The organism is Mesorhizobium opportunistum WSM2075 (genome assembly GCF_000176035.2).
Taxonomy (GTDB): Bacteria; Pseudomonadota; Alphaproteobacteria; order Rhizobiales; family Rhizobiaceae; genus Mesorhizobium; species Mesorhizobium opportunistum.
The window spans coordinates 5,681,293-6,141,456 of record NC_015675.1 but is presented as its reverse complement, the minus strand read 5'-3'; the positions used below and the strand labels follow the sequence as shown (position 1 = coordinate 6,141,456).

Below are 460,164 nucleotides of genomic sequence, written 5' to 3'. Positions count from 1 at the left end.
TCGGCCTGGATTTCTTCGCGCAGCTTCTTGTCGAGCGCCGACAAGGGCTCGTCCATCAAAAGGATCGGCGGATCGTAAGCCAGCGCCCGGGCCAGTGCTACGCGCTGCTGCTGGCCGCCCGACAGCGCGCCGGGCAAGCGCGCAGCGAAACTTTCCAGCCGCACCAGGGCCAGCATGTCGGCGACCTTCTTTTTCACCTCCGCCTCCGGCCGGCGGCGCACGCGAAGCGGAAAGGCAACGTTCTCCGCCACGCTCAGATGCGGAAACAACGTGTAGCGCTGGAAGACCATGCCGATGTTGCGCTTGTGCGAGGGTATCGCCAGCAAGGATTTGCCTTCCAGCCGGACGTCGCCGGAGCTCGGATCCTGGAAGCCGGCGATCGCATAGAGCGTCGTCGACTTCCCCGAACCCGAAGGGCCGAGGAAGGTCAGGAACTCGCCCTTTGGAATGTCGAGCGTGACGTCATGCACGGCGGTGATCGCGCCGAACGCCTTGCGCAGGCCGCGGATGGAAAGGAAGGGCTGGGTCATGTCCGGAACTTTCGCTGCAGCAACGCCGTCACCACCATCAGGGCGAGCGTCAGGCCGACAAGCAGGCTGGAGGCGGCGGCGATCACCGGGCTCAAATCCGACCGCAAGCTGCCCCAGATCTTGACCGGCAAGGTCTGCAGGCTGGGGCTGGCCATGAAGATCGCCACAACGACTTCGTCCCACGAGGCGAGGAAGGCAAAGATCGCCGCGGAGAAGATTCCGATGCGAATGGACGGCAAGGTGATCCGAAGCTTGGCCTCGAAGGGACTCGCGCCGCAGACGATTGCCGCGTCCTCGATCGACTTGTCGAAGCCCTCAAGCGCGGTGGCGATCGGGATGATGGCGAAAGGCAAGGCCAGCACGGTGTGGGCGATGACGAAGCCGATCGTGGTGCCGCCGAGGCCAAGGCGCAGGAAGAAGGCGTAGATGGCGATGGCGAAGACGACCACCGGCAGCACCATCGGCGTCAGCAGCAGGCCGCGCAGGATCTCGCGTCCGTGGAACTGGCCGCGAACCAGGGCGAAGGAGGCGAGCAGGCCGATCACCACTGCCAGGATCGCCGTCATGGTGGCGATCTTGGCGCTGGTCAGCGCCGCGTCGAGCCAGGCCGGGTCGGCAAAAAGCTCCTGATACCATTTGAGTGTCCAGCCGGGCGGCGGAAAGGCAAGCCAGCGCGACGAGCCGAAGGAGAGCAGCACGATGAAGACCACCGGCAGCAGGAGAAAGCCGGCGACCAGCGCGGTGAAGCCGAGCAGGGCGATTTTCAGCCATCCCAGGCGCTCGTAGTCGAGCAGCATCTCAGATGCCTCCGCTCATGCGCCTGGCGCCGACAAGGCGCAGCTGCAACGCGTAGAGCACCATGGTGACGACCAGCAGGATGAAGGCGGCGGCGCTGCCGAGCCCCCAATTGAGCAGCGACTGGATCATCTGCGCGATCATTTCGGCCAGCATCATGTTCGACGTGCCGCCGAGCAGTGCCGGGGTGACGAAGTAGCCAAGCGACATGACGAAGACCATCAGGCCGCCGGCCGCGATGCCGGGCAGCGACAGCGGCAGCAGGATGCGGCGGAATGCCTGGAAGGAGCTTGCGCCGCACAGTGCCGCCGCCCGCAGCGTCATCGGATCGATCGCCCGCAGCGTGCCGACCAGCGGCAGGATCATGAACGGCAGCATGATGTAGACCATGCCGATGGTGACGCCGGTCAGGTTGTTGATGAGCGGCAGCGGCTGGTCGATGACGCCGATGGCGAGCAGCGCCCGGTTGATGACACCGGTGCGCTGCAGCAGCACCATCCAGGCATAGGTGCGGGTCAGGAGATTGGTCCACATCGACAGGATGATGATGCCGAAGACGATCGAGGCCAGACCCGATGGCATGATCGCCAGCATCCAGGCGACCGGGAAGGCGACCAGCACGGTGACGGCGGTGACCACCGCGGCAACCAGGAAGGTGTTGAAGAACACCCGCGCATAGGTTCCGTCACCGAGCAGCGTCGCGTAGTTCTGCAGGCCGGGCTCGGGTTCGGTGATGCTGCGCAAAAGCAGGGCCAGCACCGGCACGACGAAGAACAGCGCGATCAGCACCAGCGCCGGCAAAAGGCCACCGAAGCCTGCCGGCATCCGAAATGTTGGTAGGCTCTGGCGTGTTTCGACCGACATGGCAGCGATCCGGCTGTGGGGACGAGACGCCGTCTCGTCCCTTTCTGTTCGAGGGCAGGCTTACTTCGCCTGCCAGGCATACCAGCGCGTGGCGATCTCGTCGCGGTGCTCGGCCCAGTAGTTCATGTCGAGGTTGATCTGCCCGTCGACGTGGGTATCCGGCAGCGCCTTCACCGCATCGGCCGGCATCTCGGCCTTGGCCTTGGTGTTGACAGGCGCATAGCCGCTGGCTTCGGCGAACTTCGCCTGGCCGGCCGGGCTGCTTGCCGCGGCGAGGAACTTCATCGCGGCGTCCTTGTTCTTGGCGCCCTTCGGCACCACCAGCACGTCGGCGGCGGTCAGGTTCTGGTTCCAGGAGACGCCGACATCGGCGCCATCCTTATCCAGCGCGAAGACGCGGCCGTTCCACAGCTGGCCGAACGTTGCTTCGCCGGATGCGATCAATTGCTGCGACTCCGCCCCGCCGCCCCACCAGACGATATCCGATTTGATGGTGTCGAGCTTCTTGAAGGCGCGGTCGAGGTCGAGCGGATAAAGCTTGTCGGCCGGAACGCCGTCGGCCAGCAGCGCGATCTCGATGACGCCGGGCGCCGACCATTTGTAGAAGGTCCGCTTGCCCGGGAACTTCTTGGTGTCGAACATGTCGGCCCAGCCGGCCGGGTCGCCCGAAACGGAGCCCTTGTTCCAGGCGAGCACGAAGGAATAGTAGAAGCTGCCCACGGCGTGATCGGTGGTGAAGCGTGGATCAAGGTCTGCCTTCGGCACGGCGGCGAAGTCGATCGGCTCCAGCAAGCCGTCCTTGGCCGCCTTGATGGCGAAATCCATTTCGACGTCGACGACATCCCAATTGACGCTGCCGGCGTCGACCATCGCCTTCAGCTTGCCGTAGTCGGTCGGACCGTCCTGCATGACCTTGATGCCGGATGCGGCGCTGAACGGTTCGGCCCAGGATTTGGTCTGCGCTTCCTGGGTCGTCCCGCCCCAGCTGGTGAACACCATGTCCTCGGCCCTTGCGGCCGTCGATGCCAGAAGTGTCGTTGCGAGAAGTGTTGTTGCAAGAAGGCGGGCTAGGGCGCCGGTGATGATCAGTTTCATGTCGTTCTCCTCTGTTTGTTTTCGTTGGCTGTCCGCGACCGGCGTTTTCGCCTTGATCGCGTTTCCCCGGCATGCGGCGGCTACCGCATGACAAAAGGATCGGGAATGGGGTCGTCCGAGGTGCGTATCCAGACCGATTTCGAACGCGTGTAGTCGCGGATCGCGTCCATGCCGCCTTCGCGGCCGAGGCCTGACTGGCCATAACCGCCAAACGGAACCAGCGGCGAGACGGCGCGATAGGTGTTGACCCAGACCACGCCGGCATGGATGCCGCGCGCCATACGGTGCGCCTTGGCGAGATTGGTGGTGAAGACGCCGGAGGCGAGGCCGAACGGCGTGTCGTTGGCCAGCGTCAGGGCTTCGGCTTCCGTGTCGAAGGCGATCACGCTGAGCACCGGACCGAACAGCTCCTCGCGCACGCAGGGCAACCCGGTATTGTCATGCGCATCGATGATCGTCGGCGCGTAATAGAGCCCGCCTGCCTGACCGGCTGGTCTTTCACCGCCGGTGACCAGCCGCCCGCCTCCGGCAAGGCTTGCCGCGACGACGTTCTCGATCCATTCGCGCTGCCGCGACGTGGCCAGCGGCCCCATCTCGGTTGCCGGATCCTGCGGATCGCCTATCCGGATCGCCTCGGCCTTGCGCTTGAGCCTCGCCAGGAATTCGTCCTTTGCCGACCGCTCGACCAGCAGCCGGGAGCCGGCGACGCAGCTCTGGCCGGTGGCGGCGAAGATGCCGGAGACGACCGCGTTGGCGGCGCTGTCCAGGTCGGCATCGGCAAACACCACGACCGGGCTTTTGCCGCCCAGTTCGAGCGTCGTGTAGGCGAGGTTCTCGGCCGTGTTCCTGACGATCTGCCGGGCGGTTGCCGGACCGCCGGTGAAGGCGACGCGGGCGACGAGCGGATGGCTGGTCAGGCGCTGGCCGCAATCATGGCCGAAGCCGGTCAGGATGTTCACGGTCCCGGCCGGAAATCCTGCCTCATGGACGAGCTCGGCAAAGGCGAGCAACGGGGCAGGGCCGTCCTCGGAGGCCTTGAGGACGACGGTGCAGCCGGCCGCCAGCGCCGGCCCGAGTTTGACGGCGGACAGGAAGAGCTGCGAATTCCATGGCACCAGGGCGGCGACGACGCCGATCGGCTCGGGCCTGATCGTCACCTCCATGTCCGCCTTGTCGATGGGGACGAACGAGCCTTCGTGCTTGTCGGCCAGCCCGCCATAATAGCGGTAATAGTCGCCGACATAGGCGATCTGGGCGCGGGTCTCGCGGATGATCTTGCCGGTGTCGCGGGTTTCGAGTTGCGCCAGCCGATCGGCATTGGCGACGACGAGATCGCCGAGCCGCACCAGAATCTTGCCGCGCGCCGTCGCCGTCATCGATGCCCACGGGCCGGAGCGCAACGCCCGGTACGCTGCCTCGACGGCGCGGTCGACATCGGCGGTCGTCGCCGCCGGCATCTTTGCCCATGGCGTTCCTGTCGAAGGATCGATGCTGTCGAAAGTTGCCGCCGCTTCGGCGAAACCTCCGTCGATGTAGTTCCTGAATTCGTCGGTGCGCATCACGCGTGCGATCCTTCGAAGGCCGGCATCACTTTGTCGATGAAGAGCTGCAGCGACTTCTTCTTGCGCTGGTGGGAGAGGCCGCTGTCGATCCAGATCGAATACTGGTCGTAGCCGAGCGCCTCGTAGGCCTTCAGCCTGGCGATCACCTCGTCGGCTTCGCCGATGACCAGGTTCTGCCTGATCTTGTCCGGCGCATATTGCGGCATGGCCGCGATTTCGGCTTCGGTCAGCGGCTCCAATATGCCCTGGCGCACCGGCTTCTTGTTCTGGAACCAGGCGCCGAACTGGCAGTAGAATAGCGACAGATCCTTCGTCAGCTGCTCGGCATCGGCGGCGTCCTCGGCAACGAATGTGTGCATCAGCAGCATGATGTCAGGCCGCGCTATGTCGGGGTGGGCAGCACAGGCAGCGTTGAAGCGCTCCATAAGGCTCACCACTTCGCCATCGCCGGAGGCCAGCGGCGTCACCTGCACATTGCATTTGCTGGCGACAGCGAAGTCGTGCGAGTTGGGGTCGCGCGCCGCAACCCAGATCGGCGGATAGGGCTTTTGCAGCGGCTTGGGCGACGAGGTGGTCGAGGGGAACGACCAGAACTCGCCGGAGAGTTCGAAATCGCCATCCCACAGGCCACGGATTGCAGGCACCATTTCGCGCATGCGCTGGCCCGCGCCCCATGCTTCCAGGCCGGGGAACAGCCGCTGGTATTCGTAGGCGTAGGCGCCGCGCGCTATGCCGATATCGAGCCGGCCGCCGGCAATGACGTCGGCCATCGCGGCTTCGCCGGCGAGCTTGATCGGATGCCAGAACGGCGCGACGATGGTACCGGTGCCGAGCCGAATGCGCTTTGTCCTGGCTGCGAGCCAGGCGATGTTGATGAACGGGTTCGGCGAGATGGTGAATTCCATGCCATGGTGCTCGCCGATCCAGGCGGTCTCGAAGCCTGCCGCCTCGGCCTGCAGAACCAGCTCTTCCAGCTCGCCGACAAGCTCGGAATGCGGCTTTGCCAGATCCGAGCGCTCCATGTGGACAAAAAGCGAGAATTTCATCGGCTTCACCTGCGACCGGACTGAAGAATTGCGGAAGGCGAGGGCCAGGCGAGTGGCTGGACTTCACCTTCGACCTCGTTGCCGACATAGACGCCGAACGCATCTTGCGTACGTTCGCGCGCATAGCGGGCAAGCATCGAACGCACTGCCGGGTCGGCGATTTTCAACGCGGCGATCTGTTCGATGTCGACAAGCCTGACACGGCGGTCATCCGTGTAAGGGCCCTCGACCGTACCGCGATAATAGACATGCGTGCGCGAGGGGTTGGCTGCATCGTCCCACACGGCGAACAGGAAGCCGAGCTGCGCCTCGACAGCCCTGGCGGCAAGACATCCCTTGAGGCTGCGCGGATCTTTCGACGTGCCGAGCCCACGTCCGGCCGGCAATTCGTGAAACCCGTCGGATGTCTCGAAGAACAGCACACGGCCCTCATTTTCCAGAATGGCGCCGACTTCCGTGTCGGGCGGCACGGCCGCCAGCGCCTCCTGGCTGAGGCCGGGCGTCACATAGGTGCCCCGGCAATAGCCCAGCGGCTGCGCTCCATTGTGGCTGAAATCGCGAACGCGGCCGATGAGGATCGAATGATCGCCGGCGTCGACCAACTGCTCCATGGCGCAATCGAACACCGCCACGGAACCGTCGATCAGGGGATTGCCGGTCTGGCCGGCCTGCCAGCCGACGCTCGCGAACTTGTCCGCGGCCTTGGAGGCAAAGATGCCGGACTGGGCCTTTTGGCTCTCAGACAGGATGTTGATGGCAAAACCCCTCGATGTCGAGAAAGCGCTGTGACCCAGCGCTTTCTTGGCGATGCAGACAAGCACCAGCGGCGGTTCTAGCGAGACCGAGGTGAAGGAGTTGGCGGTGAAGCCGCGCGGCTCGCCCTCTGCCCCGATCGTGGTGACGATGGTGACGCCGGTCAGGAAGGAGCCGAGCGCACGCCGGAATTCGCTGCTGTCGAAGGCGCCGTCGGCCTGCGGCTTCGCGGCTTGCCCGGTGTCGAGGAAGGCATTGATGTGCCGGGTCACCCTTTCGGGCGAGGCGATCGCCATCATGTGCCTTTCTCCGCTCAGCACCAGGCATTGACCATGCGGCGCGAGCCTCGCCATCGCCGCCGACATCGCCGGGGTCGAATTGCTGTCTTGCGACCCGGTCATGAACAGGGCTGGTGCGGCAAGCCTGGCCAAGGTGTCGGCGTGCTCGGCATCGGCGCGGGCAAACAGGCGATAGGTGCGCGCGTAGCCCTCGGGGTCGACGCCTTCAAGGGCAGCACGTGCCGTCGCGGACGCACCGGCCAGGCTCTCCGGCAGCGGATCGCCGAACCAACGGGCCAATGTTGCCGCAATGGCGGAGGCATCGCCGTGCGAGCCAAGCACCGCCGCACGCTCGCGCACCGCCTGCGCAAGGGTGGCCGGGCGGCGGAACACCGCGTTGAGGCAGACGAGGGAACGGACGCGCAACGGTGCGTGAAGGGCGATTTCCAGGGCGACCAGAGCCCCCATCGAATGACCGACGATCGACACCGAAGCCAGACCAAGATGGTCGATCAGGCGCAGTGCCTGATCGGCGAAGTCTGTGAGGCCAGCATCTTCAGGCGGCAGCGGCGAACCGCCATGGCCGAGCATGTCGATGGCGATCAGATCGTGATTGTCTTGCATCGACGCGATCTGATCGTGCCAGATCGTCGCGTTCATGCCGACGCCGTGGATGAGCAGCACCGGCGCGCCGGAGCCGGCACGGATGAAGCCGGTGCCGTCCGGCGCCGTTTGCCGGACCCATGCGGTGGCGGCGAGCTCAGCCATGCAGGTCCCCGACTTCCCTGAGGTCCTGATAGCGGTCGCCGATGCGGTGGTGCGGGCGCCCGCCGATCGACGCGCCGAGCGCCACCACCAGTTCATCGGGGGCGGGCGCATCGCCGATCTGGAAATGCACGGTCAGATAGTGCGAACGGCGGCCTTCGTCGTTCTTGTCCATCAGCGGGATCATGATCGGCGTGTTCGGCCCGCCGCGTAGATTGGTGAAGGCGAGATAGGTCTTGGCGCCGACGGCACGGCGGTAGTGATTGCCGAAATGCAGCGTGTGGATCAACGCGGATGCGTGCTCGATCTCGCCCGCCGTTCCGCAGATGGCGGCCTTGCCATAGCCTTCGATAGCCTCGCCCGAACCGGCGACGGCGATGATCTCGCGGGTCAGCATTTCGCCGAGGACGGGGGCAAAGGCGCGGATCTCCGGCGACAGGTCGTCGGTGAAGCCCCGGCCGGCCCAGGGGTTCGTCAGCACCGCGGCGACGCCGATAAGGCGCAACGGCTTGGGTACCGTCTTGCCGCCCTCGATCAGCGTGTTCTCGATGTAGGTGACGGTCTTGCGAATGGCCGGTTTCATCAGAAGTCCTTGGTCGGATGGCGCCTTGCCGCGCCGTCATCACTGTATCGTCTTATGGTATACCATGCTATGGAGCGCCAAGAACCTTGTCAATCGCCTATGGAATCTGTTTTGTGGCTGCGCGAGGAGGCAGAGAGAAATGTCAGACGATACGCTGCGGATCGACCGCTCTGCCAAGACATTGCGGACGCTGGCGCTGGAGCGCATGCGCGAGGCAATCATGGGCTTCCATTTCCAGCCTGGAGAAAGGCTGGTCGAACGGCCGCTTTGCGATCAGCTCGGGGTCAGCCGTTCCGTTGTGCGCGAGGTCTTGCGGCAACTGGAGGCGGAAGGCCTGGTGCAGATGATACCAGGCCATGGGCCCGCCGTGGCCAAGCCGGATCTTGGCCGAACCGACGAGATCTATGAATTGCGGGCACTGCTGGAAGGCATCGCGGCGCGGGCTTGCGCGACCTCCGCGACCGAGGAGCAGATCGCCCTGCTCGACGGCGCCTTTGTGAAACTTCTTGAAGCCTGGGCGTCAGGGGAGCCGGTCGAGGTGATGCGGGCTACGGCGAACTTCTATGAGAAGTTCTTCGACGCTGCTGGAAAGCGCATCGCCTGGGAGATCGTGCAGGGATTGAATGTTCGCATCAATCAACTGCGCTCGATGACCATAAGTTCGACCGATCGCCGGGAACCGGCGATAGCCGAAATGACTGCGATCGTGGACGCCATCAAGTCGCGCGACCCCGACAAGGCCGAGGCCGCCGCCCGGCATCATGTCGAACAGGCTTGGTCCATCGCGCAGAAATTGCTGCGCTCGAGATGATCAGCCGTCTGTCATGAGGACCATGCGATAATTTGTCGACAACCTAGCCTGTGGACGCCGCGCGATCCGTCAGTCTCGGTGCTTGGGAGCGGCATGCATGCGCCGCCACCGCATGGGGGCTTCGGTTCCTTGGAGCGGAATGGTGCCAAAGCATGATCCAATCCATCAAGGTTGCCGTGATCCCGACCGATGCCGTAGACAGGCGGCCGCAACGACGTTTTCCAATGGTGGAGAAGAAACACATGTCGGACCAGATGAAGACCATCTCCGTTGCCAAGTCGCACGGCGGTGTGCAGGGCGTCTATTCCCACGCCTCGGATGCCTGCTCCTGCGACATGATTTTTGCCGTCTTCGTGCCGCCCCAGGCCCGTGAAAAGCCTTGCCCCGTCGTATGGTACCTCTCCGGCCTCACCTGTACGCATGCCAATGTCATGGACAAGGGGGAATACAGGCGGATGGCCGCCGAGCTTGGCTTGATCGTTGTCTGTCCCGACACCAGTCCGCGTGGCGCCGATGTTCCCGACGAGAAGGACAATTGGCAGTTTGGCAGCGGTGCTGGCTTCTACGTCGACGCGACGCAAGCGCCCTACGCCACGAACTACCGCATGTATTCCTATGTGACCGAGGAATTGCCGGCGTTGATCGCGCGGGAATTTCCGGCCGACATGGCGCGCCAGGCGATCTTTGGCCATTCCATGGGCGGGCATGGCGCACTGACGATAGCGCTCAAGAATCCCGGGCGCTTCAAAAGCTGCTCGGCCTTCGCGCCGATCGTGCAGCCGAGCACCGCCGGCTGGTCGCGCCCGGCCTTCGAGAAGTATCTTGGCGCGGACGAGACATCATGGCGTGGCTACGATGCCACCTCGCTCATCGAGGATGGCCACCGCTTCCTGGAGTTTTTCGTCGATCAGGGCACCTCGGACGGATTTCTCAATGACGGGCTGAAGCCCTGGCTGCTGGAAGCGGCCTGCGCCAAGGCCGGCATTGCGCTGACCTTGCGGATGCAGGACGGCTACGATCACTCGTATTTCTTCATCTCGACATTCATGGAAGACCATCTGAGATGGCATGCCCAGAGATTGTCCTAGAGATTATCCCCGAGATTGTCTGGCTAGCCTCTTGGCACCGGGCACGCTGAACCAAGGAATAACCCCGAGCGGGTCTAATCCCGTAGCAGGTCGAACATCAGCTTGAAGAAACGGCCCGCATCGACCTCGTGGGCGATCCGCGCATTGTCCTTCTCGCCGCGCTCGCCCCAGAAATCGGCGACCGTCGCGCCGAAAGCATAGGTCCCGGACAAATCGACGCCGATATGGGCGGGACGTGTGCGCACCAGTGTCGGGTCGATGGCGAGCGCCAGGGCCAGCGGATCATGCATGGCGCCGCCGACGCCCATCGAGTTGCGGTGCAGTTTCTCGTAGAACAGCAGCCAGTCGTTGACGAGCTTGCCGAGCGGCGTGTCGATCGTGGCGAGTTCGGCATATTGCGGCGCCTCGATCAGCACCTGCATGGTGACGTCGAGGCCGACCATCAGGATCGGCACGCCGCTGTCCAGCACGATCTTCAGTGCTTCCGGGTCGCAGAAGGCATTGAACTCGGTCGGCGTGATGATCTCGCTCTTGCGGTAGAAGACACCGCCCATCCAGATCAACTCCTTGATCTTCGGCAGCACATCGCGGTGCTTGAGGATCATCAGGCCGATATTGGTCAGCGGGCCGGTGGCGACGACCAGGATCGGCTCGGGCGCTGTGCGGAGCTTGTCAGCCAGGAAATCGACGGCGTGCTGGTCGATCGGCTTGATCGTGGCCTGCGGCAAATAGGGCGAGCCCTCGAGGCCGCTTGGGCCATCGGCGGTGCCAAGCACCAGCGGCCGCGCCAGCGGACGGTGACAGCCCTGCGCCACCGGCACATCGCCGGCACCGATATACTCGAGGATGCGCAGCGCGTTGGCCGTCGTCTTCTCGACCTCGGCGTTGCCACAGGTCGTGGTGACGCCGAGTAGCTCGATGGCCGGCGAACGATGCGCCATGACCAGCGCGATGGCGTCGTCGTGGCCAGGATCGCAGTCGAACAGGATGGGAGTTGCAGTGGTCATATTTTCGGTCCTCACGCGGCTTGTTCGTAGCGCGCGATGGTTTGCTTGAAGAGGTTGAGGAAGCGGCGGCCGTCGAGATCGGTGCAGATCCGCGTGGTCTTCGGTCCGCCGCCGGGCAGCAACTGCCGGCCGCGATGGGCAACGGTCTGTCCACGCGCGAGGCGCCCGTCCAGCACGACATCGACGAAGAGCGGCTCGGTCATGGTGGCAAGGCCAGGATCAAAGGCCAGCGCGACGGTGATGACGTCGTCCATCGGGAAGCCGACAAGGTCGAAGAACTCGCGCCAGATGTCGATATAGATCGGGAAACTGTCGGCGATCATCTCGAAGACCGCGTTCTTGCGGGCAATTGCCCGCATGTCGGCGATGTCGTCGCGCGTCAGCATCGAGGCGGCGACGCGGTTGTCCTCGCAGATGTCGAGCGGCACCAGGATCTTGTCGACGTCGGCGTTGAGCACAATGCGTGAAGCTTCCGGATCGGCCCAGATGTTGTACTCCGACAGCGGCGTGATGTTGCCGGGCGTCTGGAAGTTGCCGCCCAGCACCAGCAGCCGCTTGAGCGCGCCCGTCAGGCGCGGCTCCTGCAGCAGCGCCATTGCCGCATTGGTTAGCGGCCCCGTCGTCACCAGCGTGATCTCGCCGGGATTGGCCATGACGGTCTCGATGATGAAATCGACAGCGTGCCCTGGCGTTGCCGAGCGGGATGGAGGCGGTGCCGGCGGATTGAATTTCTTCAGCCGGTCGCCGAAGCGGGCAACGAGCCGCTTTTCGAAATGAACCGGCGCCTCCATGTCGGCCTTGGCATTGCCGACGATCGGCCGCCACGCGCCGGCGTGGACCGGGATGTCGTCGCGCCCGGCAAGCGTCAGCGTGTTGAGGACGACATTGGTGACCTGTTCGATGGGGCCGGCCGCACCGGTCACGGTGGTGACGCCTTCGAGCCGGACATTCGGGTTCGCCGCGGCAAACAGCACGGCGAGGATGTCGTCGCCGGCAGAATCCACGTCGAGGATTATGCGTTCCATGAAAGTTCCTTCATTGGGGATTTTTGTCGACCGGAGCGCTGTTCCTGTCCACCGACAGAAGTTTCTGAATCGATGCCAGCGTCTCCTTGATGATCCTTGGCCGCGCCCGGTAGGACAGCGCGAACAGCGCCGTCAGCGCGACGACGTAGGGCACGGTAAGTACCAGATAGGACGGAAACCCGAACGTCTGCAGGCGCAGCGAGAAGGCGTCGGCGAAGCCGAACAAAAGGCAACCGGCCAGCACCTTCAGCGGATCGCCATTGGAGAAGATGAGGATCGCTACCGCCATGAAGCCGCGTCCCGAGGACATGTTCTCGGTGAACATGGTGATGTAGCCGAGCGACAGATGCGCGCCCGCGAGCCCCGCGAGCAACCCACACAGCAGCGAGGCGATGTACCGGACGCGTGTGATCGAGATGCCGAGCGCCTCGGCGGCTTCGGGTTTTTCACCGATGACGCGGATATAGAGCCCGAGCCGGGTGCGGCTGTAGAACAGCACAAGCAGAGGCACCGCGATGAACGCGACATAGACGATCGGCGTGAAACCCGAGATCAGTGGCGCCCACGAGCCGAGCAGCGCCTGGGCGCCAGGTATCTGTACCTTGGGCAGGCCGACAATGCCATGGCCGACGATCGATCCGCGCGTGCCGAAGATCGCCTTCATCAGCGAGATCGTCATGCCGCCGGCGAGGATGTTGAGGGCCAACCCAACGACCACCTCATTGGCCCGGAACGTTACCACCAGCACGGCAAAGGCGAGCGCGAAGGCAAGTGCGGCGGCAACGCCGCAGGCCACGCCTACGAATGCCGAGCCTGTCCAGATCGAGCCGATGACGGCGAAGAAGGCGCCTGCCAGCATCTGCCCCTCGAGGCCGATGTTGAAGATGCCGGCCTTGGTGGTGAACGACCCGCCAAGCGCGACCAGGAGAATGGGCGCGGTGGTGCGCAGCGTCGCCGCTATCAGCGCGACGTTGACGAGCTTGTCTAGAATTTCCATCGCCGCTCCCCCGCCTGGCTGTCGCCGCGGCGTCTGACCAGAACCTGCGCCGACACGCTGAGGATGATCAGCGCCTGGATCACGGTGATGATTTCGCGCGACGCTGTGGTGTCGACCTCGAGCAGCAGCGACCCGCTGCGAAGCGCGCCAAAGAACAGCGCCGTGACGATGGTGGCGACCGGCGAGCCGTTGGCGAGCAACGCCGCGATCAGCCCGTCGAAACCGAAACCCGGAGCAAAGCCCTCCATGAACCGGTGATGCACGCCAAGGGTCTCGATGCCCCCGGCCAGTCCGCCGACTGCGCCTGAAAGCAGCAGCACCACGAAGCCCTGCCGTTTCACGTTGATGCCGCCATATTCGGCGAACTTCGGCGCCGAGCCGACCATCGTCACGCCGTAGCCCCAGCTGGTGTAGCGGAACACGAGCGCGACACCGAGCGCCAGCAGCAGGCCGATGACCAGCCCCCAGTTCAGCCGCGAAAATGAAAAGATCTCCGGCAGATAGGCCGTTGCCAGGATCGGTGGCGTCTCGGACCAGCCGCCGGGCCGTTTGAACAGGAAGATGGTGAAGTAGGAAGTCAGCAGGACCGCGATATAGTTCGACAGGATCGTCGAAACGACTTCGTTGGTGTTGTAGCGGGCCCGGAAATAGGCGGGGATGGCGACCCAGGCCGCGCCCGCGACGACAGCAAGCCCCAGGGCCGCCAGCGTGTGAATGCCCGCGGGCAGGGAAAAGGAGAAACCGACCCAGGCGGCGGCAAATCCGCCAAGGAACAACTGCCCCTCTATGCCGACGTTGAACATGCCGCCGCGCAGCCCGACGCAGGCTGCGACACCGCAAATCAGGATCGGCGTCGTCTGCAGCAACGTGCCGGCGATCTTTTCCTGGTCGCCGAAGGCGCCACGCAACAGCGTCATGAAGACACGGACCGGGCTCTCGCCGACCATGAGGATGATGACCGCGCCCATCAGCAGGGCCACGCCTATGGCGATGATCTGGCCGGAAAAAGCGCGCAAACGGTCAGTCATTATGCGGGCTCCATCTGCGGCGAGACACCCGCCATCATCATGCCGATCCTGTCTTCGTCGGCATCGTCGCCGGCAACTTCGCCCATGATGCGCCCGTTGAACATCACCAGGATGCGGTCGGCGAGGGCGGCCAGTTCGTCAAGCTGCACGGAGATCAGCAGGATGGCACGGCCGGCCGCGCGCTGGCGCATGATCTCGTCGTGGATGGCCTCCTGGGCGCCGATGTCGACGCCGCGCGTCGGCTGGTCGATCAGCAGGAAGTCGGCGCCATTGGTGAATTCGCGCGCCAGCACTACTTTCTGGATGTTGCCGCCCGAAAGCCGCTTGACCGCGTCTCCCGATCCCTGCGCACGAATGTCGAAGCTCTTGATCAGGGCGTTGGCACCCTGGCCGATAGCCTTCCAGTTGAGCACGCCCTTGTTGGACCACGGCGCACGATGCTGGCGGCCCATCAGCGTGTTTGCCGCGATCGACGCATTGCGATCGACGCCGCGCACCATGCGGTCGCCCGGAACATGGGCAAGGCCGGCCTCGCGAATTGCGGCGGTGGAGAGCGTGGTGAGATCCTGGCCCTTCAACCAGGCTCCGCCATGGCTTGCCGGCCGCAGGCCCGAAAGCACCTCGGCCAGTTCCGTCTGCCCGTTGCCGGCGACGCCGGCTATGCCCACAACCTCGCCGGAACGGACAGCAAAGCTTGCACCACGAACAGCCGGCAGCCGGCGATCGTCGCGCGCCCACAGATCCTTGACGTCGAGGACCACGTCGCCATGCAGCGCCGCGCGCGGCCGCCGGTCGAAACTGACCTCGCGGCCGACCATCATGCGCACCAGCTCGTCCTTGCTGAGTTCCGACGTCGGACGGGTCGCCACCTTCTTGCCGTTGCGCAGTACGGTCACCGTGTCGGACACCTCCATCACCTCTTCCAGATGGTGCGAGATGAAGATCACGGTCATGCCCTCGGCGACGAAGCTGCGCAGCGTCTGGAACAGTTCGCGGCTCTCTTGCGGCGTCAGCACGGCGGTCGGCTCGTCGAGGATGATGGTGCGGGCGCCGCGCACCAGGACTTTCAGGATTTCGATGCGCTGCTCGATGCCGACCGAGAGCAGCCGGACGCGCTCGGTTGGATCGACATGCAGTCCGAAGCGCTTCGACAGGTCGCGCGTGCGCAAAATCTGCGCGGCATGGTCGATCAGCCCATGCCGGCGGATTTCCATGCCGAGAAAGACGTTGTCGGCGACCGACAGCGAAGGCACCAGCTTGAAATGTTGGTGCACCATGCCGAGCCCAGCCTTGATGGCGACGGCCGGGTCGGCCACCACCGTGGCCTCGCCATTCAGCCGGATCGACCCTTCGTCGGGCTGGAGCAGACCGAACAGGATGTTCATCAGCGTCGTCTTGCCGGCGCCATTCTCGCCGATGATGGCGTGGATTTCACCCCGGCGCACGGCAAGGTCGATACCGTCATTGGCAACGAACGCACCAAACCGCTTGGTGATAGCAGTCAACTCGACGGCCATTGCGGCAGTGCTGTGGAGGGTCGGTGACCCCGGCGCGTTCGACACTATGGCTCTCGTAGATTTGGGGCTCTCGCAGATTGGGAGCTCTGGCAGATTGGACGCTGATCCGCCACGGCAAGCCGCGGCGGATCAGCGTAGCGCTTTCTTGGGAGGAATGCGCTGCTGCTGGCTTACTTCGCCTTGGCGATCACGATCTTGCCGTCGAGGATGCCCTTCTTGATCTCGTCCAGCTTGGTGGTCACGTCAGCCGGGATCTTGGGGGCGATGTCGTCGCAGACCTTGACCTCGACGCCGCCCGAGGCGAGGTCAAACGTGCGGGTGCCCGCGGTGACCTTGCGGCCCTCGACCTCGTCCTTGATCAGCGTGTAGACGGCGATATCGCCGCGCTTCAACATGCTTGCGAGTACGTTCCCGGGCGCCGAGCCGCACATGTCGATGTCGACGCCGATCGAATATTTGTCGACCGCGGCACTTGCCTGCATCACGCCTTCGCCTGTCGGGCCGGCAACGTTGTAGACGATGTCGGAGCCCTGGCCGTAAAGCGCCTGGGCAAGCTCGCTGCCCTTGGCCGGATCGTCGAAAGTGCCGGCGAACACGGAATTCACCTTCACGTCGGGCGCGGCGTATTTGGCGCCCTGTTCGTAGCCGCCGAGGAAGTTGCGGATCACCGGGATGTCGCGGCCGCCGACGAAGCCGATTGCCTTGCCGTCGCCGATCTTGGGAAATTCGCTGCCCTTGGCCTCGATCATGCCGGCCAGCGCGCCGGCGACGAAGGAGCCTTGTTCCTCGGCGAAGTTGGCGTAGATCATCTTGGGGTTGTCGAGCACGCCGTCGATGAAGACGAAGCGCTGGTCGGGATACTCCTTGCTGACCTTCTGCAGCGAATCCACCAGTTCCCAGCCCATCACGAAGATCAGGTCGTACTGCTTGGCCTTGGCGAGGTTCTCGAACTGCTCCTCGTAGTCGAGGGCCCGGTTGCCGGTATCGACCAGCTTGAGGTCGATGCCGAAGTCGGTCTTGGCCTTGTTGAGGCCGTTGACGATCGAAACGCCGAAGCCCTGGGCAAAATAGCCCGAGATGGCGGCCACGGAGACCTTGGTCTGTGCGGCAGCCGAACCCAACGAAACGGCAAGCATCGTGCCTGCCAGGAATAAACTCTTGAGCGCCCTTTTCATGTCATTCCCCTTCAGCTTTTTTCAGCTTTAAAGCCATGCCTTGACCATCCCCCACGTATCGCCGGGACAACGGCGAGTTCGTTGATGGTCATATGAGTTTATGAGCGGCCCGACAGGCTGTCAATCGGCATCCATTGCAGTTTTCCTGGCCGCTCCATTCGCTTGCTCGACGTCGACGCTTGACAAACATCGACGATGGATAATTGTTGATACTCTAACGAGTTTTCATGAGTGACGGGACGAAGGATACGCGCAATGCCAGCTGTGGTGGTCAGAAAATTTCTGGTCCAGGTCGAGGAGATCTTCCATGAGGGCGGGCCGCCCGCGGCACGCCCGCCCAAGCGCGGCGCGATTGTCGCCGTCATCGCCAACCCTTTTGCTGGACGCTACGTCGAAGAGATCACCGGCTTCATGGAGGATCTGAGGCCGCTCGGCCTCGAAATGGCACGGCGGCTGATCGATGCCATGGGTGATGGCGTCGCTGCTGTCGAAGGCTATGGCAAGGGTGCCATCGTCGGCGCCGCCGGCGAGCTTGAACATGGCGCACTGTGGCACAATCCGGGCGGCTACGCGATGCGCGAACTTCTCGGCGACGCCAAGGCCATCGTGCCATCGACCAAAAAGGTCGGCGGCCCCGGAACGCGCATCGACATTCCGATCACCCACATCAACGCCTCTTACGTGCGCAGCCATTTCGACGCGATCGAGATCGGCGTTGGCGATGCACCGCGCAGCGACGAGATGGCGGTCATCCTGGCGATGACCACCGGTGCGCGCGTTCATGCGCGGGTCGGCGGCCTGGCTGCAGCCGACATCAAGGGCGAGGACGGATTGCGATGAGCATGGAAATCCGCCGCATCATCACCATCGTCGAGGAAACCCGGATCGAAGGCGGGCGCCCTGTCGACCCGCCGACGCGGCGCGCCGCTTCCATCGCCGTGATCCGTAACCCATATGCCGGGACCTTTGTCGAGGATCTGTCGGCGTTGAGCGCCATTGGCGAGGCGCTGGGCGATATATTGCCCAGGCGTGCCGTCGCTGCCCTCGGCATCGCCGGCGACCAGGTCGAAAGCTTCGGCAAGGCAGCCGCCGTCGGCGCCGACGGCGAGCTCGAACATGCCGCCGCCATCCTTCATCCAAAGCTCGGCGCCCCGTTTCGCGATGTGCTCGGCAAGGGCGCCGCGCTCATTCCCTCATCGAAAAAGCGTGGCGGCCTTGGCGTGCCGCTCGACATTCCGCTTGGCCACAAGGATGCGGCACGGGTGCGCAGTCATTTCGACGGCATGGAGGTTCGCGTTCCCGACGCACCGCGCGCCGACGAGATCGTCGTCGCCATCGCCGTCACCGATTCCGGCAGGCCGCACCCCCGCGTCGGCGGGCTGACCAAGGACAAGATTATCGGCAAGGACGGCGTCAGCTAGGCCGCTCTGACTTCCGGCACCCGCATTGCCGGCGGGGTGTTGCGGCTGCGGCCGGTACGCACCTCGCCATCGATGACGACCATGCCGATGCCCGGCAGATTGCCCAACGCCACGCTGTCGAGCAGCCCGTCGCCGGCGCCGCCCATCGCCTGATCGATGAAGATAAGGTCGGCGGCGCGGCCAACTTCGATGATGCCCCGGTCAGCCAGCCCGCGGACCCGCGCCGTGTTGCCGCTGGCGAGGCAGAACGCCACTTCCGGCGCAATACCACCCAGCGAAGCCAGCATGGTCAGGATCCGCAGGATGCCGAGCGGCTGCACGCCCGATCCGGCAGGGCTGTCCGTGCCGAGGACGATGCGCGAAAGCTCGCCGCGCTGCCTTGCCAGGTCGAGCACGAACAGGCCGGTGCGCAGATTGCCGTTGTGGACAATTTCAAGCGCCCGAGAGCCGTTTTCGCAAATCTGCCGGATCTCGCTTTCGGGCAGAGCCGTCGGCCCGCCATTGACGTGGGCAACGATATCGGCGTCGACCTCCAGCACGACGTCGGCGCCGATGCGGCCGGAGCCGGGCAGGGACGGACCGCCCGTATGGGTCATTGAGGTCATGCCGTATTTGCGCGCCCAGGCGATCATCTGCCTGCCGGTCGGACCGTCCTTGACGCCGCCTAGTCCAACCTCGCCGACGAGCGTCACACCAGCTTCGGCCAAGGTGCGGAAATCGTCCTCTGTGAGGCCGGGCTCAAGGATGGGCGCGCCGGCCAGGATCTTCATCCCGTTGGGACGGAAGTTGGAGAAGGTCCGCTGCGCCGCGATCGCCAGCGCCTTCAGCCCGATCAGGTCGCGTGGGCGGCCGGGCGTGTGGACCTCGCCCGCCGAAATGATCGTGGTGACGCCGCCATGCACGGTCGAATCCATCCAGCCGATCTGGTTCTGCCGGGGCGTCCAGTCGCCAGCCACGGGATGGGCATGGTTGTCGATAAGCCCCGGCGCCACCGCGCAGCCCATCGCATCGATGATAGTCGCCGCATTGCCGCTGTCGACGTCATCGGCCTTGCCAATACCGGTTATGCGCCCGTCGGCCACGACAATGGTGTCGGCGTCGATGATGGGATGGCTGAGGTCGCCGCTCAGCATCAGGCCGATGTTGCGGACGACGAGCGTGTTGGCAGACGACTTGGGGTCGGACGACATCGGTTCTCATTTCTGCTGGTATGGAAAAGGGCCTGGGCGCGCCTTATTTGCCGTTGTCCCCATTCGATGGATCGTCGTCATTGATGCGCTGGAGCAGCCGCAGCAACGTCGCTTGCTCGGTGGCTGACAGAGGCGACAGGAACCGCCGTCCGACCTCGACACTGCGTTCGAGCCGCTCGAGCGTATATTCGGTACCTTTCTCGGTCAGCGCGATCATCGACAGGCGCTGATCGGTGTCGGAAGCGCTGCGCGTGATCAGCCCGTGCTTGAGCAGCTTGCGCATGACGATGCTGATGGTCGACGGGTCCATCGCCGTCAGCCGGCCGAGATGGTTCTGCGAGACTTCGCCATGTTTGAGGATCGTGGCAAGCGCCGCGAACTGGGTTGGCGAAAGGTCTTCGCCAGCCATGACCTGCTGGAAGCGCAGTGTCGCGCGCTGATGCGCCTTGCGGATGACGTGCGCCGGGTGGCGGTCCAACTCGTATCCGGTCTCGGCGTATCGCTCCAGCATCTGCTCGCGGCTCAGCGGCACCGCGCTGCCGCGTTGCCGCCTCGGCGTCTCATCTTTCCCGGATTTCTTTTCGGTCGTCAAACCGGACTCCTATCGCATGTCTTGGATGCCGCTGGCTCTAAAAGGCTCACGCCGCGACGCTCGCCGGCTGCAGCGACGTCCCGTCGCGCAATGCCGCGACGACATCAGCCGAATCGCTGACCACGCCGAAATGCGTCGCTATGTCGTAGAGCGAGCTTTCCTGCTCGCGCGGTCCGGTCGCCGCGCAGCAATCGCTCGGCACCACCACTTCATAACCCTGGAAAAAAGCGTCGTGGACGGTCGATCTCACGCAGATATTGGTGACCACGCCGAAGATGATCAACTGGTCGACCTGCATGTCCTTGAGGGTCAGGTCGAGGTCGGTCTGGAAGAAGGCCGAGTAGCGCCGCTTGATGACGTGGATCTCGTCGTCGCGCGCACCGAGATCCTCGATGATTTCCGGTCCCCAGCTTCCCTCCACGCAATGCGGTGTGCGCTTTACCCATTCACGCTCGCGGCGCATGCCGGGCCGGTGGGCATCGTGAACCCAGATCACCGGCACACCGGCGGCGCGCGCAGCCTCGATGACGGCCAGTTGCGGCGCGACCAGCGTCTCGTATCCAGGCAGGACCATGGCCCCGCCGGGCTTGCAGAATTCATTGACCATGTCGATGACGACAATGGCTGCGCGTTGCGGATCGAGGCGCACCGCATCATCGTGCCGATGCGAGGAAAAAACGTCCACGGCCATGGCGATCTCCTTTGGTCGATCGTTGATGCTCATACAAAAAACCTTGGCGGATGCCAAGTCAATCCCGTTCGACGCAAAGCTGTGCTCTCCGGCCTTGCGCACGCCGCTCCGATAAGCGTATGCGCTATTTGTCCAGTGCGATATGGCCTTGACAAGGGTATGCAATCTTGCGCTCGATTTGTATGACCATCAATGATATTCAAGCCATTGAGCGTGCGAGCCGAGGGCCGTGATTATGAAGACGATTGTCACCGGAGCCAGTGGCCTGCTCGGCCGTCATGTGGCCGAGGCACTGATTGCCGCCGGCCATGATGTGCTGGGCATCGATGCGGTGGCGCCGGTCGGGAGCGCATGGCGTCATGCCACCGCCGACCTGACGGACCTGGGATCGGCGCTTCAACTGGTGCGCGACTGCGATGCCGTCGTGCATGTCGCGGCCATTCCGCGGCCGACCGGTCGGGCCGGCGGCGAGGTGTTCAGGACCAACGTCGCGACCGCCTACAATGTCGTCGAAGCTGCGGCCCTGGCTGGCATCGGGCGCTTCGTCTATGCCTCCTCCTTCAGCGTCTTCGGTTATCCCTTCTTCGAGAAGGCGGTCATTCCGCCCTATCTGCCGGTCGACATGAACCATCCGGTCGGTGCGCAGGATCCTTACGGCTTGTCGAAGTGGCTGGGTGAGGAAATCGTCGACGCGGCGGTGCGCCGCGGCGCTTTTTCGGCGGTCAGCATCCGCATGCCGTGGATCCAGACCCCGCAATCCTTTTTCGCCGGCGTCGGCCCGCGCCGCGCCACCGCCGACAGTGCCCGCGACCTGTGGAGCTATCTCGATGCGCGTGATGCCGGGCAGGGCTTCCTGCGGGCGCTCGAATGGCAAGGCGGCGGCCATCTGCGGGTCCTGCTCAGTGCCGCCGACACCTTCATGGAAGAGGAAACCGAAGCGCTGGTCCGCCGGGTCTATCCGGGGGTCGCCCTGTCGCGGCCAATCGCCGGTTTCGGCGCCGTGCTCGATACGGCCCACGCGCGCGCGACGATCGGCTTCGCGCCGGAGCACTCATGGCGTTCCTATCCAAAGCCGGAGACCCAGGGATGAAACGGTTCGACCAGAAGACGGTCCTCGTCACCGGCGGCGCCGGCGCCATTGGCAGTGCCGCGGTCCGGCGTTTCCGCGACGAAGGCGCGCGGGTTGCCATTGTCGACCGCAACGGCGCGGCGGCCCGGCAACTGGCCAGCTCTCTCGGCGAAGACACGGTCGCCATCGAAGCCGACGTCACCGATGAGCAGAATGTGCGCAACGCCGTCGAAACGACCGTCGAGGCATTTGGCGGCCTGGACGTCGTATTCAACAATGCCGGGATTTCGGGCGCCGTCGCTCCCGTGCATGATTTGCCGGTCGAGGACTGGGACACCATCATCCGCATCAATTTGCGCGGCATCTTCCTCGTCCTGCAGGCCTCGCTCCAGGCCATGATCAAGGCCGGAGCCGGCGGCTCGATCGTCAACATGGGTTCGTCCATGGCCGGCTGGGACGTGCTTTCGGGCGGCGCCGGTTATGTCGCTTCGAAACATGGCGTCGTCGGGCTGACGCGCGTCGCCGCGCTCGATGCCGCCCCCTACGGCATACGCGTCAACGCCATCTGCCCCGGCGTGATCGAGACGACGCTCGGCGTGCCGGCTGCAGGCGACGGCGATTTCAAAAGCAGCGTCCAGCATTTCGCCGACCGGATCCCCCTGCGCCGCATTGGCCAGCCGGAGGATGTCGCTGCCGCGGTGGCCTTCCTCGCTTCGGACGAGGCAAGGCATGTGACCGGCGTCGACTGGTTGATCGACGGCGGTCAGACCTTGCAGAGCTGGGCCAACGCGCCGGCCGGCGGCGCGTTTCCAAAATATCGCTAGGGGTCGCCGCAAATTCCCGGGTGGATGTACCGTCAGAGCCGTTTTGGCGGCATTGCCTGGATCATCCGGACCGCAAGATCGAGATCGGTAAGCCCGCCTGAAAGTGGGGTGCGCGGCGTTGCCCCGGACAGGATGCAATCGGCGAAATGCTGCCATTCCCGACGGAACGAGGTGTCCGGGAAACCCGGTATGGTGCGCTCGGACGCGGTTTCGCCTGTTGCCTCGCGCAGGCGCACGGTTGCCGAGGCATTGCGGAAATAGGGGTTCTGGAATTCGATCCGCACCTCGTCGCGCTCGCCATGCACATGGATCCACTCGTCCCACCATTCATACTGGGCAAGTGCCATGTCGAAGAGGCAAGGAACGTCATCATAGTCGAGGACCGCCAGCAACTGGTTCGGACCGGTCTGTTGCGCATGGACGACACGGTCGGGCGTGCCGAACGCACCGCGCATGACGGCAAGGTCGTGGCTGGCGAGGCTGAGCAGTACAAGATAGAGATCGCGATAGCCGGCATGGTCCACACCGAGCGCCGCCTCGACGCGCCGGGCGACCGCACCGCGTCCCGCCGTCAACACATCGGCCGGCACGTCGGTGATCCGGGTCTGCGTGTAGAGCTTGCCATAGCGGTCGAAGCGGCCCGCGAAATCGTGGATATGGATCGACTTCGGCCGGCCGATGGCGGCTATGCGCTCCAATCCGGTCTCATAGCCGGGATCGTAGAATTTCATGTAGCCAACAAGGGCGACGAGGCCGCTCCGCTCGGCCTGTTCGACCAGCGGACGTGCCTCTTGCGGCGTGAAGGCGAGCGGTTTCTCGACGATCAGGTGCTTGCCGGCGCGGATCGCGTCGGCGACCATCTCGCCATGATCGTAAGTGCAGATCACCACCGCATCGACATTCGGGTCGGCGAGCAGGGCGCGATGATCGGTATACCTTCCCGCGACGCCATAGTGCTCCCCGACCTTGTCGACCGTCCCCCGCGAGATGTCGCAGAGAGCGGCGATGCGAAACGCCGGCAATTCCATGAGATACGGCAAATGCATCAGCTGAGCGATTTCGCCGCAACCGATGACGCCAACGCCAATGACGCGATCCTGCATATCAACCCTTCACGGCGCCGGCTGTCAGGCCGGCGATGAACTGCCGTTGCATGGCAACGAAGACGACGATCACCGGCAGTGTCGTGATCGTCAACGCGGCGAAATAGAGCGTCCAGAGCGAATCATACTGCTGGAAGAAGCTGACCAGGCCGAGCGGGATGGTCTGTACGGAGGGGTCGCGCAGCAGCAGGAAGGCGAGGAAGAAATCGTTCCAGATCTCGATGAAGCCGAAGATCGTGATCAGCGCGACGCCCGGCCGGACCAGCGGCAGCATGATGTGGATCAGGATCTCGAGGCGGCTCGCGCCGTCGACGCGCGCTGCGTCCTCGAGATCGGCGGGCAGCGTGACGAAGAAGCTGCGCAGGATGAAGACCGACAGCGGCAGCGACGTCGCCGCATAGACGAAGGCAATCCCGAGCCGGTTGTTGATCAGGCCGAGATCGCGCGCCACCATGAACAGCGGAATGGCCATCACCTGCGGGGGCACCAGCATGGCCGCCACTGCCACCGCCACCACGAGGCCGCGTCCAGGAAACCGCAGGCGCGCCAATGCATAGGCGCAGGGCGTTGCCACGACGACCAGGATGATCAGGGCCGAACCGGTGACGAGAATGCTGCTGACGATACGCGATCCCATGCCGGCGATGCGCCAGGCATCGACATAGTTCTGCAGCACCAGGCTCGATGGCGGGCCCCAGATGTTGCTCAGCATCTCCTCTTTGGTCTTGAGCGAGCCGAACAGCACCCAAAGCAAGGGATAGAGCGTCTCGATGAGCACCAAAGCGAGCGCCGCGTAGATACCCGCGACTTCGAGCAGGTCGCGCGTGCCAAGGCGACGGCGGCTGTAGGCCGCGCCATCATCGAGGGTGGGCAAAGGGTCGGCCGCGCCGTTCATCATACGTCCAGCCTTTGTCGCCGCATCAGGGCGAGCAGGCCGACGCTGGCCAGCCCGACGATCAGGAACAGCACATAGCCGATGGCCGCGGCATAGCTCATGGCGCCGTCCTGGAAAGCCTTGCTCATCATGTAGGTGAGTACGACTTCGGTGGCATGGTTCGGACCGCCCTTGGTCAAGACATAGACGATGTCGAAGTTGCGCACGAAGGCGCCGGAAAGGCCGAGGATGGTGTTGATGAACACGATCGGCATCATCATCGGCACGGTGACGTGCCGAAAGCGCTGCAGCGGGCCGGCGCCGTCCATCTTGGCCGATTCATAGAGTTCCGACGGGATCGTCTGCAACCCCGCGAGGTAGATGACGGCATGGAAGCCGAGCCATTTCCAGACGTCGACGACGATGATCGAATAGAGCGCGATGTCGGCGTCGCCCAGCCATGATTGTTTCAGCGCGCCGAGGCCGAACAGGTCGAGCGCGCCGTTGAGCAGGCCGAAGACCGGATTGTAGATCCAGGACCAGAGCAGTCCGACGGCGACGAAGGACATCGTCACCGGAACGAATGCGGCTGCACGAAAGAAAGCGCGGCCGACCAGCGCCCGGTTTAGCAGCAGCGCCAGCCCGAGGCCGAGCACGTTCTTCAAGATGACGACGGCAACGACGAAGATCAAATTGTTGCGCAGCGCGCCGAGGAAGATGCGGTCGTGCAGGAGGCGTTGATAGTTGGAAAAGCCTGCCCAGGTCGGGTCCGAAAACCCGTCCCAATTGTGCAGGCTGAGCCAGAAACCGTTGATGAACGGCCAAAGGTAGAAGAGGCAAAACAGGATCGCGGCGGGCAGGATCATCAAGAAGGCGACGGCACCGTCCCCGGCACCGAAGCGCCAAGCGCCGGAACGACCCGGAGCAGGAGCGACTTCTTGTGGCCGCGTGATCATGCGGCCTTCGCGCTTTGCGGCGTCAGCACCAGCCCGAGCGTGTCCCTGGTATAGGCGATGCTTTCCAGCGCGCTTTGCTCCGCCGTCTTCTTCGACGCATCCAGCTCGATGATGGCGAGACCGTCGTAATTGGCCTCCAGCAACACGTCGACGATGCCGGCGAGATCGACGACGCCGGCGCCGAGTTCGCAAAAGGCGCCATAGCGGTCATAGCCCTTCAGGCCCGGGTCCACCCTGGTATCCTTGAAATGCATGTAGCGCACGGCCGAAATGTAGGTCCTGACCGCGTCCACAGGATCGGAATTGGTGTGGGCAAGATGGGCCGGATCGATGCACAGGCCGGCAAGATCGGTATCGAGCTCATCCATCATACGATCGAGCTGGTCGCGGCGCTCGATAAAGGTATCGAGATGCGGGTGATAGACCGTCTCAATGCCGAGGTCCTTTGTCCGCCTGCCGACATCCTCCAGGGCCCGGCAAAAGGCGCGGTAGTCGTCGGCCGTGTGGGCGCCGGCGATGGCTTCCGAGGGACCGCCACCGAGAACCAGCACCGGTGACCCAAAACCCCTGAGCATCCTGGTCAGCGCCACCAGCACGTCGCGTTCGTAAGGCCAGGCGACAGGGTTGGTGAAGATCGCATTGACGTAGAAGGAGGAGAGCTTGATGCCATGCTCGCTCTGGCCTTCCGAGAGCAGTGCATAGCGCCGCAGGATGTCGGTGTCGGTGGTCACCCCCATTGGCGCCTGATTGCCGAGCTGCATGTATTTGCGGGCGTACTGGTCCGAAAGGCTGGTGAAGGCGAGGATCTCGAACCAGCCGAAACCCTGTTCGGCCAGGAATTTGATGGCCGGCCCGAGCGGAAGGCCGGTCAGGTCCCAGCTGTTCAGGTGATAGCCGATCGAGAAGCGCTGCCGCTCGGCGCGAGTCTGCGTCATGTGTTCTCTCCGATTGATGAGGCTGCCCCGAAGCGGGCGGCCCCTGTTTTCATGCTTGGCGCATCACTCGGCTGAATGCGCGTCCGCCCAAGATCGGCGCTTACTTCGGCGGCCAATTGCCCTGGGCCTTGAGGTCGTCGAAGGTGGTTTGGATCGAGGTGGCGGCATCCTCGGGCGTCGTCGTGCCGCCGACGATGCCGGCGATGGCCGAAGCCGTGGCCGTCGCGACTTCCGACGGCCAGATCCAGTCGAGGAACTTGATCGTGCTCGGGAAGGCTTGCTTGCGCAGTTCGACGGCATAGGCATCGTCGACCTGCGGCACCCCCTTGATCGAGGCCGCGATCGGCTGCTCCGGTGCAAGATAGAGCGTCGCCACCTCCGGCTTAGTCAGATATTCGATGAACTTGACGGCGGCATCGAGCTTCTCGGGCGGGATCGACGAGGAAACGCACATGCCGTTGTCGGCACCGCCGCCATGGCCCGGCGCCCCCGGCGTTCCGTCCATTTTAGGAAAGGCAAAGACGCCCCATTTGAAGTTCTTGACGCTGGTCTGGAGCGAGGGGACTTCCCAGGTTCCGCCATAATACATGGCGCTCTTGCCGGCGGCGAAGGCCGCACGCATGCCGTCCTGGTCGACCGAGAGCGAATCCTTGGAAAGGATGCCGTCATCGACCCACTGCTTGATCAGCTTGAACCCTTCGACATCGGGCGCATCGGTGAACTTCGCCGTGCCCTCGAGGTTCTTCTGGGTCTTGGCGACGGCATCGCCCGAGGCCTGCGAGAAGGTTTCGAAATACCACATCGGCCACATCACGGTGTTCGAGCCCTGATGCAGAAGCGGGATCACGCCGTCGGCCTTGAATTTCGGCACCGCCGCCTTCAGGTCGTCATAGGTCGGCGGCACCGGGATGGCGAGTTTCTGGAAGAGGTCGACATTGTAGAAGATCGTCGACGTCGAGAGCGTCGAGATCGGCACGCCGTAGACCTGGCCGCTGATGGTGAAGGCGCCAAGTGCCGCGGCGTCGATCCGGTCCTGGAACGGCTTAATCTTGTCGGTGATGGGCATGACCAGCTTGCGCCGGACGTAGGCGCCGTTGGTGTAGAAGGCCGGGCAGGCGATCAGGTCCATTTCCTGGTTTGCAAGCTTGGCGGTCATCAGGCGCTGGATCGAATCGGTCTGTGGCCCCTGCGCGTCCCATTCGACAGCGGTCACCTCGGGGTTGGCCCTGAGGAACCCATCGATGACCTGCTGCTGGATCTTCTTCTGCTCGTCCGGCGGTTGGCGCGGCGCGAGTTCGTCAAGCGCCGAGCCGCCGAAAACCTTGAGTGTGATCCCATCGGCATGGCCTATGCCGGGCATTGTGATCAGGCTGAGGCTTAGCAGGGCGGTGGCAAGGATGGGGTTGGCGGGGCTTTGTTTTGAACGATGGGTCACTCTCTGCTGAACGGGCATCTGGCTCTCCTTTTCGCCAATGCCGAGGGGCAACCTCGGGACCAAGATCGTTGATGGTCATATGATCTTGGTCCCCTGTTATGATTTTTGTCAATCGGCAAGTATGCCTATAATTTGGTCGGCCACGCGGTAGCGCTACCGAGCGAAAATGGCTGGCTTCGCGTTCGAATATGAAAAGGGCGCGCGCCAAAACCGCCGGCAGCCCGTGACAGGTCCCAGGGCCGTCAGGCCGGGCGAACTCTTCGCGTCAGAGGCCGAACCGGTCCTTCAGTCGCCCCGAAAGGATCGCTGCCTTCACGCCGAGCGGCCAGAAGCGGTGAAACCGGATTGGCTTGAGCGGCGATATCGGCATGGGAAACGGCGACGTCTCATCACCGCGCAGGCGCTGCGCCAGGGCGGCGCCCATCGCCGAGGCCATGGCGACGCCACGGCCGTTATAGCCAAGGCAGATCAGCACGCCATCTTCCGGCTCGTGAACGTGCAGGAGATGGTCCTTGGTGATTGCGACCCGGCCATTCCAGCCATGTGTCCACCGTACCCCCGCAAGCGCCGGCCAAAGCCGCAGTGCATAGTCGGTGAGATAGCGAATGGCGGAGGCATTTTCGATCGGGCTCATCGGTCCCCGGCCGCCCATGAGAAGGCGCCTCTCGGCATCGATGCGGTAGTACACGGTGATGTTGCCGGCTTCGTAGACGACGGGCCTTTCGGGCAGGATTGCGGCCGCGATCGCCGGTGTAAGCGGTTCGGTCGCCGCAATCGCGCTGAACACAGGAACAAGGGACTGCTCAAGCCCTGGCCATAGGGCGCCTGTATAGCCGTTGGTCGCGATAAGCACCTTCTCGGCGCTGACGGTGCCGCCGGTGGTTTTGAGCACCCACCGTCCAGCCCTCCTCTTCAGCGCGAAGACTTCGCTGCCGCCAAAAATCCGCGCGCCGGCGCTCTGCGCGGCGGCAGCCAGGCCAAGGCTGTATTTCAAGGGATGGAGGTCGCCGCCGCGGGCATCGAACATGCCGGATGTATATCTGTCGGTTCCGGTTCGTGCCGCCATCGCCTTTGCGTCCAGCATGTCGACCGGCATGCCTCGCCGCGCGCATTGGGCGGCCGTGGCCCGAACGGCGGCTTCCGGCTTCGGCCGGATGGCCGCGCGTATGGTACCGTTCTGCCGCGCCTCGCAGGCGATCGACAGGCGCTTGATGAGGCCGAAGGTGAAATCCGGCGCGCCATAGGAGAAATCGATCATCCGCAGCCCCAGCTCTGGGCCGAACATTGCCTCGATCGTGTCGGGGTCGTATTTGAGACCGGGATTGGCCTGGCCGCCATTTCTGCCCGAAGCGCCCCAACCCGGCTGCTGAGCCTCGAGCACGGCAACGTCGTCGCCGGCTTCCGCCAGATGCAAGGCGGTCGAAAGGCCTGTGAAGCCGCCGCCGACAATGGCGATCCTTGCCCGCTGCGCGCCGGCGAGCGTGGGATAACTACCGGTGCCGCCTGCCGTTTCGCGGTAGAGGCTCCTGGGCAGGCTGCTCTCGGACATATTGCGGGCTCTTATAGGCTTGGTGGTGGCGTGACTGCGCCCGCGAGAAATGGCAGACCCGCGAATATCGAGCCGGGCGCGCGGCAATTCAGCATGGCTTTCGGGAAATCACAACAGTTGCGAGAGCGCGGCCATAAAGTGATCGTTTTCCAACGGTGAGCCCATGCTGACACGCACATACGTGTCGTAGCCTTCCTGTCTCCAGGGTTTGACGATGACGCCTTCGCGCAGCAAGCCCTCGACGAATGCGCTGGCATTTTGCCGGCAGTTGAAGAACAGGAAGTTGCCTCTGGAAGGCGCGACCTCGACGCCCTTGCTGATGAGGAAACTCTCGACGCGTGCTCTCTCCGCCTTGGCCAGCGCGACCACCTTGGCGAGGTGTTCCTCATCGGCGAGCGCCGCGAGTGCTGCGGCCTGGGCCATGGCGTTGACGTTGAACGGTGTGCGGACACGATCAAACAGCGCACGCAGCTCCGGGTCGCCGACGATGCCGAAGCCGATGCGCAGGCCCGCTAGGCCAAATGCCTTCGAAAATGTCCGCAATACGATCCAGGACCGGTCACGTTTGGCGAGACAGGGCAGGGAGGAAACATAGTCGTCGCCCACGGCATATTCGGCATAGGCCTCGTCGACGACGATCAGCGTCTCGTCGCCGACTGCATCCAGCACCCTCGACAGATCGCTGCCCGACAGCCAACTGCCGACCGGGTTCATCGGGTTCGAAAACACCAGCATGCGGGGACGCTCGCGCACCGCCTCGGTCAGCGCATCGACGTTGATCGTGAGGTCGTCGTTGACGGCAACGCGCCTGACGGTCGCGCCCATCAACGTGGCGTAGTCTTCGTGCAGCGGGAACGACGGATAGAGTGTGACGACGGCGTCGCCCGGCCGCAAGACGGCGCGGCTTATGACGGAGAGAAGGTCTTCGGAGCCGTTGCCAAGGATGACCTGATCCCCGGCGACGGTGTATTTGTCGCCGATCGCCTGGCGGAGCTTGCGCCCTGCGGGGTCCGGATAGAGCCGGAACATCTCGGAGCCGGCCTCCATTATCGTCGCCAGGGTCGGGCTCGGCCCAAGCGGGTTTTCGTTCGAACCTAGCTTGGCGATCCTGGCGGGCGCGTATCGCGCCATGACCTCGTCGATTGTCAGCCCTGAATTGTAAGGCGACAGATGCGTGACTTCGGTTCTGACCATATGCGAGGATTTCGACACGGGGCGCGGGCTCCTCTTCGGCAGCCGACAGACTCCCGTCATCGGCCGGGTTCTCAAACACCGGATTTCGCTGCATCCTCCCGGGGGCAAGCCGGTCGCCTGCAGGGTGCACTGGTGGACGACGTCACAAATAGCCTAGCCGAAATGGTTTGTATATGCTTGTATATGGAACCTAAGGTTCGTTAGTCTTGGACTTGGCGCCGAAGCTGCCCAGGAGATCACATGCGCAATGCTTCTCTCTTCGACCTCTCCGGCAGGAAAGCGCTTGTCACCGGTGCCAGCCGCGGCATCGGGCGCAGCATCGCCGAGGCGCTGAGCGCGGCCGGCGCCGACGTTGCGGTCACGGCGCGCAGCCTGGCCTCCCTCGATGAGACGATAGCGGCCATCCGCGCGGCCGGCGGAGTTGCGCATGCCGTCGCCCTCGACGTCACCGATGTCGGCCGTTGCCGGGCGGCCACCGCCGAGGCTGCTAGCCTGCTGGGCGGTCTCGACATCCTCGTCAACAATGCCGGGATGGAAGAAGTGCGGCCTTCGCTCGATGTCGACGAGGCGCTCTGGGACCGGATCGTCGACACCAATCTCAAAGGAGCCTTCTTCTGCGCCCAGGCAGCGGCGCGGCAGATGCGCGACGCCGGACGGCCCGGCGTCATCATCAATCTATGCTCGCTGACATCCGAAGTCGGCATTCCGACCGCGGTCCCGTACGGCTCGTCCAAGTCGGGCCTGCTCGGCATGACGCGGGCGCTGGCAGCGGAGTGGGCGGATCTGGGCATCAGGGTCAATGCCATTGCCCCGGGCTACTTCAGGACGGCGATGACGGACGTGTTCTACAGCAGCGAGGCGTGGCAGCAGTCGATGTTGGCCAAGATCCCGCAGCATCGTTTCGGCGATCTGCGCGACCTGCACGGCGTAGCCGTGTTCCTTGCCTCGGATGCTGCAGCCTACATCACCGGCCAATCCATTCCGGTGGATGGCGGCTTCCTGGCATCGATCTGAGGCAGCCCGCTATAGGTTCGAAATCAAAGTTTTCCGCAATGTGACCGGCCGGTACGTTGCGTTCCAACAGAAGGAAATTTCCATGTCCGACGTCAGCTTCCACGATCTGTCATCGCTCGATGCCACCCAGCGGGCCGGCCTTCTGAAACGCGCCGAGGGCGATCTGTCGGTCTTCGTCGAAAAGGTCCGCCCGATCATCCAGGCCGTCAAGGACGAGGGCGACGCCGCTTTGATCCGCTTCGCCAGGGAACTCGACAAGGCCGATGTGGCCGAAGGCGGACTGAAGGTGTCGGAGGCCGAGTTCGACGCGGCATTCGACAAGGTCGAGAAGGATGTCGTGGAAAGCATCGGCTTCGGCATCGACAACATCAGGCGCTTCCATGAAGAGCAGAAGCCGGAAACGATGTGGCTCAAGGAAGTCCGGCCGGGCGCCTATGCCGGCGACCGGTACACGCCGATCGCCTCCGTGGCGCTTTACGTGCCGCGCGGCAAGGGTGCATTTCCCTCGGTGACGATGATGACATCGGTACCGGCTGTCATCGCCGGCGTGCCGCGGATCGCGATCGTGACGCCGCCGACATCGGATGGTTCGGTGGACGCTGCGACCTTGGTCGCCGCTCGCCTCGCCGGGGTGAGTACCGTCTACAAATGCGGCGGCGCGCAAGCGGTCGCCGCCGTCGCCTACGGCACCGAGACCGTGCAGCCGGCACTCAAGATCGTCGGCCCCGGCAGCCCCTGGGTGGTGGCGGCCAAGAGCGTGCTGTCCTCGATCATCAACACCGGCCTGCCCGCCGGCCCGTCGGAAGCGATCATCTTTGCCGACGACAGCGTCGACGGTGGCCTTGCCGCGCTCGATCTTTTGATCGAGGCCGAGCATGGCCCGGATTCCTCGGCCTATCTGGTGACCCACAGCCGCAAGGTCGCCGAGGCAGCGCTTGCGGCACTTCCTGAACATTGGTCGCGGATGACCGAACAGCGCGTCGAATTCTCGCGCGCGGTGCTGACCGGAAAGCGTGGCGGCATCGTGCTGACCGCGTCGCTGGAAGACAGCTACCGTTTCATCAACGACTATGCGCCCGAACATCTGGAAATCTTGTCGAAGGAGCCGTTCGCGCATCTCGGGCACATCACCGAGGCGGCCGAAATCCTCATGGGACCGCATACGCCGGTGACGCTTGCCAATTTCGTCCTCGGGCCGAACGCGGTGCTGCCGACCAGCCGCTGGGCGCGAACCTATGGGCCGCTCTCGGTGACGGATTTCGTCAAGCGCTCGTCGGTTGGCTATGTCACCTCGGCCGCCTATCCGGAACTGGCGCGGCACGCCCGCAGACTCGCCCGTTACGAGGGTTTCAGCTCGCATGAAAACGCGGTCTCGGAGATCCGCGACCGCTACCTTGCCGGCTGAACGGAGGCGATCGCGATGAAGGCGGCACGACTTTATGGCCCCGGTGATCTGCGCGTCGAAGATATAGCCACGCCAGGGATTCCGGATGTGGGCTGGGTGAAGCTCAGGGTCGATGCCGCCGGCATCTGCGGTTCGGACCTGCACAATTTCCGCACCGGGCAGTGGATAAGCCGCTCGCCATCGACGGCCGGCCATGAGCTGACCGGCACGGTGATCGCCATCGGCGAGGGCGTCGATACCGTCTCCGTCGGCGACAGGGTGGTTGCCGATTCCCGGTTCTGGTGCGGGGACTGCGCGCAATGCCGCGCCGGCAGGCGGCATCTCTGCGGGTCGCTGGGTTTCGTCGGAGAAATCTGCGACGGCGCCTTTGCCGAACAGGCCATGTTGCCCGCACGTCTGCTGCATGTCATCGATGCCGACCTTGACGAGCGGGTCGCGGCGATGGCCGAGCCGCTTGCGGTGGCGCTGCACGCGGTGCGGCGCCTGCCAAAGACGACGGGCTCGGTGCTTGTTGTCGGCTGCGGGCCGATTGGCGGTCTTGCCGCGCTGCTGCTGTCGCAAACCTTCGCCGGCACGGTGCTGGTCGCCGACCGCAACCAGGCCCGCTGCGCCCGTGTGGCCCAGGTGACTGGAGCCACGATTGTCGATCTCGACCGCGATGCCATTGCTGCGGCAACCGCCAACGCCCCGCTGCTGGCGGCCGTCGAGGCGACGGGCAGCATCGCCGCATTCAACCAGTTGCTCGGCGTGCTCGATTCCGGCAGCGCGGTGGCGATGGTCGGCATCTTCCATGGTCGCCTCGACATCGATCCCAACCTTCTGGTCGAACGCGAGATCGCTTTGCTGGGATGCCATGCCTTCGCCGACGAACTGCCCGACGCGGTGCGGATGCTGGGTGAACTCAGCGAACCGCTGCTCGCCCTGATCGATCGCGAGATCGGCCTGGACGAGGTTCCGGCTGCTTATGAACGGCTGTTGGCGGGGCGCAGCGATGGCTTGAAAACAATCATCCGCATGCGGCAACCTGTTGAGCCCGCTTTGATTTTCGACAAATTGGCGGAAAGGATTTTGACATGATCGATTTGCCCGATACGGCGAGCCCGCTCTACGAGAAGGTGAAGGATTATATCCTGACCAACATCGGAACGGGCCGGTGGGGCAAGGATCGCAAGCTGCCGTCCGAGAATGAGTTGGTGGTTTCGCTTGGTGTGTCGCGAATGACGGTTCACCGCGCCCTGCGGGAACTGACCGCGGCGGGATTCCTGATCCGATTGCAAGGTGTCGGCACGTTTATCGCGCCGCCTCGGCCCCAGTCGACGCTGATCGAGATCAACAACATCGCGGCAGAGATCGTCGAGCGCGGCAACAGGCATCGCTCCGAGGTTCTCGTCCTCGAAACGATCATGCCGTCGAAGGAGCTCGCGCTGTCGTTCGAGTTTCCAAAGCGGGTCTCGATCTATCATTCGGTGGTCGTCAATTTCGAGAACGACCTGCCGGTTCAATTGGAAGAGCGCTTCGTCAATCCGAGCCTGATCCCAGACTACGACAAACAGGATTTCACCAAGACGGCGACCTATGACTACCTCATGCAGAAGACCCCGGTGACCGAGGTCGAGCACATCATCTCCGCGATTCCGGCCGACAAGGAGACGGCGCGGCATCTGGGCATCGATGTCGGCAGCTGTTGCCTTCTCCTGCACCGCCGCACGTGGACGGGCGCGGTCGTCGCCACGATCAGCAAGCTCACCTACGCCGGCAGCCGCTATTCGCTCGGCAGTCGCTATTCCCCCTCCAGAACCAATTGACGTCGACGAGAAAGCACAAGCCGTGGAGCGTTCGCTGTAAATGTATATACATGTACTGGGGAAGGTGGCTTTGCCTCTGCTGGACGGCTTGGCTGGAAGGGACGGCAGATGACGCAGCCACGGAGCCGCACGGCGCGAATCCGGGCTCTCGCGCAGCATGATGTCGCGGCGGCGCAGCAAGCGCTTTCGGCATTGCTGGGCGATCTGTTCGGGATGAACCCCGGCAATGTCCGCATAAACGTGGACAAATACAGCCTCAATTCTTTGAACGGTTTCTTCGATAGCGACGGCGAGGCCTATTTCTTCAAGTTCCATCAGGAGGAGCGGGAGGAAGGCATGACCGGTGAGTACTACCGGGCCGAGATCCTGTCGCGCGCCGGCCTGCCGGTCGACCAGCCCGTCCATATGTCGGCCCAGCCGGGCGAACAGATCCTTGTCTATCGCCGCCGCATGGATCCGAGATTTTCGGACGTGCTGTTCGCGCTGGATGCCGAAGATGATCCCGAGAAAAGGCGACAGGCGGCCCTTGCCGAGCGCGACCTGTCCGCAAGGTTGCTCGAGGTCTATCTTGAGACGCTGCATCCTGTGACCGTTGCGGAGGTGGCGGCGGAGCCGATCCATCGGCTGTTTTATGAGCGGCTGATCGATCCGGATACACGCGCATCGCCAGGCGGCCGGCTGGCCGATTTCTATGTCGGCAAGTCGTTTGCCTTTCCCGGCGCGGAACTCGACTGGGACCGGTTTTCGCGGCTGAAGTTCGTCATCAACGGCCAGCTTTACACCAAGGGCATCGGTGAGCTTTTCGATGTCGCGACCGCGCGCTTGCGGCCGGATCGGCTTGCCGATGCCGGCGGCGTGGTCGCGCATGGCGACGCCCACAACGCCAATGTCTGGTACACCGAGAACGCGGGGAGGGCTGCACTGTCCTTCTTCGATCCCGCCTTTGCCGGCTCGCATATCCCGACGCTGCTGGCGGAGGTGAAAGCGACGTTCCACAACATCTTCGCCCATCCGTTCTGGCTCTACGATCCGGCCATCGCGACCGAGGCTTTTCGCGCGCAGGCGCGGCTGGACGGGAACCTGCTCCATGTCGACACGGACTGGGACCTGAGCCCCGTCCGCCGCGACTTGCTGGAGGTCAAGGCGACCGCGCTGTGGCGGCCATTGCTACTGGAGCTCGAGCGGCGCGGCATGCTCCCTGCGGATTGGCGATCGGTGCTGCGCTCAGGGCTCTTCCTGTCGCCAACCCTGGTCATGAACCTGCGGGCCGGTGCGCGCAGTCACACGCCGGTCTCCTCCCTCATTGCCTTTTCGGTTGCGGTCATGGTCGGCAGCGAGCCTGATGGCGGAGCCGATCGGGTGAGCGATTTCCTCGACCGGATCGATCCAGAAAGAGCATGATTGATGGCTGCGGGGGATGCGGGCGGAAGGCTTGCCCATGGTGGAAAATTGACTCATTCCAACTTGTATATGCATGTATGTATTTTAGCCTTGACATCCGCCGCCGCTGACGCTGAAATATCCTCGCACTTCACCATGAAGTGGCGGGCAAGACGCCGAGGCACAGTGCCGCAAGAGCAGACCCCGCAGTCTCACCAGACCGGACGCCTGGGTAAAAGAGCGGTCTGATCATCAAGGGGAACTAGAGACGATGCATAAGTTAGCAGGACAATTTCGCGCGCTCGTGATGGCCGCCGCCATCGGGCTCGCTGCCGCCCCGGCAGCCCACGCGGCCGATGCGGCCATTCCCACGACGCCCGAAGCCGGATCGTTCAAGATCGGCATCGAGCCTTGGCTCGGCTACGGCCAGTGGCACGTCGCCGACGCTAAGGGCCTGTTCAAGGCAAACGGACTGTCGGACGTCCAGATCGTCAACTTCGCCGAGGACAAGGACATCAACGCCGCGCTCGCCAGCGGCCAGCTCGACGCCGCCAACATCGCCACCCACACGGCGATGGGCATGGTTGCCGCCGGCCTGCCGGTGAAGATCGTTTTGCTGCTCGATGTCTCCATGACGGCCGACGCCATCATCGCCGGCAAGGACGTCACCTCCATCGCGGACCTCAAAGGCAAGCAGGTCGCTTTCGAGGAAGGCACGACGAGCGACATCCTGCTCAAGTACGCGCTCTCCAGGAACGGCATGTCGGTCGCCGATATCCAGCCGGTTCCAATGCCCGCCGCCGATGCCGGTGGTGCCTTGATCGCGGGCCAGGTACCGGTCGCGGTCACCTACGAGCCGTATCTCACTGTCGCCATGGCGCAGAACAAGGACGTCAAGCTGCTGTTCACCGCAGGCGAGGATCCCGGCCTGATCAGCGACGTGCTGGTGGTGCGCGACGAGGTGATCAAGTCACGGCCCGGCCAGGTGCTGGCCATGATCAAAACCTGGGATGCGGCGCTGAAGGACTACAAGGCCGACACGTCGGGTGGCCGCGCCATCATCGCCAAGGCCGTCGGTTCGGACGTCAAGGATCTCAACACCGCCTTTGATGGCGTGCGTTACTATTCGCTCGCCGAAAACAAGACGGCGCTCACCGGCGACTTCACCACCAAGACATTCGCGGATGTCGAAGCGGCGGCCAAGAACGCCAAGCTGCTGCAGGCCGACGTGACGCCGGAGCAGATGATCGACCCGTCCTTCGTCAAGGCGGCGGAATGACGATGGCCGGATCGCGGTGGTGACGCAGATGTCCGCAGAGCCCTCCGCGAAAACGGCCCCGGCTCGCTCCGCACCGGGATCGGTCACGAAACAGGCAAGGCGCCGTCGATCCTCAGGGATCGGGGTGCCGATCGCCAGGTCGCGTTTCCTGATGATCGCGGTGGCCGTCTTTGTCGGGCTTGGTCTCGCCTGGTGGGCGGCGACCGGCCTGGGATGGGTAAAGCCCATCTTCCTGCCGTCGCCGGGCAGTGTCGCGACCCAGATCGTCAAGCTCGCGACCGAGGGTACGTTGTGGCTGGACCTCAGGGCTTCGATGTACCGCATTTCCATCGGTTTCCTCATCGCCTCGGCGCTGTCCATACCGATCGGCGTGCTGATCGGCAGCTTCCGCTCATGGGAAGCGGCCATCGAGCCGCTGGTGGATTTCATCCGCTACATGCCGGTCGTCGCTTTCGTACCCCTCTCCATCCTGTGGGCGGGCACCGGCGATACGCAGAAATTCCTGATCATCTTCATCGGCACCTTCTTCCAGCAGGTGCTGATGATCATGGACAATGTGAAACGGGTGCCAGCCGATTTCATAGGCCTCGGTCGCACGCTCGGCCTGCCGGACCGCAAGATCCTGACGCGCATCGTCGTTCCCAGTGCCTTGCCCGGTATCTGGGATACGCTGCGCATCAGCCTGGGCTGGGCATGGACCTGGCTGGTGCTGGCCGAACTCGTCGCGGCGACATCTGGCCTCGGCTATCGCATCACCGTGTCGCAGCGCTATTTCCAGACAAACACCATCATCGGCTACATCCTGCTGCTCGGCGTGCTCGGCCTCATCACCGACCAGGTCATGAAGGCACTGGAAAAGGTGCTGTTCAGGCAGGATGGCCACTCGCAATGAGGAACGGCCGATGAACCCTCCCAAATTGCGCATCGCGGGTCTCCACAAGAGCTTCGGCACGGGAGAGCGGCGCACCGAGGTGCTGCGCGACATCAACCTCGATCTTGCCGACAACGAATTCGTTTCTCTCGTCGGCACATCGGGCTGCGGCAAGAGCACACTGCTGTCGATCGTGGCCGGACTGCAGGACTTCGACGCCGGTGATCTCAGTATCGATGGCGCACCGATCCTGCAGCCGGGTCTCGATCGTGGCGTCGTCTTCCAGTCCTACACGCTGCTTCCGTGGCTGACGGCGCGGCAGAACATCGAGTTTGCCCTCAAGGCCGCCGGTTATGATCGCGCGGCCTGCCGCGAGATCGCGCTCGAGCATCTCAATCTGGTCAAGCTGTCGGACAGCGCCGAGCGTTATCCATCGGAGCTCTCGGGCGGCATGAAGCAGCGCGTCGCCATTGCGCGCGCGCTTTCCTATCGGCCCAAGATGCTTTTGATGGACGAGCCCTTTGGCGCGTTGGACGCCTTGACCCGGCACCAGATGCAGGAACTGCTGACCCAGATATGGGAGGAGCATCGGCTCACCGTGCTCTTCGTCACGCATGACGTCGAGGAGGCCGTCTATCTGTCGGACCGCATCGTCGTCATGGGGATCGGCCCGGGACGCATCATGCAGACCTTCAACGTCGACATCGAGCGTCCGCGCCGGGAAGAGGTGATGGAAACTCCGGCTTTCATGGATTTGCAGCGCGGCGTGCACAAGGCGATCCGCGAGGCGTCAAGACGTCCCGAAATGGCGTAGCATCCGCGCGCTCACACTTTGCCGATCCGCTCAGCGGTCAGGACTCAAGGACCATGGGGACTGCATATGCCGAGCGTCCATGCAATGGTTCCGCAGAAGCCGCCGACATACCCACGATAGCTGCCGTAGCCATTGTAGTAGCTGTCCATCCCGCCATTGACGCCGGCCGAGTTGTCGCCAGTCAAACCGTCGCCAACCACCACATATTCGTGGTGAACGGCATGCCGATACCTGTCACCATGATGAGTTGTGGTGTGGACAAAATGGTGCCTGACCGCATGGTGCCTGACCGCGGCATCGGCGATGGAACTGAATGAAATCGCGCTCGCGGCCGCCAATATGATGACACCGGTGGACATCATCTGCCGTTTCATGAGGATGCCTCCTGTTCATGCGAGACATGCATGACCAGAAAACGGCCTCCGCACCCGATGCGTTCCTTCACAAAATCGGGACAGGGATTCGCCGGATGCATTGTGTCCCTGGGCAACCGCTGACAGCGATCATCCCGCTGCTCTCCATTCCTGTCCGGTTCTGCCGCAACCCTCACGTCGCTTTGCCGACAGCCGCGTCCATTCTCATTTCCTCCTCGGAAATGTCGTCGAACGAAGCGTAGTTCATGTTGTAAAGGCGGGCGTAGAGGCCTTTCTTCCGCATCAGCTGTTCGTGGTTGCCGCTTTCGACGATCTCGCCATTCTGCAGGACGATGATGCGGTCGGCGCCGCGTATGGTGGCCAGACGGTGGGCGATGACCAGCCCGGTGCGGCCCTCCAGCAATTTGATCAACGCCTTCTGGATCAGCATCTCGGTGTAGGAATCGATGCTGGCCGTGGCCTCGTCGAGCACCAGGATCTTGGCGTCGGCCACCAGCGCGCGTGCAAAACTGATCAGCTGGCGCTGGCCGAGCGAGAGATTGCCGCCGCGCTGCTCGAGCTCGGTGTCGTAGCCATTGGGCAGGTGCTCGATGAAGTCGTGCGCGCCCACGGCTTGTGCCGCGCGCACCACTTCCTCGCGGGTCGCGCCGGTCTTGTGATAGCGGATGTTCTCCAGCACCGTGCCGGAAAACAGGAACGGCTCCTGCAGCACCATGGCCACCTGGTCTCCGAGCGAATCCTGCGTCAGGTCGCGCACATCATGGCCGCCGACCAGGACCTCACCCGACCAGACATCGTAGAAACGGTGCACCAGCGCCATGGAACTCGACTTGCCCGACCCGGTCGGGCCGACAAGGGCGACGGTCTCACCCGGATTGACGCGGAAAGAGATGTTCTTCAGCACCGGCTGGTTTTGCCTGTAGCCGAAGGTGACGTTCCTGAACTCGACCGAGCCGTCCATGTCGCGCGACAGAGTCACGGCATTCTCCTTGTCGCTGACATCCACCGGTACGTCTAGCACTTCGGAGATGCGCTGGCCCGAAGCCATGGCGCGCTGCATGACGCTGTACTGCATGGTGAGCGAGCGGATCGGGTCGAAGAAACGCTGGATGTAGAACAGGAACGCCACCATGACGCCGACATCGAGGCTGTGCGACAGCACCATCGAACCGCCGACGACGATGACCGTCGCCATGGCGATGCCGGTCAGCGTATCGACGATCGGCACCATCACCTGCGCGTATTTGGCCGACCGCAGGTGGGCATTGAGATTGGCCAGCACCTTCTCGTCGTAGAGGTCGAAATTGACATGCTGGCGCTCGAGGCTCTGCACGGTGCGCACGCCATGGATGCCTTCTGCGAGCGCCCCGTTGGCGATCGAGTTGGTCTCGTGCGCCGCCATGAAGGCGACCTTGGCGCGCGGCAGCCAGAACAGGCGCACGATGAACAGCACCGGCATGGTCGATAGCGTCAAGAGCCCGAGCCGGAAGTCGAGCCACAAAAGCACGCAGACGATACCGAACAAGAGCACGATGTCGCCCACCGACATCACGGATGTTTCGAGGAACTCCTGCATCGAATTGACGTCGCCCTGCAGGCGCGACATCAGGCGGCCGACCTCGGTCTTGTCCATGAAGCTCAGCGAGACGCGCTGCAGGTGGCTGAACATGGCGCGGCGCAAATCGGACAGCACGTTCTCGGCCACCTTGCCGACGACGCTTTCCTGCACATGGCTGGCGGCATAGTTGATGAGGATGATCACCGCGAAGACACCGGTCGCCGAGATCATCACCGAGTGGTCTAGCCTGCCCGCGGCCATGCCATGATCGATGGCGTAGCGGATGACCAGCGGGATCGCGAGCTGCGTCAGCGTGAACACCAGCACAGCGGCGACCGAGATGAAAATCCGGCCCCGATACGGCCTGACGAAGCTCCAGATGCGCCTGATGATGCGAGGATCGTAAGCCTTGCCGAAAACCTCTTCCTCGTCGCGATGCGACCCGACGACGGCCTTGGTCGGCCGCCCGCTGGTGTCTTCCTTCTCATCGTCGATGTGTTTCGACATCACGCGGCTCTATCTCTTTAGTTTTGACGCAATTCCCAAGGGAAAGCGCTACGCGCTTTTCCCGGGAAAACCGGTTTCCACTTTTCCTGGAATTGCTCCCGCGGGTCGGTCCTCGTCCGGCCGCAATTGCAGGTCGTAGAGTGCGCGATAGCGTCCGCCGAGCGCCAGCAGCTCCTCATGCGTGCCGCGCTCGACGATGCGGCCGCCCTCCACGAACAGGATCTGGTCGGCATGCATCAGCGAACTCAGCCGGTGCGAGATGATCAGCGTCACGCGATCCCTGGCGAAGCGCTTCATCGCCGCCCGAATCCGCTGCTCGGTGCCGGCATCGATGGCAGCGGTCGAATCGTCGAAGACCAGCACCGATGGCCGCAGCATCAGGCTGCGCGCGATGGTCAGCCGCTGCCGCTGGCCGCCGGAAAGCGATGCGCCGCGCTCGCCGACGACCGTGGTGTAGCCGGCGGGAAGTCCAATGATGTAGTTGTGCAACTGGGCATATTCGGCTGCCTGCCCGATGCGGGTCTCGCGCGCCCACGGATTGCCATAGGCAATGTTGTTCTCGATCGAGGTGGTGAACAGGAATGCGTCCTGCTGCACGACGCCGACCGCCTTGCGCAATGATTGCAGCGTGACCTTGCGGATATCCTGGCCGTCGATGGTGATCGCGCCCGATGTCACATCGTAGAAGCGCGGGATCAGATGCGCGATGGTCGACTTGCCGCTGCCCGGAGGGCCGACAATGCCGATGGTTTCGCCGGACCTGGCCTCGAACGAAATGCCCGACAGTGTCGGCCGGCCGCCTGAACCCTCGTAACGGAAGCCGACATCATCGAAGCGCAGCACGCCCTCGGTAACGACAAGATCCGTGGCGTCGGGCGCGTCCTCGATGTCGAGTTCGGTGTCGAGCAGTTCGAACAGCCGCGTGCCGCAGGTCGAGGCGCGCGCGAATGAGTTGACCATCAGACCGAGCTGGCGCACCGGCATCTGCAAAATGGTCATGAAGGTGAGGAACTGCGCCAGTGTGCCGACGCTGATCTGGCCTGCGATCACCTTCTGGCCGCCGAACCACAGCACCAACCCCATGGCGGCCAGGAAGGAAAAGTTCATGGCGCTGGTATTGCTGACGCGGATGTCGACGCGCTTATTGGCGAGGTCCAGCGCATCCTGCTTGGCACGGTCGAATTTTTTGAGCTCGTGCCGCTGCGCCGCAAAGGCACGCACGACACGGATGCCGCCGAGGTTCTCGTCCATCACCCGGCTCAGCACCGACAGACGCTCCTGCAGCGTCAGCCAGGTGCTGCGCAGCGCCAGTTGAGTCACCGATGAGCGCCAGGCGACGAACGGCACGAAGCTCAGGCTGAGCAGCCCGAGCACGAGATCGGTGCTGATCAAGAGATAGGCGCCGACGCCGATCAGCACGCCGAGCAGCACCACGCGCAGGATGCCGGTGGAAAAGAACATGCGCACGCCATCGAGATCGAGCAGGCCGAGCGTGATCAGATCGCCGGTATGGACCTTGTCGTGGAAGGAGAAGCTCAGGCGCTGAATCTTCTCGTAGAACGCCAGGCGCAATTCATAGCCGGTCCGGTGGCCGACGGCCTCGCCATAGTAGTTCTGCGCCATGGTGAAGAGACCGCGCAGGATGCTGATCACGAGCAGCGTCAGCGCCGTGTTCCACAGCGCCTGCTCGGCCGCGGTGCCGGCACCCGCGGCCATCACGCCTTGCGCCTGGTCGATGGCCCGTCCCAAGAGGCGTGGAATGAAAAGCTGCAGCGTCGCGGCGATGAAGGTCGAGACCAGGGTGATGGCGACTTGCCAGGGATGGCGCAGCGTCATGCGCACGATGCGCAGCAGCGTGCTGAGGCCCTTGCCCCAGGAGGCTTCGGCGACATGGGCAAACGATTTGCCGCGCTTTGCTGCGCCGCTGGTTGCATCCGTAAGCAAGGAAAATATCCAGTCCAATCCGGACATTAGCCCGGACGAATACGACAGACTCAGTTCTGATGACGCGATGTTACGCGTGTCCGACTTGACCGTTCAAGGGGCCAATGGCGGCATCGCACTGTGCCTGAAGCGGCGCCGCGATTGGCATCCATCTGCATCAACAACTTTATTGCATTGGCAAGCAGATTCTCCAGCTCGACCCAGCCATGACGGACTATCAGTTCGGTCAGGTATCACCGACATTCCACGCAAGCGGCCAGGGCGGCCAAGGGCCAGCTACCGCCGCAGAATACGTGGAATACCAGGAGGATCATATTCTTTGACACGTTTTCCCTTCACCGAAGCCATGCCGATCCAGTTTCAGGCGCCGTTGCCGAAGGACGCGGAGGTTGTGATCATTGGCGGCGGCATCATCGGCGTGACAACGGCTTTGTTCCTGGCGCGACGGAACATTTCGGTGACATTGCTGGAAAAGGGGCGCATCGCCGGCGAGCAATCGTCGCGGAACTGGGGCTGGATCCGGCAGCAGGGTCGGGATGCCGATGAACTGCCGATCGTGATCGAAGCGCAACGGCTCTGGCGTCAACTGGCCGAAGAATGCGGCGAAGACATCGGGTTGAAGCAGACCGGCGTTACCTATCTTGCGCGAACCGACAAGGAGATGGCCGGCTTCGCCAAGTTCCTGAAGATCGCCGAGATGCATGGCGTAGACACGCGTCTGCTTGACCAAAGCGAGACGGCCAAGCTGATCCCGGCCATGTCGCGTCCCTTCAAGGGCGCGATGACCACTCCATCGGACATGCGGGCCGAGCCCTGGGTGGCGGTGCCAGCGCTTGCTCGCCTGGCCGCACGGCAGGGCGTCACCATCATCGAGAATTGTGCGGCGCGGATGCTCGACATTTCGGCGGGACGCATCAGCGGTGTCTGGACCGAGCAGGGTCGTGTCGTCACCTCGAACGCCGTCGTCGCGAGTGGTGCGTGGACGTCGCTCTTCCTGCGCGCGCACGGCGTTTCCATCCCGCAGCTCAGTGTCAGGGCAACCGTCGCCGCGACCGAACCCATGCCTGAAGTCCATTCGGGTGCCGTCGCCGATGAGCATATCGCATTCCGGCGCAGGCAGGATGGCGGCTACACGCTGGCATCGGGAGGCTCCAGTCAGCTCTATGTCGGGCCTGACGCGTTTCGTCACGCGAGCAAATATGTTCCCGCCCTGCTGGCCAATCCTTTTGGTATCCGCTACCTGCCGGCGGCGCCGCGAGGCTATCCGGACAGCTGGTCGACCCCGCGCAAATGGAACGCGGACGAGGAAAGCCCGTTCGAACGGATGCGTATCCTCAATCCCGCCCCCAAAGCCTCCGCGCTGCGCAATATCGACCGCGAATTCACCGCACTTTTCCCGCAATTCAAGACAGTGCCGCTCAAGGCGAGCTGGGCGGGCATGATCGATGCGATGCCGGATGTCGTGCCCATCGTTGATCGCGCCGTCGAAATTCCCGGTCTCGTTATCGCCACAGGGATGAGTGGCCACGGCTTCGGCATCGGACCCGGAATGGGCCGCGTCGTTTCCGACCTCGTCCAGGGAAACGAGACAGGACATAGTCTTCACAGGTTCCGCCAATCCCGGTTCGGCGACGGCAGCCCGATCGAACTGGGACCCAGCCTCTAGATCGTGTCGCAGCTAGCCGCGGGTTTGCCGCCAGCGATCGATCTGACGCCCTTCCAGGCAGATAGGTTCTGATCGAGAGCGTGCTGTACCGGCAGGCCTTTCAGTTCTTGCATGGGGAAACGACGTGACCGCGAACACCAATACACAGGCCGCGAACCCAATCGATCCGCAACGCGCCTACGCCGTGCTGATCTGCGATCTGGTCGGTCTGCGCTTCGGCCCAGACGGCAAGCCCGACCCCAGCGAAGTGCGCGCCCACATCGAAGCCAAGGGCGGTCGCTTCCACGCAGGCGCGCTTGGCGACAGGGCAGGGCTTGAACAGGGCCGCGTGCATTTCTTTTACCAGCCGGACCTCAGCACCCGCGAGGAGCTGATCGAAGTCGCCGGCGACGGGGGCTATGACGCCGTCATCGCCGCCGCAACTTTCCTTCCCGCGGAAACCGTTTTTCCGCTGGCCGGCGTGAGGATCGGTGCCGGCACCGGCAATATGGGCTCGCGCTCCTGGGGCGGCGGCAGCGGCGAGGGCGGCACGGCAGTGCTGATGAACACGCCCGGCATCAACAGCCGTGCCACGGCGCAGATGGTGATGAAGGCGATCCTGAAAGTGCTGCCAGACCTCCCGGTCGACACGCTTCATGAGCGGGTGGCGCGCGGTGCCTTCGACACCGGCAGGGAACTGCGCGATTTTCCGACCGAAAAAATCGAAGGCAAGACGATCGCGATCATCGGTTACGGCAATATCGGCCGCGAGGTCGCTAAGCTCGCCCGCGCCTTCGGCATGCGCGTGGTGATCCACGCGCGGCCGCGGCACCGCGACTGGGTGGAAGCCGAGGGCTTCGTCTTTGCGCCGGATCTCATCGATGCGGCTGATGGTGCCGATGTGCTGAGCGTCCATGTCGGCCTGGGCAAGCAGGACGCGCAAACCGGCCGCTACGCCAATGCCGGACTCATCGGTGCGGACGTCCTGTCACGCATGAACAACGGCGCGGTGCTGGTCAATTATGATCGTGGCGAGCTGGTCAACGTAGAGGCCCTTGCCGATGCCCTGAATACGGGGCAGGTGCGCCACGCGGCGATCGATGCCGACCTTTTCAGGGATGCCTCGACCGGCAGACTCTCCGGTCCGATGCTGCCTTATCTCGATCTCGTCGGGAAGCATGCCGGCAAGCTTGAACTTCTGCCTCATGCGGCGGCCGATACGGACCATCCTTCGCGCGTCGCCGGCGCCAAGCAGGCCGTCGACCAGCTGTTCGATATCATCTGCCGTAAATCGGTGACGAACGCAAAAGGCACCGTGCCGTCGGGCTATCTTTCCCTTGGAGCGACAAAGCCTCCTGGCATCGGGCCGGTAACGGCGGATCACATTTTGAAACTCACCTCCAGCGAATGCTCCGAACTGGCGGATGTCTGTGACCGGCAAAGCCAGTTGTGGAAGGCTCTCTCAGACGCGGCAGCTGCCGAGCGCGGAGGGGTCGTGGCCGAACAAGGCAAAGAGCTTGTCCGACTGATCGACCGGTTTTGCCTGCTGGCCGAGAAACTGAATCTCCGCGGCCCTTATCAATAACACCGGCCTGCCGCTGCGGCCGACGCCTTCTCCCTCAGCCTGCTGGGCAGAGTGATTTCAGCGCCGCTCGCGCATCGCGGCGGCGACTGCCGCGTCCCAGCCCTCGTTCGGTCGGCGAAAAGTCGGAATGCGCTCGGCCGCCGACGGCAGCGGTGCAAACGGCTTGTGCGGCTCGGCCTGGTACCAGAAGGCGACCGACGAGATGTCGTCGGCGCGCCGGTTGGCGTGGCCGTGCTCGATGCTGACCCGGATGCGTTTGTGGAAGATCACCGGATCCTCGATATGCCAGCGGTAAAGCGTGACCGGCTCGGTCCAGTTCGGGCCGCCGGCGGCGATGATACCGTGATAGGGCGCGGAATAGTCCTGCGTCGGGCACCAGGCAGTGTTGAAATAATCCTCCGTGCCGGTGCCGTGCAGTGTCGGCGGCCAGGCATCGTTGGCGCCTGCCGAGCTTTCCGCGCGCGGCTCGATGAGTGCCGCCTTCGGGCCGATGCGCGGGTCGGGCTTGCGTACCGTATCGGGCACCGAGAGGCCGGGCTCGCCGTCGATGAAGATCATGTCGTCGCCCTCGCCATACCAGTCCCAGAGCTCGGAGCGGCGGCGCGAATAGACGCTGTAGAGCACCCCGACATAGTGGCCGCGGCCTTCGGCCTCGAGGATCGTGTAATTGTCCTTGCCGTCCGTGGTCTCGCCCCCGAACAGGAACTGCTCGTTGGTGAGGCCGGTCTCCGCCATGCCCTGAGGCCGCGCCTGGCGGTATTGCGCATGAAAGCGGCCGAGATCGTCCTCCAGCCGCTCATGCAGCTCGAGGTCGACATAATAGTAGAACAGGAGATCGTCCTCGGCCTCGTTGGTGATCGTCATCTTCATTCCGGCCGCGAAAGGCATTGGGAAATAGCAATTGAAAGCCTTGCCGTCCTCGGGGCTTGCCTGCACCGGCAGGCTGGCGAAGTTCTTCGTGCGGGCATGGCCCATGCCAAAGAAGTCGCCGACGGGGGTCTCGACGCTGGGCTGGTCCTCGCCGTCCCAGTAGGCGCGCAGCACGATCTTGCGCAAAAAACTTTCGCTCTTGCAGGCAAGCGTCGCCCAGATATGGGTGACGATGCCGGCGCCGTCGTATTCGGCGATTGTCACGGTCTTGCCCGGCTCGATGTGCAGGCGGTCGTCATTGCCGCCCGTGCGGTCGTAGCTGGAGAAGCGGCGCGTGCTCGCATCGCGCAGCTTGGCGAGGCCGCGCAGCGGTGAAAGTCCGGCTTGGGTCATCGGTCGTTCCTATGCTTGTTACTCACTTGAGGCCGCTGGTCTTGATGGATTCGGTGATCTGCCGCTGGAAGATCACGAACAGCACGAGCATCGGCAGCGCCACGATGGTCGAGGCGGCCATGACATAGTTCCAGGCGCCGGCGTACTGGCTCTTGAAGTTGGTGATCGCCACCTGGACGACCCACAGCCTGGTGTCGGAGGCGACGGTGAGCGGCCACAGGAACGCGTTCCAGTTGGCGAGGAAGAACAGGATTGCCAGCGCGGCCAGGATCGGCCGGCTGAGCGGCAGCACGATCGACCAGTAGATGCGCCAGCGGCTGGCGCCGTCCATGACGGCGGCCTCCTCCAGTTCACGCGGCAGCGAGAGATAGTATTGCCGCAGCAGGAAGATGCCGAAGGCATTGAAGATCGAGGGCACGATCAGGCCGGCATAGGTGTTGATGAGGCCGAGCGCCTTCACCAGGATGAACAACGGCACGATGATCACCGGCAGCGACACCAGGAAGGTCGAGAACATGGCGAGGAAGATGAAGTCGCGGCCGGGGAAATTGAGCCGCGCCAGCGCGTAGCCGGCCATCGAGTGGAAGAACAGCGCCACGATGGTGACGGTCGCCGACATGAAGAAGGAATTGGCGAGATAGCGCAGGAAGGGGACTTCGGTCAGCACGTAGAGGAAATTGCCTGTTGTGGGCGAGACCGGCAGGAAGTTCGGCGAGAACACCTCCGGCGCCGGCTTGAAGGCGATGACGAGCATCCAGACCAGCGGGAAGATGGTCATCAGCGCCAGGATGGCCGATATCAGCATCCAGAGGAAACGCAGGATGTGCGTGGAGCCGGCGGCGCGCTTGTCCCTTATGGCGGCATCAGTCATGGTCGAACCGCCCGCCGCGGGTGAGCGCGAACAGCAGCAGCGTGACCAGCATCAGCAGCACCACCAGCAGCGAAGCCATTGCCGAGGCATAGCCGAAAGCGCCGAGCTGGAAGGCCTGCTTGTAGATGTAGACGATCAGTGCGGCGGTGGCGTTGACCGGACCGCCATTGGTCATGACGTAGATCAGGTCGAAGACCTGGCCGCCAGCCGCGGCCATGACGATGGAGACGAGCAGCACGAAGAAGCTGGTCGGTTTGAGCAAGGGCAGCGTGATGTACCAGAAGCTGACGACCGGCCCTGCGCCGTCGATCTTGGCCGCCTCGTAATATTCGCCCGGAATGTCCTGCAGGCCGCCGAGGAAGATCAGCATATAGAAGCCCATCAAGAACCAGACGCTGACGACCACCAGGGTGATCAGCGCAAGGTTCGGGTCGCCGAGGAAGGAGACGGCACCCCAGCCGAGCGAGGCGGCGAGGCGGCCGATAATGCCGACCTTCTCGACCAGCAGGATCTGCCAGACCAGCGCCACCACGACGAGGCTGACCATCTGCGGTGCGAAGAACATCGCTCGGATGACCGTCTCGAAGCGGCCGCCACGCTGTACGAGCAGCGCCAGGCCGAGACCCGAGACATAGAGCGCCGGCACCAGCATGACGGCGTAAAGCACGGTGACGCGCAGTGCTGTCCAGAACAGCGGATCGTTCCACATGCGCGCGTAATTCTTGAAGGCGACGAATTTGTACGTGCCGAAACCGTCGACCTCGAAGAAGCCGATGCCGAGCGCGAGCAGCATCGGCAGGCCGACGAAGACGAGCAGCCCCAGCGCGTCCGGCAGCACGAAGAGATAACCGGCCAGCCAGTCGCGGCGGTTCTTGCGCGAGACCATGGGGCGGTCTTCCTCGGTCGTGGAGGTCAAGGCGGTAGAGGGATAGGTCATGTCGGGTCGGCCCGTTGGCGAACCCTCTCTTGCCTGGAGCGCAAGAGAGGGTTTCGATGCGAATTCTCCTGAAGGCTAAAGAATAGGCGCTCCCGAGTAGCCGGCCAGGAAGGCGTCTAGCTGCTGGCTGGCTGATGTCGCGGTCTGCTGGGGATCGGCGCCGCCGAGCTGTGCGGCCTGGATGGCGTCGGAGATGATCTTGTAGACCTCGGGCGGCACGCGGGGCTCGGCCCGGGTGCCCGGATGGATGTCCTTGGAGAAGACGCCCATCTTGCCGTTGGTGAAAGCGGCACCGCCGGCAGCGAGCGCGCTGTTGCGCGGCGGCATGTCGCTTTTGGCCACCGTGCACCAGTCGACGACGCGTTGGACCGAGCCCTTGTCCATCGAGGCGAGTGCCCAGGCGCAGAACTGCGCGGCCGCTTCCGGGTTCTTGCCCTTGGCGTTGGCGACGAAGGCCCAGCCGCCGCCGACCGTCACATATTTGCCGTTGGCCGGCGTTGGTAGCTTGAAGATACCGTAGGGCGTGTTCTTGGCGTTGTTGTCCATGGCCGAGATGCCCCAGATGCCGACATTCTGCATTGCGCAATAGCCGGAGCCGAGATTGGCGACCACATCGAAGCCGCCGCTCAATACCTGGCGTGGTGCGGCGCCCGATTTGATGGCGTCCTGCCAGAGCTTCAGCGCCTGGACCGTGGCCGGGGAATCGAAGGCACTCTTGCCGTCCTTGCCCTGGAATTCGCCGCCGCCCTGCCACAGGAAGGGATACCAGGTGAAATTCTGATAGTAGCCCGGCGTCGTCTCGAACAGAACGCCGTAGCGGTTGGGCGTCGTTAGCTTCTTGGCGGTTTCAAGCAGCTCGTCCCAGCTCTTGGGCACGTCGTTCTCGTTGAGGCCCGCGTCCTCGAAGACCTTGACCGAATAGTAGAAGGCCATCGGCTCGACCTCCATGGGTACGCCGTAGATCTTGCCGTCGACCATGCGGTTGGCGATCACGCTTTCCGGGAAATCGGCTCTGACCGCAGCGTCGATGTAAGGTGTCAGGTCGGCCAGCACGCCGCCATTGTAGTAGCGCAGGAAGTCGCCGGGGCTGATGATGAAGATGTCCGGCCCTTCTCCCGACGCAAAGGCCGTGGAGAGCTTCGAGCCGTTCATGTACTCGCTATTGGTCACATATTCGAGCTCGACCTTGACGTCATGGCCGGCGTTCCAGCCGGCAACCATATCCTCGAACCATTTCACCTGCGGCTTCACGTCGCCGCCCGGCGCATAGAACTGCCAGAACTTCAGTGCCGCGCCCTCGGCGCGGGCGATGCGGTTGATGAAAGGCAAGCCGGCGATGCCGCCGGCGAGGGCAGCACCTTGCTGCAGGATGCGGCGGCGTGTCAGGCCGGATACGATTGGCGAAGTTGGTCGATCAGTCACGGTTTCCTCCCTGTTGATCGTCTCTGGTGAACTTTTCGGGCCGAGTGGTCTCCCGCTGGCTTTCAAACTCCTCACGCCGTGTCGAAGGGGTGGAGGAAGGACGGCACCACTACGGTGCGCGGTTCGCCGGCATAGGCGCCCGAGAGCCTTTCGAGCAGCATCCGCGTTGCCTCCCGCGCGAGGCCGGCCGGGCTGTTGCCGACACGCGTGAGGCGCGGTCGCACATATTCGAGCTGCGGCAGATCCTCGAAAACCGCGACGGCGATGTCGCGGGGCACGACGATGCCGAGGTCGTGGAACGTCGCCAGCGCGCCCGCCGCCATCAAATAGTTGGCAAAGAAGATGGCGCTCGGCAGCGGATCGCTGTGCCGTTCCAGCAGCCAGGCGACCGCCTCGACACCGGAGGGCGGCAGATAGCTGCCGGTGAAACGCAGGTCGGCCAGGGGCGGCGCGCCATTGTCGGCAAGCCCTTTCTCAAAACCTTCGGCGCGTTCCATCGCCTCCCGGAACGAGGTCGGCCCGGTGACGTAGGCGACGCGCCGATGGCCTTTGCGCGCCAGATACTCGCCCATCAGGTAGCCGCCGCCATGGTCGTCCAGTTTGACGTTGTCGACGGCGCGGTTGGGCAGGTCGCCGATGAAGACGGTAGGGATGTCGATGCCGATCAGCGTGTCATGCATGCCATGCAGCGCGAAGTCGCCGACGATCAGCGCATCGACCCGGCGGTGCCGGATTTGGCGCAGATACTCATGGCCGTGCTCCTGGCTGTGGCCGCCGGGCACGTCGGTGTTGAAGATCAGCATGTCGAGGCCGACGGCCTCGAACTCGGACTGCGCGGTCTTGACCAGCTCCGGATAGAACGGGTTGCGGATATCGGGAATGAGCATGGCGACTGTGTTGGTGCGCCCGGTGCGCAGGCTCTGGGCCTGCGGGTTGGGTGAATAGCCAAGCTCCGCGATCGCCTTCTCCACCCGCTCGCGCAGTGATTTAGACACGCGGTCGGCGTGGTTGATCACGTGCGAAACGGTCGTCCGCGATACGCCTGCCCGCTCGGCAACCTTGGAGATCGTGCTCATGGAAAGGCACTATTATGCCTTGTGAATGCATTTGCAAATCGATTTTCACAGGAAGTTTGGAAAATTTGGCCTGTGTCGCGGCCTCCATACCGCGACACACGGGTGATGTCCTGTGCGAGGAAATGATACCCGGACAGCGAGTCCGGAAAAGTGGCAGGCTGATGGAGCGCCGCTCAGTACCGGGGACCGGCCACCATCCGCGCGACCCGCGTCATGTCGGCGCTCATCTCGCGGTCGTCGTCGAGCGGGCTGACGAGCGCGCGCACCGCGGCAAAGGTCCGCTGCGGCCCTTCGCCCATACTGCCGATGACGCCGCGCAACTCCACGCCCGTCGCCGCGAAGATCAGTTCCATCGCAACCAGATAGCGCATGCGCTCGACGATCTCGGCGGTCTTGGCCACCACCCGCGGCGCCATCGACGACTGGTCCTCGATACCATCCGAAACGGCAAGCGGGCTGAGCGACATCGGATTGGCCAGATGGCGGATCTCGGCTTCCAGCGCGGCCAGCGGCTTTTGCAGTTCGGCATAGCCCTGGCGGCTGCCGCCCCTGGCTGACAGGAAGCGCGGCAGTTCGGCAGCTATCGGCGACATCAGCTTCATGCCGCGGTTGGCGATGCCGACCGCGCAATGCGCCAGCGCCTGGCCAAGCTGTTCCCAGGCCAGCGTCATCGCCGTGAGATCGAAATTGCCGTTCGAGATCACCCGCTCGCCCTCGGCCAGGATCACAGGATTGTCGCCTGAGTGGGTCAGTTCGATCTCCGTCGCCAGCCGCGCCTGCTCGAACGCGTGGAGCAGGCCACCCCAGACCTGGGGCACGCAGCGATAGCTGAGCGGATCCTGGAGGCGCCGTGCCGCCTTGTCCTTCCACAGGCCGCTTCCCGCCAGTTCCTTGCGCAGCCGGGCACCGATCTCGCGCTGGCCGAAGGCCGGCCGCGCGGCCAGCGCATGCTCGTCGATCGCGGTGAGGGAAGAACGGAACGCCTCATAGTTGAGGGCCACCGCTGCCAGCGCCCAGTCGATGAGATGCGCGACGTCCTCGAGGCACAGGCAGGCCGTTCCGGTCGACAGGCTGTTGGCGACGATGATGGCGTGGCCGTCCTTCTCGCGCAGGTCGAGCGGCTCGAGCCCGGCCAGCGCCAGCGCTTCGGCGGACGGCATGATCCTGCCGCGGAATTCCGCTTCGCCGTCGCCGCCCAGCGCCCTTGCCATATGGCCGAGATGGGCAAGGTCCGCCGCCCCGATCGATCCCCAGGTGGGAATCACCGGATGGACGCCGGCGTTAAGCGCCGCCACAAGGCCCATCACCACGCGTTCGGAGGTGCCGGTGCCGCCGGCCGCCATGCCTGCGATGCGCGCGGTGATCATCGCCCGTACCGCCTCGGTCGGCAGGGCGGGTCCGATGCCCATGCTGTGGCTGAGCGGCACGCTGTGCTGGAAGGCGATCAGGTCGGCCTGCGCGAGTGGTGTGTCGACACAGGCGCCCAGGCCCGTGGTGACGCCGTACATCGGCTTGCCGAGCTGCGTCAGATGCTCGATGAGGGAACGGCTCGCCCGGATGCGGCGCATCGCCTCGTCGCCCAGCATGAGCCGGGCGTTGCGGCGTGCGATCTCGGCGACATCCGCGACGCCGAGCGGCTTGGCGTCGAGCATTATCATTCGGGCTGTCATTCTCGCCTGTATCCTGTGACCGGAGGCCCGGACCAGCGGCGCGGCGGGCGTCACTGTTTGTGACGGCTTGCAGGCTGGACTGCAAGCCGTTCCCGCTATGGCAGCGGTGGGAGGACGGCAGAAGCGAGGATGCCTGGATTTCCGGAACTACGCCGATCGCTCCACGACTGCATCGGGCACCACCACCAGCTTGCCGACGAAATCCTTGGCGATGAAATCGGCCTGCGCGCGATGGAAATCCGACAGCCTGTAGACGCCGCCGACCAGCGGCCGGATTTTTTTCGCCTCGATATATCCGACGATGCGGCGAAAATCGGCGCGCGTGCCCTGGCTCGAGCCGTGCAGTTGCAGCTGCTTGAGGTACATGGTCCTGAGATCGAGCTGCACGACCGGACCGGCGATCGCGCCCGCGGTGGTGTAGCGGCCCTCGGGCCTCAGGATGCGCAGCAGGTCGTTGAAGATCGCGCCGCCGACGAGGTCGGCGACCACGTCGATCGGCTTGCCGCCGGTTGCCGCGTACACGGCTTGCGGCAGGTCGGCAATGCCACGGGTGATGACAGCCTCGGCGCCGATGTCGCGCACCGCCTGCTCCTTGCCTTTGCCGACGACGGCATAGGGGATGGCGCCGCGCGCCCGTGCCAACTGCACGATGCCGGAGCCGACGCCGCCCGAGGCGCCCGTGACCAGCACGCGCTCGCCGGCTTTCAGGTCGGCGCGTTCCAGCATCTGTTCGCCGGTGAGATAGGCGCAGCAGAAGGTGGCGAGTTCGACATCGCTCATCTCCGTATCGACGACATGCGCATTTTCGGCCGGCACGGTCTGGTACTCGGCGTAACCGCCATCGCGACCGTGCCCCATATAGTCGATGTCGGCCAGCGAATCGTCGTCGCGGTTGTAGATGGAGAAATCGACCATCACCCGTTCGCCGATACGATCCGGCGAGACGCCTTCGCCGACGGCGGCGATGATGCCCACCGTGTCGGTGCCCTGGACGCGCGGAAAGGTCAGCGTGTTGCCCTGGCGCCGCCAGGTCGACACGGCGGCGGCGTCCTCTTCGGTGCCATAGGCGCCCTGGCGCCCCCACACATCGGTGTTGTTCATCCCGCAAGCGCTGACTTTCACCAGCACTTCGCCGGGGGCGGGCGCGGGCACTTTCACATCGGTGCGGTAGACGAGCTTTTCCGGTCCGCCGTGCCCGGTGAGCAGCACGGCGGCCATGGTGGCGGGAAGGGTTCTGGTCATGGCATTCATGGTCGATTTCAGAGATTGGCAAAGACGCTGTTCACCGCATCGGCGGTCCTGGAGACGACGATGTCGGCTTCTTCGCGGGTCAGGCAGAGCGGCGGCGCGAAGCCGAGAATATCGCCTTGTGGCATCGCACGGCCGATAACACCGCTGGCGGCAAGTGCCGTTGCCACCTGCGGACCGATCTTCTGCGAGGCGTCGAAGAACACCCGATCGTCCTTGTCGGCGACGAACTCGACCGCCGCCAGCATGCCGTCGCCGCGCACGTCGCCGACATTTTTGTGGCCGCCGACGGCCTTCGCCAGTTCGGCACGGAAATAGGCACCGGTCTCGCGGGCATTCGTCACCAGATCCATTTCGTCGATCAGTTCGAGATTGGCGACGCCGGCGGCAACGCAGATCGGATGCGCCGAATAGGTCCAGCCATGGCCGAGCGAGCCGAGCTTGTCGGAACCCTGCACCAGCACCTGCCACATCTTGTCGGCGACGATGACGCCCGACAGCGGCGCATACGCCGAGGTCAGGCCCTTGGCGATGGTGATCAGGTCGGGCTTGATGCCGTAATGGTCGGAGCCGAACATGCTGCCCAGCCGGCCGAAGCCCGTCACCACTTCATCGGCGACCAGAAGCACGTCGTACTTCTTCAGCACCGCCTGGATCTTTTCCCAATAGCCGGCGGGCGGCGGCACGATGCCGCCGGTGCCGAGGATCGGCTCGCCGATGAAGGCGGCGACGGTCTCGGGGCCTTCGGCCAGGATCATCTCCTCGAGCTTGTCGGCGCAATGTTGCGAGAACTGCTCCTCGCTCATCGAGCGGTCGGCGCGGCGGAAGTAATAGGGCGCCTCGGTGTGCAGGATCGGCGCGCGTGGCAGGTCGAAGGCGTTGTGGAAGAGATCGAGCCCGGTCAGCGATCCGGTCATCACGCCCGAGCCGTGATAGCCACGCCAGCGCGAGATGATCTTCTTCTTTTCGGGGCGCCCGAGCACGTTGTTGTAGTACCAGATCAGCTTGATGTTGGTTTCGTTGGCATCCGAACCGGAGAGGCCGAAATAGACCCTCGACATGCCCTTCGGCGCGCGGTCGATGATCATCTTGGCCAATGTGATCGAAGCCTCGGTGCCGTGCCCGACATAGGCGTGGTAATAGGCAAGGTTCTTCGCCTGAGTGGCGATGGCGTCGGCGATCTTCTGCCGGCCATAGCCGACATTGACGCAATAGAGACCGGCGAAGGCGTCGATGCTCTTCCTGCCATTGTTGTCCCAGACGGTAACGCCTTCACCGCCGGCCATGATGCGGGTCGGGCTCTCGCCCCGCGCGTGCGTGCCCATATGCGTCGAGGGATGGAAGAAGTGGTCGCGATCCCAGGCGGCGAGTTCGTTGGACTGGTCGAGCATTTTTTTGACTCCTGACGAAAAGGGCGATTCCGATGCAGCTTAGGCTACATCGAGGCAGAGATATTTGAGATCGGTGAAAGCTTCGAGGCCATGGCGCGAGCCTTCGCGGCCGATACCGGACTGCTTGACGCCGCCGAACGGGATCGGCGCGCCGGTAATCTTGACGCGGTTGACGGCGACCATGCCGTAGTCGAGGGCACGGCCGAGACGCTGCTGGCGGGCGCCGTTCTCGGTCACGACATAGGCGACGAGACCGTACTCGGTGGCATTGGCGCGGGCGATCACCTCGCCCTCGCTGTCGAAAGGTGTGATTGCGGCAACCGGGCCAAAGGTTTCCTCGCGCATGATCAGCGCCTCGTCGGGCACATCGGCCAGCAATGTCGGCTGGTAGAACAGCGGCCCGGCCTGATGCCGCTTGCCGCCGACGAGGCAGCGCGCGCCGTGGGCGATGGCATCGGCGACCTGCTCCTCGACCTTGGTGACGGCGCGCTCATGCATCAGCGGCCCGATGTCGGTTTCCTGCATAAGGCCGTTACCGGTCCGCAATGCTTCGATGCGGCTGGCGAAGGCGGCGCAGAAGCGATCATGGATCGGGCGCTGGACATAGATGCGGTTGGCGGCCAGGCAATCCTGGCCCGAAGTGGCGAATTTGGCGTCGATGGCGATGCTCACCGCCTTGTCCAGATCGGCATCGGCAAAGACGATCAGCGGTGCGTGGCCGCCAAGCTCCATCACCAGCCGCTTCATCGTCGGCGCACTCTGCGCGGCGATCAGCCTGCCGATTTCGGTCGAACCGGTGAAGCTCATGGCGCGAACGCGCGGATCCTCGCACATGCGGCCGACAATCGTCGCGGCCTTGCCGGTGATGATGTTGAAGACGCCGGCAGGCAGACCGGCGCGCTCGCCGAGTTCCGCCAGCCCCAGCGCCGACAGCGGCGTCTCCGAGGACGGATGCGCAACGATTGTGCAGCCGGCGGCCAGTGCCGCCGCCGCCTTGCGGGTCAGCATGGCCGATGGAAAATTCCACGGCGTGACGACACCGACGACGCCAAGCGGTTCGCGCCGCACCATCATTTCCGCGTTCGGCAGATGGCTGGTGACGCTTTCCGCGTTGAGGCGTTTTGCTTCCTCGGCGTACCACTCGACGAAGGAGGCGGCATAGTCGATTTCACCAATCGACTCCCGCAGCGGCTTGCCCTGTTCCAGCGTCATCAGCAGGGCAAGATCGTCTTTCGCGGCGATGATCAGCTCGAACCATTTCCGCAGGATTTTCGAGCGCTCTTGCGGCAGCAGCGACCGCCAGGCCGGAAAGACGCGCGCCGCGGCATCGATCGCTTTTGTCGTCTGGCGCGCGTCGAGCGCGGCCACGAAGGCGACGGTGGCGCCGGTGGCCGGATCGGTGACTTCAAAGCTTTCAGCGGCCTCGCTTGCCGTCCAGTGGCCGTCGACATAGGCGAGCTCGCGCAGCAGCCGGCGATCGGCAAGGCGGTCGAGCGCTTCATGGCGATGCGAGCGGGCAAAATGCGCGGACATGGTCGAAGCCTCCCGGTTCGGTCTGATGCGGGGAGATTATCCATCGCGGCCAGACAGAGAGGCTGTTTGGATGCACGCTGATAGAGAGAGTCTCTCTATTGCGGCGGTCAGGCAGACGATCTCTCCGCGCTACGGCGATGCCGGCAAAAGGTCGGCTATCGGAAGCGCTATCTCGTCCTTCACCGTCTTGATGACAATGTAGGTGAAGTAGCGGTCGATGCCGATCTCGCGATCGAGCAGGCCATCGACCAGCCGCTGATAGGCGTCGATGTCGCGCGCCATCACCTTCAGCACGTAGTCGACACCGCCGCCCACCGACCAGCAGGCAACGATCTCGGGGATGTCACGGACGACGCGTTCGAAGCGGTCGAAATCGGCCTGGCGATGGCTGGCCAGCGTCACCTCCATCAGCACGGTCGCGACTGGCGCCACGACACGCATGGCGATCCGGGCATGGTAACCGGAGACGATGCCCGCCTTCTCCAGCTTGCGCAACCGCATCCAGCATGGCGTGGGCGACAGGCCGACCTGCTCGGCCAGCGCCAGCTTGGTGATACGGCCGTCGCGCTGGATGGCGTCGAGGATTTTGAGATCGATCGCGTCGAGTTTCGCAGCAGTCATCACGGCCCACTTTTTGGTCGCCAGTACCATGCCGGCGCATTATTTCGATTGTCAATTGCACTGATTTCGATCTCTAATAAGTCATGACATTGTGGCAACCCGATCCCGCTCTCATCCGGCGGCCGGCCTATCAGTCGCTGGCCGACCAGTTCGCGCGCGCCATTCATGACGGGCGCCTGGCCAATGGCGCCCGTCTGCCGACTCATCGCCGGCTCGCCGACGATCTGAAACTCTCGGTGCAGACGGTCAGCCGCGCCTATGAGGAATTGATCCGGCGCGGCCTGATTTCGGGCGAGATCGGCCGCGGCAGTTTCGTCCAGACGCAACGCCGCGAGCCGGAGCCGCCCTATCTGCCCGAACGCCTCGGCGAGGTCATCGACCTCTCGATCCTGAAGCCGGTCTGCGAGCCGATGCATCTGGAACGGCTGAAGCAGGCACTGGGCTGGCTGGCCGAGAACCTGCCGTCGAGTTCGGCACTGTCGTTCCGGCCCAACATGGTGTTTCCACGTCACCGTGCGGTGGCGGTCGAATGGCTGAAGCTATGCGGCCTCGATGTCTCGCCGCAGAACATCAGCCTGACCAATGGCGCCACCGCCGGCATGACCGTGGCGCTGATGAGCGTTGCGCCGCCGGGCTCGACGGTTGCCACGGAGGCGATCGGCCACCACACACTGGTGCCGCTGGCCCGGTATCTCGGCTTCAACCTCGAAGGCCTGCCCATCGACGGCAATGGCCTGATTCCCGAAGCGCTGGACGAAGCCTGTCGGCTCTCCGACATCCGCGCGGTGTTCGTGCAGCCCTCGGTGATCAACCCGACGGCGACCCTGATGGACGCGCGGCGGCGCGAAGAGATCGCGGCGGTCGCCCGCAAGCACGACATCGCCATCATCGAGAACGATGTGCTGGGTCCCCTGGTCGAGGATCGGCCGCCGCCGGTCGCTGCTTTCGCCCCGGAGCGCACGCTCTACGTCACGTCCTTCACCAAGATCGTGGTGCCCGGCCTGCGCATCGGCTATCTCGCCGCGCCCGACCGCTATGTCGCCGCCGTCGCCAACCGGCATCTGGTGTCGAACTGGATGGCGACGCCGCTGGTGGCCGAGATCGCCACCAAATGGGTGGCCGACGGCACGGCGATGGAGTTCGTCCGCTGGCAGCGTGCGGCGTTGCGGCGGCGGCTGGACATCGCGGCGGAAGTGCTGGCCGGGGTCGAATATCGTGCCCGGCATGACGGGCTGCACATCTGGCTGGAGTTGCCGGCCGATCGGGCCGAGGAAAGCTTTGTCGCCCAGGCGCGGCTGCGAGGCGTGGCGATTGCGCCGGGTACATCCTTCCGCATTTCGGATGCGCCCTGGCATCCGGCTGTGCGTATCTCACTGGGTTCGACCACGGAAGGGGAACTGCGCGCCGGCCTCGGCGTTGTCACAAAGCTGCTGCTTGGCGATCCGGAACATCTGCTGCTTGCAATCTGAGCACGTCGCCCAAGAAGGGCGAGCCGTTTTGGGATGATGACGTGCACAAAAAATCAGCCGCGACTGATCGGAAAACATGCGCAATCGGAATAATTGTCATGATATTATTTTCCCGATTGACATGATTTGGCGTGTTCCGCATCGTTAAGGGCACAGGCTTCTCCAACACGGGGAAATTCATTTGTCCGCATCCAAACCCATCATCAAGGTCGATGCTATTTCGAAGAGCTTCGGCACCTTCAAGGTGCTGGACGGCCTGTCGATGCAGGTCATGCCGCGCGAGAAGCTGGCGCTGATCGGGCCCTCCGGCTCGGGCAAGACGACGATCCTGCGTATCCTGATGACCCTGGAACGCATCGACGGCGGCCACATCCAGATCGAGGGCGAACAACTCTACCACATGGAACGCAACGGTCAGCTGCTGCCCGCCGACGAACGGCATCTGACCCGGATGCGCCAGAAGATCGGCATGGTCTTCCAGCTCTTCAACCTGTTTCCGCACAAGAGCGTCATCGACAATGTGACGCTGGCACCGATGCTGACCAAGGGCACGCCGCGCGCCGCCGCCGAGAAGCGGGCGATGGAACTGCTCGACATGGTCGGCATGGCCGACAAGGCCAAGGCCATGCCGGCACAACTCTCCGGCGGCCAGAAGCAGCGTGTGGCGATCGCCCGCGCGCTCGCTTTGCAGCCGAAGATCATGCTGTTCGACGAAGTGACGTCGGCGCTTGATCCGGAACTGGTCGAGGAGGTGCTCAACGTCCTGTGGCGGCTCTGCGCCGAGACCGACATGACGATGCTTCTGGTTACGCACGAAATGGGTTTCGCCCACGATTTCGCCGACCGGGTGCTGTTCTTCGATCGCGGCAGAATAGTCGAGGAGGGCAAGCCCGATGAGATTTTCCGCCATCCCAAACAGGAGCGCACGCAGGGCTTCCTGAAGAAGATCATCGCGGCCGGACATCGCGTCTGACCGTTATGCCCGGGACGGTGAAGCCGTCCCGAAATCAACCAGAAACGGGCGGCGCTGCTGCCGCAACCAAACCAAGAAAACGAAACAAGGAGTTGGGAACAAATGAAGAAATTTGGCATTCTGGCCGGCGTCGCCGGTCTTGCGCTGACCGCGGTGCTGGCCGCCTCGACCGCGGGTTCGGCCGACGACAGCAAACTCGAACAGCTCAAGTCGCAGGGCTTCGCCCGCCTCGCCATCGCCAATGAGCCGCCCTATACGGCCGTCGCCGCCGACGGCAAGGTTTCGGGAGCGGCGCCTGACGTGGCGCGCGAGATCTTCAAGCGGCTCGGCGTCGCCGACGTCGTCGCCTCGATCTCGGAATATGGCGCCATGATCCCCGGCCTGCAGGCCGGCCGCTTCGATGTCGTCACCGCCGGTCTGTTCATGAAGCCGGAGCGCTGCGCTGCGGTCGCCTATTCCGAGCCCGTGCTGTGCGACGCCGAAGCGATGCTGGTGAAGAAGGGCAATCCGAAAGGCTTCAAGAGCTACGAAGACGTCGCCAAGGACACGTCCGCAACGATCGGCGCTCCCGGTGGTGGCACCGAGGAGAAGCTGGCGCTCAATGCCGGCGTGCCGCGGGATCGTGTCATTGTCGTGCCGGACGGCCAGAGCGGCCTGAAGATGGTGCAGGACGGCCGTATCGACGCCTATTCGCTGCCGGTTCTGTCGATCAACGACCTGATGAAGAAGGCCAATGACCCGAGCCTCGAAGTCATTGCGCCGGTGCAGGGGGCGCCGGTCTATTGCGACGGCGCCGCCTTCAAGAAGGGCGACGAGGCGCTGCGCGATGCCTTCGACGTCGAACTCGCCAAGATGAAGAAGTCGGGCGAATTCGCCAAGATCATCGAGCCCTATGGCTTCTCGGCCGCGGCCGCGATGTCGACGACACGCGACAAGCTCTGCGCAGCGAAATAGGGCGCACTTTTTCCTTCTCCCCGTTCACGGGGAGAAGGTGTCACGAAGTGACGGATGAGGGGCGGCGCAGAGTTTGGAGAAGCTAGCGCTGGCCCTCATCTGCCTGCCCGTCCTCCGCAGCAGCTACGGAGGGTGGACCGGCATCTTCTCCCCGCGAACGGGGAGAAGGATCTTAAAACCAAACGTTGGAACCTCTAATCGAATGACCCAGTGGTCCGGCTATTTCGGCCTGATATTGCAGGGAGCGCTTGTCACCATCGAGCTGACGCTGATGGGGTCGGTGCTTGCCCTGGTCATGGCCTTTCTTGCCGGCCTGGGGCGGCTGTCGCGCTTCTTTGCGCTGCGCGCGCTGGCCACCGCCTATATCGAATTCTTTCGCGGCACCTCGATCTTCGTGCAGTTGTTCTTCGCTTATTTCGTGCTGCCGCTGGTGGGCTTCGAACTGACCCCGCTGCAGGCGGGCGTGCTCGCGCTCGGCCTGAATGTCGGCGCCTATGCCGCCGAAGTGGTGCGCGGCGCCGTACAGTCGATCGGCCGCGAACAGCATGAGGCCTGCATCGCGCTCAACCTCGGCCGCTGGCAAGGCTTGCGCCACGTCATCCTGCCCCAGGCGTTTCTGGTGATGCTGCCGACCTTCGGCAACAACGCCATCGAACTGCTGAAGGCCACATCGGTCGTCTCGCTGATCTCGCTTGGCGACCTGACCTTCCAGGCGCAGGTGGTGCGCGCCCAGACCGGCAACACGATGGTGCCCTTCACCACCATCCTGATCATCTATTTCATCCTGGCGCTGCTCATCTCGTGGGGCGTGCGCTCGCTGGAGCGCCGCATGGCGCGCGGCCTCGACGGAGTGCGCGTCTGATGGCCGGGGTTTTCTGATGGAATGGGATTGGGATTTTGTCCGGCAGATCCTGCCGACGCTGATCCAGGGGGTGAAGATCACCATCCTTGCGACGCTGCTCGGCTCGGTGCTGGCGGCGATCGTCGGGCTCGGCATCGCGCTGGCGCGCCGCTCGCCCAACAAGGCATTGTCCCGCACCGTCGGTTGGGCGGCCGAATTCATCCGCGGCACGCCGCTTCTCGTGCAACTCTACTTCATCTTCTACGTGCTGCCTGACATCGGCATCCTGCTGCCGCCGCTCGTCGCCGGTGTCATCGGGCTCGGGCTGCACTACGGCACCTATACGGCCGAGGTCTACCGCGCCGGCATCGACAATGTGCCGCGTGGCCAGTGGGAGGCCGCCAAGGCGTGCAATCTCAGCGGCAGGCAGACCTGGAGCCACATCATCATACCGCAGGCCATCCCGCCGATGATCCCGGCACTGGCCAACTATTTCATCGCCATGTTCAAGGAAACGCCGCTCCTGTCGGCGATCACCGTGCTGGAACTGATGAACCAGGCGAAAAGCGTCGCCAACACCTACTATCGCTATATCGAGCCGATCACGCTGGTTGGCGCTTTCTTCCTCGCCATCAGTCTTTGCTCGGTTATCCTGCTGCGCTGGCTGGAACGGCGCTACGGCAAGATCGAGAGATAATTTGATGAAACCCTTACCCGAGATCAAGGTCGCGCCCAACCGGCCGACGCTCGAAGACCGCCCGATGGCGCGCCGCGTCGGTCTCATCATCCTGGCCACGGATCACACCAGTGAGCCGGATTTTCGCCGCATGGTGGCGAGCGAGCGCATCGGCGTCTATGTCGCGCGCATTCCCTACGCCAATCCGACGACGCCGGAGAATCTGCGCAAGATGCAGCCGGCGCTGACGGCGGCCGCGGCATTGATCCTGCCCGACGAGCCGCTCGACGCCATCTGCTATTCCTGCACCTCGGCCTCGGTGGTGATCGGTGATGCCGAGATCGAGGTGGCGATTCAAGCCGCCAAGCCCGGCGTTCCCATCGTCACGCCGCCGATGGCTGGCGTGCGCGGGCTGCACGCGTTCGGCGCGCGCCGGATCAGTATTCTTACGCCCTACACGGCCGAAACCTCCAGGCCGATGGCGGCCTATTTCGCCGCCCGTGGCTTCGAGATCGCCAGCTTCACCTGTCTCGGCTTCGAGGACGATCGCAAGATGGCCCGTATCCCCCCGGCAGAGCTTGTCGATCTCGCGCGCGAAGCGACGCATGCGCAGGCGGACGCACTGTTCGTCTCCTGCACGGCGCTGCGAGGTGCGCTCGCGGTCACCGGCATGGAACAGGCGATCGGCCGCCCAGTGGTGTCCAGCAACCAGGCGAGCGCCTGGAACTGCCTGCGCCTTTGCGGTGATGAGACAGTCCATCCCGAATTTGGCCGTCTGATGACGCTGCCCTTGCCCCACGATTGACGATCATGGCGACAGTCACTCTCAGCGATATCCGCGCCGCGCGCGAACGAATTGCCGGCAAGGTCGAGCGCACGGCGACCGTGCGTTCGCCGGGTCTCTCCGAACAACTGGGTGTGCCGGTTCACCTCAAGCTCGAGCACCGCCAGACCACAGGCAGCTTCAAGCTGCGCGGCGCTTCGAATGCCGTCGCTTCGCTGAGTGCCGCGGAGAAAGCGCGTGGCGTCGTCGCGGCCTCGACCGGCAATCATGGCCGCGCGCTGGCGCATGCCGCGAAGCTCGAAGGCATGCGCGCGGTCATCTGCATGTCACGGCTGGTGCCCGGCAACAAGCTCGACGAAATCCGCCGGCTTGGCGCGGAGGTCCGCATCATCGGCAACAGCCAGGACGATGCCCAGCAGGAGGTCGAGCGGCTGGTGGCGCAAGAGGGCCTGGTCATGCTGCCGCCCTTCGACCATCCCGCGATAATCGCCGGGCAAGGCACGCTCGGGTTGGAGATGATCGAGCAGGTTCCGGATGCCGCGCTCGTGCTCGTACAACTCTCCGGTGGCGGCCTGGCCTCGGGCATCGCCGCGGCCGTCAAGGGGGTCAGCCCCGGTACGAAAGTGATCGGTGTTTCGATGGCACGCGGCGCGGCGATGAAAGCGAGCCTCGATGCCGGCCGGCCGATGCCGGTGGAGGAATTGCCGACGCTGGCGGATTCGCTCGGCGGCGGCATCGGCCTCGACAACCGGCTGACCTTCGCCATGTGCCGCGATCTGCTCGACGATGTGATCTTGCTTGGCGAAGACGAAATCGCCGAGGGCATCCGCCATGCCTATGCGCAGGAGCGTGAGATCGTCGAAGGCGCCGGCGCGGTCGGTATCGCCGCTCTGCTCGCTGGCAAGGTCAAGGCGGACGGGCCGGTGCTTGTTCTGCTTTCGGGCCGCAACATCGACATGGACACGCACCGCAAGATCATCTGCGGTGACGCAACGATGGAGCGCGCCGCATGAGCCGCATGACGATCCTCACCGAGAAGGAACTGCGCCAGATCGTGACGCTGGATCTCGACGCCGTCGCCTGCGTCGAGAATGCTTTTCGCGCGCTCGCCACCTTGCCGGTGGCGATGCCGCCGATCCTGCGCCTCGACATCCCCGAGCATCGCGGCGAGGTCGACGTGAAGACCGCCTATGTGCCCGGCATCGACGGCTTCGCCATCAAGATCAGCCCCGGTTTCTTCGATAATCCCAAGCTCGGCCTGCCCTCCGTCAACGGCATGATGGTGCTGCTGTCGGCCAGGACCGGTCTGGTCGAAGCGCTACTGCTCGACAATGGCTATCTCACCGATGTCCGCACGGCTGCCGCCGGCGCGGTCGCGGCCAAGCATCTGTCGCGTCCCGATGCATCTGTCGCCGCGATCTTCGGCGCCGGCGTGCAAGCCGGACTGCAGCTCGAAGCGCTCAAGCTCGTGCGGCCGATCGCCGAGGCTCGCATCTGGGCGCGCGATGCCGCCAAGGCAGTGGCGACCGCGGCCGCCTTGAGTGAGAAACTCGGCATTGTTGTTCGTGCCGAACCCGACCCGGCTGAGGCCGCGGCCGGCGCCGACATCATCGTCACCACCACGCCCTCCACCGAGCCGCTGATCAAGGCCGGCTTCGTTTCCGCCGGCCAGCACATCACCGCCATGGGTTCGGACGCCGAGCACAAGAACGAGATCGCACCGGCGATCCTGCGCATGGCCGATCTCTATGTCGCCGACAGCGCGCGCCAGACACGACGGCTTGGCGAACTCCACCATGCCATCGCGGCGGGCGTGATAGCAGCCGATGCCGAGGTGACCGAGCTTGGCCAGATCATCGCCGGCGCAATGCACGGCCGTCGCTCAGCCAGCGACATCACCATTGCCGACCTGACCGGCACCGGCGTGCAGGACACGGCGATCGCCACGCTCGCCCGCGACCGGGCGCGGACGGCGAAATCCGGAACCATTTTCGAAAGCTGATGCTGGCCGCAGGAGCATGGATCCGGAAAAGCGGAAACCGGTTTTCCGAGAAGATCGTGCTCGAACAAAAAGTTACCTGGAGCCGGATTCAACCAGGTTGAAACAGGCTCCAGGCCCAACAAACGAGGACCAAGAACAATGCAACCAAACCTGAAATTCTCGCGCGGCGAATTTGCCGAACGCCTGGCCAAGACCCGGAAAGCCATGGAGGCAAAGGGCGTCGACCTCTTGATCGTCAGCGACCCGTCCAACATGGCCTGGCTGACCGGCTACGATGGCTGGTCTTTCTATGTGCATCAGGCTGTCATTGTGCCGCCGTCGGGCGAGCCGGTCTGGTATGGCCGCGGCCAGGATGCCAATGGCGCCAAGCGCACCGCCTATCTCGCCCATGACAACATCGTCGGCTATGCCGACCACTACGTTCAGTCGACCGAGCGGCACCCGATGGATTTCCTGTCCAGCGTGTTGGCCGATCGCGGCTGGGGCAAGCTCACCGTCGGCGTCGAGATGGACAATTACTGGTTCTCCGCCGCCGCCTTTGCCGCGCTGCAGAAGCATCTGCCCAATGCCCGCTTCGTCGACGCCACCGCCCTGGTCAACTGGCAGCGCGCGGTGAAGAGCCCGACCGAGATCGACTATATGCGCAAGGCCGCCCGCATCGTCGAGGCCATGCACCACCGCATCGTCGATAAGATAGAAGTCGGCATGCGCAAATGCGATCTCGTTGCCGAGATCTATGATGCCGGCACGCGCGGCGTCGACGGCATTGGCGGTGACTACCCGGCCATCGTACCGCTGCTGCCGTCGGGTGCCGACGCCTCGGCGCCGCATCTGACCTGGGACGACCAGCCGATGAGGCGGGGCGAGGGCACCTTCTTCGAGATTGCCGGCTGTTACAACCGCTATCACTGCCCGTTGTCGCGCACCGTCTTCCTCGGCAAGCCGACGCAGGAATTCCTCGATGCCGAGAAGGCGACGCTGGAAGGTATGGAAGCCGGCCTCGCAGCCGCCAGGCCCGGCAATGCCTGCGAGGACATCGCCAACGCCTTCTTCGCCGTCCTGAAGAAATACGGCATCGTCAAAGATAATCGCACCGGCTATTCGATCGGTCTTTCCTATCCGCCGGACTGGGGCGAACGCACCATGAGCCTGCGTCCCGGCGACCGCACCGAGCTCAAGCCCGGCATGACCTTCCATTTCATGACCGGTCTCTGGCTTGAAACGATGGGGCTGGAGATCACTGAATCGATCCTGATCACCGAAACCGGTGTAGAGTGCCTGGCCAATGTACCGCGCAAGCTGGTGGTGAAGAATTGAAACCGATGTCCAGTCTTCGTCCTTCGCCGGTCGCGCCGACCGTCGATTTCGATCGCGACGGCGTCCAGCATGGCTTTCTGCGCCTGCCCTACAGCCGCGACGATTCGGCCTGGGGTTCGGTGATGATCCCGATCTGCGTCATCCGCAACGGCAAAGGGCCGGCGGCCCTGCTGACCGGCGGCAACCATGGCGACGAATATGAGGGTCCGCTGGCGCTCTACGATCTCGCCAGGACCCTCGATCCGAAAACCGTCAGCGGTACCGTGATCATCGTGCCGGCGATGAATTATCCGGCCTTCCGCGCCGGCACGCGCACCTCGCCGATCGACAAGGGCAACATGAACCGCAGCTTTCCCGGTCGCCCGGACGGCACGGTGACCGAGAAGATCGCCGACTATTTTCAACGGGAGCTGCTTCCTCGCGCGGACATCGTCTTCGACTTTCATTCCGGCGGCAAGACGCTCGACTTCGTGCCGTTTTGCGCCGCGCACACTCTGCCCGACAAGGCGTTGGAGCAGAAAGCCTTCGACGCGGTGGCGGCGTTTTCCGCCCCCTTCTCGATGCGCATGATCGAGATCGATGCCGTCGGCATGTACGACACAGCGGCCGAGGAGATGGGCAAGGTCTTCGTCAGCACCGAGCTTGGCGGCGGCGGCACCTCTCGTGCACAAACCGTGCGCATCGCGCGACGCGGCGTCCTCAATGTGTTGCGTCACGCCGGCATTGTCGATGGTGCGGTCGAGAAGAGCCAGACACAGTGGTTGGACATGCCCTCGGGCGATTGCTTCTCCTTCGCCGAGGACGACGGCATGGTCGAAACCATGGTCGATCTCGGCGAGCCCGTGGAGAAGGGGGCCGTGCTGGCCCGCATCCATTCAGTTGGCCGCACCGGTATCGCCCCGCAGGAAATCAGGGCGGAGATGTCCGGCATGCTGGCCGCACGACATTTTCCCGGGCTGGTCAAGGCCGGCGACTGCGCCGCCGTTGTGGCCGTGCGCGTCGATTGAGCAAAGCGATTGTGCTCAGACAGCATGTAGACAGCGACGGTCCGCACATTGCGGGAAGCCCCGGCTGAAGAGCCGTCGTACTTCGACCAATTTCGGTCGGCGGCTGTTCGGTCGCCGATCCGTGCCGGGGAAAATTTCCCCAAAAAGTAAGAAGTCTAAATTAACGAGAGGCTGGCAAAATAGGAGTCGTGGGCGAGGTATACTTGCTGCGCTGCCGTTGCTGGCTCAGCCACAAGCGAGGCAGTGCGGCGACGATCGTCCAGGGCGCAGGGCGGCTGGTCTGAATCATGAAGTCTTCGACTGGAGAACATTATCCGGCGCTGGACCATATTCGCGGTCTGGCGGCTTTTCTGGTCTTCACCTGGCATTTTCTTCACCAGTCTCCTGATGGGCCGGTCCCCTATGGCTTTGTGCCGGCTCTGCCAATCTTCAGCCTTCTGGATGAAGGGATCACCGGCGTTTCGCTGTTCATGGCGCTCTCCGGCTACCTGTTCGCCAAGCTTCTTGATGGAAAACAGGTCAGCTACCTGCCCTTCTTTGCCAACCGGGCGCTAAGGCTGCTTCCGCTTCTGCTGGCCGTAATAGCCATCGAGGCTTGCCGCAGGGATCTCGCGGGTCAGCCTCTGGGCGAGTACTTCACCGATGTCGGCAAAGGGCTGATTTTCCCCACCCTTCCGAATGGCGGCTGGTCGATTACCGTGGAAGCTCACTTCTACATTTTGTTGCCGTTCTTGCTGATGGCGTCGAGGCGGTTCCCGTTCGCGCCCTTGCTGTTCATCGCGGCAGCGATTTTGCTGAGGTGGGCGCTCTATGTGCACATCGGCGAGGTGCAGTCGGCGGCAGCCTGGACCATCATAGGCCACGCGGACCAGTTTCTGGCCGGCATTCTTGCTTTTCACCTCCGTGCCTATGCGAAGGATCGGCACTGGCTGGCGCTGGCCGTTTTCATCGCATTCTCGGTTTTCTTCTGGTGGTTCGATGCCGCCGGCGGATTTTACCAGTTGGAGCATTATCCGTCGCCGCATTCGATATGGATCATCCTGCCGACCCTGGAGGCCGCGGCCTATGCTTTCGGCATCGCCTATTACGACACCAGCTTTTCGAGGAAGCGCACAAGCCTGCCGTTCAAGATCCTTGAGAAGGCCGGGGCCTACAGCTATTCGATCTATCTCCTGCATCTGTTCTTCGTCATGCAACTGGCGGCGTTCATAAACACGAACGTCATGAACATAAGCAATTTCTATGTTGCTTGCCTCTGGTCCGGCCTGTGCTTCATGGCGACGATTCCGATCGGCTATCTCAGCTACACCTGCATCGAAGCGCCATTCCTGCGCATGCGTATGCGGTATGCGGAGCCGGCAAGCGCTGTGCCGACCCCAGCCAGGGGGCGACCCGCAGCGGCATAGGCGCGCGCCACGATGCCGCTTCCGAAGCGACGGTAAGGTCAGGCTAGCTCTCCTGTACACAAGGATACTTATATCCGCAAAAGCGGTTTTCCATTAGGCTGGATATCGGATGAAGCGGGAGCATCGTTTGCGCGGATTTGTGGAAGGCCTGATCGAGAGACCGCAGACGGTGGCGGAGCAGGTAGCCAATGTCCTGCGCGAAGCTATAGCCAGCGGATCCTTGAAAGCAGGCACCGCGCTGCGCCAGGACGATCTGGCCGAACGGTTCGGCTTCAGCCGCATGCCGATCCGTGATGCGCTTCGCCAGTTGGAGGCCGAGGGCATCGTGTCCATTCACCCGACCAAGGGCGCGCATGTCGCCCGAATGGACAGTGCCGAAATCACAGAGATCTACGCGGTGCGCGAATTGCTCGAATGCGAGGCGCTCCAGCTCTCTGTTCCCGTCCTGTCGGGCGACAAGCTCGATGAGGCCGGACAAGCACTCGACCAGATCGATGCCGAGCGCAATGTCGGCAGATGGGGGGCGCTCAACCGGACCTTTCACCTGGCTCTCTATGATGCCTGCGGCAACCGGCGTTTGCTCGGCCTGATCGAGGCGCACCACAATGCGGCCGATCGCTATGTCCGCATCCTGTTGTCGAACCTCGACTATCGCACCCGCTCGCAGGCCGAGCACCGCGACCTGCTGGCCGCCTGCCGGCAGCGCGACGGCAACAAGGCCGTGAGCATTCTGAGCCAGCATCTTCGCGAAGGCAGCGAGACACTCGTCAACGCCATAAAGGACGAAGGTCTGTCGCGAAAATCCTAGACAGGCAATATCAATGCCGCCGGTCACGCCGGCGTGGTTGCGTCCATGCGGGTTCACTGCCACATATTGCAACATCATCGCTCGACACGAGGATCGCCATGTCTCCCGTCAGCCGCCTGCCGGTGCGCGCACTTGCCCCAAGACGCCACGACGAGATCCTGAGGCGGTTGAGCGCCCAGGGTTCCGTCAGCGTCGCCGAGCTTGCCGGGTTCTTCGATGTCTCGCGCGAAACCATCCGCCGTGATTTGAAGCTGCTTTCGGACCAGGGGAGGCTCGGCATCGTGCATGGCGGCGCCGCCCGCTTCGAGCCGAGCGAGCCGGCGATGAGCCTGCGCAGCCAGGAAAATGCCCACGGCAAGGCGGCGATCGGCAAGGCTGCCGCCGGCCTGGTTAAGGACGGAATGGTGGTCTTTCTCGATTCCGGCACCACCACTTTGGCCGTCGCGCATGCCATGGCCGACCTGCGCGATCTCACCATCTGCACGGCCAGCCTGCCGATCGCGCTGCATCTATGCCATGTCCCGGGCATGCGTGTGCATATGCTGGGCGGCGAAGTCGATCCCGGCGAGGAGGCGGCTTCCGGCATCGACACGCTCGATGCGATGGCTCACTTCCGTGTCGACATCGCCTTCCTCGGGGGCGGTGCCCTGTCCCCGGATGGCGAGGTGACCGACTTCACCCGCGCCGGCGCGGAGCAGCGTGGCCGCATGATCGCTTTTGCCGGCAAGGCCTATTTCGCCCTGGACAGCAGCAAGTTCGGCAAGCTGACGCCGCTCAGGATTCCGAATTTCGAGCGCGCCGCCGGCGTGATCGTCGACGCCAATCCGGACACCGCGCTTGCCGAGGCGCTTTCGCAAAAGGGACCCGAACTCATAGTGGCAAGTCTGATGTGATATTTTGTGACTTTTTGGGTTGATATTTGGCTTTTCCCTGCTAATGTCCAGCCATCCCTTCAAATGGCGGAACGCCCATGGCACATGAATTTCCCACTCAGGCACGAATTGTCATCATAGGCGGCGGCATCATCGGCTGCTCGGTCGCCTACCATCTGACCAAGCTCGGCTGGACCGATGTCGTCCTGCTCGAACAGGGACAGCTCAGCGGCGGCACCACTTGGCATGCAGCCGGCCTTGTCGGGCAGCTCCGCAGCCATTCCAACATGACCAGCCTGATCCGGTATTCCACGCAGCTCTACAGCGAATTGGAAGCCGAGACTGGTCTTGCCACAGGCTGGAAGAATTGCGGCTCGCTGTCGGTGGCGCGCACCGCCGACCGCATGACAGTGTTGAAACGCACGGCCGCATCGGCCCGCGCCCAAGGCGTCGAGATCGATGTCATCTCGGCAAAGGAAGCAGGCGAGCTGTGGCCGGTGATGGCGACGAACGATCTGGTCGGCGCCGTCTGGCTGCCCGGCGATGGCAAGGCCAATCCCACGGACCTCACGCAATCATTGGCCAAGGGCGCGCGCAACCGCGGCGCCCAAATATTCGAGCGGGTGAAGGTCACCGGCATCACGGTGAAAAACGGTGTCGCCTGCGGCGTCGAGACGGATCGCGGCGACATCGCCGCCGAGATCGTCGTCAACTGCGCCGGCCAATGGGCGCGCAAGGTCGGGCTGATGTGCGGCGTCTCGGTGCCGCTGCACTCGGCAGAGCATATGTACATCGTCACCGGCAGGATCGAGGGCGTGCATCCGGACCTGCCGGTCATGCGCGACCCCGACGGCTTCATCTACTTCAAGGAAGAGGTCGGCGGCCTGGTCATGGGCGGCTTCGAGCCGCACGCCAAGCCATGGGGCATGAACGGCATCCCGGAGAGTTTCGAGTTCGCGCTGCTGCCCGACGATTGGGACCAGTTCGAGATCCTGATGGAAAACGCGCTTATCCGCGTGCCGCAACTGGCTGAGGCCGAGGTCAAGAAATTCTACAACGGTCCCGAGAGCTTTACGCCGGACAACAATTTTCTTCTCGGCGAGGCGCCGGAGCTGAAGAATTTCTATGTCGGCGCCGGCTTCAATTCGATGGGCATCGCCAGCGCCGGCGGCGCGGGCAGGGCACTGGCCGAGTGGATCGTCAACAGTGCGCCGACCATGGATTTGTGGCCGGTCGACATCAGGCGCTTCGCGTCCTTCAACAACAATCCGCGCTGGCTGCATGACCGGGTCAAGGAAACGCTTGGCCTGCACTACACCATGCCATGGCCAAACCGGGAACTGGACACCGCGCGACCGTTCCGCCGCTCGCCGCTCTACGATCGGCTGGCCGCCAAGGGTGCCTGCTTCGGTTCCAAGATGGGCTGGGAGCGCGCCAACTGGTTCGCAGCACCGGGAGGGAAGGCCGAGAACGACTATGCCTTCGGCCGCCAGAACTGGCATGAAGCGGTCGGCCAAGAGATGAAGGCGACGCGCGAAGCCGTCGCCCTGTTCGACCAGACCTCCTTCGCCAAGCTCCTCGTCCAGGGTCGCGATGCCTGCGCCGTGCTCAACCGCATTTGCGCCGGCAATGTCGATGTGGCGGTCGGCACCTCGGTCTACACCGGCGTGCTTAACGCCCGTGGCGGCTACGAAAGCGACCTCACGGTGATGCGGCTCGGTGCCGAAAAATTCCTCATCGTCACGGGGTCCGCGCAGGCGGTCCACGACGCCGACTGGATCGTCAAGAACATCCCGGCCGATGCCCATGCGATCCTGACCGACGTCACCTCGTCCTATGCGGTGCTGGCGCTGATGGGGCCGCGCTCGCGCGATCTGCTCGGCAAACTGTCTTCGGCGGATCTTTCCAATGCCGGCTTCCCCTTCGGCACGATCCGCGAGATCGATATCGGCTACGCCACCGCCTACGCAAACCGCATGACCTATGTCGGCGAGCTCGGCTGGGAGTTGATCGTGCCGACCGAGTTCGCGGTCGGCGTCTATGAAGCGCTGCACGAGGCAGGCCGCGAGTTCGGCTTGGCTGACGCCGGCTACTACGCGCTCGACGCCTTGCGCATCGAAAAAGGTTTTCGCGCCTGGGGCAGGGAATTGACGCCTGATATCGACCCCTGGCAGGCGGGGCTTGGCTTTGCCGTCGCCATGGACAAGCCGGGCGGTTTCATCGGACGCGATGCGCTGATCAAGTCAAAGCCGTTGGCCGCGCCGGCCAGGCGTGTCGTGCTGTTCACGCTCGACGACGCCGAGCCGATGCTATGGGGCGGCGAGTTGATCCTGCGCGACGGCAAACCGGTTGGCGAAGTGCGCTCTGCCGCCTACGGTCACACGCTCGGCCGCTCGGTGGCGCTCGGACTGATCGAACACGAAGCCGGCGTCGATGCGGCGTTCCTCAGCGGCGAGCGGTTCGAGATCGACCTCGCCGGCGAGCGGCATGCCGCCACGGCCCATTTGCGCAGCCCCTACGATCCGAAGTCGGAGCGGGTGAAGGCGGATGCAGTGGAGATCAGGGCCGCCGCTTAATCCGCCGACATCGATCTTGCCATGTCGAGAAAGGCGCGCACCAGCTTGCCGCCGCTGCGCTCGCGCAGGCAGATCAGCGCTTCGTCCATCAAGGTCTCGGGCGCGTCGATGGTGATCGGCATCAGCCGTGAATCCTGACCGAATTCGGCGGCCGAGACGAAACCGATGCCGGCGCCCGAGGCGACGATCTCGCGGACCGCCTCGCGGCCCTCGGCTTCGATCGCCGGCCGCAGTTCAACCTTCGAAGCGGCAGCCAGGTCTTCGAGCTTCTGGCGCGTCTTCGAGCCACGCTCACGCATGACCAGCGATTCCTGCGCCAGCTGCGCGAGCGTCAGCGACTTTTTGCCCGCCAGCGGATGGTCGATGGAGGTGAAGGCGATGATCGGTGTCGAGTTGAGTTTCAAAACCTCGAAATCGCGTCCGGTCGGCACCTCGCCCAGCACGCCGATATCGGCATCGTAGCTGTAGAGGCTGCTTATCACCGTCTCGGTGTTGCCGGCGCGCACCGAAACCTGGACGCCGGGGTAACGGGCCCGGAAGCTGCCGAGAATGTGGAGCAGGTGATGCGCGGCGTCGGCGACGATGCGCAGCGTGCCGGAACGCAACGCCCGCGACTCGGTCAGCAGCTCGAGCGCCTGCTGCTCCGTGTCGAACATGCGGTGGGTAATTTCGAGCAGCTTCTGGCCCGAATGGGTCAGCGTGACCTGCTTCTTGTTCCGGTTGAACAGCAGCACGTCGTACTCTTCCTCGAGCTTGCGCACCTGGTCGGATATCGCCGGCTGGGTCAGGAACAGCGCTTCGGCCGCCCGCGAAAAACCACCCGAAATCGCCACCTGATGAAAGGCCCGCAGCTGGACGTAGCGCATTTACCGTGCCTCCGGGATACCAAGGGTCGTCGGCAGCTTACCGCAAGTTCTGCTAACTGAAAGATTGAAATGAACGATTTTATTTATGATGCAGACGCGAAGTTACCCGGCTTCACAAGCATGTCATGAGCGGCATGCAGCTTATGTCGCGGTGCTCGCACCTTGCATCGTAAAAATCGATACTTCGATACAAAATAACGATTTTACAAATACGTCATTCGGCCCGAGAGTAAGGCCGCAAAAAGCAGCGACCTGTCGGAGGACACTCATGCTCGCCGAGACGAAATTTGCCCCAAAGCCCCTGGAGGCACCGGCGCTGGGCGAGCCCTATCTGCTGACCCCGGGGCCGCTGACCACGGCCTATTCGGTCAAGCAGGCCATGCTGCGTGACTGGGGATCGTGGGACGGCGATTTTCGCGCCATGACCGCCGATTTGCGCCGCCGCCTGCTGGCGCTGACGGGCGATGTGAAAGATGAATTCGATTGCGTGCCGATGCAAGGCAGCGGCTCCTTCTGCGTCGAGGCGATGCTCGGCTCGTTCGTGCCGAAGGATGGCAAGGTCCTGGTGCTGGCCAACGGCGCCTACGGCCTGCGTGCCGCGCAGACCATGCAGTATCTCGGCCGTGCCTACACGCTGATCGACAAGGGCGACTACCTGCCGCCGCGCGGCGACGAGGTGGCGGCAGCGCTTGAGGCCGATCCGGCCATCACCCATGTCATCGCCATCCATTGCGAGACCAGCTCCGGCATTTTGAACCCGGTCGCCGAGATTGCCGAGGCCGTCCATGCCAAGGGCCGCAAGCTGCTCGTCGATTCCATGAGTGCCTTCGGCGCCGTCGCCCTCGACGTCAACGAGATCCGCTACGAGGCGATGGTCTCGTCCGCCAACAAATGCATCGAGGGCGTGCCGGGTTTTGGCTTCATCATCGCCCGCAAGAGCGAACTGGAGGCGGCCAAGGGCCGCAGCCATTCGCTGTCGCTCGACGTCCACGCCCAGTGGGCGCATATGAACAAGACCGGCCAGTGGCGCTACACGCCGCCGACGCACGTCGTCGCCGCTTTCCTTGAAGCGTTGCGCCAGCACGAGGCCGAGGGCGGTGTCGCCGGCCGTGGCGCCCGCTACACCAGGAACCGCGACGTCGTGGTGGCCGGCATGCGCGACCTCGGCTTCGAGACTTTGCTCGGAGACCGCTGGCTGTCGCCGATCATCGTCACCTTCTTCAACCCGGCCCATGCCAGCTTCGCCTTCGACCGTTTCTACGATCTGATGAAGGAAAAGGGCTTCATCATCTATCCGGGCAAGCTGACCGCCGTCGATAGCTTCCGTGTCGGCTGCATCGGCCAGATGGACGAGCATGTCATGCGCCGCGTCGTCGAGGCGGCGGCCTTCTCGCTTCGTGAAATGGGCGTCGACACCGCCACCCCACCCGCCGCGGCACTCGCCGAACGCGCCAAACTCGCCGCTTGAAGCGGCCGATATCGAGGATTTTCGATGAACCAGATGTCTCCCATCAATGTCGCGGTCAACGGCCGCACCTACGCTTGGCCGCGCGTGCCGGCCATCGCCATCTGCCTTGATGGCTGCGAGCCCGCCTATCTCGACGAAGCGATAAAGGCCGGGCTGATGCCGGCTCTGGTCAGGATCAAGGAGAAGGGCACGGTGCGCTTTGCCCACTCGGTCATTCCGAGCTTCACCAACCCCAACAATCTGTCGATCGCCACCGGCCGTCCGCCGTCGGTACATGGCATTTGCGGCAACTATCTCTACGAGCGTGAGACCGGCAAGGAAGTGATGATGAACGACCCGCGCTTCCTGCGCGCGCCGACCGTTTTTCAAGCCTTCTACGACGCCGGCGCCAAGGTTGCGGTGGTGACCGCCAAGGATAAGCTGCGTGCGTTGCTCGGCAAGGGCCTGGCCTTCGACGAAGGTCGCGCGTTGTGCTTCTCGGCGGAAAAGTCGGACACCACGACCGTGGCCGAGCACGGCATCGACAATGCCTCGAAGCACTTTGGGCTGCCGGTGCCGGAGGTCTATTCGGCCGAACTGTCGGAATTCGTCTTCGCCGCCGGCGTTCAGCTGCTCAGGGAATTCCGCCCCGACATCATGTACCTGACGACCACCGATTATGTGCAGCACAAATACGCGCCTGGCGTGCCGCAGGCCAACGCCTTCTACGAGATGTTCGACAAGTACCTGACCGAGCTCGATGGGCTGGGCGCCGCGATTGTCGTCACTGCCGATCACGGCATGAAGCCCAAGCACAAGACTGACGGCTCGCCGGACGTCGTCTATGTCCAGGATCTGCTGGACGAGTGGCTCGGCAAGGACGCCGCCCGCGTCATCCTGCCGATCACCGACCCCTATGTCGTGCATCACGGCGCCCTCGGCTCGTTTGCCACCGCCTATCTGCCTGATGGCGCCGACCAGGCCGGCATCATGGCCCGGCTCGCCAAGGTCGACGGCATCATGCTGGTCGTCGACAGCCCGACGGCCTGCAAGCGCTTCGAACTGCCGGCCGACCGCATCGGCGACATCGTGCTGGTCTCGACCGAGAACAAGACGATCGGCACCTCGGAACACCGCCACGACCTGGCGGCGCTGAACGAACCGCTGCGCTCGCATGGCGGACTGACCGAGCAGGAAGTGCCGTTCATCGTCAATCGTGTGCTGCCTGATTTGCCTGATGAGCCGACCTTGCGCAATTTCGACGCCTTCTATTACGCGACGATGGCGGCGGCACTGGCTTGATGTCGAACGTGGATGTCGACCCCCACTCCGCCGAGCTTCGCTCGGCACCTCTCCCCCGATCGACGGGGGAGAGGAAAGGCGCCAGGGTTAGCCGCGGCTCAGCCTGGAAACGTGGGGGCGCCGACTTCGCCTGATTTCCTCTCCCCCGTCGATCGGGGGAGAGGTGGCCCGGAGGGCCGGAGTGGGGGTCGATCCTCGGCCGCAACGCCTAACATCTGCTGGAGCAGAGTGCATGACCAAACTCGACCCCGCCATCAAAGTTCGCCACGAGCCGATGCGCATCGCTGGCAGGAAAGTCGATGCCGAGGGCGTCGTCGAGGTGCGCTACCCCTGGAACGATACCGTCATCGGCACCGTGCCGGCAGGGAGCGCTGAGCATGCCCGAAAAGCCTTCGAGATCGCCGCCGGCTACAAATCGAAGCTGACCCGCTACGAGCGCCAGCAGATCCTGTTTCGCACCGCCGAAATCCTTGCATCACGCCGCGAAGAGATTTCCGATCTCATCACCCTGGAACTCGGCATCTCCAAGGCGGATTCGCTCTATGAGGTCGGCCGCGCCTATGACGTGTTCACGCTGTCGGCGCAGATGTGCATCCAGGATGACGGCCAGATATTCTCTTGCGACCTCACCCCGCACGGCAAGGCGCGCAAGATCTTCACCACCCGCGAACCGCTGAAGGCGATCTCGGCGATCACGCCGTTCAATCATCCGCTCAACATGGTCTCGCACAAAGTGGCGCCGGCGATCGCCACCAACAATTGCGTGGTGGTCAAGCCGACCGAACTGACGCCGATGACGGCGCTGCTCCTGGCCGACATTCTCTATGAAGCCGGCCTGCCGCCGGAGATGCTGTCGGTGGTGACCGGCTGGCCGGCCGACATCGGCAACGAGATGATCACCAACGAGAACATCGACCTGATCACTTTCACCGGCGGCGTGCCGGTCGGCAAGATGATCGCCCGCACCGCTGGCTACAAGCGCCAGGTACTGGAACTCGGCGGCAACGACCCGCTGATCATCCTCAACGATCTCTCCGACGACGATCTGGCGAAAGCTGCCGATCTCGCCGTCGCCGGCGCGACAAAAAACTCCGGCCAGCGCTGCACGGCGGTCAAGCGCATCCTGGTCCAGGAAAGCGTCGCCGACCGCTTCGTGCCACTGGTGCTGGAGCGGGCGAAGAAGATCCGCTTCGGCGATCCGATGGACCGCTCGACCGACCTTGGTACGGTCGTGCACGAGAAGGCAGCGGCGCTGTTCGAGGCGCGTGTCTACATGGCGGCCGAGCAAGGTGCTGAAATCCTCTACAATCCGGGCCGTCTGGGCGCGTTGCTGCCGCCGATCGTCGTCGATCGCGTGCCGCACACATCCGAGCTGGTCATGGAAGAGACATTCGGCCCCATCATCCCGATCGTGCGCGCGCCCGATGACGACGAGGCGCTGATCGCATTGTCCAACTCGACCGCCTTCGGGCTGTCGTCGGGCGTCTGCACCAACTCGTTTCCCCGCATGCAGAAATACATCGCCGGGCTGCAGGTCGGCACGGTCAACATCTGGGAAGTGCCGGGTTATCGCATCGAGATGTCTCCCTTCGGGGGCATCAAGGATTCGGGCAATGGCTACAAGGAAGGCGTTATCGAAGCGATGAAGAGCTACACCAACGTCAAGACATTCTCGCTGCCCTGGTCCTGACCGGACCGTAACAACTGGCAGACCAACCGAGGGGGCGTTTCGACGCTCCCTCCTTCGCGTTTCGGAGACTGTGATGGCCGCGACCAAAGAACTTGTGCATACCGAGGGCGATTCCAACACGACAGCGGCGCGCCGCCGATGGGACGCCGGTCAGGAGGATCCCCGCATCCGCGGCCTGCTCGATCGCGACGCGGCCGCCTTCATGCATCAGAGCCTCTCCAGCCCCTGTCTGTCGACCATCGCCAGGGCTGAAGGCATCTGGATCGAGGACACCGCCGGCCGCCGCTTCATGGATTTCCATGGCAACAGCGTGCATCACCTCGGCTACGGCCATCCCAGGCTGGTGGCCGCGATCAAGCAGCAGCTCGACGATCTCTGCTTCGCGCCGCGCCGCTTCACCTGCGAGCCCGCCGTCGAACTGGCTGAGAAGCTGGCGGAACTCGCGCCTGGCGATCTCGGCAAGGTGCTGTTCACCACGGGTGGCTCGGATGCCATAGAGGTGGCGCTGAAGATCGCGCGCGCCGCGACCGGCCGCTTCAAGACGGTGTCGTTCTGGGATGCCTTCCATGGCGCTGGCTTCGGCGCTGCCAGCGTCGGCGGCGAGGCGACGTTCCGCTCCCATATATCAGGCCCGATGATGACCGGCACCGAGCATGTGGCGCCCTGGGATGGCTACCGCTGCCCCTATGGTCACGACTCCCTCGAAGCGTCGGGCATCGCCTGCGCCAACATGATCGCCTATGTGCTCGACCGCGAGCAGGACGTGGCCGCGGTCGTCGCGGAGCCAATGCGGGCGACGCCCAACCCGCCGCCGCCAGGCTTCTGGAAGCGGGTGCGCGAGGCCTGCGATCGCCATGGCACGCTGCTGATCTTCGACGAGATCCCGACCGGCCTCGGCAAGACCGGAAAGTTCTTTGCTCACGAGCATGATGGCGTGACGCCCGACATTGTCGTTCTCGGCAAGTCGCTGGGCGGCGGCATCCTGCCGATCGCCGCCGTCATTGCGCGCCGCGACCTCGACGTCACCGGCGGCTTTGCCATCGGTCACTACACCCACGAAAAGAACCCGGTGACGACGCGCGCGGCATTGACCACCATCGACATCATACTGGAGGAAGGGCTGGTCGAGCGCTCGGCCGAGCTTGGCCGGCATATGCTCGGGCGCATGCAGGATCTGATGGCGCGCTCGCCGCATGTCGGCGACGTCAGGGGCAGGGGTCTGATGGTGGGCGTCGAACTCGTCGAGGACCGCGCCACGCGCCAGCCCGCGCGCGAGCTTGCCGAACGCGTGTTCTACACTTGCCTGGAACAGGGCCTGAGCTTCAAGGTCAGCCACGGCAACGTGCTGACCTTGTCGCCGCCATTGGTCATTTTGGAAACGGATCTCGACCGCGCTCTCGACATCGTCGAGGCAGCCGTGCTGGCGGCCTGACCGTGAAGGCGGTGCGCACCGATCGGGAACTCGAATGTCCGGGAATCGACGCCGGCTTGCGGGCGAGGGGCCTCGAGCTGGTGACGTTGCCCGACGGTATTCCCGAGGCGGACCTGATCGATGCTGTCGCCGACGCCGATCTCCTGCTGATGTGCTACACGCCGATCACCGCGCGGGTGATAGAGGCGGCGCCCAAATTGAAGGGCATCGTCAAATATGGCGTCGGCATCGATGCCATCGACATTCCTGCCGCGATGCAGCGCGGCATTCCCGTCGTCAATGTGCCTGAGTATGCCGAGGAAACCGTCGCCGAGGGTGCTTTCGCGCTGATGATCGCGCTGGCCAAGCGGCTGCCGGCGATCACGGCGGCGGTGTCACGCGATGGCTGGATCTGGCCCGAGCAGCGCTGGCTGGGGCGCGACATTTCCGGCGCCACGCTCGGCCTCGTCGGCTGCGGCAAGATCGGCCGCAGCATGGCGCGCATGGCAGGCCAAGGGTTTCGCGCCCGTGTGCTTGGCTTCGATCCCGGCGTCGATGCGGCGGCCATGCAAGGCGCCGGCATCGAGAAGGCTCACGATCTCCAAGCTATGCTGCGCGCCTCCGATTTCGTTTCCATCCATTGCGTGCTGAACTACAATACGCGCGGACTGATCGGTAAGGCCGAACTCGCCTGCCTGAGGCCCTCCGCCGTCGTCGTCAACGTCTCGCGCGGCGCCCTGATCGACGAGACCGCCCTTGTCGAGGCGATCGTTGCCGGACGCATCGGCGGCGCCGGGCTCGACGTCTATTCGGTCGAGCCGCTGGCCCGGTCAGGCCATCCGATGAGCGCGCTGTTCGACCGCGACGACGTCATCCTGTTTCCGCATCTCACCTTCTTCACGCAAGAGGCGATGCGCCGGCTCGAGGACGACACGCTCGCCCGCTGCTTCGAAATCCTCGACGGCCGGCCCGTCACGGTTCGCTCGTTCGATCCGCGACTGCGGGCTCAGACGGCAGGCGTTTCCTTCGGCTGATCACCACTGGCTCCGCCGGTCGCCGACGTTTCAAAGGGTCGAAACGCCTCCAAGACAGGCACGCGACAGTTCCATGACAAACATCAGAAGAAGTTTGCCTGTCATAAAATAAATAGATTTTACTTATCGATCGCTAATCCCCAAAGTTGACGCAACGACGACATCCACAAGCGCTACAAGGCCCGAAGGTCCCGACGGCGCGATCGTCATAGTGCATCGCAGAATGTGCCATCAATCACAGGGGAACTGATCCATGAAATCGCGCAAAACAAACATCGCCATGGCCTTCGCCGCGTCGCTGCTGGCGTCGTCGGCTCTCGTCGGACCGGCGCTCGCCGACGGCGTGGTCACCATCTATTCCGCCGACGGCCTGCATGACGGCAATGGCAGCTGGTTCGAAACCGAGTTTGCCGCCTTCACCAAGGCCACCGGCATCAAGGTACAGTATATCGAGGCTGGCTCGGGCGGTGTCGTCGAACGGGTCGCCAAGGAAAAATCGAACCCGCAGGCCGACGTGCTGGTGACCTTGCCGCCCTTCGTCCAGCGCGCCGCGGCTGATGGCCTGCTGCAGGACTACAAGCCCGAAGGCGCCGAGCAGATCGATGGCGGCACCGACAAGTACCGGCCGCTGGTCAACAACTACATGAACTTCATCTATAACAGCGCGGTGCTCTCGGAAGCGCCGAAGAGCTACAACGACCTGCTCGATCCGAAGTTCAAGGGCAAGATCCAGTATTCGACCCCCGGCCAGGCCGGCGACGGAACCGCCGTCATGCTGCAGGTCATCCATGCCTTTGGCGGCGAGGATGCCGGCTTCGAGTTCATGAAGAAGCTGCAGGACAACAATGTCGGCCCGTCCGCCTCGACCGGCAAGCTGACCGCGCTGGTCAACAAGGGCGAGCTGCATGTCGCCAATGGCGACCTGCAGATGAACATGTCGCAGATGGCCGACAACCCGAACATCAAGGTGTTCTGGCCGGCGGGCCCTGACGGTGTGCGCTCCACCTTCGCGCTGCCCTATGAAATCGGCTTGGTCACCGGCGCGCCGAATGGCGACAACGGCAAGAAGCTGATCGACTTCCTGCTCTCCAAGGAAGCGCAGTCGACGGTAAGTTCCGTTGCACTCGGCATGCCCGCCCGCAAGGACGTGACACCATCCGACGCCAACTTCGCCAAGACGCAGGAAGCGATGAAGGGCCTGACCATCTGGGCGCCGAACTGGGACGAGGCGCTGAGCAAGCTTCCCGACTACGTCAAGAAGTGGAACGAGGCGACCGGAAGCTGACACCCGAGGGCAGAAATCCGGAGGACCAAGCCATGTCGGCCGCCGCCTTTACTGGTACCAGTGTCATGGACATCGACGCCGCGAAAATTCGCGGCGCCGGTTCCAACGTCCACTTCGACAAGGTCAGCGTCGCCTATGGCGCGCATGTCGTCCTGCATCCGCTGACCCTGGACATCGCTCCCGGCGAGATACTGGCGATGATCGGCCCTTCCGGCTCCGGCAAGACGACGGCCTTGCGCGCCGTGGCCGGCTTCGTGCGGCCGGCAAGCGGCCGCATCCGTATCGGCGCCACCGATGTGACCGACCTGCCGCCCTACGAGCGCGGTCTCGGCATGGTGGTGCAGAACTACGCGCTGTTTCCGCACATGCGGGTCGAGGACAACGTCGCCTTCGGCCTCCGGGCACAAGGCGCCGACAAGGCGCTGATCGCAGAGCGGGTCAAGGATGCGCTCGGCACCGTCGGCATGGCGACTTTTGCCAGGCGTTATCCGCGCGAGCTTTCGGGTGGCCAGCAGCAGCGTGTTGCGATTGCCCGCGCCCTTGCCGTGCGGCCGCGCGTGCTCCTGCTCGACGAGCCGTTGTCGGCGCTCGACGCGCAGATCCGCCGCAACATGGTCGAGGAGATCGCCCGCCTGCACCGCAGCCTGCCGGGCCTGACCATCCTCTACGTCACCCACGACCAGACGGAAGCGCTGACGCTTGCCGACAAGATCGCCATCATGCGCGACGGCAGGGTCTGTTCGCACGGACCGACGACAGAACTCTATCGCCGCCCGCCGAACCGTTTTACCGCCGAATTTCTCGGCCGCGCCAATCTCCTGCCGGTGACGGTTGCCGAGGCGGCCGGCGCGAAAGGCTTCGCCACGGCAAGGCATGGCGATGCGGTGCTGACAGGCGCCGGCCGTGCCGAGAAGGCCGGCGACAAGAGCCTGCTCTGCATCAGGCCGCAGCACCTCAGCCTGACGGCCGACAGCGAGCACACCAACCGGATCGTCGGCACCCTCAGGGAAGTACACTGGCAGGGCGAACTCACCCATCTCGTGCTCGATGTCGAAGGCACGCCGGTGCGCGTCTCGGCGACGCGGTTGCCGATCGCCTTGCCCGAACCCGGTGCCGAGGTGCCATTGTTCTTTGCGCCCGCCGACACCTCGCTTCTTCCGGAAGACGCCGGTGTCTGACGCGGTCGCAATTGGCGCGCCGGCGATCAGGAGAGAACCCGGCAAATTCTGGATCGTGCCGCCGGCTGCCCTGCTGGCGCTGCTGTTCTTCTATCCGCTGGCGCTCATCGCCCGTCAGGCCTTTTTCGACGACAGCGGTGTCGCCAATATTGCGGAAGTCGTCCGTGTCCTGCATTCCCGCTTTTTCCTCAACGCGCTGATCAACACGGTGACCATCTCGGTCACCGCGACGGCCGGGTGCCTGATCGTGGGCCTCGTGCTGGCGCTGATCCTCGCTTTCGTGCCGTTCCCCGGCAGCGGCTTCATCGCCCGCCTGATCGATACTTTCATCGCCCTGCCGACCTTCCTGGTTACGCTTGCCTTCACCTTTCTCTACGGCTCCGCCGGCATGCTCAATTCCGGGCTGATGGAAGCCTTCTCGCTGCCGCTGCCGCCCGTCGATTTCCTCTATTCGACCTGGGGGGTGGTGCTCGCCGAAGTCACCGTCTACACCCCCTTCATCCTGCGGCCACTGCTCGCCGCTTTCTCGCTGGTCGACCGCGGCCAGATCGAAGCGGCAAGCGTGCTCGGCGCGCGGCCGTTCCGCATCGTCCGCCAGGTCATCCTGCCTGCCGCAATTCCCGCGCTCATCGCCGGCGGCAGCCTGTGCCTGCTGTTGACCGTCAATGAATTCGGCATCGTGCTGTTCATCGGCGCCAAGGGCGTCATCACGCTGCCGCTGCTGATCTACGGCAAGGCGATCCAGGAATCGGCCTATCAGGTCGCCTGCATCATCGCCGTGGTCAACATCGCGCTGTCGCTCGGCCTGTTCGGCCTCTACCGTTTCGCCGCCGGCCGGTTGGGAGTCTAGCCATGCTGGTCTGGTCGCGTCCCGGTCGCATCGCTCTGTGGGTGCTCTTCGCGGTGGTCTTCGGCGTGTTGTTCCTGGCGCCGCTGGCGGTCATCCTCCTGTCCAGCCTTGCCGACCAATGGAACGGTGTGCTGCCAAGCGGGCTGACGACGGAGCATTACAGCGACGTGATGCGCGGCGCGGCTGGCGAAGCCGTAAAGGCGAGCCTGATCACCGGCTTCCTGGCCAGCGCCCTGGCGCTGGTCAGCGGCACTTGGGCGGCACTTGCGCTCCGCATCCAGGGTGCAACCCTGAGCAAGGTGCTCGGCCTGTTGTTCTTCGTCCCAAGTGCGGTGCCTTCGGTGTCCGTCGGCCTTGGCCTGCTGGTGGCGTTCAGCCATCCGCCGCTGCTGCTCAACGGCACGATCGCGATCGTCATGATCGCGCATTTCGTGCTGATCTCGGCCTTCACCTTCGGCAATGTCTCGGCCGGGCTGGCCCGGCTGTCGCCTGATTTCGAACAGGTGGCCTCGAGCCTTGGCGCGCGCCCGGCCTATCGGCTCTGGCATGTCACGCTGCCCTTGCTGGCACCCTATCTGGTTGCTGCTTTCGGCCTGAGCTTCGCGCTCTCGATGGGCGAGCTTGGCGCCACCGTGATGGTCTATCCGCCGGGGTGGGTGACGCTGCCGGTGTCGATCTTCAGCCTCACCGATCGCGGCGACATCTTTGCAGGAGCAGCGCTCACCATGATCCTGGTCGTGGCGACGCTGGTCCTGCTGCTCGGCCTGGAGCGCATCACCAATCGTGCCACTGGCGCATAGGAAACGGCTTGGGTTTCAGCCCCGTGCAGGCTTGCGTTCGACGATGTAGATATGGTCGGCGGCCAGCACCACTTCATCGCGCTGGTTGATGACTTCGCAGCGTTCGATCACGCGTCCGGAGCCCGGCCTCTTTGGATCGTCTTCTTTGGCCGCTATGGTGGTGCGCGTGCGGATCGTGTCGCCGATGAACACCGGCTTGATGAAGCGCAGGCGGTCATATCCATAGGAAAAGGCGACCGGATTGATGACGGTTGCCGTCAGCCCGATGCCGACCGAGAACACCAGCGTGCCATGCGCGATGCGCTGGCCGAACGGCGTCGTCTTCATGAACTCGGCATCCATGTGGTGCGGAAAGAAATCGCCTGTATGCCCGGCATGGACGATGAAGTCGGTCTCGGTGATGGTGCGGCCGCTGGTGATGCGCGAGGCGCCGATCTGGTAATCCTCGAAATACTGGATCCGTTCCATCAGGGTCTTTCCGCGATCGGCGTTGCCGGCGCTGCGCTCGAAAGGTAGGCCGCTTCGACCAGCGCCATGGTGTTCCAGGCGTCCTCGACCGAGCTGACCAATTCGTCGTCTTCGCCTGCGGCAAAACGCTGGACATTGGCCATGCGCCCGACGAAGGCGTCGGGGAACCACTCGCCGGCGAGCGGCACCGCGACCCAGTCCGTTCCGCCCCTGGGATAAATCTCCAGAATGTCCGGTTCGCCCCGGGGATAGTCGAGATTGAGGCCGAGCTTGAGATAGGCCGCACCCTCGGTGCCGCAGATGCGGAATTCGCAGGCCTGGTGCCGGCGACCGAATTTGTGGTCGTGGTTGATCGACAGCGCACAGCGCACGGTATCGCCATAGTCGAGAATGGCGCTGGTGCGCGTCTGTGCCACTCTGTGGTTGGGGTGGCCGAGCGTCTTGGCATGCACGCCCTTGGGGTCGCCGAGCAACTGCCGGATCAGGTCGAGATAGTGGATCGAATGCATGGCGATCTCGACGCGCGGCGCCTTGAGCAGGAACTCCCAAAGCTGCCACGGCGTCGCCAGCGCCAGCCAGGCATCGAAATCGACGATCTCGCCGAGCCAGCCCTTGGCGATGGCATCCTTCAGCGCCAGCATCATGGGTGCGAAGCGGAGCTGGAAATTCACCGCCGCCTTGAGCTTCTTGGCGCGGCAGATTTCCAGGATTTCGGTTGCCTCGCCGAGATAGTTGCCCATCGGCTTCTGGATCAATGCGACCGCGCCATCGGGCAGAGCCTTCAGGATCTCGGCGTGCCGACCCGGCGGCGTCGCCAGATCGAAAACCGCGTCCTTGACATCAGCGGCTGCTTCCACCGAGCGGAACGCGGTCACGCCCCATTTCTCGGCCAGTGCCCGCGCTTTGTCCTGGTCCGGATCGTAGAGGCCGGCGACTGGAAAGCCAGCCTTCCTATAGGCTGGGAAATGTGCGTCGCCGACGATCGATCCTGCGCCGAAGGTGACGATCGGCCGAGGCTTCGACGGCTTTGGCCAGGACTGGACGAGTGAGGCAGGGTCGAGACCGCCCTCAGTCATGATGGAAGACCTCGTCCATGGAAGCCCACCATTCACCCTCCTTGCGGGTCGTGAGCGGCTCCTGGCAGGGCATGCAGACAGACCACCATTCCTGCGTCTTCGGGTCGGCCGCCATCTTGGCCATGTCGGCGGCATAGTCGGTGCCGTGGTATTCGAAATAGGAAAACAGCAGGTTCTCCGGCCGCTTCAGGTAGATCGAGTAATTCTTGATGTTGCAGGCCGAGATCATGGTCAGCACGTCGGGCCAGACGGCGGCATGGAGGCGGACATACTCCTCGACCTTTTCCGGCTTCAACCCCAGAACCATCCCCATCCGCTGCATATCAGTTCCCCTATTTGGTGATCACCGTGGTGAATTCGGCGATGCTCATGGCCTTGACCGCGTCCCAGTCCCAATCGATGCCGATGCCGGGCTCGTCGGGCGCCAGCGCATGCCCATCCTCGATGCGCATGCGCTTGCCGGTCAACTCATCGAGCTGCGGAATGTACTCGACATATCGGCCGTTCTGAACAGCGCAGGTCAGGCTGACATGCAATTCCATCAGGAAATGCGGGCACACTGGAATGTCGAAGGCTTCCGCCGCATGGGCGATCTTGAGCCAGGGCGTGATGCCGCCGATGCGGCCGACATCGACCTGGACGATCGAGCAGGCGCCTTTCTGCATGTATTCGCGGAAATGGCGGATGGAGTAGAGCGACTCGCCGATGGCGATCGGCGTCGGCGTCGAGTTGGACAACCTGATATGCCCGTCGATGTCGTCGGCCGGCAGCGGCTCTTCGATCCAGGCAAGGTCGAGCTCGCGCAGCCTTGCCACGCGGCGGATTGCCTCGTCGACCGAGAACCCCTGATTGGCGTCGGTCATGATCTCGTAGCCGTCGCCAACCGCCTTGCGCACCGCCGACAGGCGGGCGAGATCCTCCGACCCATGCGGTCTGCCGATCTTCACCTTCGAGCCGCGAAATCCCCTGGCCTTGGCGGCCAGTGCGTCGTCGACAAGCGCCTGCGTCTCGATGTGCAGCCAGCCGCCTTCGGTCGTGTAGAGCGGGCAGCGGTCCTTGGCGCCGCCGGCGAGTTTCCACAACGGCAGGTTCTGTTTCTTCGCCCTGAGATCCCACAGCGCCGTGTCGATCGCCGCAATGGCGATGGCGGTGATCGCGCCAATGGTGGTGGCATGTGTGGCGAATTCGAGATCGTGCCAGATCGCCTCGATCATGTCCGGGTCGCGGCCGATCAGCCGTGGCACCAGATGGTCCGAGAGAAGCCGCATCACCGACGAGCCGCCGGTGCCGATCGTGTAGCTGTAACCGGTGCCGACCGCGCCGTCGGAATCGGTGATGGTGACGATCGGCGTTTCCTGGCTGACGAAACTCTGGATGGCGTCGGTGCGCTTGACCTTGGGCACAAGGTCCACCATCCGCAGTTCTATCTTTTCGATTCTAGCCATCGGTCAGCTCCGCAATGTCTTTCCGGTCTCGGTGGCAAACAAATGCGCCTGCGACATGTCGAGACTCATGGCCACTCGCTCGCCCGGCTTGAGCGGTCGCGGATTCAGCATGCGCGACACCCAGTCCGCGCGGTTGAACTCGACGAACACCAGCGTCTCATTGCCGAGCGGTTCGGTGATCGTGATTGGCAATTCGATCTGGTGGACGTCCGCCGCACCGCCGGAGCTGATACCATGTCCCGTCGGATAGATGTCGTCAGGCCGCAGCCCGAACACGACCTTGTCGCCGGTCGCGACATTGGCCTTGAACTGACCAGGCAAAGGCAGCTTTTCGCCGCTGGAAAAAACCATCTGGCCGTCGTCGATCGTTGCTTCGTGCAGGTTCATCGGCGGCGAGCCGATGAAGCCGGCGACGAAGCGCGTCGCCGGCCGCCGGAAAACCTCGTCAGGCGTGCCGACCTGCTCGATATGGCCGTCGCGCATGATGACGATGCGGTCGGCAAGAGTCATCGCCTCGACCTGGTCGTGGGTGACGTAGATCACCGTCGACTGCACCTTGGCATGCAGCTTCTTGATCTCGGTGCGCATTTGCGTCCGGAGCTTGGCGTCGAGGTTGGAAAGCGGCTCGTCGAACAGGAAGACATCGGGGTCGCGCACGATGGCACGGCCCATGGCAACGCGCTGGCGCTGGCCGCCGGAGAGCTGCGACGGGCGGCGGTCGAGCAGTGTGTCGAGGCCGAGGATGCTGGAAGCCTCGGCGACGCGGCGGTCCATGTCTTCCTTGGCCGCTCCTGCGATTTTCAGCGAGAAGCCGAGGTTCTCGCGCACGGTCATATGCGGGTAGAGCGCGTAGGACTGGAACACCATCGAGATGTTGCGCGAGCGCGGCGGCAAATCGTTGACGACGCGCCCGCCGATCTCGATCGAGCCGGCGCTGATCTCTTCGAGCCCGGCGATCATGCGCAATGTCGTCGACTTGCCGCAGCCGGAGGGGCCGACCAGGGCGATGAACTCACGGTCGGCGATGTCGAGATCGATGCCATGCACGATCCCGACATTGCCGTAGCGCTTGGTCAACTTGCTGAGGGAAACTGTTGCCATGGGATCAGCCTTTCACCGCGCCGGAGGTCAGGCCGCCGACAAGGTGTTTCTGGACGATATAGGTGAGGGTGAGCGCCGGGATGATCATCACCACGGCGAGCGCGCACATGCCGCGCCAGTCGATGGTGAACTCGGCCGTGTAATCGAGCAGGCCGACCGGCAGCGTCTTGGCGCTGACCGAGCGGGTCAATTGCGAGGCCAGCGCGAATTCGTTCCAGCAGGTCAGGAAGGCGAAGATCGCGGCCGAAGCGATGCCTGGTCCGGCGAGCGGGAACTCGACCTGCCAGAACGCCTGCCAGCGCGTGCAGCCGTCGATCTGCGCGGCTTCCGCGAGATCTTTCGGCACCTGGCGGAAGAAGCCGTCGATCAGCCAGATCGTGAACGGCACGTTGAGCGCGACATAGGCAAGGATCAGCCCGAAATGCGTGTCGATGATGCCGAGCCGCACGTAAAGGAAGAACAGCGGCAGCGACAGCGCGATGCCGGGCACCGTGCGCGTCAGCATCAGGCCCAAGAAGACGCTCGATTTGCCGCGGAAGCGGTAGCGCGCGAAGGCGTAGCCGCCGGCCATGCCGATGGCCACCGCAATCACCGTCGAGGTTACAGAGATGATCAGCGAGTTGCGGAAATATTCGATGACCGGAATGCCGCCCTTGCCGATGCCTGAGAACATCGAGACATAGGCGTCGAATGAAATCTCCTGCGGGATCCACACCGGCGGCTTGGCCATGATCTCGACGGTCGGCCGCAGCGACGACAGCACGATCCACAGGCCCGGCAGGCAGATGGTCAGCATCGCCAGGAACAGGCCGATGCGGTAGACGACGCCCATGAGCCGGCGCTTCAGGCGGGCGGAAGAATTCTCGTCCATTCTCACCACTCCGCACCGATCTGCGTGCGCGCCGCGGCGAGCTTGTTGAAGAAATAGACGGTGAAGGCGATCGACAGCAGGATCGAGAAATAGGCCATGGCGTTGGCCATCCCCATGCGCCCGTCGCTGTAGGCGGTGCGTGCCACCAGCGTCCAGAGCAGCTCCGTGCGGCCCGCCGGTCCGCCGTCGGTCATGATCTTGACGATGTCATAGGCGCGCGCGACGTCGAGCGAGCGGATGGTCATGGCGATGTAGGCGAAGGGCATGACGAACGGCCACGTCACATAGCGGAATGTCTGCCACGGCGTGCAGCCGTCGACGCGCGCCGCCTCGATCGGCTCCTTGGGCATGGCAAGCAGGCCGGCGAGGATCAGGATGGCGAAGATCGCTGTCGACGACCAGATCTCGGCGACCGAAATGGCGATGAAGGCGAGATGGCCTTCGATCAGCCACGGTATGGCGTCCTGCGTAATGCCGAGCGACTGCAAGGCATTGTTCACCAGGCCGATATTGTCGTTGAACATGAACTTGAACTGGAAGCCGACGAGGATCGGCGAGAACATCATCGGAAACATCATCAGCGTGCGCAGGATGCGCTGGCCGCGCGTTGCCTTCTCGACCAGCATGGCAAGGCCAAGACCAAGCAGCATTTCGAGATTGAGCGCGATGGTCAGCAAGAGAACCGTGCGCCCGAACGCCCACCAGAAATCGGTGTTGGACAGGATCGAAAGATAGTTCCTGAAGCCGACGAAGAGGAAGAACGTCTCGGGCCGCGTCAGGCGGAAGGGCGTGAAGCTGGAATAGAGCGAGAGCAGCAACGGCACCACGACGACCGCCGCCAGCACGATCATTGCCGGAAGCAGCAGCAGGAATGGCGCGGATGGCTTGAAGCCCTTCATCGGAATCCTGTGGTGTTTGCTTTGGACTGTCGGCGCCTCTTGTTCAGGCGCGGGCCGGGGAACAGAAAGTCTGTCGTTGATGGTTCAGCGCTCTCGCCGGCGAAGCGCGATCGCCTCCCCCATTCCTGATGGGAGAGGCAGCGTTGGGAGACGGTTCTAGAGCTTGCCGGCGTCCTGGAGGATTTGTGTCGCCTTGGCGGCGGCTTCGTCCAATGCCTGCTTGGAGGTCTTGTCGCCAAGGATCGCGGCCTGCAACTCCGGATAGACGGCGTTCGAAATCTCGATCCATTCAGGCGTCTGCGGCACGGCGAAGGCGTGCTTGGCCTCTTCCTGGAAGGCGGAGAGAACCTCCTTCTTGTACGGGTCGTTCTCGGCCTGCTTCAGGTCCCAATCCCACACTGCCGTGCGGGTCGGCAGTGGGCCGGCGGCGGCCTCGAGCTTCTGGCTGTCCTCGTTGGTCAGCCACCAGACGAGCGAAGCGGCGGCTTCCTTGTTCGGGCAGTTCTCGGTCACCGAGAAGCCATGGAAACCGGACCAGCCGGTGCGCTTGCCGGAAGACCCTTTCGGCGCGACTTTCACGCCGACATTGCCAGCGACTTTCGACGATTTCGGATCGTTGAAGAAGCCGGCCCAGCCTGGCCAGTCGAGGTTGATGGCGACGGTGCCCGAGGCAAAGCCCTGGCCGAGATCGTCCCACAGGTAGTTAGTGGTTCCGGCCGGCACGGCCTTGGCCTTGTAGAGGTTGACGAACCAGTCGAGCGCGCGGATGCCAGCCTCGGAGTTGAAGACGGGCTTGCCGTCCTTGTCGAGATATTCGCCGCCCTCGGCGACCACCATCTCGTAGAAGCGGCCGTTGATCGCCTCTTCCTTGCCGGCGAACTGGGTGCCGTAGAAATTGGGCGGGTTGGCGAAGAACTCGGCCTGGTCGGTGACTTCCTTCCAGGTGTCCGGCGGCACCAGGTCATAGCCGTATTTCGCCTTGAACTTGGCCTTGTTGTCGGCGTTCTCGTAGAGGCTCTTCTGGTAGTAGAGCGCCGAAACGTCGAACTGGGCACGCGGCAGCATCTCCAGCTTGCCGTCGATGGTTGCCGCCTTGATCGTCGACGGCACGAAGGCGTCGATCTCTTCCTTCGGCAGCAACTTGCTGAGGTCGGTGTAGAGGCCGGTATATTGCGGCGCGAAGGAGGAATGGTTCCAGCCGACGCACCAGTTGGTGCTGCCCGAGGCGATGTCGGACTTGAGCTCCTTGTCGATATCGAAGCCGTTCTTCTTGGTCAGGATGTTGACCTTGGCGCCGGTCGCCTTCTCCCATTCCGGGATCCGCTCGTAGAGCTTTTCATATTGCTGGCCGCCGATCAGCTTCACGTCGACGGTCACGCCTTCGAACTTGCCGGGCAGGTCGCCGGCAAGGGCGGTGCCTGCGCCGAACGCAAGCATCAATGCGCCGGCGCACACGCCGGAAAGCAGTCTGTTCATTGGTATCCTCCCTGGGTGCGCCTCAGCGGCGACCACAACTCGTCTGATGACAAGAAGTGCTACATTCATATACAAACAAAACATTCACGGGCACGTCAAGACGAAATTTGTTTCCGTCGGCCGCATTCCTGCGTATATGAAGAATCGATTTTACTGGAGGGGTGAGGCATGGATGACAGCGAGGACGAGCGCTACCGCGCGCCAGCGCTCGACAAGGGGCTCGACATCCTCGAACTGCTGGCCGGCGTCGACGGCGGCCTGACGCAAGCCGAAATTGCCAAGAAACTCGAGCGCAGCCCCAACGAATTCTACCGCATGCTGGACCGGCTGGTGCGGCGCGGCTATGTCACGCGACTGGACGGCGACCGCTATTCGCTGACGCTCAAGCTGTTCGGCCTGGCGCAATTGCACGCTCCGGTGCGCCGGCTGGTTTCCTATGCCACGCCGCTGATGCGCGAGCTCGCGGAGACGTCGCAACAGGCCAACCAACTCGTTGTTTTCGATCGCGGTTCCGCCGTTGTGATCGCTCAGCAGGAGGCCCCGAACTACTGGGGCATCTCGATCAGGGTGGGGTCCCACATCAGCCTGTTCGACACCGGCTCGGGGCATGTGCTGCTGGCTTTCCGCTCGGAGGAAGAACGCCAGATGATGATCTCCGAACATGTTCGCAGCACCGACAAGATGGCGCAGCCGGCCGAGTTCTTCACCCGTCTCGACCAGATTCGCGACCGTGGCTACGAGATGATGGCCTCGATGCAGACCGCCGGCGTCTTCAACCTTTCGGCACCGGTGCGCAGTTCCGACGGCAGGGCCATCGCAGCACTGTCGATTCCCTACATCACCGTCGTCAATGCGCCTTCCGCGCCCGACATAACCAGGACCATCGAACTGTTGCTGGCCATGGCCGAAAGGTTGTCACGCCTAGCCGGATCGGCGGTCGGTGCAGCGGCGTAATTCTTATTTGAATGAAGAATTCCTCCGTGAGATGATCTGAATAAGCTCGAAGGGGAGGAACCTCGCCATGATCGTTGATACCCATCTGCATCTCATAGATCGCTCGGTGCTGCGCTATCCCTGGCTGGCCGGCGTGCCGGCGCTCAACCGCGATTTCTCCTACGGGGAATATGCCGGGGAAGCGCGGCGTGTCGGCGTCGAGCGCGTGCTGCATATGGAGGTCGATGTCGATCCAGCCGACATCGAGGCCGAGACCGCCCGCGTCGAAGTTCTGTCGCGGCAACCAGGCAGCATGCTCACTGGAGCGATCGCCTCCTGCCGGCCGGAAGAAACCGGCTTTGCGGCCTATCTCGAACGCCAGCGGGCAAACCCATTCGTCAAGGGTTTTCGCCGCGTCCTCCATGTCGTGCCGGATGAGCTGTCGGAGCGCCCGCTGTTCCGGGACAACATGAAGCGGCTTGGCGGCACCGGCCTGACCTTCGACCTCGTGGTGCTGCCGCACCAGATCCCCAAGGCGATCGCGCTGGCCGACCTGGCACCGGATGTCCAATTCGTCCTCGACCATTGCGGCGTGCCCGACGTCAAGGGCGGAGCCGAGCATCCATGGCGCGAACATATGAGCGAGATCGCGCGGCGTCCGAACGTCATCGCCAAGATTTCCGGCGTCGTCGCCTATGCCGATCCCGGCAGCTGGACCGTCGCGACGCTGCGCCCGTATGTCGAGCATACAATCGCTGCCTTTGGCTGGGATCGTGTCGTCTGGGGCAGCGACTGGCCGGTCTGCACGCTCGGCGGCGGCCTCTCGACCTGGGTGGCGGCGACCCATGCGCTGCTCTCAGGCTGCAGCATTTCGGAACGCGAGCGGCTGTTGTCCGCGAATGCCCGCAAGCTCTGGCGGCTCGCCTAGCAGCAACCCGTCAGATGGTCGTCGAGACGTGCCGCTCGCGGCCGTAGAGCGAGACCAGCAGCACGATGATGAGGCCCAGGGCCGCCTGCACCGCCGACGGCTGGAAGCCGAGGCCGATCAGCAGCGTGTTGATCTCGGTCAGCACCAGCACGCCGGCGATCGTGCCGAGATAGTTGCCGCGCCCGCCGACCAATGCCGCGCCGCCGACGACGACCGCGGCGATGGTCTGGAACAGATAGGGCTGGCCGACGTCGCCATAGGCCGAGCCGGTGAAGCCGAGCAGCAGCACGCCGGCCACCGCGGCGAAGAAGGCGCTCGCCGCATAGGTGATGACCCACATGCGGACCGGATCGATCAGCGCCAGCGGTGCGGCGCCCGGATTGCTGCCAAGCGCATAGAGCCGGCGCCCATAGGGCGTCCGTTCCAGCACCAGCACGACGAGCGCTGCCAGCACGACGAGGCTGGGCACCAGCCACGGCACCGGCAGCGGCCCGGCCGATCCGCCGATCGACACGAAGCTGGAAACCGCCTGCGGTGCCGAGCCCGAGGGGAAGCCGGCTGTCCACAACAGCACCAGCCCCTGCACGACCATGCCGATGCCGAGCGTGACGATGAGCGGCTGGATGTCGAGGCTGCGCGAGATCAGTCCGTTCAGCCCGCCGATGAGAAGCGCCAGCACGCCGACAAGGCCGCAGACGAGAAAGAAGTTCCAGCCGTCGCCGTAAAGCTGCGCGGCCACGACATTGGCAAAGCCGATGACGAAGGGAATGGACAGGTCGATGCCGCCCATGATGACGACCAGCGTCTGGCCGATCGAGGCGACGGCAAGCAGCGAAGCGAGCACCAGCATGGCGCGCACGGCAAACGGCGAAGAGTAACCGGGAATGAGGACTGCGCCGGCGAGATGCAGAAGGGCGGCGACACAGAAGGCGCCGACGACGCGGGCATTGGTTGTCGCGAACAGGTTTCGCTTGGCAGCCATGTCAGCGCTCCCTCATGGCAAGACGTTCCTGCAGCGCGGTCAGCATCACAGCCAGCACCAATATGGCGCCATAGGCGATCTGCAGTACGAAGGTCGAGACGTTGAACGTCGTCAGCACGCTCTGCAGCAGGAAGATGTCGATCGCGCCGATCGCGGCTCCTGCCACACCGCCACGGCCTCCGGCCAGGCTGACGCCGCCGAGCGCGACCGCGGCGATGGCGATCAGCGTGTAGGTCGGTCCTATATTGGGGTCGGCCGAACCGATCAGCGCTGTCAGCATCAGCCCCGCGCATCCGCCGAAGATGCCGGTCATCACATAGGCGATGAAGCGGACGCGGGTGACATCCACACCGGCGGTGTAGGCGGCGCGGTCATCGCTGCCGACCGCCATCAACTGGTCATAGTAAGGCGTGCGCCGCACCAGCCACCAGGCGATGAACATCGCCGCCAGCGGCAGCATCGACAGCGGACCGGACAGCGCCTTGAGCCAGGCCGGCGCGGGACCGATCGGCGCCGGCAGGATCGTCAGCGTGATGCCGGTGAGGATCAGATAGGTGCCGAGCGTGGCGACGATCGGCTGGATGCGCACGATCGTCGCCAGAAAACCGTTCGCCGCACCGATTAGCGCGCCGATGAGCAAAGCCGCTGGGACGAGCATCAGAGGCGAGGAGATGCCGGCTTTGAGGAAAAGCACCTGGATCACCATGGCGTTGACGAAGCCCATCAGCGGCCCGACCGAAATGTCGATGCCGCCACGGCCGGCGAGGATCACCGGTGTCGAGGCGATCGCCGCGCCGATCAACGGTGCTGCCAGTCCGGCCAGCGCGCCCCACGATCCCGGCTGGAACCGCCCCGGGCTGAGGATGAGATTGACCGCAAGCAGGACCACCAGCAGCACGACCGCGAAGCCGACGTTTCGCCCAAGAGACAGGAGGCGCGTGAGAGGGCTCATGCTGCGCGTCCGAACATGGCAGAGATCACGCTGTCGGTGGTCATCGCTTCACCGGAGATTTCCGCCGCGACCTTGTTTTCCCTGAACACCAGCACGCGCTGGCACAGGAGAAGAATCTCCTCGATTTCGCTGGACAGGATGACGAGCCCCATGCCATCCGCGGCCAGCCCGCGAAAGACATCGTAGAGTACATGCCTTGTCGCCACGTCGACGCCGCGCGTCGGATCGTTGAGAAGCAGGATCGCGGGTTCCAGCGCCAGCGCCCGTGCCAAAAGCACCTTCTGCTGGTTGCCGCCCGACAGGGTGGTGATCGGCGCATCAGGCCGGGGCGCGACGATCGACAGCTTCTCGCGGTAGACATCGTAGCGTGCCTTGCGCGCCGCGGGACTGATCAGGCCAAGGCGCGTGTCGCGCGACAGTGTCGAGACGGCGAAATTGTCGAGCACCGACTGCGTCGGGAAAATCCCGTTGGCGCGCCGGTCGCGCGGCAGATAGGCAATGCCGCTGGCCACTGCCTTGCGGAAGCCTGTGATCTTGCGGGATGCGCCCATCTCGATCCAGCCGCCAAGTGGCGGCGCCACGCCGGCGAGCATCTTGAGGAACAGCTCCTGGCCGTGCCCGTCGAGGCCGGCAAGCCCGACGATCTCGCCTGGAGCGATGGTTTGCGTTATGGCGCTGGCGCCCGGCACGATGACGAGGTCGCGGACAGCCAGGCCTGGAGCGGCGCGATCAACCATGCGCCAGCTCCGCCGCCGTGCGTGGCGCCATCGCCTTGAGCAATTCCGCCGGGGTCGAGGCACCGCGTTCTTCGGTGCGCACCACGCTGCCGCCGCGCAGGATTGAGATGCGATCCGAAAGCGACATCACTTCGTCCATGCGGTGCGTGATGAACAGGATGAGGCAGCCTTCGCCGGCCAGCGCGCGCATCAGCGAAAAGACGGATTCGCGATCGGCGAAGTCGAGCGCGGCGGTGACTTCGTCGAGGATCAGGATTTTTGGATTGCGCACGATCGCGCGGGCGAGAACGACCAGTTGCTGCGCGGCGAGCGGCAACAGGCCGGCGGGCCTGTCGAGGGGCACGTCGGTGACGGCGAAGCGCTTGAGCGCCGCTGCCGCCCTGTCGCGGCGTTCGTTGCGGGGCACGGCGCGCCGCAGCAGGCCGTCGAGGCCGAGCAGGATGTTGTCGGCCACGCTGCGATCGGGCGCGACCAGTACCTCCTGGAATACCGTGGCAAAACCTTGTGCCTGGAATGCCGAGGGGCTCGTGCCCGAGAACGGCTTGCCCTGCAGCAGGATTGCACCACTGTCCGGCTGGACGATACCGGACAGGAGCTTGACCATCGTGCTCTTGCCCGAACCGTTCTCGCCCAGGATGGTGTGGATGGTACCCGCCCGGAACGCGATCGAAGCATCCGCGAGCGCGACCGTCTCGCCGTAGCGTTTGGATATGTTCGTGATCTCAATCATGCGGTGTTTCGAAGCTGGCAAGCCGGATCCCCGAAAGGAGCCGGCTCGCTGAGATTTTATCTGTCGCAGGCGTCAGTTTGCGCCGGCATCACTTTGCACAGGCATCTGGCACCTTCGAATAATCCCAGCCCTTGGTCGGTGCCGGGTTCGAGAAATAGGCGTCGAGCCATTCCTCCGGCATCGGGTCCGTCGGCGGTGTCGGGAAGATCGAGACGGCATCGGTCGTCATGCAGTCCTTGTACCATTGGCCGAGATCGGCGTTGTGAACCGGCGGGATCGGGATCAGCAGCGTGTTCAGCTTCGGCTTCTGGCCGTCGAGCATGCGCTCGCCGACGCGAAACAGTGTCTCGGCGGTCCAGTGCGGCAGTACGGCATGGCCTTCGAAGCGGTATTTGTCGGGGTTGGCCTTCCAGTAGCCCAACGCGTCGCCCGTGATCGAGCCGGTGATCAGTGGCGCCGGGCGACCGGCTTCGGCGAAGGCCTCGGCAACGACGCGGCTTTCGCTGCCGGTCGTCCACACCGCGTCGATCGGCGCCGGGTTGGTGGCGATCGCCTGCAGCACCACGGTCTTGGTGACGTTGGCCGTCCAGTTGCCGTTGACGGTGCGCGAAATCTTCAGCTTCGGATTTTCGGCCAGCGCCTTGTCCGCGCCCTGGCGTTCCTGGACGACGATCGGGTGACCGGCAATGCCTTCGACGAGCAGGATGCTGGCGCCGTCCGGCTGTGCCTTGCCGATCGCCGTCATCATGTCATAGCCCCAGCGCGCATAGTTGGAATCGACATTGATCGCGTTCGCACTGGTCACCGAACCGGCGGCGGTGATGAACGGAATGCCGGCCTTGGCGGCTGCGTCGATGGCATCGTCGAGTGCGGTGGCGGAGCCCGGAATCGAGGTGATGATCGAGCACTTCTTGTCGATGAAGGCGCGGATCTGGTTGATCTGCTGGCTGGCGTCGTTGTTGGAATCGGAAACCTCGAAGCTCGACACCGTGCCGTCGGCGATCAGCCCGTCGACGAGCCGCTTCAACTCCTTGGTCACCGTGACCCGCCAGGGATTGCCTTGGTAGGATTCTGAGTGGCACCACTTCCACGGCTTCGGCGGCGGGGTGAAATTGTCCCAGGCCGAAGGCAGCACCTTCTGCGGCGCGCCGTCATACTGCGCCTTGAGTTCGGTCGGCAGCCCGCTGATGACGCCTTGCACATCCTGCGCGTAGGCAGTGGTTGCCAGCGAGGCGAGGGCGGTAGCAGCCAGCAGGCCGCGGATCATGTTATTCATTGTTCTCCTCCGTTCGGTTTCGTTTCAAGCTTCTCCACCGGCAGCGCCGGACACCTGCGCCTGGGCGCTCTCCCGGAACAGGCGATTGAGATCGGCAACGACCTGGGCGGCCTTGTGCCCTGAACTCATGCCGGAAAGGATGCGGTCGGACGCTGCCTGCTGGAATGCCATGTAGCCGTCATGGCGCGGCCGCACCCATGAGCCTTCCAGCGTCGAGCGCGTATCCCGATAGAAATTGCCGGTCACGGCGTTGACCGTCCGGTCCTCCCAGGCGGCGGCGTGGCCGGGCTGTCCGCCGGCGGCGGCGTAGGGACCGCGCTGGACATCGCCGCTGGCGACCCAATAGGCGAAGTCGATCGCGGCATCCCTGGCTTTGGAAAAGGCCGACACCGCTATGCCGGTGCCGCCGAGCGCCGAACCGATCGGCCCGTTCGAGCCGATGACCGGGATGTCGGCGAAAGCCAGCTGGTGTGCGCGAAAGCCCGCGATCGCATAAGAGACGTAGCCGTAGATCAGCGGTGCGCAGACGATCCGCGAACCGGCCTCAGCCATCCGTTCCGAAACGGCGATCGGATCCATCTCGAAGCAGGCCGGCTCGACCAGAGCCGCGATCTCGCGCATCGTCTCGAAGACTTCGCTGCCGGTCTCGATATCGATGAGATCGCACGATGGATCGGTGGCGCAGGGACGGTTGAGATTGCCGGCCAGCGTGTAGAAAGCCATCAGCACATGGGGTGGCCGCAGCGGCAACAGCACACGGCCTTGCCGGGCGAGATCGAGCACATCGCTCCAGCGCGCTGGCGCTGCATCAAGTGCATCCGGCCGCCATGCCTGCACCTGGCTGGCGGCATCTATCGGGAATGCCCATTGCCGTCCTTGCCAGTTGTAGCTCGGATAGGACTGGCCAACGCTGCCCGAGGCAAGCGCGGCGCACTCGGCCTCACGGCCGGCGATATCCAGTGGCGCGAGGCAACGCTCCGCCGTGATCTGGCCGACATGCGGGTGGTCGATGACGATCAAATCATAGGCGCGCGCCAGTTCCTCGACCGGGAAGGACTCGAAATCCTGGAGCGAGCGCTTGTCCCATTCGATGGCGACACCGGTTTTCTGCTGCCAGAGAGCAGAGCAGGCGACCATGGGGTCGTAGCCGCGCGGATGGCTCCAGGTCATGCCCCTGAGGGTGGGCACTGGAGTGAGCGTGGTCACAGGCCGAACTCCCGGCGGATTGCGGCACTGTGCTCGCCGATGCGCGGTGCCGCCCGATCGACCTTGGCCCTGATGCCATCGACCCTGAGCGGCGAACTGGTGGTGAGGATCGAGACATCGTCCTCGCGCGTCACCGTCTGCAGCATGTCGAGCGACTGGAACCCTTCGCTGGCCAGCATTTCCGGCCAGGTCAGCACCTTGGCGCACCAGATGTCGGCGGGCTCGAGGATATCAAGCCATTCGTCGATGGTCTTGGTGGCGATCCGCTGCGCGATGATCGCCTTGATGTCGTCACGCGCGGTGAACCACGATGCCGGTTTGTCGCGATAGGGCGCCAGCTCATCGAGCGATAGCAGGTCGGCGAGTTTCGGGATCGGCGTCATGGCGATGGCGAGATAGCCGTCCTTGGCCGGATAGACGCCGTAAGGCGCCGACAGATAGGCATGCGCGCTGCGGAAGCTGGAGCGGCGCGGCAGGCGGCGGCCGTCATTGAGATGCGTGGTCAGCACCTCGAACTGGAAATCTACCAGCGCTTCCAAAAGGCTGGTTTCGATATGGCTGCCTTGACCGGTGATGCCGCGCCGCACAAGTGCCGCCAAAATGCCTTGCGCGCAGGCCGCACCCGCCAGCATGTCGCCGATGGCAAGCCCGAACGGCACAGGCCCCTGGTCCTCGTCGCCGTTCAGCCACATCACCCCGGAGCGCGACTGTGCCAACAGGTCCTGGCCGGGCCGCTTGACCCATGGTCCGTCTTCGCCATAGCCGCTGATCGAGGCGTAGACGAGCCGGGGATTGATCTTGCGGACGGCTTCGTAGTCGAAGCCGAGCCGCTCGATGACGCCCGGCCGGAAATTCTGGATCAGCACGTCGGCCTGGGCCAGCAGCCCGCGCAGCGCCTTGAGGTCGGCCTCGTTCTTGAGGTCGATGGCGAGGCTTTCCTTGGCCCGGTTGATGGCATGGAAGATAGTGGAATCGCCGCCGATTTCGGTGTCGCTGAGATAGAGCCGGCGCGACAGGTCGCCGCCATCCGGGCGCTCGATCTTGATGACGCGGGCGCCGAGATCGAGCAGCCTGAGCGAGCAGTAGGGCCCGGACAGGAACTGGCTCATGTCGACGACGACGAGACCGGCAAGCGGCAATTCGGCCAAAGCCGGCATTCTTATTTCTCCGTCTTGCCGACGAAATCGGCAGGGTCGCGGTACTTCACCGTCTGCAGGTGCTCGCAATACAAAACGAGTTCGCCTTCGCCCTTGAACACCTCATAGCTGGCGCGGATCAGGCCCATCTCCTTGTAGCGGGGCGTCTTGTCCAAATTGGAGCGGATCGAATAGATCGTGTCGCCGATGAAGACAGGCTTTATGAAGCGGAGCTTGTCGTAGCCATAGGAAAAGGCGTTGACGCAGTTGGTGGCGACCAGCCCGAGGCCAGCCGAAAAGACGAAGGCGCCTGCGATCAGCCGCTTGCCGAAAATGCCTTCGCTCTCGGCAAACATCTGGTCCTGTACGTAGGGGTGGATGTCGAGCACCAGCGTGTTGAAAAGATGGCTGTCGCCTTCCGCCATCGTGCGCCGCAACGAGCGGATCTTCTGGCCGATTGGCCAATCCTCGTAGAACCAGTTCTCGGCATTCCACACCGGCAGCGCAGCGTGATCGGCTGGCATGTTCTTGGGGTGCGTCGAGGCGACGCCGACAGTGGGCGCGAAGTCGTTCATGGCTGGCTCCGGCGATCTCGCAGGAGGCTTCGCGCAACCGTTCGAACACGCATCGAGGCGCAGGAATGCACGACGTCTCCTCCCGTCAATCTTCTTTTGTAAATAGTATTTTCACATATGGGGTTGCGTTGCAAGCGTGAACAGGCGAAATTTTGGCCCGTCCCGCGGCACCCGAGCGCCTGCGGGGAAGGGAAGAAATTATGAGCAACGCCTATTTGGTCTTCGTCGGCAGCCTGAACCGGGAAGCGCCGTATTTTCAAGGCGCGCGCGGCGTCGGCCTCAGCGTCTACAGCTTTGATGAGAAAACACTGGAAACCAAAAAGCTGGCCGAGACCGATGACGTCGACAATCCGACCTTCCTGTCGGTGACGCCGGATGGCACGCGGATCTACGCCAATTCGGAAGTCTTCACCTGGCGCGAGGGAACCGTTTCCGCCTACGGCTTCGATCGTAGCTCCGGGACGCTCACCTACTTGAACAAACAGCCATCGCTGGGCAGCATCACCGCCCACAACACCATCACCCGCGACGGCACGAAGCTGCTGGTTGCCAATTACGGCATGGGCGAGGGCGGTCCGGATCGCGCCGTGGCAGTCTATGGTTTCGACAAGGATGGCGCGTTGACGCCGCCGCTGGCCAGTGTCTCGCATAAGGGAACTGGCCCGAATGCGACCCGGCAGGAGCGTTCGCACGCCCACAGCGTCACCGAGACCATTGCCGGCGGAACGGCCATCGTCGCCGACCTCGGCATCGACCGGCTGGTGTCCTACCGGATCGAACGGGATGGAAGCCTGAGCAAGCTTGCCGAATCCGAGTTGCCGCCGGGCGCCGGTCCACGCCATCTCGCGCTCCATCCGAACGGTCGTTTCGTCTTCGTCATGAACGAGCTGGATTCGACCGTGGTGTCGATGAAGTTCGACGAGGCGAGCGGCAAACTCTCCATCGTCGACGCAAAACCGGCGGTGCCGGCCGAGGCGCGCGACAGCAACCATTGCGCCGATATCCAGATCGCGTCGGACGGCCGCTTTGTCTACGGCTCCAACCGTGGTCACGACAGCGTCGTCATCATGGCGGTCGACCAGCAGACCGGTGCACTGAGCCTCGTTGGTTATGTCCCCTGCGGCGGTGCGACGCCGCGCAACCTGGCGCTGACGCCGTCAGGCGGTCATCTGTTCTCGGCCAACCAGAATGGCGACCGCATCTCGATCTTTGCCCGCGACGCCGACAGCGGCATGCTGGTCGACACCGGACGTGCCATCGAGATCGGCACGCCGATGTGCGTCAAGATCGTGCGCTGAACCGCTCGCAACGACGCCTCGAAGCTTGTGACAAGACTGACCGGGGTTCAGGCCTGTTGGATGGCCGAGAGCTTCCAGTTCGAGCCATTCTCGCGCATGAATGTCCACAATTCGGTCGTCTCTGTCGGATGGTCATCGTCGCCCTCGACGGCCTTGCCGCTGGCTCGTTCGCGCATCACGTCACGAGACTCGTAGCGCAATGCGGCCGTGGCGTAGTCGCGGTCGTCCTCACGCCAGCTTTCCGCGATGTCGGCCTGCAGCAAGGTGATGTCCGATACCTCGTTCCTGAGACCTTTCTGGGCATTGTCGGCCAGCTCTTCGGACAGATAGGACACCATCTCGGGCGTCGTCGCCCGGCGCAGGGCGGCGTGATCTTCGCGCCCGAATGCCTCCTGGACATCCGTCAACAGCTGCTGAAATGCGTCGAGGTCGCTCTGGGCCAGTGTAATCTCGTCGGAGCCGCCGGCCGGAGAGCCACCGCCCGAACCGCCGCCAAAGTCGGGGATTGTGAAAGAGCCTGCCGATTGCTGCGGTGACGTAGCGCGGTTCTCAAACCGCGAAGCCTGGGCATTGCCGGCACCGGCGAGCGCAGGACCACGCGCGGATTGCGACCGGAAGAACCTGATAGCCAGCATGATCGCGCCGCCGATAAGCAGGGCCTGCAGCAGGAAACCGAACATGCCGGCAAGGCCGCCGAAGCCTTGGCCCAGGAGCAGCCCGATCAGGCCGCCGATCAGCAGGCCGCGCATCATCGTTCCACCGAAGCCGCTCATGAAGCCGGGCCTCTGCAGGCCGGCCTGCGGCTGCCGGGCGGGGTTATTCACACCGGTGTTGGGTGTCATCGACCGCTCGACCGGAGCGGTCGGCGCCGGTGCGGTCCTGGTCGGCGGCGCGGATTGGAACGTACGCATGCCACGGCTGCCGAAACTGCCGCCGCGACGGGCCTCGGCATGATCGATCGCGACCATGGAGAACGCCAGGAACAGTCCTGCAACGAGGGCGGCAAATCGGCTTGTGCGCGAAATCATCGGGATGGACCTTATCGACGTGGTTTTTGAGATTTTCAGCAAACGACGGCCCGGTACCGGGCGGCGCCATGCCTCAATCGAACAATTCTTCGAAGAATGATTTCTTCCGCTTCGGATAGCGGTGGCCCTGCGAGCGGGAATAATCGTCATCGCGGCCTTGGCTATGCTGCGGCTGGGAGAATGGCGCCGGCTGCGGCGCGGGCGACGCCTCCCTGCCCGAACGTTCGATGATCTTGTCGAGTTCGCCTCGATCAAGCCAGACGCCGCGGCACTGCGGACAGTAGTCGATCTCGATACCCTGGCGTTCGCTCATTGTGAGCGCGACGCGGCAGGAGGGACAAACCAAACCAAGAAGGGAAGATGTCATATGGGGCTCCAAACCAAAAGGAAATGAGCCCGCTTGACCGAAAGGTATGGAAACGGGCCCGTTATAGCGGTCCGACATCACAATCGCCAAGAACGATCGTCAGAGGGGCCCGGCCCGCAGGGGACAGTTAGGAATGCGGGACCGTGCCTTCAAGGGCGCTATTGCCGCGAGAATGATTTGTTCGCCGTTGCGGCCCTTCAGAGCGTCACCACGATCTTGCCGAACTGTTCGTTCGACTCGAGATAGCGATGTGCCTCGACAATCTGGTCGAAGGCAAAGGTCCTATCGATAATTGGCCTCAGCGTGCCGGTCTCCAGGCCTCCAAGGATAAATGCCTTGGCGGCTTCCAGCTTGACCGGGTTGCCGGTGATCTCGTGGACCAGGTAGCCACGCAGCGTCAACGTCTTGCCCAACACCGCAGCCAAAGGGAACGGCGTCGGCTCACGGCTGAGGCCGCCATATTCGATGAGAATGCCGCCAGGTGACATGGCCGCTGTCAGTGGCTCGAAGATCGGGCCGCCGACCGCATCCAACACGACGCGCACGCCTGGCGGTCCGGCGATTTCCTTTAGCCGGGCCTCCAGGTCTGCCTCGGCCAGGACCACGACGGCAGCCGCTCCGGCGTCGAGCAGGGCTTGTTTCTTCGCCGATGTCCGCGTCACCGCGATCGCCGTCGCGCCGACACTGCTGGCGATCTGGATCGCGGCAAGTCCGACACTGCTCGACGCCGCCGTGATGACGACGACATCTCCACCGCGTAGCCTGGCGATGTCGATCAGCGCGCCGTAGGCGGTGAGATACTGCATCCAGAGCGCTGCTGCCGTTCGCCAGTCGAGCGATGGCGGGTGTTTGACGACGAGCGCGGCGGGATAGGTGACCAGTTCGCCATAGGCCGGCCAGCGAACCATCGATCGTGGTGGGATGATGCTGACAGCATCGCCCGTTGCGAAATCCGCGACGCCTTTGCCCAGCGCCTCGATGACGCCGGCCGCTTCCAGGCCATGTCCGGAGGGCAGGGCCGGCGTCTCGATATAGGTTCCCGCACGCAGCAATGCCTCGGCGCGGTTGAGGCCCAGCGCCTTGACGCGGATCTGCACCTCGCCCGGACCCGGAGCGGGGAGGTCGACATCCCCGATGCGCAATACCTCGGGACCGCCATGCTGGTGGAAGCGGACAACACGTGCCATTCAGGATACTCCAAATCATTTGAACCGAATGAGCTATGCAGGGTACGATATCGCGGATAAATGGCGGTACGGATAAAGCAGTAGAAACCAGGAGTTCCGAATATGGATCGGCTCGAGAGCATGGCTGTGTTCATCAGGGCAGTCGACCTCGGCTCGTTCGCGGCTGCGGCGGTCGCGCTCGATCTGTCCGGACCGATGGTCGGCAAGCACGTCCGCTTTCTCGAGGAGCGCCTCGGCGTGCGCCTCATCAACCGCACCACGCGCCGCCAGAGCCTGACCGATTTCGGCCGCGCCTACTATGAACGCTGCCGGGTAGTGCTGGCGGAGGCCGAAGCCGCCGATGCGCTCGCCGCCGACCAGCTCTCGGAACCACGCGGAAAACTGCGCGTCACCATGCCGGCGCATTTCGGTCGTCACTGCGTGACGCCCGTGCTGCTGCAAATGGCGCGGCAATATCCGATGCTGGAACTCGATCTGTCGCTAAGCGACCGCTTCGCCGACCTAGCCGAGGACGGCTACGACCTTGCCATCCGAACCGGCGAATTGGACGACAAGGCCGGCGTGATCGCGCGCCGCGTCGCACGCCAAGGCATGGTCGTCTGCGCGGCGCCCTCCTATCTCGGAATTCATGGCGAACCACGGCGGATCGAGGACCTCGCCGATCATCAGTCGATTGTCTATCGCCGGCTCGGCCAGGTCGTTCAGCCGTGGCTGTTTGCGCGTGAAGGGCAGCCCCTTCAGGAGATCTTGCCAACCGGCCGATTGCGGCTCGACGACCTAGACGCCATCGCCGATGCCGCGGTCGTTGGCATGGGGATTGCCTGGCTGCCTTGGTGGCTGGTTCGCGAGCGCATTCGGGCAGGCGCGCTGGCGGTGCTGTTGCCGGACCAGCCGCGCCATCTCTACGACTGCCATGCCCTTTGGCTGCAGACGCCGCATCTGCCGCTCAAAGTGCGACTGGCCGTCGACGCGCTGGCGACCGCCTTGCCGAAATTGATGGCGTGATCGCCCGTCGCGGTTAGCTCTTCCGTGAACCAATGCGCACTTCCGGCCTTTGCGGCGCCGCTTTCCCTGCCATATGAAGGTGGCTGGTGGAATTTGCGCATCGTGGGAGAGACAGTTGACCAAAGGTTCGGATCTGTTCGTGGCAGCCCTCGAAAATGAAGGGGTCGACCGGATCTTCGGCATTCCCGGCGAGGAAAATCTCGACATCGTCGAATCGATCCGCCGCTCGTCGATCCAGCTGATCCTGACCCGCCACGAGCAGGCGGCCGCCTTCATGGCCGCCACCTATGGCAGGCTCACCGGCAAGGCAGGCGTGTGCATCACCACGCTTGGTCCCGGCGCGCTCAACCTGACGACCGGCTCGGCCTATGCGCTGCTCGGTGCGATGCCGATGATCATGATCACCGGCCAGAAGGGCATCCTGTCATCCCGGCAGGCGCGTTTCCAGATTGTCGACATCGTCGCGGCGATGAAGCCGCTGACCAAGCTGTCGCGCCAGATCGTGTCGCCGAAGATGATCCCCTCGCTGGTGCGCGAAGCCTTCCGTGTCGCCCAGGAAGAGCGTCCCGGCCCCGTGCATCTGGAACTGCCGGAAGACATTGCCGCTGCGGAGTGCGAACCGGTGGCACTCGTGCCGACGCATCCGGTCGAATTGCCGCTGGCCAGCGCCGGTGCGCTCGATCGTGCCGCCCGCATGATCATGGAGGCCAAGCGTCCGCTGCTGATGTTCGGCGCGGCGGCGTCGCGGCCGCGCGTGACGCCCGATGTCGCCCAGTTCGTGCTGCGCACCCAAATTCCCTATTTCACCACGCAGATGGGCAAGGGCACCGTGCCCGGCGGCACCGAGCTCTACATGGGAACGGCAGCCCTTTCCGAGCGTGACTATGTGCACGAGGCCATCGAGCAGGCCGATCTGATCATCACCATCGGCCACGACACGGTCGAGAAGCCGCCTTTCATCATGGGCGCCAGGGGACCGAAGGTCATTCATGTCGGCTATCAAACCGCCGACGTCGAGCAGGTCTATTTCCCGCAAGCCGAGATCGTCGGCGACCTTGGCCCTTCGCTGGCGCTGCTGGCCGATCGCATCGAGGGCAAGATCCCCAATGCGCAGGCCCTGTTGCCGCTGCGCGAAGGCATTTTGAGCCGGATCGCGGCGCGCGCCACCGAAGACCGCTTCACGCCGCAGCGCATCGTGCACGATGTCCGCGCCGTCATGCCGGCGGACGGGATCCTCGCCCTCGACAACGGCATGTACAAGATCTGGTTCGCGCGCAACTACCGCACGCGCATGGCAAACACGCTGCTGCTCGACAACGCGCTCGCCACCATGGGTGCCGGCCTGCCGTCGGCGATGATGGCGGCACTGCTCTATCCCAGGCGCCGTGTCATGGCCATCTGCGGCGACGGCGGCTTCATGATGAACAGCCAGGAACTGGAGACCGCCGTCAGGCTCAAGCTCAACCTCGTGGTCCTGCTGCTTGAAGACCACGCCTATGGCATGATCCGCTGGAAGCAGGCGGTCGACGAATTTCCGGATTTCGGCATGACCTTCGGCAACCCCGACTTCGTCAAATACGCCGAGGCCTATGGCGCCAGGGGGACCAGGGTTGGCGAGATCGCCGACTTGCAGCCGGCGCTGGAGCAGGCCTTCACCGGCGGCGGCGTGCATCTCGTCGTCGTGCCCATCGACTATTCCGAAAACACCAGGGTACTCGTCGACGAACTGCGCGAGCGGCTGCCGGCGCCGCAAGCGAGTTGACGGCGGCAAAGCCGCCGTCAGGATTGCCTGGAGCCGTCGCCGAAGCCCCTACAGCTTGCAGTAAGGCGTGACCGGCGCGATCGTCCCGAAATCCTTGGCGATCTCGTAGCTGATGCCGTCGGCCGCCGCCTTGCCGACATAGGAATGGCAGAGCGTGTGGTTGTTGCTGGCATCGACGCGGATCTTGCCTTGCGGCGCGTCGAACTCGATCGTCGGCAACGCCTTGAGCACATCGTCGTCCTTCAGCGACCCGGCCTTCTCGGCGGCCAGCGCGTAGAGATGCAGGCCGTTGTAGCCGGCTTCGCCGATGCCGTTGACCATCTTCTCCTGGCCGAACTTTTCGCGGAAGCTCGCGATGAACTTCTTGTTGACCGGATTGTCGAGTGCCATCCAGTAAGGCTGCGGTGCATAGGTGCCGGCCGCCACGCCGGGCGGCAGCGCGTCCTTGTTGAAGACCTCGTCGAGTGGCGCGATCAGCGGCTGCTTGATGTCGAAAGAGCGATACTGCTTGAGCTGGGTGACCGCGTCATTACCGACCACCATCGACCACACGACATCGGGTTTCAGCGACTTGATCTTCTGGAATGCAGGGCCGAAATCCGTTGTGCCGAACGGATAATAGTCGGCGCCGATGATCTTGCCGCCGGCCTTCTCATAGGCTGCCGTGATCGCCTCGGTCATCTTCTGTGGCCAGGCATAGTCGGAGGCCATGACGTAGATGGTCTTGCCGAGGTTCTCGGCCACCCACGGCATCATCGGGTCGACCTGCTGCATCGGGATCGGGCCGGTGGCGACGAAGTAGCGGTTGCATTCGCCGCCTTCGAAATTGGTCGGATAGAAGAACAGCTTCTTGGCCTTCGAGGTCACCGACAGCGTAGCGCTTCGCTCTGGCGAAATGATCGTGCCCATGATCACGTCGACCTTGTCTTCGTTGATGAGCTTGCGCGCCTTGTCGATCGAGCCCTTGGTCGTGGTCTGGTTGTCCTCGACGAACAACTCGACCTGACGGCCGCCAATGCCGTTGGCGGCGTTGAGCTCGGCCGCGGCGAGCTTGTAGCAATTGAGCAGCGTCTCGCCGAGGATCGCCTGCAGTCCGGTGATCGGGATCGACAGGCCGACCTTGACGGTGTCGGCGGCGCGCAGGATCGACGGCGCGCCGACCATGGCGAACGCGGCGGCAGCCCCGCCGGATTTCAGGATCGTTCTTCTGCTTATCATTGTTATGTTCCCTTCCAGTCCAGGCGCGCCCCATGCACGCCTTGCAAAGCCAACAAATCCCGGGCGCGCATCAGGCGCGCCTTTACAGGGCCAACAAATCCTTCAACAGGGTCTCGTCGGCGAACGCTTGCGGCGTGCCCTCGTGCACGATCCTGCCCTTTTCCATCACCAGGCAGCGATCCGCCGCCTTCAGAACGAGATCGAGATTCTGCTCGACCAGCACGATCGCGATGCCGCGTTCGCGCGCGATGCGCGGCACCAGCTCGGCGATGGCTTGTACGATGTTCGGCTGTATGCCTTCCGAAGGTTCGTCGAGCAGCAGAACCGAGGGCAGGCCGCACAAAGCGCGGCCGATCGCCAGCATCTGCTGCTGTCCGCCCGAGAGTGTGCCGGCGACTTGTGTTTCACGCTCACGCAGGATCGGGAAATAGCCGAAGATGTCGTCGGGAATGCCGCCGTCGCCGCGATCCCTGGCGGCGCGTGTGCCGACCTCCAGGTTTTGCCGCACGGTCAGCTGGTTGAAGATGCCGCGCCCTTGCGGCACATGGGCGATGCCTGCCCGCGCCCGGCGGAAGGCCGGCGCGCTGGTGAGATCCTGGTCGCCGAGCACCACGGCGCCGCCGCTCGCCTTCAGGCCGCCGGCGATGACGCGCAGCAGCGTCGTCTTGCCGGCACCGTTGCGGCCGAGCAGGCCGACAACTTCGCCAGGCGAGACGCTGATATCGATGCCGTTCAGCACCGGAAGCAGGCCATAGCCGGCCGACACGGCAAGTGTCCGCAGCATGGTCAGCGCCTCCCCAGATAGACGTCGCGGACCATTTCGTCGGTCTCGATGTCGTGGAAAGGACCGCTGCGCAGCCGACGCCCTTGATGCAGCACCAGCGTCTCGCAGTTCAGCGCCCGCACGAAGCGGATGTCGTGTTCGACGGCGACGATCGAGAATTCGCCCTTCAGCCGCAGCAGCATCTCTGCGGTTGCCAATGTTTCCTGCGGTGTCATGCCGGCGGTCGGTTCGTCGAGCAGCAGCAACCTTGGCTCGATCGCCAGCGCCATGCCGATCTCCAGCCATTGCTTCTGGCCATGCGCGAGTTCGCCGGCCAGCGTCGCGGCACGGTTGCCGAGCGCGACCAGCTCCAGCAACTCGCTCACAGGCCGAACCGGTGACGGCGCACCCCACCGCGCAACTTTCAGATTGTCCTCCACCGACAGGCCCGGAAAGACCGACGGGATCTGAAACTTGCGGGCGATGCCGAGCCGGGCGATGCGGTGCAGCGGCAGGCCGGCAATGTCGTGACCGAGGAATCGCACGCTGCCGCTGGTCGGCCGAAGCGTGCCGGTCAGCACGTTGAGGAAGGTGCTCTTGCCGGCGCCGTTCGGGCCGATGATACAGCATAGTTCCTTGTCGCGTACGGTGAGGTTCAACCCTTCGAGTGCCTGCAGGCCGCCGAAGCGGATGCCGACATTCTCGGCCTGGAGCAGGACGTCGCTCATTGCACGCGCCTCCGGCCTTTGAAGAGGCTCTTCAGTCGGGCGTAGATCGACAGGATGCCGTCCGGCAGCAGGAAGACGATGACGACGAAGACGCAGCCGAGCAGCAGCGGCCACAGGCTCGGGTTGAAGCTGGAGATCGTCTGCTGCGCACGCTGGATGAAGATCGCGCCCAGCACCGGGCCAAGCAGCGTGCCACGCCCGCCGACCGCCACCCAGACGATGACTTCGGTCGACAGCAGCAAGCCGGAAAGATCGGGCGCCACCAGCCCAGCCATGCAGACATAGAGCGCACCGGCAAGGCCGGCGATTGCGGCGGACAGGACGAAGGTGACGAGCAGCCGCAGCGGTGCGTTGTGGCCGAGCGCTGCCGCCCGGACTTCATTGTCCTGGATAGCAGTCAGTATCGTGCCCCAGCGGCCGCGGCTGATCGACCACAGCGCCAGCACCACCACCGCGACGATGGCCGAAACGAAGACATAAGAGGGCAGGTCCTGGCTGAGATCGAGATGCATCCCGCTAACATCGAATTCGATCGGCGGGATGCCGATCAGGCCGCTGTCGCCGCCGGTGACCGAACTCCAGGACACGGCGGCTTGCTGACAGATGACGCCCATCGCCAGCGTGACGATGGTGAAGTAGCTGCCGCGGATGCCGCCGAAGAACAGGAAGTAGCCGATGATGGCGGCGACGAAGGCTGCCCCTGCCACCGCGCCTATGATGCCGAGCAGGCTGCCGAAGGCGATGGCGTCGTCGAGCGTGATCAGCGCCATGATGTAGCCGCCGATGCCGAAGAAGGCGGCGTGGCCAAAGCACAAGATGCCGGTACGGCCCCAGAAGAAGTCGAGGCTCGCCGCGAACAGACCAAAGATCAGCGCGTCGCGGATCACCGTCAGCTGATAGCCGTCGGCGAAGAGCGGATAGAGAACCGCGAGCACCACACAGACGGCGAAGATCAGCAGCCAGTTGCGATCGCGGGCGATCATCGCGAGGCTCCGTTGAACAGGCCGTTGGGCCGCAGCCGCACGGCGACGATGGCCGCTAGCAGCACAATCGCCTGCGCCAGGGATGGCGAGATCTGGTAGTTGAGGATGCTGGTCAGCCCGCCGACGAAGACGCTGCCGGCGACGAGCCCGCCGATCGAGCCGACGCCGCCAACGATGACCACAAAGAACGCGTTGGCGAGATAGTTCACCCCCATCTGCGGCAGCACGATCGCCAGCGGTGCGACCAATCCGCCGGCGAGCCCGGCGATGGCCGCGCCGAAGGTAAAGGCGATGGCGTAGGTGCGCCGCGTGTTGATGCCGACGCCCTCGGCCATCTCCCGGTTCTGGATGACGGTGCGGATGTCGAGCCCGAACGATGTTCGGCCAATCAGCAGCACGACACCGAGCAAGGTCAGCATGGCGATGGCGATGAGGATCAGCCGGTAGGCCGGATAGACGGTGAAGAACAGGTCGAGCGTGCCCTCGATCGGTGGCGTCACCGGCTTGGCGCCGAGACCGAAGGTCAGTTCCAGGCCTTGTTGCAGGATCAGGCTGACGCCCCAGGTGGCAAGCACGGTCGAGACCGGCCGCGAATAGAGATGGCGGATGATGGCGAATTCCAGGATGCAGCCGACCACCGCGCCGGCAACGGGCGCGGCGGCGAGCCCCAGCCAGAAGGAACCGCCGACGCTCTGGACGAAATAGACCGCGAAGGCTCCGACGGTGACGAACTCGCCATGTGCCAGATTGGTCACATTCATCAGGCCGAAGCTGATCGCTAGTCCGAGCCCGACCAGCATCAGGATGCTGATCAGCGTCAGCGCGTTGAGGAGGGTGGTGATCAGGAAATCCATCGCGTCAGGCAGCACTTGCGAGGCGTTGACGCAGGCCGGCAAGCAGGCTCTCGGCGGCGTCGATCACCGCAGCCTGGTGCGGCTGCAATTCCTGCCCGGCCCATTCGTCGATATGGTCCGACAGCGGGTCGACCACTTCGGTCCGGTGATTGGCCAGCGTCTCGATGACGGCGTGACCACAGAACGGCACATAGCCCTCGGAGTAGCCGCCTTCATGGGTCATCATCAGGCGTCCGTCCGACGTCTCGGCGGCCAGGGCGACCATGCGCGCGGCAAGGCGCCGGAAGCATTCGCTGTTGAGCATCATGCGGCCGAGCGGATCGAATCCCGAGGCATCGAAACCGGAAGCGACGATCACGAGGTCAGGCTTGAAGGCGCGTAGCGCCGGGGCGACGACGCGGTCGAAGCTCGCCTCATAGGCGCCCGTGCCGCTGCCGGCGGGCAGGGGGATGTTGATGTTATAGCCTTCGCCGGCGCCCTTGCCATTGTCGGCCAGCGCGCCGCGCCCGGTCGGGTACAGATTGTCCTGATGCAGGGAAATGGTGAGCACCGACGGATCGGAATAGAACACCGTCTCGGTGCCGTTGCCGTGATGAACGTCCCAGTCGACTATCGCCGCGCGACCGAGCAAGCCCTCATGCTGCAGCCGGCGCACCGACACGCCGATGTTGGAAAACAGGCAGTTGCCCATCGCCTGGTCGGGCTCGGCATGGTGCCCCGGCGGCCGCGCCAGCGCATAGGCATTGTCGACGCGGCCGGTCAGCACCGCGCGCATCGCCGCATAGGCGGTGCCGGCGGACAGGAGCGCGATGTCGAAACTGTTGAGGCCGATCGGCGCCTGCGGGCCGGCGAAACCGGAACCGCGCTCGCTGAGCATCCTGATGTCGTCGACATGGCGCTGCGTGTGCACGCGCAGCAGATCCTCGACTGTCACCGGCTCGGCGAGGATCGGCACCAGATGGCGTGCCAAGCCGCTGACCTGGATCAGGTTGTTCAGTCGGCGCTTCGATCCAGGCGATTCCAGGTGCCGGCCGGGCTCCACGAAACGGCCGGGTGGCATCATGTCGGCGCTGGAGCCGGTGTCATGCCACATCAGCTGTTCGTGAAAAACATAACCTGTCGCCATAGGCAAGCGTCCCCTAGAAACAGGACGACGCTAGCAGGCTAACGATCCCGTGGCCCGACCCCAAAGAGGGGGCTGCACCAGATGTTCATGCCCCTCCTTTCGGAGGGGGACGGAGGTCCGCGCCCGCCTGCGCGGCGCGCACCGCCTGCACGCGGTTCGACACCGAGAGCTTGCCGAAAATGTTCTTCAGATGCCATTTCACCGTCGTCTCGCTCACCGATAGCGCACCCGCGATATCGCGGTTGGACATGCCTTCAGACAGGCAGCGCAGCAGTTCGGTCTCGCGCTGGGTGAGCTGTTCTTTGTCGGCCGTCGGTGCTGCCGGCTTGCGTGTCGCCACGGGCATCGTCTGTGCCGCGTCGATGATGCGCGCTGCATAGGCCGACAGGGCAGGGTCGGTCTTTGCTTGCGCCGCGCGCAGCCGCATCAACCCTTCCACAACAGGCCTCCCCTCGTCGACGAAGGAGCGGATGAAGCCGGAGGGCTGTGCAAGGCGCAGCGCTTCGAGGAGGTGACGGTCGGTCTCGCGCTGGTCATGGACGGTGGTCTTGGCGCGCAGGATCAGCGCCAGGATGTGGCGGCGCATGCGTCCGCTGTTTTTCGTTCGCTCCAGCAACGCGTCGAAAATCGCCGCCGCCGCTGCGTGGGATTTCTCCGCGGTAAGCAGCCGGCCCTCGGCGAAGAATTCGAATTCGTTGGCGACAGTAGGCTCGGTTTCAGCGCTTTCGCGGCGATGTTCACTCAGCAGTGCGCGGGCCTCGACGATACGGTTCTGGTCGAGCAACAGCCGGATACGGTCATGCACCAATACCGAAGCGAGGCGGCGATAGACGGAGCCGCGCACACGCTGGTAGACGCGCTCCAGCATGTCGAGCGCTGCGTCTGCGCGACCGGTCAACTGCAGCACGCGGGCATAGGTCGGCACGCTGGCAAGGGGATAGACGATGACCGCGGCGCCTTCGATCAGCGGTCCGAGATTCTCCACCAGCGTCAGTGCCTCGCCGGACGCGTTGGTCTCGTAGGCGAGTTCGGCGAGCAGCGTTCCGGCAAGGGCTTCGGCATAGGAGTTGGCGCCGATCCGCGTCCTGGCCTCGATGATCGTGTTGCGCAGCAGCCGTTCGGCGGCGGGCAGGCGGCCGGCCGAGCGCTCGATCACCGCCATGTAGCAATTGGCGATGGTGACGCCGAGCAGGCTGCCGCTTCGCTCATGCGCCTTGCGCGCGGCGTCCGCCGCCGCCCGCGCGCCCTCGAGGTCGCCCAGTGCGTAGAGATTATAGCCGATGACATTGGCCGTCGCGCCTTCCATGAACCAGGCATCGGGCGCGATGACGCGCAGGGCGGCCAAGGCTGTGTCGCGTGCATCCTCGAACCGTTCCAGCGTGCTGTGCACGGCGGCATCCAGGACGGCGATTTCGGCCTCGATCGTGGTGCCGGTCAGCGTGCCCGGATCCTTGCCGTCCGTCGGCCCGGTCTCGATCAGCTTGCGCGCATTGGCGAGTGTCTGCTGGGCAATCTCGGGCTGGCTTGAGTGCACCGCCAGCCACAACACGACGAGTTGCAGCCGGATGCGCTGGTCGACCAGTTTCCTCGGCAGCAGCGCCAGCAACTGACGCACATAAAGCAGCTGGCACTGGGCGATGAGCTCGAGCGCATTGTTCTCGATGAACACCGCCGCGCGGGCCTGGTCGCCGGCGGCAAGCGCATGCCCGATCGCCTCGGTCAGCATCTTGCGTTCGCCGAACCATTCGGCGGCGGCCAGGTGCAGCGGGGCGATCATCTCAGGCGCGCGCCGTTCCATTTCACGAATGAGAAAGTCGCGGAACAGGTGATGGTAGCGGAACCAGCGCCGCTCCTCGTCGAGCGGCACGAGAAAGAGATTGCGGGTCTCGATCTCGGCAATATCGGCCTCGGCGTCCGCCACACGCAAGACTGCCCGGCAGGCCTCGGCGCTGAAGCGCTGGAAGATCGAACTGTGGAGCAGAAACTTCGCCAGGGCCGGCGGCAGCCCGAGGAAGACTTCGCCCATCAGGAAGTCGGCGACGTTGCGGTTGGCGCCGGTGAAATTGCCGATGACGGTTTCGGGCGCATGCGCGGCACTGAGCGACAGCGAGGCGAGTTGCAGGCCGGCGGCCCAACCTTCGGTCCGCGAGCACAAGGCCTCGACGGTACCGCTGCTGACGCTCAGGCCCAGCTTGTCGTTGAAGAAGGCTTCGGCTTCGGACGAGACGAAGCGCAAATCGTCCGGGCCGATTTCGAAAACGTCGCCAAGCACCCTGAGTTTGCCGAGCTGCAGGTCGGGCAGGTTGCGCGAACCGATGACGAACGCGACGTTGGCGGGCGCCTGCCGCGTCAGGCGTTCCATGAAACGCTTCACCGCCTCCGTTTCGATGACATGGTAGTCGTCGAAGAACAGCGTGATCTCGGCGTCGCGCGCCGCAAAACCCGCGACAAGTGCAGAGAGCACCACCTCGAGCTGCGGGATCGGGCTCGACTGGAAGGCGAGGTCGAGCTCAGCCGGGTTCTGGACGAGGTGGCGCAGCGCCCCCACCAGATGCGACAGGAAGGCGCCTTCGTCATTATCAGTCGCCTCGCAGGACAGCCATGCGGTCAACCGACCGTGGCGTGCGAGTTCCGCGGCCCATTGCGCCATCGTTGTCGACTTGCCGAAACCGGCGGGCGCGGCGAACAGCACGATGCGCATGCCGACATGCCGCTCCAGCCTTGACAGGATGCTCTCGCGCCGCACCCACCGGCGATGATGCGGAGATGCCTGGCTGAGGGGTTGCGGAGGCGGTCTCATCTTGCGCCAGGCACCCATTCCGTTTCGATCAACGGGATTTGCGGGGCCGCTTCGCGCGGCAGGGTTCCCTTGATCCGTGGATCGTCGGTGATTTCGAAACCGGCCGCATAGGGCTCGAACCCGCAAGCGCGATAGAAACCGATGACGCTGTGATGGTCGAAACTGCTGGTGTGCAGCCAGACGCGGCCGGGGGCGAGGCGCCATGCCTGATCGAGGGCGCCGGCCATCAGCCGCTTGCCGAAGCCTCGGCCGGTCAAGGAGGGGAACAGGCCGAAATAGGTGATCTCGATCTCGTCGCCGTCGGCCACGCGGAATTCGACCATGCCGACATGGCCGCCGTCTTCATCATGGCCGTAATAGAGATGATGGCGCGGGTCAGCGAATTGCGCGGCGATTTCGGCATCCGACATTTCAGCGGCCCGATCCCAGAGCCAGGGAGCCCCGATCTCCAGGAAGATCGCGCGGTAGGAGGCGCAGTCGGGCTTGGTGACCCGGGTCATGGCCAGGGGCTGGGCAAGGCCCGGCACTGGAGCCCGCGCCTCCATCCACGTCACCGCATTGATGATCCTGCCGGCCGGCACGCGCCGGTAACCGGCCGAGAGGTCGGTGACTTCATCCGGCAATGTGCCTTCGGTGACCAGCATCTGTCCTCGATCTTTGGCCGCGCGGCTTTGCCCGCATGCGCTAAGCTGATGCCAATTCCGCGCTCGCCTGCCAAGCGTTTCGGAATGTGGGCCACAGGTTTGCCCCATCTGTCTCTTGCATTTGCGAGGGGCGGCATATGAGATATGATACACCATTCGGATGAAAGCGGAATATGATGCCTGAGCGAATTGCGGACGAGGCCATTCTGGGCGCGGTCGACGATGGCTTCGCGCGGCAGGTCGCGTTTCTGCAGGATCTCGTGCGCTTTCCTTCGCAGCGAGGCGAGGAGCACGCCGCGCAATCGTTCATGGCGGCCGCCTATGAGGCCGATGGCTACGAGGTCGACATGTGGCGCGTCGATGTCGATGCTATTCGCGACCTGCCGGGTTTTTCGCCTGTGGCGGTGTCCTACGACGACGCCTTCAATGTCGTTGCCACCCACACGCCGAAAAACGCGACCGGCCGCTCGTTGATCCTCAACGGCCATATCGACGTGGTGCCGACAGGACCGCTCGACCGCTGGGTGCGCGATCCCTACGATCCGGCGATCGAGGATGGCTGGATGCATGGTCGTGGCGCCGGCGACATGAAGGCCGGCCTGTCGGCCTGTCTCTACGCATTGGCCGCATTGCGCAATCTCGGTTACCAGCCGGCCGCGAAATTATTCCTGCAGTCGGTGGTCGAGGAGGAATGCACCGGTAATGGCGCGCTCGCCTGCCTGCAGCGCGGCTACCACGCCGATGCCGTTTTCATACCCGAACCGCTGGAGCCCAGGCTGATGCGGGCGCAGGTCGGACCGATCTGGTTCAGGGTCGAGGTCGACGGCGATCCGCAGCATGCGTCGGGGGCCTTTTCCGCTGGCGCCAACGCAATCGAAAAGGCCTTCGTCATTATTCAGGCGCTGAAGCAGCTCGAAATCGTCTGGAATGCGCGCAAGGTCGATGATCCGCATTTCTGCGATCACCCGCATCCGATCCGCTTCAATCTCGGCAAGATCGAAGGCGGCGAGTGGACGTCGAGCGTCCCGGCGCGCTGCGTCTTCGAGATGCGGGTCGCGACCTATCCCGGCCAGAAGCTTGAGGACGCCAGGGCCGAACTCGAGGCCTGCATCGCCGATGCGGCCCGCGCCGATCCGTTCCTCGCCAATCGCCCACCCAGGATGACCTACAACGGCTTCATGGCCGAAGGCTATGTGCTGGAAGGCGCCGACGAGATGGAAGCCGTGCTGCGCCGCAGCCATAGCGCCGTGTGGGGCGAGCCGCTGACCGAGCATGTGACCTCGGCGACCACGGACGCTCGCTTCTTCGGCCTCTATGCCGACACGCCGGCGATCGTCTATGGTCCGATCTGCCGCATGCCGCATGGCTATGACGAGGCCGTCGATCTCGACTCGGTGCGCAAAGTTACCCAGACGATTGCCTTGTTCATCGCCGACTGGTGCGGTCTTGAGCCGATCGATCCGAAGGTGAGATCATGAACGCGGCTGTACCCGATGCATTCGGCGAAACGCTCGCCGAGGATGCGCCGGACGTTTCCACCGCAGACGCGCTTGCCATCTTGCGCCGGCACTATGGTCTCACCGGCAGCGCGCGTCCGTTGCCCGGCGAACGCGATCACAATTTCCACATCCAGACCGACGGCGAGGGCGAGTTCGTTCTGAAAATCTCCCATCCGGCGGAAGAGGCCGGCTTCACTGATTTCCAGAACAAGGCGCTCGACCATATCATTGCGGTCGACCCGACCTTGCCGGTTCCCTCGGTGCGCAAAAGCCTCGAGGGCGAAGCGCAATTTGCGATCAGCGTCGGCGGATCCGCGCCGCGCATCATACGGCTGGTCACCTATCTGCCCGGCCAATTGCTTTCGCGCTCACCGACCTCAGCGGCACAGGATCGCAATCTCGGCATCTTCCTCGCCCGTCTTGGCCGCGCACTGCGCGGTTTCTTCCATCCGGCGGCCGGCAGCGACCTGCTCTGGGATATCCGCAAGGTGGCCAAGACGCGGCCGATGCTGGCGCATATCCCGGATGCGGGCCACCGGGCCATGGTCGAACGCATCATCGACGCCTTCGAGGAGCATGCGGCGCCGGTCATTCCGAGCCTGCGTGCGCAGATCGTCCACAACGACATGAATTCCTACAATGTGGTGATGGACGCTTCGCGGCAGGAGGTCGTCAGCGGCATTCTCGATTTCGGCGACATGATCCATTCACCACTGATCTGCGATCTCGCCATCGGCGCCGTCTACCGCTGGCCGGCGGAAGGTCACCCGCTGGCGCCAGCTGCGCGCTTCGTCGCCGGTTATCAATCGGTGCAGCCACTGGAGGGCGAAGAGATCGGCATTCTTTTCGATCTGATCCGTGCGCGCCTTGCGCTGATTGCCAACATCGCCAGCTGGCAGGCGGAACGATTCCCGGCCAAGCGCGACTATGTGCTGCGCCTCATCACCGAGGTCTGGGCGTCGCTCGAACGGCTGGACGGGCTGTCGTCCGCGGATACCCGCCGCTATTTCCTCCACCATTCCAATCCGGAGTAGATGCTCGTGTCCCAGTCCTTGCCCGCCAATGCCTCTGCCGATGCCGGCGCTTCGGCGCAAGAGCGCGCGTTGCTCGAACGCCGCGCCAGATTGCTTGGCCCGACCTACCGCGCCTTCTACCGCAACCCGATCCATCTGGTGCGCGGCAGCGGCGTCTGGCTCTACGATGCGCAGGGCCGCAAATTCCTCGACGCCTACAACAATGTCGCCTCGATTGGACACTGCCATCCGCGCGTCGTCGAGGCGCTATCGGGGCAGGCCGCCACGCTCAACACCCACACGCGCTATCTCAGCGAGATCATCCTCGACTACGCTGAAAAACTGCTCGGCATGCTTCCGGCCCATCTTGGTCACGCCATGTTCACCTGCACCGGCAGCGAGGCCAACGATCTCGCCATCCGCATTGCCCAGCATGCCAGCGGTGGCACCGGCGTCATCATCACCGACTTCGCCTATCACGGCGCCACGATCGCCACCGCGCAGCTCTCGCCGGCGGCGGTCGGGGCAAAGGGCGTGCCCGCGCAGCATCGGACCGTGGCAGCGCCGGACACGTTTCGCGACCATGGCCGCGCCGCGCGCGATTTCGCCAGAAATGTCGCCGCCGCCATCGAGGACATGCGTGCGCAAAACATCCGTCCGGCGGCGTTGCTTCTCGACTCGGCCTTCTCCAGCGACGGCATCTTCTTTCCCGACGCGGCGGCGATGCGCGAGGCAGCCGATCACGTCAGGAGGGCCGGCGGCATCGTCATTGCCGATGAGGTCCAGTCGGGCTTCGGCCGGCTCGGCCAGGGCATGTGGGGCTTCGCCAATTACGGCATCGAGCCCGATATCGTCACCATGGGCAAGCCGATCGGCGACGGGCATCCGATGGGCGCGGTGATCGTGCGGCCACAGCTTGTCGCCTCCTTCGGTTCGAACACCGGTTACTTCAACACGTTCGGCGGCAATCCGGTGGCGGCCGCCGTCGGTATCGCCGTGCTCGACGTGATCGAAGGCGAGGGGCTGATCGAGAACGCGCGCAATGTCGGCGCCTATACCGGGGAGCTGCTTCGCGCGCTGCAGAGCCGGCACGGCATGGTTGCAGACGTCAGGCACAACGGCCTTTATTTCGGCGTCGAACTGACGGCGGAGGGCGACGAGACGCTGGCCGCCACCAAGACAGCGGCGGTGGTCGAAGCCATGCGCCAGGACGGCGTGCTGATCTCGTCCTGCGGCCCGCGCGGCAATGTGCTGAAGATCAGGCCGCCTTTGCCATTTGCCAGGGACAATGCCGAGCAACTGGCTGAGACGCTCGATCGCGCCTTGTCGCAATGGTGAGCGGCCGCGCATGCTGAAGCTCGAACATCAAACCCTGAACGATCGCGCCTATGGCGCGCTCAAGCAGGAGTTGATTTCAGGCGGTTTCAGCCCGGGCCAGACGCTGGTCATCCGCAAGCTGGCCGAAACCTTCGGCATCTCGACGACGCCGATCCGTGAGGCGCTGCAAAGGCTGGTCGCCGAGCGGCTGCTCGAGATGCAGAACAACCGCTCGATCATCGTGCCCTTGCTGTCGGCACCCGCCTTCGAGGAGCTGACGCGCATCCGCATCGCCGTCGAAGGGCTGGCGGGTGAGATGGCCGCGTCGCGGATCAGCGAAAGCGGCTTGATCGACGTACAGGCTACGCTCGCTGGCATGCAGCGGGCCATCGATGCCGGAGATGCCAGGGTTTATCTCTCGTTGAACGAGGCCTTTCATTTCGCCGTTTACCAGCATGCCGGCGCGCCGATCCTGTTGAACATGATCCGGGACCTCTGGGGTCGGGTCGGGCCCTATCTGAAGCTGCTGATGCAGGCCGACCGTTACATTCCCCAATCGAACGACGCCCATCGCAGTATTGTTGGCGCGTTGGAGCAGCGCAATGGCCCTGCTGTCAGGGCCGCGCTTGAACAGGACATCGCGGCGGCGGCCGCGGTTCTCTCGGAAAATCTGCGCATGGCCGACTGATCCGCGCGGCCAGGCACGGTCGACGACCTATCCCATCTCGTCCATCCGGTCGCGCAGCATGCTCCAGCCCAGCAGCATGTTGGGCGCATGCCGCAGCACGGCGTGGAACGGGATCGGTGCCGGCAGCGCAAACGGCAGCGGCAGGTCACGCGCGTCGGCGCCGGCCGCCCAGTCGGCCAGCACCTTGCCCATCGCCGTCGTCATGGCAATGCCGCGCCCGTTGCAGGCGCGGCCGGCGATCAGGCCCGGCCCAAGGTCCAGGAGATGCGGCAGGAAATCCGGTTCGACGGCAGCCATTCCCAACCAGCCATAGGCAAGCGGCGGCAGGTCCGGCAGGTCGAGATGCCTGGCGAGCCGTCGCCAGATTGTCTGTGGCACGCGCGTGTCGGCGCCGGCGCTCAAGATGTGCATGCCGCCGCTGATCAGCCGGTTGTCGGCGTCGAAGCGGAAGGTGAAGAGATTGCGCCTGGTGTCGCCGACGCCCTGTCCTCCCGGCAGCAGAAATGTGCGGATTTCGCGCGGCAGGGGCCCAGTCGCGATCTGGAAAACCTTCAGCGGAAAGTAGGTTCGCTGCAGCAGCGGATTGAGCGACGCACCATAGGCATTGGTGGCGATCAGCACCTTGCCGGCGCGCACCGATCCCGACGGCGTTTTCAGTGCCCAGCCATCGATCACGCGATCGATCGTGGTGACCGGTGTTCGTTCGAAAATCCTCGCTCCGGACTTCTGCGCCGCATCGGCCAGGCCGCGCGCATAGGCGACAGGGTTGAGCACGCCACCCGAACGATCCATCCAGCCACCGAGATAGCCGCGCACGCCCGTCAGCGCCTCGACATCCTGACGGTCCAAGGTAACCGCGGGCCTGCCGCGCCGCGCCCATTGTTCGGCGCGGGACTTGACCTTTTCCAGCGCCGCAGTCGAATGCGCCGGCTGGATCCAGCCGCTCTGCACGGCGTCGCAGTCGATGCCATGCTGCCTGATCAGGCCGAACACCAGATCGGCACTGCCGGCGGCAAAATTGATCAGTCTGTTGCCTCGCTCGGGGCCGAGATGGGCAAGGATGTTTTCCGGATCCATCTTGGCGAAGTTCGGCACGACGAAGCCGGCATTCCTGCCGGTCGCGCCCCAGGCGATGAATTCGGCTTCGAGAATGGCGACCGAGAGTCCTTTCCCGGCGGCGTGCAGCGCGGTTGAAAGACCCGAAAAGCCGCCGCCGACAATGGCGAGGTCGACAACGAGCTCGCCTTGCAGCGCTGGCCGCTGGCGATGGTTTCGGCTGACGGCGTGCCAGAGCGAAACGCCTTGCGCCTCCTGCCGGGCCACCGCGTTCATGATCCTGAACCGCTCTTGGCCGCGGCCGCTTTCGCTCGCTTGCCGAAGCGCAGCCGCCGTGGCCTGTCGCCGAGCAATCCGTTCGGCCGGATCAGCAAGATCACGCAGAGCATGACGCCGATGGCGGCGATCTGCAGCGAGGCCGCGCGCGCCTGCTGCTCGGGCGGGAACAGCACACTGGTGAGCGTGCCGGATCCAGCCCATATCCCCCACACCAGGATGCTGCCGATCACCGCGCCGAGATTGCTGCCGGAGCCGCCGACGATCAGCATTACCCAGACCTGGAAGGTGAGGATCGGCAGATAGTTGTCCGGCGCGATGAAGCCGGTGAAATGCGCCTGCAGCGCCCCGGCCAGCGCCATGATGGCGCCCCCGACCGCAAAGGCCTGGACACGATAGAAGCGCGCGCTCTTGCCGAGCGATATCGCCGCTCGCTCGTCCTCGCGCAGCGCCTTCAGCACGCGTCCCCACGGGCTGCGCGACAGGTGCTCCAGGGCGAGATAGGCGATCAGTGTCACTGCCGCGACCACGGCAAGGTTGGACAGGTTGAACAGCAGCGGTGTTTCGGCAAGGCTGCCGAAAGGACGCGGGATGAAGCCGATGCCGAACGGGCCGCCGGTCAGCTTCTGTGCATTGAGCGCGACCAGTTGCACGACCACGGCGACGCCGAATGTGGTGATGGCGAGATAGTCCGATCGAAGGCGCAGCGTGGCCATACCGGTCAGCGCCGCGGCAATGCCGCCGACGACCATGGCACCCGCCCAGCCGACGAGGATCGGCAGGCCGAAGCCACCGAGCCGCGCGGCATCGTCCGGTGTGGTCAGCAGTGCCGATGTATAGGCGCCGATCGCGACGAAGCCGGCGAGACCGACATTGAACAGGCCGGTCAGCCCCCATTGCAGGTTGAGCCCCAGCGTGATCAGCGAAAAGATCAGCGCGGTGGTCAGGAAGAAGGCGCCGTAGCCGACGAGGTCCATCAGCGTTCCCTCACACCGAAAAGGCCGATCGGCCGTACGAACAGCACCGCCATCAGGATGACGAATGAGACCGCGGCGCGCCATTCCGCGCCGACCAGCTGCACCGCGCCGGCTTCGGCGAGCCCGATGATCAGCCCGCCGAGCACCGCGCCCGGGATGCTGCCTATGCCGCCGAGAATTGCGGCTGCAAACATCGGCAGCAGCATGTCGAAGCCCATGAAGGGGCGGATCTGCACCAGAATGCCGATCATCACGCCGGCGACGCAGGCCAGTGCCCCGCCGATGATCCAGGTGACGCGCACGACGCTGGCGACGTCGATGCCGACGATGCGGGCAAGCGCTGCGTTCTGGCTCAGCGCCTGCATGGCGCGGCCGGTTTGCGTGCGCGTCATCAACAGATGCACGCCGAGCACGAGCACGGCGGTCAGCAACAGCAGTGCGATCTGATCGGGCGTGATGCGAATGCCGAAGCCGACCGGCATGGCGATCTGGATCGCCCGGCTGAAATAGGTCGGCCGCGAGGTGAAGGTGAATTCGAGCAAGCTTCTAAGCGCCATCGAGGCGCCGAAGCTTGCCATCACCACGATGATCGCCTGGCCTTGCGAGCGCAGCCGTGCGAACAGCACCTTGTCGAGCAGCAGCGCCAGCAGCGCGGTGAATGCCATGCCGACAATCAGCGCGACGATCAGCGGCCAGCCAAAGGACAGCGGCGCGATCGGCGCCACCTTGCCGAACATCACGCCGATGGCGCTGACCACGGCCAGCGTCGCATAGGTGCCCCAGGCCATGAAGTCGCCATGGGCGAAGTTCGAGAAGCGCAGGATCGAATAGGTCAGCGTCACGCCGATGGCGCCCAGGCCGATCATCGAACCGGTCAGCAATCCGTCGACGACAAATTGCAGGCTCATGCCGCGCCTCCTCCGGACTTGAGCGGACGTTGGCCGAGATAGAGTTCGGCCACCACCGGATCGTTCCACAGTTGCGAGGCGACACCCTCGTGCCGGTCCTTGCCTTCGACCAGCACATAGGCGCGGTCGCCGATGGCAAGCGCTGCCTTGGCGTTCTGCTCGACCAAAAGGATGGTGACGCCGGATTTGCGGATGCCGGCCAGCATCTCGAACACCATCGAGACGAATTTCGGCGACAGGCCGGCCGACGGCTCGTCCAGCACCAGCACCTTGGGGTGGACGATCAGCGCCCGCGCGACGGCGAGCATCTGCCGCTGCCCGCCCGAGAGGTTGCCGGCGGCGGTCCTGCGCTGGCGGACGAGGTCGGGAAAGGCTGCATACATTTCCTCGATGCGGGCAGGGATTTCGCGCCGTTCGAGGATGCCGCAGGCAACCTTGAGATTGTCCTCGACCGACATTAGCGGAAAGATATTTTCGGTTTGCGGCACGAAGGCCAGGCCAAGCCGAACCATGGTGTGGGCGGGTGCCGCGGTGATGTCCTTGCCGTCGAGGAAAACCGAGCCGCCGGTGATCGGCACGAGGCCGGCGATCGCCTTGATGAAGCTCGATTTGCCGGCGCCGTTGGGGCCGAGCACGACAACGATCTCGCCCTTGCCGACGGTGATCGAGGCGCCGCGCACGATCGGCACCCCTGGTTCATAACCGGCTTCGAGATTACGGACATCGAGGACCGCTTCGCTCATGCCGTGCCTCCGAGATAGGCCTCGATGACGCGCGGGTCGCGGGCGACTTCTTCAGCCGTGCCTTCGCTGAGCAACTGGCCGCTCGCCATGACCAGGACGCGGTGGCAAAGCCGCGTCACCATGTCGATGTTGTGTTCGATCAAGAGGAAGGTGATGCCGCGCCTGTTGATGTCGCGGATGCGATCGATGATGACTTCGAGCAATGTCGCATTGACGCCGGCCGCCGGTTCGTCGAGCAGGATGATCGCCGGGTCGGCCATCATGACCCGGGCAAGTTCGAGCAACTTGCGCTGGCCGCCGGAAAGCACGCGCGCCGGCTCCCGCGCGAGGTGGGTGAGGGTGACGAGTTCCAGAAGTTCGAGCGCTTTGGTCCTGGCAGCTCTTTCCTGCGCCGCCACCCGCCATGGCGTGACGAAATTGGCGAGCAGCTTCTCGCCGGCCTGGCCCTGTGCCGCCAGCATGATGTTTTCGATCAGCGTCAGATTGGGCAGTGGGCGCGGGATCTGGAAGGTGCGGCCAAGGCCACGGCCGATACGCAGATGAGCGGCTTCGCCCGAGACGCTGGCGCCGTTGAGCAGGATCTCGCCGCTGGTCGGCAATAGGCTGCCGGCGAGCAGATCGAACATCGTCGTCTTGCCGGCGCCATTCGGTCCGATCAGGCCGAGGATTTCTCCCGATCTGACATCAAACGAGACATCGTTGACGGCAACGAGGCCGCCGAACCGCCTGACGACATTCTTTGCCATCAGAACCGGCGCACGGTGCCCTTGCCGTTCCGCTGCCTCGCTCATCGAACCCTCTGGCCGAAGACGATCTTTGCCGTCTCCTGATTATTGATTTGTGATCACACTTGCGTTGATCACGCTATTCGGCTTTAATTTCGTCCGCAAGCCGAAAACCGGCCGAGATCGGAATTCCATGCAAAAGGCTGCCATTGAAAAGAACAACGAGGCGATCGCTGCCCAGCTTGCGCCGGTCGGCCGCGAAACCGTCCAGGATCGCGTCTATTCGGAACTGCGTCGCGCCCTGATCGGTGGCCTGTTCGAGCCGAGCCAGGTGCTGACCATACGTGGGCTGGCCGATGCGCTGGTCACCTCGACCATGCCGGTGCGCGAGGCGCTCGGGAGGCTGATCACGGAAAAGGCGCTGGAGGCATTGCCCAACCGTTCGGTGCGCGTGCCGCCGATCACGCTGGAGCGCATCGATGATCTGTTGCGGGCCCGCATCCTGATCGAGGGCGAGGCGATCGCGCTCGCCGCCGCCCGCATGGGTCCGCGCCAGATCGCCGCCATCGAGACCATCCTAGCCGAATGGGACGAGATGCGGGCGCTGAAACACAAGAAGGATGTCGATCGCGAGGTGACGCTCAACCAGAGTTTTCATTTCGAGATCTATCGCTGCTGCGGCTCGGCGGTGCTGATCCCGATGATCGAGAGCCTGTGGCTGCAATCGGGGCCATGCATCCGTGTCGCCATCTATGCCTTCTCGGAAGCCGGCGAGGTCGACACCGCCCAGTATCACCGCCGCATCGTCACGGCGCTAGCCACGCAGGATGCACAGGCCGCGCGCGAGTCTCTGGTCGCCGACATCAGCCGGCCCTTCACCTTCCTGCGCAGCAAATTGCAAACCGCCGGGAAAGACCAGACATGACTTCCATCAGGATCACCGAGCCACGCTCGAAGCTTTCCGTGACGGCGCTACTGCTGCCTGAAAGGGCGCCGGAAAACGCTGCCTTTCTCATGGCCTATCTCGCTGCACCACGCGTCGTTCCCGGCATCCATGCCATGTGGACGGGACCCGAGATTTCTTGTCCGGTTCCGTCAGCCGATCTCGATGGCCAGTCCTACGCCAGACCCTTGCCGGGCGAGAACGCGACGCTGACGCCACAGCCGGGCGACATCGTGCTTTCCTACGTGCCGCCACGCATGTGGGGCGGCAATCCCAATGCGATCTTCGACATCGGTCTCTACTACGGTCCCGGGGCGCGCCTGCTGTTCCCGATCGGCTGGCTCGCCGGCAGTGTGGTGGCGCAGGTACGAGCCGAGGAGCGCGATCAGTTCGCCGCCGCCTGTGGCGTCATACGGCGCAATGGCGCCTGCGATATCACCTTCAGCCTGGTGGAGGCCTGACATGGCCGACGACAGTTTCGAGCTCTTCGATCTTCGCGTCGAAGCGGTCGTCCCCGAGGGCAAACCGATCTATTGCGGCGCCAAGGCCGGCGACTATTTCGAGCTCAAGGGCGAGATGTTGTCCATGCCGGCAGGGCAGAGTTTTTCGATCTATTCGCTTGCGTCCGTGTTGCCGTTTCTCGCGGCAAAGCAGCGCCCGACCGACCGGAATGACTGGATGACATCGGATGCCGAAATCGCCTGTCCCGATCCCAATTGCGCCAGCCGGCTGCGGATCGTCAGGCTGGCCAAGCGGCGGTTCAGCCATGCCGCAACCACGGCCGTGCCGCTGCCGAAGGAGAATGACCCGACATGACCGCCAAGACCTTCGAACTCGGGCCCGGCTACACGATCTCGCGCGTCATCCGCGGCGGCTGGCAGTTGGCCGGCGGGCACGGCGCCATCGACCGCAGCCAAGCAATTGCCGACCTGATCGCCACCTTCGATGCCGGCATCTGGACCTATGATTGCGCCGACATCTACACCGGCGTCGAGGAGTTGGTCGGCGCCGCGCGCCTGCGGCTGGCCAGCGAGCGCGGCCTGGACGTTGCTGCGAGAATGAAGGTGCACACCAAGCTCGTGCCCGACCTCGAGCGGCTGGCCGGCATCAGCCGCGACTACATCAGGGGCATCGTCGACCAGTCGCTGCGGCGGCTGAAGACCGAACGGCTCGATCTCGTTCAGTTCCACTGGTGGGACTATGGCCAGCCTCGCTATGTCGAGGCGATGGGCTGGCTCGACGAGCTCCGGCGCGAAGGCAAGGTGCGCAATCTCGGCACCACCAATTTCGATACGCCGCGGCTGGCCGAAATCCTCGCCGCCGGCATCCCGCTGGTCAGCCAGCAACTGCAATATTCGGTCCTCGACCAGCGGCCTGCTAACAGCCTTGCTGACCTCGCCGCGAAGAACGGCGTCAGCTTCCTCTGCTATGGTTCGGTGGCCGGTGGCTTCCTCAGCGATAAATGGCTTGGCGCCGCCGAGCCAGCCACCCCGCTCGAAAACCGATCCCTGGTCAAATACAAGCTGATCATCGACGACTTTGGCGGCTGGGACCTGTTTCAGCAGCTGCTTGCGGCACTGAAAGCCGTCGGCGACCGCCACGGCGTCGACATTGCCACCATCGCCAGCGCCTGGGTGCTGCAGCAGCCGCAAGTGGCGGCCGTGATCGTCGGAGCCCGCAACCAGGCGCATGCGCTGGCCAATGCCAAAATCATGGATGTCGCGCTTGACGCCGAGGATCGGGCACGGATTGCTGCCATCATCGCGCAAAGCCCTGGCGTCGAGGGCGATGTCTACACGCTGGAGCGCGACCGCCATGGTCGCCACGGCTCGATCATGCACTACAATCTCAATGCAGGCCGGGCATGAGCACGATCAACCAGACGCTGTTTTCCAGGGCCAGCGCCGAGGTGATCGATTTGCATCGCTTCTTCGTCGACTGGTTCGTCGCCGCGCGCGCCGACACGGTGGACTTCGCCCGCTTCGAACGCGCCATGGGCGACGGCCTCAGCATGATCACGCCGGATGGCCATGTCCTCGATCGCGCCGCGGTCGTCGATCATGTCCGCTCCAGCCGCGCCATTTGCGACGACGGCTTTGCCATCTCGATCGAGGACATCCGGCCCGGCTGGCATGACGCGGACACGATCGTCGTCTTCTACGTCGAGGCGCAGCTGCGCGCGGGCAAGCACAGCCGCCGCCAGTCGAGTGCCGTCTTCACCACCAGTTCATCGGCGCCCAACGGTGTCGAATGGCGACATCTGCATGAAACCTGGCTGCAGGTGCCGGAAAGCTGAACAGGCTCCAGAGATCAAATACAGCCAAGTAACTCAACAAGTAACTCAAGGGGAACAACAATGAGAAACACGATACTCCAACTCACCACGGCACTTGCCCTCGTCACGATGGCCGGTGCGGCGCAGGCCGCGGATTGCAAGATCACTGTCGGCCTCGTCATGGAACTGACCGGCCCGGCCGGCGAATACGGCCAGGCTGGGGCCAAGTCGGTCGAGATGGCCTTCCGCGACATCAACGCTGCCGGCGGCGTGCGCGGCTGCGATCTGGCGACCGACACGCGCGACAGCCAGAGCCAGGGCAATATCGCGGTCGATGCCGCCACACAGCTGGTTCAGGTCAAGAAGGTGCCGGTCATCATCGGTGGTATCATCTCTTCGGTGTCGATCCCGATCCTGACCTCGGTCACTGCGCCGGCCAAGATCGTCCAGGTCTCGCCGGCTTCGTCCTCGCCGACGCTGACGGCGCTTGGCCGCGACGGCAAGACCAACGGCATCTTCTTCCGCACCATCACTTCGGATGCGCTGCAAGGCGTCGCCGCCGCCAAATACGCCATCGACAAGGGCTTCAAGAAGCTGTCGATCATCCACGTCAACAACGACTTCGGCGTCAACATGGTGGCCGAATTCTCCCGTGCCTACAAAGCGCTCGGCGGCACCATCGTCTCCGACACGCCCTACAACGAGAAGCAGTCGAGCTATGCCTCAGAAGTCACGGCGGCGATGGCCGGTGAGCCGGACGGCCTCTATCTCGTCAGCACGCCGGTCGATGGCGCCACGGTTGCCCGCACCTGGATTTCGCAGGGCGGCGTTCAGAAATTCCTGCTCAATGACGGCATGAACAGCCCGGACTTCATAGAATCCGTCGGCGCCGATTATCTGAAGGAGGCCTACGGCACCTCGTCGGGCACCAGCCCGACCGCCTCGACCGACTACTTCATGAAGAACTACAAGGAGTTCTCAGGCATCGAACCGTCGAACCCGGCGGCCGACCGTTCCTATGACGCGGGTGCCATCGTCGGTCTCGCCATCGCCATTGCCGGCTCCGAGGATCCGGCCAAGATCAAGGACGCGATGTACAAGGCGGTCGACCCGGCCGGCACGCCCATCTTCGCCGGCAAGGACGAGTTCGCCAAGGCGCTCGGCCTGATCAAGGACGGCAAGCCGATCCGCTATGAAGGCGTCATCGGTCCGGTCGCCTTCGACAAATATGGCGACATCACCGGCCCGTTCCGGCTGTGGAAAATCGTCGACGGCAAGGTGACCACCGATGGCGAGATAACCACTGACGACGTCAACGCCCTGCAGGCCAAGCTTCAGTAAGCTGACACAGTGCTCCGGCATCGATCGCGTCTTATTGTGATCGATGCCGGCACCGCCTGGGGCAGGCCGATATCGCTTGCACGGCACACGATCGCGAATAGGATCGGCGGGCTGCAATTGAAGGATGGCGAGCGTGCTGGACAAGGATACTCATCGGGCCATCCGGTCGAGGGATGCAGACGACGCGCTTCGCCACGCAGGCAGCTAGGCCCGATGGCGCCTGAAACGGAACGACTTCTGTCCGCTCTTGGCGCTCGGCTGGGCGCGGGCGGCATCCTCGCCGGCTCCGATGTCGACCAGCGCTATCGCGACGATCCCGACGGCAAGCTCGGCATGCTGCCCGAGCTGGTGCTGCGCCCGCGCGACACCGAGGCTGTCGCGGCAGCTCTCGCCATGTGCAACGAGCTCTCCCAGCCGGTTGTGATCCAGGGTGGACGCACCGGGCTGGCCGGCGGCACACGCGTGCAGCCGGGCGAGGTCGTGCTGTCACTGGAGCGCATGACCGGCCTTGCCGCTCCGGACCGGCAGGCCGCCAGCATCGTTGCCGAAGCGGGCGCGACGCTGCAGGCGGTGCAAGAGGCGGCCGACGGCGCGGGGCTGATGTTCGGCGTCGATATAGGCGCGCGCGGTTCGGCCACGATCGGCGGCAACATCGCCACCAATGCGGGCGGCATCCGCGTGCTGCGCTATGGCATGTACCGGGCGCAGGTGCTGGGGCTGGAGGCCGTGCTTGCCGATGGCAGCGTGCTCACCTCGCTGAAAGGCCTGCCCAAGGACAATTCCGGCTACGACCTCGGCCAGCTCTTCATCGGCTCGGAAGGGACGCTCGGCGTCGTCACCCGCGCCGCGCTCAGATTGCACCCGAAACCTGCGTCCGAGATCAATGCCTTCTGCGCGCTCCCTTCGCTCGATGCCGCGATCGCCTTGCTTGGGCTGCTCAGGCAAAAGCTCGGTCCGCTGCTGTCCGCCTACGAGGTGAATTTCGCGCCGCTCTATGATGTCATGGTCGCCAGCATGGCGATGCCGGCGCCGCTGCCGGCGGGTTCTCCTGTCTATGTGCTGGCCGAGATCCAGGGCAGCGAGCCCGAGCGCGACGGCGAGCGCTTCGCCGCGGTGCTGATGCAGGCGGTCGAGGACGGCGTGATCGACGATGTCGTCGTCTCGCAGTCGCCGCGCGAATTCCGGGCGCTCTGGGACGTGCGCGAGGACGCCAATCGCGTCCTGTTTTCGATAAAAGGCCTGATCGGCGTCGATATCAGCATTCCGCTGGCGCGCATGGGCACGTTCCTGCGGGAAGCGGACGCCGCCATCCATGCCGTCGACCACGGCGCCGACATCTATGTCTTCGGCCATCTCGGCGACGGCAATCTTCACTATCAGGTCATGACCGCGGATCCGGCGGCCGCGTACGGCATTGTCTATCGCGGCGTGGCGGCGGCAGGCGGCGGCGTTTCGGCCGAGCACGGCATCGGCCTCGACAAGAAGCAGTGGCTGCATCTGGTGCGCAGCGATGCCGAAATCGCCACGATGAGGCGGCTGAAGACGGCGCTCGACCCGAAGAACATCCTAAATCGAGGACGAGTCTTCGATCTCGACCCGACAGGCTTGCCCTGAGCGCGACGCCGGCCTCGACTGGTCTCCGCCCGATCAGAACCCCAGCCGGCTGGCGGGCTTGTTTGAACGGTCCAGCGCCTCAGTTGCCTTGCCCTGCCGCTTCGCGAATGGTCTGCAGCAGGATGATGAAGGCGGGCGAGGGGGGAGTATCCGTGCGCATCGTCAGGCCGACGGGCCCCCTGGTCTCCTCGGTGTTTACCGGCAAGGCGACGAAGGCGCCGCTGGCGATCTCATTGGCCACCACGCCGGCCGAAATGATCCACACCGCATTGCTCTGGCGCATGAAGGAGCGGCCGAAGGAATCCGAGACGGTTTCGATCTCGGTGGCCGGTGCGGTCATGCCGTTGGTGATGAACAGGCGATCGACGAAGGGACGGATGACGGATTCCCGCGTCGGCATCAGCACCGGGAATTCGTCGAGGCGGGCGAAGATGTCCGCCCCTGGCTCGAGCAGCGGATGTCCGGCCCGCACCACGAACAGCACCGGCTCGGAGTAGAGGTGCTCGAAGAAGAAGCCGGTCATGTTCTCGGGTGCGGCCAGCCGTCCGACGACGAGGTCGAGCGCGCCGGTGCGCAGTTGTTCCAGCAGCACGGCGTTCTCGCCGGTGACGATCTTGATCGCGGCGCCGGTTTCTTCCCCGAGGAACAGGCTCATCGCTTGCGGCATGACCTTCGCCGACACTGTCGGCAGCGCGCCGATGCGGATCGGGTGACGATTGATGGCGCCGTCCTGGCGAACGGAATCGACACCGCGCTTCAACGCCGTGATCGCTGTGCCGGCATGGCCAAGGAAGATCTCGCCAAGCCTGGTGACCCGGATGCCGCGCCCGTCACGCTCGACAACGGCGACACCGAGCGCGTCTTCCAACTCGCGCAGGGTTTTGGTCACCGCCGGCGCGCTGACATGCAGGAAATCGGCGGCACGGGCCACGCTTCCCTGTCGCGCGACCTCCAGGAACGCCTGCAGATGACGAAACCGGATGCGGTTTTCGGACATGGTTTGATAACCCCTGAGTTAATGAAACGGCGTAAAATATCATTTTACCGAACCAAATGCCTCGTGCAATGTAGGGATGGAGGATCGAAATCGTGCCATTCGTCACCATCGGCGGCATCACGCTGCACCATCGATATGTCGAGGCAAGCGGCAAGGCGCCTCCGATTGTGTTCATCAATTCGCTCGGCACCGACTTCCGGATCTGGGACGATGTCGTCTCGGCGCTTGATGGGGAAATGCCCTTGCTGGTCTATGACAAGCGCGGCCACGGGCTGTCCGACATCGGTGATATCGGCTCGATCGACGATCATGTCGATGACCTCTCGGCGCTCATCGATCACTTCGGGCTAGAGAAGGTCGTGCTGTGCGGCCTGTCGGTCGGCGGCATGGTCGCGCAAGGGCTCTATGCCAGGCGCCCCGAGATCGTCGAGGCCATGATCCTGTGCGACACGGCGCACAAGATCGGCACGGCGGAGAGCTGGAACACACGCATCGCGACGGTCGAAAGCAAGGGCATCCAGGCCATTGCCGAGGGCGTGCTCAAAGTCTGGTTCACCCCCACTTTCCACACGACACGGGGGGCCGAGCTGGATGGCTATTGGAACATGATGACCCGGCAGACACTGGCCGGTTACGTGGGGACCTGCAAGGCGGTTCGTGATGCGGATTTCACTGACGCCGCGCGCCGCATCGCGGTGCCGACGCTTTGCATCGCCGGCGACCAGGATGGCTCGACGCCCCCCGACCTTGTTCGCTCGCTGGCCGCTTTGATCCCCGGCTCGCGCTTCGAGATCATTCGCGATGCTGGGCATATTCCTTGTGTCGAGCAACCCGAGGCGCTCACCGCGCTGATCCGCGGTTTTATCGCATCGCTTGCCCCTGGAGCGGAAACTCATGGATGAAGCCCCCGGCAACGCCGCCAGATATCGCACCGGTCTTGCGGTGCGCCGCTCCGTGCTCGGCGATCGGCATGTCGACCGCGCGGAGATCGCCGCCACCGATTTCGACCAGCCTTTCCAGGAGTTGATCACCGAGGCGGCCTGGGGAACGGTGTGGGCGCGGCCGGGCTTCAGCAAGCGCGAACGCTCGATCGTCACGCTGGCGCTGCTGGCCGCGCTCGGCCATGATGAGGAAGTCGCCATGCACGTGCGTGCCACCGCCAACACCGGCGCCACGCGCGAGGATATCTGCGAAGCGTTCCTGCATGTCGCCATCTATGCCGGCGTGCCGGCCGCCAACCGGGCCTTCAAGATCGCCAAGGACGTGTTTTCGGAAATGGACGGAGCCAACAATGCCCGTTGAATCCGGATCGAACCGGAGGCCCGAGACCGGCGCCTTTTTCCAGCGCGACCGGACATGGCATCCGCCGCCGCTGACGCCCAACTACAAGACTTCGGTGTTGCGCTCGCCGCAGAAGGCGCTGCTTGCCTTCGACAACACGCTGTCGGAACTATCGGGTCCTGTATTCGGTCACGCCGTGCTGGGCGAACTCGACGCCGACCTGATCCACAATTTCGCCAGGCCCGGCGAGAGCGCGATCGGTGAGCGCATCATCGTCTATGGGCGGGTGCTCGACGAGCGCGGCGTCGGCGTGGCCGGTGCGTTGCTGGAATTCTGGCAGGCCAATGCCGGCGGCCGCTATCGCCACAAGAAAGACGGCTATCTGGCCCCGCTCGACCCGAATTTCGGCGGTTGCGGCCGCACCATATCTGGCGATGATGGCGGCTACGCCTTTCGCACCGTCAAGCCCGGCCCCTATCCCTGGCCGAACGGGCCGAACGACTGGCGGCCCTCGCACATCCATTTCTCGATCTTCGGCCACGGCTTCGCGCAGCGGCTGATCACACAGATGTATTTCGAAGGCGACCCGCTGATCTGGCGCTGCCCGATCGCGCGCGGCATCCCCGACAAGGCCGCCATCGAGACGCTGATCGCCGCGCTCGACATGCAGGCGACGGTCCCCTTCGACGCGCGCGCCTACAAGTTCGACATCGTGCTGCGCGGGCGGCGTTCCTCGCTGTTCGAAAACCGGCTGGAGGGCAATTGATGGCCCAGTCGCTCGACCGGCTCAGGGAAAGCCCTTCGCAGACCGCGGGACCTTACGTCCACATCGGACTGACGCCCAATTTCTGCGGCATCGGCGGCGTCTATCCGACCGACCTCGGTGCGACCATGGCCAACGACAAGACCAGGGGCGAGCGCATCGGTTTGCGCATCCGCGTGCTCGATGGCACCGGCACGCCGCTCAAGGACGCGCTGATCGAGATCTGGCAGGCGGACGCCGACGGGCTCTACAATTCGCCGGCCGAATTGCGCGGTGCCGCGGATCCGAATTTCCTGGGCTGGGGCCGTTGTCCGACCGACATGGACACCGGTCTGTGCGCCTTCGAGACGATCAAGCCGGGACGCGTGCCGTTCGGCGATGGCCGCCTGATGGCGCCACACATCACGCTCTGGATCGTCGCGCGCGGCATCAATCTCGGCCTGCACACGAGGCTCTATTTTTCCGATGAGGAAAAGGCCAATGCGCAGGATCCGATCCTGGCGCGCATCGAGCACCGCATCCGCGTGCCGACGCTGATCGCCGAGCGCAAGGGTGACGCCTACATCTTCGACATCCATCTCCAGGGGGAGAAGGAAACGGTCTTCTTCGACAGCTGATGGTCAGGAGAAGCAGGACATGACCGTATCGCCTTTCGACCATCCGTTGCTCTCCGCCCTTCTCGGGGACGAGGAGGCATCGAGGCATTTTTCCGTTGAAGCAGAAATCGAGGCGGCGCTGGCATTCGAGAGCGCGTTGGCCGAAGTGGAGGCGGAGAACGGGATCATCACCAGGGATGCGTCGGCCGCGATCGTGGCGGCGCTGGCCTCGTTCCGGCCCGACACGTCCCTGTTGCGGGCCGGCGTCGCCAGGGACGGCGTCATGGTTCCGGAACTTGTGCGCCAGCTCAGAATGACGGTCGGCGAACCGCATGGCGACAAGGCGCATTTCGGCGCCACTAGCCAGGACGTCCTCGACACCGGCCTTGTGCTCCGGCTGAAATCCGTCGTCGAGCACCTCAGTCTGCTGCTGACCGAAAACATCGTGCGCCTTTCGGCGCTCGATGAGCGTTTCGGGGGCAGAGCGCTGACCGGAATGACGCGGATGCGGCCGGCGATCCCTATTCGAGCGCTGGATCGCGTAGCCACATGGCTGGCGCCGCTGCTGCGTCATCAGCAAAGATTGTCGGACCAGTCCGCACGTCTGCTTGTGGTTCAGTTCGGTGGTGCCGCCGGCACGCTGGAAAAGCTTGGCGGCAAGGGGCCGGCCGTGCGTGCCGCACTTGCCGCAAAACTCGGCCTTGCCGATGCGCCGCAATGGCAGTGCCAGCGCGACACCCTTGCGGATTTTGCCGGCTGGCTGTCGCTGGTGACCGGCAGCCTCGGCAAGTTCGGCCAGGACATTGCGCTGATGGCGCAAAGGGGCACCGAAATCGCGCTATCGGGCGGTGGCGGCTCGTCGGCCATGCCGCACAAGCAGAACCCGGTGAAGGCCGAAGCGCTGGTGGCGCTCGCCCGCTTCAACGCCACGCAGCTTTCCGGCATGCATCAGGCGCTGGTGCATGAGCAGGAGCGCTCGGGCGCGGCCTGGACGCTGGAATGGCTGCTGCTGCCGCAGATGGTCGTCGCCACCGCCGCGTCATTGCGGCTGGCCGCCGAACTGGCCGCGCAGATCGAAAACCTGGGGCACTGATGCGTACACAAGTCGTCATCGTCGGCTCGGGACCCTCCGGCCTGCTGCTTGGCCAGCTTCTGGCCGGCATCGGCGTTGAGACGGTCATCCTTGAGCGATCCAGTCGTGAGCATGTGCTTGGCCGCGTGCGCGCCGGCGTGCTCGAACAGGGCACGGTCGAACTGCTGGAACAGGCTGGTGCTGCTGCAAGACTGCATACCGAAGGCCTGCCGCACTCAGGCATTTCGCTGGCTTTCGACGGGCGCCTGCACCGCATCGACCTTTCGGCGCTGACCGGCGGCAAGCATGTCACGGTCTATGGTCAGACCGAAGTGACGCATGATCTGATGGACAAGCGCGAGGCGGCCGGGCTCGTCACCGTCTATGAGGCCGCTGACGTCGCGTTGCAGGATTTCGATGGCGCCGCACCTTTCGTCACTTATGACAGGGACGGCGTAAGCCATCGCATCGATTGCGACTTCATTGCCGGCTGCGATGGCTATCACGGCGTCAGCCGCAAATCGGTGCCTGAAAGCGCGCTGAAAATCTTCGAGCGGCACTATCCGTTCGGCTGGCTCGGCGTGCTGGCCGAAGTGCCGCCGGCCGATCATGAACTGGTCTACGCCAATCACGAGCGGGGTTTTGCACTGTGTTCGATGCGCTCGACGCACCGCAGCCGCTACTATGTGCAGTGCCCCGAGGGCGACCGCGTCGGGGCGTGGTCCGACGAGCGCTTCTGGGACGAGTTGCGCCGCCGTTTGCCGGAACGGACGGCGGCGAGCGTCGTCACCGGGCCATCCTTCGAGAAGTCGATCGCGCCGCTGCGTTCCTTCGTTGCGGAGCCAATGCGTTTCGGCCGGCTGTTCCTGGTCGGCGATGCCGCCCACATCGTGCCGCCGACCGGAGCCAAGGGCCTCAACCTCGCCGCCAGCGACGTGCGCTATCTCTTTGCCGGACTGCGAGACTTCTATGCCGAGAAATCAAACGCAGGAATTGACGCCTATTCGCAAAAGGCACTGGCGCGGGTCTGGAAGGCGGTGCGCTTTTCCTGGTGGATGACGACCATCCTGCATCGTTTTCCCGACACCGGCGACTTCGGCCAGCGCATCCAGGAGGCCGAGCTCGACTATCTCGTCCACTCGCGGGCGGCGTCGACGGCGCTTGCCGAGAACTATGTCGGCCTTCCCTATTGAGGGCTGTTTGTTCGGCGCATTCCCAAGTGAGAACGCTATGCGTTCTTCCTGGGACAACCGCCCTGCTGCCGCGCCTCCCATTCCGGTTGCTACCGTCCGAGCAGATTGCGCTCGACGGTCCGCAGATGCGCCAGCATGGCCTGGCTGGCGCTCTCGGGATCACGGCGCAGCAGCGCATCGAGAACGGTCTGGTGCTCGCTGCAATAGATGCTGCGGCGTTCCTCCGAAAAGGAACGCTTCTTCATTTCGAACCACGGCGCCTGATTGCGCAGGATGCGCATCAGATTGTGGATCTCCTTGAGGAAGTCGTTGCGCGAGCACGCGAAGATGCGGTGGTGAAACTCCGCGTCCCAGTGCTCGAAGGTCGGCATGTCCTGCGATTCCGAAGCGATCTTGTGCGCCTCGCGCACCGCGTTGAGTTCCATGGCGCTGGCATTGGTGGCGGCGAACGCCGCCGCCGCCGGTTCCAGCAATTGCCGGATCTCCATCATGTCGGCGGGGCTGGTGCCTTCCATCCGGCCGACAACCGCCGCCATCGACGCCGGGTTGGTGGTGGTCAGGAACGTACCGCGCCCGACATGCCGCACCACCGTGCCGTCATCCTCGAGGAAGGACACCGCGCGCCGCACCGTGTTGCGCGCGACGCCGAATTCGCTCGCCAGGTCGCGCTCCGGCGGCATGCGGCCATTCTCGATCCATTCGCCGGAAGAGATCCGTTTCTTCAGCGCCGTGGCGATATCGTTGGCGACGAGCTTTGGCATGTCTGGCCACCTTTATCTGATCCAATATTGAACCATCGTTAGCAGCTTCCGGCGCTGTCGTCCACCGTGCCGCGTCGCCGCTATCCCAGCGGAGCCGGCCGCAACAGCCTCATTCCTTTTTGGTGTGACCAGTCCAGATTCCACTTGCGGCCTAAACCAATCGGCGCTAGCGTGTAACAAAAGAGCGAAGAATTGGCTCAGTATTGGTTCAGGGAGGATGGGAATGCGGGTCGCAACTTTTTCGATCGCCGGCGAACGTCGCGTCGGTCTTGTCGACCTCGATGCTGAGACCATCGCGCCTTTCGATTTTTCCGTCGACCAGGCCAGGTCCGGTATCCTGGCCTTGATCGAGCGCAATGGCGCCGGCATCCCTCGCACCCTGTCGCCGATCCCGTTGGCGCAGGTCGAGATCGAGGCGCCAATCCCGCAGCCGCGCCGCAACATCTTCTGCGTCGGCAAGAATTATCACGAGCATGCGCATGAGTTCGCCCGCAGCGGCTTCGATTCCAGCGCCGGTGCGGGCGCGATCCCGAAACACCCGATCATCTTTTCCAAAGTGCCTGAATCGGTCGTCGCCAACCATGCCAGCGTGCTGATCGATGCCTCCGTTTCGACGGCCATCGACTACGAGGCGGAGCTGGCCGTCATCATCGGCAAGGGCGGGCGCGGCATCTCCAGGGAAGACGCGCTCGACCATGTCTGGGGCTACACCATCGTCAACGACGTCACCGCGCGCGACCTGCAAGGCAAGTACAGCCAGTGGCTGATCGGCAAATCGCAGGACACGTTCTGCCCGATGGGGCCATGGGCGGTGACCAGGGACGAGCTTGATCTGGCCACCGCCGGTATCCGCTGTTTCGTCAACGAGGACCTGCGCCAGGATTCCCGGATTTCGCTGCTGATCTTCGATATCCCGACCATCATCGCCACGCTGTCGCAAGGCATCACGCTGAGGCCCGGCGACATCATTGCCACCGGCACGCCGGTCGGTGTCGGCATTGGCTTCGATCCGCCGAGATACCTCAAGGCTGGCGACGTCGTGCGCATCGAGATCGACGGCATCGGCACGCTGGAAAACCGCTTTGCGGAGCATGTGCAATGACGACGGTGACGGTTGGCCAGGTCGTTGCGGAAGTCGTGGGCGAAGGCACTGCCGTGGTGATGATCCATGGTCTCGGCGGCACGTCCAACATGTTCCAGCCGCAGATGGCGGCACTTTCCGGCTATCGCGTCATCCGGCTCGACCTGCCGGGTTCCGGCCGTTCGCCGCGCCCGATCGAACCGCTGACCATTGAAGGCATGAGCGAGGCCGTCATTCGCGCGATGGCCGGCATGGGGGTCACATCAGCGCATTTCGTCGGACATTCGATGGGCACCATCGTTTGCCAGCAGATTGCAGCAGCGCAGCCTTCACTGGTCGCCTCTCTGGCACTGTTCGGCGCCCTGGCGGAACCGGCCGAGGCGACCAGGCAAGGGCTCGCCAACCGGGCCCGGTTGGCGCGCTCGGGCGGCATCGCCGACGTCGCCGACCAGATCGTCGCCAATGCCATTTCGGCGCATACCAGGGAAACCTCGCCGGCTGCCGTCGCCTTCGTGCGGGAATCGATCACCCGTCAGGATCCGGAATCCTATGCCCGCACCTGCGAGGCGTTGGCCAAGGCAACCGCTGTCGATGCGAGAAGGATTTCGGCGCCGACGCTGCTCGTCACCGGCGACGCCGATACCGTCAATCCACCCGGGGTCGGGCAGGCGCTTGCCGACAAGATCAAGGGGGCCATATTCTCCTCGCTTGATCGGTGCGGGCACTGGGCCACGGTGGAAAGCCCGCGCGAAAGCAGCTCGAAGCTCGCCGATTTTTTGAGACGGGTTGATAGGTGAGGATTTCTGATCGGGCGTAGAACTACGCGCTCGGCAAGTTGGGAGGCTTGTTATGGCAGACGACAGCTGGAATGCAAACGGCTCGGGCAGCACGCTCTTCACCAATGTGCGCGTGCTCGACGCGACAGGTGAATATCCCTACACCGGCGAAGTGCTGGTGCAGGGCAACCGTATCAAGCAGATCACCAAGGGCTCATCGCGCTTCGGCGCGCCTTCATCTTCATCCTATGGAGGTGGGGCTACGGTGATCGACGGCATGGGCGCGACGCTGATGCCTGGCATGATCGACGCGCATCTGCATCTGTCCTGGAACAACGCACCTGGCATCGATCCCATCCAGATGATGGAGGTCGAGGAGCACATGCTGGTCACCATGGAGATGGCCAAGCTGGTGCTCGATGCCGGCTTCACCGCCGGCCGGGGTGCGGCCGCCGCCAAGCCGCGCCTCGATGTCGTGGCCAAGAAATTCATCAACCAGGGCCGCTTCCCCGGACCGCGCTATCTCGCGGCGGGTCCGGAGATCACCACGGTCGGCGGCCTCGGCGATTCCGCGCCGTCGCATATTCCGCATGAAGGCCTCAATCTCGGCCTCGTCGTCTCCGGCCCGGAGGAAATCCGCCGCACCGTGCGCCAGCTGATCAAATACGGCGTCGATTCGATAAAACTCAACCTGTCGGGCGAGAGCATCACTGGCATGGGCGCCGAGGAGACGCCGATGTCGGAGGAAGAGGTTGCCATGGCCGCTTCCGAGGCGCGCTGCCGCAACAAGGTGCTGTCGGCGCATGCGCGTTCCTCCGGCTCGGTCAAGCAATGCGTCCGCCACGGCATCCAGAACATCTACCACGCGTCCTTCGCCGACGAGGAAGCGCTCGACATGCTCGAGGCGGTCAAGGACAAGCACTTCGTCGCGCCCGGCATCGCCTGGCTGATCAACACCGCGCGCCATGCCGAGCAATGGGGCATCAAGCCCGGCTCGCCGCTGTCGCTCGAATATGAGCGCGAACTCGAAATGTGCGTCGAGACGATGAAGAAGATGCACCGGCGCGGCATCCGCGTCTGCATCGGCGGCGACTACGGCTTTGCCTGGACGCCGCAGGGCACCAACGCCAAGGACATCCAGACCTTCGTCGAGATGCTGGGCTTCTCGCCGATGGAGGCGATCCAGGCCGGCACCAAATATGGCGGTCAGATCATGAACATGGGCGACGAGCTCGGCCTGATCAAGGAAGGCTATCTCGCCGACATCCTGCTGGTCGATGGCGACCCGATCTCGGATGTGCGCATCCTGCAGGACAAGAACCGCATCCTCGCCATCATGAAGGATGGCAAGTTCCACAAGGCGCCGCGCATGAACGAGCAGCGCCGGCGGCTGACTGCATGAGCCTGCTCGACCAGCCAACTTCGTCGTCGCTCTCAAGCGGCGGCATGACGCGCAAGCAGGCCTGGGGCCTCGTCGGCCTGCTTGCCGCGGCGATCGTCGCGTGGCTGGTCTTTGCCGTCTGGCCGGATTGGCTGAATGCGATCCTGATCTCGAAGAAGGCTTTCGTCAGCGCCATCCTCAACGGCATCACGCTGGCCGGTCTCTATTTCCTCGTCGCCAGCGGCTTTACGCTGATCTTCGGCCTGATGCGCAACGTCAATCTCGCGCATGGCTCGCTCTATCTGCTCGGCGCTTACATCGGCTACGAGGTTACCAACCGCACCGGCTACTGGCTGCTCGGCGTGGCCGCCGGTTTCGCCGTATTGGCCATTGTCGGCGTCGTCATGCAGGTCTTCGTCTTCCGTCGCCTCGAAGGCGACGATCTGCGCCAGACGCTGGTCTCGATCGGCATTTCGATCGTCGCCGCCGATTTGATGCTCGCGGTGTGGGCCGGCGGCACGTACCAGATCACCACGCCGGAATGGCTTGACGGTGCCTTGACCTTGCCCGTCATCACCGCGGTGCGCTCCAACGGCGCCTCGGTCTTCCTCACCTATCCGCTCTACCGCGTCGTCGTGCTGGCGGCGGCGATCGTCATCGGCGTCGGCCTCTGGCTGATGCTGCACAAGACCCGCGTCGGCATGATGATCCGCGCCGGCGTCGACGACCGCGCCATGCTGCAGGCATCCGGCGTCAATGTGCATGCGGTGTTCGCCATCGTCTTTGCCGTCGGCGCAGGCCTCGCCGGCTTTGCCGGCGTCGTCGGTGGCTCGGCGCTTTCGGTCGCGCCGGGCGAGGACGTACGTTATCTCCTGGCTTCGCTGGTCGTCGTCATCGTCGGCGGCATGGGTTCGATCACAGGCGCGGCCATCGGCGCGCTGCTCATCGGTCTCGCCGAGCAGATCGGCCTCGTCTACTTCCCGACCTACGGCATCGTGCTGACCTTCGTCATCATGGTGGTGACGCTGGCGGTCAGGCCACAGGGCATCATGGGGAAGGCGCGATGAGCCTGGCCATCGCCACCACCGGCGCCACGCAGCCGAACTGGCTGGAGAAGCTCGGCGCCGGCCACATCATCCTTGGTGTCGCACTGGTGCTCTATCCCCTGGTGGCATCCGATTTCTTCCTGACGCAAATCGGCGGCTATTCGCTGATCTTCGGCATGCTGGGCCTGTCGCTGATGCTGCTCGCCGGCTATGGCGGGATGGTCAGCCTGGCGCAGATCACGGTCGCCGGCATCTCCGCCTACGCCATCGCCATCCTGGGCAACAACAATTCCAGCATACTCGGCCTCGGCTGGCCGTGGTGGCTCGCGGTGCCGTTCGCGGTTCTGGCGGCGGCACTGGCATCGGCGCTGATCGGCTGGATCTCGGTGCGGACCGAGGGCATCTACACCATCATGATCACGCTGGCGATCGCCACCGCGACCTACTATTTCGCGCAGCAGAACTACGCCATCTTCAACGGTCATTCCGGCTATGCCGGTATCCGTGCGCCGGTGTTCTGGGGCATCGGCTGGCGTGACGCGAAACCATTCTACTACCTTTGCCTTGGCCTCGCGGTACTGTCCTATGCGGCGGTGCTCTACGGCTCGCGCTCGACCTTCGGCATGACCTTGCAGGCGATCCGCGACAACCCGCGCCGCATGCGCGCGCTTGGCTATCACGTCACCGCGCACAAGGTCGTCGCTTGGGCTTTGGCGGGCGTCATCGCAGGACTGGCGGGCGTGCTGCTGGTCTGGTTCAACGGCCGCGTCTCGCCCGGCACCATCGGTGTCGACGCGGCGATCGACGTGCTGATCATCGCCGTCATCGGCGGCCTGCGCCATCCGATCGGCCCGTTTCTCGGCGCGCTCGTCGTCGTCCTGATGCAGACCTTCGCCATCGACATCGTCGGCGCCGAGCGTTTCAACACGCTGATCGGCCTGGTGTTCCTGGTGATCGTCTTTGTCTCACCGGATGGAATTCTTGGGTTGTGGGGGAGGATCAAGCCACATCTTGCCCAGGAGTCCTTGCGTCCCGGCCCCTAGCAACCGGGATGGAATGAACCACTGCAAAACGAAATCAACGGGAGGAAAAATCATGAGGATGCATAGACGTACATTGCTCGCCTTGGCGGTGTTCACCGGGCTGACCGCGCCTTCGATGGCGCTGGCTGCCGACGACACCATCAAGATCGGCCTGCTCGCCACCTTCGAGGGACCGTTCACGGTGCTCGGCGAGGACGGCGAGCGCGGCGCCATGACGGCGGTTGCCGAGATGAACGGCACCGTCGCCGGCAAGAAGATCGAGATCGTCAAGGGCTCGTCCGACGCCTCGCCCGACAGCGCCGTGCGCGCCGCGCGCAAGCTGGTCGAGCAGGACGGCGTCAAGGTTCTGGTCGGCCCGCTCTCGGGCGACGAAGGTATTGCCGTCAAGGACTACGCCAAGACGCAGCCGAACGTGACCTTCATCAACGGTACCTCTGCCGCGCAGGACACGACATTGCGCGATCCGGCCGAAAATTTCTTCCGCTTCTCGACCGATGGCGCGCAGTGGATGGCTGGCCTCGGCACCTATGCCTTCAAGGACAAGGGCTACAAGAAGGTCGCTACCGTCGCCGAGGACTATTCCTTCCCCTACACGCAGGTGTTCGGCTTCATGGCCGAATTCTGCAAGGCCGGTGGCCACGTGCCCTCGAAATCCTGGGTGCCGATCGGCAACAAGGACTTTTCCTCGGTCATCGCCGCCATTCCGGAGGATGTCGACGCAATCTACGTAGCGCTCGGCGGCGCCGACGCGGTCAACTTCCTGACCCAGTACCAGCAGGGCGGCGGCACCGCGCCGCTGATCGGCGGCTCGATCACCGTCGACCAGACGGTGCTGACCTCGAAGGGCAAGTTGAAGGACGTGCTGAAAGGCACGCCGTCGGCCGGCCCGACCGCCGACACCAACGACGCACCGGCATGGAAGACGTTCGTCGAGGCCTACAAGAAGCAGCCGGGCGCGTTTCCCTCGCCCTCGCTCTTCGCCCATGGCTACTATGTCGATATGAAGGCGACGCTGCTTGGTCTCGACCAGGTCGGCGGCGACGTCTCCGACGGCGGCAAGAAGCTGCGCGAGGCGCTGTCGAAACTGTCCTTCGACACGCCGACCGGCAAGGTGTCGCTCGACAAGAACCGTAACGCCATCGCCGACATCTTCCTGACCGAGGTCACCGAAGGCGCCGACGGCAACCTCCTCAACAAGCTGGTCAAGGTCGTGCCGCAGGTCAACCAGACCCTCGGCATTCCCGAAGACGAGTTCATGAAGCTCGGCGCGGTCAACCGCGACAATCCGAGCTGCCCGTAACCGACGCAGAGTGCAGCCGCCAGTGACCGAAAGCTTCGCAGCAAACCGTCTTCAGAGCACCGGCGCCTATGCGCTGGAGCTCGATGGCGTGGCGCGGCATTTCGGGGCGCTGGTGGCGCTCTCGGGCATCACCATGAGGATCGCGGCCGGCGAGCGGCGCGCGGTCCTCGGCTCCAACGGCGCCGGCAAGACAACCCTGTTCAACGCGGTGACGGGCGACTTCCTGCCGACGGCGGGGCGCATCCGCTTCTTCGGCGAGGACATCACCGACCTGCCGCCGCACGAGCGTATCCGGCGCGGCTTGCGCCGCACCTATCAGATATCGCAATTGTTCAAGGGCCTGTCGGTCCTCGATTCCATCTTTCTCGCCTGCCGCGGCGTTTCGCGCCGGCGATTTTCGCTGCTGCGCCCGGCAACAACCGACGTCAACATGGTGCAGGCGGAATCGATCCTCAACGCCGTCCACCTCGAAGCCCTCCGCGACACGCTGGTGGCGACGCTGAGCCACGGCCAGCAGCGCCAGCTGGAGATCGCGCTGGCGCTCGCCGGCGCGCCGCGTTTCATCCTGTTCGACGAACCGGCGGCCGGTCTTTCCCCGACCGAGCGCCGCGACCTCGTCGCCATCCTCAACGCACTGCCGAAGCATATCGGCTACATCATCATCGAGCACGACCTCGATGTCGCGCTGCGCGTCTCCGAATATGTCTCGATGATGCACAATGGCCGCCTGTTCAAGGAAGGCACGCCGCAGGAGATCGAGGCCGATCCCGAGGTGCAGGAGATCTATCTCGGGGGCAAGCATGGCTGAGCGTCCAGCCTCCTCCAGGGCCATCCTCACGATAGACGACCTGCAGGTCTTCTATGGCGAAAGCCATGCGCTGCAGGGCGTCTCGCTGACGCTGGAAAGCGGTGTACTGTCTGTGGTCGGCCGCAACGGCATGGGCAAGTCGACGCTCTGCAACACCATCGTCGGCCTGAAGCGGGCGAAGTCCGGCTCGATCCGCGTCGATGGCCGCGAGATCACGTCACTCGAGCCGCACGAGATCCATCGCCTCGGTGTCGGCTATGTGCCGCAAGGCCGCCGCGTCTGGCCGAGCCTGACGGTCGACGAGCATCTGCGTCTCGCCGCCGGCAATCGGCGTGACGCCAGCTGGACCGTCGAGCGTGTCTACCAGACCTTTCCGCGCCTGGCCGAACGCCGTGCCAATGGCGGCTCGCAGTTGTCTGGCGGCGAACAGCAGATGCTGGCGATCTCGCGCGCGCTGCTCAGCGATCCGAAGCTGCTGGTCATGGACGAGCCGACCGAGGGCCTGGCGCCTGTCATCGTCGACCAGGTCGAACGCATGCTCGTCGATCTCGCCGCCGAAGGCGAGATGGCGGTACTGGTGATCGAGCAGAACATCGGCGTGGCGACCGCTGTATCGAACCAGGTCGCCATCATGGTCAACGGCCGCATCAACAGGCTGATGGACGCCAAGGCGCTCGCCGCCGATCGCGAATTGCAGCAGCGCTTGCTCGGTGTCGGCCGCCATGCGGAGGAAGCGCAGGTCACGCCGGCGGAAGCCGCGCAAGCCAAGGAGCAACTGGCGGAAGTCTATCGTGTCGACCGCACCGCCAACGGTTCGACCGAAGCGGTGTCGCAGATTGGCGTCTATCGCCCGGTCACCGAACTGCCCAACCGCTGGAACGTGCCGGTCACCGAACTGCGGCAAGCAGCGCTCGACAAGACAGCACCCCAGGATGACTTGAAGAAGGTCTTCGCCATCCCCTTTGCCGAGCGCATCGGCAGGGCCGTGCTGGTCGCCGGCACCTTCGACACCAAGGGCAAGGAATTGCGCTTCGTTGCCGACCGGCTGAAGGCGCTCGGTCTGCCTGTGCGCACCGTCGATCTGTCGACCTCGGGAAAACCGACCAGCGCCGATGTGCCGGCCATGCAGGTGGCCGGCATGCACCCGCGTGGCTCATCCGCCGTCTTCACCAATGATCGCGGCGGATCGGTCAGCGCCATGGCGGAAGCCTTCGCGCGCTGGATCGAACGCGAGCCGCGCATCGGCGGCGTCATCTCGGCGGGCGGTTCAGGAGGCACCACGCTGGCAACCTCCGGCATGCGCGTGCTTCCTGTCGGTATCCCCAAGCTGATGGTCTCGACGGTGGCGGCCGGCGATGTCGCCAAATATGTCGGTGGCGCCGACATCATGATGTTCCATTCGGTCGCCGATGTGCAGGGGCTGAACTCGATCACCGAACAGGTGCTCTCCAATGCAGCGCATGCGATGGCCGGCATGGTCGCGCAATTGCCCAACGCCGAAGCGTGGGAGGCAAAGCGCAAGCTGGCGCGGCCGGCCGTCGGCATCACCATGTTCGGCGTCACCACGCCTCTGGTGCAAGCTGTCACGAAACGACTTGAAGCCGACTATGACTGCCTCGTCTTCCACGCCACCGGCATTGGCGGACGCGCCATGGAAAACCTCGGTGACTCCCGGCTGCTATCGGCCTTCCTTGATCTCACCACCACGGAAGTGGCCGACATGATCGTCGGCGGTGTCTTCCCGGCGACCGAGGACCGTTTTGGCGCGGCGATCCGCACCGGATTGCCCTATGTCGGCTCGACCGGCGCGCTCGACATGGTCAATTTCGGTCCGCGCGACAGCGTGCCGGAGAAATTCAAGGGCCGCAAATTCGTCATCCATAATCCCAACGTCACGCTGATGCGTACCACGCGCGACGAGAACCGCGCCTTCGGCGAATGGATCGGCGCGCGGCTCAATGCCATGAACGGCCCGGTGCGCTTCCTGCTGCCGGAAGGCGGCGTCTCGATGCTCGACGCGCCCGGCCAGCCCTTTCACGACCCGGAAGCCGACAACGCGCTGTTCGAGGCGATCGAGAAGACCGTTCGCCGGACACCTTTGCGCCATGTCGAACGGGTGCGGTCCAACATCAACGACACGCCTTTCGTCGACGCGGCGGTCGCTGCCTTCCACGCGATCACGCCGAAGCTGCAGAGGCGGGCATGAAGAATTGGACTTCGCCACCGCGCGGGTGGATGTTTGAAATCGGTCGCCTCGCGCCGGCCGCATTGTCTTGGGGAGGATAGATCATGGACGCGCAGACCTTTGGCGCTTTCCTGTTGTGGCTGATCGTTGCGGCAGTCGTCGTGGTGATCGCCGTCTACATCTTGCGGTGGCTCTACCGCCGCTCGACCAAGGAGACGGCGTTCGTGCGCACCGGCTTCATGGGCGAGAAGGTGGTGGTGAATGGCGGCGCCTTCGTCATCCCGGTGCTGCACGACATCACTCCGGTCAACATGAACGTGCTGCGCATCGAGGTGCGGCGCGAAGACGGGCTAGCGCTGATCACCCGCAACCGCATGCGCGTCGACCTGATCGCCGAGTTCTTCGTGCGCGTCGGCGCCAGCCGCGAACTGGTCGCCGCCGCCGCGCAGACGCTGGGCCGCCGCACGCTGCAGCCAGACAGCCTGCGCGAACTGCTCGAAGGCAAGTTCGCCGGCGCCCTGCGCACGGTCGCCGCCCAGATGACGCTGGAAGAGATGCATGAACTGCGTGGCGACTACGCCGCCAAGGTGCGCCGGCTGGCCGAGGAGTCGCTCGCCGCCAATGGGCTTGAACTGGAAAGCGTCGCCATCGTCGATCTCGACCAGACCAGCCTCGAATATTTCGATCCGTCCAACGCCTTCGACGCCGAAGGCCTGACGCAGCTGACGGAATCGATCGAGACAAGGCGCCGCATGCGCAACGAGATCGAGCAGCGCACGCTGGTCGATATCCGCAACCAGAATCTCGACACCCAGCGCAAGGTGCTGGAGATTGACCGCGACACCGAATATGCCCGCCTCGAACAGGAACGCGAGGTCGAGATCCGCCGCGCCGCGCAGCGGTCTGAACTCGCCATCGAGCGTGCGTTGCGCGACCAGGAATCCGAGCAGGCGCAGCTTTCGTCGCGTGAAGCCGTCGAGAAATCGCGGCTCAACCAGGAGCGCAACATTACCGAGGAGCGCATCAAGAGCGAGGAGGACACGCAGCGCCGCGAGATCGCGCGCCGCCGTTCGCTCGACGAGACCGAGATGAAGATGCGCGAGCTGACCGAGCGTGAACAGATCGCGCTCGAACTGTCGCTGGAAAAGGCCCGCATCGAGCGCGAGGGCGCGCAGAGCAAGCTCGAGATCGAGCGCAAGAAACTGCTTGAGGTTGCCGAACTGGAGCGCCAGATCGCGCTCGCCGAAAAAGCGCTGGAAGTGACCAAGGCCGAGGCCGAGAAGCGCCGCGCCGAGATCGTCGAGAACCAGGCAACCGAGACGGCGCGCATTGCGCAGGAACGCGTCGTCGACGAGGTCCGCATCGAACGCGAGCGTCATCTGGAAGCGCTGCAGATCGCCAAGCGCCAGGCTTTCGAGGAGGCCGAAATTTCGGCCAGCGAGGAGGTCGAGCGCGCCCGCATCACCACCGAACGTGGCATCGAGGAAGCGCGGCTGATCAAGGAGCGTGACATCAGGCAGCTCGGCGTCGACCGCGACCAGAAGATCGAGATCGCCGAGATCCAGAAGGCGATCGACATCGCCAAGAAAACGCAGGAACGCTCTTCCGCTATCGCCGCGTCGGAGGCGGTTCGCGCCAAGGCCGTCCAGGCAGAGGAACAGGCCTTTACGGCCCGCGAACGCGAGATCGCCGAGCGCCGCAAGCTGACCGACCTGATCGGCGCGCAGCGCGAGGCCGAGCGCGAGGCCTTGCGCATCGTCTCCGCCGCGGATGCCGAGATGAAGGCGGCGAAGAGCCTGGCCGAAGCGCAGAAGATCGCCGCCGTCGCTTCGGCGGAGGCCGAGAAGATCCACGCTCTTGCCGCCGCGCAGCGCTACGAGGTCGACGCAACAGGCCATCGCCAGTTGAACGAGGCCGAGAACATCCTTTCGGAAGGCGCGCGTGCCGGGCGTCTGCGCGGAAAACTGCTCGACCATATGGAAGGCATCATCCGCGAAAGCGTCAAGCCGATGGAGAAGATCGACGGCATCAAGATCCTGCATGTCGACGGCATCAACGGCGGCACCGGCGGCAACCGCAACGTCACCGACGAGGTGATCGATTCCGCGCTGCGCTACCGCGTGCAGGCGCCGATGATCGACAATCTGATGAAGGAAATCGGCATCGAGGGCGGCTCGCTCGGCCGTATGACCGACGTGCTGCGCGACGCCAAGGATATTTCCAGCCTGACCCGCGACAAGAAGGGCAAGGGCAAGGCCGCCAAGGACGACGATGACGACCGCGATCACTGAGGTGAGGGCGGTGTTTCCTCGCGCTTCATTGGGCCGTGCGAGACGATGCCTTGCGCCTGATTGCCATGCTGCGTCGGGTCGCGATGATTGCCAAGTGGTTCCCCCACTCCGTCGCTGCTTTGCAGCGCCACCTCTTCCCCCTCCAGAGGGAGAGGAAGGGAGCCCGCCGTGGACGGTTCGCACCCTTCCTCTCCCCCGTCGATCGGGGGAGAGGCGGCGAGCAAAGCTCGACGGAGGGGGGGTCGATCTGGCGCGGCGCGAGACAATGCATACGCGGACTGCCATGCCCACCACCGGCCCGCAAGCATGACCAAGGTCTATGTCTCCTCTGTCATTCCCGCACCGGCGGCGGAAGTCTGGAAACTCGTCCGCAACTTCAATGCACTGCCAAGCTGGGCGCCGTACGTTGCCGACAGCCGCATCGAACAGAACGCGCAGCCCGACCAGATCGGCTGCATCAGAAGTTTCACGCTGAAGGACGGCGGGCGCATCCGCGAAAGACTGCTGGCGCTGTCCGATTACGATCTGTCCTGCAGCTACGCGATCCTGGAAAGTCCGATGGCGGTGGAAAACTATGTCGCCACGCTGTCGCTGACGCCGATCACCGACGGCAATTTGACGCTCGCCGAATGGCAGGCGGAGTTCGACTGCACGCCGGATCGCGAGGCAGCCTTGATGCAGCAGATCGGCAATGGCGTGTTCCAGGCCGGCTTGACCGCGCTGAAGCACCGGTTCGGGCGCTGACTCCGGCCGATGGTCCAGGTCCGCCAGAGCACGATCATCGATGCGCCGGTCGACGAGGTCTGGGCGATCCTGCGCGATTTCAACGGCCATGACCGCTGGCATCCGGCGATCGCCTTCAGCGAGATCGAGGGCGGCGAGCCGCTCGATGCGGTCGGCTCCGTGCGCCACTTCAGGCTGAACGACGGCGGCGAGTTGCGCGAGCAATTGCTGGCGCTGTCCGACAGGGACCGGCGGCTGAGCTATTGCCTGCTCGAAGCGCCGCTGCCGCTGATGGGTTACGTCGCCTCGCTGCGGCTGAAGCCGGTGACCGACGGCAATGCCACCTTCTGGGAATGGAATTCCGAATTCCACCCGCCGGCGCATCGCCGCGACGAACTGGTCAAGCTGGTCACCGAAGGCATCTATCAGGCCGGCTTCGTGGCGGTGCGCAATCTGCTGCGGCGCGGAAGCATAGGCTCGCCGGTCGAGACAAGAACGCTTCGGGTCGCGTCGCCACCATCCGTGGAGATGCCGCGTGCCGCCCCAATGGTCACATCGGGCCAGGCCGCAACGACCCGTGCGATCGTTGTCGAGCGCTATGGCGGCCCGGAAGAATTGCAACTGCGGGAAATCGGCCTGCCACAACCCGCGCCGAACGAGGTGCGGCTCCGCCACACGGTGATCGGCGTCAACTTCATCGATGTCTATTGCCGCACCGGCTTTTTCGACCTCCTGCAGCCGCCTGGCGTGCCGGGCATGGAGGCCGCCGGCATCGTCGAGGCGGTTGGCTCGGTGGTGTCGGGTTTCTCCGCCGGCGACCGCATTGCCTATGCCTGTCCGCCGGTCGGCGCTTACAGTGAGCGGCGCAACATGGCGCCCGAACTGCTGATTCATCTATCCGACGACGTACCGGACGAGATCGCCGCCGCCGGCCTGCTCAAGGGCGTCAGCGCCAGTTTCCTGCTGCATGATGTACACGCCGTGCAGCCAGGCGACATCGTCCTCATCCATGCAGCGGCCGGTGGCATCGGCCAGCTGCTGGTGCAATGGGCGCGCCACCTCGGCGCGACTGTCATCGCCACCGTGTCGAGCGATGACAAGGCGCGGATCGTCGAGCGTCTTGGCGCGCACCATGTCGTCGTCTATTCCCGTGAGAATTTCACCGAGGCCGTCATGCGACTGACAGGGGGCAAGGGCGCCGATGTCGCCTATGACGCGGTCGGCAATGACACATTCGGCGGCTCGCTCGCGGCCCTTGCCGTGCGCGGCCATCTCGTCAGCTTCGGCCAGGCTTCGGGGCCGGTCGGCAATTGGGATATCGGGCGCTTCGCGTCGAAGTCGCTGACCATTTCGCGGCCCAACTATGCCCACTACACCGACACGCCGGAAAAACTCGCGCCGCACGTCGCCAGGTTCTTCCAGGCGCTTCGGCAAGGCGTGGTCAGGGTCGAGGCGCCGACCCGCTACACCCTTGCCGACGCCGCCGATGCGCACCGCGATCTGGAAGCGCGGCGCACCACGGGTGCGCTAGTCTTGCTGCCGTAATCCCGCAGGTCAGCCGGTCGCGCTGGCGTAGATGTCGAGAACTTCCGTCACGCCAGCGATCAGCAAGTCCCCTGCTTTTGGCGCGACGGATCCATTCGCCACCGCGCTGTCGAGACGGCCAAGATACTGGCTGATGAGGGGAGAGGGGATGTCGCGGTCGCCAAGCGCCTGCATCAGCGCGCCCACGGCCTGTTGGGCGCCGGGCGCCGGCCAGTAGTAGCGGATACGATCGCTGTAGGAGAAATGCCGTTCGATCCGCTGCTCGGCCTCGGTGCCGTGATAGTAATTCTTCCAGTTGCCCGGCGCCGCCAGCATGACGCGCTCCATCGCCGCCGGCAGGCTTTCCCGCGAGGCGTCGGGAGCGAGAATGTCGGCGATGTGGCTCAGGCCGTAGAGCGCTTCGCGCAGCGCGAAGGTCAGCCACGGCCCGACCTTGAGAATGGCGAAGCCGTCATCGACCAACGCGCTCAGTGCCGCCACCGGCTGGTAGTCGGTCGAATGGGCCTCGAAGACGAATTGCGGCAGGTCTCGGAGCGTGCCGGCGAGCGCCCGTGCGCGTTCCGGCTGATAGGCGATCACGTCGGCATTGCCGAATTCGACACCCGGCTGCACGACGACGCCGATCGCCCGCGAAAAAGCCCGGTCAAGGCCGCGCTGGGCGAAAGCATCGCGGTGGATGCGCACCGTCTCGCGTGCCGCCTCCGGTGTCGTCACCGCCAGATGGTCCATTGCCTCAAGAGCGCCACCAGGCACCGGCACCTCCGTGCCGATGACATAGACCGGCTTGGCACCTTTTCGTTCCGTGGCGGCCTCCGCCACCGCGGCCAGGTCGGCCGCACGCGCGGCAATCGTCGCGTCTGGCGGTGCGGCGCCTTCGCCGGCGCAGCCCATGCTGGCGTCCAAATGGAGCTTGGTGAAGCCGGCCTCGGCATAGGCGTCGACCATGCGCGACGCTTTCGCCATGGCTTCGGCTGCCGGCAGGTGTTTCCATGGATTGGGGCCGAGATGGTCGCCGCCGAGCACTAGCCTGTCCAGGGCAAAGCCGGCCTTGCCGGCGATCGTCTCGACGAAGCGGCGGAAATCCCCTGGCGTCATGCCGGTATAGCCACCCTCGTGGTTCACCTGGTTGCAGGTGGCCTCGATCAGCACGTCGGCGCCGCGTGCCTTGCCATGGCGCAGTGCCGCCTCGATGACCAGCGGATGAGCAGAGCAGACCGAGGCAATGCCGCAGCGTCCACCGGCCGCGCGACGCGCCGCGACCGCCGCCAGCCTGTCCGTCGCCTGGCTCATGCCGGCGCACCGGTCTTAGCGGTCTTGATGAACGCTTCGACGGCGGCAAGCAAGGCGATGCCCTCCATCGGTCCCTTCTTCGTCACTGCCAGCGCGCCGCAGCCATTGGCGATGCTGAGCGCTTTTTCAGCTGTCGCTCCACGCAGCCAGAAGGAGACGAAGGCGGCGGCAAAACAGTCGCCGGCGCCGGTCGGATCGATTTCATCGACGGCGAAGCCGGACGAAACGGTCCGCCCGGTCCGGTCGTAGTGAACGGCACCGTCAGCGCCTTTCTTGACCACCACGGTGGAAATGCCGCGTCCCAGCATCTCGCGCACCGCGCCTTCTTCGTCGGTCGCCTTGGCGAAGATGAACAGTTCCGGCCCGCTCGGCAGGAACACGTCGGTCTTCGAGAGCACGAAGTGCAAGGCATCGCGCATGCCCGGCAGATCGAGCATCTCCTTGCGGATGTTGGGATCGAAGGAGACCGTGCCGCCGCGCGCCTTGACAGCCTCGATCCCGTTGCGCGCCACCTCGATCACCTCGGGCGAGAACAGCGAGGTGCCCATGACGTGAAAATGATCGGCGCCGGCCAGCAACGCGCGCGCCTCGGCGCCGATCTCGATCAGGCCGGCGGCACTTTGTTTGATGTTGTAGACGAAATGCCGGCTGCCATCCGCCTCGTAGGTAACGAAGGCGGTTCCGGTCGCCGCACCTTTATGGACCTTGATGGCCGAGATGTCGGCGCCGTCGGCACGCAGGCGCTCGATGTTCAAATGGCCGAAATCGTCATCGCCGACCGCGGCGATCAGCCCTGCCGGCTGACCGAGCCGCGCCGCCTGGTCGATGAAGATCGCCGGCGCGCCGGATGGAAACGGGCCAACCAACGGGCCGGGGGCAAGGAAGCTCTGGCCGATCCGCTCGGCCATGATCTCGACCAGGATCTCGCCGGCGCAAACCAGTTTCTTCATATCCTCACCATTCGCCGGCGGCGGGTCGCCACTGCCATCCCTATTGCCATGCACGCAAAACCTAGGTTGCCAATTTAAGAGCGTCAATAAATAATTTGACGCGCGCAATGGTTCTGCGTTGTACTGCAAACGCGAAAATTTGACTGAACAAATTCGGTCAAGCAATGCTGCCTCACGGCAACGGCCGCAAGACTGATTCTGGCCAGACCGGAAAAGGACTGGCGAGCAAGGACGAGGGGGCCTGGAATATCGATGGCGGAGAAGACCCACCGCACGATGGATGATTTCGCCAGGGCGTCCGGCGTATCACGGCCGACCCTGTCGAAATATTTCGACGATCCGGCGAGCGTGAAGCCGGCGACGCGGGCGCGCATCGAGGCGGCACTGCGGTCGTCGGACTATCAGCCCAACGTTTTCGCCCGCAACCTCAATCGTAAACGCACCCGCAATGTCGGCATCATCGTGCCGGCGCTCACCGATCCATTCTATGCCGAAATGGTTAGCCGCATCGAACTGCGCTGCCGCGACGAAGGTTTCTGGCCGATCGTCATCTCCTCGCACGGTTCGCCGAAACTGGAGGCGGAATCGGTCAGGACGCTGATGTCGCTGAAGGTCGCCGGCGCCATCGTCGCTCCCCTCGGATCGGTCTCCGAACCCGGCGTCTTCGAGCGGATGAGCAAGGACATCCCGATCGTCTATTTCGACACCTATATCGAGGGCGACACGCCCTTCGTCGGCAACGACAACCACCAGAGCACGTCGACCATCGTCGACTATCTCTGCCGATCCGGCGAACCGCCTGTTTATGTCGACATCCCGCACGTCAATCACAATTCTCGCGAGCGCCTGCAGAGCTATATCGATACCATGCGAGCCACTCGTCTGGAGCCGATCGTGCTCAAGGCGGCGGCCGACTACAGCTGGGATTTCGAGCGCATTGGCCATGAATGGATGGACAAGACGCTCGAGAATGGCGGCCTGCCGGCCCGCACGCTGCTCTGCGCCAATGACCGTCTCGCCTTCGGCGTCATGGCGGCCGCCTTTTCGCGCGGGCTGAAGATAGGTCGCCGACCCGATTGCGACTTCCGTGTCGCCGCCCATGACGACCATCCGCTGAGCCGCTACACCTGTCCGGCGCTGACCACGATGGCGCAGGATTTCGCCACCATGGCCGGCCGCAGCGTCGAGATCCTGCTTGCCCTGCTGGACGAGGCCGATCCGCCCGGACAAGGCCTGGCACGCAACGTCAAGCTCGGAGCGACCCTGGTGATGCGTCAATCGGCCTGATCGGGCATCTGCAACTGCAGCCATGCCGCCGCCTCGCTCACCGCTTGCCGCGCGGCTTTGATGTGGCGGCCCATCGAGACGAAGCCGTGGATCTGGCCCGGCCACTGCCGCAAGAGTAGCGGCACGCCGTGGGCCCGCAGGCGTTCGGCATAGGCCGTGGCTTCGTCGGCAAGGATGTCGTGGCCGGCGACGGCGACAAACGCCGGTGCCGCGCCGGCAAGGCTTGACGCGAGCAGTGGCGAAACCCGCCAGTCAACGATGTCATCGGGCGTTCGCACATAGTGGTCGCGGAACCAGGCCATGGTGGCGGCGGTGAGCCCGAAGCCGTCGCCGAAACGGCGGTAGCTGTCCGCCGTCTGGCGGGCATCGGTGTTGGGGTAGATCAGGATCTGGGCGGCGAGCGGTGGCGCCAGTCCGTCGCGGGCGAGCAGCGCCAGCACGGCCGCGAGGTTGCCGCCGGCGCTGTCGCCGGCCACAGTGATGCGGGCCGGGTCGATGCCAAGCTCCCCGGCATTCTGCTCCATGAAGCGAAGCGCTGCCGCGCAATCCTCGAGCGCTGCGGGAAACTTGTGTTCCGGCGCCAGCCGGTAATCGGGGCAGACCACGATGGCATTGCCCAGATTGGCGAGCCAGCGGCAGATATCGTCGTGCGAATCCAGATTGCCGATGACCCAGCCGCCGCCATGCAGATAAAGCACGGCGCGCGCTGCGGTTAGTGGCGCGCCGATGCCGCGGTGGATGCGGATCGTGACCGGGCCGTTCGGCCCGTCGACCGTCAGCTGCACGGTTGATGCGACTGGCTCGTGCTCGCCCTGCTGCGCCGGGAACGAAGCGTTGTAGGCTACCCGCGCGGCAGTCACGCTGCCATGCTCGAATGGTTCGCCGCCCGCTGCACGGCCGATTTCGAGGGCGCGCAAGGCATCGGGGTCGAGCGTCATCGTTATCTCCGTGAAGCATTCCAGGAAAAGTGTGAAACGGTTTTCCGTCCGGATTTGCGTCAAAACAAGGATCATCGTTTCGGTGAGACGGTGATCCGAGTCTAGGCGAGCAGGCTGCTTGCTTCGTCTTCGGTCAGCAGCGCCGGCTGGGCGACATCGCCGGCAATAGCAACCGAGCTTTTCGTTTCGCCCGACAGCAGGACCGCCTCCATGATCTCCAGCACATGCAGCGCCAGATTGCCGGACGCGCGCGGCGTCGCACCAGTCGTGAGCGAGCGCACCAGATCGGCCACACCCAACATGCGGTAATTGGCGCGGTCGGGCGCGGCGTAGGGCCAGTTGCGGGCGCCGTAGAGCTCGCCTTCGCTGGCGAAATCCTTCCACTCGGCGCCGCGTTCGGACAAGGAGACGGTGCCGCCGAACGTGTCGGGATCGGGCAGGCGCAGCGAGCCTTCCGTGCCGTGCAATTCGATCGGGTGGTTGGAGTGCTTGAAGACGTCCCACGAGGCACCGAAGGTGACGGTGGCGCCCGAGCGGAATTCGAGCAGCGACAGCACATTGGTCGGCGTACCGACCTTGAACGTCGTGTTCTTGAACGGTCCTTCGGCTGATATCAGCCGCTCCTCCTGGCCCTTCGTCGCCATGGCCATGACGCGCGCGACCGGGCCGAGCAGGTTGACCAACATGGTCAGGTAATAGGGGCCCATATCGAACACCGGGCCGCCGCCTGGCTGGTAGTAGAACTGCGGGTTGGGGTGCCAGTGCTCCATGCCGCGTCCCATCATGAAGGCGGTGCCGGTAACCGGCCGGCCAATGGCGCCTTCATTCATCAGTCGGCGCGCGCGGCGCCCGGCCGCTCCGAGGAACGTGTCCGGCGCCGAGCCGAGCAGCAGGCCGCGTTTGGCCGCCTCCGCCACCAGGCGGCGGCCGTCGCTGGCCGAAGTCGCCAGCGGCTTCTCGGTGAAGACATGTTTCCCCGCTGAGAGCGCCGAAAACGAAATGTCGAAATGTGCGGCGGGAATGGTCAGGTTGAGGACGAGATCGATCTCGGGATCGGCCAGCAGCGCATCGACGCCGAGTGCCCGAATGCCATATTCCTTGGCCCGCAACGCCGCCATGTCGGCCGAAATATCAGCGCAGGCGCGCAGCTCGATGCCGCCGAAGAGGGCGGCATTGCGCAAATAGGTCATCGAGATGTTGCCGCATCCGATGACACCGATTCCGAGTTTTTCCCTTGATTTTGCCTGCATTTTCGATCGGTCCTCCCTGTAGGTCATGCTCTGCCGGATCCGCTGCGCCGGCAACGCGTCGTGCCGGGAAAGCGCTATACAACGTTTTAAATATTGACGCGCGTAAATTTTTTATAGAACATGCGAAAACGCTGGTGTGAAATCGGGAGGCTGCCAGCTCTGGGAGGAGAATATGACAGACCTGAAAAAACGGCCGACTGCCGATGCGGATCCCGTGGGCTTGCGCGCACAGATATTCCGTCGCGGTCAGGGACCGCGACAAGGTCAGGCATAGATCACCTTGGCTCCGGTCTTATCAAGCTGGCTGCGTATCGGGTCGGAAAGACCATCGTCGGTGATCACGACATCGACGCTCGACAGCGAAAATGCCTTGGAGGTTCCGCTGACGCCCCATTTGCTCGAATCCGCAAGCAGGACAACGCGCCGGGCCATGCGCACAAGGTTTCGCTTGGTTCGCGCCATGTCTTCGTTCACGTCGACCACATCCAGTGACGAGTCAATCGCATGCGCTCCAACAAGGACCTGATGCGCCACCAAGCCGCCGAGAGCGGTGTCGGCATCGGTGATCAGCGTGCTCACCGTGTCCGGATAGACCCGGCCGCCGATCATGTGAACGTCGAGCCCGGGCCGATGCATCAGGTGCTGCACGATATTCATCGCCGTGGCCGCGACCACGACATTGCTGAGCGGCGGTAACAGCATGGCAACCTGCATCAATGTCGAGCCGCCGTCGAAGATGATTGACTGGTTGTCCTCGAACAGGTCCACCGCTGCCCGGGCGATGCGTTTCTTTGCATCGAGGTTCGTTTGCATCCGCCGGGCGAACGCGGCCGTGGTCGAATCCGTCGTACGGGTCACCGCCCCTCCACGGGTCTTGGTCAGCAGTCCCTTGCGGTCCAGTATCTCGAGGTCGGAGCGCACCGTGACTTCCGACACGCCAAATTCGTCCGACAGGTCCTTGATGCGAACCTGTCCGCTGCGTTGCACCTCACCCAGGATCGATTGGCGTCTCTGCTCCGACAACATTGCCTTGTCCTTGCCTCCATGCGCCAAGCGTTCGCCTTGGCCTCGATTCACTCTACCAAAAATACGCGAATTCGAAAGATTTCGAAAGATTGCATTTGTCTTTTCTTTCGCAAACACTGGGTCCAGGATTTTGAAACCAATCGATTGGAGAGTTTTAGACTCATGAGCCTCGGAACCAAGGTGCGCCTGGCGCGCCTCTTCTCACATCCATCGGGCAATCTTTTTGGCGGCGCGGTCGACCACTTTGTCGGCTATGGCGACGTGCGCAAAGGAGGTCTTGCCGACCTGCCGGGCGCGCTTGCACGCGTTATGGTGGGCAAACCCGACTACGTCAGCATCCAGCCTGGCACCGCCCGCCATCTTTGGCCGCAATACGCGGGCAAGGCTTCCCTGGTGATCCAGGCCGGCTGCTTCACCCCGGACGATCGCATCAGCGAACTGATTGCAACGCCTGAGGATGCGGTGCGGGCCGGCGCCGATGCGTTGGCCGTGGCCATTCCGGTGCGCGGCGCGACCGAGGGCAAATACATACGCTGGCTGACCGATTCGGTGAATGCTGCGGCCCGCTACGGCATGCCGGTGGTGGCGCATATCTACCCTCGTGATTTCACAGACGGGGCAAAAATCGTCTTCACCCCCGACGAGATCGCCTATGCGGCACGCATCGGCTACGAGTCCGGCGTCGACGTGATCAAGATCGGTTACACGGGCGATTTCGAGTCGTTTCAAGAGACCGTCCGGACCTGCCCGGTGCCGGTTGTGATCGCCGGTGGTCCGAAGACCGACACGCTGCTCGGCGCCCTTCAGCAGACGGCGGACGCCATCCGTGCCGGCGCGCGCGGTGCCGTGGTGGGCCGCAATCTCTGGGGGCATGGCGATCCGGAAAAGGCGGCGATTGCCTTTCGGGGCGTCATCCATGACGGCCTTTCGGCGCAAGACGCCCTGGCCAGGGCGGGTGCCTGAACCATGCCCGCCGTCCCTTCAATCCTTGGCTTCGGAGCGATTGCGATCGACGACATCGTCTATGTCGATCAGCCGTTGTCGGCGGGCAAGGGGAAGGTTCTGCAAAGTGCCCGAGCTTTCGGAGGAAATGTCGCGACGGCACTTGCCGCCGTCGCGCGGCTCGGCGGCACCGCCGGGTTCGTCGGCTGGCTGGGCAGTGCCGCCGACGACGCCGTGTCGTGCGACCTCGTTGCAAGCGGCGTTGAAACCGCGTTCGCGCCGCGCCACCCGCACGCGCGCCCGGTGCGCTCGCGGATCACCGTCGGTTCGGACGGGGAGCGGTTCATCGCCTATGACGACGAAGCGATGCTGGGCACCGCGCCGGATTTCCCGGACGAGGTCCTCAGCCGCGCGAGCGTCCTGATCGTCGATAGCTACGGGATCGGGTCGCTGGATGTCGTGGCTCGGGCTCGCGATCTCGGCCTTGCGATCCTCGGCGATATCGAATGGAGCCACGGCCCAGCCACCGAGAGACTGATCGGGCTCTGCGACCATCTCATTCTTCCGCTCGGCTTTGCGCGGACCGCCACGGGCCGCCGGTCGCCGGCCGAGATACTCGATGCATTGTGGTTGCCGTCGCGATCCGCCGTGGTTCTGACGGATGGCGGCAGGGGTGTCTTCTATCGCGGACGCGAAGAGGCTGGGCTCTGGCACCTGCCGCCGCACCGGGTTGCCGTCGTCGACTCGACCGGCGCCGGCGACTGCTTTCATGGCGCATATGCCCTTGCCTTGACGCGCGGGGCCGACACCGCGGGCCGGGTTGCATTCGCGGCCGCGGCGGCGGCCCTTTCGATAACGGGGCGGGGCGGGCGCGAGGCGCTTCCGACCGGCGACCAGGTCACGGAACTCCTGGCATCGACGGATGCGCCGTCGGCGGTCGAACTGAACTATGCGCGGCTCGATACCGGAACATAGCCGGAGCTATCCAAGGAAATATCTCGCAGGTGAACATAAGCCGAGGAAAATCATAAAAATCAGTGGCTTGGACTTGTGGAGGAGGAATATGGCAGAAGTCGTTCTTGAGAATATCTGCAAGACATACGGGAACAATTTTCACGCAATCGACCAATTGAACCTGTCGGTCGAGGACGGCGAGTTCTTGATTCTCGTCGGGCCGTCCGGCTGTGGCAAATCCACCGCGCTGCGGATGATCGCGGGGTTGGAGGACGTCACCAGCGGCAGCCTGCGGATCGGCGGAATAGACGTCGTCGACATGCCGCCCAAGGATCGCGACATCGCGATGGTCTTCCAGAGCTACGCCCTCTATCCGCATATGACGGTGTTCGAAAACATCGCCTTTTCGATGCGGCTGGCAGGCAAGCCGAAGGCCGAGCGCAAGAAGCGCGTGGACGAGATCGCCAAAACCCTTCAACTGACGTCTCTGCTGGACAGCAAACCCGCGAACCTTTCAGGCGGACAGCGTCAAAGGGTTGCCATGGGCCGCGCCATGGTGCGCGAGCCGGCAGCCTTTCTCATGGACGAACCCCTTTCCAATCTGGACGCGAAACTGCGTGTCCAGATGCGCGCCGAGATCACCAGTTTGCAAAAGCAGCTCGGCGTAACGACCATATATGTGACCCACGACCAGACCGAAGCCATGACGATGGGCGACAGGGTCGCGGTGTTGAAAGGTGGCGTGCTGCAGCAGGTCGACACACCCAAGAGGCTCTATGAATCGCCGGTGAACGCATTCGTTGCCGGCTTCATCGGGTCTCCTTCGATGAACCTTTTCGAGGCGACACTGACGGGCGACAAACTGACGTCCGGCGCCTTTGCGATCCGGCTGCAGGATGCGGCTTTCGTGCGCAGGCCGGGCTTGAGGTCGTATGCGGGGCGCAAAATCGTGTTCGGGATACGACCGGAGGATCTCTATGACAGCAGCCTCGAATCCGGCCGCAAGTATCAGACGATACCGGCAAGGGTAACCTCGATCGAAGAACTCGGATCCGAACATATCGTCCATCTCAACATCGACGCGGTCCGGGTGGACTCCGGCGACCCTGACGCGGTGCAGGATTTCGGCCTGGCGTCGAATGCGGTGGCCAGATTCGAACCGGTCAGCACGGTGCGCTCCAGCTCGGAAATCAGGTTGGCCCTGGATGACGCCAAGCTCCATTTCTTCGATCCCGAGACGCATCTGGCGATCTGAATATTCGCGACGAGACCCGCGGGTGAGGGTGAGGCACCCCGCATAAGGAGACTTCTGAATAACCAGACGATCGGGCGCATTGTGCGGTCGATCCTAAAGAAGGAGGAGAAAATGATGTTTCGTATAAAACCCGCGATGCTGAAAATGGCCGCGGCCGCATGGTTGCTTGGCGCAACCGGCGCCATGGCGGACACGACGCTGGAATTCACCCAATGGTGGGAGCCCGAATTGCCGGCTGGCTCGCTCAGGTCAATCATGGATGAGTTCGAGGCGGCAAACCCCGGCATCAAGGTGACGCTGGTCAGCGGCCCCTACGCCACCACGCGAGACCAGATCTCGGTTGGTGCTGCAACCGGAACGCTCAGCGACGTCGTCGGTCTCGACGGTGCCTGGGTGAACAATCTGAATGCGCAGGGCGCGCTCGCCGACATGAACCCGATGATGGAGGCGAGCAAGTTCGACAAAGCCCAAGTCGCGGACATCATCAAGGTGGACGGCAAGGCGGTTATGTTTCCCGTGGCTTCCTTCGTCTATCCGGTCTTCGTGAATTTGGACCTCGCCGCCAAGGCAGGCGTGACCAAGCTGCCGTCGACCCGTGCGGAGTTTCTCGAAGCCGCCAAGAAGATGACGCACGCCGACCAGAACCAGTATGGCTGGGTGCTGCCCCTTTCGCTGCAAACGCCGTCCGGCGTCCAGAACGACATGATGTCGTGGGTTTGGGCTTCGGGTCAGTCGATGATGGCGAACGGCAAGCCGGACCTTGAAGGCAAGCCGGTGGTGGATATGCTCACCTTCGTCAAATCGCTCAACGACGCCGGCACCATCTCGCCCGGCATCGCCACCAAGACCGAGCAGGAAAAGGTCGAGGAGTTCGTCAACGACCGCGTCGGGATGATGATCGACTCGCTCGCGCATGTGAACCTCATCCGCAAGCGCAATCCCAAGCTGAACTTCGACCTCATCCCGGTCCCGGTCGTGGAAAACTATACCGGCAAGCGCGGCCTTCCCTATGCCTCCTGGGGCATCGGCATCTCGGCTGCCTCGAAACATCAGGAAGAGGCCTGGAAACTCGTCCAATATCTGATGAGTGAAAAGGTCAACGCCAAGCTCGTGTCGCTTGCAAACGCCTTCCCGGGCAACGTCAACGCCAAGCCCGATTTCGTGACCTCGGACAAGGCGTTCGGCAAGGCTTTTGAAATCTTCAAGACCGGTTATCTCGCCAATGAGTTCACGGGCCTGCCGGTGGCTGAAGACCTGATGACCCAGTTCGACGTGCAAGCCCAGAAGATGCTGGCCGGCGAACAGTCTCCCGAACAAGCCGCAGCCGCCGCTCAGAAGGGCTGGATGGCGAAATTCTGATCGGCCCGTTCCCAGTTGCTTCGACCGGGTGGCCTGACTTCGGGCTGGCCACCCGGCAACAACGATCGGCAATTTGAGATGGACCTGTTTTTGAAGCTCACCTTCTCTTGAAGGCGTATCCCAAGGTTGGCACATGACCCGGCAAAAGCGCTCCCACCACAAGCTGAAACGAGCGGTCGCACCCTACCTCTATCTGTCGCCCTCGCTGCTCATAATCGGGCTTCTGATGCTGCTGCCGATGGTGACGGTGATTGCCTACTCGTTCCAGAACAGCGCGGTGCTGCGTCGTGACCCATCCTTTGCCGGACTGAAACACTACCAGGCGATCTTCGACGACCCGGTGTTCTGGGCTTCGCTGTGGCACACGCTCTACTTCACATGCATGAGTGTCATTTTCCACATGACCATCGGCATGGTCTTCGCGCTCATGCTGAACAGCGACCGCATCAATCCGACGCTGCGCAATATCCTGCGCGTGCTCTACATACTGCCCTGGCTGTTCACCGCGGTGATTATCGCCGTGATCTGGCGCCTCCTGCTTGAGCCGAACGGTGTCGTGAACAGCATTCTCATGCAACTCGGCATCATCGGTTCCAAGGTCGAATGGTTTTCCTCGCCCGAGACCGCGCTGCACGCCGTCACCTTCGCCAATATCTGGGCGGGCTATCCGCTCTTCATGGTCAGCCTGCTCGCGGGCCTGCAGGGCATTCCCAAGGATTTCTACGAGGCGGCCGATATCGACGGGGCGAAGGCCTACCAGAAGCTCATCTTCATCACCATCCCGCAGCTGATGCCGATCATCATCAGCATCTCGCTGCTCGACTTCATCTGGACCATGCAGGTCTTCCCGTTGATCTGGATAACGACAGGCGGTGGCCCGATCTACTCGACCGAGGTCCTCAGCACCTACACGTACAAGCTGGCGTTTTCGAGCTACAACCTGTCGCAAGCTTCGGCGAGCGCCGTGGTCATCTTGTTGATCTCTCTCGGCCTGACGCTGTTCTACATTCGCTATCAAAAGGCTCGGTAGTTACCATGAGGAAAAGGCATACGCCGAAAGACAGGCTGATCACCGTCGCGCTCCATGCAGCGCTTGCAGCGGGGCTCTTTTTCGCGGCGTTCCCGATCTACTGGATGCTGAGCAGTTCGTTCAAATCGAATACCGAAATCTTTGCCCTGCCGCCAACCATCCTGCCAAAGGCCTTCACCCTGGAAGCCTATGCAGCCATCCTTGGCGACCCGGTAAAGCTGCGCTTCTTCTTCAACAGCTATTTCGTGGCGGGAGCGGTGACCGTGCTGACGGTGCTGATCGCCTTGCTGGCGGCCTACGGGTTCAGCCGCTTCAACTTCCGCGGCAAGGGCAGCCTGAACACAATCATCATCAGCACGCAGACGATTCCGCCGATCACACTTTTGATCCCCTTCTTCGGGCTTGTCGTCTCATACGGTATCTTTGATACCTACGTCGCGCTGATCCTGACTTACCTGGTGTTTACGCTGCCGTACGCGATCCTGCTGATGACGGGATATCTGAACACCTTGCCCCGCGATCTCGATGAAGCCGTGGCTGTCGATGGCGGCACCAGTTGGACAGCGCTTTGGCGGGTGATCGTCCCGATCTCACTGCCTGGCATCGTGGCGACGTCGGTCTACACCTTCCTGCTGTGCTGGAACGAATTTCTCTTTGCGCTGACGCTGACGAAGTCGACGTCCATGCGCACCGTCCCGATCGGCATCCAGCTGTTGATGGGCCAGCACGCCTTCGAATGGAACCAGATGATGGCGATGAGCGTGCTCGGCTCGCTGCCGCTCTTGCTCATCTACCTCGTTGCCCAGAGGTACTTCCTCGCCGGCATGACCGCGGGCTCGGTCAAGTAGGATGCCCTTCCCGAGGAGAAGGAGCGGGCCCTCGCGTATCAGCGCCACATCATCGAACGGCTGACGCAAGGCGCATCAAGGAATATCAAGGAATGAAAGGATGAACGTGAAAGACCTCAAAGTCGGCTGCCAGACCTTCACCTGGGAAATGCTGGGAGACCGGTTCACCGGCGGCCCCGACGATCTGCTGAAGGCGATCGCCGATGGCGGTTATGCCGGCATCGAGATCACCGATACCATGATCGGCCGCTATGCCGGCAAGCCGTCGGAGTTCGCCGCCGCGCTGAGGTCGTCCGGCCTGACGCTGGTCTCCTTCGCCTTTGGCTCGGACAGTGGCTTTACGTTGAAAGAGAAGATCGGCGCCGATCTCGAAACTGCCAAACGCTGGATCGATTTCGCCGCCGCCTTTCCGGGCGCACTGGTGTCGATGGGGTCGGCGACCGTCGTGTCCGACGGTCCGCGTGGCGGCAAGTTCGCCATCGCCGCCGAAGTCTACAACAAGGCCGGCGAACTTGGACGCAAGGCCGGCGTCCAGGTCGCGGTGCATCCGAGCTCGCACCACAACACGCTGCTGTTCGATCGCGCCGACTACGACACGATCTTCGCGCTTCTCGACCCCGATCTGGTCGGCTGGGTGCCTGATACCGGCCACATCCTGCGTGGCCACAAGGACATGGCCGACACGCTGCGCACCTACCGCGACCGCATCCGTTACATCCATTTGAAGGACGTCGATGCCAACGGCACCTGGGCAATGCTCGGCAAGGGCGTCTGCGACACCGCCCAAGTGATCGAGATTGCCGGCACCGCGCCGCGCTTCAACGGCTGGCTGGTGCTCGAAGAGGAATCCGACACCGCCGCCGCCGATCCCGCCGGCGCGGTCAAGACCAACCGACAGACAATGCGCGGCTACGGCGCCTGAAGAACGAGACGATGATCAAGAAACAAGACAGACGCCTCAGGGTCGGTGTGCTCGGCTGCGGCCCCATCGCGCAGTTCGCGCATCTGCAATCCTGCGTGAAGGCCGGGAACGCCGACCTTTACGCCATCTGCGACGCGGCCCCCGATCTGCTCGCCCGCATGGGCGCCACCTACGAACCGCAAAAGATCTATGCCGACTATGACGCCATGCTCGCCGATCCTGAACTGGAAGCGGTGATCGTCGCCACGTCGGATGCCTATCACGTGCCGATGTCGATCAAGGCGCTCGACGCCGGCAAGCATGTTCTCTGCGAAAAGCCGATCGGTACCTCGGTCGAGGAAGGCGAGGCGCTGGCGCAGGCGGTCAGGCGCTCGGGCAAGGTGCTGCAGGTCGGGCACATGAAGCGCTTCGACCCGGCGCTGGAGGCCGCGCGCGACTTCGTCCGCGACGAGATGGGCGAGGTGCTGGCGCTGAAGGCCTGGTACTGCGATTCGACCCATCGCTACACCAACACCGACGCCATTCAGCCGCTGCCGGTCACCAGCAAGCTGGCGAAGAAGCCGGCGGGCAATCCAAAGGCTGATCTCAGGCAATATTTCATGCTGGCGCACGGCTCGCATCTCGTCGATACGGCACGTTTCCTTTGTGGCGAGATCACTGCCGTCCGCGCGCGCCTCAACGAGCGCTTCGGCGCCTATTGCTGGTTCGTCGAAACCGAATTCGCCAGCGGTGCGCTCGGCCATCTCGACCTCACCGTCGCCGTGCGCATGGATTGGCACGAGGGTTTTCAGCTTTATGGCGAGAACGGCTCTGTCATCGCCAAGACATTCAACCCCTGGTATTTCCGCGCCAGCGAGGTCGACATCTTCCATGAGAAGGACGCGACCGCGCGAAAACCGCTTGGCGCCGACGGCCATTTCTTCCGCCGCCAGCTGGAGGGCCTCGCCGACACGGTGCTGAATGGTGCCCCGATGCGCGGCGCCAATGTCGACGACGGCATCGCCTCGATCCGCGCCATGGTCGCCATTGCCCGCTCGGTGGAAACTGGCGAACGGGTCGAGCTCGCCTCGGTTTCGGGTGCGGTCTGATGCATCTCGGCATTTTCGCCAAGACGTTTGCCGGCACCGAGCCGGCCGCCGTGCTAACGGCGGTGCGGCAAGCGGGCTATGAGACGACGCAGTTCAATCTCGCCTGCGCCGGCCTGCCGTCGATGCCCGATGCCGTGCCGGCGGATGCTGTTGCGAACATCCGGGTCGGCGCGCAAACGTCAGGCGTTTTGCTCGCTGCACTCTCGGGCACCTACAACATGGCGCATCCCGACAAGACTGTGCGCGACGACGGTCTTCGCCGTCTTGCCGTCGTCATCGAGACGGCCGCCGCCCTCGGCATTCCGCTGGTGACACTCTGCACCGGCTCGCGCAACGCTGCCGATCAATGGGCCTATCACCCCGACAATGCCACCCCGGCTGCCTGGTCGGACATGGCTGCTGAGATGGCGAAGGCGCTGGCGCTGGCCGAGACCGCCGGCGTCGATCTCGGCATCGAGCCCGAGCAGGCCAACATCGTCACCTCGGCCAAGGATGCAACACGGCTGATTGTCGACATGGGCTCCAGGCACCTCAAGATCGTGCTCGATCCGGCGAACCTGTTCGAACACGCGAGCCCCGACGAAGCACGTGCCATCGTCGCCGCCGCGATCGATGAGGCGGCGGGCCACATCGCCATGGCGCACGCCAAGGACCGGCATGGTGACGGCCGCTTCGCCACGGCAGGGCAAGGCATCGTCGATTTCCCGGATTTCACCGCGCGGCTGAAGGCCGTGGGCTTCGACGGGGCGCTCGTCACTCATGGGCTGTCTGCCGACGAAGCTCCCGGCGTCGCTGCCTTCCTGCGCGGGCTGCTTTGATGGGCGCGGCGCCGACGATCATGCTTCGCGATGATGCCGCGCTTCGTGTTTTCGATACAGGGCAGGGCGGGCTTCCCGTTATCTCCCAGCATGGTCTCGGCGGCGATGCCAATCAGGTGGCACAGAATTTTCCTGACCAACCATCATACCGCCGGCTGACCGTCGAATGCCGTGCCCATGGCGATTCCGGCGTGGGCGGCAAACGCCCGTTCTCGATCGCGATGTTCGCCGACGACGTGCTGGCCGCCGCCGATGCGGCCGGCCTCGACCGTTTCGTCGCCGGCGGCATCTCGATGGGCGCGGCGATCACGCTGCAGCTGGCCTCTCGCCACCCCGACCGTGTCCTTGGTTTGGTGCTGGTGCGGCCTGCCTGGGCCTTCGACGCGGCGCCGCAAAACATGCGCGCCTACGCGGAGGTGGCGCAACTCATCCACGACCGTCCGCTCGATGAGGCGCGCGACGCCTTCGCAACCTCCGCGACTGCGGCTCGCTTTCGCAGCGAGGCGCCGGATAATCTCGCCTCGCTGCTCGGCTTCTTCGAGCGTGAAAACGCCACCGTCTTCGCCGAGGTGATGCAGGCGATCGCAGCCGATGGGCCTGGCGTTTCGCGGGCTGCCGCTAGCGCGCTTGCCGTCCCGACGCTCGTCATCGGCTGCGGCCTCGATCTCGTCCATCCCTTGGCGACCGCCCGCGAGCTCGCTGAGATCATCCCCAACGCGATCTTCGCCGAAGTGACACCAAAGGCGACCGACAAGGACCGCCATTTCGCTGAGATCCGTGCCGCCATCGGCGGCTTTCTCGACATGAATTTCAACAACCAGGACCCATCATGATCTCGAAACCACTCTCTGGCCCGGCCGCCATCGCCGCATTGCCGCGCGACCGCATGATCGCCGAATTCTCATCGTGGTCCGCCGACCTCGCCAATATCGAGAGCGATCTCAGGCGGATCGAGCCCTATGTCGACCTTCACCACGTCGATGTGGCGGATGGTCATTTCGCGCCATCTTTCCTGTTCTTTCCCGATCTCGTCGCCCGCATCGCCAAGCTGACGGCGAAACCCATCCACGTCCATCTGATGGTCGATGCCGGTATCGTCGAGGCGCAGACACGGCAGTTCATCGAGGCCGGCGCCGACATGATCAGCGTCCACGCCGAAAACGGCGAGGCGGGATTGCGCGCCGTGCGGTTGGCCCGTGAACTCGGTGCCGAAGCCGGCGTCGTGCTCAGGCTGGAGACACCGGTCGAGGCGGTGACGCCGTTCGTCTCCGAGATCGCCTTCGTCACGCTGCTCGGCACCGCGATCGGCGTCAAGGGCCAGAGCCTGTCTGAGAAAGCCTGCGACCGGCTGCGCGCTGCCCGTGCGATTCTGAGGAAGGCTGGTCGCGAGGCTGCCGTGGTGCTTGCCGCCGACGGTGGCATCCGCCACGAGACCGGGCCCTTGCTGCGTGCCGCCGGGGCCGAGACCGTGGTTCTGGGTTCGCTCGCTTTTGGCGACAAGGATCTGGCCGGCCGCATTGCCTGGCTGCATGGGCTGAAGGTCGCCGCATGAGCAGCGAAGCCGCTCTCGCGATCGATCTTGGTGGCACCGAGCTTCGTGCCGCGCTGGTCGACCGTGACGGCAAGATCCTGGCCTTTTCGGCCGTGCCGACGCAGGCGCAGGCCGGCCCCGATGTGGTGATCGGCCAGATCGAGGCGCTGGCCGCGACCGTTCATGCCGAGGCCCCTGGGCTCGCCATTGTCGGTGTCGGCGTCGGTGCGCCCGGGCCGCTCGATCCGCTGGCCGGCATCGCGGTCGGGCCGCCGACACTCGCCGGCTGGCAGGACGTGCCGCTGGCCGACATCCTCGAGCGCCGGCTCGGCCTGCCGGTGCGGCTGGAGAACGACGCTAACGCGGCAGCGCTCGGCGAATGGCGCTTCGGCGCCGGCCACGGCGCGCGTTCGCTGGTGTTCGTCACGGTGTCGACCGGCATCGGTGGCGGCGTCGTGGTCGACGGGCGCATCCTGCACGGCCGCCGCGGTCTTGCGGCCGAGATCGGCCACATGACCATCACCAATGAGGGCGAACGCTGCGTCTGCGGTGTTGTCGGCTGCTTCGAGGCTATCGCCTCGGGAACCGCGCTCGGCCGCCGCGCCGACGCCGCGACGGCTCCCTGGGACGGCTCGACGCTGCGCCGCCTCTCGGCCAACGCCGAGGTGACGGGCCGCCACGTGGTCGAGGCCGCGCGGCTGCAGGATGACCTCGCTGTGGCCTTGCTCGAGGAGGAGGCGCGCTGGCTCGGCGTCGGCTTCACCAATCTCCTGCATCTCTATTCGCCCGACGTGCTGGTTGTAGGCGGCGGCATCGCCAACGGCCTCGACCTGATGGCGCCCGTCATCGAAGCGACCATCCGGCAGCGCGCCATGCGCGCCTACCGTGACGTGCCGGTTGTCGAGGCCCAGCTCGGCCGCCACGCCGGGCTGGTTGGCGCGGCCAGCCTTGTCCTGTTCGATGATGGCAGCCTGGCGGCGCGCATGCCTGTCGGTCCAAGCACCTTTCCGGACATCAGGAGGGACTTCAAGGGCTGAGCTCAAGCTGCGCGGAGTGCTCGCGCCGCACGGCAAAACCGCCTGACATCGCCAGCGCATGAAAATGGCCGGAGGCAGCGATGCCTCCGGCCATCGACATTTCTAAACGACTGCGGATTACTCTGCGGGAACGATATCTGCCGGCAGGCTGTCGTCGGCTGTTCCAGCCAATGCTCTTGCCAGCTTGGCCTCGTCGAGTTCGCCTTCCCAGCGGGCGACCACCAGCGTGGCGACGGCGTTGCCGACGAAATTGGTCAGCGCCCGGCACTCCGACATGAAACGGTCGACGCCGAGGATCAGCGCCATGCCGGCGACCGGCACCGAAGGCACCACCGAAAGCGTCGCGGCCAGCGTGATGAAGCCCGCCCCGGTGATGCCGGCGGCGCCCTTCGAGGAAAGCATTGCCACCAGCAGCAGCAAGATCTGGTCGCCGATCGACAAATGGATGTTCGTTGCCTGCGCGATGAACAGCGCCGCCAGCGTCATGTAGATGTTGGTGCCGTCGAGGTTGAAGGAATAGCCGGTCGGAATGACCAGCCCGACCACCGAGCGCTTGGCTCCGGCCTTTTCCATCTTTTCCATCAGCGAGGGGAGCGCGGCCTCCGACGAGGAGGTGCCGAGCACCAGAAGCAGCTCTTCCTTGATGTAGCGAAGCAGCGACAGGATGGAGAACCCATTGTAGCGGCAGACCGCGCCCAGCACGACGAACACGAACAGCAGCGACGTCGCGTAGAAGGTGCCGACCAGCATGGCGAGGTTGATGACCGAGCCGATGCCATATTTGCCGATGGTGAAGGCCATGGCGCCGAACGCACCGATGGGGGCTGCCTTCATCAGCACGCTGACCAGCTTGAACATCGGCGCCATCAGCGCCTGCAGGAAGTTGAGCACCGGCGCGCCGCGGTCGCCGACCAGCGCCAGCGCGATGCCGAACAGCACCGAGAAGAACAGCACCTGCAATATGTCGCCATCGGCAAAGGCGCCGACGATCGTGCCTGGAATGATGTTCATCAGGAAGCCGGTGACCGACTGGTCATGCGCCTTGGCGGCATAGGTGTTGACGGTCGAGGCATCGAGCGTCGCCGGATCGATGTTGAAGCCGGCGCCTGGCTGCACGACATTGGCCACGACAAGGCCGATGATCAGCGCCAGCGTCGAGAAGGTGAGGAAATAGAGCATCGCCTTGCCGGCGACGCGCCCGACCTTCTGCAGGTCGCTCATGCCGGCGATGCCGGTCGCCACCGTCAGGAAGATGACCGGGGCGATGATCATCTTGACCAGCTTGATGAAGGCGTCGCCGAGCGGCTTCATGCTCTCGCCGATCGACGGATAATAGTGGCCGAGCAGGATGCCGACGGTGATCGCCACCAGAACCTGCACGTAGAGTTGGGCATAAAGGGGCTTGCGCTGCGCGGCAGGCGCGCCCGATTGATCTGCGATGTGCATCGAACTCTCCCTGGCCGGATGGACGGAACCCGCCCTGCGTGACTTCTCCCATCGCGGCGCTCCGGTCGCACGCCGCTGGAGAGAGTTTTGCAAGCGCCGTGCCAGACGGGGGAGAGCCCGGAATCCCCGGATTTCGGGCGTTGTTCGCAGCCATTCGGCAAATGCCTGTGCGGATTTCCGCACAAGGAGCGTTTGCCTGGGCGGAATTTCGCATTACAGTGGCGGCGAAGACCCGAGGACAAATGGACAAGCCAGCGCCGGAAGCAGGCACCGATAGCGGCAACGTTGGGACCCTCGGCCGTGACTTGCTGCGCGAGGCAGCGGTGCGGCTACGCGATGGCCGCTGGCTTGTCGTCGTCATTGCCCTTGCGGTTCTGGCCGCCGCGATCGCCATTGCCGGCCGCATCGCTTCCGACCAAGCGGCTGACAATCTGCGCGACACAGCGCTTGCCGCCCTGCCGCTGGCGGCGGGCACGCTGACCGGGGAGATCGAGAAGCAGCGCCTGGTGCCGTTGGTGCTGGCACGTGACGATGCTGTGCGCGGAGCGCTGCGCCGGGCCGGAAAGATGCAGGAAGCGGCGCTCAACGACAAGCTCAAGGCGATCGCCCGCGATGCCTCGGCGTCCGCCATTTATGTCATCGATACGGCCGGCATCGCGATATCGGCCAGCAATGCCGGCGAGCCGGCGAGCTTTGTCGGCATCGACTACAATTTTCGGCACTATTTCCAGGAAGCGATGGCGAAGGGCGCCGCCAGCCAGTATGGCCTTGGCACGGTCAGCGGCAAGCCCGGTCTGTACCTGGCCAGCCGCGTCGACGACGGCGGCAAGCCGCTTGGCGTCGCGGTGCTCAAGGTCGAACTCGACGGCGTCGAAGCCAATTGGCGCTCCAGCGGCTTCCTTGTTTTCGTCACCGACGAACGCGGCGTCGTGCTGGCCACCAGCCAGCCCGAATGGCGCTTTCATGCGCTGGCGCCGCTCTCCACTGACGCCACGGCCGCCGCGCATGAGCAGCTTCAGCTGGCCGATGCGGCCTTCGAACCACTGCCGATACGGCGTGGTGCCGGTGACGGCCTGGCGACGATCGACGGCTCTGGAAAATCGCGCCAGTTCGTCGAAGTGGTGCAGGATCTGCCCGGTGCGGTCCCCGGCTGGCGCCTCTGGCTGCTGACGCCGGCCGATGCCGCCCTCTCGTCCGCCGCCAACACGGCGCGCCTGACGACGCTGCTGGGGCTGTTGCTGACAGGCTTGCTTGTCTACGTGCTCACCCGGCGCCGCCGTACGCGCCGGTTGCGGCAGGAGGCCTTGGCGCGCATGAATGCAGAGCTCGAAAGCCGGGTCAGCACCCGGACGGCCGAGCTGACGCGCTCCAACACGGCACTCGCCGAGGAAATCTCCGAGCGTGAGAGCGCCGAAGCCAAGGTCCGCCGGCTGCGCGACGATCTCGCCCAGGCCAACCGTCTTTCCATCCTCGGCCAGATAGCCGCCGGCGTGGCGCATGAGATCAACCAGCCGGTCGCCGCGATCCGTACCTATGCCGAGAATGCCGGCCGCTTTCTCGAAACCGGCAAAACAGAACCGGCGAGCGGCAATCTGACATTGATCGTCTCGATGACCGAACGCATCGGCGCCATCACCAACACACTGCGCACCTTCGCCCGCCGGCCCGGTGTCGCCGCCTCGCCCTTGCCGGTGCGCGAGGCGATCGACGGCGCGCTGTCGCTTCTGTCGGGCCGTATCCGCGATTCCGGCGTCACCATCGTCAAGCCGCTCGGCAACGCCTCGCCGATGGTCATGGCGAGTCGTATCCGGCTCGAGCAGATCCTGGTCAATTTGTTGCAGAATGCGCTGGACGCAATGAAGGATCGGCCCGATCCCCGCATCGAGATCGAACTCGCCGAGCGGGACGACCGGGTGTTGATTTCGGTGCGCGACAACGGTCCCGGCCTCGGTCCTGAAGCGGCCGGCAATCTGTTCATGCCGTTCCAGACCACCAAGGAGAAGGGGCTTGGGCTGGGGCTGGTGATCTCGCAGGAGATCGCCCAGGAGTTGGGCGGCACGCTGCGGCTCGATCGCGGCAGCGACAGCGGCCCCGGCAATGGCACCGGCGCATCCTTCACCATCGACTTGAGGCGGATCGAATGACGCAGAAACAAGGGTTGGTGGCGCTCGTCGACGACGATGCCGACCTGCTTCACGCCACCACGCAATTGCTCGATCTTGCCGGCTTCACGGTGGTCGCGCTCAAGACGGCCGAGGCAGCGCTTGCTGTCGTCGACCGGGACTTCGACGGCGTGGTCGTCAGCGACATCCGCATGCCCGGCATGAACGGGCTGCAACTGTTCGACCGCATCAAGGCGATCGATCCCGACATACCGGTGATCCTGGTCACCGGGCATGGCGACGTCGATCTTGCGGTGGCCGCGCTCAAGGACGGTGTCTACGATTTTATCCCGAAGCCCTATGCCGGCGATCGTCTGGTCGAGGCATTGAGACGGGCGAGCGAGAAGCGGCGGCTGGTGATCGAGAACCGGCGGCTGCGCGAAGCCGCGGCCCAGGCCGCCGACGGCCTGCCGCTGATCGGCGAAGCGCCAGCCATCAGCCGGCTGCGCGAAACCTTGCGCCAGATCGCCGACATGGATGTCGACGTGCTGGTGGAAGGGGAGACCGGGACCGGCAAGGAGGTGGTGGCGGACCTGTTGCACCGGTGGGGCCGGCGCCGGGCGAAACCCTTCGTGGCGCTGAACTGTGGCGCTCTGCCGGAGACCGTCATCGAAAGCGAGCTGTTCGGCCATGAGGCGGGCGCCTTCACCGGCGCGCAGCGGCGGCGCATCGGCCGTATCGAGCATTCCAGCGGCGGCACGCTGTTCCTCGACGAGATCGAATCCATGCCGCCGGCCCTGCAGGTCAAGCTGCTGCGGGTGCTCGAAACGCGCAGCCTCACCCCGCTCGGCTCGAATGATGTCCGGCGCATCGATCTGAGGGTCGTCGCGGCGACCAAGGTCGATCTCGGCCAGTCGGACCAGCGCGGCGATTTTCGCGAGGATCTCTATTTTCGCCTCAACGTGGTGACGCTGCGCATCCCGCCGCTGCGCGAGCGGCGCGGCGACATCCCGATGCTGTTCGGTCATTTCCTAGGCAAGGCCGCCGAACGCTTCGGCCGGCCGGTCGCCAGGGTGAATGCCGCAGTGAGCGATCATCTCCAGTCGCATGCCTGGCCCGGTAATGTGCGCGAACTCGCCCATTTCGCCGATCGCGTCGCGCTCGGCCTCGGCCCGGACGATGAAGCGAAGGCGGCTTCCCCGCGATCGCTGGAGCCGGCGGCCGCGCTGGCCGAACGGGTCGGCCACTACGAGGCGCAGCTCATCCGCGAGGCCCTGCGCGATCATGGCGGTGACGTACGCGGCGCCATCGACGCGCTCGGCGTGCCGCGCAAGACTTTCTACGACAAGCTCAAGCGCTATGGCATTGCCGCGTCGGACTTCCGCAACGGCGGCGACCCGGATCAACACTCGGTTCGTGCACAGACGTAAATATTGCCTCGCCCTTCGCAACGCTTCATTCCTAGCCAGCTGCATTCCGGACAGAGCCATGAACACGACACTTGAAACGACGGCGAACCCCTTGCCGGAAGAGCTCGCCTTTCTCGGCGAGCGCCTGGCTGCGTTCAACGACGGCGATGTCGGGGCTTCCGAAAGGAAAGCCGTGGCGGTGTTCGTGCGCGACGAGAACGGAGCCGTCGTCGCCGGCATCTCGGGCTACACGGCCTGGGGCTGGCTTTACGTGCAGTGGCTGTGGGTCGACGAAAGGCTGCGCGGCCAGCACATGGCAGGCCAGATGCTGGACGCGGCCGAACAGGAAGCCGTTGCACGCGGCTGCAGGAACGCCTGGATCGACACCTTCAATCCGAACGCCGCCAAGGTTTATCAGCGCCAGGGCTACCAGTCCTTCGGCACGCTGGCCGATTTCCCGGTCGGCCGCAGCCGCATCTTCCTGCAGAAGAAACTGGCTTAACCGGCGAGCTTTCCGCCGCGCATCGGTTGCGGCGCGCCGGTGGTGCTCGGAAAGCTGATCGGCAGGCCGCGCAGGACGCGCACCGCCAGGAAGGCGAAACACTCGGCCTCGACGGCGTCGCCGCTCCATCCCAGGCTTTCCGCTTGCACCACCTCGACGCCGGCGCGGCTGGCAAGCATTGCCATCATGGTCGGGTTGTGACGGCCGCCGCCGCTGACCACCAGCCTTTTCGGACGGCTCGGCAAAAGGTCGAGCGCCTTGCCGACGGCCGCCGCAGTGAAGGCGGTGAGCAGGGCTGCGCCGTCCTCGGCGTCCAGCCCGTCCGCCATCGCAGCGCCAAAATCGAAACGGTCCAGCGATTTTGGATAGGGCTTGGTCAGATAAGGATGCTCCAGCAGCTTGGCGAGCCGGGCCTCGTCGACCTTGCCAGCACGGCCGAGCGCGCCGTCGCGGTCCATTTCGCCGAGCCCCTTCGACTTGATGAAATCGTTGAGCGGCGCGTTGGCGGGGCCGGTGTCGAAGGCGACGACATTGTCGGCGCCGTCCCACCAGGTGATGTTGGCGACGCCGCCGAGGTTGAGCACGGCCACCTCGCCGCTGGCGCCGGCGCTGCGCATCAGCGCGGTGTGATAGGCGGCGGCGAGGGGCGCGCCTTGCCCGCCGGCGCGCATGTCGGCCGAGCGGAAATCATAGGCGACCTTGGTGCCCAGCAAGGCGTGCATGAGTTCGCCGTCACCCAGCTGCCGGGTCTGGCCGAGCTTTCCGGCCTGGGGCGCGCGATGCAGCACCGTCTGGCCGTGGAAGCCGACGACGCCGATATCGGCCATCGTCATGCCATAGCCTTCGACCAATTCCTTGACAGCCGCCGACTGGGCGCGCGTCAGCGCTTCCTCGGCCTCGCGGAAGATCGCCGGTTCCGGTCCGACAAAATTCCAGGCCCGCGCCGCCGTCAGCGTCTCTTCCAGCAGGGCGCGGATCGAGGCGGGATAGGGCATCAGCCGGTAGGTGCCGAAATCGTCGATGCGCTCGCCATCGGTCTTGATCAGCGCGACGTCGATGTTGCCGTCAAGCACGGTGCCGGTCATCAGGCCGACGGCCCAGATTGGTTCCATGGTCGCTTCCTTAGTCGCTGTTGATGAGATCGCCGACCGCTTGCCGAAGCGCAACGATTCCACTGTCGAAATGACGTGTCGGATGGATCCGGTTGGTGAGCAAGGTCCAAGCCTTGCCCTCGTCGAAATCGATCCACAGTCCCGTGCCGGTGAAGCCGGTATGGCCGATGGTCCCTGGGCTGCACAAGGCGCCGCCGGACCAGCCCGCATAGGGGCGTTCCCAGCCATGCGTGCGGGTGGCTGACAAGGGCGTGCGCATCAGCGTGGTCGAAGGTTCGGAAGCGCCGGTCAGCAGCCCTTGCGCGAAATCGAGTATCGACGCCGCCGTTCCGAACAGGCCGGCATGTCCCGCGCCTTGCAGCGCCGAGCAATTGTCGTCATGCACCTCGCCGGAGAGCATGCGATGACGCCAGGTGCAGTCCTCCGTCGCGGCTGACGCATCGGGTTCCGCGGACCAGGCAAATCCCGGGCCGGGGTCGATGTCGCGGATGGTCTTGCCCGACAGCCGCTCGAGCGCGAAGCCGAGCAGGATGAAATTGATGTCGGAATAAACAGGATCGCGAGCCCGCCATTCGCGCTGCAGGATGAAGGCACGCAGCAGCTCCGGATCGCGTCCGTAAGTGTAGATCGGCTCGACCGCCGGAAACGGCGTCTGATGGCCAAGGCACTGGCGAAACGTCACCTTCCGCTCCCAAGCCGTCGCGTCATACTGGCGAAGGTCCGGCAGTACGGAGATCAGCGGGGCGTCGAGGTCGATCACGCCGTCTTCCGCCAGCGCCAGGATGCGCGGTGTGGTGAAGATGATTTTGGTCAGCGACGCCAGGTCGAACCAGGTGTCGACATGCATCGATCGCTGCTTCGGCACGAGCTGCGCGGAGCCGATTGCCCTGGTGATGCGTTCGCCATTTTCGTCGACAATGCCGAGCACGCCGCCGGGGATGCGACCCTCCGCTACTGCCGCTTCCAGTGGTTGGAATGCTCGGTCGAAGAGTAGGGCGAAGGGGCTCAATGCTGGCCTCCTGAAAGGCCGCGATCCGTCACACCCCCCTCTGTCCTGCCGGACATCTCCCCCGCAAGGGGGGAGATTGGCAGCTTTGATGTTGCGCCAACCTTCCAACGTTGAAGATTGGCGAAAGCCCATGCAACATCCAATCTCCCCCCTTGCGGGGGAGATGCCCGGCAGGGCAGAGGGGGGTGCTGTCCCGCCAACCTGAGATATCCGAGGGTCATCATCCTTCCACCCTCGCTCGATGATCCCCGCCAAACTCCTCCCATCGCGCCGGCGCCGGCTCGAACCCTTGCGGGCGCACCAGCGAGGGAACCTGCCGCGTGTCGAGATCGAAATGCTCACGCCGCCGCGCGATCGTCGGAACCGCGGCGATCAGCTTTTTCGTATAGGAATGCTTCGGCCTTGCCAGCACCGACGCCGCGTCGCCGATCTCGACGATCTGGCCGGCATAGATGACGGCGATGCGGTGAGCAATCCGCTCGACGACCGCCATGTCGTGCGAGATGAACAGATAGGCGAGCCCGAACTCGCGCTGCAGGTCGACCAGCAGTTCCAGCACCTTGGCCTGCACCGAAACGTCCAGCGCCGACACCGCTTCGTCGAGAACGACGACGGAAGGGTTGAGCATCAGCGCGCGTGCTATGCACAGCCTTTGCCGCTGGCCGCCGGAGAATTCATGCGGATAGCGCCCCAGGCTGTTTTTTGGCAGGCCGACGCGTTCCAGCAGGTTCGCCATCCTGGTTCGGGCTTCGGCATTCACGCGACCGCTGGTGGCGATCACCGGCTCGGCCAGGATGCTCTCGATGGTCAGCCTTGGGTTGAGCGAAGCGTAGGGGTTCTGGAACACCATCTGCACGGGCTTCGCGCTGTGCTCCGCCGAGGGCATTTGGGCGCGAACTGAGAAGCTGCCACGCGTGGAACGTACCAGCCCAAGGACCGCCTTTGCCGTGGTCGACTTGCCCGAGCCGCTCTCGCCGACAATCGCCAGCGTCTCGCCCGGCATCAGGTCGAAGTCGACGCCGTCGACGGCGTGCACCGCGCCGGTGGCGCGGCTGAAGAAATTGCTCTTGAGCGGAAACCGCACGACAAGACCGTCGACCTTCAGGGCCGGTTCTGCGCTTGCATTCTCCTTGCGCTGTCCGTCGGCACGTGTCGCCCTGCCATTGGTGAAATGCGGCACGTCCTGCAGCAGATGCTGCGTGTAAGGATGCTGCGGCCTGTCGAGGATCTGGTTCAGCTCGCCCTGTTCGACGGCCTGTCCGTTCTGCATCACCATCACCTTGTCGGCAATGCCGGCAACCAGGCCGATGTCGTGGGTGATGAAGATCATCGACATGCCGGTCTCGCGCTTCAGCTCGGCCAGCAGCGCCATGATCTGCGCCTGCACGGTGACATCGAGCGCGGTCGTCGGCTCGTCGGCGATGAGCAGGCGCGGATTGCAGGCCAGCGCAATGGCGATCATCACCCGCTGCAGCATGCCGCCCGACAGCTGGTTGGGCGTGTATTTCAGCCGCCGTGCCGCATCGGGAATGCGCACGCGGTCGAGCGCATCTCTGGCCGCGGCCGTGGCTTGCCGACCGGTCAGGCCGCGATGCAGGCGAAACGATTCCTCGATCTGCGAACCGATGGTCAGCACCGGATTGAGCGAGGTCATCGGCTCCTGGAAGATCATGCCGATCTCGGCGCCGCGAATGCGGGTCAGCTGCGGCTCGGTGGCGCCCATCAGGTCGAAGAGGCCGCCGCCGGCGCGCTTCAGCGTCATGCTGCCGCCAGTGATACGACCGCCGCCGAAATCGATAAGCCGATTGATCGATAATGCGGTGACGGATTTGCCCGAGCCGCTTTCCCCGACAATGGCCAGCGTCTCGCCGTCGGCGAGATCGAAGCTGACGCCGCGCACCACTTCGTTGGCTTGCGGATCGCGGCCGAAGCCGACGCGCAGGTCCGATACCGACAGCAAGGGGCTCATGCCGGCGCCCTCCGCATCTTCGGGTCGAGGATGTCGCGCAGCGCGTCGCCAAGCAGGTTGAAGCCGAGGATGCTGATCATGATCGTCAGCCCCGGGAAGATCATCAGCCAGGGCGCGGTTTCCATCAGGTTGCGGCTGTCGCTCAGCATCAGGCCGAGCGAAGCGGCGGGCGGCTGCGTGCCGAGGCCGAGAAAGCTCAAGCCGGCTTCCGTCAGCAATGCCCAGGCCAGCGCCAGCGTCACCTGAACGGTCAACGGCGCCACCAGATTGAGCAGCAGGTGGCGCGTGACGATGTAACTCGAACTGCTGCCGAAGGTGCGCGCGGCGTCGACGAATTCGCGTGCCTTGAGCGACAAGGCAGGGCCGCGCACCACGCGCGTGAAGATCGGCGTATAGACGATGCCGATGGCAACGACGCTGGTCCAGGTGCCCGGCCCGGCCACGGTGACGATGAGCAGCGCCAGCAGGATAGCCGGAAAGGCCAGCAGCACATCCATGATCCGCATCACCACGCCGTCCCAGCGGCGGCCGAGCCAGGCGGCGGCCAGGCCCAAAACCGTGCCGGCAAGTGTGGCGAAGGCGACCGAGAAGAAGGCGACGGTGAAGGACTGGCCAATGCCGGCCATCAGCCGGCTCGCCACGTCGCGGCCGAACAGGTCGGTTCCCATCCAGTAGACGGCGCCCGGCGCATGCAGCCGGTCGATGCGGTACTGCGTGATCGGATTGTGCGGCGTCAGCCCGAGCAGGCCGAGAATGGCGAGCACGAGATAGATGCAGACGATGACACCGCCGATGCGGCCGCTGCCGTGCCCGAAAATGGCGCGCGCGATGCGCATCACTGCTCTCCCAGCCGGATGCGCGGATCGAGCCCGACATAGGCGAGATCGACCAGGAGATTGACGATCATGAAGTTGAAGGCGATGAACAGCACGGCTCCCTGCACCAGCGCATAATCGCGCTGCAGGATCGCGTCGAGCACCATGCGTCCGAGCCCCGGCAGGGCGTAGATCTGCTCGACGATGACGGCGCCGCCCAGCAGATAACCGAACTCGATCCCGCTCAGCGTCACCACCGGGATCAGCGCGTTGGGCAGCGCATGGCGCCAGATGACGCTGCGCGCCGACGCACCCTTGCTGCGGGCGGTGCGCACATAATCGTCGCTCAAAACGTCGAGCATGGCCGAGCGCGCGATGCGGGTGACCGACGCGGCGAAGGCGAAGCCGAGCGTGATGGCGGGCAGGATCAGCTGGCTGAGATTGCGCGGGGGATCCTGCCAGAGCGGCGCGAATTCGCCCATCGCCGGCAGCACGCCGAAGCCCGCCGACAGCGTGTAGATGATCAGCAGGCCAAGCACGAAGCTCGGCATCGACTGGCCGACCATGGCGACGATGCGCACCCCGAGATCGGACGCTTTTTCGCTATGCGTGGCGGCGTAGATCCCTGCCGGCAGGCCGACCGCGAGCGCGATGATCATCGACAGCACGGCCAGTTCGAGTGTCAGCGGAAAGCGCTCGAGGATGACGTCGACCACCGGCCTGCCATAGGTGACGGAGATGCCGAAATTGCCGTGCAGGATACCGCCTATCCAGCGCCAGTACTGGACGAACCAGGGCTGGTCGATGCCGAAATAGGCGGCGAGCGAATCCCGTTGCGCCGGCGTCAGCAGGCCGGCTTCGGTCCCCAGCATCGCCGTGATCGAATCGCCCGGCACCATCCGGATCGCGATGAAGACCAGGATGGACACGCCAAGCAGGACGAGAGGAAACGTCGCCAGTCGCCGCATCAGATAGTTCACGCGAAGGATACCTCTCGTCTAGAGCATGATGCCGAAAAGTGTGAAGCGGTTTTCGGACGACGTCATGCTCTATCTACTGATCTGGAGGCGGCTACTGCTGGATGGTAACCTTGCTCAGGCTGAACAGCGTGCCCGTCGGCGTCGGCACGAAGCCGGCGACGGTCTTCTGCTGGGCCGTGTAGCTGTAGGACGTGTAGAGCCAGATCCATGGCGACATCTCGGCAAGGTGTTTCTCGAACGCAGCGAAGATCGCCTTGCGTTTGGCCGGATCGGTCTCGGCGCGGCCCTGCTGCATCTGGCTGTCTAGCGTGTCGTCGATGTAGTTCGCCACCTTCTGCAGATTGCCTGCCTTGGTCCAGTAGCGGTTGTACATCGTATAGGGATCGGCGCGTCCGCCATTGAGCGCGACCGCCATGTCGAAATCGCCCTTCAGCCAGGCGTCGACATAGACGTTGAGCTCCATCATCTTGATGTCGAGCTTGACGCCGATTTCAGCCAGCTGCGACTGGATGACCTGGGCTTCCGCCGCCGCCGTCGGCGGCTCGCCGGTGGCGCCGATCACCGTCGCCGAAAAGCCGTCGGCAAAGCCGGCCTCTTCCATCAGCTTCTTGGCCTTCTCGACGTCGCGCTTGTAGCAGAATAGTTGGCTTGGATCGGTCGCGAGCGCCGGGATGGTCAGCGGGCCGGTGACCTTGCCTTCGCCGAGCGCGGCGGTGTCCAGCACCTCCTGCCGGTCGATGGCGCAGGAGATCGCCTGGCGCACCTTGAGCTCGGTCATCGGCTTTCGCGACGGATTGAGCTGCAGCACGTTATAGGCGAGCACCGGCGCGCGGTTGAGCTGCAGGCTGGGCTCCTTCGGCACCAGCGTGGCGACCAGCGGGTCGTTGAGCAGCGCGAAATCGATCTGCTTGCTGCGCATGGCGGCCAGGATCGCCGCTTCGTCGGGCAGCACACTGATCTCGATGCCGTCGACGCCGGTCGAACCGCCCGCCCAGTCCTTGTTGGCGCTCAAGACTTCCTTGGCGTTGGGGTCCCATTTGTCGAGCTTGAACGGACCGGAGCCGAGCGCCTTGGTGCCGACAGAGCCGGCCTTGATCTCGCTGGCCGGGACGATGGCCGCATTGACGTCGCTCATCGCCGTCAGGATCGGCACGTCGGGTTGCGACAGATGGAACACGACGGTCGCCGCATCAGGCGTGTCGATGCTGGCGATCGACAGGAAGTTGGCGCGGGCGGCCGCCCCCGTCTTCTCGTCGAGGATGCGCTCGAACGATGCCTTGACGTCGGCCGAGGTGACGGCCGTGCCGTCCTGGAATTTCGCCTTGGGGTCGAGTTTGAACGTCAGTTCCTTGCCGTCTTGCGAAAACTGCCAGGACGTGGCGATGGCGGGGATGATCTGCAGGCTGGCATCGACCCGCACCAGCGGCTCATAAATCAATTCCAGCAGCCGCAGCGACGAAAAGGCCGTCTGCTTGTGCGGATCAAGCCCGGTGGCGTCCTGCGACCAGGCCATGTGCAGCGTTGCCGCCTGGGCCGGGGCCGCTGCCACGCCGAGCATCGCCGCAACCGTGATTCCCGACAGCAGGGTTCTCGTGAAATGCCTTGTCATTTTCGTCTCCCATTATGATTTGACTTGATGCCTTGCAGTTTCTGCCGACCGCTTCCAGACACACATGCTTCGCAGTATCGGCCCAGTCTATGCGGCCTTGCGCCGTCTGTCCCATGCGGCTTCATGCCTTCCCGTCGCTGATTGCCTTGCGCAGGAATCCTCCAGCCTTGCCGAGCGCCGTCCGCGCCTCTTCGACGCCCATGCCGGTGATCGTCACCAGGATCGCCAGCTTCACGTCATTGCCGGTCTGGGTGAGCGCCTGTCTGGCCTGCTGCGCCGTGCAACCGGTCGTCTGCATGACGATCCTGATCGCCCTCGCCACCAGCTTCCTGTTGGACGGGTTGAGGTCGACCATCAGATTCTCATAGCTCTTGCCGATGCGGATCATCGAGGCCGTCGTCAGCATGTTGAGCACCAGCTTCTGCGCCGTTCCCGACTTCAGCCGGGTCGAGCCGGTGAGCACCTCCGGGCCGACGACCGGCGAGATCGCGATGTCGGCGATACCGGCAATGGTCGATGCCGGATTGCAGGACAGGGCCACCGTGGTTGAGCCCACCTGCCTGGCATAGGTCAGCCCGCCAACGACATAGGGCGTGCGCCCGCTGACCGCGATCCCGACCACCACATCGTGCGGGGTGAGTCCGATCTCCCGCAAGGCCTTGGCGCCCATTTTCGGGTCATCCTCGGCGCCTTCCAATGATCGCACCAGGGCGTCGAGGCCGCCGGCGATCAGACCGACGACCATGCCTTCGGGCACGCCGAAAGTGGGGGGGCATTCGGAGGCGTCGAGAACGCCAAGGCGCCCGCTGGTGCCGGCGCCCAAATAGATCAGGCGTGCGCCTTTCTGGAAGGCGAGCACGATACAATCGACCGCAGCGGCGATTTCCGGCAGCACCTTTTCGACAGCCGCCGGCACAACCTTGTCCTCGTCATTGATCTTGCGCAGCACGTCGATGGTCGGCAGCAGGTCGATATCGACAGTCCGAGGGTTTCGGCCTTCGGAAACAAGCCGGTCCAGCTCAGACATCAACGCTTGCTCGGTCATCCCGGTGCTTTCAAACCATACGGCGGAGCTAGCGGCGAGGCAGTGCTCTCCGCCTGAAACGCCGCGTACCGCCTATAAGGTCCGTGCTTGCCGCCGTGTTCGCCTTTGTTAACTTTTTAGAATTGAATATTCGTACCGTCAACACATATCTGGAATAGATTATTCCTACGGGTCAGACGCTAAGCGCCCTTTTGGCAAGGATGATCGCGCCGGACACGGCATCGCCATCGGCGGGTTTCAGCCGGCGCCGGACATCGGGAGCCAGCCATGGTTCGAGCGGGCTGGCGAGGCCGCCCAGCAAGGTCACGCGCGGCGCACCTTTCTCGAACAGCACCCGTACCAGCGTATCGATCTGCTCGGCCGCGCTCTGCACGATGCGCCGCCCTGCCGGGTCGCCCTGGTCGGCATGGCGCATCACCATCGGCGCCAGCACGGCGTAGTCCGTGGCGCTCGCGCGGTCCATCCACGCGACCGCTTCCATCGGGTCGCCCTCGAAACGTTGCATCACCTCCGCCAGCAGCGCCGTCCGCTCGTGCCGGCCGTCATGGGCGCGCAGCGCCAACTGCACGGCTTTCAGGCCAAGATCGGCGCCGCTGCCTTCGTCGGAGATCGGGAAGCCGTAGCCGCCGACGCGCAGGTCGCGGCCCTCGACGAAGCCGAGACCGATCGAGCCCGTGCCTGCAATGACGATGGCGCCGTCCTGGCCGGAATGCGCGCCGAGGCAGGCGCCGACGCCATCGCTGACGAAATCGATGCTGGCAAAGGGATGTGCGATCGCCCGCAACGCCTCCAGCGCGCCCTTGCGGCCGATACCGGCAAGGCCGATGCCGGCGCTGACACGGGCGGTGTCGGCCGGCCCGAAACCGGCCTCCTCGACCGCCGCGTCAAATGCCCCGGCAATGGAGGCCCAGGCGGCATCGATGCCGAGCCGCGTCGTCGCCGGGCCGGACAGGCCCTGTCCCAGCACGGTTCCGTCAGCGTCTTCGATGCGGGCCCGGCATCCGGTGCCGCCGCCATCGACGCCGAGAAAATATTCGGAGCGGCCGCTGCTCATGCGCTCAGCCGCTCGATGTCGGCGCCGCAAAGGCGCAGCTTGCGGTCCAGCTGCTCGTAGCCGCGATCGAGGTGATAGACGCGGTTGATGATGGTCTCGCCTTGGGAGACCAGCGCCGCCAGCACCAGCGACACCGAAGCGCGCAGGTCGGTGGCCATCACCTGCGCGCCGTGCAGTGTCTCGCCGCCGCGCACCAGCGCCATGGTTCCCTGCAGCTTGATGTTGGCGCCGAGGCGCATCAGCTCGGGCACATGCATGAAGCGGTTCTCGAAGATGGTCTCGCGCAGCAGCGAAGCGCCATCCGCACAGCACATCAGCGCCATGAACTGTGCCTGCAGGTCGGTCGGAAAACCCGGATAGGGTTCCGTCGCCAGGTCGACCGCCTTGAGCGGCCGCTCGCGCGATACGATCAGCCCGCGATCGCCCGGCCAGACGCTGACGCCGGTGGCCTCCAGCAATTGCACCACCGAAGCCATGTGTTCGAGCCGGGCATGGGTGAGCTCGAGCTGGCCGCCGGTGATCGCCGCGGCAATGGCATAGGTGCCGGCCTCGATCCGGTCCGGGATGATGTCGTGCCGGGCCGCTTGCCAGGAAGTGTCGCCGGCGATCAGGATGCGGTGCGTGCCGGCGCCCTCGACGCGCGCGCCCATGGCGTTGAGGCAAGCGGCGAGATCGGCCACCTCGGGCTCGCGCGCCGCGTTGAGGATCTCGGTTTCGCCCTTGGCCGTGGTTGCCGCCATCATGGCGGTTTCCGTTGCCCCGACCGACGGCGAACTGAGCACGATGCGCGTGCCGGTCAGTCCGTTCGGGGCCGAGGCGACGATCGAACCGTTTTCGATGGCGATCCTGGCGCCCAAGGCTGCTAGCGCCGAAACATGCATATCGACCGGCCGCGCGCCGATGGCGCAGCCGCCCGGCAGCGAAACCCGGGCGTGGCCGAAGCGCGCAAGCAGCGGTGCCAGCACCAGCACCGTCGCCCGCATCTTTCGGACCGTGTCGTAGGATGTCTCCTTCGAAACGGCGGCATTGGTGTCGATCGTCGCGGCATGCGCCGATCGTGTGACTTCGGCGCCGTGAAGCCTCACGACGCCGAGCATGTTCTCGACGTCGGTCACATCGGGCAGGTTGGTCAGTTCGAGCGGGTAGGGGCTGAGCAGGGCGGCCGCGATCTGCGGCAGAGCGGCGTTCTTGGCGCCGGATATGTTGACCGCGCCCTGCAGCCTGTGCCCGCCGACGATCCGCAATCTGTCCATGGCTGAAACCTTGTGCGACGAAAGCCGGGCGTTCAGGTCCGTTCAGAATCCGGATTTCGACCCGATCCAGTTCGAGAATTAATTCTGCGTTCTTGGCTGTCAATCGAAATTGGAATAATTTATTCCTTGGTTTCATAGGCTGCCAGCCACGAGCGATGACAACTGGCTGTCGGTGTGCGGGACCGAAAAGCGCGAGGGAATCCGTGTCCGTTCTGAACAGGATCAATGCGAAGCTCGACGGCATGGCGACCGGCGATCGCGAGATCGGCCGGTACATCGTCGACAATCCCGACCAGATGCTGCGCCTGTCGACGGCGGCCCTTGCGGCCGAGATCGGGCGCAGCCAGTCCAGCGTCGTCAAGTTCAGCCAGAAGCTCGGCTATGCCAGCTACCAGGAGCTCAAACTCGCCGTCAGTGAGGCCAAGGCGCAGGAATGGCAGGTGCCGGCCGGCTTCATCCACGGGCCGATCGAGGTCGGCGACGGCTACCAGGTCATCGTGAAGAAGCTGGTCGGCAGCAAGCTTCTGTCGATGCAGCAGACCGTCGCCGCCAATACAGAGCGTATCATCACCAGGACGCTGGAATTGCTGGACGGCGCGCGCCGCATCCATCTGGCCGGCGTCGGTGCCTCCTCGCTGGTGGCGCGCGATTTCTCCTACAAGCTGATGAAGCTCGGCCGCAATGTGCTGCATGACAGCGACAGCCACATCCAGATGGCCAATGCCGCGACGCTCGGGCCCGGCGACGTGCTGTTCGCGCTCTCCTATTCCGGCGCCAGCATCGAAACCCTGCGCATCGCCGAGCTTGCCTGCAAGCGCGGCACGATGGTGATCGCCGTCACCGGCCTGCACGACAATCCGCTGAGCCGCGTCGCCGACATCCGCCTCTACACCATCGCCGACGAGGAGCGTGCGCGCTCCTCGTCCATTACCGCGCGCGACGCGCAGCTGGCGCTGACCGACCTGTTGTTCATCCTTTTGGTGCAGAGGCAGCCCGACGCCAACGACTATGTCCACAACAGCGAGGCGGCGGTCTCGGTGCTGAAAGCCGAGCGATCCTCCTAGCAATCAACTCACCCTTGGTGCCGCACGCCCTTGGCCAGCAAGTAGACGAGGTACGGCCCGCCGAGCTTGATGGTGGTTGCCGTCTTCGAGCCGGTCGTGGTCTTCTTGGCGACGACACCGTCGACCGGCCCGGTGGCACCGCCTCCAGCCTCGCCCTCGACCACGACAGGCTCAAGTTGAGTGCTGGTTTGCACGGCCTGCGCGAAGACGGCCATCGGCGGGATCGTCGCGGCGGTGGCGAAACTGGCCGCCAGAAGCGCCTTCATCCGGTAAAGTCTGCTCATCAGGAAATTCCCGCTTGCGTCGTTGAGATACTTGATCATTTACCCCAACTCCAACCGCCGGCGTGATGTCGTGCTGCTTTGCCCGTTATGTAGAAAGAGCACAATGTAAAATATACGCTTACTTAACCTCCGCATGCATACTGCGAACTGGGCAGACTTGCTTTCTTGCTCTCCCGCATGAATTGAGAATGCGCATGTCGGTTACGCGTCGTACGCTGCTTATGGCCGGAAGCGGTGGGTTGCTGATCTCGCAGGCTCAGGCGGCCGGCACTCAGGCGCAGAACGCCCCAAAGCCCGTCGCGGGCGGCGATGCGCTGCGTATCGCTATGCCGTCCTTCGCTTCCAATCCGTTCTTCCCGGCCGACGGGCAGGGCGACAATGGCATAGACATGGAACTGGCCCACGGCATCGCCGCGCAGCTTGGCGTGGAGCCGGTGTTCGACCGGTCGGCCGCAACGTTCGACGGCATGGTGAACCTGGTGAGTTCCGGCCAGGCGGACCTGGCGATCGGCAAGCTCAGCCGGACCCTTCTGCGCGGCCGGTCGATCGTCTATTCCCGGCCCTACGCCATGCTTCGCCAGGGGTTGATCGCCAACCGCCTCAACCTGGCACGAATTGCGCAAGGCAAGCCACCCGAGCAGATCGTCCGCGATTTCTCGGGCGATCTCGGCGTCATCGAGGGCTCCTCATTCGCCACCTATGCGCCGGCAACCTTCCCGCACGCACAAATCCGCCGCTTCGCGAGTTGGGATTTGATCATCGATGCGATCCGCAACGGGACGCTCGACATGGCCTATCGCGACGATTTCGAGATCAAGAAGCTGATGGTCGACGACCCGTCGATGACGGTCGTCGCGCGCTCGATTACGCTGACGGACAAGGTCGACACCATTGCAGTCGGTGTGCGGCCGGACAATCCGCATCTCGCGGCCTTTGTCGACCTCTATCTCGATCTCGCCCGGGGCCAGCAGGTACTCAACACCGACGAGATCATCGCCCGCTATCGCCAGGGGAGCAAAGCCTGACATGGCCATCTCCGACGTAGCCGGCTCCGTGCCTTTCGATTGGCGCCTTGCGGCAAGGCGCATATTGCGCTCGCCCGTGACGACGCTCGCGATGATCGGGGCAGGGATACTCTGCGGTCTCTACTATCCGGACTTTGCCCATGCGATCAGCCCCATCGCGCAGCTCTACCTGAATTTCCTCAAGATGGTCGTCCTGCCTTACCTGGTTTCGTCGGTCATCTTCTCCATCACGTCGATGGTCCAGGACCCCAAATCGGTTCGTTACCTGGGCAAGGTGGGCATGGCCGTGCTGGTCGTGTCGTTCCTGGGCGTGCTGGTAAGCGGCACCTTGTCGCTGATCCTCCAGCCGGGCCAGATCGAGAACCCGCAGTCGCGCATCGAACTTGGCGAGTTCATCAATTCGCAGGGCAGCGTCTCCACCGATCTCGCCTTCCCGTTCCAGCCGCCATCCAATGAGGGCGCTGACGGCGGGCATTCGATCCTGCTCGATCTGGTGCCGAACAATGTCTTCAACGCGCTGGCCTCGGGCCAGACCATCCAGGTCCTGCTGTTCTGCCTGCTGTTCGGGCTCGCCATGGGAAAGATTCCCCAGCCCACGTCCATGAGTCTTTCTCAGGCGCTCAACGCGGTCTACCGGGCCTGTACGGTCCTCACCAACTGGTTCATCTGGGGATTGCCCTTCGCAACCTTCATCCTGATCGCGGACCAGACCGCGTCGACCGGAACCAAGCCGCTCATGCTGATGGGCGGTTACCTGCTGGTCATGGGGCTTTCCTGCCTCCTATTCGTCGCCGGCGCCTTTGCCATTATCGCCATCCGGTCGCGACGAAGCTACTGGACGACGATCAAGACCTGCCAGCCCCTGCTCATGGTGGCCATCACCACGCGTTCCACCGTCGCTTCGCTTCCCTGGGTCATCAACCTGTTGAGCGAGCGCCTGCGGTTCAGCCTGGTGGTCGTCGAACTGCTGGTGCCGCTGCAGGCGGCATTGCTACGCACCGGCCCGGCGCTGCTCTACACCTCGGGCACCCTGTTCATCGCCCAGCTCTACGGTCATCCGCTCGGCGTGCCAGACCTCGTGCTCGTCGGCATCGCCTCCGCGCTTCTCGCGCTCACGACCGGCGGCATGGGCAGCCTGCTCATCCTGTCCCAGATGTCCATCGTCTGCGGCTACCTGAAGCTTCCCTTTGAAGCGGCGTTCGCCCTGTTCGTCGCTGTGGATGCGGCCGTGGACACGTTCATGACGCTGGCCAGCGTCTGCACCGTCGCGGCGAGCACGGCAATGATCGCTCCCAGCCACAGGGAGACGACGCAGCCGGTCGAAGCCGTCTCGGGAGAGCTCGAAGCCGAGCCCGCCCGATGATCGACGACAGCATCCGTCCCCAGCTCGGCATCATCGGCGGTCTCGGGCCGCTAGCATCGGCCGACTTCTACTTCAAGCTGACCCGAATGACCCAGGCGGTCAGGGACAACGACCATGTGCCTGCCGTTATCCTCAGCGTGCCACAGCTGCCCGACAGGACCGAAGCGATCCTCGGCAACCACGACGGACCGCTGGCGGCTCTAATCGCCGCGGTCTCGACGCTCAATGAGCTCGGCGTTAGCTGTATCGCGGTACCGTGCAACACTGCCCATCATTGGTACGACCAACTGGCGGCGAATTCGCAAGCGCGGATCCTCCATATCGGCGACGCGGTGGTTGCGGAAACACGCCGTAGCTTGGACCGGGGCCAGGTTGCGATTCTCGCAACGCGGGGCACGCTGGTTTCCGGCTTCTACCAGGACAGGATGTCGGCGGCGGGGTTTGGGCTCTGCCTTCCCGCGGACACCGAGTTTCAGCATTGCGTCGACAGCGCGATCAGCCTCGTCAAGGCCGGTTCGATCGCGGACGCGGCGATCGAGACCGAGCGCGCGCTTGATATCGCGCAAGCGGCCGGCGCCGATGCTGCCCTTCTCGGCTGCACCGAACTGTCGGTGGTGGCCGCCAGCCTCAACGATGTCAGCGGATTGGTCGTCATCGACAGCAACGCGGCCCTGGCGCGAGCCTGTCTGACACGGTTGGGCTTCGGTGCGCAGGACGCCCGGGGCCTGCCGACCGTATCGCGGCTGCCGGGACATGAACGATCCCTGCGCGCCAGTCCGGTCAGGCTGGCTCAGCCCTATGGATAGATGCCAGCCGATCGATATCGGCCGCGGCGAAATGGTGCTGGAACGTGCGCATAGAAATCGATGCCCGGTTCCGTGAAGGCGGAAATGTCACGGCTTGCCGGCGCTCTTCATCCCTGCGCCGGGCGTCACGCCGACCACCGCCTTGAAGACGTGCGTCAGATGCGCCTGGTCGAAGAAGCCGGTCGCCTCGGCGATGTCGCCGAGCGAGGCGGTCTCACGCGCCATCATCGCCTTGGCCCTGTCGATCCGCGCCTGCATCTGCCAGCGGTGCGGCGGCACGCCCGTTGCCGCCCTGGTTGACCACTGTATCGCAAGTCGCTGCTTGGCAGTCTGCCGGAAGGTCGCCCGGAACGGGTGCCGTAGCGGCCGGTCAGCGGGGCCTAGACGCTTTCGAGATAAGTCTCGATCTCGAAGTCGCTGACATTGAGGGCGAACGTGTTCAGCTCCTGGCGTTTGCAGGCGATGAAGGAGTCGCGCAGGATCGCCGGGAAGATCTCCGCAACATGCGTTCCACTTTCGAACGTCGCGATCGCCGACGCCCAGTCCGGCGGCAGCTTGGCTGGGACAACGCCTTGTCCATCGCTGCCTGTCGGCTCGCCCGGCGACATCTGTCTTTCGATGCCGACCAGTGCCGCGCCCAGTATGGCGGCCAGCACGAGATAGGGATTGGCGTCCGCTCCCGACACGCGATGCTCGATGCGGCGCGCGGCGGTCGGGCCGCCGGGAATGCGGATCGCGACCATGCGGTTCTCGTAACCCCAGGCGACAGCGGTCGGCGCATAGGAGCGCGGGCGAAGCCTGCGGTAGGAGTTGAAGTGCGGTGCGAACACCAGCGTGCTCTCGGCCATTGCCGCGAGCAGCCCACCGACCGCGTGGCGCATGGTTTCCGAACCCTGATCGGTGCCGTCGTCGAACACGTTGCGCCCTTCGGCGTCGACCACGCTGAAATGGACGTGAAAGCCGTTGCCGGCCCGGTCGCCATAGGGTTTTGCCATGAAGCAGGCGGCAAAGCCGTGCTTGCGGGCAATGCCCTTCACCGTGCGCTTGAACAGCACGGCGTCGTCGGCCGCCCGCAGCGCGTCCGCGACATGGTTCAGATTGATCTCGAACTGGCCGACGCCATTTTCGGCGATCGCCGTATCGACGGGGATGCCTTGCGCCCGGCAGGCCTCATAGACGTCGTGGATGAAGGCCTCGAAGTCGTCGATCTCGTCGATCGACAGCGCCGCGTCGGAATCGAGGCGCCGCCCGGTGACCGGCGAGACTGGCCCGACCGGCCGCTGCGATTGCGGATCGACCAGGTAGAACTCAAGTTCCGTTGCCGCGACCGGGGTCAGGCCGAGCGCCTTGTAGCGGTCGAGGATGCGGGCCAGCGCCCGCCGGGGATCGCCGAGATAGGGTGAACCGTTTTCGTCGGCGAGCCAGAGCGGGACGAGCGCCGTCGGATGCGCCGTCCATTCCACCGGCAGAATGCCGCGTCCCGTCCACTGGCAAAGTCCGTCCGCGTCGCCGGTCGAAAAAACCAGCGTGTTGCCCTCGATGTCCTCGCCCCAGATATCCAGCCCGATCAGCGAATAGGGCATGCGCAGCTTGCCCTCCAGCGCCTTGCGCGCCTGCTCGACGGGGATGCGTTTTCCGCGCATGACGCCGTTGAGGTCGCACACCGCCGCCCTCAGGCTCTGTATGTCGTTTCTGCTTTCAAGCCAGCTCAACACGTCCGCAATTGCATCGCTCAATTTCAAACCTCTGGTTTTCGAAGGTGCCCAAGCCCGGCTGGCTGCGCTAATCCCTGGTAAAAATGCTTATGAGTTTTTGGGAAGCATATCCGGCAGATGCCGGATAGTTTTCCTTATTTTATCAACTCATTAGCTGGGATGTCGGGAGGCATTTCAAAACCAATTGCGCGATCTGCGATCGCAACATAGAGGCAAGAAGGTGGAAAGCCAAGGGGCATTCGAGCTGTGGTGTCGGCCCGCAGTTCTTGGGCGGATGCTGGTCCTCCGGCAGGAAGTCTTGACGGATCCCCTTGCGTTGATGGACCGCATGCCTTGCGACTAGCGGAAACATCAATGATTTCGTCATCCACGGGCGGAGCAAGGAGCGAAACGACGCGGCGCAGACCCGAGGATCCATGCCGGGACTCACAAGCGTCACTGCGGTCGAGAATTCTGCTCCGCTGCACCTGTCAGCAACGTCACGGAATGGATCCTATGGTCTGCGCCGCGTCGCTCCTTGCTCCGCCATAGAATGACGAAGTTGGGAGGCTTCAGCCAATCTCCAAGGTGAAAAGAACCATAGCCGCCTGTCGGAAGTCCCAATCCTAGCTCCTGGATTCCGGAAATCTGGCTTGCCGCAGGATGTGCGCGGCGCCTTCGTCGATGTCGCGAACGATGGCCGCGCGGGCGCGCGTCGCGTCCTGGGCCTCGATCGCCGCGACCACCTCCTCGTGATAGTCGATGTCGAGGATGGAGGAGAGATCGTCTTCGAAGCCCATGGCGAGGTTCCTCAGGAAGGGACCAACCTGCATCCAGACGGTCTCGATCAGGAAGATCATCTGCTCGTTGCCGCAATGGCGATAGATCGAGAATTTGAAGTCGTGGTTCTTCCTGAGATAGTCGTCGATATCGCCTTCGCGCGCCGCGAGAGTGAGTTCATTGCAATGGCGTCGGATCGCGCGCAGATTGTTGCCGTTGATGCGTTTGGTCGCAAGTTCGGTCGCCGAGCCTTCGAGGATCGTGCGCACGGCGGTCAATTGCGAGAACCGTTCGGCCGAAATGACGGGCACCTCGACGCTGCCGTTCGGCATCGGGCTCAACGCCCGCAGTGCCTGCAGCCGCATGAAGGCGCTGCGGACCGGCATGTCGCTGGTGCCGAGCTCCTTGGCGAGCTTGCGCGAGGTCAGCCGCTGGCCGGGCGCGAACTGGCCGGACATCAGGGCTCGCACGAGCTCTAGATAGACCTTCTCATGCAAGGGGACGGTGTCGACGGCGGTCAACCCGAATTGTGTTCTGTCGGTCATTGGCGGGGGCGCTACTTCGCTCGTTCTGAAATCTGGCCTGACGACAACAGCCGCGGACGGGGCATGATAGACGCCTCGATCATCGACCGGCAAGCCAACGCGCGATGCTGCGGGCGGGTGAGGTCGCGGTTCTCGGCCGGCAGTGACGCGGTTCCGTGATGCCGCTCGCCGGCGCGAGAACGCTCATCGATCAGGGTTCGCCCGACCCTTTGTCGCCGCCAGATGCGTCAGCAAATTCTTCGTGATCCTGCCGACGTCGTTCATTGCGTCGCCGGCAGGCAAGGCGCCGCACCAGGCGACCGAACTCGCGCAGAAAATCAGACCGCCCGAAGGCAGATGGCGCAGCGTCATCTCCGCGCAGCGCCGCGATGCGCGCTCATCCTCGCCACCTGCGTACCAGCGCGTCGCGTCGTGGACGAAGCTGTCGGGGAAGCCGGTCGCGCGGGCAATGACTATCGTATCGGGAGAGGTGCCAAGATGCGGGTCGGTGGCGTCGACCTCGTAACCGGCAGCACCGCCAAGCACGATGCCCTCGTCGCCGAAGGTCTCGCTGGCGACGCCATCGAACAGCCATGCCGCGGAAGCGTCATGGCTTTCCGACGTGCGTGTAAAGGGCCGCGCGCCATCGAAGCCCATCAGCGAAATGGCGACGCCGGTCAGCGAGAATTCGCCGCGCCCGCTGGCGCGCAGATAGCCACCCGGCTGGTTGGTGATCGACAGCGATTGTTCGGCGAGCGGCCCGTCCCAGGTCCGGGCCGCCTCGAGTGGCGAGCGGCGTAGTTCCATCAGATCGTCCTGGAACGCGACCTTGCCGGCAAAGCCATTGCCGCCGAGATAGGCGATGCTGCCGCCAGCCGCTGCGAACTGGCGCAGCGCATGCTCCATCTCGACTGACATGTACTCGGGATGGCTGCCGGTGATGACCGCCCGGTAGCCCTCGAGGCCAGCAACGCCCCGCTCATGCAGGTCGCGGTCGGTGATGAGATCGAAAGCGATGCCGTTGTTGTGGCAGAAGCGCAGAAAATGCAGGTCGACCGGCAGATTGTGCGGACAGCCGCACAGCGGATAATTGTAATCGTCGCGCAGCGTCGCCTTCGGCTTTTTGTAGGACGAGATCGACACGCCGCTGAGGTCGCTGTGGTAGTCGTAGAGCGACTTCAGATTGTTGTCGATCGCGAAGCGATGGCCGCGATCTTCGCACATCCATTCGTAGAGATGCGCCGGCAGGATTTCATCGGCATAGGCGAGATAGGTGGCGGTCGGCACCAGGAACAGCGGCGGCGCCCGTTGTGCCGATGAGGGTGCCGACGAGGTGATGAAGAAGACGATGCGCTCCGATCCACCGCCATGCCCGACCTCGAAAGCATAAACGCCGGCAGACGCTTCCGCCGGAATCTGCAAATGGTATGAGGCGGGCCACTGCAGTGCGCCCATGTCGTCGTCATGGCAATGCACCGCGTCGTAATGCGACGGCACCAGCCTTGGATCGAAGCTCGACCCGTCCCAGCGGCGCGAGGTCATGCAGAACGCCGGCTGGTTGACCGTTTCCAGCAAGAGGGCGCTATCGCCGCCTGTCGAGGCGATCGGGCCGCTCGGCAGCAGGGTGGGGAAGGTCCAGACAATGCGCCTGGTTTCGCTTTGCAGCGCGATCGACGAGAATTTGGCGTTGAGCGACCTGACGTCGTTTGCCGCGCTGGCGCCGAAGACCATGTCACCGGACGCGGACCAGGGCCGATCGAATCGATGATGCAGGCGAAACGGCGACAGCAGGTCGTCCGAGCTTATCTGTAGCGCCGTCCCGCTGCCATCGAGCGAAATCTCGACCGTCAGCCAGGTGTTTGCCGGCAAGCTCTGCCCGGTTTCGAGCGGCTTGCCGTCAACGCCTGACGTCAGCCGCCCGTCCTGCAACCCTAGGCGCAAGTTTCCGCTTTCGAAGAGCACGCGGACACCGTCATTGCGGGTCAAATACACCTCGAAGGCGACACCGGTGATTTCCGCAGCCTTGGCCAGTTCCGACGCCGCGATCTTCAGGAAGGACCCATGATCGAAGTCGCGATGCGAGGGGGCATTGCCGGTCGGTTCGACATGCCAGTCCATGAACTCGGCTGTGTCGAGCCGCACGATCCGCACATCGCGCACCTGCCGTGACGACGAGACATGGAGAGCGATAGGCGTCCCGGCCCCCGTGTGCCAGGGTACCGTGTAGCCTGAAACGGCCATGGCGCCATGATCGACGGGACGTTTCATTTCCGCGATCCCGGCCTATGTACTTCCTCGGAGGGCATATTGGACAAATCGCTCGCATCCCTGCTTTTCGCAAGCAGCTTTTACGACAATGCGGCTTTCATCGCAGGTGGAATTGTTCGCGCTCGTGCCGATCATGGAGCGGGCGACCCAGCCACGTTTCCGAGCGCAAGGCGTCCTGAAAAGCCACCGGACCGCGCCCGATCGCCGGGGCCGGACAGGTCGGTCGCGCGAGGTCGGCCCCTTCATCATAAATCTTGAGCTTGCGCGGTCTTGCACCTCTGGCCGCTCTCTGGCTTTTTGGGGTACCCACTTGGGCGGACTGATTCGCGTCGTGCCGCCCGGTTGCATTGCCCCCAAAGGACATGTGCGGGTGGGCCGTGAAGCGCGCGCAATTGGCGAAGGAGAAAGCGGCATGGCAGAGTTCACAAAGCCCGAGATCTCCGAGATGAGACCGAAGATCACCGTCATCGGCGTCGGCGGCGGCGGCGGCAACGCCATCAACAACATGATCGCGGAGCAGCTTCAGGGGACCGAGTTCATTGCCGCCAACACCGATGCGCAGGCGTTGACCATGTCGAAGGCGACGCGGCTAATCCAGCTTGGCGCTCACGTCACCGAGGGGCTGGGCGCCGGATCGCTCCCCGAGATCGGCCGTGCCGCGGCCGAGGAATCGCTCGACGAGATCATGGATCATCTGGCCGGCACGCATATGTGTTTCGTCACCGCCGGAATGGGCGGCGGCACCGGAACCGGCGCTGCGCCGATCATTGCGCAAGCGGCGCGCAAGGCCGGCATCCTGACCGTGGGCGTCGTCACCAAGCCCTTCACCTTCGAGGGCAGGCGCCGCATGCAGATGGCCGAAGAGGGCATCGAGCGGCTGCGCGAAGCCGCCGACACGGTGATCGTGATCCCCAACCAGAACCTGTTCCGGATCGCCGATGCCAAGACCACCTTCGCCGACGCCTTCGTCATTGCCGACCGGGTGCTCTATTCCGGCGTCAGCTGCATCACCGATCTCATCGTCAAGGAAGGCCTGATCAATCTCGACTTCGCCGACGTCAAATCGGTGATGCGCGGCATGGGCCGCGCCATGATGGGAACCGGCGAGGCGTCCGGCGAAAGCCGTGCCATGAAGGCGGCGGAAGCCGCGATCGCCAATCCGCTCCTCGACGAGGTGTCGATGAAGGGCGCGAAGGGCGTCCTGGTCTCGATATCGGGCGGCAGGGACATGACCCTGTTCGAGGTCGACGAGGCCGCCACCCGCATCCGCGAGGAGGTCTATGAGGACGCCGATATCATCGTCGGCGCCATCTTCGACAAGAGCATGGAAGGCCGCTTCCGGGTTTCGGTGGTGGCGACCGGTCTCGACCGCGCACTCGGTGTGGGCGATGCCGATGCCGGCATCGCGCATGACCATTCCATGCCGCCCGCCGCGCGGATCTTGCAGTAAGGCTCTGTTCAATTTCGATGGACCGGACGGCGGCTGCCCGCGGAGTAGAGCGGGCGCCAGTTTGCGTGCAGGGCGTGGCTTCCCCGGCGCGTAGGCGCGTCGGCCAGCAACGCTCGGCCGCTCAGGAAGCCTTCTCGCCGATCAGTTCGAACCGCTCGACCTCGCATTGCCGGGCGACCAGCGCCAGGATTTCCGTCGACGGTTCGATCGCATCGGGCTGTTTCCACTCGATATTGAACGAGTACACGAAGCAGTCCCGGCCGGGATCGTGCTCCATCATGGCGAGGCGCGCGCCGTAGCCAAGCGGTCGCACCATCTCCTGAAGGTCGGGCGGGGATCCATGCGCCCAGGAGACCGACAGGATCGCACGGTGGTCGCGCGCAATCCTGAGGTCGACCCATTTCAGCGCCTGAAGCGTAAAAAGGGTCAGCAGGGTCGCAACTCCCGCAAGGCCGAACTGGCCGCCGCCAAACGCCAGTCCGATCATTGTCATGATCCACATCGTGGCGGCGGTGGTGACGCCGGTCACAAGATCGCCGCGGCGAAGGATGGCGCCGCCGCCGATGAAGCCGACGCCCGTCAGGACGCCGAGCGGAAACCGCAGCACATCCATGCGGGCGAAGAAGTCCGCTCCCTTGCCCGTCGTGTCGAGCAGCAGGTTGGCCTGGATCATGGCGATCGCGGCCGCAAGGCCGACACGGATGGTCGTCCGAAGCCCGGCGGTGTGGCCGCGCGCTTCCCTGTTCAGGCCGATCAGGAAACCGGCGAGCATGGTGAGCAGCAGGCGTGCGGCGAGATCGGGCCAGGTCGGGTGAAGCGGCATATTGCAGCAAAACGGCTCGAACATCGTTGGTTCCTTGTGGGCGGGATGCTTCCCGCCCTCAGTCAACACCTCGCGCAGCGGTCACCGGATGGCGAACGTCAGCACCAATGCCAACACGACGATACCGACCAGGCCGGCGATGAAGATGATGCGCTGCGTGCGCGTGCGCAGGATGATTTCGCCTTGCCGTGCATTTTTTCCGGAAAAAACCGGTCCTTCCCTGTCACGATCCTTGCTCATGACATGCTCCTTCCTGGCCCCGCGCCTTCTGGCCCGTGCCTTCCTGGCATGCCGCGACACCGGGATGTCGATCTAAACCTTTTCTCGCTCCCGAAGTTCCGGCGGGACGCCCGGGCAGCTCCGCAAAACCACGCCGCCACGCGATTTGAACGGCGACGCTTGACTCTGGCGAAGCCTTGTGAAAAATTTTGCAGCAACTGATAAAAATATCATAGGGTGGAAATGGTAGGGTTCGGCAACGGTCTCCTGCGCGACGATGAAAGCAGCATGGCGGCGCGCGCCGCGTGGCTTCATTACGCCGGCGGCATGACCCAGTCCGAGGTTGCCAAGCGACTGGGGCTGACCAGCCTCAAGGCTCACCGCCTCATCACCAAGGCCAACCAGGAAGGGCTGGTGAAGGTCTATATCGACGGCGAAGTTTCGGAATGCGTCGAGCTCGAGGACGAACTGTCCCGCCGCTACGGCCTCGACTACTGCGAAGTCGTTCCTGATTTTGACGCCGAGGATCTGCCGCTCAAGGCGCTCGGCATCGCCGGCGCGCAGTTCCTCAAGCGCGAGATCGAACGCGGCGAGCAGGCGCTGATCGGTGTCGGCCATGGCCGCACGTTGGCCGCCTGCGTCGAATATCTGCCGCGCACCTCGACCGACCGGATCCGTTTTGTTTCGTTGCTTGGCGGCCTGACGCGGAAATTCTCGGCCAATCCGCATGATGTCATCCACCGCCTCGCCGAGCGCACCGGCGCCGAAGCCTATGTGATGCCGGTGCCGATGTTCGCCAACACGGCCGAAGACCGGACTGTCCTGCTCGGCCAGAAGGGCATCAACGAGGTCTTCGACCTCGCCAGATCCGCCGACCTGTTGTTCGCCGGCATAGGCACCGCCGAACGCGAGGCGTCCCTGGTCGCCACCGGCATGATCGAGAAAGGCGAGATGGAGGAGATCCGCCGCAATGGCGGCGTCGGCGAATTGCTTGGCCATTTCTTCGACGGCGCCGGCAATGCGGTGGCGACGACCGTTTCCAACCGGGCGCTGGCTTTGGCGCGTGAGGACATTGCCAGCCGCCGGATCGTCGCCGTCGCCGGCGGCAAGATCAAGGTTCGTGCCATCAAGGCGGTGCTGGAAGGCCGCTATCTCAAGGGCCTGATAACCGACGAGCGGACGGCACGATCGCTCGTGGAAGAGACGCCGGTCGGGTAGCCGGCAACCGTTCAGTTGAAACTACCCTGTGGAGGAGAAGACGAAATGCATGAGAAAGAGAAAGACCTCATTGACGCCTTCCTGCGCGGACAAGTCGACCGTCGCGGACTGATCAAGGGCCTGGGTGCGATGGGCCTTGCCGCCGGCACCGCCGGCACGCTGCTCAATCTGGGGCAGACCCGAGCGCTCGCCGCCGACTTCGACTGGCAGGCGCACAAGGGCAAGACCATCAAGCTCCTGCTCAACAAGCATCCCTATGCCGATGCCATGATCGCCGATCTGGAGAACTTCAAGCAGCTGACCGGCATGAACGTCGTCTATGACGTGTTCCCCGAAGACGTCTATTTCGACAAGGTCACGGCGGCACTGTCGGCAAGCTCGCCCGAATACGACGCCTTCATGACCGGCGCCTACATGACCTGGACCTATGGTCCCGCCGGCTGGATCACCGATCTCAACGAATGGATCAAGGACCCGGCCAAGACCAACCCGAACTATGCCTGGGACGATTTCCTGCCCGGCGTCAGGAATTCCTGTGCCTGGAACGGCAAGCCGGGCGGCGCGCTGGGTTCGGAGGACGCCAAGCAGTGGTGCATTCCGTGGGGCTTCGAGCAGAACAACATCACCTATAACAAGGGAATGTTCGACAAGGCGGGCGTCAAGGTCCCCGGCAACATGGACGAGATGGTGGCCGCCGCGGCCAAGCTCACCAAGGATGTCGGCGGCGGCGTCTACGGCATCGGCGTGCGCGGCTCGCGCTCCTGGGCGACGATCCATCCGGGCTTCCTGTCGGCCTACGCCAACTTCGACCAGAAGGACTTGAATGTGTCGGCCGACGGCAAATTGTCGGCCGCCATGAACACCGCGCAATCCAAGGCTTTCCACAAGCAGTGGGTTCAGATGATCCAGGAGAGCGGCCCCAAGGACTGGTCGACCTACACCTGGTATCAGGTCGGAACCGATCTCGGCGCCGGCGCCTCGGCCATGATCTTCGACGCCGACATCCTCGGCTACTTCATGAATGGCGGCGACAACAAGATGGCCGGCAAGCTTGCCTTCGCCTCCTTCAAGGCCAACCCGGACGCCAAGGCGCCGACGCCGAACATCTGGATCTGGTCGCTGTCGATGTCCAATTTCTCGAAGGACAAGGACGCTACCTGGTACTTCATGCAATGGGCCTCGGGGCCGGAGCATGGGCTGTTCGGCGCCACCAAGATGGACTTCGTCAATCCGGTCCGCCAGTCGGTCTGGAAGGACGAGATGTTCCGCGAGAAGCTGAACAAGAGCTATCCGGGCTACGTCGAGATGTTCGACGCCTCGGCGCCGGGCGCCAGCATCAAGTTCACCGCACAGCCGCTGTTCTTCGACCTCACCACCGAATGGGCGGCAACGCTGCAGAAGATGGTGTCCAAGGAGGTGCCGGTCGACGAGGGCCTCGACAAGCTGGCCGAAAGCATCAACGGCCAGCTCAAGGAAGCCGGTCTCGGTTAAGTCGCAACGAGGACCGGCCTGCTTGACGGGCCGGCCCTCGTCACACTTTTTCTTGTTTGCGATGCGGTGCCTTGAGCATCGGACCCAAAAGTGGAATCCGGTTTTGGGAAAATCCGATGCTCGAGAAAAAGCGAGCATCGGACCCAAAAGTGGAATCCGGTTTTGGGAAAATCCGATGCTCGAGAAAAAGCGAGCATCGGACCCAAAAGTGGAATCCGGTTTTGGGAAAATCCGATGCTCGAGAAAAAGCGCCGCCATTTCGCCCGACCGGTCGCCTTGCTCCCTTAGGCGGCCGGCAAGGGCGAAGCGACAGTAACAACGGAGCAGCTCGATGACTGCGGTGGTATCGCAAAGGCCCAAGCCATCCGGCTTCAGGATCAGCAAGAGGGTGCTGCCCTATGTGCTCAGCCTGCCGGCCTTGCTGGTCTGCATCGGCATCCTGATCCCGTTCCTGACCTCGGTGGTCTATTCGTTCCAGCGTTACCGGCTGAGCCAGCCCTGGGCGCGCCAGTTCAACTGGGGCGACAACTACATCTCCTTCTTCACCGATCCGAAGTTCTGGAACACGCTCAAGATCTCGCTGCTCTATGCCGGCACCACCGTCGTGCTGGAACTGCTTCTGGGCCTCGCCATCGCCCTGCTGCTGCAGAAGCGCTCGACGCTGAACAATTTCATCTCGATCATGCTCTTGATGCCGCTGATGACGGCGCCCGCGCTTGCAGCACTCATGTGGAAGCTGATGACCAATCCCGGCTTCGGCGTGCTGAGCTATCTCGCCAGCCTGATCGGCCTGCAGGATTTCCGCTGGGCCTCCTCGCCGTCGACGGCGCTGTTCACGGTCGTGCTCGTCGACATCTGGGTCTACACGCCCTTCATCATGATCCTGCTGCTTGCCGGCCTGCGCAGCTTGCCGACGCAGCCTTTCGAGGCCGCCGCGCTTGATGGCGTGCCGCGGAGCTTCGTCTTCTTCCGCATCACGCTGCCGATGCTGACGCCCTATATCCTGACCGCGACATTGTTCCGGCTGCTCGATTCCATCCAGCAGTTCGACATCATCTATGCCATGACGCAGGGCGGACCAGGCGACACGCTGACCGTCTTCCAGGTCGAGGCCTATCTCAATTTCTTCCAGTCGACCAATGTCGGCCGTTCGGCGGCGCTGATGATCATCCTATGGGCGATCACCTATTTCCTCTCCAACATCTTCATCAAGAACTGGCTGCGGCTGCGCGAACGCGCCCGTGGACAGGCATAGGAGGCGGCGATGGAACACACCTCGCTTCTCGAACGCATTCTGCGCGGCGTGGCGCTGACGCTGGTGGTGATCTTCTTCATGTTCCCGATCGTCTGGATCTTCATGATGTCGTTCCAGACCAACGAGACCATCCTGCGCATTCCCCCGCAGCTGATCTTCGAGCCGACGCTCGCCAACTATACCGCCCTGATCACCGGCAAGCTGATGACCGCCGCAGGCACGCTCGACATCGCCTTCATGCGCAATTTGTGGAATTCGGTATTCCTGTCGGTGACATCCGTCGCGGTCTCGCTGCTGCTCGGCGTGCCGGCCGCCTACGCCTTCGCGCGGCACAAATTTCGTGGCTCGGAGGACATCGCCTTCACGCTGCTGTCGTTCAAGTTCGCGCCGGCGCTGCTGGTGCTCCTGCCGCTCACCCTCTATTTTCAGAAGCTGGGGCTCGCCAACACCTATATCGGACTGATCTGGGTCTACCAGCTGATCTGCCTGCCGCTGATCCTGTGGATCGTGCGCGGCTATTTTGAGGATATTCCGGCCGACATCGAATATGCCTACCGCATCGGTGGCCATTCCTGGTTCGCCACCTTCCGCAAGATCGCGCTGCCGCTCGCCGGTCCCGGCATCGCCGCCGCCGGCCTGCTTGCCTTCATCTTCGCCTGGAATAATTTCGTCTTCGCGCTGGTGCTGGCCTCGGCCGACAAGCAGCCGGTGACAGTCGGCGCGCTTGCCTTCATCACTTCCTCGGGCATCCAGTACGGCCAGATTTCGGCGGCCATCGTGCTCTCGATCACGCCGACCCTGGCGCTCGCGCTTTATGCGCAGCGCTATCTCGTCGAAGGCCTGTCGCTTGGCGCGGTGAAAGGATAGATATGGCCAGCCTCGAACTTAAAAATGTCGTCAAGCGCTACAAGAGCCAGACCGTCCTCGACAATCTGTCGCTGACGGTTGCCGACGGCGAAACCCTCGTCCTATTCGGACCCTCTGGCGCCGGCAAGACGGTGCTGCTGCGGCTAGTTGCCGGCGTCATCGACCCGGATGAAGGCAAGATATTCATCGGCGGCGACGACATGACCGATGTCGATGCGGAGTTCCGCGGCGTCGGCATGGCGTTCCAGAATTTCGCCCTGTTTCCGCATATGACCGCCTTCGACAACATCGCCACGCCGCTGGCCGCCAAGCGTTCGTCGCAAGGCGCGATCAAGGCCGGCGTCGAGAGCGTCGCCAAGCTGTTGAAGATCGCCCATGTGCTTTCCCATAAGCCGCGTGCGCTCTCCAACGGCCAGAAGCAGCGTACAGCGCTTGCCCGCGCTTTGGTCGGCTCGCCGCCGCTTCTGCTGCTTGACGATCCCTTGCGCAATGTCGACGCCAAGCTTCGCTTCGAGATGCGGCTCGAACTTCCGAGGCTGCTCGCCGATCGCGGTGCTACCGTCGTCTACGTCACCCAGGACTACAAGGAAGCCATGGCGCTCGGCGACCGCATCGCGGTGATGTCGCAAGGCGTCATCAGGCAGCTCGGCACGCCCGAGCAGATCTATCGCGAGCCGGCCAATATCGAGATTGCGCGGCTGTTCGGCGATCCCACCATCAACCTGCTCGACGTCAAGCCCGCGCGCGACGCCAAGGGCATCTATGTCGGCCTGTCCAACGTTCAGGTGCATCTGGCCGGCGCCTACGAAACCGCAGTCGGCCGTGACTGCGTGATCGGCCTGCGGCCCGAAGCGCTCGGCTTCGTCGAGGAAGGCGTGCCCGGCGCCATTCCGGTGACGGTCGAGGCCGAGACGCCGCTCAACGAAAAGATCGTCACGCTGGTGCGCACCGTGCGCGGCCGCGAGATCCTGGTCTCGCGGCCGGCCGGAACGCCGGGCCGCAGCGAAGGCAAGGCCCATATCGCCGTCGACGGCAAGAGCGCCTTGCTGTTCGATCAGGCCAGCGGCGACCGCATCGGCTCCAAGAACGTCCTCAATTTGCGCAGCGGAGAAGCGGCATGAGCCCGAGCGCACTCACCATTTCCGGTGTCGACAAGTTCTATGGTCCGATCGACCGGGGCGTTCATGCCGTCAAGAACCTGACGATGGAAATCGGCAAGGGCGAGATTGTCGCCCTGCTTGGCTCGTCGGGCTGCGGCAAGACCTCGACGCTGCGCATGATCGCCGGCTTCGAAGAGGTGTCGCGTGGCGCGATCTCGGTCGGCGGCCGGCAGGTGCACATTCTGCCGCCGGTCAGGCGCAACGTGGCGATGGCCTTCGAGGGTTATTCGCTTTATCCGCCGCTGACCGTGCGCGAGAACATGGCTTTCGCGCTCAAGGCGGCAAGGTTGCCGAAGAGCGAGGTCGACGCCAAGGTCGCCAGCATCGCCAAGCTGCTCGAGATCGAGGACATATTGGAGCGCTATCCGAGTTCCATCTCCGGCGGCCAGCAGCAGCGCGCCAGTCTCGGCCGGGCGCTGATCCGCGAGGCCGACCTGCATCTTCTGGACGAGCCGATGGGACAGCTCGAACCGCAGCTTCGCGCCGTGCTGCGCGGCCGCATCAAGCACTTCATCAAGGAGCGCGGCCTGACCGCGATCCTGGTCACCCACGACCAGACCGAGGCCAATGCGCTTGCCGACCGCATCGCCGTGATGGAGGGTGGCGTGCTGCAGCAGTTCGACACGCCGGACCAGATCAAGGAGCGTCCCGCGAACCTGTTCACCGGCACCTTCGTCGGCGAGCCGCCGATGAACGTCTTCGAGGCCTATGTCGGCGCCACTGCCGGCCGTATCAGCCTGCGGCTGCCGGACGGCCTGTCGCTCGACTACGACAAGGACGCCTTCAGCGCTCCGGTCCGCGATCAACTGCTGGGCCGCGAGCGGGTCGTCATAGGCATCAGGCCCTACGCCGTGCGGCGCTCGAAGGAGGGCGTTCCGGCCAGGGTCTCGGCCAACCAATGGCTCGGCGACCAGACCCATATAGCGGCCGACTTCGCCGGTGGCTCGCTGGTTCTGGTCGAACATGACCGCACGCGCCTCGATCTTGGCGCACCGATCAATGTCAGCATCGATCCTGGGAATCTGCACGTCTTCGATCAGGCGAGCGGCGAGGCCATTTCGCACGGCAGGGAGCTTGCGTGATGGGTGATGTCCTGATCGGCATCGATGCCGGCACGTCGATCATCAAATCCATCGCCTTCGACACGGCGGGCCGGCAGATCGCCGCCGCCGCGCTGCCGAACCACTATGAGACATTGCCGGGTGGCGGCGCCGAACAGGATTTGGCGCGAACATGGAGCGATGCCGCCACAACCCTGCGCCAGCTCGCCGACAAGGTGCCCGATCTCGCCAGCCGGACCGTGGCGATCGCGGTTACCGGGCAGGGCGACGGCACTTGGCTGATCGACGGCAAGGGCGAGCCGGTGGCGAAGGGCTGGCTCTGGCTCGACGCGCGCGCGGCGGCAATCGTCGAGGAAATCCGCGCGCGGCCGCAGGATCGGCTGCGCTTCGAAAAGACCGGCAGCGGGCTCGCCGCTTGCCAGCAGGGCTCGCAGTTCGTGTTCATGAAGCGCAACATGCCCGAAATGCTCGGCAAGGCGGCAACCGCGTTCCACTGCAAGGACTGGCTCTATTTCAAGCTCACCGGTGAGCGCGCCACCGACCCGTCCGAGGGAACCTTCACCTTCGGTGACTTCCACACCCGCGACTACAGCGACGAGGTGCTCGACGTGCTCGGCGTTACCGATCTCAGGCATCTGCTGCCGCCGATCGTCGACGGCACAAGGCACAGCACCGGCCTGTCGCAGGCGGCGGCGGACGCCACCGGGATGCTGGCCGGCACGCCTGTGGTGCTCGGCTATGTCGACGTCGTCTGCACCGCGCTCGGCGCCGGCCTGCTCGACCGCGAGCGCAAGCCCGGCTGCTCGATCATCGGCTCCACCGGCATGCACATGCGGCTGGCCGAGACCCCCGACGACGTGCAGCTCAACGAAGCGGCGACCGGCTACACGATGGCGATGCCAGCGCCCGGCGTGTTTGCGCAGATGCAGTCGAACATGGCGGCGACGCTCAACATCGACTGGGTCCTCGGGCTTGCCTCGGGCATCCTCGCCTCGCAAGGCATCACTCGCAGCAATGGCGAGATGATCGCGCTGGTCGATGCCTGGATCGCCGCCTCGCAGCCCGCCTCGCTGCTCTATCAGCCCTATGTGTCGGAAGCCGGCGAGCGCGGACCGTTCGTCGATGCCAATGCGCGGGCAGGCTTTGTCGGCATTTCCTCGCGGCACGGCTATGCCGACCTCGTGCGCGCCGTCTTCGAGGGCTTGGCGTTCGCCGCGCGCGACTGCTACGCCGCCATGGGGCCGCTGCCGCGCGAAGTCCGCCTCACCGGCGGCGCCGCCAGAAGCCCGGCGTTGCGCAAGATCCTTGGCGCCGCGCTGGGTGCCGACATCCGGACCAGCGCGCGCGAGGAGGCGGGTGCGGCGGGCGCAGCGATGATCGCCGCTGTCGGCGTCGGCCTCTACCCGTCGATGGACGCGTGCGTCGGCGAATGGGTGACGCCGCTGCTCGGCGATGCCGAGCCGAGCGACCGCAGCCTCGCAGCGATCTACGACAAGATGACCCCATCCTACATGTTGGCGCACCAGGCGTTGCGGCCGGTCTGGCGCGCGATGGCTTCAGTGCAGGCAAATTGAGAAGTCGAGTATGCCCAGGAAAATAGCGATCATTGGCGACAACTTCATGCTTCCGGAGGTGTTTCGCGCCAAAATCGAGAAGGTCGCGAGCGGCGACCTCGATATCCGCACATTGCAGACGGCCTGGCCCGACGAGCCGATGGAGTTCGGCAATCCGGCGCTCGGCCTCGACAAGGTCAAGGAATATTTCGGCCACCCCGACAAGGTCGTCGAGTTCATCGGCGATGCCGAGATCCTCGTCACCCAGCTCGCGCCCCTGTCGGAGGACATGATGCGGCGCCTGCCGGCGCTCAAGCTGGTTGCGGTCTCGCGCGGCGGCCCGATCAACATCGACATGGCCGCGGCGAGGGATCACGGCATCACCGTGGTCAACGTGCCCGGCCGCAACGCCACTGCCGTCGCCGAGTTCACCATCGGCGCCATCCTGGCCGAGACGCGGCTGATCCGGGTCGGCCATGAGGCCTTGCGCAAGGGAGAATGGCGCGGCGATCTCTACCGCGCCGACCGCACCGGCCGAGAACTCGGCGAAATGACCGTCGGCGTCGTCGGCTATGGCAATATCGGCACCAAGGTGGTCCGGCTGCTGCGTGCCTTCGGCTGCCACGTCCTGGTCAGCGATCCCTATGTGCAGTTGAGCGCGGAGGATCACAATGCCGGCGTCGAATTGGTTGGGCTCGACGATCTCCTGTCCCGCTCCGATGTGGTCACGCTGCATTCCAGGGTGACCGAGGAGACGCGCGGCCTGATTGGCAAGGACACCATCGCGCGGATGAAGCCCGGCGTGATCTTCGTCAACACCGCGCGCGGGCCGCTGGTCGACTATGATGCGCTCAACGAGGCGCTGGTTTCGGGGCAGATCGCCAGCGCCATGCTGGAGACGTTCGCGGTCGAACCGGTGCCGTCGGATTGGCCTTTGCTGCAGCTCCCCAACGTGACGCTGACGCCGCATATCGCCGGCGCCTCGGTGCGCACCGTGACCTATGCCGCCGAGCAGGCCGCCGAAGAGGTGCGCCGCTACATCGCCGGCCTTCCGCCCGTCAATCCGTGCTGAGGGTGGCGGCCATGGCATACCAATCCGGCATCGAGGCCAAGGTGGGATGAGCGGCGGCACCGAAATCGTCGACCTCTTCGTCGTCGGCGGCGGCGTCAACGGCGCTGGCATCGCGCGCGATGCGGCGGGCCGCGGCCTTTCGGTCATCCTGTGCGAAAAGGACGATCTTGCCGAAGGCACCAGCTCACGCTCGGGCAAGCTTGTACATGGCGGCCTGCGTTACCTCGAATACTATGAATTCCGCCTGGTGCGGGAGGCGCTGATCGAGCGCGAGGTCCTGCTGGAATCGGCGCCGCACATTATCTGGCCGATGCGCTTCGTGCTGCCGCACAGCCCCGATGACCGGCCGGCATGGCTGGTGCGGCTCGGCCTGTTCCTCTACGACCATCTCGGCGGCCGCAAGCGGCTGCCGCCGACCCGCACGCTCGACCTGCGGACGGCGCCCGAAGGCGCGCCGATCAAGGACGCGTTCAAGCGCGGTTTCGAATATTCCGACTGTTGGGTCGACGATGCCCGCCTTGTCGTCATCAACGCGCTCGACGCCGCCGAGCGCGGCGCCAAGGTTTTCACTCGCACCGCCTGCACCGCCGCCCGCCGCGAGAACGGCTTGTGGGTCGTCGAGATGCGGGACGGCGGGACGGGCGCCAGGACGACGGTTCGGGCACGCGCCCTGATCAACGCCGCCGGCCCCTGGGTCAACGACATCGTCAACCGCGTGGCCGGCCAGAACTCCAAGCGCAATGTGCGCCTGGTCAAGGGCAGCCACATCGTCGTGCCCAAATTCTGGGAGGGACGGCACGCCTATCTCGTCCAGAACAGCGACAAGCGCGTGATCTTCATCAATCCCTATCAGAACGATCTCGCCTTGATCGGCACCACCGACATTCCCTACGAGGGACGGCCCGAGGACGTGACGGCGGATGAGAGCGAGATCGATTACCTGATCAGGGTGATCAACCGCTATTTCAAGCGCGGCCTTGCGCGCAGCGATGTCGTCTATTCGTTCTCCGGCGTCAGGCCGCTCTATGACGACAATGCCGACAACCCGAGCGCGGTCACCCGCGACTATATTTTCGAACTCGATGCGCCCGACGCGCAGGCGCCGCTGCTTTCGGTCTTCGGTGGCAAGATCACCACCTTCCGCAAGCTTGCCGAGCACGCGCTGGACAGGATCGCCCCGTTCTTTCCCCGGATGGGCAAGCCCTGGACGGCGAAAGAACATTTGCCCGGCGGCGACATCGCCAACGCCGACTTCGAACAGTTCCTCGGCGACCTTGGCCGTGAGTATCCGTGGATGCCGGCATCGCTGATCAAGCACTATGGGCGGCTCTACGGCACCAGGACCCGCCTTCTGGTCGGTGCCACGGGGTCGCTCGCCGGATTGGGGCGATGTTTCGGCAAGGATTTCTTCGAGCGCGAGGCCAATTATCTCTTCGAACAGGAGTGGGCGGCGACTTCAGCCGACATCCTGGAACGGCGCACCAAGCATGGGCTGCATCTGTCTGCCGAGGAAAGGGCGGCCTTCGAGCATTGGTGTGCGAACCGGCTGGCGAGGGCAGGCTGATGTCCGTCATCGCCAATGTCACGCGACAGCGCTGAGAGGATCGCGGCTGTGGCCTTCACGCTCTCTCTCAACACCAATCCGCTGGTCAACCGCTTCGCCGAACCGGACGACCTGATCGACACGATAGCCTATGACATCGGCATCAGGGACATTCAGCTCACGCATGAATTCGTCAATCCGGGCTGGCCGGCGGCGACGATTGTCAAATTCGTCCGGCTGTTTCGCAACGCGCTCTCCCGCACCGGCGTGCGCGTCACCTCGGGCATGACCGGCCCTTACGGCCGGCTCAACCATTTCGGCCATCCCGACGCGGATGTGCGCCGCTACTATGTCGACTGGTTCAAGACCTTCGCCGACATTTCCGCCGATCTTGGCGCCAGCGGCATGGGCACGCAATTCGCCATCTTCACCCATCGCGACTTCGACGACCCGGAGCGCCGCGCGCGGCTGTTCGACATAGCACTGGAGTGCTGGCGCGAGGTCGCCGAACACGCCCGCGCCGCCGGGCTGAGCTATTTGTTCTGGGAGCCGATGTCGGTCGGCCGCGAATTCGGCCACACCATCGAGAACTGCCGGCAGTTGCAAAGCGCGATCGACGCCGCCGGCATGGCCATTCCGCTGGAGATGATGGTCGATATCGACCATGGCGACGTCACCTCCAGCAATCCGGCCGACATCGATCCCTATGCCTGGGCCGAAGCCTTTCCCAGGAAGTCACCGATCATCCACATCAAGCAGTCGTCGATGAACAAGGGCGGTCACTGGCCATTCACGGCGGCTTACAACAAGGACGGTCGCATCACGCCGGAAAAGCTGCTGGAGACGGTGCGGCGCGGCGGCGGCACGGACAATGAGATTTGCCTGGAACTGTCGTTCCGTGAACGCGAACCGGTCGATCATCAGGTTGTCGCCATGATCCGGGAATCGGTCGACTACTGGGCGCCCTTCATCGAGACAGGCAGGTCTGGCCTCGTGCCGAAGGCCGGATAGAAAACGGGCGGGAGCCGATAGGCGCCCGCCCGTTGAACCGGATCGTCCCGGTCGGATAGTCGTCAGCCGAATTTCGGATCGAGGCTGCCCGACTTGTAGCGCTTGGCCATTTCCGAGACCGGCAGCGGCTTGATTTTCGGTGCGTTGCCGGCGGTGCCGAACTGCTCGAAGCGCTCCTTGCAAAGCTTGCGCATGGCAGCCATCGCCGGCGTCAAATATTTGCGCGGATCGAACTCGCTCGGGTTCTCGGTCAGCACCTTGCGGATGGCGCCTGTCAACGCCATGCGGTTGTCGGTGTCGATGTTGATCTTGCGCACGCCGTGCTTGATGCCGCGCTGGATCTCTTCCACCGGCACGCCCCAGGTCGGCTTCATCTGGCCGCCATACTTGTTGATGATCTCCTGCAGGTCCTCCGGCACCGAGGACGAGCCGTGCATGACCAGATGCATGTTCGGCAGGCGGCGGTGGATCTCCTCGATGACGTTCATCGCCAGCACCGCGCCATCGGGCTTGCGCGAGAATTTATAGGCCCCGTGGCTGGTGCCCATGGCCACAGCCAGAGCGTCAACATGGGTGTCCTTGACGAATTCCACTGCCTGTTCCGGATCGGTCAACAACTGGTCGTGGCTGATGGCGCCTTCGACGCCGTGGCCGTCTTCCTGCTCGCCGCCGCCGCTCTCGAGCGAGCCGAGCACGCCGATCTCGCCTTCGACGGAAACGCCGCCCCAATGGGCCATGTCGACGACGCGCTTGGTGATGCCGGAATTATAGGCGTAGTCGGCCGGCGACTTGCCGTCTTCCTTCAGCGAACCGTCCATCATCACCGAGGTGAAGCCGTACTGGATCGCGGTGACGCAGGTGGCTTCGTTGTTGCCATGGTCAAGATGCATGCAGACCGGGATGTCGGGATGGATTTCGACCAGCGCATCGATCAGCTTGGCCAGCACCACGTCATTGGCATAGGCGCGTGCACCGCGGCTTGCCTGAAGGATGACAGGCGATTTGGTCTCTTCCGCCGCCTCCATGATGGCGAGGCCCTGTTCCATGTTGTTCATGTTGAAGGCCGGCACGCCATAGCCATATTCGGCGGCGTGATCGAGCAATTGTCTCAGTGTGATGCGAGCCAACGATTAGTCTCCCGTATCTGTTTCGAACCTGTGGTTGCGGACTGTCCGCGCATCGTTCAGCCCATCGATGCTTCTGGCCGGATTTCGGCGCGACCGCAACCGCCAGAGATGGTCCCCGCTGCAATTCTTGTTACAGCACGGTGTTGAAAGCCATGGGTATATCCCAAGAAAATATCTCATTATAACAAAAATCATGATACTTTTGCGACGATACCTGTTATCTCTTGGGCTCGATCAAGGAGCGCCGTTCGGCGGTCGGCTGCGATGAAGAGCGATACCAGACGGCAAGGCATCATGGATTTCCTGATGGACGCCGGCGCGGCGAGCGTCGATGATCTCGCCTTGCGCTTTGGCATCTCGAAGATGACCGTGCATCGCGACCTCGACGAACTTGAGGAAAGCGGGTTCCTGCGCAAGGTGCGCGGCGGTGCCTCGATCCAGCCGAGCAGCCTCTTCGAAAGCGATTTCCGCTACCGGCAGAAGCAGGCGACCGAGGAAAAGCAGCGCCTGGCGGCAGCCGCGGTCGCCATGATCGAACCCGGCCAGACAGTGATCATCGACGACGGTTCGACCGCGGGCGGCATTGCGCGGCATCTTGCCGATTTGCGGCCGCTGACGGTGATCTCCAACAATCTGGCCGTCATCCAGGAACTGGCCGGTGCTGGCGGCATCAATCTCATCGCGCTCGGCGGCCAGTACAGCAAGAAATTCCACGGCTTTTTCGGCCTGCTTGCCGAAGCCTCGCTCAAATCGCTGCGCGCCGATGTCGCCTTCCTGTCGTCATCGGCCATCCACGGCGCTTCCGCCTTCCATCAGGACCAGGAGGTGGTGCAGTCCAAGCGGCTGATGATGGCGGCCGCCACCCGCAACTATCTGCTGGTCGATCACGGCAAGTTCGGCCGCACGGCGCTGCATTTCCTGACGGATATCAGCGCGTTCGACGCTGTCTTCACCGGGCGCGAGCCGGAGCCTGGAGTGCGCGAGGCACTGGAGGCCGCCGGCGTTTCGCTGACGGTGATCGACAAGGGACCATGATCCGAAAGCGGAGCTCTCTTCGGGAGCTCACGGTTCAAATCTAGGGTAAGGAGCGGCAAGCGTGGTTTACTGGGTCGGTACAAGCTGGAAGATGAACAAGACGCTCGCCGAGGCGATGGATTTCGCCGCGATCCTGGCCGGGTTCGTCCCTGGTTTCGACGATCGCATCCAACCCTTCGTCATCCCGCCCTTCACGGCGGTGCGTCAGGTCAAGCAGGCGCTGTCCTCGACGCGGGTCAAGGTCGGCGCCCAGAACATGCATTGGGCCGATGCCGGCGCCTGGACCGGCGAGATTTCACCCGTGATGTTGACCGATTGCGGGCTCGATCTGGTCGAACTCGGCCACAGCGAACGGCGCGAGCATTTCGGCGAGACCGATCGCACCGTCGGCCTGAAGACGGCGGCGGCCGTGAAGCACGGATTGATACCGCTGATCTGCGTCGGCGAGACGCTGGCCGAGCGCGAAAGCGGCGAGGCCGATGCCGTGCTGGCCAAGCAGGTCGAGGGTGCGCTGCAATTCTTCGAAGAGGAAGTGAAGGGCGCAACAATCCTGTTCGCCTACGAGCCGGTCTGGGCGATCGGGGACAAGGGCATTCCGGCCAGTTCCGACTATGCCGACAAACAGCAGGGACTGATCAAGGCCGTGGCCGGTAGCCTGCTGCCGTCCGTCCCGTCGGTGCTCTATGGCGGCAGCGTCAACCCCGGCAATGCCGCCGAACTGATCGGTCAGCCCAATGTCGACGGTCTCTTCATCGGCCGCTCCGCCTGGCAGGCGCAAGGCTACATCGACATCCTCGGCCGCGCCTCGGCCGCGATCTGAAATCAAACGCATCCAGTCAAGAAAGGACACGATCATGAAAATAGCCATTGGGGCCGACAGCGCCGGCAAGCCGCTGCTCGATGTCATCGCCGCACATCTGGCGACCAAGCCCGGTCTCACCGTCAGCGATCTCAGCCAGGCCGGCTACTACGCCGACCTGTCGCAAAAGCTCGCCCAGACGATCGTCGACGGCGACAACGATCGCGGCATCCTGTTCTGCGGCACAGGCATCGGCGTTTCGATTTCGGCCAACAAGGTGCCGGGCATCCGCGCCGCGCTCACCCACGACACCTATTCGGCCGAACGCGCCGCCAAATCCAACAACGCGCAGATCATCACCATGGGCGCCCGCGTCATCGGCCCGGAACTGGCCAAGGCGATCGTCGACACGTGGCTGGCTTCCGAGTTCGACGAGAAGGGGCCGTCGGCCGGCAATGTCCAGGCGATCAACAGGCTCGATACGGCAAAGGCTTAAGCCAAAGCCTTCGTCATCGCAGCGATGACGGTGACGGCGGACGCCGCACCCGGATCCATGTGGCCGAGCGAGCGCTCACCGAGCCGGGCCGAGCGGCCCTTGGCCGCGACCATGTCCTTGGTCGCTTCAGCACCAGACTCGGCGGCGGCAAGCGCGGCGGCCAGACTTTCGGACAGCATCTTGCCGGCAGCATGCGCGGCCGCGGCCGCTTCGGCCGCCGGCTGCCAGGCATCGATCATCGTCTTTTCGCCAGGTTCGGCCTTGCCGCGATCCTTGATGCCCTGCGCCATGGCCTGGAACAGGGCGATGAATTCGGCGTCCGCCAGCGTCGCCTTGCCCTTGACGGCGGCAGCCGCACGCATGAAGGCCGTCGCATAGAGCGGGCCTGACGAGGCGCCAACCGCATTGAGGAACGACTTCGCCGCGCCGTTGAGCAGCGCGGTCGGCTCGACAGCCGCGAGGTCGAGCGATGCCAGCGCATCGCGCACGGCGCCGAAACCGAGCGCCATGGCGATGCCATGGTCGGCGTCGCCGATGACACCGTCGAGCCGGCAGAGCCGGTCCTTGTCGGCCTCGATCGCCACGGCGATTTCATCGAACATTCTTTTCAGGTCGGCGGCATCGATGGTCACGGATCGCTCCTTCGTCAGCCGGCGCGGAACATGGCGCAGTCGCAAGGGTGGTCGAGCATCGTCTGCAGTTCGCCGTCGAGATGCATCAAGGTCACAGATGCGCCGGCCATTTCCAGCGACGTGCAGTAGTTGCCGACCCAGGTGGCATGAACGGAAACACCGATGCCGTCGAGCCTTTGCTTGACCCGGCGGTTCATGATGTAGAGTTCCATCAGCGGCGTCGAGCCGAGCGAATTGACCAGCACCGCGACCTTGTCGCCACGCGAAGGCGACATCTCGGCGAGGATCCTGTCAAGCATATCGTCGGTGATCTCGTCGGCGGTCCCGAGCTTGCCGCGCCCAATGCCTGGTTCGCCATGGATGCCCATGCCGATCTCCATTTCGTCGGCGCCGATCTCGAAATTCGGCCGCCTTGTCTGCGGCAGCGAGCAGGGCGACAGCGCCACGCCCATGGTGAAGGTGTGGTCGTTGGCCTTGCGCGCGATGCGCTCGCATTCGTCGAAGGAGAGCATCCGGTCGCATGCGGCGCCGGCTGCCTTGAAGATGAAGAGATTGCCGGCGACGCCGCGGCGCTTGTCCCGCTGATCGCGCGGTGCCGAAGCGACGTCGTCGGTGGTCAGCACGGTGCGCACCTCAATGTCGTCCATGCCGGCCATCTCGGCCGCCATGTCGAAGTTCATCACGTCGCCGGCATAGTTGCCGTACATGAACAGGACGCCGGCGCCGCCGCTCACCGCCTTGGCGCATTCCAGGATCGGATCGGGTGGTGGCGAGGCAAAGACATTGCCGATGGCCGCCGCGTCCGCCAGTCCCTTGCCGACAAAGCCGAGAAAGGTCGGCTCGTGGCCCGAGCCGCCGCCGATCACCAGCCCGACCTTGCCTGGCCGCGGCCCGTCGCGGGCGACGATCGAGCGCGGGCTGCCATCCGCGCTCCTGAGATGGCGAGGATGCGCGGCGAGGATCCCTTCGAGCATCTCGTCGACGGCGCGGTTGCCGTCATTGATGATCTTCTTGGTCTGCACCGGCATCCTCCCGAATTCGGCATTTCGCAAATACTACCGGGTGTTATCGCGATTTCCACCCGGCTGCGAACATTTCATGCCGCGATCTTTTCCCGAGCCGCCAGGATCTGAACACAGGCATTGGCCGCTTCCTTGCCCTTGACGGTGAAGTGCTCGAAGAAGAAGCGGTGATGCTCGGCGCTGCCGTGATAATTATGTGGCGTGAGCACCGCCGAAAGCACCGGCACGCCGGTCGACAGCTGCACATTCATCATGCCGTCGATGACGGCGCCGGCGACGAACTCATGCCGGTAGATGCCGCCATCGACGACGAACGCCGTGCCCAGGATCGCGGCATAGCGGCCGGTCTGGGCCAGGGTCTTGGCGTGCAATGGGATCTCGTAGGCACCAGGCACGTCGAAGACATCGACCGCAAAGCGTCCGTTGCCAAGCGCGGAAAGCTCTGCCTCGAAGGCCGCGACGCACTGGTCGACGATATCGGCATGCCAGCGCGCGCGAATGACGGCGATGCGAACAGTGTCATAGTCTTTGTGGGAATGCTGATTCATGGGTCCATCCTTCCGTTTCGAACCAGAATCAGGACGCACGATACAAAATCCGGCCCGCCGGGGCGGTCCGTCTTTCGTTCGTTCTCTTTCATCCGGACTATACCGTCGGCTCCGGAATCAGACCGGATCTGCTGACCTTTCCAATTTTATTGGAAAGCGCTCGCGGGCTCGGGTCGAAACCCCTACCGCCGGTGGGGACTTTCACCCCGCCCTGAGAACATTAACGGCTTTGTATGAAAGGGCAGGGCGCGGCTGTCAACCGCGCCAACGCCGCTGGCCGATCAGGTGCTGCTTGAGTGGCGCGTGCGCCATGCCGCCGCCGAGGCGGCAACCAGCATGAGCAAGGCCGCGATCATCGCGCAGGTGGCAAAGCCGAAGGTGGCATAGAGAGGGCCGAAGCCGGTGGTGCCGACAAAGACCGCCAGATAGGTCACCGCGCTGTTCAGGCCCATGATCGTGCCGCGCCGCGAGGGATCGAGCGCGGAGAGGCGCATTACTAGGACATTCAACCCGAAATGGTTGGCAAGTCCCCACACCGCGACCATGGCTATGGTCAGCCCGAAACTGTCGCTCGTTGCGGCAATGACGACGTAGACGATGGCGACAAGCAGATAGGCGAACGGCATGACGCGACGGGCGCCGAGGCGATCGATCACGCCGTCGAGTAGAGCAGCCGTGCCGAAGCCGATGCCGTAGGCGAGCGCGGCCCACCCGTTGGCACTCACCGGCTTGCCCAGTCCGCTGTGAAGGTGGTCGCCGAGATAGCCATAGACACCGTAGAAGGCGGTCATGAAGGCCGCGCAGGCGACCAGAAGCGGCACAATGCCGGGAATGCCGAGCGCGGCCAGCGGCGCTGGCGCCGGGCCGCTCTTCCTGATGTCGCTCAGCGACGTCATGGTGAGACCAGCAAGTGCAAGCATCGCGAGGAGCGCGACGGCTGCGAAAACGGCGCGCCAATGCACGAGATCGGCAAGCACGGCCGACAGCGAAACGCCGGCCACCATGCTGAGCGTCCATCCGGTGAGCACGACGCCGATCGTCCCGCTTTCGCGGCCGGGCGGCGCGATCGCCGCGGAGCTGGCATAGATCGCCGGCATGGCGACGCCGGCGGCGATGCCGGCAACCAGCTGTGCCGCGACCAGCATGATCACCGTTGGCGCCGCCGCGCTCGCGACAAGTGCCAGCGCCAGCAGCAGCAACGCCCCCTGCAGCATCCGGCGTGCGCCGAGCCGGTCGATATAGCGTGCAAGGAACAGGGCGCTTGCCGAGGTGCCCAGGCCAAACGCGGCCGCGGCAGCCATGACGGCCGGTACGCTGGTTGCGAACGACGCGGCCACCGCCGGTGCAATCGGACCCAGCACCAGCGAGTTCGAGCCGATCACGGCGATGCACCCGGTCAAAAGATAGGCCAACGCCGGGATCGGCGGCCTGGCCTCGGCTGCGAAGGTCGTGGCTTGATCACTGTTCGACATATCAACATAATGGCCGTATTAAATTCTGTAGCAATCGGGATTATCGATATGGATGAAGAAACAGATGGCATTCGGCAGAACAGGCCAGCACCCCGTGATGTCGACGCGATCGACCGAAAGATATTAGGCGTTCTCGTCGAGGACGCCACGGTCAGCTACGCCGAACTGGGTGACCGTGTCGGCCTTTCGCCGCCCGCCGCCCATGAGCGGGTCAAGCGCCTGCGGCGCAGCGGCGCCATTCGCGGCACGGCCGTCATCATCGACCCTAATGCGGTGCGGAAACCGCTGCTCGCCTTCGTGCATATCGACACCAAGGGCTGGGGCAAGACGCCGGAACTGATGGCGATCTCGCAATATCCGGAAGTCGAGGAGATCCACACCGTCGCCGGCGACACCTGCGTGCTGCTCAAGGTGCGTACCGAGGATCCGAGGGCGCTCGAAGGATTGCTGTCGCGTCTCTATGAAACGCCTGGCGTCACCTCGACACGCAGCTACGTGGTGCTGTCGACCTATCTCGAGCGGCCGGTGCAGCCCGGCGTCACCACGCAATGGCCAACGCCACAACATCTGAGCCGGCCGCTGTATTAGGTGTGGCTCGTTGACCCCCAAGCAAGCCTGTCGCGACCAGGTCACGGGCGTGGTAGAGATAGGGGCTGAAGCAGGTCGGCTCCTTGCGATTGCGCCGCAGAGGGACAATCGCATGCCGGTCTCGCGAGGTTTCAAACCGACGGCGGGGGATAGCAATGTTGGAAACGGATAAGGCCTTTACCGGTTCGATCCCGGAAAACTACGACCGCTATATGGTGCCGTTGATTTTCGAACCTTTCGCCGCCGATCTGGCACGGCGGGCAGCGTCCCTGTCGCCCGGCGCGGTCTTGGAAATCGCCGCGGGCACCGGGGTTGTCACGCGCGCATTGGCGCCAAAACTGTCCCCTGACGCAAGCTATGTCGTGAGCGACCTAAACCAGCCCATGCTCGACTACGCCGCTTCGCGACAAGCTCCCGACAGCCGCATCACATGGCGCCAGGCGGATGCCATGGCGCTGCCGTTCGAGGATGCGGCCTTCGATGTCGTCTGTTGCCAATTCGGCGCGATGTTCTTTCCCAACCGCTCAGCCGCCTACCGCGAAGCGAAGCGGGTGCTGAAGCCCGGCGGACACTTCCTGTTCAACGTCTGGGATCGCATCGAGGAGAACGTGTTTGCCGATGATGTGACGAATGCTCTCGCAAGGATGTTTCCGGACGATCCGCCGCGCTTTCTGGCGCGCACGCCCCATGGCTACCACGACACGGCCCTGATCCGCCGCGACCTGGAAGACGCAGGGTTCTCCCATGTGGTGATCGAGACGAGAGCCGAACAGAGCCGTGCATCCTCGCCGCGCCTGCCGGCCGTTGCCTATTGCAAGGGTACGGTTCTTCGCAGCGAAATCGAGGCCAGGGACGCCGGAAAACTGGAAGCCGCTACCGACTATGCTGCGGCCGCGATCGCGGAAAGGCATGGCAGCGGCGAGGTCGCCGCCAAAATCCAGGCTCACGTGGTCGTGGCGCTGGCTTAGTCTGCCATCGAGCGTGTCCTAGCTTCCCAGCCGGATCGTCTCGAAATAGGCGTCGGTGCCGACCTGGCCGCCCTTCAGCGCGATTTCGAGCCCGTCGATCTCGCCGCCGCCATGGGCGAGACAAAGCGGCGAGCCGGGCGATTGCGGCAACGGCATGCGCACGGTCAGCGCATCGATGGACAACTGTCCCAGCGCGTGGCTCGACGTGTCGCCGCCGGCGATCACCGCGCGCTTGAGTTTCTCTGTCGCCACCAGCCGGCGCAGGATGGTTCCCAGCGCCCGTCCCAGCCTGTTGCGTGCGCCTTCGATATGGTCGATCTCGGCACTGCGATCGGCCTGGGGACCGAGCGCGGTGTAGAGGATCACGCTGCGCCCCGCCGCCAGGCTCGACAATCCGCTGGCGACGGCACGCTCGATCGCCTCGCCGGCGCCCTCCGAGACCAACTGCATGGCGTCCATCTGAATGCCGTCAAATCCGTGCGCAAGCGCAAAGCGGATCTGCTTCTCGGTGGTCGGCGACACACTGCCCGAGACCACGGCGAGCCTGTCGACCGGACCGGGTGGCGTAAAGGGCGCATGCCCTGTGGCGATGCCTTTGTCTGCCCATTCGGCAAGCAGGGCATATTCGACGCCCGAGGATCCGACGACGAAACCATGGCCTTGTTCGCACATGCGCCAGACCTGTTCGCCGACGCGCTTCTGCGTCTGGCGGCTCTCGACGTCGAACAGGACGATTGCCCTGTTTTGTAAGGCCTGGTCGACCCGTTGTGGAAGATCGTCGGCCTGCAATGCCGCCAGGTCGACAAGGCCGGAAGCGAGACCGGTCTGGCGAGACAGATGGAGGAGCAGATCGGCCTCGTTCATCGGCGTCACCGGATGCCGGCTCATGACGGGGTGCCGGTCGATGCGGAAATAGTCGCCGCGGAATGCAGCGAAGAGGTTCCCGAACGCTGTATAGCGCTTGAGCTGAGGCGCCCCGACAACCACCGGCACGGCCTTCTGGCCGAAGACACCCCTGCCGATTTCTATGGCGCGGCCGATGCTGCCGATCGTCGGGCTGGAATCGAAGGTCGAGCAGATCTTGTAGTGGCAAACCGCCGCCTTGAGCCCCCTTAGCCACTCGAAGGCCGGCACCAGGTTTTCGTCCATCCATTGCGGCGTTTCGCTGCGGCTCGTGCCCGCCAGTCCCATGGCGCGGCAATGCGAAAATCGCTCCAGCAAGGGCTGGTCGGGCTGGCGCATGAACAGCACCGTCGGCACGCCGCCGAGTTCGAGTGCCTCCATGACGTCGGTCGAGCCGGTGAGATCGTCGCCATAGTAACTGAGCAGCAGCTTCTGCATGGCCTCGCTCACGCGGCCTTGCCGTCGCCGAACTTCTCGATCGAGCGCGCCAGTTCGACATGGCTGCTTGCGTAGTCCGCCAAGGAAATACCCTCGACGGCGGCCTGCCAGGCCTGCTGGACGGCGCGCACGCCGGCACCCGGGCCGTCCGGATGGCTGACGATGCCGCCGCCGCAGAGATAGAGCAGATCGACCGTGCGCCCGGTGCGCTCGTAGGTCTCGGGCGCCTGTCCGCCCCATTGGCCCGAACCGGCGACCGGCAGAGCGCAATCATCAGGTGAGAACAGCGGCGTCGTCACCGCCTCGAAGGAGGCAATGAAAGATGCGTCCGGCTCCCAGTATTTCGAGGCGATGCCGTTGATCTGGAACTGGTCGACGCCGAGCAGCCGCCAGAACTGCTGCCAGACCTTGAAGTCCATGCCGAGGCCGGGATGGCGGGTCAGGATGTCCCAGCCGTTGCGGTGGGCATGCAGCACCAGGCCGGAACGCTTTCTGAGGTAAGCCATGCCGCCGAAGCCGATTGAGTTGATGTTGATGACCGCGCAATTGCCGCCGGCCTTGAGCACCATATCGTGGTTGCGCATCACCTCGTCCGGGTCGGCATGCGAGATGCCGAAGGCATACATCACCTTCTTGCCGGTCTTCTGCTCGTGATCGAGGATCAGCGGCATGATCGCCTTCACCCGCTCCGCCAGTGGCGAGTAGGCCGGGCTCATCAGCTTCTCATCGTCCTTGATGAAATCGACGCCGGCCGCGATCAGTTCGCCGACCATGGCGGCCGTCTCGTGCGGTCGCAGGCCCAGCGCCGGCTTGACGATGGTGCCGATGATCGGACGGCCCTCGACACCGGTCAGCCTGCGGCTGCCGGCAACGCCGAATTGCGGCCCCGGATGGGCGCCCCTGAATTCTTGCGGCAGCTTCATGTCAACGACGCGGATGCCCGACAGGCCCTTGATCGAATAGGTGCCACCGATCGCGATGGTCATCAGCGCCGAGAGGTCGGTGCCGATGGCATCGAACGGAAAGGCGATATCGACATCGGCGCGCCTGAAAGGCCCGGTTCCGGCCTCGGGAATGGACGGCTGCTCCGCATCGGGCAGGTGCCGGATCGCCAGCACCCGTGCCGCCACGCGCGCCTTCAGCTCTTCGGTCTCGCCGGGCAGCGCAACGAAGGTGCCGGTCGACTGGTCGCTGGCGATCTTGGCCGCCAGGGCTTCTATGCTGCCTGAGGTTTCGATGCGATAGGTGAGGGTGATCATGATGGACTGGCCGGTCGAAAGGGTTCGAAAAAAGTTTCGTTGCGAATGAAATCTGGTATAATGAGTACATAAGTATTGCAAGCAAATATCCCGGCTGCCGCGACGGGCGTCGGTTAAGGGCAGGCATTCCGATAGTCCTGCCCGGAATGCTACACAGGAATCGGGGCAAGGGAGTGATTCGCGGCGATGAACCGTTCGGAACCGATCGTCCGGCGCAAGCTTTCCGACGAAGTCTTTGCGAGGCTGAAGCGGCTGATCACCAGCGGCGAATTGCAGCCGGGCGATGACATGCCGTCGGAGCGCGAATTGATGGAGCGCTTCGAGGTCGGCCGGCCTGCGATCCGCGAGGCCATGCAGGCGTTGAGCAATATGGGCCTTGTCGCCATCTCGCATGGCGAGCGGGCCAAGGTGCTGCAGCTGACCGCCAAGTCGATCATCAGACAGGTCGACGGTGCGGCCAAGATCATCCTGTCTTCATCGAAGGACACGCTCGAGCATCTGAAGAGCGCGCGCATCTTCTTCGAGCGCGGCATGGTCAAGGAGGCCGCCGAAAGGGCCACCGCCGAGGATGTGCAGCAGCTCAAGGAAACCGTTGCCGAGCAGCGCGGCGCACGCGGCAATTCGGAAGCCTTCATTTCCGCCGACATGAAATTTCACAGCCGGATCGCGGCGATTTCGGGCAACCCGATCTATGTCGCCGTCAGCGAGGCGATGCTCGGCTGGCTGAAGGAATACCACACCGAGATGCTGATCTGGACCGGCAAGGAAAAGTACACGCTGACCGAGCACGAGGAGATCATCGACCGCATCGAGCACAAAGATGCCGACGGCGCCGAGAAGGCAATGATCAAGCATCTCGAACGCTCGCGCGCGCTCTATGTGATGAATTCCGAGAAGTAGGCTCTGCGTCTAGCCAAATCGGGCGATGGCGTAGGGCGACATGACGAGACGGCCCCCGCCAAGCGCGGAAGCGTCGACCGCGACATCGTCCGCCGTCAGGTTGGCCAGCCATGCGATGGTCTCGCCCGAAGCGGAGCGCCCGGCCAGCGCCAGCACCCGCGTCTCGTCGCTTGTTTTCGCGGCAACGTGCGCGAGCCCAGCCAATCCGCAAAGCGCGGAGATGGCCTGGAAGATCGGCCGCGGCGATCCCTCGGCGGCAGGTTCCCCGGATGCCGCCAGCACGCCGAACGGCCCCGTGAAGCCGGACAGCGTCAGCACCTCCAATCCGGCCGGCGCGACGCGCGCGGCATAGCCGATCGTCCATGCGGCGGCGAACTGGGCGGCATGACGCGGATCGCGATTGGCCATGGCGATGCGCTGGCCGTCAAAATTGTCCTTGGTCGCGCCGCCATAGGGGTTCTGCCGCATGGCGATGGTGGACGGCCCGATCCGGTAGGGCTTGTCGCCGAAGATCGCCCCCACCGACCGGGTGATGAACGGCAATGCCTCCAGCGACTGCATCACGCTGAGATCGTCGGCGGCATGCACGATCGGGCAGGTGCAGTGGGTGACGAAATCGAGCAGCCCGGCCGGAACGCGCTTGCGGTTGAGCTCGGTGAAATAGCTGAACATGCCGCCGCCGAGACGGATATCGGGAAAGGCGCGGCGGGCGGCGGCGTAGACATCCTCGAGCGGCGGGCATGCCGGCCAGGCACTGCCCGGCGGCGTCGACTGCCGGTCGACCGAAGGCGATACCGCGACGGCGTCGAGCCGCAGGCCCGCCTGGCGCACCATGTCGGCGACCGCTGCGAGTTCGGCATCGAGATCGCCGGTGCAGGCGACAACGCATTCGAGCGTTGTTGCAGCGGGGCAAGCGGCGGCAAGCCGGGCATGGGCGCGCAAGGCTTCGACCCCGTGGCCGCGCGTCGGGTCGAAGTGGAGCAAAAGCTGCTGTGGGCCGAGCTTCGACAGCGTCGGCAGGTTCGCCAGCGCTGCCTCCACATCCTCGGGATAAATGACCACGCCGATATCGGGCAGTCTTGGTCCGGCTTCGCCAAGCTCGATGCGGACCGGCTCATTGCCCGAAGCCGTGGCCGAAGGCCCGGCGTCGCCCGCAATGCGCAGGCTGATTGTCTGGCGCACCGGTTCGCCCGCCGGCAGCACATAGGGCCAGGGCAGCGCCAGCGGCCGCACATAGGTCTTGTAGGAGGCATCGGACCAGTTGCGCTGGTCCTCCATCTCGAATGTGTCGCCTTCCATCCGGCACTCGACAGTGACGCCGGGCCGCACCGCATGCGTGATGGCGCGCAAATCCTTGAAAGGCTGCCAGGGGTCGATCAGGTCGGGCAGTATCGTGTCCACCACGCTGCCGTCTGTATGCTCGATGGTCACCGGGCTGCCGGCAAGCCCCGCGATCGGATGCAGGATGCAGAAGCCGCAGCGGTTGGTCTCGAAATCGCTTTCGGGCAGCGCGCTGACGTCGAACACCAGCCGGCCGTCGGCCGCTCCCTTGATGGTGGCGCGGAAGGCGAGCCGGCTTTCGCCCGGTCCGGTGCAGCTTGCGGTGTAGCCGACGCAGAAAGCATCGGCGCCCTGGTCGATGGTCAAGTCCGCCAGCACGGGTTCGTAGGTGCCCCAGTCGCGGTCCCGCACGATATAGGCGATGGCGCGCAGCACCTCGGTGCCGCCATGGCGGATGCTGCGCAAATTGCCGTTGACCAAATCGGCGCTGAGCGGGCCGGCGCTGAGCCGGACCGGTCTGGCTTCCGCCGCGCGTGTGCCGCAGAGGAGGAAGCCATCCACGCTCATTTCAACAGCTCGTCCATCCGCACCGGTTCGCGGCTCGCGGCGCCGGCATAGGCAGCCTCGATCAGCGCTAACGTCTTGAGATTGTCGGCGCCCGAGGTCGCCGGCTCCTTGCCGCCGACAAGGCAGTCGACCCAGTGCCGCTGGATCGCCAGCACGCTTTCCTGGATGTTGTGCCATGGCCGCGATGCCCAGGGCAGTAGCGGCGGCGAAATGTCCCTGACCGTCGTGCCGCTCTTGCCGGTGACGGTGAGTTGGTACGCCTGCGCCAGCCGGATCGTGCCGTCGCTGCCATCGATCTCGATCAGTGTTTCGGGAAACGGCTCGACGGCGAGCTTTGTCGCGTAGCTGCAATCCACAACCGAGGTGGCACCGCTTTCGTGGTCCATCAGCATCGTGGCGACATCCTCGCCGGCAATGGCGGGATTGATGCGCGCGGTGCGGGCAGTGAGGCTCGATACGTCGCCCAACAGAAAACGGGCGATGTCGAGAATGTGGATACCGAGATCCTCGATGATGAAGCGTTTTCCGGTTGCCAGGTAAGGCTGGCCGGAAAACACGTCATAGGCGGAGCGGAAGGAGATGCGTCCGAAGAAGGGTGTGCCGATCTCGCCGCTGTCGAGCACTGCGCGCACCGCCTGGATCGGCGATTGCCAGCGAAAGTTCTCGTGCACCATCAGCGGCACGCCGGCCGCGGCGCAGGCCGCGACCATCGCCTTGGCGTCGGCGAGGCTCGGCGCGAACGGTTTCTGGCAGATCACCGGAACGCGGTGGCTGGCTGCCAACTCGACCAGCGGCCGGTGGCTGCCGACGGTCGTGGCGATGTCGACGAAGTCGAGTGTCTCGCCTGCAAACATCGCCGCCGCATCGGTGTAGCGCCTGGAGATGCCGAACTGGTCGCCGACGATCTGGAGCCGTTCCGGATCGCGGTCGCAGATGGCGATGATCGAGGCGCCCTCGATGTCGCGCCAGGCATGCATCTGGTTGACGGCGAAGAAGCCGCAGCCGATCAGCGCTCCACGCAATTCCGCCATGATCAGCCCGCCTTTGCCATCTGCATCAGCGTGACGCGCTGCTGAAGCCGGCGCTGCGCCTGATCGACGACCACCGCGACGATGATGACGAGGCCCTTGATCACCATCTGCCAGAAGGAACTCACCCCCATCATCACCAGCCCGTCCGACAGGATACCGATGACGAAGGCGCCGACGATGGTGCCGCCGATGGTACCGCGGCCGCCCGACATCGAGGTGCCGCCAAGCACCGCCGCGGCGATGGCATTCAATTCGAAGCTTTCGCCGGTCGCCGGATGCGAGGCCATCAGCTCCGACGAGATGATCAGGCCGACGATCGCCGCGCAGAAACCGGAGAACATGTAGACGAACATCTTGACCATGTTGACGCGCACGCCCGAGATCCGCGCCGCGCGCTCGTTGCCGCCGACGGCGAAGATGTGGCGGCCGAGCGGGGTGTATCTGGCGAGATAGGCGGCACCCAGCGCCACCACGATCAGGATCCAGATCGACACTGGCAGGCCGACGAGCCGGCCGGCGCCTAGGAAGCCGAAGCCGGTGGTGCCGAGTTCCGGCTTGCCGACCAGATTGGGGAAGGTGCGCCCGTCCGAGGACAGCAGCGCCAGGCCGCGCGCCACGTAGAGCACGCCGAGCGTGGCGATGAAGGGCGCCACGTTCAATCTGGTGATCAGCAATCCGTTGACGGCGCCGATCAGGATGCCGACCGCCAGCGTGATCAAGGCGATCTCGAAAACGTTGAAATAGATGGTGTAGCCGATCTGCAGGTCAATGCCGTTGAGCACGAGATAGCCGGCCACCATGCCGCACAGGCCAACGATCGAGCCGACCGAAAGATCGATGCCTCCGGTGATGATGACGAAGGTCATGCCCATGGCGAGGAAGGCGTTGAGCGCCACATGCTTGGCCATCAGGATCAGATTGGCCGCCGACAGGAAGTTCGGCGCCGCGATCGAGAAGAACACCAGCACGGCAATAAGCGCGATGAAGGTCCTGAGCTTCATCAGCGTCAGCAGTGCGGAACCGCTGGCGGCCGACGAATGAGCCGCCCTGGCCGGAATATCAGTCATCGACGTTGCTCTCCATGTGCGGGGCAAGATGTATGGGGGCAAGATCTGCGGGGGCAGGATGTGCGGGGACAGGTCCATGGCCGAGCGCCGATGCGGCGACGATCGCGGCTTCGGTCGCCTCGGCGCGCTCGAACATGCCGGTCAGCTTGCCATTGCTCATCACCGCGATCCGGTCGGAGAGCGCCATCACCTCGTCGAGGTCTGACGTGGCGAAGAGGATGCCGAGCCCATCGCGCGACAGTTTGCGCATGGTGCGAAAGACGTCGGCCTTGGCGCCGACATCGATGCCGCGGCTGGGCTCATCCATCAGAAGCACCTTGGGTCCGGTGAGCAGCGCCTTGCCGATCACCACTTTCTGCTGGTTGCCGCCGGACAGCGACGAGACCTCCTGCGCCGGATCGGCGACCTTGATCGCGAGTTCCCGCACCATCTGCACCACGGCCTGCCGTTCGGCGGCGCCGCGGATGTGGAACAGGCTGACGAAGCGCGACAGGCTTGCCAGCGTCAAATTGCTGGCGACGGAGAGGATCGACACCAGGCCCTCGCGCTGCCGGTCCTCCGGGATCAGCGCCAGACCCCGCCGGATGCGGCGCGTCGTATCGCGTTCCCGGACCTGTTTTCCGTCGATGAAGATGTTGCCGCTGGCATGGCCGTGGCGGCCCATGATGCAGTCGAACAACTCGCTGCGCCCGGCGCCCATCAGCCCGTAGATGCCGAGGATCTCGCCGGCGCGCAGCGACAGCGAGACGTGGTCGACCGCCAGCCCGCCGGTGGCGCGCGGCAGGCAGATGTCCTCGGCGCGGAAGATTTCCTCGCCCGGTGCATGGTCGTCGGCCTTGGCGAAATCCTTGGCGTCCGAGCCGATCATCTGCCGCACGATCCACTGTGTGTCGACGTTTCTCATCTCCTCCTGGCCGGTGATGCGGCCGTCGCGCAGCACGGTGATGTAATCGCCGATGCGGATCAGTTCCTCCAGCCGGTGCGAGATATAGACGATCGCCACGCCGCGCGACTTGAGGTCGGCGATCACCTTGAACAGGATCTCGACTTCGGCGGCGCTCAGCGCCGAGGTCGGCTCGTCCATGATCAGGATGCGCGCGTCGAGCGAAACTGCCTTGGCGATCTCGACAAGCTGCTGCTGGCCGATGCGCAGATCCTCGACCAGCATATCCGGCCGTATCCCGGCCTCGAGCCGCTCGAGGAATGTGCCCGCGCGCCTTTCCTGCTCCTTGCGGTCGATCTTGCGAAACCGGTTGGTGATCTCCCGGGTGGCGAAAATGTTCTCGGCGACGGTCATGTTGCCGAACAGATTCAGTTCCTGGAACACCATGCCGATGCCGCGGTTCACCGCGTCACCGGAGGACGAGAACGAGACTTCGTTGCCGTCGAGCAGGATGCGTCCAGCCGTCGGCTGCTCGACGCCGGCAATGATCTTCATCAGCGTCGATTTGCCGGCGCCGTTTTCGCCGACCAGAACATTGACCGCGCCCTTGCGCACCTCGAAATTGGCCTGCTTGACCGCGACGGTTCCGGCATAGACCTTCGAGACGTCTGCCAGCTTCAAAATGACGTCGTGACCGGCCGCCGTGCTCATGGCTTGGGTCCGATCTCGACCTCCGCCGGAGTCACCAACGGCAGATCCTGGCCGCTTTCGATCGTATAGGCGCCGAGCACCTTGGCGGTACGGCCTTCCAGCGCCTCGCGCGGCAGCTTGGAAAGCACCGTCTTGTCGGCATGGGCGTTGAACGCCTTGCCGAACTGGGCGAAGTCGATCTGGTTGGTGAAATCGTTGAACTGGACGAAATCGAGGCTGTCGCGCAACGCCGTTCCGCGCATTGCCGGTCCGATCTGGACACGTGCATCCGCCTTGCCGTCGCCGTCGACGTCGATATCCATCGTGCCTGCGCGGGACTGCGTGTTGGCCGCGACGATCTTGCCTTCGACGCGGACCGCGAAGGTCCATGGCGAATTCGCCTGCTTCTTGGGATTACCGTATTTGGCGCCGGCTGCCGCCTGATCCGTTTTCGCCAGCGCATGGACCTCGGCGAACGGCCCGGCTTTTTGGCTGAGATAAGGGATGACCTTCGAAGTCCAGATATCCTCGACCATCTTGTCCGGGTTGAAGGCCGACGCGTTGGCGTCGCCTTTCGCCGACGGCGTCGGCAGGATTTTGCAGGCGCCGAGGCCAATGCTGGCGGTCAGGGCAAGGATCGGCCAGATCGCCTTGACTGGCCAGGTCGGCTTGTTCAGCATCGCGGTCAAGCATCCCAGTGAAATGAAGGCGAGGGACGAACCTTAGGCTCGCCCCTCGCTGTTTGCGTTGCGCCGGCTCAGTTCTTCAGAGCGAATGTCTCAAGCTTGGCGGCATTGTCGCCATTGACGAGAACGCAGTCCATCAGCTGCTTTTCCTTCTCGGGCGACTTCTTGTTCTTGATGAGGTCGTTGGCCTGCTCGACCGCCATCTGCGCCTGGGCGTAGGCCGGCTGCAGCACCGTGGCCTTGATGCCGCCGGAGGTGATGGAGTCGCGCACGTCGTTCGAGCCGTCGAAGCCGACGACGATGACATCCTTGCGGTTTGCCGCGGCCAGCGCCGCATAGGCACCCATCGCCATCGTGTCATTGCCGGAGATAACGCCCTTGATGTCCGGATTGGCCTGCAGGATCGATTCCATCTTGGAATAGGCTTCCGTCTGGCTCCAGTTGGCCGACTGCTGCGCGACCATCTTCAGGTCCGGATAGTCATCGATGACGTCATGATAGCCCTTGGAGCGGATGCCGGCATTGGTGTCGGATTCCTTGCCGACCAGCTCGACGAAATTGCCCTTCTCGCCCATCAGCTTGACGAATTCCTGCGCGCCGAGCTGGGCACCCTGGTAGTTGTTGGAGACGATCTGCGCCACGGCGACGCCGGTGGCATTGATCTCGCGGTCGATCAGGAAGGAAGGAATGCCGGCGTCCTTCGCTTTCTGCACGGCGGCGACGGTGGCATCGGCGCCGGCATTGTCGAGGATGATCGCCTTGGCGCCACGGCCGATCGCGGTGTCGATCAGCTCGGACTGCTTGTTGGCGTCGTCATCATGGACCAGCACCAATGTGTCGTAGCCAAGCTCCTTGGCCTTTGCCTCGGCGCCGACGGCCTCCGCCTTGAAGAACGGATTGTCGTGCGAGGGGGTGATGATGGCGATCAGGTCGGCCGCAAAGGCCGGTGCCGCGGTGCCGAGTGCCAATACGCCGGCGAAAGCCGCAAGCGTCATTCTGCGTGTAAGTTTCATGAAGTCCTCCCGTTGAAAAACCGTGCCTCGATCGATCGAGGCCATCGTCTGCATTTGAATTCGTCTTAGCGATGCAGGCAGCGTGCCATCCGGGTTCCAAGCCGTCTGCCGGCTGTCATCCGAACTGCTCTTGCTTCGCTCCCCGCCGTCCTCCACTCGCGCCGGCTTCGAATTTTCAGCGAAGCATGATCGATCCGAGCCCACGAACAGCTAAAGCTAACTGGTATGATGAGTCAACCACTAATTCAGGTGATCTGTATCTAAGCGGGCGCCCTTTTTTCCTTCTCCCCTTGTGGGAGAAGGTGGATCGCCGCGTAGCGGCGAGACGGTTGAGGGGTGTTCCAGCGAAGTGAGACGTAGCGTTCCTTGGAGCACCCCTCATCCGACCTCGCTTAGCGAGGCCACCTTCTCCCGCAAGGGGAGAAGGGAAGACAGCGCCCTCTCAAGTAATGCGCTGGATGCTGGCGGCGATTTCCTGCGGTTCGAAGACCCGCTTCCAGTCGTCGCGCATCAGCACCGGCTTGCCGAACTCGATCGCCTTGTTGCAGGCATCGGAGAACACGCCCTTGGTCTCGCCGAAGATGACGGCGCCGAGCACATTCATGTGGCCGAGCAGGAAATCGAGCGCCGCCTGCCGGTCGACGCCGCGCGCCACGACCTCGTCGAGGGCTTCCTTCATGACGACGAGCAGCGAGGCGCACACCGTCTCCGAAAGGCCGGGTTCCAGCAGCGCCATCTGTTCGACCGTCACGCGGTGCGAGCGCATCACCGGCGCCCAGATGATCTGGGCGATCTTCTCGCCCTTGGCGTAGTCGTCCTCCGGCCCTTGCATCAGGGCGCTGACGAAATGCTGCTTGGCCTTGACGCCGCCGAAGAAGTCCTTCTTGGCGGCCATGTCGGTCTCGTCGTTGAAGATCGGCGGATGGCAGGGATGGGTGACGAAATAGGTAAGATCGGCACGATCAGGCAGATGCCCGGCGAAGGGGGCTGCCGCATCCAGCACGATCACCATCGTGCCTGGGGCAAGCTTGCTTTCGATGCCGGTGGCGACCTTGCCGATATGGGTGTCCGGCACCGCCAGGATCACGACCTCGGCACCCTTGAGCGCCTCGTCGACGCTGACCGTGTCGATGCCAAGCCCGGTCTTCAGGCGCTCCTTGCCGGCCTCGCTGATCTCGACATGGCGGATCTTGTAGTCCGAGCCGCGAAAATTGGTTGCCAGGCGGTAGCCCATTTTCCCGCCCGCACCGAACAGTGCAATCGTTGTCATCTGGCCCTTGCTCCTTGATCAAACAGGCGACCGTCGCGCGATCGTCATCTCACATACTGGTATGATCACTCTACCACAATTTGGCAAGTGGAATCGTTGGTTGCTGTTGGTCACTTCGGCTGAGGTGTGGCCGCGCCTGGTGCTGTCTTTGCAGCCGCCCCGTCCGTGACATCGACGGAAGCGCGCCGCGCCAGGGCTTGTCGGCCAGCCAGCGCCAGCACGAAGATGACGACGATGCCCTGGACGATATCCTGGGCGCCCGGAGGCAGCCCGATGACCTGCATGGTGGTGACGATCAGGATCAGCAGGATGCTGGCAAACAGGGTGCCGAGCGCGGTCGCCGAACCGCCGAAGATCAGCGTGCCACCAAGCACGACAGCAGCGATCGACTGCAGCAGATAGGGCTGGCCCATTTCGAGGAAAGCGCCGCCGATATAGGCGCCGAGCAGCAGTCCATCGAGCGAGGCCAGCACCGACGAGATGATGAAGGCCGCCGCGATCACCCGGTCGTTCTTGATGGCAGCGAGCCGGGCAGCGGTTCTATTCTGGCCGACCGCCGACAGGACCTGCCCGAACACTGTGTAGCGCAGCACGAAGGAGGCGGCCATCACGCCCAGGATGGCGATGATGGCCATGATCGGAACACCCGAGATGCGGCCTGTCGCCAAGCTCTTCAGCGCTGGGCTGACGGCAAAGCCGGGGATAGCCTTGTTCGACAAGAGCGTCGCGGTTGCCAACACATAGCCGGTCGCCAGCGTGGCGATGATGGCCGGAATGCCAAGGCCGACGACGAGCAGCGAATTGAGCAGCCCGACCGCGAGGCCGAGCAGGACGGCGGCGGCGACCCCAATGGCAAGGTTGGCATCCTGGCCTTTGATGGTGAGCAGCGCGACGAAGGCGCTGAGCGTGATCACCGAGGCGACGGAAAGGTCGATGTTGCCGCGCCCGGTGGTGACGACGAACATCTGGCCGATGCCGACGACCGTCAGGAACGATGCCGACAGAATGATGCCCGACAGGCTGGAGAGGCTGAACCGGTTGGTGACCACGGAGAGCACCAGCCAGAGCAGCAACACCCCGATCGCCGCCCAGATCCAGCGATTCCTCTGCGCCCAGAAGGTAAAGGCGGACAGCGCGTTCATTGTTCGCTCCTGCGATCCGCGGTCAGGCCACGCAGCGTCAACAGCGCGATGAGGATCAGCCCTTGCGTCGCGGCGTTGTAGTCGCTGCTCACATTGAGCGTGCCGAGCAGCGCGCCGATCAGCGACAGCGTCACCGCGCCGGCGATGGCGCCGACCGGGGAGACGATGCCGCCGAGCAGCGAGCAGCCGCCCATCACCACGGCGGCGACGCTGAGCAGTGTGAAGGAATTGCCGGAATTGATGTCGCTCGCCGTGTTGATCGCCGTCAGCGACAGCCCTGCGGCGGCCGCGAACAACCCGGCGATGAGATAGCGCACCAGCGCGTAGCGTGTCGGCGACCAGCCAGAGCGGATCATCGCCGTTGGGTTGTTGCCGAAGCCGCGCAGCACCACGCCGAGCGGCAGCCGGTCGATCGCCAAGACCACCAGGGCGACCGCGGCGATGAGGATGATGGACGTTGGCAGGAAGTCGAGAGACCAGCCGAACAGCGCCGTCAGCCATTCAGGACTGGCGCCGCCCGGCGTCGGCTGCAGCGCATAGCCCAGCCCCACCCAGATGAAGGAGGCGCCGAGCGTGACGACGATGGCCGGGATCTTGCGCGCCTGGATCAGCCCGCCGAGACCGGCATAGGCGGCGACCGCCGCCAAAAGCGCCAGCGCACCGAGCCATGGCTGATCGTAGAGCAGCGTGGCGCTGAGCACGCTGACCAGGCCGGCGAAGGCGCCGACGCCGAGATCGATTTCGCTGCCACCGACGATGAACATCTGCGCTGCCGTCACCAGCACCAGAGACAGCGCCGGCATCAGAAGCAGGTCGAGCCCGAAGATCGAGGCGACCGCCGGGTTGGCCGAGATCATCACCGCCAGCACGGCCGCGAGGCCGATGAAGGGAGCTGCGTTCACCAGCCTGCGGGCAAGCCCGGCCGCACCGGCACTGCTCTGCGCGGCGTCGGTGCGCTTGTCGGCTTGCTGGACGAAGGATGCCCCGACGATCGCGGCCTCCGTGATCGCCGCGCCGGTCAGTTCCTTGACGATTCGCCCGCCGGCAAAGACGAGCACGCGGTCGCAGGCCAAAAGTTCCGCGTCCTCGGTCGTGTGCCAGACGAGGGTCCGTCCGCTGCGCGCGATATCATTGCAGAGCCGGTAGAAATCCTGCTTGGTGGCGATGTCGACGCCGCGCGTCGGATCGTCGAGCAGGATGACCGGCGTATCGGCGACGAGAGCGCGGGCCACCAGCGCCTTCTGCTGGTTGCCGCCGCTCAGCTCCAGTATGTTGGACCCGAAGCGGCTTTCGTCGAGCCGCAGCCGGCCGGCGGCGTCGGCCGCGCTTTCGCGGTTGAGCCGATCCGAGACCAGGCCCAGCGCCGACCGGCGCGCGAGGCTGCCGATGGAAATGTTGCCTAGCACGCTCCAAAGCGGAAACACGCCTTCCTTCTGGCGGTCGCCGGCAATGAAGCCGGCTTCACCGGTCCTGGTGACGGCGCCATCCTTTCCAGGCTTGAAGATGGCATGCAGCAGCTCCTTCTGGCCGCTGCCCTCGAGCCCAGCCAGTCCGACGATTTCACCGCGCAAGATCTCGATGTCGCGGCCGAGCTCGGATGTCAGGTCTCCGGACAGGCGCACCAGCGCGCCCCCGCTGCCGACGGCGGCAGCGCCGTGCTGGTGGACCGGATTGGCGTCGCCGCCCATGAGCTGCACCAGGCGGTCGATCGAAGTGTCCACCACGTCGCCGCGCCAGGCGGTGCGCCCATTTCGCAGCACCACCACCTGTGTGGCGATGTCGATGATTTCCTTCAGCTTGTGGCTGATGAAGATGAAGGCTAGCCCCGCCTTGGCCCGCTCGCGGATGAAAGCCCGCAACTGCTTGGAGCGATCGAGATCGAGGGAGGAGGTCGGTTCATCGAGAACGATGAGCCTGACGCCGGGAGTGGCGGCGGCGCGGGCGATCTCGACCATCTGCCGCTCGGCGATGGAGAGCTGGCCGATTTCGGCATCCACATCGATGCCGTTGCCGGGAAACACCGCATCCAGCGCCGAGCGCGCGCGGGCCCTGTAAAGCGTCCGCCAGCCTGGCCTGCTCGCCGCGTCCGCGGGTGTTTCCAGGAAGAAGTTCTCGGCCACGGAGAGGTTGGCGCACAGCGACAGTTCCTGGTGCACCATGCGGATGCCGCGCCGTTGTGCTTCCGCCGTGTCGTAGCCGGCGAAGCTCAGCGCCTGGCCGGCGAACGAGATCGAGCCCAGCGTCGGCCACATCGTGCCGCAGAGAATGCGCATCAGCGTCGACTTGCCGGCGCCGTTGCCGCCGACGAGGCCGATGATCTCGCCGGCCGAAATGGCGAGGTCGATCTCGGCATTCGCCAGCGTCGGCCCGAAACTCTTGGTGATCTGTGAAAGCGAGACGATTTCCTGCCGGATCGAGGCGGCGGGCGCCATGGCGGCACCCTTCTGATCGGCAACGGCAAGATGGGACATTCGTCCTCCGTTTCTTCACGGCCATGGACCGGGCGACCTTCGGCGCCCGATCCATTGTGCTGGTCGCGTTACTTGCTCAAGAGGTTCTGCTTGACCCAGTCGAGCGAATAGCTGGGGCTGATGATCTGGCCGCCCGGCAGCTTGGCATACTCCTTGAGATTGCTGGCGTCGACCGTCGCCACCGGCATGATCATCATCTTGGGTGCCTTGGCGCCTTTGAGCAGCGACAGTCCGAGCCAGAACGCGGCGCCGCCAATGCCGGGCGTGGTGTTCATCGAGACCGTCTGGTAGCCGTTCTTGGCATTCTCGTCGGCCCACCATTTGACGAAATCGGTGCCGCCGCCGCCTTCGATGATCGGCATCGTGCCGGCATAGTCGCCACCATATTGGACGAAGGCCTGGGCGATGCCGACATCGTCGCTGCCGCCTTGGCCGAGCACTGCATCAACATGCGGCAGCGAGGGCAGCACATTGGCGATGGCCGCCTGCGCGACCGAGGCGGTTGCCTGACCATAGACAGTGGCGACGACCTTGATGTCGGGATATTTCGCCAGCACCGACTGCTGGGCGTTGAACATGTCGTTGTCGGGAGCCGAGCCCTTGACGCCGCGCACCTGGATGACGTTGCCCTTGCCGCCGAGCATCTTGAAGACGGCCTCGGCCTGGGTTGCCTTGTAGCCCTTGAAATCGAAGTTGAGCTGGTAGTTGCAGGGCGCCGAAGCGACGGAATCGAAGGACACGACGATGATGCCGGCCTTGCAGGCTTTCTCGATGATGCCGTTGACCGCGGTTTCCGAGGCGGCATCGACCGCAAGCACGTCGACCTTCTTCAGGATCAGTTCGGCGATCTGGCTGTTCTGCTGCGCCACTGAGCCGTCGCCATTCATGACGATGTAGTCGGAAATCTGTCCAGCGGCCTTTGCTTCCTTGGCCGAGGCCTCGAAAGCCTCCACCATCTGGTGCCGCCAGGTATTGCCGTAATAGGCGTTGGTCAGTGCGATCACCGGGGCGTCCGGAGACGCCATTGCCGGCAGTGCGAACACGCTCCCCAGCGCGGTGCTGGCAAGCGCCGCTACGATTGCAAACTTCATGATACTTCCTCCCAAAAACACCGGCCAGCATGGCCGGCTTGCATGCCATTCCGTAACGGCGTCCCACCCTCGGAGAGACACCATACCATCTACATGTTATACCAGCATACCAAATAGGCAAGCCGGTAGCGGGACTCATTTGATTGCGCTGACGAGAGCGAGAGCGGCCTGCCCGGTTCGTCTTTTTCTTGCCTTGGCCAATCAGGCCGGCTCGCTCCGGCAACTCTTTTGGCCGGTCGCTTGGCATATCGGCGCCGGTCAGGGTGGACGTTAGGTCATCATATATGTAATGTCAATCGATCGCTGGGCCTTGCCTCCCGGTGCGACTCGGGATCGATATGCCGGAGGAATGATCGCGGAGGGATGCATGGAACCGGTCCAGAAGAAGAAGTTGTATGTAGAGGTGCTTGACCGGCTGATGGCGGCGATCTCGACATCCGAATTTCCGCCAGGCTCTCAATTGCCGTCGGAAAAGGAATTGATGACGATGATCGGCGTCGGGCGCCCGTCGATCCGCGAAGCCATGCTGACGCTGCAGCAGATGGGCCTTATCAAGATTTCCCACGGCGAACGTGCCCGCGTCATCAATCCGACGCCCGAGGTGATCGTCGATCAGGTTTCCGCGGCGATGGTCATGATGCTGGCGACGAACTCTCGTGGTCTCGAAGAACTCAAGGAAGTCAGGCTCTTGTTGGAAACCGGCCTGGTGCGGATAGCCACGCGGCGCGCCACGGCCAAGAACCTGGAGCGACTTGCCGAGACCCTGCGCCACCTGCGCGATGCGAAGGGCGACCAGGCGCGATTTGTCGCCGCCGACATGGAATTCCACGCCGTGATTGCCGAGATGAGCGGCAATTCCATGATAGCCGCGGTGGCGAAGGGAATGCTCGAATGGCTGTCGCGGTTCAAGCGCGACCTGGTGGCGGTGAAAGGTGCCGAACGCCTGACGGTCGAGGAGCACGAACGCATCTACAAGGCGATCGCCAGCGGGGATCCGGAAGGCGCGAGCGTCGCCATGGCCGAGCATATCGGCCGCGCCAATGAGCTGTATTCGAAACTGACCGGCGGCGGGACTGGCTGAGTATCCGGATCGGTCAAAATTTTTTGAGCACCAAAGCTCATGTGATGACATGATATCTTTTTGGTGCTAACGCTCGCCTCCATGGATGTCCGTCCAGCGCGGACGCGGCATGGGCCGGTCGTATCTCCACAGCCTGCAAGATGGCTGCGGCAGGCGCCGCACATCCGGAGATCGAAGCTACGCAGGGTTCGGCTGAATCGGCGTGCTAGAGGCGCACAAGGCAATTGGGAGAGAAGCGAATGACGATATCCGTGGCGTTGCTTGGAGCGGGAGGCAAGATGGGCTTCCGTGTCGCGCGCAAGCTGATCGAAGCGGGCTACGATGTCCGTGCCGTGGAAGTCGGCGAGGCCGGCCGCAAGCGGCTATCGGAGGCCGGCATCAGCGCCGTCTCGATGGAAGAGGGCGTCCCCGGCGCCAAGGTCGTGGTCATGGCCCTGCCGGACAATATCATCGGCCAGGTCGCACGGCAGATATCGCCGATGCTCGCCAGCGGCGCGATGCTTCTCATTCTCGATGCCGCCGCGCCTTACGCCGGCGACCTGCCGAAGGACCGGCCCGATCTGACCTATTTTGTCGGCCATCCCTGTCATCCGCCCCTGTTCAACGAGGAGACGGAATGGGCTGCCCGCCGCGACTATCACGGCGGCATTGCCAGGCAGTCGATCGTCTGCGCCCTGATGCAGGGCCCCGAGGAGCACTATGCGCTTGGCGAAGAGGTGTGCAAGGCGATGTGGTCGCCGATCATCGACAGCCACCGCGTCACCGTCGAGCAACTGGCAATCCTCGAGCCAGGCCTTTCCGAAATGATCGCCATGCCCTTCGTGGACACCATGGTCGAGGCCGTCGAGGAATGCGAACGCAAATATGGCATTCCCAGAAAGGCCGCGCTCGACTTTCTGATTGGCCACCTGAATGTCGAGATCGCCATGTGGTTCGGCTTCTCTCCAAAGGTGCCGTCCGATGCGGCGCTGCGCCTGATGCGTTTCGCCAAGGGTGTCGTGGTCCGCGATGATTGGCGCGAGGCCTTGTCTCCGGCCAAGGTGAAGGAAGCCTCCGAGCTGATCGTCTACGGCAAGGGAGCCTGAGCGCTGCCTCCGACGCCACGGATCACCTCGGTATCGACCGCGCTCTTCGATGGCTATTCCATGGAATTGGCCATCGAAGAGATCGCGGCTGCTGGCGCCAGCCATATCGAACCGGCCTTCATTCGCGGCTATGTCGATTTCGATGAAGGCATGTTTACCGACACCAAGGGCTCGAAGCTTCGCCAGACAGCCGACAGTGCCAGGCTGGGCATCAATGCCGTCTCGGCTCATCTCGACCTATCGGGACCTGATGCGGTGGATGCGCTGTTGCGGCGCGTCGCCTTTGCCGCCGGTCTCGGCGCATCGTTCCTGATCACCAATGCCGGCCCGATGACGGGCCGGGCGAGTATCCGCCGGACGATCGATGCTGTTCTGCCGAGGCTCGAACAGGCCGGTATCGTCCTGGCGCTCGAGAACCCCGGGCACGGCAAGGACGATTTGCTTGGCAACGCCCGATCCGGGGCGAGCTTCGTCCGCGAAATCGGATCGCGGCATGTCCGCCTGAACCACGACGCCGGAAACGTCTTCACCTACAGCGATGAGGCCACGCAGCCGGCGGAAGATATCGCGACGGCTCTCGAAGCCGTTGGCCATGCCCATTTGAAGGACATCGTCGGCACCGGTGCGGGATGGGCATTCTGTGCCGTCGGGGACGGCTCGGTCGATTACGAGCCATACTGGGCGATGCTTCCCCCGACGCTGCCGGTCAGCATCGAACTGCCCTTGCGCCTGGAGCGCCCGAAGCGCCGCGATCCCCAGCGCCGAAACAGGCCGGTCGATATCGAAACCATTCGTCGCGCCCTGCAGCGCTCGCTGCATTTCGTGAAGGCGCTGGAGATCGCGGGGAACAGCGCTTCCTGAACCGGAAGGTTGGGTCCGCGCTTGCGCTATCGCCGTTCGGGGAACATCGCCTTCAGGCCGTCGCGCGATGCCTTGGCGACACCGCGTTCGGTGATCAGCCCGGTCACCAGTCGTGCCGGCGTCACGTCGAAGGCCGGGTTGGCCGCCGGCGTCGCCTCGGGCGAGATGCGCACCTGCGCGATCTCGCCGGCGGCGTTCTTGCCCCATACCAAGGAGACTTCGTCGGCCGAGCGCTGCTCGATCGGGATCTCGGCCAGCCCGTCATGCACCGTCCAGTCGATGGTCGGCGAGGGCAGGGCGACATAGAACGGCACGTCATTGTCGGCGGCGGCCAGCGCCTTGAGATATGTGCCGATCTTGTTGCAGACATCGCCGTCGGCGGTGGTGCGGTCTGTGCCGACGATGACCATGTCGATTGCGCCGCGCTGCATCAGATGGCCACCCGCATTGTCGACGATCAGCGTGTGCGGCACGCCATGGCCGGCCATCTCCCACGCGGTGAGCTGGGCGCCCTGGTTGCGCGGCCGCGTCTCGTCGACATAGACATGGACCGGAATGCCGGCCTCGACAGCCAGGTAGATCGGTGCGGTGGCGGTGCCGTAATCGACGGTGGCCAGCCAGCCGGCATTGCAGTGGGTGAGAATGTTGACCGGCTCGCCAGGCTGCTTGCGCGCGGCGATCGCCTTGATGATGGCAAGTCCGTTCTCGCCGATGGCGCGGTTCAGCCCGACATCCTCGTCGGCGATTTCACCGGCGCGCCGATAGGCGGCAGCGGCCCGCTGCTCCGGCGCAAGTGGCTTGAGGAAGCGCCGCATCTCGTCGAGCGCCCAGCGCAAATTGATCGCCGTCGGGCGCGTCTCGTGCAAGGTCTCCCATACCGCATCGAGCGCCTGGTCGGACGCATCGTCAGCCATCTGCATGGCGACGCCATAAGCAGCGGTGACACCGATCAGCGGCGCGCCGCGCACCCACATGTCGCGGATGGCGGTGGCGATGCCGGCGACGGTGTCGACTGTCTCGATGCGGAAATCATGCGGCAGCCAGCGCTGGTCGATGATTTCGACCGAACGCCCGTCGTCGCTCAGCCAGATAGTCCGATAGTGGCGACCGCCGACGTTCAAATTCCGTTCTCCTGTTCGATCAGCACGGCCAGCTTATTGACCTCGTCGATGCTGTGGATCTGCCGCCGGTTGACGGCGATGTGGCGGCCGAATTTCAGTGCCTTCGCCTCACAACTGGCGCGCAGATCTTCATCGGCAATGGTCTCGAAATCGGCATTGTGGGCGAGGCCGAGGATGCGCCGGTGCACCTCGATGCCGGCAAAGCCGAGCAGATCGGTCCAGATCTGGTGCAGCACATGGTCGAGCGCCTGCTCGGCGGCGAGTATGTCGCCCTGATCCTCGAACAGGCTCTTTTGATAAAGCATGCCGGTGCGCTCGGTGCGCCACAGATGCGAGAATTCGGCACGGAACACGGCCCAGGTCTCCGTAGTGACCTCGAGCAGATAGGCGCGCATGGCATCGCGCTTGCCCTTCTGCTCCTGTCCGCGCTGCGAGAAGAACGACATCCAGAAATTGGCGAGCAGCATGCCGACATCGAACGCCATCGGACCGTAGAAGGCGAACTCCGGATCGATCATCCGTGTTTCCTGGTCGGTGACCATGATCGAGCCGGAATGCAGGTCGCCATGCAGCAGCGTCTCGGCATTGGCGGCGAAAATGTGCTTCAGCCGTTGCGCCTCGACCTTGAGGTCGCGGTCGGCGCGCAGTTCGGCGACGAGGGCGTCGAGCTGCGGCGAGGTATGCCGGTTCATCTTGGCGTCGAAATAGGGGTCGGAGAACACCAGGTTCTCGGTGATGTCGCAAAGCTCGACATTGTCGGCGAACAGCGCCAGGTCGGCCTTGCGGTCCTTGGTCGCCATCGACAGGTCGGAGCCGCGAAACAAAGTGCGAGCCATGAACAGGCCGATGTCCCTGGCGATGTTCGGCAATTGCCGGCCGTCGATCAGGGCGCGGCGCAGGATGATGTGCGGCGGTGCCAGATACTCCATGATGATCAGCGCCTGGCCTTCATCGAAATAGTAGATCGCCGGCACAGAGCCAGGCGCGCGCGCCTCTTGTCTCGTCAGCGCGTGGTATTCGAAGAAGGAACGCTTCAAGGGCAGCGGCCAGCTGTCGCCGACCAGGCGGACATAGGGCAGGGCCTGCTTGACGACGGCAGCGCCCGAGGCACCCTCGACGATGAACACCAGGTTGAGATTGCCGTCGCCGACCTCGCGGACCTTCCAGGCGCTGGTGTCGTTGCCGATCCTCGCGCACAGCGCCTCGTTCGGGCCGAGGCGCGTTGCAAGCGTCTCCACCGACAGTGCTTCGAACGGCAATTTCCCGGTCATTCTTCTCCCTCCCGCTTATGTGCTCCGATCATAGGGGAGCCTTAGCGGCTGGGCCAAGCTAGGAAGCTGTCTGGCAATTGTCAATCGTGTTGACAATTGCCGACGTAAACCATAGCGTCACGGTCAGGGAGGAACGCATGGTCGGCAGTGCCGTGTTCCGCGTAGAGGGACTGAGGAAATCCTTTGGCCGCAACGAGGTGCTTGGTGGCGTCTCGCTGGACCTGCATGCCGGTGAAGTGACCGTGCTGATGGGCGCCAACGGCGCCGGTAAATCAACCCTCGTCAAGATCGTCAGCGGTGTCTATGAAAATGGCGGCGGCACCATGACGCTGGCCGGCCAGGATTTCGCGCCGAACACGCCGGCCGAAGCGATCCGCGCCGGCGTCGTCACCGTGCACCAGAACATCAACGATGGCGTCGTCGCCGACCTTGACGTCGCCACCAACCTGACACTCGACAGGCTGAGCGGCCGGGGCGTACCGACCCTGTTCAATCCGGTCCGCGTCCGCCGCGAGGCCAAGGCGGTTGCCGACCGCATGGGATTGGCCATCGATTTGAAGGCGCGGGTCAACGATCTTTCGCTGGCCGATCGCCAGATGGTGGCGATTGCGCGCGCCCTGGCGCACCAGCCGAAAGTGCTGATCCTCGACGAGCCAACCTCGTCGCTCTCCAGCGCCGAGGCCGACCGGCTGTTCGCGCTGGTCGACAGGCTGCGTGAGCAAGGCGTGGCGATCCTCTATATCTCGCACCGCATGTCGGACATCCGGCGGCTTGCCGACCGCATCGTCTCGATGCGCGATGGGGTCGTCTCGGGCGCCTTCGACATCAAGCCGCTCGACTATGAAGGCGCGGTCAACGCCATGCTCGGCCGCAAGATCCGCCTCGACCAGATCGTTGCCAGGAGTTCGGCTAAGCCGGTCCTGACCGTCGAAAACCTTCGCATCGCTCAGGGCGCCAGGCCGATCTCGCTGACGCTTGGCGATGGCGAGGTCGTCGCCATCACCGGTCTCGTCGGTGTCGGCAAGACGGCACTTGCCGAAACGCTGTTCGGTGTGCGCAAGCCGCTCGCCGGCACCATGACGATGAACGGCAAGCCCTATAGGCCGCGCTCGGCCGGCGACGCGATTGCCGCCGGCGTGTTCCTCGTCGCCAAGGACCGCGCCACCAGCGGCATCGTCGGCGACTTCAACATCGAGCGCAATGTCAGCCTCCCGTTCCTGAAGCGAATGTCGAACTTCAGCGTGCTCAAGCGCCGCCGCGAACGCGCCACCGCGCGCCGGCAGATCGAGGAGCTGGGCATCGTCTGCCGCTCCGAGAAGGACGAGATGTCGGCACTGTCCGGCGGCAACCAGCAGAAGGTGATGGTTGCCCGCTGGATGGCGCAGGATGCGAAGCTGTTTATCCTCGACGAGCCGTTCCAAGGGGTCGACATTTCGGCCAGGCGCGATATCGCCGCCAAGCTGAGAGCCAGCGCCAATGGCCGCGCGACGCTTTTGTTCGTCACCGAACTCGACGAGGCGCTGGAGACGGCCGATCGCATCCTGGTGATGTCGGAGCACGCAATCGTCGGCGAACACCGCAACGCCGATGTCGACCTCGATCGCCTGCTGGCCGAGGTCGCCGGCGGACCGCTGCACAGCGCGGCCTGAATGTGGCGGCGAATGGGAATTGGAATGGAGAGACCATGAGTTCGAGTTGGGTGAAGATGGCAACCGCGCGGGGAAGCGCTGAATGACGCTTCGCGACTCCGCCATCCGTTACGGATTCATCGTCCTCCTGTTCGGGCTGGTCGCCTATTTCGCGATCGCGGCCGACGGGTTCGTCTCGCCGCAAAGTGCCGTCTTCATCTTCCAGTCGGTCGCCATCACCGGCGTGCTGGCGCTCGGCGTCACCGCCACGCTGGTCGTTGGCGGCTTTGATCTCTCGATCGGTTCGGTCGCCACGTCGGCCATGATGGCTGCCGCCTATGTCATGGTGGTGCTGGAGCAGAACGTGGTCGTCGCGGTCGTCGTCTGCCTGCTCATCGGCGCCATTGTCGGCCTGATCAATGGCTGGCTGATCGTCTATATGCGCGTGCCCGATCTGTTGGCGACGCTCGGCATGATGTTCCTGCTCGTCGGCCTGCAGCGCATCCCGACGGAGGGCCGCTCGATCGCCACCGGCATGACCATGCCCGATGGCTCGGTCGCCAACGGCAAATTCTCCGACGCTTTCCTGGCGCTCGGCCGCCACCGCTTCGATTTCTTCATCCCGAACCTCATTCCCGTGTCGGTCGTCGTGCTGCTGGTGCTCGCTGTGCTGATCTGGTTCTTCCTCGAATACACCCGTTTCGGCCGCATGATGTATGCGGTCGGCTCCAACGAGCGCGCCGCCGAACTCGCCGGCGCGCCTGTCAAGGCATACAAGATCTGGGCCTACGTTATTTCAGGAGTTTTTGCCTCGATCGGCGGCATTTTGCTCGCCGCCCGGCTTGGACGCGGCGACATCGCCTCGGGTAATAATCTGCTGCTCGATGCGGTTGCCGCGGCGCTGATCGGCTATGCGGTGCTCGGCGCCGCCAAGCCGAACGCCTTCGGCACTGCCGTGGGCGCGCTGTTCGTCGGCATCTTGCTGCAGGGCCTGACGATGATGAACGCGCCTTACTACACGCAGGATTTCGTCAAGGGCGTGGTTCTGGTCGTCGCCCTTGTCTTTACCTTTGCCCTGTCGGGCAGGGGCAGGGGGTAATTTTCGACCGGACAGGATTTTGGGTTCAACAAGAGTGGAGGAAAACAAGGTGAACATCACAAGAAGACTTCTGGGGAAGGTGGCGCTCGGGCTCGCCGGCGCAACCATGCTGATGCAGGTCCCGGCGCTGGCCGCGGACAAGCCGGCGCCGTTCGACAAGCCCGGCGTCAAGATCGCACTGGTGCGCTACCTCTCGACCGGCGACTTCTTCCAGGCCTATCTTTCGGGCGTCGAGGCACAGTCGAAGGCGCTCGGCATCGACCTGCGCGTCCTCGACAGCCGCCAGGATGCAGCGCTTCAATCGGATATGGTCGACCAGGCCATCGCGCTTGGCGTTCAGGGCATCATCATCCAGCACGGCCTGACGGAATCGATGAAGGACGCCGCGCAGCGTGCGGTTGACGCCGGCATCAAGGTGGTGGCCTTCGACGTCAATGTCGAAAACCCCAAGATCCCGCAGATCGAGCAGTCCGACAAGGATCTGGCGCGCCTGGCACTTGAACAGGCGGTCAAGGACAATGGCGAGAGCTGGAATGCCGGTTACGTCTATGTCGCCGGCATCGCGCCGCTCGACCGCCGCAACGAGACCTGGGTCGACGTCAAGAAGAAATATGCCGGCATCAAGGAAGTCGCGATGTTCGGCACGCTCGACAACCCGATCGCCAACTCCGTCGCCAACCAGGCGCGCTCGGTGCTGTCGGCTCACCCCGACATCAAGGTGATGTTCGCCCCCTATGACGAATTCGCCAAGGGCGTGAAAATCGCCGTCGACGAAGCCGGCCTGAACAAGGGCATCAAGATCTATTCGGCCGACATCTCGACCTCCGACATCGCAGCGATGCGCGAGCCCGACAGCGCCTGGGCGGCGACCGCCGCCACCAACCCGGCCGTCGTCGGCCAGGTCTCGGTGCGCGCCCTGGCGCAGCTGCTCGCCGGTGAGGATCCCGGCCACAACGTCATCGTGCCGCCGACGCTGATCACACAGAAGGAGCTGGTCGACAAGGACATCAAGAATATGGAAGACCTGTCGGCCAAGCTGCCGCAGTTCGCCCATGCCGATGTCGCGATGCCCGCCTGGATGCCGAACCCCAACACGAAGTAAGGTTCGTCACTTTACGGCTTGTAGGATGGTACGAGAGTCGCCCGCAGCAGATCGCTGTGGGCGGCATCCCGCAGAATTCACTCGTTGAATAGGTCGGAGTGCGAGCCGGTACGGGCAAGCTGCAATTCGTCGCCGACAACGCGGTAGATCAGGAGCCAGTCCGGTTCGATATGCCCCTCTCGAAAGCCTTTCCAGTCGCCTTTCAGAGGATCCTTATACGTCGCCGGCAGTTCATGCCCGGCGATCAGCAAGCCTAGCAGATCGCGCAATTTCCCAAGGTTCTTGCCACGCTTTTCCATACGCTTCACATCCCGGCGAAATTGCCCGGAGTGAATGGCCGCTGGCATGGTTAGATCCCCAGATCCTTGAACAATTCATCAGCCGAGGCGAAGCGCTTGTCTTTGCCTTTTTCCAACTCAGCCATAGCCTTTCGCGTGGTTGCGTTGGGCACTTTCACCGGGAAGGGAAATTCCTTGTCTGCGGCCACGCGGACCAGCAGCAGGCGGATAGCGTCGGAAACCGACAGGCCCATGGCCGCCAAGGCTTCCGTCGCCTGATCCTTGGTCGCGGCGTCGATCCGAGCGCGGACCACTGCATCTGTAGCCATATCGTGTCTCCGTTACCTTGAGCCACAATGTAGCTACAATATGCAGTTGTTACAAGCCTACCGCAGCGCCGCTGCAATATTGCCGCCATCGACGGTCGTCACGTCGGCGGTGGTGCGTTCGGCCAGCGCGTGGTGCAGGAAGGCTTGCGCCACGTCCTGCGCCGTCACTTCCTGGCCGAGCAAATTGCCGGACATGTATTCCTTCTCCGACACGCCGCGCGCGCCCGAGCGGCTGGCGATCATGGCATCGGTCAAAAGCCCCGAGCGGATGCGGTCGGCGTTGACGGCGTTGGAGCGGATGCCGTGGGCGCCATAGTCGAGCGCGTACTGCCTGGACAGGAACAACGTCGCTGCCTTCGGCACACCATAGGCGCCGAACTTCGGACCTGGATTGACCGCCTGCTTGGAGGTGTTGAACAGAAGCACACCGCCAGTGCCCTGTTCGAGCATGATGCGCACGGCGTTCTGCGCCACCGACTGGTGGGCGAAGAAATTGAGCTCGAAGCTTTTGCGCAACAGCGCGTCGTCAAGCTCGCCGATGCGGCCTTCCCAGGCGGCGCCTGCATTGGAGACCAGGATGTCGACGCCGCCGAATACGGCAACCGCTTTGTCGAAGGCGGCACGAACCTGGGCCGAATCGGTGATATCTGCTGCGACACCGATCGAATTGTTACCGGCCTTCTTCGCCGCGTCGGCGGCCTTGTCGCCATCGAGATCGACGACGACGGCATGGGCGCCATTGTCGGCGAACAGTTTTGCCGTCGCCGCGCCGATCGCGCCGGCGCCGCCGGTGATCAGCACCACCTGGCCGGTCAGCGGCTTCGGCTTGTTGGAGGCAAGCTTGGCCTGTTCGAGCGACCAGTATTCGAGCGGGAACAGGTCGGCCTTGGACAGCGGATGGAAACGGCCGACAGCTTCGGCGCCACGCACCGCCTCGATCCACATCTCGCCGACATCGGAGGCGATCCTGGCATCCTTCAGCGTGCGGCCATGGCCGAACATGCCGAGCCCCGGCACCAGCGTCAGCCGCGGCATCGGGTCGAGCATGGTGCGCTTGACGTCGTCGAGCGCGTCATTGGTCTCGAAATAGGCGCGATAATCCTTGGCGAAGGCGTCGACATGGCTCTTGATGACGGCCTTGTAGTCGTCGGCCTTGTCGGCATCGGGCGCCGGCACCGCCATCGGCCCGGTCTTGATGCGGATCGACAGATCGGGCGTCGACACGCCGCGTCCCGCATAGTCGGCGATCTCGGCCGAATTGATGAAATCGACGATCGCGTCCGATGTGCGGAAGTCGGAGATCATGCGGTCGAAGCGGCCTTCGCCGCGCGCAAACGCAACAGCGCCGCGCAGCATCGGCGCGATGGAAGCCGGCGTCGCGAGCCTTGCCGGCAGTGCGGCCTTTGCCGCCGTCGGCTTGGCGTGCTTGGCCACATAATCCTCGGCGACGTTCACATAGTGGATCATTCGATCATAGGCCTGCTTGGCATCGTCGCCGAAGGTGAAGATGCCATGCTTGTCGAGGATCAGCCCCTCGACCGCCGGGTCGGCGTCGAAAACGTCGGCTGCCGCCTTGGCGAGATCGAAGCCGGGCATGATGTAGGGCACGTAGCCCATCTTGCTCCCGAACACCGTCTTCACCAGCGGCTTCGAGTCTTCCTGGTCGACGATGGCCAGGATGGCGGTCGAATGGGTGTGGTCGACGAATTTGTGCGGCAGGAAGGCATGCAGCAGCGTCTCGACCGATGGGTTGGGCGAGGCGGGGTCGATCAGGTTCGCCCGCTGCAGCGCGACCATGTCCTCGTCGGAGAGCTTTTCCAGTGCGCGGGCCTTGAGCAGGGCGCCCATCTTGACCGCCGGCAGGCCCTGCGGCTCGATGACCGCCATGTCCCAGCCGCTGCCCTTGACGCACAGCACGTCCCATTCATCGCCGACGAGGTCCGTAGCCGTGGTCTTGCAGGAGGTGTTGCCGCCGCCATGCAGGACCAACTGCGGCACACCGCCCAAAAGCCGCGTCGTGTAGACGCGCAGTGCGAGGTCGCGGCCGACGCCCTTCTTGGCATAGTCGGCAACGAGTTTTTCGGCCGTGTCGTCGTTCCACAAATTCTTCATGTTCGGTTCGTCCAGTTGCTGTCTTTGGATGGTGAAACAGGAATGCCGCGACGCCCTGATGACAATGCGCCGGCGAAGGGTTGCTTTCTCAGGATGCTTTTTGTAGCGCCGCTCCGGCATGATCGAGAAGCCGCTGCGCCATATGAGCGCCGACCACCAGATGCGTGCAAAGCCCCCCGGTGATCGCCGCGAGCAGCGGTTCGAACTTGCTGTCCTCCTGCACCACCATCAGCCGCCTGGCGATGGCGCGCAGCGAGGCAAGTTCGGCCGAGATCACCCGGCGGTTATAGCTGCAATCGAGCACCTTGCCTCCGGCGTCGATGATCTGTCCGGCAATGACCCCGGCTGCACCTTGGCCGCGCAGCTCCGCCATCTCGCCCGATGTCAGCGCGCCGCATTTGACCAGATGGCTGTCGGCATCGACCGCGCCGACCGAGTAGAGCGCCAGGTCGCAATCCCTGATTCCCGACAGTTGCTCACGGATCACCGGTTCGGCCCGCAGCGCGCGCGCCAGCTCTTCCGTCGACAGCACCAGCGGCGCGTAGAAATTGAGGCCCTTGGCGTTGAGCCGCCGCGCGATTTCCATCGTGCACTGGTCGGGCCGGTAGGAATAGGGGGCGCCGAGATTGCCGCAGAGCTGCACCACGGTGACGTCCTGCAGGTCGGCATAGGACATGATGTCGGCGATCGTGTAGACGGTGCGGCCCCAGGCGACACCGATGCGGTCGCCCTTCTTGACCAGTTCGAGAAAGACGCTCGCCGCCAGCACGGCGATGTCGGTCGAGGGGTCCGGGATATGGCCGTTCTCCGGCGCGATCCAGACCGCGTCGAGCCCCAGCGCATCCTCGAGCTTGCGCGCCATCACGTCGTCGGTGAACAACTGCGTCGAGGTCGAGATGTTGACGATGCCGGTCTCGCGCGCCTTGCGCAGGTACATGGCCACCGAGGCACGGGAAATGTTAAGCTGGCTCGCAACCTGGTCCTGTCGCAGGCCATGCGCATAGTAGAGCCAGGCGGCCTTGTGAATGAGCTGTTCTGCCGGTCGGATTGCCATGCCGTCTCCTCGGCTGACATTATTCACGGCTCTCGACAAAAGTCAAACCAGAGCGAAGGTACAGGATACCTGCTCGGCCCCTGAATCTGGATGATCATTGTGCCAAATGGGCTCTAACGTGGCATCCTTGGTGGTGACGCGGGCCTAGCCTGTGGTTAGAAGTCTTCGATAAAAGGGGAGAACGGGATGGGCAATCCTTACGAACAGGATCTCGACAAGAACGCGGCCAACCATCAGCCGCTGACGCCGCTCACCTATCTGGAGCGCGCGGCCAAGACCTACCCCGACCATGTCGCCATCATCCATGGCCGCCAGCGCATCAGCTATCGCGATTTCTGGCGCCGCTCGCTGAAGCTCGCCTCGGCGCTGCAAAAGCGCGGCATCGGCAAGGGCGATACCGTCACCGTCATGCTGTCGAACACGCCGCCGATGCTGGAGGCGCATTTCGGCGTGCCGATGACCAAGGCGGTGCTGCATTCGCTGAACACGCGCCTCGACGCCGCTGTGATCGCCTTCCAGCTAGACCATGCCGAGACGAAGGTGCTCATCGTCGACCGCGAATTCTCCGGTGTCGTCGGGCAGGCCCTGGAACTGGCCAACGTCAAGCCGCTGGTCATCGACTACGACGATCCCGATTACGCCGCCGACGCGCCTTATCCGAAGGGCGAACGCATCGGCGCGCTCGACTACGAGGATCTTGTCGCTGGCGGTGATGCGGATTTCGCCTGGTCGATGCCCGATGATGAATGGGATGCCATCTCACTCAACTACACCTCGGGCACGACGGGCAATCCCAAGGGTGTCGTCTATCATCATCGCGGTGCCGCCCTGATGGCCTACACCAACACCATCCATGCCGGCATGGCCAAGCACGCCGTCTATCTCTGGACGCTGCCGATGTTCCACTGCAATGGCTGGTGCTTCCCCTGGACGATGGCCGTGCAGGCCGGCACCCATGTCTGCCTGCGCTGGGTGCGGCCGAAGCCGATCTACGACGCCATCGCCGATCACGGCGTCACGCATCTCTGCGGCGCGCCGGTGGTGATGTCGGTACTGATCAATGCCCGCGACGAGGACAAGCGCACCTTCGCGCAGACCGTCACCTTCAACACCGCGGCCGCGCCGCCACCCGAAGCCGTGCTGTCGGGCATGGCCGATGCCGGCTTTGCCGTCACCCATCTCTACGGCCTGACCGAGACCTACGGCCCGGCGGTCGTCAATGAATGGCATGGCGAATGGGACGGTCTGGCAAAGGGCGAGCGCAGCGCCAAGAAGGCACGGCAGGGCGTGCGCTATGCAGCACTTGAGGGCCTGACCGTCATGGATCCCGAGACGATGCGGATGACGCCGGCCGACGGCGAAACCATCGGCGAGGTCATGTTCCGCGGCAACATCGTCATGAAGGGCTATTTGAAGAACCGCAAGGCGAGCGACGAAGCCTTCGCCGGCGGCTGGTTCCACTCCGGCGATCTCGGCGTCATGCATCCCGACGGCTATATCCAGCTCAAGGATCGCTCCAAGGACATCATCATCTCGGGCGGCGAGAACATTTCCTCGATCGAGGTCGAGGATGCGCTCTACAAGCATTCATCCGTTGCCTCGTGCGGCGTGGTGGCCAGGGCAGACGACAAATGGGGCGAGGTGCCCATCGCCTATGTCGAACTGAAACCGGGCAAGTCGGCGACAGAGGCCGAGATCATCGAGCATTGCCGAGGGCTGCTTGCCCGCTTCAAGGTGCCGAAGGCGGTGATCTTCGCGGAAATCCCCAAGACCTCGACCGGCAAGATCCAGAAATTCCGACTGCGGGAAATGGCTAAGATCGCCTGACGTCCAGAAGGACCTCCCCCAAAAATTATTTCGGGTGCCCGCATCCTTTGGCCGCCTCGTCGCGTCTGTTGGATGTCACCATCTGTCACTATTTTGTACGTGTACGTCGATTTCGTGTTGACACCTCCTTCTTTTCAATTTACGAGTGACGAAAATTGAAATTCATCACTCGTAAATCGACAGAGAGCCATGTCCGAAGCTGCCAACATCACGGCCGATGCCGCCAGACAGGAGAATGTGACGCGCATTCTCGACTGCGCCGAACGCCTGTTCCGGCACTATGGCTATGGCAAGACCAACGTCGCCGACATTGCTCGCGAACTCGGTATGTCGCCGGCCAACATCTATCGTTTCTTCGCCTCCAAGGTCGAAATCCACCAGGCCGTCTGCGGCCGCATGCTCGGCGCCAGCTACAAGATGGCTTACGAGATATGCCACCTGCCGATCGGCGCCGAGGAACGGCTGCGGCGTTATGTGCACGCACAGTACAAGATGACGATGGAAGTCATGCTCGACGACCAGAAGGTGCACGAGATGGTCATCGTCGCCCTCGAGCGCGACTGGGGTGTCATCGACAAGCACATCGACAGCATCCACGACTTGTTCGCGGAGGTGATCCGCGAGGGCATCGAAGCCGGCGAGTTCGCTAAGCAGGATCCGGTGATCGCGTCGCGCTGCTTCGGCGCCGCCACGGTCATCCTGTGCCATCCGCAGATGGTGGCGCAGTGCCTTGCCAAGACCAACCGGGCGATGCCCGACGACCTTATCGATTACGCGATCAAAGCCTTGAAAAAATAGCCGCCGCCCGCCGGGCGCCGGTGTCGACCAATCATCTCCAGTCGGAGTTCCAAGATGTCGTTGTCCAGTTCCATCCTTCGCAAGCTGCCAGTTGCCGGCCTGGTCGCCGCCACTCTCGGGCTCGCCGGCTGTTCGCAGGAGAAAGCCGAAGTCAAGGATATCATCCGCCCGGTCAAGGTCGTCGAGATCGCCCAGGCGCATGACACCCGCATGCTCTCCTATTCCGGTTCGGTGCGGGCCCGTACCGAGAGCGCCCTGGCTTTCCGGATCAACGGCAAGATCACCGAGCGTCTCGTCGACATCGGCCAGCATGTGGCGCCGGGCGATGTGCTCGCCCGCATCGATCCTTCCGACTACGACCTTTCGGTCAAGAGCGCGCAGGCCGCGCTCGATGCCGCCGAGCGGCAGGTCGAGACCGTCGACCTCGCCCGCAAGCGTGCCCAACAGCTTTTTACCAAGAACTTCGCGCCGAAGTCGCAGCTCGAACAGGCGACACTGACCTATGACCAGGCGGTCGCCACGCGTGACTCCGCCCGCTCGACACTTGACCAGGCCAAGAACCAGGTCGGCTATACCGATCTCAAGGCCGACAGGGAGGGCATCGTCACATCGGTCAACGCCGATGTCGGCCAGGTGGTTGGTTCCGGCACGCCTGTCGTTACCGTCGCCGTCGACGGCGAGAAGGAAGTGCTGATTGCGGTGCCGGAAATGGAAATCGCCGAATTCAAGCCGGGCAAACCAGTCAAGGCCGGTTTCTGGTCCGACAATACGCTGGCGCTCGAGGGCAAGGTCCGCGAGGTCGCCGGCAGCGCCGATCCGCAGTCGCGTACCTTTGCCGTCCGCGTCAGCCTGCCCAACGACCCGCGCGTGCTTCTCGGCATGACCGCCAACATCGAGGCGTCGGCGGCCAACGAAAAGCAGCTCGTCTCGATCCCGTTGAGCGCGCTGGCGCAGAAGGACAGCCAGTCGATCGTCTGGACCGTCGATCGTGGCGCCGACACCGTGCATGCCCGCTCGATCAAGGTTGCGGAGTTCGCCGCCGATGGCGTGCGTGTGGCGGAGGGACTGAAGCCCGGCGACGTCGTCGTTGCCGCCGGCACGCAGTTCATGACCGAGAACCTGAAGGTGAAACTTGCCGGCGGGGTGGCGCAGCAGTCCGCCTCCGCCGACGGTGATGACGCCAGCCGGCTGCGCTGACGACAGACAGATTGGCCGCGCGTTCCGCGGCCACGGGTTTCCGGGCGGCGTGCGCCCGAAGGTCGAGACGTCTAGGCCGATGTACCCCCGCATCGACCTTCGCGTCCCACCGCGATGAGTGTCTCTCCGCTCGGAAAGCCTCGCCGCCCGGAAGCCATTATCGAACGCAGATGATTTCGTTCCGTGTGCCGCGCTTTCGCGGCACCAGGCGCCAACCAAGCAAAGTGGACCAGCACCGATGACGACCTCCACTGAAGAAAAGCGGCCCTTCAACCTTTCGCGCTGGGCCATCGGCCATCCCTCGATCGCGCGGTTCCTGTTCGGCCTGATCATCATCGCCGGCGGGCTCGGCCTGATGCGCATGGGACAGAAGGAAGATCCCGACTTCACCTTCCGCGTCATGGTCGTGCAGGCGATCTGGCCGGGCTCCTCGATCCAGGAGATGGAAGACCAGGTCGTCAACAAGATCGAGCGTAAGCTGCAGGAAACGCCGCATCTCGATTTCGTCCGCTCCTTCACCCGCGCCGGAAGCGCCATCATCACGGTGCAGATCAAGGGCGACACCAATACCGCCGAGGTGACGGACGCCTTCTATCAGGTGCGCAAGAAGGTCGGCGACATATCGGGCGACCTTCCGCAGGGACTGCTCGGCCCCTATTTCAACGACGAGTTCGGCGACACCTTCATCACGCTGCATTCGATCAGCGGCGACGGCTTCTCCTATCCCGAGCTGAAGAAATTCGCCATCCAGGCCCGTGACATGCTTTTGACGACGCCCGGCGTCGAGAAGGCCGTCATCATCGGCGATCAGCCCGAAAAGCTCTACATCGACGTCTCGTCCAAGGCGCTGGCCGAACGCGGCCTGACGCTGACCGACCTGCAGAACGCCATCAAGGGCCAGAACAATGTCGATCCGGCCGGCTCCATCGACACCGGCGTCAATTCGGTGCGCATCTCGGTCGAAGGCGACGTCACCAAGGCCGCCGACATCCGCGAATTGCGCCTGCGCGCCGGTGGCCAGGTCACCCGGCTCGGCGACATCGCCAGCGTCACCTCGGGGCTTCAGGACCCGTACCAGCGCAAGTACCGCTTCAACGGTCACGACAGCGTGCAGCTTGGCGTCGTCATGGCCAAGGGCTTCAAGGTCACCGATGTTGGCAAGGACGTCGAGGCAACCTACAAGCGCTTCGAGGAAGCGCTGCCCTATGGCGTCTCGGTCGACCAGATTTCCGACCAGCCGGGCGTCGTCACGGATGCCGTCAGCGAGTTCATGCATGCGCTTGGCGAAGCGCTGCTGATCGTGCTTGTCGTCTCGTTCCTGTCGATCGGCTGGCGCTCAGGGCTGGTCATCGCGATTGCCATTCCGCTGGTTCTGGCCGCGACCTTCGCCATCATGTACGAGCTTGGCATCGACCTGCAGCGTATCTCGCTCGGCGCCCTGATCATTGCACTCGGCCTGCTCGTCGACGACGCCATGATCGTCGTCGAGATGATGGAGCGAAAGCTGGAGGAGGGGCTGGTCAAGATCGAGGCGGCGAGCTTCGCCTATTCCTCGACCGCATTCCCGATGCTGACCGGCACGCTGATCACCACCGCCGGCTTCATCCCGGTCGGTTTCGCTGCCTCCACTGCCGGCGAATATGTGCGCACCCTGTTCTATGTCGTCGGCATCGCACTGGTCGTGTCGTGGTTTGTCGCGGTCTATTTCACGCCGTGGCTCGGCTATATGATCCTCAAGCAGCGCCAGCATGCCGGCAGCCATCACGATGCCTTCGACACGCGCTTCTACCGCCGGCTTCGCTCGACCGTCGGCTGGGCGGTGCGCCATCGCATCATCGTGCTTGTCATGACGCTGGTGACTTTCGGCACCAGCCTGTGGGCATTCCAGTTCATTCCGCAGAATTTCTTCCCGCAATCGTCGCGGCCGGAAATCCTCGTCGACCTGTGGCTGCCGGAAGGCACCAGCATCAAGGAGGTCGAGACGCAGGCCAAGGCGCTCGAGGCCAAGATGATGGACGACAAGGACAAGCGCTTCATCGCCACCTATATCGGCGAGGGCGCCCCGCGCTTCTTCCTGCCGCTCGACCAGCAGCTCAGCAATCCGAACTTTGCCCAGATGCTGGTGATGGCCAATGACGAGCCGGCGCGCGAGCGGCTGATCGTCAAACTCCGCACCGTCCTGGCCCAGGACTTCCCCTCGATCCGCGCCAAGGTCGACCGCCTGTTCCTCGGCCCGCCGACCGGCTGGCCGGTGCAGATGCGCGTCATGGGTCCGGATCGGCAGGAGGTGCGCCGCATCGCCGACCAGGTGAAGGCGAAATTCCAGGAGAACCCGCTGCTCGGCGCCGTTCATGACGATTGGCTCGAACCCGTGCCGGCCATGAAGCTGGTCATCGACCAGGATCGCGCCCGCGCGCTCGGTGTCACCTCGCAGCGCATCCGCCAGATGCTGCAGGCATCGATGTCCGGCGCGCCGCTCGACGACTTCCGTGACGGCGAGGAGACGGTGTCCATCGTGGCCCGCGAACCGGACGCGAGCCGCAGCCTGCTGTCCTCGGTCGATTCGGTCTACATCCCGACCGACTTCGGTGGCTTCGTGCCGCTGTCGCAGGTGGCCAAGGTGGTGCCGGTGCTGGAGCAAGGCATCGAATGGCGCCGCGACCGCTTGCCGACCATCAGCGTGCGCGCCACGTTGCCCGATGGCGTGCAGTCCAACGACGTCGTCACCAAGATGTACAATGACATGAAGGATCTGCGTGCGGGTCTGGCGCCCGGTTACAAGATCGAAATCCAGGGCGGTGCGGAGGATTCGGCGGAAAGCCAGGCTTCCATCGCCGCCAAGGCGCCGATCATGCTGGCCGTTATCGTCGTGCTGTTGATGATCCAGCTGCAGAACTTCGGCAAGGCGATGCTGGTGCTGGCCACAGGTCCGCTCGGCATCATCGGCGCTGCCGCGGCATTGCTGATCAGTGGCGCGCCGTTCGGCTTCGTCGCCATCCTGGGCGTCATCGCGCTGCTCGGCATCATCATGCGCAACTCGATCATCCTGGTCGACCAGATCGATCAGGACATCGCGAGGGGCATGGAACGCTCGGAGGCGATCATCGGCTCGGCCGTGCGCCGCTTCCGGCCGATCGTGCTGACGGCGATGACTGCGGTGCTGGCGCTGATCCCGATCTCGCGTGGCGTGTTCTGGGGCCCGCTCGCCTACGCCATGATGGGCGGCATCCTTGTTGCCACCGTGCTGACCATCCTGGTGCTGCCCGCGGGCTACGCCCTGTTCTTCGGCCGCGAGCCCAAGAAGCGTGATGTGGATGCCGCCGAAGCAGCCATGACGGAACAGCCGGAGAGGCCGCAACTCGCGCTGGCAGCCGAATAGAGCGGTCACATCGCATCATCCGTCATCGCATTGGCCGATGGCGGATGATCCGGCGTGACGGCTGGTCCGCCGCGCCGATCAAAAATGCTCTCCGGCAAGGGTTTCGCAAAACAGAATTCCTTCCCAGGGCCGTGAAGCGGTCCCATCCTGAGCGACACCGGAGCGGCAGCGCTCCTCATCATCAGGATGTCTTCCCATGGCGGAAAAACGGCAATTGCGGCTCGGCGCCTTCATGCGCCCTGTCAGTCTGCACACCGGCGCCTGGCGCTATCCGGGAGCCTATCCCGACGCCAATTTCAACTTCGCGCATCTGAAGCGCTTCGCGCAGACGCTGAAGGCGGCGAAGTTCGACGCCTTCTTCATGGCCGACCATCTGGCCGTGCTCAACATGCCGATAGAAGCGCTGCGGCGCAGCCACACGGTGACCTCATTCGAACCGTTCACGCTGCTGTCGGCGCTGGCCGCCGTCACCGACCATATCGGTCTGGTGGCCACGGCGTCGACCACCTTCGACGCGCCCTATCACATCGCCCGCCGCTTCGCCTCGCTGGACCACATCAGCGGCGGGCGCGCCGGCTGGAACATCGTCACCACGTCCAACCCCGATGCGGCGCTGAATTTCGGGCTGGACGACCACGTCGAGCATGACGAGCGCTATCACCGGGCACGGGAATTCTACGATGTCGTGACCGGCCTGTGGGACAGTTTTGCCGACGACGCTTTCATCCGCGACGCCGACAGCGGGCTCTATTTCGATCCGGCGCGGCTGCATGTGCTGGATCACAAGGGCGAACATCTTTCGGTGCGGGGGCCGCTCAACATAGCCCGCCCGGTGCAAGGCTGGCCGGTCATCGTGCAGGCCGGCGCGTCGGAAGCGGGGCGGCAGCTGGCCGCCGAGACGGCCGAGGTGATTTTCGCCGCGCATAGTGATCTCCCCACGGGGCAGCGCTTCTTTGCCGATGTCAAAAGCCGGGCGGAAAAACTCGGCCGCTCGCGCGACGACATCAAGATCCTGCCCGGCGCCTTCGTCATCGTTGGCGACAGCGTCGAGGAAGCGCGGGACAAGCGCGCCAAACTTGACAGTCTGGTCTATTACGAGAGCGGCATCGCCTCGCTGTCGATCGCTCTCGGGCATGATGCATCCGGCTTCGATCCCGACGCAGCCCTGCCCGAAATTCCCGAGACCAACGCGAGCAGAAGCGGTCGCGAACGCGTCATCGAGCTGGCACGCACGGAAAACCTGACCGTGCGCCAGCTTGCCCAAAGACTGGGTGGTTATTCCGGCCTTGCCTTCGTCGGCACGCCGCAAACCATTGCCGACGAGATGGAGGAATGGCTGGTCGCCGAGGGGTCGGACGGCTTCAACATCATGTTTCCCTATCTGCCCGCCGGGCTCGACGATTTCGTCGAGAAGGTGGTGCCCGAGTTGCAGCGGCGCGGCATTTTCAGGCGCGAGTATGAGGGATCGACGCTGCGCGAGAATCTCGGCCTGAAGCGGCCGTCCAACCAGTTCTTCGAGGGCACGAAAGCCGCGGCCCGCAAGGCCGGCTGACGTCAGCTGGGGGTCGAAATGAAACGGGCGCGCCAGAGCGCGCCCGTTTCACGTCAAGTCAACGCGTCAGATGATAAACCACCAGTTGGCGAGAAGCATTACCACCACGCCTGCGACCAGCGTCAAATAGGGCAGCATGCCCGCTTTCCTGACCTTGAGATCGGCCGAACTCATGCCGAGATCGGCCAGCATGTGGTCGGGGAACTTGCCGCCGTCCTGGATGTAGTGGCGGAAGCAGAACACCGGGATGATCAAGGCCGCGGTGATCAGACCGGCCCACAGCGCCATCGGGTTCCACACCTTGGCGCCGGCGCCCATGAAGATCGCGTTGACGTAGGCGAAGATTGCCCCGATCCCCAGCAGCCAACTCGGCGCCTTCCAGGGGCGCGCGATATGGCCGTTGTCGATGCGGTGGATCCAGCCGGCATTGAGGTTGAGGAAGTTGAAGATGATGTAGCCGCAGTTCGACACGGCGAGGATGAAGAAGAAGCTCGTCGCGTCGGCCGAGGCGATCGCCAGTACGATCAGGTTGAAGACGAGATCGGTCCACATGGCTCGCGTCGGCGCGCCGTGCTCGTTGACGTGGCTGAGATAGCGCGGCAACCAGCCATCGACCGAGCCCTGGTAGAGCGTGCGCGAGGAGCCAGCCATCGCCGTCATGATGCACAGCACCAGCGCCAGGATCATCAGCATCACCAACAGGCTGTGGATCAGCGCGCCACCACCGACCATGCCGGCCAGCGCGTCGGCCACGCCGGAGCCGTCGACGATCGGCGTTGCCAGCATGCCGTTCAGGCCCAGCACGCCCTGGAAGGTGAACGGCACGAGGATGAACAGAAGCATGCAGAGCAGGCCGGAATAGAAGATCGCCTTGAACGTGTCGGTGCCCGGGTTCTTGAACTCGGATGTGTAGCAGACGGCGGTCTCGAAGCCGTAGGTCGACCAGGCGGCGATGAACATGCCGCCCAGCACCAGTGTCCAGCCGGCGATATTCCACGCGCCGGGCTCGGGCGCGTAGGCGGCCGCCAGCGGCACCAGCGGCGAGAAGTTCGCCCAGTTGATCTGCCCGGTGAAGATCGGCACGACGCCGACGATGAGCATCGGGACGATGACCAGCAGGCCGATATACTTCTGCACATTGGCGGTACCCAGGATGCCGCGATGCTGGATCGAGAAGATGATCAGCATCAGCACCGCGCCGATGAAGAAGGTGGCATTGAAGGTGAAGGAGACCGGGCCGAGCGTGTGGCTGTACAGCGTCCAGTTGCGAATTGCGGGCGTCGCGGCGGCCGTCACCGCGGTGACGGCGTCAGCGGGTGCCGTTCCGGCATGCGCTGCGATATAGGCGACGACTTCCGCCGAGGTCTCGGTGAACAGCGGCACCGGCGCCAGCGCGTTGAGGATATAGGCGGCGGCGATCGAGCAGCCGAGCGACAGCACCGGCGACCAGGCGAACCAGTTGCACCACACCGACAGCGGCGCGATGAACTTGGAATAGCGCAGCCAGGCCGTGGCGCCGTAGATCGAGGCGCCGCCCGACTTGTTCGGGAACAGGCCGGCAATCTCGGCATAGGTGAAGGATTGCAGGAAGCCCATGATCATGGACACCGTCCAGATCAGGAAGGCCAGCGTCCCGGTCGTGCCGGCGATGCCGCCGATCGAAAACAGGACCAGCGCCGGAACGCCGCTCGCCACCCAGAAGGCGCCGCGCCAGTCGATATGCCTGAGCAGCTTGCTTTCGGCAGGCTGGTCCAGGACCGTACTTATGGTGCTCATGTCAGTGACTTCCCCTTTTTGTAAGTGTTCCCCGCCGGCGATGCCTCGGCTCTGCGAAGCTTGCTCCCCGGCACAATGATCGCACGACTGCGGTGTTTCCACTCAGTCGTATTTTTTTCTTAAGAGTGAAGATTGATCCGGCACGCTTTCACGTCAAGCGTTTTGTGAAACCGTGCACATCACGCTTGCGAAACAGGCTCCTGCCTTCTCCCACAAAGGGGGAGAAGGCAAGGGTCGCAATGCTCAGGAGCGCGGTCTGGTCTTCTGCGGATCGTAATGGGCGAAGGCAACGACACGCGCCGGCAGCCGCTTGGCGTGGCCGTCGAGCTTGCCGATCTCGACCTCAGTGCCAACCGCGGCATGGGTGACGTCGAGCCGCGCCAGCGCGATGTTCTTGTTCAGCACCGGCGAGCGCATGCCCGATGTGACGACACCGATCTGGGCGCGGCCGACATGGACGCAGTCGCCATGACCGACCGCGACATTGCTGTCGATGTCGAGCCCGACCAGTTTGTTCTGCGGGTTTTCCTTGCGCCGGATCAGCGCCTCGCGGCCGATGAAGTCGTCGGTCTTGGTCTTCAGCGGCACGGTAAAGCCGATGCCCGCCTCGAAGGGGTCTGTCTGGTCCGAGAATTCGTAACCGGCGAAGATCAGCCCGGCCTCGATGCGCACCATGTCAAGCGCCTGCAGCCCCATCGGTTTCAACCCATGCGGCTGGCCGGCTTCCCAGATGGCGTCGAACACTTTCTCGGCGTCGCGCGGATGGCACCAGATCTCGTAGCCGAGTTCGCCGGTGTAGCCGGTGCGCGAGACGACGACCGGAATGCCGTTGCCGCCGCCGATGCGGGCGACAGCGAAGCGGAACCATTCCAGTTCGTCGATCGACGGCTGCAGCGGCGAGGTCCAGATCACCTCACGAAGGATGTCGCGGCTCTTCGGCCCTTGCACGGCGACATTGTGCATCTGGTCTGTCGACGAGCGCACCAGCACGTTGAGGCCGAGTTTTTTCGCCGTCTCGCGCAGCCATTCGCCGGACAGATCATCGCCCCCGACCCAGCGGAAATTGTCCTTGCCGAGCCTGAGCAGCGTGCCGTCGTCGATCATGCCGCCATGCTCGTAGCACATCGCCGAATAGACGACCTGGCCGACGCCGAGTTTCTTGACGTCGCGGGTCAGCGTGTATTGCAGCAGCGCTTCGGAGTCCGGGCCGGTGACCTCGAACTTGCGCAACGGCGACAGGTCCATGATCACCGCGTCCTGGCGACAGGCCCAGTATTCGGCGATCGGCCCTTCCTTGGCGAAGGAATTGGCCAGCCAGTAGCCCCTGTATTCTGAGAAGTCGCGGGTGTGCTTGGCGAAGCTCGAATGAAAGGCGGTCTCGCGGGTCATTTTGGGTTCCGAATCGGGCGTCATGCGTCTGGCGATCGCTCGCGAGAATTTGTGCTGGCCGGAATAGGTCCGCACGTGGATGTCGGTCGGGTCCCAGCCATTGGCCGGCGTCGTATCGTCAGGGCAGGCGGAGGAGACGCAGACGATGTCGGTCAACGCCCTGAGCAGGACATAATCGCCGGGCCGCGACCATGGCTCGTCGGACACCATGACGCCGTGCGTGTCGATCGCCGTGTTGAAGAAGAAGTTGATCGCCATCCAGCCCGCGCGGGGATTGACGCCCTTGTCGGCCAGCGCGCGGTTGAAATTCTCGGAGCAATTGGTGTGCCCGGGGTAGCCGATATCGTCGTAGTATTTCGCGGCGCAGGCGAGCGCGAAGGCGTCGTGCCGACCGCATGTGTCCTGGACCACCTCGACAAGCGGTTCCATGTCCTGGTCGTAATATTTCGAATGCAGACCGGGGATCGGATAGCTCGTGCCCATCAGCGTGCGCGTGGTCGTCACGTCGAGTGGTTGGTCGACGCCCTTGTCCAGCTTGCGCGCCGAAAAGCACTGGAAGTCGGTGCACTGGCGCCCGTCGACATCGATGATCTGCAGATAGTCACCAGCCCTAACGAAATAGGATTCCGCCGTCGCCGAATGGACGCGAAGGTCAAGCACCGGATCGGCGAGCGGATCGGCAAGTTGTGATCGCGCCGCGGGGCGGATGGTGGCGCGACGCACGATGACGGTGAGAGGTGTTGCCGTGTCGTGGCCATCGACCAGCATCGGCCCCCCGGGCGCGGCAATCAGCAACGCACCATCGCGGGCGACGGCAAAATCCTGCTCTGTGCCTGCGGGTGTCGCGCCGCCGAACACGCGAACCGCCTTGGGCTGATCAAGCTGCACCTGGCGGCGCTCGAGCCCGCGACGCAGGGAGGCGAGGCTGTCATCGCCCCCGGCCAGCAGTGCCTTGATGCCGGCGGCATTGCTGTTGGATTTTTCACCGAGGATACCAGCATCGGTCGCGCCGGTGCTGTCCCAGGCTAGCAGCTCGCAAGCCTGCCCGCCTTCGACATTGCGCACGCTGATCGTGTCGCCGGCCTCGATGTCGATGAGCACCGCGCCATTGCCCTGGATCGTATAGCGCTCCATGCCCGGCGGCAGAGCGATCTGGCCCGGCCTCAGGATCAGGCTGGGCCTGGGCGGTCCGGCGGCGATGGCGGGGTAGGGCGACTGGCTCATCTCAGCCTTGCGGTTCGAGAAACAAGTTTGCCTGTGTGTGAAATTATTTTAGCGGTAAGAATAGCAGGGGCGTCACGTTTGGCAAGGCGGAGCTGACGTAAAGCTCCCCCTTCTCCCCCTGCGGGAGAAGGTGTCGCCGAAGGCGACGGATGAGGGGTGTTCCAGCGGAGTGAGGCGTTGGCGTTCCCTGCAGCACCCTCATCCGTCTCGGCGCTATCGCGCCGATCCACCTTCTCCCACAGGGGAGAAGGAAGAGCCGCTCACAAACGCTACACCAGTTCCTCTGAATGTTTGATCGCCACGCCATATTCCGCAGCCGAATCCAGCATGGTGTGCCACAAGCTCTCGGCAAACGTCGCGAACACCAGAACGTTGAACACCGCCAGCCCGTCCGCCCGGTCTGCGCCGCGCCAAAGCGTGACGCTGGTGTGGTCCATCAAGGTCGCGGCTGCCGCGCTAACTGGGAACGCGGTTGGGTATAAATCGATCGACGAAAGTTTCGCCAGCATCATCCGCGCCTTGTCCCCAGAAATGCTGATCAACACCCGCGCATGCGATTGCTCCGACAGCGAGGCGGAGCCGGAGAATGCCGGTGCCAGCATCTGCGTCGTGTGCTTGCCGCCCTTTGACAGAACGAAGAACTGGTCCGGTCCCGACCAGATTAGCGTGGCGTCCGAGGCCTGGACAACCGTTGGCGCAGTCGGGGCCGCGACGCCAAAATGGGCCTTCGCATCCTTCGCCAGCTCCGCCGCCTTGCCGCGCCGCGCCATCACCTGGACCAAGTCGAAATTGCGGATCTCGGTCAGCGACACGCCGGCTTCGCCCTTCACGCCATACGGCCCGGCAACAAGCGCATGCTCCAGCGGGCTGCGGACCTCCCAGGAAAACTCAACCACGCTGGCGCCCTCCATCCGGATCGTAGAAGACGGGATTGCAGAGTTCGACATCATAGTCCTCGCCGCGCAGCGGGTCATGTGCATGGACGATCTCGCCGATGCGTTCGCGGCCGCGTTCGACCAGGCCGAGCCCGATCCACTGGTCCAGTGTTGGCGAGAAGCAGACCGAAGTAACATAGCCCTGGTCGTTGCCGGGGCCCGGTGTCTGCCCATTCGGGATGATATGCGCGCCGGAGCGCAGCCGGCGTGCCTTGTCGGTCGGCTTGATGCCGACCACGACCTGCCGGTCCGGCGCCACCAGCGCCTCGCGGCCGGCCATCACCCGGCCGATGAAATCCTTCTTGGTCGACATCATCTTGCCCAAGCCAAGATCGGCCGCGGTCGTCGTGCCGCTCAGCTCCGGTCCGGCGACATGGCCCTTTTCGACACGCATCACGCCAAGCGCTTCGGTGCCGTAAGGCGTGACGCCGAACGGCGCGCCGGCCAGCATCAGATTGCGCGCCATGGCCTCGCCAAAGCGCGCCGGCACGGAGATCTCGAATGCCATCTCGCCCGAGAAGGAGATGCGGAACAGCCGCGCCTTGATGCCGCCGCGCAAGCGGACTTCGCGCGCGCCCATGAACGGAAAACCATCGTTGGAAAGGTCTTCGGCGGGGTCGACGATTTCCCTGAGCAGGTCTCGCGTCTTCGGTCCGGCAATCGAGAACTGCGCCCATTGGTCGGACACCGACGTCAACTGGACGTCGAGTTCGGGAAACAGCACCTGTCGGCAGAATTCGAGATGCTGCATCACCAGCCCGGCCTTGGCCGTGGTTGTCGTCAGGAAATAGTGGTCCTCAGCCAGCCGCGACGTGGTGCCGTCGTCATAGACGATGCCGTCCTCGCGCAGCATCAGCCCGTAGCGCGCCTTGCCGACTGCGAGGTTGGAGAAGGTGTTGATGTAGACGCGGTCGAGGAAGGCGCCGGCATCCGGGCCATGCACGTCGATCTTGCCGAGCGTCGAGACATCGCAGAAGCCGACGCCCGAGCGCACGGCCTTGACCTCGCGGGTCACCGATTCCAGCCAGTCCTTCTCGCCGGCGCGGGGATACCATTGCGCGCGCTTCCAGAGGCCGGTGTCGACGAAGATGGCGCCCTGTTCGGCGGCCCAGTGATGCGACGGCGTCAGCCGCGTCGCGTGGAAAGTCTCGTCACGGTGATGGCCAGCGAAGGCGCCGATGGCGACGGGCACGTAAGGCGGCCTGTAGATCGTCGTGCCGGTCTCGGGAATGGATCGGCCGCTCACCGCTGCCATAATGGCAAGGCCGGCGACGTTGGAGGTCTTGCCCTGGTCGGTCGCCATGCCGAGCGTGGTGTAGCGCTTCAGGTGCTCGACAGATTCGAACCCTTCGCGCTGGGCGAGTTCGATGTCTGAGGCCGTGACATCGTGCTGCTGGTCGACAAACGCCTTGCCCTTGCCGTTAACGTGCCAGAGCGGTGTCAGCGAGAAAGCCTCGTCGTCGCCGATCGGCGCGTAGCCTGGCTTGCCGCTGCGCCCGGCGTCGAGCGCGGCTGTTGCACCAGCGGCGAACCCTTCTGCCAGGCAGGCCCCGAGCCCGAAGGCGCCGGCAGCGGCGCCAGCGGCGACCATGCCGGGAGGCGCGCCATCGGGTACGAAGGCAGCAATGTCATCGCGCCATTTCGGCCGGCCGCGATGATAGGAGGTCAGCCCGACCGCCGGGTTCCAGCCGCCGGAAACAGCGAGCCCGTCCGCCTCGACCTCGGCGCGCGCGCCGCCGGTCAGCGACACCGCGATTTTCCGCACGCCATCCTTGCCGCCGTCGATGCCGCTGACGGCGCCATGCAGCACCGGGAAGCCGCCCTTGGATGCCAACGAACGGTGGGCCGCAGAGACATCGGCCCGCGCGTCGATCACCGCCGCGATCTGCAGTCCGGCGCCGAGAGCCGCCTCGACCGTGCGCCAGCCATCCTCATTGTTGGTGAACAGCGCGATGCGCTTTGCCGGTGCTGCCGCGTAGCGCGTGACATAGGTCCGCATCGCGGAGGCCATCATCACGCCCGGCGTGTCATTGCCGGCAAAGACGATCGGCCGTTCGATGGCGCCTGCGGCGACGACACAGCGCTTGGCCACGATCCGCCACAAGCGCTGGCGCACCTCATGCTGCGGCGGCGAGGGCAGATGATCGTTGACCCGCTCGATCGCGCCATAGGTGCCGCCGTCATAGACGCCGAACGGTGTCGTGCGGGTCATGATGCGGACGTCGGGCATGTCGGCCAATTCCGCCAGCGTCTTCGACAGCCACTCGGCCGCCGGCATGCCATCGATCGTGCCGCCATCCGACAGCAGGCGGCCGCCAGGGACGAAATCCTCTTCGCACAGGATGACGCGGGCACCAGCGCGGCCGGCAGCCAGTGCCGCCGCCAGGCCGGTCGGGCCGGAACCGGCGATCAGCACGTCGCAATGCGCCCAGGCCTTGTCGTAGTGGTCGGGATCGGCAATGCCGGCGGCGCGTCCAAGGCCGGCGGCGCGGCGGATCGCTGGCTCGTAGATCGCTTCCCAGAACTTGGCCGGCCACATGAAGGTCTTGTAGTAGAAGCCGGCGACGAAGATCGGCGCGAACAATTGGTTCACCGACATCACATCATGGCGCAGCGACGGCCAGCGGTTCTGGCTGGCGGCCTCGAGCCCTTCATAGAGCTCGGCCGTCGTTGCCTTGGTGTTCGGTTCGCGGCGTGCGCCGGTGCGCAGTTCGACCAGTGCGTTGGGCTCTTCCGAACCTGCAGTCAGGATGCCGCGCGGGCGGTGATATTTGAACGAGCGGCCGACCAGCTTGACGCCATTGGCGACCAGCGCCGAGGCCAGCGTGTCGCCCTGGAAGCCGGAAAAGCTCTTCCCGTCGAAGCGAAAATGCAGCGACGCCGAGCGGTCGATGAGGCCGCCGGATGCGAGGCGATGGGCTTGAGAGGTCACGATGTTCAGCCTCTCATCGATTTGATGTCATGGCGAAGGCCAGCGCTGCCCCTCATCACCCTGCCGGGCACTTCTCCCCGTATAGGGACGGGGAGAAGGGGGCTGGCCGCTATGCCGGCTCCCTTCTTGTAACGCCGGTGATTGGCGAAAGCATTGGCGAGAGCGCCCCTCTCCCCGTCCCTATACGGGGAGAGGATGCCGGCAGGCAGGTGAGGGGCAGCACTGAAGTGGCGAGAATAGCTCATTTCCCAACCTGCCTCGCACCAACACCCGCCGTCGGCTCCACGGCCGAAATCTCGTGCGTCAGCGTGTTGCGGGTGATCTTCAGCCAGGCCCGGCAGCCACCGCCGTGGTACCAGTGTTCGCTGGTATCACCGGCGATGTTGTCACGCAGATAGACGTAGTCGAAGACCTCGTCTTCCGAAGCGCCGGCCGCTGGGCGCACCGGCTTGGCATCGCCGAGATAAGTGAACTCGCCGAGTTCGCGTTCACCGCAGAAGGGACAGACAATACGCATGTGACCGTTCTCAGTGAAGGTTCGGTTGGGCGCCCTGGCCCTTTTCGTCTATCACGGCACCGGTCCGGAACCGGTCGAGGCGGAACCGTGCCGCCTCCTTGTGGGATTCTTCGCGAGCCAGGAGGTGTGCAAAGACGAAGCCCGAGCCGGGCGTCGCCTTGAAGCCGCCATAGCACCAGCCTGCATTGAGATAGAGCCCGTCCACCGGCGTCTTGTCGATGATCGGCGAACCGTCCATCGACATGTCCATGATGCCGCCCCACTGGCGCAGCAGGCGCACGCGGCCGATCATCGGCATCAGCGCCATGCCGCCCTCGCAGACATCCTCCATGACCGGCAGGTTGCCGCGCTGGGCGTAGGAATTATAGCCATCGATGTCGCCGCCGAAGACCAGCCCGCCCTTGTCCGACTGGCTGACATAGAAATGGCCGGCGCCGAAGGTCATGACACCCGGGATGAGCGGCTTGATCGCCTCGGAGACGAAGGCCTGCAGCACATGGCTTTCGATCGGCAGGCGCAAGCCGGCCATCGCCGCGACGCGCGAGGAGGAACCAGCCACCGCCATGCCGACCTTGCCGGCGCCAATCTTGCCGCGCGAGGTCTCGACGCCGGTCACCTTGCCGTTGGCGTCACGGACGAAGCCTGTCACCTCGCAGTTCTGGATGATATCGACGCCGAGCGCGCTTGCCGCATGGGCATAGCCCCAGACCACGGCGTCGTGCCGTGCCGTGCCGCCGCGCCGCTGCAGCAATCCGCCCTGCACGGGAAAACGCGCATTGTCGTAATTCAGGAACGGGATCATCTTCTTGACCGCGGCGAGGTCGAGCAGTTCGGCATCGATACCGTTGATGCGCATGGTGTTGCCGCGCCGCGCATAGGCGTCGCGCTGTGCGTCGGAATGGTAGAGGTTGATGACGCCGCGCTGGCTGACCATCGTGTTGTAGTTGAGGTCCTGCTCCATCCGCTCCCACAGCTTCATCGACAATTCGTAGAAGCCGGTATTCCCGGGCAGGCCGTAATTGGAGCGGATGATGGTGGTGTTGCGGCCGGCATTGCCGGAGCCGATCCACCCCTTTTCGAGCACGGCGACATTCCTGATGCCGTATTCGCTGGCAAGGAACCATGCGGTCGCAAGGCCATGGCCGCCGCCGCCGATGATCACCACGTCGTAGCGATCCTTCGGCGTGGCATCGCGCCATGTGCGCTGCCAGTTCTTGTGGCCGGAGAGGGCGGCGCGGGCGAGCGAGAAGATCGAGTATTTCATTGCGTCATTCCAAGGCCGCTCGCCCTACGCCGGATTCTTTTTGACGCATCGGATTTACCCGAAAACCGCTTCACACTTTTCGGTCCGATGCTTCTAGATATCCAGCGTGTGGTCGCGCTCCCATTGCGTGAAGTGCGAAGCATAGGAATTCCATTCCTGATGCTTCAGCTTTAGGTATGCCGACGAAAATTCCTCACCCAGCGCCGCCTTGAGCGATTTGTCGTTGTCGAACTCGCGCAGCGCGTCGAGCAGGTTGAGCGGCAGCTTCGGTGCGTCCGTGACGGTATGGCCGAGCTGGTACATGTCGATGTCGTAGCGTTTGCCCGGATCGGCCTTGGAGCGGATGCCGTCGAGACCGGCGGCGATGATGACGGCTTGCAGCAAATAGGGGTTGGCCGCGCCGTCGGGCAGGCGCAGTTCGAAGCGGCCGGGTCCCGGCACGCGCACCATGTGGGTGCGGTTGTTGCCGGTCCAGGTCACCGTGTTCGGCGCCCAGGTCGCGCCCGAGATGGTGCGCGGCGCGTTGATGCGCTTGTAGGAATTGACCGTCGGATTGGTGATCGCGGCAAGCGCCGAGGCGTGCTTCATGATGCCGCCGAGGAAGTTTTTGCCCTTGGCCGACAGGCCGAGTTCCATCGAATTGTCGGCGAACACATTGGTCTTGCCGGTCTCGTCCCACACCGAGATATGTGCATGGCAGCCATTGCCGGTCAGCCCCTGGAAGGGCTTTGGCATGAAGGTCGCGCGCAGGCCGTGCTTTTCCGCGATCGACTTGACCATGAACTTGAAGAAGGAGTGCTTGTCGGCGGTCGCCAGCGCATCGTCGAAGGCCCAATTCATCTCGAACTGGCCGTTGGCATCCTCGTGATCGTTCTGGTAGGCGCCCCAGCCGAGCGCCAGCATGTGATCGCAGATCTCGGCAATGACATCATAGCGCCGCATCACCGCTTGCTGGTCGTAGCAGGGTTTTGACGCGGTATCGTATTCGTCGGAAATCGTTTTACCGTCGGGCGAGATCAGGAAGAACTCGGCCTCGACGCCGGTCTTCACATGCATGCCGTCGCTGGCGGCCTCGGCGATCAATCGCTTCAGTGTGTTGCGCGGCGCCTGGTCGACCTGCTTGTCGTCCATGATGCAGTTGGCGGCGACCCAGGCGACTTCGGGCTTCCACGGCAGCTGGATCACCGAGGCGGGATCGGGAACCGCCAGCATGTCGGGATGCGCCGGCGTCAGGTCGAGCCATGTGGCGAACCCGGCAAAGCCGGCGCCATCCTTCTGCATGTCGGCGATTGCCTGCGCCGGCACCAGCTTGGCGCGCTGCCCACTGAACAGGTCAGTGTAGGAAATCATGAAATATTTGACGTTTTTCGCCCTTGCGAATTCTGCAAGATCAGCTGTCACGGAAGTTCCCCATTTTGTCGATTGTTGGCCCTAGAGCATAGGGCCTTCGGCCCTTCGTTGATTAGAAGCCGTTCTTCCCCGGTATCCAGTTGGTGCCGGCCAGCGGCACGCCGGCCATGGCGGCTGCCTCGATCGTCAGTGCAACGAGGTCCTCGGGTTCGAGATTGTGCAGGCTGTTCTTGCCGCAGGCGCGGGCGATGGTCTGGGCCTCGAGCGTCATCACCTTGAGGTAGTTCGCCAGCCGACGGCCGGCGGCCACCGGATCGACCCGCTTCATCAGTTCCGGGTCCTGCGTGGTGATGCCGGCCGGGTCGCGACCCTCATGCCAGTCGTCATAGGCGCCGGCCGTCGTGCCGAGTTCGTTGTACTCCGCCTCCCAGCGCGGATCATTGTCGCCGAGCGCGACAAGCGCTGCCGTGCCGATCGAGACCGCATCGACGCCCAATGCGAGCGCCTTGGCGACATCGGCGCCGTTGCGGATGCCGCCCGAGACGATCAGCTGCACCTTGCGGTGCATGCCGAGATCCTGCAGCGCCTGTACCGCCGGCCTGATGCAGGCAAGCGTCGGCTGGCCGACATTTTCGATGAACACTTCCTGGGTTGCCGCGGTGCCGCCCTGCATGCCGTCGACCACGACGACATCGGCGCCGGCCTTCACCGCAAGCGCTGTATCGTAATAGGGCCGGGCGCCGCCGACCTTGACGTAGATCGGTTTTTCCCAGTCGGTGATTTCGCGCAATTCCAGGATCTTGATCTCGAGATCGTCCGGGCCCGTCCAGTCGGGGTGGCGCGAGGCCGAACGCTGGTCGATGCCTTTGGGCAGCGTGCGCATCTCGGCGACGCGATCGGAAATCTTCTGGCCAAGCAGCATGCCGCCGCCGCCCGGCTTGGCGCCTTGGCCGACCACGACTTCGATCGCGTCGGCGCGACGCAGGTCGCGCAGGTTCATGCCGTAACGCGACGGCAGATATTGATAGACCAGCTGCTTGGAATGGCCGCGCTCCTCCTCGGTCATGCCGCCGTCGCCGGTCGTGGTCGAGGTGCCGGACAGTGTTGCGCCGCGCCCGAGCGCCTCCTTGGCTGGACCCGACAGCGAGCCGAAGCTCATGCCGGCGATGGTGATCGGGATTTTCAGTTCGATCGGCTTCTTGGCATGACGCGAACCCAGCACCACGCTGGTGTCGCAGCGTTCGCGATAGCCTTCGAGCGGATAGCGCGAGATCGAGGCGCCAAGGAACAGGAGATCGTCGAAATGCGGCAGCTTGCGCTTGGCGCCGGCGCCACGGATGTCATAGATGCCGGTCGCCGCGGCGCGGCGGATTTCGGAAAGCGTGTAGTCGTCGAAGGTCGCGGATTTGCGCGGCGTCGTCGGCGGGTTGCGATAGGTCATGCTGCCTCAATACGCGTCGGCGTTGTCGATATTGAAATTGTAGAGGGTGCGCGCCGAGCCATAGCGCTTGAACTCAGACGGCTTGACGCCGGTGATGCCGGCGCGGTCGAGCAGCCCCTGCAGCAATTGCAGATGTTCGGGCCGCATCTCCTTGGCGATGCAGTCGGCGCCCAGGCTGCCGACGTTGCCGCGCACGAACAGGCGCGCCTCGTAGATGGAATCGCCCAGCGCGTCGCCGGCATCGCCCAGCACCACCAGATTGCCTGATTGTGCCATGAAGGCCGACATGTGGCCGATATTGCCATGCACGACGATGTCGATGCCCTTCATCGAGATGCCGCAGCGCGACGAGGCGTTGCCCTCGATGACCAGCAGGCCACCCTTGCCGGTGGCGCCGGCATACTGGCTGGCATCGCCCTTGATGGTGATCGAGCCCGACATCATGTTCTCGCCGACGCCGGGGCCGGCCGAGCCATGCACGGTGATGGCGCTGCCGGAGTTCATACCGCCGCAATAGTAGCCGACGCTGCCGCGCACATCGATGGTGACAGGCTGATCGACGCCGACGGCGACGGAATGGCTGCCTTTCGGGTTCAACACTTCCCAGGCGGTCTCGTTCGAGCCGGGAGCCAGATTGTGCAGCGCCTGGTTGAGCTCGCGCAGCGACATCTGGTCGAGGTCGAACACCCGAGAGGCGTGGTCGCTCGCCGCCGTCTTTGAAAGGTTAATTGCCGGCATGAATTCAATGCTCCCAGAAATAGACGGTTGCGGGTTCCGGTTCCCAGACCCTCGCATTGTCTATGCCGGGCAGTTTGGTCAGCGCGCGATATTCCGAACCGAAGGCGACATACTGGTCGGTCTCGGCCATCACGGCGGGCTTGCAGGCGATCGGATCGCGTACCACGCCAAAGCCGTTCTTGGTGCCGACGACGAAGGTGAAGAAGCCGTCGAGGTCGGAGAGCGTGCCCTCCAGCGCCTCGCCCAGGTTCTTGCCATGCGCCATCTGCGATGAGAGATAGGCGGCCGCCACCTCGGTATCGTTCTCGGTCTCGAATTTCATGCCTTCGCGGATCAGCTCGCGGCGGACATTGTTGTGGTTGGACAGCGAGCCATTGTGCACCAGGCACTGGTCGGCGCCGGTCGAGAATGGGTGCGCGCCCATCGTCGTCACCGCCGATTCCGTCGCCATGCGGGTGTGGCCGATGCCATGCGTGCCGGTCATCTTGCGGACGTCGAAGCGGTCGACGACCGCTTCCGGCAGGCCGACTTCCTTGTAGATCTCGACGACGTCGCCGGCGCCCATGATGCGAATATCGGGACGCAGGGCCTGGATGGCCTCGCGTGCTTGGTCGATCTTGGCGGGCTCGGTCCTGACGACGGCGTGAGTCGATTTCACGGCGATTTTCACCGGCGCGCCGATAGCCTTGGCAAGGTCGGCTTCAAGGCCGCGGAAATCGTGTTCCGGCTTGGCTGACTGGATGGTGATCTTGGCCTCGTTGCCTGACGGCGCGCCATAGATTGCAATGCCTGCGCTGTCGGGGCCGCGATCACTGAGCGAGACCAGCATTTCCGACAGCATGGCGCCGAGCTTCGGCTCCAGCGCCTTGTCCTTCAAGAAAAGTCCGACGATTCCGCACATGTCAGCCTCCCGACGTTTGTGGCTCCGAAATGATGTATCGAATGAATGTCCTAAATTCAATCGTATGAAAAAAATTTTCCTCTAGTTACATATGCGGCGCAATGCCGCCTTGTGGGTCATCGCCTCTGTCGCGGGTCTTGTGAACCCAAAGCGCATGGCGGACCCGGGCGAGCTTGTAGGCGTCGAGGATGGACAGCGCGTAGATCAGGACACCGCCGGCATGGCGGCCGATGAAGCTGGCGTCGGGCGGCGCGATCTTGGCGGTCACCCACGCCAGGATCACCATGAAGAAGAGAAACTGCAGGCCACGCACCGGCACGCCGAGAATGACATGTCCACTTGCCGGCAACAGGATTGCGGCGCCGAGAACAAGGTAGGGATTGGTCGGGGCGGAAATGGTGGTGGAGTCGGTCATGCGGCCTGCCGTTCATGTCTGTTGATGGCATCGCGAAGCGCCGACATCGACACCAGCAGCCTTTCGATCAGCGCCGGATCGAGTGCCGTGCCGCCAAATTCGGCTTGCCGGAAAACACCGTAACGGGCCCGCTCGGCCTCGGCCAGCAGCCAGACGATGCGCACCCCGTTCGGCGTGATCAGCAATTCCTTGGCGCGTCCTTCGGTGAAGATCTCGATATGGCTGGCGATGAGGCTCTGCGGAAAACGCGCGCCTCTCTTGTCGGTGCGCAGGATTGCCTCGGCTGGAAATCCAGGAGCCTTGGGCAGCGTATGCTCGAGGTGATCGAAATTGGAGAACGTCGTCGGCGAGCCCGGCCGCATCATCATGTCGAAAATGGCTGGAACCGCGACCATTTCTGTGAGCGAGACGCTGAGCCAGCGCGCCGGCAGCTTTCTTGTCGCCAGCGTATCGACAATGGTGCGCAGCTGAACGCGCTGGCCGTTCCACGAGCCTTCCCAGGTGATGACGCCGACGGTGCCGTCCGAGACATTGGCCGCGTCGGCAATGACGGCGCGAACGCGGGCCTCTTCGCCGGCGAGGGTCGCTAAATCTCTCTTGCGGCTGCGGCGCGCCAGCCACGCAAGGTGAAGGACGAGAGCCAGGACAATTACCCCGGCGAGCAGTGCTGACGTCACCTCGGACATGTTGTCATGCCAGGTCCGCCCGGGATCCGGACGGACCTTCTCCCATCAATAGCCCTGCGGTTTTGGCCACGGCATGGTGAACTGTTCGCCGCGCCGCACGAATTTGTAGCGGTAGAAATGGAACCACAGCGAGATCAGGAAGTAGAAGGCGACCATAGCGATCAGCTGCGAGCCGAAGCCGAGGAAGATGGCGAAGAAGGTCACCACGCACAGGCAGAACAGCACGATCGCCGGCAGCGGGTGGAAGGGGTGGGTGTAGCCGCGGCGGATCGAGCCCAGCGGCCACTTCTTGCGGAACATCATGATGTTGATGCTCATGAAAGTGTATTGCAGCACACCCGACAGGATCGAGAAGGTGATCGCCTGGTTGAGGTCGGCGATGAAGGCGAAGGCCAGCGCGATCGGCAGCAGGAACAGGATCGAACGGTAGGGTGTGCGGTATTTCGGATGCACGGCCGAGAACCAGCTCGGCAGATAGCGGTCGCGGCCAAGCGAGAACCACGCGCGGGCAGCATCGTTGATACAACCGTTGGCCGATGCCAGCGCTGCAAGCAGCGTGGCGACGAACAACAGGTTTTCCAGCAGCGGGCTGCCGGTCAGCTTGCCCGCGTCCCATAGCGGGTAATAGGTGATGCCGAGATATTCCCAGGGCATCAGCGAGGCGCAGACATACCAGGTCATGGCGGCCGCGATCAGAAGCGTGATCATGCCGGCCATGGTTCCGTAGGGCAGCGAGCGGGCTGGCGAGCGCACTTCCTCGGCGGCCTGCGTCGTGCCTTCGATGCCGAGATAATACCAGATGCCGAACTGGAAGGCGGCGATGACGCCGATCCAGCCATAGGGCAGCGCATTGCCGGGGGTGACCAGCTCGTTGAGCTTCAGCACGGCGCCTTGCGTCCACGGGCTGACCGAGAAGAACAGGATGACGATCGAGATATAGGCGATCGCCGTGATGACGAAATTGACGTTGAGCGTCATCAGCACGCCGCGGTAGTTCAGCCATGCCAGCACCACGATGGTGGCGGCGATGAAGGAATTGTGGGTGAGCCCTTCGACGCCGGCCTTGGCGACGATGGTGTCGCCAAGCAGGATGGCATCGGACACTTCCAGCATCGTATAGGCAAAGACCAGGAACAGCGCGACGTTGAAGGCCATCAGCGGTCCGACGATGTGCTTGGCCTGCGCATACTGGCCGCCGGCGGCGGCGACCGTCGACGTCACCTCGGAATCGATCATGGCGACCGAGGTGTAGAGCAACCCGACCACCCAGCAGACGATCAGGGCTGCCAGCGCGCCGCCCTTGTCGGCGGAGAAGTTCCAGCCGGTGAATTCGCCGACCAGGACGATGCCGACGCCGAGCGCCCAGACATGGGCCGGGCCGAGTACCCTCAGCAGCGATACCCGGTCGCCGTGAATGGTGGTGGTGATGGTATTCTCAACCGCGGCGGTCATCGATCAATCCCCACTCAGATACGGTGTTTTTCGGAGACGGCTTCAAGCTCGCCTTCGCGCGACGAGGTCAGAACGTCCTCGGAGTAGGTCGTATCGACCTTGAACCAGTCGTAAAGCATCCACAGCGCGAGCACGATCGAGATGCCCCAGCATGCGTAAGAGAGTGCCACCCACATGATCGTGCCCCCGATTGCTCGTCGTCGAAACTTTTATTTGTCGTCGAACTTCTCGTTGATGACATCGCGATATTCGCGGTCGGATGCCCGGAACAAGAACACGAAATAGCCGATCAGGACCGCTGCCATGACGATCAGCGTCGGCCAGTCGATGATGTAGTGGAAGCGGTTCTGGATGATGTCGTGCGCGGTCTCCGGCGTATAGCCGAGCTTTTCCCAGATTGAAGCCATGGTCGGATTCTGGCCGAGCGCTTCCCATGTCTTGGCGTCGAGCGCGTCGATGGATTTCGCGGCACCGGCAAGGCCGAGCTTCAGCGGCAGCCACAAGGCCACGAAGATGGCGACCACAACGACGGCGATATCGAAGACTTGCCCGGCCTTGCTCTGCTCCGGCGGCGTGTAGCGCGGCATGTTCTTGATCCTCAGGAGTTGCTGTTGCGGGCCGCGTCGGCGTTCTTGATGTCGAGCCCGTAGATGAATTCCTTGTCTTCCTTGTAGTGTTTGACCATCGCCAGGATGGCGGCCGTGTTGAAGATCAGCACGGCGGCGGCGGCAATCGCGACGACGGCCTTGATGCCGCCGTGCGGAATGTATGGCCATGTCATGAAAAGGACGAAGAGGATCGTCGCCCATAGGCAGATGATCAGTAGCGCGGATCCGCGCAAGTCGGAACGATACAGCGCCTCGATGCGCGGCTGCAGGTCTGACATCGGTTTTCCCCTTTTTCCGGCGAACGGTCTCCAATTCCTCCGCGCGCCGCTCTCTTTCAAGAGAGTGAAATTTTTTTCATAAATTCAGGCCGATTTCCGCAATTGTCAAGACGAATTTACGCAGAGTTAACCGTTTGGTTGGGTCGGTCGATTTTGCCTGACAATGAAATTATTTGCATTCAGGGGATTGCGGCTCTCCCGCGTTTGCGGTCAATATTCAACCCAAAGCTCCGGCCTCCGCGCCAAGGAGCAGGGAACAATGGATTTTTGAACGGAGGACGAGCGGATGACGGCATCCTGGAGATTTTCGACCCTGGCGGATCGCCATCGCGCGCTGGGTTCGAAGCTCGAAGACTGGAGCGGCATGGGGACCGCCTGGACCTACGACAAGGACGCCGACGAGGAATACATCGCCATCCGCACCAAGGCTGGGCTGATGGATGTGTCGGGCCTCAAGAAGGTCCACATCACCGGGCCGCACGCCTCGCATCTTATCGATCTTGCCACCACGCGCGATGTCGAAAAGATCTATCCCGGCAAATCGGCCTATGCCTGCATGCTGAACGAGGCGGGAAAATTCACCGACGACTGCATCCTCTACCGTACCGGTCCGAACGCCTGGATGGTGGTGCACGGCTCGGGCACTGGCCATGAGGAATTGCAGCGCGCCGCGATGGGCAGGGACGTGTCGTTGCGCTTCGACGACAATCTGCATGATTTGTCGCTGCAAGGGCCGGCCGCGGTCGACTATCTCGCCAAGCATGTTCCGGGCATCCGTGATCTCAACTACTTCCATCACATGCAGACGCAGCTGTTCGGTTTTCCGGTGATGATTTCCCGCACCGGCTACACCGGCGAGCGCGGCTACGAGATCTTCTGCCGTGGCCAGGATGCGGGCACGATCTGGGACAGGATCCTCGAGGAGGGCAAGAGCGCCGGCATCATTCCCTGCCGCTTCACCACGCTCGACATGCTGCGGGTGGAAAGTTATCTGCTCTTCTACCCCTACGACAATTCGCAAAAATACCCGTTCGAGAACGAGGGCCCCGGCGATACGCTGTGGGAACTCGGCCTCGACTTTACCGTCAGCCCCGGCAAAACCGGTTTTCGCGGCGCCGAGGAGCACTATCGCCTGAAGGGCAGGGAGCGCTTCAAGATCTATGGCGTGCTGCTCGACGGCAAGGAGCCGGCGGATGAGGGCGCGCCGGTCTACCGCGACGGCAAAAAGGTCGGCGTGGTGACCTGCGCCATGTATTCGCCGCTGGTCGAGAAATCGATGGGCATCGCCCGCCTCGATGTCGACTGCGCCGTCAAGGACACCAGGCTCGAAATCCGCAACAAGAGCGGATCGATCAAGGCGACGGCGCAGCCATTGCCGTTCGATGATCCCAAGAAGACCAAGCGCACGGCGAAAGGCTGAGGCATCAACAGCGAGGGGTTCGAGGCACGAAGACGTAAATGGCAGCCAAAAGCATCATCAGCCGGCCGGTCTACGGAACGCTTTCTCCGCAGCCCGGCAAGCACCATCTTTTCATCGCCGATGCCGAAGGGGCGCTCGCTATTTCAGACATGGCCGCAAGAGCCCCGGCCGGGTTTTTCGACGATGCCGAGATCGTCTTCATCCCCGGTCCCAATGGCAAGCACGTCGCCGCCCTCGAGGCGCTGAAGCCGGCGAAGTTTCACCAGGCGCCGTCCTTCGCCAGCCTGCTGCCGAGGCTCAGGCATACCTTGGCCAACGCCCATATGGGCCTGCGCCTCTACCTCGCCGGCACCGAAGGCCTGATCGGCCAGGCGATGCAGGTGGCGCTGGAAGCCGGCATCGATCACACTTCGATGCAAACAGAACATCGCGGCTCGCTGGCACGGCGCATGCAGTGCGTCCATTGCAAGGGCATCACTGAGAATGTGACGACGCAGCCGGCAACCTGCGCGCATTGCGGCCTGCTGCTTCTGGTGCGCGATCATTATTCCCGGCGCCTCGCCGCCTTCCAGGGCGTCTGCATCAATGCCGAGGATCGCTCGGAAATTCCTCCAATGGAGGAGGCTTTCCCATGAGCACCGGCACCACCAAGCTCGATGTCGTGGTCAGCGATGTCGTCCCGGTCAACGACCTCGTCACCCGTTTTCATTTCCGGCGGCGCGACGGTGAATTGCTGCCGACCTTCTCCGGCGGCGCCCATGTCGTGGTCGAGATGCGCGATGGCGAGCGCACAAGGCTCAATCCCTATTCGCTGATGGGCTCGCCGCTCGACACACGCGAGTACACGATCTCGGTGCGCCGCGACGATGTCGGCCGTGGCGGCTCGCTGTTCATGCACCGCAATGTCAGGCCGGGCCTGGAGATGGTGATCAGCTATCCCGTCAACTTGTTCTCGCTCGACCTCAGGGCGAAGAAGCATCTGATGCTGGCCGGTGGCATCGGCATCACGCCGTTCATGGCGCAGACCGCGCAACTGGCGGGGGAGGGCGGCAATTTCGAGCTGCACTACACCTGCCGCACCGCCTCGCTCGGCACCTATGCCGATGTCCTGCAGCAGCGCTACGGTCGCAGGGTCCAGCTCTATCATGACGACCGCGAGGAGCGCATCGATCTCGACCGGCTCTTGTCCTCGCAGCCGCTCGGCACGCATCTCTACGTCTGTGGCCCGGCCGGCATGATAAACTGGGTGCGCGACCGCGCGGCAAGCCTGGGCTGGCCGTCGGAGACCGTGCATTTCGAGCATTTCGCGGCACCCCAGCCCGGCTTGCCCTTCGATGTGACCCTGGCCGTCAGCGGCAAGGCGATCCGGGTCGGCGAGCAGCAGAGCCTCTTGGAAGCAATCGAGGCGGCCGGCGTCGATCCGCCCTATCTCTGCCGCGGCGGCGTCTGCGGCCAGTGCGAAACCAATGTCATCTCATCCGACGGCAAGTTCATCCACAACGACCACTGGCTGAGCGAGGAAGACCACCGTTCCGGCTGCAAGATCATGCCGTGCGTGTCGCGCTTCGAGGGCAAATCGCTGGTCCTGGAAAGATAGGAGGCGAAGATGGGCATCACCTTTCGCAAGGAAACGTTCCGCGACGACTTCACCTTCAAGAACAGCCCTGAGCACATCAGGCGGTTCCCGTTCCCGTTCCACGAAGACAGCTACATGTACGCCGTCAACATCGAGCCGCATGTCGTGGGTCCGAAGGGCAGCGTGCTGGAGAACCTGATCGACGTCGACGAGCACTATGTCGCCGAGATGGAGGACCGCGCGCTGGTGCTGGCCGAGGATCCGCTGCGCTGCCAATCGCTGCCGCACATGACGCTCGCCGGCTGGGACCTGCTGGAACTCCTGATGGAGCAGCAGGCGCTGGGCTATCCCGAACATTTCACGCTGACCCGCGACGGCGACCGCTGGCGCTGGATCAACCGGCCGCTCGGCATCGACGACACCTTCACCTTCGGCGACACCTCGACCTTGCCTTACGGACCGATGGAATACATCACCCGCCAGAGCCAGGGCGATTTCTGCATCCTCGACCAGCGCGACGGCAATCTGTGGATGGATGCCGGCATGGTCACCACCCAGGCCGATTGGTCGCTCGACTTCGACATCGGCATGAATTTCTTCGAGTGGCACGCGCCGGTGCCGCTGGCGCACGAGAAAGGGATTTTCGTCAGGGCGCTGAAGTTTCTCACCAACATCCAGCAGGGCAAGCCGGCAAGGCGGCTGAACTGGACGATGACCATCAATCCGCGCCTCGACACCAGCCCGGAGAACTACCACAAATGGGGTCCGGACCGGGCGACGGTGACGCCGGAGAATGTCGGCGACAAGGTGCATCTGCGGGTTGAGTTGCAAAGCTTCTGGCGCCTGCCACGCTCGAACGGCATCGTCTTCCCGATCCGCTGCTATCTGATCAAGATGGACGAGTTGGTGACACAGCCGAAATGGGCACGCCGCCTGCACCGCGTCATCCGCGAGCTGCCCGATGAACTGGCCAACTACAAGGGCCTGACGCGGTATAGGCCGACGCTGGTGGAGTGGCTGTCAAAGCTGGATGATGGGAGCCCGACGAGCGCGGGGTTTGGCCCGGATTGAATAACTGATGTCGGCGCTGCCCCAAATCAGCCAATCTCCCCCCAAGAGGGGGAGATGCCCGGCAGGGCAGAGGGGGGCGCCGTAGAGCGCCGGCCCTGCCCAATGTCCCGCTTCCGCGATGCTCACGACGCGTCGCTTAGCCCAGCCACAATCACGACGTGCTGGCAGACATTGTCGATATCGCGAATGACATCGTCGTTCCAGAAGCGCAGGACCGTCCAGCCAAGCGCTTCAAACTTGGCGGTTCTTACAGCGTCCGATTCCGACGTTTCCGCCTGGCCATGCTGGACCCATCAAGCTCGATGATCAGCTTTTTATCCGGGCATGCAAAATCGGCGATATGGCCAGCGATAGGCATCTGGCGCCGAAACCCCAGTCCCATCAGCCTGTGTGCCCTGATCGCGTTCCAAAGCTTGAGTTCGGCATCGGTCATCACCTTGCGCATCCTGCGTGAATTGCGGCGATTGTTGGCGGACACCAGATTATGCGTCATCGCGGTTCGCCCCCCTCTGTCCTGCCGGACATCTCCCCCTCAAGGGGGGAGATCGAATGTCACTTCGGCCTTCGCCAACCGTCAATGCTGCAAAAGAGACCGTCGCGAGCCGCCGATCCTCCCGGGACCATGGGAAGATCGAGCTCCGCTCAACCCGCGCTCTGTGGATAGCAAATAATCGACAGGTACCGCATCGGCAGCTTCGTCAGCTGCTCCGGCCCATGCGGCGCATCGGCGTCGAAGAACAGGCTGTCGCCGGGTTTCATCGGGTAGAGGTTGCTGCCGTGCCGGTACACGACTTCGCCCTCCAGCATGTAGAGGAACTCCATGCCCTCGTGCTGGAAGGTCGGGAACACATCGGAATCCTCGGTCAGCGTGATCAGATAGGGCTCGACGACGACGCCGCTGGTGTTGGAGCCGATATGGCCGAGCAGATTGTACTGGTGGCCGGCGCGGGTGCCGCGGCGCTCGACGTCCAACCCCTGGCCGGCCTTGACGAAGACCGCACTGCGCTCCTCCTCGAAGCGGCGGAAGAAGGCTGTCACCGGAACGCCGAGCGCGCGTGACAGCGCCTGCAAGGTGGTCAGTGACGGCGAGGTGATGCCGTTCTCGATCTTCGACAGCATGCCGAGCGAAATGTCGGTGGCGACCGCCAGATCGGCGACCGTGATGCCAAGCTTCTTGCGGAACGCCCGCACCTCGCGGCCGATCGCCACCTCCAGCACTTTCTCGCGGGTGTCGCGAATGGCATGCGGGTTTTGCGTCAGCGGCGCCCGGATGGTCTTGCCGTCCGCCGAAACCTTGGGCGACGGTTTTGCCTTTACGGGTCCTGGACCGGCCTTGGAATCGGAAATTGTCTTCGCCATCTCGCCCCCCGAACCAGAAGATTCATTTCACTCAAGGTGAACATGTCAGGTGCCGATACAGGAGCGCAACCGCGACGGCAAGCCATCTTATGTCGCACGCGCCAGTCCGGCGATCGCGGCCGCCGCAAGTTTTTCGCCAGGAATCCATTGTGCGCAAATGCAGTTCCCGCAGATGTCTGTTGACAGCACCGAAGCGCCAATTACTGTCCTGTCAGTGAAATTTGTTTCGCTGGGGAAATCAAGAAGAGGAGGCCCGGAATGAACACTCGCGTTGCCGTCATCGGAGCCGGCCCGTCCGGTCTGGCCCAGCTCAGGGCCTTCAAATCGGCTGAAGACAAGGGCGCCGACATTCCCGAGATCGTCTGCTTCGAAAAGCAGTCCGACTGGGGCGGCCTGTGGAACTACACTTGGCGCACCGGCCTCGACGAGCATGGCGATCCGGTGCACGGCTCGATGTACCGCTACCTCTGGTCGAACGGACCGAAGGAGTGCCTGGAGTTCGCCGACTACACTTTCGAGGAGCATTTCGGCCGGCCGATCGGCTCCTATCCGCCGCGCGCCGTGCTCTGGGACTACATCAAGGGCCGCGTCGAGAAGTCGGGCCTGCGCAAATGGGTGCGCTTCAACAGCCCGGTGCGCATGGTGACGTTCTCGGACGAGACCAAGAAATTCACCGTCACCGCGCATGACCGCACCAACGACGTCACCTATTCGGAAGAGTTCGACAATGTCGTCGTCGCCTCCGGGCATTTCTCGGTGCCCAATGTCCCGTATTTCGAAGGCTTCTCCACCTTCAACGGCCGCATCCTGCATAGCCACGATTTCCGCGACGCCATGGAATTCAAGGGCAAGGACATCCTGATCATCGGCCGCTCCTATTCGGCCGAGGACATCGGTTCGCAATGCTACAAATATGGCGCGAAATCGATTACCTCCAGCTACCGCTCCAAGCCGATGGGCTTCAAATGGCCGGAGAATTGGAAAGAAGTGCCGCTCTTACAGAAGGTCGTCGGCAAGACCGCACATTTCAAGGACGGCTCGACCAAGGATGTCGACGCCATCATTCTTTGCACCGGCTACCTGCATTCCTTCCCGTTCCTGACCGACGATCTGAAGCTCAAGACCGCCAACCGCATGTGGCCGCTCGACCTCTATGAAGGCGTCGTCTGGGAGAAGAACCCGCAACTCTCCTACATCGGCATGCAGGACCAGTTCTACACCTTCAACATGTTCGACGCGCAGGCCTGGTTCGCCCGCGACGTCATCATGGGCCGTATCAAGCTGCCGTCGGCCGAGGCGATGGCCGAGCACGGCGCCAAATGGCGGGCGCGAGAGGAGACGCTCGAAGACGCCGAGCAGATGATCTGGTTCCAGGGCGACTACACCAAGGAGCTGATGGACCAGACCGATTATCCGGGCTTCGATGTCGAGGCGGTCAACCAGACCTTCATGGAATGGGAGCACCACAAGGCGGAGAACATCATGGGCTTCCGCGACCACGCCTACCGCTCGCTGATGACCGGCACCATGGCACCGCTGCACCATACGCCTTGGCTGCAGGCGCTGGACGATTCGATGGAGAGCTATCTCGAGGTGAAAGGCGTCGCGGCCGAGTAGTGGCCCCAGGAGGCTTTGGCGTCAGCTTGGCACAATGACCCAGCCGTGGCGGCGCTTGTCGTAGACTGACTTTGTCGGCGCCGGGAAGGACGGATCGGCGAAACAGCCGACGGCCACGGCGACCGCCTCCGGTTTTCGTGACGGATACCAGAACACGGTAGACCCGCACGTTCCGCAGAAATGGAAGCTGATCGGGAAGCCGCTGTCGGAATCGCGTTGGAATGTCTTCGATTGGCCCCGGATCTCGGTCGCCGCGGCGTCGAAGAAGGCCGCGATGCCAAACGGGCTGCCGGTCCGCCGCTGACAGTCGAGGCAATGGCAAAGCGACACCAGGATCGGCTCTTGCGGGCAATGTATCTGCAATTGTCCGCAGGTGCAGCTGGCTACCCTGCTGGTCATTCTCTTCTCTCCTTTTGGCGGTATTGGCGGTTGAGTATTACCCCAGTCTCGCCCGTGCCTTCGCCGTCCAGGCATTGAACAGCCGGTCGGCGACGATGCCGATGAAGGCGATGGCGAGGCCGGCGACGATGCCGCGGCCGGAATCGGCCTTCGACAGCGCGATGAACACCTCCTGGCCGAGGTCGCGGGTGCCGACCATGGCGCAGATGATGATCATCGCCAGCGCCATCAGGATCGTCTGGTTGACGCCGAGCATGATTTCGGGAAGCGCGAGCGGCAATTGCACACGGAAAAACGTCTGGCGCGGCGTGCAGCCCGAAACCTTGGCCGCCTCGATCAGCGCCGGCGGCACTTGCCTGATGCCGTGATTGGTGTAGCGGATGGCCGGCACCACGGCGAAAGCGATCGTGGCGATCATCGCGGTGACGTCGCCGACGCGGAACAGCATCACCACCGGGATGATGAAGCAGAAGGACGGCAGCACCTGCAGCGTGTCGATGACGGGCGTGACGATCTTCTCGAAGCGGTCGCTGCGCGCGGCCATCAGGCCGATCGGAATGCCGATCAGGCAGGCGATGAAGGCCGAGATGCCGCAAAGATAGACCGTTGCCATGGTCTTCTCCCACAGGCCTGTGACCGCGCAGAAAGCGGTCAGCGCTGCGACCAGGGCAGCCAGCCTCAAACCTGAAAGCTGATAGCCGGCAAGGCCGAGCAGCAATACCGCACCCAGCCACGGAAAGCCTTCGCAGAAGGCGCGCACCGGGTTCAGCACATTGAGGATCAGCGCCACGCGAAACGCTTCGATCGTGTCGAAGAAGTTGATGGTGACCCAGTTCACCGCCGCCTTCCACAACGGCGCCGTGGTGAAGGTGATCGCCTTCGGCACCGCCGCGAAGGCCGGCACGAACAGGCCGATCAGCGTGGTGACGGCAAGGATGGCGATGGCCAGGGTCAGATTGGGATAGCGCCGCCAGAAGCTCGGGCCCGCCTGCTGATGGATATTGCCCTTTGCCTGCTTGTGGGCGATGGCCTGGCTCAGCCGGTCGAGCGCGATGGCCAGTGCGACGATCGCGAGGCCGGCTTCCATCGCCTCGCCGACCTTCAGGGCGCGCAACGCCAGGAGCACGTCGTAGCCGAGGCCGCCGGCGCCGATCATCGAGGCGATGATCACCATGTTGAGCGCCAGCATGATCACCTGATTGACGCCGACCATCAGCGTCGGCCGTGCCGAGGGCAACAGCACGCGCCACAGTTTCTGCCGCGCCGTGCAGCCGGCCATCTCGCTGAAATCGTCGATCTCGGACGGCACCCGCGACAGGCCCAGCATCGTCGCCCTCACCATCGGCGGCGTGGCGAAGATAGCGGTGGCGATCATCGCGGACACCGGGCTGTTGCCGAACAGTAGCAGCATCGGGATGAGGTAGGCGAAGGTCGGGATGGTCTGCATCAGGTCCAGGGCAGGGGAGACGATGAGCCTCTCGGCCCATGGCTTGCGCCACGCCCAGATGCCTGCGAACAGCCCGGTCACGATGCAGAACGGCACGGCGATGGAGATCAGCGCCAGCGTCAGCATGGCGCTGGTCCATTGGCCGAACAGCGCGATGTAAAGAAAGCAGCCGCCGACCAGCAGCCCGAGTTTTCTGCCGCCGGCGGCATGCCCGGCGATGAAGGCGGCAGCACACACGCCAATCCAGGACAGCCGCGGCAGCACAGAGACGTCCGCGCCATGGCCGATTTTGAAACTCTTGGCGAGGAGATTGAGCGCGAAGTCGAGCGGCACGCCGAGCACGGCGGTGATCGAGCGGGTCAGCCACGACAGGTTCGACTTGATCCAGCGCATCAGAGCGCTGACCCAGTCGGCGACCGGCACGATGGCGCTGGCCGGGTAATTCACAGCCCAGGGCAGGTTGTCCTGCAGCAGGAACAGCACCAGCACGGCGGCCAGCGCGAGCGCCCAGATCGCCAGCCACCGCTGAACGGGCAGCCTTGCCTCGCTGGCGCTTGCCGTGACGGTCATCCGCCGACCCCGGAACGCTCGATGCCGGCCAGCAGCTCGATCACCGCTTGCGGCGTCACTTCGCCGATCGGTTTGCCGGTGCCGTTGACCACCGCGAACGGCTTGCCGGAGGACACGATGTCGGCCGAGAAGCTGGCGATCTTGGCTTCCGGCGCAACCGTGCCGCCGTGCTCCGATCCATCGCAGGCGCGCATCAGGCCGCGGGCCGAAATCACCTTGGCACGGTCGACGTCGCGCGTGAACTCGGCGACGTAGTCGGTTGCCGGATTGACCACCAGCTCCTCCGGCGTGCCGATCTGGATAACCTCGCCGTCCTTCATGATGGCAATGCGGTCGGCCAGCCGGATGGCTTCATCGAAATCATGGGTGATAAAGACGATGGTCTTATGCAGCATGGTCTGCAGCCGCATCAGCTCATCCTGCATCTCGCGGCGGATCAGCGGATCGAGTGCGGAGAACGGCTCGTCGAGGAACCAGATTTCCGGTTTTGTCGCGAGACTCCGGGCGATGCCGACACGCTGCTGCTGGCCGCCGGAAAGCTCGCGCGGATAGAAATGCTCGCGGCCGCGCAGACCGACGAGCTCGATCACCTCTCGGGCCCGCGCCTCGCGCGTCGCCCGATCCTGCCCCTGGATGCTCAAGGGAAAGGCGATGTTGTCGAGCACGTTGAGATGCGGCAGCAGCGCGAAATTCTGGAACACCATGCCCATGCGATGGCGCCTGAGCTCGATGAGGGCCGCGTCGGAAATCTTGAGCAGGTCCTTGCCCTCGAATTCGACCTTGCCATGGGTCGGCTCGACCAGCCTCGACATGCAGCGCACCAGCGTCGACTTGCCGGAGCCGGACAGGCCCATGATGATGAAGATCTCGCCTTGGCGGATCTCGAGATCGACGGCGCGCACCGCGCCGACCAGGCCGGCGGCAGTGACGTCGGCCATGCTGGCTTTGCCGTCGCGCTCGCGGATGAAATTGGCCGCGTTCGCCCCGAACAGTTTCCAGACATTGCGACAGGCAAGTTTTACCGGGCGGCCATCCGTACCCGGTTGAACCGCCCCCTGTTCAGTCCCATCCGTCATCCAATCGTCCTTCTGGAACATCGACCATGGAGGCCCGGCCGATCGGACGGCCGGGTCTCCTTCCAGTCGGAACGGTCACTGCGCCCAGGCTTTCCAATCTGACTCATGGGCCGCGATCCAGGCGGCGGCGACATCTTCCGGCGTCTTGCCGTCGAGGTCGATCTCGCCGCTCATCTTGTTGAGCTCGTCGGTGTCGACCGTGTAGGCCTTGGCCACCTTGTAGGCGACCGGCCATTTGTCCTTCATGCCGGACCAGGAGTATTTCCAGATCTCGCCATGCGGCTTGCCGCAGTCATATTTGGCGTCCGGGTTCACGCCCCATTTCGGGTCGTTGTAGCATTCGGGCGTGTATTCGGGGAATTGCACCCACTCGCCCTTGTACTTGGCCGGTGCCCAATGTGGTGAATATATCCACAGCATGATCGGCGCCTTGCGCTGATAGGCTGAATCGAGTTCCGCGAACATCGCCGCATCGGTGCCGGCGTGGATGACGGTGAAGGGCAGCTTCAACGCCTCGACGCGTTCGTCGTCAAAGCCTTCCCAAGTCACCGGGCCGCCGAGATAACGGCCCTTCGGCGCGGTCTCTGCCGTCGAGAAGGCCTCGGCGCATTTCGGGTCCTTCAGCGCTTCCCAGTTGGGCAGGCCGGGGCATTTCTCCTTCATGTATTCGGGGAACCACCACTCTTCCTTGGCCTTCGGACCGAGCTTGCCGAGCCGTTCGGTCTGGCCGGTCGCATCGGAGGCCTTCATGGCCTCGCCGGCGGTCGTGTCCCAGAACTCCAGGCCGACATCGAGGTCGCCATTGGTGAGACCGGTGGTGAGGCTGGAGAGGTAGTCAGCCGTCGGATATTCGACGGTGTAGCCGAGCTTTTCGAGAATGCCGCCAAGGATCTTGGCGTTGAGGTTGACGCTGGTCCAGTCGAACAGCGCGATCTTGATCGGGTCGTTGGATTCCGGTGCCGCGGCTTTGGCGGAAGGCGTCAGTAGGCTCAGCGTCGCCAGCGCCACGGCGCCCAGCGATAGTTTCGAAATTCTACTGCGAAGTGACATGCTTGTTCTCCTTCAAGCTGTGACGGTTATCGTTCGTTCCCTTCTTGCGTCTTTTTCTGCCGTTCTGGGTCTTTCCCTGATTGTGTTGGAAAGACCTGTCGTTGCGCAAGGCCGTTGCCGCTCTGACGCGGCCAAAGCCGGCGCAGGCGAGATTGTGCTGAATTGGGGGTGATGAAATATGCCGGGAGGGTCAGCGTCATGGCTGCCGACGGATCGCTTCGGGAGCGATCACCTGCGGATCAATTGCCACTCCTGCGGCGCCCTGCACGGTGCAAGCCATCAAGGTTCCATGATCTCGGCTGTCGGCGCGGCAAGCCCCTTCTCGCCACGGCCGTTTCATAGGATGAAATTATATATACCAACGTTCATCGCGCGCAACGACTAAGGCTTCGCGAGATGCATAAATTCAGACTGCAGGCGAAGACCGACCTGACCGCCGGGCATTCCTACCAGCAGACGTAGCCGCCATCGACGATCAGGTCGAGGCCGGTGACGAAGCTCGATGCGCGACTGGCCAGGAACACTGTCGGCCCGACCATTTCCTCTGGTGTCGCCATTCGACCCATGGGCGTGTCCCGCTTGAAGATCTTGATCTCTTCAGCGACCTCCGGCCGCTTGTTCATGGGCGTCAGCGTGTAGCCCGGGCTGACGGCATTGACGCGCAGGCCGCGATCAGCCCACTCCATGGCGAGGCTCTTCGACATGTGGATGACGGCGGCTTTCGAGGAATTGTAATGCGCCTGCGTCAGCCCGCGATTGACGATGGTGCCCGACATCGAGGCGATGTTGATGATCGAGCCCTTGCGCCGCGTCAGCATCTTGCGCGCCTCGGCCTGGCAGGACAGGAACACGCCGGCGACATTGACCTCGTGCACCTTCCGCCACGTCTCCAGCGACAGTGTTTCGGCAGGTTCGGAACCGGCAATGCCGGCATTGTTGACCGCAACCGTCAGCGCACCGAGTTCAGCCTCGACACGATCGATCGCGGCTGCGAGGTCGCTCTCCGATGTCACCGTGCCGGTCAATACCAGCGCCCTGCGGCCAAGTGCGGTGATCCGCTGCGCTGTTTCGTCCAGCCCGCCCTTCGACGCATGGCCGAAACAGGCGACGTCGGCGCCGGCCTCGGCCAGTCCGATCGCGATTGCCTGGCCTATGCCGCTGCCCGCGCCAGTAACCAGTGCGACATCGCCGTCCAGTTTGAAAAGATCCATCATACCCCTCCCTGCTCAGGGAAGGTATGCGTTGTACCATGCTTCGATCAAGCGTCCTGTGGGCCCAAGCGGGTTGCAGTTCGCAAGGCTCAGAAATATCCGTCCGAAGCAGCCGTGGCCTCCTTCGGGATTTCGACGCCGTCGACCAGGATCTTGTCGACCAGTTCGTGGTGGAAGCAGACCAGCCCCTTGATGCGCTCGGCCTCGTGCACCGGCTCCGGATAATACCAGACCATGTTCTCGTGCCGCTTCTTGCCGGTCGTCACGTGATAGTAGTTGGAGAGGCCCTTGTAGGGGCAGCGTGAGATGTAGCGGCTGGGCGCGAACATATCGAGCCGCGTGTCGGAGATCGGCAGGTAGTGGCGCACCGGATGGCCGGTCTCGAACAGGAACACGCCACGGCGTGAATCGGCGACCTGTTCGCCGTCGAGGATGACCTGCACCCGTCGCGAGGAGGGCAGGCAGTCGACGCGGCGGAACGGATCGCGGGCGTGCACGAAGATTTCTTCGTCCTCCTCATACCAATGCGTCATCTTGGGCCAGTAGAAGGACATGTAATCCGACAGCAGCGGCGATCCCTTGACCGGGTCGAGGTAGCGCCAGGCGGCATCCTCGACCAGCGTGATACCGGTATTGAGCGAATAGTGCGTCGCCACACCCTTGAACGGGCTCTCGGTCGTCGTCGTGCTGGGCAGCAGGAACTCCTCGCGCACGTCGCTCAGCGGGAAGTAGTAGACCGGCAAATGGTCGCTCTCGTAGAGCACCAGCGCCTTGGTCGTGTCGGCGACGATCATCGATCCGACCTGCACGCGCAGCCGCTTCTGCATCGGCATGGTGAAGGCGACGTAGCCCGGCTCGAACTCATACTGCACGATGGTGTCGAGCAAGGGGAAATGCGGTCCGCGACCGCGCAAATGAGGCTTGCGAATGGTAGTCTCCCGTCTTCTTGTCTTGGCGGCCGCGCGGTTGGACACGGACGTCAGCCTATGGATACTCGATCGAGCAGCAGCCCGGCGGCGATCGGCGGCAGGCCGCTGACATTCTTGCGCACCGGCACCAGCAGGTCGGGGAAGTAGCTGAAGATGACCGGCGTCTCGTCGAGCAGCAGCTTCTGGATGTCGGATGCCGCCGCGCGCTGTGCGCCGATGTCCAGCGCCTTCAAGTAACTGGTGATCATGCCGTCATAGGCCGGGCTCTTGAAATGCGCCGCGTTCCACGGGCCGTCGCTGACCAGCGGGCTCTTGAGGAACACATTCGGCACGCTGCGATGTGCGTAGTCGGTGATCCCCAGCGGGCTGTCCAGCCAGTCCGATTGGCCGAACACCGCCTTGCCGTAATATTTGTCCTGGTCCTCGATGTTGAGCGCGATGCGGGCGCCGATCTCCTTGGCGAAGTTCTGGAACAGCTGCGCGTAGCCCGGAATGTCGGAATAGCGCAGCGTCGTCAGCGTGACGTCGAAACCGCCAGCGAGACCCGCCGCCTCCATGAGCTGCTTGGCCTTGGCGATGTCCTGGACACGCTGCGGCACAGATTTGTCTGTCGCGGGGAAGGCCGGCGCGAACGGGCTGTCATTGCCGGTCGCCGCCATGCCGCGGCACAGGCCGTCGACCAGCTTGGAACGGTCGATGCTGAGCGCCAGCGCCTGGCGCACGCGCTTGTCGGTGAACGGGCCGGTGTCGCAGCGCATGTGGAGCTGGCGATGCGCGGTCGAGGCGACACGCAGCACGGTGATGTCGGGACTGTTCAGCACGACCTGGCTGACATCGAGCGGCACCGCGTCGAGGATGTCCACCTCGCCGGCCTGAAGCGCCAGGATGCGCGGCTGCACGTCGCCGTAGAATTTGAACTCGAGCCGGTCTGGCAGCGCCTTCTCGCCCCAATAATCGGGGTTGCGCACGAAGGTCGCGCCGACCTTCGGCGTGTAGCTCTCCATCCGGAACGGGCCGGTGCCTTCAAAGGTCTTCTCGTAGTCGCCCTTGTAGCTCGCCGGCAGGATGACGGCGTTGTAATTGTCGATCGACACCGAATAGGGAAAGCTGCCGTTCGGCGCGTCGAGATGGAAAGCGACGGTGTGGTCGTCGACCTTCTGCGTGCCGCCCTTCGACAGCAGGCCCTTGAAAACCGAAAGCGCGTTCGAGGCACCATTGGGATCGGCCAGCCGGTCGAAGGTCGCGACGACGTCGTCGGCCTTGAAGTCCTCGCCATTGTGAAATTTCACGCCCTTGCGCAGCTTGAAGGTCCACACGCTGCCGTCTTCGTTCGGCGACCAGCTTTCCGCCAGCACCGGCTTCAGGGTGAGATCCGGCTGCGTGATGCAGAGAAATTCGGCGGTCTGGAAAACCAGCTGGTAGCTGCCGCTGTCATAGTAGGTGACAGGATCGATGGCGCCGCCGGGCGTGGCCACGCCGGCGCGCACCGTGCCGCCCGGCTTGCCCTCGGCGCGGGCTTTCTGCGTGCCGAGGCCGGCAGCGGCGACGAGGCTGCCCAGGAACGGCAGGGAGAGGCCGAGAACGCTGCCATGGTGCATGAAATCGCGTCGGTCCAGCCTGCCTGCCAGCAATTCGTCAACAGCGGAATTTTCGATTGCTGTCAGGTTTTTGCGAGCGGCGTCGATCGTCATGAAATGCTTCGGCATGGCTGCATTCCTCGCTTGCCCTTGGGGGATCGGCCATTTAGGTCATTGTTGACCGCAGCCGGAAAGCGATATTTTTTGATGGGGTCCATCGAAATTTTCGATGCAGGAGCAAAGCCATGGATACCGAAAACCTGCGCAGTTTCCTGGAGGTTGCCGAACATGGCAGCTTCACCGTCGCCGCCAATCGGCTGAACCTCGCCCAGTCGACCGTCAGCGCGCGGATCAGGGGGCTGGAGGAGCAGTTGGGGCGCCGGCTTTTCGTGCGCGATCGCGATGGCGTCACGCTGACGCCCGCCGGCCGGCAGTTCCTGCCGCATGCTTCCTCGATCACCCGCACCTGGGAGCAATCGCGGCAGGACATCGCCGTTCCCGATGGTTATGAGACATTGCTGCGGCTGACCGCACCCGCCTATTTGTGGGATTCGATCACCTCGCCATGGGTCGAGTGGATGCGCGCCAAGCGGCCGAACGTGGCGCTGCGGCTCGAAGGCAGTTTCCCGGATCTGGCGATCGACCAGCTGGCGGAAGGCCTGCTCGACATCTGCATTCTCTATCTGCCCCGGCCGCATCCCGGCATCGTCTATGAAACGCTTGCCGTCGATCAGGTCGTGCTGGTCCAGCATGCCGCGCAGACGAAGCCGTGGACCGAGAACTACATCCTGATGGACTGGGGCTTGGAATTCCGCATCGAACACGACCGCGCCTTCGCCGGCATGGTCAAGCCCGCCATTTCGGCCGGGCTGGTCTTCATCGGGCTGCAGCATGTGCTGTCGCGGCAAGCAGCCGCCTATCTCCCGCTCAGTGCCGTCAGCGGCCATATCGAACGTGGCGAGATGCGGCGCATCGACAACACGCCGGTGTTCCAGCGGCCGATCTATCTTGCCTATCCCTCCAACCCGGTCTCCTCGGATGTCCTGGATGTCGCGTTGACCGGGCTGCGCTCGCTGGCCAAGGACTGGACCAGCGATCAGGGTTTCTCGGAAGGCGACCGCTCCTTCAGCATGGCCGGCCGGATGTGACCGGCCAGGCAATCACCCGCGCGATGCCTTGCTATGCCGGCTCGGTCACCGGCGCCTTCTGCAGCCTCGCCAGCTCCGCATAGGGAATGTGGCATCGGATGGAATGCCCGGGCTGTGCTTCGGCGAGCGGCGGCTCCTGCTCCTCGCAGATCGGGCCGATCTTGCGTGGGCAGCGCGTGTGGAAGACGCAGCCTGAGGGCGGATTGGTGGCGCTGGGGATTTCGCCGTCGAGGCGAATGCGTGCCGTCTCCGTCTGGTCCAGTCTTGGAACCGCCGACAGCAGCGCCTCGGTATAGGGATGATGCGGCCCGGAGAACACTTCTTCCGATGGCCCGAGCTCCATGATGCGGCCGAGATAGAGGACGGCGATCTTGTCGGAGAGGTAACGCACCACGCCAAGGTCGTGCGAGATGAAGATGTAGCTGACGTCTTCCTTCGATTGCAGGTCGGCGAGCAGGTTGAGGATGGCCGCCTGCACCGAGACGTCGAGCGCCGAGGTCGGCTCGTCGCACACCACGATGCGTGGATCGCCGGCGAAGGCGCGCGCGATGGCGACGCGCTGCTTCAGGCCGCCCGAAAGCTGGCGAGGCTTGACCGCCAGATGCCGCTCGGTCAGCCGCACCGAACGGATGAGGTCGTTGAGACGGGCCTCCAGCGCCTTGCCGGAGAGGCCCGCCAGCCGCTTCAGCGCCCGGCCGATCAGGTGGCGGATCGAATGCGAGCGATTGAGTGCCGAATCCGGGTTCTGGAAGACGATCTGCATCGCCTTAACCTGGTCGTCGCCGCGGTTCTCCAGCCGTGGTGCCAGCACCTTGCCCTCGAGCTCGATGGTACCGCCGTCATCGGGTGGCACAAGGCCAAGCAGCAGCCTGGCGAAGGTGGTCTTGCCGCTGCCGGATTCCCCGACCAATCCGAGCGTTTCGCCCGGGCGAAGATCGAGCGAGACGTCCTTGACGGCGCGCAAGGCATGGCCATGGCTGGCATAGGTCTTGTTCAGCCCCGTGACGCGCAGCACGGGTGCTGCCGCCGGCTTTGGCACGGGCGCCACATCGCTCGGCGTGGCGCGCGGCAGCGATTGCGCCTTGTCGTGATGGAAGCAACGCGACAGCCGCTTGCCTCGCTCGTCGCTCAGATCATAGAGCGGCGGCAATTCGGTGCGGCAGCGGTCGTCCGCGAGCGCGCAGCGGTCGGCGAAGGCGCAGCCCTTGATGTCGGCGCCAATGCCCGGCAGGAAGCCCGGAATGGTGTCGAGCCGGCCCTGGTCCTTGCGTTGGCCGCCGCGCGGCAGGCAGCGCAAGAGCGCCACCGTATAGGGGTGGCGTGGATCGTTGAACACAACATCGGTCGGTCCTTCCTCCACCAGCATGCCGGCATAGAGAACGCCGACACGGTCGCACATGTTGGAGACGACGGCGAGGTTGTGGCTGATGAACAGGATCGACGCCGACAGCTCCTGCCGGAGCTGCGCGATCAGGTCGAGCACCTCGGCCTCGACCGTCGCATCGAGGCCGGTGGTCGGCTCATCGAGGATCAGCATCGAGGGGTCGTTGGCCAGCGCCATGGCGATCGCCACGCGCTGCTGCATGCCGCCGGACAGCTGGTGTGGGTAACGCTGCATGACGCTCGTCGGATCGGAGATGCGCACCCGGTTGAGCATGGCGACGGCGCGATCGGTGGCTGCCTGGCCCGTGATGCCGCCAAGCTCGAAGATCTCGGTCAATTGCCGGCCGACGCGGATCGAGGGGTTCAGCGCCTTGCCGGGATCCTGATAGACCATCGAGACGCTTTCGGCGCGAGCGCGCCGCAGGGCCTCGCCGTCGAGCTTCATCACATTCTGGCCGTCGAGCGAAATCGCGCCGCCTGTGATCGAACCATTCCTTGGCAAATAGCGCACGACGGTGAGCGCCACGGTGGATTTGCCGCAGCCGGATTCGCCGACCAGCCCATAGGCCTCGCCCTGGCCGATGTTGAGGCTGAGATTGCGCAGCACCGCCCGGTTGCGGCCGGCGACCCGGTAGGCGACCGATAGGTCGTGCAGTTCGAGGGCGTTCTCCGCCTTTGTGTATTGGACCGTGGCGGGGTCAATCATTGAGCGCTCCGTGAACGCCGTCGGCCGCCAGATTGACGCCGATCACCAGCGAGGCGATGGCGAGCGCGTCGAACAGCACCGTCCACCAGAAGCCGCCGCCGATCATGCCGTAATTGCTGGAGATCGACAGCCCCCAGTCCGGCGACGGGGGCTGGATGCCGAAACCCATGAAGGAGAGTGTCGCGACCGCGAAGATGGCATAGCCGAGCCGCACGGTGGTCTCGACCAGGATCGGCGGGATGACGTTGGGCAGGATCTCGACGAACATCGTATGCAGCGCACTCTCGTGCCTGAGTTGGGCTGCGGCGACATAGTCGAGTTCGCGCTCCGCCAGCACCGCCGAGCGCACGGTGCGGGCAATGATCGGTGCGAAGCTGAGGCCAATGACGACGATGACCGTGGTCTTGGAGGTGCCGAGCGCCACGATGGCGAGCAGCGCCACGATGACCACGGGAATAGCCATGAAGGCTTCGAGGATGCGGCTGACGACATCGTCGACGAGCCCACGGAAATAGCCGGTGAGCAGGCCGAGCGCGGTGCCGGCGATCGTCGCCAGCAAGGTGGCCAGCGGGGCGACGGTCAGGATGTCGCGCGAGCCGACGATGACGCGCGAGAAGACGTCGCGGCCGATCTGGTCGGTGCCGAACCAATGTTCGGATGAAGGCGGCGCCAGCGCGTTGATGATGTCGTCGGCAAGCGGATCGTAGGGTGCGAAATGTTCGCCAAACAGCGCGCAGGCGACCCAGAACATGACGATGGCGAAGCCGACGAGGAACGTCCGCGAGCGCAGCAGGGAGAAAAAGACTTCCGCCACCGCGCCGCGCCGGCGCGTATCGTCTTGTGCGGGTGAGGTGGTCTGGACGACGCTCATTGATCTGACCCCAGCCGGATGCGTGGATTGAGCACGGAATAGAGGAAGTCGGCGATCAATGTGGCCACCGCATAGACGATGCCGATGGTGAGGATGCCGGATTCCAGCATCGGGAAATCCTTGCCGCGCGCGGCGGTGAAGATCAGCGAGCCGATGCCCTGGTAGCGAAACAGCGTCTCGATCACCACCAGGCCGCCGATGAGGTAGCCGGTTTGCGTTGCAATCACGGTGATGGTCGGCAGCAGCGCATTGCGCAGCACATGGCGCCAGATCACCGTGCGCCAGGGCAGGCCCTTGAGCACCGCCGTTCGCGTATAGTCGGAATCGAGCGCCTCGATCATGCCCGAGCGCGCCATGCGGGCGATATAGCCGAACAGCACCAGGAACAGCGGCAGCGAAGGCAGGATCAGATAATAGAGTTGGGTGAAGAAGCCGGCGTCCTTCGGCCATGCGGCCGAGATCGGCAGCCAGCGCAACCAGACACCGAAGATCAGGATCAGGATGATGCCGGTGACGAACTCCGGCAGCACCGTCACCGACAGGCCGCCCAGGCTGATGATGCGGTCGAGCGGGCGGTTGAGGTTCAGCGCGGCCACCACCCCGCCCAGGATACCGATCGGCACCACCAGCACGAAGGCGACCGCCGCCAGCTTCATCGAATTGCCCAAGGCATCGATCACGAACGGCGCCACTGGCGAGCGGAATATGTAGGACGTGCCCATGTCGCCCCGGATAAAGTTCCAGATCCAGGTCGCATATTGGGTGAGCAGCGGGCGATCGACGCCAAGCGTGTGATTGAGCGCGTCGACCGCGCGCTGGTCGGCGAACGGCCCCAATATGGCGCGTCCGACATTGCCGGGCAGAACCTGGCCACCCAGGAACACCATGATGCTGAGCAGGAACAGCGTCACCAGCGACAGCGAGACACGCCGGGCAAAGAAGGAGAGAATGGCTATGACTCCTTGTGGAGCCAGCCCCCTTGCAGGAGCTGGCTGTCAGAGGATTGGCTTTCCCTTGCTGGTCAGGCTTTCGATGCCTTGTCGAGGAACAGCTGCGACATGGCGGTCGGCTGCACGCCGGCCACGCCCTTCGCCGTCGCCGTCAGGTAGTCGTAGAAATAGCCGAAGATGACCGGCGTTTCCTCGAGCAGCAGCTTCTGGATCTTGCCGGCGTCGGCCTTCTGCGCCTCCAGATCGAGCGCGGCGATATAGCTGGTCGCCAGCGCGTCGTAGTCCTTGTTCTTGAAATGCGCCGCGTTCCAGGTGCCGTCGCTCTTCAGCGGAGCGGCAAGATAGACATTGGGCACGCCGCGGTGGCCGTAATCGGTGATCCCCATGACCGAATCCAGCCAGTTCGATTTGCCGAACACCGCGTCGCCATAATAGCCGCTCTGGTCGAGGATGTTGAGCTCGAGCTCGATGCCGATCTCTTTGACCCAGTTCTGGATGAGCTGAGCATATTCGGGGATTTCGAGGTAGCGCTCGGTGGTCAGCGTGATCTTGAAGCCCTTGCTGGCACCGGCGGCTTCCATCAGCTGCTTGGCCTGCGCGATGTCCTGCTTGCGCTGCGGCACGCTCGTATCGGTTGACGGATAGACCGATGCGAACGGGCTGTCATTGCCAGCCACGGCGCGACCCTTCATCAGACCCGCGACCAACTTGTCGCGATCCATGCTGAGGGCGATGGCGCGGCGCACGCGGGCATCCTTCAGCGGGCCGTCGTCGCAGCGCAGATGCAGTTGCTGATGAGCCGAAGACTTCAGGCTGATGATGTCGATGTTCGGATCGTTGAGCAGGGCGACGCCGGCGAGCACCGGCATCTGGTTGATGATATCGACCTGGCCGCCTTGCAGCGCCAGGATCATCGGCTGCACGTCGGTGAAGAAGGTGAATTCGGTGCGCTCCGGCAGCGCCTTCTCGCCCCAGTAATTGTCGTTGCGGACAAAGGACGCGCCGACCTTCGGCGTATATTTCTCGACCTTGAATGGGCCGGTGCCGTCGAAGCTCTTCTCGTAATCGCCCTTGTAGTCAGCCGGAATGATGACGGCGTTGTAATTGTCGGACGACAGCATGTAGGGGAAGTTGCCGTTCGGCGCGTCGAGGTGGAATTCCACCGTGTAGTCGTCGACCTTCTTGCTGGCGCCCTTCGACAGGATGCCGGTGAACACCGACAGCGCGTTGGACGAATTGGCCGGATCGGCGAGGCGGTCGATGCTCGCCACCACGTCCTCGGCCTTCATCTCGCCGCCTGAGTGGAATTTTACGCCCTTGCGCAGCTTGAACGTCCACACCGAGCCGTTGTCGTTCGGCTTCCAGCTTTCGGCCAGTGCCGGCTTGAGCACGAGGTCGGGGCCGTCCACGCAGAGGAATTCGGCAACCTGCTGCATGATCAGCAGGCCGCCGGCGTCGGCGATGGTGACCGGGTCGATGGCCGCTGCCGGCACGCTGCTGGCGACGCGGATGGTGGCGCCGGGAGCGCCCTGGGCGCGGGCGAGCGACGGCATGCCACTGAGGCCGGCTGCCGTGGTGATGCCGCCCAGAAGCGGCAGCGACAGGCCGAGCAGGCTGCCATGGCGGATGAAGTCGCGGCGGCTGACGCGGCCGTCGACAAGACCGTCGATCAGGTGATTTTCAAGCGGCGAGCGGTTGCGCCGGATCAGGTCGAGAATGCGGTAGTTCTTGCTCATGGGTTTAACCCTTTCCCCTGTTTCTTATGGCTGAAGAATGCATTTCCAGTTGACGAAATTCCGTGGAGTTCTCCTGTCCAGGTCGTCAATGTTGTCGGTCGACGGAACTGTAGCACGCGGTTTTCCCCGGTCCATCCGATCCTCGCGGCGGAGGGGTCAGATTTTCTTGAGGCAATGCTTCCACCCGTCCGGTCTTGCCGTCACGACACGATCGCGGCGACGAACCGTTGTTCTTGAACACGCCTCCTTTTCGTCCTCATTCTCCTAGTTCAGCGGCAAACGGCGGTATGTCCCGGGCGCAGCCGGGTCGTGATATTTGTTGCAGGGGCCGTTCTCGGTGAAATCGCGATGGCAGGCCGCGAGGTTTTCCCGCGACAAGGTGATGCCGAGACCGGGGCCTTCCGGCACGCGCACGACATTGTTCCTCGGCGAAAACGGCCCTTCCTCGGTGATATCGGTCGGCTGCATGCGAAACAGCGACTGGTTCGGCTCCCGGATCCAGCCCAGCGCCGCGCACAGATGCAGGTAGGCGGCGCTGCCGATGCCGCTGTCGCCGCTGTAGCACCAGAAGTCGATGCCGGCGTGCTCGCAGGCGCCGACGAAGCGCAGCATGCGGCCGATGCCGCCATGCACGGTCGGGTTGCCGACGAAGGCGTCAGGCACCTTGAGGTCCATGGCGCGCGCGATGTCGATGTTGTGGGTCGAGAACGGGATCGAGCAATGGCGCCGCAGCTCCCGCATCTCCTCGATCGTCGCCACCGGATCTTCCCAGTTGCGCACGCCGAGATCCTCCAGCGGTCGCGCCAGGCGCCGCGCGGTGCTGAGCGAATAGGCCTGGTTGGAATCGATGCGGATCATCGCGTCGTCGCCAAGCTTCCTGCGGATCAGCTCGACCATTCTCAGCGAGATTTTCGGATCCTGCGTCGAGAATTTGCCTTCGAAGAAAGTCGTTCCATAGGTCTCGTGCAACTCGACGCAATAGTCGGCGACTTCCTCCGGCGTCGTTTCGCCTTTCACCTTCGGCCCGTCGCCGCGCAGAGAAAAATAGTCGGTGAACGGGATGTCCTTGCGCACGGCGCCGCCAAGCAACTGGTAGAGCGGCTGGTTCCACGCCTTACCGCGCAGATCCCAGAACGCCATCTCGATGGCGCCGAACGCCATGATGCGGGTGCGGTCGTTGATCGACTGCACGCCGGTCCAGAAGGGAAGGCAGACATGCTCGGCGCCGGCGATGTCGAAGGCGTCGCGGCCGACCAGGCGTTGTGCCAGGATATCATTGACGATGGCGGCGGCCGCCGGCGTCGGCGCCTCGCCGACGCCGATCAGCCCGTCCTCGGTTTCGACTTCGACGATGGTCTGCGAAAATCCGTCGAGCTCGCCGAACACCCAGCCATAGGGCGCTTCGAGGCGCAGATTGATCGGCGTGGCCTTGATGCTGCGGATTTTCATCTCAGCGGCCGATCTCGAAGAACGGTGCGCCAAGCAGGTCGGGAACGACATCGATGCCGAGGCCCGGTCCGTCCGGAATGCCCATGCGGCTGCCCGTGACCGGCGGCATGTTCGACGCCGTGCGCACCGTCACCCACTCATGGAAGGCGATAGCGTGCAGCCGGCGCTCTTCCGGCGTCGACAGCGACAGGTGCGCCATGGCGGCGGTGTCGATCTCGGCGCCGCCGGTGTCCTCGACCGTCATCATGAAGCCGAGGTCGACGGCAACGTCGCGGATCAGACGCGTCTTCGTCACGCCGCCGAGCCGCGAGATCTTCAGCGTCAGCCCATCGGCCGCACCCCGGCGATGGATCTCCAGCATTTCCTCGAGCGAGGTGACGGATTCGTCGAGCACCATCGGCTTGTCGAGCATACGGCGCACCGACATATTCTCGTCGATCGTCGTGCAGGGCTGCTCGAACGTATAGTCGATGGCGCGCGTGGCATCGGCGAACTGGCGCGCCTGGTACGGCGTCCAGCCGGCATTGGCGTCACAGAAGATGACCGTGCCTTTCGGCACCGAGGCGGCGACCGCGGTGACGCGCTCGATATCGTCATGGACATTGCCGCCGACCTTGACCTGCAGCCGGTGGAAGCCATCCTTGACGATCCGCTTGGCCAGTGCGGCCATGGCGTCGACGCTGCCATGGGTGACGACCTTGTAGAGCTCGGCGGTGTCGCTCTCCTTGCCGCCCAGCAGCGTGACCAGCGGCACGTCGGCGGCGCGCGCGGCGAGATCCCAGCAGGCCATGTCGAGCGCCGACTTGATGTAGGGATGGCTCTTGAACACCGTGTCCATCAGCCGGCCGATGCTGGCCAGCCCGCGCGGGTCGTGGCCGATGAGGTGCGGCGCGATTTCCGGCACGCCCGCGCGCGCTCCCATCGGAAACGCGGGCGAGTAAAAATTGCCGAGCGGCGCCATCTCGCCCCAGCCGGTCAGTCCGTTGTCGGCGGTGATGGCGACAATCACCGCGTCGAAGGCGTCGGCCTCACGTCCCTTGGACATGCGGTAGGGCCCGTCCACGAAGGGCTGCACGACGTGATAGGCTCTGATGGTTTGGATCTGCACGTATTTGTCCGTTGGCTGGGATGTCTGGGTCAGGCGCCCGGGCGCTGTTCGAGGCCGCGCGCGTAAGAGAGCAGCTCTTCGAAGTCGAGGCTGATATGTTCGCGGGCATGACGCTGGGCAGCGCGCATGTCGCGGCCCTTCATCAGTTGCACGTAGATCTCATGGACGTCTTCGGCCGGCACCGGCTCCTTGCGGGCCTGCTGATGCAGCGCGAAATACATCTGCAACCGGCTGATCAGCCGCTGCCAGGTTTCCAGCAGCACCGAATTGTCGGCCCACTCGTAGATCAGGCCATGCAGTTGCAGCGCCGTTTCGATCTGCCTTGTGGTGTCGAGGTCGCGTGTCGCCTGCTTCACCGCTTCATGGCGGCGGTCGAGCTCGTCGAAGAAACGCTGGTCGCGCTGTGGCCATGTCTGTTCGATCGCGAACTCGTCCAGCACCTTGTTGAGCGAATAGGCGTCGTCGATGTCCTTGGCGGTGACATCGATGACGAAGGTGCCGGCATAGGGAATGCTGGTCAGGATGCCTTCCTGCACCAGCTCGCGCATCGCCTCGCGTAATGGCGCGCGGCTGACCCGCATCTGTTCGGAGATCCTGAGCTCGTTGAGCTTCTGGCCGGGCGCCAACTGGCCGGTCAGGATCGCGCGCCTGAGCAGCGCCACGATTTCGGCGCGGCGCGTGGTGTCGGCAATCGGACTGAAATCCGTCTTCCCCATCCGGCCCTCCAGCGAGAACAGAGGGTAAGACAATCAGATTGTCGACAATCTAACAAGACGCCATTTTCGGATTTTTCATTTTCGCTAGGGCAACGCGATCCGTGATGCGGATGGCGCAGACCGATCTGGACGCAGGCCGCCTGATCGCGCTGTCGCCGGTCTCGGTGCGCCTCCGGTCACCCCTATTGCGCTTTCATGCCGTCGGCCCAGGCCGATCGCGCCGACGTGGCCGCTCTTGTCGGCCTGCTCGTGAAAACGGCGCCCGCGACCTGAGAAAAGGTCGAGGGCGCCGCGCGGAAACCGGGCCTGCGGGGGTGTCAGGTAGCCGGTTTCTGTGGCAGTGGCGAGATCGGCATTCCAGGTCCGATCTTCTGCAGATTGCCTGTTATCACCTGGTCGCCTTCGGAGACGCCGCTCAGGATGGCCACCAGGTCGCCGCTGGTCGGCCCGAGCGAGACCAGCCGCTGGTCGACCGTGTTGCCCTTGCCGACGACGTAGAGATATTTGCCGAGCTGGCTCGAACCCAGCGCCGTCTGCGGCACCATCAGCGCATCGGGCTGCTGCTTGATGTGCAGCCGCACCCGGACATATTGTCCGGGCATGAGCGTGAACTTGGCGTTGCCGATCGTGGCGCGCGCGGTGATGGTGCCGGTCGAGTGGTCGACCGTGTTGTCGATGAAGGTGAGTTCGCCCTTCTGGCTGGTCTCGGTTTGACCCGGAAGCAGCACCTCGACTTCGATCGGGCCGGCAGCGCGGGCCTGTTCGATCTCGGTCAGGTCCGTCTCGCTCGGATTGAAGGTGACGTAGATCGGGTCGAGCTGCACCAGCGTGTTGAGCACCGTGCCGGCGACGCTGACCAGCGTCCCGACCGAGGCCTGGTTGCGGCCCAGACGCCCGTTGAACGGCGCATGGATTTGCGAGTAGCTCAGGTTGAGTTCCGCCGTGCGCACTGCCGCCTGATTGAGCGCCAGCGATGCTTGTGCCTCGCGCAAGGTGCTGGTGCGCTGGTCGAAGCTGTCCTTGGCCAGATAGCCACTCTTGGCAAGTTCGCTACCACGTCCGAGATTGGACCGTGCATAGTCGAGCGTTGCCGTGTCGCGCTGGACCTGGGCTTGCGCCTGGTCGAGAGCGGCCTGGAAGTCGTCGGGCGAGATCTTGTAGAGAAGGTCGCCCTGCCGGACATCGGCGCCGTCTTGCGCTGTCTGTTCCTGCAGGTAGCCAGGCACGCGCGCCTGCAGCGTGATGCTGCGGATCGGTTCGATCCGCGCGGCATAGTCGAGGTAGATCGGGATCGTCTTCTTGACGACGCTTGCCACCGGTACCGGCATGACGAACGCCGCCGGGGCGGGCGCCGCTCCGGCCGTGCCGGCATTGAGGCTCAAATTACCCATGTCGAGCAGGTGAACGCTCGCCACCGAGATCGCGCCCAGCGCGACAGCCGTTCCCAAAGCGATTTTCCATTTACGCATGATCAGTCTCCAATCTTATTCGGCCGCTTCCGCCAGGGGAGGGAAGGCGGTTTCGGCAGTTGGTTCAGAATGTTGTGAGGCCGGCTCGCCGCTTTCGCGGCGTTCGCGCAGCTGCTCGATGACCGCGTAGAAGACCGGCACGAACACCAGCGACAGGATGGTCGCGGCGACCATGCCGCCAAACACGGTGGTGCCGATCGACTGGCGGCTCGATGCACCGGCGCCGGTCGCGAACATCAGCGGCAGCACGCCGAGGATGAAGGCGAAGGCCGTCATCAGGATCGGCCGCAGCCGCAGACGCGCGGCTTCCATCGCCGCCTCGACGATGCTCAAGCCCTCCTCGCGCCGCCGTCTGGCGAACTCGACGATCAGGATGGCATTCTTCGCCGCCAGTCCGATCAGCATGACGAAGCCGATCTGCGAATAGACGTCGATCTGCATGCCGCGCACCGAGAGCGCCGCGAAGGCGCCGAACAAGGCCAGCGGTACCGCCAGCAGCACCATGAACGGCATCGCCCAGCTCTCATACTGCGCCGCCAGGATCAGGAAGACGAAGACGATGGCGAGGCCGAAGACGACCGATGCGATCGATCCTGCCTTGAGTTCCTGGAAGGTGATGCCGGTCCATTCGAAACCGAAATCCCTCGGCAGGGCCGTTGCGGCAGCCCGTTCCATGGCGGCGACCGCCTGGCCCGAGGAGAAGCCCGGTGCGGCACCGCCGTTGATCGAGGCCGATGCATTGTTGTTGTAGTGCGGCACGGTTTCCGGTCCGACGAACGGCACCAACTTGCCCAGCGTCGAGAGCGGCACCATGCCGCCGGAAGCATTGCGCACATAGAGCCGAGAAATGTCGGCAGCACCCGCGCGTGCGTCCTTGTCGGCCTGGATGGTCACCCGGAAGGTGCGGCCAAACAGGTTGAAGTCGTTCACGTAGAGCGAGCCGAGATAGATCTGCAGCGTGTTGAACACGTCAGGCAGGTTGAGGCCGAGCAGCTTCGCCTTGGAGCGGTCGAGGTCGTAGTTGAACTGCGGCGTCGACGTCGAGAACGGCGAGAACAGCTGCTGCGGATTGATTTCCGGCTGCTTGCGCGCCTCGGCGATCACGGCTTGCGTCGCATCGTTGAGGGCTGTGCTGCCACGGCCGGTGAGATCCTCGACGACGAATTCGAAGCCGCCCGTGGTGCCGATACCAGGGATGGAAGGCGGATCGAAGCTCAGCGCAAAGGCCTCCGGAATCTGCATCAGCTTGCCGCGCACGTCGGCGACGAGCTTGGAGGCGCTCTGGTCGGGACCGCGCTCCTCCCAGGGTTTCAGGATGGCGAATTCGACCGCCGAGTTCGACTGCGCAGCACTGGTCAGGAAGTTCAGGCCGCTGATCGAACCGACGATGTCGACGCCGGGCGTCGCCTGCAGGATGTCGCGCGCCTTCTTGGCCACCGCGTCGGTGCGTTCCAGCGAGGCGCCGTCGGGCAGCTGGATGACGACGAAGAAGTAGCCCTGGTCCTCGACCGGAAGGAAGGTCGAGGGCAGTTTCTGCCAGACGAAGTAGGTGGCGACCAGTCCGGCTGCGAACAGGCCGAGCATGATCCAGCGCAGGCGGATGAGGAAGCGCACGCCATGGGCGTAGGCATGCGACAGCTTGTCGAAGCCACTGTTGAACCAGCGGAAGAGCACGAACTGCGTGCCCTGGCGATAGCGCAGGAAAGCGGCACTGAGCGCCGGGCTGAGCGTCAGCGAGTTGAAGGCGGAGATGCCGACCGAAATCGCCACTGTCAGCGCGAACTGGTTGTAGAGCCGCCCCGAGACGCCGGGAATGAAGGCGACCGGCACGAACACCGCCATCAGGACGGCGGTGGTGGCGATGATCGGGCCGGTGACTTCGGCCATGGCGGCCTTGGTCGCCGCCAGCGGTTTCAGCCCAGCCTCGAGCTGTCGTTCGACGTTCTCGACCACCACGATGGCATCGTCGACGACAAGTCCGATCGCCAGCACCATGCCGAGGAGCGAGAGCATGTTGAGCGAGAAGCCGAGCATCTCCATGACCACGAGCGTCGCCACCAGCGAAACCGGGATGGCGATGGTTGGAATGATGGTCGTGCGCCAGCTCTGCAGGAAGACGAACACCACGGCGACGACCAGCACCAGGGCTTCGCCGAGCGTGATCAGCACGTCATGCATCGACGCCGAGACGAAGCGCGTCGTGTCGTAGTGCATGGCGTAGGAAACGCCCTTGGGGAAACGGCCCGACAGCTCCTGCATCTTGTCCTTGACGCGCTGCTGCAGATCGAGCGCGTTGGAGCCCGGCATCTGGTAGACGGCGAGCACCACGGTCGGATCCTTGCCGAAGAAGGCCGACGATGAATATTGCAGCGCGCCGAGCTCGATGCGGGCAACGTCGCGCAGCCGCACCAGCGAGCCGCTGTCGGTGTTGGCGCGCACGACGATGTCGCCGAATTCCTTCGGGTCGCTCAAGCGGCCGACGGCGTTGACCTGCATCTCGAAGGCGGTGCCGGCCGGGGCCGGCGACTGGCCGATCTTGCCGGCCGCCACCTGGACGTTCTGTTCCGCGATGGCATTCTGGACGTCGACGGCGGTGATGCCGAGATTGGCGAGCTTGTCCGGGTCGAGCCAGACGCGCATCGAATAGCGCCGCTCGCCGAAGATCTGTACGTCGCCGACGCCTTGCAGCCGCTTCAGCGGATCGACGACCTGCAGATAGGCAAGGTTCGAGAGCGCCACCGGATCGACGGAACTGTCGGGCGAGGTGAGATTGACGATCAGAACGAAATTCGGGTTCTGCTTCTTGATCGTCACGCCGCCCTGGTTGACGATCGCCGGCAGCGACGAGGCCGCCTGCGAGACGCGGTTCTGGACGTCGACGGCGGCCGTGCTCAAGGAATAGCCGACATCGAAGGTGATGGTGATGGTCGAGGAGCCGTCATTGGAGCTCGTCGACGACATGTAGGTCATGCCTTGCACGCCGTTGATCTGCTGTTCCAGCGGCGTCGTCACCGTATCGGCGACGACCTGCGCGCTGGCGCCCGGATAATGGGCGCTGACCACGACCTGCGGCGGTGTGATGTCGGGGAACTGCGAGACCGGCAGCAGAAAATAACAAATCGTCCCGGCGAGCACCATGATGATGGCGATCGCCGAGGCGAAGATCGGACGATGGATGAAAAAGTTTACCACGACACACATGCCTCGCCGGCTGCTCTTGCCCTGCCGAAGGCACTGGCAAGCCTGGACAGTTTTTGGCCGCGCTCGTCGCTGGAAGCTTCCAGCGAACGCAGCAGCGGCACCTTGCGACGCTGCCCATTGGCGAGCGAGCGAAGCATTGTCTCGAAGGCGCGGGGATCGACCCCATCTGCTTTCATGACCAGCCGGATCATCGGATCCCGGACGGCCTCATCTATGGTAAGATCGCGGCGCTGTGGCATTGGCCGGCTCCTTGTCTGTCGATTCGCAGCCCATGCTCGCGAACCGTTTTTTCATCTCTTCACCGGCCGAGGCCGCATGATTGGCAGTTTTTCCACCCCTCGATCTGGCAGGACCAGTTCACGGTCTTGTTATTGACGACGGGCGACATAGGTGTTACCAGTAAGTAACATTTGCATAGTTACAGACCGGTAACACCCTAGTCAAGAGGTGGCCGAGGGTTTTTAGGAAACGAAAGGAGATCATGATGACAGACGGCGTCGTGGAGCGCCCTCGTCCCCGGGATCGGATCCTGGAGACGGCGCGTGACATGTTCCACAAGCACGGCATCAAAGGCGTTGGCGTCGACGCCATCACCGAAGCTGCCGGCACGAACAAGATGACGCTTTATCGTCACTTCGAATCCAAGGACGATCTGATCGTCGAATGCCTGCGCGCCAATGCGTCCAAGGCCGGCGCGATGTGGGAAGCCTTCGAGGCCGAATTTCCGGGCGACAAGCTCGCGCAGCTTCACGCCTGGGTTCGCAAGGCGGCCGCCATGCTCAATGCCGATGGTCGCGGCTGCGACATGGCCAATGCCGCGGCCGAGCTGACCGAGCCCGACCATCCGGCCCGACGCGTGATCAAGGAACTCAAGGAAGCCCAGCGCGAACGTCTTGTGGCGCTGTGCCGGGATGCCGGCATCGGTCAGGTAGAACTGCTCGCCGATACGCTGTCGCTGCTGTTCGAGGGCGCGCGTGTCAGCGTGCAGACCGTGGGCGCCGAAGGGCCAAGCGCGCAGTTCGTGCGCATGGCCGAGGGGCTGATTGTTTCTTTCCGGGGCACTGCCGCCAGCTGAAGTGATCGGCCGCGCGTTCCATTCAACTTGTCGTGCGATCTAGGCGATGCCTGGTGCCCTTTGGCGCCGGGCAGCACTGCAATTCCTGCCAACGGAACGAAAAAAGCCCGCTGCCGGGAGGAGGTGGCAGCGGGCTCGATTTCGAATGTGGTGCGGGAGGAGGTGCACCCCACTCAGCGCCGGCATCGCATCTGGGAGGAGTAGATGGCCGACAACCAGAACCTACGAGTTGCCCAATGATTCGGCAACCATAAAAGTTGCATAGCAGGTGTGCAGAATTGCCGCAGCACCCGTCAATCCTCCTACAAATCCGAACAAAGCCGCCTTGCGCAGGCGCGCTAACCTATTGAACCGGAACGTTTTCCCTGAAGATCAGGCGCGGTTCGATGAATTTCCGGGTGAGATAAGGCGCCGATGAGGCAATCGAGCCAAGCAGGCGGATGACCGACTGTTCGGCGATCAGCCTGGCGTTCTGGTCGATGACGACATCGGCGAGGTCATCGACGAGATAGCCGCGTGTTTCCTTGGTCAGATCGTGGCAGATGAACACCGGCTTGCGATTTGGCCTGGCTTCCCGGATGGCTTTCGCGACGCCGGAGCGTCCGGCCCCGACACAATAGATGCCGAGCAGTTCCGGCTCGTTGCGCAGCGCCTTCATCGTCTCGGCATAGCTGACATCGGGCTCGTCATTGATCTCGACAGCGCTGCTGATGGTCAGGTTGGGAAACTCCTCGCCGAGCACGGAACGGAAGCCCATTTCGCGTTCCTCATGGCCGCGATAGGAGCGCGAGCCGACGACCATCGCCAGGCGGCCCTCACGGCCGCCGAGGAAACGTCCCATCAAAAGCGCCGCCGTCCGTCCCGCCATGCGGTTGTCGATGCCGACATAGGCCGAGCGGGGAGCGGCCGGAATATCGGACACCAGCGTCACCAGGCGGATGCCGGTGTCGACGATGTCGCGCAGGATGTTGCGGGTTCGCGGATGGTCGATGGCGATGACACCGACGCCATTGGCCCGCAGCGACAGGTTCTCGACGGCTGTCTGCAGCGCGTTCGGCGATATGCCGGCTAGATTGTGGATCCGGCAGGAAGCGACGAGCGGCAGGCGCGACGCATAGTCTTCGATGTATCTTGCCAGATCCTGCATGAAGGCGTTGCTGCCGATCGGCAGGAAGAATTCGAGGTTTGCGGGCTTGGAGGGAAGCGTCACCTGGTCGGCGACCGGCAGATAGCCGAGCTGCTTGGCGGCCTCCATGACGCGCTGCCGGTTGGCGGCGCTGGCGCCCGGCCGATTGTTGAGCACCCTGTCGACCGTTGCCGTCGAGAGCCCGCAGGTCCTGGCGATATCGGAGACGGTGGCCTTCATGCCGCAACCCTATGCGCCGATGCCATGGCGCACCAGACCGATGATGTGGCAGGCGATGTGGTCTGAGTGGTGGGTGATCGCCACCCATCACCGCGATGTCCATTCGGCTGCTTCGGCAAGACGGCTTCCGCCCGTCTTCAGTGCGGCGGCTTGCCGTCGGCGACGGCGTCGCGGATTTCCTTGTCCGACATGCCGGTGATGATCCGTTCGACTTCCGCCACGGTTGTCGTCTTCGGGTCGATGTCGTCGGCGACCACCTTGCCCCTGCGCATGACGACGATGCGGTCGACCACCTGGAAGACGTGATGGATGTTGTGCGCAATGAAGATACAGGAATGGCCGGAATCGCGCGCGCTGCGCACGAAGCTCAGCACGCCCTGTGTTTCGGCAACGCCGAGATTGTTGGTCGGTTCGTCGAGGATGATGAGGTCGCTGTCGAAATGCATGGCGCGCGCGATCGCCACTGCCTGGCGCTCGCCGCCGGAGAGCGAGCCGATCGGCGTCGTCGGCGGGATGTTCTTCGAAATGCCGACCTGCTTGAGCAGGTCGCGGGCGACAGTGTTCATCGCCTCCTGGTCCATGCGGTTGAGGAAGCGCGGCGGCTTGATCGGCTCGCGCCCAAGAAACAGATTGCGCGCAATCGACAGCTGCGTGACCAGCGCCGAGTCCTGGTAGATGGTCTCGATGCCGTGGGCGATGGCGTCGCTTGTGCTGCGCAGGGCGACCTTCTTGCCGCGGATGAAGATGTCGCCGCTGGTCAGCGGCACGGCACCCGAGAGCACCTTGATCAGCGTCGACTTGCCGGCACCATTGTCGCCGAGCAGGCCGACGATCTCGCGTTCGTTGACATGGAAGTTGGCGTCCTCGAGCGCCTGCACGCGGCCATAGGACTTGCGGATGTTCTGCATGCGGATCAGTGGCTCGGCCATGGTTCAAGTCCCTGCCTGGTGCCGGCGTTCCAGCCATGAATGAAGCGCCATCATGCCAAGGATGATCGCGCCGATGAAGATGTTGTAGGCAAGGCCGGGCACGCCGATCAGCACGATGCCGTTGCGCATCACGCGCAGGATCAGGATGCCGAGCACGGTGCCGATGATGGTGCCGCGCCCGCCGGTCAGCGCCGTGCCGCCGATCACCACCATGGCGATGACTTCGAGCTCGTAACCGGTGCCGCTGTTGGGGTTGGCGGCGGAGGTGCGCAGCGAGGAGATGACGCCGGCAAGCGAGGCCATGACCGATGACAGCACGAACAGGCCGATCTTGACGCGGTTGACGTTGACGCCGCGGGCGCGCGCCGCGTTGGGATTGCCGCCCGCCGCCTGGATCCAGTTTCCGGTTCGGCTTTGCGTCAGCACGTAGCCGAGCGCGATCGCCGCGGCGATGAACCAGAACAGCGACATGTAGATGCGGAACGGCCCGATGAAGAAGTCTCCGACCAGCGCTTCCGCCAGCCAGCTGCCCTCGGCGCTCCAGGTGCGCTGTGGGAAGCCGTCGGTGATGAAAAGGGCGCTGCCGCGCACCACCAGCAACATGCCGAGCGTGACCAGGAAGGACGGGATCTTGAGCTGCGTGACGAACCAGCCGTTGACCAGTCCGATCAAGGCTGCGACCACCAGCGCGACGACGAAGCCCATCTCCAGCGAGGTGACGCCGGCATTGAACAGCGTCCACATCAGCACCGGCGAGAAACCGAATAGGGAACCGACGGACAGGTCGAATTCGCCCGATGTCATCAGCAATGTCATCGCCAGCGCGATCAGGCCGAGCTCGACCGTGAATGCCAGCGTATTGGAGATGTTCTGCGGCGACAGGAAGTCGTGATTGAAGCTCCAGAAAACGCCGATTTCGACGACCAGGAGCACGAAGGGACCGAATTCCGGCCGCGCGATCAGGCGTTGGACGAGCGAATGATTTTCCACTGATAACCCGCGACATGATTGGAGAGGCGGAGCGCTGCACCGGAATCCAGCCAGGCTCGGCGAATGGACAGACAGTCGCGACCGCGGGTGCGATCGCGACCGTCTCGGTCTCGGATCTTATTTACCCGACAGGATCTTGTCGTAGACCTCGGCGGTGTCCTTTTCATAGAGCGCGCCGGTGATGACGTTGAAGCCCGGAGGAATGCCTGACGCGGCCATATTGGCGAGCGAGAGCGCGACATAGCTGGTTGCCTGCGGGTCCTGCCACTGGCCGGCATTGACATAGCCGTTCAGCACTTCCTGCGTTGTGTCGAGCGAGTTGCCCCAACCGACGACCGGAATTTCGCCGGGCTTGACCCCGACCTGGTCGAATACCCGCTTGATCGAGCCGGTGACCAGATCGCCAAGGCCGATGATCGCCTTCACCTTGCCCTTGTGGGCGGTGAGGTAGTCGACCATGCGGTTGATCACCTCGGCCTGGTCGAGCGTCGCTTCGGTCACTTCATAGGTGATGCCGAGCGGTCCGAAGACGCTCTTGATGCCTTCCTCTTCCTGGACGCCATAGGTGGCGCCGGGAATCTCGACCGGCATCCAGACGAAGTCGCCCTTCTTCACCAGGCCCTTGTCGACCAGATACTGCGCCCAATGCTTGCCGAAGGTGACATTGTCGCCGCCGACATAGGCGTTGAAATTGGCCTTGGGATCGGGCGTGTTGAAGTTGATGATCGGGACGTTGGCCGCGCGGGCCTCCTTGACGATCTCGACAAGGCTGCCCGGGTCGGGGCTGGTGGTGACGATGCCGTCGGCCTTGGCGGAGAGGGCGGCGCGAACCGCTTCCTGCTGCGAGGCGACGTCACCATTGTGGAACGAGGTGTTGACGGTATTGCCGGTGTCCTTGGCCCATTGCTTGGCGCCGGCCAGGAAGTAGGTCCAGACCGGATCGGCCGGACCGCCATGTGAAATCCAGTAGAACGTCTTGGCCTGCGCCGCCGCCGGAACGAGCGTCAGCGCGACCAGCAGTCCGTAGAGCACAAGTCTCAGTCTTGTCAGCATTTGATTTCCTCCCGGTTGAAGATGATCCGTCCCTTGTTCCGGCGTCAGCCGGATTGCGTCTTTTGCCAGCGCCGGTCGGATGCCTCAGAGCATTCCCTTTTTCGACGGATGGCAAGCCTCCATCTGCAGATGTAGTTGTCGGCTGACGCGGCGCCATCAGCGGTCCCATCAGATTGCATCAGTTGGGACGGTTTTCCGGGCAGCCGGATGATTGGCGTCGAGGCTCAGCCGAGCGGGTTGTGCGATCGGCGCTGCATGCTCCACAAGCGATAGCTGCCCTTCAGGACCGAACCACTTGAAGAAACCGCTAGATCAGGCCGGCCTTGGCGAGGTCGCGCATCAAATGGCTGGCGCCGTAGGTCCAGTGCGGGCAATCGGGCGACAGCCGCACCCGGTTGACCAGCGCGCCGAATTTCTCCGACGAGATGGTGACGATGTCGCCGACCTTGTGGGTAAAACCCTTGCCCTTTTCGCCGCGGTCCTTCGAGGGCACGAACATGGTTCCGAGGTAAAGCGCCAGCCCGTCCGGATACTGGTGGTGCGGGCCCATGGCAGCGGCAACCAGTTCTTCCGGCGAGCGGCTGATCTCGGCCATCGAGCTCGCGCCCTCCAGCGAGAACCCGTCCTCGCCTTCGACCTTCAGGCGCACGACCGCGTTCTTCACGTCGGCGATCGTGAACGTGTCGTCGAACAGGCGGATGAAGGGGCCGAGCGACGCGGAGGCGTTGTTGTCCTTCGCCTTGCCGAGCAGCAGCGCCGAACGCCCTTCGACATCGCGCAGATTGACGTCGTTGCCGATGGTGGCGCCGACGATCCTGCCGCTCGAGGCGGCGATCATGGCGATCTCCGGCTCCGGATTGTTCCAGGTCGAAACGGGGTGCAGGCCGACATCGGCGCCGAAGCCGACCGAGGCCATCGGCTGGCACTTGGTGAAGATCTCGGCATCGGGGCCGATGCCGACTTCCAGATATTGCGACCAGGCGCCGCGCGCGATCAGCTTGGCCTTGATCTCCATGGCTGCCGGCGAACCAGGCTTGAGCTTCGAAAGGTCGTGGCCGATCAGCCCGGCAATGTCGGCGCGGATGGCGTCGGCCTTTTCCGCCGAGCCGCGCGCCTGTTCCTCGATCACCCGTTCTAGCAGGCTGACGACAAAAGTCACGCCGGACGCCTTCACCGCCTGCAAGTCGGCGGGAGACAGCAAATACGGCTTGGCCGGGTCGCGCGCGGTCTCGAAACTATTGGCGGCGATGTCGTCGAGCGAGCCGATCGGCTTGCCCTTGGCCGAGCGCACGTGCTTTGCCGGATCGGCCATTTCGCAGACATCGCGCACGGTCGGCGCCGTGCTCGACGTGATGTCGAAGACGGTGCCGTCACGCACCGTGACCACCATCGGATGCGAGGCATCTCGGCTGCCGGCGCGCCCGACAAACAGGCCTTCGGCCGGCAGATGTGTCAGGTTGGTCATGGCGTTGGGTCCTCCGAATGATCGAAAATGCGCTTGGCCGGATCGGCGCGGCACTTTCACCGGATTCCTCTCAAAGGTCTATCCCGTCATTGGCAATCCAAAGGTGCCGCGTTCGGTTGTGAGAGTTTCAACTCTCCAGGGTCACTTCCTATGCCGTGAAAACTGATGCGCTTGTTCAAAAGTGTGAAATGCACGCGGCCATGAAGAACGGAAGCCCTGCCAAAGCTCCCGCCGGGGGATTTCACTTGACAGTTTCATGAATATGAAAAACTCTCAACTAATTTCAAAAATCGGACAGGTCGATGTCGGCCCTTGTTGCAAACCAGATGCCAAAGGCCCGGTCTTCATCGGGCTTCAGCTTCGCCATGCTGCTGCCGGGCGCGGCCGTCACCTTCCTGCTGATCCTGTTTGCGCTTGGCCTCGTGCTTTTCCTCGCCTTCCGCAACAATGACGGCTCGCTGCTGGGCAGCGGTTTCAGCCTCGCCAACTTCGCCACAGTGGTCTCCGATCCGCTCTACTGGACGGTGACGCTGCGCTCGCTGGTGATTGCCGCTCTGGTCACGCTGGCCACGGTCGCCACTGCCTATCCCGTCGCCTACTATCTCGCTTTCCACGCCGGGCGGCGGCGCGGTCTGCTCTTGTTCCTGGTGACGCTGCCGTTCTGGACCAGCTATCTCCTGCGCGTCTTCGCCTGGAAGATCGTGCTCGCCTACAATGGCGTGTTGAACTCGGCGCTGATCGAAACCGGCATCTGGTCGGAGCCGACGCTGGCCTTTCTCAACACGCCGGCCGCCGTCGTCGTCACGCTGGCCCACGCCTATGCGCCCTTCGCCATCCTGCCGATCTATGTCGCGCTGGACACTATCCCGAAATCGCTGATCGAGGCCGCTTCCGATCTCGGCGCGCGGCCGTTCACCTCCTTCCGCCGGGTCGTGCTGCCCAATTCTATGCCGGGCGTGCTGGCCGCCGCGCTCGTCGTCTTCGTGCCGACCGTCGGCGACTATGTCACGCCGGCGCTCGTCGGCGGCCCGGCCTCCACGATGATCGGCACGCTGATCCAGGCTGAGTTCGGCAAGGCCAATGACTGGCCGTTTGGAGCAGCACTCTCCGTAGCCGTCATGCTGGTGATCCTGGCGGTGGTGCTGGTCGCGCGCTTCACCGACCGCAGATTTGGCAGCCGCACATGAGCGCGCGCACGCAAGGTGGCGGCCGCTGGCTTGGCGTCTACGTCGTCGCCTATCTGTTTTTCCTCTATCTGCCGGTGCTGCTGATCCCGCTGTTTTCCTTCAACGACTCGATCCAGGCGGCGTTTCCGCTGCAAGGTTTCACCTTGCAATGGTACGCGACTTTGTACGGCAATTCGGCGCTGTCCGGCGCGCTCGTCAACAGCCTCGTCATCGGCATCATTGCCGCCACGGGCGCCACGCTTTGCGGCATCACCGTGTCCTACATGGACCTCTATGGCCGCTCGCCGCTGGCCGCCACCATCAGCGCCATCGCCCGGCTGCCGATCCTGATCCCGGGCGTCATCGTCGGCATATCGCTGCTGATCCTGATCAACCTCATCGGCCTCGGACCGTCGCGCATCGCCATCGTGCTCGGCCACATACTGGTGGCGCTGCCGACAACCGTGGTGATCATGCGCAGCCGCTTCGCCGCCATCCCGAAGACCATTCGCGAGGCCGCCCTCGACCTCGGCGCGTCCGACTGGACAACCTTCCGGCGGGTGATGCTGCCGCTCAGCCTGCCGGCCATCGTTTCGGCCTTCATGCTGGCCTTCCTGATATCGTTCGACGAATTCATCGTCGTCTTCTTCCTTGCCGGCACCGAGCCGACGCTGCCGCTCTACATCTGGAGCCAGCTGCGGTTTCCGAAGTCGCTGCCGACGGTCATGGCGCTGGGCACATCGATTCTGGCGGTGTCCTTCGTCATCGCCGGCCTTGCCGAGATCCTTCGCCATCGCGGCCTGTCAGCGACCGCGCCGCGACCCGCGAATCCATCACAACCAAAACAAACCAAGAGAGGAGAACTGCAATGGCATTCGACCTGATATCCGGCGACCTGATATCCGGAAAGACGGCCCGGGCCGGCCTCGCCGCTTTGGCGTTGGCGCTGTCGTCGACCGTCGCTTTCGCTGGCGACAAGCTGCAATATTTCACCTGGTCGGGCTATGAACTGCCCGACTTCAACAAGAGTTTCCTCGCCGCGCACCCCGATGGCGTCGAGGCTTCCATATTCGGTGACGACGATGACGCCTTCACCAAGGTCAAGGCCGGCTTCCGTCCCGATATCGCGCATCCCTGCTATGACAAGGTGGCGCGCTGGAACAAGGAAGGCCTGCTGCAGCCGATCGACACCAAGCGCATCAAGAACTGGGATTCGATCTTCCCGGTATTCAAGAACCTGCCCGATCTGCAGGCCGGCGACGGCAAGGTCTGGATGGTGCCGTGGGACTGGGGCAACACCTCGATCCTCTACCGCACCGATCTGGTGAAGAACCCGGAAGCGAGCTGGAACCTGCTGTGGGACAAGCAGTATGCCGGCCGCATGGCGACCATCGACGCCGTGCATGACACGCCGATCGTTGCCGCGCTTCTGGCCGGCGTCAATCCGTTCGACATGACGCCGGAGCAAATGGACAAGGTGGCGGCGAAACTGCGCGAGCAGCGTCCGCTGCTCTCCAATTACACAACCGACATGACCTCGGTCGAACAGGCCTTGGCCAGCGGCCAGCTGGTCGCCGCCATGACCTGGAATGCGTCGGCCACCTCGCTGAAGAAGCAGGGCGTGCCGGTCGAGTTCATGAAACCGAAGGAAGGCATGCTGACCTGGGCCTGCGGCTTCGTCATGCTCAAGGACGCCAAGAATGTCGACCTCGCCTACGATTTCATGAACAGCCGGCTGGATGCCGAGTCCGGCAAATACCTGATCGAGTCTTATGGCTACGGCAGCTCGCTCTCGACCGCTTTCGCCGGCGTGCCGAAGGAAGACCTGGACAAGCTGCAGCTGCCGTCCGATCCGGAAGTGATGCTGAAAAGCACGATCTTCACCGGGCCGATGAAACAGAATGACGATATGGCCAAGATGTTCGAAAAGGTGAAGGCGGGCGGGTGAGGCTGGTTCTTCCTTCTCCCCTTGTGGGGTGAGCAGCCGGTTCGCGTAAGCGAATTCATCGTGCCAGTGGCACGATGAAAGGCCGGCGAACGCTGGGACGCTGCGAAGCAGCGGGGACCCAGCAGGGTGGATCGGCTACCACGCCCGGCCCTTCGCAGGCTCAGGGCGTTCGAAGCTCGAAAAGCCAAGCAATTGGCTTTTCGTTCGCTGCGCGAACCGCTTCTCACCCACAAGGGGAGAAGGGGGAGCCTAGCGGCGCTGCGCCACGTCGATTGAGAAGACTACGAGGACCCATACATGGACATGCTTGACGACGCCGCGGAAAAACCCAAGGACGATGCAGACGTCCGCGTTGGCCGGCGGGTGCGGGCGCTGCGGCTGGAGCGCGGCCTTTCGCTGGCCGAACTGGCGGCAAAAGCCGGAGTGTCGATCGGTGCGCTGAGCCAGATCGAGCGAGGCATGTCATCGCTGCGTGTCAAGGTGATCTGGCCGCTTGCGGCAGCACTCGACATCGAGCCGTCGGCGCTGATCGCCGACGGCAACGACGCAGTCAATGATCTCTATTGCGTGCGCGCCAACAGCCGCCGCGCGATTCCCGTCAAATCCGAAGGCATCGCCAAGGCGCTGCTGTCGCCGCCAGGCGCGACGCTGACCGGCATGCTGGTGACCGTGGAGGCCAATGGCGGCACGGCGGAAGCCTATGCGCATGCCGGCCATGAATTCGGCTACGTGCTGGCGGGCGAGGTCGAACTGGTGGTGGATTCGACAAAATACGTGCTGAAGGAGGGCGACAGCTTTGCCTTCAAGAGCACGCTCTTGCATGCCTTCCGCAATCCCGGCGCCGAGCAGTGCCAGATCCTCTGGGTCAACACCACGAAACCGTCCGAGGTTCGCGATGGCGCCTGATCGTCTTGTGCGGCTGCAGGCGATCTCGAAGATCTTTCCCGGCGGCATCGTCGGGCTCGACGCCGTCGATCTCGACATCGTCAGCGGCGAGTTCATTACGCTGCTCGGGCCATCGGGATGCGGCAAGACCACCAGCCTGCGCGTCATCGCCGGCTTCGAAAGCCCGTCGAGCGGCAAGGTGCTGCTTGACGGGCGCGACATCACGGCGCTTCGGCCCTTCGACCGGCCGGTCAACACCGTGTTCCAGGACTACGCGCTGTTTCCGCATATGAACGTCGCCGAGAATGTCGGCTTCGGCCTGTCGCTGCGCAAGCTCTCCGGCAGCGAGCAGGCAAAACGCGTCGGCGAAGCCCTGGACATGGTCGGTCTCGCCGACAAGCTTCGTGCCCGGGTCTTGGAATTGTCGGGCGGCCAGCGCCAGCGCGTGGCACTTGCCCGAGCCATCGTCTGCGAGCCGCGCGTGCTGCTGCTCGACGAGCCGCTGTCGGCGCTCGATGCGCATCTGCGCGAACAGATGCAGGTGGAACTGAAGCGGCTGCAGTCGCGGCTCGGCACCACCTTCGTCATGGTCACCCACGACCAGACCGAGGCGCTGTCGATCTCCGATCGCATCGTCGTCATGAACAAGGGCCGCATCGAGCAGATCGCGCCGCCGGCGACACTCTATGATCGGCCCGCCACGAAGTTCGTGGCGAGCTTCATCGGCACCATGAATCTCCTGCAGTCGCGGTTTATCGGCCACGACGGCGATCGCCTGCGTTTCACCGCCGGAACACTGGCGCTGGAAGCCATTTCTGAAACCGGCCAGTCACCCGGTGAAGGCGACGTGCGTACCATCGGCGTGCGTCCTGAGGATTTGCTGGCGACGACCGAAGTCTCGCCGGGCACGGCGCCGGCGCGCGTCAACAGCATCGTCTTTCACGGCCGCACGCTGCGCTTGCACGCCGAACTTTGGGAGGGAATGCCCGTGGTGATCGACGCACCGCGCCGGGCCGATGGCTTTCAATTCAACGTAGGCGACGTGGCGCATGTCAGCCTGCGCCGTGGCGCCAGCTGTCCCATGCTGCCAAGCTAATCTTTCTTGAGGTCAAGGGCAGGATTGCGGAGCGCGGGATTTGGATCAATCGACGCTTGACTCGAAAGGAATGTTCCTGTTTTGTTCCAGAACAGAGCGAAACAGGAGCGTTCCTTGCCGGGCGTATGCGTATGTATCTGCAAGGCGAATTCGACTTCGGAATTCCCGAGCCGCCATGGCGGCCAAAACGGCCGGATCGTGCCTTCTTCGGGTTATTCTTACAGCCCCGGTTCCATGCTCCCTTCGCCGATTTGCAGAACCAGCTTTGTCATCGGCATGGAATTGTTGGGAAGCGGTTATCGGTTGAGCGGTTTCACCTGAGCTTGCGGCATGCCGGCGACTACAGACGGCTGCGGTCCAAGGTCGTCTTTGCAGCGTCTCGATCGGGCCGGCATGTCCAAATGCCCGCCTTTGAGGTCACGTTTGGCCATGTCGGCAGTTTTCCGGGTCGCCCGGCGACCCGGGGCAGGCCGCCTCGCCACCCGTTTGTGCTTCTGGCCGATGATGGACCAGTTTTCGAACTCCACAAATTGCTTGGGGTCGAGATGCTGAAGAACGGGCTCAAGGCGCCGGATCATTTCGTTCCGCATCTGACACTCGCCTACGATCAAAAGTTTGTCCCTCGGCAGCCCATCGAACCGATCACGTTCGTTGCCAATGACTTCATCCTTGTTCACAGCCTGCGCGGTCTGACGAAATATCTCTTCCTGGACCGTTGGCCCTTGATGGAGGCATCGTAGTCGGCACCTGATCCGTCCTGACATGAAGTGTCAGCTATCGATCGGCTCGACAGTGGCAGGCGGGCAAGCTGTCCCCTACTTGCATTCATCGCGTCGAACAGGAGGAACACACATGACCATCACGGAAATTGCCAAGGATTTCACCGAACGCCTCAAGCAGGGTGACAATGAGGGTGCTGCCGAAAAGTACAATGCCGACGATATCGTCAGCTATGAAGCCATGGACGGGCCGATGGCCGTCAGCCGCGGCAAGGCTGCCCTCAAGCAGAAGGGCCAGTGGTGGCAGGAGAACAACGAAGTGCATGGCGGTTTGGTCGAGGGCCCCTATGTCAACGGCGACCAGTTCGCGGTGCGCTTCAAGTTCGACATAACGCCCAAGGCCACCGGCGAGCGTGTCACCATGGATGAGGTTGGCCTGTACACGGTCAAGAACGGCAAGATCACCGAAGAGCGCTTTTACTACTGAGGCCGAAACGGCTTCCGGGAGCCCGCTCTCGGTGCGGGGTTAAGACAAATATGGCGGCCGGGACAATGCCCTGGCCGCCATGCGCATCCGTCCACACCAGGCGTCGTCGAGATCACAGCAATGGCGGTCTTTGACTTCTTTGCCGTCGGGTGACTGCATGCGCCGCGGGACGGATTCGACGGTCAGCCCAAGGGAAGCGCGCTGTGACGATCACCATGTACGGCATCACAAACTGCGACACGATCAAGAAGGCGCGCGTCTGGCTGGAGGGCCATGACGTGCCGTACCGGTTCCACGACTACCGGGCCGAAGGGATCGAGGCCGGCAAGCTGAACGGCTGGGTCGGCAAGGTCGGCTGGGAAAAGCTGCTCAACAAGGGCAGCACTACGTTTCGCGAACTGCCGGACAAGGACAAGCAGGACCTTGACGAGAAGAAGGCCAAGGCGCTGATGCTGGCCAAGCCAACGATGATCAAGCGGCCGGTGCTGGAGGTGGGGGATCGGATTCTGGTCGGGTTCAAGGCTGATGTTTATGAGCAGGCGGTGAAGTAAGCAGCGAGACGGCAACGCTGCCAATCTCCCCCCCTTGCGGGGGAGATGGCCGGCAGGCCAGAGGGGGGTGTGAAGGATTGCCAGCCCCAACGAATTTCGTTCTTGCGAAAGCCTATCTCAAGTCGCTGCGATTGATTGATAGGCTGGAGGGACAGCACCCCCCTCTGCCCTGCCGGGCATCTCCCCCGCAAGGAGGGAGATCAGATGTCGCCTCGGCTTTCGCCAATCGCCAACGCTGCGAAACGAAGCCTCAACCCGCGCGCAAATACCCCGCCAGCGCCACGGCATTGTTATGCGCCTCATCATGCGCGCCGTAGAGCAGCGTTACCTTACCCTGGCGGAGCAGTCCGCGCAGTTGCGTCACCGCCTCGTCATTGCCGTCCAGCTCGGCGCGATATCGCTTCTGAAACTCGGCCCAGCGAGCCGGCTCATGGCCGAACCATTTGCGCAACTCGTCGCTCGGCGCGATGTCCTTCAGCCACTGCGTCAGCGCTGCGTCCTTCTTGCTGACGCCGCGCGGCCATACCCGGTCGACGAGAACCCGCTGCCCGTCATCGGAAGCGGGTGGTTCATAGATCCGCTTGACTTCCAGGTCGAAAGCCATCCGACCCTCCGTGCCGTCAGGCCCACTCGCCCTTGCGCATCACCGGCACGCGGGCGCCGTCCTTATGGACGCCGTCGATGTCGATCTTGTCCGAACCGATCATCCAGTCGATGTGGATGAAGCTCTTGTTGCCGCCGCGCGCTGCAATCTCGTCCTGGCTGAGCGATGCGCCGTCGACGAAGCACTTGGAATAGCACTGGCCGAGCGCGATGTGGCAGGCGGCGTTCTCGTCGAACAGCGTGTTGAAGAACAACAGGCCGCTGGCCGAGATCGGCGATGAATGCGGCACAAGCGCCACTTCGCCGAGGCGCCGCGCGCCTTCGTCGGTGTCGAGCACCTTCTTCAGCACGTTCTCGCCCTTCGATGCCTTTGCCTCGACGATCCGACCCTCTTCGAACCGCACCGAGATATCGTCGATCAGCGTGCCCTGGTAGGACAGCGGCTTGGTCGACGAGACATGACCCTCGACGCGCCGCGCATGCGGCGTGGTGAAGACCTCCTCGGTCGGGATGTTGGGATTGCAGGTGATGCCATTCTTGGCGGTCGAGGCGCCGCCCATCCATTCGTGGCCGTCCGCCAGCCCGACAGTGAGGTCGGTGCCCGGTCCCGTGAAATGCAGCGCGTGAAAATTGTGGCCGTTGAGCCATTCGGTCCGGCCGCGCAGCGCTGCATTGTGCGCCTTCCAGTTGCCGATCGGATCCTCCACGTCTACCCGCGAGGCGGCGAATATGGCGTCGGCGAGCTTGGCCACCGCGACATCGTCGGCGTCGTCCGGAAACACCTGCTTTGCCCAGGCGAGGTCCGGATAGGCAACGATATTCCAGTTGATGTCGAAGCCGGTGATCTTTTCCAGCGCCGGCTGGTAGGCCATCGAGTTTGCTTTGTTGGCGCGCGCCACTTTTGCCGGGTCTTGCGCCGACAACAGCGAGGGATCCTCGCCACGCACGGCCAGCCGCGCCGCATTGTTGGAAAAGGCCTTCGCCATGCCTTCATAGAGCCAGCCGGCAGCGCGGTCGAAACCGGCATCGGCGCCGAAGCGGTAGCGCGCCAGGGTCATCTCGTCGTCGTTGAAGATTGGCGTCACCAGTCCGGCGCCGGCCCTGTAGGCATGCTCGACGATGCGCCTGGTCAGCGGCAGGGCCGCGATCGATGAGGTCAGCACCAGATCCTGCCCGGGTTGCAGTTGCAATCCGACCTTGATGGCGACTTCCGCCAGCCTGTCGAGCTTCACCGGGTCGATCGATGCGGAAACGCCGCGCGAATGTGTGGTCATGATCCTGCCTGCCTTGATTGGATATCCGTTCCTACATAGACCGGCGCCACCGTGCTTTCCACCGCGATCGCGCCGGAGTGGCCCGTCTTCACGGATCCGAACTGCGCCATCGTCGCCGCGATCTCCTCCTTGATCCAGGCCTTGAAGTCGCGGACCTTGCGGCTCTCGGTCTTCTCCGCCGAAGTCACCAGCCAGTAGCCGAGCCCGCTCTGGGCGCGGATTCCGAATGGCGCCACCAGCCGCCCGTCGGCCAGCGCATCGGCAGCCAGCAACTGCCAGCCGAGCATCACGCCATGGCCGGCAATGGCCGATTCCAGGCACAGCATCGGATCGGTGAAGCGCGCGCCCTTCTGGAAGGTGACGGGCTGGACGCCGGCCGCGGTGAACCAGCTTTCCCAGTTGATCATCGCCCGCTCGTCAGTGATGGCGCAGGTCTGGGCAAGGTCCTCGATCGATCTCAGTTTGCGGGCGATGTCAGGCGCGCAGACCGGGAAGACCTCCTGCGCCAAAAGCAGTTCCGCCCGCCCGCCCGGCCATTTGCCGTCGCCGAGCCGGATGGCGATATCGATGTCGGAGTGATCGAGATTGGCCAGCCGTACCGAGGCATCGATGCGCAGCAGCACGTTGGGATGCCGGTCGAAATGACGCGACAGCCTGGGCAGCAGCCATTTCGACGCGAAGGCCGGCGCCACCGAAACCACCAATGTGCATTGTGTCGCTTCATCGGCCAGCGCCACCGCCTGGGCCAGCTCGCGAAACCCCGCGCCGAGCCGGGTCGCGAACACAGTGCCGAATTCGGTCAGCACCAGGCCGCTCGTCGTGCGCTCGAATAGAGCCTGGCCGAGCTGCTTTTCGGTGCGGCTTATCTGCTGGCTGACGGCGCTGACAGAAACATTGAGTTCGCTCGCCGCCGCTGCGAGCGATCCGAGACGGGCGACGGTTTCGACGGCGCGAAGGCCGTTGAGGTGGATGCGGTTGAGCACGCTCATTTGAGATTTTCTAAACCGATCTGGCCGAAATCTCAATTGAAAGGCATATCGAAACGGCGGATTTTATCGACGGGAGACAGACCGGCGGAGCCGAAAATGCCAAGGATATTGTCATCGCTGAAGGTCTTGTTCGCCGCGGCCTCGCCGTACGAACCAGGCCGCGAGGGCGACACGCAGAGGTGGCTGACCGATCCGCTTTCGCATCCTGTGCTGAACACCATGTCGGAGCGCGAACTCGGCGATGTGCCGTTCAGGCTGACGGCACGGCGGACCGCGCATGAGACCGCTTCACTGCGCGCCAGTTTCGGCGGGCGCTGCTGAGCGGAAGCGCCCGCACGTTCCGGTTTCAGGACAGGTCGACCACGACGTGGCATTCCGCGGCCGCACTGGCCCAACGGATGGCGGATTGTTTCAGCAATCCCTGCATTTATTGTGCGCTGCAATGACATCAGCCAACTCGACAGCGCTACGCTACGCCTTCGCCGGCATGATCGCCATGGCCGTCGCCATGGGCATCGGCCGTTTCGTCTACACGCCGATCCTGCCCGGCATGATGGAAGAACTGCATCTGTCGCCGGCCAATGCCGGCTGGATCGCCTCGGCCAACTATCTTGGTTATCTCCTCGGCGCGCTTGCCGCGGCGGGCGGTTGGGCGCATGGGCGCGAGCGTCCGCTGATGCTGGTCGGCCTCGGCGCCAGCACCATTCTGGCCGCGCTGATGGGGCTGACCGATGCCATGGCCGCCTTTCTCGCCGTCCGCTTTCTGGCCGGCATGGCGAGCGCCTTCGTCATGGTCTTCATGGCCAGCATCGTTTTCAGCCACATCGCGGCGGTGGGACGCAGCGATCTGCAGGCGTGGCATTTTGGCGGCGTTGGCTTGGGCATCGCGATCTCGGCGGCGATGATGGCGGTGCTGGTCGCCGAACATGCCGGCTGGGCGGCTGGCTGGTTGTGGTCGGCGGCAATTTCGGCCTGCGGTTTCGTGGTCGTCGCGCTGTTGGCGGACGAAGGCCCGCTCGCCGATGGCGAGGCCGCACGCGAGCCGGCGCTGCCGAAAGACCGATCGCTGATGAAGATCATAGTCGCCTACGGCCTGTTCGGGTTTGGCTATGTGGTGACCGCGACATTCCTGGTCGCCATCGTCCGGCAAGGCGGCGGCAGCCGTGTTTTCGAGGCCATGGTGTGGATGGTCGCTGGCCTTGCCGGCTTTCCCTCGATCTGGTTCTGGCAGAAGATCGCGGCCTGGACCGGGCTTCACGCCGCCTATGCGCTGGCATGCTTCATCGAAGTGATAGGCGTCATCGCCAGCGTGGCACTTGGCGGATATTCCGGACCGCTGCTTGGCGGTCTGCTGCTCGGTGGCACCTTCATCGCCATCACGGCGTTTGGTCTGCAGGCCGCGCGCCAGCAGGCGCCGAGGGCGCCCCGGCGTGTCTTTGCCTTGATGACGGCATCCTTCGGTCTCGGCCAGATCATCGGTCCGATCGCCGCCGGGTTGCTGGCCCAGGCATCGGGTAATTTCTTCCTCGCTTCGATCGTTGCCGCGGCCATGCTGCTGGTCTCCGGCGCCGTCACATGGTCGGCTGCGCCAAAATCGCCATGATTTGTGGTCTTGCTCTGCGCCGGGCATCGGGCAGGCATTTTCTTTCCCCCTAATGTGTGACCTTATGCCCGCTCAAACCCGCTGATTTGCGCATAGATCGAGGAATTCGCCACAGTGTTCGTATCTTTCTTCCCGCAGCCGAAGCTGTTCTTCACTTCGGCCGCCGTCTGGAGCCTTGCGGCCGTTCTATTCTGGTTTTTTGGGGGCGAACAGTTAGGTGCCGTTTTTGGATTACCGCCGTTGGGTGATGGCACCGATAAGATTGTTGGTGTTGCACTTTTTTGGTCAAAGCCATTTCTGTGGTTCTATGTGTATTTTTCTGCTGTTGTCTTTACTTTTTATATATTTTGGGCCTTGTATCGGCCGCATCCTTGGCAGAATTGGTCAATTCTCGGGTCGTCATTAATACTTTTTGTCATATACTATCAAGTTCAGGTAAGTGTGGCTTTCAATGACTGGTACGGTCCATTCTATGATCTTATTCAGAAGGCATTGGGTACTCCATTTTCGACAACGCCGTGGGATTTCTACGGACAGTTATTGACAATAATGTGGATTGCACTTCTAGCAGTTTTTATCGGGGTGCTTAACAGGTTTTTCGTCAGCCATTGGATATTTCGTTGGCGCACTGCGATGAACGATTATTACATGGATAATTGGGAGAAATTGAGACCGATCGAAGGTGCGTCGCAACGCGTGCAGGAAGATACCATGCGTTTCTCCACCACGATGGAAGATCTCGGCGTAAGCTTGGTCGGGTCGGTCATGACACTGATAGCGTTTCTGCCTGTGCTGCTGCATCTCTCTCGAGACGTAACAGAGTTGCCCATCGTCGGTGCCGTGCCATACTCACTAGTCGTTGTAGCAATTCTATGGTCGCTCTTCGGAACGACGTTCTTGGCGCTTGTTGGTATCAAGCTTCCCGGGTTGGAGTTTCGTAATCAGCGGGTCGAAGCCGCCTACCGCAAGGAACTAGTCTATGGTGAGGATGACACTAATCGCGCGCAGCCTCCTACCGTAGCGGAGCTATTTAGTAATGTCCGGAAAAATTATTTCCGCTTATATTTTCACTACGTCTATTTCAACGTAGCGAGGATATTTTACCTCCAGATCGATAACATTTTTCCATATATCGTTCTTGTTCCGACGATGGTTGCCGGAAAGATCAAGCTCGGTGCTCTGAATCAGATTCTAAATTCTTTTGAACAAGTTCGATCGTCGTTTCAGTATCTGGTAAATTCCTGGCCAACGATCGTTGAGCTACTTTCAATCTACAAGCGTCTACGCGCCTTTGAGGCGAGGATTCACGGTGAGCCGCTGCCGGCCATCGACAGACGCTTCATGGAGCGTCAAGGCTACGGAGGTGATCCAGCCTGATATTTCGGCGAACGGGTTGGCGGCTCAGCCGCCAACCGACGCCTGTCTCTCGCCGTCGCGTTGCCGCGAAACATAGCCGCGAAAGCTGATGCACTCGACATCCGCTTTGACGCAGACCTCGCCGGCAAAGCGCTCCAGCGCGTTCCAGTAGGCGCCCTCATTCATCAGCGTAAAGTGGAAGCCGAGTTCGAGCGGAATGCGCTTGCCCTGGTATTGCGCATCGAAGGCGGCGCGAAAGGCTTCGTAGGTCCGGTTGGCGAACTCGTCCGCCTTGCTTGGCCGCTCGAAGCCGCCAGAATGCCTGACATAAAGATTGTAATCCATGGCGATCACCGGCCGTGATTTCGGTCCCTCCGGAATCTGCGGCAGTGAAAAATGCATGATGCCGTTGCTGGCCGTCGGCAGGGCAGGGCCTTGCGAGACGCCGCTGGCGTCGAACTGGTAGCGGGCGGCGGGAAGTGCCTCGTAGAGCGCCTTGCTCGTCGACAGATAGGGCGCGCGGAAACCGGCAGCCGCATGCCGCGCGAACTCGCGCCAGCCCGTGGGCTCGGGCGTGATGCCGTTGATCGCATAGGCGTTCTCGAGAATGTGCTCGAACGAGCCGAACTCCTTCAGCCAGTCGGCTTTGCTCCAATCCTTGCCGTCGAAATGGCCGCAAGCGTGGCTGGCGATGTCGTGGCCCTCATGCGCGGCGAGGCCGATCTGTTCGAGCCGCTCGGCCACTTCCTGTTTCGAAGCGGCAAAGCCGATGTTGGATTTGCCCGGTGTCTTGCCCGGCGCGGTGTATTCCTTGCGTGTCTCCGGCGACAGCAGGAAGACGCAGGAGAGAAAATAGGTGAAATGCGCGCCGGTGCGCTGTGCCAGTGCCCGGCTGCGCTTCCACTGCGAGATGTCGCGGGCGCTGTCGAAGGAGATGATGACGACCTGCTTCGGCTTTGCCGGCGTCGGCGGCGCGGGCGGATCGGCCAAAGCGACGCCGGCAGGGGCGAGCAAGGCAAGCGAGAACGCAACAATACGGGACGAGCGATACATGGGCAGGGATCCGGGCGGGTCAGCAAGCCGGCTATCGCCTAAATGTGGCGCGGATGCGATTGGGCTTTTCGCCGGTTTGCCCCCAGGGCAAACGTCGCTTTGCCGGGGTAAACATCCGTTTGCCCCAGGCAAACATCGGTTTGCTCCGGGGGGAATAGGCGATTTTCCGGCTGAACCCCTTCCATGCCGACAAAATTTCGCTAAAACGCGGGGCTCGTGAACCGCCCCGACCCCGGGGCAGGAATGGTTTGATTGATGTCCGACGACAGTTTTATCCGTGAAGTCAACGACGAGATGCGCCGCGACCAGGCGCAGAAGCTGTGGGACCGTTTCGGCCCGGCGTTGCTCGTCGCTGCGATCCTCGTGGTGCTCGGCACCGCCGCATTCGTCGGCTATCGCTACTGGGACGAGACGCGCGCCAACCGCTCCGGCGACGCCTTCTCGCAGGCGCTCAAGCTTGCCAATGACGGCAAGAACGACGAGGCGCTGGCCGCGCTCGATCAATTGGAGAAGGACGGCTACGGCGCCTATCCGCTGCTCGCCCGCATGCGCGCCGCGACAGTCAAGGCAAGCAAGGGCGACGTCGATGCCGCCGTCAAGGACTTCGACGAGGTCGCCGCCGACACCGCCATTCCCCAGGGCATTCGCGACATGGCGCGGCTCAGGGCGGCGCTCCTGCTCGTCGACCACGGCTCCTTCGCCGACGTGTCCAGCCGCGTCGAGGCGCTGACCTCGGACACCAACACGCTGCGCCACACGGCGCGCGAGGCGCTCGGCCTTGCCGCCTGGAAGGAAGGCAAGACGCAGGACGCTCTGAAGTTGTTCGACCAGATCGCCTCCGATGACGGCGCTCCGCGCAACACCCGCGAGCGGGCAACGCTGATGTCCGAGCTGATCCGTGGTTCGGGCAATGCGTCGTAAATGCATGTCGCCCAAAAGTGTGCAGCGGTTTTGGGACAACGACATGCATCATTGTAGGACCGTATGACCTTCAAAGTCGCCATCATCGGCAGACCTAACGTCGGCAAATCGACCCTTTTCAATCGGCTGGTGGGAAGGAAGCTGGCGCTTGTCGACGACACGCCGGGCGTCACCCGTGACCGTCGCGTCCATGCCGCCAAGCTCTACGACCTACATTTCGACGTCATCGATACCGCCGGCTTCGAGGACGCGGCTGCCTCGACATTGCCGGGCCGCATGCGCGCTCAGACCGAGATCGCCATCCACGAAGCCGACCTGATCTTCTTCACCATCGATGCCAAATCCGGCCTGTTGCCCGACGACAGGACTTTTGCCGAGATCGTGCGAAAATCCGGCAAGCCGGTCGTGCTGGTCGCCAACAAGGCCGAGGCCAAGGGTGCGCAGGGCGGCATGCTGGAGGCCTGGGAACTGGGTCTCGGCGAGCCGATCCCGGTTTCGGCCGAACACGGCCAGGGCATGCCCGATCTGCGCGATGCGGTGATCGCGGCACTTGGCGAGGCGCGCGCTTTCGGCGAGGACGAGGAAGACGACCAGGAGATCGCTACCGGCGAGGTGCTGATCGGCGAGGACATCGCCGATCCGGACGCCGAGCCTGCCTATGACGACACCAAGCCGATGCGCATCGCCGTCGTCGGCCGTCCGAACGCCGGCAAGTCGACGCTGATCAACGCGCTGATCGGCGAGGAGCGGCTTTTGACCGGACCGGAAGCCGGCATCACCCGTGATTCGATCTCGGTCGACTGGGATTGGCGCGGACGCCGGATAAAGCTGTTCGACACGGCCGGCATGCGCCGCAAGGCCAGGATTCACGAGAAGCTGGAAGTGATGTCGGTGCAGGACGGCTTGCGCGCCATCCGTTTCGCCGAGATCGTCATCATCGTGCTCGACGCCACCATTCCCTTCGAGAAGCAGGATCTGCAGATCGCCGACCTGATCATCCGCGAGGGCAGAGCGCCGGTGATCGCCTTCAACAAATGGGACCTGATCGATCATCCCCAGGAGCTCCTGGCGGAACTGCGCGAGAAGACCGAACGGCTGTTGCCGCAGGCGCGCGGCATCCAGGCCGTGCCGGTCTCGGCCGAGACCGGGCGCGGCCTCGACAAGCTGATGGATGCGGTGCTGAAGACGCACAAGGTGTGGAACAGCCGTGTTTCGACCGGCAAGCTCAACCGTTGGCTCGAAGCCATTCTGGCGCATCATCCGCCGCCTGCCGTCGCCGGACGCCGGCTGAAGGTCAAATATGTCACCCAGGCCAAGACACGTCCGCCGGGCTTCGTGGTCCAGTGTTCGCGGCCGGACGCGATGCCGCAATCCTACGTCCGCTATCTCTCCAACAGCCTGCGCGAAGCCTTCGACATGCCGGGCGTGCCGATCCGCATCGCGCTGCGCACCTCGGACAATCCATTCGCCGGCCGGGCCAAGAAACGCGGCTGAGCCTCGTTCAGGTATGCTGCGCGTTTGCTCATTTTAGCGCTGGGGGTGTGCGGGAACTCGACGCCGGATGGCCATCGCGTCTAAGCAACGGCCCTTAGCCCCTCAGTCCCCCGCACGCCCTTAGGCAGCGCCTGCCGCGCCGCCTCCAGCAGGATATCGCCGAGACGGGCCGCCACCGGCTCGGGCTCGGCATCGCTGCGATGCAGCAACAGCGCCATCTTGGGCAGCGACGGCAGCCCGGCGATCTCCGGCGTCATCGCGCTGACGCTGGCCGGCAGGCCGATATCGGTGCGGATCGTCAGCCCCAGCCCCGCGGCGACCGCCGCCCAGATGCCGCCAAGGCTCGGGCTGGAGAAGGCCATGCGCCAAGGCAGGCCGGCACGGTCGAGCGTTTCGGTCGCCACCGTGCGCAACAGGCAGGGTGCTTCGAGCGCCACCAGCGGCAGCGGCTCGCCGTCGCGCAGGCTGGTCTCGATGCGCTTTGCCGGACCGATCCAGCGCATTTGAACCTCGGCGACGTGCTGGCTGTAAGGCAGCGTCTCACCGCTGTGCCAGGCCAGCGCGATGTCCAGATTGCCGGACATGATCCTCTCGGCGAGCTCGTGGCTGCGTGCGATCCTGGCTTCGATCTTCACTTTGGGGTGGGCGCGGGCGAAGCGGCCGAGCACTTCGGGCAGCACCGCCTCGCCGAAATCCTCCTGCAGGCCGAGCCGCACCCAGCCTTCCAGTTCGACGTCGTGGATAGCCGCAGCCGCTTCGTCATTCAATTCGAGCAGCCGGCGCGCATAGCCGAGCATGGTCTCGCCGGCCTCCGTCAAGGCGAGGCCGCGTCCCGACTTGCGGAAGATCGGCGTCGCCGCCTGCTCTTCCAGTTTCTTCAACTGGGCGCTGACCGCCGAGGTCGAGCGGCCAAGCCGGTCGGCCGCCTTGGCGAAACTGCCCAGCTCCATGCCGGTGACGAAACTGCGGAGAACGTCGAGGTCGAATGTCACGCGTCGCATGCGATTGTCCCGAATTTTCGAACCGTGTGTCAAAAACTTCCTGATTTTAAGGACTGATTTATGGCGATAGATAGAACCCGTCAAGGCCGGCAGCGCTGGCCGCCACGGGAATGGAACCATGTCCGCCATCGTCGACTGCGCCGATCAACAGCCAGCACAAATCCTTAAAGACAGGGCCGCCGGTCCCGCGGGGAGGGTATTCGGTCCTGGCCATCGCTGGAAGGTTCTCGGCATCGGCGTCGCCGCGAATGCCAGTTTCTCGGCGACCTTCTCCGGCATACCTGCAACAGCCGTCGTGCTTCGCCAGGGCTATCACTTGAGCAATGCGCAACTCGGCGTGGCGCTCGGCCTTCTCGGGCTGGGCGTTGCACTCAGCGAGCTGCCATGGGGCCTGCTCACCGACCGCTGGGGCGATCGCCGCGTGCTTCTGATCGGGCTCGGCGCGACGGCGGCATGGTTGTTCGCCATGGCGATGCTCGTCGTGCCAACCAGGGCTGGCATCCCCGATGTCACGCTCCTGTCGGCGAGCCTGCTCTTCGCGGGACTGCTCGGCGGCAGCGTCAACGGTTCGAGCGGCCGCGCCATCATGGCCTGGTTCCGGGAAAGCGAACGCGGCTTTGCCATGAGCATAAGGCAGACGGCCGTGCCGCTTGGCGGCGGCCTCGGCGCACTGGTGCTGCCCTCGCTTGCCCTGGCGTTCGGCTTTGCCGCGGTGTTCGGGCTGCTCGCGGCGGCGTCCGCTCTCTCCGCCCTGTTCGCCTGGCGCTGGCTGCACGAGCCGCCGACAATGGATGCGGGCCACATCTCTTCATCGGCTGGGGCCGGACCGGCGCCATTGCGCAACATCGAGGTCTGGCGGATCGCCACCGCCATTGGCCTGCTCTGCTTCCCGCAGGTGGCGGTGCTCACATTCGCCTCGGTGTTCCTGCACGATTTCGCCAGGCTGGGAACGGCAGCGATCAGCGCCAGCCTCGCCGCGGTGCAGACCGGTGCCATGGTCATGCGCGTCTGGAGCGGCCGCTTCACCGACCGCCATGACAACCGCCGCCAGTTTCTGCGCTCATGCAGTGCGCTCAGCGCGCTTGCCTTCCTGGTGCTCTGGGTGCTGGTCCTAGCCAGCCCCGCCATGCCTGGCGGCCAATCCTTCCTGATCGCTGTCCTTCCCCTGGTGCTGATTGTCGCGGGCATCTCGGTTTCGGCCTGGCATGGCGTCGCCTACACCGAGCTTGCCACGCTGGCCGGCGCCGGCCATGTCGGAACCGCGCTCAGCCTTGCCAACACATTTGTTTTCGTCGGCTTCTTCCTGGTGCCGGTGGCCATTCCCGGGCTGCTGCATCTCTGGTCCTGGTCCGGCGTCTGGCTGTCGGCCGCCATCTGCGCGCTGATCGCCTGGCCGATCTTCCTGCGGCAAGCCTGAGGAACACCTGCCGCAAAACCGCCCGACTTCGGCGCCACGACCCTGAGGAGACTGGGACAACCCGATCGATCCCGTTAACGTCCCATCAAGGTTAATGCATCATTTTGCTCTCCAGTGGGGTCAGTAGCGTTCCTGGAGAGAGTTCCGTGCATCGACGTCTGTTGAAGCGGCTGGCAGCCGTCGCCGGTGAGAAAAAACGCAGCCTCGTGTCTCCGTTCATCATCGGTCTAGGCATCTGGATCGGCTTCCCGACCGTCGCCGCCTACCAGGACATGACAAGCCTTGTGTCTGGCCTGGAAGCGCCCACCGCGCGCTGGAATTCCTACGTCGAAAAATCCGTCGCCGGCTCGGTTCACGCTGCCGAGATGCCGTTCATCGATTCCGACGTCACCGGTTCGATCTCCGGATCCGGTATTCATCTGGCCGGCGTCGGCAATGTGTCGTTTCGCGGCAAGGGCGGCAAGGTCAGCGCCACGCCCGACGAGGATCGCGTCGTGCGTGGCGACAAGAAGGGCCGTATCGTCCAGATGTCTCCCGTTGCCCCGCCGAAGAACTTCAACGCCGGATCGATCTTCCAGCGGACCTCGTCCTTGATGCGGCCGAGCATGGACAGCGACCTGAAGATGGCCTTCGCCAAGCCGCAGATCAAAGGCAAGGAGATCCAGATCGCCGCGGCGTTCCATGCGCGTGAGGACAAGAAGCCTGATCCCGGCGTGCCGGCCATGCTTGCCGCCCTGGTCAACAACGATCATCCGGATGTGCTGGCGACGGCCTATGCACAATCCGAGCCGGACTATGCCAAGGCTTCACCCTTCGAAGCCCTGCTGCAGGACGAACAGCCCAACAGCGGCCGCTTCATTCCACCGATGGTCAAGGGTGACCACTCGTGGATCCAGAACCCGCTGCCTGAGAGCGTCTTTTCCAAGCCGGAGCAGAAATGCCTGGCCAACGGCATCTACTTCGAGGCGAGGAGCGAATCCGTGCGCGGCCAGGCTGCCGTCGCCCAGGTCATCCTCAACCGCGTCCGCAACCCGGCCTACCCCAATTCGATCTGCGGCGTCGTCTACCAGAACGACAGCTGGTTCAACCGTTGCCAGTTCTCCTTCGCGTGCGATGGCCGCAAGAAGCGCATCGACGATCCTGTCGCCTACAAGACTGCCCAGGATATCGCCATGGCCGTCACCGCCGGCAAGATATTCATCCCGGAGGTCGGATCGTCGACCCACTACTACGCCCAGTACGTTCATCCGGGCTGGGCGCGCACGATGCAGAAGATGACCAAGATCGGCCTGCATATCTTCTACCGCACCTATAGTGGCGGCTGGAGCTGAGTGGCGTCGGTCGCCGGTCTTTTTCGGGCGGCCGTGCGATCGACTAGGGAGCCATTGTCGGGGGGATTCGCGCAATGCATCCCCATCCTTGCTGCGGGCACGATGTCGCACCCCACTAATCGACTGATTTTATTGGCTAAAATACATGGCAATGAACTTCCGCCCGTGGCTTGACGGGCGCAAACCCTCTAACTATGTTGCCGGCGACTTTACAAGCGGACGGACGGTGACGGTCTGACCGGGCAGGGGGGTTGCGATGGCCGAGAAAAGCAGGCCAGACGGAACCGGAGAAACCGGCCGCGGCAAGCAGCATGAACCTGACATCCGTGACGACGATCTTGAGCGACGTCGGCGTGAACTTGAAGCATCGCTTGCGACAAGGCTGCCGAACCGGCTCGAGGGGAAAGACGACGCGAAAGCGGGCAGTGCGGCCGGATACGGCCAGGCGGTCAAACTCTCCAGTGAATTCATCGCTGGCGTGGTGGTGGGCGCCGGCATCGGCTGGATCATCGACCGTATGGCGGGGACATCGCCGTGGGGTCTGATCGTTTTCCTGCTGCTTGGGTTTGGCGCCGGCGTGCTCAATGTCATGCGTTCCGCGGGCGTTGTGGCAGAATTCGGACAGGGCAACAAATCGCGCCCTGACCACGACGACAGCAAATAGCCGCGCTCGCGCGGCAATGATAATTTGGCCGTACGCGGCATTGACGGGGTTAGAACGTGGCAGCTGACAAGGTCGATCCGATCCACCAGTTCCATATCATCAAGCTGGTTCCGATTAACATCGGCGGCTACGACCTGTCTTTCACGAATTCGGCACTGTTCATGGTCGCGACCGTGGTCGTTGCCGCAGCCTTCCTGCTGCTGACGACGTCGAGCCGCAGCCTGGTTCCCGGCCGGCTGCAGTCGATCTCCGAAATGGCCTATGAGTTCGTCGGCAATATGTTGCGCGACGCCGCCGGCACGCAAGGCATGAAGTTCTTCCCCTTCGTGTTCTCGCTGTTCATGTTCGTTCTGGTCGCCAACCTGCTCGGCCTGTTCCCCTATTTCTTCACCGTCACCAGCCACATCATCGTCACCTTCGGCCTCGCCGCATTGGTGATCGGAACCGTGGTGGTCTACGGCTTCATGAAGCATGGCCTCGGTTTCCTGAAACTGTTCGTGCCGCATGGTGTGCCGGTGTTCCTGTTGCCGCTGGTGGTGTTGATCGAAGTCATTTCCTTCGTATCGCGCCCGGTCAGCCTCTCGGTTCGTCTGTTCGCCAACATGTTGGCGGGCCACATCACGCTCAAGGTGTTCTCCGGCTTCGTCGTCAGCCTCTCCGCGCTCGGCGCGGTCGGTGTCGCGGGCTCGGTCCTGCCGCTGGCCATGGCGGTGGCGCTGACGGCGCTTGAATTGCTGGTCGCCTTCCTGCAGGCCTACGTCTTCGCGGTGTTGACCTGTATGTATCTCAACGACGCCCTGCATCCCGGGCACTAAGGCCCCAAGAGTTTCCGGCCCAACGTTTCCAACATTGGCGCCGGATGGAAATCGCAACGGAATTTCAGATCCAAAGGAGTTGAACAAATGGACGCAGAAGCAGCAAAGTACATCGGCGCCGGCATCGCTTGCCTGGGCATGGGCGGCGCGGGCATTGGCCTGGGCAACATCTTCGGCAGCTACCTCTCGGGCGCGCTGCGCAACCCGTCGGCTGCCGACGGCCAGTTCGGCCGCCTGATCTTCGGCTTCGCCGTCACCGAAGCTCTGGGCATTTTCTCGCTTCTCATCGCGCTTTTGGCCCTGTTCGGCTGAGAGCACTGGGAAGATTGGACAGGCCGGCCGCGCAAGCGGCGGGCCTGATATCTGGGGATAGTCCATGTTCGTGACATCTGCCTTCGCGCAAGAGTCCGCGCCATCAGCCGATACCAGCCACGCTGCGACGGAAGGCGACACGCATTCCGGCACCAGCGTGCCTGCGGAGGCGCACGGCACATTTCCGCCGTTCGATCCTGCGACCTTCCCGTCGCAGCTTCTGTGGCTGGCGATCACTTTTGGGCTGTTCTACCTCTTCCTGAAGCGGGTCGTGGTGCCGCGCGTCGGCGGCATCATCGATGTCCGCAACGACCGCATCAGCCAGGATCTCGACCAGGCAGCCAAGTTGAAGGGCGAGGCCGACGCCGCCGTTGCCGCTTACGAGCAGGAACTGGCGGAAGCCAAGAAGAACGCCAACTCGATCGGCCAGCAGGCCGCCGATGCGGCCAAGGCGGAAGCCGATACCGCGCGCAAGAAGATCGAGGCCGCGCTCGATGAAAAGCTCGGCGAGGCCGAGGCGCGCATTTCTTCCATCAAGGCCAACGCCATGAAGGAAGTCGGCAGCATCGCCGAGGATACCGCTTCGGCGATCGTCGAGGCACTGGTCGGCGGCAAGGCCAGCAAGGCCGAGATCGCGGCCGCGGTCAAATCCGTGGCCCGGTGAGGAGCGCATCATGGACGCCACATCTCTCGCGACGCTCTGGGCAACGATAGCCCTCGTCATCTTCCTGGCCATCGCCGTCTATATCAAGGTGCCAGGCCTGATCGCCAAGGCGCTCGATGCCCGCGCCATGCGCATCAGCAGCGAGCTCGACGAGGCACGCAAGCTCCGCGAGGAGGCTCAGCAACTGCTTGGCCAGTATCAGCGCAAGCGCAAGGAAGCCGAGCAGGAGGCAGCCGACATCGTCGCGGCCGCCAAGCGCGAGGCCGATCTGCTCGCCGCCGAAGCGCACAAGAAGACCGAAGACTATGTTACCAGGCGCACCGCGCTGGCCGAGCAGAAGATCGGCCAGGCCGAGCGTGACGCCATCAGCGAAGTTCGCGCCAGCGCCGTCGACATTGCCGTCGAAGCCGCCCGCGCGCTGCTCGCCGCCAAGGTCGACGTCAAGGCCGGGGCCGATCTGTTCAAGGCTTCGCTCGCGGACGTGAAGGCAAAGCTCAACTGAGCTGACAGCGTTGGAAATCAAAAAGCCGCCGGGGCAACCTGGCGGCTTTTTTTGTTGTGCGGACATCAGATGGCGAAGGCGGCGAAGCGCTAATCTCCCTCCTTGAGGGGGAGATGGCCGGCAGGCCAGAGGGGGTCGCCTCACGTAATGTGCCGGCCTGATCTTTCATATGAAGGGGCGTCGCGCCCGGTCGAACCTACCCCTTCTGTCGCCTTCGGCGACATCTCCCCCTCGAGTGGGGAGATCAGACGCTCAAGCTCAATCCAATCCGTCGAAACTCTCTTCTTCAACCACCTCGGCACCGCCCAGCCTGAACGGCGAAAACGACACGCGATGCAGGCGCGCGACCGGGCCGTGCGCCTCGATGGCCGTGCGGTGCCGGGCCGTGGCGTAACCCATGTGCACCTCGAATCCGTAGCGGCCGTTATGGCTGCCGCAACCGCACATCATGCGGTCGCGCATGACCTTGGCGACGATGGAGGCAGCGGCGATCGACTGCGAGCGCTGGTCACCCTTGATCAACGCGCGGCCCTCGCACGGCAACCCCGGCGGCACGTCGCGTCCGTCGGCAAGCGCGAGCTTAGGCCGAACCGACAGCCCGACCAGCGCGCGTCGCATCGCCTCAAGGCTCGCCTTGAGGATATTGCTGCCGTCGATGCCCTCGGCACTGATCGAGGCCATCGAGACCGCCTGCGCGGAGCCGAGAATGCGCAGGAACAATGCCTCGCGCTGCAAATGGCTGAGCCGTTTGGAATCGTCGAGGCCCTCGGGGATGTTGGCTGGGTCGAGCACCACTGCCGCAGCGACCACCGGCCCGGCCAGCGGGCCACGGCCAGCCTCATCCATCCCCGCCACGGGCCACAGGCCGTCGGCCATCGCCTTCGTCTCGAAGGAGAAATCGGGTTTCTCGACAATTTCGAAGAGAAGCGGAGAATCAGAACGCGCGCGAGCCATGTTGCGGCGAGGTTCGCATCGGTTCCGATTCTCCGCAAGTCCCTCCGGGTCGGGTGGGGCGCCGGACCGGGAGGGCACCGTCTGCTGGCCGGGGCAGGCCGGACGGGATTTCACAAGCGAAAAGGAAGATCAAAGCAGCATCAGCTGCTCCTGGTCCTTTCCCGCGGCGACGAACTGGTCGGTTCTCAGCGTGCGCCGTTCGGCATTGAGGCCGAGCCGCTTGGCGGTGATCTCGAAGCGCCGGCCGATCTGCCAGGCATAGGGTCCGGCGCCCTTCATGCGCTTGCCCCATTCCGAATCGTAGTCCTTGCCGTCGCGCATCGAGCGGATCAGCGACATTACGTGGCGATAGCGGTCGGGATAGTGGCGCAGCAGCCAGTCCTTGAAGATCGGGCTGACCTCCAGCGGCAGTCGCAGCACGACATAACCCGCCTCGCGCGCGCCGGCAGCGCTCGCCGAATCGAGGATCCGTTCCATCTCCTGGTCGGTCAGGCCAGGGATGATCGGTGCCACCATGACCGAGGCCGGAATGCCGGCATCGGAAAGCTGCCTGATCGCCTCCAGCCGCTTGGTCGGCGTCGATGCGCGCGGCTCCATCGTGCGCGCCAGCATACGGTCGAGCGTCGTCACCGACAGCGCCACCTTGGCGAGCCCGCGCTCGGCCATGCGCGACAGGATGTCGATGTCGCGCGTCACCAAAGCGGATTTGGTGACGATGCCGACCGGATGGCCGCGCGCCTCCAGCACTTCGAGGATCTCGCGCATGATCCGGTACTGCTTCTCGATCGGCTGGTAGGGATCGGTGTTGGTGCCGATGGCGATGGTGCGTGGCTGGTAGCCGTCCTTCGACAGTTCCTTGTCGAGCAGCCGCGCCGCATCCGGCTTGGCGAATAGCTTGGATTCGAAATCCAGGCCCGGCGACAGGCCCATGAACGAATGCGTCGGCCGCGCGAAGCAATAGACGCAGCCGTGTTCGCAGCCGCGATAGGGGTTGATCGAGCGGTCGAAGGAGATGTCTGGCGATTCGTTGCGGGTGATGATGGTGCGCGGCTTTTCCACCTGCACCTCGGTCTTGAACGGCGGCAGTTCCTCCAGCGAACTCCAGCCATCATCGAAGACATGCCGGGTGAACGGCTCGAACCGGCCGGACGGATTGATGCCCGCCGACCGGCCACGGTTGCGGTCCGGACGGATGCGCATGCCGCTCTGCTCGATCATCGCATTGGCCATCTCGGCTCGTCCTGCTCCGAAGGCTGCAATGTCGGCGCGCATGATCGGCTCCATCTTCGCCCGCTCCCAGGGACTGTCCATGTTGTGTCGAATCGCTCTGCTCATGGAAATTATTCCTATTCTCTTGATGAGAACAAAGCAAGAACTTTCTATGATGCGCTGCAAGAACTGGCATCGTGTCCACCTTTCCGCTATTCGGCTGATGATGCTCAGTGTTCTCATCGAAACCCGCAATGACGAGGAGGCTCTCGCCCGCACGCTCGGCTCGCTGATTGGCGGCGCCGTCGAGGGCGTGGTGCGCGAGGTCGTCGTCTGCGACATCGGCTCCACCGACCAGACGCATCATGTCGCCGAGCATGCCGGCTGCCACTATGTCGCGAGCGGCGGTGTCGCCGCCGGCATCAGGCAGGCCAAGGGCGACTGGCTGTTGCTGCTGGAACCGGGCGCCAGGCTGGTGGAGGGCTGGACCGAAGCGGTCGTCGCCCACACGGCCAGGCAAACCATGGCGGCGCGGTTCTCGCGTGCACGCGGCAGCCGAGTGCCGTTCCTGGCGCGGGTGTTTTCGGGAAACCGTGCCCTGGCCGACGGATTGGTGATCAGCAAGCGGCAGGCAGCGTCCTTGTCGAAGCACGCCGGCAGTGCCGAGGCGCTTGCACGCGGCCTGGCGACAAAGAAGCTCGACGCCGAGATCTGGATAGCGCCGGCGAAGCGGGAATCGCGCAAATGATTCTTTTGCAGCTGCTGTCTACGTCAGGGGCAGCCATAATCGCCGCGCCCTCAAGCATCAGCTAGCCCTACTGTCGGCCATCCCGCCAAGGAGGTACTGGACGCCTATGGCGAGCAGAGCCCGGTGACACTGACCGGCGAAGCTGGCCTCGGCTTCCACATGGGCACCGTGCCGGCACGCACGCCGCGGCTGATGATGGAAGTCGGCTTCGGCGTATCTGCGCTTTCGCGCCGGCGGTTTCACGGCGAACCGGTCATCCGCTGAAAGCGGACAGGATCTCCACAGGCATCCAGCGTGCCTGTCGCCGGGCAATGCGTTCTTGCCTGCTCTCGGCATCATAGTCCATGGCGGCTGGCTCGCGGCTGAACCGCAGCCGGTCGTCCAGGGCATTGACGATGACGATCGCCCTTGCATCCCCGCCATCGGTGGTGACCGCCGCGACATAGACGCCGCAGTCCCGGCAGATCAAGTAGTCGGCGGTGCGCAATCCGAACCGGTATCTGTGCAAACGGGCGTGGTCCTCGACCGAGACGATCAACTGTCCGAGCGGATCGGCAACGGCGCGCGAGCCATGTTTGATGCAGAACGCGCATTGGCAGGCGCGGACTTCGATTTGCGAGGGGTCGAGGTCGGTTGAAAATCGAAGGCGTATGTTGCCGCAATGGCATCCGCCGGCATGCACAGTCATCGCCTCATCGTCAACGGCAAGGGCCCCCGCTACGAAAGGTACTTCCTCCGGCATCGCGTTTGGAATGGTCTTTCGAAGGCGAGGGCAGCATTTTGCCCGGCAAACGCGACGTGAAACCGGCGCCTTGCCTCGGCTTTTACAGAGCCGATTTGCCGCGCCGCAGGTGCTCGTCCAGGCGCGGCATGATCTCGACGAAGTTGCAGGGCATATGCCGGTAGTCGAGCTGCGCCTTCAAGATGCCGTCCCAGGCGTCCTTGCAGGCGCCGGGCGAACCCGGCAGCACGAAGACGAAAGTGGCATTGACGACGCCGCCCGTCGCCCGGCTCTGGATCGTCGAGGTGCCGATCTTGTCGTAGGAGATGCGGTGGAACACTTCCGAAAAGCCGTCCATGCGCTTTTCGAAGATCGGTTCCAGCGCCTCCGGGGTAACGTCGCGGCCGGTGAAACCGGTGCCGCCGGTGGTGATGACGACGTCGATCGCCGCGTCCTTCGACCAGCCAAGCACCGTGTCGCGGATCTTGTCGCGGTCATCGGTGACGATATCGCGGGCGGCCAGGATGTGGCCGGCCTCGGTGATGCGGTCGGCCAGCGTCTGTCCGGATTTGTCGTCGGCGAGGCTGCGTGTGTCGGAAACGGTCAGCACCGCGACACGCACCGGAATGAAGGACCGGCTTTCGTCAGTTCTGGCCATCTGCGCCCTCCGATGCGATGCTGCGCGTCGCCGCGACGAACCAGTCGGGCTGGCGCCCGCGGATCTCGGCCGCCGCGCGCTTGGCGACATTGCCGGTCTCGAACAGGCCGAAGCACGTCGCGCCCGATCCGGACATGCGTGAAAAACCCGATCCAGCCTTATCGAGCCATGAGAGCGCCCGGCCTATGGCGGGCTGTATCGCCAGCGCCGCCGGTTGGAGATCGTTGCGGGTGAGTTCCAGCCAGTTGCGCAGGCTGTGAAAATCGATGCCGCGCGGCAGCGGCGGCAACGGCTCGTTGTCGCGGCGGGAAAGTGCCGAAAACACCTCGGCCGTCGAGACCGGCATGCCCGGGTTGACCAGCACCAGCCCCAGCGCCGAGACGTCCGGCACCATCGACAGATCGTCCCCGATGCCGCGCGCGACCAGCGGCCTGGCCGCCAGGCACATCGGCACATCGGCGCCAAGCGAAAGCCCGATCCGCGCCAGCCCGGCACCATCGATGTCCAGACCCCATGCCTGCACCAGGCCGCGCAATACCGCCGCCGCGTCGCTGGATCCGCCGCCGACACCGGAGGCGACAGGCAGGTTCTTTTCAAGCTTGATGGCGACTGGCGGGCTCTTGTGCGGTCCGGCCGCTCTTCGCAGCGCATCGCGTGCCTTCAGCACCAGATTGCCGGCGTCGAGGGGGACCTCCGGCGCATAGCGCCCGGACACGGTGAAGTCGTCGCTGTCGGCGAGCGCGACCTCGACCCGGTCGCCAAAACGCGTGAACACCGCCAGGCTTTCGATCAGGTGATAGCCGTCGGCGCGCCTTCCCGTGACATGCAGCGCCAGGTTGATCTTGGCGGGCGCATGCCAGGTACGCGAACCGATGTCGGTGTCCACGGCGTCAGTCGTTTGGGGGATGATCCTCAGTCCTTGGCCAGCCGGTATTCGCCGGTCTTGGGATCCTTGACCAGCGTTCCCATCGCGCCGTTGGCCGCCTGCTTTTCGGTGCGCCGCACCTTGGCCGTCACGCGCTCGGCTTCGCGCACGAATGTGCGGTAGCCGAAATAGGCGGCGACGCCAACGACGGTGAAGAAAATGATCTGCGGCATGTCAAAACTCCTCCCACGCTGGGCCGGCGAAGGCGGCCGGTCGGGTCGGTTAATGCATGTCGCCCAAAAATGTGTTCGGCTTTGGCAAAACGACAGGCACGAGACTTCAAGGCACCTATGCTAGACGGTTTTACGCGGTTTTCAAAGCCCGAACCGAGCCCACAACGCGCGCTCTTCCGCCGCATCGATCACCCCGCTGGCAGCGGCGGCGGCGATATCGGGCGCGGAAAAGCCCTGGCTCGAGCCGAACAGGCCGAAGCGGCCGAGGAAGCCGCGCGGCGCGGTGATCAGCCTGAGCTGGGTCTTCGCCCCGAACCGGGTCTTGAGCACCGTGCGCATGTCGCTGAGCGCGTCGACGAGGCCAAGCTCCAGGCCCTTCTTGCCGGTCCAGAACAGGCCGGTGAACAGGTCCGGATCGTCCTTCAGCTTGGTGCCTCGCCGCTCCTTGACCAGATCGATGAAGGTCTCGTGCACCTCGAGCTGCAGTGCCTTCAGCCGTTCGACGTCCTCCTTCTTCTCCGGCTTGAACGGATCGAGCACCGCCTTGTTCTGGCCGGCGGTGTGGACACGGCGCTCGACGCCGATCTTCTTCATCAGCTCCGGAAAGCCGAACGAGGCCGAGACCACGCCGATGGAACCGACGATCGAGGACGGATCGGCGAAGATTTCGTCGCCGGCGACCGCGATCATGTAGCCGCCCGAAGCCGCCACATCCTCGACGAAGACCAGCACCTTTTTGTTCTTTTCGGTCGCCAGGTCGCGGATGCGCTTGAAGATCAGCCGCGACTGCACCGGTGAGCCGCCAGGCGAATTGATCGAGATGGCGACAGCGGGCGCTTCGAAGGAGAACGCCTTCTCGATCAGGCCGGCAGTGGAGGCAAGCGACAGGCTCGGCCGGAACGGACCGCCGCCGGCCATGATGGTGCCGTGCAGCCGGATGACCGGAATGGTGACGACGGTGGAGCGCCAGGATTTCGGCAGCAGGCGGTTGAAAAGTCGTTTCACGTGGGTTGGCTCTCCGGTCGAGGGGTTGCAGGCATGTAGGGATTCCCCGGCCAACGGCAATGTGGTGGCCAGGAATAGCTCAATCTCCGAACAGCGAGGCGAGACCGTTGGTGATCATTTCGCTGCGCTCGTCAGGACCATTGCCCGATAGCGCGTGAAGCATCAGCGGCGGGCGGATGGCAAGCTTTCCCCGCGCCCCGAGCGTCGCCCGCACGACGATGCGGATCGCCGCCGCGTCGGGGCGAGGATGGACGGCCAGCATCTCGGCATCGCCGAAACGGCCTGATATCGCATCGAGGAGGGCACCGAGCTGCTCGGGCCGCGCAATGACCGCAAGCCTGCCGCGCGGCCTGACCACGGCCGCCGCACTTCTGATCCAGCTCTCGAATAGCCCGTCCTCCATGACATGGGCTTCCTTCCTCAGGGGGGCGGGCGTCGCCCGGTCCCGGGGGGCGTTGAAAGGCGGGTTCATGATGACGAAGTCGAAATCATTGTCGGCGAGGCCGGACGCCGCCCGTGCCCGGCCCGACATCGTGACATCGGCGACAAGCACCGACGCACGATCGCTGAGATGCGCATTGCCGGGATGGGCAAGGGTGGCCGCCGCGAAGGCCGCCATTTCCGGCGCGCGCTCGACAAGCACGGCCGCTGCACCCGGACAGCGCGACAGCACGGCGAGGCCCGCAGCTCCCGCTCCAGCGCCGAAATCGGCGAGGCGACCGCTAAAGGAGGATGGTACGGATGCCGCCAGTATCATCGCATCCATGCCGGCGCGATGGCCGCCATGCTTGGGCTGCACGAGCCAGAACCGGCCGCGATGGAAGGCGTCGACCGTATGGGCCGGTGTGTCCGGGCCAAGGGTGTCAAGGGCAGGGGCGGCTGGGGCTGCCGACATTATTTTCCGCGTATCTCGTTGGCGATGCCGGCATCGGTCAGGATGCGCCGTGCCGCGTCGGCCTTTTCGGCGTCGACCATGACGCGCCGCGGCAGGATGCCGAGCGAGCCATCGAGCACGCTCATGTTCTGGTCGGCGACGAAACAGCCGATGCCGGCATCGCGCATCAGCGATTCGACAAAGGAGATGATGACGGCGTCGTTGGTGCGGATCAGCTCTATCATCAGGCGAAACTCTCAGTTTGCGGCGCCGATGTAAACGGCCACGCGGATTCCATGGCACACTCCGGCGCGGTCTCGGCCCGCCCCGGTGTCGGCCCGATCGGCATCGGTTGACAGCCTGTCACGGACGCCGCGCCAATTCGCCACTTGCCGTGGCCGTATCCGCCGCCCTAGAGTCCATTCGGGACTAAGGGTGCCGTCGCACGCGTTATACCAAGACGGGAGTGATTGTCGTGGGTGTCGTTCTCAACATCGAAAATGGGAAGCGGGAACCCGCGTCCATCAAGGATCTCATCGACCTGACGGCAGCCGACATGGGCCGCGTCAACGAATTGATCCTGTCCAAGGCCGGCTCCGACGTCGAGATGATCCCGGAGGTCGCCAACCATCTGATCTCGTCCGGCGGCAAGCGGCTGAGGCCGATGCTGACGCTCGCCGCCGCCCAGATGTTCGGCTATTCCGGCGAGGGCCACGTCAAGCTCGCCACCGCGGTCGAGTTCATGCATACGGCGACGCTTCTGCACGACGACGTTGTCGACGAGAGCGGCATGCGCCGCGGCAAGAAGACGGCCCGCATGATCTGGGGCAACCAGGCGAGCGTGCTGGTCGGCGATTTCCTGCTCGGCCAGGCCTTCCGCATGATGGTCGATGTCGGCTCGCTCGAGGCATTGGATATCCTGTCCAGCGCGGCCTCGATCATCGCCGAGGGCGAGGTCATGCAGCTTGCCGCCGCCAAGAACCTCGAAACCACCGAGGATGAGCATTTCGCCGTCATCAAGGCCAAGACCGCGGCCCTGTTTTCGGCCGCTGCCGAGGTCGGTCCCGTCATCGCCCAGGCGACCCGCAACGACCGTGCGGCCCTGCGCTCCTATGGCATGAATCTCGGTCTTGCCTTCCAGCTGATCGACGATGCGCTCGATTATGGCGGCACCAGCAAGGATCTCGGCAAGAATGTCGGCGACGATTTTCGCGAGGGCAAGGTGACCCTGCCGGTCATCCTCGCCTACCGGCGCGGCAGCAAGGCCGAACGCACCTTCTGGAAGCGCGCCATCGAGGACAATGTCGTCGATGACGCCGGCCTGGAAAAGGCGATCGGCCTGATGACCCGCCACGGCGCCATTGCCGACACGATCGGACGCGCCCGCCATTTCGGCGAGATCGCCCGCGATGCCCTGGCGCCGCTGGAAGAGACGCCGCAGAAGTCGGCGCTGATCGACGTCATCGATTTCTGCATCAGCCGGGTGAATTGAGCGGCTGTCTTTCAGGGAATTCTCTCTGGTTCATGCTGGAGGGGAAAATCTGTGAATTCGTTCCCGCCGTCTCGACAAACTGCCCGACTGCAAATTATCTATAAAACATGGCAAAGGGCACGGACGACACCATCGCGGTGCGCATCGGCAAGGCGTTGGCGGACCGCATCATCTCCGGCGCCATCGAGCCGGGGGCAAGGCTTCGGCAGGATCATATCGCCGAGGAATTCAACACCAGCCATGTTCCGGTGCGCGAGGCTTTCCGCCGCCTGGAGGCGCAAGGGCTGGCCGTCAGCGAGCCGCGCCGCGGCGTGCGTGTCGCGGCTTTCGATCTCGGCGAAGTCAAGGAAGTCGCCGAAATGCGGGCCGCCCTCGAAGTGCTGGCGCTGCGCCATGCCGCGCCGCATTTGACATCAGCCATTCTCGATCTCGCCGAGGAAGCCACAAAGGCCGGCGACAAATCCCGCGACGTCAGGTCGTGGGAAGAAGCCAACCGCGCCTTTCACCGGCTGATCCTGGCGCCATGTGGCATGCCGCGCCTGCTCGCCACCATCGACGACCTGCACGCCGCCAGCGCCCGCTTCCTGTTCGCGGCATGGCGCTCGGAGTGGGAGACGCGGACCGATCAGGACCACAGGGCGATATTGGCCGCCTTGCGGCAGGGAAACACCGAATCCGCCGCCGCGACGCTGGGACGGCATGTCCAATGGATTGGCCGCAAGCCGGTCAGGACGGCCTCCGGCGCGACGCGCGAAGCCTTTGCCATCGTCGGTTAGAGCCAGTCCTGTCAAACGGTTTTCCGTCCGGAAATCACGCAAAACCAAAAGCACTGAACGGTCTTTGCGCAGTCAAGGCTTGCTATCTCCGAAGAAATGTGGATTCGATAATAGATCGAAAACAGAAATTATCTATAATTTCAATTGGTCGAAGGAACTCTCATGACAGACATCGCATTCGCGTCCCGCAAGCCGTCCTTCAGCCCGCTCCGGCTCCAGGATCGCTCGCTCGCCTGGCAGGTCGGGGCCGTCGTGCTCGGCACGCTGTTCCTGGCGATGTCCTCCTACATCGAAGTGCCCATGGTGCCCGTGCCGGTGACTATGCAGACCTTCGCCGTGACGCTTATCGGCGCGCTTTACGGCTGGCGGCTCGGTGCGGTCACCATTGCCGCCTGGCTGGTCGAAGGCGCTGTCGGCTTCCCGGTTCTGTCTGGAGGGGCAGCAGGCGCGTCGTATTTCGTCGGGCCAACGGGTGGTTATCTCTTTGCCTTCCCGGTTGTGGGCGCGCTTGTCGGCTGGCTGGCGCAACGTGGCTGGAACGGCAACAGGGTGGTGCTCGCCTTCGCCGCCATGCTGCTCGGCAACCTTGCATGTCTGGTGCTCGGAACGGCATGGCTCGCTGTCATGATCGGCGCCGAACAGGCCATCACCTTCGGCTTCCTGCCGTTCATCGTCGGTGGCTTGCTCAAATCGGCGCTCGGTGCCGCGACGCTCATGGCGCTTCGCGGCAAGGCCAAGCCCGCCAATCCGTGACGATCAGCCCAATCCGTGACGATCAGACTGCGCGCCCACCATCTCCTTTGCCTGCTCACCTATGTGGGCAAAGGATACAGCTCTGCCTTCACCGCCAACTATGACGGGATCGCGGAGCGTCTGAGCCGGGGCGAGGACATCCTCCTCGTCTCCGAACCGGACGACATCTGCGCCCCGCTGCTCGACGAGCCCGAGCCGCACTGCCTGCGCGACAGCGCGTCCGCACGCGACCAACTGGCCGCGCGGGACGTTGAGGATCTGCTGGCCCGGCCGATCCACGCCGGCGCCCGTCTCGATCTCGACGCCGCCACGCTGGTACGGATGCGGCAGGCGTTTTCGACCGGCCTCGTGCGCAAGGCGTGCGAAGGCTGCGAATGGAGTGCGCTGTGCAGCACCGTTGCGGCCGGCAATTATCGCGATACCCGGCTGCAGCGGTCCGCCGAGACGGAAAACTGTCCTTTCTAGCCATGGTTTGTTAATCGGGTGACCCGATTGTGAATTTCAGGCGGATTGAAGCGCGACCCCAAAAAGGACATGCTTTGCCTGGAAAGATCGAGTCTACGCCGATTCCGCTGACGCGGTGACGGCGCGTGGCTGAAAGGGATACGATGCAGCAAGGACGTGCGCGCTGGCTGACAAGGCTGGCAATTGTGACGGGCATGGCGCTCTCGGCTTTGCCGGCCTATGCCAAGCAATCCACCGAGCCGGTCAAGATCTCGTCATTCTCTGGCGCCTATCTGGCGGCCCGGATCGCCGAAGGCGACAACGACCTCGACAGCGCCATCGCCTACTACAAGCAGGCCCTAGCCTTCAATCCAAGCGACACAGCGCTGCAGCAGAGCCTGATGCTGTCGCTGATCGCGCAAGGCCGCTTCGACGAATCGCTGGTCTATGCCGACAAGCTCAAGGAAGTGCCCGACGTCGAGCGTTTCTCGCGCCTGGCGCTGGCGGTCGATTCCTTCCACAAGAAGGATTTCACCAAGGCGCAGTACTGGCTCAAGCTGTCGCTGGAATCCGATCTTGATCGGCTGATCTCGGGCGTCATGTCCGGCTGGGCCGAACAAGGTGCCGGCCAGCCCGCCGACGCAATGGCCGCGATCGACAAATTGCAGGGGCCGGACTGGTTCGGCCTGTTCAAGTCCTTCCACCGCGCGCTGATCGCCGATGCCTCCAACATGCCCGAGAAGGCCGAGGCGATCTACGCCGCGACGATGCAGGATACGGCCGCCGGCGGCGCAGCTCCCGAAACCTGGATGCGCAACGCACAGGCCTATGCCTCATTCCTGGCCCGCAAGGGCGAGAAGGACAAGGCGATATCGGTGCTCGATCAGGCCGAGGCGTTCTCGCCCGGCAAGCTGGAAATCGTCACCTTGCGCGACAGGATCGCCAAGGGTGACAAGATTGACCCCTTCGTTTCCGGCCCGTCCGACGGTGCTTCCGAAATCCTGCTCGATCTCGCCACCGCACTCAACCGTGGCGGCGGTGAGCCGTTCGTGCGCCTCTATTTGCAATATGCCCTGGCTCTGAGACCTGACAGCGACGCGGCTCTGGTGCAGCTCGCCGCCGTCGCCGAACAGTTGAAGGACGGCGAGGGCGCCATCGCGCTCTATCGGCGCATCCCCGATTCTTCGCCGCTGAAGCAGCTTTCGGACCTGCAGCTTGGCCTCAACCTTGCCGATCTCGATCGTCATGACGAGGCGATCACGCACCTCAAGGCTTTCGTCGATGCCCATCCCAACGACATGCGCGCCTATCTGGCACTCGGTGGGGTCTATTCCTCGAAGGAGGATTTCCGCTCGGCCGCCAACATCTACGACAAGGCCGTCGACGCGCTGAAGACGCCGACCGCGGCCAACTGGAACATCTTCTACCAGCGCGGCATCGCCTATGAGCGCCTGAAGGAATGGCCGAAAGCCGAGCCGAATTTCCGCAAGGCGCTGGAATTGCAACCGGACCAGCCGCAGGTTCTGAACTATCTCGGCTATTCCTGGGTCGACATGAACACCAACCTCAAGGAAGGCCTGGCGATGATCCAGAAGGCCGTCGATCTGAGGCCGAGTGACGGTTACATCGTCGATTCGCTAGGCTGGGCCTATTTCCGCCTCGGCAGGTTCGATGACGCGGTGCGCGAGATGGAACGCGCCGTGTCGCTGAAGCCGGAAGATCCGGTTCTCAACGACCATTTGGGCGACGCCTACTGGCGCGTCGGCCGCAAGCTGGAAGCCACCTTCCAGTGGAACCAGGCTCGCGACCTGAAGCCGGACCCGGATGTGCTGGCCACCTTGCAGCAGAAGCTGATGAAGGGCCTGCCGCCGATCGAATCCAACACGGCGCAGGAAACCCCGAAGGTGAAGCCCGAGCCGGTTCCCGCCCCGAAAGGGTGATATCGGCTATCTTGATTGCGAAAGGGCTCCGATTTTGGAGCCCTTTTTCGTTTGCAGTGACGCGCTTTAAAACAGCTTCCTGTAGACGACGAACCCGGAGCGCTCGCCAACCTTGTCGTAGAGCTTAATCGCCGTGTGGTTGGTCTCATGCGTCAGCCAGTATACCCGACCCGAGCCGGCGGCCTGGGCGCGCTCATAAACGCCTTCGATCAGGGCCCGGCCGATGCCTTTTCCCCGCGAGGCCTCCGTGGTGAAAAGGTCCTGCAGATAGCAGTTCGGTGCGATCGCCGTGGTGCTGCGGTGAAAAAGATAATGCACGAGGCCAAGAAGCTGCCCGTCGCTTTCGGCAACCAGCGCATGGACGGGCTCATAGGCATCGAAGAAGCGCGACCATGTCATCGCTGTGATCTCGCCCGACAGCGCCGTCTCACCCGCGCGGCCGTAGAATGCGTTGTAGCCGTCCCAAAGCGGCAGCCATTGGTCGTAGTCCTGTCGCGTGACCGGGCGGACTATGATGGAACTGGGCATGGCTGGCACCTGTCGTTCATGTAAGGGGTCGAACAGATCGCAGGTTCTCGACGCCGACAATGGGCCAGCCCCGGCAAAGTTTTCAACATCGCGCGGTACGTCCAAGACAACCCAGCCTCGATGCGCCTTGCTTGACGCTTCGCCGCCGTGTCTCTAGGACGTGGCGCTAAGCTAGCCTTTGCTGTCGAGGCCACCCGTGACGATCGAAATGCCTGCCCATATGCATCCCAGCCGCTCTTTCCAGGGGCTGATCCTGACCTTGCACAATTACTGGGCGGCCTATGGTTGCGTCATCCTCCAGCCCTATGACATGGAGGTCGGCGCCGGTACGTTTCACCCGGCAACGACGCTGCGCGCGCTCGGCCCCCGGGGCTGGAATGCCGCCTACGTCCAGCCCTCGCGCCGTCCCAAGGATGGCCGCTATGGCGAGAACCCGAACCGGCTGCAGCATTATTACCAGTATCAGGTTATCCTGAAGCCGAACCCGCCGAACCTGCAGGAGCTCTACCTCGGCTCGCTCGCCGCGATCGGCGTCGACCCGTTGCTACATGACATCCGCTTCGTCGAGGACGACTGGGAAAGCCCGACCCTGGGTGCCTGGGGGCTTGGCTGGGAATGCTGGTGCGATGGCATGGAGGTCTCGCAGTTCACCTATTTCCAGCAGGTCTGCGGCATCGAATGCGCGCCGGTGGCGGGCGAACTGACCTACGGGCTGGAACGGCTGGCCATGTATGTGCAGGGCGTGGACAACATCTACGACCTCAATTTCAACGGCCGTGAGGGCGCTGAAAAGGTTACCTATGGCGACGTCTTCCTGCAGGCCGAGCAGGAATATTCGCGTTACAATTTCGAATACGCCAACACGGCGATGCTGCTCAGGCATTTCGAGGACGCCGAGGCTGAGTGCAAGGCGTTGCTCGACGCCGGTGCGCCGGCATCGAACGACAATTTGCCGATGCACAGGATGGTCTTCCCCGCCTACGACCAGTGCATCAAGGCCAGCCATGTCTTCAACCTGCTCGACGCACGTGGCGTGATCTCCGTCACCGAGCGGCAGAGCTACATCCTGCGCGTGCGCAATCTGGCGAAGGCCTGCGGCGAGGCGTTTTTGAAGACGCGGGCGGGTGGATTGGCGGCCTAAAGAAAATTCCTGGAACCGCTCTGGTTTCAGACGCCTGTCATCATTTCGATCGGCAACAGGATCTGGCTGCTGGCGCCAGCCATGGTCCGCAGCGCCTGCCGCACACCTGGCATCGAGAAGGCGCCGTGGGCCTGCGCGGTGAAGCAGGCGCTGAGCGCGAGGATCTGCAGAAGTCTGGATACCGTTTTCATGGTCGTTCAGCCAATAGTTTCCTGCCTGAGCGTAGGTCGCTTCAGCGCTGCGTTCGGTTCATGGAGATCTTTGACTCAAGGACGAGTGGGGCCGCCTCGTCCCGACAGGACTGCCAAAATTTCCGCAGGGGTGACAGCGGCCAGCCGAGTTGCTATGCCCTTTTACCTCCCCCTTGATGGGGGAGGTCGCCGCGAAGCGGCGGGTGGGGGTAATAGCGCGATTTCTCATGCCGAAGCTCGATCGGTTCAAGCTGCAGTCCGCCCAACGGCTTCGTGCGGCAATGACCGACGAGGAGCGCATCTTGTGGCGACATCTCTGGCGCATTCCAGTTGAAGGCACTCATTTCCGCAGGCAGGCGTCAGTCGGGATTTACTTCCCCGACTTCATCTCACACCGGCTGAAACTGATCATCGAGGTGGACGGCGCCCACCATAGTTTCGACGGCCAACAACGCCACGACGAACGTCGAACAAATGGTTCGGGAGCCAGGGTTATCGCGTCGTCCGATTCTGGAACCATGAAAACGAACTGGATTCCGTGCTCGATACGATCTATGCGGCGGTGGAAGAACGAAAATCACACCTTGGCCCGCGAGACGCCGAAGGCGCTCGATCCTGAGATGCCGCCACCCCACCCCGGCGCTGACGCGCCGACCCTCCCCATCGAGGGGAGGGTGAGGAGCTACCGATGCCCGACCTGCTTCTAGAACTTCGCTCCGAGGAAATTCCCGCGCGCATGCAGCGCAAGGCGGCGGGTGATCTGAAGAAAATGCTGACCGACGGTCTGGTCGAAGCGGGTCTGACCTACGAGGCGGCGCGCGAGTACTGGACGCCGCGGCGGCTGACGCTCGATGTCAGGGGGCTGACCGCGCGCTCGAAGGATATAAGCGAAGAGATCAAGGGTCCGTCCACGACGGCGCCGGAGCAGGCGGTCCAGGGTTTCCTGCGTAAGGCCGGGCTGTCTTCGATCGCCGAGGCGCATGTCCATTCCGACCCGAAGAAGGGCGACTTCTATGTCGCCCACATCTCAAAGCCAGGCAGGGCTGCCGAACAGATCATCGCCGAACTGGTGCCCGGTATCATCCGCAATTTCCCCTGGCCGAAATCGATGCGCTGGGGGCCGGCCTCCGCGAAACCGGGCTCATTGCGCTGGGTGCGGCCGCTGCAATCGATCCTGTGCACCTTCGGACCGGAAACCGAGGAGCCGGTGGTGGTCGATTTCGAGATCGACGGCATCCGCTCCTGCAACGTCACTTACGGGCACCGTTTTCTTGCGCCCGGCGAAATCACTGTGCGTCGCTTCGACGACTATGTGAGCAAGCTGGAGGCGGCGAAGGTCGTGCTCGACGCCGATCGCCGCAAGGAGATCATTCTCGCCGATGCCCGCAACCTCGCTTTCGCCAACGGGCTCGACCTGGTCGAAGACGAGGGCTTGCTGGAGGAGGTGTCGGGGCTGGTCGAATGGCCGGTCGTGCTGATGGGCGAGTTCGAAGAGGCGTTCCTCGCCATCCCCGCCGAAGTCATCCGGCTGACCATCCGCGCCAACCAGAAGTGCTTTGTCACGCGGCCGCAAGGCGAAGGCGAGACACTTTCCAACCGCTTCATCCTTACCGCCAACATCGAGGCCACGGACGGCGGCAAGGAGATCGCCCACGGCAACGGCAAGGTGGTGCGCGCGCGCCTCTCCGACGCGCTCTATTTCTGGACGACCGACCAGGGCGATCTGCCTGACCTTGGTCAGCTCGAGGCATCGGCCGAAAAGTTCGGGCTCGATCTCAAGAAGCCGCTCGACCAGCGCATGGCCCGCCTCGATCATCTCGATGTGACGTTCCACGCCAAGCTCGGCACGCAGGGCGAGCGCGCGGAGCGGATCAAGCGATTGGCGGAGCAATTGGCGCCGATCGTCGGCGCTGACCCCGCGCTGGCGAGCCGCGCCGCCATTCTCGCAAAGGCAGATCTGACCACCGAAGTCGTCGGCGAGTTCCCCGAACTCCAGGGCGCCATGGGCCGCAAATATGCGCTGCTCCAGGGCGAACATCCGTCCGTGGCAGCGGCCATCGAGGAACATTACAAGCCGCAGGGCCCGTCCGATTACGTGCCGAGCGATCCGGTGTCGGTCACCGTGGCACTTGCCGACAAGCTGGATACGCTCGTCGGCTTCTGGGCCATCGACGAAAAGCCGACAGGATCGAAGGATCCGTATGCGCTGCGTCGAGCGGCGCTGGGCATGGTCAGGGTCATATTGGAAAACAAGCTCAAGCTTTCGCTGGGCATCGCCATCGCGGCCGCGGTCTCTTCGGCCCTCGCCGTATATGAACAAAAAGGCGAGGGAACGGAGAGCCGTGGCGTCGTCGCGATGCTCGATTCCAGCATTCGCGACTACAAGGGCGCAAGCCAGCTGTTGTCGGAAGCAGGCTTGATTTCCAACCTGTTGAAAGGTGGACTGGCCAAGGCAAGTTCGGAAACTTTTGGCTCCGCCGATCAGGAGCGGGAGTTCTTTGACGGCCAGCGTCTGATGGAGCTTGAAGCGTCGCTGTCGCCATTGATCGCCGATCTTTTGTCCTTCTTCCACGACCGCCTCAAGGTCTACCTCCGCGACCAGGGCGCACGCCACGATCTGATCGACGCCGTCATTACCCCGCGGTCCGACGACCTCCTGCAGATCGTACGCAGGGTCGAAGCGCTGGGCTCCTTCCTCGATACCGAGGACGGCAAAAATCTGCTCGCCGGCACCAAGCGTGCGGCCAACATTCTGGCTGCCGAGGAGAAGAAGAAAACCGCGATCGCGCAAACCGTTGAGCCGGCGTTGTTCCGGCAGGATGCCGAGAACTCGCTGTTTGCGGCGGTGAATCAGGCCGAGAAGCAAGCCGGCGAAGCGATTCAAAACGAAGACTTTTCCGCCGCCATGCTGGCGCTTAGCGCGTTGCGTGAACCGGTTGATTCATTCTTCGAGCATGTTCTCGTGAATGATGAGAATCTGGCCGTGCGCGCCAACCGCCTGGCGCTACTCGCCCGCATCCGTTCGGCCACCGGTCAGGTCGCGGATTTCTCGAAGATCGCCGGCTGAGGCGAAGAAAATTTTCTTTGCCGCCGGCCGTTCGAGCCGGCTTACAGTCATACGGCGATGATCTCTCCGTGGCAAAAGGGACATGTTCCCCAACCCCACGGAGGCTTCCATGAATTCCGATCACGAAATCGAAGTGACAGAAGAAACCCCGGCCGCCGCCGAGGCGATCGAATCCGCTTCCGAAACCGCCCTCGATCATGCCGCCGCCGCCACGGTCGAGGCCGCCGATCTGTCGGATGACGACGAAGAAGGCGATGACGAAGACGGCAAAGAGTCCGACGAAGACGCCGCCACGCTCTCGGGCGACGACGACGAGGACGAAGAAGAATCCGAAGATGGCGAATCCGAAGAAGACGACGACAAGGAAGAAGCGGCCTGAGATTTCAGTCCGGTTCTGTCGACAAGAAAGGGCGGCGCATCAGCGTCGCCCTTTCTGTTCCCGGCAACTGACTTATCAGTCTTCCAGGATGCTGACGCGTACGCTGTTTTCGTAGACGTCGACCTGGATCAGCGGCTCGCCATTGACGATAGCCCGCCTGGTCGAGGAACTCATCGCGCCCGGGCGCTCCAGCATGCGCTGCAGATCAGCGCGCTGGTCGTTGGTCCTGAACCAGCCGTCAGCCTCGTCGTCGCGGTCGCGGCGATGGAACTTGTGCCAGTTGGCGCGATCCTGCCGCACCATCTGTGCCGCGCCGTCCAGCGCATAGCCATCGCTCGCCTGGTGGTCGCGGTCGGAAATACGCGCGACATAGGACCCCAGCATGTCATCGGCTTGCGCTGCATTGGCGCCGAGCAGCGACGCCAGCAGAAGCCCGGCCATGGTGACGGTTTTGGATTTTCTCATGATCAACCCCCTTTGAAGATGAATCCCGCGCCGCTTGACTAAATTCATGCGGCAACGTCGACCGGCGAAATATGCCAGGACGAATTCGCGCGGCGATGGTGCGCAGGGCGCCGGCGCGCCGTCAAGCTGCCGGTTGACTGGCGGGCGGCCGCTACTTGACCTTGCCTACCCCGGGGGCGGGCATCGATGCGGCTGCAGGCGCGGCGGGTTTCTTTTGCGTGTCCGGCGCGGGCGCGGCCGACGCGGTCGCGCTTGCAGGCGCAGCAGCAGGTGCGGTCGCCGCGGCCGGCGCCGTTGCTTGCATCGGTGCCGAGAAGGCGTCGCCGACGACGCCGCCACGAATGATCATCGGGTTCCGCATGAAACCATGCCGGGCTTCAGGCGCGTTCGGGATCGCGGCCACCTTTTCATAGGTGACATCGGGCTCGCCGAGCGCAACCACGGACACCACGTCGCTCGCCTTGGCGTCGGCTGCCATCATGATGACGGAGGGCGTCGAGGCCGGCGCGCCGGGAAAAACCAGCGAAGAGGCCTGAGCCCCGCATGTCAAAGCCGCCAGGGTGATCCCCAGTACGATACGCACAGACACTGATATCGCTTCCCTTTTGCCCTGGCCGCGATGATAGCGGACTGGAATTGATACCGGCTTTCGCGGAAACATAGCATTTTAGGGATTGATAAATCGCCAAGGCCGTTCTCGGCCCGGCTTGCTCAACAGCCGCCATCGTACTACGCAGCCGGCATCTGCGAGGTGACGAGAGTGGCTGAGATAGTTGGCGCCGGCGAGGCGTTGGAGCGGGCGCTGGCACTGCTCCAGGGCGGCGATGTCGTCGCCATCCCCACGGAAACGGTCTACGGGCTTGCTGGCGACGCCACGAACGGCATCGGCGTGGCGCGCATCTTCGAGGCCAAGGGACGGCCGCGTTTCAATCCGCTGATCGCCCATGTCGCCGACATGGCGATGGCCGAACGCATCGCCCTGTTCGATCCGCTGTCGAAGAAACTGGCGATTGCGTTCTGGCCGGGCCCGCTGACCCTGGTGTTGCCGCAGCGGCCCGGCAACGGCATTCATCCGCTGGTCACCGCCGGGCTCGATACGATCGCCCTGCGCATGCCTAGGGGCTTTGGCGGCGACCTCATCGCCCGTCTCGGCCGGCCGCTTGCCGCACCCAGCGCCAATTCATCCGGCAAGATCAGCGCGACGACGGCGCAAGCGGTGGCGGCCGATCTCGGCGCACGCATCAGGCTGGTGGTCGACGGCGGCGCGACGCCGGTCGGGCTGGAATCGACCATAGTCAAGGCCGAGGCGGGACGATTGCGGCTGCTCCGGCCCGGCGGCATTGCCGCCGAGGACATCGAGGCGGCCGTCGGCATGGAGCTGTTGCGCGGTGGCGGCGCCGGCGTCGAAGCGCCCGGCATGCTTGCCTCGCACTATGCGCCAGGGGCCGCAGTGCGGCTCAATGCCGGCACGGTCGGCGACGGCGAAGCCTTGCTGGCTTTCGGCAACCGGCGGGCCGCCGGCTGGCAACGCGCCGCCGCCTTCCGCAATTTGTCCGACACGGGCGACCTGCGCGAAGCGGCGACCAATCTCTTCGCCTATATGCAGGATCTCGACCGCAGCGGCGCGCGGACCATCGCCGTCGAGCCGATACCCTTCGATGGGCTGGGCGAAGCCATCAACGATCGGCTTTCACGCGCCGCCGCCCCTCGTGACAACACACAGCCCACGACATAGTTTTCCCACATGACCGAAATTTCACAGACACTCGATCCCGCTCTCATCGATCGCTTCGCGGCGATCGTCGGCGATAAATATGCGCTGCGCGACGTGCGGGACATTGCGCCTTTCCTCGTCGAACGGCGTGGGCTTTGGCACGGCGCGACGTCACTGGTGCTGCGGCCGGGCAGCGTCGACGAAGTCAGCCGGATCATGCGGCTGGCGACAGAGACGGGAACGCCGGTCGTGCCGCAGAGCGGCAACACCGGGCTTGTCGGCGCCCAGGTGCCGGACAGGTCCGGCCGCGAGATCATCCTGTCGCTGTCACGGCTGAACCGCATTCGCGAGATCGACCTCCTGTCCAACACGGTGACGGTCGAAGCCGGCGTCATCCTGCAGACGCTGCAGGAAGCGGCCGATGCCGCCGGCCGGCTGTTTCCGTTGTCGCTGGCCGCGCAAGGCTCCTGCCAGCTCGGCGGCAACCTCTCGTCCAATGCCGGCGGCACCGGGGTGCTAGCTTACGGCAATGCGCGCGAACTCTGTCTCGGCGTCGAAGTGGTGCTGCCTACCGGCGAGGTGTTCGACGATCTGCGCAAGCTGAAGAAGGACAACACCGGCTACGATTTGAAGGACCTGTTCGTCGGCGCCGAAGGCACGCTCGGTGTCATCACCGCCGCCGTGCTCAAGTTGTTCCCGAAGCCGAAGGGGCGCGAAGTGGCCTTTGCCGGCCTGTCGTCGCCAGAGGCCGCGCTCTCCCTGTTCGGCTTGGCCATGGACCGCGCCGGCGCTTCGCTCACCGCCTTCGAACTGATCGGCAAACGGCCGTACGACTTCACTTTGAAGCATGCGCAAGGCGTGACCCGGCCGCTGGCCGAGGACTGGCCCTGGTATGTGCTGATGCAGGTGTCCTCGGGCCGTTCGGAAGAAGACGGCAAGGCGCTTGTCGAGGAGGTGCTGTCGGCCGCTCTGGAGCAGGGCATCGTCGGCGACGCGGTGATCGCGGCAAGCCTCGCCCAGGCCGATGCCTTCTGGAATTTCCGCGAGGTACTGCCCGAGAGCCAGAAGCCCGAAGGAGCCTCGATCAAGCACGACATTTCCGTGCCGATATCGTCGATCCCCGAATTCATCGGCAAAGCCGCCGGTGCTGTCGCTTCAGTCAGCCCCGCCGCGCGGGTCGTCTGTTTCGGCCACATGGGCGACGGCAATTTGCACTACAACATCTCGCGGCCGGAGGACGCCGAGGACGAGGCTTTCCTCGGCCTCTACCACGCCATGAACAAGGCCGTGCACGATGTCGTCCGCTCCTTCCATGGCTCCATCTCCGCCGAGCACGGCATCGGCCAGTTGAAGCGCGACGAACTGATCGCCACCGCGCCGCCGATGGCGATCGATCTGATGCGCCGGGTGAAGGCTGCCTTCGATCCGGCCGGCATCATGAATCCGGGTAAGGTTATCTGATCCTTTCTACATCTTCTGGCTGGTGGCATTCCGATAACCATCCCTGAGATCAGCAAAATTTAACCGACTTTCTTAAGCGCGGCGGTAAGGAGCCAGCGCTAATGTTTCCCCATAACGAGGCCGGGAAAACTGGCCCGGAGAGAACCGGACACCGGCTCTCAGGAGACAGACAGGAAGGCACTCTATGAACACCGGACTTAAGCCAGTCTGGGCGGGACGCAACATGCGCCTCGACCCATTCCGACTGCCCCAGATGGTCAGCTACGCCACGCGCGACGATTATGGCGACGTGACTTTCACCATCGACCATCGCGGCGCCGTGATCCGCCGCCTGCTCGAGATGAGCGGCGTGCCGGCGATCATCGCTCTGCCCGCCAATGCGTTCCGCGGCGTTGCCGCCCGCGCAATGGAGGATCCGGACGGCAATGTCACGGTGACCCTGGAACTCCTGCACAACGACCCCATGCTGTCGGTCCCGCTGCTGGTGGCCGACGATCTTGAAGATGTCGCCGCCGACTGGCGCGCCTGGGCCGACGCCTACCGCCTGCCGATGCTGTTGATCGAATCGGACGGCATCGCCCGCACTTTGGAAGAATCTCTCGGCGCCGCCATCAAGACGCTGCCGCCGCAGGATCGCCGCAAGGGCCGCGTTTCGACCATGCGCCGTCCGCGCTTCCTCGCCCGCCGCCGGGCCGGCGACCTCGGTCTCAGGCTGGTCATCGACGGCCAGGAGATCATTTCAAGGGATTAGCTTCTTCTCCCCGTCACTATACGGGGAGAAGTGCCCGGCAGGGCGATGAGGGGCAGCGCTGACCTAAGTGTTTGGCTACCACCTCAAGACTTGGTTGAGTGTGCGTTGTGTCGCGCTGAACCTCTCGCCTCGCCTTCAAGGTTGGCGCTGCCCCTCATCCGGCTGCCGCCACCTTCTCCCCGTATAGTGACGGGGAGAAGGAAGACTACACCAGCGGCTTCAGCGCCACCCATAGCGCGCCGCCGATCAAGCCGAGGAAGATCAGCCAGCCGACCTGGTTGTTCGAGCGGAACAGCCGCAGGCATTGGTCCGGATTGTCGATGTCTAGAACCGTGATCTGACGGGCCATGTGCGCGCCGGCGGCGATCAACCCGGCCAGCGCCACCACCGGGGCTTGCGCCGACGCGAAGGCGATGGCGAAGCAGATCAGCGTGCCGCCATAAAGTCCTGCCAGCCACGCCTTGGTGTTGTCGCCGAACAGCCGTGCCGTCGAGCGCACGCCGACAATGGCGTCGTCTTCCTTGTCCTGATGCGCATAGATCGTGTCGTAGCCGATCACCCACAGGATCGAGCCGATATAAAGCATGATGGCGGGGCCATCGAGATCGCCGAACTCGACCGCCCATCCCATCAGCGCGCCCCAGGAAAAGGCAAGGCCGAGAAACAGTTGCGGCCAGTTGGTTATCCGCTTCATGAATGGATAGACGGCAACGATCGCCAGCGAACAGACGCCGAGCAGAATGGCGAAGCTGTTGAACTGCATGAGCACCGCAAGGCCGGCCAGGGCTTGCAGGACAAGAAACAGCCAGGCCCGCCGGCGCGTCGTCTGGCCCGAGGGCAGCGGACGCGAGCGGGTGCGTTCGACCTGGTTGTCGATGCCCTCGTCGACAAGGTCGTTGTAGGTGCAGCCGGCGCCACGCATGGCGATGGCGCCGATGAGGAACAACACGAGATACAGGGGGGCCGGCAGAAGCGAGAGCAGCGGGTCGCCGGGGCGCGGATAGGCGCTCGCCGCAAGCGCTGCCGACCACCAGCATGGCCACAAAAGCAATTGCCAGCCGATCGGCCTGTCCCATCTCGCAAGCTGCGCATAGGGCCAAACCGAGCGCGGCAGCACGCGGTAGACCCAATGGCCGTTCGGCGCATCGGCGACACGGCCCTGGGCCACTTTCGATTGGATAGGTTCCATGCGCATGGAGTGGCAGCAGCCGTGGAAACCGTCAAGCGGCAAGCAGTCGGTCGACGACGGTCCGCCCGTCAGGCGGTGAAGATGTCGCGTGTGGAGAACCAGGCTTTCGCCACGTCGACGAATGCCAGCGCTGCGTTCGAAACCCGCTGATGCGTGTCATAGGTGAGAATGATCCGTTGCATGGGCAGCGGATCCGACAACGGCCTGCAGATCAGCGGCAGCCCGTCATAGCTGCGGTCGCCATGCGGGCGGGTGTAGCTGACCGCGACCCCGAAGCCGTTCGCCACCATGCTGCGCTGGAGTTCGAACGAACTCGTCGCCTTGTCGGCGACCGGCGAGAGACCCCGGCCGCGGAACAGATCGAGCATGTGCTGCCAGCTGTGCGGCTGATCCGTCGTGATCAGCGGGTAGACGGCGAGGTCCGCCAGGCTGACCGATGGTTGGTCCGCCAGGGCATGGCCCGCCGGCAACAGCGCGTGCGGGCGAAGTTCGTGCAGCAGGACGCGGGCGAAGTGGGTCGGCAGGCTCAGATCATAGGTGAGACCGAGATCGATGGCGGCGTCGCCGAGTCTCCGCCCCAGCGTCTCGAAGGTCTCGTCGCGAACGACGATTTTCACCGCCGGATGGCGTTCGGAAAAAGCACGGATCAGCGCAGGTGCGAAGAACGGCGCCAGATCCTCGAAACATCCAAGCACCAGCTCTCCGCCGACGGCCGAGTTGTCCGCACCCAGGCTCATCAGCTCGTCGGTCTCGGCAAGGACCTGTTTTGCCTTGACCGCCACGGTGCGGCCGAAGGAGGTCAGCGAAACGCCGCTTCCGCGCTGGCGCACGAACAGTTTCTGCCCGAAATCCTTTTCCACGGCGTCGATCGCGACCGAAATCGACGGTTGCGAAATGTTCAGCGCTTTGGCCGCGCCTGTGACACTGCCGTGGCGGGCGACGGCGACCAGATAGCGCAATTGCGTCAGAGTAGGACTCATAGTTCAGACCTATGTGTCAGATGAGAAGTTATTATTTTACCGAATGAAGGAGGGCTGCGATAGTCGTCTCGATCCTGAAAGGAGGACACCATGGCTTCCCAGACTGCCGCCCGCTCAATCGACACCGGCCTGATCGATGCGGAGATGATTGCCGACTATCAGCGCGACGGCGCGGTTTGCATCCGCGGCGCCTTCAAGGGCTGGGTCGATACGATCGCCGCCGGCATCGAGCGCAACATGGGGAACCGCAGCGCCACCGCGTCTGATATCGCCAATGGCCGCGGCAGTTTCTTCGACGATTATTGCAACTGGGAACGCATCCCCGAATTCGTCGAGCTGGTGCGGCAATCGCCCGCCGCCCAACTGGCGGCGGCGGTGATGCAGTCGCGCACCGCGCAATTCTTCCATGACCATGTTCTGGTCAAGGAACCCGGCACGCAGAAGCCGACGCCCTGGCATCAGGACATCCCCTACTACTTCGTCGATGGCCAGCAGACGGTCAGCTTCTGGATCCCCATCGACCCGGTGAAGGAGGCGACGCTGCGTCTGATCGCCGGCTCGCACAAATGGGACAAGATGATCCTGCCGGTGCGCTGGCTCGACGACAGCAATTTCTACGCCAGCGAGGGCGACTACCTGCCGGTTCCCGATCCCGACAAGGATCCGTCGATGAAGGTGCTCGAATGGGAGATGGAGCCGGGCGATGCCATCCTGTTCGACTTCCGGACCGCGCATGGCGCGCGCGGCAACCTGACCGCGGCACGGCGCCGGGCACTCTCGCTGCGCTGGGTCGGTGACGATGCCCATTATGTCGAGCGGCCGGGCCGCACCTCGCCTCCCTATCATGGCCATGGCATGCAGCCAGGCCAGAAATTGCGCGAAGACTGGTTTCCGGTCGTTTTCCCTGGCTGAGCGGGCCAGAATATGGGCGTCGGAATTCGGCGCCCATATTCGGCAGGGGATAACGTTCCCGTGCGCAAATCGGATCAAAATACCCTGATGCCTTGACCCGTAGCCCAGAGAGCAATAGCGGGTGCTCCAAGAGACTGTTTCGAAATTCGCTCTGGCGAGTCATATGGTGGTGGTTTCGAGAACCGTAGCGGAGCGGACATTTGGTCCGTGAGCAACGGAAGCGCAGAAAACGCCGCCAGGTGGCCGCCAGAGCAGAATTTCGGCATCAAGAGGTGGCCATGAACGTTCTTCTTCTGGGCTCCGGCGGCCGCGAACATGCGCTGGCCTGGAAGATCGCGGCGTCGCCGCTGCTGACCAAGCTCTACGCGGCCCCCGGCAATCCGGGCATCGGCAGCGAGGCCGAGCTGGCTAAGCTTGACATCACCGATCATGCCGCCATCGCCGTCTTCTGTCGGGAGAAAAAAATCGACCTCGTCGTGGTCGGTCCGGAAGGGCCGCTCGTCGCCGGTATCGCGGACGATCTGCGCGCCGAAAACATCCGCGTCTTCGGGCCTTCCAAGGCTGCCGCGCGGCTGGAAGGCTCCAAGGGTTTCACCAAGGATCTCTGCGCCAGGTACAACATCCCGACCGCGGCCTACGGCCGCTTCGGCGATCTGGCCTCCGCGAAAGCCTATGTCGAGAAAACGGGCGCGCCGATCGTCATCAAGGCCGATGGGCTTGCCGCCGGCAAGGGTGTCACCGTCGCCATGACGCTGGACGAGGCACGGGCGGCACTCGATTCCTGCTTCGACGGTTCCTTCGGCGCCGCAGGCGCCGAAGTGGTGATCGAGGAATTCATGACCGGCGAGGAGGCGAGCTTCTTCTGCCTCTGCGACGGCACCACGGCGCTGCCCTTCGGCACCGCGCAGGACCACAAGCGCGTCGGTGACGGCGACGTCGGCCCCAATACGGGCGGCATGGGGGCCTATTCGCCGGCCCCGGTGATGACGCCGGAAACGGTCGAGCGCACCATGCGCGAGATCATCCAGCCGACCATGCGCGGCATGGCCAATCTCGGCGCGCCCTTCGCCGGCATCCTTTTCGCCGGGTTGATGATCACGGACAAGGGGCCGAAGCTGATCGAATACAACACCCGCTTCGGCGACCCGGAATGCCAGGTGCTGATGATGCGGCTGAAGGACGACCTGCTGGTGCTGCTCAACGCGGCAACCGACGGCCAGCTGGCACACACCTCCGTGCGCTGGCGCGACCAGGCGGCGCTCACCGTGGTGATGGCGGCGCGGGGCTATCCCGGCACGCCGGAAAAAGGCTCGGTCATCCGCGGCGTCGAGGACGCGGCGGCTGACGGCGTCCAGATCTTCCATGCCGGCACCGCCATCAACGGCGGCGCACTGGTTGCCAATGGCGGCCGCGTGCTCAATGTCACGGCGACCGGCGCGACCGTCGGCGAGGCGCAGGCGCGGGCCTATGCCGCGCTCGACCGCATCGACTGGCCCGACGGATTCTGCCGCCGCGACATCGGCTGGCAGGCCGTGGCGCGCGAACAGGCGCACTGAAGCTCGGATTGTGGACGGCCGCTACCGCTGGCCGCGATCGCTTTTGGTCGAAGCGGTGCTGACCGGGTCGGCCGCGGCGAAGGCGGCATCGAGTTGCGCGGGTGAACGCTGCTCGGTCCGCTTCCAGGCAACATATTGGACGATGCCGAAGCTCGGCCGTCGCGGTACGGTCTTCACGACAGGCATGCGAAAACCATTGCGGAATCTGGACCAGCGCGTACCGAGCACCGCGACCAGTTCCTCGAACGTCGGCGGCGTCGCGACATCGGCATAGATGAGGGTGGTCTTGCCGGCCAACGCTGCTTCGCGCGACAGCGGCACCGGTACGCTGGCGAGATAGTCTGACGGCACGTCGATCAGCCCGCCGAAAGGCCATTGCTGGCGCAGCGTGGCGGCATCTGTCGGCGCGACGTTGACGTCGATATTGTCAGGCGTGCCGGCGACCCTGTAGGGGCAACGGAAATGGCCGCAATTGGCCTGCGCTGAAAATTGCCAGAGTGCATAGCCCTGCCAGTTGCCCATCGGAAAATGCACGTCGATATCAGGCTTGTAGCGCGCGTACCAGAGCGGCAGCCGCGACAAGAGCCGGTACTTGTAGCGGTTGTCGGCGATGAACTGTGCGGTCCTGCCGTTGGTGTAGAGCACCGGGAAACGGCCGATGCGCCTGTGCACCTGGCGCACGAACTCCTCGGCATCGTCGAGCGACATCCATTGCGAGGGATCGTTGCCCTCGATGTCGAGAGCCATGAGATCGTCGGGCGCGGGTTCGGCGAAATCGAGGAAATTATTGGCCTGCTCGACCGGATTGCCGGGGCGGGCAAGATGATAGGCGCCCCATTTCAAGCCGAGCGCCTTGGCCACGACCCGGCGCGTCTGGAACAGCTCGCGCGTCACCGCATGGCGCTTCCACAACGCCTTGCAGAGCTTCACCTCGGTGTCGCTGCCAAAGCAGAAATAGGGCGGCGGCATGCCGTCCGATGCCTTGTTGATGAAGGCGACGACGCGTTTGTCGGTGGCAAGCTGCGCCCAGTCGATGGAATTGTATTCGTAGGCATCGACCACCAAAGCGCGGTCGGCATTCTTCCACGGCTCGGAAAAATCCGAGGCCCTTGCCGCCGCCGACAGCGTCATCGTCGCCGCAAGAGCGAGAAGCGCTGTGCGGCGAAGGAGGCGCACCGTCCTTTTCAAAACAGGGAATCCCCGTGGATCAAAGACAGATGCTGGACCGCTATGGTTAAGGAAATGCTTCTCTATGAAGATGCCGGCCAATGCCGGGAAGTCAGCGCCGGCTGAATGGCTGGAATTCAAAAGGATCCGGCGCCGGCGCCTGCTGCAGCGTACCTTCGGCGGCGCGTTTGCGGTGGTGGGCGAGCGAGCATTTCGGCGAGCACAATATGCCGCGATCCGACCAATAGGCGGCGCCGTTTTCCAAGTCGCCGTGATAGTAAGAGAACCCCGCCGCCCGGTAGGGCAGGCCGCATTCGATACAACGGTAGGCGTCGGGTCTGGCGAGCATGGGATTGGTTCCAGTCGGCTGGTTCTGGTCTGTCGCCGGTCGAATTGATCCGGCTTCGATCGAATTTAATACGTGCCGGGACGATTGCAAAATCCGCGTGACAAAATTTGACGTTTACGTAAAAAGGAAAGCGGAAGGTCGCCCAAAGGCGGATGGTTTTGCGGCTCCGCGAGCCATAGGGTCCGTTGGCGGAAGGTGAAGAGGAAAGCGGCATGTATCGGGCACCCGTCGAAGATATCGCGTTCACGCTGAAGCACGTGGCCGGCATGAAATCCGCCCTCGAAGCCGGCTCGTTCGGCGATCTCGGCGAGGACCTGGTCGACGCCGTCCTCGGCGAGGCAGGCCGTTTCGCCACCGAGGAGGTTGCCCCGCTCTACAAGATCGGCGACGAACACGGTGCGGTGTTGAAGGACGCTTCCGTCATCACCCCGCCCGGCTGGAAGGAACTCTATCGCCGCTGGATCGACGGTGGTTGGAACGCGCTGTCCGGGCCGGAAGCGTATGGCGGTCAGGCGCTGCCGACCATGCTTGGCGTCGCAGCGCTCGAAATGTGGAACTCCGCCGCCATGGCTTTCGGCATCGGCCCGACGCTGACCATGGGCGCGGTCGAAGCGCTCGACAAGCACGCCTCCGAAGACCTCAAGGCGAAATATCTGGAAAAGCTCGTCTCCGGCGAATGGATGGGCACGATGAACCTGACCGAGCCCCAGGCCGGCTCGGACCTCGCCGCCTTGCGCGCCCGCGCGGAGCCGGCCGGTGACGGCACATACCGCATCTTCGGCCAGAAGATCTTCATCACCTATGGTGAGCACGATTTCACCGACAACATCATTCATCTGGTGCTGGCGCGACTGCCGGACGCGCCTGCCGGAACGCGCGGCATCTCGCTGTTCCTGGTGCCGAAATTCCTGGTCGGCGACGACGGCTCGCTTGGCGCGCGCAACGACGTCTTCTGTTCCGGCCTCGAACACAAGCTCGGCATCCATGCCTCGCCGACCTGCACCATGATCTATGGCGACGGCTTCCAGGGCGCCAAGCCGGGTGCCATCGGCTGGCTGATCGGCGAGGAGAACAAGGGCCTCGCCTGCATGTTCACCATGATGAACAATGCGCGGCTTTGCGTCGGCATGCAGGGCGTGGCGGTCGCCGAAGCCGCGACCCAGAAGGCGATCGCCTATGCCAATGAGCGCCGCCAGGGCAAGGCGGCGGATTATGCCGGCGCCGGCATGGCGCCGATCGTCCATCACCCCGACGTGCAGCGCAATCTCCTGACCATGAAGGCGCTGACGCAGACTGCACGAGCGATCAGCTATTCCTGCGCGCACGCCATCGACATGGCGCGTGTATCGTCCGGCGACGAGGCGGCGCATTGGCGCGACCGTGCCAACCTTTTGACACCGCTGGCCAAGGCATTTTCGACCGATGTCGGCGTCGAAGTGGCCTCGCTCGGCCTCCAGGTGCATGGCGGCATGGGTTTCATCGAGGAGACTGGCGCGGCTGCCCTCTATCGCGACGCGCGCATAGCGCCGATCTATGAGGGCACCAACGGCATCCAGGCGATCGATCTGGTTGCCCGCAAGCTGCCGCTCGGCGGCGGCGAGCATGTCCATGGCTTCATCGGCGAACTGGCCGTGGTCGCCAGTGCCGTGCGCACCTCCAACCTGCAGGGGTTCGGCCGCACCGCCGATGCTCTCGACGCGGCACTCGACGACCTGACGCAAGCGACCCGCTTCCTGCAAGAACTGTCAGCGGACGGCCGGTCGGAGCAGGCGCTGGCGGGCGCCACGCCGTATCTCAGGCTGATCTCGTTGGCCGCCGGCGGCGCCTTCCTGGCGCGGGGCGCTCTGGCCGATCAGGGCCGTATATCGCTTTGCCGCTTCTTCGCCGAAAATCTCCTTGGCGAGGCGCACGCGCTGAAAGAGCGCGTTATCGACGGTGCCGAAAGTCTCGCCATTGCCGGCAAGGCGCTGATTTCCGCCTGACGTTCACAAGGCCTAACAAGGAAAAACCGTGACAGACCACATCCTCGTCGAGCGCCAGGGCGCTATCCAGATCATCCGCATGAACCGCCCGGACAAGAAGAACGCACTGACGCGCGCCATGTATGCCAAGATGTCGCAAACATTGGCCGAAGGCGATGCCGATCCGGCCATCCGAGTCCATGTGTTCCTCGGGGTGCCCGGCGCCTTCTCCTCCGGCAACGACCTTGCCGATTTCATGGTGGTGGCCACCGGCGGCGATTGCGGCTCCGAAGTCTGGGATTTCCTGATAGCGCTGGCCAGGGTCGAAAAACCGATCGTCTCCGGTGTCGACGGCATCGCGGTCGGTATCGGCACGACGATCAACCTGCACTGCGACCTGACCTTCGCCACGCCGCGCACCGTGTTCAGGACGCCTTTCGTCGACCTCGGCCTGGTGCCGGAGGCGGGATCGAGCCTCTTGGCGCCGCGCGTGCTGGGGCAGCAGGCCGCTTTCGCGTTGCTTGGCCTTGGCGAGGGCTTTTCGGCCGAGCGCGCCAAGGCCGCCGGCCTGATCTACGAAATGGTCGAGGAAGGAGCGCTGGAGGCCTCGGTGCTGGCGGCGGCTGGCCAGATCGCGGCAAAGCCGCCGCAGGCGCTGAAGATCGCGCGCGACCTGATGCGCGGCTCGCGCGACGACCTGGTCGCCCGGATAGGCGAAGAAAGCGAACATTTTCGCGAGCGGCTGAAATCGGATGAAGCGCGCTCCGCGCTCACGGCGTTCATGACCAGGAAGAAATAGCTCGGTCTTCTACCTCTCCTAGATGGGGAGGTCGGCCCGCAGGGCCGGGTGGGGTGAAGTGCCGACTTACCGCGTTCAGGGATAAAGCCGCGTCTTGTCCCAACCGCCTTTCGCATCGCGGGAAAAGACCACCCGGTCATGCAGCCGGAACGGCCTGTCGTGCCAAAACTCGATCGTCTTCGGCACGATGCGAAACCCCGACCAGTGTTTGGGTCGCGGAATCTCGCCGATGGCGTAACGGGCCGTGTATTCGGCGACAGCTTTTTCCAGCGCGAACCGGCTTTCCAGCGGCCGCGACTGTTTCGAGGCCCAGGCGCCGATACGGCTGCCGCGCGGCCGCGTCGCATAATAGGCGTCGGCTTCGGCATCGCTGACGATCTCCACCGGACCGCGAATGCGCACCTGGCGGCGCAGCGATTTCCAGTGGAAGCACATCGCCGCCTTCATGCTGCCCAGAATCTCCTGGCCCTTGGCGCTCTCGAAATTCGTGTAGAACACAAAGCCGCCCTCATCGAACCCCTTCAGCAGCACCATCCGCACATCCGGCATGCCTTCGGCATCGACGGTCGCCAGCGCCACGCCGTTGGCGTCATTGATTTCGCTCTTCGTGGCGTCGTCCAGCCATGCGGCAAAGAGGCGAAACGGCTCGCCGGCCTCGGTAAAGTCACCGCTTGTTAACTCAGTGTCACTCATAGTTTTTCTCAAATTGTCACGGATCAGGGGAGGTTGCCGATTGTCGCGTATCGCGCAAGCTTTTGACAGCAGGCAATGGAGCGTTATCGCTTCGGCCAGCGCGAAAGCCGCGATCGTGGTCGTCAGCCTGCCACTGGCCGCCTGTGGAGCGGGTGGCTTCAGCCTGGAAAAGGCGGAGGTCGACCGCTCGATCCTGACCAGCAGCACGTCTGCTTCCGCGGCGCCGGTCGATTCGGATCGAAACTCCGACCAGACGACGATCGGCAATGCGGTATCTTCCGCCGACATCGAGCAGCTCGGCGGGCAGGCGGTGCCATGGGCGAATGCCGGGACCGGATCGCGCGGCTCCATCACCGAGCTTGCCGAATTGAAGGACAGCGGCCAGACCTGCCGCCGCTTCAAGGCGTCGCGCGAAAGCTTTGATGGCGTTGCAATGTTCGAGGGTGAGCTGTGCCTCGCCAGTGCCGGTGGTTGGCGCATGCAGGGCTTCAAGCCACTCTAACTTCCGCCCTCGATTTCCGCCCTTGATATGACGGTCCGGCACTGGAATTTCTTCCTATGCGAGCGCATATAGGAGGCAAGTATGGACTCAACTCATTTCCAGGGCAGGACGCATGCGCGACCCGTATGAGGTGCTGGGCGTTGCAAAGAACGCATCGGCCAAGGACATAAAATCGGCATACCGGAAGCTCGCCAAGAAACATCATCCGGACCAGAATCCGAATGATCCCAAGGCGAAGGATCGTTTTGCCGCGGCCAACCAGGCCTATGAGATCGTCGGCGACGAGAAAAACCGTGCCGCCTTCGATCGCGGCGAGATCGACGCCGACGGCAAGCCGCGCTTCCAGGGTTTCGAGGGCGCGGCCGGTGGCGATCCCTTTGGCGGGTTTCGTCGACAGCAGGGGGCCGGCGGCTCGCGATTCGAATTCCGGTCGGGGCGCCCCGGTGGCGATCCGTTCGACGGCAACAGCGATATTTTCAGCCAGATTTTCGGCGACGCCTTTTCGGGCGCGCGCGGTGCCGGCATGGGCGACCGCCGCCAGCCCGCGACCGCTGCCGATCTGAACGTGACGCTCGACATCACCATCGAGGAAGCGGCGAATGCCGAAAAGGTGACGGCGATGTTCCCGGATGGCCGCAAGGTGGCGGTCAAGCTGCCGGCCTATGTCGAGGACGGCCAGACCATCCGGCTGAAGGGGCAGGGCGAGCAGGGACCGGGCCAGCCCGGCGACGCGCTGGTCAAGATCCATATCCGCAGGCACCCGCGTTACCGGATAGAGGGTCGCGACCTGCACGCCGACCTGCCGGTGTCGCTGGCGGACGCGGCACTGGGCGCCAAGGTGCCGGTCGAGACGCCGACCGGCAGGCTCGCGGTCAACGTTCCTCCCTGGTCGAGCTCGGACAAGGTCCTGCGCCTCAAGGGCAGGGGCCTGCCGGAAAAAGCCGGCGGCCATGGCGATCTCTATGTCCATGTGCGCATCATGCTGCCGGAGAGCGGCGACAGCGCGCTCGAAGCGCTGCTGCGCGGCCAAAAAGGCTGATCGACGGCTTTTGTCCCCCGAACTGTCCGGTTTGAACGCTTGAAGGGGCTTTGTGCCTGTGCGATAGGCACTCCACAAAGCAGAAGATCTTGCGGAGAGCACGCACATGGCGGGTGGACAGGGCCTGATGGCCGGCAAACGCGGCCTTATTCTCGGCGTCGCGAACAACAGGTCGATCGCCTATGGCATCGCCAAGGCGTGCGTCGATCACGGCGCGGAAATCGCGCTGACCTATCAGGGCGAGGCCTTCAAGAAGCGTGTCGAGCCTTTGGCCACGGAACTGGGCGCTTTTGTCGCCGGCCATTGCGACGTCACCGATCCGGCGAGCCTCGACGAGGTTTTCGCCAATGTCGCCAAGCATTGGGGGGGCAAACTCGATTTCCTCGTCCATGCCATCGCTTTTTCCGACAAGGACGAGCTGACCGGCCGCTATGTCGAGACGACGCGCGACAACTTCCTGCGCACCATGGACATTTCGGTCTATTCCTTCACCACCATCGCCAAGCGCGCCGAGGCGCTGATGACCGATGGCGGGTCGCTTTTGACGCTGACTTACTACGGCGCCGAGAAGGTGATGCCGCACTACAACGTCATGGGCGTAGCCAAGGCCGCGCTCGAAGCCAGCGTGCGCTACCTGGCCGTCGATCTCGGCTCCAAGAAGATCCGCGTCAACGCGATCTCCGCCGGCCCGATCAAGACGCTGGCCGCTTCCGGCATCGGCGACTTCCGCTACATCCTGAAGTGGAACGAATACAATTCGCCGCTGAAGCAGACGGTTACCCAGGAAGAGGTCGGCGATTCCGGCGTCTATTTCCTGTCAGACCTGTCGCGTGGCGTCACCGGCGAAGTGCACCACGTCGATTCCGGCTATCACGTCGTCGGCATGAAGGCGGTCGACGCGCCTGATATTTCGACGGTCAAGGACTAATCCCCTCCGCCCAGGCCCAGGCCCGACCACCGGAAGACCTGATGTACCCGCTGGTTTATATCGTGCGCCACGGCCAGACCGCGTGGAACGCCGAGTTCCGGCTGCAAGGGCAGGCCGACACCGATCTCAATGCTCTTGGCCGCGCACAGGCGACCGGAAACGGCGTTCGGCTGGCCGAACTTGTCCATGATCCGGAGAATTTCGATTTCGTCGCCAGTCCGATGAAGCGGACGCGCGAAACGATGGAACGTATCCGCGCTGCGATGCAACTCGATCCGGATGCCTATCGGACCGATCCCCGCCTCGTCGAAGTCAATTTCGGCGATTGGCAGGGATCCACCTTTGCCGAACTCGAGACGCGATATCCCGGCGCGAGCAGGATGCGCGCTTTGGATAAATGGAATTTTCGGCCGCCGGGCGAAGGCGCCGAGAGCTACCGGATGCTGCTCGAGCGGGTCAAACCCTGGTTCGATGCGCTGGACCGGCAGACCGTCTGCGTGACGCATGGCGGCGTCATGCGCACCTTGTTCCGTTTCGTGCTTGATATGGCCGAGGACGAGGCAGCGAACCTGGAGATACCACAGGATCGCGTGCTCAAGCTCGAAGGCAAGAGCCTGGAGTGGCTTTAGGTCACCTGAACCCGTTCAAACGCGACGCGCTTAGTTCGTGTCGCTGTCCGGCAGCTGCATATCGGTTACGACGTTTTCGCCATTGGTCACATCGTAGGCGATGACGATGTCCATGCCCGGCTTCAGCGCGTCGAGATCGGTCTCGGCGTTCAGCTTGTAGGATTTGCCGTCGTCCAGCGTCAGCGTCAGCGCGTCCTTGTCGATCTTCTTGATCAGGCCTTCGGTCTGGCCGGCGAAAGCGGCGGTGGAAAGCAGCAGCGTGGCGGCAACAGCGCCAATCAGGGTACGCATCATCGTCCTCTTTGGTCATTGCGCCGGCACGGTGGCGGCGGATCCTCAACGGCGAATGGAGCAGAGCAGAAACCAACCGAATGTGTCAAAACTAAATCCGCCGGATCACAGTTTGACCCCTGTGGAAAACGCCAATAGAACGCAGGCTTCAACCGGCTCGGCTGCCGATCAGGGCACTTTTCCATGTCTCACAACACGTTCGGCCATCTTTTCCGTGTCACCACCTGGGGCGAAAGCCATGGCGCAGCGCTCGGCTGTGTGGTGGACGGCTGCCCGCCCGGCATCCGCTTCACGCGTGACGAAATCCAGGCCGAACTCGACAAGCGCCGGCCGGGCCAGTCGCGCTTCGTCACCCAGCGCCGCGAACCCGACGAGGTCAAGGTGCTGTCGGGCTTCGTCCTCGACGAGGACGGCGAGACCATGATCACCACCGGCACGCCGGTTTCGATGCTGATCGAAAATGTCGATCAGCGTTCGAAGGACTATGGCGAAATCGCCCGCCAGTACCGGCCGGGTCATGCCGACTACACCTATGACGTCAAATACGGCATACGCGACTATCGTGGCGGCGGCCGCTCCTCGGCCCGCGAGACGGCCGCGCGCGTGGCGGCCGGTGCGCTCGCCCGCAAGGTGGTGCCAGGGATGGTGGTGCGCGGCGCGCTGGTGTCGATGGGTGAAAAGTCCATCGATCGCGCCAACTGGAACTGGAACTTCATCGGCGATGCGGAAAATCCGTTCTTCACGCCCGATCCGGCTTCCGTTCCCGTCTTCACTCAGTATCTCGACGGCATCCGCAAGGCCGGCTCCTCGGTCGGCGCGGTGATCGAGATCGTCGCCGACGGCGTTCCGCCAGGGCTCGGCGCGCCGATCTATGCCAAGCTCGACCAGGACATCGCGTCAGGCCTGATGTCGATCAACGCCGTCAAGGGCGTCGAGATCGGCAACGGCTTCGAGGCCGCCCGCATCACCGGCGAAAAGAATGCCGACGAGATGCGCATGGGCAATGACGGCAAACCGGTGTTCCTGTCCAACAATGCTGGCGGTATCCTCGGCGGCATCTCGACCGGCCAGGCGATCGTCGCGCGCTTCGCCGTCAAGCCGACCTCATCGATCCTGACGCCGCGAAAGTCGATCGACAAGGACGGCAACGATGTCGAGGTGATGACCAAGGGCCGCCACGATCCCTGCGTCGGCATCCGCGCCGTGCCGATCGGCGAGGCGATGGTTGCCTGCGCCATCGCCGATCATTATCTGCGCCATCGGGGACAGACGGGAAGGGAGTAGGCAGTAGGGAATAGGCAGTAGGCCTTTTTTTCTTTCCCCTACTGCCCTATTGCCTACTCCCTATTCCCGCGAGCGAAGCGAGCACTCCATGCCTTACGACCAGAAGAAGATCGTCGAAGCCCTGCGTGCCTTCGAACGCGGCGAGATCGTCGTCGTCATGGACGATGACGGGCGCGAGAACGAGGGCGACCTGATCGTCGCCGCCGTTCATTGCACGCCGGAGAAGATGGCCTTCATCGTGCGCAACACCTCCGGCATCGTCTGCACGCCGATGCCGCGCGAGGAAGCCAAACGGCTCAACCTGCAGCCGATGGTCGCCGACAATGATTCGGCGCATACCACCGCTTTCACCGTCAGCGTCGATTTCAAGCACGGCACCACGACGGGCATTTCGGCTGACGACCGCACGCTGACCGTCCGCAACCTCGCCAACGGCAATGTTGGCGCTTCCGATTTCGTCCGCCCCGGCCACATCTTCCCGCTCATCGCGCGCGAGGGCGGCGTGCTGATGCGCTCCGGCCATACCGAAGCAGCGGTCGACCTGTGCAAGCTCGCCGGCCTGCCGCCGATCGGTGTGATCTCGGAACTGGTCAATGACGACGGCACCGTCAAGCGCGGCCCGCAGGTCGCGGCCTTTGCCGAAGAGCATGGTCTCAAGCAGGTGTCGGTAGCCGATCTCATCGCCTACCGGCAACGCAAGGAAACACTGGTCGAACGCGTCGCCTGTTCCGAAATCGACACGCTCGGCGGCAAGGCGCAGGTCTTCACCTACACGCTGCCCTGGGATTCCATGCACCACGTCGCCGTTGTCTTCGGCGACATCCGCGATGGAGAAGAGGTGCCTGTGCGCCTGCATTCCGAGGATGTGGTGACCGACGTCTTCGGCACCAGTCACCGGCTGGACGCCATCATGAAGGCAATGGGCGAGCGCAAGCGCGGCGTCATCGTCTATCTGCGTGAGGGCTCCGTCGGTGTCGCGCACCAGGAGCGCAAGCGCCCGGCGAGCGGCGAGCGCGAGGATCATGAGGAGGCCCGCCGGCGCGAGAATGAATGGCGCGAAATCGGCCTCGGCGCTCAGATCCTCAAGGATCTCGGCATCTCCTCGATCAATTTGATCGCCTCGCGCGAACGCCACTATGTCGGCCTCGAAGGGTTTGGCATCCATATCGCCAAAACCGAAATCATCTGAACTGCCAGTGATGATAGCGCCCGGTCCGTTCAAACCGGGCGCTTCGTGGATCATTCAGCAGGAACGACCGCCGCTTCGCATCCATCCAGCTCGCAATTGTGGATGGCGAGGCTGCTCTGCCCAAATAGTACCGTGACCAGCGCAATGGTGCCTGATGCCACCGAAACCCAGAACCCGTTCTGGGCGCCGAACGCGTCCACCACCGCACCGGCGGTGAACGACCCCAGCGCCATGCCGATGCCGATGCCTGTCATCACCCAGGTGATCCCCTCGGTCAGCATCGCTTCCGGCACATGTCGTTCGATCAGGCCGAACGCCGTGATGAAGGTCGGCGAGATCGCGACGCCGCTGATGAAGACGGTCAGCGCCAGCAGCGGCACGCTGTCGGCGGTGAGCGGCAGCAGTGTGCCGAGCGCGACCAGGGCGACCGCGATGGCAAGTTGGCGCTGCAGCGGCGCCTTGAGGTTGAGCGCGCCGACGACGATGCCCAGCGCGAACGATCCCAGCGCATAGACGCCGATGACGAGGCTCGCGGCACCCGGCTGGCCGAGTTCCTTGGTGATCGCCACCGTGCTCACTTCCGTTGTCGCAAACGTCGCGCCGATGAAGATCAGGGCGAAGGTGATGATCCGCACCGGCCGCAGGCGGATCGCCGAACCGCTGGAGCCATAGTCCACCGGTCGCACTTTCGGCTCGGTCGACCGCTGCAGGATGAAGGCCATCGATCCGACGGCGAGGAACAAGGTGCTCGCCAGCATGCCGGCCTCGGGGAACAGGCCGGCACTGAGGCCCACCGACAGCGACGCTCCGGCGATATAGACCAGTTCGTCCGCCGCCGATTCGAAGGCGAAGGCGGTGTTCATCTGAGGCCGGCCCCGGAAAATCTCGGTCCAGCGCGCCCGTACCATTGCCGGCATGCTGGGCATGGCTGCCGCCAGCAGCGCGGACACGAACAGCGTCCACATAGGCCAGTCCTGATTGGCCGCTGCAATCAGCATGAGGAAAGCAAGCACGGAGATGATGGTGGTGGGCACGACAATTGGGGTCTGGCCAAAGCGGTCCACCAGCCTTGATATTTGCGGCGCCAGGAAAGCGTTGGCCAGCGCGAATGTCGCCGAAACGGCGCCCGCCAGCCAGTACTCGCCGTGTGTCTGCGACAGCATCGCCACGATGCCGATCGGAGCCATGGCGATCGGCAAGCGCGCCATGAAGCCGGCAGTTGCAAAGCCCTTGGCGCCAGGGGCGCGAAAGATTTCCGAATAGGGGTTCTGCATGATGCTGTTCCTCGACAAAGGACAATTCGACAATTACATACGACGCGTATGAGTGTTAGATAGACCATACGTCGCGTATGTCAATTGGCATACGAGACGTATGTGAATAGGGCCAGACGGAATGCACAAACCACGCAAGGAGATGATTGCGCAGACGCGCGCCAAGCTGATCGCCGCGGCCCGGCAGGCCTTCGGCACCATCGGCTACGCCGAGGCGTCCATGGATGATTTCACAGCGTCGGCTGGGCTGACGCGCGGCGCGCTCTATCATCACTTCGGCGACAAGAAGGGGTTGCTGGAGGCGGTCATCGCCGAAATCGACGCCGAGATGGCGGCTCGGGTGAATGAGGTCGCATCGAGAGCGCCGAACCGCTGGCAACACTTCGTCGACGAGTGCACGACCTATATCGAGATGGCGCTGGAGCCGGAGATCCAGCGCATCATGTTCCGCGACGGCCCGGCCGTGCTGGGGGATCCGGCACAATGGTCGAATGCCAATGCCTGCGTCGGCTCAATGACCGATCATCTTGCCGCGCTGCAAGGGGAGGGGGTGGTCGTCCCGAGCGTCGACCCCGAAACCGCCGCACGGCTGATCAACGGCGCCAGCAGCCAGGCGGCGCAGCGGATCGCCAATTCGAACGATCCCGAGGCGACATCGAGGAAGGTGGTGGTGGCGTTCAAGCAACTGCTCGAAGGCCTGCTCAGGAAACCGGGTTCGCAGCCGAACTGATATCCCGTCCGCGGTCCGGGATCCGCCCACGATTGACAATCTTCGGGTTGAGCGCATCCTCCCCAGCCATCTCTGAGGGGATTCGGGGCATGTGGGATTTCGATATCGGCAGGTCGGTGTCCATCATGATGCGGACCTGGCCCTTCATTGTCTTTCGCATGATCGTCTATTTCGGCATCACGCTGGCCTACATCATGGCGACCGGCACCGGTGCCTCGGTCGGCTATGGCGTCGGCCATATCTCCACAGATCCCGACGGGCCGATGTCCTTTGCCCTATGGGGCGGCGTGGTCGGCTTCGGCATCGTCTCGATCGCCGTCTACTGGATCCGCGAATACATCCTCTATGTCGTCAAGGCCGGCCATATCGCCGTCATGGTCCATCTGATTGACGGCCAGGACGTTCCCGGCGGCCAGGACCAGATCGCCTATGCCAGGCAAGTCGTGACCGAGCGGTTCGCCGAGGCCAACATCCTTTTCGTCGTCGACCAATTGGTCAAGGGCGCCATCCGCGCCATCACCGGCCTGCTTGGCGGCATTGCCGCCTTCCTGCCGATTCCGGGCCTGAGCGGCCTGGTCTCCTTCATCAACACGGTGATCCGCCTATCGCTGACCTATGTCGACGAGATCATCCTCGGCTACAATATCCGCATCAATTCGTCCTCGCCCTTCGAGACAGCGCGCCAAGGCGTGGTGCTCTACGCCCAGAACGGCAAGACCATGGTCAAGAACGCCGTCTGGCTGGCAGTCATCATGTGGGGCGTCTCTTTCGTCATCTTCTTGGCTATGCTGGCTCCTGCCGCCGCAATTCTCTTCATCATGCCGGGGCAACTGGCTGGTTGGGCCTTCGTGCTCGCCATCGTCTTTGCCTGGGCGTTCAAGGCGGCTTTCATCGAGCCCTTCGCCATCGCTTGCCTGATGCAGGTCTATTTCAAGACCATTGAGGGCCAGGTGCCCGATCCCGCCTGGGACGCTCGGCTCTCCGAGGCATCGTCGAAATTCAGGGAACTCAAGGACAAGGCGCTGGCCTCCTTCGGCGGCTCGCGCTGGGATACGGCGGGCGCGACACGCTGATCGGCCGGGCTTGCCGGCGCGGCATTGACGGCGTTGAGGCGTGCAACCGTCGATTTGAGCCGCACCTCGCCCTGACCGCAAAAAGTCTCGCTCTTGATCAGTTCGGGCAGCGGCAGGCGTCGGCCCCAGCCATGGGTTTCGAGGTCCGGTTTCGGCGCGAATTCGGAGACCCGGCCGACGCAGAGATAGGCGACCGGCGTCACGTGATCGGGAATAGCCAGCAGGCTCTTCAGCGCTTGCGACTCGATGATGCTGACCCAGCCGACGCCGACGCCCTCGGCGCGCGCCGCCAGCCAGAAATTCTGCACCGCGCAGACCGTGCTGTAGAGGTCCATTTCCGGATTGTGCCAGCGTCCCAGCGGCGAACCCTTCGACCGCTGCCGGTCGCAGGTGATGCAGATGTTGAGCGCGCTTTCGCAGATGCCTTCCAGCTTGAGCTTGCGGTAGAGCGCCTGCCTTTCCTGTTCGATGGCCGGAAGTTCCTGTTCGCGCGCGGCGAGGAACAGGTCGCGCACTTCCGCGCGCCGTGCGGCATCGCGGATGACGATGAAGTTCCACGGCTGCATGAAGCCGACCGACGGCGCGTGGTGGGCGGCAAGCAGCAGCCGCGCCAGCACCTCGTCGTCGAGCGCGTCGGGCAGGAAATGGCTGCGCACGTCACGCCGCGTGAACATGGCGCGGTAGACCGCGTCTCGCGCCATCTGGTCAAATCCGTCGCTACCAGGAGCGGTCATGTGTTCCGGCATCGCTTGTCCCCTTGCGATTGCTATCGATGCCAGCCGCCTGACCATGCGGATGACGATGTCTGCCAGGCCGGTCTTCTGGCTTGGGATCAACCCGCGTCCGATGCCTTCCCGTCATCGACAGTGGCATTTACCGGCGCGGTCCCCCTCACAGCGTTGGGCACGCCACGGAATTCAACCGTGTTCCCGATTCTCCCGCTTGCGGCGGGCACCAGGCAGTGTCCGCGACCTTACGCCGAACCGCCCAGGGCGCCAATCCCCGCAGCGACGCCAATGGACGCAGGCGTGATTTTCCCCAGCGATCGAGCCGCGATGCATGGCCATCGCGGCGCCGGGGCACTAGATAGGGAGCATGGCCACTCGTCTCTACACGCATCCGATCTTCCTCGAACACATCACGCCGCCTGGCCACCCCGAGCGGCCGGACCGCTTGCGCGCCATCGAGCGGGTGCTCGACGACGAGGCCTTCGCCGCACTCGATCGTGTCAAGGCGCCGGAAGGTGACGAGGCCACCATCCTCTACGCGCATCCCGCCGATTTCGTCGCCCGCGTGCGCGCCGCCATCCCTGACCAAGGCATCGCCCGCATCGATGCCGACACCACCGCCAGCCCGAAGAGCTGGCAAGCTGCGATCGCGGCGATCGGCGCCGCCAATGCGGCCGTCGACGATGTCTTTGAGGGCCGCGCCGACAATGTGTTCGTCGCAGCGCGGCCCCCTGGCCACCATGCCGAAAAAACCACGGCCATGGGCTTCTGCCTCTTCAACACGGCGGCCATCGCCGCGCGTTATGCACAGAAGAAGCATGGCGTCGAACGCGTCGCGGTCGTCGACTGGGACGTGCATCACGGCAACGGCACGCAGGACATTTTCTGGGACGATCCTTCGGTGCTCTATTGCTCCACGCATCAGATGCCGCTCTACCCCGGCACCGGCGCGAAGGACGAGACCGGCGCCGGCAACATCGTCAACGCGCCGCTTGCGCCGCAGACCGGCAGTGAGGTATTTCGCGACGCCTTCCTGTCGCGCGTGCTGCCGGCGCTCGACAATTTCGCGCCGGATTTGATCATCATTTCCGCGGGCTTCGATGCGCACCACCGCGACCCGCTGGCCGAGATCAACCTGACCGAGGACGATTTCGATTGGGCGACCGGCCAGCTGATGCAGCGCGCCGCGCGCCACAGCCGCAACCGGCTCGTCAGCCTGCTCGAGGGCGGCTACGATCTGCAGGGATTGGCATTTTCGGTCGCCGCCCATGTCGGGCGACTGATGAAAGGATGAATGATGGCTGGTGAGACCAACGAAGACGTCAAGGCGATGAGCTTCGAACAGGCACTCGACGCGCTGGAGAAGATCGTCGATGATCTGGAGCGCGGCGACGTACCGCTCGACCAGTCGATCAAGATCTATGAGCGCGGCGAGGCGTTGAAGGTGCATTGCGACCGGCTGTTGAAGGCCGCCGAGGACAAGGTCGAGAAGATCAGGCTGTCGCGCGACGGCAAGCCAGTCGGGACGGAGCCGCTCGACGCGGACTAGAGCAATTCCAGGAAAAGTGTGAGACGGTTTTCCGTCCGGAATTGCGTTAAAACAAAGAGATAGGGTGAACCGCTCTTGGAGCGCGGTCTCACCGGTTTTTGGACACTATCATGTTTGAGGATTAGAGTTCGTCCCGATTGAAACGGCTCCAGGACAAGAGGAGATACGGAAGCGATGTGCAGAAACATCAAGACCCTGTTCAATTTTGATCCGCCGGCAACCAACGACGAAGTCCGCGACGCGGCACTTCAGTTCGTCCGCAAGCTGAGCGGAACGACGCGGCCCTCGAAGCAGAACCAGCACGCGTTCGACCATGCGGTCGAAGCTATCGCGGCATCGGCACGCGAGCTTCTCGATTCGCTTGAAACCAACCAGCATCCGCGCAATCGCGAAGAGGTTGCGGCCAAACTGCGGGCAAAGGCGGCGATCCGCTTCGCCTGATGTGGCCAGGGCGGTCCTTGGCCGCCGACAAGGAGAGTTCATGAGCTTCTTCCCCGGGGAGGATCCCGAAGCCGGCGACGCCTTCGCAAGCGACCAGATCGAGCTGATGGTCATCCCGAATGCCAAGGACATTGGCGGCTTTGAAGTCCGCCGCGCCTTGCCGACCGCCAAGAGACGGCTGGTCGGTCCGTTCATCTTCTTCGACCGCATGGGACCGGCGATCCTGCGCGCCGGCCAGGCGCTCGATGTCCGCCCGCATCCGCATATAGGCCTGTCGACGGTGACCTATCTGTTCGACGGCAAGATCCGCCATCGTGATTCCCTCGGCACCGAAATGGTGATCCAGCCCGGCGACGTGAACCTGATGACCGCCGGCCGCGGCATCGTGCACTCCGAGCGCACGCCCGAAGAACTGCGCGGCGCGCCGATGTCCATCTCCGGCCTGCAGACGTGGCTGGCGCTGCCGGACGACAAGGAAGAGGTGGCCCCGGTGTTCGAGAACACCGCTGTCTTGCGGCTTCCCGATATCGACGCCGAAGGCGTCAGCGGCCGCGTCGTCATCGGCGATTTCCAGGGACTGCGCTCCCCGGTGAGGACCGACTCCGAGACGCTCTACGCCGATCTCAGGCTTGCGCCGGGCGCCAGTGTGAAAATCCCGCCCGATGCCGAAGAACGCGCCGTCTATACGCTTGAAGGCGAGGTCTCGATTTCGGGCGACGTCTTCCCGGCGGAGCGTCTGCTGGTGTTCCGTCCCGGCGATGAGATCATCGTATCGTCGCAAACCGGTGCGCATTTCATGCTGTTCGGCGGCGCCTCGCTCGGTTCGAAGCGGTATATCTGGTGGAATTTCGTCTCGTCGTCCAAGGAGCGCATCGAACAGGCCAAGCAGGAATGGAAGACGGGCCGCTTCGATATCGTTCCAGGAGATGAGGAAGAGTTTATTCCGTTGCCGGAAGGCTGAAGAAGATCGGCGAGGGGACCTGATTGATCCGCGTCGCTGACACGCATTTACTTTCGCCGGCCGGCGGCCTATCCCGCCGTTGAACAGAAAGCCCGAGCACCCGTGAACGCAACGCCGCAGACGCCGCTTCTCGACAAGGTCCGCATTCCGGCGGATCTGCGCGCGCTTGCCGAGAGCGAGCTGCCTCAGCTTGCGTCCGAGCTTCGCCTCGAACTGATCGACGCCGTGTCTCGCACCGGCGGCCACCTTGGCGCCGGCCTTGGCGTGGTCGAACTGACGGTGGCGCTGCACTATGTCTTCGACACGCCGGATGACCGGCTGATCTGGGATGTTGGCCACCAGGCCTATCCGCACAAGATCCTGACCGGCCGCCGCGACCGTATCCGCACACTGCGCCAGGAAGGCGGCCTGTCCGGTTTCACCCGCCGCGCCGAGAGCGAATACGATCCCTTTGGCGCCGCCCATTCCTCGACATCGATATCGGCCGGCCTCGGCATGGCCGCCGCGCGCGACCTCTCTGGCGGCCGCAACAATGTCATCGCCGTCATCGGCGACGGCGCCATGTCGGCCGGCATGGCCTATGAGGCGATGAACAATGCCGGCGCGCTCGATGCCCGTCTCATCGTCATCCTCAACGACAACGACATGTCGATCGCGCCGCCGACCGGCGCCATGAGCGCCTATCTGGCGCGGCTTGCCTCGGGCAAGGCCTATGCCGGCCTGCGCGACTTCGGCAAGAAGCTGACCTCCTACCTGGGTAAGCGCGCCGACCGCGCGATCACACGGGCGGTCGAACATGCGCGCGGCTACGTCACCGGCGGCACGCTGTTCGAGGAGCTCGGCTTCTATCACATCGGCCCGATCGACGGGCACAATCTGGAGCATCTGATCCCGGTCCTGAAGAACGTCCGCGACAATGGCGAAGGCCCGGTGCTGATCCATGTCGTCACCCAGAAGGGCAAGGGCTATGCGCCGGCCGAAGCCGCCGCCGACAAATATCACGGCGTCAACAAGTTCGACGTCATCACCGGCACGCAGGCCAAGGCGCCGGCCAACGCGCCGGCCTACACCAAGGTGTTCGCCGAAAGCCTGATCCAGGAGGCCCGCGAGGACGACCGCATCGTCGCCGTCACCGCCGCCATGCCGGGCGGCACCGGCCTCGACCTGTTCGGCGAGGTGTTCCCGGCCAGGACCTTCGATGTCGGCATTGCCGAGCAGCATGCGGTCACCTTCGCGGCCGGCCTCGCCACCGAAGGCTACAAGCCGTTCGCGGCGATCTATTCGACCTTCCTGCAGCGCGCCTACGACCAGGTCGTCCACGACGTCGCGATCCAGAAATTGCCGGTGCGTTTCCCCATCGACCGCGCCGGCTTCGTCGGCGCCGACGGCGCCACCCATTGCGGCGCTTTCGACACCACCTTCCTGGCAAGCCTGCCGGGTTTCGTCGTGATGGCGGCGGCCGACGAAGCGGAGCTGCGCCATATGGTGCGAACCGCAGCGAGCTATGATGACGGGCCGATCGCCTTCCGCTATCCGCGCGGCAACGGCGTCGGCGTCGACATGCCGGAACGCGGCTCGGTTCTCGAACTTGGCAAGGGCCGCATTATCAGGGAAGGCACCAAGGTCGCCCTGCTGTCCTTCGGTACGCGTTTGCAGGATTGTCTGGTCGCCGCCGAGGAACTCGGCGCAGCCGGGCTTTCCACTACGGTCGCCGATGCTCGCTTCGCCAAGCCGCTCGACCAGGATCTGATCCGGCGGCTCGCCCGCTCGCACGAGGTTCTTGTGACGGTGGAGGAGGGGGCAGTGGGCGGCTTCGCCAGCCACGTGCTGCAGTTCCTCGCCCATGAAGGATTGCTGGAAAGCGGCCTCAAGGTGCGCCCGCTGGTGTTGCCCGACACCTTCACCGACCACGCCAAGCCGGAAAAGATGTATGCCGATGCCGGTCTCGATGCCGACGGCATCGTGCGCACCGTGTTCACCGCGCTGGGGCATACGGCCCACGCCCAGCGCGCCTGACTCGACATATCAAGCGCTTGAATCGGTTTGCCGGCCTGATTTCATAACCCATTGTTAACACTGTCATTTGGCGTTTTGCTTACCGTATCTCTTGGCCGTTTTTCAACGACGCCCTGCTAGATCGATGCCAGGCAGGGAGACAATGGGAATGAAGACGCTTTTGTGTGGCGCGGCGTTTCTGGCCGTCATCGCGGCACCCGCGGCGGCCGAGACAAGCTATGACCGCAATCTCGAAAAGGCAGCAGTGGGCATTGTCGCCGGCAAGATGGGCGATATCAGGGGCGGCTTTTCCTACAAGCAGGTGCCGCAATTGGTGGTCGTGCCGGACCCCGCGCCTGCGCCCCCGGCTGAGCATCCGCGTGAACAGGCTTCAGGGGGGCGGGGCGACGGCCTGTCTCCAGCCGTCGACCGGCAAGTGCCCCGCACCATATTCTAGAACCACATGTCGCGTACGCAGCGGCCGTCCCGCGGCAGATCCTCAAAAGTGTCGAGGCCGTCGAAACGGTCGATCGGCAAGTCGGCGACCGCTTCTGGCGGCGCCAGCCGCGCATTGACTGCGATGGGGCAAGGCCTGATGTTCAGATGGGAGCTGGTGCGCCCGCGGGCTTTCGCGCCCAGCAGATGAATGATTGGGCGACGACTTGCGATCATTGTAATCGGCCTGCTTCTGGTGGCCTGCTATAGTCGACGGCATCATCGAGGTTAACGTGAAAAGTTTTGGCGCACTACTGATTTCTATTAGCGCAATTGTCATAATTATATCTATTATTTATCAATCACTTTTATACATTTTCTACAGGGCGAGGCACGATAAGCTGAAAAAGGCAATTTTCTATGTAAGGGCCTTTTTTTCACTCCTATTCATGTTGGGAATGATCATAGATAGGTAATATGCGGAGAAAAAAGTGCGCGCGATAGGGGCAAGAAGTACTGTGACTGGAATTACGGATTTGCGGTGACAGTGCACATTCTCTCTTCGCCGCCTTGTGCTGGCAAGGCAAGTCTCAACCACCTTAAACCACAAGCTCATGCCCATGGTAACCTCAACTCGGTTGTTTCGCTTATGGGGTGCGGTCCCGCGCTGTCATCGTGTTCTTGGGACGCGCCCCTCAAAGTGCAGCAGGTCGCTTGGATTTCGCACGCTGTCCGACGATGTTCTCTGTTCCACCCCAATGTCCTTGCCATCACCGCCGGCTTTCGCCATGAAGGCCAATGAATTCGCCTCTGCCAGCCAGCGCCCGCCAGCGGCTCGACGACCTGCTCGTCCAGCGCGGGCTGTTTGCCAGCCGTTCGCGTGCCCGTGATGCGGTCGAGCGCGGCACGGTAACGGTCGACGGTGTTATCGCGCGCAAGCCCGGTCAGAACGTTTCGCTGCAATGTCTTGTGACCATCGATGATCCGGCGCAAGGCTATGTGTCGCGCGCGGCGTTGAAGTTGCTCGGCGGGCTTGACCATTTCGGCCTCGACCCCGCTGGAAGCGAGGCGCTGGACGTCGGCGCCTCGACCGGCGGCTTCACTCAGGTGCTGCTCGAACGCGGCGCATCCCATGTCACGGCGATCGACGTCGGTCACGGCCAGACGCATCCAGATGTTGCCGGAGATTCGCGCGTCACGGTCGTCGAGGGGCTGAACGCCCGCGATCTCACCATCGCCGATCTTGCCGGCAGGATTCCGGATTTCATCGTCTCCGATGTCAGCTTCATCTCATTGAAACTCGCGCTGCCGCCGGCGCTTGCCATTGCGAAGGCCGGTGCCAGGGCGATCTTTCTGGTCAAGCCGCAATTCGAGGCGGGTCGCGAGGCGATCGGCAAGGGCGGCCTGTTGAAAGATCCCTTCGACGCTGCCCGTGTCGCCGGCCTGCTACAGGATTGGCTCGACGCCGTTCCCGGCTGGCGCTCGCTCGGCCTGCATCTGTCGCCGATCGAAGGTGGCGACGGCAACCGCGAATTCCTGCTCGGTGGGGTCAAGGATAGATGAGCGCGCGCTTCACCATCAAAAAGCTTGGCGCCCAGGGCGACGGCATCGCCGAAACCGAAAGCGGCGATCTGTTCATTCCCTTCACGCTGCCCGGTGAAACCGTCACCGCCGCGCGCGAAAGGGATCGCGCCATGCTGATGGCGGTGCTGGAGGCCTCGCCGCTGCGCATCGATCCCGCCTGCCGCCATTTCACCGAATGCGGCGGCTGCGCCCTCCAGCATTTCCGGGCCGAAGCCTATCGCCAATGGAAACGCGACAAGATGGTCCACGCCCTGAAGGGCATCGATTGCGACATCGGCGAACTGGTCGCCTGCGCGCCGCACACGCGCCGCCGTGTGGTGCTTGCCGCCCGGCGCACCGAGACAGGCATGCTGCTCGGCTTCAATCGCCATCTGTCGCCCGAAATCATCCCCATATCCGAATGTCCGATTTCGCTGCCCGAGATCGTCGCCGCGCTCGACCGGCTTAAGGCGCTCGCGGACTTGATCTGCGCCACCACGAAATCGTTCCGGATGGCGGTGACCGTGACCGGTTCCGGCCTCGACGTCGCCGCGCATGAATCCGGCAAGCTCGGCGAGAACCAGCGCCGCATCGCCTCCAATTTCGTCATGGCGCAAGGCTTTGCCAGACTGTCCATCGATGACGAGATCATCATCGAACCGAGGAAGCCAGTGGTCATGTTCGGCAGCGTCGCGGTCGCCGTGCCGCCCGGCGCCTTCCTGCAGGCGACCGAGGCAGCCGAGCAGACCATGGCCGATATTGTCGGCGCCCATCTGAAGCGTGCCAAGAAGGTCGCCGATCTTTTCGCCGGCTGCGGCAGCTTTGCGCTCAGGCTGGCCGCGAAGTCGGAAGTCCATGCCGTGGAAGGCGATGCGGCGGCCCTTTCTGCGCTCGACCGCGGATCGCGTTTCGCGACCAGTCTGAAGCGGGTGACGGGCGAGCGCCGCGACCTGTTCCGTCGGCCGCTGACATTCAAGGAGCTGAACGCCTTCGACGGCTTGGTGTTCGATCCGCCGCGCGCTGGTGCCGAGGACCAGTCGAAGCAGATCGCCCGCTCGGATGTTGCCTACGTTGCCGCGGTGTCCTGCAACCCGGTGACGCTGGCGCGGGACCTGCGCATCCTCATCGATGGCGGCTACACCCTGAAGAGCGTTACGCCGATCGACCAGTTCCTGTGGTCGCCTCATGTCGAGGCCGTCGCCTTGCTGGAGAAACCGAGGCGACGCCGGTAGTCCGATGTCGCTGGCTCGCGGAAATTTGTGAAGCCTGTGCTCTTTCGACGAAATTGCGCCCCAAAGCCGCCGCGTTGCGTCTCTCTATTTTCGCCCGGTTCGGGAAACATTGCGACCCTTCCGGCGTTGTTAGGCTGAAGGGACGACGGATAGCGGATTGCGGATTGCAATGCGGACGCTTCACAAATTCGTTGGTCTCGTCTTCGTTCTCCTTTTTTTCGCGGTCACCGCCGCCACCGGGGCGGTGGTGCAAGGTGAAAAGCGTCTGGCCTTCGTCATCGGCAATGGCGCCTACAAGGCCGGAGAGCTCGCGACGGCCGCCAATGACGCCGGCCTGATCGCGCAGACATTGCAGGCCGCCGGGTTCGACGTGGTTGGCGCGCGTGACGTGGACCAGGACTCGCTGCGCGGCGCGTTTCGCGATTTCATGGGCAAGGTGTCCGCCGCCGGTCCCGACGCCGTCGTTTTCGTCTATCTCGCAGGCCATGGCGTGCAGTTCGAGGGTGAGAACTACTTCCTGCCGGTCGATGCTCAGATCGCCAATCCAAACGATATCCCGCTTCAGGCGATGCGGATTTCCGATATCACCAGGCCGCTGTCCGGGTTGCCGACCAAGGTCAATATCGTCGTGCTCGACGCGGCGCGGCCAAATCCCTTCCCAAAGTGGAAGGAGCCGCTGGCCGGTGGCCTTGCCTTGGTCGATCCCGATCCGAACATGCTGATAGCGTTCAACGCCGCTCCGGGAACTGTCGCGCCGGAGGGCAAAGCGCCCTACGGAGCCTACGCCAAGGCGCTTGCCGAGATGATGCGCGAAGGCGGCCTGTCGCTACGGGACGTATTCGACCGCACGCGCCTGCGCGTCAGCGAGGTCACGCAAGGCGGGGAACTGCCATGGAGCGCTTCGAAGATCACGGCGCCTTTCGTTTTCTTCGAGCGCAGCGCGGATGCTCCTCCGCCCAAGGTTTCGGCCGCGGAGACCCGGGCGGCGCGAACCAGGCCGATCCGCGATTTCGACGCGCATGACGCCTATGTTGCCGCCCTCGAGCGCGACACGATGCGCGGTTACGACGATTTCCTCGACGCCTATCCGCACGATCCGATGGCCAAGCGCGTGCGCGCCATCATTGCGGCCCGGCGTGAGGCGATCACCTGGCGCGAGACCTGGATGACGGACACGCCTGAAGCCTACTGGTCCTATCTGGAACGCTACGCGCGCGGCCCGCATGCCTGGGACGCGCGCCGCCGGCTGGAGCATTTCGACGCCGAGCTGGAACCGCCGGAGAGCTTCACCGTCATCGTCTACGACGTGGCGCCACCACCGCCCGAGGAAATTATCTATGTCGACCGTCCAGTAATCTTTTTCGACGATTTCGATTTCGCGCCGCCACCGCCGATCACGGTGATCTTCCTGCCGCCGCCGCCGCCGGATTTCGTCGTGCTCGAGCCACCGCCGCCGCCGGTCGACGTCTTCGTCCTGCCGACGCCCTTATTCGTGCCGATACCCGTGTTCATCAACCCGCCGCGCCACATCGTGCCGCCGCCGAACGACATCATCTTCAACAACATCCACAACACGACCGTCATCAACAATATCAACACGACGATCAAAAACGAGACCATCGATCAGGCCGCGCAGCCAAGCGCCGGTGTTCAGGGTGGCCGCACCACGGGCCGGCAGACGACCGGAGGCGCCGTTGGTGCCCGCGCGGATGCGCTGGCGGCCAGGGTCGCGTTGCCGCCGCCGCTGCAGAAGAAGGCGGCCATGTCCAGTCAGATCACCAATCAGCAACTGGGCGACCGGAAACAGGGCAGCCAGAAACAGGCCGGCTTGCCGCTGAAGCCCGGGCAGCGCGTCATTGAGGGCCAGCAGTCCGGCACTGCTATTCCGCAGTCGGATACCCGATCCTCGACCGGCAAGCTTTCGCGCGACCATGCCCTGCCTGGTGCGAACGGCAAAAGGCTGCCGCTCGTCAACGGCAAGCCGGCGCTCGACGGTCGGAACTTGCCTAGTGACCAGAACTTGCCTGGCGACCAGAACCTGCCTGGCGACAAGTCAGGGAAGCGTTTGAGCGGGCGGGGCGCGGCGGGTGGCAACAACAGCCAGCAGGCCACTGGAAACGCCGGCGCCGCCGCTACCGGCCAGGGCAATGAGCAGACCAGAGCCGGCAATGCCCAGGGCAAGAATCGCAAGCTCCGCAAGCTGCCGACCGTCAATGGCATGCCGGACGAGAACCAGCCGAGCGCGCGGGAGAAGTTCCGGAAGAACAATCCGAACGCCTTCTCCGATGAGAGCAGCGGCAGGCCGAAGAAGCTGAGGCGCAAGGACCTGTCCGCCGGCCGCTCTGTTTTCGAATCGGGTGATCAGGGCTCGAGCGCAACCAAAAAGGGCAGGAAATTCCGCAAACTGCCGACCGTCAACGGTATGCCGGCCGAGAACCGGCCGCGCGTTGAGGAGCGGTTCAGGAACAACAATCCGGACGTGTTCTCCGAGCGGAACAACGGCAGGCCGAGGAAGCTGATGCGCAGGGATCTGTCTCCCGGCCAGTCCATCGTCGAACCGGGCGATCAAGGTTTGGCCAACAGGAGCGACAGGGGCAGGAAGTTCCGCAGGCTGCAGAACGAAGAAGGGTCCGCCGGTGGCGAGGTCGACGTCCAGCGCAACTTCAAGGTCAACAGGCCGGACGAGAACGCGCAGCGCCGGTTGATGCAGGAAAGGCCGAACGAGCAGGTGCTGCGGCCGCAAAGACAGGAACCGAGGCCGGAATTCCGAGAGCAGCCGAAACCTCAGATGCAGGAGCAGCGCCTGCCGCAGCCGCAGGAGTCCAAGAAGAAGCTATCTTGCGGGCAAGAGGGCGAGCCGTCCTGCAACCAGTAGGCCGGTCGCAGCGGAAGCATTTCCAGGAAAAGGCGCATAGTTCGGCTGCTCGGTCTGAGAGCCTGGCGACACGTCAGGTTTTCGGAGTGCCGCCGCGCTGGTTGATCGACATCCAGATGTTCGGGTTCTGCTGCGACTGGCGTTTCAGGAAATAATAGCCGGTCGCGTTCCAGGGCCGGATTTGATCGGCCAGGTTGTCCAGGACGAGATCGCCCCTGTCGGTCTTCACCGTCAGGATAGTGTGGCCTTCATTGTTCAGGTCGCGCACCACCGTCATCAGCAGCGCCTGCCGGGGAAATCCCGCTTCCATGAGAAGCTTGCGCTTGTAGTGGGCGTAGATCTTGCAGTCGCCCTTGCCGTCCACCGGATAATCCCAGTGGTCCATCATCGTGCCCCAGTGTTCGTAGTTGCTGACCGGCTTGATGGCGCGGTTCGCCTTTTGGTTTATCCGCTTGAGGATACGCAGGTTCTGCGCGGTCAGCTTGACGCTCGTGGCCGGCAGGGCGGGCACCTTGCATTCTTTCGGCCTGCGATGGCAGAAATCGACCCAGCCGTAGGGAACGCTGGTGCGTCCTCCAACGGCGGCGGAGCGCAGGTCGATCGCGATCGGCTGCGCCTTCGTGGCCGGAACCGACGGCCGCTTGAACAATGTCGACTGCGCCGCGGAGGGGTCGACAGATAGCGATGTCGCACCGATCAACGAAGCAAGGCCCAGAAGGAAGGAAGAGGTCAGGATGCCAGGGGAACGCAGCACTGCCAACACCACCGCAACGAGAAGATTGGCGACGAGTTAATGCGGAAACGCCGGCCAAGGCAATTGAACAATTAATAATTTGCTAACACGATTGTGTTCGGAGCCCGCTATGCCTCTTGCACGCCGCCATGCCCTGCAGCCCGAGCAGACTTGACGAGTTTGCGGTCGAAGGTGGCAAATCCCGAGCAATGCGCCGACTTGCCGAGATGCAGTGCGTCCGCGAAATCCATCCCCGTCTCGGCCAGATCGAGGGCGGATGAGACGGTCATGGCATCCTCCATCTCGATAGTTGGGAGCCCTCCGAACGCCCGCAGAGCCCGCACGACTTCGGCCTGTCCGAAACCATAGGCACTGCGCAGCACCCATTCGACTTCCAGGATCACCGTGATGGTGACAAAGACCGACTGACCGTCGATCAGCTCTCGGGCGCGCGGCGATTGCTGCGGATGGTCGCTCGTCAGGTAACGAACGATGACATTGGTATCAATCGCGAGCATGGCGTCGCCGCGCCTCGGCAAGCACGCCCGCGTCCATTTCTTCCAGCGTCTTCGGTTTGCCGCTGTGGGGCAGGGAACCAAACACGTCTTCTGGGCGCGTCTCGGCAAAAGCTGGCGCAGGCTTCAAAAGGACACCCTCCGGTGTGTCCTCGACCTGCAGGCGCGTTCCGGCACCCCAATCCCTCCGCTTCCGGATTGCACTGGGCAGGATGACTTGTCCCTTGGTCGAGACGGTCGTTGTGAGTTTTTCGGAAGCGGCCATTGTGGCTTACTTTGTAAGACGAAGGTAAGATAGACCGCAGCCGAACCGAATTCAAGCCTGAAAGCCCATCGGGATCGTGAAACGGCGCCCGCCCTCAAACCCGGGTGCCGCCGACCGTCATCTGGTTCATCCTGAGATGCGGCTGGCCGACGCCGACCGGCACGCCTTGTCCGGCCTTGCCGCACATGCCGATGCCATTGTCGAGCTTCATGTCGTTGCCCACCATCGAGACGCGGTGCATGGCGTCGGGCCCGTTGCCGATCAGCATCGCCCCCTTGATCGGCTGCGTCACCTTGCCGTTCTCGATCAGGTAGGCCTCGGTGCAGCCGAACACGAATTTCCCGGACGTGATGTCGACCTGGCCGCCGCCGAACGAGACGGCGTAGATGCCGTTCTTGACCGAGGCGATGATCTCGTCGGGCTCCATGTCGCCCGCGGTCATGTAGGTGTTGGTCATGCGCGGCATCGGCTGGTGCGCGTAGCCTTCGCGCCGGCCGTTGCCGGTTGCCTTCATGCCCATCAGCCGGGCGTTCTGGCGATCCTGCATGTAGCCGACCAGTCTGCCGTCCTCGATCAGCACGTTGCGGGCCGAAGGCGTGCCTTCGTCGTCGACGGTGAGCGAGCCGCGGCGTTCGGGGATCGTGCCGTCATCGACGACGGTGACGCCCTTGGCGGCGACCTGCTGGCCCATCAGTCCGGCGAAGGCCGAGGTCTTCTTGCGGTTGAAGTCGCCTTCCAGGCCGTGGCCGACGGCTTCGTGCAGCATGACACCCGGCCAGCCGCTGGAGAGCACGATGTCGAAGGTGCCGGCCGGGGCGGGGATCGCCTCGAGGTTGACCAGCGCTTGCCTCAGCGCCTCTTTTGCAGCGTGTTTCCAGCTGTCCTCGATCAGGAATTCGCCGAACGCCTTGCGCCCGCCCATGCCGTAGGAGCCACTCTCCTGGCGGTCGCCATCGCCGACCACGACCGAGACGTTGATGCGGACCAGCGGCCGGATGTCGCGCACCATCTGGCCGTCGGCGCGCACGATCTCGACATGCTGCCAGGAGGCGGCGAGCGAGGCGGTCACCTGGCGCACGCGGGGATCCTCGGCCCGCAGCCAGGCGTCGATTTCCTGCAGCAGCTTTGCCTTGGCCTCGAAGGAAGGCGAGGGGATCGGGTTCTCCTCGCCATAAAGATGGCGGTTGGTGCGGGCGGGTGCGGCGGCAAGCGTGCCGGAATAGCCGCCCTTGACGGTCGAGACGGCATCCGCCGCACGCAGCAGCGAGGCCTCGGATAGGTCGCTCGAATGGGCATAGCCGCTGGCTTCACCCGCGACCGCGCGCAGGCCAAAGCCCTGGTCGGTGTTGAAATTGGCCGTTTTCAGCCGGCCATTGTCGAACATCAGCGCTTCGCTCTCGCTGTATTCGAGGAACAGTTCGCCGTCATCGGCGCCGTTGATGGTCTCGGCGACGATCTGCTTGATGCGATCGTCTGAAATGTCGAATTGGCCGATCAGGCTGTTCATGGCGCGTCCATTCGTGGGAAGATTGCTGCTTTCCCCCGATGTAGGCGTGAAGCTGCGCCGAGACAATCGACAATGGAGATCCACGTCGCCGAATGACAGCGTCCGCTCGATGCGGGCGCCGCTTTCTGGTCATGAAAACCGCGTCACACTCACGGTTCTGTGCAAGGGACCGGGATCAGGGCAGCGCGGCAAAACCGTCGGCGAAACCCTTGAGGTCTACCGGGATGCCGATGCCTTCCTCAGGCGTCTGGAAGACAATGAACGTCGCCGAGGTGCCGGTCTTCAGCGTATCGAGCAGCGGCTTTTCGAGGATGACCTCGGCATAGCATCCGTCCTGGAAACAGCGCACGAAATAGGCGCGCCCGATATCCTTGCCGTCGACATTGAGGCCGAGCCCGTTCGGCAAAAGCACGCCAAGCGGCGCCAGCACGCGCAGGATCTCGGCTTTGTTGTCGGCGGTGCGCAACACGACGACCGACAGGCCCATTTCCGGACGATCCTCGGCGACGACGTTTTGCATCATCACGCATTGTTCCGAGGTGGCGCCGGCCGGCGTGTCGCAGATGATCGACCAGGCGCCATGCGTCGAGCGCACCGTGCCGCTCGGCTGGGCGGCATTGGCCTGACCGGTGACGAACAGACCGGCCGCCGACAGGGCAGCGACAAGCATGGCCTTGACCGAGGTGCTCGAAAGCCCCGGTCGCGTATGCCCCAGTCTTGAAAGCCAAGAGTTCATGACGGCTCCATTGCGAATCACGGCACTTTAAGCCGCGCCAATGCCAAGTAAAGGACGAGACCGCACGCGAACTGTCCCGAAACAGGCGATGCAGCGCTTTTCCCCGCCAATTTCGCCTGAATTACGACGCTCCCCGCGTCCTGCCGACATGAAGCGGGTGGCCTGCCGAACATACGCGTTTCGTCGTCGCGGCCGCTGCCCCGGAAGAGCCATGCCAGCCTGCGCGCAAAAATGCCGCACGGTTTCGGCCGCTCCTTTCTTGCGGAGGGAAAAAGAGTATGGTTTGAACCAGCTTGAGACTGTCGGGATTCCCGTCCCGGCATTGTTCGTTATTCTCGTTGGCACCGCCGCGAGGAACTGGGAGACGAAGAGGGCGATGAGAAATTTCCTAGCTAGCGCCAGGTTTCCAGCAAGTGCCAGGTTTCTGAGTGCTTATGCCGCTGCCACGATTTTTGCCGGCACATCCGCTCGGGCCGATCAGCCGGTGGAATGGGAGACGACCTTCCAGGCGCCGGCGACCGACATGATGCGGCAGATCGAATGGTTCGGAAACTACACGATGTGGTTCATCGCCCCGATCACCATTCTGGTGCTGCTCCTCCTCGCCTATTGCATCGTGAAATTCCGCGCGAGTGTGAACCCGGTCCCCTCCAAGACCAGCCACAACACGCTGATCGAAGTGGTCTGGACCGTCGGCCCGGTCGTGGTCCTGCTTTGCCTCGCCATTCCCTCGTTCCAGCTCCTGACCGCGCAGTACACCCCGCCGGAAGACGCTAAGCTGACCGTCAAGGCCACTGGCAACCAGTGGAACTGGGATTACGAGTACCAGACCGACAACACGCTCTCCTTCAATTCGGCCATCCTCCAGGATGGCGATCGCGCCAAGGCAGGCAAGGAGGATCGCAAGGTCTATCCGCGTCTGCTCGCCGTCGACAACGAACTGGTGGTGCCGGTCAACACGATGACCCGCGTGCTTGTCACCGCGACCGACGTGATCCACTCCTTCGCCATGCCGTCGTTCGGCATCAAGATCGACGCCATTCCGGGACGCACCAACGAGACCTGGTTCAAGGCGGAGAAGGAAGGCCTTTATTATGGCCAGTGCTCGCAGCTTTGCGGCAAGGACCATGCCTTCATGCCGATCGCCATCCGTGTCGTCTCGGATGCGCAGTTCAAGACTTGGCTGGCGGCAGCCAAGACCGATCTGCCCGGCGCCAACAAGACGCTGATGGCCGAGGTCGACGGCCAGAACAAGGTAGCGGCCGCCGGCAATTGATGCCGCGGGTTAGCAAGATTTAGGGAACGGAGCCGAACATGGCAGACGCTGCAGCTCACGACGGGCACGACCACAAGCCTTATCACGGCTGGGTGCGTTGGGTTTATTCGACCAACCACAAGGACATCGGTACGCTCTACCTGATCTTCGCGATCATGGCTGGCATCATCGGCGGCGCGCTGTCGGTTGCGATCCGCATGGAGCTGCAGGAGCCTGGCATCCAGATCTTCAGCGGGCTGGCGCAGATGGTCTACGGCATGAACGGTGACGCCGCGGTCGACGGCGGGAAGAGCATGTACAATGCCTTTGCCACCGCGCACGCCCTGATCATGATCTTCTTCATGGTCATGCCCGCCCTCATCGGCGGTTTCGCCAACTGGATGGTGCCGATCATGATCGGCGCTCCCGACATGGCGTTCCCGCGCATGAACAACATCTCCTTCTGGCTGCTGCCGCCGGCCTTCATCCTGCTGCTCACCTCGATGTTCGTGCCGAGCGCGCCGGGTGCCTATGGCGTCGGCGGCGGCTGGACGCTTTATCCGCCGCTGTCGACCTCGGGCCAGCCCGGGCCGGCCATGGATCTGGCGATCTTGTCGATCCACATCGCCGGTGCCTCGTCGATCCTCGGCGCCATCAACTTCATCACCACCATCTTCAACATGCGCGCTCCCGGCATGACGTTGCACAAGATGCCGCTGTTCGCGTGGTCGGTGCTTGTCACCGCCTTCCTGCTGCTGTTGTCCCTGCCGGTCCTGGCTGGCGGCATCACCATGCTGCTCACCGACCGCAATTTCGGCACGGCTTTCTTCGCGCCGGACAATGGCGGCGATCCGCTGCTGTTCCAGCACCTGTTCTGGTTCTTCGGTCATCCGGAAGTCTACATTCTGATCCTGCCGGGCTTCGGCATCATCAGCCATATCGTCTCGACCTTCTCGAAGAAGCCGGTGTTCGGCTATCTCGGCATGGCGTACGCCATGGTGGCGATCGGCGCCGTCGGCTTCATCGTCTGGGCCCACCATATGTATACGACCGGCCTGTCGCTCGACACGCAGCGCTATTTCGTCTTCGCCACCATGGTCATCGCGGTGCCGACTGGCGTGAAGATCTTCTCCTGGATCGCTACGATGTGGGGCGGTTCGATCTCGTTCAAGACGCCGATGCTGTGGGCGCTGGGCTTCATCTTCCTGTTCACCATCGGTGGCGTCACCGGCGTCCAGCTGGCCAATGCCGGCCTCGATCGCTCGCTGCATGACACCTATTTCGTGATCGCCCACTTCCACTACGTTCTGTCGCTGGGCGCGGTGTTCGCCATCTTCGCCGGCTGGTACTACTGGTTCCCGAAGATGACCGGCTACATGTACTCGCCGGTGATCGCCAACACCCACTTCTGGGTCACGTTCGTCGGCGTCAACCTGATCTTCTTCCCGCAGCATTTCCTCGGCCTCGCCGGCATGCCGCGCCGCACCATCGACTATCCCGATGCGTTTGCCGGCTGGAACTACGTGTCGTCGATCGGGTCCTATATCTCGGCCGTCGGCGTGGTGATTTTCCTCTACGGCGTGTTCGAAGCCTTCCAGAAGAAGCGGATCGCCGGCGCCAATCCGTGGGGCGAGGGTGCAACGACGCTGGAATGGCAGCTGCCTTCGCCGCCGCCTTTCCACCAGTGGGAACAGCTGCCGAAGATCAAGTAAGGCGGCTGCCCGCTCGAATACGAAACCGCCGGCCCGCCGGCGGTTTTGGCCAACGGAATAATGGACTTGAGTACGCATGGCCCTAGTCGACGAAACCAGCATTGACGAAGCCGGCTTCCGCATGTCGGAAGCGACGGCGGGCGATTTCTTCGCCCTGCTGAAGCCGCGTGTCATGTCCCTGGTGGTGTTCACGGCTTTTGTCGGCCTGGTCGCGGCACCTGTGACCATCAACCCGTTGCTGGCGGTGATCGCCATCCTGGCTATTGCCATCGGCGCCGGTGCCTCGGGCGCGCTCAACATGTGGTACGACGCCGACATCGATGCGGTGATGACCAGGACGGCCAGCCGTCCGGTGCCATCCGGCCGCATCCAGCCGCACGAGGCGCTGACCTTCGGGCTGGTGCTGTCGGCGCTGTCGGTGATGACGCTCGGCGTGCTCGCCAACTGGCTGGCGGCGACGCTGCTGGCTTTCACCATCTTCTTCTATGCCGTCGTCTACACGATGTGGCTGAAGCGCTGGACACCGCAGAACATCGTCATCGGCGGCGCGGCTGGTGCGATCCCGCCGGTCATCGGCTGGGCCGCGGTGACCGGGTCGGTCAGCGTCGAAAGCATCGTCCTGTTCCTGATCATCTTCCTGTGGACGCCGCCGCATTTCTGGGCCTTGGCGCTGTTCAAGTCCGAGGACTATGAACGCGCCGGCATCCCGATGATGCCGAATGTCGCTGGCCACGCCTCCACCCGCCGTCAGATATTCGCCTATGCGCTGGTGCTTGCGCCGGTTGGTGTGTCGCCGTGGCTGCTCGGCTATACCACGCCGATCTATGGCGTTGCCGCCGCGCTGCTCGGGGCTGGCTTTGTCTGGTATGCGTGGAAGGTGCTCGGCATGGCCGACGACGACCGCGCCATGAAGCCGGCCAAGGCTTTGTTCGCTTATTCGCTTCTCTATCTCTTCGCCATCTTCGCCGCCTATCTGGCCGATAGCGTGGTCGAACGCGCGCTTGCCATGGGTGGGGCATGACCATGATCGAGGAAAAGCTCGAGACGGTCACCTTGACCGAGCGCCAGAAGAAGGCGCGGCGCAGCCGTTCCGTCGCCATTGGCCTGGCGCTGGCGGTGCTGGTCGTCATTTTCTATATCGCGACGATCATCAAGTTCGGCCACAATTTGGGCACGATGTGATGAGCGCCGGGACATCCAGGAAGCCGGCCGGCAGGAACAGCAACCGCATCGTTGCGGCTGTCTGCCTCGCCTTCTTCACCGGCATGATCGGCATGGCCTATGCCGCCGTGCCGCTCTACAAGATGTTCTGCCAGGCGACCGGCTATGGCGGCACGACGCAACGCGTCGAAAAGCAGTATGCCGGCCGTGTGCTCGACCGCGAAATCACCGTCCGCTTCGACGCCAATATCGCGGGCGTGCCATGGGAGTTCCAGCCGGTCCAGCGCTCGATGACGATGAAGATCGGCGAGACGGTGCAGGCGCATTACCAGGCGACCAACAAGTTCGACCGCCCCGTTACTGGCCGCGCCACCTTCAACGTGCAGCCGGAACTGGCTGGCCCGTACTTCAACAAGGTCGAGTGTTTCTGCTTCACCGATACGACGCTGAAGCCCGGCGAGACGCTGGACATGCCGGTCGTCTTCTATGTGGACCCCGACATTGTGAACGTACCGGAACTGAAGGATATGAAGACGATCACTCTGTCCTATACGATGTTCCCGATCGAGAAGAACAAGCCGGTCGCCTCCTCGGAGTCGGCAAAGGGCAGTAGCAAGACAATTTCAAATACCGAAAATCTCGGGGGTTGATATGGCAGACGCGCACGCACAACATCACGACTATCATCTCGTCGATCCGAGCCCGTGGCCCTTCCTGGGATCCGTAGGGGCGCTCGTCACCGCTTTCGGCGGTGTTTGCCTCATGGAATATTTGAAGGGCGGCTCCTTCCCGATCTTCGGCTTCAACATTGCCAATCCGTGGCTGTTCTTCATCGGCATCGCGATCGTCCTCTACACCATGTTTGCCTGGTGGTCGGACACCATCAAGGAAGCGCATGAGGGCCACCACACGCGGGTCGTGTCGCTGCACCTGCGCTACGGCATGATCATGTTCATCGCCTCGGAGGTGATGTTCTTCGTTGCCTGGTTCTGGGCCTATTTCGACGCCAGCCTTTTTGCCGGCGAGGCACAGAACTACGCGCGCCACGCATTTACCGGTGGCGTTTGGCCGCCGAAGGGCATGGAGGTTCTCGATCCCTTCCACCTGCCGCTCTACAACACCGTCATCCTGCTTCTGTCGGGCACCACGGTCACCTGGGCGCACCATTCGCTCATCCATGGCGATCGCAAGGGGCTGATCAACGGCCTGGTGCTGACCGTCGGCCTCGGCATGCTCTTCACCATGGTCCAGGCCTACGAGTACATGCACGCTCCGTTCGGCTTCAAAGATTCCATCTACGGCGCCACCTTCTTCATGGCGACCGGCTTCCATGGCTTCCATGTCATCATCGGCACCATCTTCCTGCTGGTCTGCCTGATCCGTGCGATGAAGGGCGACTTCACCCCCAAGCAGCATTTCGGCTTCGAGGCAGCCGCCTGGTACTGGCACTTCGTCGACGTGGTCTGGCTGTTCCTGTTCGCCTCGATCTATGTCTGGGGATCGGTCGGCGCGGTCATCGAAGGCCACTGACCCAGTCTTTAGCATTTCGATTTCGGGAAGGCGGCCGCGGCGACGCGGCCGCCTTCTTCTTTTCGGCGCCTTCTTGTTTTCGGCGCAATGATCGCCGATCGATTGCCGATGCGGCGGACGGTTTCCTGGGCGATTTGCGCATTCATCCTCCTGGCATTCCCGGCCCTTGCCGCCGAGAAGGTCGATCTGGTGCGTGTCCACAAGGCGGAACGGCGGCTTGAACTGATCGGCGACGGCAAGGTGGTGCGCAGCTACGGCATCGCGCTCGGTGGCGCTCCGGTCGGCCACAAGCACCAGGAGGGCGATCAGCGCACGCCCGAGGGGCGCTATATCCTCGACTGGCGCAACCCGAACAGCATCGCCTACAAGTCGATCCACGTCTCCTACCCCAATGCCGACGATCTGGCGGCGGCGAAGCGGCGCAATGTCGACGCCGGTGGCATGATCATGATCCACGGCCAGCCAAACGGTTTCGGCTGGTGGGGCTGGCTGCTTCAATTGGTCGACTGGACCGACGGCTGCATTGCCGTTACGGACTCGGACATGGACGAAATCTGGGCAAAGGTGGCCGATGGGACACCCATCGAGATCGGGCAATAGGCATGAGTGACGGGCCATCCATGACTGAAGACAAGGCGATCTGGCCTACCATCGAGCCGATTTCGGCCGGCCTGCATGGCCGCTGCCCGCGGTGCGGCGAGGGGCGGCTGTTTTCCGGCTTCCTCACTGTCGGCAAGCGCTGCGTCAATTGCGGACTCGACTATTCCTTCGCCGATGCCGGCGACGGGCCGGCGGTCTTCGTCATCCTGATCATCGGCTTCATCATTGTCGGCCTGGCGCTCTGGGTCGAAGTGACGCTGAGTCCCCCGCTCTGGCTGCACCTGCTGGTCTGGATTCCGATGGCCCTGGTGCTTTGCCTGACCGCGCTGCGGCTGATCAAGGGCGTGCTGCTGACGCTGCAATACGCCAACAAGGCGTCCGAGGGCCGGCTGGATCGCGGCGAATGAACGAGGCCTCCGTCAAAGGCAGCGGCCGCTCGCGGCCACGATCTCTATTGCTGCTCGGCCTTGGCCTTGTGCTGCTGTTGATCCTGCTGGCGCTCGGCACCTGGCAGGTTCAGCGCCTGCACTGGAAGGAAGGTCTTCTGCAGACCATCGACCAGCGCACCCATGCGGCGCCACGGCCGCTGGCCGAGGTGGAAAAGGAATTCGCCTCCACCGGGGATGTCGACTACACGCCGGTCACCGTCAGCGGAACCTTCCTGCACTCGGGCGAGCGGCATTTCTATGCAACCTGGGAAGGCGAGGCCGGCTTCAACGTCTACACGCCGCTGGCGCTGGACGATGGCCGCTTTGTCCTGATCAATCGCGGCTTCGTCCCCTATGACCTCAAGGATGCGGCCAAACGCGCCAAGGGACAGGTGACTGGCAAGGTCACGGTCACCGGGCTTGCCCGCAATCCGCTGCCGGCAAAGCCGTCGATGATGCTTCCCGACAACGACGTGGCGAAGAACATCTTCTATTGGAAGGACCGCGACGTGATGGCGGCGAGCGCCGGCCTGCCCGCGGGGTACACACTGGTGCCGATCTTCATCGATGCCGACAAGACGCCGAATCCGGGCGGCCTGCCGGTCGGAGGTATCACCATCATCGACCTTCCGAACAGCCATCTGCAATATGCTGTCACCTGGTATGGGCTTGCCGCGGCACTGGCCGCCGTGCTCGTCCTGCGGCTTCGCCGTCCCGCGAAAGAGGATTGAAGGTGACCGAACCCCTTCTACCAATATCCCCTTTCTACCATTGCCCTTGACAGGGCAGGGGTAGCCACCTCATTTCGGCGCTGACGAACCGGCCAGGATTTAATGCTTCAGACAACCACCAAGCCTCCGCTGACGATCCGGCTCTGCCAGCCGCGCGGCTTTTGCGCCGGCGTCGACCGTGCCATCCAGATCGTCGTGCTGGCGCTGAAGAAATATGGCGCGCCGGTCTATGTCCGCCACGAGATCGTGCACAACCGTTATGTCGTCGAGGGACTGCAAAGCCTTGGCGCAGTCTTTATCGAGGAGCTTTCCGAGATTCCGGCCGAACACCGGCAGTCGCCGGTCGTCTTCTCCGCGCATGGCGTGCCGAAGTCGGTGCCGGCGGATGCCAAGGCGCGCAACCTGTTCTATCTCGACGCCACCTGTCCGCTGGTCTCCAAGGTCCACAAGCAGGCGATGCGCCATCAGCGGCTCGGCCGGCATGTCCTCTTGATCGGGCATGCCGGGCATCCCGAGGTGATCGGCACCATGGGGCAACTGCCGGAGGGTGCCGTGACGCTGGTCGAGACCGAGGCCGATGCCGCCGGGCTTGCGCCCGCCGACCCCAAGGCGCTTGGCTTCGTCACCCAGACCACCCTGTCGGTCGAGGATACTGCCGGTATCATCCGGGCGCTGCAGGAGCGCTTTCCCGACCTGCAGGCGCCGGCGGCGGAATCGATCTGCTATGCCACCACCAACCGCCAGGAAGCGGTCAAGGATACCGCGCCGGGTGCTGACCTCTATTTGATCGTCGGCGCCCCCAATTCCTCCAATTCGCGCCGCCTTGTCGAAGTGGCGGAGCGTGCCGGCGCCACGATGTCGCTTCTCGTGCAGCGCGCCGCCGAGATTCCATGGAATGACATCGGCAACATCTCGACGCTTGGCCTGTCCGCTGGGGCGTCGGCACCGGAGATCATCGTCGACGAAATCATCGACGCGTTCCGCCAGCGCTTCGATGTGACCATCGACCTGGCCATCACGGCCACCGAAACGGAGGATTTCCCGGTCATGCGGGTATTGCGCGATGTCGAATTGACGCCGGCCGACATGGCCTTCGTCAACGGGGCTGCGTAAGATACATGGCTGTCTATACCGATGTTGCGGAAGGCGAACTCGGCGCTTTCCTGAAGCACTACCCGGTCGGCGATCTCCTGTCCTACAAGGGCATCGCGGAAGGCACCGAGAATTCGAACTTCCTGCTGCACACGTCCAGCGGCTCCTACATCCTGACGCTTTACGAAAAGCGCGTCGAGAAGGCGGATCTGCCGTTTTTCCTCGGCCTGATGAGGCATCTCGCCAACAAGGGCGTGTCCTGCCCGCTGCCGGTGACCGCGCATGACGGGAGCGTCATCGGTACGCTGGCCGGCCGGCCTGCGGTCATCATCACCTTCCTCGAAGGGCTTTCGCTGCGGCGTCCGGCGGCAATGCATTGCGCCGAGGTCGGCAAGGCGCTGGCGGCCCTCCATTTGGCCGGTGCCGATTTTTCGATGACCCGCCCCAACGCGCTCGCGATCGACGGTTGGCGCAAGCTGTGGGACGCGTCCCGCGCCCGCGCCGACGAGGTCGAGCCGGGCCTAGCGGCCGAGGTCGACGCCGACTTCGCCGATTTCGAGCGCAACTGGCCGAAGGACCTACCCCAAGGCATCATCCACGCCGATCTGTTCCCGGACAATGTGTTCTTCCTCGGCGAGAAGCTCTCCGGCCTGATCGACTTCTATTTCGCTTGCGACGACCTCTACGCCTACGACGTTGCCACCTGCCTCAACGCCTGGTGCTTCGAGAAGGACTTTTCCTTCAACCTCACCAAGGGCAAGGCACTGCTCGAGGGCTATCAGAGCGTGCGCCCCCTGAGCGACCGGGAAAAGGCGGCGCTGCCGATGCTGGCGCGCGGTTCTGCGCTGCGTTTCATGTTGACCCGGCTCTACGACTGGCTCACCGTTCCCGATGGCGGCCTGGTCATGAAACGCGACCCGACCGAATACATCAGACGGATGCGGTTCCATCGGGCGATCAAATCTGCTTCGGAATATGGGCTGGCATGAGCAAGAACGTTGAAATCTTCACCGACGGCGCCTGTTCGGGCAATCCGGGTCCCGGCGGCTGGGGCGCGATCCTGCGCTTCAACGGCGCCACCAAGGAGCTTTCCGGCGGCGAGGCGGAGACGACCAACAACCGCATGGAGTTGCTGGCGGCCATCTCGGCGCTGAATGCGCTGAAGGAACCCTGCACGGTCGAGCTTCATACCGACAGCAAATATGTCATGGACGGCATTTCCAAATGGATCCATGGCTGGAAGAAGAACGGCTGGAAGACCGCCGACAAGAAGCCGGTCAAGAACGGTGAACTCTGGCAGGCGCTGGACGAGGCCAACCGTCGCCATAAGGTCACCTGGAACTGGGTCAAGGGCCATGACGGCCATGTCGAGAACGAACGCGCCGACGAATTGGCGCGGCAAGGCATGGCGCCGTTCAAGAAAGGCCCGTTCAAACCTGCAGCGCCGGCGAAGCCCTCAGCGCCGGCAAAGCAGCCGGCGGCAACCAAGGCGCGGCGCTCCACCCAGAGTTACTGAACGCCGGGCGATCCGCTCGCGGGCAGGAGCCTTTACCGTGTCGACCTTGGTCTACATCACGCATCCCCAGGTTCAGGTCGATGCCAGTGTTCCGGTGCCGGAATGGAGCCTGTCCGACATCGGGCGAGCGCGAGCCATTGCCATGCTCGATCAGCCATGGGTCGGGCCGATCCGGCGTGTCGTCTCGTCGGCTGAGCGCAAGGCGGTGGAAACCGCCGAGATCTTGGCAAGGCATCTGCGCCTTTCAGTCGAGGTGAGGCAGCGGATGCATGAGAACGACCGGTCGGCGACAGGTTTCCTGCCGCCGCCGGAGTTCGAAGCGGTCGCGGACCAGTTCTTCGCCAACCCACACCGCAGCATTCGCGGATGGGAACGGGCCATCGATGCCCAGCATCGTATCGTGAGCGAGGTCGACGCCGTGCTGGCCACCAGGCAGGCCGGCGATATTGCCGTCGTCGGCCATGGCGGCGTCGGCACGCTCCTGCTGCTGTCTCTCAGCGGACAGTCGATCAGCCGCGAAGCGGACCAGCCACCGGGCGGCGGCAACTATTTCGCTTACGATATCGGCGCGCGCCAAGTCATCCACGGATGGCGGCCGATCGACAGATAGTCTTGACCCGCACCCGTTCAGCCGGCGTAAGCATATGGTCGGCAAGCTCTCTTGGTGGCGTTGGAGTTGCTCAAGGGTGTGGATAGGAGTAATATTTCCTACCATCGAGCAATAGGAAGCAACATGGCAAACGTGGAAAAAATGAGCGTGGCCGTGACCCCGCAACAGGCCGCAGTGATGCGAGAGGCGGTGGAAGCGGGCGAGTATGCCACCGCAAGCGAGATTGTGCGCGAAGCGGTGCGGGATTGGCTGGCCAAGCGCGAACTGCGGCATGACGATATCCGCCGGCTGAGGCAGCTCTGGGATGAAGGCAAAGCAAGCGGGAGACCGGAGCCCGTGGATTTCGACGCGTTGCGAAAGGAAGCTCGGCAAAAGCTGACGGAAGTCCCGCCGAATGGCCGTTAGGCTTGTCTGGTCACCCACAGCCAAGGCGGATCTCATCGACATCTACGTGATGATAGGCAGCGAAAACATACGGGCGGCCGACCGCTACTACGATCAGTTGGAAGCGAGGGCCTTACAGCTGGCAGACCAGCCGCGCATGGGTGTCAGGCGACCGGATATCAGGCCTTCCGCACGAATGCTGGTGGAGGCGCCGTTTGTACTGCTCTACGAAACGGTACCGGACACCGACGATGGCCCTGTTGAGTGGGTTGAAATCGTTCGTGTGGTGGATGGGCGGCGGGATCTGAACCGTCTGTTCTAGTTCTCTAGCGGATCAGCAGCGCAGTGCCCCAAAGCCCAATCGCGAACACGGTGTGCGAGACCAGGTTGAGTGCCCGGATCTGCATCGGGTTGGGCCGCTTCGACGCCGCCCATCCGGCACCCATCCCAGGCGCCAGCAGGAACCAGCCGGCGCCGACGGTGACGATGCCCAGGATGAAAGCCGGCAGGAAGGTCGGCGCCGCAAGCCAGGCGGCTCCTGCCACCACGACCAGGATGATGCCGTAGACGATGCCGACGAAATAATGAAACGCCCAGCCCAGCGCCACTTCATTCGCGTAGGGCGCGGCATCGCCGATATCGTCATGGAAGACCTTGTCGCGCAAGTGCCAGACCCAGCGGCCGACAGGCCCCCAATTCGGCCGCGGCTGGCCGAATGCGGTGTGAAGGAAGAAGGCCCAGATATCCATCAGCACCGTGGCGCCGATGCCGATCGCGACAGCGCGCCAGAAGACGTCAAACATCGTTGGAATCCCCCCGAATTGTCACTTCCGGACCACAAACTCGATCGTCGGGCGAGGGCGGCTACTGTGGCCTCGCCCGCCCGCCGCCATCGTTGAGCTCAGAGCTGTTCGAGAATATGAGCCGCACCGGACTCGTCGACGCCGGGCTTGGTCTCGACATTGATCGCTGTGACCTTGCCGTCGTCGACGATCATCGAAAACCGCTTAGAGCGCAGGCCCATGCCGCCTGCGGAAAGGTCGTTATCGAGGCCGACCGCCTTGGCGAAATCGCCATTGCCGTCGGCAAGGAACAGGATCTTGCCCTCGCCGCCGGTGAAGCGCGCCCAGGCGCCCATGACGTGGACGTCGTTGACCGAGACGACGGCGATGGTGTCGACGCCGCGCGCCAGGATGGCGTCGTGGTTCTCGATATAGCCGGGCAGGTGGTTGTTGCTGCAGGTCGGCGTGAAGGCGCCGGGAACACCGAACAGCACGACCTTCTTGCCGGAGAAAATCTCGGCTGACGTGATCGCCTTGGCGCCGTCGGCGGTCATCGTCTTGAAGGTCGCCTCAGGCAGCTTGTCGCCAACGGAAATGGTCATGAGTTCCTCGCTTGGGAATGGGAAGGATGCGTGCCTGCGTAGCGAACTCGGCGGCTTCCTGCAACTCTCGAGGCAGGACATCACGGGAAAGGCAGAAGCCCTTCGACCGCGCCCGCTGAACTCGTCAGTGTGTAGTGAAGCCCGCCATCGGTTGGTGTCGTCGAAGGGCGGTCGAGGATCGGCACGGTGAAGATCAGCTTGCCATCCTTTTCGCTGCGCGAAGGGGGCCCGAACATGTAGTCCCGCTCGCCGGCGACGAAGAAATCCGCTGCCTCCGGATCGCCTGGAAAACTCGCCTCGACAACCAGCGTCTCATGATCGCCCGGCAGGACATTGATGCCGAAATCGGACCTTGCCGGTGCGGGCAACGCCGCGAAGCTCGCCTTCACCAGTGCCGCATCCTCGGCATTGTCCGGGTCGGAAGCGGGGTCGACGGTCAGCCGCGTCTGCACGGGGATGCAGATCGTTTCGCAGATGCCGAGAAAGACGTCGGCGTCGATGACGGCCTGATCCTTCACCGCCGACAGCGTGAACACCACCGGCAGCGACACCGGATAGTCGTAACCTGCCCATTTGCCATAACCATCGTCATGACGCTGCGGCGCCGGAAAGGACAGCTTGGCATCCGTGATGTTGGTGCTGGCGGAAACATCGAGTTGCGGCGGCACGCCCGCGTCGCCGGGATCACGCCAGTAGGTCTTCCAGCCCGGCTTGAGCGCAATGTCGAGAACGCCCTGGATGCGGCCGGCATCGTCCGGCTTGCCTGATGTCACCAGCCGCACCTTGCCGCCTTCGCTGCTGTACCATGCCGACGAGGAGGCTATGGCGGGAACGATGCTTGCCGATGCGATGGCGGCGCCGAGCAACAGGATTTTCAAGCTTTGCATGGCGGTGATTTGATCGTCCGTTCGTGGCGGTGCAATGATTTCATGGCCTTGCCGATATCATATTTGCGTGACCCTTGCGGACAAACCATGCCGGCCTGGCGGCATGGCTTTGGTCGAATCCACCGCTGCGCATCTTTTCGGCGCCGGGGAAACGCGTTACCCTCGCCGTCATGGATTTGTTGCGCCACAAGAAGACAGCCGCTGGGCGCGGCTTTCTCGACGATCAGTTCCTGATTGCCATGCCCGGCATGAAGGACGACCGTTTCACGCGCTCGGTCATCTATGTCTGCGCGCACAGCGATGAAGGCGCGATGGGCCTGATCATCAACCAGACCCAGCAGATGCTGTTTCCGGACCTGTTGGTGCAGCTCGGCATCATGAACGAGCAGGAGGCGATCCGCTTGCCCGCGCAGGCGCGCGATTTCGTCGTGCGCAATGGCGGGCCAGTCGATCGCAGCCGGGGTTTCGTTCTGCATTCCGGCGACTACCGGGTGGAATCGTCGCTGTCCGTTTCCGATGACATCTGCCTGACTGCGACCGTCGACATATTGCGCGCCATTTCGTCCGGTCGCGGGCCTCGCCGCGCGCTGATGGCGCTGGGCTATTCCGGCTGGGGCGCCGGCCAGCTGGAAACCGAGATCGCCGAGAATGGCTGGCTGACCTGCCCGGCCAGTCCCGAACTTCTGTTCGACGCCGACATCGAGCGCAAATACGATCGCATCCTCGCCTCGATCGGCATCGATCTCGCCCATCTCAGCCTCGCCGCTGGACACGCCTGACCCATCAGGCCGACCGACGCGCTCCACCTTCGTCATCCTGCACCACGAAGGGACGGCCGCGACGCGTCTGAACCCCATCACGCTTGCGTCAGCGGATATTGCTCCTTCAGCGTCTTCAGCACCTGGTCGCCCGGCATCGGCGCGCCGAACATGAAGCTCTGCACATATTCGCAGCCCATCTGGCGCAGTTCCAGCGCATCGCGTTCGTCCGAAATACCCTCGGCCACCACCGACAGGCCGAGCTCATGCGCCATGTTGACCATGGATTTGAGCAGCACGGCGCGCTTGGGTGTGCTGTCGTCGACAAAACTCTTGTCGATCTTGATGGTGTCGAAGGGGAAACGCGTCAGATAGGCGAGCGAGGAATAGCCGGTGCCGAAATCGTCCAGCGACAGGCCGATGCCGAGCTGCTTCAGCTTCGTCAGCACGTGGGCGGTCTGTTCCGGATTGTCCATCACCAGGGATTCGGTGAGTTCGAGCCGGAAGCAGCGCGGCTTCAGGTTGGCTCGTGCGATGACGGAGCGGACGTCGCTGACCAGATCGCGGCGGATGAGCTGGCGGCTGGAGAGGTTGACCGAGACCGACAGCGGCGCGTCGCCGATCTGCTTTTGCCACCCGGCGAGATCCTCGGCGGCCTGCTGCATGGCGAACAGCCCAAGCTGGACGATCAGCCCACAGCTTTCGGCGACCGGGATGAAATCGGCAGGCGGGATCATGCCGCGGCGCGGATGGTCCCAGCGCAGCAGAGCCTCGAAGCCGGCGACGCTGCCGTCTTCCAACCGTACGATCGGCTGGTAGGCAAGCGTGAATTCGCGCCGCTCGATGGCGCGCCGCAGGTCGGATTCGAACTGCAGCCGGTCGGTACCGACGGTGCGGAAAGCCGGGCGGAACGGCTCGATCCTGTCGCCGCCGAAACGCTTGGCCTGATGCATGGCAAGCTCGGCGTCCTTGACCATGTCCTCGGCCGAGGTTTGCGCCGAGGTCCAGGTGATCAGGCCGATCGAGGCGGTCAGCACGATCTCGCGCTTGGCGAAGGTGATCGGATTGTTGATCGCATGCTTGATGGCATCGGCCACGCCGGCGATGCGGGCAGGGTCCTGTTCGGAAAGCAGCATCAGGGCGAATTGATCGCCGGCGAAGCGCGACAGCGAATCCTTCGGCTTCAAGAGCCGATGCAGCCGGCGCGCGATGGTGAGCAGGATGGTGTCGCCGGCCGAGATGCCGAGCCCGTCATTGACCTGCTTGAAGCGGTCGATGTCGATGACGAATACGGTCGGCCGCACCTTTTCCTCGGTGCGGGCGATCGAGATGATCGCCTCCAGCCGGTTCATGAAGAGTTCGCGGTTCGGCAGGCCGGTCAAATTGTCGTGCACGGCGTCGTGCAGCAGCCTTTCCTCGGATTTCTTCTGCTCGGTGACGTCGACCATGGTGCCGACGCAGCGGATGACCTCGCCGTCCGATCCGATGACCGGGCGGGCGCGCAAGGCGAACCAATGATAATGCCCGTCGGCGCCGCGCAGACGGAAGTTTTGCGACACCCGTCCGCGGCGGTGCTCCAGCACCACGTCGAGCGTCGTGCGGAACGTGTCGCGGTCGTCGGCATGCAGCACCGGCAGCCAGTTGCGCGCCGCCCCCCCCAGGCTGTTGGGGGCCAGGCCGAGCTGGATGCTGACGTCGGGTTTGGTGACGACGCGGTCGCGCAGCACGTCCCAGTCCCACACCGTATCGCCCGATCCGGCCACCGCCAGCGCCTGCCGCTCGAGGTCGGAGAACAGCCCTTGGTGCAGTGCACCGCCGGCAAAGGCGTGCTGCATGACGGTGAAGCCGATCAACAGGATGATCAGGATCAAGCCGCCGCCGAGCGCCGGTTGGGCGATGTCGTTGTCGAGCATGCCAGTGATCGCCATCCACGATCCACAGAGCCACAGCAGCACCATGACCCAACTGGGCACCAGCATGATGGCCCGGTCATAGCCGCGAATCCCGAGGAAGATGATCAGGCCGAGCCCGGTCAGCGCCGTGGCGGCGAAGGATATCCTGGCGATGCCGGCGGCAACCGCCGGATCGACGATGGCGACACCGGCGATCAGCACCAGCCCGAGGATCCAGACCAGCGCGCCATAGCTGAAATGGCCGTGCCATCGGTTGAGGTTGAGATAGGCGAACAGGAAGACCACGAAGGTCGCCGCGAGCGCCACCTCCGTTCCCGCTCGCCACATCTGCTCGTTGCCGGGTGATATCTCTATGATCTTGTTGAGAAAACCGAAATCGACGCAGATATAGGCGAGCACCGCCCAGGCGAGTGCCGCGGTCGCCGGGAACATCGAGGTTCCTTTGACCACGAAAAGGATGGTCAGGAACAGCGCCAGAAGGCCGGCAATGCCGATGACGATGCCGCGAAACAGCGTGTAGGAATTGACCGAGTCCTTGTAGGATTCGGGATCCCACAGATAGACCTGCGGCAGCTTCGGCGAGGCGAGCTCGGCGATGAAGGTGATCACCGTGCCGGGGTTAAGCGTCACCCGGAACACGTCGGCATCCGGGCTGGTCTGGCGGTCGAGTGCGAAGCCTTCGCTGGGCGTGATGGCGGCGATGCGGGTCGAGCCGAGGTCGGGCCAGAAGATGCCGGAATTCACCAGCCTGAAATGCGGCGCGACGATCAGCCGGTCGAGCTGCTGGTCGGTGGTGTTGGCGAGCGCGAACACCGCCCAGTCGCCGGTCGAGCGTGCATCGTTGGCCTCGACCTCGATGCGCCGCACGATGCCGTCCGGCCCGGGTGCGGTCGACACCTGGAAATTCTCGCCCTGGTTGCGGTAGATCTCGACGGCGCCCGAAAGGTCGAGCGCGACGTCGTCGCGGGCAATCTTGATCGGCTCGACGGCGAAGGCCGACGAAGCCGCGCACAGCGTCAGGATCGTCGCAATGATAAAGGCGAACAGCGGCCCGTTTCGCAGGAAATTCGTCAAAATCAGTCCTTCGTTCCAGCGCCCGGCGGATCGTCCGCGATCCGGGCGTAGAGGTAGTGGTCCTGCCAGATGCCATTGATCCTGAGATAGGATCGAAGAAGTCCTTCGCGCCGGAATCCGGCTTTTTCAAGCACGCGGATCGACCGGATATTGTCGGGGATACAGGCCGCTTCGATCCGGTGCAACCTCAGCGTATCGAAGGCGAAGCGGGCCACCACCTTGACCGCGTCGGTCATCAGGCCGCGGCCGCCGAAGCGCTCGCCGATCCAGTAGCCGATATGGCCGCTTTGCGAGACACCGTGGCGAATGTTGCCGAGCGTGATTCCGCCCGCCAGCTTGCCACTCGACTTCTCGAAGATGAAGAAGGCGATCGCTGTTCCTTGTGCATAGTCCTCGCGGTAACGGCTGATGCGCAGCCGCCATGCCGTGCGGTCGAGCTCATCGGGCGTCCAGCGCGGCTCCCACGGTTCCAGGAAGGCGCGGCTTTCGCCGCGCACCGCCGACCACTCGCGATAGTCGTTGGTCAGCGGCACGCGCAACGTCACGCGTTCGCCCTTCAGTGCCGGCAGGTCACGGCGAAAGAAAGGGAGCGCGAACACGACGCTTTGGGCGGCTTAGACGGCGAGCCTGCGGGCCGTGGTCTGCGTACCCGGAAGCGAATCGAGGATCGCCTCATACGGTGCCAGCGTACCCACAGGCCCGACAGCGGTAAGCGTCGGCTTGGTCGAGAACATCCGCGACGACAGGTCGGTCAGCCGTTCGATGGTCAGCGCCGACAGACGCTCCATCAGCTCTTCCTTGGCGATCGGGCGGCCAAACAGAAGCAGTTGCCGCGCGATCTGCGAGGCACGGCTGGCCGGGCTTTCGGCGGACATGATCAGCCCGGCTCGATATTGGGCGCGCGCCCGGTCGAGTTCTTCCTGCAGGATGCTCTCGCCGGCCTTCTGCAGCTCGTCGATGATGACAGGCACCAGCTCCGCGATGTCGCTCTGCCCGGTCGCGGCATGGACGCCGAAGATGCCGGTGTCGGAAAAGCCCCAGTGGAAGGCATAGACCGAATAGCACAGGCCGCGCTTCTCGCGGACTTCCTGGAACAGGCGCGATGACATGCCGCCGCCAAGGATCATCGACAGCACCTGCGAGGCGTAGAAGTCGCGCACATGGTAGGCGCGGCCTTCGAAACCCAGCACGATCTGCGCGTCCATCAGGTCGCGATCCTCGCGGAAATCGCCGCCGACATATTGCGCGTATTGCGGAATGGTGCTGTCGGCCTTGCTGCGGAAGCCGCCCAGCTGCTTTTCGACCTCGCGCACGAAATTGTCATGCTTGATGTCGCCGGCAGCCACGATCACCATCCGCTCGGCGCCATACTGGCGTTCGATGAAATCGTGCAACTGCTTGGAGGTGAAGGATTTGACGGTCTCCGGCGTGCCCAGGATCGAGCGGCCGATGGTCTGGTGGCGAAAGGCCGTCTCGGTAAAACGGTCGAAGACGATATCGTCGGGCGTATCGTGCGCGGCGCCGATCTCCTGCAGGATGACGTGCTGCTCGCGCTCGAGTTCCTGCGGGTCGAATTCGGACTCCTGCAGGATGTCGGACAGGATATCGACGGCCAGCGGCACGTCGTCGGACAGCACCCTCGCATAGTAGGACGTCGTCTCGACACTGGTGGCGGCGTTGATCTCGCCGCCGACATCCTCGATTTCCGAGGCTATTTCGAAAGCGCTTCGCCGCTTTGTACCCTTGAACGCCATGTGCTCGAGCAGATGGGCCATGCCATGCTCGTCGTCACGCTCGTTGCGCGCACCGGACTTGACCCAGGCACCAAGGGCAACCGATTCAATACTTGGAAGGGTTTCGGTGGCGACTGTCAGGCCGTTCGACAGACGGCTTACCTCAACACCCATATGGCTCTTACTCCCTAACGCGCCGCTCGCGCGCGGCGGCTGACGTAATCTTCCACCATTTTCAGGTCGGATGGAAGTACCGTGTATTTTTCCTCCGTTTTCATCAACCCGCCTAGCCATGCGGGCAGGGCGGGGTGGATACCGCTGGCGGCCTTGACCGCGGCTGGAAACTTTGCCGGATGAGCCGTACCCAGCACCACCATCGGCACGGCACCGGCGGGCTTGCCTGCGGCGACGTGGACCGCTGCCGCCGTATGCGGATCGAGCAGGTAATTGCTCGCCGCAAGCGTCGAGCGGATGGTGGCAGCGACCTGGTCCATATCGGCACGGCCGGCGTCGAATTCGGTCCGCATCTCAGTGATTTCCGGGGTTTCTATGGTGAAAGCACCCGACTGCTTGAGCCCGGCCATGTAGCGCCGCACGGTCGAGGCATTGCGGCCGGAGGCCTCGAACAGCAGGCGCTCGAAATTCGATGACACCTGGATGTCCATCGACGGCGAGGTGGTCGCGAAGACGCCCTTTGTGCGGTATTCGCCGGTCTCGAAGGTGCGCGCCAATATGTCGTTGTCGTTGGTGGCGATGACCAGCCGCTCGATCGGCAGGCCCATCCTCTTGGCCGCGTAGCCGGCGAAGATATCGCCGAAATTGCCGGTCGGCACGGTGAAGGATACGGGCCTGTCCGGCGCGCCGAGCGACAAGGCCGAGGAGAAATAATAGACGATCTGGGCCATTATGCGGGCCCAGTTGATCGAGTTGACCCCTGAAAGCGCCACCCGGTCGCGAAAGCCGTGATCGTTGAACATGTCCTTGAGCAGGCCCTGGCAATCGTCGAAATTGCCTTCGATCGCCAGCGCATGCACGTTCTGGGCGGTCGATGTCGTCATCTGCCGCTGCTGCACGGGCGACACGCGGCCATGCGGGAAGAGGATGAAGATGTCGGTGCGGCTGCGCCCGGCAAAAGCGTCGATGGCCGCTCCGCCGGTATCGCCCGACGTGGCGCCGACGATGGTGGCATGCTGGTCGCGCTCGGCGAGCACATGGTCCATCAGCCGGGCGAGCAACTGCATCGCCACGTCCTTGAAAGCCAGCGTCGGGCCATGGAAGAGTTCGAGGACGAAGGTGTTGGGAGCGATCTGCACCAGCGGGCAGACGGCCTCGTGGCGGAAGGTGGCATAGGCTTCACGCACCAGGCGCTCGAAGACGGGTGCGGCGATTTCGCCGCCAAGGAAGGGCGACAGCACGCGGATCGCAAGGTCGGGATAGGCAAGGCCGCGCATGGCGCGGATCTCGGACGGCGAAAACTGCGGCCACTCGCGCGGCACATAGAGCCCACCATCACGCGCCAGGCCCGCCAGCACGGCGTCGGAAAATCCAAGCGCGGGCGCTTCCCCACGGGTACTCACATATTGCATGTCACAGATCCGTTTGCCGTGTGGCTTTCCGTTCACCACAAGGTGGTTAATTTCTGCGCTGGCTCAGTCGCATTTTTGCCGCGCCGTTGATATACGTCACCAGCTTTGCGAGAGGGAAGTGGGAGTTTCATGGCGTTTCATACATTCAGCGGTCGCTTTGTGGCGGGTCTGGCGCTTACTGGCTTTATGCTCGCCGCCGCCGGTTGCCAATCGGGCGACAACGGTATCCTGAACCTCGGTTTCGGCAAGAAGGACCCGACCGCGCCGCCACCGCCGCAGGACCCCAAGATTCTGGCCAGCCAGTTGAACGCCTATTGTCCGAGAGTGACGGTGCGTGACGGCACGGCCTTCTTCAACACCTATGCCAACGAAGCCCGGAAGCCCAAGCCGAAGCTCAAGAAGACCGGCGACGCCGAGGCCGACGCTGCCGCCCAGGCTGCGGCCGACGCCGCCGCGGCCACGCCGCCCGACGATTCGGCGAGGATCATCTATCAGGCGTCGATCGCCGACGTGACCCGCGATTGCAGCCGTGCCGACGGGCAGCTGACGATGAAGATCGCGGTCGCCGGCAAGATCGTGCCGGGGCCGAAGTTCTCGCCCGGAACCATCACCATGCCGATCCGCACCGCGGTGATGCACGGCACCGACGTGCTCTACTCGCAGATTCACCAATATCAGGTCCAGGTCACCGACCCCTCGGTCGCCACCCAGTTCGTCTTCACGGATTCCAACATCGTGGTGCCGGCACCGACGGCGCAGGACTATCAGGCCTATGCCGGCTATGACGAGACCGCACCCAAGACGACGACGGACAAGCCGAAGAAGACCCACAGGAAGCGGGCGGCCGCGACCAACTGAGCGGCCTTTAGACCCGCGTGCATCGGGCTGGACGCTTGTCAGGCGTCCGCCGACCATTCCGACAGCGCGGCGATCACGCTTTTCAGTTCCGCCCAGCGACGGATCACCGTTTCGGCGCCGGCTTCCGTCAACGCATCGGCATGGCCGGGGTAGCTGTGGCTGGCGCCGGTGAAGCCGATCACGCGCATGCCGGCGGCCCTGGCGCCATGGACGCCGTGCACGGAATCCTCGATGACGAAAGTGTTCGCCGGCTTGGCGTTGAGTTTCTCCGCCGCCAACAGGAAGACGTCCGGAGCCGGCTTGGTTTTGCCGGTGGGCGTTTCCAGCGCCGAGAAGATGCGGCCGGCGAAAAACGGCAGCAGGTGCACCTTTTCCAGCATGAATTCTATCCGCTCCGAGCGTGAATTGGAGCAGATGCAGCGTTGTGTCGTGACCGATGCGACTGCCTCGCGCACGCCTTCGATGGCACGCACGTCGCTGCGCAGCTTCCGGTCGACCAGTTCTTCGGCACGATCGATCAGCGACACCTGGAACGGGATTTTGGACTTCTCCTCGATCCGCATCAAAATGTCCTTGAAGGTCAGGCCGGCATAGGTCTCGGCGATTTCCTCGGCCGAGACCTCGTATCCGGCCAGGGTTATCAGCTCGGCCTCGACCCGCGCGGCGATGATTTCGGAATCGACGAGCACGCCGTCGCAATCGAAGATGACAAGATCTGGCTGGGGCATGACGATCCGGGACAAGGAGGATGGAGGGATGGCCGCTACGGGCTCAGGCGGCGCGGCATACACCAATGGCACCGCCTTCGCAAACCCGGCAGGTCGTTGCGTCGGCCTTCACCGAATATTTACGCTGATCGGTAACCATAACAGACAGTAAAAACAGTAACGCGTGCCTGGGGTGTAAAAATGTCTGCAGTGCGTCTTCTCGACGAGCTTTCCCTTGCTCCCCAGCAATCCGAATGGCTGGACACGATCCTCAAGGGCGACTGCGTCGCGGCCCTCGACCGCTTGCCCGAGAAGTCGATCGACGTCATCTTCGCCGATCCGCCCTACAATCTGCAGCTCGACGGTGACCTGCACCGCCCCGACCAGTCCAAGGTCGACGCGGTCGACGACGACTGGGACCGGTTCGAGAGCTTCGAGGCCTACGACGCCTTCACACGCGCCTGGCTGCTGGCGGCGCGCCGCGTGCTGAAGCCGAATGGCACGATCTGGGTCATCGGCTCCTATCACAACATCTTCCGGGTCGGCGCCAAGATGCAGGACCTGGGCTTCTGGATCCTCAACGACGTCGTCTGGCGCAAGACCAATCCGATGCCGAATTTTCGCGGCCGCCGCTTCCAGAACGCGCATGAGACCATGATCTGGGCCTCGCGCGACCAGAAGGGCAAGGGCTATACGTTCAATTACGAGGCGCTCAAGGCGTCGAATGACGACATCCAGATGCGTTCCGACTGGCTGTTCCCGATCTGCACCGGTGGCGAGCGGCTGAAGAACGACAATGGCGACAAATTGCATCCGACGCAGAAGCCGGAGGCGCTGCTGGCTCGCATCATGATGGCCTCGACCAAGCCGGGCGACATCGTGCTCGACCCCTTCTTCGGCTCCGGCACGACCGGTGCCGTGGCCAAGCGTCTTGGCCGCCATTTCGTCGGCATCGAGCGCGAGCAGGCCTATATCGATGCCGCCAACGAGCGCATCGACGCCGTGCGGCCGCTGGAAGATGCCGACCTGACAGTGCTGACCGGCAAGCGCGCCGAGCCCCGCGTCGCCTTCGTCAGCCTGATTGACACCGGGCTGATGGTTCCGGGTGCGACGCTCTACGACGCCAAGAAGCGCTGGGCGGCCAAGGTGCGCGCCGACGGCACGGTGGCGATCGGCGACAGTGCCGGCTCGATCCACAAGATCGGCGCCGAAGTGCAGGGGTTGGACGCCTGCAACGGCTGGACCTTCTGGCACTATGAGCGCAGCGGCGGTTTGACCCCGATCGACGAACTTCGCCGCATCGCCCGCCTCGGCATGGAGCGGGCAGGGGGCTGAACCCCTGCCGCCCGTGCAATTTTGCGTTGATTCAAAATCTCAGCGGATTGCCGGAAGCGATTCAGATCACGCCTTGATTCCGAAGCGCTCAAGGTCTGCTTGAAGCGTCTTGGCGTCGGTGAACAGCACCGCTTGCCAGCCTGCCGCCCTGGCGCCGTCGACATTCTTCTGGCTGTCGTCGATGAACAGCGACGCCGACGGTTCGAGGCCGAATGAGGCGACGTGATGATCGTAGATCCTGCGATCGGGCTTGATCAGGCCGATCTCGGCGGACACGGTTATGCCGCGTGGGCGATCGAGGAATGGAAAACGGTCCCGTGCCTCGACGAACGTGTCGGCGGCCCAATTGGTCAGCAGCGTCACGTCGTGGCCGGTGTCGATAAGCCTTTCCAGGATGGCGACACTGTCTTCATAGGCATGCGGTGCCATTTCGTGCCAGTGGCGACGGAAATTGCGGATGTTTTCCGCGTGATCCGGATGTTCCGCGATGGCAAGCGCCTCTGCCTCTTCCCAGGTGCGGCCGCGGTCCTGCTCGATGTTCCAGTCATGCGTGCAGACATTGTCGAAGAACCATTTCCGCTCCGTCTCGTCGGGGATCAGCCGGCTGAACGGAATGTTGGGATCGTAATGGACCAGCACCTTGCCGATGTCGAAAACGATGTGGCGGATTTCAGTCATGGAGCCTCTTTCAATGCGGGCGTGGCTTTTTCGTCGCGCCGGGTATCGCCGCTTCGATTGCCTTTTTCATGACAGTGGGCAGCGCCTCCCCGGAAATTTCATGGGCCAGCGACCAGAAATGCCCCGCTGGCGCGGCACTGTCCACCTCGGCACGAAAGACATCGAGTTCGAGCGCGAAGTGGGTGAAGACATGCGCGATCTGACCGGCATGCCGCCAGTTGGCGGGGAAAGGCGCCGCCGCCTCGGTGATTGCGCCGTCGATCCGCGCGGTCCATGCGGTCGTCGGCACCTCGGTCATGCCGCCGAGCAGGCCCTTGTCCGGCCGCTTGCGCAGAAGAATGGCGCCGTCATCGCGCATGGCCACGAAAGCCGCGCCGCGCCGCCGAGGCTTGTCGGCTTTCGGCAGGCGTACCGGAAAATGCTCGGGGTCGCCTGAAACGACGGCGCTGCAGTCCTCGCGCAGTGGGCACAGCATGCAGCGTGGCCGGCGCGGGGTGCAGATCGTGGCGCCGAGATCCATCATCGCCTGGGCGAAGTCGCCCGGCCTTGTCGCCGGCACCATGCGTTCGACATGGGCGCGGATTTCGCCCTTGGCTTCGCTCAGCGGCGTCGTGATCGAAAACAGCCGGGAGATGACGCGCTCGACATTGCCGTCGACAACGGCGGCGGGGCGGTCGAAGGCGATCGCCGTGATGGCCGCCGACGTATAGGCGCCGATGCCGGGCAGGTCTCGCAAGGCGGCCTCCGTGTCGGGAAACCGGCCGCCGCGGGCGGCGACCAGATCGGCGCAGGCCTTGAGATTGCGGGCGCGGGAATAGTAGCCGAGCCCCGCCCAGGCCTTCATCACGTCCTCGGTCGGTGCCGCGGCCAGCGCCTCGACATCGGGCCATTTCTCGACAAAGGCGCGGAAATAGGATTTCACCGCCTCGACCGTGGTCTGCTGCAGCATGACTTCGGACAGCCAGATGCGGTAGGGGTCTGGCCTCGCGCCGCGCGCGTGCTCGCGCGGGGTCACGCGCCATGGCAATTCGCGGTGATGCACGTCGTACCAGGCGAGCAGGCGCGACGCGGTATCGTCCGACATCGTCGTGTGGCTCTGGGCCTTGCGGGTCTGGTCTGCTGGTGCCATTGATCTATATGGGCCTGGCCGGTATCTGCTGGGGTGATGGCTGGAGAACGTACATGGCAGGGAGAACGCCCTACGGCAATCCCGTCCCGGTGAGTGATCTTGCGACCAAAATCCTCGATCCGGTGCTGCGCAAGCGGGCCGGCATCTCGATTGGCCTCGTCCAGTCCTGGGAAGAGATCGCCGGCCCGCGCCTCGCCAGCCGCTCGCGGCCTGAAAAGATCCAGTGGCCGCGCCGCCTGCATGAGGACGATCCATTCGAGCCGGCCGTGCTGGTCATCGCCTGCGAAGGCATGGCCGCACTTCATCTGCAGCACGAGACCGGCGAGATCATCAACAGAGTGAATGCCTTTCTTGGCTTCAACGCCATCGGCCGCATCAGGATCGTGCAAAAGCCGGTGACAACGGATAAGGCACGGCCCAAGCCGACCTTCAGGCCCCTGACGGCGGCGGAGCAGACGAAATTGTCCGGCACAGTCGAATTGATCGAGGATGAAGGACTGCGCGCCTCGCTGGAAAGGCTTGGCGCGACCATTCTTGGTGAAAAAAAGTCGAAAACCCCTTGAAGGCAGTCATGGATTTGTCGTCAACATCTCGCATTCGTGATCGCCTTTGTCAGGTTTCGCGATTGGATTGGGGACGGAGATGCCTTAATTCGCGCCAACTCTCGCCTTTTCGTGCCTTTGCATCGCAAAATTCAACCCTTGTCAGGTGATTCGTATGAACCGTCCCTCGTTCGGCAAAAGTCTGTCTCGCAGAAACGTCCTGTCTTCGCTGGCCGCCATTCCGGCGGTCGCCCTGCTCGCCGCCTGCAGTGACTCCGGCGAACAGGCCAAGGCGGCGGATGTGAAGCCTGCTGACCCGGCCACTCCGGCAAAGCCGGCCACGCCGGCGGCGGTCCAGGTGCCGGAAGCGCAGGGAACCGTCGACATGGCGGAACTGTTGAAGCCGGGCGCGCTGCCCGACAAGCAGCTCGGCAAGGACGACGCCAAGGTCACCATCGTCGAATACGCCTCGATGACCTGCCCGCATTGCGCACATTTCGCCGAGACCACCTTCCCGGAACTGAAGACGAAGTACATCGATACCGGCAAGGCCCGCTACATCCTGCGCGAATTTCCGTTCGATCCGAGCGCGGAGGCCGGTTTCATGCTGGCGCGCTGCGCCAAGGATAACTATTTTCCGATGGTCGACGTGCTGTTTCGGCAGCAAGCGAACTGGGTTGGCGTCCAGAACACCAAGGATGCGCTGCTGCAAATCTCGAAGCTTGCCGGTTTTACACAGGAGTCCTTCGAGGCCTGCTTGACGGACCAGAAACTTCTGGACGATGTGAGATCGGTCCAGAAGCGCGGCGCCAATGAATTCAAGGTCGACTCGACACCGACCTTCTTCATCAACGGTAAGACCTACAAAGGGGCGATGTCGATTGAGGAAATATCGGCCATCATCGACCCTCTGCTCTGACACCTGCTCAGCGCTGAATCGGCAGCGTTCCGGCGCTGCCCGCTCTCGCGTTTTGAAGCGGTTTCTTGCCGTAAAACCGCGGAACACTTTCGCGGAACCCGCCTGTGAGGCGCGTGAATGAAGTTTTCGCGCCTCCGCCTCCTTGGTTTCAAGTCGTTCGTCGAGCCCGGCGAGTTCGTCATCGAACGCGGCCTGACGGGTATTGTCGGGCCGAACGGCTGCGGCAAGTCGAACCTGGTCGAGGCGCTGCGCTGGGTGATGGGCGAAAGCTCCTACAAGAACATGCGCGCGTCCGGCATGGACGACGTGATCTTTTCCGGTTCGGGCACCCGGCCCGCGCGCAACACCGCCGAGGTCACGCTTTTCCTCGACAACAGCGACCGTTCCGCGCCCGCCGCCTTCAACGATGCCGACGAATTGCAGGTATCGCGACGCATCGAGCGCGAGGCCGGTTCGCTCTACCGCATCAACGGCAAGGAAGCGCGTGCCAAGGACGTGCAGCTTCTGTTCGCCGACCAGTCGACCGGCGCGCGCTCGCCGTCGATGGTAGGCCAGGGCCGTATCGGCGAACTGATCCAGGCCAAGCCGCAGGCGCGTCGCGCGCTGCTCGAAGAGGCGGCCGGCATTTCCGGCCTGCACACACGCCGCCACGAAGCCGAACTGCGGCTGAAGGCGGCCGAACAAAACCTCGAACGCCTGGACGATGTCGTCGGCGAGCTCGAAAGCCAGATCGAAAGTCTGAAGCGCCAGGCGCGCCAGGCGTCCCGCTTCAAGAACCTGTCGGCTGACATCCGCAAGGCCGAGGCGACTTTGCTGCACTTGCGCTGGACGCTGGCCAAGACGCAGGAAGGCGAGGCGCGCTCGGCGCTGGCTGTCGCCACGGCACTGGTCGGCGACCGCGCCGCCGCGCAGATGAACGCGGCCAAGGAGCAGGGCATCGCCGCCCATCGCTTGCCCGACCTGCGCGACGCGGAAGCGGCCGCCGCCGCTGCTTTCCAGCGCCTGTCGATCGCCAGGTCGCAGATCGAGGAGGAGGCAGGCCGCATCCGCGCCCGCCAGGCCGAACTCGAGCGGCGTTTGCAGCAGCTCGATGGCGACATCGCCCGCGAGGAGCGGATGGTGCGCGACAATGCCGATGTTCTCGAGCGCCTGCGCACCGAGGAAGCCACGCTGAATTCCGAGAACGCCGGCGCCGCCGAGCGCGAGGCCTCCACCCGCGCGGCATTCGAGCAGGCTGCATCGATGCTTGCCGGCAGCGAAGCCAAACTGGCCATGCTGACCGCCGAACGGGCCGAGGCCGCCGCCTCGCGCCACCAGATCGAACGGACTTTGCGCGAGACCGCCGAGCGCCGCGACCGCTTCGCCCGCCAGCTCGCCGAGGTCGACCGCGAATTGTCGGACATCCTGTCCAAGGTGGCCGGCCTGCCGGATCCGGCCGAAAAGCGCGTGCTGGTCGAACAGGCCATGGCGCTGCTGGAGGAGGCTGAAGCCGCCGTGGCGCAGGCCGAGCAGTCGGTCATCGATGCCCGCGCCGCGGAAAGCACTGCCCGCCCGCCGCTTCAGGACGCCAGGGCCGAACTGGCGCGCATCGAGACCGAAGCGCGCACGCTGGCCAAGATCCTGAATGCCGCCAGCGGTGACCTTTTCCCCTCCGTGCTGGAACAGATCAGCGTCGAACGCGGCTTCGAGACGGCGCTGGGCGCCGCCCTTGGCGAAGACCTCGACGTTCCGCTCGACCGCAGCGCGCCGGTGCACTGGGGTGAAAGCGCGATCCAGCCCGGCGACGCTTCCCTGCCTGAAGGCATCAAGAGCCTTGCCAGCGTGGTTCGCGCCCCGGCGCAGCTTGCCCGCCGCCTGGCGCAGATCGGCATTGTCGAAGCCGCGGACGGCCGCCGGCTGCAGGCACTGCTCGCGCCCGGCCAGAGGCTGGTCAGCCGCGAGGGCGCGCTCTGGCGCTGGGACGGACTTGCCGCCAGCGCCGATGCGCCGACCGCCGCGGCGCAAAGGCTGGCGCAGAAGAACCGGCTTGCCGAGCTCGATGCCGAGGCGGTGGAGGCGACACTTGTCCTGCGTCAAGCCGAGGAGAATTTGGCTGAGGCCGAACAGGCGCTGCGCTTGGCCAGCGAGGCCGAGCGAAACACACGCCAGGCCGGACGCGACGCCCAGCATCGCCTGGATGCCGCCCGCAACGCGCTGGCCGAGGCCGAGAAAGCCGGCGGCGAATTGTCGAGCCGGCGCGCGGCACTCGACGAGGCACGTGCCCGTATCGTCGACAGCCATGAGGAGACGTCGGCTGCCTTCGTCGAGGCCGAGATGCTGCTGCAGGACGCGCCTGATCTCGGCGACCTGCAATTGCAGCTCGAACAGTCCTCGGCCAATGTCGCCCGCGACCGCGCCACCCTTGCCGACGCCCGTGCCGTCCATGAGGGGTTGCGGCGCGAAGCCGAGGCGCGCGCACGCCGGCTGGATGCCATCGGCGCCGAACGCAGCAATTGGCTGGTGCGCGCAGAAAATGCCTCGACGCAGATCGCATCGCTCAGCGAGCGCAAGGCCGAGGCCGAGGCGGAGCGCGAGCGGCTGGCCGACGCCCCCGACGAAATCGATGCCAAACGGCGCGCGCTGCTGTCGCAGCTCACCGAGGCCGAAACCTTGCGCAAGGCGGCCGCCGACCGCCTGCAGGAAGCGGAAAACAGGCAGGCCGAATTGGACAAAGCGGCCACCGGCGCCATCCAGTCGCTGGCCGAGGCCCGCGAGACCCGCGTCCGCGCCGAGGAACGGCTGACCGCGGCCGACGAGCGCCGGCTGGAGATCGAGGCGCGCATCCAGGAAACGCTGAACACGCCGCCGCATCTGGTGATCCGCCATACCGGCCTGGAAGCCGACGATCCGATGCCTGAAATGGGCGAGATCGAACGTCAGCTCGACCGGCTGAAGATCGAACGCGAACGGCTCGGCGCCGTCAATTTGCGCGCCGAGGAAGAGCAGAAAGAGCTCTCCGACCGGCTGGAGGTGATCGTCTCCGAGCGCGAGGACATCATCGAGGCGATCCGCAAGCTCAGGCAAGCGATCCAGAGCCTCAACCGCGAAGGCCGCGAGCGGCTGCTGGCCGCCTTCGATGTCGTCAACAGCCACTTCCAGCGGTTGTTCTCGCATCTGTTCGGTGGCGGGACGGCGGAATTGCAGCTGATCGAATCCGAGGATCCGCTCGAGGCGGGGCTCGAAATCCTGGCCCGCCCGCCTGGCAAGAAGCCGCAGACCATGACACTGCTGTCGGGCGGCGAGCAGGCGCTGACGGCGATGTCGCTGATCTTCGCCGTGTTCCTGACCAACCCTGCGCCGATCTGCGTGCTCGACGAAGTCGACGCGCCGCTCGACGACCACAATGTCGAACGCTTCTGCAACCTCATGGATGAGATGGCCAAGACCACCGAGACGCGGTTCGTCATCATCACCCACAACCCGATCACCATGGCGCGCATGGACCGGCTGTTCGGCGTGACCATGGCCGAGCAGGGCGTCAGCCAGCTCGTTTCGGTCGACCTGCAGGCCGCCGAGGCCATGCGCGAGGCGAGCTGAGCCCGTCTAGAAATAGGTTCTCGGCGCGACAAGGTCGTTTTGCTGGCGAAGGTAGAAGCAATAGAAGCCGAACGCGGCGGCGAACCACATGAATCCCTCGCCCATCGACAGCCGGTTGTTCGAATTGCTAAGGATGCTGATGGCGAAGAAGACCAGCGTCGAGAGGTAGCAAGGCCATGCGGCCGGAGCGATCAACCTGGCCCGCACGGCCAGCAGAACCTGCCTGGACGACCAGATGTAGAGAAACGCGAAGAACGCCAGCCCGACCACACCATAGCGCACACCTATTTCCAGATAGCCGTTGTGGAAAACGTTGAAGATCATCGGATGATAGGTTCTATTCTGCCATTCGGTGAGCCAGCTGGAACTGGCTCCGAAGATCGGGTGGCGTTTCCAGATATCGAGCGCGTCGGCCCACAGCATCAGCCGTTCCTTGGCCGCAAGCGGAACCGTGTTGCTGGCGATGGCGCGGTCGAAGGCTGGCAGTACGCCATGGCTCAAGACGTCCGAAACCAGGCTTCTGACGAAGATCATGGTGTCGCCGGCAGTGGACCAGAAGATGCCTTGCGCGGCGACAACGCCGGCCGCCACTATTCCCAGCACGCCGCCCCCGACCATCAGTTCGCGGCGATGGCCTCTCGCCAGGATCATGACTGCCAACAAGACGAGCACGAGCGCCAGCGCGAGCCAGACACCCTTTGACCGCAGCGCGATGATGTTGACGAGGGCGAACAGCAGTACGGCTGCCGACAGCGCCCAGTACATGCTCCTGGTTGTGGTGCTCAGGTCCGTTCTCTGAGCGGTGTGGGCGATGAACTGCAGCGTGCAGAGGAAGATGAAACCAGCCGCCAACGATGCATGAATGGGATTGTTGAAAAGCCACGGCACTGGCCTGGTGCCATGAAGGATGTCCGAATAGCCTGTATCCGCCGCCAGGAAGACAAGGCTGAGGATCATGAACCACAGGACGAGCCGCTCGGGCCGCCTGACGAACAGCAGAAACGCGAAGCCTGTCGTCGCATAAAACAGCGGAAACAGGTAGATGCCTTCGGCGCCGCCCAATTGGTGGCTGTCGAAATAGACGATCGCCAGCCGGATGAAGACATACAGCGACCAACCCACGCACAGGCCGCCGACCCATCCGATCAGCGGCTTGCTGTAAGTCCACAGATCCACCCTGAGCCAGCGGATCGCGGCGACCACGGCAAGCGCCATCCCCGCAAAGCGGTAGGTGTCGGCCTCGCGCCAGACTGCAGAGGCAAGCGCGAGAATGGCGAATGCCGCAAGGAACTGCAGCAAGGTGCTGCGCGGCACGTCGTCCCTCGCGTAGTCCGGGATTTCCTTCGGCAAGGGCGGCCGCAAAAACACGTGATGCAGGCGGTGCAGCTCGTCCCAGGCTCGTGACATGCCGGCGCTCAGCCGGCTCCACCCGCCAAGCCTTGCGGATTTGTAGCTGCCCGAGGGGCCGGCTATGCCTGATATCGCGCTGCTCTTGGCAAAGCCAAGCAGGTTTTGGCGGACCGAATAGACTTTCAGGCCGGTATCCCAAAAGCGTTCGAGCGCGACGTCCCACGGCATTTTCATTACCGCGAGCGCCGACAATAGCCCCTTCGCGCCCTCCCGCGTCACCAGATAGGCGGCGGCCGACCCCTGCGGGCCATGCAGGGCGCGACCGATCTCGTCACCTTGCGTCGTCTTCACGGCGCGCATGAAGAAGCTCATGCGATGGTTAGTCAGCTTGATAACGTCGAAATCCGGCACCGCGGCGATGATGGCCTCGACGCGTCGTATGGTATCTTCGCCGAACAGGACGTCGTCCTCGACTATTAGGCCATGGGCGCTGCCACCGGCTAGGAACGTTTCCAGCGCCTGGATATGGCTGCGGTAACAGGCATATTCGCCGGGCAGGATGTCGCGCCCGCTCAGCTTTTTCGCGGTTGGAAGATCGATCTCCGTCCAGTCCTCCTTGGGCAGTGTGCGGCCGTCGACGGCGGCAATGCGCTGCAAGGTCAGGCCGGCCGCCTCGGCGCTGGCCAGCAATCCGCTCCAGCGGCAGGTCTCCCGATCGAGGTTGATGGCGAAGATAGGAAGGTTCATTGAAGTTCCGTTTCGGATCGTCATCCCACTTGGTCGAATCCCTGACGACCTAGTGTGGACGGCCAACTTCTCTTTTGTGTCTCACTGCGACATTCTGCAAGAGACCCAAGAAATAGCGGACGGCAAGTGACTGATCGGAGCTCCCCGCCGCAGCGTATCGTCTACCAACCCTTCAACCGCTCATGCCGGAATTCGGATCGGTCTTGAAGCCTTGGATTTTGAGTCCTTGGATCAGGCAAAATTGATTCTGAAGGCCTGACGCCATGCAGATCATCAGCGTGTTTTGTAACACTCGGCTTTTTCAGCACTCTCTAAGAGAATGGCTGGGGTTCCTGGAAGCTTTTCGAACTTTCTGTGTCTCGCCTCAGCCAGAATTGCGTGTGCTCATGGACAAAGTGGGACGTTAGATTCGGATTTTGGATAATTTCGACGGTGTCGAGTTCTGGCATGTGTGCCTCCCTGTAGCGCGCTCCTTCAAGTTTTTACATTCTGAGCGCCTTTGCTCCCACAGGTGAAATAGCTGCTGCGTGCCACATCCTGGTCATTACGTCGCGCTAGCGCGCGTCCAAAAAGCTGTTACTCCCGCGCTGTCCAACGAAACTCCGTGCCGTCCGGGGCGACCACGCCTACAAGCCGGTGCCCGGCTGCGTTGCCCTGAGTATGGATCGCGAATGTAGGGAGAGACTAATCACGCGGCCCGGATTGTCGGCGTAAACGACGCGGATCCTGAATTCGGAGGCCGGATGTATTAGTTTTATCTAATATTTGATCACGAAAACGTGTTCTGTCATCTGATAGTTTTCAACTTTTGCTGATTGCTTGAGCGACGTTCTCCAACGGATAAATGAAAGTACAACTGCGTGTTGTCTTTCCGGGGGGAAAGTGGATTCTGTCACGCCTATATCGACTGTGCTGGACAGTGGTGTCATTTGCTTGATGCTGCTCACCCAGTATTTGCGCCAGCCGGCAGACCCCGATGCCATTCGCCACGACTTGGGTCTGGGTGAGCGCGTCGCCGATCGCGTCGACATTGTGCGCGCGGCCAAGCGGCTGAAGCTCAAGGCACGGAGCGTGCAGCCGTCGGCGAAGCGGCTGGATCGTCTGCCGCTGCCGGCCATCATCGAGAAGAAGGGCGGCGGCTTCGCGGTGTTGGCGGCGGCATCCGCGAGCAAGGTGCTTTTGCAGGACCCGCACGTTGGGGCGCCGCAGGAGATGACGCGAGAGGAATTCGACGCGCTCTGGAGCGGCCATGTCATCCTGGTGACCAGCCGCGCCTTCGCGCAAGGGTTTTCGCGACGCTTCGACTTCTCGTGGTTCATTCCTGAGATCATCCGTTACCGCTGGATCTTCGCCGAGGTGCTGCTCGCCTCCTTCTTCGTGCAATTGCTTGGCCTGATCTCGCCGATCTTCTTCCAGCTGGTGATCGACAAGGTGCTGGTCCACAATGGGCTGACCACGCTTGAAGTACTCGTCATCGGCCTGTCGGCTGTCTCGATGTTCGAGGTACTGCTCACCGGGCTGCGCACGTACACCACCATCCACACCACCAGCCGCATCGATGTGGCGCTGGGCGCAAAACTGTTCCATCACCTGCTTGGCCTGCCGATTGCCTATTTCGAGGCCAGGCAGACCGGCCAGACCGTGGCGCGCGTGCATGAGCTGGAAAACATCCGCGCCTTCCTCACCGGCTCGGCGCTCACCGTATTGCTTGATGTCTTGTTCCTGTTTGTCTTCCTCGCCGTGATGTATCTCTATAGCCCGTGGCTGACCCTGATCGTCATCTGTTCGATCCCCGCCTATGTCATCCTGTCGATGGCGGTAACACCCGAATTCCGCCGCCGCATCGAGGAAAAGTTCAACCGCGGCGCCGAGAACCAAACGTTCCTGGTCGAGTCCATCGTCGGCGTCGAAACGCTAAAGGCGATGGCGGTCGAGCCGCAGATGCAGCGCCGCTGGGAGGACCAACTCGCCGGCTATGTCGGCGCCGGCTTCCGCACCGCCAGGCTCGCCAATTTTGCCTCCAACACCGCCCAGCTCATCTCCAAGGCGGTGATCGTCGGCACCATGTGGTTCGGCGCCAAGGCAGTGGTGGCTGGCGACATGACGGTCGGCCAGCTGGTCGCCTTCAACATCATGGCCGGCCGCGTTTCCGGCCCAGTGCTGCGGCTGGCGCAGCTGTGGCAGGATTTGCAGCAGGTGCGCATTTCCGTCGACCGGCTGGGCGATATCCTCAACGCCCCGGTCGAGATATCAGGCGGCGGCGGGCAAGGGTCGCTACGCAAGATTTCGGGCCATGCCGCCTTCGACCACGTCACTTTCCGCTACAGGCCGGGCGAGCGTGAAATCCTGAGCGACGTCTCGTTCCAGACCGAACCCGGCGAGATCATCGGCATTGTTGGCCCGTCGGGCTCGGGCAAGAGCACCGTCGCCAAGCTGCTGCAGCGGCTGCATGTGCCGGAGCGCGGCCGTGTGCTGATTGATGGCGTCGACCTGGCGCTGATCGACCCGCGCAGCCTGCGCCGCCAGATTGGCGTCGTGCTGCAGGAGAATATTCTGTTCCGGCGCACGGTGCGCGAGAACATCGCGCTGGCCGATCCGGCTTTGCCTCTGGAGCGGGTGATCGAGGCGGCCAAGCTCAGCGGCGCGCATGAGTTCATCCTGCAGCTTAAGTCCGGCTATGACACGGTGCTGGAGGAGCGCGGCTCCAATCTGTCAGGCGGTCAGCGCCAGCGCATCGCCATTGCCCGTGCCTTGGTCACCAATCCACGCATCCTTCTGTTCGATGAGGCGACCAGCGCGCTCGACTATGAGTCCGAATACATCATCCAGCAGAACATGCGGCTGATGGCCAAGGGCCGCACCGTGTTCATCATTGCGCATCGGCTGGCAGCGCTGCGCGACGCCACCCGCATCATGACCATCGAGGCCGGCCGCATCACCGAGCAGGGCACGCATGAGCAGCTTTTGAAACTCAACGGCCGCTACGCGCAGCTCTACCAACTGCAGGCCGAACAGCGCCCGTCGTTCCAACCCCAGGCGGCGGAGTAGGCGATGGGACGCTATTGGCAAGCAATCAGGGAAGGCGTGGCGCGCGAGAGCGAAGCCAAGCGCCCAAAACTCAACCGCGACGAGCGCGCCTTCCAGGCCGCCGCGATCGAGATCCTGGAAACGCCGGCCTCGCCGGCAGCACGCATCTTCTCCGCGCTGATCATGTTGTTTGCCGTGGGCGCTCTGGCCTGGTCATGGTTCGGCCGCATCGACACCTATGCCACCATCCAAGGCAAGCTGATCCCAATCGGCAAAGTGCAGGTTATCGAGCCGCTGATCACCGGCACGGTCAGGGCGCTGCATGTCAAGGCGGGCGACCATGTCGCGGCGGGAGACGCGCTGGTCGAGCTCGACCCCTCCGAATATCAGGCCGAGCGCCAGAAAAATGCCGGCAACCTTGCCGCCGCCGAAGTCTCCAAGGCCCGGCTTCAGGCGCTGATCGACGCCGTGGCCGATGACACGCCTGCGACGGAAGCGGCGTTCGTCGTGCCTGAAAACGCCCCCGCGCCGCTGGTCGACTTGCAGCGCCTGCAGATGCGCCAGTCGCTGGCAGCCTATCAGTCGGAGCAGGACAGCCTCGAAGCCGAGATTGCGCAGAAGCGTATCGAGATCGAGCGTGCCGGCAAGACTCTGGTCGAGCGCCGCAAGCTGGTCCAACTCGCTGGCGACAGGCTCGATGTCTACGTCGCGCTGGAAAAGCGCCAGGTCGGTATCAAGACCAGCACCATCGAGGCGCGCCAGGGGGAGCAGGACCAGTTGATGGCGACGGTGTCCGACGAGGGTCACATCGCCGAGCTCGAAGCCACGGTGAAGACGCTCGCCGCGCAAAAGCGCGCACGCCGCGATGCATATCTCGACAAGGTTGCTACCGAACTGATCGAAATCGACCGCATGATCGGCGTGTCGCGGCAGGACCTCGCCAAGGCCGAACTGTTCGAGCGCGCCAGCTTGCTCAGATCGCCCGTTGCCGGCCGCGTTCAGCAGCTCGAAGTCAACACGCTAGGCGAGGTCGTGCAGACCGGCCAGAAGCTGATGGTGGTCGTGCCCGACGGTACGAAGCTCGAGATTGAGGCGATGTTGCTAAACCGCGACAAGGGCTTTGTCCATGAAGGGCAGGACGTACGCGTCAAGCTCGAGGCCTTCCCCTTCACCCGCTACGGCACGCTCGACGGCAAGGTGCTGACTGTCTCCAACGACGCCATTCCGGCCGGCTCGCCACAGGAACCATTAGCGGCCAAAGAAGAGACGGCGCGGGACAGTGCTGGGCCATTGGTGTTTCCAGTGCGCATTGCGCTGAATGAGACGTCTTTCCGCGTCGAGGGGAGGGATGTCGTGCTGACGCCGGGCATGTCGGTGACGGCAGAGGTCAAGACCGGTAATCGGCGGGTTCTGGAGTTCCTGCTCGACCCCCTGATGGAAATGACAGACGAGGCGTTTCATGAGCGGTAAGACGGAGACCATCATGTACCATAAACTGATTTTGGCATTGCTTGGGTGCTCAGATGACGCCAATTAAGAATGTTAGTAGCCTTTATTTAGGCTGGGTTATGCTGGTGGCATTTTTAGCTGGTGTTTTTTCAAGTATTATCGAAAAGGTTAACAACTGCGGTAGTTACATTGGAATGGGTATAAATTATGGGTATGGCGGATCGGAGTGCGAGTCCTATCTGTCACATAGATACGGACTTTCTTTGCTGTCTCAGTCGAGTGATTTGCCGATAGATATATTATTGCTGCCAGCAATAGTGTATATCATTATTACCATATGTATAAATTTATTGTTGTCCCTATTGCACTATACAGACGTTCCGTTTAGGAGGTTTTTTACCATAGCTAATTTCTTAGTCCTATATTCTTCTTACTGTTTATCAATGGTTGTACTTTGACATTTTCCACACGAAGTACATTGGCAATGTGGCATTCAAATCCGTTCTAGATGAGGAAAAAGTGCATGGCTGACTTGTTCAACGTAGGAACTACGGGTGGTGGAACGGCAAGAGCCAGAGTGGCACATAACCCTCGAGGTCAGACAATTAGTGAATCAAATGGACAGCCTATGCGCGCCCCGGCCGAATATGACCCCGTCGCCTCTGCTAGGAATGCGATTGTAGATACATACAATGGTCGTAGCAGCTTATCCGTCATGGGCGACTATAAGACAAATGGCCCGCGTGATCTGCAACGCAGCTACAACGGAGTGATTGGTCGGGGATATACGGGGTTTGTCGCCGATTTTACTGCGGTGGCAAGTTATGATTTTGGATTTGTCGGTGCATCTCTCGGGTTCGACCTGGATACCCTTAAGATTGGGGCTGGGGTGCTAAACGAAAAGAACGCTTTGACCAACAAGAATGTCGACAACTCGGGGGAGTGGGGGAACAATCCACGGAATATCGACAATATGACAACAGGCTACCGTGATGGCTTGTCAGCTTTGAGGGATGGAGCCTTTGCTGATATGCATCTCGCCGACACTGCCCTGATCGATGAAAACAGGCTTGGTAAATACTTCAGCGGGTGGGATTTCTCCAGCATCGAGCCCAAGTACACTGGGGCAGCTCATTCCGCTGGAGTACGAGAATGGGGCCCCAAGTCCGGGCTCGATTCGCCTTCAGAGCATGTTCGCAGCGGAGGCGAGCGCGGCGGGACGTCGCCACGTTCGGGAGCAGATAGCCCTGCCGGCGGAAGTACCCCGTCATCTGGCGGATCCACTGGCAAAAGTACAAATCCAGGATCTGGCCGCTCGGGGATGGCCGACCCATCGGGCTCACCAAAGGATTCGCGCGCGCCCGACCGCAGTGCAGCGCCAAACTCCTATGGCGGTAGTAGGACTCCCGCAAAAAATCAATTCGCCTCTACTCCAGCAGTCGGGCCGATTCCGGACTTTGCCGATGACTACGGGACAGCCCCGCCTCAAACTGCGGGCCAAATGTTTTTTAACCCAGACACCGGTGTCGAGGTAATCGTCGACCCTGACACGCTGAAGATGGTACCGATAGGGCAAGTACCAATAATGCATATAACAATAGATCCCACCCCCACTAACTCAATTCATCCGATGGAAGTCCCTGGGAACCCCCTCGGAGCGTTCGGTAACGCGGTTGCTGGAGTATTTGGCGGAATTGTCGGCGCGATAGGCGGTCTTGTCGGCGGCATAGTCGGCGGCATTGCTCATGCGATCGGAGGCATATTCGGTGGGGGTGGTGGAAGCCATGGGGGTAGTGACCATTCCAGCTCTGGATCCGGCTCAGGTGGAATGGGCAACAGTGTGCACGGAACGCCGGCAGTGGGTGACCACGCCGGTAACCATGACGGTATCGGCCACGACAGCAATAATGGTTGGGGAGGTCATCCCGTCCTGCTTGATCTTTCAGGCAATGGCCTTTCAATCAATCCGCTTTCATCGTCGTCGCAGTTCCTCGATCTAAACGGCGACGGCTACCAGCACCGCACGGCCTGGGCCGGCGACGGCAATGGCGTATTGGTGCTCGATGCCGATGGCGACGGCAAGATCAGCCGTTCCAGCGAGTTTGTCTTCACCGAATGGGACCAGACGGCAACCAGCGATCTCGATGCGCTGAAAAGCGTTTTCGACACCAATCACAATGGCGTGCTCGATTCCGGGGACGATCGCTGGTCCGACTTCAAGGTGATGGTGAATGGACAGCTTGTGTCGTTGGCTTCGCTCGGCATTGCCTCGATTGGTCTGACGGCGACGGGCAGCGGCCAGAACTTTGCCGATGGTTCGGCCATCACCGGCACGGCGACCTATACCAGGACCGACGGAACCACTGGCGCCGTCGGCGATGCGGTGCTCGCCTCTGACGCCAACGGATATATCGTCAAAACCACCACTGTGACCAATGGCGACGGCTCCAAGACGACGACGCTTGGCGGCTACGACAGGGATGGCACGCTGGCCTTCCAGAACTGCATCACCGTGAGCGCCGACGGCCTGTCGACGACAACGCAGTTCGACGATGATGGCAACGGTACTTATGAGCGTTCGCAGTCCGACGTGACGTCGATAACGGCGGGTGTGCGCCGGCGCGTCGTCAGCGATTTCAACGCCGACGGCTCGCTGGTTCAGCGCACCACCACGACGACCAGCGCGGACAAGACGACGGTAACGACGGCACTCGACCAGGACGGCGATGGCGTGACCGACCAGACCCAGGTCTTCGTCAAGAATGCGGACGGCTCTACCACGACGACGGTTTCCGAAAACAGCGTCAACGGAACCTTGCTGCGCAAGGTTGTCACCACTTCTTCCGCCGATGGTCTCACGAAGACGGTTCAGAGCGATTCGACCGGCTACGGCGTCTTCGATCTGACCAGCAACGAGACGACGGTCGTGGCCGGCGATGGCACCCGCACCAAGACCGTTGCCGAAACCTCGAGGGGCGGTGCGCTGATAGATCGCGAATTGACGGTCACCAGCGCCGACGGCCGAACACGCACCGTCTCGCACGACCTCGACGGCGACGGCATCTATGAGACCCACGACGTCACCGCCATCACTACCGGCGCCGGGAGCTCGACCGTAACGACCGTCTCCACCTTCAGCTCGAGCAATGTGCTGATCGGCAAAACGGTCGCGACCACAAGCAGTGATGGTCTTTCCAAGACTGTCTCGACGGATTCGAATGGCGACGGACAGGGCGATCTCGTCTCCTCGGACGTGACCGTGGTCGGGACCGGCGGCAGCCTGGCGGAGACCCAGCAGGTCAAGAGCCGCGACGGCACCTTGCTGTCCAGCACCATCACCAACACCAGCGCAGATCGTAAGACGATCTCGATCTCGACCGAATTCGATGGAGATGGCCATGTCGATATGGCCAAGTCGATCCTTATCGATGCCGTCGGCGTGACGACCTCGACCGTCAGCCAATTCAACGCGGACGGCTCGCTGGTCGGCAGGACTTACGACCAGACCTCCGCGGACGGCTTTTCTTTGACCCACAAGGCCGACATAGATGGCGACGGTACCTACGACACCGTCGTCACCGATGTGACGACCACGGATGCCTTCAGCAACCGCACGCGAACGGTCATGACCAAGAGTGCCAATGGCACGTTGGCCGGCACTTCCGCGATCACCACCAGTGCCGATAGCCTGACACAGACTCAAAAGGACGACGTCGACGGCAACGGAACGATCGACCGCACGACTGTCACCGCCACTGTTCTTGGCGGCGATGGCAGCCGCACCGTGACCGCTACGACCACCAGCGCCACCGGAGCGTTGCTGGCCAAAACCGAAGTCAAGACCAGCACTGACCGCCAGACCATCACGACGAAGATCGATGCTGATGGCGATGGTGATATCGACCGGACCGAGGTCACCGTACGCAACGCCGACGGCTCAACCACCCAGACAGTGACCGATACCTCAGCGAGTGGGGTCCAGATCGACCAGACGGTGAAGACGACAAGTGGCAATGGGCTCTGGAGCTCGGTCTCGCATAACATCGATGGCGGAGTAGACGACACCTTCTGGGACATCACCGGACTCAACAGCGATGGCTCCAAGACCCAGACGCTGGAAGACTTTAGCAACGACGGCACGCTGCTCACCAAGCGTATCGTCACCACCAGCGGCAATGGCTTGTCACTGACCAGTCAGACCGACGCCGATGGCGATGGAGTTGTCGAAAGCAAATCCATCGACGTCACCGTCCTCAACGCCGATGGGGCGACGACCAGGACTGTTTCATCGCTTGGCGGTACGGGCGCCTCGATCGGCAAGACCATGGCCACGACCAGCGCCAACGGTCAGGCGCTGACGATATCGAGCGATCTCGATGGCGACGGACTTTTCGATCTTGTCTCGTCCGACGTGAAGCTTCTCAGCTCCAATGGCAGCACCAGCGAAACGCTGCAGGTGAAAAGCCGTAACGGCTCACTGCTTTCGAGCTCGACCACCAGCAGCAGCGCCGACCGAAAGACGATCTCGATTGCGACCGACGCCGATGGGGACGGCCATGTCGACACTGTCAAGACGATCATCGTCGACAATACCGGCCTCACCACATCGACGATGAATATCTACAATCCCGACGGCTCGCTGGCGGTCAGGACTTTCGATCAGGCGTCGGCCAACGGCCTTTCTCTGACGAGCAAGGCCGACATAGATGGCGACGGAACTTATGATAGCGTTGTCAACGATGTGACTGCCATCGATGCCTCCGGCAATCGCACGCGCACCGTCACTAGGAAGAGCGGCAACGGCACGCTGATCGGCAGTTCTTCCGTAGTGGCCAGTCCGAATGGGCTCACCCAGACCGAGAAGGACGACGTCAACGCGGACGGCACCGTCGACCGCACGATCGTGACGGCCACCGTGCTTGGCAGCGACGGAAGCCGTACTGTGAGTGCTACAACCACCAGCACAAGCGGTGCGGTGCTGTCCAAGACCGCGGCGACAACGAGTGCCGACCAAAAGACGATCACGACGACGATCGACGCCAATGGCGACGGGCATGTCGACCAGACCCAGGTCACCGTACGCAACACTGACGGCTCGACCACGCAGACGGTCACCGATACCGCGGCCAATGGCGTGCAAATCGACAAAACGGTGACGACGACCAGCGCCAACGGTCTCTGGACATCGGTGGCGTATAACATCGACGGCAAGACCGACGATACCCACTGGGATATCACGAGCCTCAACAACGACGGCTCGAAGAGGGAGATAGTCGAAGACTTCAGCAACGACGGCACCTTGCTCAACAAGCGTACCATCACCACCAGCGGCAACGGACTGTCGGTAACCAGCCAAACCGATGCCGATGGCGACGGCATCATTGAAAGCAAGTCCGGCGACGTCACCGTCCTGAACGTAGATGGCTCGACGACCAGGACCGTGTCCGCACTTGCCGGGACTGGGACGTTGATCGGCAAGACCATCACCACAATCAGCGCGAATGGCTTGACTTCGACGGTACAGGCTGACCTGGACGGCAATGGCACGATCGACCGGACTAGCAACGCCACCACCATTCTCGGCGTTGATGGATCGAAAACCGACACGCTTGCGGTCAAGAATGCCAACAACGTGCAGATCGCCTTCTATCAGACCATCACTAGTGGCGATGGCGACACGGTGACGACGACTCGGGACGTCGACGGCAACGGGACGATAGACGCTAGCAGTACGACCACCCTCAACGCCAATGGCTCGACCACAATGGTCAATCGCACCTATGCGGTCGGCGTTGTGACCTCTTCGGCGACAAGGACCGTCAGCGCCAACGCTCTCTCCAACACGCTTGCCACCGATCTCGACGGCAATGGCACCATCGATCAGTCGATGACCGATGTGATCGTGCTCAACGCCGACGGCAGCAAAACCGAGACCATCACAGATTTCGACGGTGCCGGTGCCGTGAGGGACAAGACCACGGTTGTCACGAGCGCCAACGGCTTGACTAAGACGATGACCTGGGCGGCAGTTGGCACGACCACCAGCCGCTCGAAAGTCGACACGAACTTGCTTAACGCTGATGGCAGCACGACAGAGACAATCGACTACAAAAGGGCAAATGGGACTTTAGAGAGCCGCACAGTCACAACGGTCAGTGCCAACAAGCTAACCACCACAATCACCAAAGACGTCAACGGAGATGGTACGATCGACATCACTACCACCTCAGCAGAGGCCCCCGATGGAAGTGTCACGACCACCACGACAGGGCCGAACAGCAGTTCGGGGACGTCCTCGACTACCAGTAAGGCCACCACTGCCAGCGCGAACGGGCTGACTACTTCAACAGTATATGGCGCAACGCTAAACCAATATGTAGCCGGAATAACCGGAAAAATCACTAGCACGACCACACTTGGGGCAGATGGGTCAACGACCAATCTGCTCAAGAAGTATGCCTCGGATGGTCTTACGCTAATGGACGAGGCGAGAGTCACCGTTGCCGGTGATGGTCTTTCCATCACAACGGAATCTGGTGTTACTACCAACGACGACAATTTTCCCCAGAAGCGGACGGACGTTACCGCGCTCAACGCCGATGGTTCGAAAGTACGTACCGTTAGCCGTTTCGATGGCTCGGTGCTAACCAGTGCGCTCGCTACGACCACAAGCGCAAACGGCCTCTCGATCACCACCAATTGGGATCTATTTGGAGCCAATCCCCTCAGTGAGGATTCAACCGACGTTACCACGATCAATGCTGACGGAACGAATACAAGAACCGTCACCAACTTCAAAGCCGATGGCTCGCAGCTGTCAAAATTCATCACCGCCACTAGTGTCGACGGCAAAACTGCAACGACACAGGAGGACATAGACGGCACCGTGGGTATCGACAGAATTACCATCTACGACCGACGGATACTCTCCGACGCCACAATCATCGAAACGGTCAAGAGGCAAACCACCTCCGGCGTTTTGCTCGATAGCCAGGTTGCGACTACCAGTGGTGACGGACGCAAGACATCGATCACACGCGACAGCGATGGCGACGGCACTGTCGACCAGACGGAAGTAACGACCAGGGGGGTCGATGGGTCCGTCACGCTTGTTATCGATGATTTCAGCTCGGCTAATCATAAAACAAGTGAAACCAGGGTTACGACAAGCGCCGATGGCCTTACGACCGTTTCCGACTGGGATTTCAATGGCGACGGAACGGTTGATCAACGGCGAACAACAATCGCGAAAGTGCTGGGTGACGGGGGGTATCAAACTTCGTCAACCGACGTGAACGGAACTGCGGGAAGCGTAATCAGCATCGGTAGGACAATGGATACCGACGATGGTCAGTACTCATTCAATGGCGTCGATTATGACCAGGATAACTACTGGGATATATCGGATAACAGGTTCACCAATCTCGATGGCTCGGTGGTTGACACTATTCACACGAAGGCTATCGCACGAGATGTTTCAAAGCTTATTCCAGGATTTGTCTATTGGAAGCAGGCGATAGCCAACAATATCGTCATGAAAACAAGCTCGGACGGACTTACAACGACGAGCTATTTTGACTATGACGGCAATGCCACGGACCCGTCGACAGCTCCTAGTAACGCCCCGAACCTGACGGGTTATGAGGTCATAGCTGTTTCCCAACAGCACATCGACGGATCAGTATCGACAGCTTTTGCCGAGAGGAATGGAAGCGGGGCCGTTGTCGCAAACGGCATCATGACCGTCAGCATAGATGGCATGACCACCACGTTGCTCAAGGATGCCGATAACAATGGCACCTATGAACATCGGGAAATGGCCGTAACGCGTATCGACGGCTCGATCCGCAAGGTCGCGACCGACTACAATGCTAGCGGCGTCGTGACGCAGACTGTGACCACGGATGTCAGCGCCGACCGTAAGTCCACCTCGGTCGTCGCCGCAAATGGAACGACCGGAACCGGGACCACAACCGGCGCGGGCGTCGAATTCATCGCCACTGGCACAACGAACGACACCATCACAGGCAGCGCGGGTGACGACCACATCCAGGGCGGAGCCGGCATCGACACACTCAACGGCGGCGCTGGCGATGATCTTCTCGACGGCGGCACTGGTGCCGACATCATGAAGGGCAATGCCGGCAATGACACTTATGTCGTCGACGATGCCGGCGACCAGGTGATAGAGGCCGCCAGCGAAGGCATCGATATGGTGCTGAGCTCGGTTACCTACACGATTTTCTACGCGGACGTGGAGAACCTGACGTTGACCGGCACCGCTGCGATCGACGGCACAGGCAATGTGTCATCGAATGTTCTGACCGGCAACTCTGGTGACAATCGACTCACCGGAAACGGTGGCAATGACACGTTCTTCGGGGGGGCTGGTAACGATTTTATGCTCGGCAACACGGGTAACGATACAATGCGCGGCGGCGGCGGGAACGATCATCTTGAAGGTGCCGAGGGCAATGACAACTACGTGTTTCAACGCGGCGACGGCAACGATTATGTAGGCGATTTCCGCGCTACCAAGAAGGTCGGCTCGAGTGATACCGCTGCGGCTCAGGCTTTGGGCGTGTCTGCCACTGGTATAGTCAACACATGGGTTGGTGGTTACATGTGGAGTACTACTGCCAATCAACTGCTCATACTGGGTGATGCCGGCAGCGACACCCTGACGCTTTCAGGTGGCATAGTAGCTGAGGATCTATCCTTTGCATGGACTGGGCGGGATGGAGACGATCTTACTATTACAATTGCGGGAGGCTCGTCCGGCGACAGTGTAACACTCGGTCAAGAGGCGTTTGCTGGAGCGAGAATCGATAAGCTTGCGCTGGATGGTATGAGCGCAACCAATTTCATTGTTGTCGGCGCGGTCGGAGGAACCGCAAACGCTGGAACTGGGTCCAACATAATCTTTGGCCTTGCTGGGAACGAAACACTGTGGGGCAATACTGGAACGGACATAATTTACGCTGGCGCGGGAAATGATGTGCTCTCCGCCGGGACGGGCGATGACACGTTGGTCGGCGGGACCGGCAATGACTATGAGAACGGTGAAGGTGGTAGCGACCGTTACGTGTACCGGCGAGGTGATGGCGCCGATACTGTCGAAGATTTCAGCATGATCGTGACGACGGCTGCGGCCGATGTAAGCGCCGCCCAGGCCTTGGGTGTTTCCGCTAGTGGGTACACCAATACATGGATCGGTGGCTATCTCTGGCAGACAAGTACGAACAGCCTGCTGAAGCTGATCGATGGCACCGGCTCCGACACGTTGTCGCTGGAAGGCGGCATCAAGGCGGATGACCTTTCCTTCTCATGGATAGGGGTTGGTGGGGATAATCTTCAACTTGCCATAGCCGGAGGTCCTGCTGGCGACAGCATCCGGTTGGATCAGCAGAAGACAGGTGTTGCAAAGATCGAAAAACTCCAGCTCGATGGGCTTGGGCCAGTGAACTTGTTCGTCGCGCCATCGTCGGGTGGAACGATTAGTGCCGGCAGCGGTTCAAACATTATCTTTGGGCTATCTGGCAATGAATCGCTCTACGGCAATAGCGGCGTTGACGTGATCTATGGCGGGGCTGGCAATGACTGGATGGCTGGTGGGGCCGGCAATGATACATTATTTGGGCAGGCCGGGAATGATTACCTGGTTGGTCAGGACGGCGACGATCGATATGTTTATCGGAGAGGCGACCAAGCCGATTCCGTCGACGATGCGACCTATGCCGTAACAACCGCCACTGCGGATATCAACGCCGCTGCTGCCCTAGGTGTCTATGCCGGTGGTGTCGTAAACACGTGGGTCGGAGGCTATGATTGGGATGCCACCAACAGTCACCTTCTTAAGCGGGGTGAGGCGGGCACTGACACGATAGATCTTCAGGGTATCAAGGCTGACGACCTTTCCTTCTCCTGGACCGGCGTCGGGCATGATAATCTCGTGATCAACATTGGTGGAGGACCGGCCGGCGACAGTCTCACGCTTTATCAGCAGGGCGTTGTCGGTCGGGTCGAGCAAATAGCTCTCGACGGGCTGGGCACGATGAACTTCGTCGTCGCCGCCTCAACCGGCGCCATCGCCAACGGCAGCGCCGAAGCTGACATCGTCTTCGGTCTCACCGGCAATGAGACGCTCAACGGCAATTCCGGCAATGACATTTTGTCGGGCGGCGCGGGCAACGACACGCTGGTCGGCGGTACTGGCAACGACCAATATCGGTTCAGGGCCGGCGATGGCGCCGACACCATTATCGAATCCGGCGACTACAACGACAATGATGAACTTGACTTCGGAAACGGGATCGATGCCAACGAGCTCTGGTTCGCCCAGCAGGGCAACGACCTCGTTGTTTCGGTGCTCGGCACCACAGACAGGGTGACGGTTAGCGGCTGGTTCACGGGCCAAGGCAATGTCGTCGAAACGCTGAAGTCCGGCGACGGAAAGAGGCTGCATTCGTCCGATGTCGCGACGCTGGTCGCCGCCATGGCCGGTTTCGATCCGGCTACCTCGCCGACCGGTTCGGGCATCCAACCCAACGATCCGCGCCTTGGCGACCCGAGCCAGACCGGCACCATAGCGGCCGCCATGCAGCATACGTGGATGGCGGCCTGAGAAGGTGAATATCGCGGGGCCTCGAACCGGGCTCGGCGTCGCGACGACCAGCATGAAATCAAAGCTGCTGGACCTCGAACTTGAGAAGGAGAATCTAGCCCGAGAGCTTCAGGCGATGGCAGCCGCTGAAAGCATTGCGAGTTTCATCCGGCAGTGGTGACGGTCTACCGTCGGCAAGTATCCGAACTCCAGGACGCGTTGCAATCAGACGAGCGCGAGCGTCACTAGGCGGCGAGGATCATCGGGGCGCTCGTCGCGGGGATTGATATCATTCCGACGGCGGGTAGGGGACAGGTGAGCTGAAAGTCCGCGGTGCGCTGGCTGAACTTCTCAACCTACCAAATCGCAAACCAGGAACAGCGCCTAACGCTGCATTGATGGTAGCGGGAGAGCGCTACCGCCTTTCCCCCCACTCGGAGAGCATGCGATATTTTCTACAGTGTCGGGCGTGATGGGCGTGTCTCGGTGCTGCACAAACCGTAGGGAATGAGCGAGTCCGGCTCGAAAAGCTATCCCGACGCGAACGGCAGCTTTGCGCCCAAAGTCGGACGCAAAACCCACTTTGCCGTTGCCCGAAAGCCGACACATGCAGCGGTGTCGCGCCAAGTATCTACCTGTACCGAGGGTCAGTATGAACTACCGATCAGAGCGAACCGAGATGTTCGTTCGCGTGATGGCGCGGGCGCACTGAAATCCGCGACTATTCGGCACTTCTGTTTTAGCGGTCCGGAGACATTCTCGTGAACCCCTACTGCGTAGCCGCGACTTGCAGCCTTGGCGATCATCTTGATCCCGAGAAGTCGACAATCCTCTTCGATAGCGGCGCGTCGAATTGAGGTCGAAGCAATCATGAGCCCATCTCGCAGGATCGCAATCGCCGTCGTCGCGCTCGTGGTGATTCCATCGGCAGCCATATGGAGTTGGCAGTGGTTCACGGTTGGTCGCTACGAGGAAACGACCGACAACGCTTATCTTCGCGCAGACATCACCAGTATCGCTCCCAAGCTGGCTGGCTATGTCGTCGAAGTCGACGTGGACGACAATGCTAGTGTTTCGAAGGGCGCAGTGCTGTTTCGCATCGATGACAGCGACTACAAGGCCAAGGTGGAGCAGGCGAAGGCCAATGTCGACGCCCGGCGGGCAGAAGTCGCCAACATCCAGGCAAGCCATAAACTGCAAGATGCATTGATCGCGCAGGCCGAGGCGCAGAAACAGTCAGCCGCCGCCGACCTCCAGTTCGTCCGTGCCAACCTGAACCGCTATGTCACACTGCAGAAGAACGGCACTGCCAGCGATCAGAAACTACAGGATGCACAAGCCAGCTACGACAAGGCGAAGGCGTCCTTGGACGGCGCAGAAGCCAATCTGCTGGCTCAAAGGCTGAAGCTCGGCGTCTTGGAAGCACAATTGTCTGGTGCGCAGGCGGCCCTGTCACAGGCGAGGGCCGCTCTCGACCTGGCTATGCTCGACCTCGACAACACGGTCGTGAGAGCCCCGGTCGACGGGATCGTCGGCAATCGCCAGATCCGTGTCGGCCGTTATGTCACTCCAGGGAATGCAGCCTTGGATATCGTTCCGGTTGACGATATCTGGATCGTCGCCAACTTCAAGGAAACGCAGCTCAAGCAGGTGGAGATCGGCCAACGGGTACGCGTCACGGTCGATGAATATCCAGATCTCGAAATCGACGGTATTGTCGAAAGCTTCGCTCCCGGCAGCGGGGCGGCATTCAGCCTGCTGCCGCCGGATAACGCCACCGGAAATTTCATCCGCGTCGTCCAGCGTGTGCCGGTGAAGATCAGGATGAGACGAAACCCGTTGCCTGGCCGTCTCGTTCCGGGGCTCTCCGCCCGCGTTGCCATCGCCCTCGGAGCGGGCGACCTTCCAGCGGTGGCGTTGGAAATACGGTCCGGCGACAGTGCCAACGGACGCCCAGTACAGTGATGCACCGCACCAGAGCGTTCCGCCATCCTGATACCCTGCCGTGGGCCTGGCTTGTCGCAACTGGTGTTGTGTTGGCCGCCTTCATGGATGCAGTGGCATCCAATGCACTGTCCATCGGCCGGATCGACATGCTGGGCGACATCTACGCAACGCCGGATGAACTGGCCATGGTCGACATCGCATTCATCGCGGCCAAGCTGACGGCCTTCCTTGTCGCTCCGCTTTTTGTCACAGCCGCCAGGCCGACCGCCTGCCTGCGTGCGGGGGTCGTGATGCTTCTGCTGGGTTGCGCGGCAATGACGCTCTCGGTGGATCTTATCTGGATTTGTGTCTTCCGCGTCGTCGAGGGGCTGGCTGGCGGCACAATTCTCGTGGCTGGCCAGACGCTGCTGTTTTTTCGGTTCCCGTCTCGACATCAGCCGACTGTCCAAGCCGTTTTTGCCGTGGGCGCGGTAATGGCTCCAACGACGATTACGCCGGCCCTGCAGGGCTGGTTGGTCGATCATTTCTCCTGGGACTGGATATTCCTCGCCAACGTCCCGCTCGGCATCGCCGCCCTTGTCCTTCTGGCGGCGGATGGCAATCGGACATACTGGCGGGCAACCACGCTCCCCGTCGTCGAGGTCATTGTGCTCGGCATCAGTACCGCGCTTTTGACATACGTGCTGCTGCAGGGCAGCAGGTTCAATTGGTCGGACGACATGGGGATCACCGGCCTTTCGACCATCGGTGTGGCGGCCGCCGGCCTTGTGGTTGTCCGGGAGGCCCGGTTCCGCTCAGGCTCACTTCAGGCGGTCGCGCCTTTCGCCGATCCGGACTTTCGCTTTGGCTTTCTTGTCAGCCTCGTCGCGGGCTTTGCCCTATCGGGCAGCACCTATCTCATCCCGGCTTTTGCCCTCAACGTTCTCGATTTTACGGCCACGGCCGCAGGAGTGCTTCTGCTGCCCAGCGGAGCCATGCTGGCGCTGGGACTTCTGTTCTCCGGCCTCCTCATCGAAAAGGCCGGCGTTCACCCGATCGCCCTTGTTCCGTTTGGAGTCCTGTTCTTCTCCGGAGCCATGTGGCTCCTGTCCGGTTCGACGAGCGGTAGCGGCACCCCCGACCTGACCCCGGCCCTGCTTCTGCGAGGATCAGGTCTCGGTCTTCTGTTCGTGGCACTGACGCTGGTTACGCTGCGTGGACTTGCTGCCGATATTCTGCCGTTTGGAATAGGGCTGTTCAATCTCGGCAAGCAGGCTGGTGGTCTGATGGGCACGGCGCTCTTGCAAACGTATATCGATCACCAGAACGCTCTCAACCGAACGATGTTGTCCACCCACCTTGTCGGTGGCGATCCGGCCCTGGACCAGCGCTTGAGGGCCACTGCGAACATTCTCACTTCGAACGGTGCCGACATTCTAGCGGCGCCCAAGATCGCTTTCCCATTGTTGCAGCGCTCTCTCGAAAGGCAAGCCTCCACGATCTCGTTCGACGAAGCTTTCTTCGCGCTCGTGTTGCTGTTCGCGGTTGCTGCGCCATGCCTGATTGGCGCCAAGCAATTGTTCAGTCGCAAAGTCCCCCGGCGGAATCAAACTGGATGAGCATCCTACATTTTGGAACAGGTGTCCTTATCGTCATAGCTTCCAACTTGAATCTTGCGAGCCACGTCCACTAGACCAGACTGGGATGAACACGCGGGGTCGTCGCGGCCGCGTCGCGCTTCGGTTCATGGATTTCCATGAGATGCGGCTGGGGCGCGGCGCTGCTTATGGTGAGTTTTGGTTCGTCAGCCCAGATCCCAGCTGCTGAGAGCAAGTGCTATACGGGGAGCCGACCAGGCCTTGTTTCAGGGGCTGTAGCTTCAATCGGACGTCTAGGTGCCTCACCCCGAAAGTTGGGTCACTCACATCTCATGGATTTCCATGAGGTGCGGCTGCGGCGTGGTCCGGTTAAGATGATGAACCAATTCGCGAGCCCAGATGGTCAACGATGAGAGTTAAAGAAGGCGCTGACAGTCTCCGCCTTTCATTGTCCGGTAGGAGAAGACAATGACGACAGCGTTCAACTCGCTTGGCGATCCCGACGCGGAAGCGTTGCGGGCGGCTCGGCTCATCGAAAGCGTGGTCGGCAATGGGTGGGCGACAGACGCGGCCGGCAGATTCAGCTATGTTACTCCCAGCACGCTATCGCTTCTCGGCACGACGCTGGAGGAGTTCAACACTTCGTCAGAAGATGGCTCCGCGGGTTGGAAGCGGCTAATACATCCAGACGACTATGACCGAGCCGTGGCCGAGTGGCGTCGCTGCCTGCAAACAGGTGAGCACTACAATGTGGAGCACCGCATTTTGCGCGCGAGCGGTGCTTACGGTTGGAGTCGAAGCTCCGGACAGCCGCTGTGCGACAGCGAAGGTAACGCCGTTGCATGGTATGGCACCCTAATTGAAGGCGATGCGCCGCCCGCAGCCACGGAGCGATTCGCTGATGTGATGAGTGAGGCACTCGAGAAGGAAGCCGCTTCCGATGCTCTCCATTCCCTGAGTCTGGTCCATCCGGATGACCGGACAGCGGCGGCGCACGCAGCCGCCCGCGCCTTCTGGACGGGTGTCCCCCAGGTTACGAGGCACAGGCAGCTGCAGACCGACGGAAGTTATCGCTGGAACGAGACCCGGTCGGAGCCCGGCTATAGTGTCAGCGTGGACATTGATGATCTGGTGACGGACAGGGAGCGGCTTTCCGGGACGGACCTGGATCCCTTGGTTGAGAACGACGCCGGGCCAATTCGATCGGCGAAAATCGTTGAAAGCATATTCGGGAACGGATGGGCGTTCGATGCGGCGGGTAGATGGATCTACATGCATCCGTTCGCGCTGAGCTCCCTCGGGGTGACGCTGGAGGATCTGAACGCTCCATTGAACGAGGGGTACACCGCCTGGAAGCGTTTGCTTCATCCAGACGACTATGAGCAGATCGCGGTTACCTGGCGCCATTGTCTGAGGACCGGCGATCATTTCAATGTCGAGTTTCGCTTTCGGCGCGCGAACGGCACCTATGTATGGGCCCGAACCGCCGCGCGGCCCGCGCGCGACAGCCAGGGTCGTATCACGGGATGGTACGGAATCGCGCTCGACAACGATGTCTACAAGAAAACCGTGGCGGAGCTGCGCGGTCGGGAGCGGGAACTTTCTCAGCTCATCGACATGGTCCCAGTCCAGATCAGACGGCTGACGCCTGAAGGCGAGCCGACCTTCTTCAACAGACGTTTGCTTGACTTCTTCGGTCTCGACGGTGTGGCGGATCTGGACAAGCCGGGGATGAGCCGGCAGGCGGCGGCCATACAGTCCCTCGTCTATCCCGAAGATGCGGCACGCCTCCTGGAGACCGTCCGCCACTCTCTGGCTACCGGCGAACCATACTCCATGAAGTATCGAATGCGCCGTGCGGACGGAGCGTACCGCTGGGTGGACGGACGCGGCGAGCCGCTGCGTGATCACAGCGGCGCGATTGTTCAGTGGTATGTGATCTCTATCGACGTCGACGACGAGATGCGCGCACAGGAAGCGTTGCGCGAGCGGGAGCGGGAACTCTCGCAACTGGTGGACATGGTGCCGAGCTTCCTCTGGCGCCTGTCTGCGTCGGGCGAGCCGGTCTTCTTCAGCAAGCGAATGGTTGAGTATCTCGGCCTTGACGTAGGAGGATACGAGAATGTGGGAGGAAATGGGCTGACGGCGGCCATTGCGGCTGTCGTACATCCCGATGACGCCGCCACGCTGGAAGCTGCGATCAACCACTCGGTCACCACCGGCGAGAGCTTCTCCCTGAACTATCGCCTGCGTCGTGCTGACGGCGTCTTCCGATGGATGTCGGGCCGAGCGGAACCGATGCGAGACGAATGTGGGACTGTCGTCCAATGGTACGGTCTTTCGCACGACATCGACGACCAGGTGAGGGCAGAAGAAGCGCTGCGGAAAGCCAACCGGCAACTGGAGCAAATGATTGACGCTGTGCCGGTGAATCTCCTGAGCTTTGCCCCTTCGGGCAGGATCACCTACACCAGCAAGCGATACCTGGAGAAGGTCGGTTCGCCACCGACGCACATCAATGATTTCGATGCCCTGGCCCGGGACCTGGCCCATCCTGAAGACTTTCCGACAATGTTTCGGAGGGCTTCGAATGGCTTTGCGTCCGGCCAGCCTTTCGTGAACCGCTTTCGTCGACGCGAGAAGGATGGCGTCTACCGCTGGATAGAAGCACGAGCGCAACCGTTAAGGGATACTGATGGCGCGATCGTTCAATGGTATATGGCTTCAATCGACATTGAAGATGAGATGCGGGCGCAGGAGGCATTGCGCGAAAGAGAGCGCGAGCTTCAGCAGCTTGTCGATGCCTTGCCGGTCCACATCTGGAGCTGGACGCCCGATGGCAAGCTTGCGTACGTCAATAGGCGGTCTTTGGAGGAACTCGGCATCTCCGGGGCAAACTTCGAAGACTTCACGAGGGTGGCACGAGATCTGATTCATCCCGAAGACGCTCTCGAGGTGCTCAATAGGTCAGCCAGCTGCCTCAAAACTGGCGACTCCTTCATCATGCGGTATCGCCGGCGTTGGAAAGACGGCAGCTATCGCTGGATAGAAGGGCGTTGCGAGCCTCTGCGCGATCGGGACGGAGCCATCGTTCACTGGTACCAGGTCTCCATCGACATCGACGAGGAGATGCGCGCACAGGTGGCGCTGCGCGAGAGAGAACGTTCGCTGTGGCAGCTGGTTGAAACGCTGCCGGTGATGATCGATTGCGCCGCACCGAACGGTGAGCCGATATATCGAAGCCGTCAGCTCCGCGAATTCCTCGGATATGAGTTGGAGTTATTGGACGGTAAGGGAAAATCCCGCCTGTCCGGGACACTCGATGAAGGCGTTCATCCTGACGACCTGGCGGCCGTCAAAGCGAACTATGCTCATTCGTTGGCCACTGGCGAACCGTATGCGCGCAGGCACCGTCTGCGTCGCTTCGACGGCGAATATTGCTGGGTCGATACGCGCGCGGCACCGATGCGCAACGCAGAGGGAGCTATTGTTCAGTGGAACGTCGTCTGTCTGGACATCGACGGTGAAGTTCGAGCGCAAGAAGAACTGCGCCTGGCGCAAGAGAGACTTGCACGTGCGAGCCAGGCGGCGAGTCTTGCCGAGCTTTCAGCCTCTATAGCGCATGAGGTGAACCAGCCTCTGGCGGCTGTTGTCGCCAATTCATATGCCTGCCAGCGTTGGCTCACGGCCGAACCGCCAAATATCGAGCGGGCGCAGAAGACTGTGGAGCGTATTATCCGTGATGCCAACTCAGCCGCGGATGTCGTCAGCCGCATCCGCGCCTTATTCAAGCAATCTGCAGACGCGATGGCTTACACAGCACTCGACAGCGTCATAGCGGAAGCGCGCGACCTCATCGCCGAGGAGGCGGTGCGGCGCCGTGTTCGTCTGGATCTCGATGTCGAAAGCGACCTTCCTATTGTCGCGCTCGATCGCGTGCAGATTCAGCAGGTTCTGGTGAACCTCATCCGCAATGGGATCGAGGCGATGGACTCTGTTCCGGGCGACAAGGTTCTTGGACTTCGCGTGCGCCGGATAGGGGACGCGATCCAGATCGAGATCAGCGATTGTGGCCCGGGCATTGCGTTTCCTGACCGAATATTCGAGCCGTTCTTTACGACGAAAGAGCACGGCATGGGCATGGGACTCGCGATCTGCCGTTCGATCGTCGAGTCCCATGGCGGACGGTTGTGGGTGGAGAAGAACGATCCGCACGGAACGGCGTTCGTCTTCACGATGCCAGTTGAAATGAAAGCGGCAGCATGACGCCCCACGATCAAATGGTCTTCATCGTCGATGACGACGTGCGTATTCGGGAAGCGCTTGGTGAGCTTCTGGAGTCCCATGGCATGCGCGCCGTAGCGTTCGGATCGGCCGGCGACTATGTCCTTGCCGACAAGCCGGACGTCCCCGCCTGCCTGATCCTCGATGTGGAATTGCCTGACATCAACGGTCTCGATCTGCAGAAGCAGATCGCCGAGGGCGATCATCCGCCGATCGTCTTCATAACGGGGCATGGCGACATCCCGTCCTCTGTGCGTGCGATCAAGCACGGCGCTGTGGACTTCCTGACAAAGCCCTTCAGCGATACGGACCTCATGGTCGCGATCCGGGCAGCGATCGCCCAGGACCGAGAAAGGCGATCAGAGCGCGCCGAACTCACCGTGTTGAGGCAACGCTATCGAGAGCTCACGCAGCGAGAACGCGAGGTGCTGCCGCTCGTTGTGAGTGGCTTGCTCAACAAACAGGCCGCGGCTGAGTTGGGGATCAGCGAGGTTACGCTGCAAATCCATAGACGGAACGTGATGCAGAAAATGGTTGCGGCATCACTCGCTGATCTCGTGCGCATGGCGGAGCGGTTGGAGATACCGATCAGCCACTCTCGACGAACGGGAGGGAACGGAGTGTGAGCAAGGTGCGACCTGTCGTGGCGATTGTCGATGACGACCCAAGATTGCTCGAGTCGCTCGAGAACCTTTTGGAGTCTGCGGGCTATGCTGCCCGCATCTTCTCGTCGGCGGGATCACTTCTCGTCAGCGGGCTGTCTGACGTGGACTTGCTCATTACCGATATCGGGATGCCTGGTACGGACGGCTTTGAACTTCGTGACTTGGTCAAGAAGACGCGTGCGGACCTGCCGGTGTTCCTGATCACCGGTCGTCACGAGATAGCCGATCAGCACCGCGCCAAAGGCATCAGCGGGTTTTTCCGCAAGCCCTTCGATGGCCAGGCCCTGCTTGCGGCTGTGAGCGACGCTTTACGCAACCAAGAACCGAGGGATGAACATGAGAGTTGACCAACCGCTCTTGCAGAGATCGACGCCGGTGTCACGGCAGCGGAACGCCGAGCCGCAGCAGCCGCTCGTCATCATTGTCGATGACGATGCGTCTGTTCGCGAAGCACTGTCGGAGTTGATACTGTCGATGGGCTTTGAACCGGTCTGCTTCGCTTCGACCCGAGAATTGCTCGACGCTGACGTCTTGGACAGCCCCGGTTGCTTGATCCTCGACGTCCGCATGCCAGGGGCAAGCGGTCTCGATCTACAGCACCATCTTGCGTCAAACGGCAATCCCAAGCCCATCATCTTCCTGACTGGGCATGGCGACATACCGATGACTGTCCAGGCGATGAAGGCGGGCGCGGTGGATTTTCTCACCAAACCGGTACGCGACCAAACACTCCTTGACGCCGTGATCGCGGGCATTGCGGTGGATGCCAAGCGGCGGGCGGATGCGGTGGTCGTCAAGCGCAACATCGAGCGTGTCGAGACGCTAACCCCGCGCGAGCGCGAGGTGCTGCATGAAGTGGCGCGTGGGCGCCTCAACAAACAGATCGCTTTCGACCTCGGCATCAGTGAAGTGACCGTCAAGCTTCACCGCGGCAATGTCATGCGCAAGATGGAAGCAGCTTCCATCGGAGAGCTGATCCGGGCCTGGGAAACGCTGCCCCCGGCGATGCGCAAGGCCGGCGCGGCCAGGACTTTCGAAAGGGTGAACCTCGCCTCCGTCCGATAGGATCGCCCAGCGGCTGGCGCTTCTCCGTTAAGAGTAGCCTGCCCAGGACGATCCGGACTCAGACAAATTTTTATGAAGTTTAGAGCGATGATCGCCGCGTGTAACCTGGTGTTGAGGCTACACTGCCAAGCTCTTGCCGCGCATCGCCAGCTAACGGCGGCGTATTGGCAAAGCTATGGAGCGGCGTATCTCCATCACGGCGACTATCGCTAATGTTGTGCTTCAGCCAGCCGCGAAGCTTAGTATGCTGGTGGCAGGAATTCGATCAGGGCCCTTGTGACGGCGGCCGGCTGCTCCTCCGGAACCCAATGGCCTGAGCCTTCGACTACTACGGCCCGTACGTTTTCGGCGACGTGGCGGAGATGGCCTTCGTACATCGATGCCAGGCCACCCGAACCGCTTATACCGAGTACCGGCATCGTCAGCTTGTGTTTTGCAAAGGCTTTGTTCTGTTCTTCGTCACGCGGGAAAGCCCGGTAGTACTCGAAGCCTGCGCGCAATGCGCCAGGCTGGGCATAAGAACGGCCGTAGACTTCGTCGGCTTCGGTGTCGAACGCGCGAGTATTTACCCCCTCTGCATTGTGAAACCACTTTAAATACTCAAGCTCGCGACCGGCAATGAGCATTTCCGGCACGTCGCGTACGGAGTGGAAGCGAAAATGCCAAGTGCGAGGGCCTTGGATCAATTCGTTCCACGGTTCGATGCCTGGCAGCGGGACGTCAACGATTGCCAGTGTGGTGACTTCCCCCGGGTGCTGCGCCGCATAGGAATAAGCGACCATGCCACCCATATCGTGACCGACGAGATTGACGACCGGACCAAGGTTCAGCTGATTGACAAGTGCTCGAATATCCTCGGCAATCGCCGCCTTTTCGTAGCCGGCCGCAGGCTTGGCGGTGTCCCCCAAACCGCGCAAATCGGGCGCAAGTACCGTGTAACCGCGCGCCACCAGTTGCGGCATTACAAAGCGCCACATGTATGAGGTCGTGCCCCAACCATGCAACAACACCACGGTTTTCGGGCCGCCTGCTGCCAGCAAATAGTGATAGGCCACACCGTTAACGTCGGCCTTGCCGTCGACGATACGTGCCGACAGGTCGGTCGATTGCCCGAGCGGCACGCCGGAGTGCGGTGCGCTGGCAGAAGTCGATGGCCCGGCAGCAAGAACGGCAATGAGGAAACCAGAAAGAAAGCTAAGGCGCATAAAGCACTCCGGGGTTGTGAGGTCCAAAGTGCTCCAAGAGCGGCAAATGCCGTGCAATTTCTATAAGGCGAAAGCTTTAAAGCCTTTGTCGTTATAATAACGCGTTGTACACCTAAGCATATTGCGCTCTGGCCGGCGGTGAGTTGATTACTCAACATGAGGACCACGTAGGCGAAACCTATCGCGGTCCGTTCGGGCGGTGACTTGCTCGCGATCAGCCGCTCCTCGTTTTGAGAAGAATCCTCATACGGCTTGATAGGTCGTGTTTGTGACAGCCGCACGCGGCACGTCGCGCACGAACCAACGTCATCGCATCATTTGCCCCATCTCAGCGACAGTTCCAGCACCTCGGCGTACCTACCCTGCACCTTGGCATCGTGCGACAGATGCTTGCGTAGAATAGGTTCGCGGGGCGGATCGGCGCATCTTCTCGCGAGCCATCACGATCATCGGGCGTCGCCGCTCCTTCGCCCGCTCCTCCCCCCGAAAGCGACGGTGCAGGTCGACCCGGTGATCGTGATGGTGAGCCGACCCGAGAAGCCGCTCACCAAGGATGGACACGATGAGTATGGATGGACTTTTCACCCTCGGTGCAACCCGCCGCGACGTCTTGTTGGCCAGTTTTTCAGCGGCGGTCATAGCCGGACTGCCAGTCGCTTCGTCATCCGGCGCCCAGCAAAACCCACATGTTCCCACCCCTCAATCAGGACGCAAAACAATGAGCACCATCACAACCAAGGACGGTACGGAAATCTATTACAAGGACTGGGGTAGGGGTCCGCCAATAACCTTCTCACACGGCTGGCCGCTGAATTCCGACGCCTGGGATGCACAGATGCTCTTTCTGGCCCATAATGGCTTCCGCGTGGTTGCTCATGACCGGCGGGGCCATGGCCGCTCCAGCCAGGCCACCTCCGGCAACGACATGGATGGCTACGCGGACGATCTTGCAGCCGTGATCGAGGCGCTGGATCTCCGGGACGCCACGCTGGTCGGGCATTCAACCGGGGGAGGCGAGGTCGCTCGCTATATCGGACGGCACGGGGCGGAACGCGTGGCCAAGGCTGTTCTTATCGCCGCTGTTCCGCCTATCATGGTGAAAACGCCGGCCAATCCGGAAGGTCTGCCGATCGAAGTGTTCGACGGCATAAGGGCTGGCCTCCTCAAGGATCGCTCGCAGCACTATCTGGACCTCGCACAGTCGTTTTATGGTGCAAACAGGCCAGGCGCCACGGTCTCCCAGGGGGTTCTGAATCAGTTCTGGCTCTGGAGCATGCAGGTCGGTCTCGTGAATGCATATGAATGCGTCAAAGCGTTCTCCGAAACCGACTTCACCGAGGACCTCAAGAAATTCGATATACCGACCTTGATCCTGCATGGCGAGGACGACCAGATCGTCCCGGTCAAGGATTCGTCAGTCAAGTCGGAGCGGCTGATCAAGGGCGCAAAGGCCATATATTACCCCGGCGCGCCCCACGGGATCACGGCCACACACCAGGACCAGGTGAACGCCGATCTGCTCGCCTTCATCAAGGGCTAGTGCTCTCAAGCGGCGGTCATGGCTGGCCGCACAACACCGGTGCGGCCAGCCTGACTATGAAAACTCAGCATCGATGGCTGCTGGAGAAGCTTTCTGGTCTCAGCCGTCCGAGTTCTCGCTGAGAACTGCGGTTGGCAACTGCGGCGGCTCTCGTGAAAATCATCAGAGGCAATGCAAATGGGTATACTTTCAGGAAAGACGGCGTTGATCACCGGGGGAAACAGTGGGATTGGGCTATTCGCCGCGAAAGCTTTCGCGTCGGAGGGGGCGCAGGTCGTAATCACCGGCCGGAGACAGCGCGCCGTCGAGGAGGCAGTCTCCGAGATCGGAGCCGGCGCACTGGGCATTCAGGGTGATGTAGCCGACGTGGCGCACCACGAGGATGTCGCGCGACAGATCCATCAGAGGTTTGGGGCGTTCGATATCTATATGGCGAACGCCGGCGTGAACACCATCACGCATTCGTCGGCAGTTTCCGAAGACGAGTACGATGCGCAGTTCTCTATCAATGCGCGCGGCGTCTTCTTTGGTGTGCAGAAACTGATCCCGCTGATGCGCGATGGCGGCGCAGTCATACTGACGGGATCAATCGCCAGCGAGAAGGTCTTGGAAGGCCATGCCGTTTATGCAGGCTCCAAGGCAGCCATCGGCGCCTTCGCGCGCAGTTGGGCGATAGAACTGAAATCGCGTCGCATACGCGTCAACGTGCTCAGCCCCGGCCCCGTGGATACGGCTATTCTCGACAAACTGGGTGTCCCGGCCGAAATGCGAGCATCCTTCGAGAAGTCCATGGCCGAAGCAATTCCCCTTGGTCGAATGGGCCAGCCGGAAGAACTGGCAAAAGCCGCTCTGTTCCTGGCATCGGACGCAAGCAGTTTTGTCACCGGTGTCAATCTGCGGGTCGACGGCGGAATGGCATTGCTTTGAGCTGGGGTAGCCAAGTCGCTGCCGTTTGACGGTCGAGCGTCGATCGCCATCCCACCCGGCCAGATCCAAGGTGAAAGGTGGTTTTATAGCTCCCCGGTCTCAGAACCTGTGTCAGGGCCCCCACGCACTTTCAAGGTCCTTTGGAAAGCGTGAAGAGGACCGGGGCGACGCCCCGGTCCTTCCAGGTTCTACAATTTTCGGGTGCTAGTGACCCCAGATGCCCTGGCCCGGGTCCTTGCTGGGAGCAATCGGCTTGCGCACGGTCTCCTGCACGCCGGCATCGTTGCCCGTCTTCCTGATCGAGGAGGTGTGCATGCTCTCGGAAGAAGTTGCGGGTTGCTGGACCGAGTTTGACCCGTAGTGATCGCTTCCGGCGACGGCGTTTCCTGCTGCAACAAGGAGGATTGCGGCAGCAAGAGATGTGTTCTTCATTTTGGTAACTCCACGGTTAATTTTGGATCGTATTCACAATAACAATATAAATGCTGCGTCATTGCGGAGCGATCAGACGATGTGGCTGTTTGATCCATACGAAAGCATGGGCTGTGAAGGCCTAAGGTCAGGGGCAATGTCGTTCGCGGTGGGAGTCTTGCCGTTACGCCGGGGCGGCAGTCGTGTTTGGAGGCAGCAGCTCCATGGATTTGTATTGGTCACGAACTCCTGCGCTGCCGGCGATCCGCGTGCGGAATACCCAGGTCACCTGATCGCAGCGATGACCCACCCTGCACCTTGGCATCGTATGACCGACCATTCGGCACAATAGGTCGGCGCCCCGGATCGGCGCATCCTTCTCCACATTGGTCAAACGGAAGGCCGACAAAGGAGAAAGCAAATGCGAAATGTCACTGGAATCCTGGCGCTGGCCGCCGCGCTTGCCGTCGCGGGTGGCGCAACGGCGCAGGCGGCCGGAGCGAAGCCCAAGCCGACGATCGTGCTGGTGCACGGGGCCTTCGCCGAATCGTCGAGTTGGGACGCGGTCATAACCAAACTCGGCAGGGACGGCTATGTGGCGAAGGCGGCAGCCAATCCCCTCCGCAGCGTCGCCAGCGATGCCGCGGCGGTCTCGGCCATCATCCGGTCGGTTCCCGGACCGATCGTGCTGGTGGGGCATTCCTACGGCGGACCCGTGATCACCGAAGCCGCCAACGGCAATCCCAATGTGAAGGCCTTGGTATACGTGGCCGGATTCGCGCCGGATAACGGCGAATCGAGCGCCACCTTGTCCAGCATGTTTCCCGGCAGCACTTTGGCAAGCGCGCTTGCTCCAGTCGCGTCGCCGAACGGCGGCCAGGATCTCTTCATCCAGCCGGACAAATTCCGAGCCCAGTTCGCGGCCGACGTTCCCGAAGAGCAGTCGTCGCTGATGGCCGCCACCCAACGCCCGATCGCGCAGGCAGCCCTGGCCGAGCCCTCGGGCGTAGCTTCATGGAAAACGCTGCCGTCCTACATGATCTACGGCACCGATGACCGAAATATCCCGGCAGCCGTCATGAGCTTCATGGCCAAGCGCGCGCACGCCGTGAAGACGGTCGTCATTGAGGGTGCTTCCCACGCGCTCATGGTCTCGCACCCCGACGAGGTCACCTCACTTATCGAGGACGCCGCATCGGCCAGCGAGTAGCTCCCCGGAAAGCCGACATTCGACCAACACCCGCAAATCAACACCCTCAACAAAGGAGATTGGAAATGAAGATCGTCGTCATCGGCGGAACCGGGCTGATCGGCTCCAAGACTGTGGAAAGACTGCGCAGGAAGGGACACGACGTGCTTGCGGCCTCACCGAATTCGGGAGTGAACACCGTCACCGGCGAAGGGCTGGCCGTCGCTCTTGCCGGGGCACAGGTCGTCGTCGATCTCGCGAACTCACCGTCATTCGAGGAAAAGGCCGCGCTCGAATTTTTCGCGGCATCCGGGCGTAATCTTCTTGCAGCCGAAGCGGCCGCCGGCGTCCGCCATCACGTCGCGCTGTCTGTGGTCGGCACCGACCGGCTGCAGGACATGGGGTATTTCCGCGGCAAACTGCTTCAGGAAAAGCTGATCAAGGAGTCCGCTATCCCCTACACGATCGTGCACGCCACACAGTTCTTCGAGTTCACCGCCGCCATCGCAAACACCGGCGCCGTAGGGGATACCGTCCACATGTCACCGGCGTACTTCCAACCAATGGCAGCCGACGACGTTGCTGATGCGATGGCGGACGTCGCCCTAGCAGCGCCAGTGAACGGCACGATCGAAATTGCCGGCCCCGATCGCGTTCGTATGAGCGAGCTCGTCGGTCGCTTTCTAAAGGCCACCAACGATCCGCGCAAAATCGTCTCGGATCCTGGCGCTCTCTACTACGGTGAAGTGGCAATCGACGATCAAACGCTTGTCCCCGGCGAGAACGCGCGCGTCGGCGCCGTCCACTTCGACGACTGGCTCAGCCGATACACGCCACCGGCGTAAGTACTGAACGCCGGTTTCGCGACCCATCAGACCAGCATTCCCTAGCTCTCATTCCAACAAGGATATCGGACATGATCAGGAAACTCCTCTGTGCAGCGCTCGCCGCCGCATCCGTCACCGCAGCAATGGCCAAAGACGCGGACAGCGTGAAGCTCGTCTACGACCACGCCCTTCCAAATGTGCCCGGCAAGAGCTTGAAAGCCGTGCTCGTCGAGTACGGGCCGGGCGGGACATCGCCGGCGCATACCCATCCCAGTTCCGCGTTCATCTATGCCACGGTGCTGGAGGGGGCGATCCGAAGCCAGGTCAACGGTGGGCCCGTGAAGACGTACCGTGCAGGCGAAAGCTTCTCGGAATTCCCGGGCGACCATCACGCCGTCAGTGAAAACGCCAGCAAGACGGAACGCGCTCGCCTGCTTGCGGTCTTCGTCGTCGATACCAACGAGACCAACCTGACGACCTACGCGAAATGAACTGGTGACGCCCTTGCCAAGGTAAGGGCGTCAAACCGACACACAATCGGCGAAGGAAAGGCACTGACATGGATGCGATCGCCAGGCGCACGCTTGCAGGGGTTTCGGTCCCCGATACGCCGCTTGTCGGCCGGGCGATCGAACATGCCCGCCAGCTATGTGAACCGTATTTGTTCAACCACGTGGTTCGATCATGGCTTTTCGCCGTCCGCATCGCACAGGTCCAGAACATCGAGCACGACGGTGAAGTTGTTGCCGTCGGAACCCTGTTGCACGACGTCACGCTCAACGAGACCTTCGCCGGGCCGCGCCGTTTCGAGGTGGAAGGCGCCGATCTGGCCCGCGCCTTCGTCCGGCAAGGCGGCTTCGACGAGCGTCGTGCTCAGTTGACATGGGACAGCGTCGCTCTCAATTCGACGCCGTCGATTGGCCTCTACAAGGAAGCCGAGGTGGCGCTGTGCACAGCCGGCATCTGCCTTGATGTCGTCGGCCTGCAATACAGTCTCATCTCTTCCGCCGAGATAGCCAGGATCGTCGGCGAATTTCCGCGTCTTCAAATGAAGCGGCGGATGACGCGATGCTTTTGCCACATCGCCAAGGTGAACCCGGAAACGACCTACGACAACTTTGCCCGGGATTTCGGTGAGCGCTTTGTGGCCGGCTACAAGGCGCCGTCTTCCGTCGATTTTGTGATGAACACTTCCTTCGAAGAGTAGGCGAAACCTCGAATCTGATCTCTCCGGCCGCGGCCGCGAGACGCCTCAGGAGGGCACCATGCGAATTGACAGTCTACATCCAGAAACATCGGCGCGCCTTGCGGCGGTCGACCTCGACACGTCGC

At 63.5% G+C, this 460,164-nt stretch carries 418 protein-coding genes, 4 pseudogenes and 2 riboswitches (2 of these 424 cut by a window edge); of the genes and pseudogenes, 219 read left to right on the top strand and 203 right to left on the bottom strand.

Features of this window, described 5'->3' with window-relative positions:
• From MESOP_RS29570 to MESOP_RS29535, 8 genes are all read right to left on the bottom strand, one after another.
• On the bottom strand, window positions 1–530 hold the 5' end (the start) of the coding sequence (locus tag MESOP_RS29570; RefSeq protein ID WP_013897023.1) for an ABC transporter ATP-binding protein. The gene continues 547 nt to the left of window position 1, outside the view; 530 of the gene's 1,077 nt are visible here — the first part of the coding sequence; the start codon lies at window positions 528–530; its stop codon lies beyond the left edge, outside the window.
• Window positions 527–1,327, bottom strand: a complete 801-nt coding sequence (locus MESOP_RS29565) for an ABC transporter permease (RefSeq protein ID WP_013897022.1) — start codon at window positions 1,325–1,327, stop codon at window positions 527–529. Before MESOP_RS29565 ends, MESOP_RS29570 begins: the two co-directional genes overlap by 4 nt.
• A gap of 1 nt (window position 1,328) precedes the next feature.
• Window positions 1,329–2,189, bottom strand: a complete 861-nt coding sequence (locus MESOP_RS29560; protein WP_013897021.1) for an ABC transporter permease — start codon at window positions 2,187–2,189, stop codon at window positions 1,329–1,331.
• Between the two features lie 60 nt (window positions 2,190–2,249).
• The gene (locus tag MESOP_RS29555) at window positions 2,250–3,284 is read right to left on the bottom strand and encodes an ABC transporter substrate-binding protein (protein WP_013897020.1); all 1,035 of its coding nucleotides are present in this window, start codon (window positions 3,282–3,284) and stop codon (window positions 2,250–2,252) included.
• 80 nt (window positions 3,285–3,364) lie between these two features.
• Window positions 3,365–4,843 (bottom strand): aldehyde dehydrogenase, encoded by a 1,479-nt coding sequence (locus MESOP_RS29550; protein ID WP_013897019.1) that lies wholly within the window; start codon window positions 4,841–4,843, stop codon window positions 3,365–3,367.
• Window positions 4,843–5,892 carry an LLM class flavin-dependent oxidoreductase gene (locus tag MESOP_RS29545; RefSeq protein WP_013897018.1) on the bottom strand — a complete coding sequence of 350 codons (1,050 nt, stop codon included), beginning with the start codon at window positions 5,890–5,892 and terminating at the stop codon, window positions 4,843–4,845. Before MESOP_RS29545 ends, MESOP_RS29550 begins: the two co-directional genes overlap by 1 nt.
• A 5-nt stretch (window positions 5,893–5,897) precedes the next feature.
• On the bottom strand, window positions 5,898–7,691 hold the full coding sequence (locus MESOP_RS29540; protein ID WP_013897017.1) for an alpha/beta fold hydrolase: 1,794 nt from the start codon (window positions 7,689–7,691) through the stop codon (window positions 5,898–5,900).
• Entirely contained in the window at window positions 7,684–8,271 is a 588-nt protein-coding gene (locus tag MESOP_RS29535; protein ID WP_013897016.1) for an amino acid synthesis family protein, read from the bottom strand. Before MESOP_RS29535 ends, MESOP_RS29540 begins: the two co-directional genes overlap by 8 nt.
• Window positions 8,272–8,410: 139 nt before the next feature.
• Here MESOP_RS29535 and MESOP_RS29530 point away from each other — a divergent pair, with 139 nt between their 5' ends.
• The gene (locus tag MESOP_RS29530) at window positions 8,411–9,082 is read left to right on the top strand and encodes a GntR family transcriptional regulator (RefSeq protein ID WP_013897015.1); all 672 of its coding nucleotides are present in this window, start codon (window positions 8,411–8,413) and stop codon (window positions 9,080–9,082) included.
• A 242-nt stretch (window positions 9,083–9,324) separates the two neighbouring features.
• Complete coding sequence (gene fghA / locus MESOP_RS29525) at window positions 9,325–10,170, top strand: S-formylglutathione hydrolase (protein ID WP_013897014.1); 846 nt, start codon at window positions 9,325–9,327, stop codon at window positions 10,168–10,170.
• Window positions 10,171–10,244: 74 nt separating this feature from the next.
• Here fghA and MESOP_RS29520 read toward each other — a convergent pair whose 3' ends face one another.
• The 6 genes from MESOP_RS29520 to MESOP_RS29495 all read right to left on the bottom strand — a co-directional run bounded on the left by MESOP_RS29520 (window position 10,245) and on the right by MESOP_RS29495 (window position 16,919).
• Window positions 10,245–11,177 (bottom strand): nucleoside hydrolase, encoded by a 933-nt coding sequence (locus MESOP_RS29520; RefSeq protein WP_013897013.1) that lies wholly within the window; start codon window positions 11,175–11,177, stop codon window positions 10,245–10,247.
• 11 nt (window positions 11,178–11,188) lie between these two features.
• Window positions 11,189–12,202 carry a nucleoside hydrolase gene (locus MESOP_RS29515; protein WP_013897012.1) on the bottom strand — a complete coding sequence of 338 codons (1,014 nt, stop codon included), beginning with the start codon at window positions 12,200–12,202 and terminating at the stop codon, window positions 11,189–11,191.
• 10 nt (window positions 12,203–12,212) lie between these two features.
• The gene (locus MESOP_RS29510; protein WP_013897011.1) at window positions 12,213–13,199 is read right to left on the bottom strand and encodes an ABC transporter permease; all 987 of its coding nucleotides are present in this window, start codon (window positions 13,197–13,199) and stop codon (window positions 12,213–12,215) included.
• Entirely contained in the window at window positions 13,187–14,227 is a 1,041-nt protein-coding gene (locus tag MESOP_RS29505) for an ABC transporter permease (protein WP_013897010.1), read from the bottom strand. The genes MESOP_RS29510 and MESOP_RS29505 overlap by 13 nt, the downstream gene beginning before the upstream one ends.
• Window positions 14,227–15,744, bottom strand: a complete 1,518-nt coding sequence (locus MESOP_RS29500) for an ABC transporter ATP-binding protein (protein WP_245264998.1) — start codon at window positions 15,742–15,744, stop codon at window positions 14,227–14,229. The genes MESOP_RS29505 and MESOP_RS29500 overlap by 1 nt, the downstream gene beginning before the upstream one ends.
• Window positions 15,745–15,914: 170 nt before the next feature.
• A complete protein-coding gene (locus tag MESOP_RS29495) occupies window positions 15,915–16,919 on the bottom strand; it encodes a BMP family lipoprotein (RefSeq protein WP_013897008.1) in 1,005 nt (334 codons plus the stop codon).
• A gap of 255 nt (window positions 16,920–17,174) precedes the next feature.
• On the opposite strand from MESOP_RS29495, the gene MESOP_RS29490 reads away from it, so the two are divergent.
• Window positions 17,175–17,759, top strand: a complete 585-nt coding sequence (locus tag MESOP_RS29490) for an amino acid synthesis family protein (protein ID WP_013897007.1) — start codon at window positions 17,175–17,177, stop codon at window positions 17,757–17,759.
• Window positions 17,756–18,340 carry an amino acid synthesis family protein gene (locus MESOP_RS29485; protein ID WP_013897006.1) on the top strand — a complete coding sequence of 195 codons (585 nt, stop codon included), beginning with the start codon at window positions 17,756–17,758 and terminating at the stop codon, window positions 18,338–18,340. Before MESOP_RS29490 ends, MESOP_RS29485 begins: the two co-directional genes overlap by 4 nt.
• Here MESOP_RS29485 and MESOP_RS29480 read toward each other — a convergent pair.
• From MESOP_RS29480 to MESOP_RS29470, 3 genes are read right to left on the bottom strand one after another with little or no spacing between them, the layout of a single operon-like run.
• Window positions 18,337–19,530 (bottom strand): amidohydrolase family protein, encoded by a 1,194-nt coding sequence (locus MESOP_RS29480; protein WP_013897005.1) that lies wholly within the window; start codon window positions 19,528–19,530, stop codon window positions 18,337–18,339. The two genes, MESOP_RS29485 and MESOP_RS29480, sit on opposite strands and share 4 nt — an antisense overlap.
• Before the next feature lie 43 nt (window positions 19,531–19,573).
• On the bottom strand, window positions 19,574–20,122 hold the full coding sequence (locus MESOP_RS29475) for a MarR family winged helix-turn-helix transcriptional regulator (protein ID WP_013897004.1): 549 nt from the start codon (window positions 20,120–20,122) through the stop codon (window positions 19,574–19,576).
• Between the two features lie 46 nt (window positions 20,123–20,168).
• Entirely contained in the window at window positions 20,169–20,813 is a 645-nt protein-coding gene (locus tag MESOP_RS29470) for a cysteine hydrolase family protein (RefSeq protein WP_013897003.1), read from the bottom strand.
• 235 nt (window positions 20,814–21,048) lie between these two features.
• On the opposite strand from MESOP_RS29470, the gene MESOP_RS29465 reads away from it, so the two are divergent.
• Complete coding sequence (locus MESOP_RS29465; protein ID WP_013897002.1) at window positions 21,049–21,903, top strand: NAD-dependent epimerase/dehydratase family protein; 855 nt, start codon at window positions 21,049–21,051, stop codon at window positions 21,901–21,903.
• Complete coding sequence (locus MESOP_RS29460) at window positions 21,900–22,706, top strand: SDR family NAD(P)-dependent oxidoreductase (protein ID WP_013897001.1); 807 nt, start codon at window positions 21,900–21,902, stop codon at window positions 22,704–22,706. Before MESOP_RS29465 ends, MESOP_RS29460 begins: the two co-directional genes overlap by 4 nt.
• A gap of 32 nt (window positions 22,707–22,738) precedes the next feature.
• Here MESOP_RS29460 and MESOP_RS29455 read toward each other — a convergent pair whose 3' ends face one another.
• From MESOP_RS29455 to MESOP_RS29425, 7 genes are all read right to left on the bottom strand, one after another.
• Entirely contained in the window at window positions 22,739–23,809 is a 1,071-nt protein-coding gene (locus tag MESOP_RS29455) for a Gfo/Idh/MocA family oxidoreductase (protein WP_013897000.1), read from the bottom strand.
• Between the two features lies 1 nt (window position 23,810).
• On the bottom strand, window positions 23,811–24,704 hold the full coding sequence (locus tag MESOP_RS29450) for a carbohydrate ABC transporter permease (RefSeq protein ID WP_049802403.1): 894 nt from the start codon (window positions 24,702–24,704) through the stop codon (window positions 23,811–23,813).
• A complete protein-coding gene (locus tag MESOP_RS29445) occupies window positions 24,704–25,639 on the bottom strand; it encodes a carbohydrate ABC transporter permease (protein ID WP_013896998.1) in 936 nt (311 codons plus the stop codon). Before MESOP_RS29445 ends, MESOP_RS29450 begins: the two co-directional genes overlap by 1 nt.
• A complete protein-coding gene (locus tag MESOP_RS29440) occupies window positions 25,636–26,574 on the bottom strand; it encodes a sugar phosphate isomerase/epimerase family protein (protein ID WP_013896997.1) in 939 nt (312 codons plus the stop codon). The genes MESOP_RS29445 and MESOP_RS29440 overlap by 4 nt, the downstream gene beginning before the upstream one ends.
• 100 nt (window positions 26,575–26,674) lie before the next feature.
• A complete protein-coding gene (locus MESOP_RS29435) occupies window positions 26,675–28,027 on the bottom strand; it encodes an ABC transporter substrate-binding protein (RefSeq protein WP_013896996.1) in 1,353 nt (450 codons plus the stop codon).
• Between the two features lie 247 nt (window positions 28,028–28,274).
• The gene (locus MESOP_RS29430) at window positions 28,275–29,558 is read right to left on the bottom strand and encodes an NAD(P)/FAD-dependent oxidoreductase (RefSeq protein ID WP_013896995.1); all 1,284 of its coding nucleotides are present in this window, start codon (window positions 29,556–29,558) and stop codon (window positions 28,275–28,277) included.
• Between the two features lie 108 nt (window positions 29,559–29,666).
• Window positions 29,667–30,770, bottom strand: coding sequence for a histidinol-phosphate transaminase (locus MESOP_RS29425; protein ID WP_013896994.1), 1,104 nt, complete (start codon window positions 30,768–30,770; stop codon window positions 29,667–29,669).
• Window positions 30,771–30,992: 222 nt separating this feature from the next.
• On the opposite strand from MESOP_RS29425, the gene MESOP_RS29420 reads away from it, so the two are divergent.
• From MESOP_RS29420 to MESOP_RS29385, 8 genes are all read left to right on the top strand, one after another.
• Complete coding sequence (locus tag MESOP_RS29420; protein WP_013896993.1) at window positions 30,993–31,766, top strand: SDR family NAD(P)-dependent oxidoreductase; 774 nt, start codon at window positions 30,993–30,995, stop codon at window positions 31,764–31,766.
• 82 nt (window positions 31,767–31,848) lie between these two features.
• A complete protein-coding gene (hisD, locus tag MESOP_RS29415; RefSeq protein WP_013896992.1) occupies window positions 31,849–33,171 on the top strand; it encodes a histidinol dehydrogenase in 1,323 nt (440 codons plus the stop codon).
• 15 nt (window positions 33,172–33,186) lie between these two features.
• Window positions 33,187–34,248, top strand: a complete 1,062-nt coding sequence (locus MESOP_RS29410) for a zinc-dependent alcohol dehydrogenase (RefSeq protein WP_013896991.1) — start codon at window positions 33,187–33,189, stop codon at window positions 34,246–34,248.
• Window positions 34,245–34,976 carry a histidine utilization transcriptional repressor HutC gene (gene hutC / locus MESOP_RS29405; RefSeq protein WP_013896990.1) on the top strand — a complete coding sequence of 244 codons (732 nt, stop codon included), beginning with the start codon at window positions 34,245–34,247 and terminating at the stop codon, window positions 34,974–34,976. The genes MESOP_RS29410 and hutC overlap by 4 nt, the downstream gene beginning before the upstream one ends.
• Before the next feature lie 108 nt (window positions 34,977–35,084).
• Window positions 35,085–36,377: a hypothetical protein gene (locus MESOP_RS29400; RefSeq protein ID WP_013896989.1), complete on the top strand. Its 1,293-nt coding sequence runs from the start codon at window positions 35,085–35,087 to the stop codon at window positions 36,375–36,377.
• Window positions 36,378–36,627: 250 nt separating this feature from the next.
• Entirely contained in the window at window positions 36,628–37,635 is a 1,008-nt protein-coding gene (locus MESOP_RS29395; RefSeq protein WP_013896988.1) for an ABC transporter substrate-binding protein, read from the top strand.
• 124 nt (window positions 37,636–37,759) lie between these two features.
• Window positions 37,760–38,527, top strand: coding sequence for an ABC transporter permease (locus MESOP_RS29390; RefSeq protein WP_013896987.1), 768 nt, complete (start codon window positions 37,760–37,762; stop codon window positions 38,525–38,527).
• 10 nt (window positions 38,528–38,537) lie between these two features.
• Window positions 38,538–39,320 (top strand): ABC transporter ATP-binding protein, encoded by a 783-nt coding sequence (locus MESOP_RS29385; RefSeq protein WP_013896986.1) that lies wholly within the window; start codon window positions 38,538–38,540, stop codon window positions 39,318–39,320.
• Window positions 39,321–39,364: 44 nt separating this feature from the next.
• Here the strand turns inward: MESOP_RS29385 and MESOP_RS29380 are convergent, their stop codons facing one another.
• The 3 genes from MESOP_RS29380 to MESOP_RS29370 form a co-directional block, all read right to left on the bottom strand.
• The gene (locus MESOP_RS29380; protein WP_013896985.1) at window positions 39,365–39,694 is read right to left on the bottom strand and encodes a hypothetical protein; all 330 of its coding nucleotides are present in this window, start codon (window positions 39,692–39,694) and stop codon (window positions 39,365–39,367) included.
• Between the two features lie 172 nt (window positions 39,695–39,866).
• Window positions 39,867–41,759 carry an ABC transporter ATP-binding protein gene (locus MESOP_RS29375; protein WP_013896984.1) on the bottom strand — a complete coding sequence of 631 codons (1,893 nt, stop codon included), beginning with the start codon at window positions 41,757–41,759 and terminating at the stop codon, window positions 39,867–39,869.
• A 48-nt stretch (window positions 41,760–41,807) separates the two neighbouring features.
• Window positions 41,808–43,730 (bottom strand): ABC transporter ATP-binding protein, encoded by a 1,923-nt coding sequence (locus tag MESOP_RS29370; RefSeq protein ID WP_425339698.1) that lies wholly within the window; start codon window positions 43,728–43,730, stop codon window positions 41,808–41,810.
• Window positions 43,731–44,022: 292 nt separating this feature from the next.
• Here MESOP_RS29370 and MESOP_RS29365 point away from each other — a divergent pair, with 292 nt between their 5' ends.
• Together MESOP_RS29365 and MESOP_RS29360 are read left to right on the top strand one after the other, a co-directional pair.
• A complete protein-coding gene (locus MESOP_RS29365) occupies window positions 44,023–45,369 on the top strand; it encodes an NAD(P)/FAD-dependent oxidoreductase (protein ID WP_013896982.1) in 1,347 nt (448 codons plus the stop codon).
• A 124-nt stretch (window positions 45,370–45,493) separates the two neighbouring features.
• Window positions 45,494–46,933, top strand: coding sequence for an NAD(P)-dependent oxidoreductase (locus MESOP_RS29360; RefSeq protein ID WP_013896981.1), 1,440 nt, complete (start codon window positions 45,494–45,496; stop codon window positions 46,931–46,933).
• A gap of 57 nt (window positions 46,934–46,990) precedes the next feature.
• On the opposite strand, the gene MESOP_RS29355 is transcribed toward MESOP_RS29360, so the two are convergent.
• From MESOP_RS29355 to MESOP_RS29310, 10 genes are all read right to left on the bottom strand, one after another.
• A complete protein-coding gene (locus tag MESOP_RS29355) occupies window positions 46,991–48,196 on the bottom strand; it encodes a glycoside hydrolase family 172 protein (RefSeq protein ID WP_013896980.1) in 1,206 nt (401 codons plus the stop codon).
• 22 nt (window positions 48,197–48,218) lie between these two features.
• Window positions 48,219–49,067, bottom strand: coding sequence for a carbohydrate ABC transporter permease (locus MESOP_RS29350; protein WP_013896979.1), 849 nt, complete (start codon window positions 49,065–49,067; stop codon window positions 48,219–48,221).
• On the bottom strand, window positions 49,060–50,004 hold the full coding sequence (locus tag MESOP_RS29345; RefSeq protein ID WP_210160827.1) for a carbohydrate ABC transporter permease: 945 nt from the start codon (window positions 50,002–50,004) through the stop codon (window positions 49,060–49,062). Before MESOP_RS29345 ends, MESOP_RS29350 begins: the two co-directional genes overlap by 8 nt.
• 75 nt (window positions 50,005–50,079) lie before the next feature.
• Complete coding sequence (locus MESOP_RS29340; protein WP_013896977.1) at window positions 50,080–51,426, bottom strand: ABC transporter substrate-binding protein; 1,347 nt, start codon at window positions 51,424–51,426, stop codon at window positions 50,080–50,082.
• Window positions 51,427–51,497: 71 nt separating this feature from the next.
• Window positions 51,498–52,502, bottom strand: coding sequence for a LacI family DNA-binding transcriptional regulator (locus MESOP_RS29335; RefSeq protein WP_013896976.1), 1,005 nt, complete (start codon window positions 52,500–52,502; stop codon window positions 51,498–51,500).
• 173 nt (window positions 52,503–52,675) lie between these two features.
• Window positions 52,676–54,172, bottom strand: a complete 1,497-nt coding sequence (locus tag MESOP_RS29330) for an HAL/PAL/TAL family ammonia-lyase (RefSeq protein ID WP_013896975.1) — start codon at window positions 54,170–54,172, stop codon at window positions 52,676–52,678.
• 147 nt (window positions 54,173–54,319) lie between these two features.
• Window positions 54,320–55,423, bottom strand: a complete 1,104-nt coding sequence (locus MESOP_RS29325) for an alcohol dehydrogenase family protein (protein ID WP_013896974.1) — start codon at window positions 55,421–55,423, stop codon at window positions 54,320–54,322.
• An 8-nt stretch (window positions 55,424–55,431) separates the two neighbouring features.
• A complete protein-coding gene (locus tag MESOP_RS29320; RefSeq protein WP_013896973.1) occupies window positions 55,432–56,811 on the bottom strand; it encodes an aspartate aminotransferase family protein in 1,380 nt (459 codons plus the stop codon).
• A 39-nt stretch (window positions 56,812–56,850) separates the two neighbouring features.
• Window positions 56,851–58,344 (bottom strand): NAD-dependent succinate-semialdehyde dehydrogenase, encoded by a 1,494-nt coding sequence (locus tag MESOP_RS29315; RefSeq protein WP_013896972.1) that lies wholly within the window; start codon window positions 58,342–58,344, stop codon window positions 56,851–56,853.
• 129 nt (window positions 58,345–58,473) lie between these two features.
• Entirely contained in the window at window positions 58,474–58,965 is a 492-nt protein-coding gene (locus MESOP_RS29310; RefSeq protein WP_041165110.1) for an Lrp/AsnC family transcriptional regulator, read from the bottom strand.
• Between the two features lie 83 nt (window positions 58,966–59,048).
• On the opposite strand from MESOP_RS29310, the gene ehuR reads away from it, so the two are divergent.
• The 14 genes from ehuR (at window position 59,049) to MESOP_RS29240 (ending at window position 74,650) form a co-directional block, all read left to right on the top strand.
• The gene (gene ehuR, locus MESOP_RS29305) at window positions 59,049–60,434 is read left to right on the top strand and encodes a MocR-like ectoine utilization transcription factor EhuR (protein ID WP_013896970.1); all 1,386 of its coding nucleotides are present in this window, start codon (window positions 59,049–59,051) and stop codon (window positions 60,432–60,434) included.
• Window positions 60,435–60,615: 181 nt separating this feature from the next.
• Window positions 60,616–61,407: an ectoine/hydroxyectoine ABC transporter ATP-binding protein EhuA gene (ehuA, locus tag MESOP_RS29300; protein WP_013896969.1), complete on the top strand. Its 792-nt coding sequence runs from the start codon at window positions 60,616–60,618 to the stop codon at window positions 61,405–61,407.
• Window positions 61,408–61,509: 102 nt separating this feature from the next.
• On the top strand, window positions 61,510–62,361 hold the full coding sequence (gene ehuB, locus MESOP_RS29295; RefSeq protein ID WP_013896968.1) for an ectoine/hydroxyectoine ABC transporter substrate-binding protein EhuB: 852 nt from the start codon (window positions 61,510–61,512) through the stop codon (window positions 62,359–62,361).
• A gap of 202 nt (window positions 62,362–62,563) precedes the next feature.
• Window positions 62,564–63,223 carry an ectoine/hydroxyectoine ABC transporter permease subunit EhuC gene (ehuC, locus tag MESOP_RS29290; RefSeq protein ID WP_013896967.1) on the top strand — a complete coding sequence of 220 codons (660 nt, stop codon included), beginning with the start codon at window positions 62,564–62,566 and terminating at the stop codon, window positions 63,221–63,223.
• A gap of 16 nt (window positions 63,224–63,239) precedes the next feature.
• The gene (gene ehuD, locus MESOP_RS29285; RefSeq protein WP_013896966.1) at window positions 63,240–63,899 is read left to right on the top strand and encodes an ectoine/hydroxyectoine ABC transporter permease subunit EhuD; all 660 of its coding nucleotides are present in this window, start codon (window positions 63,240–63,242) and stop codon (window positions 63,897–63,899) included.
• Window positions 63,900–63,903: 4 nt separating this feature from the next.
• A complete protein-coding gene (gene eutA, locus MESOP_RS29280) occupies window positions 63,904–64,683 on the top strand; it encodes an ectoine utilization protein EutA (protein ID WP_013896965.1) in 780 nt (259 codons plus the stop codon).
• A 5-nt stretch (window positions 64,684–64,688) separates the two neighbouring features.
• The gene (gene eutB, locus MESOP_RS29275) at window positions 64,689–65,675 is read left to right on the top strand and encodes a hydroxyectoine utilization dehydratase EutB (RefSeq protein ID WP_013896964.1); all 987 of its coding nucleotides are present in this window, start codon (window positions 64,689–64,691) and stop codon (window positions 65,673–65,675) included.
• Window positions 65,672–66,664 carry a cyclodeaminase gene (locus MESOP_RS29270; RefSeq protein ID WP_013896963.1) on the top strand — a complete coding sequence of 331 codons (993 nt, stop codon included), beginning with the start codon at window positions 65,672–65,674 and terminating at the stop codon, window positions 66,662–66,664. The genes eutB and MESOP_RS29270 overlap by 4 nt, the downstream gene beginning before the upstream one ends.
• A gap of 138 nt (window positions 66,665–66,802) precedes the next feature.
• Window positions 66,803–67,981: an ectoine hydrolase DoeA gene (gene doeA, locus MESOP_RS29265; RefSeq protein ID WP_013896962.1), complete on the top strand. Its 1,179-nt coding sequence runs from the start codon at window positions 66,803–66,805 to the stop codon at window positions 67,979–67,981.
• 5 nt (window positions 67,982–67,986) lie between these two features.
• Window positions 67,987–68,988, top strand: a complete 1,002-nt coding sequence (gene doeB / locus MESOP_RS29260; RefSeq protein ID WP_013896961.1) for a N(2)-acetyl-L-2,4-diaminobutanoate deacetylase DoeB — start codon at window positions 67,987–67,989, stop codon at window positions 68,986–68,988.
• A 287-nt stretch (window positions 68,989–69,275) separates the two neighbouring features.
• Complete coding sequence (locus MESOP_RS29255; protein WP_013896960.1) at window positions 69,276–70,394, top strand: acyltransferase family protein; 1,119 nt, start codon at window positions 69,276–69,278, stop codon at window positions 70,392–70,394.
• Between the two features lie 127 nt (window positions 70,395–70,521).
• A complete protein-coding gene (locus tag MESOP_RS29250; RefSeq protein WP_224729361.1) occupies window positions 70,522–71,202 on the top strand; it encodes a GntR family transcriptional regulator in 681 nt (226 codons plus the stop codon).
• A 98-nt stretch (window positions 71,203–71,300) separates the two neighbouring features.
• Window positions 71,301–72,095 (top strand): DeoR/GlpR family DNA-binding transcription regulator, encoded by a 795-nt coding sequence (locus tag MESOP_RS29245; RefSeq protein ID WP_013896958.1) that lies wholly within the window; start codon window positions 71,301–71,303, stop codon window positions 72,093–72,095.
• A 77-nt stretch (window positions 72,096–72,172) separates the two neighbouring features.
• On the top strand, window positions 72,173–74,650 hold the full coding sequence (locus tag MESOP_RS29240) for a GcvT family protein (RefSeq protein WP_013896957.1): 2,478 nt from the start codon (window positions 72,173–72,175) through the stop codon (window positions 74,648–74,650).
• Here the strand turns inward: MESOP_RS29240 and MESOP_RS29235 are convergent.
• Window positions 74,647–75,516 (bottom strand): LysR substrate-binding domain-containing protein, encoded by an 870-nt coding sequence (locus tag MESOP_RS29235; RefSeq protein ID WP_013896956.1) that lies wholly within the window; start codon window positions 75,514–75,516, stop codon window positions 74,647–74,649. The two genes, MESOP_RS29240 and MESOP_RS29235, sit on opposite strands and share 4 nt — an antisense overlap.
• Window positions 75,517–75,784: 268 nt before the next feature.
• Between MESOP_RS29235 and MESOP_RS29230 the strand changes: the two genes are divergently transcribed.
• The 9 genes from MESOP_RS29230 (at window position 75,785) to MESOP_RS29190 (ending at window position 86,513) form a co-directional block, all read left to right on the top strand.
• A complete protein-coding gene (locus MESOP_RS29230; protein WP_013896955.1) occupies window positions 75,785–76,984 on the top strand; it encodes a 2-aminoethylphosphonate--pyruvate transaminase in 1,200 nt (399 codons plus the stop codon).
• Window positions 76,985–77,008: 24 nt separating this feature from the next.
• Window positions 77,009–78,265, top strand: a complete 1,257-nt coding sequence (gene phnA, locus MESOP_RS29225; RefSeq protein WP_013896954.1) for a phosphonoacetate hydrolase — start codon at window positions 77,009–77,011, stop codon at window positions 78,263–78,265.
• 232 nt (window positions 78,266–78,497) lie between these two features.
• Complete coding sequence (gene phnY, locus MESOP_RS29220; protein ID WP_013896953.1) at window positions 78,498–79,955, top strand: phosphonoacetaldehyde dehydrogenase; 1,458 nt, start codon at window positions 78,498–78,500, stop codon at window positions 79,953–79,955.
• 73 nt (window positions 79,956–80,028) lie between these two features.
• Window positions 80,029–81,387 (top strand): (R)-1-hydroxy-2-aminoethylphosphonate ammonia-lyase, encoded by a 1,359-nt coding sequence (pbfA, locus tag MESOP_RS29215; protein ID WP_013896952.1) that lies wholly within the window; start codon window positions 80,029–80,031, stop codon window positions 81,385–81,387.
• Window positions 81,388–81,389: 2 nt separating this feature from the next.
• Window positions 81,390–82,400 (top strand): C-terminal binding protein, encoded by a 1,011-nt coding sequence (locus MESOP_RS29210; RefSeq protein ID WP_013896951.1) that lies wholly within the window; start codon window positions 81,390–81,392, stop codon window positions 82,398–82,400.
• A 253-nt stretch (window positions 82,401–82,653) separates the two neighbouring features.
• Window positions 82,654–83,685: a 2-aminoethylphosphonate ABC transporter substrate-binding protein gene (locus MESOP_RS29205; protein WP_013896950.1), complete on the top strand. Its 1,032-nt coding sequence runs from the start codon at window positions 82,654–82,656 to the stop codon at window positions 83,683–83,685.
• Between the two features lie 32 nt (window positions 83,686–83,717).
• Window positions 83,718–84,863 carry an ABC transporter ATP-binding protein gene (locus MESOP_RS29200; RefSeq protein WP_013896949.1) on the top strand — a complete coding sequence of 382 codons (1,146 nt, stop codon included), beginning with the start codon at window positions 83,718–83,720 and terminating at the stop codon, window positions 84,861–84,863.
• Window positions 84,856–85,713, top strand: a complete 858-nt coding sequence (locus MESOP_RS29195; protein WP_013896948.1) for a 2-aminoethylphosphonate ABC transporter permease subunit — start codon at window positions 84,856–84,858, stop codon at window positions 85,711–85,713. The genes MESOP_RS29200 and MESOP_RS29195 overlap by 8 nt, the downstream gene beginning before the upstream one ends.
• Window positions 85,714–85,715: 2 nt before the next feature.
• Window positions 85,716–86,513 carry an ABC transporter permease subunit gene (locus MESOP_RS29190; RefSeq protein WP_013896947.1) on the top strand — a complete coding sequence of 266 codons (798 nt, stop codon included), beginning with the start codon at window positions 85,716–85,718 and terminating at the stop codon, window positions 86,511–86,513.
• Window positions 86,514–86,528: 15 nt separating this feature from the next.
• Here MESOP_RS29190 and MESOP_RS29185 read toward each other — a convergent pair whose 3' ends face one another.
• The 8 genes from MESOP_RS29185 to MESOP_RS29150 all read right to left on the bottom strand — a co-directional run bounded on the left by MESOP_RS29185 (window position 86,529) and on the right by MESOP_RS29150 (window position 93,849).
• Window positions 86,529–86,981, bottom strand: coding sequence for a MaoC/PaaZ C-terminal domain-containing protein (locus MESOP_RS29185; protein WP_013896946.1), 453 nt, complete (start codon window positions 86,979–86,981; stop codon window positions 86,529–86,531).
• Window positions 86,981–88,057 (bottom strand): Gfo/Idh/MocA family protein, encoded by a 1,077-nt coding sequence (locus MESOP_RS29180; RefSeq protein WP_013896945.1) that lies wholly within the window; start codon window positions 88,055–88,057, stop codon window positions 86,981–86,983. Before MESOP_RS29180 ends, MESOP_RS29185 begins: the two co-directional genes overlap by 1 nt.
• Entirely contained in the window at window positions 88,050–88,379 is a 330-nt protein-coding gene (locus MESOP_RS29175; RefSeq protein WP_013896944.1) for an L-rhamnose mutarotase, read from the bottom strand. The genes MESOP_RS29180 and MESOP_RS29175 overlap by 8 nt, the downstream gene beginning before the upstream one ends.
• Before the next feature lie 10 nt (window positions 88,380–88,389).
• The gene (locus MESOP_RS29170; RefSeq protein ID WP_013896943.1) at window positions 88,390–89,502 is read right to left on the bottom strand and encodes a mandelate racemase/muconate lactonizing enzyme family protein; all 1,113 of its coding nucleotides are present in this window, start codon (window positions 89,500–89,502) and stop codon (window positions 88,390–88,392) included.
• A 3-nt stretch (window positions 89,503–89,505) separates the two neighbouring features.
• Complete coding sequence (locus MESOP_RS29165) at window positions 89,506–90,603, bottom strand: ABC transporter ATP-binding protein (RefSeq protein WP_013896942.1); 1,098 nt, start codon at window positions 90,601–90,603, stop codon at window positions 89,506–89,508.
• A gap of 4 nt (window positions 90,604–90,607) precedes the next feature.
• Window positions 90,608–91,474, bottom strand: coding sequence for a carbohydrate ABC transporter permease (locus tag MESOP_RS29160; RefSeq protein ID WP_013896941.1), 867 nt, complete (start codon window positions 91,472–91,474; stop codon window positions 90,608–90,610).
• 2 nt (window positions 91,475–91,476) lie between these two features.
• The gene (locus MESOP_RS29155; RefSeq protein ID WP_013896940.1) at window positions 91,477–92,373 is read right to left on the bottom strand and encodes a carbohydrate ABC transporter permease; all 897 of its coding nucleotides are present in this window, start codon (window positions 92,371–92,373) and stop codon (window positions 91,477–91,479) included.
• A gap of 156 nt (window positions 92,374–92,529) precedes the next feature.
• Complete coding sequence (locus MESOP_RS29150) at window positions 92,530–93,849, bottom strand: ABC transporter substrate-binding protein (RefSeq protein WP_013896939.1); 1,320 nt, start codon at window positions 93,847–93,849, stop codon at window positions 92,530–92,532.
• 168 nt (window positions 93,850–94,017) lie between these two features.
• Between MESOP_RS29150 and MESOP_RS29145 the strand changes: the two genes are divergently transcribed.
• Together MESOP_RS29145 and MESOP_RS29140 are read left to right on the top strand one after the other, a co-directional pair.
• A complete protein-coding gene (locus MESOP_RS29145; RefSeq protein WP_013896938.1) occupies window positions 94,018–94,803 on the top strand; it encodes an IclR family transcriptional regulator in 786 nt (261 codons plus the stop codon).
• 67 nt (window positions 94,804–94,870) lie between these two features.
• The gene (locus MESOP_RS29140) at window positions 94,871–95,710 is read left to right on the top strand and encodes an amidohydrolase family protein (protein WP_013896937.1); all 840 of its coding nucleotides are present in this window, start codon (window positions 94,871–94,873) and stop codon (window positions 95,708–95,710) included.
• 10 nt (window positions 95,711–95,720) lie between these two features.
• Here the strand turns inward: MESOP_RS29140 and MESOP_RS29135 are convergent, their stop codons facing one another.
• The 8 genes from MESOP_RS29135 to MESOP_RS29100 all read right to left on the bottom strand — a co-directional run bounded on the left by MESOP_RS29135 (window position 95,721) and on the right by MESOP_RS29100 (window position 103,304).
• Window positions 95,721–96,692 (bottom strand): ABC transporter permease, encoded by a 972-nt coding sequence (locus tag MESOP_RS29135; protein ID WP_013896936.1) that lies wholly within the window; start codon window positions 96,690–96,692, stop codon window positions 95,721–95,723.
• A gap of 1 nt (window position 96,693) precedes the next feature.
• The gene (locus tag MESOP_RS29130) at window positions 96,694–97,644 is read right to left on the bottom strand and encodes an ABC transporter permease (protein WP_013896935.1); all 951 of its coding nucleotides are present in this window, start codon (window positions 97,642–97,644) and stop codon (window positions 96,694–96,696) included.
• The gene (locus MESOP_RS29125; protein WP_041164394.1) at window positions 97,641–98,381 is read right to left on the bottom strand and encodes an ATP-binding cassette domain-containing protein; all 741 of its coding nucleotides are present in this window, start codon (window positions 98,379–98,381) and stop codon (window positions 97,641–97,643) included. Before MESOP_RS29125 ends, MESOP_RS29130 begins: the two co-directional genes overlap by 4 nt.
• Window positions 98,374–99,111, bottom strand: a complete 738-nt coding sequence (locus tag MESOP_RS29120) for an ATP-binding cassette domain-containing protein (protein ID WP_041164393.1) — start codon at window positions 99,109–99,111, stop codon at window positions 98,374–98,376. Before MESOP_RS29120 ends, MESOP_RS29125 begins: the two co-directional genes overlap by 8 nt.
• Window positions 99,112–99,199: 88 nt before the next feature.
• Window positions 99,200–100,387 carry an ABC transporter substrate-binding protein gene (locus MESOP_RS29115; protein ID WP_013896934.1) on the bottom strand — a complete coding sequence of 396 codons (1,188 nt, stop codon included), beginning with the start codon at window positions 100,385–100,387 and terminating at the stop codon, window positions 99,200–99,202.
• A gap of 24 nt (window positions 100,388–100,411) precedes the next feature.
• A complete protein-coding gene (locus MESOP_RS29110; RefSeq protein ID WP_041164391.1) occupies window positions 100,412–101,557 on the bottom strand; it encodes an extracellular solute-binding protein in 1,146 nt (381 codons plus the stop codon).
• Between the two features lie 32 nt (window positions 101,558–101,589).
• Window positions 101,590–102,750: a CaiB/BaiF CoA transferase family protein gene (locus tag MESOP_RS29105; protein WP_013896932.1), complete on the bottom strand. Its 1,161-nt coding sequence runs from the start codon at window positions 102,748–102,750 to the stop codon at window positions 101,590–101,592.
• Window positions 102,751–102,752: 2 nt separating this feature from the next.
• Window positions 102,753–103,304, bottom strand: a complete 552-nt coding sequence (locus tag MESOP_RS29100) for a MaoC family dehydratase (RefSeq protein WP_013896931.1) — start codon at window positions 103,302–103,304, stop codon at window positions 102,753–102,755.
• A 200-nt stretch (window positions 103,305–103,504) separates the two neighbouring features.
• On the opposite strand from MESOP_RS29100, the gene MESOP_RS29095 reads away from it, so the two are divergent.
• Complete coding sequence (locus MESOP_RS29095) at window positions 103,505–104,602, top strand: lactonase family protein (RefSeq protein ID WP_013896930.1); 1,098 nt, start codon at window positions 103,505–103,507, stop codon at window positions 104,600–104,602.
• Window positions 104,603–104,649: 47 nt separating this feature from the next.
• Here MESOP_RS29095 and MESOP_RS29090 read toward each other — a convergent pair whose 3' ends face one another.
• The 3 genes from MESOP_RS29090 to MESOP_RS29080 form a co-directional block, all read right to left on the bottom strand.
• Window positions 104,650–105,630, bottom strand: a complete 981-nt coding sequence (locus tag MESOP_RS29090; RefSeq protein WP_013896929.1) for a Tim44 domain-containing protein — start codon at window positions 105,628–105,630, stop codon at window positions 104,650–104,652.
• A gap of 73 nt (window positions 105,631–105,703) precedes the next feature.
• The gene (locus MESOP_RS29085) at window positions 105,704–105,997 is read right to left on the bottom strand and encodes a TFIIB-type zinc ribbon-containing protein (RefSeq protein WP_013896928.1); all 294 of its coding nucleotides are present in this window, start codon (window positions 105,995–105,997) and stop codon (window positions 105,704–105,706) included.
• 197 nt (window positions 105,998–106,194) lie between these two features.
• Entirely contained in the window at window positions 106,195–107,184 is a 990-nt protein-coding gene (locus MESOP_RS29080) for a zinc-dependent alcohol dehydrogenase family protein (protein WP_013896927.1), read from the bottom strand.
• Between the two features lie 102 nt (window positions 107,185–107,286).
• On the opposite strand from MESOP_RS29080, the gene MESOP_RS29075 reads away from it, so the two are divergent.
• Together MESOP_RS29075 and MESOP_RS29070 are read left to right on the top strand one after the other, a co-directional pair.
• Window positions 107,287–108,189, top strand: coding sequence for a LysR family transcriptional regulator (locus MESOP_RS29075; protein ID WP_013896926.1), 903 nt, complete (start codon window positions 107,287–107,289; stop codon window positions 108,187–108,189).
• Between the two features lie 115 nt (window positions 108,190–108,304).
• Window positions 108,305–109,951, top strand: coding sequence for an acetolactate synthase large subunit (locus tag MESOP_RS29070; RefSeq protein ID WP_013896925.1), 1,647 nt, complete (start codon window positions 108,305–108,307; stop codon window positions 109,949–109,951).
• 48 nt (window positions 109,952–109,999) lie between these two features.
• On the opposite strand, the gene MESOP_RS29065 is transcribed toward MESOP_RS29070, so the two are convergent.
• From MESOP_RS29065 to MESOP_RS29030, 8 genes are all read right to left on the bottom strand, one after another.
• Window positions 110,000–111,169 (bottom strand): substrate-binding protein, encoded by a 1,170-nt coding sequence (locus MESOP_RS29065; protein ID WP_013896924.1) that lies wholly within the window; start codon window positions 111,167–111,169, stop codon window positions 110,000–110,002.
• Between the two features lie 82 nt (window positions 111,170–111,251).
• On the bottom strand, window positions 111,252–111,953 hold the full coding sequence (locus MESOP_RS29060; RefSeq protein WP_013896923.1) for an ABC transporter ATP-binding protein: 702 nt from the start codon (window positions 111,951–111,953) through the stop codon (window positions 111,252–111,254).
• Between the two features lie 2 nt (window positions 111,954–111,955).
• A complete protein-coding gene (locus tag MESOP_RS29055; protein WP_013896922.1) occupies window positions 111,956–112,660 on the bottom strand; it encodes an ATP-binding cassette domain-containing protein in 705 nt (234 codons plus the stop codon).
• Complete coding sequence (locus tag MESOP_RS29050) at window positions 112,657–113,643, bottom strand: branched-chain amino acid ABC transporter permease (RefSeq protein WP_013896921.1); 987 nt, start codon at window positions 113,641–113,643, stop codon at window positions 112,657–112,659. Before MESOP_RS29050 ends, MESOP_RS29055 begins: the two co-directional genes overlap by 4 nt.
• Window positions 113,640–114,539, bottom strand: coding sequence for an urea ABC transporter permease subunit UrtB (gene urtB, locus MESOP_RS29045; protein WP_013896920.1), 900 nt, complete (start codon window positions 114,537–114,539; stop codon window positions 113,640–113,642). Before urtB ends, MESOP_RS29050 begins: the two co-directional genes overlap by 4 nt.
• The gene (locus MESOP_RS29040) at window positions 114,502–115,623 is read right to left on the bottom strand and encodes a class II histone deacetylase (RefSeq protein WP_013896919.1); all 1,122 of its coding nucleotides are present in this window, start codon (window positions 115,621–115,623) and stop codon (window positions 114,502–114,504) included. Before MESOP_RS29040 ends, urtB begins: the two co-directional genes overlap by 38 nt.
• Window positions 115,624–115,708: 85 nt before the next feature.
• Window positions 115,709–118,423 (bottom strand): winged helix-turn-helix domain-containing protein, encoded by a 2,715-nt coding sequence (locus tag MESOP_RS29035; RefSeq protein WP_013896918.1) that lies wholly within the window; start codon window positions 118,421–118,423, stop codon window positions 115,709–115,711.
• The gene (locus MESOP_RS29030; RefSeq protein ID WP_013896917.1) at window positions 118,420–119,067 is read right to left on the bottom strand and encodes a GNAT family N-acetyltransferase; all 648 of its coding nucleotides are present in this window, start codon (window positions 119,065–119,067) and stop codon (window positions 118,420–118,422) included. Before MESOP_RS29030 ends, MESOP_RS29035 begins: the two co-directional genes overlap by 4 nt.
• A 176-nt stretch (window positions 119,068–119,243) precedes the next feature.
• Here MESOP_RS29030 and MESOP_RS29025 point away from each other — a divergent pair, with 176 nt between their 5' ends.
• Genes MESOP_RS29025 through MESOP_RS29010 form a run of 4 tightly spaced genes read left to right on the top strand, consistent with a single transcriptional unit; the run spans window position 119,244 to window position 123,584 of the window.
• Complete coding sequence (locus MESOP_RS29025; RefSeq protein ID WP_013896916.1) at window positions 119,244–120,545, top strand: ArgE/DapE family deacylase; 1,302 nt, start codon at window positions 119,244–119,246, stop codon at window positions 120,543–120,545.
• Window positions 120,542–121,600, top strand: coding sequence for a phosphotransferase (locus MESOP_RS29020; RefSeq protein ID WP_013896915.1), 1,059 nt, complete (start codon window positions 120,542–120,544; stop codon window positions 121,598–121,600). The genes MESOP_RS29025 and MESOP_RS29020 overlap by 4 nt, the downstream gene beginning before the upstream one ends.
• Entirely contained in the window at window positions 121,601–122,917 is a 1,317-nt protein-coding gene (locus MESOP_RS29015) for an aspartate aminotransferase family protein (protein WP_041164389.1), read from the top strand.
• 10 nt (window positions 122,918–122,927) lie between these two features.
• Window positions 122,928–123,584: a GntR family transcriptional regulator gene (locus MESOP_RS29010; protein ID WP_013896913.1), complete on the top strand. Its 657-nt coding sequence runs from the start codon at window positions 122,928–122,930 to the stop codon at window positions 123,582–123,584.
• Window positions 123,585–123,611: 27 nt separating this feature from the next.
• On the opposite strand, the gene MESOP_RS29005 is transcribed toward MESOP_RS29010, so the two are convergent.
• From MESOP_RS29005 to MESOP_RS28985, 5 genes are read right to left on the bottom strand one after another with little or no spacing between them, the layout of a single operon-like run.
• Complete coding sequence (locus tag MESOP_RS29005) at window positions 123,612–124,916, bottom strand: NAD(P)/FAD-dependent oxidoreductase (RefSeq protein WP_013896912.1); 1,305 nt, start codon at window positions 124,914–124,916, stop codon at window positions 123,612–123,614.
• Window positions 124,913–125,896 carry a branched-chain amino acid ABC transporter permease gene (locus MESOP_RS29000; RefSeq protein ID WP_041165100.1) on the bottom strand — a complete coding sequence of 328 codons (984 nt, stop codon included), beginning with the start codon at window positions 125,894–125,896 and terminating at the stop codon, window positions 124,913–124,915. Before MESOP_RS29000 ends, MESOP_RS29005 begins: the two co-directional genes overlap by 4 nt.
• Window positions 125,893–126,801 (bottom strand): branched-chain amino acid ABC transporter permease, encoded by a 909-nt coding sequence (locus MESOP_RS28995; RefSeq protein WP_013896910.1) that lies wholly within the window; start codon window positions 126,799–126,801, stop codon window positions 125,893–125,895. The genes MESOP_RS29000 and MESOP_RS28995 overlap by 4 nt, the downstream gene beginning before the upstream one ends.
• Entirely contained in the window at window positions 126,798–127,544 is a 747-nt protein-coding gene (locus MESOP_RS28990) for a branched-chain amino acid ABC transporter ATP-binding protein (protein ID WP_013896909.1), read from the bottom strand. The genes MESOP_RS28995 and MESOP_RS28990 overlap by 4 nt, the downstream gene beginning before the upstream one ends.
• Window positions 127,541–128,335 carry an ABC transporter ATP-binding protein gene (locus MESOP_RS28985; RefSeq protein ID WP_013896908.1) on the bottom strand — a complete coding sequence of 265 codons (795 nt, stop codon included), beginning with the start codon at window positions 128,333–128,335 and terminating at the stop codon, window positions 127,541–127,543. Before MESOP_RS28985 ends, MESOP_RS28990 begins: the two co-directional genes overlap by 4 nt.
• Window positions 128,336–128,462: 127 nt before the next feature.
• Here MESOP_RS28985 and MESOP_RS28980 point away from each other — a divergent pair, with 127 nt between their 5' ends.
• The 7 genes from MESOP_RS28980 to MESOP_RS28950 all read left to right on the top strand — a co-directional run bounded on the left by MESOP_RS28980 (window position 128,463) and on the right by MESOP_RS28950 (window position 134,442).
• Window positions 128,463–129,194 carry a GntR family transcriptional regulator gene (locus MESOP_RS28980; RefSeq protein ID WP_013896907.1) on the top strand — a complete coding sequence of 244 codons (732 nt, stop codon included), beginning with the start codon at window positions 128,463–128,465 and terminating at the stop codon, window positions 129,192–129,194.
• Window positions 129,191–129,673 carry a DUF3830 family protein gene (locus MESOP_RS28975; RefSeq protein ID WP_013896906.1) on the top strand — a complete coding sequence of 161 codons (483 nt, stop codon included), beginning with the start codon at window positions 129,191–129,193 and terminating at the stop codon, window positions 129,671–129,673. The genes MESOP_RS28980 and MESOP_RS28975 overlap by 4 nt, the downstream gene beginning before the upstream one ends.
• Before the next feature lies 1 nt (window position 129,674).
• Window positions 129,675–130,028 (top strand): TIGR04076 family protein, encoded by a 354-nt coding sequence (locus tag MESOP_RS28970; protein WP_013896905.1) that lies wholly within the window; start codon window positions 129,675–129,677, stop codon window positions 130,026–130,028.
• Window positions 130,025–131,080, top strand: coding sequence for an aldo/keto reductase (locus MESOP_RS28965; RefSeq protein ID WP_013896904.1), 1,056 nt, complete (start codon window positions 130,025–130,027; stop codon window positions 131,078–131,080). Before MESOP_RS28970 ends, MESOP_RS28965 begins: the two co-directional genes overlap by 4 nt.
• Window positions 131,077–131,508 (top strand): DUF4440 domain-containing protein, encoded by a 432-nt coding sequence (locus tag MESOP_RS28960; protein ID WP_013896903.1) that lies wholly within the window; start codon window positions 131,077–131,079, stop codon window positions 131,506–131,508. Before MESOP_RS28965 ends, MESOP_RS28960 begins: the two co-directional genes overlap by 4 nt.
• A 60-nt stretch (window positions 131,509–131,568) precedes the next feature.
• A complete protein-coding gene (locus tag MESOP_RS28955) occupies window positions 131,569–132,828 on the top strand; it encodes an ABC transporter substrate-binding protein (protein ID WP_013896902.1) in 1,260 nt (419 codons plus the stop codon).
• 213 nt (window positions 132,829–133,041) lie between these two features.
• A complete protein-coding gene (locus tag MESOP_RS28950; protein ID WP_013896901.1) occupies window positions 133,042–134,442 on the top strand; it encodes an FAD-binding oxidoreductase in 1,401 nt (466 codons plus the stop codon).
• 79 nt (window positions 134,443–134,521) lie between these two features.
• Here the strand turns inward: MESOP_RS28950 and pcaQ are convergent, their stop codons facing one another.
• Window positions 134,522–135,439, bottom strand: coding sequence for a pca operon transcription factor PcaQ (pcaQ, locus tag MESOP_RS28945; RefSeq protein WP_013896900.1), 918 nt, complete (start codon window positions 135,437–135,439; stop codon window positions 134,522–134,524).
• A gap of 92 nt (window positions 135,440–135,531) precedes the next feature.
• Between pcaQ and pcaD the strand changes: the two genes are divergently transcribed.
• From pcaD to pobA, 6 genes are read left to right on the top strand one after another with little or no spacing between them, the layout of a single operon-like run.
• Window positions 135,532–136,341 carry a 3-oxoadipate enol-lactonase gene (gene pcaD / locus MESOP_RS28940; protein ID WP_013896899.1) on the top strand — a complete coding sequence of 270 codons (810 nt, stop codon included), beginning with the start codon at window positions 135,532–135,534 and terminating at the stop codon, window positions 136,339–136,341.
• Window positions 136,334–136,741: a 4-carboxymuconolactone decarboxylase gene (gene pcaC, locus MESOP_RS28935; RefSeq protein WP_013896898.1), complete on the top strand. Its 408-nt coding sequence runs from the start codon at window positions 136,334–136,336 to the stop codon at window positions 136,739–136,741. The genes pcaD and pcaC overlap by 8 nt, the downstream gene beginning before the upstream one ends.
• Complete coding sequence (gene pcaH / locus MESOP_RS28930) at window positions 136,731–137,486, top strand: protocatechuate 3,4-dioxygenase subunit beta (RefSeq protein WP_013896897.1); 756 nt, start codon at window positions 136,731–136,733, stop codon at window positions 137,484–137,486. The genes pcaC and pcaH overlap by 11 nt, the downstream gene beginning before the upstream one ends.
• Window positions 137,486–138,100: a protocatechuate 3,4-dioxygenase subunit alpha gene (gene pcaG, locus MESOP_RS28925; RefSeq protein ID WP_013896896.1), complete on the top strand. Its 615-nt coding sequence runs from the start codon at window positions 137,486–137,488 to the stop codon at window positions 138,098–138,100. The genes pcaH and pcaG overlap by 1 nt, the downstream gene beginning before the upstream one ends.
• A gap of 19 nt (window positions 138,101–138,119) precedes the next feature.
• Entirely contained in the window at window positions 138,120–139,172 is a 1,053-nt protein-coding gene (locus MESOP_RS28920; protein WP_013896895.1) for a 3-carboxy-cis,cis-muconate cycloisomerase, read from the top strand.
• Complete coding sequence (gene pobA / locus MESOP_RS28915; RefSeq protein ID WP_013896894.1) at window positions 139,172–140,344, top strand: 4-hydroxybenzoate 3-monooxygenase; 1,173 nt, start codon at window positions 139,172–139,174, stop codon at window positions 140,342–140,344. Before MESOP_RS28920 ends, pobA begins: the two co-directional genes overlap by 1 nt.
• An 89-nt stretch (window positions 140,345–140,433) precedes the next feature.
• Here the strand turns inward: pobA and MESOP_RS28910 are convergent, their stop codons facing one another.
• Window positions 140,434–141,105 carry a FadR/GntR family transcriptional regulator gene (locus MESOP_RS28910; protein WP_013896893.1) on the bottom strand — a complete coding sequence of 224 codons (672 nt, stop codon included), beginning with the start codon at window positions 141,103–141,105 and terminating at the stop codon, window positions 140,434–140,436.
• 223 nt (window positions 141,106–141,328) lie between these two features.
• On the opposite strand from MESOP_RS28910, the gene MESOP_RS28905 reads away from it, so the two are divergent.
• The 11 genes from MESOP_RS28905 to MESOP_RS28855 all read left to right on the top strand — a co-directional run bounded on the left by MESOP_RS28905 (window position 141,329) and on the right by MESOP_RS28855 (window position 155,284).
• Window positions 141,329–142,207 (top strand): fumarylacetoacetate hydrolase family protein, encoded by an 879-nt coding sequence (locus MESOP_RS28905; RefSeq protein WP_013896892.1) that lies wholly within the window; start codon window positions 141,329–141,331, stop codon window positions 142,205–142,207.
• Complete coding sequence (locus tag MESOP_RS28900; RefSeq protein ID WP_013896891.1) at window positions 142,204–142,983, top strand: alpha/beta fold hydrolase; 780 nt, start codon at window positions 142,204–142,206, stop codon at window positions 142,981–142,983. Before MESOP_RS28905 ends, MESOP_RS28900 begins: the two co-directional genes overlap by 4 nt.
• A 52-nt stretch (window positions 142,984–143,035) precedes the next feature.
• The gene (locus tag MESOP_RS28895; protein ID WP_013896890.1) at window positions 143,036–144,364 is read left to right on the top strand and encodes a metal-dependent hydrolase family protein; all 1,329 of its coding nucleotides are present in this window, start codon (window positions 143,036–143,038) and stop codon (window positions 144,362–144,364) included.
• Window positions 144,361–145,410, top strand: a complete 1,050-nt coding sequence (locus MESOP_RS28890) for a branched-chain amino acid ABC transporter permease (protein ID WP_013896889.1) — start codon at window positions 144,361–144,363, stop codon at window positions 145,408–145,410. The genes MESOP_RS28895 and MESOP_RS28890 overlap by 4 nt, the downstream gene beginning before the upstream one ends.
• Window positions 145,407–146,432 (top strand): branched-chain amino acid ABC transporter permease, encoded by a 1,026-nt coding sequence (locus tag MESOP_RS28885; protein ID WP_013896888.1) that lies wholly within the window; start codon window positions 145,407–145,409, stop codon window positions 146,430–146,432. Before MESOP_RS28890 ends, MESOP_RS28885 begins: the two co-directional genes overlap by 4 nt.
• A gap of 52 nt (window positions 146,433–146,484) precedes the next feature.
• Entirely contained in the window at window positions 146,485–147,732 is a 1,248-nt protein-coding gene (locus tag MESOP_RS28880) for an ABC transporter substrate-binding protein (protein WP_013896887.1), read from the top strand.
• A 22-nt stretch (window positions 147,733–147,754) separates the two neighbouring features.
• Window positions 147,755–148,540, top strand: a complete 786-nt coding sequence (locus MESOP_RS28875; protein WP_013896886.1) for an ABC transporter ATP-binding protein — start codon at window positions 147,755–147,757, stop codon at window positions 148,538–148,540.
• Window positions 148,533–150,746 (top strand): ABC transporter permease, encoded by a 2,214-nt coding sequence (locus MESOP_RS28870; RefSeq protein WP_013896885.1) that lies wholly within the window; start codon window positions 148,533–148,535, stop codon window positions 150,744–150,746. Before MESOP_RS28875 ends, MESOP_RS28870 begins: the two co-directional genes overlap by 8 nt.
• Window positions 150,747–150,829: 83 nt before the next feature.
• Window positions 150,830–153,016 (top strand): flotillin family protein, encoded by a 2,187-nt coding sequence (locus tag MESOP_RS28865; protein ID WP_013896884.1) that lies wholly within the window; start codon window positions 150,830–150,832, stop codon window positions 153,014–153,016.
• Between the two features lie 306 nt (window positions 153,017–153,322).
• Window positions 153,323–153,760 (top strand): SRPBCC family protein, encoded by a 438-nt coding sequence (locus MESOP_RS28860; RefSeq protein ID WP_013896883.1) that lies wholly within the window; start codon window positions 153,323–153,325, stop codon window positions 153,758–153,760.
• A 9-nt stretch (window positions 153,761–153,769) separates the two neighbouring features.
• Window positions 153,770–155,284: a zinc-binding dehydrogenase gene (locus MESOP_RS28855; protein WP_013896882.1), complete on the top strand. Its 1,515-nt coding sequence runs from the start codon at window positions 153,770–153,772 to the stop codon at window positions 155,282–155,284.
• A gap of 9 nt (window positions 155,285–155,293) precedes the next feature.
• On the opposite strand, the gene MESOP_RS28850 is transcribed toward MESOP_RS28855, so the two are convergent.
• Window positions 155,294–156,574 (bottom strand): D-tagatose-bisphosphate aldolase, class II, non-catalytic subunit, encoded by a 1,281-nt coding sequence (locus MESOP_RS28850; RefSeq protein ID WP_013896881.1) that lies wholly within the window; start codon window positions 156,572–156,574, stop codon window positions 155,294–155,296.
• Window positions 156,571–157,524, bottom strand: coding sequence for a sugar kinase (locus MESOP_RS28845; protein WP_041164387.1), 954 nt, complete (start codon window positions 157,522–157,524; stop codon window positions 156,571–156,573). Before MESOP_RS28845 ends, MESOP_RS28850 begins: the two co-directional genes overlap by 4 nt.
• A gap of 252 nt (window positions 157,525–157,776) precedes the next feature.
• On the opposite strand from MESOP_RS28845, the gene MESOP_RS28840 reads away from it, so the two are divergent.
• A complete protein-coding gene (locus tag MESOP_RS28840; RefSeq protein WP_013896879.1) occupies window positions 157,777–158,811 on the top strand; it encodes a LacI family DNA-binding transcriptional regulator in 1,035 nt (344 codons plus the stop codon).
• Here the strand turns inward: MESOP_RS28840 and MESOP_RS28835 are convergent.
• The 3 genes from MESOP_RS28835 to MESOP_RS28825 form a co-directional block, all read right to left on the bottom strand.
• Complete coding sequence (locus MESOP_RS28835; protein WP_013896878.1) at window positions 158,799–159,749, bottom strand: alpha/beta hydrolase; 951 nt, start codon at window positions 159,747–159,749, stop codon at window positions 158,799–158,801. The two genes, MESOP_RS28840 and MESOP_RS28835, sit on opposite strands and share 13 nt — an antisense overlap.
• A 101-nt stretch (window positions 159,750–159,850) precedes the next feature.
• Window positions 159,851–160,999 (bottom strand): Gfo/Idh/MocA family protein, encoded by a 1,149-nt coding sequence (locus MESOP_RS28830; protein WP_013896877.1) that lies wholly within the window; start codon window positions 160,997–160,999, stop codon window positions 159,851–159,853.
• Between the two features lie 264 nt (window positions 161,000–161,263).
• The gene (locus MESOP_RS28825; RefSeq protein ID WP_013896876.1) at window positions 161,264–162,025 is read right to left on the bottom strand and encodes a DeoR/GlpR family DNA-binding transcription regulator; all 762 of its coding nucleotides are present in this window, start codon (window positions 162,023–162,025) and stop codon (window positions 161,264–161,266) included.
• Window positions 162,026–162,187: 162 nt separating this feature from the next.
• Here MESOP_RS28825 and MESOP_RS28820 point away from each other — a divergent pair, with 162 nt between their 5' ends.
• From MESOP_RS28820 to MESOP_RS28765, 12 genes are all read left to right on the top strand, one after another.
• Window positions 162,188–162,988 (top strand): beta/alpha barrel domain-containing protein, encoded by an 801-nt coding sequence (locus MESOP_RS28820; RefSeq protein WP_013896875.1) that lies wholly within the window; start codon window positions 162,188–162,190, stop codon window positions 162,986–162,988.
• 3 nt (window positions 162,989–162,991) lie between these two features.
• Window positions 162,992–163,942, top strand: a complete 951-nt coding sequence (locus MESOP_RS28815) for a PfkB family carbohydrate kinase (RefSeq protein ID WP_013896874.1) — start codon at window positions 162,992–162,994, stop codon at window positions 163,940–163,942.
• An 88-nt stretch (window positions 163,943–164,030) separates the two neighbouring features.
• Window positions 164,031–165,176 (top strand): ABC transporter ATP-binding protein, encoded by a 1,146-nt coding sequence (locus tag MESOP_RS28810; RefSeq protein WP_013896873.1) that lies wholly within the window; start codon window positions 164,031–164,033, stop codon window positions 165,174–165,176.
• A gap of 111 nt (window positions 165,177–165,287) precedes the next feature.
• Complete coding sequence (locus MESOP_RS28805) at window positions 165,288–166,535, top strand: ABC transporter substrate-binding protein (protein WP_013896872.1); 1,248 nt, start codon at window positions 165,288–165,290, stop codon at window positions 166,533–166,535.
• A 133-nt stretch (window positions 166,536–166,668) separates the two neighbouring features.
• On the top strand, window positions 166,669–167,565 hold the full coding sequence (locus tag MESOP_RS28800) for a carbohydrate ABC transporter permease (protein ID WP_013896871.1): 897 nt from the start codon (window positions 166,669–166,671) through the stop codon (window positions 167,563–167,565).
• Between the two features lie 5 nt (window positions 167,566–167,570).
• Window positions 167,571–168,413 carry a carbohydrate ABC transporter permease gene (locus tag MESOP_RS28795; RefSeq protein ID WP_013896870.1) on the top strand — a complete coding sequence of 281 codons (843 nt, stop codon included), beginning with the start codon at window positions 167,571–167,573 and terminating at the stop codon, window positions 168,411–168,413.
• Window positions 168,414–168,513: 100 nt separating this feature from the next.
• Window positions 168,514–169,335, top strand: a complete 822-nt coding sequence (locus MESOP_RS28790) for a sugar phosphate isomerase/epimerase family protein (protein ID WP_013896869.1) — start codon at window positions 168,514–168,516, stop codon at window positions 169,333–169,335.
• An 11-nt stretch (window positions 169,336–169,346) separates the two neighbouring features.
• On the top strand, window positions 169,347–170,423 hold the full coding sequence (locus tag MESOP_RS28785; protein WP_013896868.1) for a Gfo/Idh/MocA family protein: 1,077 nt from the start codon (window positions 169,347–169,349) through the stop codon (window positions 170,421–170,423).
• Window positions 170,423–171,241, top strand: coding sequence for a sugar phosphate isomerase/epimerase family protein (locus MESOP_RS28780; RefSeq protein ID WP_013896867.1), 819 nt, complete (start codon window positions 170,423–170,425; stop codon window positions 171,239–171,241). Before MESOP_RS28785 ends, MESOP_RS28780 begins: the two co-directional genes overlap by 1 nt.
• Window positions 171,241–172,074 (top strand): alpha/beta fold hydrolase, encoded by an 834-nt coding sequence (locus MESOP_RS28775; protein WP_013896866.1) that lies wholly within the window; start codon window positions 171,241–171,243, stop codon window positions 172,072–172,074. Before MESOP_RS28780 ends, MESOP_RS28775 begins: the two co-directional genes overlap by 1 nt.
• Complete coding sequence (locus MESOP_RS28770; RefSeq protein WP_013896865.1) at window positions 172,071–172,793, top strand: ribulose-phosphate 3-epimerase; 723 nt, start codon at window positions 172,071–172,073, stop codon at window positions 172,791–172,793. Before MESOP_RS28775 ends, MESOP_RS28770 begins: the two co-directional genes overlap by 4 nt.
• Entirely contained in the window at window positions 172,790–173,809 is a 1,020-nt protein-coding gene (locus MESOP_RS28765) for an ROK family protein (RefSeq protein ID WP_013896864.1), read from the top strand. The genes MESOP_RS28770 and MESOP_RS28765 overlap by 4 nt, the downstream gene beginning before the upstream one ends.
• Window positions 173,810–173,926: 117 nt before the next feature.
• Here the strand turns inward: MESOP_RS28765 and MESOP_RS28760 are convergent, their stop codons facing one another.
• Window positions 173,927–175,255: a dicarboxylate/amino acid:cation symporter gene (locus MESOP_RS28760; protein ID WP_013896863.1), complete on the bottom strand. Its 1,329-nt coding sequence runs from the start codon at window positions 175,253–175,255 to the stop codon at window positions 173,927–173,929.
• A gap of 242 nt (window positions 175,256–175,497) precedes the next feature.
• Between MESOP_RS28760 and MESOP_RS28755 the strand changes: the two genes are divergently transcribed.
• The 3 genes from MESOP_RS28755 to MESOP_RS28745 are packed head-to-tail and all read left to right on the top strand — an operon-like array spanning window position 175,498 to window position 179,268.
• On the top strand, window positions 175,498–177,399 hold the full coding sequence (locus MESOP_RS28755) for a sensor histidine kinase (protein ID WP_013896862.1): 1,902 nt from the start codon (window positions 175,498–175,500) through the stop codon (window positions 177,397–177,399).
• Window positions 177,396–178,787, top strand: coding sequence for a sigma-54-dependent transcriptional regulator (locus MESOP_RS28750; protein WP_013896861.1), 1,392 nt, complete (start codon window positions 177,396–177,398; stop codon window positions 178,785–178,787). The genes MESOP_RS28755 and MESOP_RS28750 overlap by 4 nt, the downstream gene beginning before the upstream one ends.
• 58 nt (window positions 178,788–178,845) lie before the next feature.
• Window positions 178,846–179,268, top strand: a complete 423-nt coding sequence (locus MESOP_RS28745; RefSeq protein ID WP_013896860.1) for a GNAT family N-acetyltransferase — start codon at window positions 178,846–178,848, stop codon at window positions 179,266–179,268.
• Here the strand turns inward: MESOP_RS28745 and MESOP_RS28740 are convergent.
• From MESOP_RS28740 to murA, 9 genes are all read right to left on the bottom strand, one after another.
• Window positions 179,265–180,380, bottom strand: a complete 1,116-nt coding sequence (locus MESOP_RS28740; protein WP_013896859.1) for an anhydro-N-acetylmuramic acid kinase — start codon at window positions 180,378–180,380, stop codon at window positions 179,265–179,267. The two genes, MESOP_RS28745 and MESOP_RS28740, sit on opposite strands and share 4 nt — an antisense overlap.
• Window positions 180,381–180,390: 10 nt before the next feature.
• The gene (locus tag MESOP_RS28735) at window positions 180,391–181,389 is read right to left on the bottom strand and encodes a serine hydrolase domain-containing protein (RefSeq protein WP_013896858.1); all 999 of its coding nucleotides are present in this window, start codon (window positions 181,387–181,389) and stop codon (window positions 180,391–180,393) included.
• A 220-nt stretch (window positions 181,390–181,609) separates the two neighbouring features.
• Complete coding sequence (locus MESOP_RS28730) at window positions 181,610–183,358, bottom strand: ABC transporter ATP-binding protein (RefSeq protein WP_013896857.1); 1,749 nt, start codon at window positions 183,356–183,358, stop codon at window positions 181,610–181,612.
• The gene (locus MESOP_RS28725; protein WP_013896856.1) at window positions 183,355–184,194 is read right to left on the bottom strand and encodes an ABC transporter permease; all 840 of its coding nucleotides are present in this window, start codon (window positions 184,192–184,194) and stop codon (window positions 183,355–183,357) included. The genes MESOP_RS28730 and MESOP_RS28725 overlap by 4 nt, the downstream gene beginning before the upstream one ends.
• Window positions 184,194–185,153, bottom strand: a complete 960-nt coding sequence (locus MESOP_RS28720) for an ABC transporter permease (RefSeq protein WP_013896855.1) — start codon at window positions 185,151–185,153, stop codon at window positions 184,194–184,196. Before MESOP_RS28720 ends, MESOP_RS28725 begins: the two co-directional genes overlap by 1 nt.
• A gap of 91 nt (window positions 185,154–185,244) precedes the next feature.
• A complete protein-coding gene (locus MESOP_RS28715) occupies window positions 185,245–186,762 on the bottom strand; it encodes an ABC transporter substrate-binding protein (protein WP_013896854.1) in 1,518 nt (505 codons plus the stop codon).
• 121 nt (window positions 186,763–186,883) lie between these two features.
• Window positions 186,884–187,807, bottom strand: a complete 924-nt coding sequence (murQ, locus tag MESOP_RS28710; RefSeq protein ID WP_013896853.1) for an N-acetylmuramic acid 6-phosphate etherase — start codon at window positions 187,805–187,807, stop codon at window positions 186,884–186,886.
• Window positions 187,808–187,979: 172 nt separating this feature from the next.
• The gene (locus tag MESOP_RS28705; RefSeq protein ID WP_013896852.1) at window positions 187,980–188,861 is read right to left on the bottom strand and encodes a glucosamine kinase nucleotide-binding domain-containing protein; all 882 of its coding nucleotides are present in this window, start codon (window positions 188,859–188,861) and stop codon (window positions 187,980–187,982) included.
• Complete coding sequence (gene murA / locus MESOP_RS28700; RefSeq protein ID WP_013896851.1) at window positions 188,858–190,114, bottom strand: UDP-N-acetylglucosamine 1-carboxyvinyltransferase; 1,257 nt, start codon at window positions 190,112–190,114, stop codon at window positions 188,858–188,860. The genes MESOP_RS28705 and murA overlap by 4 nt, the downstream gene beginning before the upstream one ends.
• A 203-nt stretch (window positions 190,115–190,317) precedes the next feature.
• Here murA and MESOP_RS28695 point away from each other — a divergent pair, with 203 nt between their 5' ends.
• Window positions 190,318–191,178, top strand: a complete 861-nt coding sequence (locus MESOP_RS28695) for a MurR/RpiR family transcriptional regulator (RefSeq protein ID WP_013896850.1) — start codon at window positions 190,318–190,320, stop codon at window positions 191,176–191,178.
• An 8-nt stretch (window positions 191,179–191,186) separates the two neighbouring features.
• On the opposite strand, the gene MESOP_RS36330 is transcribed toward MESOP_RS28695, so the two are convergent.
• Window positions 191,187–191,501: a hypothetical protein gene (locus tag MESOP_RS36330; RefSeq protein ID WP_013896849.1), complete on the bottom strand. Its 315-nt coding sequence runs from the start codon at window positions 191,499–191,501 to the stop codon at window positions 191,187–191,189.
• 155 nt (window positions 191,502–191,656) lie between these two features.
• On the opposite strand from MESOP_RS36330, the gene MESOP_RS28685 reads away from it, so the two are divergent.
• From MESOP_RS28685 to cuyB, 3 genes are all read left to right on the top strand, one after another.
• Window positions 191,657–192,487 (top strand): substrate-binding periplasmic protein, encoded by an 831-nt coding sequence (locus tag MESOP_RS28685; protein ID WP_013896848.1) that lies wholly within the window; start codon window positions 191,657–191,659, stop codon window positions 192,485–192,487.
• Window positions 192,488–192,563: 76 nt separating this feature from the next.
• Window positions 192,564–193,850, top strand: a complete 1,287-nt coding sequence (locus MESOP_RS28680; RefSeq protein WP_245264992.1) for a dicarboxylate/amino acid:cation symporter — start codon at window positions 192,564–192,566, stop codon at window positions 193,848–193,850.
• Window positions 193,847–194,656: a cysteate racemase gene (cuyB, locus tag MESOP_RS28675; protein ID WP_013896846.1), complete on the top strand. Its 810-nt coding sequence runs from the start codon at window positions 193,847–193,849 to the stop codon at window positions 194,654–194,656. Before MESOP_RS28680 ends, cuyB begins: the two co-directional genes overlap by 4 nt.
• An 87-nt stretch (window positions 194,657–194,743) precedes the next feature.
• Here the strand turns inward: cuyB and MESOP_RS28670 are convergent, their stop codons facing one another.
• From MESOP_RS28670 to MESOP_RS28650, 4 genes are all read right to left on the bottom strand, one after another.
• Complete coding sequence (locus MESOP_RS28670) at window positions 194,744–194,965, bottom strand: helix-turn-helix domain-containing protein (protein WP_224729496.1); 222 nt, start codon at window positions 194,963–194,965, stop codon at window positions 194,744–194,746.
• A 71-nt stretch (window positions 194,966–195,036) separates the two neighbouring features.
• The gene (locus MESOP_RS28665) at window positions 195,037–196,392 is read right to left on the bottom strand and encodes a glutamine synthetase family protein (protein WP_013896845.1); all 1,356 of its coding nucleotides are present in this window, start codon (window positions 196,390–196,392) and stop codon (window positions 195,037–195,039) included.
• 584 nt (window positions 196,393–196,976) lie between these two features.
• Entirely contained in the window at window positions 196,977–197,675 is a 699-nt protein-coding gene (locus MESOP_RS28655; RefSeq protein WP_013896844.1) for a GntR family transcriptional regulator, read from the bottom strand.
• A 183-nt stretch (window positions 197,676–197,858) separates the two neighbouring features.
• On the bottom strand, window positions 197,859–199,922 hold the full coding sequence (locus MESOP_RS28650; RefSeq protein WP_013896843.1) for a N,N-dimethylformamidase beta subunit family domain-containing protein: 2,064 nt from the start codon (window positions 199,920–199,922) through the stop codon (window positions 197,859–197,861).
• A 412-nt stretch (window positions 199,923–200,334) separates the two neighbouring features.
• On the opposite strand from MESOP_RS28650, the gene ftsZ reads away from it, so the two are divergent.
• Complete coding sequence (gene ftsZ / locus MESOP_RS28645; RefSeq protein WP_013896842.1) at window positions 200,335–201,372, top strand: cell division protein FtsZ; 1,038 nt, start codon at window positions 200,335–200,337, stop codon at window positions 201,370–201,372.
• 121 nt (window positions 201,373–201,493) lie between these two features.
• Here the strand turns inward: ftsZ and MESOP_RS28640 are convergent, their stop codons facing one another.
• Together MESOP_RS28640 and MESOP_RS28635 are read right to left on the bottom strand one after the other, a co-directional pair.
• Window positions 201,494–202,219 (bottom strand): MgtC/SapB family protein, encoded by a 726-nt coding sequence (locus MESOP_RS28640; RefSeq protein WP_013896841.1) that lies wholly within the window; start codon window positions 202,217–202,219, stop codon window positions 201,494–201,496.
• Between the two features lie 57 nt (window positions 202,220–202,276).
• Window positions 202,277–202,435, bottom strand: a complete 159-nt coding sequence (locus MESOP_RS28635; RefSeq protein WP_013896840.1) for a hypothetical protein — start codon at window positions 202,433–202,435, stop codon at window positions 202,277–202,279.
• Window positions 202,436–202,657: 222 nt separating this feature from the next.
• On the opposite strand from MESOP_RS28635, the gene MESOP_RS28630 reads away from it, so the two are divergent.
• From MESOP_RS28630 to MESOP_RS28585, 10 genes are all read left to right on the top strand, one after another.
• Window positions 202,658–203,632, top strand: a complete 975-nt coding sequence (locus MESOP_RS28630; RefSeq protein WP_013896839.1) for a sugar-binding transcriptional regulator — start codon at window positions 202,658–202,660, stop codon at window positions 203,630–203,632.
• 45 nt (window positions 203,633–203,677) lie between these two features.
• Window positions 203,678–205,123, top strand: coding sequence for an ABC transporter substrate-binding protein (locus MESOP_RS28625; RefSeq protein ID WP_013896838.1), 1,446 nt, complete (start codon window positions 203,678–203,680; stop codon window positions 205,121–205,123).
• Between the two features lie 331 nt (window positions 205,124–205,454).
• Window positions 205,455–206,378 carry a carbohydrate ABC transporter permease gene (locus MESOP_RS28620; RefSeq protein ID WP_013896837.1) on the top strand — a complete coding sequence of 308 codons (924 nt, stop codon included), beginning with the start codon at window positions 205,455–205,457 and terminating at the stop codon, window positions 206,376–206,378.
• A gap of 9 nt (window positions 206,379–206,387) precedes the next feature.
• Entirely contained in the window at window positions 206,388–207,245 is an 858-nt protein-coding gene (locus MESOP_RS28615) for a carbohydrate ABC transporter permease (protein WP_013896836.1), read from the top strand.
• A 2-nt stretch (window positions 207,246–207,247) separates the two neighbouring features.
• Window positions 207,248–208,366: an ABC transporter ATP-binding protein gene (locus tag MESOP_RS28610; protein ID WP_013896835.1), complete on the top strand. Its 1,119-nt coding sequence runs from the start codon at window positions 207,248–207,250 to the stop codon at window positions 208,364–208,366.
• Window positions 208,363–209,487 carry an ABC transporter ATP-binding protein gene (locus MESOP_RS28605; protein WP_013896834.1) on the top strand — a complete coding sequence of 375 codons (1,125 nt, stop codon included), beginning with the start codon at window positions 208,363–208,365 and terminating at the stop codon, window positions 209,485–209,487. The genes MESOP_RS28610 and MESOP_RS28605 overlap by 4 nt, the downstream gene beginning before the upstream one ends.
• Window positions 209,487–211,040 carry an FGGY-family carbohydrate kinase gene (locus tag MESOP_RS28600; RefSeq protein WP_013896833.1) on the top strand — a complete coding sequence of 518 codons (1,554 nt, stop codon included), beginning with the start codon at window positions 209,487–209,489 and terminating at the stop codon, window positions 211,038–211,040. Before MESOP_RS28605 ends, MESOP_RS28600 begins: the two co-directional genes overlap by 1 nt.
• 10 nt (window positions 211,041–211,050) lie before the next feature.
• Window positions 211,051–212,091: a 2-hydroxyacid dehydrogenase gene (locus MESOP_RS28595; RefSeq protein WP_013896832.1), complete on the top strand. Its 1,041-nt coding sequence runs from the start codon at window positions 211,051–211,053 to the stop codon at window positions 212,089–212,091.
• A gap of 46 nt (window positions 212,092–212,137) precedes the next feature.
• On the top strand, window positions 212,138–213,655 hold the full coding sequence (locus tag MESOP_RS28590) for a glycerol-3-phosphate dehydrogenase (RefSeq protein ID WP_013896831.1): 1,518 nt from the start codon (window positions 212,138–212,140) through the stop codon (window positions 213,653–213,655).
• Window positions 213,656–213,703: 48 nt separating this feature from the next.
• Window positions 213,704–214,645, top strand: coding sequence for a sugar phosphate isomerase/epimerase family protein (locus MESOP_RS28585; protein ID WP_013896830.1), 942 nt, complete (start codon window positions 213,704–213,706; stop codon window positions 214,643–214,645).
• Between the two features lie 62 nt (window positions 214,646–214,707).
• Here the strand turns inward: MESOP_RS28585 and fba are convergent, their stop codons facing one another.
• Entirely contained in the window at window positions 214,708–215,772 is a 1,065-nt protein-coding gene (gene fba / locus MESOP_RS28580) for a class II fructose-bisphosphate aldolase (RefSeq protein ID WP_010914722.1), read from the bottom strand.
• A 264-nt stretch (window positions 215,773–216,036) separates the two neighbouring features.
• Here fba and MESOP_RS28575 point away from each other — a divergent pair, with 264 nt between their 5' ends.
• The 3 genes from MESOP_RS28575 to derI all read left to right on the top strand — a co-directional run bounded on the left by MESOP_RS28575 (window position 216,037) and on the right by derI (window position 218,102).
• Complete coding sequence (locus MESOP_RS28575) at window positions 216,037–216,807, top strand: DeoR/GlpR family DNA-binding transcription regulator (protein ID WP_013896829.1); 771 nt, start codon at window positions 216,037–216,039, stop codon at window positions 216,805–216,807.
• Between the two features lie 61 nt (window positions 216,808–216,868).
• Complete coding sequence (locus MESOP_RS28570; protein ID WP_013896828.1) at window positions 216,869–217,627, top strand: triose-phosphate isomerase; 759 nt, start codon at window positions 216,869–216,871, stop codon at window positions 217,625–217,627.
• A 34-nt stretch (window positions 217,628–217,661) separates the two neighbouring features.
• Window positions 217,662–218,102 carry a D-erythrulose-4-phosphate isomerase gene (gene derI, locus MESOP_RS28565; protein ID WP_013896827.1) on the top strand — a complete coding sequence of 147 codons (441 nt, stop codon included), beginning with the start codon at window positions 217,662–217,664 and terminating at the stop codon, window positions 218,100–218,102.
• Here the strand turns inward: derI and dhaL are convergent.
• The 4 genes from dhaL to MESOP_RS28545 all read right to left on the bottom strand — a co-directional run bounded on the left by dhaL (window position 218,099) and on the right by MESOP_RS28545 (window position 221,776).
• Window positions 218,099–218,734 (bottom strand): dihydroxyacetone kinase subunit DhaL, encoded by a 636-nt coding sequence (gene dhaL, locus MESOP_RS28560; RefSeq protein WP_013896826.1) that lies wholly within the window; start codon window positions 218,732–218,734, stop codon window positions 218,099–218,101. The two genes, derI and dhaL, sit on opposite strands and share 4 nt — an antisense overlap.
• 14 nt (window positions 218,735–218,748) lie before the next feature.
• A complete protein-coding gene (locus MESOP_RS28555; protein ID WP_013896825.1) occupies window positions 218,749–219,756 on the bottom strand; it encodes a dihydroxyacetone kinase subunit DhaK in 1,008 nt (335 codons plus the stop codon).
• A 74-nt stretch (window positions 219,757–219,830) separates the two neighbouring features.
• The gene (locus tag MESOP_RS28550) at window positions 219,831–220,304 is read right to left on the bottom strand and encodes a 6,7-dimethyl-8-ribityllumazine synthase (RefSeq protein ID WP_013896824.1); all 474 of its coding nucleotides are present in this window, start codon (window positions 220,302–220,304) and stop codon (window positions 219,831–219,833) included.
• Window positions 220,305–220,380: 76 nt separating this feature from the next.
• Window positions 220,381–220,527, bottom strand: a riboswitch (FMN riboswitch).
• 58 nt (window positions 220,528–220,585) lie between these two features.
• On the bottom strand, window positions 220,586–221,776 hold the full coding sequence (locus tag MESOP_RS28545) for an MFS transporter (RefSeq protein ID WP_013896823.1): 1,191 nt from the start codon (window positions 221,774–221,776) through the stop codon (window positions 220,586–220,588).
• 48 nt (window positions 221,777–221,824) lie between these two features.
• Here MESOP_RS28545 and MESOP_RS28540 point away from each other — a divergent pair, with 48 nt between their 5' ends.
• A complete protein-coding gene (locus MESOP_RS28540; protein WP_013896822.1) occupies window positions 221,825–222,364 on the top strand; it encodes an Lrp/AsnC family transcriptional regulator in 540 nt (179 codons plus the stop codon).
• 155 nt (window positions 222,365–222,519) lie between these two features.
• Window positions 222,520–223,332: a class I SAM-dependent methyltransferase gene (locus MESOP_RS28535; RefSeq protein WP_013896821.1), complete on the top strand. Its 813-nt coding sequence runs from the start codon at window positions 222,520–222,522 to the stop codon at window positions 223,330–223,332.
• An 18-nt stretch (window positions 223,333–223,350) separates the two neighbouring features.
• On the opposite strand, the gene MESOP_RS28530 is transcribed toward MESOP_RS28535, so the two are convergent.
• The gene (locus tag MESOP_RS28530; protein ID WP_013896820.1) at window positions 223,351–224,673 is read right to left on the bottom strand and encodes a four-carbon acid sugar kinase family protein; all 1,323 of its coding nucleotides are present in this window, start codon (window positions 224,671–224,673) and stop codon (window positions 223,351–223,353) included.
• Window positions 224,674–224,681: 8 nt separating this feature from the next.
• Window positions 224,682–225,932, bottom strand: coding sequence for a 3-oxo-isoapionate-4-phosphate decarboxylase OiaX (gene oiaX, locus MESOP_RS28525; protein WP_013896819.1), 1,251 nt, complete (start codon window positions 225,930–225,932; stop codon window positions 224,682–224,684).
• Window positions 225,933–226,118: 186 nt separating this feature from the next.
• Here oiaX and MESOP_RS28520 point away from each other — a divergent pair, with 186 nt between their 5' ends.
• Complete coding sequence (locus MESOP_RS28520) at window positions 226,119–226,832, top strand: transcriptional regulator NanR (RefSeq protein WP_013896818.1); 714 nt, start codon at window positions 226,119–226,121, stop codon at window positions 226,830–226,832.
• Between the two features lie 9 nt (window positions 226,833–226,841).
• On the opposite strand, the gene apnL is transcribed toward MESOP_RS28520, so the two are convergent.
• The 10 genes from apnL to MESOP_RS28470 form a co-directional block, all read right to left on the bottom strand.
• Window positions 226,842–228,680, bottom strand: a complete 1,839-nt coding sequence (gene apnL / locus MESOP_RS28515; RefSeq protein WP_013896817.1) for a D-apionate lactonase — start codon at window positions 228,678–228,680, stop codon at window positions 226,842–226,844.
• The gene (locus tag MESOP_RS28510) at window positions 228,677–229,711 is read right to left on the bottom strand and encodes a Gfo/Idh/MocA family protein (protein WP_013896816.1); all 1,035 of its coding nucleotides are present in this window, start codon (window positions 229,709–229,711) and stop codon (window positions 228,677–228,679) included. The genes apnL and MESOP_RS28510 overlap by 4 nt, the downstream gene beginning before the upstream one ends.
• A gap of 2 nt (window positions 229,712–229,713) precedes the next feature.
• Window positions 229,714–230,778, bottom strand: coding sequence for an ABC transporter permease (locus MESOP_RS28505; RefSeq protein WP_013896815.1), 1,065 nt, complete (start codon window positions 230,776–230,778; stop codon window positions 229,714–229,716).
• Window positions 230,771–232,372: a sugar ABC transporter ATP-binding protein gene (locus tag MESOP_RS28500; protein ID WP_013896814.1), complete on the bottom strand. Its 1,602-nt coding sequence runs from the start codon at window positions 232,370–232,372 to the stop codon at window positions 230,771–230,773. Before MESOP_RS28500 ends, MESOP_RS28505 begins: the two co-directional genes overlap by 8 nt.
• Window positions 232,369–233,031, bottom strand: coding sequence for a DUF2291 family protein (locus MESOP_RS28495; RefSeq protein WP_013896813.1), 663 nt, complete (start codon window positions 233,029–233,031; stop codon window positions 232,369–232,371). The genes MESOP_RS28500 and MESOP_RS28495 overlap by 4 nt, the downstream gene beginning before the upstream one ends.
• 77 nt (window positions 233,032–233,108) lie before the next feature.
• Window positions 233,109–234,050, bottom strand: coding sequence for a D-ribose ABC transporter substrate-binding protein (locus tag MESOP_RS28490; protein ID WP_013896812.1), 942 nt, complete (start codon window positions 234,048–234,050; stop codon window positions 233,109–233,111).
• Window positions 234,051–234,492: 442 nt separating this feature from the next.
• Window positions 234,493–235,320: a phosphogluconate dehydrogenase C-terminal domain-containing protein gene (locus tag MESOP_RS28485; RefSeq protein WP_013896811.1), complete on the bottom strand. Its 828-nt coding sequence runs from the start codon at window positions 235,318–235,320 to the stop codon at window positions 234,493–234,495.
• Between the two features lie 110 nt (window positions 235,321–235,430).
• A complete protein-coding gene (locus MESOP_RS28480; protein ID WP_013896810.1) occupies window positions 235,431–236,462 on the bottom strand; it encodes an ABC transporter permease in 1,032 nt (343 codons plus the stop codon).
• A complete protein-coding gene (locus tag MESOP_RS28475) occupies window positions 236,459–238,933 on the bottom strand; it encodes an ATP-binding cassette domain-containing protein (protein ID WP_013896809.1) in 2,475 nt (824 codons plus the stop codon). Before MESOP_RS28475 ends, MESOP_RS28480 begins: the two co-directional genes overlap by 4 nt.
• Before the next feature lie 68 nt (window positions 238,934–239,001).
• Entirely contained in the window at window positions 239,002–240,024 is a 1,023-nt protein-coding gene (locus MESOP_RS28470) for an ABC transporter substrate-binding protein (protein WP_013896808.1), read from the bottom strand.
• Window positions 240,025–240,391: 367 nt separating this feature from the next.
• Here MESOP_RS28470 and nanR point away from each other — a divergent pair, with 367 nt between their 5' ends.
• From nanR to MESOP_RS28455, 3 genes are all read left to right on the top strand, one after another.
• Window positions 240,392–241,105 carry a transcriptional regulator NanR gene (nanR, locus tag MESOP_RS28465; RefSeq protein ID WP_013896807.1) on the top strand — a complete coding sequence of 238 codons (714 nt, stop codon included), beginning with the start codon at window positions 240,392–240,394 and terminating at the stop codon, window positions 241,103–241,105.
• Between the two features lie 239 nt (window positions 241,106–241,344).
• Window positions 241,345–242,190 carry a phosphogluconate dehydrogenase C-terminal domain-containing protein gene (locus tag MESOP_RS28460; RefSeq protein WP_013896806.1) on the top strand — a complete coding sequence of 282 codons (846 nt, stop codon included), beginning with the start codon at window positions 241,345–241,347 and terminating at the stop codon, window positions 242,188–242,190.
• Window positions 242,191–242,250: 60 nt separating this feature from the next.
• Complete coding sequence (locus MESOP_RS28455; RefSeq protein WP_013896805.1) at window positions 242,251–243,051, top strand: sugar phosphate isomerase/epimerase family protein; 801 nt, start codon at window positions 242,251–242,253, stop codon at window positions 243,049–243,051.
• A 26-nt stretch (window positions 243,052–243,077) separates the two neighbouring features.
• Here the strand turns inward: MESOP_RS28455 and mtnA are convergent, their stop codons facing one another.
• Both mtnA and mtnK read right to left on the bottom strand, forming a co-directional pair.
• Window positions 243,078–244,172 carry an S-methyl-5-thioribose-1-phosphate isomerase gene (gene mtnA / locus MESOP_RS28450; RefSeq protein ID WP_013896804.1) on the bottom strand — a complete coding sequence of 365 codons (1,095 nt, stop codon included), beginning with the start codon at window positions 244,170–244,172 and terminating at the stop codon, window positions 243,078–243,080.
• Window positions 244,169–245,443, bottom strand: a complete 1,275-nt coding sequence (mtnK, locus tag MESOP_RS28445) for an S-methyl-5-thioribose kinase (RefSeq protein WP_013896803.1) — start codon at window positions 245,441–245,443, stop codon at window positions 244,169–244,171. Before mtnK ends, mtnA begins: the two co-directional genes overlap by 4 nt.
• Window positions 245,444–245,580: 137 nt before the next feature.
• Between mtnK and MESOP_RS28440 the strand changes: the two genes are divergently transcribed.
• The 3 genes from MESOP_RS28440 (at window position 245,581) to MESOP_RS28430 (ending at window position 249,272) form a co-directional block, all read left to right on the top strand.
• The gene (locus MESOP_RS28440; RefSeq protein ID WP_013896802.1) at window positions 245,581–247,092 is read left to right on the top strand and encodes a sugar ABC transporter ATP-binding protein; all 1,512 of its coding nucleotides are present in this window, start codon (window positions 245,581–245,583) and stop codon (window positions 247,090–247,092) included.
• Between the two features lie 82 nt (window positions 247,093–247,174).
• Window positions 247,175–248,170, top strand: coding sequence for an ABC transporter permease (locus tag MESOP_RS28435; protein ID WP_013896801.1), 996 nt, complete (start codon window positions 247,175–247,177; stop codon window positions 248,168–248,170).
• Between the two features lie 49 nt (window positions 248,171–248,219).
• Window positions 248,220–249,272, top strand: a complete 1,053-nt coding sequence (locus MESOP_RS28430) for a substrate-binding domain-containing protein (RefSeq protein ID WP_013896800.1) — start codon at window positions 248,220–248,222, stop codon at window positions 249,270–249,272.
• 77 nt (window positions 249,273–249,349) lie between these two features.
• On the opposite strand, the gene MESOP_RS28425 is transcribed toward MESOP_RS28430, so the two are convergent.
• The 4 genes from MESOP_RS28425 to MESOP_RS28410 all read right to left on the bottom strand — a co-directional run bounded on the left by MESOP_RS28425 (window position 249,350) and on the right by MESOP_RS28410 (window position 253,045).
• Complete coding sequence (locus MESOP_RS28425) at window positions 249,350–249,619, bottom strand: type II toxin-antitoxin system YafQ family toxin (protein ID WP_013896799.1); 270 nt, start codon at window positions 249,617–249,619, stop codon at window positions 249,350–249,352.
• 2 nt (window positions 249,620–249,621) lie between these two features.
• Complete coding sequence (locus MESOP_RS28420; RefSeq protein WP_013896798.1) at window positions 249,622–249,879, bottom strand: type II toxin-antitoxin system RelB/DinJ family antitoxin; 258 nt, start codon at window positions 249,877–249,879, stop codon at window positions 249,622–249,624.
• 57 nt (window positions 249,880–249,936) lie between these two features.
• Window positions 249,937–251,991, bottom strand: coding sequence for a bifunctional aldolase/short-chain dehydrogenase (locus tag MESOP_RS28415; protein WP_013896797.1), 2,055 nt, complete (start codon window positions 251,989–251,991; stop codon window positions 249,937–249,939).
• Between the two features lie 88 nt (window positions 251,992–252,079).
• Entirely contained in the window at window positions 252,080–253,045 is a 966-nt protein-coding gene (locus MESOP_RS28410; protein WP_013896796.1) for a sugar-binding transcriptional regulator, read from the bottom strand.
• A 186-nt stretch (window positions 253,046–253,231) separates the two neighbouring features.
• Here MESOP_RS28410 and MESOP_RS28405 point away from each other — a divergent pair, with 186 nt between their 5' ends.
• From MESOP_RS28405 to MESOP_RS28385, 5 genes are all read left to right on the top strand, one after another.
• Window positions 253,232–254,872: an acyl-CoA synthetase gene (locus MESOP_RS28405; RefSeq protein WP_013896795.1), complete on the top strand. Its 1,641-nt coding sequence runs from the start codon at window positions 253,232–253,234 to the stop codon at window positions 254,870–254,872.
• Between the two features lie 189 nt (window positions 254,873–255,061).
• A complete protein-coding gene (locus MESOP_RS28400; protein ID WP_013896794.1) occupies window positions 255,062–255,670 on the top strand; it encodes a TetR/AcrR family transcriptional regulator in 609 nt (202 codons plus the stop codon).
• 54 nt (window positions 255,671–255,724) lie between these two features.
• Window positions 255,725–256,867 carry an efflux RND transporter periplasmic adaptor subunit gene (locus MESOP_RS28395; protein WP_013896793.1) on the top strand — a complete coding sequence of 381 codons (1,143 nt, stop codon included), beginning with the start codon at window positions 255,725–255,727 and terminating at the stop codon, window positions 256,865–256,867.
• Window positions 256,868–257,105: 238 nt separating this feature from the next.
• Window positions 257,106–260,246, top strand: coding sequence for an efflux RND transporter permease subunit (locus MESOP_RS28390; protein ID WP_013896792.1), 3,141 nt, complete (start codon window positions 257,106–257,108; stop codon window positions 260,244–260,246).
• A 196-nt stretch (window positions 260,247–260,442) separates the two neighbouring features.
• The gene (locus tag MESOP_RS28385) at window positions 260,443–261,798 is read left to right on the top strand and encodes an LLM class flavin-dependent oxidoreductase (RefSeq protein ID WP_013896791.1); all 1,356 of its coding nucleotides are present in this window, start codon (window positions 260,443–260,445) and stop codon (window positions 261,796–261,798) included.
• Window positions 261,799–261,864: 66 nt separating this feature from the next.
• Here the strand turns inward: MESOP_RS28385 and MESOP_RS28380 are convergent, their stop codons facing one another.
• The 16 genes from MESOP_RS28380 to MESOP_RS28305 all read right to left on the bottom strand — a co-directional run bounded on the left by MESOP_RS28380 (window position 261,865) and on the right by MESOP_RS28305 (window position 279,704).
• Entirely contained in the window at window positions 261,865–263,574 is a 1,710-nt protein-coding gene (locus tag MESOP_RS28380) for a trimethylamine N-oxide permease (protein WP_013896790.1), read from the bottom strand.
• A 243-nt stretch (window positions 263,575–263,817) separates the two neighbouring features.
• On the bottom strand, window positions 263,818–266,187 hold the full coding sequence (locus tag MESOP_RS28375; RefSeq protein WP_013896789.1) for a trimethylamine N-oxide demethylase: 2,370 nt from the start codon (window positions 266,185–266,187) through the stop codon (window positions 263,818–263,820).
• 269 nt (window positions 266,188–266,456) lie between these two features.
• Window positions 266,457–267,083, bottom strand: a complete 627-nt coding sequence (locus tag MESOP_RS28370; protein WP_013896788.1) for a sarcosine oxidase subunit gamma — start codon at window positions 267,081–267,083, stop codon at window positions 266,457–266,459.
• Window positions 267,076–270,054: a sarcosine oxidase subunit alpha gene (locus MESOP_RS28365; protein ID WP_013896787.1), complete on the bottom strand. Its 2,979-nt coding sequence runs from the start codon at window positions 270,052–270,054 to the stop codon at window positions 267,076–267,078. Before MESOP_RS28365 ends, MESOP_RS28370 begins: the two co-directional genes overlap by 8 nt.
• Before the next feature lie 241 nt (window positions 270,055–270,295).
• Window positions 270,296–270,571: a sarcosine oxidase subunit delta gene (locus MESOP_RS28360; protein WP_013896785.1), complete on the bottom strand. Its 276-nt coding sequence runs from the start codon at window positions 270,569–270,571 to the stop codon at window positions 270,296–270,298.
• Window positions 270,572–270,581: 10 nt separating this feature from the next.
• Window positions 270,582–271,835, bottom strand: coding sequence for a sarcosine oxidase subunit beta family protein (locus MESOP_RS28355; protein WP_013896784.1), 1,254 nt, complete (start codon window positions 271,833–271,835; stop codon window positions 270,582–270,584).
• A 93-nt stretch (window positions 271,836–271,928) separates the two neighbouring features.
• A complete protein-coding gene (glnT, locus tag MESOP_RS28350; RefSeq protein WP_013896783.1) occupies window positions 271,929–273,236 on the bottom strand; it encodes a type III glutamate--ammonia ligase in 1,308 nt (435 codons plus the stop codon).
• 61 nt (window positions 273,237–273,297) lie between these two features.
• Entirely contained in the window at window positions 273,298–274,626 is a 1,329-nt protein-coding gene (locus MESOP_RS28345; RefSeq protein WP_010914750.1) for an FMN-binding glutamate synthase family protein, read from the bottom strand.
• A 6-nt stretch (window positions 274,627–274,632) separates the two neighbouring features.
• Window positions 274,633–275,364, bottom strand: a complete 732-nt coding sequence (locus tag MESOP_RS28340) for a GltB/FmdC/FwdC-like GXGXG domain-containing protein (protein WP_013896782.1) — start codon at window positions 275,362–275,364, stop codon at window positions 274,633–274,635.
• Between the two features lie 4 nt (window positions 275,365–275,368).
• Entirely contained in the window at window positions 275,369–276,265 is an 897-nt protein-coding gene (locus MESOP_RS28335; protein WP_013896781.1) for a class II glutamine amidotransferase, read from the bottom strand.
• 85 nt (window positions 276,266–276,350) lie between these two features.
• Complete coding sequence (locus tag MESOP_RS28330; RefSeq protein WP_013896780.1) at window positions 276,351–276,680, bottom strand: hypothetical protein; 330 nt, start codon at window positions 276,678–276,680, stop codon at window positions 276,351–276,353.
• Window positions 276,677–277,366 carry a hypothetical protein gene (locus MESOP_RS28325; protein WP_013896779.1) on the bottom strand — a complete coding sequence of 230 codons (690 nt, stop codon included), beginning with the start codon at window positions 277,364–277,366 and terminating at the stop codon, window positions 276,677–276,679. Before MESOP_RS28325 ends, MESOP_RS28330 begins: the two co-directional genes overlap by 4 nt.
• 45 nt (window positions 277,367–277,411) lie before the next feature.
• Entirely contained in the window at window positions 277,412–278,818 is a 1,407-nt protein-coding gene (locus MESOP_RS28320; protein WP_013896778.1) for an APC family permease, read from the bottom strand.
• A 14-nt stretch (window positions 278,819–278,832) separates the two neighbouring features.
• A complete protein-coding gene (locus MESOP_RS34170) occupies window positions 278,833–278,994 on the bottom strand; it encodes a hypothetical protein (protein ID WP_013896777.1) in 162 nt (53 codons plus the stop codon).
• Between the two features lie 33 nt (window positions 278,995–279,027).
• Window positions 279,028–279,405 (bottom strand): hypothetical protein, encoded by a 378-nt coding sequence (locus MESOP_RS28310; protein ID WP_013896776.1) that lies wholly within the window; start codon window positions 279,403–279,405, stop codon window positions 279,028–279,030.
• Window positions 279,406–279,416: 11 nt separating this feature from the next.
• The gene (locus MESOP_RS28305; RefSeq protein WP_013896775.1) at window positions 279,417–279,704 is read right to left on the bottom strand and encodes a hypothetical protein; all 288 of its coding nucleotides are present in this window, start codon (window positions 279,702–279,704) and stop codon (window positions 279,417–279,419) included.
• A 286-nt stretch (window positions 279,705–279,990) separates the two neighbouring features.
• Between MESOP_RS28305 and MESOP_RS28300 the strand changes: the two genes are divergently transcribed.
• Genes MESOP_RS28300 through MESOP_RS28285 form a run of 4 tightly spaced genes read left to right on the top strand, consistent with a single transcriptional unit; the run spans window position 279,991 to window position 283,771 of the window.
• Window positions 279,991–281,124 carry an aminomethyl transferase family protein gene (locus MESOP_RS28300; protein ID WP_013896774.1) on the top strand — a complete coding sequence of 378 codons (1,134 nt, stop codon included), beginning with the start codon at window positions 279,991–279,993 and terminating at the stop codon, window positions 281,122–281,124.
• 38 nt (window positions 281,125–281,162) lie between these two features.
• The gene (locus MESOP_RS28295; RefSeq protein WP_013896773.1) at window positions 281,163–281,759 is read left to right on the top strand and encodes a dimethylamine monooxygenase subunit DmmA family protein; all 597 of its coding nucleotides are present in this window, start codon (window positions 281,163–281,165) and stop codon (window positions 281,757–281,759) included.
• Window positions 281,756–282,721 (top strand): PDR/VanB family oxidoreductase, encoded by a 966-nt coding sequence (locus MESOP_RS28290; protein ID WP_013896772.1) that lies wholly within the window; start codon window positions 281,756–281,758, stop codon window positions 282,719–282,721. The genes MESOP_RS28295 and MESOP_RS28290 overlap by 4 nt, the downstream gene beginning before the upstream one ends.
• A gap of 9 nt (window positions 282,722–282,730) precedes the next feature.
• Window positions 282,731–283,771 carry a heme-dependent oxidative N-demethylase family protein gene (locus MESOP_RS28285; protein WP_013896771.1) on the top strand — a complete coding sequence of 347 codons (1,041 nt, stop codon included), beginning with the start codon at window positions 282,731–282,733 and terminating at the stop codon, window positions 283,769–283,771.
• Window positions 283,772–283,893: 122 nt separating this feature from the next.
• Here the strand turns inward: MESOP_RS28285 and MESOP_RS28280 are convergent.
• Together MESOP_RS28280 and MESOP_RS28275 are read right to left on the bottom strand one after the other, a co-directional pair.
• A pseudogene (locus MESOP_RS28280) lies at window positions 283,894–284,264 on the bottom strand (endonuclease domain-containing protein).
• 149 nt (window positions 284,265–284,413) lie between these two features.
• Window positions 284,414–285,130 carry a helix-turn-helix domain-containing protein gene (locus tag MESOP_RS28275; protein WP_013896770.1) on the bottom strand — a complete coding sequence of 239 codons (717 nt, stop codon included), beginning with the start codon at window positions 285,128–285,130 and terminating at the stop codon, window positions 284,414–284,416.
• A gap of 258 nt (window positions 285,131–285,388) precedes the next feature.
• On the opposite strand from MESOP_RS28275, the gene MESOP_RS28270 reads away from it, so the two are divergent.
• Entirely contained in the window at window positions 285,389–286,747 is a 1,359-nt protein-coding gene (locus MESOP_RS28270) for an NAD(P)-binding domain-containing protein (RefSeq protein WP_013896769.1), read from the top strand.
• 21 nt (window positions 286,748–286,768) lie between these two features.
• On the opposite strand, the gene MESOP_RS28265 is transcribed toward MESOP_RS28270, so the two are convergent.
• The 7 genes from MESOP_RS28265 to MESOP_RS28235 form a co-directional block, all read right to left on the bottom strand.
• Window positions 286,769–287,146, bottom strand: coding sequence for a GFA family protein (locus tag MESOP_RS28265; RefSeq protein WP_013896768.1), 378 nt, complete (start codon window positions 287,144–287,146; stop codon window positions 286,769–286,771).
• A gap of 37 nt (window positions 287,147–287,183) precedes the next feature.
• Window positions 287,184–289,163 carry an ABC transporter permease gene (locus tag MESOP_RS28260; protein WP_013896767.1) on the bottom strand — a complete coding sequence of 660 codons (1,980 nt, stop codon included), beginning with the start codon at window positions 289,161–289,163 and terminating at the stop codon, window positions 287,184–287,186.
• Window positions 289,160–290,239 (bottom strand): quaternary amine ABC transporter ATP-binding protein, encoded by a 1,080-nt coding sequence (locus tag MESOP_RS28255; protein WP_013896766.1) that lies wholly within the window; start codon window positions 290,237–290,239, stop codon window positions 289,160–289,162. Before MESOP_RS28255 ends, MESOP_RS28260 begins: the two co-directional genes overlap by 4 nt.
• A 75-nt stretch (window positions 290,240–290,314) precedes the next feature.
• On the bottom strand, window positions 290,315–291,289 hold the full coding sequence (locus MESOP_RS28250; protein WP_013896765.1) for an ABC transporter substrate-binding protein: 975 nt from the start codon (window positions 291,287–291,289) through the stop codon (window positions 290,315–290,317).
• Window positions 291,290–291,735: 446 nt separating this feature from the next.
• Window positions 291,736–292,500 (bottom strand): SDR family oxidoreductase, encoded by a 765-nt coding sequence (locus MESOP_RS28245; RefSeq protein WP_013896764.1) that lies wholly within the window; start codon window positions 292,498–292,500, stop codon window positions 291,736–291,738.
• Window positions 292,501–292,589: 89 nt separating this feature from the next.
• The gene (locus MESOP_RS28240) at window positions 292,590–293,387 is read right to left on the bottom strand and encodes a DUF427 domain-containing protein (protein ID WP_174324786.1); all 798 of its coding nucleotides are present in this window, start codon (window positions 293,385–293,387) and stop codon (window positions 292,590–292,592) included.
• A 92-nt stretch (window positions 293,388–293,479) separates the two neighbouring features.
• Window positions 293,480–295,135, bottom strand: coding sequence for an ABC transporter substrate-binding protein (locus MESOP_RS28235; protein WP_013896762.1), 1,656 nt, complete (start codon window positions 295,133–295,135; stop codon window positions 293,480–293,482).
• Window positions 295,136–295,251: 116 nt separating this feature from the next.
• On the opposite strand from MESOP_RS28235, the gene MESOP_RS28230 reads away from it, so the two are divergent.
• The gene (locus MESOP_RS28230; protein ID WP_013896761.1) at window positions 295,252–296,154 is read left to right on the top strand and encodes a LysR family transcriptional regulator; all 903 of its coding nucleotides are present in this window, start codon (window positions 295,252–295,254) and stop codon (window positions 296,152–296,154) included.
• A 31-nt stretch (window positions 296,155–296,185) separates the two neighbouring features.
• Here the strand turns inward: MESOP_RS28230 and MESOP_RS28225 are convergent, their stop codons facing one another.
• From MESOP_RS28225 to MESOP_RS28180, 10 genes are all read right to left on the bottom strand, one after another.
• Window positions 296,186–298,243 (bottom strand): ABC transporter ATP-binding protein, encoded by a 2,058-nt coding sequence (locus tag MESOP_RS28225; protein ID WP_013896760.1) that lies wholly within the window; start codon window positions 298,241–298,243, stop codon window positions 296,186–296,188.
• Complete coding sequence (locus tag MESOP_RS28220) at window positions 298,236–299,114, bottom strand: ABC transporter permease (RefSeq protein WP_013896759.1); 879 nt, start codon at window positions 299,112–299,114, stop codon at window positions 298,236–298,238. Before MESOP_RS28220 ends, MESOP_RS28225 begins: the two co-directional genes overlap by 8 nt.
• Complete coding sequence (locus MESOP_RS28215) at window positions 299,111–300,064, bottom strand: ABC transporter permease (protein WP_023764581.1); 954 nt, start codon at window positions 300,062–300,064, stop codon at window positions 299,111–299,113. Before MESOP_RS28215 ends, MESOP_RS28220 begins: the two co-directional genes overlap by 4 nt.
• 71 nt (window positions 300,065–300,135) lie before the next feature.
• The gene (locus MESOP_RS28210) at window positions 300,136–301,800 is read right to left on the bottom strand and encodes an ABC transporter substrate-binding protein (protein ID WP_013896757.1); all 1,665 of its coding nucleotides are present in this window, start codon (window positions 301,798–301,800) and stop codon (window positions 300,136–300,138) included.
• Between the two features lie 264 nt (window positions 301,801–302,064).
• Window positions 302,065–303,249: a mandelate racemase/muconate lactonizing enzyme family protein gene (locus MESOP_RS28205; protein WP_013896756.1), complete on the bottom strand. Its 1,185-nt coding sequence runs from the start codon at window positions 303,247–303,249 to the stop codon at window positions 302,065–302,067.
• Window position 303,250: 1 nt separating this feature from the next.
• Window positions 303,251–304,357, bottom strand: a complete 1,107-nt coding sequence (locus tag MESOP_RS28200) for a mandelate racemase/muconate lactonizing enzyme family protein (protein ID WP_013896755.1) — start codon at window positions 304,355–304,357, stop codon at window positions 303,251–303,253.
• A gap of 29 nt (window positions 304,358–304,386) precedes the next feature.
• A complete protein-coding gene (locus MESOP_RS28195) occupies window positions 304,387–305,073 on the bottom strand; it encodes a GntR family transcriptional regulator (protein WP_013896754.1) in 687 nt (228 codons plus the stop codon).
• Window positions 305,074–305,390: 317 nt separating this feature from the next.
• The gene (locus tag MESOP_RS28190; RefSeq protein ID WP_013896753.1) at window positions 305,391–306,542 is read right to left on the bottom strand and encodes an efflux RND transporter periplasmic adaptor subunit; all 1,152 of its coding nucleotides are present in this window, start codon (window positions 306,540–306,542) and stop codon (window positions 305,391–305,393) included.
• 15 nt (window positions 306,543–306,557) lie between these two features.
• Complete coding sequence (locus MESOP_RS28185; RefSeq protein ID WP_041165080.1) at window positions 306,558–309,734, bottom strand: efflux RND transporter permease subunit; 3,177 nt, start codon at window positions 309,732–309,734, stop codon at window positions 306,558–306,560.
• Entirely contained in the window at window positions 309,728–309,982 is a 255-nt protein-coding gene (locus MESOP_RS28180; protein WP_013896751.1) for a hypothetical protein, read from the bottom strand. Before MESOP_RS28180 ends, MESOP_RS28185 begins: the two co-directional genes overlap by 7 nt.
• Window positions 309,983–310,227: 245 nt before the next feature.
• On the opposite strand from MESOP_RS28180, the gene MESOP_RS28175 reads away from it, so the two are divergent.
• The gene (locus MESOP_RS28175; protein ID WP_013896750.1) at window positions 310,228–310,818 is read left to right on the top strand and encodes a TetR/AcrR family transcriptional regulator; all 591 of its coding nucleotides are present in this window, start codon (window positions 310,228–310,230) and stop codon (window positions 310,816–310,818) included.
• Window positions 310,819–311,161: 343 nt separating this feature from the next.
• Here the strand turns inward: MESOP_RS28175 and MESOP_RS28170 are convergent, their stop codons facing one another.
• From MESOP_RS28170 to MESOP_RS28150, 5 genes are all read right to left on the bottom strand, one after another.
• A complete protein-coding gene (locus tag MESOP_RS28170; RefSeq protein ID WP_013896749.1) occupies window positions 311,162–312,184 on the bottom strand; it encodes a LacI family DNA-binding transcriptional regulator in 1,023 nt (340 codons plus the stop codon).
• A gap of 137 nt (window positions 312,185–312,321) precedes the next feature.
• On the bottom strand, window positions 312,322–313,113 hold the full coding sequence (locus MESOP_RS28165) for an ATP-binding cassette domain-containing protein (RefSeq protein ID WP_013896748.1): 792 nt from the start codon (window positions 313,111–313,113) through the stop codon (window positions 312,322–312,324).
• Window positions 313,114–313,116: 3 nt separating this feature from the next.
• Entirely contained in the window at window positions 313,117–314,103 is a 987-nt protein-coding gene (locus MESOP_RS28160) for an ABC transporter permease (RefSeq protein WP_013896747.1), read from the bottom strand.
• A gap of 117 nt (window positions 314,104–314,220) precedes the next feature.
• The gene (locus MESOP_RS28155) at window positions 314,221–315,156 is read right to left on the bottom strand and encodes a substrate-binding domain-containing protein (protein ID WP_013896746.1); all 936 of its coding nucleotides are present in this window, start codon (window positions 315,154–315,156) and stop codon (window positions 314,221–314,223) included.
• 307 nt (window positions 315,157–315,463) lie between these two features.
• A complete protein-coding gene (locus MESOP_RS28150; RefSeq protein ID WP_013896745.1) occupies window positions 315,464–316,621 on the bottom strand; it encodes a fumarylacetoacetate hydrolase family protein in 1,158 nt (385 codons plus the stop codon).
• A 302-nt stretch (window positions 316,622–316,923) separates the two neighbouring features.
• On the opposite strand from MESOP_RS28150, the gene MESOP_RS28145 reads away from it, so the two are divergent.
• From MESOP_RS28145 to MESOP_RS28110, 8 genes are all read left to right on the top strand, one after another.
• Window positions 316,924–317,808: an ABC transporter permease gene (locus tag MESOP_RS28145; RefSeq protein WP_013896744.1), complete on the top strand. Its 885-nt coding sequence runs from the start codon at window positions 316,924–316,926 to the stop codon at window positions 317,806–317,808.
• The gene (locus tag MESOP_RS28140) at window positions 317,805–318,671 is read left to right on the top strand and encodes an ABC transporter permease (RefSeq protein WP_013896743.1); all 867 of its coding nucleotides are present in this window, start codon (window positions 317,805–317,807) and stop codon (window positions 318,669–318,671) included. Before MESOP_RS28145 ends, MESOP_RS28140 begins: the two co-directional genes overlap by 4 nt.
• Window positions 318,656–319,735, top strand: coding sequence for an ABC transporter substrate-binding protein (locus tag MESOP_RS28135; protein ID WP_013896742.1), 1,080 nt, complete (start codon window positions 318,656–318,658; stop codon window positions 319,733–319,735). Before MESOP_RS28140 ends, MESOP_RS28135 begins: the two co-directional genes overlap by 16 nt.
• Before the next feature lie 297 nt (window positions 319,736–320,032).
• On the top strand, window positions 320,033–320,641 hold the full coding sequence (locus MESOP_RS28130; RefSeq protein WP_013896741.1) for a cupin domain-containing protein: 609 nt from the start codon (window positions 320,033–320,035) through the stop codon (window positions 320,639–320,641).
• On the top strand, window positions 320,631–321,716 hold the full coding sequence (locus tag MESOP_RS28125; RefSeq protein ID WP_013896740.1) for an ABC transporter ATP-binding protein: 1,086 nt from the start codon (window positions 320,631–320,633) through the stop codon (window positions 321,714–321,716). The genes MESOP_RS28130 and MESOP_RS28125 overlap by 11 nt, the downstream gene beginning before the upstream one ends.
• 131 nt (window positions 321,717–321,847) lie before the next feature.
• On the top strand, window positions 321,848–322,456 hold the full coding sequence (locus MESOP_RS28120; RefSeq protein ID WP_013896739.1) for a 2'-5' RNA ligase family protein: 609 nt from the start codon (window positions 321,848–321,850) through the stop codon (window positions 322,454–322,456).
• Between the two features lie 112 nt (window positions 322,457–322,568).
• Window positions 322,569–322,922 (top strand): nuclear transport factor 2 family protein, encoded by a 354-nt coding sequence (locus MESOP_RS28115; protein ID WP_013896738.1) that lies wholly within the window; start codon window positions 322,569–322,571, stop codon window positions 322,920–322,922.
• Between the two features lie 203 nt (window positions 322,923–323,125).
• Window positions 323,126–323,473: an ArsC family reductase gene (locus MESOP_RS28110; RefSeq protein WP_041164377.1), complete on the top strand. Its 348-nt coding sequence runs from the start codon at window positions 323,126–323,128 to the stop codon at window positions 323,471–323,473.
• Between the two features lie 250 nt (window positions 323,474–323,723).
• On the opposite strand, the gene MESOP_RS28105 is transcribed toward MESOP_RS28110, so the two are convergent.
• Genes MESOP_RS28105 through MESOP_RS28095 form a run of 3 tightly spaced genes read right to left on the bottom strand, consistent with a single transcriptional unit; the run spans window position 323,724 to window position 326,339 of the window.
• Complete coding sequence (locus MESOP_RS28105) at window positions 323,724–324,077, bottom strand: DUF488 domain-containing protein (protein ID WP_013896736.1); 354 nt, start codon at window positions 324,075–324,077, stop codon at window positions 323,724–323,726.
• Between the two features lie 16 nt (window positions 324,078–324,093).
• The gene (locus tag MESOP_RS28100) at window positions 324,094–325,350 is read right to left on the bottom strand and encodes an aminopeptidase (protein ID WP_013896735.1); all 1,257 of its coding nucleotides are present in this window, start codon (window positions 325,348–325,350) and stop codon (window positions 324,094–324,096) included.
• Window positions 325,347–326,339, bottom strand: coding sequence for a LysR substrate-binding domain-containing protein (locus MESOP_RS28095; protein WP_013896734.1), 993 nt, complete (start codon window positions 326,337–326,339; stop codon window positions 325,347–325,349). Before MESOP_RS28095 ends, MESOP_RS28100 begins: the two co-directional genes overlap by 4 nt.
• A gap of 96 nt (window positions 326,340–326,435) precedes the next feature.
• On the opposite strand from MESOP_RS28095, the gene MESOP_RS28090 reads away from it, so the two are divergent.
• The 3 genes from MESOP_RS28090 (at window position 326,436) to sbmA (ending at window position 329,319) form a co-directional block, all read left to right on the top strand.
• Window positions 326,436–326,660, top strand: a complete 225-nt coding sequence (locus tag MESOP_RS28090) for a hypothetical protein (RefSeq protein WP_013896733.1) — start codon at window positions 326,436–326,438, stop codon at window positions 326,658–326,660.
• A gap of 121 nt (window positions 326,661–326,781) precedes the next feature.
• Window positions 326,782–327,942 carry a YbfB/YjiJ family MFS transporter gene (locus MESOP_RS28085; protein WP_013896732.1) on the top strand — a complete coding sequence of 387 codons (1,161 nt, stop codon included), beginning with the start codon at window positions 326,782–326,784 and terminating at the stop codon, window positions 327,940–327,942.
• A gap of 114 nt (window positions 327,943–328,056) precedes the next feature.
• Window positions 328,057–329,319 (top strand): peptide antibiotic transporter SbmA, encoded by a 1,263-nt coding sequence (sbmA, locus tag MESOP_RS28080; protein ID WP_013896731.1) that lies wholly within the window; start codon window positions 328,057–328,059, stop codon window positions 329,317–329,319.
• Window positions 329,320–329,343: 24 nt separating this feature from the next.
• Here sbmA and MESOP_RS28075 read toward each other — a convergent pair whose 3' ends face one another.
• Complete coding sequence (locus tag MESOP_RS28075) at window positions 329,344–330,351, bottom strand: polysaccharide deacetylase family protein (RefSeq protein ID WP_013896730.1); 1,008 nt, start codon at window positions 330,349–330,351, stop codon at window positions 329,344–329,346.
• Between the two features lie 255 nt (window positions 330,352–330,606).
• On the opposite strand from MESOP_RS28075, the gene MESOP_RS28070 reads away from it, so the two are divergent.
• Window positions 330,607–331,272: a tetratricopeptide repeat protein gene (locus MESOP_RS28070; RefSeq protein ID WP_013896729.1), complete on the top strand. Its 666-nt coding sequence runs from the start codon at window positions 330,607–330,609 to the stop codon at window positions 331,270–331,272.
• Window positions 331,273–331,335: 63 nt separating this feature from the next.
• Window positions 331,336–332,766: a ribosome biogenesis GTPase Der gene (der, locus tag MESOP_RS28065; RefSeq protein WP_013896728.1), complete on the top strand. Its 1,431-nt coding sequence runs from the start codon at window positions 331,336–331,338 to the stop codon at window positions 332,764–332,766.
• A gap of 80 nt (window positions 332,767–332,846) precedes the next feature.
• Here the strand turns inward: der and MESOP_RS28060 are convergent, their stop codons facing one another.
• Window positions 332,847–333,767, bottom strand: coding sequence for a LysR substrate-binding domain-containing protein (locus MESOP_RS28060; RefSeq protein WP_013896727.1), 921 nt, complete (start codon window positions 333,765–333,767; stop codon window positions 332,847–332,849).
• A 118-nt stretch (window positions 333,768–333,885) separates the two neighbouring features.
• On the opposite strand from MESOP_RS28060, the gene MESOP_RS28055 reads away from it, so the two are divergent.
• The 7 genes from MESOP_RS28055 to MESOP_RS28025 all read left to right on the top strand — a co-directional run bounded on the left by MESOP_RS28055 (window position 333,886) and on the right by MESOP_RS28025 (window position 339,472).
• Window positions 333,886–335,184 carry an MFS transporter gene (locus tag MESOP_RS28055; RefSeq protein WP_013896726.1) on the top strand — a complete coding sequence of 433 codons (1,299 nt, stop codon included), beginning with the start codon at window positions 333,886–333,888 and terminating at the stop codon, window positions 335,182–335,184.
• Window positions 335,185–335,330: 146 nt separating this feature from the next.
• Complete coding sequence (locus tag MESOP_RS28050) at window positions 335,331–336,515, top strand: cell wall hydrolase (protein WP_013896725.1); 1,185 nt, start codon at window positions 335,331–335,333, stop codon at window positions 336,513–336,515.
• Window positions 336,516–336,771: 256 nt separating this feature from the next.
• Window positions 336,772–337,179, top strand: coding sequence for an AtpZ/AtpI family protein (locus MESOP_RS28045; protein ID WP_013896724.1), 408 nt, complete (start codon window positions 336,772–336,774; stop codon window positions 337,177–337,179).
• A 56-nt stretch (window positions 337,180–337,235) separates the two neighbouring features.
• Complete coding sequence (locus tag MESOP_RS28040; RefSeq protein WP_013896723.1) at window positions 337,236–337,994, top strand: F0F1 ATP synthase subunit A; 759 nt, start codon at window positions 337,236–337,238, stop codon at window positions 337,992–337,994.
• Window positions 337,995–338,081: 87 nt separating this feature from the next.
• Window positions 338,082–338,306 carry a F0F1 ATP synthase subunit C gene (locus tag MESOP_RS28035; protein ID WP_013896722.1) on the top strand — a complete coding sequence of 75 codons (225 nt, stop codon included), beginning with the start codon at window positions 338,082–338,084 and terminating at the stop codon, window positions 338,304–338,306.
• 64 nt (window positions 338,307–338,370) lie between these two features.
• Window positions 338,371–338,970 (top strand): F0F1 ATP synthase subunit B, encoded by a 600-nt coding sequence (locus MESOP_RS28030; protein WP_013896721.1) that lies wholly within the window; start codon window positions 338,371–338,373, stop codon window positions 338,968–338,970.
• Window positions 338,971–338,980: 10 nt separating this feature from the next.
• Window positions 338,981–339,472, top strand: coding sequence for a F0F1 ATP synthase subunit B (locus tag MESOP_RS28025; RefSeq protein WP_013896720.1), 492 nt, complete (start codon window positions 338,981–338,983; stop codon window positions 339,470–339,472).
• A gap of 258 nt (window positions 339,473–339,730) precedes the next feature.
• On the opposite strand, the gene MESOP_RS28020 is transcribed toward MESOP_RS28025, so the two are convergent.
• Together MESOP_RS28020 and MESOP_RS28015 are read right to left on the bottom strand one after the other, a co-directional pair.
• Window positions 339,731–340,426 carry a ribonuclease HII gene (locus MESOP_RS28020; protein ID WP_013896719.1) on the bottom strand — a complete coding sequence of 232 codons (696 nt, stop codon included), beginning with the start codon at window positions 340,424–340,426 and terminating at the stop codon, window positions 339,731–339,733.
• Window positions 340,427–340,555: 129 nt separating this feature from the next.
• Window positions 340,556–341,710, bottom strand: coding sequence for a PA0069 family radical SAM protein (locus tag MESOP_RS28015; protein WP_041165078.1), 1,155 nt, complete (start codon window positions 341,708–341,710; stop codon window positions 340,556–340,558).
• A 151-nt stretch (window positions 341,711–341,861) separates the two neighbouring features.
• On the opposite strand from MESOP_RS28015, the gene MESOP_RS28010 reads away from it, so the two are divergent.
• The gene (locus tag MESOP_RS28010) at window positions 341,862–342,383 is read left to right on the top strand and encodes a glycosyltransferase (protein WP_041165077.1); all 522 of its coding nucleotides are present in this window, start codon (window positions 341,862–341,864) and stop codon (window positions 342,381–342,383) included.
• Window positions 342,384–342,399: 16 nt separating this feature from the next.
• A pseudogene (locus MESOP_RS34165) lies at window positions 342,400–342,647 on the top strand (hypothetical protein); the annotation flags it as partial.
• Here the strand turns inward: MESOP_RS34165 and MESOP_RS28005 are convergent.
• The 7 genes from MESOP_RS28005 to MESOP_RS27975 form a co-directional block, all read right to left on the bottom strand.
• Window positions 342,637–343,071, bottom strand: coding sequence for a GFA family protein (locus tag MESOP_RS28005; RefSeq protein ID WP_041164374.1), 435 nt, complete (start codon window positions 343,069–343,071; stop codon window positions 342,637–342,639). The pseudogene MESOP_RS34165 and the gene MESOP_RS28005 overlap by 11 nt on opposite strands.
• Window positions 343,072–343,207: 136 nt before the next feature.
• Window positions 343,208–343,762 carry a molybdenum cofactor biosynthesis protein B gene (gene moaB / locus MESOP_RS28000; RefSeq protein WP_013896715.1) on the bottom strand — a complete coding sequence of 185 codons (555 nt, stop codon included), beginning with the start codon at window positions 343,760–343,762 and terminating at the stop codon, window positions 343,208–343,210.
• Window positions 343,749–344,648: a 4-(cytidine 5'-diphospho)-2-C-methyl-D-erythritol kinase gene (locus tag MESOP_RS27995; protein WP_013896714.1), complete on the bottom strand. Its 900-nt coding sequence runs from the start codon at window positions 344,646–344,648 to the stop codon at window positions 343,749–343,751. The genes moaB and MESOP_RS27995 overlap by 14 nt, the downstream gene beginning before the upstream one ends.
• Window positions 344,649–344,674: 26 nt before the next feature.
• Complete coding sequence (locus tag MESOP_RS27990) at window positions 344,675–344,860, bottom strand: membrane protein (RefSeq protein ID WP_013896713.1); 186 nt, start codon at window positions 344,858–344,860, stop codon at window positions 344,675–344,677.
• 141 nt (window positions 344,861–345,001) lie between these two features.
• Window positions 345,002–345,865 (bottom strand): S49 family peptidase, encoded by an 864-nt coding sequence (locus tag MESOP_RS27985; protein ID WP_013896712.1) that lies wholly within the window; start codon window positions 345,863–345,865, stop codon window positions 345,002–345,004.
• 79 nt (window positions 345,866–345,944) lie between these two features.
• Window positions 345,945–346,760: a tRNA1(Val) (adenine(37)-N6)-methyltransferase gene (locus MESOP_RS27980; protein ID WP_013896711.1), complete on the bottom strand. Its 816-nt coding sequence runs from the start codon at window positions 346,758–346,760 to the stop codon at window positions 345,945–345,947.
• A complete protein-coding gene (locus tag MESOP_RS27975; protein WP_013896710.1) occupies window positions 346,760–346,984 on the bottom strand; it encodes a putative signal transducing protein in 225 nt (74 codons plus the stop codon). The genes MESOP_RS27980 and MESOP_RS27975 overlap by 1 nt, the downstream gene beginning before the upstream one ends.
• 230 nt (window positions 346,985–347,214) lie before the next feature.
• Between MESOP_RS27975 and MESOP_RS27970 the strand changes: the two genes are divergently transcribed.
• From MESOP_RS27970 to MESOP_RS27950, 5 genes are all read left to right on the top strand, one after another.
• Complete coding sequence (locus MESOP_RS27970; protein WP_013896709.1) at window positions 347,215–348,231, top strand: polyprenyl synthetase family protein; 1,017 nt, start codon at window positions 347,215–347,217, stop codon at window positions 348,229–348,231.
• 107 nt (window positions 348,232–348,338) lie between these two features.
• Complete coding sequence (locus MESOP_RS27965) at window positions 348,339–349,007, top strand: GntR family transcriptional regulator (RefSeq protein ID WP_013896708.1); 669 nt, start codon at window positions 348,339–348,341, stop codon at window positions 349,005–349,007.
• A gap of 162 nt (window positions 349,008–349,169) precedes the next feature.
• Window positions 349,170–349,760 (top strand): biotin transporter BioY, encoded by a 591-nt coding sequence (locus MESOP_RS27960; RefSeq protein ID WP_013896707.1) that lies wholly within the window; start codon window positions 349,170–349,172, stop codon window positions 349,758–349,760.
• Between the two features lie 15 nt (window positions 349,761–349,775).
• A complete protein-coding gene (locus MESOP_RS27955; protein WP_013896706.1) occupies window positions 349,776–350,225 on the top strand; it encodes a DUF1284 domain-containing protein in 450 nt (149 codons plus the stop codon).
• A gap of 143 nt (window positions 350,226–350,368) precedes the next feature.
• The gene (locus MESOP_RS27950; protein ID WP_013896705.1) at window positions 350,369–352,144 is read left to right on the top strand and encodes a tetratricopeptide repeat protein; all 1,776 of its coding nucleotides are present in this window, start codon (window positions 350,369–350,371) and stop codon (window positions 352,142–352,144) included.
• A 66-nt stretch (window positions 352,145–352,210) separates the two neighbouring features.
• Here MESOP_RS27950 and MESOP_RS27945 read toward each other — a convergent pair whose 3' ends face one another.
• On the bottom strand, window positions 352,211–352,672 hold the full coding sequence (locus MESOP_RS27945; RefSeq protein ID WP_013896704.1) for a GNAT family N-acetyltransferase: 462 nt from the start codon (window positions 352,670–352,672) through the stop codon (window positions 352,211–352,213).
• Window positions 352,673–352,880: 208 nt separating this feature from the next.
• On the opposite strand from MESOP_RS27945, the gene MESOP_RS27940 reads away from it, so the two are divergent.
• A complete protein-coding gene (locus MESOP_RS27940) occupies window positions 352,881–353,813 on the top strand; it encodes a glycine--tRNA ligase subunit alpha (RefSeq protein WP_049802480.1) in 933 nt (310 codons plus the stop codon).
• 26 nt (window positions 353,814–353,839) lie between these two features.
• Here MESOP_RS27940 and MESOP_RS35865 read toward each other — a convergent pair whose 3' ends face one another.
• Window positions 353,840–354,004, bottom strand: a complete 165-nt coding sequence (locus tag MESOP_RS35865) for a hypothetical protein (RefSeq protein ID WP_013896702.1) — start codon at window positions 354,002–354,004, stop codon at window positions 353,840–353,842.
• 227 nt (window positions 354,005–354,231) lie between these two features.
• Here MESOP_RS35865 and MESOP_RS36820 point away from each other — a divergent pair, with 227 nt between their 5' ends.
• From MESOP_RS36820 to MESOP_RS27925, 3 genes are all read left to right on the top strand, one after another.
• Entirely contained in the window at window positions 354,232–354,711 is a 480-nt protein-coding gene (locus tag MESOP_RS36820; protein ID WP_425339697.1) for an endonuclease domain-containing protein, read from the top strand.
• Window positions 354,693–357,071 carry a glycine--tRNA ligase subunit beta gene (gene glyS, locus MESOP_RS27930; protein ID WP_013896701.1) on the top strand — a complete coding sequence of 793 codons (2,379 nt, stop codon included), beginning with the start codon at window positions 354,693–354,695 and terminating at the stop codon, window positions 357,069–357,071. The genes MESOP_RS36820 and glyS overlap by 19 nt, the downstream gene beginning before the upstream one ends.
• Before the next feature lie 109 nt (window positions 357,072–357,180).
• On the top strand, window positions 357,181–357,450 hold the full coding sequence (locus tag MESOP_RS27925; RefSeq protein ID WP_013896700.1) for a hypothetical protein: 270 nt from the start codon (window positions 357,181–357,183) through the stop codon (window positions 357,448–357,450).
• Window positions 357,451–357,525: 75 nt separating this feature from the next.
• Here MESOP_RS27925 and MESOP_RS27920 read toward each other — a convergent pair whose 3' ends face one another.
• Both MESOP_RS27920 and MESOP_RS27915 read right to left on the bottom strand, forming a co-directional pair.
• Window positions 357,526–357,915, bottom strand: coding sequence for a hypothetical protein (locus MESOP_RS27920; RefSeq protein WP_013896699.1), 390 nt, complete (start codon window positions 357,913–357,915; stop codon window positions 357,526–357,528).
• Between the two features lie 151 nt (window positions 357,916–358,066).
• Entirely contained in the window at window positions 358,067–358,504 is a 438-nt protein-coding gene (locus tag MESOP_RS27915) for a hypothetical protein (protein ID WP_013896698.1), read from the bottom strand.
• 171 nt (window positions 358,505–358,675) lie between these two features.
• Between MESOP_RS27915 and MESOP_RS27910 the strand changes: the two genes are divergently transcribed.
• The 3 genes from MESOP_RS27910 to MESOP_RS27900 all read left to right on the top strand — a co-directional run bounded on the left by MESOP_RS27910 (window position 358,676) and on the right by MESOP_RS27900 (window position 361,841).
• Window positions 358,676–359,650, top strand: a complete 975-nt coding sequence (locus tag MESOP_RS27910; protein ID WP_013896697.1) for an L-threonylcarbamoyladenylate synthase — start codon at window positions 358,676–358,678, stop codon at window positions 359,648–359,650.
• Between the two features lie 9 nt (window positions 359,651–359,659).
• On the top strand, window positions 359,660–361,090 hold the full coding sequence (locus tag MESOP_RS27905) for an FAD-binding oxidoreductase (RefSeq protein ID WP_013896696.1): 1,431 nt from the start codon (window positions 359,660–359,662) through the stop codon (window positions 361,088–361,090).
• Window positions 361,091–361,274: 184 nt separating this feature from the next.
• Window positions 361,275–361,841 (top strand): DUF6101 family protein, encoded by a 567-nt coding sequence (locus tag MESOP_RS27900; RefSeq protein WP_013896695.1) that lies wholly within the window; start codon window positions 361,275–361,277, stop codon window positions 361,839–361,841.
• Between the two features lie 205 nt (window positions 361,842–362,046).
• On the opposite strand, the gene ubiA is transcribed toward MESOP_RS27900, so the two are convergent.
• Window positions 362,047–363,030 carry a 4-hydroxybenzoate octaprenyltransferase gene (gene ubiA, locus MESOP_RS27895; RefSeq protein ID WP_041164373.1) on the bottom strand — a complete coding sequence of 328 codons (984 nt, stop codon included), beginning with the start codon at window positions 363,028–363,030 and terminating at the stop codon, window positions 362,047–362,049.
• A 68-nt stretch (window positions 363,031–363,098) separates the two neighbouring features.
• Window positions 363,099–364,010, bottom strand: a complete 912-nt coding sequence (locus MESOP_RS27890) for a LysR family transcriptional regulator (protein WP_013896693.1) — start codon at window positions 364,008–364,010, stop codon at window positions 363,099–363,101.
• 90 nt (window positions 364,011–364,100) lie between these two features.
• Between MESOP_RS27890 and MESOP_RS27885 the strand changes: the two genes are divergently transcribed.
• Together MESOP_RS27885 and purD are read left to right on the top strand one after the other, a co-directional pair.
• On the top strand, window positions 364,101–364,922 hold the full coding sequence (locus tag MESOP_RS27885) for a phytanoyl-CoA dioxygenase family protein (RefSeq protein WP_013896692.1): 822 nt from the start codon (window positions 364,101–364,103) through the stop codon (window positions 364,920–364,922).
• A 278-nt stretch (window positions 364,923–365,200) separates the two neighbouring features.
• Window positions 365,201–366,478: a phosphoribosylamine--glycine ligase gene (gene purD / locus MESOP_RS27880; RefSeq protein WP_013896691.1), complete on the top strand. Its 1,278-nt coding sequence runs from the start codon at window positions 365,201–365,203 to the stop codon at window positions 366,476–366,478.
• Between the two features lie 21 nt (window positions 366,479–366,499).
• Here the strand turns inward: purD and MESOP_RS27875 are convergent, their stop codons facing one another.
• Complete coding sequence (locus MESOP_RS27875; RefSeq protein ID WP_013896690.1) at window positions 366,500–367,609, bottom strand: glycoside hydrolase family 25 protein; 1,110 nt, start codon at window positions 367,607–367,609, stop codon at window positions 366,500–366,502.
• A gap of 148 nt (window positions 367,610–367,757) precedes the next feature.
• Entirely contained in the window at window positions 367,758–367,994 is a 237-nt protein-coding gene (locus MESOP_RS27870; protein ID WP_013896689.1) for a hypothetical protein, read from the bottom strand.
• Window positions 367,995–368,206: 212 nt separating this feature from the next.
• On the opposite strand from MESOP_RS27870, the gene MESOP_RS27865 reads away from it, so the two are divergent.
• Window positions 368,207–369,976, top strand: a complete 1,770-nt coding sequence (locus MESOP_RS27865; protein ID WP_013896688.1) for an acyl-CoA dehydrogenase family protein — start codon at window positions 368,207–368,209, stop codon at window positions 369,974–369,976.
• 28 nt (window positions 369,977–370,004) lie between these two features.
• Window positions 370,005–370,754, top strand: coding sequence for a crotonase/enoyl-CoA hydratase family protein (locus tag MESOP_RS27860; RefSeq protein WP_013896687.1), 750 nt, complete (start codon window positions 370,005–370,007; stop codon window positions 370,752–370,754).
• 75 nt (window positions 370,755–370,829) lie between these two features.
• On the opposite strand, the gene pdxH is transcribed toward MESOP_RS27860, so the two are convergent.
• Window positions 370,830–371,447: a pyridoxamine 5'-phosphate oxidase gene (gene pdxH, locus MESOP_RS27855; protein ID WP_013896686.1), complete on the bottom strand. Its 618-nt coding sequence runs from the start codon at window positions 371,445–371,447 to the stop codon at window positions 370,830–370,832.
• A gap of 40 nt (window positions 371,448–371,487) precedes the next feature.
• On the opposite strand from pdxH, the gene MESOP_RS27850 reads away from it, so the two are divergent.
• From MESOP_RS27850 to MESOP_RS27835, 4 genes are all read left to right on the top strand, one after another.
• Window positions 371,488–371,949 carry an RT0821/Lpp0805 family surface protein gene (locus tag MESOP_RS27850; RefSeq protein ID WP_013896685.1) on the top strand — a complete coding sequence of 154 codons (462 nt, stop codon included), beginning with the start codon at window positions 371,488–371,490 and terminating at the stop codon, window positions 371,947–371,949.
• A gap of 112 nt (window positions 371,950–372,061) precedes the next feature.
• A complete protein-coding gene (locus MESOP_RS27845; protein WP_013896684.1) occupies window positions 372,062–372,988 on the top strand; it encodes a DnaJ C-terminal domain-containing protein in 927 nt (308 codons plus the stop codon).
• A 106-nt stretch (window positions 372,989–373,094) separates the two neighbouring features.
• The gene (gene fabI, locus MESOP_RS27840; protein ID WP_013896683.1) at window positions 373,095–373,916 is read left to right on the top strand and encodes an enoyl-ACP reductase FabI; all 822 of its coding nucleotides are present in this window, start codon (window positions 373,095–373,097) and stop codon (window positions 373,914–373,916) included.
• Window positions 373,917–373,957: 41 nt separating this feature from the next.
• Window positions 373,958–374,545, top strand: coding sequence for a histidine phosphatase family protein (locus MESOP_RS27835; RefSeq protein WP_013896682.1), 588 nt, complete (start codon window positions 373,958–373,960; stop codon window positions 374,543–374,545).
• Between the two features lie 30 nt (window positions 374,546–374,575).
• Here the strand turns inward: MESOP_RS27835 and MESOP_RS27830 are convergent, their stop codons facing one another.
• Complete coding sequence (locus MESOP_RS27830; RefSeq protein WP_013896681.1) at window positions 374,576–374,836, bottom strand: DUF1344 domain-containing protein; 261 nt, start codon at window positions 374,834–374,836, stop codon at window positions 374,576–374,578.
• A 183-nt stretch (window positions 374,837–375,019) separates the two neighbouring features.
• Between MESOP_RS27830 and aroC the strand changes: the two genes are divergently transcribed.
• The gene (aroC, locus tag MESOP_RS27825) at window positions 375,020–376,120 is read left to right on the top strand and encodes a chorismate synthase (RefSeq protein WP_013896680.1); all 1,101 of its coding nucleotides are present in this window, start codon (window positions 375,020–375,022) and stop codon (window positions 376,118–376,120) included.
• An 88-nt stretch (window positions 376,121–376,208) separates the two neighbouring features.
• Window positions 376,209–377,309: a 3,4-dihydroxy-2-butanone-4-phosphate synthase gene (gene ribB, locus MESOP_RS27820; RefSeq protein WP_013896679.1), complete on the top strand. Its 1,101-nt coding sequence runs from the start codon at window positions 376,209–376,211 to the stop codon at window positions 377,307–377,309.
• 50 nt (window positions 377,310–377,359) lie between these two features.
• On the opposite strand, the gene MESOP_RS27815 is transcribed toward ribB, so the two are convergent.
• Window positions 377,360–378,583, bottom strand: coding sequence for an MFS transporter (locus MESOP_RS27815; protein ID WP_013896678.1), 1,224 nt, complete (start codon window positions 378,581–378,583; stop codon window positions 377,360–377,362).
• Window positions 378,584–378,704: 121 nt separating this feature from the next.
• Here MESOP_RS27815 and MESOP_RS27810 point away from each other — a divergent pair, with 121 nt between their 5' ends.
• Window positions 378,705–379,313, top strand: coding sequence for a TetR/AcrR family transcriptional regulator (locus MESOP_RS27810; protein ID WP_013896677.1), 609 nt, complete (start codon window positions 378,705–378,707; stop codon window positions 379,311–379,313).
• An 89-nt stretch (window positions 379,314–379,402) separates the two neighbouring features.
• Window positions 379,403–380,386, top strand: coding sequence for a hypothetical protein (locus MESOP_RS35320; protein WP_013896676.1), 984 nt, complete (start codon window positions 379,403–379,405; stop codon window positions 380,384–380,386).
• 95 nt (window positions 380,387–380,481) lie between these two features.
• On the opposite strand, the pseudogene bluB reads toward MESOP_RS35320, so the two are convergent.
• Window positions 380,482–381,132, bottom strand: a pseudogene (gene bluB / locus MESOP_RS36315) (5,6-dimethylbenzimidazole synthase); the annotation flags it as partial.
• 48 nt (window positions 381,133–381,180) lie between these two features.
• Window positions 381,181–381,360, bottom strand: a riboswitch (cobalamin riboswitch).
• A 121-nt stretch (window positions 381,361–381,481) separates the two neighbouring features.
• Between bluB and MESOP_RS27800 the strand changes: the two are divergent.
• The 6 genes from MESOP_RS27800 to MESOP_RS27775 all read left to right on the top strand — a co-directional run bounded on the left by MESOP_RS27800 (window position 381,482) and on the right by MESOP_RS27775 (window position 386,517).
• Window positions 381,482–382,408: a histone deacetylase family protein gene (locus MESOP_RS27800; RefSeq protein ID WP_013896674.1), complete on the top strand. Its 927-nt coding sequence runs from the start codon at window positions 381,482–381,484 to the stop codon at window positions 382,406–382,408.
• Between the two features lie 3 nt (window positions 382,409–382,411).
• Window positions 382,412–382,663 (top strand): exodeoxyribonuclease VII small subunit, encoded by a 252-nt coding sequence (locus MESOP_RS27795; protein ID WP_013896673.1) that lies wholly within the window; start codon window positions 382,412–382,414, stop codon window positions 382,661–382,663.
• Between the two features lie 174 nt (window positions 382,664–382,837).
• Window positions 382,838–383,104, top strand: a complete 267-nt coding sequence (locus MESOP_RS27790; RefSeq protein ID WP_010914875.1) for a DUF2277 domain-containing protein — start codon at window positions 382,838–382,840, stop codon at window positions 383,102–383,104.
• 40 nt (window positions 383,105–383,144) lie between these two features.
• Window positions 383,145–384,065 (top strand): pirin family protein, encoded by a 921-nt coding sequence (locus tag MESOP_RS27785; protein WP_013896672.1) that lies wholly within the window; start codon window positions 383,145–383,147, stop codon window positions 384,063–384,065.
• Window positions 384,066–384,167: 102 nt separating this feature from the next.
• On the top strand, window positions 384,168–386,081 hold the full coding sequence (dxs, locus tag MESOP_RS27780) for a 1-deoxy-D-xylulose-5-phosphate synthase (protein ID WP_013896671.1): 1,914 nt from the start codon (window positions 384,168–384,170) through the stop codon (window positions 386,079–386,081).
• Between the two features lie 148 nt (window positions 386,082–386,229).
• Window positions 386,230–386,517 carry a hypothetical protein gene (locus MESOP_RS27775; protein ID WP_013896670.1) on the top strand — a complete coding sequence of 96 codons (288 nt, stop codon included), beginning with the start codon at window positions 386,230–386,232 and terminating at the stop codon, window positions 386,515–386,517.
• Here MESOP_RS27775 and MESOP_RS27770 read toward each other — a convergent pair.
• Window positions 386,514–386,642: pseudogene (locus MESOP_RS27770) on the bottom strand (GFA family protein); the annotation flags it as partial. The gene MESOP_RS27775 and the pseudogene MESOP_RS27770 sit on opposite strands and share 4 nt — an antisense overlap.
• Window positions 386,643–387,293: 651 nt before the next feature.
• Here MESOP_RS27770 and MESOP_RS27765 point away from each other — a divergent pair.
• The 3 genes from MESOP_RS27765 (at window position 387,294) to MESOP_RS27755 (ending at window position 392,165) form a co-directional block, all read left to right on the top strand.
• Window positions 387,294–388,058, top strand: a complete 765-nt coding sequence (locus MESOP_RS27765) for a TlyA family RNA methyltransferase (RefSeq protein ID WP_013896668.1) — start codon at window positions 387,294–387,296, stop codon at window positions 388,056–388,058.
• Window positions 388,055–389,290 (top strand): class I SAM-dependent RNA methyltransferase, encoded by a 1,236-nt coding sequence (locus tag MESOP_RS27760; RefSeq protein ID WP_013896667.1) that lies wholly within the window; start codon window positions 388,055–388,057, stop codon window positions 389,288–389,290. Before MESOP_RS27765 ends, MESOP_RS27760 begins: the two co-directional genes overlap by 4 nt.
• A gap of 169 nt (window positions 389,291–389,459) precedes the next feature.
• Complete coding sequence (locus MESOP_RS27755; RefSeq protein ID WP_013896666.1) at window positions 389,460–392,165, top strand: caspase family protein; 2,706 nt, start codon at window positions 389,460–389,462, stop codon at window positions 392,163–392,165.
• Between the two features lie 73 nt (window positions 392,166–392,238).
• Here the strand turns inward: MESOP_RS27755 and MESOP_RS27750 are convergent, their stop codons facing one another.
• The 5 genes from MESOP_RS27750 to MESOP_RS27730 all read right to left on the bottom strand — a co-directional run bounded on the left by MESOP_RS27750 (window position 392,239) and on the right by MESOP_RS27730 (window position 395,921).
• Window positions 392,239–392,919 (bottom strand): transglutaminase-like cysteine peptidase, encoded by a 681-nt coding sequence (locus MESOP_RS27750; protein WP_013896665.1) that lies wholly within the window; start codon window positions 392,917–392,919, stop codon window positions 392,239–392,241.
• A 107-nt stretch (window positions 392,920–393,026) separates the two neighbouring features.
• Window positions 393,027–393,416: a type II toxin-antitoxin system VapC family toxin gene (locus MESOP_RS27745; RefSeq protein WP_013896664.1), complete on the bottom strand. Its 390-nt coding sequence runs from the start codon at window positions 393,414–393,416 to the stop codon at window positions 393,027–393,029.
• Complete coding sequence (locus MESOP_RS27740; protein WP_013896663.1) at window positions 393,403–393,678, bottom strand: AbrB/MazE/SpoVT family DNA-binding domain-containing protein; 276 nt, start codon at window positions 393,676–393,678, stop codon at window positions 393,403–393,405. The genes MESOP_RS27745 and MESOP_RS27740 overlap by 14 nt, the downstream gene beginning before the upstream one ends.
• Before the next feature lie 94 nt (window positions 393,679–393,772).
• Complete coding sequence (tldD, locus tag MESOP_RS27735) at window positions 393,773–395,185, bottom strand: metalloprotease TldD (RefSeq protein WP_013896662.1); 1,413 nt, start codon at window positions 395,183–395,185, stop codon at window positions 393,773–393,775.
• Between the two features lie 175 nt (window positions 395,186–395,360).
• Window positions 395,361–395,921: an invasion associated locus B family protein gene (locus tag MESOP_RS27730; RefSeq protein WP_013896661.1), complete on the bottom strand. Its 561-nt coding sequence runs from the start codon at window positions 395,919–395,921 to the stop codon at window positions 395,361–395,363.
• 259 nt (window positions 395,922–396,180) lie between these two features.
• Here MESOP_RS27730 and coxB point away from each other — a divergent pair, with 259 nt between their 5' ends.
• From coxB to MESOP_RS27655, 15 genes are all read left to right on the top strand, one after another.
• Window positions 396,181–397,197: a cytochrome c oxidase subunit II gene (gene coxB / locus MESOP_RS27725; protein ID WP_041165072.1), complete on the top strand. Its 1,017-nt coding sequence runs from the start codon at window positions 396,181–396,183 to the stop codon at window positions 397,195–397,197.
• 38 nt (window positions 397,198–397,235) lie between these two features.
• Complete coding sequence (ctaD, locus tag MESOP_RS27720; RefSeq protein ID WP_013896659.1) at window positions 397,236–398,888, top strand: cytochrome c oxidase subunit I; 1,653 nt, start codon at window positions 397,236–397,238, stop codon at window positions 398,886–398,888.
• 76 nt (window positions 398,889–398,964) lie between these two features.
• On the top strand, window positions 398,965–399,909 hold the full coding sequence (locus MESOP_RS27715) for a heme o synthase (protein WP_013896658.1): 945 nt from the start codon (window positions 398,965–398,967) through the stop codon (window positions 399,907–399,909).
• Entirely contained in the window at window positions 399,906–400,070 is a 165-nt protein-coding gene (locus MESOP_RS27710; RefSeq protein WP_013896657.1) for a hypothetical protein, read from the top strand. Before MESOP_RS27715 ends, MESOP_RS27710 begins: the two co-directional genes overlap by 4 nt.
• Window positions 400,070–400,699 (top strand): cytochrome c oxidase assembly protein, encoded by a 630-nt coding sequence (locus MESOP_RS27705; RefSeq protein WP_013896656.1) that lies wholly within the window; start codon window positions 400,070–400,072, stop codon window positions 400,697–400,699. Before MESOP_RS27710 ends, MESOP_RS27705 begins: the two co-directional genes overlap by 1 nt.
• Before the next feature lies 1 nt (window position 400,700).
• Window positions 400,701–401,579, top strand: coding sequence for a cytochrome c oxidase subunit 3 (locus MESOP_RS27700; protein WP_013896655.1), 879 nt, complete (start codon window positions 400,701–400,703; stop codon window positions 401,577–401,579).
• A 108-nt stretch (window positions 401,580–401,687) separates the two neighbouring features.
• Window positions 401,688–402,179 (top strand): L,D-transpeptidase family protein, encoded by a 492-nt coding sequence (locus MESOP_RS27695; RefSeq protein WP_013896654.1) that lies wholly within the window; start codon window positions 401,688–401,690, stop codon window positions 402,177–402,179.
• A 20-nt stretch (window positions 402,180–402,199) separates the two neighbouring features.
• Window positions 402,200–402,586, top strand: coding sequence for a DUF983 domain-containing protein (locus MESOP_RS27690; RefSeq protein ID WP_013896653.1), 387 nt, complete (start codon window positions 402,200–402,202; stop codon window positions 402,584–402,586).
• Window positions 402,583–403,338 (top strand): SURF1 family protein, encoded by a 756-nt coding sequence (locus tag MESOP_RS27685; RefSeq protein ID WP_013896652.1) that lies wholly within the window; start codon window positions 402,583–402,585, stop codon window positions 403,336–403,338. The genes MESOP_RS27690 and MESOP_RS27685 overlap by 4 nt, the downstream gene beginning before the upstream one ends.
• Before the next feature lie 102 nt (window positions 403,339–403,440).
• Window positions 403,441–404,451: a 4-hydroxy-3-methylbut-2-enyl diphosphate reductase gene (gene ispH / locus MESOP_RS27680; RefSeq protein WP_013896651.1), complete on the top strand. Its 1,011-nt coding sequence runs from the start codon at window positions 403,441–403,443 to the stop codon at window positions 404,449–404,451.
• Between the two features lie 5 nt (window positions 404,452–404,456).
• Window positions 404,457–405,419: a homoserine kinase gene (locus MESOP_RS27675; RefSeq protein WP_013896650.1), complete on the top strand. Its 963-nt coding sequence runs from the start codon at window positions 404,457–404,459 to the stop codon at window positions 405,417–405,419.
• Window positions 405,416–405,946 (top strand): ribonuclease HI, encoded by a 531-nt coding sequence (gene rnhA / locus MESOP_RS27670; protein WP_013896649.1) that lies wholly within the window; start codon window positions 405,416–405,418, stop codon window positions 405,944–405,946. The genes MESOP_RS27675 and rnhA overlap by 4 nt, the downstream gene beginning before the upstream one ends.
• Before the next feature lie 37 nt (window positions 405,947–405,983).
• The gene (locus MESOP_RS27665) at window positions 405,984–406,556 is read left to right on the top strand and encodes a histidine phosphatase family protein (protein ID WP_013896648.1); all 573 of its coding nucleotides are present in this window, start codon (window positions 405,984–405,986) and stop codon (window positions 406,554–406,556) included.
• A gap of 123 nt (window positions 406,557–406,679) precedes the next feature.
• Window positions 406,680–406,961: a ribbon-helix-helix domain-containing protein gene (locus tag MESOP_RS27660; RefSeq protein ID WP_013896647.1), complete on the top strand. Its 282-nt coding sequence runs from the start codon at window positions 406,680–406,682 to the stop codon at window positions 406,959–406,961.
• Window positions 406,951–407,262 (top strand): type II toxin-antitoxin system RelE/ParE family toxin, encoded by a 312-nt coding sequence (locus MESOP_RS27655; RefSeq protein ID WP_013896646.1) that lies wholly within the window; start codon window positions 406,951–406,953, stop codon window positions 407,260–407,262. The genes MESOP_RS27660 and MESOP_RS27655 overlap by 11 nt, the downstream gene beginning before the upstream one ends.
• Window positions 407,263–407,266: 4 nt before the next feature.
• On the opposite strand, the gene MESOP_RS27650 is transcribed toward MESOP_RS27655, so the two are convergent.
• From MESOP_RS27650 to MESOP_RS27640, 3 genes are all read right to left on the bottom strand, one after another.
• Window positions 407,267–407,743 (bottom strand): DUF2938 domain-containing protein, encoded by a 477-nt coding sequence (locus MESOP_RS27650; protein WP_013896645.1) that lies wholly within the window; start codon window positions 407,741–407,743, stop codon window positions 407,267–407,269.
• 98 nt (window positions 407,744–407,841) lie between these two features.
• Window positions 407,842–408,324 (bottom strand): peroxiredoxin, encoded by a 483-nt coding sequence (locus MESOP_RS27645; protein ID WP_013896644.1) that lies wholly within the window; start codon window positions 408,322–408,324, stop codon window positions 407,842–407,844.
• A gap of 80 nt (window positions 408,325–408,404) precedes the next feature.
• Window positions 408,405–409,211, bottom strand: coding sequence for a protein-disulfide reductase DsbD domain-containing protein (locus tag MESOP_RS27640; protein WP_013896643.1), 807 nt, complete (start codon window positions 409,209–409,211; stop codon window positions 408,405–408,407).
• A gap of 170 nt (window positions 409,212–409,381) precedes the next feature.
• Here MESOP_RS27640 and MESOP_RS27635 point away from each other — a divergent pair, with 170 nt between their 5' ends.
• Entirely contained in the window at window positions 409,382–409,990 is a 609-nt protein-coding gene (locus MESOP_RS27635; RefSeq protein WP_013896642.1) for a YqgE/AlgH family protein, read from the top strand.
• Between the two features lie 77 nt (window positions 409,991–410,067).
• Here MESOP_RS27635 and MESOP_RS27630 read toward each other — a convergent pair whose 3' ends face one another.
• Genes MESOP_RS27630 through thrC form a run of 4 tightly spaced genes read right to left on the bottom strand, consistent with a single transcriptional unit; the run spans window position 410,068 to window position 416,275 of the window.
• Complete coding sequence (locus MESOP_RS27630; protein ID WP_013896641.1) at window positions 410,068–412,956, bottom strand: EAL domain-containing protein; 2,889 nt, start codon at window positions 412,954–412,956, stop codon at window positions 410,068–410,070.
• A 2-nt stretch (window positions 412,957–412,958) separates the two neighbouring features.
• Window positions 412,959–413,555, bottom strand: coding sequence for a GNAT family N-acetyltransferase (locus MESOP_RS27625; protein WP_013896640.1), 597 nt, complete (start codon window positions 413,553–413,555; stop codon window positions 412,959–412,961).
• A 15-nt stretch (window positions 413,556–413,570) separates the two neighbouring features.
• Window positions 413,571–414,863 carry a M16 family metallopeptidase gene (locus MESOP_RS27620; protein ID WP_013896639.1) on the bottom strand — a complete coding sequence of 431 codons (1,293 nt, stop codon included), beginning with the start codon at window positions 414,861–414,863 and terminating at the stop codon, window positions 413,571–413,573.
• Between the two features lie 14 nt (window positions 414,864–414,877).
• Entirely contained in the window at window positions 414,878–416,275 is a 1,398-nt protein-coding gene (gene thrC, locus MESOP_RS27615) for a threonine synthase (RefSeq protein WP_013896638.1), read from the bottom strand.
• A gap of 129 nt (window positions 416,276–416,404) precedes the next feature.
• Between thrC and MESOP_RS27610 the strand changes: the two genes are divergently transcribed.
• On the top strand, window positions 416,405–417,133 hold the full coding sequence (locus MESOP_RS27610) for a hypothetical protein (protein ID WP_013896637.1): 729 nt from the start codon (window positions 416,405–416,407) through the stop codon (window positions 417,131–417,133).
• Window positions 417,134–417,171: 38 nt separating this feature from the next.
• Here MESOP_RS27610 and MESOP_RS27605 read toward each other — a convergent pair whose 3' ends face one another.
• On the bottom strand, window positions 417,172–417,861 hold the full coding sequence (locus MESOP_RS27605; protein WP_013896636.1) for an HAD family hydrolase: 690 nt from the start codon (window positions 417,859–417,861) through the stop codon (window positions 417,172–417,174).
• A 180-nt stretch (window positions 417,862–418,041) separates the two neighbouring features.
• On the opposite strand from MESOP_RS27605, the gene MESOP_RS27600 reads away from it, so the two are divergent.
• Window positions 418,042–419,175: a site-specific DNA-methyltransferase gene (locus MESOP_RS27600; RefSeq protein ID WP_013896635.1), complete on the top strand. Its 1,134-nt coding sequence runs from the start codon at window positions 418,042–418,044 to the stop codon at window positions 419,173–419,175.
• Between the two features lie 66 nt (window positions 419,176–419,241).
• Here MESOP_RS27600 and MESOP_RS27595 read toward each other — a convergent pair whose 3' ends face one another.
• Window positions 419,242–419,853, bottom strand: coding sequence for an HAD family hydrolase (locus tag MESOP_RS27595; RefSeq protein WP_013896634.1), 612 nt, complete (start codon window positions 419,851–419,853; stop codon window positions 419,242–419,244).
• 10 nt (window positions 419,854–419,863) lie between these two features.
• Complete coding sequence (mutY, locus tag MESOP_RS27590; RefSeq protein WP_041164369.1) at window positions 419,864–420,982, bottom strand: A/G-specific adenine glycosylase; 1,119 nt, start codon at window positions 420,980–420,982, stop codon at window positions 419,864–419,866.
• Window positions 420,983–421,035: 53 nt separating this feature from the next.
• On the opposite strand from mutY, the gene MESOP_RS27585 reads away from it, so the two are divergent.
• The 3 genes from MESOP_RS27585 (at window position 421,036) to smc (ending at window position 426,019) form a co-directional block, all read left to right on the top strand.
• On the top strand, window positions 421,036–421,545 hold the full coding sequence (locus tag MESOP_RS27585; protein WP_013896632.1) for a DUF721 domain-containing protein: 510 nt from the start codon (window positions 421,036–421,038) through the stop codon (window positions 421,543–421,545).
• Between the two features lie 154 nt (window positions 421,546–421,699).
• A complete protein-coding gene (locus MESOP_RS27580; RefSeq protein WP_013896631.1) occupies window positions 421,700–422,443 on the top strand; it encodes a DsbA family protein in 744 nt (247 codons plus the stop codon).
• A 117-nt stretch (window positions 422,444–422,560) separates the two neighbouring features.
• Window positions 422,561–426,019, top strand: coding sequence for a chromosome segregation protein SMC (gene smc / locus MESOP_RS27575; RefSeq protein WP_013896630.1), 3,459 nt, complete (start codon window positions 422,561–422,563; stop codon window positions 426,017–426,019).
• 6 nt (window positions 426,020–426,025) lie between these two features.
• On the opposite strand, the gene MESOP_RS27570 is transcribed toward smc, so the two are convergent.
• Window positions 426,026–428,116, bottom strand: a complete 2,091-nt coding sequence (locus MESOP_RS27570; RefSeq protein WP_013896629.1) for an O-antigen ligase family protein — start codon at window positions 428,114–428,116, stop codon at window positions 426,026–426,028.
• 882 nt (window positions 428,117–428,998) lie between these two features.
• Here MESOP_RS27570 and MESOP_RS27565 point away from each other — a divergent pair.
• On the top strand, window positions 428,999–431,164 hold the full coding sequence (locus MESOP_RS27565) for a type I secretion system permease/ATPase (protein WP_013896627.1): 2,166 nt from the start codon (window positions 428,999–429,001) through the stop codon (window positions 431,162–431,164).
• Window positions 431,165–431,167: 3 nt separating this feature from the next.
• Complete coding sequence (locus MESOP_RS27560) at window positions 431,168–432,613, top strand: HlyD family type I secretion periplasmic adaptor subunit (RefSeq protein ID WP_013896626.1); 1,446 nt, start codon at window positions 431,168–431,170, stop codon at window positions 432,611–432,613.
• 1,597 nt (window positions 432,614–434,210) lie between these two features.
• On the opposite strand, the gene MESOP_RS35860 is transcribed toward MESOP_RS27560, so the two are convergent.
• A complete protein-coding gene (locus MESOP_RS35860) occupies window positions 434,211–434,378 on the bottom strand; it encodes a hypothetical protein (protein ID WP_167313577.1) in 168 nt (55 codons plus the stop codon).
• 72 nt (window positions 434,379–434,450) lie between these two features.
• Between MESOP_RS35860 and MESOP_RS33085 the strand changes: the two genes are divergently transcribed.
• The 7 genes from MESOP_RS33085 to MESOP_RS27525 all read left to right on the top strand — a co-directional run bounded on the left by MESOP_RS33085 (window position 434,451) and on the right by MESOP_RS27525 (window position 452,733).
• Complete coding sequence (locus tag MESOP_RS33085) at window positions 434,451–443,216, top strand: calcium-binding protein (RefSeq protein ID WP_150111234.1); 8,766 nt, start codon at window positions 434,451–434,453, stop codon at window positions 443,214–443,216.
• 849 nt (window positions 443,217–444,065) lie between these two features.
• A complete protein-coding gene (locus MESOP_RS27550) occupies window positions 444,066–445,160 on the top strand; it encodes an HlyD family secretion protein (protein ID WP_013896623.1) in 1,095 nt (364 codons plus the stop codon).
• Window positions 445,160–446,740 (top strand): MFS transporter, encoded by a 1,581-nt coding sequence (locus tag MESOP_RS27545; RefSeq protein WP_013896622.1) that lies wholly within the window; start codon window positions 445,160–445,162, stop codon window positions 446,738–446,740. Before MESOP_RS27550 ends, MESOP_RS27545 begins: the two co-directional genes overlap by 1 nt.
• A 447-nt stretch (window positions 446,741–447,187) precedes the next feature.
• A complete protein-coding gene (locus MESOP_RS27540; RefSeq protein WP_013896621.1) occupies window positions 447,188–450,985 on the top strand; it encodes a PAS domain-containing protein in 3,798 nt (1,265 codons plus the stop codon).
• Window positions 450,982–451,629 (top strand): response regulator transcription factor, encoded by a 648-nt coding sequence (locus tag MESOP_RS27535; protein ID WP_013896620.1) that lies wholly within the window; start codon window positions 450,982–450,984, stop codon window positions 451,627–451,629. Before MESOP_RS27540 ends, MESOP_RS27535 begins: the two co-directional genes overlap by 4 nt.
• Window positions 451,626–452,015 carry a response regulator gene (locus MESOP_RS27530; RefSeq protein ID WP_013896619.1) on the top strand — a complete coding sequence of 130 codons (390 nt, stop codon included), beginning with the start codon at window positions 451,626–451,628 and terminating at the stop codon, window positions 452,013–452,015. Before MESOP_RS27535 ends, MESOP_RS27530 begins: the two co-directional genes overlap by 4 nt.
• Entirely contained in the window at window positions 452,005–452,733 is a 729-nt protein-coding gene (locus MESOP_RS27525) for a response regulator transcription factor (RefSeq protein ID WP_013896618.1), read from the top strand. Before MESOP_RS27530 ends, MESOP_RS27525 begins: the two co-directional genes overlap by 11 nt.
• Window positions 452,734–452,972: 239 nt before the next feature.
• Here the strand turns inward: MESOP_RS27525 and MESOP_RS27520 are convergent, their stop codons facing one another.
• Window positions 452,973–453,938, bottom strand: coding sequence for an alpha/beta fold hydrolase (locus tag MESOP_RS27520; protein ID WP_013896617.1), 966 nt, complete (start codon window positions 453,936–453,938; stop codon window positions 452,973–452,975).
• 562 nt (window positions 453,939–454,500) lie between these two features.
• On the opposite strand from MESOP_RS27520, the gene MESOP_RS27515 reads away from it, so the two are divergent.
• Both MESOP_RS27515 and MESOP_RS27510 read left to right on the top strand, forming a co-directional pair.
• Window positions 454,501–455,478 carry an alpha/beta fold hydrolase gene (locus MESOP_RS27515; RefSeq protein ID WP_041165057.1) on the top strand — a complete coding sequence of 326 codons (978 nt, stop codon included), beginning with the start codon at window positions 454,501–454,503 and terminating at the stop codon, window positions 455,476–455,478.
• A gap of 177 nt (window positions 455,479–455,655) precedes the next feature.
• Window positions 455,656–456,405, top strand: coding sequence for a glucose 1-dehydrogenase (locus MESOP_RS27510; protein ID WP_013896615.1), 750 nt, complete (start codon window positions 455,656–455,658; stop codon window positions 456,403–456,405).
• Window positions 456,406–456,609: 204 nt separating this feature from the next.
• On the opposite strand, the gene MESOP_RS34140 is transcribed toward MESOP_RS27510, so the two are convergent.
• Window positions 456,610–456,837 (bottom strand): DUF680 domain-containing protein, encoded by a 228-nt coding sequence (locus MESOP_RS34140; protein ID WP_013896614.1) that lies wholly within the window; start codon window positions 456,835–456,837, stop codon window positions 456,610–456,612.
• Between the two features lie 418 nt (window positions 456,838–457,255).
• Here MESOP_RS34140 and MESOP_RS27505 point away from each other — a divergent pair, with 418 nt between their 5' ends.
• From MESOP_RS27505 to MESOP_RS27485, 5 genes are all read left to right on the top strand, one after another.
• Window positions 457,256–458,026, top strand: a complete 771-nt coding sequence (locus MESOP_RS27505; protein ID WP_085984582.1) for an alpha/beta fold hydrolase — start codon at window positions 457,256–457,258, stop codon at window positions 458,024–458,026.
• Between the two features lie 65 nt (window positions 458,027–458,091).
• Window positions 458,092–458,850: an SDR family oxidoreductase gene (locus tag MESOP_RS27500; RefSeq protein ID WP_013896612.1), complete on the top strand. Its 759-nt coding sequence runs from the start codon at window positions 458,092–458,094 to the stop codon at window positions 458,848–458,850.
• Window positions 458,851–458,921: 71 nt separating this feature from the next.
• Window positions 458,922–459,323 carry a cupin domain-containing protein gene (locus MESOP_RS27495; RefSeq protein ID WP_013896611.1) on the top strand — a complete coding sequence of 134 codons (402 nt, stop codon included), beginning with the start codon at window positions 458,922–458,924 and terminating at the stop codon, window positions 459,321–459,323.
• Window positions 459,324–459,391: 68 nt separating this feature from the next.
• On the top strand, window positions 459,392–460,039 hold the full coding sequence (locus MESOP_RS27490) for an HD domain-containing protein (protein ID WP_013896610.1): 648 nt from the start codon (window positions 459,392–459,394) through the stop codon (window positions 460,037–460,039).
• 58 nt (window positions 460,040–460,097) lie between these two features.
• Window positions 460,098–460,164 carry the 5' portion of a CBS domain-containing protein gene (locus MESOP_RS27485; RefSeq protein WP_013896609.1) on the top strand. It continues 371 nt past the right edge of the window, so only the first 67 of its 438 coding nucleotides appear in the window; its start codon is at window positions 460,098–460,100; its stop codon lies beyond the right edge, outside the window.

Bases quoted from the DNA above. Each gene is read 5' to 3' on its own strand.
- MESOP_RS28115 (WP_013896738.1), top strand. From the start codon at position 322,569: ATGACCATCACGGAAATTGCCAAGGATTTCACCGAACGCCTCAAGCAG.
- MESOP_RS29350 (WP_013896979.1), bottom strand. From the start codon at position 49,067: ATGACTGATGCCGCCATAAGGGACAAGCGCGCCGCCGGCTCCACGCAC.
- ispH (WP_013896651.1), top strand. From the start codon at position 403,441: ATGCTTCAGACAACCACCAAGCCTCCGCTGACGATCCGGCTCTGCCAG.
- MESOP_RS29065 (WP_013896924.1), bottom strand. From the start codon at position 111,169: ATGATAAGCAGAAGAACGATCCTGAAATCCGGCGGGGCTGCCGCCGCG.
- MESOP_RS27945 (WP_013896704.1), bottom strand. From the start codon at position 352,672: ATGCCCAGTTCCATCATAGTCCGCCCGGTCACGCGACAGGACTACGAC.
- MESOP_RS28060 (WP_013896727.1), bottom strand. From the start codon at position 333,767: ATGCGACGCGTGACATTCGACCTCGACGTTCTCCGCAGTTTCGTCACC.
- MESOP_RS28500 (WP_013896814.1), bottom strand. From the start codon at position 232,372: ATGAGCACGGCGGCCGGTCACGACGTCATTTTGAAGCTGGCAGACGTC.
- MESOP_RS27610 (WP_013896637.1), top strand. From the start codon at position 416,405: ATGGCGTTTCATACATTCAGCGGTCGCTTTGTGGCGGGTCTGGCGCTT.
- MESOP_RS27950 (WP_013896705.1), top strand. From the start codon at position 350,369: ATGCAGCAAGGACGTGCGCGCTGGCTGACAAGGCTGGCAATTGTGACG.
- MESOP_RS28410 (WP_013896796.1), bottom strand. From the start codon at position 253,045: ATGGCAATCCGACCGGCAGAACAGCTCATTCACAAGGCCGCCTGGCTC.
- ribB (WP_013896679.1), top strand. From the start codon at position 376,209: ATGCCTTACGACCAGAAGAAGATCGTCGAAGCCCTGCGTGCCTTCGAA.
- MESOP_RS27595 (WP_013896634.1), bottom strand. From the start codon at position 419,853: ATGACTGAAATCCGCCACATCGTTTTCGACATCGGCAAGGTGCTGGTC.
- MESOP_RS29130 (WP_013896935.1), bottom strand. From the start codon at position 97,644: ATGAGCCCTCTCACGCGCCTCCTGTCTCTTGGGCGAAACGTCGGCTTC.
- MESOP_RS28425 (WP_013896799.1), bottom strand. From the start codon at position 249,619: ATGCCAGCGGCCATTCACTCCGGGCAATTTCGCCGGGATGTGAAGCGT.
- MESOP_RS27885 (WP_013896692.1), top strand. From the start codon at position 364,101: ATGGCTTCCCAGACTGCCGCCCGCTCAATCGACACCGGCCTGATCGAT.
- MESOP_RS28775 (WP_013896866.1), top strand. From the start codon at position 171,241: ATGGGCGCGGCGCCGACGATCATGCTTCGCGATGATGCCGCGCTTCGT.
- MESOP_RS27700 (WP_013896655.1), top strand. From the start codon at position 400,701: ATGGCAGACGCGCACGCACAACATCACGACTATCATCTCGTCGATCCG.
- MESOP_RS29355 (WP_013896980.1), bottom strand. From the start codon at position 48,196: ATGACCCAAGCCGGACTTTCACCGCTGCGCGGCCTCGCCAAGCTGCGC.
- MESOP_RS28850 (WP_013896881.1), bottom strand. From the start codon at position 156,574: ATGAGCCAGGCGACGGACAGGCTGGCGGCGGTCGCGGCGCGTCGCGCG.
- MESOP_RS29505 (WP_013897010.1), bottom strand. From the start codon at position 14,227: ATGACTGACCGTTTGCGCGCTTTTTCCGGCCAGATCATCGCCATAGGC.
- MESOP_RS28960 (WP_013896903.1), top strand. From the start codon at position 131,077: ATGAGCACGATCAACCAGACGCTGTTTTCCAGGGCCAGCGCCGAGGTG.
- MESOP_RS29230 (WP_013896955.1), top strand. From the start codon at position 75,785: ATGCTCGCCGAGACGAAATTTGCCCCAAAGCCCCTGGAGGCACCGGCG.
- MESOP_RS28275 (WP_013896770.1), bottom strand. From the start codon at position 285,130: ATGGCGAAGACAATTTCCGATTCCAAGGCCGGTCCAGGACCCGTAAAG.
- MESOP_RS35865 (WP_013896702.1), bottom strand. From the start codon at position 354,004: ATGAAAACGGTATCCAGACTTCTGCAGATCCTCGCGCTCAGCGCCTGC.
- MESOP_RS35320 (WP_013896676.1), top strand. From the start codon at position 379,403: ATGTGGGATTTCGATATCGGCAGGTCGGTGTCCATCATGATGCGGACC.
- MESOP_RS29375 (WP_013896984.1), bottom strand. From the start codon at position 41,759: ATGTCGAAACACATCGACGATGAGAAGGAAGACACCAGCGGGCGGCCG.
- MESOP_RS27685 (WP_013896652.1), top strand. From the start codon at position 402,583: ATGAACGAGGCCTCCGTCAAAGGCAGCGGCCGCTCGCGGCCACGATCT.
- MESOP_RS29565 (WP_013897022.1), bottom strand. From the start codon at position 1,327: ATGCTGCTCGACTACGAGCGCCTGGGATGGCTGAAAATCGCCCTGCTC.
- MESOP_RS27815 (WP_013896678.1), bottom strand. From the start codon at position 378,583: ATGCAGAACCCCTATTCGGAAATCTTTCGCGCCCCTGGCGCCAAGGGC.
- MESOP_RS28175 (WP_013896750.1), top strand. From the start codon at position 310,228: ATGACAGACGGCGTCGTGGAGCGCCCTCGTCCCCGGGATCGGATCCTG.
- MESOP_RS29200 (WP_013896949.1), top strand. From the start codon at position 83,718: ATGTCGGCCGCCGCCTTTACTGGTACCAGTGTCATGGACATCGACGCC.
- MESOP_RS28030 (WP_013896721.1), top strand. From the start codon at position 338,371: ATGTTCGTGACATCTGCCTTCGCGCAAGAGTCCGCGCCATCAGCCGAT.
- MESOP_RS29460 (WP_013897001.1), top strand. From the start codon at position 21,900: ATGAAACGGTTCGACCAGAAGACGGTCCTCGTCACCGGCGGCGCCGGC.
- MESOP_RS27890 (WP_013896693.1), bottom strand. From the start codon at position 364,010: ATGAGTCCTACTCTGACGCAATTGCGCTATCTGGTCGCCGTCGCCCGC.
- MESOP_RS27495 (WP_013896611.1), top strand. From the start codon at position 458,922: ATGATCAGGAAACTCCTCTGTGCAGCGCTCGCCGCCGCATCCGTCACC.
- MESOP_RS28255 (WP_013896766.1), bottom strand. From the start codon at position 290,239: ATGACGGATGGGACTGAACAGGGGGCGGTTCAACCGGGTACGGATGGC.
- MESOP_RS28405 (WP_013896795.1), top strand. From the start codon at position 253,232: ATGGGCAATCCTTACGAACAGGATCTCGACAAGAACGCGGCCAACCAT.
- MESOP_RS28640 (WP_013896841.1), bottom strand. From the start codon at position 202,219: ATGTTCGAGCCGTTTTGCTGCAATATGCCGCTTCACCCGACCTGGCCC.
- MESOP_RS27990 (WP_013896713.1), bottom strand. From the start codon at position 344,860: ATGCCGCAGATCATTTTCTTCACCGTCGTTGGCGTCGCCGCCTATTTC.
- MESOP_RS28190 (WP_013896753.1), bottom strand. From the start codon at position 306,542: ATGCGTAAATGGAAAATCGCTTTGGGAACGGCTGTCGCGCTGGGCGCG.
- MESOP_RS28895 (WP_013896890.1), top strand. From the start codon at position 143,036: ATGGCAGACGACAGCTGGAATGCAAACGGCTCGGGCAGCACGCTCTTC.
- MESOP_RS29020 (WP_013896915.1), top strand. From the start codon at position 120,542: ATGAACGCGGCTGTACCCGATGCATTCGGCGAAACGCTCGCCGAGGAT.
- MESOP_RS28120 (WP_013896739.1), top strand. From the start codon at position 321,848: ATGTATCTGCAAGGCGAATTCGACTTCGGAATTCCCGAGCCGCCATGG.
- MESOP_RS28090 (WP_013896733.1), top strand. From the start codon at position 326,436: ATGCCAAGGATATTGTCATCGCTGAAGGTCTTGTTCGCCGCGGCCTCG.
- MESOP_RS27580 (WP_013896631.1), top strand. From the start codon at position 421,700: ATGAACCGTCCCTCGTTCGGCAAAAGTCTGTCTCGCAGAAACGTCCTG.
- MESOP_RS28790 (WP_013896869.1), top strand. From the start codon at position 168,514: ATGAACGTGAAAGACCTCAAAGTCGGCTGCCAGACCTTCACCTGGGAA.
- MESOP_RS28015 (WP_041165078.1), bottom strand. From the start codon at position 341,710: ATGGAGCCGATCATGCGCGCCGACATTGCAGCCTTCGGAGCAGGACGA.
- MESOP_RS34140 (WP_013896614.1), bottom strand. From the start codon at position 456,837: ATGAAGAACACATCTCTTGCTGCCGCAATCCTCCTTGTTGCAGCAGGA.
- MESOP_RS28380 (WP_013896790.1), bottom strand. From the start codon at position 263,574: ATGAGCACCATAAGTACGGTCCTGGACCAGCCTGCCGAAAGCAAGCTG.
- MESOP_RS29145 (WP_013896938.1), top strand. From the start codon at position 94,018: ATGGATGACAGCGAGGACGAGCGCTACCGCGCGCCAGCGCTCGACAAG.
- MESOP_RS28375 (WP_013896789.1), bottom strand. From the start codon at position 266,187: ATGAGCCAGTCGCCCTACCCCGCCATCGCCGCCGGACCGCCCAGGCCC.
- MESOP_RS27655 (WP_013896646.1), top strand. From the start codon at position 406,951: ATGGCCGTTAGGCTTGTCTGGTCACCCACAGCCAAGGCGGATCTCATC.
- MESOP_RS28840 (WP_013896879.1), top strand. From the start codon at position 157,777: ATGGCGGAGAAGACCCACCGCACGATGGATGATTTCGCCAGGGCGTCC.
- MESOP_RS27845 (WP_013896684.1), top strand. From the start codon at position 372,062: ATGCGCGACCCGTATGAGGTGCTGGGCGTTGCAAAGAACGCATCGGCC.
- ctaD (WP_013896659.1), top strand. From the start codon at position 397,236: ATGGCAGACGCTGCAGCTCACGACGGGCACGACCACAAGCCTTATCAC.
- MESOP_RS29540 (WP_013897017.1), bottom strand. From the start codon at position 7,691: ATGGCTGAGCTCGCCGCCACCGCATGGGTCCGGCAAACGGCGCCGGAC.
- MESOP_RS29125 (WP_041164394.1), bottom strand. From the start codon at position 98,381: ATGGTTGATCGCGCCGCTCCAGGCCTGGCTGTCCGCGACCTCGTCATC.
- MESOP_RS28130 (WP_013896741.1), top strand. From the start codon at position 320,033: ATGGACATGCTTGACGACGCCGCGGAAAAACCCAAGGACGATGCAGAC.
- MESOP_RS27755 (WP_013896666.1), top strand. From the start codon at position 389,460: ATGCGGACGCTTCACAAATTCGTTGGTCTCGTCTTCGTTCTCCTTTTT.
- MESOP_RS27520 (WP_013896617.1), bottom strand. From the start codon at position 453,938: ATGCGCCTTAGCTTTCTTTCTGGTTTCCTCATTGCCGTTCTTGCTGCC.
- MESOP_RS27560 (WP_013896626.1), top strand. From the start codon at position 431,168: ATGGGACGCTATTGGCAAGCAATCAGGGAAGGCGTGGCGCGCGAGAGC.
- MESOP_RS27800 (WP_013896674.1), top strand. From the start codon at position 381,482: ATGGCCACTCGTCTCTACACGCATCCGATCTTCCTCGAACACATCACG.
- MESOP_RS29190 (WP_013896947.1), top strand. From the start codon at position 85,716: ATGCTGGTCTGGTCGCGTCCCGGTCGCATCGCTCTGTGGGTGCTCTTC.
- MESOP_RS28860 (WP_013896883.1), top strand. From the start codon at position 153,323: ATGACCAAGGTCTATGTCTCCTCTGTCATTCCCGCACCGGCGGCGGAA.
- MESOP_RS28095 (WP_013896734.1), bottom strand. From the start codon at position 326,339: ATGAGCGTGCTCAACCGCATCCACCTCAACGGCCTTCGCGCCGTCGAA.
- MESOP_RS28770 (WP_013896865.1), top strand. From the start codon at position 172,071: ATGATCTCGAAACCACTCTCTGGCCCGGCCGCCATCGCCGCATTGCCG.
- MESOP_RS28125 (WP_013896740.1), top strand. From the start codon at position 320,631: ATGGCGCCTGATCGTCTTGTGCGGCTGCAGGCGATCTCGAAGATCTTT.
- MESOP_RS28810 (WP_013896873.1), top strand. From the start codon at position 164,031: ATGGCAGAAGTCGTTCTTGAGAATATCTGCAAGACATACGGGAACAAT.
- MESOP_RS28905 (WP_013896892.1), top strand. From the start codon at position 141,329: ATGCGGGTCGCAACTTTTTCGATCGCCGGCGAACGTCGCGTCGGTCTT.
- MESOP_RS28835 (WP_013896878.1), bottom strand. From the start codon at position 159,749: ATGACGCTCGACCCCGATGCCTTGCGCGCCCTCGAAATCGGCCGTGCA.
- MESOP_RS28520 (WP_013896818.1), top strand. From the start codon at position 226,119: ATGAACCGTTCGGAACCGATCGTCCGGCGCAAGCTTTCCGACGAAGTC.
- MESOP_RS29185 (WP_013896946.1), bottom strand. From the start codon at position 86,981: ATGGAACGGATCCAGTATTTCGAGGATTACCAGATCGGCGCCTCGCGC.
- MESOP_RS28715 (WP_013896854.1), bottom strand. From the start codon at position 186,762: ATGACAAGGCATTTCACGAGAACCCTGCTGTCGGGAATCACGGTTGCG.
- MESOP_RS29060 (WP_013896923.1), bottom strand. From the start codon at position 111,953: ATGCTGCGGACACTTGCCGTGTCGGCCGGCTATGGCCTGCTTCCGGTG.
- MESOP_RS29520 (WP_013897013.1), bottom strand. From the start codon at position 11,177: ATGACCACTGCAACTCCCATCCTGTTCGACTGCGATCCTGGCCACGAC.
- MESOP_RS28920 (WP_013896895.1), top strand. From the start codon at position 138,120: ATGACCGTATCGCCTTTCGACCATCCGTTGCTCTCCGCCCTTCTCGGG.
- MESOP_RS28610 (WP_013896835.1), top strand. From the start codon at position 207,248: ATGGCCAGCCTCGAACTTAAAAATGTCGTCAAGCGCTACAAGAGCCAG.
- MESOP_RS27875 (WP_013896690.1), bottom strand. From the start codon at position 367,609: ATGACGCTGTCGGCGGCGGCAAGGGCCTCGGATTTTTCCGAGCCGTGG.
- MESOP_RS27540 (WP_013896621.1), top strand. From the start codon at position 447,188: ATGACGACAGCGTTCAACTCGCTTGGCGATCCCGACGCGGAAGCGTTG.
- MESOP_RS27525 (WP_013896618.1), top strand. From the start codon at position 452,005: ATGAGAGTTGACCAACCGCTCTTGCAGAGATCGACGCCGGTGTCACGG.
- MESOP_RS27695 (WP_013896654.1), top strand. From the start codon at position 401,688: ATGCGGCGGACGGTTTCCTGGGCGATTTGCGCATTCATCCTCCTGGCA.
- MESOP_RS28725 (WP_013896856.1), bottom strand. From the start codon at position 184,194: ATGCGCATCGCGCGCGCCATTTTCGGGCACGGCAGCGGCCGCATCGGC.
- MESOP_RS28980 (WP_013896907.1), top strand. From the start codon at position 128,463: ATGCAAAAGGCTGCCATTGAAAAGAACAACGAGGCGATCGCTGCCCAG.
- MESOP_RS28100 (WP_013896735.1), bottom strand. From the start codon at position 325,350: ATGACCACACATTCGCGCGGCGTTTCCGCATCGATCGACCCGGTGAAG.
- MESOP_RS27635 (WP_013896642.1), top strand. From the start codon at position 409,382: ATGGATTTGTTGCGCCACAAGAAGACAGCCGCTGGGCGCGGCTTTCTC.
- MESOP_RS27535 (WP_013896620.1), top strand. From the start codon at position 450,982: ATGACGCCCCACGATCAAATGGTCTTCATCGTCGATGACGACGTGCGT.
- MESOP_RS28705 (WP_013896852.1), bottom strand. From the start codon at position 188,861: ATGAGCAGCGGCCGCTCCGAATATTTTCTCGGCGTCGATGGCGGCGGC.
- glyS (WP_013896701.1), top strand. From the start codon at position 354,693: ATGCCCGACCTGCTTCTAGAACTTCGCTCCGAGGAAATTCCCGCGCGC.
- MESOP_RS29085 (WP_013896928.1), bottom strand. From the start codon at position 105,997: ATGACATCTTCCCTTCTTGGTTTGGTTTGTCCCTCCTGCCGCGTCGCG.
- MESOP_RS28535 (WP_013896821.1), top strand. From the start codon at position 222,520: ATGTTGGAAACGGATAAGGCCTTTACCGGTTCGATCCCGGAAAACTAC.
- MESOP_RS27600 (WP_013896635.1), top strand. From the start codon at position 418,042: ATGTCTGCAGTGCGTCTTCTCGACGAGCTTTCCCTTGCTCCCCAGCAA.
- MESOP_RS29090 (WP_013896929.1), bottom strand. From the start codon at position 105,630: ATGATTTCGCGCACAAGCCGATTTGCCGCCCTCGTTGCAGGACTGTTC.
- MESOP_RS28225 (WP_013896760.1), bottom strand. From the start codon at position 298,243: ATGATTGACCCCGCCACGGTCCAATACACAAAGGCGGAGAACGCCCTC.
- MESOP_RS28755 (WP_013896862.1), top strand. From the start codon at position 175,498: ATGGACAAGCCAGCGCCGGAAGCAGGCACCGATAGCGGCAACGTTGGG.
- MESOP_RS29025 (WP_013896916.1), top strand. From the start codon at position 119,244: ATGCCTGAGCGAATTGCGGACGAGGCCATTCTGGGCGCGGTCGACGAT.
- MESOP_RS28820 (WP_013896875.1), top strand. From the start codon at position 162,188: ATGAGCCTCGGAACCAAGGTGCGCCTGGCGCGCCTCTTCTCACATCCA.
- MESOP_RS28460 (WP_013896806.1), top strand. From the start codon at position 241,345: ATGACGATATCCGTGGCGTTGCTTGGAGCGGGAGGCAAGATGGGCTTC.
- MESOP_RS29040 (WP_013896919.1), bottom strand. From the start codon at position 115,623: ATGGCGACAGGTTATGTTTTTCACGAACAGCTGATGTGGCATGACACC.
- MESOP_RS28415 (WP_013896797.1), bottom strand. From the start codon at position 251,991: ATGAAGAATTTGTGGAACGACGACACGGCCGAAAAACTCGTTGCCGAC.
- MESOP_RS29420 (WP_013896993.1), top strand. From the start codon at position 30,993: ATGCGCAATGCTTCTCTCTTCGACCTCTCCGGCAGGAAAGCGCTTGTC.
- MESOP_RS29255 (WP_013896960.1), top strand. From the start codon at position 69,276: ATGAAGTCTTCGACTGGAGAACATTATCCGGCGCTGGACCATATTCGC.
- MESOP_RS27795 (WP_013896673.1), top strand. From the start codon at position 382,412: ATGGCTGGTGAGACCAACGAAGACGTCAAGGCGATGAGCTTCGAACAG.
- cuyB (WP_013896846.1), top strand. From the start codon at position 193,847: ATGATCGACGACAGCATCCGTCCCCAGCTCGGCATCATCGGCGGTCTC.
- pdxH (WP_013896686.1), bottom strand. From the start codon at position 371,447: ATGAGTGACACTGAGTTAACAAGCGGTGACTTTACCGAGGCCGGCGAG.
- MESOP_RS28890 (WP_013896889.1), top strand. From the start codon at position 144,361: ATGAGCCTGCTCGACCAGCCAACTTCGTCGTCGCTCTCAAGCGGCGGC.
- MESOP_RS28815 (WP_013896874.1), top strand. From the start codon at position 162,992: ATGCCCGCCGTCCCTTCAATCCTTGGCTTCGGAGCGATTGCGATCGAC.
- MESOP_RS28685 (WP_013896848.1), top strand. From the start codon at position 191,657: ATGTCGGTTACGCGTCGTACGCTGCTTATGGCCGGAAGCGGTGGGTTG.
- MESOP_RS28220 (WP_013896759.1), bottom strand. From the start codon at position 299,114: ATGAGCGTCGTCCAGACCACCTCACCCGCACAAGACGATACGCGCCGG.
- nanR (WP_013896807.1), top strand. From the start codon at position 240,392: ATGGAACCGGTCCAGAAGAAGAAGTTGTATGTAGAGGTGCTTGACCGG.
- MESOP_RS29315 (WP_013896972.1), bottom strand. From the start codon at position 58,344: ATGTCCGCGCATTTTGCCCGCTCGCATCGCCATGAAGCGCTCGACCGC.
- MESOP_RS29530 (WP_013897015.1), top strand. From the start codon at position 8,411: ATGTCAGACGATACGCTGCGGATCGACCGCTCTGCCAAGACATTGCGG.
- MESOP_RS29510 (WP_013897011.1), bottom strand. From the start codon at position 13,199: ATGGAAATTCTAGACAAGCTCGTCAACGTCGCGCTGATAGCGGCGACG.
- pcaC (WP_013896898.1), top strand. From the start codon at position 136,334: ATGGATGAAGCCCCCGGCAACGCCGCCAGATATCGCACCGGTCTTGCG.
- MESOP_RS28830 (WP_013896877.1), bottom strand. From the start codon at position 160,999: ATGCAGGCAAAATCAAGGGAAAAACTCGGAATCGGTGTCATCGGATGC.
- MESOP_RS29030 (WP_013896917.1), bottom strand. From the start codon at position 119,067: ATGCTGGTCACCGAAGGCACATTGCCGGATGAAGTCACCGACCTCTCG.
- phnY (WP_013896953.1), top strand. From the start codon at position 78,498: ATGACCAAACTCGACCCCGCCATCAAAGTTCGCCACGAGCCGATGCGC.
- eutA (WP_013896965.1), top strand. From the start codon at position 63,904: ATGAAACCCTTACCCGAGATCAAGGTCGCGCCCAACCGGCCGACGCTC.
- MESOP_RS27760 (WP_013896667.1), top strand. From the start codon at position 388,055: ATGAGCGCGCGCTTCACCATCAAAAAGCTTGGCGCCCAGGGCGACGGC.
- MESOP_RS28025 (WP_013896720.1), top strand. From the start codon at position 338,981: ATGGACGCCACATCTCTCGCGACGCTCTGGGCAACGATAGCCCTCGTC.
- MESOP_RS28010 (WP_041165077.1), top strand. From the start codon at position 341,862: ATGCTCAGTGTTCTCATCGAAACCCGCAATGACGAGGAGGCTCTCGCC.
- MESOP_RS28625 (WP_013896838.1), top strand. From the start codon at position 203,678: ATGCATGAGAAAGAGAAAGACCTCATTGACGCCTTCCTGCGCGGACAA.
- MESOP_RS29325 (WP_013896974.1), bottom strand. From the start codon at position 55,423: ATGAATGCCATGACCAGAACCCTTCCCGCCACCATGGCCGCCGTGCTG.
- MESOP_RS29170 (WP_013896943.1), bottom strand. From the start codon at position 89,502: ATGGCTAGAATCGAAAAGATAGAACTGCGGATGGTGGACCTTGTGCCC.
- MESOP_RS28145 (WP_013896744.1), top strand. From the start codon at position 316,924: ATGTCGGCCCTTGTTGCAAACCAGATGCCAAAGGCCCGGTCTTCATCG.
- MESOP_RS28325 (WP_013896779.1), bottom strand. From the start codon at position 277,366: ATGTCCGAGGTGACGTCAGCACTGCTCGCCGGGGTAATTGTCCTGGCT.
- MESOP_RS28300 (WP_013896774.1), top strand. From the start codon at position 279,991: ATGACGGCATCCTGGAGATTTTCGACCCTGGCGGATCGCCATCGCGCG.
- MESOP_RS28330 (WP_013896780.1), bottom strand. From the start codon at position 276,680: ATGACCGACTCCACCACCATTTCCGCCCCGACCAATCCCTACCTTGTT.
- MESOP_RS29055 (WP_013896922.1), bottom strand. From the start codon at position 112,660: ATGAGCGACGTCCTGCTCCAGGCCGAGAATGTCGGCATCCGCTTCGGC.
- MESOP_RS27715 (WP_013896658.1), top strand. From the start codon at position 398,965: ATGGCCCTAGTCGACGAAACCAGCATTGACGAAGCCGGCTTCCGCATG.
- MESOP_RS27510 (WP_013896615.1), top strand. From the start codon at position 455,656: ATGGGTATACTTTCAGGAAAGACGGCGTTGATCACCGGGGGAAACAGT.
- MESOP_RS29270 (WP_013896963.1), top strand. From the start codon at position 65,672: ATGAGCCGCATGACGATCCTCACCGAGAAGGAACTGCGCCAGATCGTG.
- MESOP_RS27585 (WP_013896632.1), top strand. From the start codon at position 421,036: ATGGCAGGGAGAACGCCCTACGGCAATCCCGTCCCGGTGAGTGATCTT.
- murQ (WP_013896853.1), bottom strand. From the start codon at position 187,807: ATGACCGAGCAAGCGTTGATGTCTGAGCTGGACCGGCTTGTTTCCGAA.
- MESOP_RS29560 (WP_013897021.1), bottom strand. From the start codon at position 2,189: ATGTCGGTCGAAACACGCCAGAGCCTACCAACATTTCGGATGCCGGCA.
- MESOP_RS28970 (WP_013896905.1), top strand. From the start codon at position 129,675: ATGGCCGACGACAGTTTCGAGCTCTTCGATCTTCGCGTCGAAGCGGTC.
- MESOP_RS28955 (WP_013896902.1), top strand. From the start codon at position 131,569: ATGAGAAACACGATACTCCAACTCACCACGGCACTTGCCCTCGTCACG.
- MESOP_RS28730 (WP_013896857.1), bottom strand. From the start codon at position 183,358: ATGAGCCCCTTGCTGTCGGTATCGGACCTGCGCGTCGGCTTCGGCCGC.
- MESOP_RS28305 (WP_013896775.1), bottom strand. From the start codon at position 279,704: ATGTCAGACCTGCAGCCGCGCATCGAGGCGCTGTATCGTTCCGACTTG.
- MESOP_RS27830 (WP_013896681.1), bottom strand. From the start codon at position 374,836: ATGCGTACCCTGATTGGCGCTGTTGCCGCCACGCTGCTGCTTTCCACC.
- MESOP_RS28320 (WP_013896778.1), bottom strand. From the start codon at position 278,818: ATGACCGCCGCGGTTGAGAATACCATCACCACCACCATTCACGGCGAC.
- MESOP_RS28180 (WP_013896751.1), bottom strand. From the start codon at position 309,982: ATGCCACAGCGCCGCGATCTTACCATAGATGAGGCCGTCCGGGATCCG.
- MESOP_RS28825 (WP_013896876.1), bottom strand. From the start codon at position 162,025: ATGTTGTCGGAGCAGAGACGCCAATCGATCCTGGGTGAGGTGCAACGC.
- MESOP_RS28505 (WP_013896815.1), bottom strand. From the start codon at position 230,778: ATGACTGATATTCCGGCCAGGGCGGCTCATTCGTCGGCCGCCAGCGGT.
- MESOP_RS28650 (WP_013896843.1), bottom strand. From the start codon at position 199,922: ATGAAACGTCCCGTCGATCATGGCGCCATGGCCGTTTCAGGCTACACG.
- MESOP_RS27710 (WP_013896657.1), top strand. From the start codon at position 399,906: ATGACCATGATCGAGGAAAAGCTCGAGACGGTCACCTTGACCGAGCGC.
- MESOP_RS27790 (WP_010914875.1), top strand. From the start codon at position 382,838: ATGTGCAGAAACATCAAGACCCTGTTCAATTTTGATCCGCCGGCAACC.
- MESOP_RS29450 (WP_049802403.1), bottom strand. From the start codon at position 24,704: ATGAACGGCGCGGCCGACCCTTTGCCCACCCTCGATGATGGCGCGGCC.
- thrC (WP_013896638.1), bottom strand. From the start codon at position 416,275: ATGCAATATGTGAGTACCCGTGGGGAAGCGCCCGCGCTTGGATTTTCC.
- MESOP_RS28230 (WP_013896761.1), top strand. From the start codon at position 295,252: ATGGATACCGAAAACCTGCGCAGTTTCCTGGAGGTTGCCGAACATGGC.
- MESOP_RS27605 (WP_013896636.1), bottom strand. From the start codon at position 417,861: ATGCCCCAGCCAGATCTTGTCATCTTCGATTGCGACGGCGTGCTCGTC.
- ehuD (WP_013896966.1), top strand. From the start codon at position 63,240: ATGGAATGGGATTGGGATTTTGTCCGGCAGATCCTGCCGACGCTGATC.
- MESOP_RS28290 (WP_013896772.1), top strand. From the start codon at position 281,756: ATGAGCACCGGCACCACCAAGCTCGATGTCGTGGTCAGCGATGTCGTC.
- MESOP_RS28075 (WP_013896730.1), bottom strand. From the start codon at position 330,351: ATGTATCGCTCGTCCCGTATTGTTGCGTTCTCGCTTGCCTTGCTCGCC.
- MESOP_RS28395 (WP_013896793.1), top strand. From the start codon at position 255,725: ATGTCGTTGTCCAGTTCCATCCTTCGCAAGCTGCCAGTTGCCGGCCTG.
- der (WP_013896728.1), top strand. From the start codon at position 331,336: ATGACCTTCAAAGTCGCCATCATCGGCAGACCTAACGTCGGCAAATCG.
- MESOP_RS34170 (WP_013896777.1), bottom strand. From the start codon at position 278,994: ATGTGGGTGGCACTCTCTTACGCATGCTGGGGCATCTCGATCGTGCTC.
- MESOP_RS29330 (WP_013896975.1), bottom strand. From the start codon at position 54,172: ATGACAGCCCGAATGATAATGCTCGACGCCAAGCCGCTCGGCGTCGCG.
- MESOP_RS28795 (WP_013896870.1), top strand. From the start codon at position 167,571: ATGAGGAAAAGGCATACGCCGAAAGACAGGCTGATCACCGTCGCGCTC.
- MESOP_RS29470 (WP_013897003.1), bottom strand. From the start codon at position 20,813: ATGGCCGTGGACGTTTTTTCCTCGCATCGGCACGATGATGCGGTGCGC.
- MESOP_RS28495 (WP_013896813.1), bottom strand. From the start codon at position 233,031: ATGCTGAACAAGCCGACCTGGCCAGTCAAGGCGATCTGGCCGATCCTT.
- MESOP_RS28165 (WP_013896748.1), bottom strand. From the start codon at position 313,113: ATGGCCGAGCCACTGATCCGCATGCAGAACATCCGCAAGTCCTATGGC.
- MESOP_RS29370 (WP_425339698.1), bottom strand. From the start codon at position 43,730: ATGTCCGGATTGGACTGGATATTTTCCTTGCTTACGGATGCAACCAGC.
- MESOP_RS28995 (WP_013896910.1), bottom strand. From the start codon at position 126,801: ATGAGCCTGCAATTTGTCGTCGACGGATTGCTGACCGGTTCGATGATC.
- MESOP_RS28260 (WP_013896767.1), bottom strand. From the start codon at position 289,163: ATGACCGTCACGGCAAGCGCCAGCGAGGCAAGGCTGCCCGTTCAGCGG.
- MESOP_RS29100 (WP_013896931.1), bottom strand. From the start codon at position 103,304: ATGAACGACTTCGCGCCCACTGTCGGCGTCGCCTCGACGCACCCCAAG.
- MESOP_RS27765 (WP_013896668.1), top strand. From the start codon at position 387,294: ATGAATTCGCCTCTGCCAGCCAGCGCCCGCCAGCGGCTCGACGACCTG.
- MESOP_RS27745 (WP_013896664.1), bottom strand. From the start codon at position 393,416: ATGCTCGCGATTGATACCAATGTCATCGTTCGTTACCTGACGAGCGAC.
- aroC (WP_013896680.1), top strand. From the start codon at position 375,020: ATGTCTCACAACACGTTCGGCCATCTTTTCCGTGTCACCACCTGGGGC.
- MESOP_RS28340 (WP_013896782.1), bottom strand. From the start codon at position 275,364: ATGCCGGCAATTAACCTTTCAAAGACGGCGGCGAGCGACCACGCCTCT.
- MESOP_RS29435 (WP_013896996.1), bottom strand. From the start codon at position 28,027: ATGCCCGTTCAGCAGAGAGTGACCCATCGTTCAAAACAAAGCCCCGCC.
- MESOP_RS27920 (WP_013896699.1), bottom strand. From the start codon at position 357,915: ATGAGAAAATCCAAAACCGTCACCATGGCCGGGCTTCTGCTGGCGTCG.
- MESOP_RS27975 (WP_013896710.1), bottom strand. From the start codon at position 346,984: ATGATAGAGCTGATCCGCACCAACGACGCCGTCATCATCTCCTTTGTC.
- MESOP_RS28975 (WP_013896906.1), top strand. From the start codon at position 129,191: ATGACTTCCATCAGGATCACCGAGCCACGCTCGAAGCTTTCCGTGACG.
- MESOP_RS29555 (WP_013897020.1), bottom strand. From the start codon at position 3,284: ATGAAACTGATCATCACCGGCGCCCTAGCCCGCCTTCTTGCAACAACA.
- MESOP_RS29035 (WP_013896918.1), bottom strand. From the start codon at position 118,423: ATGAGACCGCCTCCGCAACCCCTCAGCCAGGCATCTCCGCATCATCGC.
- MESOP_RS29160 (WP_013896941.1), bottom strand. From the start codon at position 91,474: ATGGACGAGAATTCTTCCGCCCGCCTGAAGCGCCGGCTCATGGGCGTC.
- MESOP_RS28455 (WP_013896805.1), top strand. From the start codon at position 242,251: ATGGAATTGGCCATCGAAGAGATCGCGGCTGCTGGCGCCAGCCATATC.
- MESOP_RS27705 (WP_013896656.1), top strand. From the start codon at position 400,070: ATGAGCGCCGGGACATCCAGGAAGCCGGCCGGCAGGAACAGCAACCGC.
- MESOP_RS28055 (WP_013896726.1), top strand. From the start codon at position 333,886: ATGTCCGCCATCGTCGACTGCGCCGATCAACAGCCAGCACAAATCCTT.
- MESOP_RS27940 (WP_049802480.1), top strand. From the start codon at position 352,881: ATGCCTGCCCATATGCATCCCAGCCGCTCTTTCCAGGGGCTGATCCTG.
- MESOP_RS28335 (WP_013896781.1), bottom strand. From the start codon at position 276,265: ATGTGCGGAATCGTCGGACTTTTCTTGAAGGACAAGGCGCTGGAGCCG.
- MESOP_RS27785 (WP_013896672.1), top strand. From the start codon at position 383,145: ATGAGCTTCTTCCCCGGGGAGGATCCCGAAGCCGGCGACGCCTTCGCA.
- MESOP_RS29445 (WP_013896998.1), bottom strand. From the start codon at position 25,639: ATGATCACGCGGCCACAAGAAGTCGCTCCTGCTCCGGGTCGTTCCGGC.
- MESOP_RS27620 (WP_013896639.1), bottom strand. From the start codon at position 414,863: ATGGGTGTTGAGGTAAGCCGTCTGTCGAACGGCCTGACAGTCGCCACC.
- pbfA (WP_013896952.1), top strand. From the start codon at position 80,029: ATGGCCGCGACCAAAGAACTTGTGCATACCGAGGGCGATTCCAACACG.
- MESOP_RS28990 (WP_013896909.1), bottom strand. From the start codon at position 127,544: ATGAGCGAAGCGGTCCTCGATGTCCGTAATCTCGAAGCCGGTTATGAA.
- pcaQ (WP_013896900.1), bottom strand. From the start codon at position 135,439: ATGTCCGAAAACCGCATCCGGTTTCGTCATCTGCAGGCGTTCCTGGAG.
- MESOP_RS29135 (WP_013896936.1), bottom strand. From the start codon at position 96,692: ATGGCTGCCAAGCGAAACCTGTTCGCGACAACCAATGCCCGCGTCGTC.
- MESOP_RS29175 (WP_013896944.1), bottom strand. From the start codon at position 88,379: ATGCAGCGGATGGGGATGGTTCTGGGGTTGAAGCCGGAAAAGGTCGAG.
- MESOP_RS28475 (WP_013896809.1), bottom strand. From the start codon at position 238,933: ATGTCCCATCTTGCCGTTGCCGATCAGAAGGGTGCCGCCATGGCGCCC.
- MESOP_RS28360 (WP_013896785.1), bottom strand. From the start codon at position 270,571: ATGCGTATTGTCTGTCCCTTCTGCGGTGAACGCGAACTCGGCGAGTTC.
- MESOP_RS29335 (WP_013896976.1), bottom strand. From the start codon at position 52,502: ATGAGCACGATCTCCAAGGTTGCCGAGCGGGCAGGCGTATCGCGGACG.
- MESOP_RS29345 (WP_210160827.1), bottom strand. From the start codon at position 50,004: ATGACCTATCCCTCTACCGCCTTGACCTCCACGACCGAGGAAGACCGC.
- MESOP_RS28870 (WP_013896885.1), top strand. From the start codon at position 148,533: ATGGCTGAGCGTCCAGCCTCCTCCAGGGCCATCCTCACGATAGACGAC.
- fabI (WP_013896683.1), top strand. From the start codon at position 373,095: ATGGCGGGTGGACAGGGCCTGATGGCCGGCAAACGCGGCCTTATTCTC.
- MESOP_RS28545 (WP_013896823.1), bottom strand. From the start codon at position 221,776: ATGTCGAACAGTGATCAAGCCACGACCTTCGCAGCCGAGGCCAGGCCG.
- MESOP_RS29395 (WP_013896988.1), top strand. From the start codon at position 36,628: ATGCATAAGTTAGCAGGACAATTTCGCGCGCTCGTGATGGCCGCCGCC.
- MESOP_RS28345 (WP_010914750.1), bottom strand. From the start codon at position 274,626: ATGACCTATCGCAACCCGCCGACGACGCCGCGCAAATCCGCGACCTTC.
- MESOP_RS28615 (WP_013896836.1), top strand. From the start codon at position 206,388: ATGGAACACACCTCGCTTCTCGAACGCATTCTGCGCGGCGTGGCGCTG.
- MESOP_RS28765 (WP_013896864.1), top strand. From the start codon at position 172,790: ATGAGCAGCGAAGCCGCTCTCGCGATCGATCTTGGTGGCACCGAGCTT.
- MESOP_RS28655 (WP_013896844.1), bottom strand. From the start codon at position 197,675: ATGACCGACAGAACACAATTCGGGTTGACCGCCGTCGACACCGTCCCC.
- MESOP_RS28865 (WP_013896884.1), top strand. From the start codon at position 150,830: ATGGACGCGCAGACCTTTGGCGCTTTCCTGTTGTGGCTGATCGTTGCG.
- MESOP_RS28540 (WP_013896822.1), top strand. From the start codon at position 221,825: ATGGATGAAGAAACAGATGGCATTCGGCAGAACAGGCCAGCACCCCGT.
- MESOP_RS28195 (WP_013896754.1), bottom strand. From the start codon at position 305,073: ATGGGGAAGACGGATTTCAGTCCGATTGCCGACACCACGCGCCGCGCC.
- mtnK (WP_013896803.1), bottom strand. From the start codon at position 245,443: ATGACCGGGAAATTGCCGTTCGAAGCACTGTCGGTGGAGACGCTTGCA.
- MESOP_RS27905 (WP_013896696.1), top strand. From the start codon at position 359,660: ATGACCGAAATTTCACAGACACTCGATCCCGCTCTCATCGATCGCTTC.
- MESOP_RS27570 (WP_013896629.1), bottom strand. From the start codon at position 428,116: ATGAACCTTCCTATCTTCGCCATCAACCTCGATCGGGAGACCTGCCGC.
- derI (WP_013896827.1), top strand. From the start codon at position 217,662: ATGAAAATAGCCATTGGGGCCGACAGCGCCGGCAAGCCGCTGCTCGAT.
- MESOP_RS28910 (WP_013896893.1), bottom strand. From the start codon at position 141,105: ATGCCAAAGCTCGTCGCCAACGATATCGCCACGGCGCTGAAGAAACGG.
- MESOP_RS28530 (WP_013896820.1), bottom strand. From the start codon at position 224,673: ATGCAGAAGCTGCTGCTCAGTTACTATGGCGACGATCTCACCGGCTCG.
- MESOP_RS28400 (WP_013896794.1), top strand. From the start codon at position 255,062: ATGTCCGAAGCTGCCAACATCACGGCCGATGCCGCCAGACAGGAGAAT.
- fghA (WP_013897014.1), top strand. From the start codon at position 9,325: ATGTCGGACCAGATGAAGACCATCTCCGTTGCCAAGTCGCACGGCGGT.
- MESOP_RS27640 (WP_013896643.1), bottom strand. From the start codon at position 409,211: ATGCAAAGCTTGAAAATCCTGTTGCTCGGCGCCGCCATCGCATCGGCA.
- tldD (WP_013896662.1), bottom strand. From the start codon at position 395,185: ATGAACAGCCTGATCGGCCAATTCGACATTTCAGACGATCGCATCAAG.
- MESOP_RS28285 (WP_013896771.1), top strand. From the start codon at position 282,731: ATGGGCATCACCTTTCGCAAGGAAACGTTCCGCGACGACTTCACCTTC.
- MESOP_RS29015 (WP_041164389.1), top strand. From the start codon at position 121,601: ATGCTCGTGTCCCAGTCCTTGCCCGCCAATGCCTCTGCCGATGCCGGC.
- MESOP_RS29515 (WP_013897012.1), bottom strand. From the start codon at position 12,202: ATGGAACGCATAATCCTCGACGTGGATTCTGCCGGCGACGACATCCTC.
- MESOP_RS28420 (WP_013896798.1), bottom strand. From the start codon at position 249,879: ATGGCTACAGATGCAGTGGTCCGCGCTCGGATCGACGCCGCGACCAAG.
- MESOP_RS27965 (WP_013896708.1), top strand. From the start codon at position 348,339: ATGGCAAAGGGCACGGACGACACCATCGCGGTGCGCATCGGCAAGGCG.
- MESOP_RS27925 (WP_013896700.1), top strand. From the start codon at position 357,181: ATGAATTCCGATCACGAAATCGAAGTGACAGAAGAAACCCCGGCCGCC.
- MESOP_RS29165 (WP_013896942.1), bottom strand. From the start codon at position 90,603: ATGGCAACAGTTTCCCTCAGCAAGTTGACCAAGCGCTACGGCAATGTC.
- MESOP_RS28745 (WP_013896860.1), top strand. From the start codon at position 178,846: ATGAACACGACACTTGAAACGACGGCGAACCCCTTGCCGGAAGAGCTC.
- MESOP_RS28135 (WP_013896742.1), top strand. From the start codon at position 318,656: ATGGCATTCGACCTGATATCCGGCGACCTGATATCCGGAAAGACGGCC.
- MESOP_RS28480 (WP_013896810.1), bottom strand. From the start codon at position 236,462: ATGAACGCGCTGTCCGCCTTTACCTTCTGGGCGCAGAGGAATCGCTGG.
- MESOP_RS29105 (WP_013896932.1), bottom strand. From the start codon at position 102,750: ATGCCGGCTTTGGCCGAATTGCCGCTTGCCGGTCTCGTCGTCGTCGAC.
- MESOP_RS35860 (WP_167313577.1), bottom strand. From the start codon at position 434,378: ATGGCTTCCACCACCCCCACCGAATATGCCTCCGATCGCATGAGCAAT.
- MESOP_RS28205 (WP_013896756.1), bottom strand. From the start codon at position 303,249: ATGAAAATCCGCAGCATCAAGGCCACGCCGATCAATCTGCGCCTCGAA.
- MESOP_RS29120 (WP_041164393.1), bottom strand. From the start codon at position 99,111: ATGATTGAGATCACGAACATATCCAAACGCTACGGCGAGACGGTCGCG.
- MESOP_RS29545 (WP_013897018.1), bottom strand. From the start codon at position 5,892: ATGAAATTCTCGCTTTTTGTCCACATGGAGCGCTCGGATCTGGCAAAG.
- MESOP_RS28385 (WP_013896791.1), top strand. From the start codon at position 260,443: ATGGCGGAAAAACGGCAATTGCGGCTCGGCGCCTTCATGCGCCCTGTC.
- MESOP_RS27835 (WP_013896682.1), top strand. From the start codon at position 373,958: ATGTACCCGCTGGTTTATATCGTGCGCCACGGCCAGACCGCGTGGAAC.
- MESOP_RS28035 (WP_013896722.1), top strand. From the start codon at position 338,082: ATGGACGCAGAAGCAGCAAAGTACATCGGCGCCGGCATCGCTTGCCTG.
- MESOP_RS28590 (WP_013896831.1), top strand. From the start codon at position 212,138: ATGAGCGGCGGCACCGAAATCGTCGACCTCTTCGTCGTCGGCGGCGGC.
- MESOP_RS27675 (WP_013896650.1), top strand. From the start codon at position 404,457: ATGGCTGTCTATACCGATGTTGCGGAAGGCGAACTCGGCGCTTTCCTG.
- MESOP_RS27980 (WP_013896711.1), bottom strand. From the start codon at position 346,760: ATGTCGGCAGCCCCAGCCGCCCCTGCCCTTGACACCCTTGGCCCGGAC.
- MESOP_RS28140 (WP_013896743.1), top strand. From the start codon at position 317,805: ATGAGCGCGCGCACGCAAGGTGGCGGCCGCTGGCTTGGCGTCTACGTC.
- MESOP_RS29490 (WP_013897007.1), top strand. From the start codon at position 17,175: ATGCCAGCTGTGGTGGTCAGAAAATTTCTGGTCCAGGTCGAGGAGATC.
- MESOP_RS29385 (WP_013896986.1), top strand. From the start codon at position 38,538: ATGAACCCTCCCAAATTGCGCATCGCGGGTCTCCACAAGAGCTTCGGC.
- MESOP_RS36820 (WP_425339697.1), top strand. From the start codon at position 354,232: ATGCCGAAGCTCGATCGGTTCAAGCTGCAGTCCGCCCAACGGCTTCGT.
- MESOP_RS28085 (WP_013896732.1), top strand. From the start codon at position 326,782: ATGACATCAGCCAACTCGACAGCGCTACGCTACGCCTTCGCCGGCATG.
- pcaH (WP_013896897.1), top strand. From the start codon at position 136,731: ATGCCCGTTGAATCCGGATCGAACCGGAGGCCCGAGACCGGCGCCTTT.
- MESOP_RS29240 (WP_013896957.1), top strand. From the start codon at position 72,173: ATGGCACATGAATTTCCCACTCAGGCACGAATTGTCATCATAGGCGGC.
- MESOP_RS28470 (WP_013896808.1), bottom strand. From the start codon at position 240,024: ATGAAGTTTGCAATCGTAGCGGCGCTTGCCAGCACCGCGCTGGGGAGC.
- MESOP_RS28985 (WP_013896908.1), bottom strand. From the start codon at position 128,335: ATGAGCGAGGCAGCGGAACGGCAAGGGCACCGTGCGCCGGTTCTGATG.
- purD (WP_013896691.1), top strand. From the start codon at position 365,201: ATGAACGTTCTTCTTCTGGGCTCCGGCGGCCGCGAACATGCGCTGGCC.
- MESOP_RS27740 (WP_013896663.1), bottom strand. From the start codon at position 393,678: ATGGCCGCTTCCGAAAAACTCACAACGACCGTCTCGACCAAGGGACAA.
- MESOP_RS28800 (WP_013896871.1), top strand. From the start codon at position 166,669: ATGACCCGGCAAAAGCGCTCCCACCACAAGCTGAAACGAGCGGTCGCA.
- MESOP_RS29320 (WP_013896973.1), bottom strand. From the start codon at position 56,811: ATGCTCGACCAGTCCAACGAACTCGCCGCCTGGGATCGCGACCACTTC.
- MESOP_RS28620 (WP_013896837.1), top strand. From the start codon at position 205,455: ATGACTGCGGTGGTATCGCAAAGGCCCAAGCCATCCGGCTTCAGGATC.
- MESOP_RS29010 (WP_013896913.1), top strand. From the start codon at position 122,928: ATGCTGAAGCTCGAACATCAAACCCTGAACGATCGCGCCTATGGCGCG.
- MESOP_RS27690 (WP_013896653.1), top strand. From the start codon at position 402,200: ATGACTGAAGACAAGGCGATCTGGCCTACCATCGAGCCGATTTCGGCC.
- MESOP_RS29080 (WP_013896927.1), bottom strand. From the start codon at position 107,184: ATGGCACGTGTTGTCCGCTTCCACCAGCATGGCGGTCCCGAGGTATTG.
- MESOP_RS29455 (WP_013897000.1), bottom strand. From the start codon at position 23,809: ATGCAGGATCGCGTCATTGGCGTTGGCGTCATCGGTTGCGGCGAAATC.
- MESOP_RS27870 (WP_013896689.1), bottom strand. From the start codon at position 367,994: ATGCTCGCCAGACCCGACGCCTACCGTTGTATCGAATGCGGCCTGCCC.
- MESOP_RS29155 (WP_013896940.1), bottom strand. From the start codon at position 92,373: ATGAAGGGCTTCAAGCCATCCGCGCCATTCCTGCTGCTGCTTCCGGCA.
- MESOP_RS28105 (WP_013896736.1), bottom strand. From the start codon at position 324,077: ATGGCTTTCGACCTGGAAGTCAAGCGGATCTATGAACCACCCGCTTCC.
- MESOP_RS28600 (WP_013896833.1), top strand. From the start codon at position 209,487: ATGGGTGATGTCCTGATCGGCATCGATGCCGGCACGTCGATCATCAAA.
- MESOP_RS27865 (WP_013896688.1), top strand. From the start codon at position 368,207: ATGTATCGGGCACCCGTCGAAGATATCGCGTTCACGCTGAAGCACGTG.
- oiaX (WP_013896819.1), bottom strand. From the start codon at position 225,932: ATGATCACCCTCACCTATCGCATCGAAACCTCAGGCAGCATAGAAGCC.
- eutB (WP_013896964.1), top strand. From the start codon at position 64,689: ATGGCGACAGTCACTCTCAGCGATATCCGCGCCGCGCGCGAACGAATT.
- hutC (WP_013896990.1), top strand. From the start codon at position 34,245: ATGATCGATTTGCCCGATACGGCGAGCCCGCTCTACGAGAAGGTGAAG.
- ehuB (WP_013896968.1), top strand. From the start codon at position 61,510: ATGAAGAAATTTGGCATTCTGGCCGGCGTCGCCGGTCTTGCGCTGACC.
- MESOP_RS28510 (WP_013896816.1), bottom strand. From the start codon at position 229,711: ATGGCGGAATTGCGTGGAGCGCTGATCGGCTGCGGCTTCTTCGCCGTC.
- MESOP_RS27500 (WP_013896612.1), top strand. From the start codon at position 458,092: ATGAAGATCGTCGTCATCGGCGGAACCGGGCTGATCGGCTCCAAGACT.
- MESOP_RS28855 (WP_013896882.1), top strand. From the start codon at position 153,770: ATGGTCCAGGTCCGCCAGAGCACGATCATCGATGCGCCGGTCGACGAG.
- MESOP_RS27730 (WP_013896661.1), bottom strand. From the start codon at position 395,921: ATGAACTCTTGGCTTTCAAGACTGGGGCATACGCGACCGGGGCTTTCG.
- MESOP_RS29380 (WP_013896985.1), bottom strand. From the start codon at position 39,694: ATGAAACGGCAGATGATGTCCACCGGTGTCATCATATTGGCGGCCGCG.
- smc (WP_013896630.1), top strand. From the start codon at position 422,561: ATGAAGTTTTCGCGCCTCCGCCTCCTTGGTTTCAAGTCGTTCGTCGAG.
- MESOP_RS29550 (WP_013897019.1), bottom strand. From the start codon at position 4,843: ATGCGCACCGACGAATTCAGGAACTACATCGACGGAGGTTTCGCCGAA.
- apnL (WP_013896817.1), bottom strand. From the start codon at position 228,680: ATGAGCGTGGATGGCTTCCTCCTCTGCGGCACACGCGCGGCGGAAGCC.
- MESOP_RS28630 (WP_013896839.1), top strand. From the start codon at position 202,658: ATGGTAGGGTTCGGCAACGGTCTCCTGCGCGACGATGAAAGCAGCATG.
- MESOP_RS28005 (WP_041164374.1), bottom strand. From the start codon at position 343,071: ATGACTGTGCATGCCGGCGGATGCCATTGCGGCAACATACGCCTTCGA.
- MESOP_RS29310 (WP_041165110.1), bottom strand. From the start codon at position 58,965: ATGACTGCTGCGAAACTCGACGCGATCGATCTCAAAATCCTCGACGCC.
- MESOP_RS28805 (WP_013896872.1), top strand. From the start codon at position 165,288: ATGATGTTTCGTATAAAACCCGCGATGCTGAAAATGGCCGCGGCCGCA.
- MESOP_RS28550 (WP_013896824.1), bottom strand. From the start codon at position 220,304: ATGAATCAGCATTCCCACAAAGACTATGACACTGTTCGCATCGCCGTC.
- MESOP_RS27645 (WP_013896644.1), bottom strand. From the start codon at position 408,324: ATGACCATTTCCGTTGGCGACAAGCTGCCTGAGGCGACCTTCAAGACG.
- MESOP_RS28605 (WP_013896834.1), top strand. From the start codon at position 208,363: ATGAGCCCGAGCGCACTCACCATTTCCGGTGTCGACAAGTTCTATGGT.
- MESOP_RS28490 (WP_013896812.1), bottom strand. From the start codon at position 234,050: ATGAAACTTACACGCAGAATGACGCTTGCGGCTTTCGCCGGCGTATTG.
- MESOP_RS29480 (WP_013897005.1), bottom strand. From the start codon at position 19,530: ATGTCGTCCGACCCCAAGTCGTCTGCCAACACGCTCGTCGTCCGCAAC.
- MESOP_RS28210 (WP_013896757.1), bottom strand. From the start codon at position 301,800: ATGAGCAAGAACTACCGCATTCTCGACCTGATCCGGCGCAACCGCTCG.
- MESOP_RS28485 (WP_013896811.1), bottom strand. From the start codon at position 235,320: ATGACAACGATTGCACTGTTCGGTGCGGGCGGGAAAATGGGCTACCGC.
- ehuC (WP_013896967.1), top strand. From the start codon at position 62,564: ATGACCCAGTGGTCCGGCTATTTCGGCCTGATATTGCAGGGAGCGCTT.
- hisD (WP_013896992.1), top strand. From the start codon at position 31,849: ATGTCCGACGTCAGCTTCCACGATCTGTCATCGCTCGATGCCACCCAG.
- MESOP_RS28265 (WP_013896768.1), bottom strand. From the start codon at position 287,146: ATGACCAGCAGGGTAGCCAGCTGCACCTGCGGACAATTGCAGATACAT.
- MESOP_RS28250 (WP_013896765.1), bottom strand. From the start codon at position 291,289: ATGTCACTTCGCAGTAGAATTTCGAAACTATCGCTGGGCGCCGTGGCG.
- MESOP_RS29440 (WP_013896997.1), bottom strand. From the start codon at position 26,574: ATGACGCAGACTCGCGCCGAGCGGCAGCGCTTCTCGATCGGCTATCAC.
- MESOP_RS28170 (WP_013896749.1), bottom strand. From the start codon at position 312,184: ATGAAGGCCACCGTCTCCGATATCGCCAGGACCTGCGGGCTCTCGACG.
- MESOP_RS28155 (WP_013896746.1), bottom strand. From the start codon at position 315,156: ATGCTGACAAGACTGAGACTTGTGCTCTACGGACTGCTGGTCGCGCTG.
- MESOP_RS28020 (WP_013896719.1), bottom strand. From the start codon at position 340,426: ATGGCTCGCGCGCGTTCTGATTCTCCGCTTCTCTTCGAAATTGTCGAG.
- MESOP_RS29150 (WP_013896939.1), bottom strand. From the start codon at position 93,849: ATGAACAGACTGCTTTCCGGCGTGTGCGCCGGCGCATTGATGCTTGCG.
- MESOP_RS28045 (WP_013896724.1), top strand. From the start codon at position 336,772: ATGGCCGAGAAAAGCAGGCCAGACGGAACCGGAGAAACCGGCCGCGGC.
- MESOP_RS29495 (WP_013897008.1), bottom strand. From the start codon at position 16,919: ATGAAAAGGGCGCTCAAGAGTTTATTCCTGGCAGGCACGATGCTTGCC.
- MESOP_RS29465 (WP_013897002.1), top strand. From the start codon at position 21,049: ATGAAGACGATTGTCACCGGAGCCAGTGGCCTGCTCGGCCGTCATGTG.
- MESOP_RS28295 (WP_013896773.1), top strand. From the start codon at position 281,163: ATGGCAGCCAAAAGCATCATCAGCCGGCCGGTCTACGGAACGCTTTCT.
- MESOP_RS28780 (WP_013896867.1), top strand. From the start codon at position 170,423: ATGCATCTCGGCATTTTCGCCAAGACGTTTGCCGGCACCGAGCCGGCC.
- ftsZ (WP_013896842.1), top strand. From the start codon at position 200,335: ATGGCAGAGTTCACAAAGCCCGAGATCTCCGAGATGAGACCGAAGATC.
- MESOP_RS29140 (WP_013896937.1), top strand. From the start codon at position 94,871: ATGATCGTTGATACCCATCTGCATCTCATAGATCGCTCGGTGCTGCGC.
- ehuR (WP_013896970.1), top strand. From the start codon at position 59,049: ATGACATTGTGGCAACCCGATCCCGCTCTCATCCGGCGGCCGGCCTAT.
- MESOP_RS28750 (WP_013896861.1), top strand. From the start codon at position 177,396: ATGACGCAGAAACAAGGGTTGGTGGCGCTCGTCGACGACGATGCCGAC.
- MESOP_RS28900 (WP_013896891.1), top strand. From the start codon at position 142,204: ATGACGACGGTGACGGTTGGCCAGGTCGTTGCGGAAGTCGTGGGCGAA.
- MESOP_RS28245 (WP_013896764.1), bottom strand. From the start codon at position 292,500: ATGGATCTTTTCAAACTGGACGGCGATGTCGCACTGGTTACTGGCGCG.
- MESOP_RS28760 (WP_013896863.1), bottom strand. From the start codon at position 175,255: ATGCACATCGCAGATCAATCGGGCGCGCCTGCCGCGCAGCGCAAGCCC.
- MESOP_RS28950 (WP_013896901.1), top strand. From the start codon at position 133,042: ATGGCGCCTGAAACGGAACGACTTCTGTCCGCTCTTGGCGCTCGGCTG.
- MESOP_RS27545 (WP_013896622.1), top strand. From the start codon at position 445,160: ATGCACCGCACCAGAGCGTTCCGCCATCCTGATACCCTGCCGTGGGCC.
- MESOP_RS27650 (WP_013896645.1), bottom strand. From the start codon at position 407,743: ATGTTTGACGTCTTCTGGCGCGCTGTCGCGATCGGCATCGGCGCCACG.
- MESOP_RS29180 (WP_013896945.1), bottom strand. From the start codon at position 88,057: ATGACTGAGGGCGGTCTCGACCCTGCCTCACTCGTCCAGTCCTGGCCA.
- MESOP_RS28235 (WP_013896762.1), bottom strand. From the start codon at position 295,135: ATGCCGAAGCATTTCATGACGATCGACGCCGCTCGCAAAAACCTGACA.
- MESOP_RS29245 (WP_013896958.1), top strand. From the start codon at position 71,301: ATGTCTCCCGTCAGCCGCCTGCCGGTGCGCGCACTTGCCCCAAGACGC.
- rnhA (WP_013896649.1), top strand. From the start codon at position 405,416: ATGAGCAAGAACGTTGAAATCTTCACCGACGGCGCCTGTTCGGGCAAT.
- moaB (WP_013896715.1), bottom strand. From the start codon at position 343,762: ATGGCCAGAACTGACGAAAGCCGGTCCTTCATTCCGGTGCGTGTCGCG.
- MESOP_RS29500 (WP_245264998.1), bottom strand. From the start codon at position 15,744: ATGGCCGTCGAGTTGACTGCTATCACCAAGCGGTTTGGTGCGTTCGTT.
- MESOP_RS28740 (WP_013896859.1), bottom strand. From the start codon at position 180,380: ATGGAACCAATCTGGGCCGTCGGCCTGATGACCGGCACCGTGCTTGAC.
- MESOP_RS28390 (WP_013896792.1), top strand. From the start codon at position 257,106: ATGACGACCTCCACTGAAGAAAAGCGGCCCTTCAACCTTTCGCGCTGG.
- MESOP_RS27810 (WP_013896677.1), top strand. From the start codon at position 378,705: ATGCACAAACCACGCAAGGAGATGATTGCGCAGACGCGCGCCAAGCTG.
- MESOP_RS27490 (WP_013896610.1), top strand. From the start codon at position 459,392: ATGGATGCGATCGCCAGGCGCACGCTTGCAGGGGTTTCGGTCCCCGAT.
- MESOP_RS28880 (WP_013896887.1), top strand. From the start codon at position 146,485: ATGAGGATGCATAGACGTACATTGCTCGCCTTGGCGGTGTTCACCGGG.
- MESOP_RS28965 (WP_013896904.1), top strand. From the start codon at position 130,025: ATGACCGCCAAGACCTTCGAACTCGGGCCCGGCTACACGATCTCGCGC.
- MESOP_RS29095 (WP_013896930.1), top strand. From the start codon at position 103,505: ATGAGCAACGCCTATTTGGTCTTCGTCGGCAGCCTGAACCGGGAAGCG.
- pcaG (WP_013896896.1), top strand. From the start codon at position 137,486: ATGGCCCAGTCGCTCGACCGGCTCAGGGAAAGCCCTTCGCAGACCGCG.
- MESOP_RS28070 (WP_013896729.1), top strand. From the start codon at position 330,607: ATGTCCGACGACAGTTTTATCCGTGAAGTCAACGACGAGATGCGCCGC.
- MESOP_RS27515 (WP_041165057.1), top strand. From the start codon at position 454,501: ATGAGTATGGATGGACTTTTCACCCTCGGTGCAACCCGCCGCGACGTC.
- MESOP_RS29410 (WP_013896991.1), top strand. From the start codon at position 33,187: ATGAAGGCGGCACGACTTTATGGCCCCGGTGATCTGCGCGTCGAAGAT.
- MESOP_RS28150 (WP_013896745.1), bottom strand. From the start codon at position 316,621: ATGACCAACCTGACACATCTGCCGGCCGAAGGCCTGTTTGTCGGGCGC.
- MESOP_RS28635 (WP_013896840.1), bottom strand. From the start codon at position 202,435: ATGAGCAAGGATCGTGACAGGGAAGGACCGGTTTTTTCCGGAAAAAAT.
- doeA (WP_013896962.1), top strand. From the start codon at position 66,803: ATGCAACCAAACCTGAAATTCTCGCGCGGCGAATTTGCCGAACGCCTG.
- MESOP_RS28785 (WP_013896868.1), top strand. From the start codon at position 169,347: ATGATCAAGAAACAAGACAGACGCCTCAGGGTCGGTGTGCTCGGCTGC.
- MESOP_RS29205 (WP_013896950.1), top strand. From the start codon at position 82,654: ATGAAATCGCGCAAAACAAACATCGCCATGGCCTTCGCCGCGTCGCTG.
- MESOP_RS29110 (WP_041164391.1), bottom strand. From the start codon at position 101,557: ATGACCTGGAGCCATCCGCGCGGCTACGACCCCATGGTCGCCTGCTCT.
- MESOP_RS29050 (WP_013896921.1), bottom strand. From the start codon at position 113,643: ATGATCGCCCGCGATCGCAACTGGCTGCTGATCTTCGCCGTCTGTGTG.
- MESOP_RS27960 (WP_013896707.1), top strand. From the start codon at position 349,170: ATGACAGACATCGCATTCGCGTCCCGCAAGCCGTCCTTCAGCCCGCTC.
- MESOP_RS28355 (WP_013896784.1), bottom strand. From the start codon at position 271,835: ATGAAATACTCGATCTTCTCGCTCGCCCGCGCCGCCCTCTCCGGCCAC.
- doeB (WP_013896961.1), top strand. From the start codon at position 67,987: ATGTCCAGTCTTCGTCCTTCGCCGGTCGCGCCGACCGTCGATTTCGAT.
- MESOP_RS27900 (WP_013896695.1), top strand. From the start codon at position 361,275: ATGAACACCGGACTTAAGCCAGTCTGGGCGGGACGCAACATGCGCCTC.
- MESOP_RS28270 (WP_013896769.1), top strand. From the start codon at position 285,389: ATGAACACTCGCGTTGCCGTCATCGGAGCCGGCCCGTCCGGTCTGGCC.
- MESOP_RS28595 (WP_013896832.1), top strand. From the start codon at position 211,051: ATGCCCAGGAAAATAGCGATCATTGGCGACAACTTCATGCTTCCGGAG.
- ubiA (WP_041164373.1), bottom strand. From the start codon at position 363,030: ATGGAACCTATCCAATCGAAAGTGGCCCAGGGCCGTGTCGCCGATGCG.
- MESOP_RS28435 (WP_013896801.1), top strand. From the start codon at position 247,175: ATGACGCTTCGCGACTCCGCCATCCGTTACGGATTCATCGTCCTCCTG.
- MESOP_RS28310 (WP_013896776.1), bottom strand. From the start codon at position 279,405: ATGCCGCGCTACACGCCGCCGGAGCAGAGCAAGGCCGGGCAAGTCTTC.
- MESOP_RS36330 (WP_013896849.1), bottom strand. From the start codon at position 191,501: ATGATCAAGTATCTCAACGACGCAAGCGGGAATTTCCTGATGAGCAGA.
- MESOP_RS27660 (WP_013896647.1), top strand. From the start codon at position 406,680: ATGGCAAACGTGGAAAAAATGAGCGTGGCCGTGACCCCGCAACAGGCC.
- MESOP_RS29535 (WP_013897016.1), bottom strand. From the start codon at position 8,271: ATGAAACCGGCCATTCGCAAGACCGTCACCTACATCGAGAACACGCTG.
- MESOP_RS28440 (WP_013896802.1), top strand. From the start codon at position 245,581: ATGGTCGGCAGTGCCGTGTTCCGCGTAGAGGGACTGAGGAAATCCTTT.
- MESOP_RS27775 (WP_013896670.1), top strand. From the start codon at position 386,230: ATGAAGACGCTTTTGTGTGGCGCGGCGTTTCTGGCCGTCATCGCGGCA.
- MESOP_RS29005 (WP_013896912.1), bottom strand. From the start codon at position 124,916: ATGAACGCGGTGGCCCGGCAGGAGGCGCAAGGCGTTTCGCTCTGGCAC.
- phnA (WP_013896954.1), top strand. From the start codon at position 77,009: ATGAACCAGATGTCTCCCATCAATGTCGCGGTCAACGGCCGCACCTAC.
- murA (WP_013896851.1), bottom strand. From the start codon at position 190,114: ATGGACAGATTGCGGATCGTCGGCGGGCACAGGCTGCAGGGCGCGGTC.
- MESOP_RS29075 (WP_013896926.1), top strand. From the start codon at position 107,287: ATGGATCGGCTCGAGAGCATGGCTGTGTTCATCAGGGCAGTCGACCTC.
- MESOP_RS29430 (WP_013896995.1), bottom strand. From the start codon at position 29,558: ATGTCCGAGAGCAGCCTGCCCAGGAGCCTCTACCGCGAAACGGCAGGC.
- MESOP_RS29400 (WP_013896989.1), top strand. From the start codon at position 35,085: ATGACGCAGCCACGGAGCCGCACGGCGCGAATCCGGGCTCTCGCGCAG.
- MESOP_RS28575 (WP_013896829.1), top strand. From the start codon at position 216,037: ATGAAGAGCGATACCAGACGGCAAGGCATCATGGATTTCCTGATGGAC.
- MESOP_RS29235 (WP_013896956.1), bottom strand. From the start codon at position 75,516: ATGCGCTACGTCCAGCTGCGGGCCTTTCATCAGGTGGCGATTTCGGGT.
- MESOP_RS28845 (WP_041164387.1), bottom strand. From the start codon at position 157,524: ATGAAGAAACTGGTTTGCGCCGGCGAGATCCTGGTCGAGATCATGGCC.
- MESOP_RS29115 (WP_013896934.1), bottom strand. From the start codon at position 100,387: ATGAATAACATGATCCGCGGCCTGCTGGCTGCTACCGCCCTCGCCTCG.
- MESOP_RS29485 (WP_013897006.1), top strand. From the start codon at position 17,756: ATGAGCATGGAAATCCGCCGCATCATCACCATCGTCGAGGAAACCCGG.
- mutY (WP_041164369.1), bottom strand. From the start codon at position 420,982: ATGGCACCAGCAGACCAGACCCGCAAGGCCCAGAGCCACACGACGATG.
- pobA (WP_013896894.1), top strand. From the start codon at position 139,172: ATGCGTACACAAGTCGTCATCGTCGGCTCGGGACCCTCCGGCCTGCTG.
- MESOP_RS28885 (WP_013896888.1), top strand. From the start codon at position 145,407: ATGAGCCTGGCCATCGCCACCACCGGCGCCACGCAGCCGAACTGGCTG.
- MESOP_RS27550 (WP_013896623.1), top strand. From the start codon at position 444,066: ATGAGCCCATCTCGCAGGATCGCAATCGCCGTCGTCGCGCTCGTGGTG.